The 456,582-nt window shown below is 61.3% G+C and carries 402 protein-coding genes, 4 tRNA genes, 3 rRNA genes, 2 other RNA genes and 6 pseudogenes (2 of these 417 only partly in view); 249 read left to right on the top strand and 168 right to left on the bottom strand.

Going from position 1 to position 456,582, the window contains the following annotated elements:
* Both amn and ACMGGN_RS19200 read left to right on the top strand, forming a co-directional pair.
* Positions 1–699, top strand: the 3' portion of a protein-coding gene (gene amn, locus ACMGGN_RS19205) for an AMP nucleosidase (protein WP_046785144.1). 765 nt of this gene lie to the left of the window's left edge; only the last 699 of its 1,464 coding nucleotides appear in the window; its start codon lies beyond the left edge, outside the window; its stop codon occupies positions 697–699.
* A gap of 6 nt (positions 700–705) precedes the next feature.
* On the top strand, positions 706–1,335 hold the full coding sequence (locus tag ACMGGN_RS19200) for a pseudouridine synthase (RefSeq protein WP_046785145.1): 630 nt from the start codon (positions 706–708) through the stop codon (positions 1,333–1,335).
* A gap of 101 nt (positions 1,336–1,436) precedes the next feature.
* On the opposite strand, the gene ACMGGN_RS19195 is transcribed toward ACMGGN_RS19200, so the two are convergent.
* Positions 1,437–1,640: a DUF2788 domain-containing protein gene (locus ACMGGN_RS19195; RefSeq protein WP_012312580.1), complete on the bottom strand. Its 204-nt coding sequence runs from the start codon at positions 1,638–1,640 to the stop codon at positions 1,437–1,439.
* A 32-nt stretch (positions 1,641–1,672) separates the two neighbouring features.
* The gene (locus ACMGGN_RS19190) at positions 1,673–2,149 is read right to left on the bottom strand and encodes an Lrp/AsnC family transcriptional regulator (RefSeq protein ID WP_003249795.1); all 477 of its coding nucleotides are present in this window, start codon (positions 2,147–2,149) and stop codon (positions 1,673–1,675) included.
* 394 nt (positions 2,150–2,543) lie between these two features.
* On the opposite strand from ACMGGN_RS19190, the gene ACMGGN_RS19185 reads away from it, so the two are divergent.
* Entirely contained in the window at positions 2,544–3,389 is an 846-nt protein-coding gene (locus tag ACMGGN_RS19185; protein WP_174140978.1) for a DUF6515 family protein, read from the top strand.
* A gap of 3 nt (positions 3,390–3,392) precedes the next feature.
* On the opposite strand, the gene ACMGGN_RS19180 is transcribed toward ACMGGN_RS19185, so the two are convergent.
* Both ACMGGN_RS19180 and ACMGGN_RS19175 read right to left on the bottom strand, forming a co-directional pair.
* Complete coding sequence (locus ACMGGN_RS19180; protein WP_012312582.1) at positions 3,393–4,262, bottom strand: cation diffusion facilitator family transporter; 870 nt, start codon at positions 4,260–4,262, stop codon at positions 3,393–3,395.
* 25 nt (positions 4,263–4,287) lie between these two features.
* On the bottom strand, positions 4,288–4,707 hold the full coding sequence (locus ACMGGN_RS19175; RefSeq protein WP_204919525.1) for a polyribonucleotide nucleotidyltransferase: 420 nt from the start codon (positions 4,705–4,707) through the stop codon (positions 4,288–4,290).
* Positions 4,708–4,824: 117 nt separating this feature from the next.
* Between ACMGGN_RS19175 and ACMGGN_RS19170 the strand changes: the two are divergent.
* From ACMGGN_RS19170 to hrpB (ACMGGN_RS19160), 3 genes and pseudogenes are all read left to right on the top strand, one after another.
* Positions 4,825–5,217 (top strand): annotated as a pseudogene (locus ACMGGN_RS19170) (DEAD/DEAH box helicase); the annotation flags it as partial.
* Positions 5,218–5,572: 355 nt separating this feature from the next.
* Complete coding sequence (locus ACMGGN_RS19165; protein WP_414156218.1) at positions 5,573–7,258, top strand: hypothetical protein; 1,686 nt, start codon at positions 5,573–5,575, stop codon at positions 7,256–7,258.
* 256 nt (positions 7,259–7,514) lie between these two features.
* Positions 7,515–10,049 (top strand): ATP-dependent helicase HrpB, encoded by a 2,535-nt coding sequence (gene hrpB / locus ACMGGN_RS19160; protein ID WP_414156217.1) that lies wholly within the window; start codon positions 7,515–7,517, stop codon positions 10,047–10,049.
* Positions 10,050–10,158: 109 nt separating this feature from the next.
* Here the strand turns inward: hrpB (ACMGGN_RS19160) and ACMGGN_RS19155 are convergent.
* A pseudogene (locus ACMGGN_RS19155) lies at positions 10,159–10,275 on the bottom strand (IS5/IS1182 family transposase); the annotation flags it as partial.
* Positions 10,276–10,409: 134 nt separating this feature from the next.
* On the opposite strand from ACMGGN_RS19155, the gene ACMGGN_RS19150 reads away from it, so the two are divergent.
* From ACMGGN_RS19150 to ACMGGN_RS19135, 4 genes are all read left to right on the top strand, one after another.
* Positions 10,410–11,309, top strand: a complete 900-nt coding sequence (locus ACMGGN_RS19150) for a hypothetical protein (protein WP_414156216.1) — start codon at positions 10,410–10,412, stop codon at positions 11,307–11,309.
* The gene (locus tag ACMGGN_RS19145; RefSeq protein WP_414156215.1) at positions 11,306–12,991 is read left to right on the top strand and encodes a hypothetical protein; all 1,686 of its coding nucleotides are present in this window, start codon (positions 11,306–11,308) and stop codon (positions 12,989–12,991) included. Before ACMGGN_RS19150 ends, ACMGGN_RS19145 begins: the two co-directional genes overlap by 4 nt.
* A 116-nt stretch (positions 12,992–13,107) precedes the next feature.
* A complete protein-coding gene (locus ACMGGN_RS19140; RefSeq protein ID WP_414156214.1) occupies positions 13,108–14,643 on the top strand; it encodes a hypothetical protein in 1,536 nt (511 codons plus the stop codon).
* A 256-nt stretch (positions 14,644–14,899) separates the two neighbouring features.
* Positions 14,900–15,448, top strand: a complete 549-nt coding sequence (locus ACMGGN_RS19135; RefSeq protein ID WP_414156843.1) for a histidine phosphatase family protein — start codon at positions 14,900–14,902, stop codon at positions 15,446–15,448.
* Positions 15,449–15,522: 74 nt separating this feature from the next.
* Here the strand turns inward: ACMGGN_RS19135 and ACMGGN_RS19130 are convergent, their stop codons facing one another.
* Positions 15,523–15,924, bottom strand: a complete 402-nt coding sequence (locus tag ACMGGN_RS19130; protein ID WP_414156213.1) for a sigma-70 family RNA polymerase sigma factor — start codon at positions 15,922–15,924, stop codon at positions 15,523–15,525.
* A gap of 311 nt (positions 15,925–16,235) precedes the next feature.
* Here ACMGGN_RS19130 and ACMGGN_RS19125 point away from each other — a divergent pair, with 311 nt between their 5' ends.
* The 4 genes from ACMGGN_RS19125 to ACMGGN_RS19110 all read left to right on the top strand — a co-directional run bounded on the left by ACMGGN_RS19125 (position 16,236) and on the right by ACMGGN_RS19110 (position 18,274).
* Complete coding sequence (locus ACMGGN_RS19125) at positions 16,236–16,634, top strand: hypothetical protein (protein ID WP_414156212.1); 399 nt, start codon at positions 16,236–16,238, stop codon at positions 16,632–16,634.
* The gene (locus tag ACMGGN_RS19120) at positions 16,619–17,014 is read left to right on the top strand and encodes a DUF6957 family protein (protein ID WP_414156211.1); all 396 of its coding nucleotides are present in this window, start codon (positions 16,619–16,621) and stop codon (positions 17,012–17,014) included. Before ACMGGN_RS19125 ends, ACMGGN_RS19120 begins: the two co-directional genes overlap by 16 nt.
* 75 nt (positions 17,015–17,089) lie before the next feature.
* On the top strand, positions 17,090–17,818 hold the full coding sequence (locus ACMGGN_RS19115) for a metallophosphoesterase family protein (RefSeq protein ID WP_414156210.1): 729 nt from the start codon (positions 17,090–17,092) through the stop codon (positions 17,816–17,818).
* Between the two features lie 63 nt (positions 17,819–17,881).
* The gene (locus tag ACMGGN_RS19110; RefSeq protein ID WP_414156209.1) at positions 17,882–18,274 is read left to right on the top strand and encodes a hypothetical protein; all 393 of its coding nucleotides are present in this window, start codon (positions 17,882–17,884) and stop codon (positions 18,272–18,274) included.
* Positions 18,275–18,291: 17 nt separating this feature from the next.
* Here ACMGGN_RS19110 and ACMGGN_RS19105 read toward each other — a convergent pair whose 3' ends face one another.
* Positions 18,292–18,585 (bottom strand): hypothetical protein, encoded by a 294-nt coding sequence (locus ACMGGN_RS19105; protein ID WP_414156208.1) that lies wholly within the window; start codon positions 18,583–18,585, stop codon positions 18,292–18,294.
* 128 nt (positions 18,586–18,713) lie between these two features.
* On the opposite strand from ACMGGN_RS19105, the gene ACMGGN_RS19100 reads away from it, so the two are divergent.
* From ACMGGN_RS19100 to ACMGGN_RS19060, 9 genes are all read left to right on the top strand, one after another.
* A complete protein-coding gene (locus ACMGGN_RS19100; RefSeq protein ID WP_414156207.1) occupies positions 18,714–19,055 on the top strand; it encodes a hypothetical protein in 342 nt (113 codons plus the stop codon).
* 361 nt (positions 19,056–19,416) lie between these two features.
* On the top strand, positions 19,417–19,704 hold the full coding sequence (locus ACMGGN_RS19095; protein ID WP_414156842.1) for a hypothetical protein: 288 nt from the start codon (positions 19,417–19,419) through the stop codon (positions 19,702–19,704).
* Between the two features lie 827 nt (positions 19,705–20,531).
* A complete protein-coding gene (locus ACMGGN_RS19090) occupies positions 20,532–21,704 on the top strand; it encodes a hypothetical protein (RefSeq protein ID WP_414156206.1) in 1,173 nt (390 codons plus the stop codon).
* Positions 21,705–21,840: 136 nt separating this feature from the next.
* Positions 21,841–22,620: a hypothetical protein gene (locus ACMGGN_RS19085; protein ID WP_414156205.1), complete on the top strand. Its 780-nt coding sequence runs from the start codon at positions 21,841–21,843 to the stop codon at positions 22,618–22,620.
* A gap of 67 nt (positions 22,621–22,687) precedes the next feature.
* Entirely contained in the window at positions 22,688–23,065 is a 378-nt protein-coding gene (locus tag ACMGGN_RS19080) for a histone-like nucleoid-structuring protein, MvaT/MvaU family (RefSeq protein ID WP_414156204.1), read from the top strand.
* A gap of 173 nt (positions 23,066–23,238) precedes the next feature.
* Positions 23,239–23,445: a hypothetical protein gene (locus ACMGGN_RS19075; protein ID WP_414156203.1), complete on the top strand. Its 207-nt coding sequence runs from the start codon at positions 23,239–23,241 to the stop codon at positions 23,443–23,445.
* A gap of 1,245 nt (positions 23,446–24,690) precedes the next feature.
* A complete protein-coding gene (locus ACMGGN_RS19070) occupies positions 24,691–25,191 on the top strand; it encodes a KilA-N domain-containing protein (RefSeq protein WP_414156202.1) in 501 nt (166 codons plus the stop codon).
* Between the two features lie 430 nt (positions 25,192–25,621).
* The gene (locus tag ACMGGN_RS19065) at positions 25,622–26,902 is read left to right on the top strand and encodes a DUF5623 domain-containing protein (RefSeq protein ID WP_414156201.1); all 1,281 of its coding nucleotides are present in this window, start codon (positions 25,622–25,624) and stop codon (positions 26,900–26,902) included.
* Between the two features lie 43 nt (positions 26,903–26,945).
* Positions 26,946–27,419: a hypothetical protein gene (locus ACMGGN_RS19060; protein WP_414156200.1), complete on the top strand. Its 474-nt coding sequence runs from the start codon at positions 26,946–26,948 to the stop codon at positions 27,417–27,419.
* Between the two features lie 85 nt (positions 27,420–27,504).
* Here the strand turns inward: ACMGGN_RS19060 and ACMGGN_RS19055 are convergent, their stop codons facing one another.
* Positions 27,505–29,790 carry a 3'-5' exonuclease gene (locus ACMGGN_RS19055; protein ID WP_414156199.1) on the bottom strand — a complete coding sequence of 762 codons (2,286 nt, stop codon included), beginning with the start codon at positions 29,788–29,790 and terminating at the stop codon, positions 27,505–27,507.
* Positions 29,791–30,245: 455 nt separating this feature from the next.
* Here ACMGGN_RS19055 and ACMGGN_RS19050 point away from each other — a divergent pair, with 455 nt between their 5' ends.
* Together ACMGGN_RS19050 and ACMGGN_RS19045 are read left to right on the top strand one after the other, a co-directional pair.
* Positions 30,246–30,629, top strand: coding sequence for a hypothetical protein (locus ACMGGN_RS19050; protein WP_414156198.1), 384 nt, complete (start codon positions 30,246–30,248; stop codon positions 30,627–30,629).
* A complete protein-coding gene (locus ACMGGN_RS19045; RefSeq protein ID WP_241791463.1) occupies positions 30,626–31,660 on the top strand; it encodes a serine/threonine-protein kinase in 1,035 nt (344 codons plus the stop codon). Before ACMGGN_RS19050 ends, ACMGGN_RS19045 begins: the two co-directional genes overlap by 4 nt.
* Positions 31,661–32,008: 348 nt before the next feature.
* On the opposite strand, the gene ACMGGN_RS19040 is transcribed toward ACMGGN_RS19045, so the two are convergent.
* Complete coding sequence (locus tag ACMGGN_RS19040; RefSeq protein WP_414156197.1) at positions 32,009–32,386, bottom strand: hypothetical protein; 378 nt, start codon at positions 32,384–32,386, stop codon at positions 32,009–32,011.
* Positions 32,387–32,430: 44 nt separating this feature from the next.
* Positions 32,431–32,754 (bottom strand): hypothetical protein, encoded by a 324-nt coding sequence (locus tag ACMGGN_RS19035; RefSeq protein ID WP_414156196.1) that lies wholly within the window; start codon positions 32,752–32,754, stop codon positions 32,431–32,433.
* Positions 32,755–33,043: 289 nt separating this feature from the next.
* On the opposite strand from ACMGGN_RS19035, the gene ACMGGN_RS19030 reads away from it, so the two are divergent.
* The 3 genes from ACMGGN_RS19030 to ACMGGN_RS19020 all read left to right on the top strand — a co-directional run bounded on the left by ACMGGN_RS19030 (position 33,044) and on the right by ACMGGN_RS19020 (position 35,259).
* On the top strand, positions 33,044–33,274 hold the full coding sequence (locus tag ACMGGN_RS19030) for a DUF2188 domain-containing protein (RefSeq protein ID WP_016501733.1): 231 nt from the start codon (positions 33,044–33,046) through the stop codon (positions 33,272–33,274).
* 437 nt (positions 33,275–33,711) lie between these two features.
* Positions 33,712–34,581, top strand: coding sequence for a hypothetical protein (locus ACMGGN_RS19025; RefSeq protein ID WP_414156195.1), 870 nt, complete (start codon positions 33,712–33,714; stop codon positions 34,579–34,581).
* Positions 34,582–35,022: 441 nt separating this feature from the next.
* Positions 35,023–35,259 (top strand): hypothetical protein, encoded by a 237-nt coding sequence (locus tag ACMGGN_RS19020; RefSeq protein ID WP_414156194.1) that lies wholly within the window; start codon positions 35,023–35,025, stop codon positions 35,257–35,259.
* A 396-nt stretch (positions 35,260–35,655) separates the two neighbouring features.
* Here the strand turns inward: ACMGGN_RS19020 and ACMGGN_RS19015 are convergent, their stop codons facing one another.
* Genes ACMGGN_RS19015 through ACMGGN_RS19000 form a run of 4 tightly spaced genes read right to left on the bottom strand, consistent with a single transcriptional unit; the run spans position 35,656 to position 42,166 of the window.
* Positions 35,656–37,119 (bottom strand): tyrosine-type recombinase/integrase, encoded by a 1,464-nt coding sequence (locus tag ACMGGN_RS19015; RefSeq protein WP_414156193.1) that lies wholly within the window; start codon positions 37,117–37,119, stop codon positions 35,656–35,658.
* Positions 37,097–37,723 carry a hypothetical protein gene (locus ACMGGN_RS19010; protein ID WP_414156192.1) on the bottom strand — a complete coding sequence of 209 codons (627 nt, stop codon included), beginning with the start codon at positions 37,721–37,723 and terminating at the stop codon, positions 37,097–37,099. Before ACMGGN_RS19010 ends, ACMGGN_RS19015 begins: the two co-directional genes overlap by 23 nt.
* A complete protein-coding gene (locus ACMGGN_RS19005; protein WP_414156191.1) occupies positions 37,720–39,822 on the bottom strand; it encodes an integrase in 2,103 nt (700 codons plus the stop codon). The genes ACMGGN_RS19010 and ACMGGN_RS19005 overlap by 4 nt, the downstream gene beginning before the upstream one ends.
* A complete protein-coding gene (locus tag ACMGGN_RS19000) occupies positions 39,806–42,166 on the bottom strand; it encodes a hypothetical protein (protein ID WP_414156190.1) in 2,361 nt (786 codons plus the stop codon). Before ACMGGN_RS19000 ends, ACMGGN_RS19005 begins: the two co-directional genes overlap by 17 nt.
* 68 nt (positions 42,167–42,234) lie before the next feature.
* Here ACMGGN_RS19000 and hrpB (ACMGGN_RS18995) point away from each other — a divergent pair.
* A pseudogene (hrpB, locus tag ACMGGN_RS18995) lies at positions 42,235–44,394 on the top strand (ATP-dependent helicase HrpB); the annotation flags it as partial.
* A 12-nt stretch (positions 44,395–44,406) separates the two neighbouring features.
* Here the strand turns inward: hrpB (ACMGGN_RS18995) and ACMGGN_RS18990 are convergent.
* Positions 44,407–45,063, bottom strand: a complete 657-nt coding sequence (locus ACMGGN_RS18990; RefSeq protein WP_012312586.1) for a YciC family protein — start codon at positions 45,061–45,063, stop codon at positions 44,407–44,409.
* A gap of 153 nt (positions 45,064–45,216) precedes the next feature.
* Between ACMGGN_RS18990 and ACMGGN_RS18985 the strand changes: the two genes are divergently transcribed.
* The 4 genes from ACMGGN_RS18985 to ACMGGN_RS18970 all read left to right on the top strand — a co-directional run bounded on the left by ACMGGN_RS18985 (position 45,217) and on the right by ACMGGN_RS18970 (position 48,954).
* On the top strand, positions 45,217–45,969 hold the full coding sequence (locus tag ACMGGN_RS18985) for a DUF2076 domain-containing protein (RefSeq protein WP_414156189.1): 753 nt from the start codon (positions 45,217–45,219) through the stop codon (positions 45,967–45,969).
* Positions 45,970–46,032: 63 nt separating this feature from the next.
* Entirely contained in the window at positions 46,033–46,512 is a 480-nt protein-coding gene (locus ACMGGN_RS18980) for an NYN domain-containing protein (RefSeq protein ID WP_012312588.1), read from the top strand.
* Between the two features lie 146 nt (positions 46,513–46,658).
* Positions 46,659–47,579, top strand: a complete 921-nt coding sequence (yedA, locus tag ACMGGN_RS18975; RefSeq protein WP_046785150.1) for a drug/metabolite exporter YedA — start codon at positions 46,659–46,661, stop codon at positions 47,577–47,579.
* 55 nt (positions 47,580–47,634) lie between these two features.
* Positions 47,635–48,954: a DEAD/DEAH box helicase gene (locus ACMGGN_RS18970; protein ID WP_012312590.1), complete on the top strand. Its 1,320-nt coding sequence runs from the start codon at positions 47,635–47,637 to the stop codon at positions 48,952–48,954.
* 89 nt (positions 48,955–49,043) lie between these two features.
* Here the strand turns inward: ACMGGN_RS18970 and ACMGGN_RS18965 are convergent, their stop codons facing one another.
* Together ACMGGN_RS18965 and ACMGGN_RS18960 are read right to left on the bottom strand one after the other, a co-directional pair.
* Positions 49,044–50,285 (bottom strand): TIGR03862 family flavoprotein, encoded by a 1,242-nt coding sequence (locus tag ACMGGN_RS18965; protein ID WP_281870143.1) that lies wholly within the window; start codon positions 50,283–50,285, stop codon positions 49,044–49,046.
* A gap of 149 nt (positions 50,286–50,434) precedes the next feature.
* Entirely contained in the window at positions 50,435–51,349 is a 915-nt protein-coding gene (locus tag ACMGGN_RS18960; protein ID WP_115273507.1) for a histone deacetylase, read from the bottom strand.
* 113 nt (positions 51,350–51,462) lie between these two features.
* Here ACMGGN_RS18960 and ACMGGN_RS18955 point away from each other — a divergent pair, with 113 nt between their 5' ends.
* The 4 genes from ACMGGN_RS18955 to ACMGGN_RS18940 all read left to right on the top strand — a co-directional run bounded on the left by ACMGGN_RS18955 (position 51,463) and on the right by ACMGGN_RS18940 (position 54,744).
* Complete coding sequence (locus tag ACMGGN_RS18955; protein ID WP_012312593.1) at positions 51,463–52,035, top strand: GNAT family N-acetyltransferase; 573 nt, start codon at positions 51,463–51,465, stop codon at positions 52,033–52,035.
* Between the two features lie 91 nt (positions 52,036–52,126).
* On the top strand, positions 52,127–52,996 hold the full coding sequence (gene tesB, locus ACMGGN_RS18950; RefSeq protein ID WP_012312594.1) for an acyl-CoA thioesterase II: 870 nt from the start codon (positions 52,127–52,129) through the stop codon (positions 52,994–52,996).
* Positions 52,993–53,583, top strand: coding sequence for an HAD family hydrolase (locus ACMGGN_RS18945; protein ID WP_012312595.1), 591 nt, complete (start codon positions 52,993–52,995; stop codon positions 53,581–53,583). The genes tesB and ACMGGN_RS18945 overlap by 4 nt, the downstream gene beginning before the upstream one ends.
* A 150-nt stretch (positions 53,584–53,733) precedes the next feature.
* Complete coding sequence (locus ACMGGN_RS18940) at positions 53,734–54,744, top strand: zinc-dependent alcohol dehydrogenase family protein (RefSeq protein ID WP_039603560.1); 1,011 nt, start codon at positions 53,734–53,736, stop codon at positions 54,742–54,744.
* 9 nt (positions 54,745–54,753) lie between these two features.
* Here the strand turns inward: ACMGGN_RS18940 and ACMGGN_RS18935 are convergent, their stop codons facing one another.
* Positions 54,754–55,452 carry a FadR/GntR family transcriptional regulator gene (locus ACMGGN_RS18935; RefSeq protein ID WP_039603559.1) on the bottom strand — a complete coding sequence of 233 codons (699 nt, stop codon included), beginning with the start codon at positions 55,450–55,452 and terminating at the stop codon, positions 54,754–54,756.
* A 261-nt stretch (positions 55,453–55,713) separates the two neighbouring features.
* Here ACMGGN_RS18935 and ACMGGN_RS18930 point away from each other — a divergent pair, with 261 nt between their 5' ends.
* Together ACMGGN_RS18930 and gudD are read left to right on the top strand one after the other, a co-directional pair.
* Positions 55,714–57,066 (top strand): MFS transporter, encoded by a 1,353-nt coding sequence (locus ACMGGN_RS18930; RefSeq protein WP_046785155.1) that lies wholly within the window; start codon positions 55,714–55,716, stop codon positions 57,064–57,066.
* Between the two features lie 19 nt (positions 57,067–57,085).
* Complete coding sequence (gene gudD, locus ACMGGN_RS18925) at positions 57,086–58,441, top strand: glucarate dehydratase (RefSeq protein WP_012312599.1); 1,356 nt, start codon at positions 57,086–57,088, stop codon at positions 58,439–58,441.
* A gap of 115 nt (positions 58,442–58,556) precedes the next feature.
* Here the strand turns inward: gudD and ACMGGN_RS18920 are convergent, their stop codons facing one another.
* Positions 58,557–59,444, bottom strand: a complete 888-nt coding sequence (locus ACMGGN_RS18920; protein ID WP_080952079.1) for a LysR substrate-binding domain-containing protein — start codon at positions 59,442–59,444, stop codon at positions 58,557–58,559.
* A 100-nt stretch (positions 59,445–59,544) separates the two neighbouring features.
* On the opposite strand from ACMGGN_RS18920, the gene ACMGGN_RS18915 reads away from it, so the two are divergent.
* The 12 genes from ACMGGN_RS18915 to ACMGGN_RS18860 all read left to right on the top strand — a co-directional run bounded on the left by ACMGGN_RS18915 (position 59,545) and on the right by ACMGGN_RS18860 (position 82,059).
* The gene (locus ACMGGN_RS18915) at positions 59,545–60,495 is read left to right on the top strand and encodes a 2-hydroxyacid dehydrogenase (RefSeq protein ID WP_414156188.1); all 951 of its coding nucleotides are present in this window, start codon (positions 59,545–59,547) and stop codon (positions 60,493–60,495) included.
* Positions 60,496–60,661: 166 nt separating this feature from the next.
* On the top strand, positions 60,662–62,005 hold the full coding sequence (locus ACMGGN_RS18910; RefSeq protein ID WP_046785158.1) for an MFS transporter: 1,344 nt from the start codon (positions 60,662–60,664) through the stop codon (positions 62,003–62,005).
* A 363-nt stretch (positions 62,006–62,368) separates the two neighbouring features.
* A complete protein-coding gene (gene gabP, locus ACMGGN_RS18905; RefSeq protein ID WP_281870139.1) occupies positions 62,369–63,763 on the top strand; it encodes a GABA permease in 1,395 nt (464 codons plus the stop codon).
* 162 nt (positions 63,764–63,925) lie between these two features.
* On the top strand, positions 63,926–64,672 hold the full coding sequence (locus ACMGGN_RS18900; protein WP_281870251.1) for an efflux RND transporter periplasmic adaptor subunit: 747 nt from the start codon (positions 63,926–63,928) through the stop codon (positions 64,670–64,672).
* Positions 64,669–65,988 carry an efflux RND transporter periplasmic adaptor subunit gene (locus tag ACMGGN_RS18895; protein ID WP_125923527.1) on the top strand — a complete coding sequence of 440 codons (1,320 nt, stop codon included), beginning with the start codon at positions 64,669–64,671 and terminating at the stop codon, positions 65,986–65,988. Before ACMGGN_RS18900 ends, ACMGGN_RS18895 begins: the two co-directional genes overlap by 4 nt.
* The gene (locus ACMGGN_RS18890) at positions 65,988–68,081 is read left to right on the top strand and encodes a biotin/lipoyl-binding protein (RefSeq protein ID WP_414156187.1); all 2,094 of its coding nucleotides are present in this window, start codon (positions 65,988–65,990) and stop codon (positions 68,079–68,081) included. The genes ACMGGN_RS18895 and ACMGGN_RS18890 overlap by 1 nt, the downstream gene beginning before the upstream one ends.
* A 25-nt stretch (positions 68,082–68,106) precedes the next feature.
* Entirely contained in the window at positions 68,107–68,907 is an 801-nt protein-coding gene (locus ACMGGN_RS18885) for an aspartyl/asparaginyl beta-hydroxylase domain-containing protein (protein ID WP_414156186.1), read from the top strand.
* On the top strand, positions 68,895–69,878 hold the full coding sequence (locus ACMGGN_RS18880) for a sulfotransferase family protein (RefSeq protein ID WP_414156185.1): 984 nt from the start codon (positions 68,895–68,897) through the stop codon (positions 69,876–69,878). Before ACMGGN_RS18885 ends, ACMGGN_RS18880 begins: the two co-directional genes overlap by 13 nt.
* A gap of 173 nt (positions 69,879–70,051) precedes the next feature.
* On the top strand, positions 70,052–70,522 hold the full coding sequence (locus tag ACMGGN_RS18875; RefSeq protein WP_414156184.1) for a GNAT family N-acetyltransferase: 471 nt from the start codon (positions 70,052–70,054) through the stop codon (positions 70,520–70,522).
* Positions 70,523–70,577: 55 nt separating this feature from the next.
* Positions 70,578–71,165 (top strand): phage tail protein, encoded by a 588-nt coding sequence (locus ACMGGN_RS18870; RefSeq protein ID WP_196997434.1) that lies wholly within the window; start codon positions 70,578–70,580, stop codon positions 71,163–71,165.
* Between the two features lie 133 nt (positions 71,166–71,298).
* Positions 71,299–80,499: an Ig-like domain-containing protein gene (locus ACMGGN_RS18865; RefSeq protein WP_414156183.1), complete on the top strand. Its 9,201-nt coding sequence runs from the start codon at positions 71,299–71,301 to the stop codon at positions 80,497–80,499.
* Positions 80,500–80,562: 63 nt separating this feature from the next.
* Positions 80,563–82,059, top strand: coding sequence for a TolC family protein (locus ACMGGN_RS18860; protein WP_414156841.1), 1,497 nt, complete (start codon positions 80,563–80,565; stop codon positions 82,057–82,059).
* Here ACMGGN_RS18860 and cysC read toward each other — a convergent pair.
* The 10 genes from cysC to ACMGGN_RS18810 form a co-directional block, all read right to left on the bottom strand.
* Entirely contained in the window at positions 82,043–82,618 is a 576-nt protein-coding gene (gene cysC, locus ACMGGN_RS18855) for an adenylyl-sulfate kinase (RefSeq protein ID WP_414156182.1), read from the bottom strand. The genes ACMGGN_RS18860 and cysC overlap by 17 nt on opposite strands.
* 192 nt (positions 82,619–82,810) lie before the next feature.
* Positions 82,811–84,679 (bottom strand): DNA/RNA helicase domain-containing protein, encoded by a 1,869-nt coding sequence (locus ACMGGN_RS18850; protein WP_414156181.1) that lies wholly within the window; start codon positions 84,677–84,679, stop codon positions 82,811–82,813.
* A 24-nt stretch (positions 84,680–84,703) separates the two neighbouring features.
* The gene (locus ACMGGN_RS18845; protein ID WP_414156180.1) at positions 84,704–85,087 is read right to left on the bottom strand and encodes a nucleotide pyrophosphohydrolase; all 384 of its coding nucleotides are present in this window, start codon (positions 85,085–85,087) and stop codon (positions 84,704–84,706) included.
* An 837-nt stretch (positions 85,088–85,924) separates the two neighbouring features.
* Complete coding sequence (locus ACMGGN_RS18840) at positions 85,925–86,191, bottom strand: DUF3077 domain-containing protein (RefSeq protein ID WP_012312623.1); 267 nt, start codon at positions 86,189–86,191, stop codon at positions 85,925–85,927.
* A gap of 114 nt (positions 86,192–86,305) precedes the next feature.
* Positions 86,306–86,554: a hypothetical protein gene (locus ACMGGN_RS18835; RefSeq protein ID WP_414156179.1), complete on the bottom strand. Its 249-nt coding sequence runs from the start codon at positions 86,552–86,554 to the stop codon at positions 86,306–86,308.
* Positions 86,555–87,862: 1,308 nt separating this feature from the next.
* Positions 87,863–89,386, bottom strand: coding sequence for an efflux transporter outer membrane subunit (locus ACMGGN_RS18830; protein ID WP_150570762.1), 1,524 nt, complete (start codon positions 89,384–89,386; stop codon positions 87,863–87,865).
* Between the two features lie 14 nt (positions 89,387–89,400).
* Positions 89,401–90,516, bottom strand: coding sequence for an ABC transporter permease (locus tag ACMGGN_RS18825; protein WP_056791185.1), 1,116 nt, complete (start codon positions 90,514–90,516; stop codon positions 89,401–89,403).
* 4 nt (positions 90,517–90,520) lie between these two features.
* Positions 90,521–91,657: an ABC transporter permease gene (locus ACMGGN_RS18820; RefSeq protein ID WP_056791187.1), complete on the bottom strand. Its 1,137-nt coding sequence runs from the start codon at positions 91,655–91,657 to the stop codon at positions 90,521–90,523.
* On the bottom strand, positions 91,654–93,447 hold the full coding sequence (locus ACMGGN_RS18815) for an ATP-binding cassette domain-containing protein (RefSeq protein WP_414156178.1): 1,794 nt from the start codon (positions 93,445–93,447) through the stop codon (positions 91,654–91,656). Before ACMGGN_RS18815 ends, ACMGGN_RS18820 begins: the two co-directional genes overlap by 4 nt.
* Positions 93,444–94,445, bottom strand: coding sequence for an HlyD family efflux transporter periplasmic adaptor subunit (locus tag ACMGGN_RS18810; protein ID WP_056791193.1), 1,002 nt, complete (start codon positions 94,443–94,445; stop codon positions 93,444–93,446). The genes ACMGGN_RS18815 and ACMGGN_RS18810 overlap by 4 nt, the downstream gene beginning before the upstream one ends.
* A 119-nt stretch (positions 94,446–94,564) precedes the next feature.
* Between ACMGGN_RS18810 and ACMGGN_RS18805 the strand changes: the two genes are divergently transcribed.
* A complete protein-coding gene (locus ACMGGN_RS18805; RefSeq protein WP_414156177.1) occupies positions 94,565–95,224 on the top strand; it encodes a TetR/AcrR family transcriptional regulator in 660 nt (219 codons plus the stop codon).
* On the opposite strand, the gene ACMGGN_RS18800 is transcribed toward ACMGGN_RS18805, so the two are convergent.
* The gene (locus ACMGGN_RS18800) at positions 95,221–95,451 is read right to left on the bottom strand and encodes a hypothetical protein (protein ID WP_056791198.1); all 231 of its coding nucleotides are present in this window, start codon (positions 95,449–95,451) and stop codon (positions 95,221–95,223) included. The two genes, ACMGGN_RS18805 and ACMGGN_RS18800, sit on opposite strands and share 4 nt — an antisense overlap.
* Before the next feature lie 444 nt (positions 95,452–95,895).
* Between ACMGGN_RS18800 and mobI the strand changes: the two genes are divergently transcribed.
* Positions 95,896–96,357: a conjugative transfer protein MobI(A/C) gene (gene mobI, locus ACMGGN_RS18795; RefSeq protein WP_034061316.1), complete on the top strand. Its 462-nt coding sequence runs from the start codon at positions 95,896–95,898 to the stop codon at positions 96,355–96,357.
* Between the two features lie 380 nt (positions 96,358–96,737).
* Here mobI and ACMGGN_RS18790 read toward each other — a convergent pair whose 3' ends face one another.
* Together ACMGGN_RS18790 and ACMGGN_RS18785 are read right to left on the bottom strand one after the other, a co-directional pair.
* Complete coding sequence (locus ACMGGN_RS18790; protein WP_034061318.1) at positions 96,738–97,103, bottom strand: hypothetical protein; 366 nt, start codon at positions 97,101–97,103, stop codon at positions 96,738–96,740.
* 543 nt (positions 97,104–97,646) lie between these two features.
* Positions 97,647–98,615 (bottom strand): hypothetical protein, encoded by a 969-nt coding sequence (locus ACMGGN_RS18785; RefSeq protein WP_034061321.1) that lies wholly within the window; start codon positions 98,613–98,615, stop codon positions 97,647–97,649.
* A gap of 226 nt (positions 98,616–98,841) precedes the next feature.
* Here ACMGGN_RS18785 and ACMGGN_RS18780 point away from each other — a divergent pair, with 226 nt between their 5' ends.
* The gene (locus ACMGGN_RS18780) at positions 98,842–99,417 is read left to right on the top strand and encodes a recombinase family protein (RefSeq protein ID WP_034061324.1); all 576 of its coding nucleotides are present in this window, start codon (positions 98,842–98,844) and stop codon (positions 99,415–99,417) included.
* Between the two features lie 128 nt (positions 99,418–99,545).
* The gene (locus tag ACMGGN_RS18775; protein WP_236080904.1) at positions 99,546–100,379 is read left to right on the top strand and encodes a hypothetical protein; all 834 of its coding nucleotides are present in this window, start codon (positions 99,546–99,548) and stop codon (positions 100,377–100,379) included.
* A gap of 144 nt (positions 100,380–100,523) precedes the next feature.
* Here the strand turns inward: ACMGGN_RS18775 and ACMGGN_RS18770 are convergent, their stop codons facing one another.
* The 13 genes from ACMGGN_RS18770 to ACMGGN_RS18710 all read right to left on the bottom strand — a co-directional run bounded on the left by ACMGGN_RS18770 (position 100,524) and on the right by ACMGGN_RS18710 (position 117,380).
* On the bottom strand, positions 100,524–101,579 hold the full coding sequence (locus tag ACMGGN_RS18770) for an AAA family ATPase (RefSeq protein ID WP_041167256.1): 1,056 nt from the start codon (positions 101,577–101,579) through the stop codon (positions 100,524–100,526).
* A complete protein-coding gene (locus tag ACMGGN_RS18765) occupies positions 101,579–101,788 on the bottom strand; it encodes a helix-turn-helix transcriptional regulator (protein WP_225850701.1) in 210 nt (69 codons plus the stop codon). The genes ACMGGN_RS18770 and ACMGGN_RS18765 overlap by 1 nt, the downstream gene beginning before the upstream one ends.
* 487 nt (positions 101,789–102,275) lie before the next feature.
* A complete protein-coding gene (locus ACMGGN_RS18760) occupies positions 102,276–107,186 on the bottom strand; it encodes a DEAD/DEAH box helicase (RefSeq protein WP_034061328.1) in 4,911 nt (1,636 codons plus the stop codon).
* A 139-nt stretch (positions 107,187–107,325) separates the two neighbouring features.
* Positions 107,326–108,531, bottom strand: coding sequence for a tyrosine-type recombinase/integrase (locus ACMGGN_RS18755; RefSeq protein ID WP_034061331.1), 1,206 nt, complete (start codon positions 108,529–108,531; stop codon positions 107,326–107,328).
* A gap of 173 nt (positions 108,532–108,704) precedes the next feature.
* Positions 108,705–109,096: a transfer-messenger RNA gene (ssrA, locus tag ACMGGN_RS18750) on the bottom strand.
* Positions 109,097–109,195: 99 nt separating this feature from the next.
* Positions 109,196–109,489: a hypothetical protein gene (locus tag ACMGGN_RS18745; protein ID WP_174142461.1), complete on the bottom strand. Its 294-nt coding sequence runs from the start codon at positions 109,487–109,489 to the stop codon at positions 109,196–109,198.
* A 150-nt stretch (positions 109,490–109,639) separates the two neighbouring features.
* A complete protein-coding gene (locus tag ACMGGN_RS18740) occupies positions 109,640–109,888 on the bottom strand; it encodes a DUF3077 domain-containing protein (protein ID WP_161871123.1) in 249 nt (82 codons plus the stop codon).
* Positions 109,889–109,892: 4 nt separating this feature from the next.
* Positions 109,893–110,162 (bottom strand): hypothetical protein, encoded by a 270-nt coding sequence (locus tag ACMGGN_RS18735; protein ID WP_012312628.1) that lies wholly within the window; start codon positions 110,160–110,162, stop codon positions 109,893–109,895.
* Positions 110,163–110,553: 391 nt separating this feature from the next.
* Positions 110,554–110,802 carry a DUF3077 domain-containing protein gene (locus ACMGGN_RS18730; RefSeq protein WP_161871123.1) on the bottom strand — a complete coding sequence of 83 codons (249 nt, stop codon included), beginning with the start codon at positions 110,800–110,802 and terminating at the stop codon, positions 110,554–110,556.
* 4 nt (positions 110,803–110,806) lie between these two features.
* Positions 110,807–111,076: a hypothetical protein gene (locus tag ACMGGN_RS18725; RefSeq protein ID WP_115273537.1), complete on the bottom strand. Its 270-nt coding sequence runs from the start codon at positions 111,074–111,076 to the stop codon at positions 110,807–110,809.
* A 540-nt stretch (positions 111,077–111,616) separates the two neighbouring features.
* A complete protein-coding gene (locus tag ACMGGN_RS18720; RefSeq protein ID WP_414156176.1) occupies positions 111,617–114,427 on the bottom strand; it encodes an FAD-binding and (Fe-S)-binding domain-containing protein in 2,811 nt (936 codons plus the stop codon).
* A gap of 73 nt (positions 114,428–114,500) precedes the next feature.
* Complete coding sequence (lldD, locus tag ACMGGN_RS18715) at positions 114,501–115,646, bottom strand: FMN-dependent L-lactate dehydrogenase LldD (RefSeq protein ID WP_204919632.1); 1,146 nt, start codon at positions 115,644–115,646, stop codon at positions 114,501–114,503.
* A 63-nt stretch (positions 115,647–115,709) separates the two neighbouring features.
* Positions 115,710–117,380, bottom strand: coding sequence for a lactate permease LctP family transporter (locus ACMGGN_RS18710; RefSeq protein WP_046788144.1), 1,671 nt, complete (start codon positions 117,378–117,380; stop codon positions 115,710–115,712).
* A gap of 256 nt (positions 117,381–117,636) precedes the next feature.
* Here ACMGGN_RS18710 and ACMGGN_RS18705 point away from each other — a divergent pair, with 256 nt between their 5' ends.
* Positions 117,637–118,404, top strand: coding sequence for an FCD domain-containing protein (locus tag ACMGGN_RS18705; protein ID WP_012312632.1), 768 nt, complete (start codon positions 117,637–117,639; stop codon positions 118,402–118,404).
* Between the two features lie 161 nt (positions 118,405–118,565).
* Here ACMGGN_RS18705 and smpB read toward each other — a convergent pair whose 3' ends face one another.
* Positions 118,566–119,048, bottom strand: a complete 483-nt coding sequence (gene smpB, locus ACMGGN_RS18700; protein ID WP_012312633.1) for an SsrA-binding protein SmpB — start codon at positions 119,046–119,048, stop codon at positions 118,566–118,568.
* Positions 119,049–119,210: 162 nt separating this feature from the next.
* On the opposite strand from smpB, the gene ACMGGN_RS18695 reads away from it, so the two are divergent.
* Entirely contained in the window at positions 119,211–119,645 is a 435-nt protein-coding gene (locus ACMGGN_RS18695) for a type II toxin-antitoxin system RatA family toxin (RefSeq protein ID WP_012312635.1), read from the top strand.
* Positions 119,646–119,707: 62 nt separating this feature from the next.
* Here ACMGGN_RS18695 and ACMGGN_RS18690 read toward each other — a convergent pair whose 3' ends face one another.
* Positions 119,708–120,244: an outer membrane protein assembly factor BamE gene (locus tag ACMGGN_RS18690; RefSeq protein ID WP_046788146.1), complete on the bottom strand. Its 537-nt coding sequence runs from the start codon at positions 120,242–120,244 to the stop codon at positions 119,708–119,710.
* Between the two features lie 97 nt (positions 120,245–120,341).
* Here ACMGGN_RS18690 and fur point away from each other — a divergent pair, with 97 nt between their 5' ends.
* The gene (gene fur / locus ACMGGN_RS18685; protein WP_008096237.1) at positions 120,342–120,746 is read left to right on the top strand and encodes a ferric iron uptake transcriptional regulator; all 405 of its coding nucleotides are present in this window, start codon (positions 120,342–120,344) and stop codon (positions 120,744–120,746) included.
* Between the two features lie 112 nt (positions 120,747–120,858).
* On the opposite strand, the gene recN is transcribed toward fur, so the two are convergent.
* Positions 120,859–122,532: a DNA repair protein RecN gene (recN, locus tag ACMGGN_RS18680; protein ID WP_115273541.1), complete on the bottom strand. Its 1,674-nt coding sequence runs from the start codon at positions 122,530–122,532 to the stop codon at positions 120,859–120,861.
* 191 nt (positions 122,533–122,723) lie between these two features.
* On the opposite strand from recN, the gene grpE reads away from it, so the two are divergent.
* The 8 genes from grpE (at position 122,724) to ACMGGN_RS18640 (ending at position 133,186) form a co-directional block, all read left to right on the top strand.
* Positions 122,724–123,278, top strand: coding sequence for a nucleotide exchange factor GrpE (gene grpE, locus ACMGGN_RS18675; RefSeq protein ID WP_115273542.1), 555 nt, complete (start codon positions 122,724–122,726; stop codon positions 123,276–123,278).
* Positions 123,279–123,379: 101 nt separating this feature from the next.
* Positions 123,380–125,305: a molecular chaperone DnaK gene (gene dnaK, locus ACMGGN_RS18670; RefSeq protein WP_046788149.1), complete on the top strand. Its 1,926-nt coding sequence runs from the start codon at positions 123,380–123,382 to the stop codon at positions 125,303–125,305.
* A 197-nt stretch (positions 125,306–125,502) separates the two neighbouring features.
* A complete protein-coding gene (gene dnaJ / locus ACMGGN_RS18665; protein WP_039602362.1) occupies positions 125,503–126,627 on the top strand; it encodes a molecular chaperone DnaJ in 1,125 nt (374 codons plus the stop codon).
* A 13-nt stretch (positions 126,628–126,640) separates the two neighbouring features.
* On the top strand, positions 126,641–127,444 hold the full coding sequence (dapB, locus tag ACMGGN_RS18660) for a 4-hydroxy-tetrahydrodipicolinate reductase (protein WP_046788150.1): 804 nt from the start codon (positions 126,641–126,643) through the stop codon (positions 127,442–127,444).
* 372 nt (positions 127,445–127,816) lie between these two features.
* A complete protein-coding gene (carA, locus tag ACMGGN_RS18655; RefSeq protein ID WP_039602472.1) occupies positions 127,817–128,953 on the top strand; it encodes a glutamine-hydrolyzing carbamoyl-phosphate synthase small subunit in 1,137 nt (378 codons plus the stop codon).
* A gap of 105 nt (positions 128,954–129,058) precedes the next feature.
* On the top strand, positions 129,059–132,280 hold the full coding sequence (gene carB / locus ACMGGN_RS18650) for a carbamoyl-phosphate synthase large subunit (RefSeq protein ID WP_012312643.1): 3,222 nt from the start codon (positions 129,059–129,061) through the stop codon (positions 132,278–132,280).
* Complete coding sequence (gene greA, locus ACMGGN_RS18645; protein WP_012312644.1) at positions 132,277–132,759, top strand: transcription elongation factor GreA; 483 nt, start codon at positions 132,277–132,279, stop codon at positions 132,757–132,759. The genes carB and greA overlap by 4 nt, the downstream gene beginning before the upstream one ends.
* On the top strand, positions 132,737–133,186 hold the full coding sequence (locus ACMGGN_RS18640; protein WP_012312645.1) for a hypothetical protein: 450 nt from the start codon (positions 132,737–132,739) through the stop codon (positions 133,184–133,186). The genes greA and ACMGGN_RS18640 overlap by 23 nt, the downstream gene beginning before the upstream one ends.
* A gap of 12 nt (positions 133,187–133,198) precedes the next feature.
* Here the strand turns inward: ACMGGN_RS18640 and yhbY are convergent, their stop codons facing one another.
* Entirely contained in the window at positions 133,199–133,507 is a 309-nt protein-coding gene (gene yhbY / locus ACMGGN_RS18635) for a ribosome assembly RNA-binding protein YhbY (RefSeq protein ID WP_003249945.1), read from the bottom strand.
* A 102-nt stretch (positions 133,508–133,609) separates the two neighbouring features.
* On the opposite strand from yhbY, the gene rlmE reads away from it, so the two are divergent.
* The 16 genes from rlmE to ACMGGN_RS18555 all read left to right on the top strand — a co-directional run bounded on the left by rlmE (position 133,610) and on the right by ACMGGN_RS18555 (position 149,584).
* Positions 133,610–134,236 carry a 23S rRNA (uridine(2552)-2'-O)-methyltransferase RlmE gene (gene rlmE / locus ACMGGN_RS18630; RefSeq protein ID WP_012312646.1) on the top strand — a complete coding sequence of 209 codons (627 nt, stop codon included), beginning with the start codon at positions 133,610–133,612 and terminating at the stop codon, positions 134,234–134,236.
* Positions 134,237–134,439: 203 nt separating this feature from the next.
* The gene (gene ftsH / locus ACMGGN_RS18625) at positions 134,440–136,344 is read left to right on the top strand and encodes an ATP-dependent zinc metalloprotease FtsH (protein WP_012312647.1); all 1,905 of its coding nucleotides are present in this window, start codon (positions 134,440–134,442) and stop codon (positions 136,342–136,344) included.
* A gap of 8 nt (positions 136,345–136,352) precedes the next feature.
* Positions 136,353–137,204 (top strand): dihydropteroate synthase, encoded by an 852-nt coding sequence (gene folP, locus ACMGGN_RS18620; protein ID WP_323613352.1) that lies wholly within the window; start codon positions 136,353–136,355, stop codon positions 137,202–137,204.
* A gap of 16 nt (positions 137,205–137,220) precedes the next feature.
* Complete coding sequence (gene glmM, locus ACMGGN_RS18615; RefSeq protein ID WP_046788152.1) at positions 137,221–138,561, top strand: phosphoglucosamine mutase; 1,341 nt, start codon at positions 137,221–137,223, stop codon at positions 138,559–138,561.
* A 66-nt stretch (positions 138,562–138,627) separates the two neighbouring features.
* Positions 138,628–139,383 carry a triose-phosphate isomerase gene (gene tpiA, locus ACMGGN_RS18610; protein WP_039603947.1) on the top strand — a complete coding sequence of 252 codons (756 nt, stop codon included), beginning with the start codon at positions 138,628–138,630 and terminating at the stop codon, positions 139,381–139,383.
* 4 nt (positions 139,384–139,387) lie between these two features.
* A complete protein-coding gene (gene secG / locus ACMGGN_RS18605; RefSeq protein ID WP_012312651.1) occupies positions 139,388–139,780 on the top strand; it encodes a preprotein translocase subunit SecG in 393 nt (130 codons plus the stop codon).
* Positions 139,781–139,801: 21 nt separating this feature from the next.
* Positions 139,802–139,887, top strand: a tRNA-Leu gene (locus ACMGGN_RS18600).
* A 98-nt stretch (positions 139,888–139,985) separates the two neighbouring features.
* Positions 139,986–140,062 (top strand) — tRNA-Met (locus ACMGGN_RS18595).
* Between the two features lie 130 nt (positions 140,063–140,192).
* Entirely contained in the window at positions 140,193–140,651 is a 459-nt protein-coding gene (gene rimP / locus ACMGGN_RS18590; RefSeq protein WP_042111874.1) for a ribosome maturation factor RimP, read from the top strand.
* A gap of 59 nt (positions 140,652–140,710) precedes the next feature.
* Positions 140,711–142,192 carry a transcription termination factor NusA gene (gene nusA / locus ACMGGN_RS18585; protein ID WP_046788153.1) on the top strand — a complete coding sequence of 494 codons (1,482 nt, stop codon included), beginning with the start codon at positions 140,711–140,713 and terminating at the stop codon, positions 142,190–142,192.
* Positions 142,193–142,219: 27 nt separating this feature from the next.
* Positions 142,220–144,751, top strand: a complete 2,532-nt coding sequence (gene infB, locus ACMGGN_RS18580) for a translation initiation factor IF-2 (RefSeq protein WP_046788154.1) — start codon at positions 142,220–142,222, stop codon at positions 144,749–144,751.
* Positions 144,752–144,867: 116 nt separating this feature from the next.
* Positions 144,868–145,266 carry a 30S ribosome-binding factor RbfA gene (gene rbfA / locus ACMGGN_RS18575; RefSeq protein WP_012312655.1) on the top strand — a complete coding sequence of 133 codons (399 nt, stop codon included), beginning with the start codon at positions 144,868–144,870 and terminating at the stop codon, positions 145,264–145,266.
* Positions 145,267–145,269: 3 nt separating this feature from the next.
* Complete coding sequence (truB, locus tag ACMGGN_RS18570; protein ID WP_046788155.1) at positions 145,270–146,187, top strand: tRNA pseudouridine(55) synthase TruB; 918 nt, start codon at positions 145,270–145,272, stop codon at positions 146,185–146,187.
* A gap of 146 nt (positions 146,188–146,333) precedes the next feature.
* Positions 146,334–146,603, top strand: a complete 270-nt coding sequence (gene rpsO, locus ACMGGN_RS18565) for a 30S ribosomal protein S15 (RefSeq protein WP_012274241.1) — start codon at positions 146,334–146,336, stop codon at positions 146,601–146,603.
* Positions 146,604–146,854: 251 nt separating this feature from the next.
* Complete coding sequence (pnp, locus tag ACMGGN_RS18560) at positions 146,855–148,960, top strand: polyribonucleotide nucleotidyltransferase (protein WP_046788156.1); 2,106 nt, start codon at positions 146,855–146,857, stop codon at positions 148,958–148,960.
* Positions 148,961–149,224: 264 nt separating this feature from the next.
* Positions 149,225–149,584 (top strand): BON domain-containing protein, encoded by a 360-nt coding sequence (locus ACMGGN_RS18555; RefSeq protein ID WP_414156175.1) that lies wholly within the window; start codon positions 149,225–149,227, stop codon positions 149,582–149,584.
* A 76-nt stretch (positions 149,585–149,660) separates the two neighbouring features.
* Here ACMGGN_RS18555 and ACMGGN_RS18550 read toward each other — a convergent pair whose 3' ends face one another.
* Positions 149,661–149,963 carry a putative quinol monooxygenase gene (locus tag ACMGGN_RS18550; protein WP_204919640.1) on the bottom strand — a complete coding sequence of 101 codons (303 nt, stop codon included), beginning with the start codon at positions 149,961–149,963 and terminating at the stop codon, positions 149,661–149,663.
* Between the two features lie 60 nt (positions 149,964–150,023).
* Here ACMGGN_RS18550 and ACMGGN_RS18545 point away from each other — a divergent pair, with 60 nt between their 5' ends.
* The gene (locus tag ACMGGN_RS18545; RefSeq protein WP_046788159.1) at positions 150,024–150,437 is read left to right on the top strand and encodes a VOC family protein; all 414 of its coding nucleotides are present in this window, start codon (positions 150,024–150,026) and stop codon (positions 150,435–150,437) included.
* 134 nt (positions 150,438–150,571) lie between these two features.
* On the opposite strand, the gene ACMGGN_RS18540 is transcribed toward ACMGGN_RS18545, so the two are convergent.
* The 13 genes from ACMGGN_RS18540 to dksA all read right to left on the bottom strand — a co-directional run bounded on the left by ACMGGN_RS18540 (position 150,572) and on the right by dksA (position 169,156).
* A complete protein-coding gene (locus ACMGGN_RS18540) occupies positions 150,572–153,508 on the bottom strand; it encodes a DUF748 domain-containing protein (protein WP_414156174.1) in 2,937 nt (978 codons plus the stop codon).
* Between the two features lie 80 nt (positions 153,509–153,588).
* Positions 153,589–154,458, bottom strand: a complete 870-nt coding sequence (locus ACMGGN_RS18535; protein WP_414156173.1) for an oxygenase MpaB family protein — start codon at positions 154,456–154,458, stop codon at positions 153,589–153,591.
* Positions 154,459–154,500: 42 nt separating this feature from the next.
* Positions 154,501–156,435, bottom strand: coding sequence for an acetate--CoA ligase (gene acs, locus ACMGGN_RS18530; RefSeq protein ID WP_414156172.1), 1,935 nt, complete (start codon positions 156,433–156,435; stop codon positions 154,501–154,503).
* A 129-nt stretch (positions 156,436–156,564) separates the two neighbouring features.
* A complete protein-coding gene (gene pgi, locus ACMGGN_RS18525; protein WP_012312664.1) occupies positions 156,565–158,229 on the bottom strand; it encodes a glucose-6-phosphate isomerase in 1,665 nt (554 codons plus the stop codon).
* 142 nt (positions 158,230–158,371) lie between these two features.
* Positions 158,372–159,235 carry a pantoate--beta-alanine ligase gene (gene panC, locus ACMGGN_RS18520; RefSeq protein WP_119688255.1) on the bottom strand — a complete coding sequence of 288 codons (864 nt, stop codon included), beginning with the start codon at positions 159,233–159,235 and terminating at the stop codon, positions 158,372–158,374.
* The gene (gene panB / locus ACMGGN_RS18515; protein ID WP_404602075.1) at positions 159,232–160,032 is read right to left on the bottom strand and encodes a 3-methyl-2-oxobutanoate hydroxymethyltransferase; all 801 of its coding nucleotides are present in this window, start codon (positions 160,030–160,032) and stop codon (positions 159,232–159,234) included. The genes panC and panB overlap by 4 nt, the downstream gene beginning before the upstream one ends.
* Positions 160,033–160,295: 263 nt before the next feature.
* On the bottom strand, positions 160,296–160,775 hold the full coding sequence (gene folK / locus ACMGGN_RS18510) for a 2-amino-4-hydroxy-6-hydroxymethyldihydropteridine diphosphokinase (protein WP_012312667.1): 480 nt from the start codon (positions 160,773–160,775) through the stop codon (positions 160,296–160,298).
* A complete protein-coding gene (locus tag ACMGGN_RS18505) occupies positions 160,772–162,160 on the bottom strand; it encodes a polynucleotide adenylyltransferase PcnB (RefSeq protein ID WP_414156171.1) in 1,389 nt (462 codons plus the stop codon). The genes folK and ACMGGN_RS18505 overlap by 4 nt, the downstream gene beginning before the upstream one ends.
* A gap of 777 nt (positions 162,161–162,937) precedes the next feature.
* Entirely contained in the window at positions 162,938–164,377 is a 1,440-nt protein-coding gene (locus ACMGGN_RS18500; RefSeq protein ID WP_174142449.1) for a sigma-54-dependent transcriptional regulator, read from the bottom strand.
* A 4-nt stretch (positions 164,378–164,381) separates the two neighbouring features.
* On the bottom strand, positions 164,382–167,357 hold the full coding sequence (locus tag ACMGGN_RS18495) for a sensor histidine kinase (RefSeq protein ID WP_161872474.1): 2,976 nt from the start codon (positions 167,355–167,357) through the stop codon (positions 164,382–164,384).
* The gene (locus ACMGGN_RS18490; protein WP_003250005.1) at positions 167,341–167,517 is read right to left on the bottom strand and encodes a hypothetical protein; all 177 of its coding nucleotides are present in this window, start codon (positions 167,515–167,517) and stop codon (positions 167,341–167,343) included. Before ACMGGN_RS18490 ends, ACMGGN_RS18495 begins: the two co-directional genes overlap by 17 nt.
* Positions 167,518–167,761: 244 nt before the next feature.
* A complete protein-coding gene (gene gluQRS, locus ACMGGN_RS18485; RefSeq protein WP_119688257.1) occupies positions 167,762–168,649 on the bottom strand; it encodes a tRNA glutamyl-Q(34) synthetase GluQRS in 888 nt (295 codons plus the stop codon).
* Positions 168,650–168,712: 63 nt separating this feature from the next.
* Positions 168,713–169,156: an RNA polymerase-binding protein DksA gene (gene dksA, locus ACMGGN_RS18480; RefSeq protein WP_039604811.1), complete on the bottom strand. Its 444-nt coding sequence runs from the start codon at positions 169,154–169,156 to the stop codon at positions 168,713–168,715.
* Between the two features lie 210 nt (positions 169,157–169,366).
* Between dksA and ACMGGN_RS18475 the strand changes: the two genes are divergently transcribed.
* Positions 169,367–170,539, top strand: coding sequence for a pyridoxal phosphate-dependent aminotransferase (locus tag ACMGGN_RS18475; RefSeq protein ID WP_046788168.1), 1,173 nt, complete (start codon positions 169,367–169,369; stop codon positions 170,537–170,539).
* Positions 170,539–171,252: a DNA/RNA nuclease SfsA gene (gene sfsA / locus ACMGGN_RS18470; RefSeq protein WP_039604039.1), complete on the top strand. Its 714-nt coding sequence runs from the start codon at positions 170,539–170,541 to the stop codon at positions 171,250–171,252. The genes ACMGGN_RS18475 and sfsA overlap by 1 nt, the downstream gene beginning before the upstream one ends.
* Here sfsA and ACMGGN_RS18465 read toward each other — a convergent pair.
* A complete protein-coding gene (locus tag ACMGGN_RS18465) occupies positions 171,242–171,559 on the bottom strand; it encodes a Rieske (2Fe-2S) protein (protein ID WP_115273551.1) in 318 nt (105 codons plus the stop codon). The two genes, sfsA and ACMGGN_RS18465, sit on opposite strands and share 11 nt — an antisense overlap.
* 149 nt (positions 171,560–171,708) lie before the next feature.
* On the opposite strand from ACMGGN_RS18465, the gene ACMGGN_RS18460 reads away from it, so the two are divergent.
* The 4 genes from ACMGGN_RS18460 to ACMGGN_RS18445 are packed head-to-tail and all read left to right on the top strand — an operon-like array spanning position 171,709 to position 175,294.
* Positions 171,709–172,593, top strand: a complete 885-nt coding sequence (locus ACMGGN_RS18460; protein WP_115273552.1) for a heme/hemin ABC transporter substrate-binding protein — start codon at positions 171,709–171,711, stop codon at positions 172,591–172,593.
* A gap of 50 nt (positions 172,594–172,643) precedes the next feature.
* A complete protein-coding gene (locus ACMGGN_RS18455) occupies positions 172,644–173,627 on the top strand; it encodes a FecCD family ABC transporter permease (RefSeq protein ID WP_174142464.1) in 984 nt (327 codons plus the stop codon).
* On the top strand, positions 173,627–174,394 hold the full coding sequence (locus ACMGGN_RS18450) for a heme ABC transporter ATP-binding protein (protein WP_115273554.1): 768 nt from the start codon (positions 173,627–173,629) through the stop codon (positions 174,392–174,394). Before ACMGGN_RS18455 ends, ACMGGN_RS18450 begins: the two co-directional genes overlap by 1 nt.
* 12 nt (positions 174,395–174,406) lie before the next feature.
* Positions 174,407–175,294 carry a ChaN family lipoprotein gene (locus tag ACMGGN_RS18445; RefSeq protein WP_237859337.1) on the top strand — a complete coding sequence of 296 codons (888 nt, stop codon included), beginning with the start codon at positions 174,407–174,409 and terminating at the stop codon, positions 175,292–175,294.
* 201 nt (positions 175,295–175,495) lie between these two features.
* Here ACMGGN_RS18445 and ACMGGN_RS18440 read toward each other — a convergent pair whose 3' ends face one another.
* Together ACMGGN_RS18440 and ACMGGN_RS18435 are read right to left on the bottom strand one after the other, a co-directional pair.
* Complete coding sequence (locus ACMGGN_RS18440; RefSeq protein ID WP_012312680.1) at positions 175,496–175,774, bottom strand: TfoX/Sxy family protein; 279 nt, start codon at positions 175,772–175,774, stop codon at positions 175,496–175,498.
* A gap of 177 nt (positions 175,775–175,951) precedes the next feature.
* Positions 175,952–177,514 (bottom strand): AAA family ATPase, encoded by a 1,563-nt coding sequence (locus ACMGGN_RS18435; RefSeq protein ID WP_119688260.1) that lies wholly within the window; start codon positions 177,512–177,514, stop codon positions 175,952–175,954.
* A gap of 117 nt (positions 177,515–177,631) precedes the next feature.
* Between ACMGGN_RS18435 and mrcB the strand changes: the two genes are divergently transcribed.
* The 17 genes from mrcB (at position 177,632) to recD (ending at position 202,578) form a co-directional block, all read left to right on the top strand.
* A complete protein-coding gene (gene mrcB / locus ACMGGN_RS18430; RefSeq protein ID WP_115273557.1) occupies positions 177,632–179,953 on the top strand; it encodes a penicillin-binding protein 1B in 2,322 nt (773 codons plus the stop codon).
* A gap of 15 nt (positions 179,954–179,968) precedes the next feature.
* On the top strand, positions 179,969–180,757 hold the full coding sequence (locus ACMGGN_RS18425; protein ID WP_046788177.1) for a tetratricopeptide repeat protein: 789 nt from the start codon (positions 179,969–179,971) through the stop codon (positions 180,755–180,757).
* The gene (locus tag ACMGGN_RS18420; protein ID WP_012312684.1) at positions 180,757–181,083 is read left to right on the top strand and encodes a YqcC family protein; all 327 of its coding nucleotides are present in this window, start codon (positions 180,757–180,759) and stop codon (positions 181,081–181,083) included. Before ACMGGN_RS18425 ends, ACMGGN_RS18420 begins: the two co-directional genes overlap by 1 nt.
* Before the next feature lie 414 nt (positions 181,084–181,497).
* Complete coding sequence (locus ACMGGN_RS18415; protein WP_174142442.1) at positions 181,498–183,222, top strand: acetolactate synthase 3 large subunit; 1,725 nt, start codon at positions 181,498–181,500, stop codon at positions 183,220–183,222.
* A gap of 1 nt (position 183,223) precedes the next feature.
* Complete coding sequence (gene ilvN / locus ACMGGN_RS18410; RefSeq protein WP_003250040.1) at positions 183,224–183,715, top strand: acetolactate synthase small subunit; 492 nt, start codon at positions 183,224–183,226, stop codon at positions 183,713–183,715.
* Positions 183,716–183,769: 54 nt separating this feature from the next.
* Positions 183,770–184,786: a ketol-acid reductoisomerase gene (ilvC, locus tag ACMGGN_RS18405; protein ID WP_012312686.1), complete on the top strand. Its 1,017-nt coding sequence runs from the start codon at positions 183,770–183,772 to the stop codon at positions 184,784–184,786.
* 150 nt (positions 184,787–184,936) lie between these two features.
* The gene (gene pssA / locus ACMGGN_RS18400) at positions 184,937–185,788 is read left to right on the top strand and encodes a CDP-diacylglycerol--serine O-phosphatidyltransferase (protein WP_012312687.1); all 852 of its coding nucleotides are present in this window, start codon (positions 184,937–184,939) and stop codon (positions 185,786–185,788) included.
* Positions 185,789–185,864: 76 nt separating this feature from the next.
* Positions 185,865–186,878 (top strand): protein-methionine-sulfoxide reductase catalytic subunit MsrP, encoded by a 1,014-nt coding sequence (gene msrP / locus ACMGGN_RS18395; protein ID WP_046788178.1) that lies wholly within the window; start codon positions 185,865–185,867, stop codon positions 186,876–186,878.
* Positions 186,878–187,492, top strand: coding sequence for a protein-methionine-sulfoxide reductase heme-binding subunit MsrQ (gene msrQ / locus ACMGGN_RS18390; protein ID WP_414156170.1), 615 nt, complete (start codon positions 186,878–186,880; stop codon positions 187,490–187,492). Before msrP ends, msrQ begins: the two co-directional genes overlap by 1 nt.
* A 561-nt stretch (positions 187,493–188,053) precedes the next feature.
* Positions 188,054–189,590, top strand: a 16S ribosomal RNA gene (locus ACMGGN_RS18385).
* A gap of 86 nt (positions 189,591–189,676) precedes the next feature.
* A tRNA-Ile gene (locus ACMGGN_RS18380) sits at positions 189,677–189,753 on the top strand.
* A 24-nt stretch (positions 189,754–189,777) separates the two neighbouring features.
* Positions 189,778–189,853 (top strand) — tRNA-Ala (locus tag ACMGGN_RS18375).
* A 236-nt stretch (positions 189,854–190,089) separates the two neighbouring features.
* Positions 190,090–192,981 (top strand): 23S ribosomal RNA (locus tag ACMGGN_RS18370).
* 131 nt (positions 192,982–193,112) lie between these two features.
* Positions 193,113–193,228, top strand: a 5S ribosomal RNA gene (gene rrf / locus ACMGGN_RS18365).
* Together the 16S, 23S and 5S rRNA genes with 2 tRNA genes alongside form the textbook arrangement of a ribosomal RNA operon.
* 133 nt (positions 193,229–193,361) lie before the next feature.
* Positions 193,362–196,838 carry an exodeoxyribonuclease V subunit gamma gene (gene recC, locus ACMGGN_RS18360; RefSeq protein WP_414156169.1) on the top strand — a complete coding sequence of 1,159 codons (3,477 nt, stop codon included), beginning with the start codon at positions 193,362–193,364 and terminating at the stop codon, positions 196,836–196,838.
* The gene (gene recB, locus ACMGGN_RS18355) at positions 196,835–200,506 is read left to right on the top strand and encodes an exodeoxyribonuclease V subunit beta (protein WP_414156168.1); all 3,672 of its coding nucleotides are present in this window, start codon (positions 196,835–196,837) and stop codon (positions 200,504–200,506) included. The genes recC and recB overlap by 4 nt, the downstream gene beginning before the upstream one ends.
* Entirely contained in the window at positions 200,503–202,578 is a 2,076-nt protein-coding gene (gene recD, locus ACMGGN_RS18350) for an exodeoxyribonuclease V subunit alpha (RefSeq protein WP_414156167.1), read from the top strand. Before recB ends, recD begins: the two co-directional genes overlap by 4 nt.
* A 221-nt stretch (positions 202,579–202,799) precedes the next feature.
* Here the strand turns inward: recD and ACMGGN_RS18345 are convergent, their stop codons facing one another.
* Positions 202,800–203,750 (bottom strand): LysR family transcriptional regulator, encoded by a 951-nt coding sequence (locus tag ACMGGN_RS18345; protein WP_115273563.1) that lies wholly within the window; start codon positions 203,748–203,750, stop codon positions 202,800–202,802.
* A gap of 132 nt (positions 203,751–203,882) precedes the next feature.
* On the opposite strand from ACMGGN_RS18345, the gene ACMGGN_RS18340 reads away from it, so the two are divergent.
* Positions 203,883–205,409: a CoA-acylating methylmalonate-semialdehyde dehydrogenase gene (locus ACMGGN_RS18340; RefSeq protein ID WP_115273564.1), complete on the top strand. Its 1,527-nt coding sequence runs from the start codon at positions 203,883–203,885 to the stop codon at positions 205,407–205,409.
* 10 nt (positions 205,410–205,419) lie between these two features.
* The gene (gene mmsB, locus ACMGGN_RS18335) at positions 205,420–206,307 is read left to right on the top strand and encodes a 3-hydroxyisobutyrate dehydrogenase (protein WP_174142287.1); all 888 of its coding nucleotides are present in this window, start codon (positions 205,420–205,422) and stop codon (positions 206,305–206,307) included.
* A gap of 132 nt (positions 206,308–206,439) precedes the next feature.
* Here the strand turns inward: mmsB and ACMGGN_RS18330 are convergent, their stop codons facing one another.
* Both ACMGGN_RS18330 and ACMGGN_RS18325 read right to left on the bottom strand, forming a co-directional pair.
* A complete protein-coding gene (locus tag ACMGGN_RS18330) occupies positions 206,440–206,784 on the bottom strand; it encodes a cupin domain-containing protein (protein WP_003258412.1) in 345 nt (114 codons plus the stop codon).
* A 123-nt stretch (positions 206,785–206,907) separates the two neighbouring features.
* Complete coding sequence (locus ACMGGN_RS18325) at positions 206,908–207,792, bottom strand: LysR family transcriptional regulator (protein ID WP_119688267.1); 885 nt, start codon at positions 207,790–207,792, stop codon at positions 206,908–206,910.
* A gap of 78 nt (positions 207,793–207,870) precedes the next feature.
* Here ACMGGN_RS18325 and ACMGGN_RS18320 point away from each other — a divergent pair, with 78 nt between their 5' ends.
* Positions 207,871–208,635 (top strand): sulfite exporter TauE/SafE family protein, encoded by a 765-nt coding sequence (locus ACMGGN_RS18320; protein WP_204919666.1) that lies wholly within the window; start codon positions 207,871–207,873, stop codon positions 208,633–208,635.
* Here the strand turns inward: ACMGGN_RS18320 and ACMGGN_RS18315 are convergent.
* Positions 208,625–208,939, bottom strand: coding sequence for a putative quinol monooxygenase (locus ACMGGN_RS18315; protein WP_046784702.1), 315 nt, complete (start codon positions 208,937–208,939; stop codon positions 208,625–208,627). The genes ACMGGN_RS18320 and ACMGGN_RS18315 overlap by 11 nt on opposite strands.
* 157 nt (positions 208,940–209,096) lie before the next feature.
* Between ACMGGN_RS18315 and ACMGGN_RS18310 the strand changes: the two genes are divergently transcribed.
* The 3 genes from ACMGGN_RS18310 to ggt all read left to right on the top strand — a co-directional run bounded on the left by ACMGGN_RS18310 (position 209,097) and on the right by ggt (position 212,458).
* The gene (locus tag ACMGGN_RS18310) at positions 209,097–209,687 is read left to right on the top strand and encodes an NAD(P)H-dependent oxidoreductase (protein WP_046784703.1); all 591 of its coding nucleotides are present in this window, start codon (positions 209,097–209,099) and stop codon (positions 209,685–209,687) included.
* An 89-nt stretch (positions 209,688–209,776) separates the two neighbouring features.
* On the top strand, positions 209,777–210,673 hold the full coding sequence (locus ACMGGN_RS18305; protein WP_125923829.1) for a LysR family transcriptional regulator: 897 nt from the start codon (positions 209,777–209,779) through the stop codon (positions 210,671–210,673).
* A gap of 117 nt (positions 210,674–210,790) precedes the next feature.
* Positions 210,791–212,458 carry a gamma-glutamyltransferase gene (gene ggt / locus ACMGGN_RS18300; RefSeq protein WP_119688268.1) on the top strand — a complete coding sequence of 556 codons (1,668 nt, stop codon included), beginning with the start codon at positions 210,791–210,793 and terminating at the stop codon, positions 212,456–212,458.
* Positions 212,459–212,588: 130 nt separating this feature from the next.
* On the opposite strand, the gene ACMGGN_RS18295 is transcribed toward ggt, so the two are convergent.
* Positions 212,589–214,508 carry a methyl-accepting chemotaxis protein gene (locus ACMGGN_RS18295; RefSeq protein ID WP_119688269.1) on the bottom strand — a complete coding sequence of 640 codons (1,920 nt, stop codon included), beginning with the start codon at positions 214,506–214,508 and terminating at the stop codon, positions 212,589–212,591.
* Positions 214,509–214,695: 187 nt separating this feature from the next.
* Complete coding sequence (locus ACMGGN_RS18290) at positions 214,696–215,580, bottom strand: neutral zinc metallopeptidase (protein ID WP_046784707.1); 885 nt, start codon at positions 215,578–215,580, stop codon at positions 214,696–214,698.
* Positions 215,581–215,768: 188 nt separating this feature from the next.
* Between ACMGGN_RS18290 and pcaH the strand changes: the two genes are divergently transcribed.
* Entirely contained in the window at positions 215,769–216,488 is a 720-nt protein-coding gene (pcaH, locus tag ACMGGN_RS18285) for a protocatechuate 3,4-dioxygenase subunit beta (protein ID WP_046784708.1), read from the top strand.
* 10 nt (positions 216,489–216,498) lie between these two features.
* Complete coding sequence (pcaG, locus tag ACMGGN_RS18280) at positions 216,499–217,104, top strand: protocatechuate 3,4-dioxygenase subunit alpha (RefSeq protein WP_046784709.1); 606 nt, start codon at positions 216,499–216,501, stop codon at positions 217,102–217,104.
* Between the two features lie 38 nt (positions 217,105–217,142).
* Here pcaG and trmA read toward each other — a convergent pair whose 3' ends face one another.
* The 3 genes from trmA to ACMGGN_RS18265 all read right to left on the bottom strand — a co-directional run bounded on the left by trmA (position 217,143) and on the right by ACMGGN_RS18265 (position 220,895).
* Positions 217,143–218,228: a tRNA (uridine(54)-C5)-methyltransferase TrmA gene (trmA, locus tag ACMGGN_RS18275; protein WP_125923831.1), complete on the bottom strand. Its 1,086-nt coding sequence runs from the start codon at positions 218,226–218,228 to the stop codon at positions 217,143–217,145.
* Positions 218,225–219,520 carry an NCS2 family permease gene (locus ACMGGN_RS18270; protein ID WP_046784711.1) on the bottom strand — a complete coding sequence of 432 codons (1,296 nt, stop codon included), beginning with the start codon at positions 219,518–219,520 and terminating at the stop codon, positions 218,225–218,227. Before ACMGGN_RS18270 ends, trmA begins: the two co-directional genes overlap by 4 nt.
* Before the next feature lie 154 nt (positions 219,521–219,674).
* Positions 219,675–220,895 carry an MFS transporter gene (locus tag ACMGGN_RS18265; protein WP_125923832.1) on the bottom strand — a complete coding sequence of 407 codons (1,221 nt, stop codon included), beginning with the start codon at positions 220,893–220,895 and terminating at the stop codon, positions 219,675–219,677.
* A 347-nt stretch (positions 220,896–221,242) separates the two neighbouring features.
* On the opposite strand from ACMGGN_RS18265, the gene ACMGGN_RS18260 reads away from it, so the two are divergent.
* From ACMGGN_RS18260 to ACMGGN_RS18250, 3 genes are read left to right on the top strand one after another with little or no spacing between them, the layout of a single operon-like run.
* Positions 221,243–222,679 carry a cytochrome ubiquinol oxidase subunit I gene (locus tag ACMGGN_RS18260; RefSeq protein WP_046784713.1) on the top strand — a complete coding sequence of 479 codons (1,437 nt, stop codon included), beginning with the start codon at positions 221,243–221,245 and terminating at the stop codon, positions 222,677–222,679.
* Between the two features lie 3 nt (positions 222,680–222,682).
* Positions 222,683–223,690 (top strand): cytochrome d ubiquinol oxidase subunit II, encoded by a 1,008-nt coding sequence (gene cydB, locus ACMGGN_RS18255; RefSeq protein ID WP_012312717.1) that lies wholly within the window; start codon positions 222,683–222,685, stop codon positions 223,688–223,690.
* A gap of 8 nt (positions 223,691–223,698) precedes the next feature.
* Positions 223,699–223,854 carry a DUF2474 domain-containing protein gene (locus tag ACMGGN_RS18250; protein WP_080765861.1) on the top strand — a complete coding sequence of 52 codons (156 nt, stop codon included), beginning with the start codon at positions 223,699–223,701 and terminating at the stop codon, positions 223,852–223,854.
* Positions 223,855–223,886: 32 nt separating this feature from the next.
* Here the strand turns inward: ACMGGN_RS18250 and ACMGGN_RS18245 are convergent, their stop codons facing one another.
* Both ACMGGN_RS18245 and ACMGGN_RS18240 read right to left on the bottom strand, forming a co-directional pair.
* Entirely contained in the window at positions 223,887–225,011 is a 1,125-nt protein-coding gene (locus tag ACMGGN_RS18245; protein ID WP_414156166.1) for a methyltransferase, read from the bottom strand.
* Positions 225,012–225,103: 92 nt separating this feature from the next.
* Entirely contained in the window at positions 225,104–225,814 is a 711-nt protein-coding gene (locus ACMGGN_RS18240) for an autoinducer binding domain-containing protein (protein WP_237860172.1), read from the bottom strand.
* Positions 225,815–226,026: 212 nt separating this feature from the next.
* On the opposite strand from ACMGGN_RS18240, the gene ACMGGN_RS18235 reads away from it, so the two are divergent.
* Positions 226,027–226,803 carry a ferredoxin--NADP reductase gene (locus ACMGGN_RS18235; RefSeq protein ID WP_115273571.1) on the top strand — a complete coding sequence of 259 codons (777 nt, stop codon included), beginning with the start codon at positions 226,027–226,029 and terminating at the stop codon, positions 226,801–226,803.
* A gap of 62 nt (positions 226,804–226,865) precedes the next feature.
* On the opposite strand, the gene mscL is transcribed toward ACMGGN_RS18235, so the two are convergent.
* Positions 226,866–227,285, bottom strand: a complete 420-nt coding sequence (gene mscL / locus ACMGGN_RS18230) for a large-conductance mechanosensitive channel protein MscL (RefSeq protein WP_012312722.1) — start codon at positions 227,283–227,285, stop codon at positions 226,866–226,868.
* Between the two features lie 177 nt (positions 227,286–227,462).
* Here mscL and radA point away from each other — a divergent pair, with 177 nt between their 5' ends.
* Positions 227,463–228,830 carry a DNA repair protein RadA gene (gene radA, locus ACMGGN_RS18225; RefSeq protein WP_042111159.1) on the top strand — a complete coding sequence of 456 codons (1,368 nt, stop codon included), beginning with the start codon at positions 227,463–227,465 and terminating at the stop codon, positions 228,828–228,830.
* Between the two features lie 94 nt (positions 228,831–228,924).
* On the opposite strand, the gene ACMGGN_RS18220 is transcribed toward radA, so the two are convergent.
* The 3 genes from ACMGGN_RS18220 to ACMGGN_RS18210 form a co-directional block, all read right to left on the bottom strand.
* On the bottom strand, positions 228,925–230,442 hold the full coding sequence (locus ACMGGN_RS18220) for a nucleobase:cation symporter-2 family protein (protein ID WP_012312724.1): 1,518 nt from the start codon (positions 230,440–230,442) through the stop codon (positions 228,925–228,927).
* A 263-nt stretch (positions 230,443–230,705) separates the two neighbouring features.
* On the bottom strand, positions 230,706–231,071 hold the full coding sequence (locus tag ACMGGN_RS18215; RefSeq protein WP_046784718.1) for a PilZ domain-containing protein: 366 nt from the start codon (positions 231,069–231,071) through the stop codon (positions 230,706–230,708).
* 103 nt (positions 231,072–231,174) lie between these two features.
* Positions 231,175–231,810 carry a lytic polysaccharide monooxygenase auxiliary activity family 9 protein gene (locus ACMGGN_RS18210; RefSeq protein WP_119688273.1) on the bottom strand — a complete coding sequence of 212 codons (636 nt, stop codon included), beginning with the start codon at positions 231,808–231,810 and terminating at the stop codon, positions 231,175–231,177.
* A gap of 315 nt (positions 231,811–232,125) precedes the next feature.
* On the opposite strand from ACMGGN_RS18210, the gene ACMGGN_RS18205 reads away from it, so the two are divergent.
* From ACMGGN_RS18205 to yjiA, 3 genes are all read left to right on the top strand, one after another.
* Complete coding sequence (locus ACMGGN_RS18205; RefSeq protein ID WP_119688274.1) at positions 232,126–234,192, top strand: carbon starvation CstA family protein; 2,067 nt, start codon at positions 232,126–232,128, stop codon at positions 234,190–234,192.
* 13 nt (positions 234,193–234,205) lie between these two features.
* A complete protein-coding gene (locus ACMGGN_RS18200; RefSeq protein WP_008094130.1) occupies positions 234,206–234,403 on the top strand; it encodes a YbdD/YjiX family protein in 198 nt (65 codons plus the stop codon).
* 72 nt (positions 234,404–234,475) lie between these two features.
* The gene (yjiA, locus tag ACMGGN_RS18195) at positions 234,476–235,453 is read left to right on the top strand and encodes a GTPase (protein WP_119688275.1); all 978 of its coding nucleotides are present in this window, start codon (positions 234,476–234,478) and stop codon (positions 235,451–235,453) included.
* Here yjiA and ACMGGN_RS18190 read toward each other — a convergent pair.
* Complete coding sequence (locus ACMGGN_RS18190; RefSeq protein WP_237860168.1) at positions 235,389–236,900, bottom strand: methylenetetrahydrofolate reductase C-terminal domain-containing protein; 1,512 nt, start codon at positions 236,898–236,900, stop codon at positions 235,389–235,391. The two genes, yjiA and ACMGGN_RS18190, sit on opposite strands and share 65 nt — an antisense overlap.
* 215 nt (positions 236,901–237,115) lie before the next feature.
* Between ACMGGN_RS18190 and metE the strand changes: the two genes are divergently transcribed.
* Positions 237,116–239,416 (top strand): 5-methyltetrahydropteroyltriglutamate--homocysteine S-methyltransferase, encoded by a 2,301-nt coding sequence (gene metE / locus ACMGGN_RS18185; RefSeq protein WP_115273576.1) that lies wholly within the window; start codon positions 237,116–237,118, stop codon positions 239,414–239,416.
* 74 nt (positions 239,417–239,490) lie between these two features.
* Here the strand turns inward: metE and ACMGGN_RS18180 are convergent, their stop codons facing one another.
* Positions 239,491–240,669: an acetyl-CoA C-acetyltransferase gene (locus ACMGGN_RS18180; RefSeq protein WP_204919737.1), complete on the bottom strand. Its 1,179-nt coding sequence runs from the start codon at positions 240,667–240,669 to the stop codon at positions 239,491–239,493.
* A gap of 322 nt (positions 240,670–240,991) precedes the next feature.
* Between ACMGGN_RS18180 and fabV the strand changes: the two genes are divergently transcribed.
* Both fabV and ACMGGN_RS18170 read left to right on the top strand, forming a co-directional pair.
* A complete protein-coding gene (gene fabV, locus ACMGGN_RS18175) occupies positions 240,992–242,191 on the top strand; it encodes an enoyl-ACP reductase FabV (RefSeq protein WP_115273577.1) in 1,200 nt (399 codons plus the stop codon).
* An 88-nt stretch (positions 242,192–242,279) separates the two neighbouring features.
* Positions 242,280–243,188, top strand: coding sequence for an alpha/beta fold hydrolase (locus ACMGGN_RS18170; RefSeq protein WP_115273578.1), 909 nt, complete (start codon positions 242,280–242,282; stop codon positions 243,186–243,188).
* A gap of 24 nt (positions 243,189–243,212) precedes the next feature.
* On the opposite strand, the gene ACMGGN_RS18165 is transcribed toward ACMGGN_RS18170, so the two are convergent.
* From ACMGGN_RS18165 to ACMGGN_RS18150, 4 genes are all read right to left on the bottom strand, one after another.
* Positions 243,213–243,554, bottom strand: coding sequence for a HopJ type III effector protein (locus ACMGGN_RS18165; RefSeq protein WP_237860164.1), 342 nt, complete (start codon positions 243,552–243,554; stop codon positions 243,213–243,215).
* Positions 243,547–243,843, bottom strand: coding sequence for a DUF1244 domain-containing protein (locus ACMGGN_RS18160; protein WP_012312735.1), 297 nt, complete (start codon positions 243,841–243,843; stop codon positions 243,547–243,549). Before ACMGGN_RS18160 ends, ACMGGN_RS18165 begins: the two co-directional genes overlap by 8 nt.
* Positions 243,844–243,852: 9 nt before the next feature.
* Positions 243,853–244,545 (bottom strand): dihydromonapterin reductase, encoded by a 693-nt coding sequence (folM, locus tag ACMGGN_RS18155; protein WP_115273580.1) that lies wholly within the window; start codon positions 244,543–244,545, stop codon positions 243,853–243,855.
* A 77-nt stretch (positions 244,546–244,622) separates the two neighbouring features.
* Positions 244,623–245,183: an antibiotic biosynthesis monooxygenase gene (locus tag ACMGGN_RS18150; protein ID WP_119688279.1), complete on the bottom strand. Its 561-nt coding sequence runs from the start codon at positions 245,181–245,183 to the stop codon at positions 244,623–244,625.
* A gap of 220 nt (positions 245,184–245,403) precedes the next feature.
* Between ACMGGN_RS18150 and ACMGGN_RS18145 the strand changes: the two genes are divergently transcribed.
* Positions 245,404–246,336 carry a MerR family transcriptional regulator gene (locus tag ACMGGN_RS18145; protein WP_237860162.1) on the top strand — a complete coding sequence of 311 codons (933 nt, stop codon included), beginning with the start codon at positions 245,404–245,406 and terminating at the stop codon, positions 246,334–246,336.
* On the opposite strand, the gene ACMGGN_RS18140 is transcribed toward ACMGGN_RS18145, so the two are convergent.
* Positions 246,321–246,938 carry a hypothetical protein gene (locus tag ACMGGN_RS18140; protein ID WP_046784730.1) on the bottom strand — a complete coding sequence of 206 codons (618 nt, stop codon included), beginning with the start codon at positions 246,936–246,938 and terminating at the stop codon, positions 246,321–246,323. The two genes, ACMGGN_RS18145 and ACMGGN_RS18140, sit on opposite strands and share 16 nt — an antisense overlap.
* A 46-nt stretch (positions 246,939–246,984) precedes the next feature.
* Positions 246,985–247,425, bottom strand: coding sequence for a PAS domain S-box protein (locus ACMGGN_RS18135; protein WP_251962019.1), 441 nt, complete (start codon positions 247,423–247,425; stop codon positions 246,985–246,987).
* 102 nt (positions 247,426–247,527) lie between these two features.
* Between ACMGGN_RS18135 and ACMGGN_RS18130 the strand changes: the two genes are divergently transcribed.
* The 3 genes from ACMGGN_RS18130 (at position 247,528) to ACMGGN_RS18120 (ending at position 250,129) form a co-directional block, all read left to right on the top strand.
* Positions 247,528–247,983: a flavodoxin gene (locus ACMGGN_RS18130; protein WP_046784732.1), complete on the top strand. Its 456-nt coding sequence runs from the start codon at positions 247,528–247,530 to the stop codon at positions 247,981–247,983.
* A 206-nt stretch (positions 247,984–248,189) separates the two neighbouring features.
* A complete protein-coding gene (locus tag ACMGGN_RS18125; protein ID WP_174142299.1) occupies positions 248,190–249,095 on the top strand; it encodes an alpha/beta fold hydrolase in 906 nt (301 codons plus the stop codon).
* 113 nt (positions 249,096–249,208) lie between these two features.
* On the top strand, positions 249,209–250,129 hold the full coding sequence (locus tag ACMGGN_RS18120) for an SDR family oxidoreductase (protein WP_414156165.1): 921 nt from the start codon (positions 249,209–249,211) through the stop codon (positions 250,127–250,129).
* Positions 250,130–250,394: 265 nt separating this feature from the next.
* Here the strand turns inward: ACMGGN_RS18120 and ACMGGN_RS18115 are convergent, their stop codons facing one another.
* A complete protein-coding gene (locus tag ACMGGN_RS18115) occupies positions 250,395–251,177 on the bottom strand; it encodes an IclR family transcriptional regulator (RefSeq protein ID WP_046784734.1) in 783 nt (260 codons plus the stop codon).
* A gap of 113 nt (positions 251,178–251,290) precedes the next feature.
* Between ACMGGN_RS18115 and hmgA the strand changes: the two genes are divergently transcribed.
* The 3 genes from hmgA to maiA are packed head-to-tail and all read left to right on the top strand — an operon-like array spanning position 251,291 to position 254,533.
* Positions 251,291–252,592 (top strand): homogentisate 1,2-dioxygenase, encoded by a 1,302-nt coding sequence (gene hmgA / locus ACMGGN_RS18110; protein ID WP_012312745.1) that lies wholly within the window; start codon positions 251,291–251,293, stop codon positions 252,590–252,592.
* A gap of 3 nt (positions 252,593–252,595) precedes the next feature.
* Positions 252,596–253,888: a fumarylacetoacetase gene (gene fahA, locus ACMGGN_RS18105; RefSeq protein WP_204919754.1), complete on the top strand. Its 1,293-nt coding sequence runs from the start codon at positions 252,596–252,598 to the stop codon at positions 253,886–253,888.
* Positions 253,889–253,900: 12 nt separating this feature from the next.
* Positions 253,901–254,533 carry a maleylacetoacetate isomerase gene (maiA, locus tag ACMGGN_RS18100; protein ID WP_174142302.1) on the top strand — a complete coding sequence of 211 codons (633 nt, stop codon included), beginning with the start codon at positions 253,901–253,903 and terminating at the stop codon, positions 254,531–254,533.
* Here the strand turns inward: maiA and ACMGGN_RS18095 are convergent.
* Positions 254,527–255,333, bottom strand: a complete 807-nt coding sequence (locus ACMGGN_RS18095) for a SirB1 family protein (protein WP_046784738.1) — start codon at positions 255,331–255,333, stop codon at positions 254,527–254,529. The genes maiA and ACMGGN_RS18095 overlap by 7 nt on opposite strands.
* A gap of 125 nt (positions 255,334–255,458) precedes the next feature.
* Between ACMGGN_RS18095 and ACMGGN_RS18090 the strand changes: the two genes are divergently transcribed.
* Complete coding sequence (locus ACMGGN_RS18090) at positions 255,459–256,478, top strand: Glu/Leu/Phe/Val dehydrogenase family protein (RefSeq protein ID WP_046784739.1); 1,020 nt, start codon at positions 255,459–255,461, stop codon at positions 256,476–256,478.
* A 27-nt stretch (positions 256,479–256,505) separates the two neighbouring features.
* Here ACMGGN_RS18090 and ACMGGN_RS18085 read toward each other — a convergent pair whose 3' ends face one another.
* Positions 256,506–256,769 carry a YebG family protein gene (locus ACMGGN_RS18085; protein WP_046784740.1) on the bottom strand — a complete coding sequence of 88 codons (264 nt, stop codon included), beginning with the start codon at positions 256,767–256,769 and terminating at the stop codon, positions 256,506–256,508.
* Between the two features lie 227 nt (positions 256,770–256,996).
* On the opposite strand from ACMGGN_RS18085, the gene ACMGGN_RS18080 reads away from it, so the two are divergent.
* Complete coding sequence (locus tag ACMGGN_RS18080) at positions 256,997–257,467, top strand: phosphate-starvation-inducible protein PsiE (protein ID WP_115273586.1); 471 nt, start codon at positions 256,997–256,999, stop codon at positions 257,465–257,467.
* A 3-nt stretch (positions 257,468–257,470) separates the two neighbouring features.
* Here the strand turns inward: ACMGGN_RS18080 and ACMGGN_RS18075 are convergent, their stop codons facing one another.
* On the bottom strand, positions 257,471–257,761 hold the full coding sequence (locus ACMGGN_RS18075) for a DUF3509 domain-containing protein (protein WP_046784955.1): 291 nt from the start codon (positions 257,759–257,761) through the stop codon (positions 257,471–257,473).
* 173 nt (positions 257,762–257,934) lie between these two features.
* On the opposite strand from ACMGGN_RS18075, the gene ACMGGN_RS18070 reads away from it, so the two are divergent.
* Positions 257,935–259,890: a pilus assembly protein TadG-related protein gene (locus tag ACMGGN_RS18070; protein WP_414156164.1), complete on the top strand. Its 1,956-nt coding sequence runs from the start codon at positions 257,935–257,937 to the stop codon at positions 259,888–259,890.
* On the opposite strand, the gene ACMGGN_RS18065 is transcribed toward ACMGGN_RS18070, so the two are convergent.
* Complete coding sequence (locus ACMGGN_RS18065) at positions 259,875–262,520, bottom strand: ATP-binding protein (protein ID WP_414156163.1); 2,646 nt, start codon at positions 262,518–262,520, stop codon at positions 259,875–259,877. The genes ACMGGN_RS18070 and ACMGGN_RS18065 overlap by 16 nt on opposite strands.
* On the bottom strand, positions 262,517–262,957 hold the full coding sequence (locus ACMGGN_RS18060; protein WP_039603864.1) for a TadE/TadG family type IV pilus assembly protein: 441 nt from the start codon (positions 262,955–262,957) through the stop codon (positions 262,517–262,519). Before ACMGGN_RS18060 ends, ACMGGN_RS18065 begins: the two co-directional genes overlap by 4 nt.
* 75 nt (positions 262,958–263,032) lie before the next feature.
* On the opposite strand from ACMGGN_RS18060, the gene ACMGGN_RS18055 reads away from it, so the two are divergent.
* Positions 263,033–263,467: a prepilin peptidase gene (locus ACMGGN_RS18055; protein ID WP_115275473.1), complete on the top strand. Its 435-nt coding sequence runs from the start codon at positions 263,033–263,035 to the stop codon at positions 263,465–263,467.
* A 15-nt stretch (positions 263,468–263,482) separates the two neighbouring features.
* On the opposite strand, the gene ACMGGN_RS18050 is transcribed toward ACMGGN_RS18055, so the two are convergent.
* From ACMGGN_RS18050 to cpaB, 8 genes are read right to left on the bottom strand one after another with little or no spacing between them, the layout of a single operon-like run.
* Positions 263,483–263,746 (bottom strand): DUF3613 domain-containing protein, encoded by a 264-nt coding sequence (locus ACMGGN_RS18050; RefSeq protein WP_115273588.1) that lies wholly within the window; start codon positions 263,744–263,746, stop codon positions 263,483–263,485.
* A gap of 15 nt (positions 263,747–263,761) precedes the next feature.
* Positions 263,762–264,463, bottom strand: a complete 702-nt coding sequence (locus tag ACMGGN_RS18045; protein WP_046784779.1) for a tetratricopeptide repeat protein — start codon at positions 264,461–264,463, stop codon at positions 263,762–263,764.
* 10 nt (positions 264,464–264,473) lie between these two features.
* A complete protein-coding gene (locus ACMGGN_RS18040) occupies positions 264,474–265,361 on the bottom strand; it encodes a type II secretion system F family protein (protein WP_115273589.1) in 888 nt (295 codons plus the stop codon).
* A gap of 2 nt (positions 265,362–265,363) precedes the next feature.
* Entirely contained in the window at positions 265,364–266,245 is an 882-nt protein-coding gene (locus ACMGGN_RS18035) for a type II secretion system F family protein (RefSeq protein WP_115273590.1), read from the bottom strand.
* Positions 266,242–267,498, bottom strand: coding sequence for a CpaF family protein (locus tag ACMGGN_RS18030; protein ID WP_119688288.1), 1,257 nt, complete (start codon positions 267,496–267,498; stop codon positions 266,242–266,244). Before ACMGGN_RS18030 ends, ACMGGN_RS18035 begins: the two co-directional genes overlap by 4 nt.
* Entirely contained in the window at positions 267,495–268,685 is a 1,191-nt protein-coding gene (locus ACMGGN_RS18025) for a pilus assembly protein (RefSeq protein ID WP_046784783.1), read from the bottom strand. The genes ACMGGN_RS18030 and ACMGGN_RS18025 overlap by 4 nt, the downstream gene beginning before the upstream one ends.
* Positions 268,682–269,941, bottom strand: coding sequence for a type II and III secretion system protein family protein (locus ACMGGN_RS18020; RefSeq protein ID WP_046784784.1), 1,260 nt, complete (start codon positions 269,939–269,941; stop codon positions 268,682–268,684). The genes ACMGGN_RS18025 and ACMGGN_RS18020 overlap by 4 nt, the downstream gene beginning before the upstream one ends.
* 17 nt (positions 269,942–269,958) lie before the next feature.
* Positions 269,959–270,906: a Flp pilus assembly protein CpaB gene (cpaB, locus tag ACMGGN_RS18015; RefSeq protein ID WP_237860149.1), complete on the bottom strand. Its 948-nt coding sequence runs from the start codon at positions 270,904–270,906 to the stop codon at positions 269,959–269,961.
* A 294-nt stretch (positions 270,907–271,200) separates the two neighbouring features.
* On the opposite strand from cpaB, the gene ACMGGN_RS18010 reads away from it, so the two are divergent.
* Together ACMGGN_RS18010 and ACMGGN_RS18005 are read left to right on the top strand one after the other, a co-directional pair.
* The gene (locus ACMGGN_RS18010) at positions 271,201–271,380 is read left to right on the top strand and encodes a Flp family type IVb pilin (protein WP_046784786.1); all 180 of its coding nucleotides are present in this window, start codon (positions 271,201–271,203) and stop codon (positions 271,378–271,380) included.
* Between the two features lie 48 nt (positions 271,381–271,428).
* Positions 271,429–271,839, top strand: coding sequence for a response regulator (locus tag ACMGGN_RS18005; RefSeq protein WP_115273593.1), 411 nt, complete (start codon positions 271,429–271,431; stop codon positions 271,837–271,839).
* 69 nt (positions 271,840–271,908) lie between these two features.
* On the opposite strand, the gene ACMGGN_RS18000 is transcribed toward ACMGGN_RS18005, so the two are convergent.
* A complete protein-coding gene (locus tag ACMGGN_RS18000; protein ID WP_012312780.1) occupies positions 271,909–272,256 on the bottom strand; it encodes an HPF/RaiA family ribosome-associated protein in 348 nt (115 codons plus the stop codon).
* Between the two features lie 275 nt (positions 272,257–272,531).
* Here ACMGGN_RS18000 and ACMGGN_RS17995 point away from each other — a divergent pair, with 275 nt between their 5' ends.
* From ACMGGN_RS17995 to ACMGGN_RS17970, 6 genes are all read left to right on the top strand, one after another.
* The gene (locus ACMGGN_RS17995; RefSeq protein ID WP_046784788.1) at positions 272,532–272,837 is read left to right on the top strand and encodes a DUF3649 domain-containing protein; all 306 of its coding nucleotides are present in this window, start codon (positions 272,532–272,534) and stop codon (positions 272,835–272,837) included.
* Entirely contained in the window at positions 272,834–274,414 is a 1,581-nt protein-coding gene (locus ACMGGN_RS17990; protein ID WP_414156162.1) for a PepSY-associated TM helix domain-containing protein, read from the top strand. Before ACMGGN_RS17995 ends, ACMGGN_RS17990 begins: the two co-directional genes overlap by 4 nt.
* Complete coding sequence (locus tag ACMGGN_RS17985; protein ID WP_115273595.1) at positions 274,408–274,734, top strand: DUF3325 domain-containing protein; 327 nt, start codon at positions 274,408–274,410, stop codon at positions 274,732–274,734. Before ACMGGN_RS17990 ends, ACMGGN_RS17985 begins: the two co-directional genes overlap by 7 nt.
* 55 nt (positions 274,735–274,789) lie before the next feature.
* Positions 274,790–275,287 carry an RNA polymerase sigma factor gene (locus tag ACMGGN_RS17980; protein WP_223255085.1) on the top strand — a complete coding sequence of 166 codons (498 nt, stop codon included), beginning with the start codon at positions 274,790–274,792 and terminating at the stop codon, positions 275,285–275,287.
* On the top strand, positions 275,284–276,264 hold the full coding sequence (locus ACMGGN_RS17975; RefSeq protein WP_125923849.1) for a FecR family protein: 981 nt from the start codon (positions 275,284–275,286) through the stop codon (positions 276,262–276,264). Before ACMGGN_RS17980 ends, ACMGGN_RS17975 begins: the two co-directional genes overlap by 4 nt.
* 117 nt (positions 276,265–276,381) lie before the next feature.
* The gene (locus tag ACMGGN_RS17970) at positions 276,382–278,772 is read left to right on the top strand and encodes a TonB-dependent siderophore receptor (RefSeq protein WP_115273597.1); all 2,391 of its coding nucleotides are present in this window, start codon (positions 276,382–276,384) and stop codon (positions 278,770–278,772) included.
* On the opposite strand, the gene ACMGGN_RS17965 is transcribed toward ACMGGN_RS17970, so the two are convergent.
* On the bottom strand, positions 278,769–279,644 hold the full coding sequence (locus ACMGGN_RS17965) for a helix-turn-helix domain-containing protein (RefSeq protein ID WP_414156161.1): 876 nt from the start codon (positions 279,642–279,644) through the stop codon (positions 278,769–278,771). The genes ACMGGN_RS17970 and ACMGGN_RS17965 overlap by 4 nt on opposite strands.
* Positions 279,645–279,860: 216 nt before the next feature.
* Between ACMGGN_RS17965 and ACMGGN_RS17960 the strand changes: the two genes are divergently transcribed.
* The 4 genes from ACMGGN_RS17960 to ACMGGN_RS17945 all read left to right on the top strand — a co-directional run bounded on the left by ACMGGN_RS17960 (position 279,861) and on the right by ACMGGN_RS17945 (position 283,667).
* A complete protein-coding gene (locus ACMGGN_RS17960; RefSeq protein ID WP_174142255.1) occupies positions 279,861–280,757 on the top strand; it encodes a DMT family transporter in 897 nt (298 codons plus the stop codon).
* Between the two features lie 89 nt (positions 280,758–280,846).
* Entirely contained in the window at positions 280,847–282,367 is a 1,521-nt protein-coding gene (locus tag ACMGGN_RS17955; RefSeq protein ID WP_414156160.1) for a glucosyltransferase domain-containing protein, read from the top strand.
* Entirely contained in the window at positions 282,361–282,732 is a 372-nt protein-coding gene (locus tag ACMGGN_RS17950; protein WP_346640377.1) for a GtrA family protein, read from the top strand. Before ACMGGN_RS17955 ends, ACMGGN_RS17950 begins: the two co-directional genes overlap by 7 nt.
* Positions 282,729–283,667 (top strand): glycosyltransferase family 2 protein, encoded by a 939-nt coding sequence (locus tag ACMGGN_RS17945; RefSeq protein ID WP_174142257.1) that lies wholly within the window; start codon positions 282,729–282,731, stop codon positions 283,665–283,667. The genes ACMGGN_RS17950 and ACMGGN_RS17945 overlap by 4 nt, the downstream gene beginning before the upstream one ends.
* A gap of 40 nt (positions 283,668–283,707) precedes the next feature.
* On the opposite strand, the gene ACMGGN_RS17940 is transcribed toward ACMGGN_RS17945, so the two are convergent.
* Both ACMGGN_RS17940 and ACMGGN_RS17935 read right to left on the bottom strand, forming a co-directional pair.
* Positions 283,708–284,682, bottom strand: a complete 975-nt coding sequence (locus ACMGGN_RS17940) for a 2-hydroxyacid dehydrogenase (protein ID WP_046784799.1) — start codon at positions 284,680–284,682, stop codon at positions 283,708–283,710.
* Between the two features lie 101 nt (positions 284,683–284,783).
* Positions 284,784–285,731 carry a LysR family transcriptional regulator gene (locus tag ACMGGN_RS17935; protein ID WP_046784800.1) on the bottom strand — a complete coding sequence of 316 codons (948 nt, stop codon included), beginning with the start codon at positions 285,729–285,731 and terminating at the stop codon, positions 284,784–284,786.
* Positions 285,732–285,909: 178 nt separating this feature from the next.
* Here ACMGGN_RS17935 and ACMGGN_RS17930 point away from each other — a divergent pair, with 178 nt between their 5' ends.
* The 5 genes from ACMGGN_RS17930 to ACMGGN_RS17910 all read left to right on the top strand — a co-directional run bounded on the left by ACMGGN_RS17930 (position 285,910) and on the right by ACMGGN_RS17910 (position 291,904).
* A complete protein-coding gene (locus tag ACMGGN_RS17930) occupies positions 285,910–287,439 on the top strand; it encodes an efflux transporter outer membrane subunit (protein WP_414156159.1) in 1,530 nt (509 codons plus the stop codon).
* The gene (locus ACMGGN_RS17925) at positions 287,436–289,613 is read left to right on the top strand and encodes an FUSC family protein (RefSeq protein WP_046784802.1); all 2,178 of its coding nucleotides are present in this window, start codon (positions 287,436–287,438) and stop codon (positions 289,611–289,613) included. The genes ACMGGN_RS17930 and ACMGGN_RS17925 overlap by 4 nt, the downstream gene beginning before the upstream one ends.
* Before the next feature lie 4 nt (positions 289,614–289,617).
* On the top strand, positions 289,618–289,818 hold the full coding sequence (locus ACMGGN_RS17920; RefSeq protein WP_008097766.1) for a DUF1656 domain-containing protein: 201 nt from the start codon (positions 289,618–289,620) through the stop codon (positions 289,816–289,818).
* 10 nt (positions 289,819–289,828) lie between these two features.
* Positions 289,829–290,686 carry an HlyD family secretion protein gene (locus tag ACMGGN_RS17915; protein ID WP_115273604.1) on the top strand — a complete coding sequence of 286 codons (858 nt, stop codon included), beginning with the start codon at positions 289,829–289,831 and terminating at the stop codon, positions 290,684–290,686.
* A gap of 177 nt (positions 290,687–290,863) precedes the next feature.
* Positions 290,864–291,904 (top strand): PDDEXK nuclease domain-containing protein, encoded by a 1,041-nt coding sequence (locus tag ACMGGN_RS17910; RefSeq protein WP_115273605.1) that lies wholly within the window; start codon positions 290,864–290,866, stop codon positions 291,902–291,904.
* Between the two features lie 24 nt (positions 291,905–291,928).
* Here ACMGGN_RS17910 and ACMGGN_RS17905 read toward each other — a convergent pair whose 3' ends face one another.
* Complete coding sequence (locus ACMGGN_RS17905) at positions 291,929–292,375, bottom strand: universal stress protein (RefSeq protein ID WP_115273606.1); 447 nt, start codon at positions 292,373–292,375, stop codon at positions 291,929–291,931.
* 267 nt (positions 292,376–292,642) lie between these two features.
* Between ACMGGN_RS17905 and ACMGGN_RS17900 the strand changes: the two genes are divergently transcribed.
* The 5 genes from ACMGGN_RS17900 (at position 292,643) to ACMGGN_RS17880 (ending at position 298,192) form a co-directional block, all read left to right on the top strand.
* Positions 292,643–293,551: a LysR family transcriptional regulator gene (locus tag ACMGGN_RS17900; protein ID WP_115273607.1), complete on the top strand. Its 909-nt coding sequence runs from the start codon at positions 292,643–292,645 to the stop codon at positions 293,549–293,551.
* A 135-nt stretch (positions 293,552–293,686) separates the two neighbouring features.
* Positions 293,687–295,228, top strand: a complete 1,542-nt coding sequence (locus ACMGGN_RS17895) for an MFS transporter (protein WP_251961997.1) — start codon at positions 293,687–293,689, stop codon at positions 295,226–295,228.
* 27 nt (positions 295,229–295,255) lie between these two features.
* Positions 295,256–296,317 carry an HlyD family secretion protein gene (locus tag ACMGGN_RS17890; RefSeq protein WP_115273609.1) on the top strand — a complete coding sequence of 354 codons (1,062 nt, stop codon included), beginning with the start codon at positions 295,256–295,258 and terminating at the stop codon, positions 296,315–296,317.
* Positions 296,314–297,765, top strand: a complete 1,452-nt coding sequence (locus ACMGGN_RS17885) for an efflux transporter outer membrane subunit (protein WP_115273610.1) — start codon at positions 296,314–296,316, stop codon at positions 297,763–297,765. Before ACMGGN_RS17890 ends, ACMGGN_RS17885 begins: the two co-directional genes overlap by 4 nt.
* 16 nt (positions 297,766–297,781) lie before the next feature.
* On the top strand, positions 297,782–298,192 hold the full coding sequence (locus ACMGGN_RS17880; protein WP_115273611.1) for an SDR family NAD(P)-dependent oxidoreductase: 411 nt from the start codon (positions 297,782–297,784) through the stop codon (positions 298,190–298,192).
* Here the strand turns inward: ACMGGN_RS17880 and ACMGGN_RS17875 are convergent.
* The 14 genes and pseudogenes from ACMGGN_RS17875 to ACMGGN_RS17810 form a co-directional block, all read right to left on the bottom strand.
* Positions 298,142–298,966: an SDR family oxidoreductase gene (locus ACMGGN_RS17875; RefSeq protein WP_281870332.1), complete on the bottom strand. Its 825-nt coding sequence runs from the start codon at positions 298,964–298,966 to the stop codon at positions 298,142–298,144. The genes ACMGGN_RS17880 and ACMGGN_RS17875 overlap by 51 nt on opposite strands.
* Before the next feature lie 149 nt (positions 298,967–299,115).
* Positions 299,116–299,580, bottom strand: coding sequence for a hypothetical protein (locus ACMGGN_RS17870; protein ID WP_046784810.1), 465 nt, complete (start codon positions 299,578–299,580; stop codon positions 299,116–299,118).
* A gap of 152 nt (positions 299,581–299,732) precedes the next feature.
* A complete protein-coding gene (locus ACMGGN_RS17865; RefSeq protein WP_046784811.1) occupies positions 299,733–301,187 on the bottom strand; it encodes a mannose-1-phosphate guanylyltransferase/mannose-6-phosphate isomerase in 1,455 nt (484 codons plus the stop codon).
* A 37-nt stretch (positions 301,188–301,224) separates the two neighbouring features.
* Positions 301,225–301,872 (bottom strand): alginate O-acetyltransferase AlgF, encoded by a 648-nt coding sequence (locus ACMGGN_RS17860; protein WP_115273612.1) that lies wholly within the window; start codon positions 301,870–301,872, stop codon positions 301,225–301,227.
* 21 nt (positions 301,873–301,893) lie between these two features.
* Entirely contained in the window at positions 301,894–303,051 is a 1,158-nt protein-coding gene (locus ACMGGN_RS17855; RefSeq protein ID WP_174142261.1) for an alginate O-acetyltransferase, read from the bottom strand.
* 11 nt (positions 303,052–303,062) lie between these two features.
* On the bottom strand, positions 303,063–304,523 hold the full coding sequence (locus tag ACMGGN_RS17850) for an MBOAT family O-acyltransferase (RefSeq protein WP_012312809.1): 1,461 nt from the start codon (positions 304,521–304,523) through the stop codon (positions 303,063–303,065).
* Positions 304,524–304,738: 215 nt separating this feature from the next.
* Positions 304,739–305,841, bottom strand: a pseudogene (locus ACMGGN_RS17845) (mannuronate-specific alginate lyase).
* 7 nt (positions 305,842–305,848) lie between these two features.
* Complete coding sequence (locus tag ACMGGN_RS17840) at positions 305,849–307,288, bottom strand: alginate O-acetyltransferase (RefSeq protein ID WP_046784814.1); 1,440 nt, start codon at positions 307,286–307,288, stop codon at positions 305,849–305,851.
* 13 nt (positions 307,289–307,301) lie between these two features.
* On the bottom strand, positions 307,302–308,861 hold the full coding sequence (gene algG, locus ACMGGN_RS17835) for a mannuronan 5-epimerase AlgG (protein WP_046784815.1): 1,560 nt from the start codon (positions 308,859–308,861) through the stop codon (positions 307,302–307,304).
* Positions 308,862–308,880: 19 nt separating this feature from the next.
* Positions 308,881–310,359 carry an alginate export family protein gene (locus ACMGGN_RS17830; RefSeq protein WP_115273615.1) on the bottom strand — a complete coding sequence of 493 codons (1,479 nt, stop codon included), beginning with the start codon at positions 310,357–310,359 and terminating at the stop codon, positions 308,881–308,883.
* Positions 310,356–311,777 (bottom strand): alginate biosynthesis TPR repeat lipoprotein AlgK, encoded by a 1,422-nt coding sequence (algK, locus tag ACMGGN_RS17825; RefSeq protein ID WP_414156158.1) that lies wholly within the window; start codon positions 311,775–311,777, stop codon positions 310,356–310,358. Before algK ends, ACMGGN_RS17830 begins: the two co-directional genes overlap by 4 nt.
* A gap of 12 nt (positions 311,778–311,789) precedes the next feature.
* The gene (locus tag ACMGGN_RS17820) at positions 311,790–312,956 is read right to left on the bottom strand and encodes a PilZ domain-containing protein (protein WP_115273617.1); all 1,167 of its coding nucleotides are present in this window, start codon (positions 312,954–312,956) and stop codon (positions 311,790–311,792) included.
* Positions 312,957–312,993: 37 nt separating this feature from the next.
* Positions 312,994–314,475, bottom strand: a complete 1,482-nt coding sequence (gene alg8 / locus ACMGGN_RS17815) for a mannuronan synthase (RefSeq protein WP_174142263.1) — start codon at positions 314,473–314,475, stop codon at positions 312,994–312,996.
* 67 nt (positions 314,476–314,542) lie between these two features.
* Positions 314,543–315,859, bottom strand: a complete 1,317-nt coding sequence (locus ACMGGN_RS17810) for a nucleotide sugar dehydrogenase (RefSeq protein WP_125923860.1) — start codon at positions 315,857–315,859, stop codon at positions 314,543–314,545.
* Between the two features lie 341 nt (positions 315,860–316,200).
* Here ACMGGN_RS17810 and ACMGGN_RS17805 point away from each other — a divergent pair, with 341 nt between their 5' ends.
* The 8 genes from ACMGGN_RS17805 to ACMGGN_RS17770 are packed head-to-tail and all read left to right on the top strand — an operon-like array spanning position 316,201 to position 322,625.
* Positions 316,201–316,725, top strand: coding sequence for a hypothetical protein (locus tag ACMGGN_RS17805; RefSeq protein ID WP_174142264.1), 525 nt, complete (start codon positions 316,201–316,203; stop codon positions 316,723–316,725).
* Between the two features lie 60 nt (positions 316,726–316,785).
* Positions 316,786–317,226 carry a hypothetical protein gene (locus ACMGGN_RS17800; protein ID WP_196997518.1) on the top strand — a complete coding sequence of 147 codons (441 nt, stop codon included), beginning with the start codon at positions 316,786–316,788 and terminating at the stop codon, positions 317,224–317,226.
* Positions 317,227–318,135, top strand: a complete 909-nt coding sequence (locus tag ACMGGN_RS17795; protein ID WP_414156157.1) for a hypothetical protein — start codon at positions 317,227–317,229, stop codon at positions 318,133–318,135. It abuts the gene before it with no gap.
* Positions 318,132–318,797 (top strand): ABC transporter ATP-binding protein, encoded by a 666-nt coding sequence (locus tag ACMGGN_RS17790; protein WP_119688306.1) that lies wholly within the window; start codon positions 318,132–318,134, stop codon positions 318,795–318,797. The genes ACMGGN_RS17795 and ACMGGN_RS17790 overlap by 4 nt, the downstream gene beginning before the upstream one ends.
* Positions 318,790–318,921: a hypothetical protein gene (locus ACMGGN_RS17785; RefSeq protein WP_414156156.1), complete on the top strand. Its 132-nt coding sequence runs from the start codon at positions 318,790–318,792 to the stop codon at positions 318,919–318,921. The genes ACMGGN_RS17790 and ACMGGN_RS17785 overlap by 8 nt, the downstream gene beginning before the upstream one ends.
* Positions 318,922–318,972: 51 nt before the next feature.
* Positions 318,973–319,959: an ABC transporter permease gene (locus ACMGGN_RS17780; RefSeq protein ID WP_414156155.1), complete on the top strand. Its 987-nt coding sequence runs from the start codon at positions 318,973–318,975 to the stop codon at positions 319,957–319,959.
* On the top strand, positions 319,952–321,415 hold the full coding sequence (locus tag ACMGGN_RS17775) for a TolC family protein (protein WP_251961992.1): 1,464 nt from the start codon (positions 319,952–319,954) through the stop codon (positions 321,413–321,415). Before ACMGGN_RS17780 ends, ACMGGN_RS17775 begins: the two co-directional genes overlap by 8 nt.
* Positions 321,408–322,625 carry an efflux RND transporter periplasmic adaptor subunit gene (locus ACMGGN_RS17770; RefSeq protein ID WP_414156154.1) on the top strand — a complete coding sequence of 406 codons (1,218 nt, stop codon included), beginning with the start codon at positions 321,408–321,410 and terminating at the stop codon, positions 322,623–322,625. Before ACMGGN_RS17775 ends, ACMGGN_RS17770 begins: the two co-directional genes overlap by 8 nt.
* A gap of 68 nt (positions 322,626–322,693) precedes the next feature.
* Here ACMGGN_RS17770 and yaaA read toward each other — a convergent pair whose 3' ends face one another.
* Positions 322,694–323,473 (bottom strand): peroxide stress protein YaaA, encoded by a 780-nt coding sequence (gene yaaA, locus ACMGGN_RS17765; RefSeq protein ID WP_414156153.1) that lies wholly within the window; start codon positions 323,471–323,473, stop codon positions 322,694–322,696.
* 136 nt (positions 323,474–323,609) lie between these two features.
* Between yaaA and ACMGGN_RS17760 the strand changes: the two genes are divergently transcribed.
* The 5 genes from ACMGGN_RS17760 to moaE all read left to right on the top strand — a co-directional run bounded on the left by ACMGGN_RS17760 (position 323,610) and on the right by moaE (position 327,673).
* Entirely contained in the window at positions 323,610–324,737 is a 1,128-nt protein-coding gene (locus tag ACMGGN_RS17760) for a polysaccharide deacetylase family protein (RefSeq protein WP_414156152.1), read from the top strand.
* Between the two features lie 281 nt (positions 324,738–325,018).
* Entirely contained in the window at positions 325,019–326,413 is a 1,395-nt protein-coding gene (locus tag ACMGGN_RS17755; RefSeq protein WP_046784825.1) for a PhoH family protein, read from the top strand.
* Between the two features lie 95 nt (positions 326,414–326,508).
* A complete protein-coding gene (gene moaC / locus ACMGGN_RS17750; protein WP_161871772.1) occupies positions 326,509–326,979 on the top strand; it encodes a cyclic pyranopterin monophosphate synthase MoaC in 471 nt (156 codons plus the stop codon).
* Positions 326,979–327,224, top strand: a complete 246-nt coding sequence (gene moaD / locus ACMGGN_RS17745) for a molybdopterin converting factor subunit 1 (RefSeq protein ID WP_012312828.1) — start codon at positions 326,979–326,981, stop codon at positions 327,222–327,224. The genes moaC and moaD overlap by 1 nt, the downstream gene beginning before the upstream one ends.
* Before the next feature lie 2 nt (positions 327,225–327,226).
* Complete coding sequence (gene moaE, locus ACMGGN_RS17740; protein WP_046784826.1) at positions 327,227–327,673, top strand: molybdopterin synthase catalytic subunit MoaE; 447 nt, start codon at positions 327,227–327,229, stop codon at positions 327,671–327,673.
* 196 nt (positions 327,674–327,869) lie between these two features.
* Here moaE and rhlB read toward each other — a convergent pair whose 3' ends face one another.
* Both rhlB and ACMGGN_RS17730 read right to left on the bottom strand, forming a co-directional pair.
* Positions 327,870–329,321, bottom strand: a complete 1,452-nt coding sequence (rhlB, locus tag ACMGGN_RS17735; protein ID WP_125923868.1) for an ATP-dependent RNA helicase RhlB — start codon at positions 329,319–329,321, stop codon at positions 327,870–327,872.
* A gap of 100 nt (positions 329,322–329,421) precedes the next feature.
* Positions 329,422–330,078: an alpha/beta hydrolase gene (locus ACMGGN_RS17730; protein WP_046784828.1), complete on the bottom strand. Its 657-nt coding sequence runs from the start codon at positions 330,076–330,078 to the stop codon at positions 329,422–329,424.
* A 330-nt stretch (positions 330,079–330,408) separates the two neighbouring features.
* Here ACMGGN_RS17730 and ACMGGN_RS17725 point away from each other — a divergent pair, with 330 nt between their 5' ends.
* From ACMGGN_RS17725 to ACMGGN_RS17710, 4 genes are all read left to right on the top strand, one after another.
* A complete protein-coding gene (locus ACMGGN_RS17725) occupies positions 330,409–331,437 on the top strand; it encodes an amino acid ABC transporter substrate-binding protein (RefSeq protein ID WP_046784829.1) in 1,029 nt (342 codons plus the stop codon).
* 67 nt (positions 331,438–331,504) lie between these two features.
* Entirely contained in the window at positions 331,505–332,683 is a 1,179-nt protein-coding gene (locus tag ACMGGN_RS17720) for an amino acid ABC transporter permease (RefSeq protein ID WP_119688313.1), read from the top strand.
* Positions 332,684–332,693: 10 nt separating this feature from the next.
* Positions 332,694–333,791, top strand: coding sequence for an amino acid ABC transporter permease (locus ACMGGN_RS17715; protein ID WP_046784831.1), 1,098 nt, complete (start codon positions 332,694–332,696; stop codon positions 333,789–333,791).
* 10 nt (positions 333,792–333,801) lie between these two features.
* Positions 333,802–334,566: an amino acid ABC transporter ATP-binding protein gene (locus tag ACMGGN_RS17710; RefSeq protein ID WP_012312835.1), complete on the top strand. Its 765-nt coding sequence runs from the start codon at positions 333,802–333,804 to the stop codon at positions 334,564–334,566.
* Between the two features lie 103 nt (positions 334,567–334,669).
* Here ACMGGN_RS17710 and algW read toward each other — a convergent pair whose 3' ends face one another.
* Positions 334,670–335,830, bottom strand: a complete 1,161-nt coding sequence (gene algW / locus ACMGGN_RS17705; RefSeq protein ID WP_115273626.1) for a Do family serine endopeptidase AlgW — start codon at positions 335,828–335,830, stop codon at positions 334,670–334,672.
* Positions 335,831–335,988: 158 nt separating this feature from the next.
* Between algW and ACMGGN_RS17700 the strand changes: the two genes are divergently transcribed.
* The 4 genes from ACMGGN_RS17700 to ACMGGN_RS17685 all read left to right on the top strand — a co-directional run bounded on the left by ACMGGN_RS17700 (position 335,989) and on the right by ACMGGN_RS17685 (position 340,331).
* Positions 335,989–336,747, top strand: coding sequence for a Nif3-like dinuclear metal center hexameric protein (locus tag ACMGGN_RS17700; protein WP_414156151.1), 759 nt, complete (start codon positions 335,989–335,991; stop codon positions 336,745–336,747).
* A gap of 156 nt (positions 336,748–336,903) precedes the next feature.
* Entirely contained in the window at positions 336,904–337,821 is a 918-nt protein-coding gene (cysD, locus tag ACMGGN_RS17695) for a sulfate adenylyltransferase subunit CysD (protein ID WP_009684445.1), read from the top strand.
* Between the two features lie 15 nt (positions 337,822–337,836).
* On the top strand, positions 337,837–339,738 hold the full coding sequence (gene cysN / locus ACMGGN_RS17690) for a sulfate adenylyltransferase subunit CysN (RefSeq protein WP_046784834.1): 1,902 nt from the start codon (positions 337,837–337,839) through the stop codon (positions 339,736–339,738).
* A gap of 398 nt (positions 339,739–340,136) precedes the next feature.
* Positions 340,137–340,331 carry a hypothetical protein gene (locus tag ACMGGN_RS17685; RefSeq protein ID WP_414156150.1) on the top strand — a complete coding sequence of 65 codons (195 nt, stop codon included), beginning with the start codon at positions 340,137–340,139 and terminating at the stop codon, positions 340,329–340,331.
* A 46-nt stretch (positions 340,332–340,377) separates the two neighbouring features.
* Here ACMGGN_RS17685 and ACMGGN_RS17680 read toward each other — a convergent pair whose 3' ends face one another.
* Together ACMGGN_RS17680 and ACMGGN_RS17675 are read right to left on the bottom strand one after the other, a co-directional pair.
* Positions 340,378–340,737: a hypothetical protein gene (locus ACMGGN_RS17680; protein WP_147405238.1), complete on the bottom strand. Its 360-nt coding sequence runs from the start codon at positions 340,735–340,737 to the stop codon at positions 340,378–340,380.
* A gap of 1,191 nt (positions 340,738–341,928) precedes the next feature.
* Positions 341,929–342,408, bottom strand: a complete 480-nt coding sequence (locus ACMGGN_RS17675) for an Lrp/AsnC family transcriptional regulator (RefSeq protein WP_039604488.1) — start codon at positions 342,406–342,408, stop codon at positions 341,929–341,931.
* A gap of 127 nt (positions 342,409–342,535) precedes the next feature.
* On the opposite strand from ACMGGN_RS17675, the gene ACMGGN_RS17670 reads away from it, so the two are divergent.
* Complete coding sequence (locus tag ACMGGN_RS17670) at positions 342,536–343,729, top strand: methionine gamma-lyase (RefSeq protein WP_115273632.1); 1,194 nt, start codon at positions 342,536–342,538, stop codon at positions 343,727–343,729.
* Positions 343,730–343,914: 185 nt separating this feature from the next.
* Here the strand turns inward: ACMGGN_RS17670 and ACMGGN_RS17665 are convergent, their stop codons facing one another.
* Entirely contained in the window at positions 343,915–344,352 is a 438-nt protein-coding gene (locus ACMGGN_RS17665) for a YhcB family protein (protein WP_012312843.1), read from the bottom strand.
* A gap of 136 nt (positions 344,353–344,488) precedes the next feature.
* On the opposite strand from ACMGGN_RS17665, the gene ACMGGN_RS17660 reads away from it, so the two are divergent.
* The 3 genes from ACMGGN_RS17660 to zapE all read left to right on the top strand — a co-directional run bounded on the left by ACMGGN_RS17660 (position 344,489) and on the right by zapE (position 347,679).
* A complete protein-coding gene (locus ACMGGN_RS17660; RefSeq protein ID WP_115273633.1) occupies positions 344,489–345,124 on the top strand; it encodes an alpha/beta hydrolase in 636 nt (211 codons plus the stop codon).
* Positions 345,125–345,149: 25 nt separating this feature from the next.
* The gene (locus ACMGGN_RS17655; protein ID WP_115273634.1) at positions 345,150–346,499 is read left to right on the top strand and encodes a tryptophan--tRNA ligase; all 1,350 of its coding nucleotides are present in this window, start codon (positions 345,150–345,152) and stop codon (positions 346,497–346,499) included.
* Positions 346,500–346,584: 85 nt separating this feature from the next.
* Positions 346,585–347,679 (top strand): cell division protein ZapE, encoded by a 1,095-nt coding sequence (gene zapE / locus ACMGGN_RS17650; protein ID WP_039603943.1) that lies wholly within the window; start codon positions 346,585–346,587, stop codon positions 347,677–347,679.
* A gap of 377 nt (positions 347,680–348,056) precedes the next feature.
* Here zapE and ACMGGN_RS17645 read toward each other — a convergent pair.
* The 3 genes and pseudogenes from ACMGGN_RS17645 to ACMGGN_RS17635 form a co-directional block, all read right to left on the bottom strand.
* Positions 348,057–348,227, bottom strand: a pseudogene (locus ACMGGN_RS17645) (IS110 family transposase); the annotation flags it as partial.
* Positions 348,228–348,536: 309 nt separating this feature from the next.
* Entirely contained in the window at positions 348,537–349,457 is a 921-nt protein-coding gene (locus tag ACMGGN_RS17640) for a GlxA family transcriptional regulator (protein ID WP_174142280.1), read from the bottom strand.
* A gap of 219 nt (positions 349,458–349,676) precedes the next feature.
* Positions 349,677–350,717 carry an NADP(H)-dependent aldo-keto reductase gene (locus ACMGGN_RS17635; RefSeq protein WP_119688319.1) on the bottom strand — a complete coding sequence of 347 codons (1,041 nt, stop codon included), beginning with the start codon at positions 350,715–350,717 and terminating at the stop codon, positions 349,677–349,679.
* A gap of 257 nt (positions 350,718–350,974) precedes the next feature.
* Between ACMGGN_RS17635 and rplM the strand changes: the two genes are divergently transcribed.
* The 7 genes from rplM (at position 350,975) to ACMGGN_RS17600 (ending at position 355,843) form a co-directional block, all read left to right on the top strand.
* A complete protein-coding gene (gene rplM, locus ACMGGN_RS17630) occupies positions 350,975–351,403 on the top strand; it encodes a 50S ribosomal protein L13 (protein WP_008097538.1) in 429 nt (142 codons plus the stop codon).
* A gap of 14 nt (positions 351,404–351,417) precedes the next feature.
* Positions 351,418–351,810: a 30S ribosomal protein S9 gene (rpsI, locus tag ACMGGN_RS17625; protein WP_046784841.1), complete on the top strand. Its 393-nt coding sequence runs from the start codon at positions 351,418–351,420 to the stop codon at positions 351,808–351,810.
* 263 nt (positions 351,811–352,073) lie between these two features.
* Positions 352,074–352,667 (top strand): ubiquinol-cytochrome c reductase iron-sulfur subunit, encoded by a 594-nt coding sequence (gene petA / locus ACMGGN_RS17620; RefSeq protein WP_039604011.1) that lies wholly within the window; start codon positions 352,074–352,076, stop codon positions 352,665–352,667.
* A complete protein-coding gene (locus tag ACMGGN_RS17615) occupies positions 352,667–353,878 on the top strand; it encodes a cytochrome b (RefSeq protein WP_042111179.1) in 1,212 nt (403 codons plus the stop codon). The genes petA and ACMGGN_RS17615 overlap by 1 nt, the downstream gene beginning before the upstream one ends.
* Entirely contained in the window at positions 353,878–354,657 is a 780-nt protein-coding gene (locus ACMGGN_RS17610; RefSeq protein ID WP_012312852.1) for a cytochrome c1, read from the top strand. Before ACMGGN_RS17615 ends, ACMGGN_RS17610 begins: the two co-directional genes overlap by 1 nt.
* Before the next feature lie 120 nt (positions 354,658–354,777).
* Entirely contained in the window at positions 354,778–355,401 is a 624-nt protein-coding gene (locus ACMGGN_RS17605; RefSeq protein WP_046784843.1) for a glutathione S-transferase N-terminal domain-containing protein, read from the top strand.
* Positions 355,402–355,411: 10 nt separating this feature from the next.
* A complete protein-coding gene (locus ACMGGN_RS17600) occupies positions 355,412–355,843 on the top strand; it encodes a ClpXP protease specificity-enhancing factor (RefSeq protein WP_046784844.1) in 432 nt (143 codons plus the stop codon).
* A gap of 51 nt (positions 355,844–355,894) precedes the next feature.
* Here ACMGGN_RS17600 and ACMGGN_RS17595 read toward each other — a convergent pair whose 3' ends face one another.
* From ACMGGN_RS17595 to ACMGGN_RS17575, 5 genes are all read right to left on the bottom strand, one after another.
* Positions 355,895–356,113, bottom strand: coding sequence for a YgdI/YgdR family lipoprotein (locus ACMGGN_RS17595; RefSeq protein WP_414156149.1), 219 nt, complete (start codon positions 356,111–356,113; stop codon positions 355,895–355,897).
* A 79-nt stretch (positions 356,114–356,192) separates the two neighbouring features.
* Positions 356,193–356,771: a BON domain-containing protein gene (locus ACMGGN_RS17590; RefSeq protein WP_115273637.1), complete on the bottom strand. Its 579-nt coding sequence runs from the start codon at positions 356,769–356,771 to the stop codon at positions 356,193–356,195.
* Positions 356,768–357,361, bottom strand: a complete 594-nt coding sequence (locus ACMGGN_RS17585) for a phosphoheptose isomerase (RefSeq protein WP_008097558.1) — start codon at positions 357,359–357,361, stop codon at positions 356,768–356,770. Before ACMGGN_RS17585 ends, ACMGGN_RS17590 begins: the two co-directional genes overlap by 4 nt.
* 86 nt (positions 357,362–357,447) lie before the next feature.
* Positions 357,448–357,819 (bottom strand): YraN family protein, encoded by a 372-nt coding sequence (locus tag ACMGGN_RS17580; RefSeq protein WP_046784846.1) that lies wholly within the window; start codon positions 357,817–357,819, stop codon positions 357,448–357,450.
* Positions 357,819–359,636: a penicillin-binding protein activator gene (locus ACMGGN_RS17575; RefSeq protein ID WP_115273638.1), complete on the bottom strand. Its 1,818-nt coding sequence runs from the start codon at positions 359,634–359,636 to the stop codon at positions 357,819–357,821. Before ACMGGN_RS17575 ends, ACMGGN_RS17580 begins: the two co-directional genes overlap by 1 nt.
* Positions 359,637–359,823: 187 nt before the next feature.
* On the opposite strand from ACMGGN_RS17575, the gene rsmI reads away from it, so the two are divergent.
* From rsmI to lpxC, 18 genes are all read left to right on the top strand, one after another.
* Entirely contained in the window at positions 359,824–360,699 is an 876-nt protein-coding gene (gene rsmI, locus ACMGGN_RS17570; protein WP_046784848.1) for a 16S rRNA (cytidine(1402)-2'-O)-methyltransferase, read from the top strand.
* A gap of 66 nt (positions 360,700–360,765) precedes the next feature.
* Positions 360,766–361,139: RNase P RNA component class A (gene rnpB, locus ACMGGN_RS17565), an RNA gene on the top strand.
* Between the two features lie 308 nt (positions 361,140–361,447).
* Complete coding sequence (gene mraZ, locus ACMGGN_RS17560) at positions 361,448–361,903, top strand: division/cell wall cluster transcriptional repressor MraZ (protein ID WP_011535546.1); 456 nt, start codon at positions 361,448–361,450, stop codon at positions 361,901–361,903.
* Entirely contained in the window at positions 361,900–362,847 is a 948-nt protein-coding gene (gene rsmH / locus ACMGGN_RS17555; RefSeq protein WP_012312860.1) for a 16S rRNA (cytosine(1402)-N(4))-methyltransferase RsmH, read from the top strand. The genes mraZ and rsmH overlap by 4 nt, the downstream gene beginning before the upstream one ends.
* A complete protein-coding gene (ftsL, locus tag ACMGGN_RS17550; RefSeq protein ID WP_012312861.1) occupies positions 362,844–363,137 on the top strand; it encodes a cell division protein FtsL in 294 nt (97 codons plus the stop codon). The genes rsmH and ftsL overlap by 4 nt, the downstream gene beginning before the upstream one ends.
* A complete protein-coding gene (locus tag ACMGGN_RS17545; RefSeq protein WP_161872110.1) occupies positions 363,137–364,870 on the top strand; it encodes a peptidoglycan D,D-transpeptidase FtsI family protein in 1,734 nt (577 codons plus the stop codon). The genes ftsL and ACMGGN_RS17545 overlap by 1 nt, the downstream gene beginning before the upstream one ends.
* Entirely contained in the window at positions 364,867–366,357 is a 1,491-nt protein-coding gene (gene murE / locus ACMGGN_RS17540; RefSeq protein ID WP_182445246.1) for a UDP-N-acetylmuramoyl-L-alanyl-D-glutamate--2,6-diaminopimelate ligase, read from the top strand. The genes ACMGGN_RS17545 and murE overlap by 4 nt, the downstream gene beginning before the upstream one ends.
* Positions 366,350–367,717 (top strand): UDP-N-acetylmuramoyl-tripeptide--D-alanyl-D-alanine ligase, encoded by a 1,368-nt coding sequence (locus tag ACMGGN_RS17535; protein WP_414156148.1) that lies wholly within the window; start codon positions 366,350–366,352, stop codon positions 367,715–367,717. Before murE ends, ACMGGN_RS17535 begins: the two co-directional genes overlap by 8 nt.
* Positions 367,717–368,799, top strand: a complete 1,083-nt coding sequence (gene mraY, locus ACMGGN_RS17530) for a phospho-N-acetylmuramoyl-pentapeptide-transferase (protein ID WP_012312865.1) — start codon at positions 367,717–367,719, stop codon at positions 368,797–368,799. The genes ACMGGN_RS17535 and mraY overlap by 1 nt, the downstream gene beginning before the upstream one ends.
* Positions 368,800–368,805: 6 nt before the next feature.
* Positions 368,806–370,152 (top strand): UDP-N-acetylmuramoyl-L-alanine--D-glutamate ligase, encoded by a 1,347-nt coding sequence (murD, locus tag ACMGGN_RS17525; protein WP_046784851.1) that lies wholly within the window; start codon positions 368,806–368,808, stop codon positions 370,150–370,152.
* Positions 370,149–371,363 carry a putative lipid II flippase FtsW gene (ftsW, locus tag ACMGGN_RS17520; RefSeq protein WP_046784852.1) on the top strand — a complete coding sequence of 405 codons (1,215 nt, stop codon included), beginning with the start codon at positions 370,149–370,151 and terminating at the stop codon, positions 371,361–371,363. The genes murD and ftsW overlap by 4 nt, the downstream gene beginning before the upstream one ends.
* Positions 371,353–372,432 (top strand): undecaprenyldiphospho-muramoylpentapeptide beta-N-acetylglucosaminyltransferase, encoded by a 1,080-nt coding sequence (gene murG / locus ACMGGN_RS17515; protein ID WP_119688321.1) that lies wholly within the window; start codon positions 371,353–371,355, stop codon positions 372,430–372,432. Before ftsW ends, murG begins: the two co-directional genes overlap by 11 nt.
* The gene (gene murC / locus ACMGGN_RS17510) at positions 372,425–373,873 is read left to right on the top strand and encodes a UDP-N-acetylmuramate--L-alanine ligase (RefSeq protein WP_046784854.1); all 1,449 of its coding nucleotides are present in this window, start codon (positions 372,425–372,427) and stop codon (positions 373,871–373,873) included. Before murG ends, murC begins: the two co-directional genes overlap by 8 nt.
* Complete coding sequence (locus tag ACMGGN_RS17505; protein WP_046784855.1) at positions 373,870–374,826, top strand: D-alanine--D-alanine ligase; 957 nt, start codon at positions 373,870–373,872, stop codon at positions 374,824–374,826. Before murC ends, ACMGGN_RS17505 begins: the two co-directional genes overlap by 4 nt.
* A 6-nt stretch (positions 374,827–374,832) precedes the next feature.
* Positions 374,833–375,702, top strand: coding sequence for a cell division protein FtsQ/DivIB (locus tag ACMGGN_RS17500; RefSeq protein WP_012312871.1), 870 nt, complete (start codon positions 374,833–374,835; stop codon positions 375,700–375,702).
* A gap of 14 nt (positions 375,703–375,716) precedes the next feature.
* A complete protein-coding gene (gene ftsA / locus ACMGGN_RS17495) occupies positions 375,717–376,973 on the top strand; it encodes a cell division protein FtsA (protein WP_012312872.1) in 1,257 nt (418 codons plus the stop codon).
* A 55-nt stretch (positions 376,974–377,028) separates the two neighbouring features.
* Positions 377,029–378,225 (top strand): cell division protein FtsZ, encoded by a 1,197-nt coding sequence (gene ftsZ / locus ACMGGN_RS17490; protein WP_003251871.1) that lies wholly within the window; start codon positions 377,029–377,031, stop codon positions 378,223–378,225.
* A 112-nt stretch (positions 378,226–378,337) separates the two neighbouring features.
* Positions 378,338–379,249 carry a UDP-3-O-acyl-N-acetylglucosamine deacetylase gene (lpxC, locus tag ACMGGN_RS17485; RefSeq protein WP_039603495.1) on the top strand — a complete coding sequence of 304 codons (912 nt, stop codon included), beginning with the start codon at positions 378,338–378,340 and terminating at the stop codon, positions 379,247–379,249.
* Between the two features lie 75 nt (positions 379,250–379,324).
* Here lpxC and ACMGGN_RS17480 read toward each other — a convergent pair whose 3' ends face one another.
* The gene (locus ACMGGN_RS17480) at positions 379,325–379,780 is read right to left on the bottom strand and encodes a DUF721 domain-containing protein (protein WP_115273642.1); all 456 of its coding nucleotides are present in this window, start codon (positions 379,778–379,780) and stop codon (positions 379,325–379,327) included.
* A gap of 311 nt (positions 379,781–380,091) precedes the next feature.
* On the opposite strand from ACMGGN_RS17480, the gene secA reads away from it, so the two are divergent.
* From secA to ACMGGN_RS17460, 4 genes are all read left to right on the top strand, one after another.
* On the top strand, positions 380,092–382,827 hold the full coding sequence (secA, locus tag ACMGGN_RS17475; RefSeq protein WP_046784858.1) for a preprotein translocase subunit SecA: 2,736 nt from the start codon (positions 380,092–380,094) through the stop codon (positions 382,825–382,827).
* 187 nt (positions 382,828–383,014) lie between these two features.
* Positions 383,015–384,232, top strand: coding sequence for a bifunctional glutamate N-acetyltransferase/amino-acid acetyltransferase ArgJ (gene argJ / locus ACMGGN_RS17470; protein WP_237861010.1), 1,218 nt, complete (start codon positions 383,015–383,017; stop codon positions 384,230–384,232).
* A 119-nt stretch (positions 384,233–384,351) separates the two neighbouring features.
* Positions 384,352–384,984: a glutathione S-transferase family protein gene (locus tag ACMGGN_RS17465; protein ID WP_237861009.1), complete on the top strand. Its 633-nt coding sequence runs from the start codon at positions 384,352–384,354 to the stop codon at positions 384,982–384,984.
* Entirely contained in the window at positions 384,981–385,925 is a 945-nt protein-coding gene (locus ACMGGN_RS17460) for a Nudix family hydrolase (RefSeq protein WP_119688322.1), read from the top strand. The genes ACMGGN_RS17465 and ACMGGN_RS17460 overlap by 4 nt, the downstream gene beginning before the upstream one ends.
* A 42-nt stretch (positions 385,926–385,967) precedes the next feature.
* Here the strand turns inward: ACMGGN_RS17460 and ACMGGN_RS17455 are convergent, their stop codons facing one another.
* From ACMGGN_RS17455 to ACMGGN_RS17445, 3 genes are read right to left on the bottom strand one after another with little or no spacing between them, the layout of a single operon-like run.
* The gene (locus ACMGGN_RS17455; RefSeq protein WP_119688323.1) at positions 385,968–386,534 is read right to left on the bottom strand and encodes a cob(I)yrinic acid a,c-diamide adenosyltransferase; all 567 of its coding nucleotides are present in this window, start codon (positions 386,532–386,534) and stop codon (positions 385,968–385,970) included.
* Position 386,535: 1 nt separating this feature from the next.
* Positions 386,536–388,566, bottom strand: a complete 2,031-nt coding sequence (locus ACMGGN_RS17450; RefSeq protein ID WP_046784863.1) for an ATP-binding protein — start codon at positions 388,564–388,566, stop codon at positions 386,536–386,538.
* 37 nt (positions 388,567–388,603) lie between these two features.
* Positions 388,604–389,521 (bottom strand): putative 2-dehydropantoate 2-reductase, encoded by a 918-nt coding sequence (locus ACMGGN_RS17445; protein ID WP_115273648.1) that lies wholly within the window; start codon positions 389,519–389,521, stop codon positions 388,604–388,606.
* A gap of 102 nt (positions 389,522–389,623) precedes the next feature.
* Between ACMGGN_RS17445 and ACMGGN_RS17440 the strand changes: the two genes are divergently transcribed.
* The 3 genes from ACMGGN_RS17440 to ACMGGN_RS17430 all read left to right on the top strand — a co-directional run bounded on the left by ACMGGN_RS17440 (position 389,624) and on the right by ACMGGN_RS17430 (position 392,530).
* The gene (locus ACMGGN_RS17440; protein WP_046784865.1) at positions 389,624–390,109 is read left to right on the top strand and encodes a YajQ family cyclic di-GMP-binding protein; all 486 of its coding nucleotides are present in this window, start codon (positions 389,624–389,626) and stop codon (positions 390,107–390,109) included.
* A gap of 112 nt (positions 390,110–390,221) precedes the next feature.
* Complete coding sequence (locus tag ACMGGN_RS17435; RefSeq protein ID WP_046784866.1) at positions 390,222–391,064, top strand: mechanosensitive ion channel family protein; 843 nt, start codon at positions 390,222–390,224, stop codon at positions 391,062–391,064.
* 221 nt (positions 391,065–391,285) lie between these two features.
* A complete protein-coding gene (locus ACMGGN_RS17430; RefSeq protein ID WP_046784867.1) occupies positions 391,286–392,530 on the top strand; it encodes an MFS transporter in 1,245 nt (414 codons plus the stop codon).
* Positions 392,531–392,592: 62 nt separating this feature from the next.
* Here the strand turns inward: ACMGGN_RS17430 and ACMGGN_RS17425 are convergent, their stop codons facing one another.
* Both ACMGGN_RS17425 and ACMGGN_RS17420 read right to left on the bottom strand, forming a co-directional pair.
* Positions 392,593–394,140: an AmpG family muropeptide MFS transporter gene (locus ACMGGN_RS17425; RefSeq protein ID WP_039603670.1), complete on the bottom strand. Its 1,548-nt coding sequence runs from the start codon at positions 394,138–394,140 to the stop codon at positions 392,593–392,595.
* A gap of 43 nt (positions 394,141–394,183) precedes the next feature.
* The gene (locus ACMGGN_RS17420; RefSeq protein WP_125923885.1) at positions 394,184–394,537 is read right to left on the bottom strand and encodes an MGMT family protein; all 354 of its coding nucleotides are present in this window, start codon (positions 394,535–394,537) and stop codon (positions 394,184–394,186) included.
* A gap of 152 nt (positions 394,538–394,689) precedes the next feature.
* Between ACMGGN_RS17420 and ACMGGN_RS17415 the strand changes: the two genes are divergently transcribed.
* The 10 genes from ACMGGN_RS17415 (at position 394,690) to ACMGGN_RS17370 (ending at position 403,187) form a co-directional block, all read left to right on the top strand.
* Positions 394,690–395,700 (top strand): DUF481 domain-containing protein, encoded by a 1,011-nt coding sequence (locus tag ACMGGN_RS17415; RefSeq protein WP_046784869.1) that lies wholly within the window; start codon positions 394,690–394,692, stop codon positions 395,698–395,700.
* Positions 395,701–395,834: 134 nt separating this feature from the next.
* Positions 395,835–396,566 (top strand): HugZ family protein, encoded by a 732-nt coding sequence (locus ACMGGN_RS17410; RefSeq protein WP_119688324.1) that lies wholly within the window; start codon positions 395,835–395,837, stop codon positions 396,564–396,566.
* Between the two features lie 66 nt (positions 396,567–396,632).
* Positions 396,633–397,094: an FxsA family protein gene (locus tag ACMGGN_RS17405; protein WP_115273651.1), complete on the top strand. Its 462-nt coding sequence runs from the start codon at positions 396,633–396,635 to the stop codon at positions 397,092–397,094.
* Between the two features lie 241 nt (positions 397,095–397,335).
* Positions 397,336–397,629, top strand: a complete 294-nt coding sequence (locus tag ACMGGN_RS17400; protein WP_009395550.1) for a co-chaperone GroES — start codon at positions 397,336–397,338, stop codon at positions 397,627–397,629.
* 48 nt (positions 397,630–397,677) lie between these two features.
* Complete coding sequence (groL, locus tag ACMGGN_RS17395; RefSeq protein WP_046784872.1) at positions 397,678–399,318, top strand: chaperonin GroEL; 1,641 nt, start codon at positions 397,678–397,680, stop codon at positions 399,316–399,318.
* A 165-nt stretch (positions 399,319–399,483) separates the two neighbouring features.
* A complete protein-coding gene (gene colR, locus ACMGGN_RS17390) occupies positions 399,484–400,167 on the top strand; it encodes a two-component system response regulator ColR (RefSeq protein WP_003255215.1) in 684 nt (227 codons plus the stop codon).
* Positions 400,157–401,467 carry a sensor histidine kinase gene (locus tag ACMGGN_RS17385; protein ID WP_204919846.1) on the top strand — a complete coding sequence of 437 codons (1,311 nt, stop codon included), beginning with the start codon at positions 400,157–400,159 and terminating at the stop codon, positions 401,465–401,467. Before colR ends, ACMGGN_RS17385 begins: the two co-directional genes overlap by 11 nt.
* 107 nt (positions 401,468–401,574) lie before the next feature.
* On the top strand, positions 401,575–402,255 hold the full coding sequence (locus ACMGGN_RS17380) for a class I SAM-dependent methyltransferase (protein ID WP_115273653.1): 681 nt from the start codon (positions 401,575–401,577) through the stop codon (positions 402,253–402,255).
* Positions 402,256–402,261: 6 nt separating this feature from the next.
* Complete coding sequence (locus ACMGGN_RS17375; RefSeq protein ID WP_046784875.1) at positions 402,262–402,963, top strand: lipopolysaccharide kinase InaA family protein; 702 nt, start codon at positions 402,262–402,264, stop codon at positions 402,961–402,963.
* A complete protein-coding gene (locus ACMGGN_RS17370) occupies positions 402,960–403,187 on the top strand; it encodes a hypothetical protein (RefSeq protein WP_046784876.1) in 228 nt (75 codons plus the stop codon). Before ACMGGN_RS17375 ends, ACMGGN_RS17370 begins: the two co-directional genes overlap by 4 nt.
* A gap of 61 nt (positions 403,188–403,248) precedes the next feature.
* Here the strand turns inward: ACMGGN_RS17370 and ACMGGN_RS17365 are convergent, their stop codons facing one another.
* From ACMGGN_RS17365 to ACMGGN_RS17325, 9 genes are all read right to left on the bottom strand, one after another.
* Entirely contained in the window at positions 403,249–406,293 is a 3,045-nt protein-coding gene (locus ACMGGN_RS17365) for a multidrug efflux RND transporter permease subunit (protein ID WP_046784877.1), read from the bottom strand.
* A gap of 13 nt (positions 406,294–406,306) precedes the next feature.
* Positions 406,307–407,455, bottom strand: a complete 1,149-nt coding sequence (locus tag ACMGGN_RS17360) for an efflux RND transporter periplasmic adaptor subunit (protein WP_414156147.1) — start codon at positions 407,453–407,455, stop codon at positions 406,307–406,309.
* A gap of 143 nt (positions 407,456–407,598) precedes the next feature.
* On the bottom strand, positions 407,599–408,696 hold the full coding sequence (locus ACMGGN_RS17355; RefSeq protein ID WP_251961984.1) for a DUF1513 domain-containing protein: 1,098 nt from the start codon (positions 408,694–408,696) through the stop codon (positions 407,599–407,601).
* A 2-nt stretch (positions 408,697–408,698) separates the two neighbouring features.
* Positions 408,699–409,763 carry an imelysin family protein gene (locus ACMGGN_RS17350; protein ID WP_414156146.1) on the bottom strand — a complete coding sequence of 355 codons (1,065 nt, stop codon included), beginning with the start codon at positions 409,761–409,763 and terminating at the stop codon, positions 408,699–408,701.
* 18 nt (positions 409,764–409,781) lie between these two features.
* A complete protein-coding gene (locus ACMGGN_RS17345; RefSeq protein ID WP_046784881.1) occupies positions 409,782–411,209 on the bottom strand; it encodes a di-heme oxidoredictase family protein in 1,428 nt (475 codons plus the stop codon).
* A gap of 260 nt (positions 411,210–411,469) precedes the next feature.
* A complete protein-coding gene (locus ACMGGN_RS17340; protein ID WP_046784882.1) occupies positions 411,470–412,807 on the bottom strand; it encodes an imelysin family protein in 1,338 nt (445 codons plus the stop codon).
* A gap of 146 nt (positions 412,808–412,953) precedes the next feature.
* On the bottom strand, positions 412,954–415,005 hold the full coding sequence (locus ACMGGN_RS17335; RefSeq protein ID WP_046784883.1) for a putative bifunctional diguanylate cyclase/phosphodiesterase: 2,052 nt from the start codon (positions 415,003–415,005) through the stop codon (positions 412,954–412,956).
* 270 nt (positions 415,006–415,275) lie between these two features.
* Positions 415,276–415,872, bottom strand: coding sequence for a superoxide dismutase (locus tag ACMGGN_RS17330; RefSeq protein ID WP_012312902.1), 597 nt, complete (start codon positions 415,870–415,872; stop codon positions 415,276–415,278).
* A gap of 211 nt (positions 415,873–416,083) precedes the next feature.
* On the bottom strand, positions 416,084–416,683 hold the full coding sequence (locus ACMGGN_RS17325) for a LysE/ArgO family amino acid transporter (protein ID WP_046784884.1): 600 nt from the start codon (positions 416,681–416,683) through the stop codon (positions 416,084–416,086).
* 90 nt (positions 416,684–416,773) lie between these two features.
* On the opposite strand from ACMGGN_RS17325, the gene ACMGGN_RS17320 reads away from it, so the two are divergent.
* The 3 genes from ACMGGN_RS17320 (at position 416,774) to ACMGGN_RS17310 (ending at position 419,621) form a co-directional block, all read left to right on the top strand.
* Positions 416,774–417,664, top strand: a complete 891-nt coding sequence (locus tag ACMGGN_RS17320) for a LysR family transcriptional regulator ArgP (RefSeq protein WP_046784885.1) — start codon at positions 416,774–416,776, stop codon at positions 417,662–417,664.
* A 46-nt stretch (positions 417,665–417,710) separates the two neighbouring features.
* On the top strand, positions 417,711–418,706 hold the full coding sequence (locus ACMGGN_RS17315; RefSeq protein WP_119688328.1) for an NAD-dependent epimerase/dehydratase family protein: 996 nt from the start codon (positions 417,711–417,713) through the stop codon (positions 418,704–418,706).
* A gap of 87 nt (positions 418,707–418,793) precedes the next feature.
* Positions 418,794–419,621: an ATPase gene (locus ACMGGN_RS17310; RefSeq protein WP_046784887.1), complete on the top strand. Its 828-nt coding sequence runs from the start codon at positions 418,794–418,796 to the stop codon at positions 419,619–419,621.
* Positions 419,622–419,745: 124 nt separating this feature from the next.
* Here the strand turns inward: ACMGGN_RS17310 and ACMGGN_RS17305 are convergent, their stop codons facing one another.
* Both ACMGGN_RS17305 and ACMGGN_RS17300 read right to left on the bottom strand, forming a co-directional pair.
* Positions 419,746–420,795: an alkene reductase gene (locus tag ACMGGN_RS17305; protein ID WP_046784888.1), complete on the bottom strand. Its 1,050-nt coding sequence runs from the start codon at positions 420,793–420,795 to the stop codon at positions 419,746–419,748.
* A gap of 18 nt (positions 420,796–420,813) precedes the next feature.
* Positions 420,814–421,116, bottom strand: coding sequence for an ArsR/SmtB family transcription factor (locus ACMGGN_RS17300; RefSeq protein ID WP_046784889.1), 303 nt, complete (start codon positions 421,114–421,116; stop codon positions 420,814–420,816).
* Between the two features lie 152 nt (positions 421,117–421,268).
* On the opposite strand from ACMGGN_RS17300, the gene ACMGGN_RS17295 reads away from it, so the two are divergent.
* The gene (locus ACMGGN_RS17295; RefSeq protein WP_115273660.1) at positions 421,269–421,850 is read left to right on the top strand and encodes an ACP phosphodiesterase; all 582 of its coding nucleotides are present in this window, start codon (positions 421,269–421,271) and stop codon (positions 421,848–421,850) included.
* A gap of 21 nt (positions 421,851–421,871) precedes the next feature.
* Here the strand turns inward: ACMGGN_RS17295 and ACMGGN_RS17290 are convergent, their stop codons facing one another.
* Positions 421,872–422,660, bottom strand: a complete 789-nt coding sequence (locus ACMGGN_RS17290; protein ID WP_174142077.1) for a lysophospholipid acyltransferase family protein — start codon at positions 422,658–422,660, stop codon at positions 421,872–421,874.
* Entirely contained in the window at positions 422,660–423,415 is a 756-nt protein-coding gene (gene olsB, locus ACMGGN_RS17285; RefSeq protein WP_174142076.1) for an L-ornithine N(alpha)-acyltransferase, read from the bottom strand. Before olsB ends, ACMGGN_RS17290 begins: the two co-directional genes overlap by 1 nt.
* 141 nt (positions 423,416–423,556) lie before the next feature.
* Here olsB and ACMGGN_RS17280 point away from each other — a divergent pair, with 141 nt between their 5' ends.
* The 7 genes from ACMGGN_RS17280 to ACMGGN_RS17250 all read left to right on the top strand — a co-directional run bounded on the left by ACMGGN_RS17280 (position 423,557) and on the right by ACMGGN_RS17250 (position 429,081).
* A complete protein-coding gene (locus tag ACMGGN_RS17280; protein WP_414156145.1) occupies positions 423,557–424,444 on the top strand; it encodes an acyl-CoA dehydrogenase in 888 nt (295 codons plus the stop codon).
* Between the two features lie 64 nt (positions 424,445–424,508).
* Positions 424,509–425,591 (top strand): serine hydrolase domain-containing protein, encoded by a 1,083-nt coding sequence (locus ACMGGN_RS17275; protein ID WP_187306320.1) that lies wholly within the window; start codon positions 424,509–424,511, stop codon positions 425,589–425,591.
* The gene (locus ACMGGN_RS17270) at positions 425,588–425,884 is read left to right on the top strand and encodes a hypothetical protein (RefSeq protein WP_046784895.1); all 297 of its coding nucleotides are present in this window, start codon (positions 425,588–425,590) and stop codon (positions 425,882–425,884) included. Before ACMGGN_RS17275 ends, ACMGGN_RS17270 begins: the two co-directional genes overlap by 4 nt.
* A 44-nt stretch (positions 425,885–425,928) precedes the next feature.
* The gene (locus tag ACMGGN_RS17265; RefSeq protein ID WP_046784896.1) at positions 425,929–426,510 is read left to right on the top strand and encodes a YceI family protein; all 582 of its coding nucleotides are present in this window, start codon (positions 425,929–425,931) and stop codon (positions 426,508–426,510) included.
* A 1-nt stretch (position 426,511) separates the two neighbouring features.
* Positions 426,512–427,669, top strand: a complete 1,158-nt coding sequence (locus ACMGGN_RS17260) for a phospholipase D-like domain-containing protein (protein ID WP_237860905.1) — start codon at positions 426,512–426,514, stop codon at positions 427,667–427,669.
* A gap of 52 nt (positions 427,670–427,721) precedes the next feature.
* Positions 427,722–428,300, top strand: coding sequence for a DJ-1/PfpI family protein (locus ACMGGN_RS17255; RefSeq protein ID WP_012312917.1), 579 nt, complete (start codon positions 427,722–427,724; stop codon positions 428,298–428,300).
* Positions 428,301–428,490: 190 nt separating this feature from the next.
* Positions 428,491–429,081: a GNAT family N-acetyltransferase gene (locus tag ACMGGN_RS17250; RefSeq protein WP_115273664.1), complete on the top strand. Its 591-nt coding sequence runs from the start codon at positions 428,491–428,493 to the stop codon at positions 429,079–429,081.
* A gap of 73 nt (positions 429,082–429,154) precedes the next feature.
* Here the strand turns inward: ACMGGN_RS17250 and ACMGGN_RS17245 are convergent, their stop codons facing one another.
* Entirely contained in the window at positions 429,155–430,678 is a 1,524-nt protein-coding gene (locus tag ACMGGN_RS17245) for a fumarate hydratase (RefSeq protein WP_016488901.1), read from the bottom strand.
* A 248-nt stretch (positions 430,679–430,926) separates the two neighbouring features.
* Here ACMGGN_RS17245 and ACMGGN_RS17240 point away from each other — a divergent pair, with 248 nt between their 5' ends.
* Positions 430,927–431,847: an iron-sulfur-binding ferredoxin reductase gene (locus ACMGGN_RS17240; RefSeq protein WP_119689122.1), complete on the top strand. Its 921-nt coding sequence runs from the start codon at positions 430,927–430,929 to the stop codon at positions 431,845–431,847.
* A 54-nt stretch (positions 431,848–431,901) separates the two neighbouring features.
* On the opposite strand, the gene pyk is transcribed toward ACMGGN_RS17240, so the two are convergent.
* Positions 431,902–433,356 (bottom strand): pyruvate kinase, encoded by a 1,455-nt coding sequence (gene pyk, locus ACMGGN_RS17235; RefSeq protein WP_039604343.1) that lies wholly within the window; start codon positions 433,354–433,356, stop codon positions 431,902–431,904.
* Positions 433,357–433,527: 171 nt separating this feature from the next.
* Here pyk and ACMGGN_RS17230 point away from each other — a divergent pair, with 171 nt between their 5' ends.
* The 3 genes from ACMGGN_RS17230 to sbcB all read left to right on the top strand — a co-directional run bounded on the left by ACMGGN_RS17230 (position 433,528) and on the right by sbcB (position 435,880).
* On the top strand, positions 433,528–433,914 hold the full coding sequence (locus tag ACMGGN_RS17230; RefSeq protein ID WP_046784899.1) for a hypothetical protein: 387 nt from the start codon (positions 433,528–433,530) through the stop codon (positions 433,912–433,914).
* 123 nt (positions 433,915–434,037) lie between these two features.
* Positions 434,038–434,397 carry a PilZ domain-containing protein gene (locus ACMGGN_RS17225; RefSeq protein ID WP_046784962.1) on the top strand — a complete coding sequence of 120 codons (360 nt, stop codon included), beginning with the start codon at positions 434,038–434,040 and terminating at the stop codon, positions 434,395–434,397.
* Positions 434,398–434,443: 46 nt separating this feature from the next.
* Positions 434,444–435,880 carry an exodeoxyribonuclease I gene (gene sbcB / locus ACMGGN_RS17220; protein WP_414156144.1) on the top strand — a complete coding sequence of 479 codons (1,437 nt, stop codon included), beginning with the start codon at positions 434,444–434,446 and terminating at the stop codon, positions 435,878–435,880.
* A gap of 80 nt (positions 435,881–435,960) precedes the next feature.
* Here sbcB and mvaT read toward each other — a convergent pair whose 3' ends face one another.
* Entirely contained in the window at positions 435,961–436,338 is a 378-nt protein-coding gene (mvaT, locus tag ACMGGN_RS17215) for a histone-like nucleoid-structuring protein MvaT (protein ID WP_012312927.1), read from the bottom strand.
* A 297-nt stretch (positions 436,339–436,635) separates the two neighbouring features.
* Here mvaT and purU point away from each other — a divergent pair, with 297 nt between their 5' ends.
* Positions 436,636–437,487 carry a formyltetrahydrofolate deformylase gene (gene purU, locus ACMGGN_RS17210; protein ID WP_012312928.1) on the top strand — a complete coding sequence of 284 codons (852 nt, stop codon included), beginning with the start codon at positions 436,636–436,638 and terminating at the stop codon, positions 437,485–437,487.
* Positions 437,488–437,675: 188 nt separating this feature from the next.
* On the opposite strand, the gene ACMGGN_RS17205 is transcribed toward purU, so the two are convergent.
* The 5 genes and pseudogenes from ACMGGN_RS17205 to ACMGGN_RS17185 all read right to left on the bottom strand — a co-directional run.
* Complete coding sequence (locus tag ACMGGN_RS17205) at positions 437,676–438,668, bottom strand: lysylphosphatidylglycerol synthase transmembrane domain-containing protein (protein ID WP_046784901.1); 993 nt, start codon at positions 438,666–438,668, stop codon at positions 437,676–437,678.
* Complete coding sequence (locus ACMGGN_RS17200; RefSeq protein ID WP_115273668.1) at positions 438,665–439,429, bottom strand: DUF2334 domain-containing protein; 765 nt, start codon at positions 439,427–439,429, stop codon at positions 438,665–438,667. Before ACMGGN_RS17200 ends, ACMGGN_RS17205 begins: the two co-directional genes overlap by 4 nt.
* Complete coding sequence (locus tag ACMGGN_RS17195; protein ID WP_046784903.1) at positions 439,422–440,543, bottom strand: glycosyltransferase family 4 protein; 1,122 nt, start codon at positions 440,541–440,543, stop codon at positions 439,422–439,424. Before ACMGGN_RS17195 ends, ACMGGN_RS17200 begins: the two co-directional genes overlap by 8 nt.
* A 171-nt stretch (positions 440,544–440,714) precedes the next feature.
* The gene (locus ACMGGN_RS17190; protein WP_371316836.1) at positions 440,715–441,479 is read right to left on the bottom strand and encodes a methyl-accepting chemotaxis protein; all 765 of its coding nucleotides are present in this window, start codon (positions 441,477–441,479) and stop codon (positions 440,715–440,717) included.
* A 93-nt stretch (positions 441,480–441,572) separates the two neighbouring features.
* Positions 441,573–442,589: pseudogene (locus tag ACMGGN_RS17185) on the bottom strand (cache domain-containing protein); the annotation flags it as partial.
* A 165-nt stretch (positions 442,590–442,754) separates the two neighbouring features.
* On the opposite strand from ACMGGN_RS17185, the gene ACMGGN_RS17180 reads away from it, so the two are divergent.
* Positions 442,755–444,230: a helicase HerA-like domain-containing protein gene (locus ACMGGN_RS17180; RefSeq protein ID WP_414156143.1), complete on the top strand. Its 1,476-nt coding sequence runs from the start codon at positions 442,755–442,757 to the stop codon at positions 444,228–444,230.
* Positions 444,231–444,334: 104 nt separating this feature from the next.
* On the opposite strand, the gene ACMGGN_RS17175 is transcribed toward ACMGGN_RS17180, so the two are convergent.
* Both ACMGGN_RS17175 and ACMGGN_RS17170 read right to left on the bottom strand, forming a co-directional pair.
* A complete protein-coding gene (locus ACMGGN_RS17175; protein WP_012312934.1) occupies positions 444,335–445,807 on the bottom strand; it encodes an inorganic phosphate transporter in 1,473 nt (490 codons plus the stop codon).
* Between the two features lie 317 nt (positions 445,808–446,124).
* On the bottom strand, positions 446,125–446,325 hold the full coding sequence (locus ACMGGN_RS17170) for a hypothetical protein (RefSeq protein WP_012312935.1): 201 nt from the start codon (positions 446,323–446,325) through the stop codon (positions 446,125–446,127).
* Positions 446,326–446,792: 467 nt separating this feature from the next.
* On the opposite strand from ACMGGN_RS17170, the gene pcaR reads away from it, so the two are divergent.
* From pcaR to pcaC, 7 genes are all read left to right on the top strand, one after another.
* A complete protein-coding gene (pcaR, locus tag ACMGGN_RS17165) occupies positions 446,793–447,668 on the top strand; it encodes a pca regulon transcriptional regulator PcaR (protein ID WP_046784908.1) in 876 nt (291 codons plus the stop codon).
* 325 nt (positions 447,669–447,993) lie between these two features.
* Positions 447,994–449,337, top strand: a complete 1,344-nt coding sequence (locus tag ACMGGN_RS17160; protein ID WP_039602158.1) for an MFS transporter — start codon at positions 447,994–447,996, stop codon at positions 449,335–449,337.
* 220 nt (positions 449,338–449,557) lie between these two features.
* On the top strand, positions 449,558–450,763 hold the full coding sequence (gene pcaF, locus ACMGGN_RS17155) for a 3-oxoadipyl-CoA thiolase (RefSeq protein ID WP_177010419.1): 1,206 nt from the start codon (positions 449,558–449,560) through the stop codon (positions 450,761–450,763).
* A 188-nt stretch (positions 450,764–450,951) separates the two neighbouring features.
* Positions 450,952–452,241: an MFS family transporter gene (locus ACMGGN_RS17150; RefSeq protein WP_012312939.1), complete on the top strand. Its 1,290-nt coding sequence runs from the start codon at positions 450,952–450,954 to the stop codon at positions 452,239–452,241.
* 9 nt (positions 452,242–452,250) lie between these two features.
* The gene (locus tag ACMGGN_RS17145) at positions 452,251–453,603 is read left to right on the top strand and encodes a 3-carboxy-cis,cis-muconate cycloisomerase (RefSeq protein WP_115273672.1); all 1,353 of its coding nucleotides are present in this window, start codon (positions 452,251–452,253) and stop codon (positions 453,601–453,603) included.
* An 11-nt stretch (positions 453,604–453,614) separates the two neighbouring features.
* Entirely contained in the window at positions 453,615–454,406 is a 792-nt protein-coding gene (pcaD, locus tag ACMGGN_RS17140; protein ID WP_115273673.1) for a 3-oxoadipate enol-lactonase, read from the top strand.
* Between the two features lie 10 nt (positions 454,407–454,416).
* Positions 454,417–454,815, top strand: a complete 399-nt coding sequence (pcaC, locus tag ACMGGN_RS17135; RefSeq protein ID WP_012312942.1) for a 4-carboxymuconolactone decarboxylase — start codon at positions 454,417–454,419, stop codon at positions 454,813–454,815.
* Between the two features lie 124 nt (positions 454,816–454,939).
* On the opposite strand, the gene ACMGGN_RS17130 is transcribed toward pcaC, so the two are convergent.
* A complete protein-coding gene (locus tag ACMGGN_RS17130; RefSeq protein WP_012312943.1) occupies positions 454,940–455,452 on the bottom strand; it encodes a DUF962 domain-containing protein in 513 nt (170 codons plus the stop codon).
* 155 nt (positions 455,453–455,607) lie between these two features.
* On the bottom strand, positions 455,608–456,582 hold the 3' portion of the coding sequence (locus tag ACMGGN_RS17125) for an OprD family porin (RefSeq protein WP_115273675.1). The gene runs 279 nt beyond the window's last position; only the last 975 of its 1,254 coding nucleotides appear in the window; the start codon falls outside the window, past its right edge — the gene reads right to left on this strand; the stop codon is at positions 455,608–455,610.

Genomic DNA, 456,582 nt, shown 5'->3' with positions numbered 1-456,582 from the left:
GTGGTCTGGCACCGCTATCAGATGCCGGCGTATCACCTGATCGCCGCCGACGGTGATGGTGTCACCCTGGTCAACATCGGCGTCGGCCCGTCCAACGCCAAGAACATCACCGACCACCTGGCCGTGCTGCGTCCGCATTGCTGGCTGATGATCGGCCACTGCGGGGGCCTGCGTCAGTCGCAGACCATCGGGGACTATGTGCTGGCGCACGCTTACATGCGCCGCGACGGTATCCTTGACCGGGTGGTGCCGCCGAACATCCCGATCCCGGCCCTGGCCGAGGTGCAACTGGCGTTGCAGGAGGCGGCAGCCCAGGTTACCGGCGAACGTGGCGAGGAATTGAAGAAGCGCCTGCGCACCGGCACCGTGCTGACATACGACGACCGTAACTGGGAGCTGCGCTGGGCCCAGGAACGGCCACTGATCAACCTGTCGCGGGCCGTGGCGGTAGACATGGAGAGCGGCACCATCGCCGCCCAGGGTTATCGCCTGCGAGTGCCATATGGCACCTTGCTGTGTGTGTCCGACAAACCGCTGCACAGCGAAATCAAGCTGCCTGGGTCGGCCAACGCCTTCTACAACCGCGCGGTCAGCCAGCACTTGAAGATCGGTATCGCCGCCCTCGACCTGCTGCGCACCGAGCTCAATTCGCTGCACTCGCGTAAACTGCGCAGCTTCGATGAGCCGCCGTTCCGCTGAGGATCCATGCCACTGCCACCCCGTTCCAAGCCGCGCCACCCTAAGGCGCGGCCTGCCGGCCCAAAGCGCCAGCCCAAGGCGCCACCGGCCGAGCCTCGCCTGATCCTGTTCAACAAGCCATTCGATGTGCTTACCCAGTTCAGCGACAGCGATGGCCGTGCCACGCTCAAGGATTACATCGATATTCCTGGCATTTACCCGGCCGGGCGGCTGGACCGTGACAGTGAAGGTTTGCTGCTGCTGACCAACGACGGCGGTTTGCAGGCGCGCATCGCCGACCCCAGGCACAAGCTGGCCAAGACGTACTGGGTACAGGTGGAAGGCGAGCCGAGCGATGAGCAGCTAACGCGTTTGCGCGAGGGCGTGCAGCTCAATGACGGGCCGACCTTGCCTGCCGAAGCACGGCGCCTCGATGAGCCTGAGCTGTGGCCGCGCAACCCGCCGGTACGCTTTCGCAAGAGCGTGCCGACCAGTTGGCTGGAGTTGGTGATTCGCGAGGGGCGTAACCGCCAGGTGCGGCGCATGACAGCGGCGGTGGGCTTGCCGACTTTGCGCCTGGTGCGGGTGCGGATCGGTGATTGGGCGCTGGATGGGCTGGAGCAGGGGTGTTGGCGCGAGGTGCCGGCCAAGCTGTAATGCTCGCTGGCTTCATCGCCGGCAAGCCGGCCCCCACAGAAAATGCGCAGGCCTTGGCATTTGTGGGCGCCGGCTTGCCGGCGATGCGGCTTGAGAGGGCGCTACACCCCTTCCAGAAACCCCACGACCACGGTCTTGATGATAAAGGCCAGCACCCCCAGCCCTAGCACGAAGAACAGGATCATCGTGCCAAAGCGCCCGGCCTTGGATTTCTTTGCCAAGTCCCAGACGATGAAGCCCATGAAACCGATCAGCACGGTGACCAGGATGATCATCATCCATTCTTCAAATACAGCCGGATCCATCTGTGTGTTCTCCAGGCAAGCTCAGCAGCCAATCAACGAAGGTGGGTCAGGGGCAGTTCGGTACTCGCCAGCACCTGATTGAGCACGAAGCTCGAGCGCACGCTGGTGACGCCTTCGATGCGGGTCAGGCTGCCCAATAGCAGTTTCTGGTAGTGATCCATGTCCGGTACCACCACCTTGAGCTGATAGTCGGCATCCATGCCGGTTACAAGGCTGCATTCGAGCACCTGTGGCAAGTTGCGGATGGCTGCCTCGAAGGTCTCGAAGCGCTCCGGGGTGTGCCGGTCCATGCCGATCAGCACGTAAGCCGTCAGGCTCAGGCCAAGCTTTTTGCGGTCGAGCAGGGCGACTTGCCGTGAGATATAGCCGTCGTCTTCCAGTTGCTTGACCCGACGAGAGCAGGGTGAGGGCGACAGGCCAATGCGTTCGGCCAGCTCCTGGTTGGAAATGCGCGCATCGCGCTGCAATTCGGCGAGGATGCTCAGGTCGTAGCGGTCAAGCTTGCTCATGGAAAAGGCCTTTTCTGATCAGATTGCGGTGAATTATCGATCCAGGGTTAAAAATTGCGCAAGTGCTATTTATCTGAGCAATATTCGCAATCCGCTGCCGCCCCCTGTCCCGTATCTTTATCAACAGAATCACTGCCCGGACATCAGTCCACGGCGACGCGCCCTAGGCGGGCGGTCGCGGCCAGCCATCCAACAGGATCCGCCAGGCCCCCGGGCTACGTACCTCCACAAGAGCGTATGAGGTGAGCCGGCGCCACAAGTGCCGAGCACGGACGACAATTCTCAAAGGGAGGCCTCAAGGCCTCCCTTTTTTCATGGCCGCGATTTCATCTGTTTGTCCGTTACGGGCACGGTAGACTGGCAGCGTGCCGTTATCTTGACCGTGAGGAACAACATGAAGTCGCGCATCTGGCAGTTGGCAGGTGTTGGTTTGCTTGGCGTGAGCATCTGCCTGGGGGCGATGGCCCAGGGCCCTGAAGACGGGCATGGTGGCAATGGCCGGCAGGATCCCAACGGTAGTTACGAAGGCCGTTCGCCGCTCAACTCGCGCGATGAAGTGCACCAGACCCAGCCCGCCCGCCAGGGCTACTACCAGGATATTCCCCGGCGCAATGCCGATTACCGGCACTGGGAGGCTGGCGGCCCTGGTCAACGGCCTGGTGGCGACTGGCAGGGGCGACCGGATGGCCATGGCAATGGTTGGGGGCCGGGGCCGCAGTATCGCCCCGGGCACAGCATCGACCGTTTCCCGGACCGCTACTGGAAAGTGCCCTACCGTGGGCAGGACTATTTCTACTCAGGTGGTTACTGGTACCAGCCGCATGGCGGCAGCTACATCGTGGTAGCCCCGCCGTACGGGGTGCGGGTCGGCTACCTGCCATCCTATGCACGTGAAGTGTGGGTGGGGGGTGCCTTGCTCTTCCTGGTGGCCGATACGTATTACCAGTACCTGGCAGACAGCCAGGAGTACGTGGTGGTCAGCCCGCCTGCGGTTGCACCGGCACCGGTGCCCGTGGCGCAAGCCCCTTCAGGCAACGCATACGATGTGGTGGCCTACCCGATGCATGGGCAAGGCCAGGAGCAGCAGGACCAGGACCGCTACCAGTGCCACCGTTGGGCGGTGAGCCAGTCCAACTTCGACCCTGCAACCGCCCCCAGCGCACCGCCGGCCAATGTTGCAGACAACTACCGGCGGGCGCTGGGGGCGTGTTTCAGTGGCCGGGGCTACAGTATCAATTGAGCCTCAGACGGGGTCGGCATGCACCATCACATCCGCCTGTGGATAACGCTGGCGGATGACTTCAGAGGCCTGGACGCACAGGGCATGTGCTTCGTGCAACGGCAACTGCCCCGGCAGCTCCAGATGCAGTTGCACGAACCACTGATTGCCCGACACCCTGGTGCGCAGGTCATGCACACCTTTGACCCCGGCAATGCCCAGCACCAGTTCGACCATGCCCTCGCCGATGTCGCCGGGCAGTTCCTTGTCCATCAGGATTGCCGTGCTTTCCCGGGCGATCTGCAGTGCACTCCACAGGATGTACAGCGCGATACCCAGGCCAAACAGCGCATCCAGCTGCGGCCAGCCGTAGCGCGCCAGCAGCAAGGCCAGCAGGATGCTGCCATTTAGCAGCAGGTCAGAGCGATAATGCAGCGAGTCGGCACGCACCGCCGTTGAGCCTGTCACACGTACCACCTTGCGTTGCAGCGCCAGCAAGGCCAGCGTCAGCACCAGCGACAGCAGCATCACGCCGATACCGATTGCAGTATCACCCAAGGGCTGTGGCGATTGCAGGCGCTCGGCGGCCTGAACCCCGATCAGTACCGCACTCACGCCGATGAACACTGCCTGGGCCATGCCTGCCAAGGCTTCTGCCTTGCCGTGGCCGAAGCGATGGTCATCATCAGCCGGGCGTAGCGCATAGTGCACTGCGAGCAGGTTGAGGAACGAGGCGACCGCGTCCAGCGCCGAATCGGTCAGCCCGGCCAGCAGGCTGACCGAGCCACTCAGCCACCAGGCCACGGCCTTGCTCAGCACGAGGATGCTGGCCACCGCGAGCGAGGCGCGGGTGGCCAGGCGTAGCAGGCGCTGGTGTTCAGCCGAGGTGATCATGCCGAGGGTGGTTTCCTTGCAGGTTTCAGGCTGCCGGCACCAGGCCGAACGCTGCCAGTTGCTCGACGCTGCCGCGATGCTGGATCAACCGCGGGTCGTCCAGCGGCAGGCGCTGGCCCAGTTCGCTTTCGAGAATGGCCTGCAGCTTGAGGTTGTCGACCTTGCCATCGGGCTTGATGGCTTCGCGCAGTTTCTCTGGCGCTACTTGTGCCGTGGTGCCCCCAGGGTAGTAGATGGCACCTGTGGCGAAGTCGACGCCAAAGGCAATCAGGCCAGGGATCACGTAGAACAGAATACCGATGGCATCGAGGGCGACGATTACCGGGTCGACCTTGCCCTCGATCTGCCCGCGGCGTTCGGGGTAGAACAGCGTGCCGCAGGCCGTCAGCTGGGTCAGCAAGGTGGCGATGAGGGCGCCACCGATGACGCGGGATGGGATGCGCATTTGAATCTCCGAAGAAAGTTGCCACAAGGTGGGGCGATACGCCGGCACCTGATGCTAAGACCATGATAGAGCAGGCTGGGTTCGCCGTTATACTCGCCAGACTGTTCGAGGACCACCATGATTTCCTTACCGATCGATGCTGCCCTGCCGGCTTTGAGCCATGCCTTGGAAAACCGTCACGAAGCGGTGCTCGAGGCGCCGCCCGGCGCAGGCAAGACCACCCGTGTACCGCTGGCACTGTTGAATGAAGCCTGGCTGGCCGGGCAGACCATCGTGATGCTGGAGCCGCGCAGGTTGGCGGCGCGTGCGGCGGCCGAACGGCTGGCCAGCGAGCTGGGCGAAAAAGTCGGCGAAACCGTGGGTTACCGCATTCGCCTGGACAGCAAGGTCGGGCCCAATACCCGTATCGAAGTGGTCACCGAAGGTATCCTGACCCGCCGGTTGCAGGCAGACCCTGCGCTGGAGGGGGTAGGGCTGCTGATCTTCGATGAGTTTCACGTTTTGTCACTTTCACTGAAAAAACCTAGTTTCTTGTCAAAACGCAGGGCATTCCTCTCCCTCCACTGATCCCCATCCAGGTCATCTCCCTAGCCGTCCCTTCCTGCATTTCCATCACAAGCAACCTCGGTGCGATACCAAATCCCACCCCCGGTAGGTGCCACGATCTCAACCCTGGCTCACCTGCCCACGTCGACCAAGGTCACCCCTCAGCCCATCCAACCCATCCCGCCTCAGCCCCCTCCAGACCACCCCATCGACCGTCACCGACCCGCCTCGTCCAATCCGGCCAACACCTCGTCCTCATCGCAATCCGATTCATTTCCTAGCATCATCAGTGCATCGAGATTCATCACCAGGACAGTGCATGAGCAAGTCAAAAAACAGCGCCAAGAAGAAATCGGGAACCACCCCAAAGCGTGACGACTTCCTAGCGAACACGGTGCGGCTGTTACGTGATAGTGCGGGCAACGTGTGCTCCTACCCTGAATGTCACGTAAACACCCATGGTGCTAAGTCATCGGGTGATGGTGCGCTGACTATCGGCGTTGCCTGTCACATCAAAGCTGCCGCGCCTGGCGGGCCCCGGTTTGACGAAGCCCAGACGAAGGACGAACGCAGGCACATCGACAACGGCATTTGGATGTGCCAAACCCACTCCAAGTTGATTGATGCTGACGACGCCTACAGCGTAGAAACGCTTCTCGAGTGGAAGAGGGCGGCGGAAGCCAGGTCAAACGCACAGCTCAACAAGAAGAGCTTTACTGAAAAAGACGTTCAAGCGGCATCAGCAGATGGTGCGTTCAATGCCATTACGCGAATGGTCAACAAAGGAAACGATCCGCTCGAGACGCCCATCGTAGAATTCATGCAGGGCTACGAGAATGACCTGCAGAAACTCGACCCACGCTTCACTGTCGAGGTGAACAAGTCTGGAAGGAATTACACGCACGTTATTCAGGTCGTCCAGGACAAGGTCAGCATCGATCTGGTGTTGCAGAATCTGGATGAGCTGGACGATTTTTGGGCAGCACGGAAGGCCTTCCTAGAGGAGGGCAGGGAACTCGTCATTCCCGGCAGCCACTTCGAGTTGAAGGGCTCAAAGTTGTTCGAAGCCATTCAAAAGAAGGCAAATGACTCTGGCCAAGGCACGCTGATTCTCGGCGGGGTCAAGAAGCCGATTACCGGTAATCTTTATCTCCGAACGCCTGACGGGGATGAGGTGTTCATTGAGTCGTTCATCTGCTATTACACCTCTGGCACGGTGCGTACGGTGTTCGAGGGGACAGCCTTAGAGGGGTTCATTACTGTTAAAGCCCATTGCTCGCACGTGGGAGACGATCACAAATTTGACCTGACCTTCAATCTTGAAGCGTGGCAAGGGAAGAATATTCTCGAATTGCCACGGTTTGCTCGCCTGCTGAAGGCAGCGCAGAAGATGGACAAAGGGCGGTTGGTGTTTGATTTGGAGGTTGGCAGCAATGCTGCTGCGTATAACTCCCAAACGAGCGCAGGCGCTGAAGTTTTTCATGAGCAGTTGCAGTGGATAGTGCTGTATTTGGATGTCGCTCGTCGAGTTGCTGAGCTGTGCGATAGAGATGTCTTTCTGAACGACCTCGATTTCAAATACGATCTTTATGTTCAGCTGAAACGGTATTTGAGGCTACACGTCGCGCCTGTAGCTGTGAAGGAAACACGTGACATCATCGGCGAAGGGGAGCTCGAGTACTCAGAAGGCTTCGAACTGGACAGATTCTTGGAGACTAGCTTCCCTACGCAGGTAAGATCTTTCCATGATGAATTCATTTTTGATCTGGTGGGCTCTATTATTAAGGCGCCAAGGATCCTAAGAGACACTGATGGAGTTGAAATGCGCTATTTCAGCGACCTTATGGATCGAAGTGTTCCAAAGTTAAAGGTTCTTACGACATCAGAGACGACTGTGTCCCTTCAGTTGAATCCCGACGACACTTGGGTTGTTCTTGACGATTGGGTGGAGCCGGAAGCGTCAGAAACCCTGCAGGTGCCAGTACCGCTCGGAAATCCCGAATAGTCAAAGCTGATAGAGAGACTAGGCCGATCCGACTGGCCTCCTGAATTTTGAAGTATTGATCGCTCTAAGGAGGGTGATCCAAGCAATTCATCTCCCTCTGCGCATGAGTGGTTGGTCTGGAAGTTTTGACTACACCACTCTCAGTGCAATGCGATCCTGCCGATAACCCCATGTTATCGTCCAATTAAGCGTGCGGTGAGACGCGTTTTTTGATGAGGAACCTTTGTATACTGCCGCGCATGTCGCAGGAGTAGATATGAGTTCGTTGCCAATCAATGCCGCACTGCCGGCCCTTCTTGAAGCCCTCCAAGAGCGAGATGAAGTGGTGCTCCAAGCACCGCCCGGCGCCGGTAAGACGACTCGCGTCCCACTCGCCCTACTCGATGAGCCCTGGCTGCAGGGCCAAACGATCATCATGCTCGAACCACGTCGTCTTGCCGCACGCGCCGCTGCGGAGCGAATGGCCAGCGAGCTTGGTGAGAAGGTTGGTGAGACGGTGGGCTATCGGATTCGCCTCGACAGCAAGGTCGGGCCGAAAACCCGTATCGAGGTGGTGACTGAGGGGATCCTTACGCGCCGCCTCCAGAGCGATCCTGCCCTCGAAGGTGTCGGCCTGGTGATCTTCGATGAATTCCACCTGAGAAACCTGGATGCCGATCTCGCCTTGGCTCTGACGCTCAATGGTCGCGAGCTTTTCCGGGACGACGCTCCCCTCAAGGTGCTGTTGATGTCGGCGACGCTCGAAGGGGAGAGGCTGTCCCGCTTGCTGGATGACGCACCGATCGTGACGAGCGAAGGACGCATGTTCCCGGTCTCGACAGTCTGGGGAAAACCTCAGCAACCTGGAGAATACATCGAGCCGCGGGTCATCAGTGCGTGCCTTGAAGCACTTGCTGATCAGACTGGTAGTTTGCTGGTTTTCCTCCCTGGTCAAGCCGAGATCCGTCGAGTCGTGACTGGCCTAGAAGATGCTTTGACCCAGTCTCCATCACTTCAGCGTGACGTTCTTCTCTGCCCCCTTCATGGTGAGCTCGATCTGAATCAGCAGCGGGCCGCGATTGATCCGACACCGGCAGGAAAGCGGAAGGTTGTGCTGGCCACAAACATCGCTGAGACCAGTATCACCATCGACGGTGTGCGTGTCGTTATCGATGCAGGCCTTGAACGTGTACCACATTTCGATCCTCGCAGCGGGATGACACGGTTGGACACCCAACGCATATCGAAAGCCAGTGCTACTCAACGTGCTGGTCGAGCAGGGCGGGTCGAGTCAGGTGTGTGCTACCGACTCTGGTCTGAAACCCAGCACGACCAAATGGCGGGTTTCAGTTCGCCCGAAATTCAACAAGCGGATCTCACAGGTTTGGCCCTGCAGCTCGCTAAATGGGGCGTCCAGCCAAGTGACCTGAAGTGGCTTGATGCTCCGCCTACATCTGCATACTCGCAAGCGAGCGATTTGCTTCGACGGCTTGGCGCCCTGCAACCAGATGGGCAACTGACAAAACACGGCCAAGCCATGGCGGAGCTGCCAAGTCATCCACGGATTGCGCATCTGCTTCTGCGTGGACATGAGCTGGGTCTGACAGAGACTGCGAGCAACATTGCAGCGTTGCTTGGAGAGCGCGATATTCAGCGCGGTGTTGGTGCTGATCTCCACAGCCGTTTGGCCATATTGTCTGGTGAGCAGAGAGCACAACGCGGCGAGCAAGGCGGTGCGCAACGCGCGAAACAACTCGCAAGGCAATATCGATCGTACTTGCGCGGCCCAGCATCGCAATCAGTCGCTGATCCCGACCACCCGAGGTGGGTAGGCTGCTTGCTTGCCTTGGCGTATCCGGATCGTGTTGCACAACAGCGTCGTGCTGGTGGGGCTGAGTATCGTTTGGCGAATGGTCGTGCAGCGATGTTCCCCGAGACTGATGCGTTGATGAAGCATCCCTGGTTGGTGATCGCCGATTTGGGTAGCCGTCAGGGCCAGCGTGAGGAGCGGATTTATCTGGCCGCCGATCTGGATGAAGCGCTGTTCGACACTGTTCTGCAAGAGCAGGTTACCCAGGTGGACGAGCTCGACTGGGATGAGCGTGAAGGTGGTTTGCGCGCTGAGCGGCAAGTGAAAGTAGGGGAGCTAATTTTGTCCCGCGCGCCGTTGTCCGACCTGAGCGATGAGGTGCGTGTACAGGCGTTGCTCAACTTCGTTCGTCGCAAAGGACTGGAGCTTCTGCCTTGGACGCCCGAGCTTCGACAGTGGCAGGCGAGGGTGGAACTGCTACGTGTGCTTGATGAAGAAGCCGGGAGCTTGAGTGAGTGGCCTGACCTGCGTGATGAGGCCTTACGCCAGTCGCTAGAAGACTGGTTGGGCCCGTACGTTGGCAAGGTGACTCGTCTAAGTCATTTTGGTCAGCTAGACCTGTCCTCCATCTTGCGAAGCCTACTGCCTTGGCCGCTTCCTCAACAGCTAGAGGCCCAGGCGCCCCAAACGGTACCGGTACCGTCTGGGTCGAATATCCGAATTGATTACTGCGAACGCCCGCCAGTCCTTGCTGTGAGATTGCAGGAGATGTTTGGGCAGGCCGAAACACCACGCATAGCGAATGGTCGGCAGGTGCTCAAGCTGTATCTTCTGTCACCGGCACGCCGTCCGGTGCAGGTTACCCAAGACTTGGGCAATTTCTGGCGCACCACCTATGCCGAGGTGAAGAAGGATCTCAAGGGGCGATACCCAAAGCACTATTGGCCCGAAGATCCATTGGTGGCGGAGGCGACTGCGAGAGCCAAGCCTAGAAAGGCTTGAGGAATGAGGCTGTTTTAGGCCTGCCCAGCGGGAGCGGCGGTCGTGAACCGAGTCACTTCGTGTCTCGACCATTGTGTGCACCATCTTCAGGCCTGGCGCTTCGCTTGCGCTAGGCTCTGTACGAAAAGAGTTTTCGGAAACACCGTATGGAACAAGACAGTGAGGCTATAGCGGCATAGCATTTCGCAAGCTTGTCGAAGCGTGTCACGATCCGCCGATTCTCTTTACCGCTAGCGCGTCGCTCGTTATCCCAGCAACATTGTCCCAGTCTGCCAGGTTTACAGGTCTGCTAGGGGGCAGGGCAGCGCCGATGAAAGTCATCTTAATGGATATCAAGTAACGCCCTCGGAGCCACTTCACATGGACATGATCCGGTTCAACGATTTTTACCTGCGCCTCTACAGCGCCAACCTGCAGCAAATGGGTCAGGCCTTGCTGGATGAGTTTTATGCCCTCTGGCGGGAAGCAGAAGCCTCGGGGGTTGAAGCCGATACCCTTGTTGAGGAAGCGAAGGACTGCCTCTACAGGATTGCGTCTACTGACTTGTTTGTTCTGGCTGCCTGCGACTGGATCGGAGACAAAGGCCACCACAAGCTGAGCAGGGCGTTGGTGCACGAAATCAGTGTCAAGTACCTCCAGCATTCCACGTTAGTAAAATTCGACCTTTCCTCTGCCAAAGAGGCATCCGCATGCGCTGTGGCGCGTAGGTTATGTTCCCTCAACGTTTCTGTGCCAGCAGCTCTCGGTTGGGTGCTGAGCTTGAACGAAGACATGCCCTCAAGCCCTCTGATTTCGGCGACCACCTCTTCGGTCATAGACTTCTTGGCGACAGAATACCCAGCCACCTGCAAACGTCTCCTCGAAGCAGGGCCCTCACAGCTCACTCAGTCAATTCCTGCCAAGCAGTTGGACGAAAGGCTGTCTGCCGAAAGCATCGCCCTGAACGCTCTCCCCTATCTCACCGAGTTACAGATGTCATCGGACATGCGGCGAAGCTTCAGCTACCTTCGCCGGAATGAGAGTCGTGCAGTGACGGAGAGGGCTCATGGCGAATCGCTGTTCGACATGTTCATGACCGCACAACATTTCAAGTACTCAAACCAAGTGTCAGTGGAATATCAGAACGATCACGAGACGATCGAGACGATGCTTCCGATGTTCACGCAGGAAATGAGTATGGAGCTGCCTCAAACCTGGATTGCCGACCCGCTGGTGTATGACCAGAAAATCATGAGCCTATGGAAGGGAGCTGACGAATGAGTATCCAACTGGTTCTTTCACACTACCTTTCAGGGCTTCGCGAGCGAGATGAGCTGGATGCACTCCTTCCTGAGCTTCTCCAAGCGATGGGGCATTCGGTGCACAGCCGTGCTCAGGTTGGCGTTAATCAGGGTGGTGTCGACGTCATGTCCACCAAGGAGAATGCTCAAGGGCAGACGGAAGTATTCCTGTTCATCATCAAATTCGGCAATGTGAACCGGAATGACTTTTACGGCACACAGCAGGCGATCTCACCCTCCATTCGCCAGGCGTACACCGAGTACGTGCGCAATCGGTTACAAGAGCCTCTGCAGGGACTAAAGAAGCGGATCGTCCTGGTTTCAAATGGCATCCTCAAGCAAGACGCCCAGTCTGATTACTCGGCAATTTCAAAAGAGGTCGCCGAGTTTTCTCCCCTATGCTCGCTGGATTTCTGGGGTATGGATCAGTTGAGTCCCTACATCGAGGAGTACCTTTTTGACGATGCCTTACTGCTCGGGAAAGGGAAGTCCGACCTCAGGGCAGCCTTGGCCGGGTTGGAGGACACGCAGGCTTCGTTCTCCAGATTCGTGCGTTTTGTTGATGACTGCATGGCCCCCCTTGAGGATGACATGGACGTATCAGTGAACACGCGTGCAAACCGCTTCTATAAGCGAGCGGCGGCTGCAGGCATGGGGTGGGCTGTGCTTCTGGTCTGGGGCGAAAGTGAGTGTAATCAGAAACCAGGGGTGCTCGCAGGTGAGTACCTGCTGCTACGCCTCTGGAGCGAATCAATCGCGCTGGGCCTTCAGGCAGACCCGCAGTTCCTGAAGCGTTTCGAAACGCTTGCTCAGCTCCAGGCGAACAGCTTGCTGCGGTACTACGAGCGCCTGATGCCTTCACTCCTCAACCGCAGACGCATGCTCCGCTACCGCCCCGATCAGGTGCTCTACATCGACTTGGTTTGTGATGAGCTTGGACGGTTGGGCACAACACTGCTTTTGCTTCAGGCCCTGAAGGCCAATCCCGAAACTCTCCGGGCCATGCATGGATGCCTGGTGTCCTTTATCAACACACACAATGGCTGCTTGCTCCCGGTATACGACGGGCAGGCCATTGACCTTTCGATAGCCATGATCGCTATCTTGGCCGTGGGTGATAAAGTCAGCACCAAACTCTTGGTGAGTGAGTGCATTGATCGTTTCGATATCGCTCTGCAACGGAACAGCATCATGCCGGTGGATACAGATGACCTTGACGATGCAATGGCCCTGTTCGCCGGGAACGAAATCCAAAGGAGTCGATTCTTCAAAACCACAACGTTGGTGCCGCTCCTGGGAACCATGGCAGCTCTGCTGGGCGACCAAGAATCCCTCGATCAATTGACGGCGAAAATTGTTCCGAGCCTCGAAGGGGTGACCAAGGAAAGGTGGTTTCCTCAAAAGGCACTGGAGACGCTGACGAGTTCTGATGCCTATGTGAATGGTGTTGGCATATCACGTGCCCTTACTGACTTCCGGCAAACTCCAGGCGAAGAAATTGAGGCATCTTTAAAGGTACCGAGCCATGCCGCCTCCTCAGAGGACTTCGCTTGGCACAACACACCCTGGGAGGTGCTGATGGCGATTTCGGCTAGATTGCACCGGCACCCATTACCCACGTGGTACCTCGCGAAGCTTGCCAGGGTACAGCAGGCCTCCTGAATGCACTTGACTGGTTAGACCTGATTCACGTTGCCGACAACGTGGGTCATGCCCTACCTCAACCCACATCAATGAAGATCTCAAACGCTCAGAGTAGCTGTCGCAAAGGATGCAACATGAAGTCTGAAGACCGCATTGAATTTAGCACCTCCGTTAAAAATATAATTTGGAATCGAGCTGGAGGCCTTTGCTCAATAAGAAAATGCTTAAAATCTGTGTTTGGGACTGACGGTAATTTAGAGGTCGGTGAGGATCCTCATAAATCAACCACCGTTGGTAACGCAGCACATATTTATTCCGCTCGAGAAAATTGGGCTCGGGGTCAAGGTGACAAATCAAAATCATTCATTAGCAGCGCAGCCAATGGTATTTCAACCTGCCGCAACTGTCACTGGAATGTAGATTCGGTAGAATCTAAGTATCCTGCTGAAGCGCTATTTGAGATGAAGGCCGTTCGAGAACAGGCGCAAGACATTAATCGGCACAATCCAGCTGTAGGTTTTTATGTTTCAAAAGTAGGAACTGAACATTTGGATGAGCTGGTGTGGGATGCGGAAGATCGAAAGGATGAGAAATCAATTTCAGATAGATTTATTATTTACGCTGAATCGGCGGTTCAAGCACTACGAGATATTAAGTTACAGCTTGGTCATATAATGCCACCACCGCAAGGCTGCAGTCAGCTTCCCATAAGCATGGCCATCAGTTCATCCAACAACCCAAAGACAGATGATTACGGGTTATTGGCGAGGACATGGTCACGCACGTCGGAGGCACGATCAGAAGCGAAAAGCAAATCAGAAATTGCACAATCAGAAAGAACCTTGTCACTGGCCAAGTCTTGGAGTGGAAACGTAAGTGACACTTTCTTTTTTGAGCGTGTGCGCTGCCAGTTCTTTACAAGAGACAAACTGACTGGTGTAGAGGGTATTCCAGCCAAATTTCATGTTACAGCTGGCCCAATGTGGGGAGACAGTTTGAAGGGCGACTGCGAAGCAATAATAAATGTCATAAAATTTGACTCCGATGGCGCCGGCTTCCGATGGAGAATGAAAGCCGAGCGCTATAAGAAAAAGCATGTCCAGTCGTGTGAGCTGCGGCTTGCCCGAATCACCTGCCCCGACTCAACAGGCGATACGCACTTTCTTAATAATTTCCTAGAATACTCACGTTTACTTAAGGAGATTGCTGCCGGGCGAGAGCTCTGCATCAGGCTAGGCAAATTTACTTCCGTTTCAAAAGATGAGTGGGGTGATGATATAAATCTCGATGATATGCATCCTCTGGAATTTACACCTAGATTGATAGGTGGCCCCGAGTGGATGCGTAAAGTAATCGAGTCCAATGATAAAGTTTTAATCGCATTTCGATTGTCGCGAGAAATGCAAGTTTCAATTACCTTTCGCAACAAATCCATAAGCGAGGACATTCCGGCTGATCTCGCTAATCCTTATATGTTAGGTCTGTTTGATGATCGCCTAACCGAGGAGCTAATGCGTGTAGGGATTTCAGAAGCTATAGATGCTCGGCGTTATGATATGAGTCCGGCGATATCTAGGCCTTTGGCTGATTTTGTCGAGGACGGAGTAAGATATACTATAAAAGCAATTTTTGATGGTTTTCGGGTTGGTTTTCGCCGCTGCTTGGCATAATCCTTTAAAGATAGTGCCACTCCGCGACATGCCTTACTGTAGCGTGTCGCAAACGTGTCATTAGATACAGGTGCGGGACGAATCAAATCGGATGTTATGGGTGCAATGATCCTGCCGAAGTGTTCTATCAAGCGCTTGGCGGCCATCGGGAAATCAAGTGGCTGCCCTGTCAGATGGGAAGTCTTGAGATTGAAGGGCTAGGGACAAAGCATGGATAAGAAAGGAAGCGAGTTGCGTGATTAAAGAAGTCATCCTTATGCGTCATGGTCAGCCGAATCTGGCCCATGCCAACAAGGTTTCTGCGTTAGACATGAAGTGCTGGATCGAAGACTACGAGCTGTCCGAAATCGTTGACCAACCAGCCCCGGAAGCCAGTGCCGAACTGGCAAAGGCTGCAAGCGTGATCGTTGCGAGCAATGCGCCGCGTGCGCTGACTTCCGTACGAGCGTTAGGGGTTCAACCGACGCTCGTCGATGAGGTCTTCTGCGAAGCCGAACTTCCCTATGGGTCGTGGAAGCGGCCACGACTTTCGCCGTTCACTTGGGCGTTGATTCTCCGCATCCTTTGGTTATGCGGCTTCTCGGGGGCGGCAAAGTCGCTCCAGCAAGCTAAGGTACGAGCCGAAGCCGCAGCTACGCAACTGCAGTCTCTCGCGGACGAGGGCACCGTCCTCCTGGTTGGCCACGGTTTCATGAATCGGATGGTTGCCAAAAGGCTGGAAGCCGCAGGGTGGACTCTTCAACAAAGCACTGGAAGCCGATACTGGAGCTCGATGAGCTATCGAAGGTTTTCAGGCACGTCTTGAGTATGTGATCTCAAGATAAAGATCACCGATCACCTCAACCCTTCGATAGCGCCTCAGGAATTGCTTCCTGAGTCTCAGCCCCCACCATTTTGGCTGTGCCAGATCTTGTGCACCGTGGACGTCGGAATGCCGAGCTTTACCGACGTCTCTTTCTGGGTCAGTCCCTCGGCTTTGCAGTCCAGTACTGATCGTACCTTCTCGGGTGGAATTGGGGGCTTACCCGCCTTCGCTGCGATCAGCTCACCATCCGAGAATTGCGCGGCGACGTTTTCCATGACGCCCATATCACGCAGCTTGCTGAGCTCTGACCATAGATAAGTCATGTACTCCTCAAGAGTCTCCCCACGTTCATAGGTCGCAGCTGCAGCCATCAAGGCGACCACATCTACGTTCAAGCGATCGCTGATGCCCTGGAACATCTCCAATGTGGCGTTGGATTTAGCGTGCTCGATGTTGTGGAGATGGCGAGCTTCCAAGGTGCTTCTGAGCTGCTCTTGGGATAGGCCGCGCGCTGCCCGAGTGGCGCGGAGTACTGCAGCCAATGAGTATCGCGATGGCATGACGGCTTAGCTTCCCAAAGGGAAGGATAAGGCCATAGCTGCAAATCCACATCCACGAAAGATAGTAAGTGAATGGAGAATGATGGTATGGTGGCTATGCCGTTCCAAAAGGACGGAAGAGGTGGTGAAGGGACAATCACAGCCTGACTAAAAGTTGTCAATTTATGTGAATTGTTATTAGGGCTTCGAACTTCCGAAGTGTCCTGGTCGATAGGCGAGATGCGGACGTGTTGGTCACCAAACAAACAGAGCTTCAGGGGCAATTCAAGGCTTACGACAGCCTGCGCTTATTTTGGAATTCAGTCAGTCTGAACCCGCTAGAGTACTACTTCGTCGTGGAGGGCAGCGGACTGGTAGACGGATGTTTTGGCCCCTCGGTGCGCCTCGTATCTGGCGTCGAGCAGGTGGACTCGATCTGTAAGGGTGGTGCCCCTGAATTTTTGAGCGTCAATCGCATCCAGCTGATCGCCCCACCGTCGATGACAAATCTTGAAGAGTTCTCGATGCAGCTGCTCTCCGAAATCCGCATCAAAGAGGGCGGTGGTTCAACCCCCATATACGAGTTCGTAACTCGGACTGGCCAGGTGTACTCAAGCGCGCGGGAGGATGAATGTCTGCATCTCTAGAAGAGATCATGTCCTTTCTCTACGGTGTCGGTGACTTTGTTGAGGGGTGGGGTCGTGATGCGGCAGAGCTCGTCCACAGCGCTCAGCAGCGCTTTCCTGGCAAACCTTTCTGCTTGGTCAGACGGTGGATCCTGATCGACGTTGTAGCAAACGAAGGTGAGCTATCGCCGGCAGGAGTTCCGCCAATGGTGACCTTTGCTCATGAGGTTGTTCAGGACAGTCGGCGACGTTTCGATCCTGGGCACTGGGTGCGAACCACCTATGCGGTCTCTCAGCCGGAGCACTGCATGTTTGAGACTCGGAGCACTGTCTATTTGCTTCTGGGTGATGGGTATAGGAAGGAAGCGACCCTTGATGTTGTCTTTTCTCTGCAGCCATAGAGCTAGGCCGGCTTTCCTTCGGAGAAGCCTTGGAGAAGCGATCCATACCCAAACGAGCGGGGCGCGAGCAAGCTTATGAGGATTCTCGTCTACTCCGATCTGCACCTCGAATTCTGTGATTTCCAGCCGCCTACGGCGGAGGTCGACTTGGTGATTTTGGCGGGTGACATTTCGGTTCGCAGTCGCGGTGTAACGTGGGCCAACGAAGCGTTCAAGTGCCCAGTGATCTATGTCTGTGGCAACCATGAGCACTACAAGGGGCACATCTCGAAAACGCTGATCAAGATGCAGGCAGCGGCGGCGAAGCACGTCCATGTTTTGGAGAACCAGAGCCTGGTTGTTGGCGGCATCCGCTTTCTGGTCGCGACAGGGTGGACGGACTTCACTTCGACGGGAGACTACAAGGCGGCGATGAGGGAGTGCGCTGAATGGATGAACGATTTCAGGAGAATCCGCGCCGGGGATGGTTACAGCAAGCTTCGTCCGTCTGACCTTATCGGCCTCAACATCGCTACGCGCCAGTTTCTTGCAGCCGAGCTGCCCAAGCATTTTGAGGGAAAAACAGTCGTCATCACGCATCACTGCCCTATCCCAGAGGTAGCTGGTAATGGTCATGAAGGCCATCTCGGTGCAGGGTATTTCAACCTATGGCACGACTTGGTAGCCGAGGCCGATGCTTGGATCTTTGGCCACACTCACCATGCAGTCGACACGGTCGTTACGGGGTGTCGACTCGTTTCGAACCCCAGAGGGTATCCAGGTGAAAAGCCCGGCTTTGTACCTGATTTCATCATTGAAATCTAAGCGCCTTAAGGGGCGAACGCTTTCAAGGGGGTTGTTGATTTGAACGCAGGAGCACAAGAACACATGACAGATGAGATCACCAGCTACTCCAGAGGGCTCTCGACATTTCAGCTCACGCGCATCATACGAGCGATGACTCGGCAGTACCCCGTACCGATCACTGCCTATCTTGGCGATGTCGTCATTTCGAACGATTGCGCAGTCGGTGTTGTGGTTGGTCAAACCGTTCCAGGGCTTATTGAAAAGCGTACAGGGGCATATTTGCTGACGACGACGCCGATCTTCACGATGATGAGTGTAGAGGGGTTCTGGGTGGTAGATACAAAAGCTGGGAATTTCGTACTGACTTCCTTTAAGCCCGGAGCGGGCCGGAAGAGTCTTCGTTCACTGATCTCAACTGCCGACCAACCTGATGCATCTCCGACGCGCGAGCCAGGCGCCTTTGCGGGCGCCTGAAAGGTCGAACATGGCGATCAGTTGAGCGTCGCGAGAAGTGTGCGCAAGAAATCCTGGCGGCGATGAATCGAGCTCAGAATCACGTAGTCTCGCTCGCCGTCACGCTCCAAGTGGCCAGCTTCGACCAGCCCCAGAATAAATCCTTCCGCTCTGCCTCTCGCTTCGCGAAGGTCATGCTCATTGGTGCATGTGTGAATGTCATCAACAAGGCGCTTCCATAACTCGCTCTGTCGTTTGCCGATAGAGTCGGCGGCGAAGGAGGGTGCCCGCAACAAGGATGCGTAGTAGCCGCTAACAGAGGTGGGGCTCAAACAAGGTGCTCCGCAGGGGATGGACGGTAGCAAGGCTATCATGCGTTTATTCATTCGCCTGTTATTGCCCTGCCTTGGCCTCGTTGGCCGACTGCCTTCAGAACGTCAACGATCCAAAGGAGATAGAAATGGCGAAAAATCGTGTACTGCTCTCTACTCGCCCGGTTGACGAAGCACCGGCCGCCACGATGCCGAGCAGCGTGGTGAAGGCGATGCAGGTTCCATTTGACTTCGAAATCACCGCATACCTATCCAGTGTGCAATATGGGCCGGGGGAGCTATTTCTTCAGGGCGTCATCTTCAATGATCGCGAGCAGCGCTTTGAGGACGGCGCATCGATCCGCACCTCGATAATCATGGCTGCACAGGAGACCCATGGATACTTCGTTGTGCGCACACTGAGCAGTCTGTACGTCGTGTGCGATTGGGCAGGCGACGCCACTCGCGAGAGCTCGAAGGCCAAGCATTGAGATCCGGTATCTTGTGTGTGGGCATCGGTGCAAGCCCAACGATGCATTATGCGTAGCCAGCGGTAGAGGTATCACATGAAGCTGACACCATCAGGTCAGTCCGAAGAGGCTGGCGACGTCGTATGCGATATGTGTGGATTGTCGACCCGGGTTGGAGTGGCAGGGGGGCAGTTTGGAACGCTGCATGCAGCTTGGGGTGAGGGTTCAGGGCACAGTGGTGACGTCTATGAGCTTCATCTGTGTGAGGGTTGTTTTTTCTCTCTGGTATCTGACATCAAGCGCACTCGATGGGCCAGCGTGATGCTGGAGGATGAGGGTGACGCAATTCAAAAAAACGATGCGTTTGGCCGAGTTAGTACGGATGGTGTCGAGTGAGCATCATTGCCATCTAGAGATGGAGCTTGTGAACGAGCCGACGATGGATGTTCAGGTGCGACTGTCGCGAACTGGCAGCACGCAATTGTTCATCGGAGTTTACTCCGGCACCGGCATGGCACTGCATGAAGAGTACTTCGATCGCCCGGGTGAGTCGATGACTCGTGCCTTGGCGTGGGGGATTGATCGGGCGAGATGCTTAGCAACCGAACCTCAGCGCATTGGCCAGCAGGTCGCCCCAAAGCACGGATTGGCGGTTCTGTATCATCACTAGGTGAAGAGCCCTTGGCTACCGGCGTCTGGTTTCGACCTCCCTTTTAAATCTGCTGACAGCGCATGGCGCGCGGGTGTTTGTGCTTCCGATGGCCCATGCGAGGACGTACATTTTCGTGCGGCTGTGAATGAGCACAAAAATGTGGGCTGCGTCACATTTCTAAGAAAGTGGGAATCCCCCCCCTTGAATCCGTTTTTAAAAAACGGAGTTTAATAATTTGAGATCAAAGAAAAAGCGGCATGCGTCCCGGCAGCTTACGGTGATAGCTACATTGCACCGCTGCCTTGCCTCCCCTCAGCAACAAATCCTTCGCTCTTCCTAGAGTTTTTCCCCAGATTTTGTTGATGAAAAAATCTGGTAGGTATTGTGCTCTCATCATTATGTCACCCGGGGATGACACCTCACCGCAAAAAGCTCGACTATTCGGTGCCGTGAGGCGCCGGCTTGCTTTTGAGGTCAAGCACCAACCATAAAGCCTATTTTTTTTGTGGTTATTATTACGCTTTGGTCAGTTCGTAAGCCAGCGCGCTGAACCATCTTCGGTTTTCAAGGCGTGCCCCAGGCTAAGGCGTAACGTCTTTAACACTTTATCTTCGACAGGCGCGTGTCAGGCGATTTAACCATTCTTTTCCCATTCGGGTTTCTCTTCGACAGGAAACGGCTCGGAAGGTCAACGTTCTCATATGTGTGCCACCGTATCTAAAACTGTAAACAACACTCAGGTGGGCGCTTGACGATGGCCTGAGAGTTTTTGCTATTCTCATTCACAAAAAGCCAGTCGTTTTTTTGATATTAAGATTAAGGATCTAAAAAGGATGGAGACCTCTATGGAGTTGGATCAAATCGGTGTTGATGGAGTGGAACAGTTGAAGGCGCAGCTGAGTCGTATGCTGTGTGACTTTTCAAGTGAAATCTCTAAAGATAAATATGCTGTGAGCACCTACAAGCCTGAGCCTAGCGATTTTCCAGTACCAGAACTGATTCTGTACACTCTACGGGACGTTCTGGGGTGGCAGTGGCATGGTCATGGAGAAAAAGTGAGGTGGACGGTATACGGTAGTGTTTGTGGAGAGTATGTCTCCTTTCAGTTTACCAAATTCGGGTTAAGGTTTACCCGTAGTCATTTTACAGAGATTGAAAACTCCAGAATCATCCGTCCGCTTGGCGCTGCTATTAAAGTCGTTGAGGAACATATTCGCCCCCAAGCGAAGCATCTGATCGAGCAAGGTAAATTCACCATGGTTAATCGCTTTAGTGAGTTTACGGACAGGTACAAGTTTTTTCGAGAAAAAGCGGGCACGAGTTTCAAAGCGGCTGACAATCCTCCAGTTGTTGAAGAAGCATCCGGGGCGGAAGTGGGGTTCGCAGGCTTAGCAGGTTTTTTAAACCATCAGCACGAGCATGTTACCTCCGGATTTTATAATTCTGTCGCTATGATTGACTGCTATTTTAGCGGGCTGGAGCATCGTCTCCTCCTGATGAGGGCCTTCAGTGGTGTACCGCTCGGATTGGGAGGGTTTCGCGAGTTTATGGAAATGTCTTGGGAGCAGAAAATAGGTTTGTTCCTTGATGTAAAGAAAAATAAGTCTAATCGTGACATGCTTGGCCATCTCAAGGCGATAAAGGATCGGATACGTAATCCTTTTGCCCATGGCGGGTTTGAAAATGATAAAGGTGCAATATTCTTGCACTTTCCAACACTAGGCGCCATACCTGCAAATTTCACAGATTTTGCCAAGAGCTCAAGATTCACACTTTTTCCCATTGAGTCGGAAAATTTTACAGCAATATGCAATACGTTCGATCAGTTGGATCAGGCGCTGTCTACTGGTGACCTCTGGGGTATCCATAGGTTTATGGAGACAGGTGTTGACCCTTCATTTGATGAGGTGAGCTTAAAAGGCTATGCACAAGCGATTGAGGGTGGCGAAAGCGATGTAGATAAACTCATAGATAGGTGGGGGCACGCATATGAGATGCACGCAAATATGGATTATTAATTGGGTGGTTTGATCTATAGAGGGGTGATTAGTTGCAGATTGTTGCGCTGGTCACCTCAGGTTCAAGGTGAGTCAAAGGCGCGCTTTCGAGAGGCGGGCTGAATGGTCGTTGAGTAGGTATTTGGAGGAGTTAGTCATGTTGGAGCAAGCTGGGAGTGCTGTTATCCAAGAAATCGTGAGGGCTCTTATGTCTCGGCTTCTTTCGCAGAAAGAGCCGTCCAGTAGCGAAGTCGAGCCCTCTGGCTATGCGGTGGATGTGGGTGAGCGGATGAGAGTGCTTCGTGAGGAATTGCTGGGCTTTAGTAAGCGCCGCATGTGCGAGCTGCTTGGTTTGGAGAGTGTAAGCTTGCTCGAAAGGTATGAGTCCGGTATTGAAGAGTTTCCACTGGCGTTGACCCGCAACGTGGAACGACTTTTCTTCCTTAACGACGAGTTCTTGGATGGCGGTACCGTCTCAGTCTTCAAGGACTTCAGCCTTTACGCCGACAGCTGTGCAAAATATCTGGCAGACGGTTTTGAGCCTGTCCTAATTTGCAACCCTAACGACCGCGATCAGCTTTTTTGCTATGTCACGTTCGAAAGAAATACTCTAGGTTTCAGGGAATTACATGTGGGTAGTCTCCTGTGTTCTTTCATGTCAAGCGGCGGTGGGCGTCTGAACATCCAGTGCCTGATAGACGCTATGTTGGATGCGGATCTGCCGCTTACGAAGGCAAGAATATACAAGGTCACCGAGAAGGCATGGGATGCGGCACGCTTCAACTGCTACCAAACGCAAACAGCTGATCTGTCTTCCAGGGTGACAGACTTTGATTGCTGTGATGTGTGGATCAAGTGGTACCAAGAATCAAAGGTGAGTCGTGCTAGATGGCTTGATCTTGATCGTAGCCTCTTGGAGCAAAGGCACATGCAATGAGATTTACCATCAATGATAGTTCTGCTGTATTGTGGCTAACCGCTATGACTAATCCCAAGGAGTAACTATGTCCCGCCTTGCCGAATTCCGTCAACTCGAGCAGCGACTGGCCCAACAGCTTGCGGAGCTGGAAGCTCTAAAGGGTAGCGCTGAATTGCAGAAGGAAATCGCGTTTGAGACCAAGCTGCGGGATCTGCTGGCCGAGTACGGTTGCAGCCTTCATGACGTCATCAATATCTTAGATCCCCAAGCATCCCAAGGAAAACGCCGCGTCGCTGCCCCGGTAGCCACAGAGAAGGCGCCACGTCGACCTCGTCAGCTTAAGCAATACCGGAATCCCCACACCGGCGAGGTCATTGAAACCAAAGGTGGGAACCATACCAAACTGAAACAGTGGAAAGCTGAACACGGTTCCGACGAGGTTGAAAGCTGGGTTGCCCGCTAAGCTGCGTCAGCCGCGCTGAGCCAAACGAAGCCGCCGTCAGGGCGGCTTTTTTGTATCTGTTGTGGGCATTAGGCAGAATGGACAGATAGATTTCGTGAGCCTTGGCCCACGCTCTCGTCATCCCCTGACACAAAGTAGAAATGAGTAAACCGGTAGGTAGAGGAGCGGCAGTCATGAAAGACTTAAGCAGGATGCTTCCCCCCGACCATTCAATGTACACCGAGGCGATCGAAGCCCTGAAGCGATACCACCAAGCCCAGCAAGATGGTGTCACAAGTGCAGATCTAGAGCAGCTTCGTTTACTTGCCGAGCTTCGGTTTCAGGCGGCCACTGATGCTCAGTTCATTGCTCTAGGTGGCCGGCCAGAATCTAGTCATTAACAGGTGCACATGTTTTACACTGACAGGGAAAAAAGCAGGGCGTGGCTACGTTCTAGGGCCAAGGATGCTCGAAGCCTGACGGCTGAAGAGGAAGAGTATTTAGATCGCGAACTGGCGAGCAAGCTGCGGGAGCGGATGGAGTACGAAGCTGCGGTTCGTTGGTGGCAACTGTTTGGGGTAGAGGGCCATAGCCTGGATTGCCTGGAGGCAGAGGCCATATTTATCTCCCACTTGGACAAGATTTTTAAATGCCCAGCTGCGAGCCAGCTTTTGACTCCAACCGAAACGAAGCGGCGGCTGCACCATGGTTATCATTTCAGTCGGCAACGGGTTTACCACAGTGTTGAGTTTGTGGCACCTCCCGCTACTCGCTTACTGGAGCTGATGCTGTACGGATACTTTCCTTACGAGAATACCTGGATCTACTTGGATCGGCGGTCTGAGCTGAGCTCCGACGGTTACAGGAAACCCAAGCAGTGGCTCGCGCTTCCTCCCGGCGTGATTCCGAGGGACAGGTTAGGCATCACTATCGATATTGGCCTAGGTTGGCACACCCCGATTCGCTCGCAGTCACCAGCAGCCTTGTTCAGCAGTTTGAGATCATCGGAGAAGGAAAGCCTGGCGAGGGAATATGGAGCTGAGGGTTCCCGTGAGTACTGGCTTGAGCAGATAGTAGAAAACATGTTCGCTGAAAAGGGGCGTCGATCGCGGGTCAGAGTTACCTATGCCGGAGAGTCAGAGGGACGTCATCTCACACTAGCCGAGCTGATTGCTGAAGGGGCGCGCGTCCCTGGCAAGAAAGTGGTGATGCAGGATGGAGACTTTCTCAACTGTGCTCCTGCGAATCTTGTCACTCGTTCTAGCCGAGGCCGGACGATGAGCTGTAGAACGTGTCGCCGGCCCACAACCAGAGATGAGTCTGAGCTTACTAAGGACTCGGCCGGGTCGAGCCTTCGCGTCTGTCATTCCTGTCTGAGATGGATGACCAGAACGTCTGAGTAGAGAAGAACGCATCGGGGGCTTGCGCAGAGTGACACTTTAGTGGAATATAAACCCTATGATGTGGTATCTGCATCAGCAAGACATTGAGACCGGCTTTTAGGCCGGTTTTTTTGTGTCTTGGTTTTCTCCTCTCGCCGCTTCCTGCGGCTGTTTTGTCCCTAAATTACGTGCACATGGCTTAGATCACGAGCGTTTCCTCGTGAGGCCTACGCACGCCCATCGAAAATGGGTGGAGACCCCGATATGAAAGATTCGATCCAGGTTGAGTATCAAAACAAGACCATCGTTTTCAGTGTGAACGGCTGGTTGAACGCCACGCATGTGGCAAAGCTTTACTCGGCTTCAGTGAACGATTGGTTGGAATCAAAGGAGACCCAGCAGTACCTAACCGATGCGGCGGCTGCATTTGGTGCCGAGGGGGTTGAGGATCTGATCAAGATTCATGGTGGCCAAGCTGGCGATCTCTGGCTGCACCCGAAAGTAGCGATCGAATTTTTGGGAGAGCTGGATCGTAGGCTTGCCCGCTGGTGTGACCTGACCATAAACAGAATCCTACGAGAGACTTCCTCGATGAAAGATCGCTTCGACGCTGCTTGCAGAACGCTGGATCAAAGCCGGCGTGAGGCAAGCGAGCACGGGAGAGGGCTCCTCGAGTGGCGCAACAAGAAGCGCCGTCTTGAGTTTCATGTGGCCCATCTGAAGGATCAATTGCAGCTTCCGCTGGGGTTAAATAATCCCAACTGAAATCGACGAACGAGAGCCCGCCTAGTGCGGGCTTCGTCGTTTTTGGAGGTTAGAAAATGGAGACCTGTAACTCTCGGCCCCAAGCGCCATGATCCGGGGGCTGGATGAAATTCCCGCACGCTACCCACCCTGTCTTTACTAGAACCCCGGCGTCATCTAGCCACCAAGCAAGTCAGTTCTCTGGGGTGGGTAGCTTTCAGTTGGGGCTGCAGTAGCTTCGGTGTGGTGCGGTAGGCACACGAGAGGAGGGGCTTGCACTCTGGTTCGGCGGTTTGCTAGATTATTTCTCGCGCAGGGTAGGCGCACCACACCCGTCTTTGAAAGCTGGAAACGGCACTACCTGTTGGTTCTCTCATGCTCAAGGCCATGTTATTCGAGGCCCTGTAGCGGCGTAGGCGGGTGGCGTTGCAATAGGGGCGGAGAAACCAACATGAGCACCATTCCCAGCGTTCGTCCTTCTACCCTCAAGGGTATCAAACGTACGGCCACTCGTATCACTGGCCAGAATCCCGACATCCCTCGTCACGTCGCACTAGATCTGTCTGCGAAGCAGTCGGGTTTTGAAGGCTATCAACACGCACGCAAATCGATAAAGGCTGGGTTCAAAATTCCAGTCCTTCACAGCGTTTATCTCTCTGCCTACTGGCGTGATGCTTCCACTAAGTCTCGTACCGCTGGGTTGGAGATTTTGGAGATTAAGCTCCCGAGGCCACTCGCTGACTTCCTGGCGAAGCATCAATGTTACCACGCTCAAAACCTGCAGGGTTTCTTCGTGGAGTCGGTGGATCATGTGGAAATGAGGAGTACCGCCGAGAGTTTAGAGAGAGCGAGGGAGTTGCTGACTCGTGCAGCTCTGTCTCTTCAATTTATGGAAGCAGCACGGCTCCAGCCGGCAACCACCAAGATCCAGCGCTCGGCGATGGACGATGCAGAGCAGCTGCCTTCCGCAGACCACATCTCGCGGTGGATCTGCGCTGACACCGGTGCCTGGCTAATGCTCGACGAGCCCTATGGGCATGTTGCCAAGCCGGACTATCAAGCCAAGCGCCAAGCCTGGTCTACCGCGCATGGATTCAAGCTGGCAATCCCCGCCTGGGAGGGCTTGTACAACCCGGGCAGCGCTGTACCGCACTTCTTGGCTCATAACGTCGACCTGTTGGATCGCGTGATCCTCACGGTCGAGCGCCTTGGTGCAAACGAGGCTACTGCTTGGGATTTCGAATCAGCGAACTTCAGCAGCCAGTTCGTGAGTCCTGCACGAGCTGAGTCTGGGAAGAAGCGGAAACCTCGCCCTGGTACCACGTACGGTTTCAGCAAGAACGCAGTCGAATATCGCCGCATGGAGGGTTGGGGTTCCATCTGGCGGCCCGCCCAGAGAATGAGCATCGCTGACCACAACGAAATGGGCTGGATACTCAAGCGGTTGTACGCAACAAGGATGCCCTTCACCGCTCGCACACCGTTGTCGGAGCTCCAGGCTGAGCTGGAAAACTGGATGGATGCCGAGTATCGGGGGGAAAAGCCTCCTGATTTCGACATAGATGCCTACTACGGTGGGAGCGACATCCCTTGTTACCCAAACCGGATCGAAACTCTTGAGGCGGTTGATCGTCTCCGTTCGATCATGACGGGTACATACCTGGACTCAAAGCCGCTGAGAGATCACCTCAAAAAGCTGGACTCGGCACGTCAGCATCTCGCCAAGTCGTAATCCCACATTCAGCGTTTTGTGATTTTTGACTTCGGAGGTCAGGATGGAAGGACATAACTTTGAGCGTTTGAAGGCGCATATTCTGGATCTCTCAGTCGCTTCGAATTTCGACCAGGCTAGGTTTGAGTGGAAGCTCGACGCTGTGGAGATTAGTGAGGAATTTGATCAGTGCCCGTGCGGGAAAGAAATCAAGGAGCACTGCTATATTCTGAATACTAAGAACGGCAACAAGACCTACGTAGGAAACGTGTGTATTAACCGATTCTTGCGCATTGATACGGGAACCCTGTTTGATGGGCTTAAACGAGTCACGCTCAATCCGAGCGCGAATGCAAATGCGGATTTGATCGAGTACGCCTGGGAAAAGGGGTACCTGTTTGGTGAGAGGGAATACTCGTTTTTGAAAAGCACCATGAATAAGCGGAAGCTATCACCTGATCAGATTTCTTGGAAAAGGAAAATCAACAACAGAATTTTGCAAGGGACGGTTGTGAGACGTCGGACAGTCCGAGACTGAGGGTAATCGCACTGCAGGGCAGACCCTACAGTGCGATTTCAATTCAGCCTGCTACCCCTAAATGTGGAGGCGATAAGCTAGGTGGTCAGGCCTCCACTGGGAGGATTTCACCTTGGCGATACCGGGCTTCGTTGCAGTCTTTAACGATGGCTTGGATGAATCGAGACGCAGGGTAACTTGCGTTTGGGCTGTAGGTCATGAAGAGCGACTCTCGAGCACGAGTCATAGCCACGTAAAGCCTTGAGGCTTCACGAGCGAGCTCATGAGGCTGAATGTTTGACTGTGGCAAAACACCTTCCACCAACCCCATAATCAGGACGGTTGCGAACTCATGGCCTTTGGCCGATTCGATCGTACTGATCTTCACATTGTCGCTTTCGTAATGAACATCTTGCTTCAGCTCTGCGCTTGAAATGCCTTTGGCTTGCAGTGCCGCTCGAACTTCCTCGCGAAGAGATTTCTGAGGGGCAATCACGCAGATCTGCCCTGCGGTTTGCCCCATGGCGAGCAGCGCATACACCTGACGTGCTACGGCCTCGACTTCATCATGAGTGTTGGCACACCGCAGCAGCAATGGACGCTCGCCGTGGCGTTTAGCAAAATCGGGCAGTGAAGGCTTTTGAACTTCGTCTTCATCAGTGTCGGAGAACTCAAATTGCGACACTAGATTGAACGCGGCAGTCAGAATTTCGTGGGTGTTTCTGTAGTTTTTCTTGAGGCTAACGCTTCGCCCGATAACGTCGATGCCCGCCCGCTTGAGCGCAAACCCGCGCTTATAGATGCTCTGAGCACCGTCTCCGGCTAGGAACAAACCGTTTTCAACGTCAGCCAATCGCGCACTATCTGGAGTTGTCAGCTTGCTCAACAACACGACGTCCAGCTCAGTCAGATCCTGAACCTCATCGATAAGGATGCAGCGGAACTGGCCTTTTCGATCGTTCGTATTGTTTAGCGCGCCAATCGCTTGAGATACGATCAGTTCGTGGTCGATGAGTCCGTTGCCCTCTACACCACCAACGTATGTCTCAACAGCCCGTACCATCAATTCACGCGAGGCTTTATTGAGGGGAATAGACCGGCCACGGCGATGGAATACGGACGAGTCTAGGTAAGCCTTGAAGTCGGTAGGGCATAGGCGACCTCGCACATAATCGAACTCTTCCTTGAGGAAGCTTCGAAGCTCTTGATCGGACATCGAGGCCATCGGTGTCTTAGCGAAGCCAGGATCGCTTTTGAGGTTGATGATGCAGGTGCTCAGGAGTTGGTACTGCACTTCGGGTGATAACTGTGCGCGACCGTGCAAATCACTGCTGACGTCTCGTGCGAGCGAGTTCATCGTTTTGGTATGGATGAGATGACGCTCATGCCCGCACAGGTCTTCAACTAGCCTTTGAAGAAGGCTGCTCATGCTCTGAGTTAAGGTGACCAGCAGCACGGGCTGGTTGTATTTTTTCGCCAGGAAACGCGCGCGGTGAACCAGTACCGAGGTCTTGCCGCTACCTGAAACGCCACGTAGCCGTGCAGGGCCACGGTACTCGCGTTGAGCGATTTTTTTCTGTTCTGGATGGAGGAACAGCATCCACTCAGAGAAGGTTTTCTTACTGAAGAAATCGTCTAGAAGGCCCGCATCATCGAACGTGACAAAATGCTCGGCATTGATGATCGACTGCATTTCATTCAGAAGGCTCTCGTCGGCGATTGCCTCTGGGCGGCCCTGGATACCCATGCGCTGGTTGACCTCAGCCCACTCTTTGCCATGGCTCAGCACCAACAGGTCAAACAGCAAGCTTGCAGACTCGTAGTCACCGAGGGCATCTAGCTTTTCCAAGATGCCAGCAGCATCCTGTTCGTACTGCTCGCCAGTTACCTTTTTTGCGAATTCTTTCTGAGCGTCTGTACAGGGCAGCCTAGACCAATCTGTCTCAGGCACGTAGCGGAGCAGAGGGGAAAGTAAGTCGATTTCAGGGCTATCCAGATCGAGCCTGTCGGCAGGGATGTGACGCTGCTCATCGTAGGTGACCGGGAGGAAATTCAACGTGCCGTCGGTAGGGCTTTTCACCCAGGTGTAGTTTCGATGGCTGTCGAGCCATCTTTCTGCCTCATCGTGGGCGCCTACGAAAAGGAATGCCCGTGATTTCTTTACACCGTCAACCAGCTGAACGACGAGTCTGTAAGCGTCCGGCAGATCAAATTTCTCGACGTTCTTCAACCGGGTCTCACCATGCTTCGTCCTAGGTAAGGATTCGATCGAGCCGTTCGTACCTGCTTCGGTCATCGCCGCACGAACGGCCTGTACGATTTTTTTCTGACCGATGTTGTTCAGCTTTCTCAGGTAGCTGTTGAAGCGGTTGGTATAGATTACGGGTTCCATCATCGTCCTTGGCGCAGAGTCGTCTGCAGATCATTTGCCTACAAAAGGCCCCACCACCGGAGGCCTGACCAATACGAGGTTATAGCACCTGGTAATGGCTATAGGCCACTAAATCAGGGTCGATTTCATTCCAGATCTTCGCGTTGCCTATGTAGCGTTAGGTGGCTCCGCAATCCTTTTGAGGGCGAGTCCAAGGGGGCTTTGCACGTACGGTTAAGGCGGCATAGATGGCGCCCACTCAATAGAGGATGCATGCGAGGCTACGGGCTTGAAGAGACTGTCGACCGTCATCTGGAAGGATTCCATCGACGTATGGTCGCTACTGGCCAGCGGTGCTAGTGTTCGAACCACAACCGACACCTCTTCACGCAGGGAAAGCCATGCGATCACTCGGAATACGCGCTGAGCCTAAAAAGGCGACGTTCGTCATCTACGACGATGAAACGAAGCAAATCATGAACGTCGAGTCCTTGATAATCCCCCAGATCCTGAACAAGCCAGAGCAGCTCAAGTTTGCTCGTCACAGCATCCTCGACATCCTTCGGGAGTATGAGGTTGACGTAGCTGGCATCCGGGTCGCAGAAGGCAACTCTCAGAACCAAGATGCTGACCGGCTTTATCTGGAGGCCGTCTTCATGGAGTCATTCGCAAGCAGCAGCATCAAAAGCTACTTTGTGGGCCGCAAGACCAGCATCAGCGCGCGCCTCGGCATCACCGCAGCGGAGTTTGCCTCGATCGTGAAGTGCGAGACTGACCTTGATGACGTGGATGGCTGGCCAGCTGGCAAGGCTCAAGCTGTCCGAGAGGCAATCCTCGTTGCGGTAGGAGCCACCCGATGATGATTCCGTACCAAACGGCCCAGGTTTCGTTCCAGAAAAAGCAACGAATCGGCGAGCATGGTGAGAACTCCGAGGTCTATGTCGTCCATGATGAACACTTGGATGCCGAACTGGTTGTGAAGCAAGTCAAGACTGATGGCTTCAACGAAGAGCGGTTCCTGCTCGAGGCGCAGCTCCTTTACAAGAGCGTGCACCCCAACGTCGTACAGGTGCTGTACGCCTGTAAGGATGCTCAAAACATCTACATTGCCATGCCGTATTACAGCAGAGGATCCCTTCACCAGGTAATAGAGGCGGAAGGGCTGACCTGCAGGCAGCTCATACGCTACTCCATCCAATTCCTGAGCGGCCTCAACAACATTCACTCCAAGGGGCTGCTCCATTTCGACATCAAGCCTGACAACATCCTGATCTCTGACACAGATGAAGCACTCCTGTCAGATTTTGGGTTCGCCAAGAATATGGATGACGATGGCTTCGCCACCCCCGAAGCCACCTACCGTCTCCATCTTCCGCCCGAGAGCTCGGCTACCCGGGACTTCAACAACAGCGCAGACATCTATCAAGTCGGGCTGACGCTGTACCGTCTGCTTGTGGGATTAGAATCCCTGCAGCGACAGCGAGATTCCTACAAGCTTGGTGCCGAGCTTATTCGTGCACAGCGCACAGAAACCTATCCAGACCTCACTCAGCTGCCGCGCCATGTCCCGAAAAAGCTGAAGACCATTATCAAGAAGTGCTTGAAGTTCGACCCTGACAAGCGGTATCAATCAGTGATGGAGCTACTGAATGAGTTGTCGTCAATCGAGGATTTGGGTCTGGATTGGCGGTTTTCCACAGACGGGAACGCCCAGCGCTGGGAAAGCATTTCGTCGGATGGAACATCGCTTTTGGTAGAGGTGGCCGATAATGGCCAGTGTGTCGCATCGAAAAAGACGGCTGGTGGCGCATATCGCAAGAAGCCCAAGCTCTGCGAAGACAATGTAACCCCGGAGCGGATTCATGAAATCCTCATGTCATCAGAGTGGTAAGCCTACAGGCAGGAAGGAAGGGGATGGTTACCTGACCAGATCCCAGATTTCCACAGGACGCAGCCAGACAAGTTCTGGTCGCGTTCGCTCGTCTGTTCCGCTGGTCGACGTGGATGACCTTCTGGGCGAGTCCCGAGTCATCTATCACCGCCGATAGTCACCAAGGCCCGTGCGATTGTCACTCGCGGGCCTTTCTCCTACGTCCATCCCATCGCCATAACTCGCCCTTGCTTGATCGTTTCTTCCCGAAGGGGCTTCCGGCAGGACGGGGTGGAAAATCCTTTTTCGACGACTACCCCCTCGCAGCATCCCATGGCAAGCCATATCAGGTGAGGGCAATCCTGTCCTTCAAAGCGCAGATCCCTCATCAAGTGCCTTGTTGATCCTGTTCTGTAGGTCGTCAGCAAAAGCTCGAACGACGAGCATCGCGTTACGAACTTCTTCCACAGTGAGGTCAATCGGTTCGTCTCTTACAGTCTTGCCGTTGCGATGGACTATGTCATGACGCTTGCTGCAGATACGTGCGATTGGGGCAATCTTCAAGCCGTCCATGTGCTCGGCGAACATTGCATCCAGGATCTGCTTGATCGTGGCGACATTGTGAAACGTCAGCTCAGACAGGGTCTGTTGAGCGATGCTTTCCATTACCTTAGGTTGCTCTGCGATTTCCTTGAGGGTGATGGTCTTTGCGCTCAGCTTTTCATACCCGGCGACCAGGTTGGTCAACAGCCGAGCATCCTTCACGATCAAGTGGCGCACTACCGAGCTGATCAACTCCTCCATGAGTGTGATGATATGGGCGTAGACAAGCTTGCTGAGGGTATCGGCGTGGATGGCGGAGTGCCTACATTCAGCAAGCTGGAAGCCGTCGCGAGCTCGTTCGCGAACAGCAGGAAAAACTCACTGTGGGTATGCCGATTCAACCATTGGTATTCGGCCTCCTCAGCCTCAAGCATGGCGGAGTACTCGCCGGCCAGATCCTCCCAAGCATCGGGGTGCTCATCTGGATCTATCTCGATTCCATACTGTTCCCGAATCCATGCAATGCAATTTTCCTGCTGCTTCTCGAAGTAGTATTCCTTGATCGAGCTCATGTGTGTCTTGTCTTTGTGACAACCATGGGACGCCGTCATAGGCGCGGAATTCGTATGCGGGCTGCAGTGAGACGAACGAACAGTTGGCTCCGTTAGCCTCTCCGTGTTCATCCCTAGCCTCTATAGGCTAGTAGCTTGCCACCATTTTGCGAAAGGCCTGGCGTCTACACCGCTTTTGTGTCAGCCAGGCACAATATGGTGTGTTTCTATTTGTGATTTTGCGTACATCTTGTGTTTTTCGTTTCGCTTGCTAGGCTTCAAGTACGTTTTCTACACATCGAGGTGGGACATGGCAGGCAAAGGAAAAAATCAGCACGTAGTAAAGCGGGATAAGGGGTGGGCGGTATTAGGGGAGGGCAACACCAGGGACACCTCTCATCACCCAACGCAGAAAGAGGCCGCTGAGGCTGCGCGTGAGATTGCCCGGAATCAGAAAAGCGAGGTGCTGATCCACGGGAAGGACAACAAAATCCGAGCTCGAGACTCCTACGGCAATGATCCGCATCCGCCGGAGGGCTGAGTATCCTCTTCCGAGGTAGGGGGAGGCCTGTCAAATGGCCTAGCTGTCCAATTTGAGGTTGCCCACCTCGGAGACGTATGCTCCACCCCCTCCCTTAAAACTAATCATCCTGATGCGCAGCCACGTGGTTACTGAAGTCAGTTGCTATGACTTGATATGATCCGTCGGTTACCAAACAGGGAGAGTAGCGGTGAGTTGGCGGGAAAAGCATGAGGCTTTGCAGGGCTGGCTTACGCCGCGACGTCAGCGCGGCATAGCCTTCACCCTACTGGCCATGTGGGGTGGGCTTACGGTGATATCTCCTGCGAACATCTGATTTGGTTGGCAATTGCCGGGGCGCCCATTCTGGTAGCGGCTGGGTTCCGAATTCCTTCAGCAACTGATGATGAAGGGATTAACTGGTAGTATATATATTATAATTGTCTGGGCTAAAGTGCATGGATTTGACGGTTGAGAGTAAAAATACGCATAGAGCATTTCCTGCTTCTGCTGAATTGGTAATATGGCTAATAGTTCCTTTTGCGCTAATAATGCGGATTATAATGTTCCTTCCGTTTGACTCGAGTGCAATTAAATATCTCTTGGGTGATTTTTATTGGGATGTGATAATCTCAACGTTCTTGATTGTATTTCCAGTTTTTTTCAGGCAGATTTTTGCGAGCTTCCCTTTGGACTTTCTTCTCAAAGGAAAAGTCTCCGGTTATCAGTCGATGGTTCATGTCGGTGGTGACTACTACGCGTCCGCGGCTGTGGTAGGTGAGGCGGATATTGAAAGTCGTAAGGGAACCGAATTTTCCAATGGAAACGAGCTCCTATATTTTCACGCTGAAAGCTCACGCGGTTTAGCGAAGGGTATGTATGGAAGGTCGGGAGTATACCTGCTGCTCGGAGTGTTTGTGGCATTCTCAGGGCTGGTTTTTTTCTATACTCAGACTGCCGCGCTTAATGTGTCGACTGATGTTGGCAATCTTTTGCTGTTATTGGCGCCAAAATTTGGGATATTATTTTTTATTGAGTTCGTTGCTTTCTTCTTTCTACGCCAATATCGATCGGCTCTGGATGAGTTTCGTTACTACGAGTCGATCGCAAGGAGGCGTGAGGAGGTACGCGCTCTAATTATACTGTCGGCTGAATCTCAACAAAAAATCGAGCTCATGGATCTTATCAAAAACGATTCCTATTTTTCCAAAGTGTCGGCGCTTGAGAAAGATCAGTCAACTGAGATCCTTGAGGCAAGAAAGCTAGAGAAAGGTGAGCTTGAGCTTTTAGAAAAAGTGGTCGATACCCTTGCCAAAATGAAGCGCTAAAGGGCACAGTTTTTTCGATTTTAGTTCACGCGTCTTGCTTAACTGGTCGAGTCGAGATTCAGCCGCATTCGCGGCGAGGGTGTACGCATGGCGGAAGCTAGCTTCTTAATCATGACGTCCACCTAACGCAGTTTTGTGGACGCTAGCGGCAAAGGTATGTGCTGCCGACGGCGGTTTAAGTCGATTACCGTTTTGTGTCGCTGCTACGGATTCGAACGAGCCGCCTATACCTTTGCTCCATCAGGCTTCCTATCAGGATCGTTGAAAGATGTTCAGGAAAATAAAGCCCTGCCATTCAAAGCCAGGGGACGCTCGTGCCTCCTCGTGTCCCAGCTCTGGAGTGCTGGTGTATTCGATCCTCATCAGTCGTGCTAGGCTGGAACGTTCTGCCAGGCAGGGCAAGCACGCATGAGCGCGCTTCATCAGCCCCCGAACACCTCAATGAGCAGAAGCCGTCGCAAAACCCCGATCCGGGGCATTACCTCCGCTGAAAGCGAGCATTTTGACAAGCAAACATGGCACCGCAGCTATCGGATTGCCGTACGCCGTCAGCTCGCTAAAGACCCTGATTCTGAGCTCCCACATCTGCGTGATTTCTTTAATCCTTGGTGCATGGCCAAGGATGGCAAACGCTATTTTGGGTTGAGCCAACGCGATGAGAAGTCTTTGAGAAAATGATCCCAATCACTGGCCTAGCCGAGCAGTGGTGAGTTGGCTGTATCAGGATCGAATTGGAGCGCCCCTTTGTTGAAGCAATGGGTGGTGCCGAGCCCCGGTCAGCGTCCGTCTCGCTGACAGCTCGACTCGTTTAGCTTTGACAGCGACTTGGAGGACGATGACGATCTGGTTTAACAAGCTGCCGGCTTTCCTATGTGTGGGCAATCCCTAGCCAGGCAGCAAGCGGGGCCCGCAGGTGGAAGCAGGCTGTCGATGGCCCTGTGAGCGATGTCATGTGTATTTCGCCAATACGGGCTCGAAGAGGCCGCCTACGCTTTCTGCGCAGGGGGGGCGTGTATCTGAGGCGTCCTTGCGAACAAGGTGGTGAAGAAGGGCTAGTCCATACCAGCCCTTTGCTCAGAGGTGTTTGGTCTTGGTCGTTGCCTCTCGTACCCGCGCAACCTCAAAGTCTTTCTGTACCAGCTCTTTCAGGAGCTTCAACTCCTTTTTGTATTCCACCACCGACAAACCTTCTTCCAAGCGTCGAGTTAGCTCGGCTTCGCGTTCGAAGTAGGCATCCATTGCGCGCTGCATGTGAACAGTATTTACAGTCTCTGCGTAGTCCGCTGATGCCGCTAGGGCTAAGTGCAGATAAGTGTTAATCGACTTTGTGTCCAGATGCCCAGTCCACTGTGTCACCTGAGCTTTAAAAATCTCGGTATCTAGCAGGTTGCGCCTGAACTCATCTTCGTTCGTAATCTGATGCGTACGGATAAGATCTATGAAAAGCTTTGTAATAAAGCGGTGTCTGAACATGTGTGGGAAAATAGGTGTCTCAATTCCGGATGCTACTTTTAGTTTCTCGATTTCATTGTATAGGTATTTACTTGATAGCGGTCGGCCATTTCTCTCGGAGACGAAGAAGCGTCGATGGTCTGTGCCATCTTTGTATTTTTTCTTCATGATATCGTTACGCTGCCTTTCCACATAGTTGTTCAAGTGGTGAAGAAGCGTGGGTAGAACGGGTACCTCCCTAAAGCTAAGTACGCCGTGCTGCTTTAAGGTGGTTAGTCTCAGTGTGGGGTTTTTTAGTTTTTTTGCGGCTTTAATATCATCTATTGTAAGCTGTTCAATTTCTGAGCGTCGTGCCCCAGTGTCAGTTAGTAAATCAATAAGCAGCGATCGTCTTACTTTGACGAACAGAGACGATTTTTCTTTTCGAGCAGTATCTCTAAGAAGCGCTATCTGCTCAGCTGTAATTGGGTTTATCTTCTTTTTTCGTGAGGGAGGGCCAAAGGAGTGATGTGATAAGTATGTCTCGGTTCTTATTTGGCCTAGTTTATCCTTGTGTCGGTATGTTTTCTCTATAGCTCGAATCCTGCCTTCGGGTGCCACAAAATTGGGATAGCCATGCAGTCGGCCGACAACTCCCAGAAAATCAAGCCATACGCGACCTATCTCGGAAATGGTATCCTCGTTTCGCTTCGGTTCGCTCGGGCTTCCTGGTGACCGCTCTTCCCGTAACTCAGTAATGTAGTCTGTGAAATCGCCATCTGTTAGCATTATCGGATCTATTTTGTCGTGGTAGCACCGACGTAATAGTTGACTCAAACTTGCAGCATAAACCCCCATCGTACCGCCGTCCTGCCCTGAACGAGATAGACCGCGCTTTGATCCGCGGCCCTTCCTGTTGAAGAGGCTGAGCATATAGAGGTTTCCGATGATGCACGGAGATCCATTCGGCCAATTCATAAAAGGGATGTTAGTTGCATCCCGTAAACTTGTACGGCCGTCAGAATAGTGACTGAAGGTATCAAACTCGCCCAGCAAGCTATAGAGCTTGTGCGTCGACCGCTCCTTATTCTTTTTTGCGGTAGTCATTGATGTCAGCCACTGTATTGGATGAGACCTTGGGCAGCGGTGTCTCGGTGAGATTGAAAGGAGGAATGCACAGACTGGTGATGGATAACAGGCTAGCAATCGCGTCAGACGACCATTTTTCTATGAGCTTGAAATCCTTGGCATCACGGAGGTCTCGGAAATTTCCGAGCGCATCCTGGAGTCCTCGGAGCAGTAGGTAGTTCGTCTGGCGCAGCATTTCCAGCTCTGACTCAACGTCTTGAACCTTGAGGCTTAGCCCTGACTTGGTGCGCTTGTTACTCTTGGCCTTCTTGCGCTCCTCCCGCTCAAACGCCTCGATAGCCTTCATTCGCAGGGCGTTGAGGCTGTTGAAGCCACCGATCAGACACTCATCGCTGTATTTTTTCAGCGTATTGAGACTAGTTGGAATGGTACTGGTGGCTGGTTCCCCACCGGCACTCACAACGCGATCCAGCGAAGCCAGGCCAGCCTGGCTATTGAGGGCACTCCGCAGCTCTGCATCCGCGACGAAATCGCTCGGCTTGGTGATCACTTGGGCAAGAAGGCGCTCAAGAGCCAAGACTCCCGCCTTGGCTACGTCGCTACGTGAGGGGCGATCTGTCATGCTGCGACTCCATGCTTGAGGCGTGCTACCACTTTCATGTGTTCACCCATAGCATCAGTGAAGAACACAGGCGCAATTTCGACCATGCCCTCGTTAATCTTGTCAGTGATATAGTCTTCCAATTCAGAGCTCGGAATCAACCCGAAATCGTCAGTGCCATATCGCTCCTTGAGCATCTCAGCTAGTACTGTGAAGTTTTCAATATTGCCGACGTGAATGTTTTCAGCTGCAAACTGAGCAGCAGCAGAATTGAGTAATGCGCCATCTGTACTTTCAGTTATGTAATTGTAGACGTGCTGGAGGCTGGCATGCCCAAGCATCCACCGAAGAGTGTCGAGACTGGAGAAGCTTCCGCAATAGAAAAACAACATCGCAAAGAAGCGGCGCATTTGGTGCTGTCGCAGATACCAGCGCTGACCTTCATCGGTTACGTCCGTTTCAAAGTAATCGCAGAATATGTCAAGGTTGCGATTGTAACCGTTGCTACTCGAATCGATGAACTCTCGCGTCCCACGCATTTGCGGTAATGCAAATAGTGTCTTATATGACTTGATGTAGCCGATTTTTAGCAAGACCTTTTGCATCTTGATCAGGTTTTTGATCATGTCGACAGCGATGGGCTCGATTGGACGAGCTTCTGTTCGGCGCAGACCAAATAGGTGCCTGGTACTCTTGCCGTTACCGAACAGTAGCCATTCTTCAGTCTCGTCTAAACATTTATCAGCTTTCAACGAATACAGCTCGCTGACGCGCCTTGCCATGAGTATGCCGATAGTGAGCTGGATGCTCCCAACGTAAGCGGCCAGAAGGTCGTACAGACCTACGTTTGACCTTAGGTTCGAATAGAAGTCTTCCTTGTCGCCCTTGATAGACTCGCGCAGGGTCTTGGTGTCGATGATCCGGGCGCTCAAAGAGAGACGTGAAACGCCAAGGTTAACCAGGTAAGGGCCAACGATGTGTCTGACCTCTGCCTCGGAAAGCGTAGAGGGATTCACACCGCGCTTTTGGCATTCGATAGCGATACGACAGAAGCCTTTGATGATCTCCGAGCCATGCTCAATGTGCAGCTCAATCGCATTGCGCAGGGACGTGAACACCAGATCCGACGGCACGGTACGGAATCGTCCTTTGGTGCCAAGCTCAGGGGTGAAGCAATCTGCTTCTTTCAGTGCTTTGAACGTAGGCGCCGGCAGGCCGATTTCGTGGAGCGTGCCGAGGTTATACACAGCGCTTCTGTAGGTGAAGAACGTCTGGTCACGCATTAGCTCAAGCGCACCCGTATTTGTTCGAACTCCTGGGTATTCTCGGGTGAAGAGTGACGTATCGTCATTGAACCCAAGGATAGAGTGAACTGGCTTGAACTGGTTTTTACCCCACAGCACATTCGGGTATAGGATGGCCGAAAGCCTGATTGTGTTTGGTTGATGGCCATACTCGACCTGCGGTGTGCCGTACAGCCCTCGGATGTAGAGCGCAGCACGGATCGGTGGAATCAATTCGTGAGCGATGCCTAACTCGTCGTCATCCTTCTGCTCGTTAGTAATGATGAGCAGCTGTGGACGCTCTTTGAGCACGCTGAGAATTTCCATCTCGCTCGTGTCTGCCAAGATGCTGTGGCAGAACTCCCGCAGCGTCGGCGTCCAGTTGTACACCGATTCTGCGCTGGAAGGCGTCTTGGAGAAGGTCTCGAGCATCTCGATGAGATTGCCCCCTGTAAGACCCGCTAGGCCGTACGTGGAAAGCTGGTAGCGCTTGTCGTTGATCAGCAAGAAGTCAATGATCTGACAAGCTCTGCCGAACTGCTTTGCTTGCTGGCCTTCCAGCTCATTGGTAGTGCCTAGGTCAAAGTCGCGGCGGGTACTGGAAGTAAGGTAGTACTTGAACCCCAAGCAGAGGTCTTCGTTCTTCTTGTCAAGTAGAGAGCTGCCGTCAGCCAGCTTGATTTGCCAGTCCAGCTCTTTAGGACTCTTTTTGTAACCGAAGGAGTACTGCCACACCGGCGCATCGAAGTCGCTAAGCAGCCAGGGCGCTGTCTTGTACTCTTCACGCGGAGAGTTAAGCAGTGGGGACAGGAATTTCAGCTCAGGCGGCAGCAGCATAAATCAGGCTCTCCATTTGGGCAGCGTCAATCTGGGTTTTGGCAGTAGCCAAGTAGTCTTGAAGCTCGAACTCGTAACCTTCGGTGATCTCGTTGACGAGCAGCTTGGTCAATTGCGCCCAGTACATCGCTCTGGCGCAGATCTCGTCTTGACGTGTAGACTTCCGGACTGCCTCCTCAAGGGACAGGAGCGCAGTCAGAATCCCGACGTCGACAGAGATCATCACGCGGTCAGCACTGTCGTCGTTTGCCGCTTGTTTCGCGTTTTTCTTGCTTTTCTTTGTCGGGGCATCTTCATCTGTGCGCTCGCGTGCCGCACGATAGCCTTCCGGGTCGCGCATTGCTTCAGGGATATCTTTGAGCGCGTTGTTCTCAAGGAACTTGTGCAACTCTTCCATTGACTGGAAGTTCGACACTTTCAGCAGATGCTTGCTGTCTTTCATAGCGTGGCAGATGATCCCGCGCTGGAATGCCCTGATCCACCTCGTCTGGAAGAAGGCGAGGATTGGCTCAGGCAGATAGCTGCTCAGGAGATCAGGCGAAACGTTAGTGTGCCCTAACGCCGCCGCAGTTTCCGTCAGGCTGTTATTCTCGATATAGAGAAGTACCGCTCGCGTGGCTCTCAGGGACGTGATCGAGATCCTGCAGATGAACTCTTCGATTTCTTTCTTTGGCAGATCGATGAATTCGGCGAACTCTCCAGCCAAGTGCTGGTATCGAGTTTTTAATGTTCCACTGTTCCAGTTCGTGGGCATCATCTTAGTTGGGTACGTGATACCCCTGGAGCACTGTATAAATAATTGTCGCCACGCATCATCACCTTCTGCACGCAGGTAGTCGCGCAGCAGTTGAGTGCTGCGAATGATCTGCCGCACGCGAACAGCGTCCCGAGGTCTAAGCTTGATCTTGATCTCGCTGTGAGCTCCGCCTTTACGGTCTTTGTATCCAGTCAGCTGGTAATATCCGTCCAGTTTGATGAAGCCTGTCAGATTACCCTTCTTGTCGTACAGCTCAAAGTTATCCAAGAAAGACTGAGTAATGCACGGGTATTCATGCGTCAGAAGAATTTTAAACGGATATAGGTCGGTGGCGGACGGAATTTTTAAGAAGCTGTTGAGCATATCCCGGTTAATGATCTTCCCGAACCTCTTAGAGAAGTCTTTTTGGACGTAACCAAATCCGTGCTCTTTGACCGCAGCGCACACATCTTCGGGCTTGGCGTCCTCAGGCTGCGCATAAGTGGCATAGATAACTTTTTCTGGGATTCCCAACTGCGCTAGCCTATCCCGGGATTTTTGCGCGTTGGATGTTTGCCAAGCTATTTTGTTCGCCCATTTGTACAGCGCATTGTTGTCGGCCTTAATGCTCTTGAAAATGAGCTCAATTGCCTGGGTGTCGGTGAGATGATAAGGAATTTCGGTGATCAGTTTGACCTTGATCACTTCCCCCTTTGTGTTTTTCTTATTATTAGTATCCGCGCCTCGAACGTGTTGAATGCCCGGTTTCGGAATTGAGCCTGCATAAGGTTTTGCCCACACGCCAGATGCGAGCATTGTGGAGTTCACTAAGTTAATAAGGGCTGCGTATGCTTTTGTCGCGGTTGGAATGTCCATTCCGCGCTCGTGCTGATCGGTGAACCAGTGGAGCATGTACGCCAAGAAGACGCGCTTGATCTGAATCGGATCCTGGAACGTTTCGACAGGCCACGCTTGTGCGCGTTCTGAAATGTAGTTTAAGAAGCCGTTGAACTCAGAGCTCCGTGGGCGTCGCATTTTAAGAAAATGCTGACGGATGCACCTATATATTTCTTCGGCAAACTGAGGCCCATGCGAAATCCATACGTTAGGTATCGCTAAGTACGATGTTTTTCCCGTGATATCAGAGAGGGGCCAGCCGTTCCAGAATCTCACGGCAAGCGGGTCAAGATTGTCTTTGATTGATACCCAGTATTTCTCATTAAACTTCGGCCAGCCGTCGCGGCCGCCGTTCGCTTCAAAGGTATGGAGCAGCGGGATTTCTTTAGCCATCTCGCGCAGCATGCGCACGAATTCACGAGCGTAGCTGTTGCAAAGCGGTCGCGTGACGTCGATGAAGGTAGGGTCGTACAGAGATCCAAGGAAGCCACGGACGGTTCGCTCGAAGCTCGGAGAGGAGAGGCCGACGTAGGTGATGGAGCTGCCGGTGATGTTGCAGTAGGCGTCAAAGATCTTGATCAGCTGGCCCATCCCGGCGAGCGCGATTGGCTCGTAGGAGCGGTGCATGAGCTCAAGGACGTCATGGGGCAGGGTGGTGAACGGGTAGTTCACCAAAGCCAGCGATCCTTTGAGAATTGTCAGATTTTCCATGAGGCTCTTGCTCGTCTGTAAGGCGCGTGATATCTATAGTCTGGCAAATTTGACAAGGCTGTGTAAATGACAAAATTCACGAGCGCAGCCTGGATGCCGACCTGGCCCTGGCGCTGAGTCTCAATGGCCGGGAACTGCTGCGCGACGATCCGCCGCTGAAAATTCTGCTGATGTCCGCAACCCTGGAGGGCGAGCGCCTGTCCCGGCTGCTCGACGACGCGCCGGTGATCAGCAGCGAAGGCCGCATGTACCCGGTTGATATTCGTTGGGGCCGGCCGTTCCAGCCTGGGGAATTCATCGAGCCACGGGTGGTGGACAGCGTGCTGCAGGCCTTGGCCGATCAACCCGGCAGTGTGCTGGTGTTCCTCCCAGGCCAGGCTGAGATCCGCAGGGTTCACCAACGTTTGCAGGAATCATTGGCCGAGCGCCCGGACATTCTGCTGTGCCCCTTGCATGGCGAACTCGACCTCAATGCCCAGCGTGCCGCCATCGATCCGGCGCCCCAGGGCCTGCGCAAGGTCGTGCTGGCCACAAACATCGCCGAGACCAGCCTGACCATCGACGGCGTGCGCGTGGTCATCGATGCCGGCCTTGCCCGGGTACCGCGTTTCGACCCCGGCAGCGGCATGACGCGCCTGGACACCCAGCGCATCTCCCGTGCCAGCGCCACCCAGCGGGCTGGCCGTGCCGGGCGCCTGGAGCCGGGCGTGTGCTACCGCTTGTGGTCAGAGGCGCAGCACGACCAGCTGGCAGCACATGGCAGTGCCGAAATCCTCCAGGCAGACCTTGTGGGCCTGGCGTTGCAGCTTGGCCGATGGGGTGTTACGCCGGACCAGTTGCGTTGGCTGGATCAGCCTCCAGCGGCGGCATTTTCCCAGGCGCAGGACCTGCTGGCGCGGCTTGGCGCTTTCAAGCTGGGCAGCCGCGACAACCTCAGTGAACACGGCCAGGCCATGGCCGAGCTTCCGGCTCACCCGCGTATCGCTCACCTGCTACTGCGCGGCCAGGACCTGGGCTTGGCCGCGATGGCTTGCGATGTTGCCGCCTTGTTGGGCGAGCGCGACATCCAGCGCGCAGGTGGCGCCGACCTGCATAGCCGGCTGGCACTGATCAGCGGCGACAGCCAGGTCAGCCGTGGCGGCCAGGGCGGTGTGCAGCGTGCCCGGCAGTTGGCCCGCCAGTATCGGGGGCTGTTGCGCGGCAAGGCCGGTGCGGCGGTTGCCGATCCTGAGCATCCACGTTGGCTCGGCGCCCTGCTGGCGTTGGCCTATCCCGACCGGGTTGCCCAGCAGCGTCGCGAAGGCGGGGCCGAGTACCGCCTGGCCAACGGCCGTGCTGCTTTGTTCGCCGAGGCCGATGCGCTGATGAAATGCCCGTGGTTGGTCATCGCCGACTTGGGCAGCCGTCAGGGGCAGCGGGAAGAGCGGATTTACCTGGCTGCCGAATTCGACCCGGCGCTGCTCGACGATGTGCTGGCCGAACAGGTCGAGCGCGTCGACATTCTCGACTGGGACGAGCGCGGGCAGGTGTTGCGTGCCGAGCGTCAGACCAAGGTCGGCGAACTGGTACTCAGCCGTGAACCGTTGCCTGGGCTGGATGATGACGCCCGCGCCAGGGCACTGCTAGGCCTGGTGCGGCGCAAAGGCCTGAACCTGCTGAGCTGGACGCCAGAGCTACGCCAGTGGCAGGCGCGCATAGCGCTGTTGCGCCAGCTTGACCTGGAAAAAGACGGCCATAGCGAGTGGCCCGACCTAAGCGACGAGGCGCTACTGGCCAGCCTGGAGCACTGGCTGCAGCCTTATCTGGGCAAAGTGTCCCGGCTGAGCCATTTCGCCGCCCTGGACCTGCCTTCGATCTTGCGTAATCTGTTGCCCTGGCCGCTGCCCCAGCGCCTGGACGAATGGGCGCCAGCGCACCTGGCTGTGCCGTCGGGCTCCAGTATCCGCCTCGACTACAGTGAAAACCCGCCGATCCTCGCCGTGCGCCTGCAAGAGCTGTTCGGCCTGGCTGACACGCCGCGCATCGCCCAAGGTCGCCAGCAGGTCAAGCTGCACCTGCTGTCGCCAGCGCGGCGGCCAGTGCAGGTGACGCAGGATTTGGCCAACTTCTGGCGCACCACCTATGCAGAGGTGAAGAAGGACCTCAAGGGTAGATACCCCAAGCATTACTGGCCGGACGACCCGCTGGTGGCGGAGGCCACCGCGCGGGCCAAACCGCGCGGTACCTGACTGGGAGACAGTTCAGGCGTCGTTCTTGCTCTCCAGCAGCATGAACAGGCGATACAGCACCACGGTGCTGAACAACTGCAGGAAGCCGAGCAGGCTGGCCATGGCCAGCTCCAGGGCGGGGGCAGGCTCGGGGAAGGCGATCAGCAGCAGCCCGTCAATCAGCCAGATCGGTGCGAGCACGGCAAGTACGCAGAGCATGATGCGCATGAAGTGCCCGGTGGTCATGCGTGCGCTTTCGCGCATCGACTGCACCACCGGCAGGCCGCGCAGCACCAGCAGATACTCGGCGAACACCAGGTTGATCATGATCCATACCCCCGGGAAGACCAGCAGCGCCAGCCCGGCCATGATCAGCAGCGAACTGATCATGATCAGCAGCGCCAATTGCGGCCATAGCTGCATGGCGCGGGCAAACAGCTCGCGTTTTGGGATCTCCTGGCCGTTGCTGCGGGTGTCGAGGTAAAGAATCAGCGCTGCACTGTAAAGCGGGTAGAACAGCAGGCTCACCAGCATGCTGTAGGCCGGTGATGCCTGGTCGCCCAACTGCTGGTACAACAGTTGGGTTACCAGGGCTTCGAGTACGACCAGCGGCAAGCACAGCGGGATGATGTTTGCCAGGTGGCGGCGGAAGAAGTAGAGGGAGTCGCGCAAAACGCTCAGCGGATTCATCGGTCAACATCGCATGGCAGTAAAAGCAGGGGCCTAACTTTAGCCCAGAGCAGTCAATTGCTGAAAAAAGTTTCACCAGGCCAGTGATTGAATCCGCCGCCTGCGCGCCCCATCTTTGACACGTCCGATGTCCCGCTTCCCACGAGGTAGCCCATGAACACTGAAGAACAAACCCTGATCGATGGCCTGTTTGGCCGCATCAAACAAGCCGAAGACCCCAGCCAGCCGCGTGATGCACAGGCCCAGGCGCGCATCGAGGAACACCTGCGCGAGCAGCCGGCGGCGCCTTACTACATGGCCCAGGCAATCCTGGTACAGGAGGCTGCGCTCAAGCGCCTGGACGAACAGAACAAGCAACTGGAAGCAGAGCTCAAACAGGCTCGTGCCCCGGTCGAGGCTTCCCGCACCAGCAGCACCAGCAGTGGTGGCTTCCTCTCCAGCATCTTTGGCGCCAGTGGGCGTAATGCGCAGCCTGCCCAACCATCACAGCAGCCCCAGCGGCCTGCCACGCCGGTCGCGTCGGCAGGCGGTTGGCGTGAGCCGAGTGCCCCGGGCTTCTCCCAGCCGCAGGCTGCGCAACCTGGTTTCGGCGCCGCGCCGGCTCGGGGTGGTGCCAGCAGCTTCCTGGGTGGTGCGATGCAGACCGCTGCCGGTGTGGCCGGTGGTGTGTTGCTGGCACAAGGCATCAGCAGCCTGTTCAACCACCACTCGCAGCCGGAAGAGGTGGTTGAGGTGATCAAGGAAGAACCAGCCCCGGCCAGTGATACCGCTGGCTGGAACGACGAGGGCGCGCAGCCGCAGGTGGCCGACAATGGTGGCTGGGGCGCTGACCAGGGTGGTTTCGCTGACAGCGATTATGGCAGCGATGATGGCGGCTTCTTCTCGGACGACGACACCTTCGTCTGATCGGTCTGGCATACTGCTGGCATTTTCGGGGGCGCGTTGCGCCCCTTCAGCCGAGGGTATGTAGTGAAGAAAATCGCACTGTTCGCCGATGTGCAGAACCTCTACTACACCGTGCGCCAGGCCCACGGCTGTCACTTCAACTACACCGCGCTGTGGTCTGAAGTCAGCCGCGAGGGTGAGATCGTCGAGGCCGTGGCGTATGCCATCGACCGTGGGGACAGCAAACAGCAGCAGTTCCAGCAGATCCTGCGCAACCTTGGTTTCGATGTGCGCCTCAAGCCGTTCATCCAGCGCAGCGATGGTTCGGCCAAAGGTGACTGGGATGTGGGGATAACCCTGGATGTGATCGATGCAGCCAGCCGTGTCGATCAGGTAGTACTGGCTTCGGGCGATGGTGATTTCGACCTGCTGCTGGAGCGGGTGATACAGCGTCATGGCGCCGAGGCGGTGGTCTACGGTGTGCCGGGGTTGACCGCCATGTCGCTGATACGAGCGGCCAGCCGCTATGTGCCGATCGAAGGGCGTCTGTTGTTGAAGCATTGAAGCTCGGCGGCGCTTGATTGCCATTGCGCCGTATACCCCAGCCATTACGCAAAATTGTGCTGCCCAATTAATCCGGTTTTGTAACTTAATCTTGGCGGCGAGGCTCCCTAAACTCATTTCCCCGTAAACGGATTTCGAGTTTTGCCATGCCTGCCTCCCGCCGCTTCCCGTTATTGCTGATTGGTGCCTTTCTGGCCTTGTACCTGGTCTGGGGCTCGACCTACCTGTTCATTCGCATTGGTGTGGAGTCCTGGCCACCGATGCTGATGGCCGGGGTGCGGTTCCTTATCGCCGGGGGCCTGCTCTATGGGTTTTTGCGCTGGCGCGGGGTGCCGGCGCCGACCTGGCCGCAATGGCGTGCAGCAGGGGCCGTGGGTTTTCTGCTGCTCAGTTGCGGCAATGGCGGCGTGACGGTTGCAGAGCATGCTGGCGTTGCCTCCGGCGTCGCTGCGCTGGCGGTGGCTACGGTGCCGCTGTTTACCTTGGTGTTTGGCCTGCTGTTCGGCCATCGCAATTCGCGCCTGGAGTGGGCGGGCATCTTCCTTGGGCTGGTTGGCATCGGCCTGCTCAACCTCGGCTCTAACCTGCAGGCCAGCCCCATCGGTGCGGCGCTGATCCTGTTTGCGGCTGCCGCGTGGGCGTTCGGGTCGGTCTGGAGCAAGAGCCTGCCGTTACCCCAAGGCCCCATGGCCAGTGCGGCCGAGATGCTGGTCGGTGGTGCGGTATTGCTGCTGGGCAGCGCCCTGTCGGGTGAGCGCCTGACTCAGATGCCCACTGCTGCAGGCTGGGGCGCATTGGCTTATCTGGTCTTGTTCGGCTCGATCCTGGCATTCAGCGCCTACATGTACCTGCTCAAGCATGTGCGCCCGGCGGCGGCCACCAGCTATGCCTATGTCAACCCGGCGGTTGCAGTGTTGCTTGGTATCGTCTTTGCCGGCGAGCAGATCGGCGCAGAGGAATGCCTGGCGATGGCGGTGATCATCAGTGCCGTGGTGCTGATCGGCCTGCCGCAGTGGCGCAGGCCGGCGCAGCCCACTGCATCGCTTGAGGGCGAAACCTGCAAGTAGGCCGGGGTGTTGCGGTAAACTTGCCGCCTTCGCTGAACCCCCTGACGGTATTGCCATGAATTTCGCCAAACTCGGCCTGATCGAACCGTTGCTGCGCACCCTGCAGCAGCTGGACTACACCACCCCGACCCCGGTCCAGGCCCAGGCCATCCCCGCCGTGCTGGCCGGCCGCGACCTGATGGCCGCGGCCCAGACCGGCACCGGCAAGACTGCCGGTTTTGCGCTGCCTGTGCTGCAGCGCCTGGCGCTGGAAGGGGAAAAGGTCGCCAGCAACTCGATCCGTGCCCTGGTGTTGGTACCGACCCGCGAATTGGCCGAGCAGGTGCACAACAATGTGCGCGAATACGCCGAAAACCTGCCGCTCAGCACGTACGCGGTGTATGGCGGGGTCAGCATCAACCCGCAAATGATGCGCCTGCGCCGTGGCGTCGACCTGCTGGTGGCCACCCCGGGGCGCTTGCTCGACCTGTTCCGCCAGAACGCGGTGAAGTTCAACCAGGTACAGACCCTGGTGCTTGACGAAGCCGACCGCATGCTCGACCTGGGTTTTGCCGAAGAGCTGCAGTCGGTATACGCGGCCCTGCCGCGCAAGCGCCAGACGCTGCTGTTTTCCGCTACTTTCTCCGACCAGATCCGCATGCTGGCAGGGCTGGCGCTCAATGACCCGCTGAGCATCGAGGTCAGCCCGCGCAACGCGGCTGCCACCACGGTCAAGCAGTGGCTGGTGCCGGTGGACAAGAAGCGCAAGGTCGACCTGTTCTGCCACCTGCTGCGCAAGCAGCGCTGGAAGCAGGTACTGGTGTTTGCCAAGACTCGCAATGGCGTAGACCAGTTGGTCGAGCGGCTGCTGGGCGAGGGCGTGAACGCCGATGGCATTCACGGTGACCGCCCGCAAGCCACGCGCCAGCGCGCGCTGGACAGCTTCAAGGCCCGTGAGATCCAGGTACTGGTCGCCACCGACGTTGCCGCCCGCGGCCTGGACATCGACGACCTGCCGTTGGTGGTCAACCTCGACCTGCCGATCGTGGCCGAGGATTATGTGCACCGTATTGGTCGCACGGGCCGTGCCGGCAATAAAGGCGAGGCGATCTCGCTGGTGTGCGCCGATGAAGTGCAGCAGTTGGCAACGATCGAGACACTGATTCGCCAGACCTTGCCGCGCCACGAAGAACCGGACTTCATCCCCGATCACCGGGTGCCGATGACCGATGCCAGTGGCCAGGTGATCAAGAAGCCGAAAAAGCCCAAGAAGCCGAAAGAGAACAGTGCCAAGCGCGGGCTGGGGCGCTGGATGGACAGTGGCGACGAGGCTCCGGTCAAGTCGGTGCGCAAAGTGCCGAGCTTCAATACCGGGCCGAAGAAGCGCAAGCCTTGAGGTTTTGGGGCTGCTTTGCAGCCCTTTCGCGACACAAGGCCGCTCCTACGGACAGTCGCGAAAGGGTCGCAAAGCGGCCCCGCATCCTGTCACGCAGACCGCGCCAGCCATTGCGCCGCTGCCCGCCCGGCCCGCAACCCACTGGCAAAGCACGCCGTCAATAGATACCCCCCTGTCGGCGCCTCCCAGTCCAGCATCTCGCCGGCACAGAACACGCCAGGCATGCCCTTGAGCATCAACCCCTCATCCAGCCCCTCGAAGCGCACGCCACCGGCACTGCTGATCGCCTCGTCCAGCGGCCGGGTGCGTACCAGCGTGATCGGTAACGCTTTGATCGCTCGCGCCAGCGCGGCCATATCGGCAAACGTCGCCTGATCCGTCAGTTCACGCAGCAGTGCCGCCTTCGCCCCGTCGATGCCCAGTTGGCTGTGCAGGTGCTTGGCCATCGACCGCGAACCACGCGGCTTGGCCAGGGCCTGGGCAATCTTGTCCACAGGCTTGTCCGGCAGCAGGTCGAGCAGCAGCGTTGCCTGGCCGTCGCGGTTGATGGCCTCGCGCAACGGTGCAGACCAGGCATACACCAGGCTGCCCTCGACACCCTGGGCGGTAAGGATGAACTCACCTTTGCGCGTTGCCGTGCCTGGCATGCCCAGGGCGATGTTCTTCAGCGGCGCGCCGGCGAACTTGTCCTTGAGCAGCGCACTCCAGCCTGCGACTTCAAACCCGCAGTTGCTCGCTTGCAAGGGGGAGATATCCACAGCCCGTTCGGCCAGCACAGGTTGCCAGGCGCCGTCGGAGCCCAGCCTGGCCCAGCTGCCGCCACCCAAGGCCAACACAACAACATCAGCCTTTACCTGCAGTTCGCCCTGTGGATAAGCGATTTGCAAGGCGCCGTCGGCGTGCCAGCCCAGCCAGCGATGGCGGGTGTGGATAACCACGCCGCTGTCGCGCAGGCGTTTGAGCCAGGCGCGCAGCAACGGCGCGGCTTTCATGTCGGTCGGGAAGACTCGGCCCGAAGTGCCCACGAAGGTTTCGATGCCCAAGCCGTGAATCCACTGGCGCAGGGCATCGGCATCGAAGTCGCCCAGCAGCCGCTTTATCTCGCTTTCGCGTTCGGCATAGCGCGCCACGAACTGGGGATAGGGCTCGGAATGGGTAATGTTCATGCCGCCGACGCCCGCCAGCAGAAACTTGCGGCCCACCGACGGCATGGCGTCGAACACCTGCACTGCCAGGCCCGCCTGGGCCAGGGCTTCGGCGGCCATCAGGCCGGCGGGGCCGGCGCCGATGACGACAGCCAGGGGAGGGGATGCGGGGCGTAGATCGGACATGGTGGTCAGCAGGCTGTGGAAAAGACCGCGCATTCTAACGCAGCAGGGGCCATGCAAGCACTGAGCAAAAAATGATCAGTATGCTGCAGGGCACGGTGGTAAAGGGCTGTAGCGGCTTTCCAGCAGGTTATCCACAGGCGGTTCCACAGTCATTGTGAACAACTGATGACCTTCGCCGCGCTGTGGTGGAGGATGCCGTGGCGTCGCGCCAGGGCTTCCCTGTCCTTGCTGTAGCCGCCGCCGATCACGCCGACCACCGGGATATCCCGCCCCAGGCAGTGGCGCATGACATGCTCGTCGCGCGCAGCCAAGCCGGCATCGGTCAGTTGCAGGTAGCCGAGGGCATCGTCCTTATGTACGTCCACACCGGCGTCGTACAGCACCAGGTCGGGTTGATACAGCGGCAACAGGTAGTTGAGCGCGTCTTCCACCACCTTCAGGTAGGCGGCGTCACCCATGCCCCGCGGCAGCGGAATGTCCCAGTCGCTGTGGGCCTTGCGCGCCGGGAAGTTCTGTTCGCAGTGCAACGATACGGTGATGGCGTCCGGGGTGTCCTGCAGGATGCGCGCGGTGCCATCGCCCTGGTGCACGTCGCAATCGAAGATCAGCACCCGGTGCACCCGCCCGGCTTCGAGCAGGTAGCGGCTGATCACGGCCAGGTCGTTGAAGATGCAGAAACCGGCTGGGTGGTCATAGTGGGCGTGGTGGGTACCGCCGGCCAGGTGGCAGGCCAGGCCGTGCTGCAGCGCCATTTCGGCAGCCAGCAGCGAGCCGCCCACCGCACGCACGGTGCGCCGCGCCAAGGCCTCGCTCCAGGGCAAGCCCAGGCGGCGCTGGTCCTCGCGCGACAGTTCGCCGTGCATATAGCGCTCGATGTAGTCGCGGTCGTGGGCCAAGGCGAGGATGTCATTGGGGCAGATTTGCGGGCGCAGCAAAGCCTGGTCGGTGGTCAGCCCACTCTCGACCAGGTGGTCGCGCAGCAAGCGGAACTTGTCCATGGGGAAGCGATGCTCGGGTGGGAACTCCGGGCTGTAGTCATCGTGGTAGATCAGCGGCAACGGCATGGTGGGTTCGCAATCGGGGCCAGTGCTGATCTTGCCAGTTGTTGGGTTGTGGGTAAAAGTACTGCGCCGCGCCTACGCTGAACCTGTAGCACGGCAAAACCGGAGCACGCCCCATGACCCCCATCCTTGAACTGGAAAGCGCCCGCCTGGTGTTACGCCAATGGCATGACGACGACCTGCGCGAGTTCGCCGCCATGAGCGCCGACCCGCAGGTGATGCGTTACTTTCCCGCCCCAATGACGCGGCTGGAGGCGGCGGCATTGATCGGCAGGATCCGCGGCCATTTCAACGAATACGGCTTCGGCCTGTGGGCCCTGGAGCGCAAGGACAGCGGCGCCTTCATCGGCATGACCGGCCTGCTCAACGTCAACTTCGATGCGCCGTTCGCGCCAGCTGTGGAAATCGGCTGGCGCCTTGCCCGGCGGCACTGGGGCCTGGGCTTTGCCAGCGAGGCGGCGTGGACCTGCCTGCGTTGTGCTTTCGCCCAATTGCGCCTGGAGGAGGTGGTGTCGTTCACTACCGAGGCCAACCTGCCGTCGCAGAAGGTCATGCAGGCCATCGGCATGGTGCAGGACCTGCAAGGCAGTTTCGAGCACCCGCGCCTGCCCGCCGGGCACCCGCTGCGGCCCCACGTGCTGTACCGCATCGACCGGCCCCGCTGGGAGCAGACCTTGCGCGCTGAATGAGCGGTCATGCGCGGTGCCGATGACAAACCCTGTATCATTTGCCTTCATGAAAGCGCCGTAGAGCTGTGATGCCTTGCTAGGAGAACCCCCGATGAGTCATGTGTTGGACGACCTGGTCGACCTGTTGAGCCTCGAATCGATCGAGGAGAACCTGTTCCGTGGGCGCAGCCAGGACCTGGGCTTCCGCCAGCTGTACGGTGGCCAGGTGCTGGGCCAGTCACTGTCGGCGGCCAGCCAGACGGTCGAAGACGCGCGCCATGTGCATTCGCTGCACGGTTACTTCCTGCGCCCTGGCGATGCCAGCCTGCCGGTGGTCTATTCGGTAGACCGTGTGCGCGATGGCGGCAGCTTCAGTACCCGGCGCGTGACGGCCATCCAGAAGGGCCAGACCATTTTCACTTGCAGTGCGTCGTTCCAGTACGACGAGGAAGGTTTCGAGCACCAGGCGCAGATGCCTGATGTGGTCGGGCCGGAGAACCTGCCGAGCGAGGTCGAACTGGCCCGCGCCATGGCCGACCACCTGCCTGAGCGCATTCGTGACAAGGTGCTGTGTGCCAAACCGATCGAGATACGCCCGGTCACCGAGCGTGACCCGTTCAACCCCAAGCCCGGCGACCCGGTGAAATACACCTGGTTCCGCGCCGACGGCACCCTGCCGGACGTGCCCGCGCTGCACAAGTACCTGCTGGCCTACGCCTCGGACTTCGGCCTGCTGACCACCTCGCTGTTGCCCCATGGCAAATCGGTGTGGCAGCGCGACATGCAGATCGCCAGCCTCGACCACTCGTTGTGGTTCCACGGCAACCTGCGCGCCGATGAGTGGCTGCTGTACGCCACCGACAGCCCATGGGCCGGCAATGCCCGTGGTTTCTGCCGGGGCAGTATCTACAACCGTGCGGGGCAGCTGGTGGCGTCGTCTTCGCAGGAAGGCTTGATCCGTCACCGCAAGGACTGGGCATGAGCCTGGCCGATATCCGCAACTGGGTGTTCGACATGGACGGCACCCTCACCGTGGCAGTGCATGATTTTGCCGCCATTCGTGAGGCGCTGGAGATTCCGCCCGAGGACGACATCCTCACCCACCTGGCGGCATTGCCTGCGGCGCAAGCGGCCGCCAAGCATGCGTGGCTGCTGGAGCACGAGCGCGACCTGGCGGTTGCCTCGACTGCAGCTACCGGTGCTGTGGAGCTGGTGCGGGAGCTGGCCGGGCGTGGCTGCCGGTTGGGCATCCTTACCCGTAATGCGCGTGAGCTGGCGCATGTCACGCTGGAGGCGATCGGCCTGGCGGATTGCTTTGCCGTCGAGCACGTGCTCGGTCGTGACGAGGCGGCGCCCAAGCCCAACCCCGATGGCCTGCTGAAGATCGCCAGTGCCTGGGGTGTGGCGCCGAGCGAACTGGTGATGGTGGGTGACTACCGCTTCGACCTGGATTGCGGCCGAGCGGCCGGGGCGCGCACAGTGCTGGTGAACCTGCCGGATAACCCATGGCCGGAACTGGTGGACTGGCATGCGGTGGACTGCCGGGCTTTGCGGGCGTTGCTGGGCTGAGTTTTCGGTAGCCTGCGCTTGCCCTGCCGCCGGCAAGTTGATCACCGCTGCTGAAGGCTGCCCGAGCACCTGAGGGAGCCGGCTTGCCGGCGATAGGGCCGTTACTGTCTATGCTCACCCGCAGTATTTTTCCCAAATGGAGAACCAGCCATGACCCATAAAGCCATCTACGTGCAACCCGGCGGCGGCTACGACAAGGTCGAAGTCGGCACCTGTGAGGCTGCTGCGCCCAAGCCCGGCGAGATCACCGTACGCCTGCACGCCAGCTCCCTCAACTACCACGACTTTGCCGTGGTCAGCGGCATGTGGGGGCCGAGCGAGCGGCGCATTCCCATGGCCGATGGCGCTGGCGAAGTGACCGCTGTCGGGGCGGGCGTCAGTGAGTTCAAGGTCGGCGACAGCGTGGTCAGCACCTTCTTCCCGGACTGGCTCGATGGCCAGGCACTGGTCGAAGGCTTCGCCAGCGTGCCGGGCGATGGCATCGACGGCTACGCCCGTGAACAGGTCACCGCCCGCGCCACCTCCTTCACGCTGGCACCCAAGGGCTACAGCCACGCCGAGGCCGCCACCCTGACCACCGCCGGCCTCACGGCCTGGCGTGCACTGATGAGCGACGATCACCTCAAGCCCGGCGACACCGTACTGGTACAGGGCACCGGCGGCGTGTCGATCTTCGCCCTGCAGTTCGCCAAGCTGGCAGGCGCCACGGTAATCGCCACCTCGTCCAGCGATGCCAAGCTCGAACGCCTCAAGGCCCTGGGCGCTGATCACTTGATCAACTACAAGAGCACCCCGGCCTGGGGCGAGAAGGTGCGTGAGCTCACCGGCAACCGTGGCGTCGATCATGTGATCGAGGTAGGCGGGCCGGCGACGCTGGAGCAGTCGATGATTGCCGCACGGATCGGTGGGCATGTGTCATTGATCGGCATCCTTACCGGTGTCGCCGGGCAGTTGCCGCTGGTTCAGGCGCTGGTTCGGCAGATCCGTCTGCAGGGTGTGCTGGTGGGTAGCCGCGCGCAGCAGCAGGCGATGGTCCGGGCGATCGACGCCAACGGCTTGCTGCCTGTGGTGGACAAGCATTTCGAACTGGAGCAGATCGTCGAAGCGTTCCGCTACCAGGAGAGCAACCGGCATTTCGGCAAGATCTGCCTGACCTGGTAATCGCCACCCTTAGTCCGGCAACAACCGGTCCCGGCTGTTGGACAGATGCAGGCAGATCGCCGCCCGCGCCGCATCCGGGTCTTGCCGGGCAATGGCGTTGAGAATCGCCTCATGCTCCAGGTTGGCCAGGTAGGCATGCCGCGCCAGGTTGGCCCCGGCGCGTTCGGCGATGGCCATGCGGTTGCGAGGAATCAGGCCATTGCCCAGCTGCGCCATCATCTCGCTGAAGTACAGGTTGCCGGTGGCCTCGGCGATCAGCAGGTGAAAGCGGCGGTCCGCTTCGATGCAACTGTCACCGGCCGCGGCGAGGTCCTGATAATCGTCCAGTGCCTGGCGCATGCGTGCCAGGTGTTGTTCGTTGCGGCGCACGGCGGCGAGGGCGGCTGCCTGGCCTTCGAGGCCGATGCGCAGCTCCAGCAGGTCGCGCACGCTTGCGGCATTCTCCACTCCCACCCGCAACCCGGCCTGCGCCGGGCGCGCCATCACGAAGGTACCAATCCCATGGCGCGGTTCTACCAGGCCGGAGGCCTGCAGTTTCGACAGGGCTTCACGCACCACGGTGCGGCTGACACCGTGCTCGCGCACCAGGGTGTTTTCCGACGGCAGTTTGTCGCCCGGCTTGATGGTGCCCAGCAGGATTTGCTGGGTCAGGCTGGAGACCAGGTCGTGGGCACGGCTGTGGCCTGTTTTGCGGGGCTGCTGGGGCATGGGCTGCTCCGGTTGGCGAGTTAGCTTGTACGACAAGTTAGTCGATAAAAATATTTTCTGCCTGTTTTTTCGCAGCGCCGGGCAACCTGAAAAGTGAACTTATTAGCTTTATCGCCGCTTTTATACGATCTATAAGCTTGTATTTTGTGTTTTTAACGACAATCGCCATCTTGTCGTACAACTTCGCCGCGCATATGCTCTGCCCACTGTCATGTCAGACCACCTCGACCCGCACAAAAACAATTAGTGGGAGATACACAAGTGAACGACACCCTCGATCCGTCTGCCCGTAACGGCGGCGACGTGCTGGCCAGCGCCGTGGCCAAGGTCAAGCGCCACGTCCTGCCGCTGTTCGTGATCATGTTCATCGTCAACTACCTCGACCGCGTCAACATCGGCTTCGTCCGGCCACACCTGGAAAGCGATTTGGGTATCAGCGCTGCGGCCTATGGCTTTGGTGCCGGGTTGTTCTTCATCGGCTATGCGCTGTTCGAAGTGCCCTCGAACATGCTGTTGCAGCGCGTCGGCGCCCGCCTGTGGCTGACCCGCATCATGTTCACCTGGGGGCTGGTGGCCACGGCCATGGCCTTCGTGCAGAACGAAACCCAGTTCTACGTGCTGCGCTTTTTGCTCGGTGTTGCCGAGGCCGGCTTCTTCCCTGGGGTGATCTACTACTTCACCCGCTGGCTGCCAGGTGCCGAACGCGGCAAGGCGATTGCCATCTTCCTCAGCGGCTCGGCGCTTGCCTCGCTGATCTCCGGCCCACTGGCCGGCGCGCTGATGCAGATCCAGGGCCTGGGCATGCATGGCTGGCAGTGGATGTTGTTCATCGAGGGCATGGCCTCGGTCACGCTGTGCTTCTTCGTGTTCTTCTGGCTCGACTCCAAACCGCACGACGCCAAGTGGCTGAGCAAGGCCGAGCAGGACGCGTTGGTCGATACCATCGACCGCGAGCAACGTGAGCGCGAAGCCACCGGCGCCGTCAAGGTATCGTCCTGGAGCTTGCTCAAGGACCGCCAGATCGTGCTGTTCTGCCTGATCTACTTCTGCATCCAGCTGACCATCTACGCTGCGACCTTCTGGTTGCCCAGCATCATCAAACGCATGGGTGACCTGAGCGACCTGCAGGTCGGCTTCTTCAACTCCATCCCGTGGCTGATCTCGATTCTGGCCATGTATGCCTTCGCCGCTGGCTCCTCACGCTGGAAGTTCCAGCAGGCCTGGGTGGCTGCTGCCCTGGTGATCGCGGCCATCGGCATGTTCATGTCGACCACGGGCGGGCCGGTGTTCGCCTTTGTCGCGGTGTGCTTTGCCGCCATCGGTTTCAAGTCCGCTTCGTCACTGTTCTGGCCGATCCCCCAAGGCTATCTGGACGCGCGTATCGCTGCGGCGGTGATCGCCCTGATCAACTCGGTGGGCAACCTGGGCGGCTTCGTCGCGCCCACCACCTTCGGCCTGCTCGAGCAGCAGACCGGGTCGATCCAGGGTGGCCTGTACGGCCTGGCCGTGACCTCGGTGCTGGCGGCCATTGCGGTGTTCTTCGTGCGCACTCGCCCAAAGGGCGTCCCCTCCAATGACCTCAAGGCCCCTTCGGCCTTGGGCCAGACCCACTGATGACTGCGAGACAACAATCATGAACATGCAGACGACTCCCGCACTCCACACCAGCACCCCCGTGGTCACCGACCTGCGCGTGATCCCGGTAGCCGGCCATGACAGCATGCTGCTCAACCTCAGTGGCGCCCATGGCCCGTTCTTCACCCGTAACGTTGTGGTGCTGCGTGACAGCGCCGGCAACACGGGCCTGGGCGAAGTGCCCGGCGGCGAGAAGATCCGCCAGACCCTGGAAGATGCCCGCAGCCTGGTGGTCGGCCAGCCGATCGGCCACTACCAGCGTGTGCTCAATGCCATGCGCCAGACCTTCGCCAACCGCGATGCCGGCGGGCGTGGCCTGCAGACCTTCGACCTGCGCATTACCGTGCATGCGGTGACGGCCATCGAGTCGGCGCTGCTCGACTTGCTCGGCCAGCACCTCAATGTGCCCATGGCCGCGCTGCTCGGCGAAGGCCAGCAGCGCGACGCGGTGAAAATGCTCGGCTACCTGTTCTATATCGGTGACCGCCAGCAGACCGACCTGGCTTACCGCAACGAGGCCGACGCCGATGATGACTGGTTCCGCCTGCGTCACGAGAAGGCACTGACCCCTGAGGCCGTGGTGCGCCTGGCTGAAGCCGCCAAGCAGCGCTATGGCTTCAGCGACTTCAAGCTCAAGGGCGGCGTGCTGCGTGGCGAAGAGGAGATGGAGGCGGTGACGGCGCTGGCCGAGCGCTTCCCCGAAGCGCGTATCACGCTAGACCCCAATGGCGCCTGGTCATTGCAAGAGGCCATTGCCCTGTGCCGTGACAAGCACCACGTGCTGGCCTATGCCGAAGACCCGTGCGGTGCCGAAAACGGCTATTCGGGCCGTGAGGTGATGGCCGAGTTCCGCCGTGCCACCGGCTTGCCCACCGCCACCAACATGATCGCCACCGACTGGCGCCAGATGGGCCATGCGATCCAGTTGCAATCAGTGGACATCCCCTTGGCCGACCCACACTTCTGGACCTTGCAGGGCTCGGTACGGGTGGCGCAGATGTGCAACGACTGGGGCCTGACCTGGGGTTCGCATTCGAACAACCACTTCGATATTTCATTGGCGATGTTCACCCAGGTAGCTGCGGCGGCGCCGGGTGAGATCACGGCGATCGACACCCACTGGATCTGGCAGGACGGCCAGCGTCTTACCCGCGAGCCGCTGCGCATCGTCGACGGCCATGTGCGCGTGCCAGAGCGCCCAGGGCTAGGGGTGGAGCTGGATGAAGACCAACTGGCCAAGGCCCATGAGTGCTACCGCAGCATGGGGCTGGGAGCGCGGGATGACGGTGTGGCGATGCAGTTCCTGATCCCCGGCTGGACGTTCGATAACAAGCGGCCTTGCCTGGTGCGTTGAAGCCCGGTGCCCTATCGCCGGCAAGCCGGCTCCCACTGGGTTTGCGCTGAGCTTGAGAGCAGCGGGGTACCTGTGGGAGTCGGCTTGCCGGCGATTGGGCTGCGCAGCAGCCGCCTCACCCCGCCTCAAAAAATGCCCGAGCCATCGCCACAAACGCGCCCAGCACTGGGTTCGGATTATCCCGGCAATACGCCAGAAAGATCTCCGCCTGCTGGTCCGTCCCCACCATTGGCTTGAACACCACCTGCTCCAGCCGCAGCGCCTGCGCCGATGCCGGCACCACCGCACAGCCCAGCCCGACATTGACCAACCCCAGAATCGAATGCGTCTGCCCCAGTTGGTGCAGATAACGCGGCTGCACCTCGTGGCGGGCAAACAGATTGGCGATGCGGTCATGGAAGTAGCGCCCCTCGTTGGCGCTGTACATCACGAACGGCTGCTGATCGAAATCGGTCGGCTTGAGCCGCTCGCGCGCTGCCAGTGCATGGCCGGCGGGCAGGGCAGCGACGAAGGGCTCGCGGTGGATCGGCAGGTACTCCACGCGCGCGCTGGGCAGTACCTGGCGCACCAGACCGACATCGATCAGCCCAGCCTCCAGGTCATGCACCTGGGTTGCGGAGATGCGCTCGCTGAGCACCAGTTCGATGTCGGGTACGGTCTTGGCGGCGTGCACCAGCAGGCGCGGGATCATGCTGTAGGCCCCGACCGCTGTGAAGCCCAGCGTCAGTCGGCCAGCCTCGCCATGGGCAATGCGCCGGGCCGACTGGCTGGCCGATTCGGCGATCTGCAGTATGCGCCGGGCATCTTCCAGAAAGCTCTGCCCGGCGAGTGTGAGCCGCGCCTGGCGGTTGTTGCGCTCGAGCAGCAGCACCCCCAGCGAATGCTCCAACAGCTGGATCTGCCGGCTCAACGGCGGCTGGGTCATGTGCAGGCGGCTGGCGGCACGGCCGAAATGCAGCTCCTCGGCAACCGCTACGAAGCAGCGCAGCTGGTGCAGCTCCATGATTCAATTCCTGAATTATTCGATCCACCATCTATATTAGACCTGTATCGCATGCCGGCCTAGCATCGAGTCACACCTTTGAAGTTGCCGGATATCAACGATGAACAACGACAACACCGCAGCCGTCGAGCTGCTGCTGACCCAGCCGGTACCGGATGCCATCGATGCGCAACTGGTCAGTGCCTACCAGGTGCATCGGCTGTATCGACATGACAATCCTCAACAACTGCTCGATGAGGTCGGCCCTCGTATTCGTGGGGTGGTCACCGGTGGCGCCAAAGGCTTGGCCAATGCGCTGATGGATCAACTGCCAGCGCTGCAGATCATCGCCATCAGTGGCATCGGCACCGACGCTGTCGACCTGCACCACGCGGCGAAGCGCGGCATACATGTCACCACGACCCCGGGGGTGCTCACCGACGACGTGGCCGATATGACCATGGGGTTGATCATCAACACACTACGCCGCCTGGGCGAAGGTGAACGCCTGGTGCGTGACGGCTTGTGGGGCACGGTCAACCTGCCGTTGGCGCGCAAGGTCAGTGGTAGTGCGCTGGGCATCGTCGGCCTTGGGCAAGTCGGCAAGGCCATCGCCCGCCGTGCTGCCGCCTTCGACATGCACATTACCTACAACGGCCGCCGCGAACAGCACGGCTGTGGCTACCGCTTCGTCGCTGACCTGGTCGAACTGGCGCGTTCTGTGGATGTGCTGGTGGTGGCGGCCTCGGCTGATGGCGGCAAGGTGCTGGTGAGCGCCGAGGTGCTCGACGCGCTGGGCCCGCAGGGCTACCTGATCAACGTGGCGCGCGGCAAGTTGGTGGATGAGGACGCACTGGTCGAGGCCTTGCGCGAACGGCGCATTGCCGGAGCCGGGCTGGATGTGTTCGTCGATGAACCCCATGTGCCACCGGCTTTGTGTGACCTCAACCAGGTCAGCCTGCAGCCGCACCGAGGCAGCGCCACCCTGCAGACCCGCCTGGAAATGGGGCAAATGGTGCTGGACAACCTCGCTGCCTGTTTCCGCGGTGAGGTGCCGCCGAACTGCGCGTAACCCCTATCACCGGCAAGCCGGCTTCCACTGGGAGCCCACTGCTTTGCAGCCCGGTGATGTACCTGTAGGCGCCGGCTTGCCGGCGATAGGGCCACTAGCGACACCACAAGGCCACACCTTCTCTGCACAAGAACAATCGCTTCCATCGAGAAGCAAGAGGGTACACATGAACAGCAAATCCGCCGTCGCCGCACCGCAGGCCGTCGCCGCAATCGGCCGCCATCGCTTCCTTGTCCTGGCGCTGATCTTTGTCATCACGGTCATCAACTATGCCGACCGCGCCACCCTGTCGATCACTGGCACCGAGGTACTCAAGGACCTCGGCCTGGACCCGGTCATGCTCGGCATGATCTTCTCTGCCTTCGCCTGGGCCTACGCCCTCGGCCAGGTACCCGGCGGCTGGTTGCTGGACCGCTTCGGTGCACGCCGCGTGTATGGCATCAGCCTGATTCTCTGGTCGCTGTTCACCCTGCTGCAAGGCACAGTGGGCTGGCTGGGCCTGGCCGGTGTGTCGGCTGCGGTGGCGTTGTTCTCCATGCGTTTCATGCTCGGCCTGGTGGAGTCACCGGCATTCCCGGCCAACTCGCGCATCGTCAGTTGCTGGTTCCCCACCCGCGAGCGCGGTACCGCATCGGCGCTGTTCAACTCGGCGCAGTACATGGCAGTGGTGGTGTTCGCGCCGCTGATGGCGTGGATGACCCACACGATGAGCTGGGAGCAGGTATTCATCTGGATGGGCGTGCTCGGCCTGCTGCTGAGCGTGGTGTGGTTCCGCCTTTACCATGAGCCGCACAGCGCACCAGGGTTGAGCCGTGAAGAGTTCGATTACATGCGTGAAGGCGGAGCGCTGGTCGACCTGGAAAAAGAGCGCAAGACGGCCAAGAGCAAACCGACCCGCGCGGAGCTTGCACAGCTGTTCACCAGCCGCAACCTGTGGGCGGTCTACCTGGGGCAGTATTGCATCACTGCGCTCACCTATTTCTTCATCACCTGGTTCCCGATCTACCTGATCAAGGGCCGTGGCATGACCATCATGGAGGCCGGCTGGGTGGCCGCGTTGCCGGCCATCTGCGGCTTTACCGGTGGCATCCTTGGGGGCTTCGTGTCCGACTGGCTGATCCGCCGCGGCGTGCACCCGTCCAGGGCGCGCAAGACGCCGTTCGTGATCGGCATGGCGTTGTCCACCACCTTGGTGCTGGCCAATTACGTGGATGGCAACGCGGCGGTAATTGCCCTGATGACCTTGGCATTCTTCGGCAAGGGCCTGGCAGCGGTGGGTTGGGCGGTGCTGTCGGATGTGGCACCGAAGAAAATGGTCGGCCTGTGCGGTGGCGTGTTCAACGGCATCGGCAACATTGCCGGCATCGTCACCCCGCTGGTGATCGGCTACGTAGTGGCCAGCACCGGCTCCTTCGACAACGCACTTTGGTTCGTGGCCGCCCATGGCGTGCTGGGGATCTTCGCTTACCTGTTGCTGGCCCGGCGCTTCGAACGGACGGGGCAGGCGTAGGCAGACGCCTGAGCAACAGAGGCCCCGGGAGACCGGGGCTTTTTTGTATTTGTTACGCATACCCAGATGAAAAACAAAACCCTCAAATGGCCATCAGGCGTGTCTGGACATGCCATCCACGACATCTGACGTTTATGGAAAAGCGCTGTCGTGATCGAACAGTTGCGAGGCGTTCTCGTGTAATTTCCTGCAGCCTCAGCCGGCTTAAATGAACCCCGAACCGCACTGACGCCCTGCTTTGTGACGCGCGCCAAAGATCAACAACAGCGCGCAAGCAAGGTGTCGACTCATTGAATCCAAAGGAGATATTTTCGCCTACGCCTGCCCGTCCTTCCTTGTGTCAGCAAAAAGAGAACAACATCAATGAACACCGTGGGATCTGATGGCAACCTTGCACAAGGTTTCAAGCCACGTCATGTAACGATGCTGTCCATCGCGGGCATCATCGGCGCCGGTCTTTTCGTCGGCTCCGGGCACGCCATCGCGGCAGCCGGGCCAGCCACCATTGTTTCTTACTTCGTGGCCGGGACCCTGGTGGTGCTGGTCATGCGCATGCTCGGCGAAATGGCCGTGGCGCACCCCGACACCGGTTCGTTCTCCACCTATGCCGACCAGGCCATCGGCCGCTGGGCCGGCTACACCATCGGCTGGCTGTACTGGTGGTTCTGGGTGCTGGTGATCCCGATCGAAGCACTGGCCGCCGGGCATGTGCTCAACGCCTGGTTCCCACAGGTGGACAGCTGGATCTTCGCCCTCGCTTCCGTACTGCTACTGGCGTGCACCAACCTGTTCAGCGTGGCCAAGTACGGTGAGTTCGAGTTCTGGTTCGCCATTCTCAAAGTCACGGCAATCCTTTGCTTCATCGGCTTGGGCTTTGCGGCCCTGATGGGCTGGTTGCCCAACCGCGAAGTCAGCGGGTTGAGCGGGTTGATGAGCGCCTACGGCGGCTTTGCGCCCAACGGCTGGTCTGCCGTGATTGGTGCATTCATCACCGTGATGTTCAGCTTCATCGGCACTGAAGCGGTGACCATTGCCGCCTCCGAATCCAGCGACCCGTCGCGTAACATCGCCAAGGCCACGCGCTCTGTGATCTGGCGCATCAGTACCTTCTACATCCTGTCGATCTTCGTGATCATCTCGATCGTGCCATGGAACGACCCGCAGCTTGCGGTGGTGGGTTCTTACCAGCGTGCGCTGGAAATCATGAACATCCCCAATGCCGCCTTCATGGTCGACCTGGTGGTGCTGGTGGCCGTGACCAGCTGCATGAACTCGTCGATCTATATCGCTTCGCGGATGATGTACTCACTGGCCAAGCGCGGTGATGCGCCGGCCTTCCTCAACAAGACCTCCAAGGTCGGCGTGCCACGCGCTGCCGTGTTCGGCAGCACCCTGATCGGCGCGGCCATCGCCATCCTCAACTATTTCGCACCCAAGGGTGTGTTCGAGTTCCTGCTGGCCAGCTCCGGCGCCATTGCGCTGCTGGTTTACATGGTCATCGCCATCTCCCAGCTACGCATGCGCCGCCGCCTGGAGCGCGAAAACGCGGAACTGAAGTTCCGCATGTGGCTGTTCCCGTGGCTGACCTGGGCGGTGATCATTTTCATTGGCGGGGCGCTGGCGGTGATGATGTATACGCCCGAGCACCGGGTGGAGGTGACCGCTACATTGAGCCTGGCGATCTTCATTTCCTTCCTTGGCATCGTCACCGCGCGCGGTCATGAGCGACAGGCGGCGGAGGTGCGCTCGCTCGGTTGAGCGGCGGCTGTGACGCCTCCATGGTGGCCGGGTTGCTCGGCCACCATGGCCCGATCGGCGTGATGTATCCGTGCCATCACTTTTTTCGTACACTCCGGTCTCCTAGCTTGCAAGGGAGTGTGCAACATGTGTCGTGGGATTCGACTGGCCTTGGCCTTGAGTATGTTGCACCTGCCACTGGCGCTGGCCAATGAAGCATCAGGCGACCCGCTGCTGGACACGCCGAGCGTCGGCAATACGGGCGCCGAGCACAGCGCCCGTGGCGTGTTGCGCGCGCGTCACCAGGCAGTGCTGGCCAGTGAGCTGGCCGGGCGTATCGTCGAGATGCCTTATGCTGATGGCGAGGCCTTCAAGAAGGGCAGCACCCTGGCGCGCTTCGACTGCTCGGCCTACCAGGCCCAGCTCAATGCCGCTCAAGCGGCGGTGCGCGCAAGCCGCGAAGAGCTCAACCACAACCGTCAACTGGCCGCATTGAAATCGGTGGGGCAGTTCGAGGTATCGCTGGCTGAGGCCAAGCAAGCCCAGGCCCAGGCCGAAGCCCAGGTCTACCAAGTGCAGGTCAAGCGCTGTGTGGTCACCGCCCCGTTCGATGGGCGAGTGGTACAACGCCGTGCCCAGCCCCACGAAAGCGTCGCCAACGGCGCACCGCTGGTGGAGGTGGTGGACAATCGTTCGCTGGAAATCCAGCTGCTGGTGCCTTCGCGCTGGCTGGCCAGGCTCAAGCCTGGGCAAAGCTTTCAGTTCACCCCGGATGAAACCGGTCAGCCGCTGGGCGCCACGGTCAAGCGTGTGGGCGCGCGAATCGATGAAGGCAGCCAGACGCTGCTGCTGATCGGCGAACTCCCCACCGACACCCACGGTTTGCTGGCGGGCATGAGCGGTACGGCCAGCTTTGCGCAGCAGCCATGACCGCCGCTGCCCATGGTACGGCGGAACGGGCCTTCGCCTTGTTTCTGGGGCTGCAGCGCCAGGCGCGCCAGGCCACCAGTACCGAGCAGCTGGCGTATGCCATGGTCAACGACGGCCAGGCGATGTTTGGTTTTCGCCATGCCGCGTTACTGATCGCCGGCAAGGTGCAGGCGCTGACAGGCATCAGCGTGGTGGAAGCCAATGCACCGTTCGTGGCCTTTGTCGAACGTGCCGTGGGCAAGTTGCAGGCAGCGGGTGTCGCAGGGCAAGCCGGCGAGGTGGAACCAAGCGTGCTGGATGCCCAGACCCTCGCCGACTGGCAGGCGTTGTCGGCAGGGCAAGCCTTCTGGTTGCCATTGCACGACCGCAAGGGTGAGGCCTTCGGCGGCTTGTGGCTGGCCCGCGAGCAGGCGTTCAACGCCGCCGAGCAGGCCTTGCTGGTGCAGTTGGGGGAAACTTATGCGCATGCCTGGCAGGCGCTGAACCCGGTGCGCCCTTGGCGCCTGCGCTGGCCGCGGCGGCGCTTGCTGGCGGTGCTGGCGGCCGCGCTGCTGTTGCTGTTGCTGCCGGTGCGCCAGTCGGTGCTGGCACCGGCCGAGGTGGTGCCGCGCGGTGGCTGGGTGGTGGCGGCGCCGCTGGACGGGGTGGTGGCCGAGTTCCTGGTCAAACCCAACCAGCGTGTGGCGGCGGGGGATTTGCTGGTGCGCTTCGATGCCACCGCCCTCAAGGCCCAGGCCGATGTTGCCGCACGCACCTTGGGCGTGGCAGAGGCCGAACTCAAGGTCAGTACCCAGCGCGCCTTTACCGATGCCGACTCCAGCGCGCGCCTGGACTTGCTGGCCGCACGCGTGGAACAGAAACGCGCCGAACTCGACTATGCCCACCAGTTGCTGGCGCGCAGCGAAATCCGCGCCGAACGTGACGGCATTGCGGTGTTCGCCGATGCCGAGCGCTGGACTGGCAAACCGGTGCAGACCGGCGAGCGGCTGATGCAACTGGCCGACCCTGTGCACGCTGAACTGCGCCTGGAATTGCCGGTCGGCGATGCCATCGCCCTGCAGCCGGGGGCCGAGGTGGCGCTGTTCCTTGACAGTGACCCACTGCATCGGCACGTGGCGCAGCTTGAACGTGCTGCCTACGAGGCGCAAACCACCGCCGCCGGGCAGCTTGCCTACCGGCTGGATGCGACCTTCGTCGAGGCCTCACCACGCATCGGCCTGCGCGGTACGGCAAAGCTGTACGGCGAACGCGCGCCATTGGCCTATTACCTGCTGCGCCGGCCTTTGGCGGCCCTGCGCCAAGGGCTGGGCCTGTAATGTTGCCGGCGCTGCGTGCGGACCTGCAGCTCTCGCCAGCGGCACCGGCGTTGGACGGTGCCCCGCAATGGACCTTGGCCGACCCGTTGCGCGGCCGTTATTTCAAGCTTGGCGCGGCAGCGGTGCGTTTGCTCCGCCACTGGCCGCTGGGTGAGCCGCAACGGGTGCTGGCAGCTGCCAATGCCGAGCCGGGCCTGCCTCTGGATACTCAGGCGGTAGAGGACCTACTGGCGTTTCTCGGCCACCACGACCTGCTTAGCGCCAAGGACCCGGGGCAGCGCCAGAGCTATGCCGTGAAGGCCGCCGCCAGCCAACAGGGGCTGTGGCACAAAGCATTGCACCAGTACCTGTTCTTCCGCATCCCGCTGTGGCGCCCGGATGCCTTTCTCAACCGTACCTGGCCGCTGCTCGAGCGCCATGGTGGCTGGCTGCTGCGCGTTGGCCTGCCGGCGCTGCTGGTGCTTGGCCTGTTCCTGGTGATTCGTGACTGGTCGCGCTTCATCGCCACGTTCCCGCACCTGTTCAGCCTCGGCGGCATGCTCGCCTTTGGCCTGGCCCTGGCTTTCGCCAAGCTATGCCACGAGTTCGGCCATGCCTACATGGCCAAGCGCGCGGGTTGCCGTGTGCAGAGCATGGGGCTGGCGTTCATGGTGCTGCTGCCTATGTTCTACACCGATGTCAGCGATGCCTGGCGCGTCAGCGACCGGCGCTCACGGCTGCTGATAGATGCAGGTGGCGTATTCGCCGAGCTGGTACTGGCGGTGTTGGCACTGCTGGCCTGGTCGCTGCTGCCCGATGGGCCGCTACGCACCGCAGCGTTCATGCTGGCCAGTGCCACGTGGATCACTACCTTGCTGGTCAACCTCAACCCGTTCATGCGCTTTGACGGGTACTTTCTGGTCAGTGACCTGTTAGGCGTGGAAAACCTGCAGCAACGCGCGTTTGCCCTGTGCCGGTGGCGCTTGCGCGAGGCGTTGTTCGGCTATGGCGAGACGATGCCCGAGCCGTGGCCACCGGTAATGCGCCAGCGCCTGTTGATATGGGGCTATGGCGCCTGGGTCTGGCGTGCGCTGTTGTTCTTGGGTATCGCCCTGGCGGTGTATCACCTGTTCTTCAAGGTGCTGGGCATCTTCCTCATGCTGGTGGAACTGGTGTGGTTCATCGGCTTGCCGGTATGCAAGGAGCTGCAGCAGTGGTGGCTGCGCCGTGACCAGGCCCAGCCGCGCAAGGCGCTGGGGCTTGGCCTGGGGTTGATGCTGCTGCTGGCGCTGCTGGCCGTGCCTTGGCGCGGTGCAGTGGAGGTGCCGGCGATGCTCGAGGCGTCGCGGGTGAGTGCCTTGCATGCGCCTGTGGCGGCGCGAGTGAAGCAGTTGCAGGTGCACGATGGCCAGGCGGTCGCTCAGGGGCAGTTGCTGCTGGAGCTGGAATCGCCGGACCTGGATTCGCGCCTGAAGATCGTGCGCCGCGAAATAGAAATTCTGCAGTTGCTGTTACGCCGTCAGTCCGGGCGCAGCGCTACCGCCAGCGATGCCGGGGTGCTCGAGCAGCAACTGGCCGAGGCAGTGGCCGAGTACCGTGGCCTTGCCGCGCAGCGTGAACGCTTGCAATTGCGCGCGCCGGGTGCGGGAGTGTGGCGCGACATGCCCAGGGACCTGCAGGCGGGGCAGTGGGTCAATACAGGCCAGGCCCTGGGGCGGGTCGTCGAACCGGGGGTGCGCCTGCGTGGTTACTTGGGCGAGGCCGATTTGTGGCGCGTAGCGGCTGGCAGTGAAGGACGCTTCATTGCCGATGACCCGGCTCGGGCGGCGTTGCCCGTGCGCGTGGAGCAGGTGGATGCCACCGGGGTTGCCGCGCTGGAACTGCAGGCGCTGGCGTCTGACCGACATGGCCCGGTGGCCGTGCGCCGCGATGGCCAACAGCGGGCCCAGCCGCTGCAGGCGCAGTACGGGGTGCGCCTGAGCCCGCTGACGGATGTGGCTGATGTGGCCCAGCCGTTGCGTGGGGTGGTGGTGCTCGAGGGTGCCCGCGAGTCGCTGCTGGGCGCTGCCTGGCGCCGGTTGGCAGCCTTGGGCGTGCGCGAGAGTGGTTTCTAGTGCGAATTCACTGCAAGGAGCAGCCATGAGCGAAGTCTCGCTGCCGCTATGTTCCCGACTGCCTCTTGCCATGGACCTGCCGGCATTGCTGCAGGCTTTGGCACGGGTGGAGGCAGGGGCCTGGCAGGCGCATTTCAACCGCGGTTATCACGAGGGCGACTGGAGCGGTGTGGCGCTGGTCAGTGCCGAGGATGCCCCTGTGCCGCTTGCACCGGGCCGGGGCACGCCCGTGAGGCAGGACTGGTGGCGCCATGAGACGGCGTGGCAGGCCGCGCTGGGGCCATTTCGCGCATCCCTGCAGGCCGCACGTCTGCTGCGCCTGGGCGAGGGCGCGCGGATTCACGAGCACCGCGACCCGGACCTGGGCCGCCCTGGAGGCTGCCTGCGCCTGCATGTGCCATTGCTGAGCCCACCTGGTGTTGAATTTATCGTCGACGGCCTGCAGGTCCCCATGCAGGCTGGCGAGTGCTGGTTCGTTGACCTGTCACGTGCGCATCGGGTGCACAACCCCGGCCCCGGTGAGCGTATCCACCTGGTGCTCGACTGCTTGGCCGACAACTGGCTGCTCGGGTTGATCGAACAGGGGCGGGCACTAACCCCGGCATTGAGCCCGGGGCGGGCAGTGCAGGCTTTCGAGCGCTTTCGTGAGCAAGTGGCGCATGCCCCTGCACTGGCAACCAGGCTGCAGGCACTGGACGATCCACGGGCATTCGTGGCCGCGGCCATTGCCCTCGGTGCAACCATGGGCCTGGTGTTTTCCGATGCCGAAGTGCTGAGTGCCATGCGCCAAGGCAAGCAAGCATGGAGCGATCAATGGCGAATCTGAATGCGTCAGGCAGTTTTCACGGCTGGATGCCCATTCGCCTGTGGCGTGACAAGGCTGAGTGGCGCCTGGACTGGTGCTGGTTTGGCCAGCAGCCCCTGACCAGGCCGTTTTTCCGAGACGACGTCGATCAGGCCTTACGCCTGCCGTTCAACCAGGCCCTGCGCCGCGACACCAACTTGCAGGCACTGTTGGACTGGCAAGTGCGCAGCCCGGGCTTGGCACCTTCGGTGCTGGTGTTCCATGCCTCGCGATGCGGCTCCACGCTGATCGCACAACTGTTGGCCAGCCAGGCGCGCAACATCGTGCTCAGCGAGCCGCCACCCCTGGACAACCTGCTGAGGGCATCGCTGCAGGACCCAGGCGCCAAGGACTGGCAGGCCGAAGGCGTGCGCGCACTGCTTTCAGCCTACGGCCAGCGGCGCCAGGGCGATGAGCGCCAGTTGGTGATCAAACTTGATGCCTGGAACGTGTTCGAAGCGCCCTTACTGGCCGAACTGTACCCCGAAGTGCCGAGGGTCTTCCTGTATCGCGACCCATTGGAGATCGTTGTCTCGCAGTTGCGCCAGGCTGGCATGCACCGGGTGCCGGGCCTGCTTGGCGCCTCGCTGCTGGACACCTTGTTGGGCAGCGGCAAGGGCATGGACACGGTGCAATACACCTGCCGGGTGGTAGGCGAGATCCTCAAGGCCGGCCTGCAGCTATGCCGGGAACACGGCGGCATTGCCGTCAACTACAGTGAACTGCCTGAGGCCATCTGGGGGCGCCTGGCCCCAGTGTTCGGGGTGATGCCCAGCGATGTGCCGAGGTTGCGTGAAGTGGCAGCGTTCGACGCCAAGCAACCGGGCATGAACTTCAGTGCTGACAGCCAGCGCAAGCGAGCACAAGCCAGCGAGCAAGTACTTGAAGGTGTGCGTAAATGGGCGCTAGAACCCTATAAGTGCTTGGAATTCATACGCTTGCATAACGACTGAAAACTGGCGCCAAAAGGCTTCGAACACCTGTTTGAGGAAACTGTGTAAATCGCCCGAAACAGTGGTGGCGATTTGCCTCGGCAATCGACTAGGCTCTACGCCATCGTGTAGGACAATTCACTTGGATGTGCTCCCCTCACCATGGGGTAACTACAGCAGGGAAGCGTGACCCGATGTCGACTTCTGAAGTGCTTCTGCGGCCCGTGGTGGACGCTGACCAAGTGTTTCTGCGTGCCTTGTACGGTACCACCCGGGCCGCCGAAATGGCCGCGCTGGCGTGGGACCAGGCAACGATCGAGCATTTTCTCGACCAGCAGTGGCGTGCCCAGCACCTCCATTACCAGGCGCAGTACCCCGACGCCTGCTTTCTGATCATCGAAACCGCCAACGAACGTATCGGCCGTGCTTCCCTGCAATGGGCCGACAGCCGCCTGCAGATCATCGATATGGCAATTTTGCCCGCCTGGCAGGGCCAGGGTATCGGCTCTCGTCTGCTGCGCCAGTGGCTGGCACAGGCTGACCGCCAGGGCCTGAGCGCCGGTTTGCACGTCACTTCGCACAGCCCGGCAGTGCGCCTGTATCGGCGCAGTGGCTTCGCGGTTGTCGAGGACAATGGTCTGTACCTGAAGATGCATCGTTCCTGAACCCATTTCGCGGGCCACCAGGTCCGCCTTGCAGGTAGTCATAGGAGAGCAGCAAATGGATCCGTTTCTCGGTGAGATCAAGATGTTCGCAGGCAACTTTGCGCCTCGCGGTTGGGCATTCTGCCAAGGTCAGCTGATGAGCATTGCCCAGAACAACGCGTTGTTCGCACTGCTTGGCACCACGTATGGCGGTGATGGCCGGACCACCTTCGCCCTGCCAGACCTGCGCGGTCGCGGGCCAATCGGTTTCGGCACCGGGCCAGGCCTGGCCGATGTGGTGCAGGGCGAAGCTGGCGGTGTCAACGATGTCACGCTGTTGCAGTCGAACATGCCGATGCAGCAGGCGGTGATCCCTGCCCAGACCGTTTCGGTGGCCATACCGGCGGTGGAAGGCGATGCCAACGCTGCGGCACCTTCGTCTGGCAACGTGCTGGCCAAGTCTTTTGACAGTTCGGGGGCAGGGGCGGCGGCGGATATCTATTCCAGTGACGTGCCTAATACCAGCCTGAAGCCGTTCAACGTCACGGTGCCTCAAACCAGCGTCAACCTGGGTGGTGCCTCGCTGCCAGTTTCTGTGCAAAACCCCTACCTGGGCATGAACTTCATCATCGCCCTGGAAGGCATCTTCCCCAGCCGTAACTAAGTCAAGGCAAGCAGTGCAGTTCATCGCGGGGGGCATGTCGGCTCCCCGCGGTGCGTCAGGATTCTCGACAAGGATGCGCCATTGCCTGGCGCAGTTACAGGATCAACCAGCCCAAGGGCTGAATGAGGTCGGCATGGCATTCTGGAAGCGAAACAAGAAGAACCAAAACCCCAGCGTTTCCATGAGCCGGCCGAGCCTGATTCAGGCCTTGGAACCCCGCATGATGTTCGATGCTTCGGTGGCCGTGGTCGCCGACCAGGGTGCCCAGGCCGCAGAGGTAGCCGCTGCCACGGCCACCAGCAAGGACACCGCTACCGCCAGCGATACGTCCAGTACCCAGGACAGCGCGAGCCATGAAAGCGCGCAGCAGGCCGCACCCGCTACGGCGCCGGCTACCCTGGCCGCCGAGCGCCACGAAGTGGTGTTCGTCGATTCCGCCGTCAGTGACTATCAAAAGCTCATCGCCGGCCTGCCCGCCGGCGTCGAGGTGGTGGTGCTGGAGAACGGCAAGGACGGTTTCAAGCAGATCGCTGATTACCTCGACGGCCGTACCGATGTCACTTCCATCGATATCATCAGCCACGGTGACAGCGGCTATGTGTACCTGGCCGGCAACGCCATCTGGGCCAACCAGTTGGCCAGCCATCAGGCCGACCTGGCGCGCATCGGTGCCAGCCTGGCCGAGGGTGGCGACATCCGCTTTTTCGCCTGCAACACCGGCGAGGGCAGTGATGGGCAGCTGTTCGTCGATGAGGTGGCACGGCTGAGCGGTGCCGATGTAGGCGCGTCTTCCGACTCGACCGGCAACCGCGAGGGCGAGGACTGGGAACTGGAAACCGTCTCCGGTGTGGTCGCTACGGGCGTTGGTGTGCAACGTGGTGACCTGACGGCGTTCAATACGTCGCTGGCGACCATCACGGTGACCGACACCAATGCCACGTCCACTGCGGTTGATAGCTTTGTCTCGTTGGCCGAGGCGATCCAGGCCGCCAACACCGACACATCGGTGAACGGCTCCGCCGCCGGCAGTGGCAGCGACATCATCGTGTTCCATCAATCGCTGAGTGGCCAGACCATCCGCTGGTCCACCGCTTCGGCCTTGCTGGTCACCAGCAACATCACCATCAACGGTGATGTGGATGGCGACGGCCGAGGCGACATCATCCTCAGTGGCGACGTCAACAACAACGGCGTGCGTGATGCGCTCGAGGCGTCGGGGCTGCAGAGCAACAACGGCGGCGTGCTGACGGTGCGCAACCTTGATTTCCGTGACTTCTCGGGCAACCTCACCGGTGGCGCGATCCGTGCCAACGGTGGCTCGATCACCGTTGAAGATTCGAACTTCCAGAACAACGCCGGTGCGGTGATCAACTCGGCGACTACTGCCGGCTCGACGGTAGTGGTGCGCAACACCACCATTCATGACAACAGCGCCAGTATCGTCGGAGGCACCGCGATGTCATCGCTGGTGCGCCTAGGTGGCGCCAACAACCATGTGTTGGAAAACGTAGCGATCTACAACAACACCGGCACCTACAGTGCGACCGGCACCGTCGCCGGGGGGGCGGTGATCGTCCTGAGCAACGTGGGTGGCTCGGTCAACATCGTCAACAGCACCATTGCCAATAACGTGTTTCTCAACACCAGTACCGGTAGCATCACCTCCGCGGGCCTTGGCTGGGCCGTTGGCCAGGTCGGCACTATCACGGTGCAGAACTCCATCCTCACCGGCAACACCGTCAACGGCGCTGCGGCCGATGCCATCACCGGCAGCAGCTACACCAGCATCACCAACCTGATCGGCACCACGGTCAACTTCGTCAATGCTGCCGGGGGTGATTACCGCCTGGCTTCCACGGCCAGCAACGCCATCGACCAGGGCACCAGCGGTGGCGCGCCGGCCACCGACCTGCGCGGTTTCGAGCGGCCTCGCGGTGGCGGTGTGGATATCGGTGCTTACGAGGTACTGTACTCGGCACCACCGGTGGTCGATCTGGACACCGGTACTGGCGGCAACGACAGCACGGTCAACTTCACCGGCACCGCAGTGGCGATCGTGCCGAACATCTCCCTGACCCAGACTGACGGCGACACCCAGGTGAGCGGTGCCTCGCTGGCATTGAGCGGTGTGGCCGATGGTGCCAACGAAACCTTGTCGCTCAGCGCAGCGCAGATCGCCACGGCCGCCGGGTTCGGCATCACGGTAAGCGGCTCGGGCAGCGCCGTGCTTACCCTGAGCGGTGTCGCCACCCTGGCCCAGTACCGGGCGATTCTTGCATCGGTGGCCTATGGCAACGCGGCGGCTGCCTATACCACTGGCACGCGCAGCGTGACCGTCAGCGTCAACGATGACATGGGCAGTACTACGCGTACCGCTTCGGTGGTCGTGCTGGCGCAGAACAGCGCACCGGTGATCGGCAACCTCAACGGCGACAGCACGGCATTCACCCAGGGCAATGGCGCGATACTGATCGACGCGAACGGCAATGCCACGGTCAGCGACAGTGACTCGGCCGACTTCGGCGGTGGCAACCTAACGGCCTCGGTCAGCGCCAATGGCGTAGCCGGGGAAGATACCCTGGGCATCCTCAGCGTGGGTAACGGCGCCGGGCAGATCAGCCTCAGCGGCAATACGGTGAGTTACGGCGGGGTGGCCATCGGCACCGTTGCCGGCGGCACCGGCGGCGCCAGCCTGGTGGTGACGTTCAACGCCAATGCCACGGCCGCGTCGGTACAGGCGCTGGTGCGCAGTATCACGTATGACAACGGTAATGCCGGCAATGGCATCGGCCAGGCCAGCCGATCAGTTTCGGTAACCGTCAGCGACGGCGATGGCGCTACCTCCAGTACCGCCACGGTGCAGGTCAGTGTCCGCGAGACGGTGCCGCCGACCGCTACCATCAGCCTCAGTGACACCGCACTGAAAGTCGGCGACACATCGAACGTGACCATCACCTTCAGCGAAGCGGTGGCTGGCTTCAGCAATGCTGACCTCACGGTGATGGGCGGTACGTTGTCGGCAGTGAGCAGCAGTGATGGTGGCCTCACTTGGAGTGCGACCTTTACCCCCTCCGCCAACACCACTGTCGCCAGTGCGACGATCACCCTGAACAATGCCGGCGTCTCTGACCTGGCGGGTAATGCTGGCAGTGGCGCCACAGTGTCGCCGAGCTACAGCATCGACACGCAGCGCCCCACCGCCACTATCGTGGTCGCCGACAATGCCTTGCGCATCGGCGAAACCAGCCTGGTGACGATCACGTTCAGCGAGGCGGTGAGCGGCTTGAGCAATGCCGACCTGACCGTGGCCAACGGTACTATGAGCGCGATAAGCAGCAGCGATGGCGGCATCACCTGGACCGGGACGTTCACGCCGACCAGCAACATTACCGATGCAACCAACCTCATCACCCTGGACAACACGGGGGTGACTGACAGTGCTGGCAACGCCGGCTCCGGCACCACCAACTCGAACAACTACAGCCTCGATACCCAACGCCCGGTAGCGACAATCGTCGTCGCTGACACCGCCTTGCGCATTGGCGAAACGAGCCTGGTGACCATCACCTTCAGCGAGGCGGTGAGCGGCTTCAGCAATGCCGACCTGACCGTGGCCAATGGAACCCTCAGCGCGGTGAGCAGCAGCGATGGCGGCATTACCTGGACCGCCACCTTCACGCCTGCCAGCACTGTCACTGACGCCACCAACCTGATCACCCTGGATAACGCCGGCGTGGCCGACGCTGCCGGCAATAGCGGTAGCGGCACCACCGACTCCAATAATTACGCTGTTGACACCGTACGGCCGACCGCGACCATCGTGGTCGCCGACAACAGCCTGGCCATTGGCGAAACCAGCACCGTCACCATCGTTTTCAACGAACCCGTCACCGGCCTGACCCTGGCCGACTTCACGGTACAGAACGGCACGCTCAGCGGCCTGAGCACCAGCGACAACATCAACTGGACCGCCACCTTCACGCCCGCCGGCAATGTCACCGATGCCAGCAACCTGATCACCTTGGACAATACCGGCGTGATGGACACGGCTGGCAACGCCGGCACCGGTAGCACCGATTCGAACAACTACGCCATCGACAGCCAGCGGCCAACTGCGGCCATCGTGATGGCCGACACGACGCTGACCGTGGGTGAAACCACCACGGTGACCATCACCTTCAGCGAAGCGGTGACCGGCTTCACCCTGGCCGACCTGTCGGTGCCGAACGGCAGCCTGAGCGGGCTGACCAGTAGCGACGGCGGCATCACCTGGACGGCCACCTTCACGCCGTCGATCAACGTGCAGGACGCCAGCAACGTCATTTCCCTGGCCAACACGGGCATCGCCGACCTTGCCGGCAACGTTGGCAGCGGCAGCACCGACTCCAGCAACTACACGGTCAACACCCTGCAACCCACGGCGACGATCGTGATGAGCGATGCGGCCCTGCGTATCGGCGAGACCAGTCAGGTGACCATTACCTTCAGCGAGGCGGTGGCCGGCTTCACCACTGCTGACCTGGCAGTGGCCAACGGCACCCTGAGCACGCTTGCCAGTGCAGACGGCGGCATCACCTGGACCGCCACCTTCACACCCACCAGCAATGTCACCGATGCCTCCAACCTGATCACCCTCGACAACAGCGGTGTGGTGGGCCAGAGCAGTGGCAACGCGGGCTTCGGCACCACCAGTTCGAACAACTACGCCATCGACACCCAGCGCCCGACGGCAACCATCGTGGTAGCCGACAGCCAACTGGCGATTGGCGAGACGTCGCTGGTGACCATCACCTTCAGCGAGGCGGTGGTCGGCTTCAGCAATGCCGACCTGAGCGTGGCCAACGGTACCCTCAGCGCGCTCTCCAGCGGTGACGGCGGCGTGACCTGGACTGCGACACTGACGCCCACAGTTGGCATCAGCGATACCAGCAACCTGATCACCCTGGACAACACCGGCGTGGCGGACTTGGCTGGCAACGCCGGCACCGGTAGCACCGACTCGAACAACTACGCCATCGACAGTCTGCGCCCGACCGCCACCATCGTGGTCGCTGACAGCAACCTGACCGTGGGCGAAACCAGCCTGGTGACCATCACCTTCAGCGAAGCGGTGGCCGGCTTCACCCTGGCCGACCTGTCGGCGCCGAACGGCAGCCTGAGCGGGCTGACCAGCAGCGACGGCGGCATCACCTGGACGGCCACTTTCACGCCGTCGAGCAACGTGCAGGATGCCAGCAACGTCATCACCTTGAGCAACACAGGGGTGGCTGATCTGGCCGGCAACACTGGCAGCGGCACCACTTCCTCGGGTAACTACGTGGTCGATACCATCGTCCCCACAGCAACCATCGTGGTGGCCGACACTGCGTTGCGCCTTGGTGAGACGTCGCTGGTGACCATTACCTTCAGCGAGGCGGTGTCCGGCTTCAGCAATGCCGACCTGACCGTCGCCAACGGAACCCTCAGCGCAGTGAGCAGCAGCGATGGCGGCATTACCTGGACCGCCACCTTCACGCCCGCCAGCAATGTCACCGATGCCACCAACCTGATCAGCCTGGACAATACCGGCGTGGTCGGCCAGGGCGGCAACGCCGGTGTCGGCACCACCGATTCGAACACCTACGCCATCGACACCCAGCGCCCGACGGCAACCATCGTGGTGGTCGACAGCCAACTGGCGGCAGGCGAGACATCGCTGGTGACCATCACCTTCAACGAGGCGGTGGTCGGCCTCAGCCTGGCCGACCTGAGCGTGGCCAACGGTACCCTCAGCGCGCTCTCCAGCGGTGACGGCGGCTTGACCTGGACTGCGACACTGACGCCCACAACGGGTATCAGCGATACCAGCAACCTGGTCACACTCGACAACACCGGCGTGGCGGACCTGGCGGGCAACGCCGGCACCGGCAGCACCGACTCGAACAATTACGCCATCGACAGCCAACGCCCGACCGCTACGATCGTGGTCGCCGACAGCAACCTGACCGTGGGCGAAACCAGCCAGGTGACCATCACCTTCAGCGAAGCGGTGACGGGCTTCAGCAACGCCGACCTGACGGTTGCCAATGGCACCTTGAGCGCGCTTTCCAGTGCCGACGGCGGCATCACCTGGACAGCCACCTTCACCCCGGCCGTGGGTGTGCGCGATACCAGCAATGTCATCACCCTGGCCAACACCGGCATCGCCGACCTTGCCGGCAACATTGGCAGCGGCACCACCTCGTCGGGCAACTTCTCGGTCGACACCATTGTCCCCACGGCAACCATCGTGGTGGCCGACACTGCGTTGCGCCTTGGTGAGACGTCGCTGGTGACCATTACCTTCAGTGAGGCGGTGTCCGGCTTCAACAATGCCGACCTGACGGTGAATAACGGCACCCTGAGCATGGTTTCCAGTACCGATGGCGGCATCACCTGGACCGCCACCTTCACGCCCACCAGCAATATCACCGATGCCACCAACCTCATCAGCCTGGACAATACCGGCGTGGTCGGCCAGGGCGGCAACGCCGGTGTCGGCACCACCGATTCGAACACCTACGCCATCGACACCCAGCGCCCGACAGCAACCATCGTGGTGGCCGACAGCCAACTGGCGGCAGGCGAGACGTCGCTGGTGACCATCACCTTCAGCGAGGCGGTGGTCGGCTTCAGCCTGGCCGACCTGAGCGTGGCCAACGGTACCCTCAGCGGGCTCGCCAGCGGTGACGGCGGTTTGACCTGGACTGCGACACTGACACCCACAGTTGGCATCAGCGACACCAGCAACCTGGTCACCCTGGACAACACCGGCGTGGCGGACTTGGCTGGCAACGCCGGCACCGGTAGCACCGACTCGAACAATTACGCCATCGATAGCCAACGCCCGACCGCCACCATCGTGGTCGCCGACAGCAACCTGACCGTGGGCGAAACCAGCCAGGTGACCATCACCTTCAGCGAAGCTGTGACGGGCTTGAGCAATGCCGACCTGACGGTTGCCAATGGCACCTTGAGCGCGCTTTCCAGTGCCGACGGCGGCATCACCTGGACAGCCACCTTCACCCCGGCCGTGGGTGTGCGCGATACCAGCAATGTCATCACCCTGGCCAACACGGGCATCGCCGACCTTGCCGGCAACACTGGCAGCGGCACTACCTCGTCGGGCAACTACGCGGTCGACACTATTGTCCCTACCGCGACCATCGTGGTGGCCGACAACGCGTTGCGGGCGGGCGAGTCTAGCCTGGTGACCATCACGTTCAGCGAAGCGGTCAGCGGCTTTACCTTGGCTGACATGAGCGCGGCCAATGGTGTGCTGACCAATCTGAGCAGCCAGGACGGTGGCATCACCTGGACCGCAACGCTGACACCGACCAGCAATGTCGAAGACACCAGTAACCTTGTTTCTCTGGACAACAGTGGTGTAGTTGCCACGGCCTCTGGCAACGCCGGTGTGGGTAGCAGCATTTCCAACAACTACACCATCGACACACGCGTCCCTAGCGTGACCAGTGTCGGTGGGCCGGCGGGCGTTTCCTACAACGCCGGCGACGCACTGGTGTTCGTGGTCAATGCCAGTGAGGCAGTGCAGGTGGCCGGTTCGCCACGCCTGGCCCTGGACGTCGGCGGGCGCACGGTGTTCGCCGAGTTGACGGCGGGTGCTGGCACGCCGACGCTGGTGTTCCAGTACATCGTCCAGGCCGGCGACAATGACAGCGACGGCATCCGCGTGACCGGCCTGTCGGCCAATGGAGCCACCCTGAGCGATGCCCAGGGTAATGCAATGAACCTGGCCTTGAATGGCGTCGCCGACACTAGCAAGGTGCTGGTCGATACACTGGCACCTGCAGCCGTCGGCATCGTCACCCTCGACCCATCCCCGAGCAACGCGCAGAGCGTACGCTTCACCGTCACCTTCAGCGAACGCGTCAACGGCGTTGACCTGGCCGACTTCAGCCTGGTCGCCAGCGGTACCGCCAGCGCTACGCTCAGTGGCCTGCGCCAGATAAGCGATGGCGTCTACGAGATCACCGCCAGCGGTGTCAGCGGCACCGGTACCCTGGGCTTGAACCTGAAGGCTGCTGGCACCGCGATCAGCGATGTGGCCGGCAACCAGCTGACGGGCGGCCTGACCGGCGCGGTGTACAACATCGACCATGACGCCCCCACGGTGAATAGCGTCAGCGTGCCGGTGGGAGTGCATTACAACACCGGCGATACGCTGACCTTCGTGGTCGATACCAGCGAAGCGGTGATTGTCGATGGCGCCCCGCAACTGGCACTGGATGTGGGTGGGCGTACGGTGTATGCCGATTTCGTCGCTGGCTCCGGCACGCCGACGCTGGTGTTCCAGTACCGCATCCAGGCTGGCGACAACGATGCCGACGGCATCCAGGTGGTGGGGCTGGCAGCCAATGGCGCGACCTTGCACGACGCTGCCGGCAATGCCTTGCAGCCAGGGCTGGGGGCGGTTGGCGACAGCACTGGAATCATCGTCGATACACGCTTGCCGAGCGTCGAGTCGATCGTGCCGACGCCTGTCAATGGCAGCGGTAGCCAGGGCTTCATCGTGACCTTCAGTGAAGAGGTTCGCGGCGTTGATCTGAGTGACTTCCAGCTGGTATCGAGCGGCAACGCCAGCGGCACCCTGCAATCACTGGTGCAGATCGACAGCCGCACCTGGCAGGTGAATGTCGCCGGGGTTGCCGGCAGCGGCAGCCTGGCATTGGCCTTGAGTAACAGCGGCACTGGTATCAGTGACATGGCTGGCAACGGGCTGGAGGGCGGTTTCGTCGGCCAGGGCACTGTGCTGCAGAGCACGGGCGGTGACCCGCAGTTCCTGGCCTACCCGGCCGCGCCGCCAAGTCTGGCCGGCCAGCCTTTACCCCTGCCCGGCACACCTGCGCCAGTGTTCTCGGCGTTCCAGTCACCTTTGCTGCCAGTACCGTTGTTCGAAGTGCCCAGTGCTGGCGGTGGGCTGCCGCCGCTGGGCAGCATCTTTATCCGCGAGGGGGCCCTGGCGCCTAGCTACCTTGCCCAGGTGTTCGCAGGTCAGCAGGGCGGCTCCGCCATCGGCAACGGCACCGGGGCAGGTTTCCTCGGCTTTGGCGGTGGTGATGCCAGCGTGTTCGGCGCTAGCAGCCTGGCCAATATTTTCGACAAGACGCTGCCGGACGATGGCGGCCAGTATGAGCTCAGCGGTGGCAAACCCTGGCGCCAGGGTGGCGAAGGGCAGTCAGGTGCGCCGACGCTGGGGCAGCAGTTGCAGGCTTTCAAGGAGAGCGAGCAGCGCCAGGTCAGGGAGCTGGCCCTGGCGCTTGGGCAGATCAAGGCACCCGTGCCCGAGGCGTGAGCCGGAGCCATGGCGGATAACAACACAATGGATATCAAAAAGCAGTACCAGGGGGCGGTGGGGATGAGCAAGGCATCAAGGATATTTGCGATCAGCATGTTGGCACTGACAGTGACCGGTTGTGCGGTCAAGACCCAGCCGATCGAGCGCAGCGTCAGCGAACAGCGCGCGCGTGACGACCTGGCCAGCATGTTCAAGGGCCAGGAGGCACTGCAAGGTCCGCTGACCCTGCACCAGGCAATGGCCCGCGCGGTCAAGTACAACCTGGAGGCGCGCCTGAAGGTGATGGAAGAAGCCTTGGCCCAGCGCCAGGTAGACCTGGCCACGTTCGACATGCTGCCACGCATGGCGATGTCGGCGGGCTATGCAGGGCGCAGCAACACCAGCGCCGCCAGCAGCCGCAGCGTGCTGACCAACACCCAGTCGCTGGAACCCTCCACCTCCCAGGACCGCGACCGCGACGTGGCGGACCTGACCATGGTGTGGAACGTGCTGGACTTCGGTGTCAGCTATGTCAGCGCCAAACAGCAGGGCGACCAGCGCCTGATCGTGCAGGAACGCCGGCGCAAGGTGGTGCAGACCATCATCCAGGACGTGCGCTCGGCCTACTGGCGGGCGGTTGCCGCTGAACGCCTGCTCAAGCAGATCGATGCGTTGATGGTGCGGGTTGAGCAGGCGCGTGACAACAGCGAGCGTATGGGCGAGCAGCGCATTGGCGACCAGATCCAGGCGCTTAACTACCAGCGTTCGCTGATAGAAGCCACACGCCAGCTGGAGGAACAGCGCCGCGCCTTGTCGCTGGCCAAGACCGAATTGGGCGCGCTGATCAACTTGCCGCCGGGCACCGAGCTGACCCTGGCGGCCAGCGACGACTACAGCGTGCCCGAGCTCAAGGTCGGGCTGGACAGCCTTGAGCAGCAGGCGCTTGCCTCACGCCCGGAACTGCGCGAGCAGGACTACCAGGCACGCATCAGTGCCGCCGAGGTGCGCAAGGCGATGCTGCGCATGTTGCCGGGCCTGGAGTTCTCCGCTGGCGGGCATTACGACAGCAACAGCTTCCTGACCAACCAGCACTGGGCCGACTATGGCGTGAAGGTCACCTGGAACCTGTTCAACGTGTTGTCCGGCCCTGCCTCGATCGATGTGGCCAAGGCCGGTGAGCAGGTAGTAGAGGCACGCCGCCAGGCCATGTCGATGGCCATCCTGGCCCAACTCTACGTGGCCAACGCCAACTACAGCGAGGCGCGTCGCCAGTTCGCCACCAGCCAGCAGATGGTCGCCCTTGATCAGCAGATCGTCGAGCAGCTGCGCAACCGCCACCAGGCCCAGGGTATTGGTGAGCTGGAACTGATCCAGGGTGAGCTCAACGCCTTGCAGGCAGACTTGCGCCGCGATCTGGCCTACGCCGAGTTGCGCAACAGCTACGGCCAACTGTTCGCCAGTGCCGGCCTTGATCCGCTGCCGGCAACCTTGCCGTCCGACAAGCTGGCCGACATCGCCCAGGCGCTGGGCAACAGCGAGGCCCGATGGCAGCGTGGCGAGATCACGCCGGAGTCATGACATCTTGGGGCGCCAGGACCTGCTTGAGGACATAACCCAACAGCAGGTCCTGTGCCGTTTGCAGTGTGGTGCCAGCGGTATCCACTACCAGTTCGGGGTGCTGCGGCGCTTCATAGGGTGCATCGATGCCCGTGAACCCCTTCAGCTCGCCCGCCCGTGCCCGGCGGTACAGCCCCTTGGGGTCGCGCGCTTCGCAGGTGGCCAGGTCCGCCTTGACATGCACTTCATGGAACCCGGCCTTGCACGCCCGGCGCGCTGCTGCGCGGTCGGCGCGGTAAGGCGAAATGAGCGCGGCGATGCAGATCAGCCCGGCATCGGCGAACAGCGCTGCCACCTCGGCGGTACGGCGGTTGTTTTCATGACGGTCGGCGGGGGAGAAGCCAAGGTCGGAGTTCAGTCCGTGGCGCAGGGCGTCGCCGTCGAGAACGTAGCAGGGGTGGCCTAATTGCGCCAGGCGGAGTGCCAGGGCGTTTGCCAAGGAAGATTTGCCCGCGCCGGAGAGGCCGGTTAGCCAGATTACTGCGCCGGGGCGGTGGGGGGCGCTTCCTGCGTTGGGCACGGTTGGTTCTCCAAGGGGAGGGCGGGGGTGGGGGCTTGGATGGTTAGGATAGTTGGGGATGGGGTGGGGGATACGCCAAAGGTTTAGGTTCGGACATAAACATGGATTGGAGGCAGTCAAAAAAGACTGCCGGAGACGTGTTTGTGTCGCCCCTGCGCCCGTAGGTACAGGGGCTCTTGGCGAACGATACTTTCAATGATTGCTGTGTTGGCTAAGCCGACTCTCGAAGTATCGCGCAGTCTCTTTGTCGGTGCAGTACAGGTAGCAACCCTTCATCCCGCGTGTCATCAGGGTTCGATACGTATTTTTGATGATCAGGTCTGTTTCACTTTTCGCGAGGGCAGGTTGCTCTTTCATCATTTTTTTCCAGCCGCGAATCGATTTATCGTGCTTGTCGCGCTCATCTGGGGATGTCACGACCTTACCGTCACGTACGACTAGGTCTGGCCCGATGATGACCCCGATGTAGTCGACTTCCAAACCTTGGCAAGTATGAATGCAGCCAACCTGCTCGATGGAGTTCTCAGCGATGATCCACAGGCTGCCATCTTGATCTAGGTTCCATTGGCGTTTGTAGTCACCAATGACGATATCTGCGGCGGCGGAGTCTTTCTTGCTCAACCAAGGCCAGCAATAGCCCGCGACCACACGAGCTTTGTTTCCGTGGTTTTTCTCACTGATTGCTTCATGCATCGCCTGAGGTGAGTCGAACACCTTAAATTCGTACTCTTGGGTTTCAAGCGTTGGATTTGCCGTCGATCGAATGCCAAGCGTGTCATCCAGCCATGCCAGGTAACCGTCAGAGCCACTACAGCGAAACTGCGAAGACAACACGTATTCTTCAACCACAGCGCCCTTGGCTTTCGCAAAGGCGCGAATCGCCTGCTTGCTGCCGATATCGCTCAAGGTCACCCGCTGGTCTTCATCGATAAAGAAAATGGAGCATTTCGCTGAATCAATCAGCTCCTTGATTTGGTTTTCCCCAAGGTTTCCATAAAGCCCGCTTTTCTCATTCAGCCGATGAGCTTCGTCCACGATAAACGCATCGAATGTGTTCGGCTCAGTGTCGATGAATGCCCCAGAGCCTGAAAAGAAATTCGAGAAATGGCTGCGCTTGATGGTGCCAACCAGTTTGCTTTCGTAGACTTTGCGAGGGGCAGCATTCTTGGAGACGTATTTGCTCATCAGCTTCAATTCGGTGAGCTTCACCAGCAGATTGATAGCCAGGACAGTCTTCCCGGTGCCCGGCCCACCTTCGATGATCATCACCTTTGGTGCTTGGTCCGAGGCCTCGCTTGCCGCCGCCAGCGCCGACTCAAAAATTGCTTTCTGATCGTCAATCAATACGAACTCGGGTTTGCCTTTCATCAACCCCCCGAGGGCTTCGGCTAGCGCCTTGGATGGGCGGATTTTCCCTTCGGACAGCTCGTAAAGAACCTCTTTGTTGTCGCCATGACTTATGTGCTTTTTCAGAAAGGTTCTGAGTTTACTGAGCTCTTCCGGGCCTTTCAGAAACAGCGGAGCCTTGCTGATGTGGGGCTCATAGTGGGCTGAATCTATGACCCCGTCGCTGACGTAGTTATGGAGGTAGGCACACGGACGGATTTCGATGCTTTTGTCATACACCGCCTCGTTGAAGCCTTCCAGCAGCGCTGCATATGACCATACCTGATAGGACGGGTGAATGGTCTCAATGAGGCCGCCACCCAACGCCGTTTTGACGATGGCATCCTTGGTTGTGGCGTTGGCCTTACTCCATTGCTTCAGCTCGATCAGTACGGCTTTTTTTGCCTGGTTTTCGTCGCGACCGGTGAGTAGAAAGTCGATTCGCTTCGACGACTGCGGAATGTGCAATTCGATGGCCAGGCCTGCATCGCTCGGCAGGCCTTCATCTCTAAGGACTTTGGCCATGTACGTCAGGGACCCTTGCCACGACCTGATTTCCGAGGAGCCAACGTTCTTGCCGGTTGCTTCCTTGTAATGCCTGAGGATCACCTCCTCAATGTCATCGTTATCGTTGTCTTGGAGAAATTGCTGTTTGGTAGCAGCGTAAACGATCACGGGTTGTCCTTAGGTGCGTGTTGGTCAGAGTCGGTCGTACTTTTTGCTGTTGCTTCTGGCTTTATCTACCGGGTACTTCTGGCCATTCGAGGCGAGTTTCTGTGTCACCGCCTCGTTGAGGTCAATGCCAAGTACGCTGCTCAGGCGAACCAGGTACATCAGTACGTCCGCCAGCTCGTCCTTGACGGCTTGGCCGATTTCGGGATCTGTTGCGGCGGAGATCGAGTCGGCATCGCTCATCCATTGGAAAATCTCGCACAGCTCGCCTACCTCGCCGGTGAGAGCAAGGATGAGATTTTTGGGGGAGTGGAACTGCTGCCAGTCGCGATCATCTGCGAAACGCTGGAGGGATGCGGCGAGCTTCGTTGTGTCAACCAGTGGCGTGGATGATCTGTCTGAGTCACTCACGGGACTATCTCTTGGGTATCAGCGAGGGGCCGAAGGCATGTAGGAAATCAGGCTTAGCATTGTAAGGCCTTTCGCTATTGACGCAGGCTTTTTGTTTTTCTCTCGCTCACTTTCTGCCAGCCGAATTGCTTGCCTGCATTCGTTACGTCATTTGAGGGGCGCGTGAGTCGCCTTAAGCGAATTTTCCAGTGTCTAGCGACAGCCTCCGCCGTTTCAGGTCTGGCAATTGGCGACAGGATGTTGACTGGCGCGGCGACGCACTGGAATCGTCGAAGATCTATATCGCGACTGCCAGCGGCGTCCGACCTGACTGGCGTGTAACTAGGAATCGAAACAACGCCTTACCTCCTGAAAATGGACGCACCGCGCATGCTTGTGGCTTCATCACAATCATCTACAAAGTTGTTGCTTGTGACATCGGTGTTTGTCCTGCCGATTGTCATGAGGGGGATTGCCGCAAAGGACTGTGCGATCAGGGCTACGGCAGTGTTAAGGCGCCCGTCTCTTTCCACTGAGAGAGACGGGCGGCGTTGGCGCAATAGCCGGCCTAGCGAGGAGGTTGCTGCAGGGCAGTGCTGTACTGTTTAGCTGGCGCACGATGGCCATGAGGTTAGAGAGCACCCAACACCGAGGAGGTCACCGGGTGTGCTGTCGAATACTGATCGCCCTTGGAAGAACCACCGCATCGAGTGGGATGGGTATTGAAGACTTTGGTACCTGGGAACCGCCAATGGCAGCGCTTGTATTGGCCCGATAGGGGTAGTGGAAAACACGGGGAGCAACTTGGCTAAGCTAGCTTCTACTACGGGAGCACGCTTGGCCTGCACAGAGTAGCGCTCAAGTTTTCATCATGCCCAGTTCTGCATCATCGAGCAGGGCCTTGGCCAGGGCGCAAAGGTAGTGCGAGGCCCAGAGCAACTGCGGTTTGTCTTCCATCAGCCCGTCGATGCTCAGGTCGCGGGCGTAGCCCATCAGTTCGGAGGCCTGCTCGCGGGCGGCCTGGCATGGGATGCCGGCTTCGATGCGGAAAAGGGCGTGGGTCTGGTTTTCGCCTTGGAAGAAGGTGGTTTTGCCGACGGTGAATTTGGTTTCTTCGGTGGTCACTGTTTGATCTCCCTGAAGTCGTAGTCGCCTGGCCTGGCCCTATCGCCGGCAAGCCGGACGCCTACAAGTTCATCGCTATGCAGGAGAGTCAGGCCAGGCAGATCATGATGCGGGTCAGTGCAGCGTTTGCGGATCGGTGGATTTCTGGATTTGGACCAGCGCCGCTTCAAGCAATGTGCGTAGCGCCTCGAGCTCGTGCATTGAGGTCATGATCAACAACGACACAGGTGACTTGGGCTGCATCTGCATCTGCATTGCCTGCTGGGCGACGGCTTCGGCGCACAAGGCGTAGTCAGCGGCCATCATCAGTGTGTCTTCCAGGGAGTGGAGTAGGTGGGGTGGATCGGGGACTATCTTCAACATGATTGCTTCCATTTCAGGGCCGTCACCGTCTGCTGTCAAACAGAGGGTGGCAGCTGTACGCGGGTTGACAGACCGGCGGAAACAACAAGTTCCGGCGCACGCAAGCGTGCCCGCACGTACAGCCGCCATAACGACGAACCGTTTTGTTGTTTACCGTCGCGACCTGTCAAAGTCATGCCGTTGATGTGCAACGACGCACCGAGACTAAGACCCTGGAAAAGCGACCGCAACGGAAAACAGGGTTGTAGAGTATGTTTGGGAAATGGACTACAAGAAAGGGGATAAATCTGACTTTTTCGCTGCATTTCGAAACGATCTGTAACGTCAAGCAGGTGCGATGTGATTATTTCAGGCACAAAAAAAGACGCCCGAGGGCGTCTTCTTCTTTAGGATTTGGTGGAGCCGGGGGGATTAAAAATGTACACATAAGCTATTGTTTTTAATGTATTTATTTATAGGTTTATGCGTAAGTGCCCCCTTAAGTGCCCCCATGCACGTATTTCCGATGAGCGGTTATTTGAGGAGTTGAACTGGCGTCCTGAGTTATCGTTTCGCGACCGTGCGAGGCCTGTCAACCACCGGGAAGCATTCAATAGAGTCGGTCGGTACAGCATAACCTCGGTTATGTGGCCAGGAGGGTTTGAGCCCAGCTCAGACCGGGTGCTGGGTAGATGTCAGGTCACGCAGTTGGGTTTTTTCCGCGGTAGCGCACCATGGGCTCATCTAGGACGATTTGAGCTGAGGTGCGGTATGAGACACTCGATGGTTACCTGTCACAACTGTGGCAAAGCGATGGTTCCGAGAGCGTCATATAGCCGTGGTTTCTGGGGGTATTCGCCTTCGTCCAATCATTGCCCCTTTTGCCTGAGTGAGAACTGGCACGGCGGAAATCCTGGGTTAGGGGCTCGGCTGCTCGCTTTGGTTGGCCTGGCTCTTGGTGTTCTGGCCTGCGTGTTGGTAGGAGCTCTTCTGTTCAAGGTGCAGTGGTGGCTTGGTGTCGAAGGACAGTGGCCTCTATTGACGCTGGGCACATGTGCTGTATCGGTTAGCGCGGGATACCATTTCTACAACTGGTTTGTTGATTGCTGACCGGTGATCATGCTGTGGAAGGCAGCAATCGGCCAAAAGCGGCCATCCAAGGAAGAGAACGCTTGCGCCGCAAGCGGTGTTTGAACGCCAACAAAAGTACGGGCAATTCACGCCCCCGCTGAAGCGTGTATTAATCGCAGTAACGCCTAGACCGCGACAGGCGCCGGGCGCATTCGTGGCCTTTACCGCGCGTTACTTTTCAGTGAGAACCGACGTAGCTTATCGGGCCTGCTCGGAGCCCCGGCCGGTCGCCTGTAACGGGGATCCTATCGCTTTGTTGATCGTCACAAAGCGCGTGCGCAACCGCCCCTCACTCGCCACCAGACTGCGCCGCGCCTGCAAGTAGCTGCGCTGGCTGTCGAGCACCGAACTGAAGTCGATCGTGCCGCCCTGATAGCGGGCCTGCGCCAATGAATAGGCCTCACCGGCACTTTTCACCTGCAGGTCGAGTTGCTGCGCCTGTTGCTGCTCGGCGCTGTAGGCGCTAAGCGCGTCGTCGATTTCTTGCCAGGCTTTGAGCACAGTGCGTTGGTAAGTCACAGCCGCTTCCTGCTGTTGCAGCTCGCGCAGTTGCACCACGCTTTTGCGCCGACCGTGGTCGAACAGCGGCAGGTCCAGGCTGGGCCCGATCGACCAGGTGCGGCTGCCCCAGTCGCTGAATTCCCCGCTCAGGTACGACTCATAACCAAACTTCGCACCCAGGCGAATGCTCGGGTACAACGCTGCCTGTGCCACGCCAATATCCGCCGTTGCGCTAGTCAGCGCGGCCTCGGCGGCGCGAATATCCGGGCGCTGTAACGCCACTTCCGAGGGCAGGCCCAGGGTCAGGTCGGGCATAGTGCTGGGGCGGTCTTCTTCGATTGGCAGTAGCTGGTCATGCAAGGCGCCAGGGCGCTCACCCAGCAGCAGCGTGAGTTGGTTGGCGCTGGCGCTTTCTTGCGCCAGCAGGGCTGGCAATTGGGCTTTAAGCGCCGCTTGCTCGGCGCGTTGGCGCTCGAGGTCGAGGTGGTCGAGCACCCCGCCCTGCACTCGGGCAGACAGAATTTCTACCTGCTCATCCAACGCGGCGATGTCGTCACGGGCCAGGCGGATCTGGCGCTGAGTAGTGCGCAGCTCGAAGTAATTACGCGCCACGTCGTTGGCCAGGCTTTGGCGGGCCAACTCAAGCAAGGCGGCTTGCTGCGCGATATCGGCATCAGCCGCCTCGACGGAGCGGCTGATGCGGCCCCACAAGTCCAACTCCCACGAGGCGTCGAAACCAGCCTGGTACAGGGTGAAGGGTTCGGCGAGCAGCTTTTTCAGGTCGTCGGCGTTGCTACCGGTGCCTATTGCGTCGATCAAGCGGGTGCCGGCGCCGGTTTCACTTTGCCGTTGGCGGGTGGCCGAACCGCTAACGCCGACTTCCGGCAGGCGCTGCGCGGAGACGGTACTGCGCTGCACCCGCGCTTGTGCGAAGCGTAACGAGGCGGTCTTGAGGTCGGGGCTGGCTTGTACAGCTTGCGTCTGCAAACGGTCCAGCACCGGGTCGGCGAATGCTTTCCACCACGCGGCGTGGGGTGCTTGCGTCACACCGGCAGACGCGCGCAGCGAAGGGTCGGCGCTGCTCCAGGTGGTCCAGTCGTCCGGCGCCGCCGCCGTGGGTTTGACCACGTCGGGGCCGACGGCGCAGGCACTCAGCGCCACGGCGCACACCAGCAGGGCCAGGCGTGCAGGGCGATAAACAAACAGCTGAGAGTCGGACATGGCAGGCACCTGAATCAGGAAAGTCGGTTGCGAAACAGCCAGGCTGCCAGTGGCAGCGTGACGGCGCCCATCAGCAGCAAGGGAATAAAATCGAGCCCTACATCGGCGAGCGTCGCGCCTTCGAGGTACACCCGGCGCACGATGCTGGTACCAAAGCGCAGCGGGTTGATGTAGGTAGCGATCTGCAATACCACCGGCATGTTTTTCACCGAGGTGAGAAGGCCCGAGAGCAGCATCAGCGGCATGATCAGCAAAAAGGTGTAAAGCATTGCCTGCTGCATGGTCAGCGACACCGCCGAAATCGAAAGCCCCAGGCCCACTGCCGCCACGGTAAAGGTCACCAGGCCGAGATAAAGCAAGGCCACCGAGCCGGTCATGGGCACGTCAAACCAGAAGCGGATCACCAGAAAAATAATCGTCGATTGCAAGAGCCCTATGCCAATCGCCGGCACGGCTTTGCCCAGCAGAATCTGCATCGGCGTTAGCGGGGTAACCAGCAACTGGTCAAAGGTGCCCTGCTCGCGCTCGCGGGCCACCGACAGTGCCGCGAGCAGCAGCGTTTGCAGCATGCTCAACGAGGCAATCAGCGCCGGCATCAGGTTCCATTGCGACTCAAGGTTGGGGTTGAACCAGGCGCGCCGCTCAATAGTGATACCCGGCGCAGCGCCGCCCAATGAGCCATTGAGGTCGGCGACGATGGAACCCACATAGCCGCCCGCCAGGCCGGCGGACGAGGAATTGCGACCGTCCAAAATCACTTGCAGCGGCGCACGCTGCTGGCTCGCCAGGCGTTGCTGGAAGTCGGACGGAATGCTCAACACCATCAGCGCCTTGCCGTCATCGATCACCGTGGCGATCTGCGCCGGGCTGGTGAGCGTGGCGACCCGCTTGAATACACCGGTGCCGTCCAGCCGCGCCAACAGTTCGGTAGACGCCTGCCCGTGGCTTTGGTCCAGCACCGCGTAGGGCGCGCTGTTGAGGTCATAGGTGGCGCCGTAACCGAACAGCAGCGCCTGGACCAGCGCCGGGCCGATCAGCACCACGCGGCTGGCCGGTTCTTTGACCAGGGCGATCAGCTCCTTGCGTACCAGCGCACCGATCTGCGCCAGGCTCGCTAAAAACGCGTTCATCGGCTCACTCCAGTGTTTTGCGCAAGGTGCGCGTGGTGGCCCAGGTGAGCACCAGCGCATAGAGGCTAAGAACGGCACAACTGCGCACGATGGTCGGCCAGTGGTCGCCCGCCAGAAACAGGGTTTTGATCAAGGCCATAAAGTGCGTGGCCGGCAACAGTTGGCTAATCACCTGAATGACCACCGGCACGTTGCGCAAGTCGAAGACAAAACCGGACAGCATCATGGCGGGCATAAAGCTGGTGAGCAGCGCCATCTGACTGGCTTGGAATTGGTTACGGGTGGCGCCGGAAATGTACAAACCCAGCAGCAATGACACCGTCAGGTAAAGCATCGAACTGAGCACGATAATGACCAGCGAGCCGCGTATCGGCACATGAAATAAAAACGACGAGGCCAGCAAGCACATCACCAAGTCGATGGCACCGATCACCAGGTACGGCGCCAGTTTGGACAGCACCAACTCCAGTGGCCGCACCGGCGTGACAAACAGCGACTCCAACGTGCCGCGCTCCCATTCGCGGGCGATCAGCAGCGAGGTCAGGAATGCACCAATTAGCGTCAACACCAGCACGATCAAGCCTGGCACCAGGTACCAGCGGCTTTCACCGGTTTCGTTGAACCACATGCGTTGCACCACTTCCACGCTGCCACCAGCTGCGGGTTTGTTGCCAGCACGGTCAGCCTGCTGCTGCGCCCAGCCACCAATGGCGCCGCTGACATAGCCTTCGATAATCGATGCGGACGTGGAGTCGACGCCGTTGAGCATCAACTGAATACGCGCATCGCCAGCCGCCAGACGCCGAGAAAAATCCAGCGGGATGCGCACAATGCCGTCCACTTCACCAGCCTGTAGCATCCGCTCGGCTTCGGGCATATCGGCCACCCACACCGGCGCCAAGTACTTCGAGCCCTCAAGCCCCGCCGCCACGTCACGGGCGGTGGCCGAATGGTCTTCCAGCACCAGCGCGACCGGCGCATTTTCCACGTTGAACGAAAGGCCGTAGCCAAACAGCAGAATCAGCGCCAACGGCAACAGCAAGCCCACTGCCAAGTTGCTTTTGTCGCGCAGCAACTGCCGCACTTCCTTGCGCAGCAGCGCGGTAAACCGGCTGCTGAAACCTGATGCACGGGTGCTCATGGGTGCGCGCCCTCGGTTGTCGGGCGGCTGGCGGCGCGGCCTTGTTCCACGATGGCGATAAATGCGCTGTTCATGTCGTTGCCGGCAGCGCCACCGGCCTGCTCGCGCACCTCGCTCGGGGTGCCAAGCGCAAGCATCTTGCCGGCATCCTGAATGGCGATGCGGTCGCAGTACTCGGCCTCTTCCATAAAGTGCGTGGTGATGATGATGGTCACGCCGCTCTGCGCCAGCGCGGTGATGGTGCGCCAGAAGGCACGCCGGGCCAGGGGATCGATGCCGCTGGTGGGTTCGTCGAGAAAGAGGATTTCCGGTTCATGCAGCAGGCCAGTGGCCATGGCCAGCCGCTGCTTGTAACCGCCTGGCAGCAGGCCACTGACGGCTTTTGCTTTGAGCTCGAATTGCTCGAGGGTGGCGGCGATGCGCTGCTGCAGCACTGCGCCACGCAGGCCGTAGGCACCGCCAAAAAATTCGAGGTTTTCCAGCACTGTGAGGTTGCCGTACAGGGCGAATTTTTGTGATACGTAGCCGATGCGCGCACGGGCCTCGGCGCGGGCGTTGCGCAGGTTCAACCCGGCCACTTGCAGTTGGCCACTGGTGGCCGGCAGCAGCCCGCAAAGCATACGAAAGGTGGTGGTTTTGCCAGCGCCATTGGGGCCGAGCAGACCGAATATCTCGCCGCGCGCCACTGCAAACGAGGTGCTGGCGACGGCGGTGAAATCACCAAACGTGCGCACCAGATCTTGCACCTCAATGGCGGGTTTACCATCGGTTTTGCGGGTCGCGGTGCCGGCGCTCGCATGTTCAGCCAGGTTCGCTGCTTCAGGTACCGGCGTCGCCTGCGCGCTTTCGTGATGCTGACGCAGCATCATCATGAAGGTGTCTTCGAGCTCAGGTTGCCGTTGCTGGTAGGCCACCCCGACCAGCACTGTTTCCAGCGCAGGGCCGTCGGTGTCGGTCTGGCGGATAAAGCGCACAGCGCCGCCTTTGGGCACGGCGTCGACTATCGCGTCGCGGGCGTCGAGCAAACGCGCCTGCAGGTCGCGCGCCGGCATGCCTGCCGGGGGTGTCGCCACGTAGGTCAAGCCATGGGCTTTTTGCGTCAGCGCCGCAGGCGTGCCCTCGGCCAGAATGTTGCCTTCGTGCATCACGAATACGTTGGCGCAGCGCTCTGCCTCATCCATATATGAGGTGCTGATAATCACGCTGAGGTTTTCGTCATCCACCAGCTGCTGCACGATTTTCCACAAGTCGCGGCGCGACAGCGGGTCGACGCCCACGCTCGGCTCGTCGAGTAACAGCAAATCGGGCGAGCGCACCAGGGTGCAGGCCAGGCCAAGCTTTTGTTTCATACCGCCGGACAGTTTGCCGGCCGGGCGATCGGTGAACCGCGTGAGGTCGGTCATCTCCAACATGCGGGCGAAACGCTCGCGGCGAACCGCCTGCGGCACGCCATGCAAATCGGCGTAGAGGTTGAGGTTTTCCTCCACGCTTAAATCTTCGTACAGGCCGAAACGCTGGGGCATGTAGCTGATGCGGTCTTGCACCGTCTGTGGCTGCGCCGACACATCGATACCCAGCACGTGCAGGCTGCCGGCGTCGGGCTTTAGCAGCCCGGCCATCATGCGCAAGAGGGTGGTTTTCCCCGCGCCATCGGGCCCAACCAGCGCCGTCAATTCGCCCGCGCGCACGGTCAGCGCGATGTCGTTGACCGCATGCAACGGGCCACCGCCCGGCGCTTCGAAGGTTTTGCGCAAACCCTTGGCCGCAACGGTAATGGCGGCGTCGGTCATTGCACGGCGCCAGTGGCCAACTTGACGGTGGCCGGTTGGCCCAGGCGCAGTGCGTTGTCGGGGTCCTTAACCAGCACGCGCACTTCGTACACCAGGCTGGTGCGCAGCTCTTCGGTTTGTACGGCTTTGGGGGTGAACTCGGCCACGGAGGAGATATAACCCACCGTGCCGGCGATGGCCCGGTCAGGAGAGGCATCAGTAAACACGCTGGCATTCATGCCGGGTTTGACGCGGCCAAGGTCCGGCTCGTTGACGTACACGCGCACCCACTTGGGCTCGGTCAATGCCAATGCCAGCACCGGGCGTTGCGGGGTGGCCATGTCGCCCGGTTCCAGCAACCGCGAACGCACCACGGCATCGGCAGGTACTTTGAGTTGGCCTTGCTCAACCTGGTGTTGCAACAGCGCCAACTGCGCTTGCGAGGCCTTCAGTTGAGCCTCTGCACCGGCTAGCTCTTCCTGGCGCGGGCCGATTTCGGTCAGGCGCTGGGCCTCCTGGCGCTCAGCTACCGTGGCCCGCGCCACTTGCACGCTGCTCTTGGCGCGATCGAGGTCTTGGGCACTGACGCCACGGCCTTTGGTGGAATCGGCGATGCCTTGCAGGCGCGCCAGGTCTTGCGCCGCACGCGTGGCATCGGCCTGCGCCGCCAGTGTGCGGCTGCGCGCCTGGGCGATTTCCTGGGGCCGTGAACCGCTGCGCAGCAGCTTCAGATTCTGCTGCTGCACCTCGATCTGCGCCTGCGCCTGCTCGGCTTGCAATTCGAGCGTGCGGGTATCGAGAACAGCCACCACATCGCCCTTGTGCACCCCCTCACCCTCATCGACGCTTAGCGAAGCGATGCGGCCGTTGCCATCGAAGGCCAGCGAGATCTGGCGAATATCGACGTTGCCATGCAGCACCAGGCCGTCGTCTTTTTTGCCCGAGCTGAACTGCAGCCCGGCCCAGAACGCCAGGGCTACAACGCCAAGGACCACGAGGATGACTGGCAGTTTTTTCATGGTGTATTTCCACGAGACATGAGAGCGACAGGGAGGTAAAGACAGCCTAGGTTAAATTGAATTTAAACTAAAACTCAAGCACTATCACCGGATCCTGGGTTGTTTGATGGAAAGGCTAGATGAGTAAAAGTCCCCGCGCCGCGCGTATCGACGGCGAAGTTACCCGCGCTCGAATTCTGGAGGCGGCAGGGGCGCTGTTTGGCACGGCAGGCTTTGCCGAGACCACCAGCAAGGCCATTGCGGCCAAGGCTGAGGTGGATCTGGCTTCCATCAATTACCACTTCGGCGGACGCGACTGGCTCTATCAGGCCGTGCTGGTGGAAGCGCACCGCCGCGTTCTGGATGTGACCGCATTGCAGCACATCGCAGAAAGCGAGCTGCCGGCATCGGAAAAACTTAGAAGCCTGTTTGAACAACTGGTGCCCAAAACAATGGGCGACGCCAACAGTTGGCACCTCACCGTGCTGGCCTCGGAAATTTTTGCGCCCTCCTCGCACCTGCAGGTGCTGATGCAGTCGGAGGTGCCGATTAAGGTGTCGCTGATCCTGGGCCTCGTCGCGCAGCTCACCGGTATTCCCATGGGCAACCCTGCCCTGCTGCGCTGCCTGCTTAGCGTTGTCGCGCCTTGCCTGATGCTACTGATTGGGCAACGCAATATTCCCGGCCCTATTCAGGAAATCAGCGCACTGCCGCGCGAAGAAACCGTCGAGCACCTGTACCACTTCGCCCTGGCGGGACTGGAAGCCGCAGGGCGCAGATTCCGCGCAGAACCGGGCTAAGGCGCTGTTGCTGTCATCAGTTGCGCAATGCCGCTGCGGGCATTGGCCTCGCGCGCCAGCACGCGCTCTTCGGCACTGGCGTAGTGGCGGTCCCAGGCCAACACCTTGGGTGTCATTAGCTTGTGCCACAGGGGCGGGATCATGGCGGCGATGATGGTGGTCAGATAACCGCCCACCATCATGGGCGCATCGGCAAACGGCTTGAGGTCTACGAGAGGAGATTTCACAACCGATTCGGCGTCTCCTACGAAATGGCGGCGATGCGCAGCTCAAGGGTGATTCTCGCAAGCCCATATCAGTCCAATTGTACAGAGCCATTATCGAAAGGCTGCTTTTGGCCGATTTCTGCCTGTCGTAACTGGCAGAAGTCGGCCAGTTGCAGCTAGGCAGGGATACACGCCCGCTCGCTATCATCTGCTTTTAACATGTTGATCTTGATCCGCTCAGGGTAAAGGCTGCCGTCGTCATCTGTTGTGCATCCTTCGCACGTTATGTTTTTCTGCGACTGACATGTCGTCATCCGTCGATCATCTGACGCGAGGTAGGTTGATAGTGTGAGCCAGTCCACCCACTTTCGGTAGATTTCCGACGGTAGAACGGTCTGAAATCGAATTCCGGGGGCTCAGCGATCGGTCACCATTTTGGCTCTTACAGCGAAGAGAGCCTTGGCCATGAGTAAAGAAGCACAAACGATAGTCACCCTGCTGGATCAGCAGTACGAGCAGCTGCTTGCGGACGCGAGATACCTGGCTGCAAGCTATATGGATGCGTCCATGAAGATATACAAAAAGACCGGGGTTAAATCTGTCGTGGCTGCAGTGTCAATCAAGCAAACGAGCCCGAATGCTTACTCGATCTACTGGTGCAAACTGGTGCCACTGCAAGGGCAAAAAAACAAGTTCGCGCCCCTGACTATTCCCAAAGGCAACGGCAAACACAAATACCCGGCTTCCTCGTTTGAGTTTGTGAAATCCCCTTACCGCGGCCTCGTTTTACAGGTTGAGGAGCGTCTGGCTGAGATTCGCAGCATCGCCAGTGAGAATCGTCAGCTGCGTCGGACGTTGGTCGCCTATGAGAAAAAGCTGTGTAGATATCAAGCGCTTGATCATGGCGACCTCTGCTCGGAGGAGTAGAGTCTGAGCACACTATAAGCAGTGCCAAACGGATCTGAACCGACTTAAATACCCGAAAGCCCCGTGCTGCTTGGTCTGACGGGGCTTTCTCGTATCAGCAGTGAACTCCGGCGAGACATACTGCTGCGCTTGGTCAGGGACGGCGACGGGTACGGGCTATAAGCAGTGTAGGGCGCTAAATCTACTCGCTGTCAGCCAGCAGGCCCGTGCAGGTGGGGGCGGAGGCCGTATTTGCTATTAGCAGTGACGCTTACGACCAAGTCAGCCGCCCAGCTGCGATCTGTATTAGTAGTGAAAGGCTTCACTTTCATAAAATAATCTTTGGTAGGTGCCGGCCTAGCTGGTACCCGTGTCGCGTAGCGGGTGGCGACGGTGACGCGCTACTCCTCAGTGCCTCGCTGCTTTTCGAACGCAATACGGTTCATTACGCACATGGGGATGGGGTAGCCCTGGATGTGGGTCGTGAGGGCCTCGTTGCCTGCTATCACCGTGATGCAGGATAGGCCTCTGCTGAAGCGCATTCCTCGTCCCGAGTAATTGCGCGGGATGATCTCCCAGGATTCGTCGTCGTAGTAAAAACCAACGATTTCTGACCAGCGCGATTTGATGCCCGCGCCCATGATGCCCACTGGTGTCAGGCAGAAAATCTCTACCTGGGTTTCCTGCCCAAGAGGTACAGCATAAACCCGACCGTTGGGCGCAATAGGTGGGAAGTACAGCCCGTTACCGAGGTGACGAAATTCCATGCTTGTGCTCCGGATAGATGAGGTCGCTAGATACTCTCCGGTAGCTTTCGGAAAACCCAAGATCAGATGTTGCCAGCGAGTCGGCGCACGAGTTTTAGCGTACTTGGCAAGCTAGCTCGCCACATGGAGGGCGTGCATGTTGCTGATCTAAACGCTTCGGCGCTCCTGTCACTTTCGCTAGGGTGCGGAAATTGACAGCCCTTCCGAAGTCATCCCATGACCTCATAGGCTTGGGAAAATACTGCGTATCGCAGCGGTAGGGTGCCTTGCCGATGGATTTGGGTAAGCGCCCGCTGCCAAGGGGCAGCGGACAGTTCGTTGCAGGTATCTGGCCGTTCCGCTGAAGGCTCAATCGTCGCCGTGCTTCTTGTCCAGGTACGCTGCGACCATATAGCCAATTACACCTGCGATAGTCAGCGCACTGATGACGGCAAGCACGGCATATACAAGCAATTCAAAACGATCCATACCCTGACTCCTTTAATTCGAGCTCTGCCAAGGTTAAGGGTGTCTGATCTAATCCCAAATCTGCTGTGTGATGGCTTAGCGATTGGTACCGGCGGCTTCCTTCCTCAGGTTGGCTCGGGCACCAACGTACGCATCAGTTTCCCAGATACGCATATTCCCGAGCTCGTAGGCGACGTGATTCCGGGCCTCCAGATCCTCATCTTGGGGAGCTTTGCCCCCAAGAATCGGGGCGTGGTGACCAGACAATCGCCAGTAGAGCTCGCAGGCATATGCCGCGCGACAATCATCAATGTTTAGTCCGTGAGAAAGTAAAAGCTCTTGAGCTGCAGGTAGGTTCTTTAATTTCCATGTACGCCAAGCTGCTGGTGTCGCGTGGCTGCTGCCCTGAAGTTTTTGAAATGCCGCGGCCTTCTTCAAAATTATAATTTGCTCAGGGGCAGAGATATTAATGATCCGATGCTCATGTTTATCTTTGCTGAATACATAAAAGATGTTTTCTTCTTCGGCGTCCTTGTGAGCATCTTCTGCGTCGAAGAAAAAAGCCTCAAGCAATGACATGCCGAGGTATCGAACTGACCTGATTAATGTTGCTAGCTGCTCTGAGTGGAGAGCCTGAATATCCACCATCGCGGCTTCAAACTTAGTACGGTCAAGACTGCGCGGTACGGTAATCCGTGCATAGCTCGGAAAGCCAAGACGGCTACCGACGTTAGCCGCTGCGCCTTTCCAGTGCCCATTAGTTGCGAAGCCCATCACTACATATACAGTCTCAAGCAGGCCCGACACGCTTTGCAGTGGGAGATTTCCTTGGTATGTCTGGATATAGAGCTCTTCCCCGTACTCCCTCACCAATTTTTTATTGACGAATTCCAAGATGTCTACCTCATGAGACTCGTTGGCATAAGCACTAAACTGCGCCCATTGCTGGTCGTGGATCATGGCCTCGTGCTGACTGAGAAGCCCGCGCCGGACTGCCTCCCTGAGAATTGCCGAACCGGCCTTGGTCAAGTCCCGATCAAAATGTGAGTGGAAACTCTGCTTCATGGTCATTCCTCCATTCAGCTCAGGTGCTGAGCCGCTAAAGGAAATGTTGAGCGAGAAAAAATATCCTGGGCTTCGTTTTCGGTCGCATTCAGCGCCTGAAATTGACGAGCGCATCCATCCCGTAAACGGTCGTTTATGGCACACCTATTCCAAATGATCTTTTGGACTTGGGATTTACCGCTTTCCTGTCACTTTTCCTGTACCGAAATCAGTGTGAGAAAAACGTATGGGAAAGCGGATTGGGTATGCCCGAGTGTCGACTGATGATCAGAACCTCGACCTGCAGCGAGATGCACTTGCTTTGGCTGGGTGCTCAACAGTCTACGAGGAGACCATGAGCGGCAAGTCGGCGGACAGGCCGGAGCTTGGGCATTGCCTAAAAGCTCTGCGTAGTGGTGACACTCTGGTTGTCTGGCGACTGGACCGCCTCGGTCGTTCTCTGCCTGACTTGGTTGGGATTGTCAGTAGCTTGGAGCGGGAAGGGGTGGCCTTCGAATCCATGACCGAACGAATCGAAACTACCAGCGCTGCCGGTAAGCTGATCTTTCACGTGTTCGCTGCCCTGGCGGAGTTCGAGCGCAATCTCATTCGAGAGCGAACTCGTGCAGGGCTGGCTGCGGCTCGTGCCCGTGGGAGAAACGGTGGACGCAAGCCTGCGCTGGATGATCGTCAGGTACGTGAGATACGAGCTCTTCTCAGAGATCCTGAGATACAGGTAACCGATGTTGCCCGTCGGTATGGCGTTTCTCGAACAACGCTTTACCGCTACGTCGGTTCGCAGAAATCATCTGCGGTCGTTTAAGTGGTGGTGGTATTTTCCGCTGAAGTTGCCCAGATAATTTTGGGCGCTATGACCTGGCAGGCAAGTGACGGATGTCTCCGGCGCACTACGTGTGCCGGACTACCACTGAATAAAAATAGGGAGTTTTCATGTCGGTGCATTTTTCTGTGAAGGGATGCGTTGGTACCTTGCTGTTGGTTGCGCTAGTTGGGTGCTCCAGTACCCCGAGGGTCACGTTGCCAGAACCTAAAAATGTTCCTCGCGAGAAATGGTCCGATGCCATGCTGGTTCTGGAAGCCATGCGCATCGATGGTCAGCGCGATATTCCAAGGGAAATGGTCGGGAACGAGGTAAATAACTTGAGCGCGCTGGGGTCTTCGGGAGGCTCTGGAGGTCTGGCGACGGCAGGTTTGGGATACGTATCACCTCCAACTGGTTTTAGCAGCGCAGGAGCAGCCTCTCTCGGGGTGGGGCTGTTCTTGCTGGGTGGTGGCAGTGCTGGCCCTGTCTATCACTACCAGGTTGCTGCGTGGGTGCCTGAGGAACTCGCGTCTAACCCAAAGGAGGCATCTGCGTTGGTCGGGTCGGTCTGGCTTGATGCGAGAGAAAAATACTTCGGTGGAAAAATCTCGAAGTTGCGCCATGAGCCGGCTAAGTACGCTGACGGATCAGGCAAGAAATACGACAGGCTTGCAGATTTGGCTGCTGGCAACCCTACGCCGTTCGACGCTCCGGCGAGCGCTGCGCCAGCATTCATTTCGGCCGAGAAAGCCTACGGTCCGATTTTCCTGACCGATCCCTCAAGCGAACTATTTGCTGACGCTAGCAGAGCTGATAAGGACGGCATGGATGCGCTGGCGGGTATTGCTCGTCACCTGCCCGAATGGATGTATGCATACTATCCTGGACGGAATTGGCCTAAGGACTTCCGACCTGCCGCTATTTACAACAAGAACGGCAATCTCTATTTCATTGGGAAGTAGTTCGTGGTCGACCTGTGCGCCTGGCGTGCCGGGGTTTTATCTGCGGAATCAGTCATACAGACTCTCTCGCGAGTCGAAGGCGTTCAATAAAAACGAAGATGCTCAACACGAGTATTGAGCACCTTCGACGTGCGTTGAGCGCCTTCAGGGAGCGGTGGGAAGCTCCCATGCCCATCCGCCCTGCATACCTGTTTTGTGTGAACGTATACCTAGCTGTTTCTGGGCTCTGCGAAGTGACGCCGAAGAAATGCAACGTTCTTCAGCTAAAGCCATCAACGCATTGATTGCAACAGGCCCAGCTTGCAACGTCTCCTCAAGAAAGCTGCGCGCTTCTTGAGTAGCTGATGCGGGTCTGGCGTCACCCGTTTGCTCGATGGCAGCGAGAATGGCTTCAGCGCTACCATCGATGGCCTCTCCCCATCGGATGCAGGTTGTCTCCAACTGCTCGTCTATAACGATGGGCTCAACGAAATACTCGATTCCTCCGTTATCAATCGAAACGTTGGACTTGGCTCGGACAAGCACCCTGGCTTCTGAATTTTGATCCTTCTCTGCCACCAGTACAGTGCGAGCGAGCGCGGAGAATGCCTGGCTGCCGATTACACGATTAGCGGCGGAGGACTGGGCCGTACCTTTGCTCAGGTGAGATATGCCGAGGACAGCGCAACAATGCCGCTCTGCAAAATCCACTACCATTTGTAGCCCTTGCCGAACCTCGTTTGCTCGGTGCATATCCCCACGAATAAGATTGATCAGTGGATCGAAAATCAGCAATGAAACGCCGTCAATACGTGCGGCTGCCTCATTCAAAAGGGCAAAGTTGGCTGCAGGATCAAACTGTCGCCTGTTCCCGCGCTGATCACTTAGCCCTTCGATTATGTGCACGCGGGTTAGGTCTGCATCTGCAGCCGTAAGGCGGGGAATGATCGTGTCAGCGATACCATCCTCGCCGCTCCAGATTACGATGTTGCCTGCTGCCTCACATTTGCTGCCGTCTGGCCAGTCACCACCTCTGCTGAGCGTGGCGGCCAGCGAGATTGCCAGCGTGGTTTTGCCGCATCCACCTGCGCCGGCAAGAATGGATAACTTTGCCTTTGGCAGCCAGCCTGGCCAAATCCACTGGATTTTTTCCGCTGGAATATCGACCGCTGCTGTGAGTTCTATCATCCAGCCCGGTTGTTGAGGTGTTCGGCGCTGCATTACAGCGCCTCCCTTTGCCGAATCCAAGCCTGGACTTCGCTATTACGCCAACCGACGCTGGAGCCGCACAAAAGGCGCTGTCGCGGGAAAAGGCCTTCCGAAATTTTCCGATAGATCGTTGAACGTTTTAGGCCGACGATTGCCTCGACATCGCGCAAACGAAGAATTTTGTCATCGTCGCTGACGTCGTCAGAGTTGCTAACGTGCATTGCCATAGGTTTGAGTCCTAGGTTCTGAAGCGTGGGGCAGCGTCCTCCGGCACTACTGCTAAAAAGGGTAAAAGACGGATATCGGCTGGCTATATAGCGAGCAGGGGCATTTGCCACACGCATAGGTATATGCGCGTTTCCGAGATTGATGTTCGGTAGCGTCGGAGGTCGTTGTGGGCTACAGAAGTTCTAGGGCCCTAAGGCTTCTAGTGGCAGAACGGACTGAGAGTGTCCTGGCCAGATACGCAACTCAACCAATGGCAGCTGATGCGGCCCGTTCAGCGGATGCGAACGAGGCGAAAGTTTTTAACATCGTTACCAGGGCGACGTGGCGGACCGTTGCGGATCGATATGGATCGCTTGGGACGAACACTATTTAACATGAGAGTGCCGGGCTGGCAATCAGCAGGTGCTCTGCCTTGGCTGGGAAAGGGAGGCCCAACCAAGGCAATAGTTGACTGAGTGCTCAGCGTTTTATCGGACTCAACTAGTCATCTGTACCTATATCGAGTTTGGGCAATCCCTTGACGATTTTCTGGGTTTCCAAGCTCACGGTGACCACGCGCTGGAACAGCTCCAGTGGGTACTTTGGGTTGCCCATGGTTTCACTGGCCCAGTCGTTGGCGTCGTTGACGATACCGCTGGCCTTGTCGGTGCGCACCGCTTGACGCTCCATCACCCAGTCCAGTGCTGCCTTGCCGTTGACCACGTAATCCCAGGCCGCTTCAGGAACGTCCTTGAGGGTGATGCGGTGGTTGTAGATGACAGTGGTTTTGTCGCCCTTCTTGGCGAACTTCATCTTCTCCACTCGGTAGTCCGCGGCGGAGAGTGTGCCCTTGGACTCTATGGTCAGTGGATATGGCTCGACAGTTTCGTAGTTCAGGTGAAGGTCGGCTAAGGCGCGGCCCGCCTTACTGAAAGTCCAGAAGTCGGCGCTTTTCTTAACTGCTGGAATGCGTGGCAGCTCCTTGCTCAGGTTGTCTGCGTAGCGCTCGCGGTAATCAGGCGAATGTAGGATACCGTAGACGTAGTAGAACAGGTCTTCCTTGCTGATCACCTCGCCGGGGTAGGCCGTATGGAAGTGTGCAAGGCCTGCGTCCGTTATCGCATCGCGGCGGCGCAACCCACTTTCAACTGGTTCTGCAAAGAGGTCATTATCTGAGGCTTGGTCGGCTTCGTCGTAAAGGTAGAGGGGAAAGCATTGCGAGCCTTCAATATCAACGAAGTGAAGGCTCGGTACATGACGTGAAATCAACGCGCTGAAGGCCACTTTCTCGCCAGAGGCTGAAACGCCGATCACCAAGTTTTCCGCGCTGGGATTGGGGAAGAGGCGCGGGATCTGTAGCACCATCTCGTTAAAAGCACGATTGAAATACATCCACTGTTTAGTGAATGGTCGATACAACCCTGTCACCAAGCATTCACTTTCAAACGTATACGTGCGCCCCTTTCCAAGGTTCTGCTTCAAGGCGCGAGACCAACTGATGTGTGCCGGGTCGACGCTAATAAAGTTGTTGACCTGTTCCTGTCTAGCTTTTGTGTCCAGTCCTTTATGCGCTGCATCAAAGCGAGCCACTTCAGCGTTATAGAAGTGGATCATACTGCTCATGTTGACCTCTAGCTTCATCCGGCTGGCGTTGTAGGCCCAAGCATCGCGTGCCGTTACAACGCCAAGAGAGAAACTGTCGAACAGCTTGATGTCACTATTCTTTTTGTCGCCGGTCGCGATGAACTGACCAAAACTGTTGTCGCGCTGCTTTAGCCAATCGCCATGCTCGTCCGGGATAATCCGCTGCCATTGCTCGATACCGGTCACGCTGGCGTAGTCAGCTATTTTCTCAAGCTTTTCATCTCGACTCAGATAATCGCCAATGTCGTGAAAAAAAATCTGGCCCTGAGCATGTGCGTTGGGATTCTTAACCAATAGCGAAATGGCGATAGGTGCCCGGCTACCACTGCCGAATATCTTGCCTCCTTCTTTGCGAGAGGTTTCGCCACTGGTGCGCTGGTTGCCGCGCAGGTGGAACACATAGAGGCTGGAAAACTCATCCGCCAAGCATTTGCGCATCCCGTCCTGCGAGGCGGCGTCCAAGAATCCAGCGTTGGTAACAAAGCCAATGATCCCAGCATTGCCGATACGGTCACTGGCCCAGCGAATAGAGCGTATGTAGCTATCGTAGAGTCCCCTTGACAGAGTGGCCTCAGAATGCGCCGCGTAAGTTTCCTCAATTCGCCGATCCAATGCGGGGTAGCTTACGTTCTGGTTGTTGTCGTTCTGGCTGCCTTGTCCTATGGAGTATGGTGGATTTCCCACAATCACTCGAATATCCAAGTTTTTCTGCCGTTTGCGTCGAGCGCTGTTGTCCTCAAGCAGTGCGTCTACCAGGTCATCCTTCTCATACATCTGGAAGGTGTCGGTCAGGCAAATGCCTTCGAACGGTGTGTACTCGTCAATTACTTGACCGTGATAGGCTGCCTCGATATTGATGGCGGCGATGTAATAGGCCAGCAGTACCAGCTCGTTGGCATGGATCTCATGCTTGAACTTGTGCGACAGTTCTTCCGGCTTGATCAAGCCCGACTGGATCAACCGGGTGATAAAGGTACCGGTGCCAGTAAAGGGATCGATGATATGGACGCCCTTGCTGCCGAGAGTTTGGCCGAACTCCTGTTGCAGAAGGTGGTTGACACTATGGAGGATGAAGTCCACTACCTGAACCGGGGTGTAAACGATACCCAGCTTGTCACGCAGCTTAGGGAAAGCATTGGCAAAGAATTTGTCATACAGCTCGACGATGATCTTCTGCTTGCCTTGGGCGTTGTCGATGCCGGCAGCGCGTTGACGAACGCTGGAGTAGAACTTTTCCAGTGTGTCGGCTTCCTTGGCCAGGTGATGCTCATGGAGCGCGTCCAGCACGCCTTGCATTGCCTTGGACATGGGGTTGTGGCTGGCGAAGCTGTATTCCTCGAACAGCGCATCGAACACTGGCTTGGTTACCAGATGCTGGGCAAGCATTTCGATGATCTCGCCATCGCTGATACTGTCGTTGAGATCATCGCGCAGCTCAGCGGCGAAAGCCTCGAAAGTCGCTCTCTCCTTGATGTATTCAGGGTTCTCCAAAATGCCTTGGATACGGTCGATATGGGTGCGGGCGATCTTGGCGATGTCGTTGGCCCAGTCTTCCCAGTGGTGGCGGTTGCCGCACTTGTCGACGATCTTGGCGTAGATGGCCTTCTCGATTTCCCCCACCTCATAGGCCAGCTCGGCCTGCTGGGTCATCTGGCCTTCGACATCGTACTTAGCGCGTTTCTCACCAATGCCGTACTGGCCTTTGCCTGCCTGGCCGTTGCTGGTGCCGCTAGCTTTCCTGGCCTTTTTATCGGCCTTGTCGGTGATGGCGATGACTTCCATCTTGCGCGGGTCAGAGCCGATCAGATCGAGCTTGTTGACCATGGCGTCGAAGCTGTCGTCGTGCGAGCGCAGTGCCTGAAGCACCTGCCAGACCACCTTATAGGTCTGGTTGTCGTTGAGCGCTTCGTGGGGCTCCATACCGGCAGGAATAACCACCGGCAGCACCACATAGCCACGCTTCTTGCCCGGTGCGTTGCGCATTACCCGGCCAACGGACTGCACCACGTCCACCTGGGAATTACGCGGGGTGAGGAAGAGCACGGCATCCAGCGCCGGCACGTCCACACCTTCAGACAGGCAGCGCACGTTGCTGAGTATGCGGCAGGTGTTGGCTGGCGGTTCTTCCTTGAGCCAGTTGAGCTTGGTTTCCTTGGCACTGGCATTCATGCCGCCATCGACGTGTGCGGCTTCGCATATGATGCGGGAGGCCTCATCAATGTTTTCTGACTCCTGATAAGCCTCCACCACCGACTGGAACATGCTCGCGATGTTGATCGAGCTGACCTTATGCTTGGTGCCTTTATAGTTGGGCGAGATCACCTGGCAGAAAGCTACAGCGCGCTTCATGGGTTGATCATCACCCACCAGATTTTCCGCCAGTCCCTGCTTGGCCAGCGCCTTCCAGCAACCGACGATCTTGGCGGCGTCGTCTACCTTGAGCTGGTTGTTCTCGTCCTTCAGCATGTCCTGAAGGCGGCGGCTGATGGTGCTTTCCTCGACGGTGAGTACCAACACCTTGTAGTCGGTGAGCAGACCTCGCTGAACGGCCTCGGAAAAGTTGATGACGAACAACTCTTTGCCGTACAGCGCTTCGTCATCCATCGAGCACAGGGTGACTTCGCCGGACTCGGCCTTGAGCTTGGCGTTGTCACCGTAGATGCGCGGCGTGGCGGTCATGTACAGGCGTTTAGCGGAGCGGATGTAGTCGGCGTCATGGATGCGCACGAAGCTGCTTTCGTCATCATCGTCGAAGGTTGCGCCTGTTGTCCGGTGCGCTTCGTCGCAGATCACTAGGTCGAATGCTGCCAGGTCGTACTCGTGCTGGGCGCGGCTGATTACATCGATGGAGTGATAGGTGGAGAACACAACGCTCATGTGCTCGGCATCGTGGCGCTTAAGCATTTCCGCCGCGAGGCGATCCGCCTTGGTGGTGGCCGGGTAGCGCAGTTCGTGAGCAAAGACCTGCGGGGTATCCTCATCGGCCTTGCGCTTCTTGCCTACATCGCTGTCGGAGCACACGGCGAAGCTGTGGAGCGGGGTTTCACTTTCTTGCGTCCACTCGGTGAGGGTCTGCGACAGCAGCGAGAGACTGGGCACCAGGAACAGCACACGCTTGCCCTTACCGGCCAGACGCTCGGCAATCTTCAAGCTGGTGAAGGTTTTGCCCGTACCGCAGGCCATGATCAGCTTGCCACGCTCGGCATTTTTGAGGCCTGCTGCAACAGCATTCAGCGCGGTTTTCTGGTGCTGATATTTCTCGTCCTCAAGTGATTTTTTTGCTTTCAGTATCGGTTTTTCGTGGGGCTGATACCTAGTCCAGTCGATCTGGCTTTCTTCTAGGGCTTGCAGGTCGATCTTGTTGATCGAAAGCTGCTGCCCTTGCAAAGCATCTTCGGCGTGCTCGCTCCAGTTGTTCGTGGTGGCCACGATGATGCGATGCGAGAACGGTGCCTTGCCGGATGCGGTAAAGAAGCTGTCGATATCCTTCTTCTGGACTTTGTAGTCTTCGGCGTACAGCTTGCACTGGATGGCGTGGTACTCGCCAATTCCCTGGGTGCGCGCGACTAGGTCGATGCCCGCATCCTTGCCACTGAGACCTTGTTCCTTCGCCCATTCGGCATACGTCCACACTTTGTCGTATAGGTCGCGGTAGGTGGCTTCATTACGCAGGTAGGTACAGATCAGCTCTTCGAAGTAGGTGCCTTTTTCTCGCTCGGTGACAGAAGCGCTGCGGTAGGTATTGAGCAAAGCTGATAAGGCTGACATCGGCAGGAATTCCTTTTGAACTACGCGTGGCGCATTGCAGACGCCAAATCCACGTAGTTTAGCAATTCAGCCCGTACTGATGCGAAGCGATGGTGCTTGTACCGACTTCAAGGGTGCCGGCTGAGTGTATGGGGCGCATTCAGTTTTTTATCGAGTCCAAATAGTCTGCCCATGTCTGCATCATTTCCCGGCGCTCCGGCAAGAAGGTGGTTCGATCGTATGCGCGTCCCAGCGGATTTTTTACCGTGTGAGCAAGCTGATGCTCCAGGAGATCTGGGCGAAACCCCAGCACCTCAGCACCTATGGTTCTCGCTGTCGCACGAAAGCCGTGCCCGGTCATTTCGTCGCCGCTGATGTCCATGCGGCGTAACGCACTGAGTACGGCATTGTTGGACATCGGCCGGTCGCCTCCTCGTGCCGAGGGGAAGGCGTACCGATGTCTGCCGGTGAGTGGTTTCAGCTCGCGCAGAACCGCGACTGCTTGTTGGCTGAGAGGAACCAAATGATCCGGCCGATCCTGTTTGGTGGCAGTGAGCCCTTTCATCTTGTGGCCGGGAATCAACCACTCGCCCGCATCCAGATTGACCTCCGACCACTCCATGTGGCGCAGGTCACCGGGCCGGCAGAACAGCAACGGGGCCAATTTGAGGGCACAACAAACAGGCAGTGTTCCCGTGTAGCTATCCAGTGCTTTGAGCAGTGCGCCGAGCTTTTCAGGATCGGTCACGGCGGCAAAGTGTTTCACCCGCTTGGCTGGGAGCGTACGAGAGAGGTTACCAATCTGGTTGGGTGGGGTGATTCCGGCAGCTTCGGCGAACTCGAAAATCTGTTTGTAGATTTGGGCTACACGACGCGCCGTCTCGCGAGCACCGCGCTTGATGATGCGCTGGAGGTTTTCGACCAGCATGGGCGTGCTGATGCTGCTGATCGGGAGTTTTCCCAGCCAGGGGAAGGCATTGAGCTCAAGGCGCTGCCGCACCGTGCGGGTGTACTCCGGATCCCAGGATGATTCGCGAATGGTGAGCCATTGCTTAGCAACGGACTCAAAGGTGTGCTGGTGATCGAGCTGGCTGACCACCTTGGCCATACGTCTTTGCAGAGAAGGGTCTTGGCCGCCGGCAAGCTGAACACGCGCGTCATCACGCTTGCGCCGAGCATCCTGCAAACCGACCTCGGGGTAAACACCAAGAGCCAGCCGCTTTTCCTTTCCCAAAAATCGGTACTTCAAGCGCCAGTAACGGCCTCCGTTGGGCTGAACTTCAAGGTACAAACCCTGTTCGTCATACAGACGATATGGCTTGTCCTGGGGCTTGGCGTTGCGGCAGTTGGTGTCTTTCAAAGGCATTGGGGGCACATCCTCTCCGAGCGAGCTGATGAGCGTTTTATGCCCCCATATATGCCCCCGTCAACCGTGGGATGCCCTGGGATTAGGTGGGAAAACGTGGGCAATAAAAAAGCCGTAAAGCTTTGATTTCTCTAGGCTTTACGGCTTTTCTGGGCCTTCCTGGGAAGACAAATTGGTGGAGCCGGGGGGATTTGAACCCCCGTCCGCCAGTACTCCGCTGTCGGTACTACATGCTTAGCCGTGTCTATTGAGTTAATCCGCAGCCGCCCGACGGGCAGGGTGCTTTGGACGAGTTGGGTAAGTTTTAGTCGCTTTGCCCCCAACGTGCTACACGACGATCCTGTTCTGTATGACAATCATTTCGGGTTTACAGGCATCCCCTGATGATTGCTGGAGCCGAAGCTACCAGGAGAGCGGGCTCAGCTGCTTACGCAGCGAGAGCGTAACCCTCGTAGTTTTCGTCATTGGCAACTATAGAAAGTTGCAACAGTGGATTTACGAGTTCTGTTACCAACTCGGCATGCACCTAGAGTTTCGCTACCGGCGTCGAATCCTAATCGGCCCCACACTCAGCTCTAGCTGACGTACCTTTCGGCACGTGCTGCTGAGTATACGCCTTTGCGCGGGCGGCGTCGACAGCCGCTTCTTGCCGCCCGCTCAAAGCTTAGCTACCGCTGCCACCGGCTGAGCCGCTGCCCTTGTCGGTTTTTTCCAGGCGTTCGAGCACTTTGGTGGAAATGGCGATGCATTCTTTGGTGTCGCCCGACGCCTGCGCAGCCTTGGCCTTGTCGACGTGTTCGGTGATGGCCTTGTCCAGGCCTTCGGAGGTGGCGCCGGCGGTGGCCATCTGGTCGTCGATCTTCTGCAGGTTGATAGTGCACAGGTCGTCAGCAGCGAACACCGGTGAAGCCAGGAGGGTAGCGGCCGCGAAGAGGGCCGAAAGCGCGGTACCTTTCATGGGTGTCTCCTTGAAGGCCTCTGGAAGGTGGGCCTGTAAGGGTGGACTGTTGGGGTTTGCCGAGGGTTCAATCGGGGTGCTGGCTTGGCGACATGATGGTGTGCGGCGGGGTGTTGCCGCTGATTGGGCCGCAGCGCGGCCCGGGTGGCATCAGTGGGATTTGTTCAGCCCAAGCTCGATGTCGTCGATCAGCGCCTTGGCCATCTCGCTCAGGATGCGCGCCGCGCTGCCGGCCTGGCGGTCGTGTTCCATTTCGGCTTCGGTGGTGAGGTGGCGGATGCAACCGAGCAGTACTGATAGCTGGCTGAAGGCGTGCTCGAAAGGCACGCCCGGTTGCAGGCGAAACAGGTCGAAGGTTTCACTGCCGGCTGTGGTGAGGTTTTTCAACGCGTCATTCATTGAATCACCTCTGCCTTTGCGCGTTGTAGAGGCCAGTCAAGGCATGCTCGATCAGGGCTCTGGACGTCTCGCAGGCATGCTCGGCGTTGCTGAGCATGCTCAGGCCCGGCTCGCCGGCGTGGGTGCGGCAGTGTTCGTCGATGGTTTCGGCGACGCCGCGCAGCAGTTCGCTGGCGTGGGCCAGGGCATCTGGAGGGGGCATGTCGGTGTGGATGGAGAAGTAAGGGTTGGTGAGAAGTTTGGAGCGGGGTGGGTCGGGTACGATTTTCTTCATGGTGCAGATCCCAGTTTGATTACTCAACAGGAGCTGCCTACGCGATCCTTTCTCACGGGATTGGGTGGCAGCCATGCGTGGGGTGAGAAACCGGTAAACATGGGAAATCCGGCCAGACCGAGGTCTGCCCACGCAGGGCCGCCATTACGAGGCTGCTGTCATGTTTACGGGGTTCTCACACCCTGTCGTTCGAAAACGACCCAGGGAAGTTAGCCCTGATGGTTGTGAGCAACAACAGCGAAACGGCAGCGGCGGTCGTAGGATAAATCCCAAAGCATTTAATCCAGAAGCATTTGGTTGCAGGTTAGGAAATGTCTTACGGGTGGAGGGCTTAGGTGAGGGCTGTGCCCTCGATCGCCGGCAATTGGGCCGCAGCGCGGCCCGGGTGGCATCAGTGGGACTTGTTCAGCCCAAGCTCGATGTCGTCGATCAGCGCCTTGGCCATCTCGCTCAGGATGCGCGCCGCGCTGCCGGCCTGGCGGTCGTGTTCCATTTCGGCTTCGGTGGTGAGGTGGCGGATGCAACCGAGCAGTACTGATAGCTGGCTGAAGGCGTGCTCGAAAGGCACGCCCGGTTGCAGGCGAAACAGGTCGAAGGTTTCACTGCCGGCTGTGGTGAGGTTTTTCAACGCGTCATTCATTGAGTCACCTCTGCCTTTGCGCGTTGTAGAGGCCAGTCAAGGCATGCTCGATCAGGGCTCTGGACGTCTCGCAGGCATGCTCGGCGTTGCTGAGCATGCTCAGGCCCGGTTCGCCGGCGTGGGTGCGGCAGTGTTCGTCGATGGTTTCGGCGACGCCGCGCAGCAGTTCGCTGGCGTGGGCAAGGGCGTCTGGAGGGGGCATGTCGCTGTGGATGGAGAAGTAAGGGTTGGTGAGAAGTTTGGAGCGGGGTGGGTCGGGTACGATTTTCTTCATGGTGCAGATCCGATCGTGGCTGGATTTGAGCTGCCCTTCGTCTTCCTCTCACAGAATAAGGTGGCAGCCGAACGCGGGGTGAGAGACCGGCAAAGATCGGCATAAGCCAGCCAGGCCGAAGCCTGCCCGCGTTGCGGCTGCCATAGCAGTACTGCCGAAGTTTGCGGGCTCTCACACCCAAATCGTCAAAGATGACGACCCAGGGAAGTTAGCCCTGATGGTTGTGAGCAACAACAGCGAAACGGCAGCGGCGGTCGTAGGATAATTCCCAAAGCATTTAATCCAGAAGCATTTGGTTGCAGGTTAGGAAATGTCTTACGGGTGGAGGGGGTAGGCGAGGGCTGCGCCCTCGATCGCCGGCAAGCCAGCTCCCACATGGATTGCGCCGGCTTTTAGAAATTGGGCAAGACGGTTGCTTCCACAGGTAAAGCGCAGGCCTGAAGAACTGCGCGCTCCCACAGGGATCGCGCCAGCTTTTAGAGGTTGAGCAAGACAGTTGCTACCACCGGGGGTAGCGCTTGCCGGCGAATCGAGGACAGATCAGAGGGTACGCGGGCGGGTGACGCGATCCACCAGGTAAACCAACCCGTGGTAATCGATCCCGCTGTGGCTGGACAGCCCGATCTCACAGGTCCGGCTGGTGGAAATCCCTTCACTGCAATACTGCACTGCGTCCTTCAGGCTGCGCAGTGAGTGGGCATTGAGCTCTGGTGTGGTAAAGCCCTTGTCACCGGCAAACCCGCAACAGTGAATCCCTTCCGGGATCACCACTTGCGTGCTGCAGCGCCGTGCCAGGTCGATCAGCGCCTGGCTTTCACCCAGGTGCTGGGTGCTGCAGGTCACGTGCACCGCCACCGGCTCGTTTTGCGGGGTGAACTCCAGCTTGTCCAGCAGGTGGGTGCGGATGAAGCGCACCGGGTCGTAGAGGTCCAGGCGGGTGTCGCCCAGGTCCTGCACCAGGCGCAGGGTGCAGGGGCTGGTGTCGCAGTAGATGGGGTCGAGGCCGCCGCGGCTGGCGTGCAGCAGCGCGTTGATCAGCTCCTGGCGCTTGTGCTCCGCTTGCTCGGGGTAGCCTTTGGACGCGAACGGCTGCCCGCAGCACAGGCTGTCGGCGTTGCCGGGGAACACCACCTGGTAACCGGCCTTCTCCAGCAGGGCGCGGGTCTTGTCCATTAGTGAGCTTTGCTCGCGGTCGGCATAGGCCGGGCCCATCACTCGTGACACGCAAGCCGCCAGGTACACCACCCGTGGCCGGGCATCGTTGCTCGCCGGGCCGAAATCGATGCTGCGCAACGGCTGCGGCATGGCGGGGGACCATTGCGGCAGGCGGCCTTTGCTGGCCTTGCTCAACGAGGCACTCAGGCGGCCCAGGCGCGGGGCGCCGAGCAGCTTGCGGGCGGTGTTGGCGGCGGTCAGGGTCAGGCGGGCGCCACCCAGTGCAGTAGGGAAGTGCTCGGCCAGCCAGTCGGCGGTCTTTGCATGCTCGGCGGCCTGGCTGCGCAACTTCTTCACCAGCTCGCCGGTATTGATGCCCACCGGGCAGCGCTGGGCGCACAGGCCGGTGGCGGCGCAGGTGTCGATGCCTTGGTACTGGTAAGTCTGCAGCAGTGCGCGGGTATCGATGCCGGCGCGTTTTTTCGCCTGAATGTCACGCCACATGACGATGCGCTGGCGTGGGCTGAGGGTCAGGCCTTTGGAGGGGCAGACCGGCTCGCAGAAGCCGCACTCGATGCATTTGTCGACGATCTCGTCGGCGGCGGGCAGGGGCTTGAGGTTTTTCAGGTGAATGTCCGGGTCTTCGCTCAACACTACGTCGGGGTTGAGGATGCCGTTGGGGTCGAGCAGGCGCTTGAGCGTCCACATCAGCTGATAGGCGTCATGCCCCCACTCCAGCTCCACGAACGGCGCCATGTTGCGGCCGGTGCCGTGCTCGGCCTTGAGCGAGCCGCCGAACTCCACGGCCACCAGTTGCGCCACGTCATCCATGAAGGCCTGGTAGCGCGCGACTTCCTGTGCGCTGTTGAAGCCCTGGGTGAAGACAAAGTGCAGGTTGCCCTCCAGCGCATGGCCGAAAATGATCGCTTCGTCGTAGTGGTGCTTGTCGAACAGCTGGATCAGGCGGTTGACGCCTTCGGCCAGTTGCTCGACGGGGAAGGTGACGTCTTCGATGATCACCGTGGTGCCGGTCTGGCGCACGGCGCCGACGGCGGGGAAGGTGTCCTTGCGGATCTTCCACAGCTGGTTGTACACCGCCGGGTCTTCGCTGAAGGCGACTTTCTGTTCCAGCGGGTATTCGGCGATAGAGGCCATGACCTGTTGCAGTTGTTCGTGCAGTAGGCTCTGGCTGGCGGCCCTGGACTCGATCAGCAGCGCGCAGGCATTGTCCGACAGGCCTTTTACCCACAGCGGCATGCCCGGCATGTTTTGCACCGAACGCAGGCTGCGGCGGTCGAGCAGCTCCACGGCGGACACCGGCTGGCGCTTGAGCACGGTCACCGCGCGGCAGCAGCTTTCCACGCTGGGGAACACCAGCAGCGCGCTGGCCTTGTGCGGGTGATCGGGCACGGTGTCGTAGGTGACGGCGCTGATGAAGCCCAGCGTACCTTCAGACCCAACCAGCAAATGCTGGAGGATATCCAGCGGCTTGTCGTAGTCCACCAGGGCGTTGAGCGACAGGCCGGTGGTGTTCTTCAGCCGGTACTTGTGCCGGATGCGGTCTGCCAGTGCGGTGTTGGCGCGGGTTTCGCGGCCAAGCCGGGCCAGCGCTTCGAGCAGGTCGGCGTGGCTGTTTTCAAAGGCGGCAACGCTGGCCGGGTCTTCGCTGTCCAGGCGCGTGCCGTCAGCCAGTACCAGGCGCAGGCCGGCCAGGGTGTGGTAGGTGTTCTGCGCGGTGCCGCAGCACATGCCGCTGGCGTTGTTGGCAACGATGCCGCCGATCTTGCAGGCATTGATCGAGGCCGGGTCCGGGCCGATCTTGCGCCCGTAAGGGGCCAGCCAGGCGTTGGCCTGGGCGCCGATAACCCCCGGTTGCAGGCGGATCTGTTCGCCCTGGCCACGGATCTCTTTGTTGCCCCAGTTATCGCCGAGCACGATCAGCACCGAGTCACTGATAGCCTGGCCGGACAGGCTGGTGCCCGCGGCGCGGAAGGTCACCGGTACGCGCTCGCGCTGGGCCAGTTGCAGCAGCCCGACCACTTCGTCTTCCGACTCCACGCGCACGACCAGCTTGGGGATCAGTCGGTAGAAACTGGCGTCGGTGCCGAAGGCCAGGGTGGACGTGGCGTCGTCGAAACGGCGATCGGCGGGTATCAGGCGCTCGGCATCACGCAGGAATGCGGCGGGCAGGCTCATGCTATCTCCTCACCGGGCCACGGCGTCTGACGCGCCGCATGCCCGGTCATACAGGCGGTGTTTTTGCAGGCGCTCAAGCGCCCAGTTCGCGTACCAGCGAGTCGCGGCTGATCTCGCTGATCGCCTTGGCGCCCGTGAGCACCATGGCTACGCGCATTTCCTTTTCGAACAGTTCGAGCAGGTTCTTCACCCCGGCCTGGCCATGCACGGCCAGGGCCCAGAGGAAGGCGCGACCGATGAGCACGGTGTCTGCGCCCAGGGCGATCATGCGCACTACATCGAGGCCGCTGCGGATGCCGGAGTCGGCGAGGATTTTCAGGTCGCCTTTCACTGCGTCGGCGATCGCTGGCAACGCACGGGCGCTGGACAGCACGCCGTCGAGCTGGCGGCCGCCGTGGTTGGAGACGACGATGCCGTCGGCACCGAACTTGACCGCGTCACGTGCGTCGTCGGCGTCGAGGATGCCTTTGATAATCATCGGGCCGTCCCAGAACTCGCGGATCCATTCCAGGTCCTTCCAGGAAATCGACGGGTCGAAGTTGCTACCCAGCCAGCCGATGTAGTCGGCAAGGCCGGTGGGGTTGCCGCGGTATTTGGAAATGTTGCCCAGGTCGTGCGGGCGGCCCATCACGCCAACGTCCCAGGCCCATTCGGGGTGGGTCATGGCCTGCAACACGCGGCGCATTGGCCCGTTGGCACCGCTCATGCCGGAGTGTGCATCGCGGTAACGGGCGCCTGGCACCGGCATGTCGACGGTGAACACCAGGGTTCTGACCCCGGCGGCCTTGGCCCGCTCCAGCGCGTTGCGCATGAAGCCGCGGTCTTTGAGCACATACAGCTGGAACCACATCGGCCGGTCGATGGCTGGCGCCACTTCTTCGATCGGGCAGACCGACACGGTAGACATGGTGAAGGGGATGCCATGGGCGGCTGCCGCACGGGCTGCCTGCACTTCGCCGCGGCGGGCATACATGCCGGTGAGGCCGACCGGGGCGAGGGCCACGGGCATGCTCAGGGTTTCGTCGAACAGCCGGGTTTCCAGGCTCAGCTCGGACATGTTCTTCAGCACCCGCTGGCGCAGGGCAATGCCGGCCAGGTCCGAGACGTTGTGGCGCAGGGTGTGCTCTGCGTACGCGCCGCCGTCGGCATAGTGGAAGAGGAAGGGGGGCAGCTTGCGTTGGGCCGCGGCGCGATAGTCGGTGGAGGCGGAAATGATCATGGATTCTCGCAGCGTGGGTTGAAGGAGATGCCGGGCGCTCGGTGGCGCCCGGCCCCTTTCACTTTAGTGATGGACCAGCATGCCGGTCAGCCAGTAGGCCTGGACCAAGGTGATCAGGCCGACGATGGTGGCGAAGAACAGGCTGTGCTTGACGGTGAAGCGGAACAGGTCGGACTCCTTGCCAACCAGGCCGGTGGCTGCGCAGGCCACGGCGATCGACTGCGGCGAGATCATCTTGCCGGTCACGCCGCCGCTGGTGTTGGCTGCTACCAGCAGGGTGTCGTTGACCCCGATCTGGTGGGCAGTGGTGGCCTGCAGCGAACCGAACAGGGCATTGGACGAGGTGTCGGAGCCTGTGAGGAACACACCCAGCCAGCCCAGGAACGGCGAGAAGAACGGGAACGCGGCGCCGGTGCCGGCCAGTACCAGGGCCATGGTCGAAGACATGCCCGAATAGTTGGTGACGAAGGCGAAGGCCAGGACCATACCGATCGACAGGATCGGCCAGCGCAGCTCCCAGAAGGTTTCCTTGAAAGTGGTAAGACCAGTTTTGAAGTTGATCTTCAATACGGCCATGGAGATCAGCGCGGACAGGAAGATCGCCGTACCGGTGGCGGAGATCGGGTCGAGCTTGAACACCGCTGGCATGGCGGTCGGCGCGGCGACGATCGGCGCGGTCTTGATCACCAGTTGGTCGAGGTGCGGGATGGCGAAGTTGAACACGAAGTTGTACATCGCGCCGCCCGGGGCGAACGCTGCTTTGAACGGTTTCAGGGTCCAGATGGTGACCAGCACGGTGAGGATCAGGAACGGCGACCAGGCCTTGAAGATTTCACCGAAGCTGTAAGGGCTTGGCTGGCTGCCGCCGCTGCTGACCACGGCGGCGCCGACGCTGCCTTTGGCTTCGGCGAACGAGCGCTTGGGCTGCCAGACCTTCAGGAACAGGGTCAGGGCGACAAGGCTGGCCAGGGCCGAGGTGATGTCCGGCAGTTCCGGGCCGATGAAGTTGGAGGTGAAGTACTGGGTGACGGCGAAACTCAGGCCGGCCACCAGGGCTGCAGGCCAGGTTTCTTTGACGCCGCGCAGGCCGTCCATCATGAACACCAGCCAGAACGGCACGAACAACGACAGCAGAGGCAGCTGGCGGCCGGTCATGGCGCCGATGTGGAAGGCGTCGATGCCCGTGACCTGGCCGGCGACGATGATCGGGATGCCCAGGGCGCCGAACGCCACGGGGGCGGTGTTGGCGATCAGGCACAGGCCGGCGGCGTACAGCGGGTTGAAGCCCAGGCCCACCAGCAGCGCGGCAGTGATTGCCACTGGTGCGCCGAAGCCGGCCGCGCCTTCGAGGAAGGCACCGAAGCAGAAACCGATCAGCAGCACCTGCAGGCGCTGGTCGTCGGTGATCGACAGTACCGAGCTGCGGATCACCTCGAACTGGCCGCTCTTGACCGTGAGTTTGTACAGGAACACCGCGGCTACGATGATCCAGGCGATTGGCCAGAGGCCGTAGAGGAAGCCATAGCCCGCGGCAGCAAGGGCCATGTCGACCGGCATCTGGAAGGCGAAGATCGCCACCAGCATCGATAATCCAAGGGTAATGCTGCCGGCGACGTGGCCTTTGAGGCGGAACACGGCGAGGGCCAGGAAGAAGAACACGATGGGTATGACCGCCGCCAGTGCGGACAGGCCAAGACTACCAAGCGGGGAATAGAGTTGTTGCCAGGTTTGCATATGGGGTAGCCCCTAATTGTTGTTGGTCAGGCACTGGCATTGGATAATTGGTAAGACCAATTTACAATGGCTGGACGCTAGGTTAAAAGCGCTGTCATGGGTGTGTCAATTTGTCCCGTGCAAAACTTTGGTCGTGTGCCGATGAGCGGGCGGCTGATGGCATGGGAAAAACGTCGGCTGGTGGGTGTCGGCGTGGCGTGGATCGGCGAGAATAGGCGCCCCCTGAACTTTGCCGGGGGTTTGTGGAGAGCATGTGATGGTTTTTGATCAGGTCCGCCAGCGGCGCCTGTCCGACGACATCGTCGATCGGTTGGAAGGGATGATTCTCGAAGGCACGCTGACCTCAGGCCAGCGGCTGCCGGCCGAGCGTGCCCTGGCCGAGCAGTTCGGTGTGTCGCGCCCCTCACTGCGCGAGGCGATCCAGAAACTGGTGGCCAAGGGGCTGTTGGTCAGTCGGCAGGGTGGCGGTAACTATGTGGCCGAATCGCTCGGTTCAACCTTCAGTGACCCATTGCTGCAACTGCTGGAGCACAGCGCCGAGGCGCAGCGCGATTTGCTGGAGTTCCGTCACACCCTGGAGGCGTCATGCGCCTACTACGCTGCCCAGCGCGCCACCGAGCCAGATCGGGCGCGCCTCAAGGCTGCATTCGACACCCTGCAGGACTGTTATGCGCGGGCTGACCAGGTCACGCGTGCAGAGGAGGGCGCGGCGGATGCGCGATTCCACCTGGCGATTGCCGAAGCCAGCCACAATGCCGTGCTGCTGCATACTATTCGCGGGTTGTTCGACCTGCTTAAGCGCAACGTGGTGACGAATATCGGGGGCATGTACCAGCAGCGTACCGAAACGCGGGACATGCTGATCAGCCAGCACCGTGAGTTGTACCAGGCGATTGTCGAGGGCAGGGCGGACGATGCGCGGGAGGTGTCCAGCCGGCACATTCTGTATGTGCAGGAGGTGCTGGAAGAGGCGCAGAACGAAGCCCAGCGCGTAGCGCGGGCAGAGCGGCGCAGCGGGCGCTGATCGGTTGTCGCTGAATGCGCGCCCTGTAGGAGCGGCCTTGCGTCGCGAAAGGGCCGCAAAGCGGCCCCAGGGATCTCGGCAGCGCCGCAGAAAGCTGGGGCTGCTACGCAGCCCTTTCGCGACACAAGGCCGCTCCTACGGCGGCCGCGCAAGGGCGGGAATTAGTCTTCCTTGCCCTTGTTCCGCACCGCACGCTGCAGCTCGCGGTTGGAATCGCGTTCGCGCACGGTGTCGCGCTTGTCGAATTCCTTCTTGCCCTTGCCAAGCGCAATCTCGCACTTGATCAGGTGCTTGCTCCAGTACAGCGCCAGGGCCACACAGGTGTAGCCCTTCTGCGCCACCGCAGCTTCCACACGCTCCAGCTCGCGCTTGTTCAGCAGCAGCTTGCGCGAGCGGATAGGGTCGGCGATGACGTGGGTGCTGGCAGTGGTCAGCGGGGTGATGTGGCTGCCGAACAGCCAGGCTTCGCCATCCTTGAGCAGCACGTAGCTGTCGGTCAGGTGCGCCTTGCCGGCCCGCAGGCTTTTTACTTCCCAACCGGACAGGACCAGCCCGGCCTCGAACTTGTGTTCGATGAAGTAATCGTGTCGCGCCTTTTTGTTTTGCGCGATGGTCCCGGTCGGATGTTTCTTTTGTTTAGCCATAGGGGCGGCATTATAGGCAAGTCACCGCGTGGTCGGCTACGGGATTTAGGTGCGCTTGAGCCACCGCAATGAATACCGGACAATACAGGCCCTGTCTTACGCACAGAACCTGTTTTTGGCACGCTGCGAAGCCCGCCACCCAGCCTTGGAAGTGACGCCTGGATGACTACCCATATTCAACGCTCCGCCCTGCTGCCGTACCCTGCCCAGGCGCTGTACGACCTGGTCAATGATGTAGCCAGCTACCCGCAGTTCCTGCCCTGGTGCTCGGCTTCGACGGTGCTCGAAGCCAGTGACACGCACATGCGCGCCAAGCTGGAGGTGGCCAAAGGGGGCATGAGCCAGCAGTTCGTGACCCGCAATGTGCTGGTGCCGGGGCAGTCCATCGAGATGAACCTGGAAGAAGGGCCGTTCACCCAGCTGCACGGCGTGTGGGTGTTCAAGGCATTGGGTGAAAAAGCCTGCAAGATCAGCCTGGACCTGTCCTTCGATTACGCCGGGCCGATTGTGCGGGCGACCTTGGGGCCGCTGTTCAATCAGGCCGCCAACACGCTGGTGGATGCGTTCTGCCAGCGTGCCAAGCAGCTCAATACGTGATGCTGCCAAGTCATCAGGCACAAAAAAGCCCGGACTGATCCGGGCTTTTTTTGCGCCTGCATTTACTGCGGCGAGGTTTCCAGCGGGGCAGGTGTCGGCACCGGTGTGGTCTCGATGGTGTCGATCTCGCGCTGGATGGATTCTTCCACCGAACCAGGTTTGGCCGGCTTCTCTTCCGGTTGCGACGCTGGCTGGCCTGGCTGGGTGGCCGGGCTGACCGTGGTATCACCGCTGCCGCCCAGGATTTCCTGGTCGCGGCTCACGCCTGGCATGAAGTCACCCGACAGGCTGACCAGTTGGTCGCTGTCGTTGAAGAAGATGCTCATGCGCTCCTGCTGGCGTTGGCCGCCACCAGGTTGCAGGCTGTACAGGTAATCCCAACGATTGGTGTTGAAAGTATCCTGGAGCAGAGGGTTGCCCATGATAAACCTTACTTGCCGGCGGGTCATTCCGGGGCGTAATTGGTCTATCATGTCTTGCGTAACGACATTGCCCTGCTGGATGTCGATTTTGTAAACCCCGGGAAACGAGCAACCGGCGAGTGCGAGCAGTCCCACGAAGGTGAGGCTGGTTAGCAAGAGCTTGGTGTTGTTTTGCATCGGTGGGCGACTTCCACTATCTTGGCTGGACAACGTAAACCCCGATCATACCCGTATTAAGAGAAGCTGCGAAGCAGCATCGGCGAGAAAGCTGACCATGGTTGAAAATAGCGAATTGCGCAAAGCCGGTCTCAAGGTGACACTGCCTCGAGTCAAGATCCTTCAGATGCTCGACTCGACCGAGCAACGTCACATGAGCGCCGAGGATGTCTACAAGGCGCTGATGGAGGCTGGCGAGGACGTCGGTCTGGCAACCGTTTATCGCGTACTCACCCAGTTCGAGGCTGCTGGGCTGGTGGTACGGCACAACTTCGATGGCGGTCACGCAGTTTTCGAGCTGGCGGACGGCGGTCACCACGACCATATGGTCAACGTGGAGACCAGTGAAGTCATCGAATTCATGGACGCCGAAATCGAGCGGCGCCAGAAAGAGATCGTGGCTGAGCATGGCTACGAGTTGGTGGACCACAATCTGGTCCTCTACGTGCGTAAGAAAAAGTAACGATTGCGGTCGTTATGAAGAGCAAAGGCGACCCTGGGGTCGCCTTTGTGCTTTCTGCGGTAGGGGTAACTGCGGGAGCCGGCTGTCGGCGATGACGCCAGTGCAGGCAGTATCACGCCTTACCGGACACCACCATCTTGCGCGCATGCGCCAGCGATTCCTTGGTCAGGTCGATCCCGCCCAGCATCCGCGCCACTTCCTCGACCCGTTCGCGCTTGCCAAGGCTGGCCACGGCAGTGTGCGTGGTGTCGCTGTTGCGCACCTTGTGCACGAACAAATGATGATGCCCCTGCGCCGCGACCTGCGGCAGGTGGGTGACGGTCAGCACCTGGCCGCGCTCACCGAGGCGGCGCAACAGCTGGCCGACGATCTCTGCCGTCGGGCCACCGATACCCACGTCAACCTCATCGAAGACCAGTGTCGGGATGCGTGAGGTTTGCGCCGTGATGACCTGGATCGCCAGGCTGATCCGTGACAGTTCGCCACCCGAGGCCACCTTGGCCAAACCTTTGAGCGGCTGCCCGGGGTTGGCGCTCACCAGCAGCTCTATCTGCTCCAGGCCATGTGGCGACAGGTCGCTGCTTTCGTTGGGTGTGAGTTCGATGCAGAACCGCCCGCCAGGCATGCCCAGGCGCTGGATCTCCTGTTCGACCGCGATGGCGAGCTGCTGGGCCGCCTGCTGGCGCAGGGCGCTCAGCTCGATCGCCCTTTCCTGATAGTGCTTGGCATAGGCCGAGAGTTCTTCGCCCAGGCGCTCGATCGATTCGTCGCTGGCATTCAGGCCTTCCAGCTCCTCCATCAACTGCTGCTGCAGGTGGGGCAGTTCGGTCGGGTGCACGCGATGTTTGCGTGCCAGGGTGTAGATGGTGTCGAGGCGCTCTTCCAGGGCTTGCAGGCGCATGGGGTCGGCGTCGAAATTGTCGAGGAAGCGGTTGAGTTCGCCTACGGCTTCTTCTATCTGGATCTGTGCGCTGGCGATGAGGTTGGCGGCTTCACCCAGCGCCTTGGGGGTGTTGGCTGCGGCGCCCAGGCGATTGAGGCTGGAGGTGAGGGCGCCTAGCACATTGCCTGAGTCGCTTTCGCTGCATTGGTCGATGACCTGGCGGCAGATGCCGAACAGGGCCTCAGCGTTGGTCAGGTTCTTGTGTTCCTGCTCCAGCTGCTCCAGTTCGTTTTCACCCAGGCCAAGGTTGTCGAGCTCTTCCAGCTGATAGCTGAGCAACTGGTGGCGTGCGCGCTGCTCATCGCCGGAGTTGGACAGGCGCTCGAGCTCCAGGCGGGTCTGGTTCCAGCGCTTTGCGGCCAACTGGACCTGGCGGGACAGGTCGATGGCGCCGGCATATTCGTCGAGCAGGCGGCGGTGGGTGTCGGTCTTGAGTAGCGACTGATGCTCATGCTGGCTGTGAATGTCGATCAGCAGTTCACCGAGCGCCTTCAGGTCACCCAGTGGGCAGGGCGTGCCGTTTATGTAGCCGCGGCTGCGGCCTTCGGCAGTGATGACACGGCGCAGGATGCAAAGGCCGTCGTTGTTCAGGTCGCGCTCGGCCAGCCAGGTGTGCGCTTCGGGGATATCCACCAGATCGAAGGTGGCCAGGATGTCCGCCTTGTCCGCGCCAGGGCGCACCACGCCGCTGTCGGCGCGATCACCAAGGGCCAGGCCGAGGGCGTCGAGCATGATCGATTTGCCTGCGCCGGTCTCGCCGGTGATGACGGACATGCCGCGGGCGAGTTCGAGATCGAGGTGTTCGACGATGGCGTAGTTGTGAATGGACAGATGCACCAGCATGGGGCGGCTCCCGAAAAGTCAGGTCTGGTTATTTATACAGTACTTTTTTCGGCCCTGCCAATGCCTGCTCGCAGTTTCCATCGTCGACCTGAAAACCGCTTTGCCCCTTGAAGCTGACTTTTCCGGCCCCATATAGCCGGCAGACACGGCGAGCTTTGCTCGTTCTACAGAGATTGCGGAGGAGAGACCCCATGGCTGACGAACAGCTGAATGAGAAAGACCTTAACGCCGAAGAGGCAGGTGCAGTGGATAACAGCGCCCGCGTTCAAGAGCTCGAGGAGCAGCTGGCCGCCGCCAAGGATCAGTCCCTGCGTGCCGTTGCCGACCTGCAGAACGTGCGTCGCCGCGCCGAGCAGGATGTCGAGAAGGCGCACAAGTTCGCACTGGAAAAGTTTGCCGGCGACCTGTTGCCGGTGATCGACAGCTTGGAGCTGGCTCTGGCGCACTCCAGCGCTGAAGATGAGCAGGTCAAGAAGATCCGTGAAGGCGTCGAACTGACCCTCAAGATGTTCCAGGACACCCTCAAGCGTTACAACCTCGAAGCCATCGACCCGCACGGCCAGCCGTTCAATGCCGAGCACCATCAGGCCATGGCCATGCAGGAAAGCGCCGAGGTAGAGCCCAACAGCGTGCTGAACGTGTTCCAGAAGGGCTACCTGCTCAACGGCCGCCTGCTGCGCCCTGCCATGGTGGTGGTCAGCAAGGCGCCGAGCGCGCCGCAGCCTTCGATCGATGAAAAGGCTTGAAATCTGACGGGCCATCCCCATCTAGGTGTCAAGCCTTCAAGTATTACCGCAGTTGGCCAAAGTAGTCGCTGCTACCAAATTCAAGTTTCGGGAGAGTAAACATGGGCAAAATCATCGGTATCGACCTGGGGACCACCAACTCGTGCGTCTCCATTCTGGAAAACGGTAACGTCAAGGTCATCGAAAACGCCGAAGGTGCGCGTACCACCCCTTCGATCGTGGCCTACGCCAATGATGGCGAAATCCTGGTTGGCCAGTCGGCCAAGCGCCAGGCCGTCACCAACCCGCACAACACCCTGTTCGCAGTGAAGCGCCTCATCGGCCGCCGCTTCGAAGAAGATGTCGTGCAGAAAGACATCAAGCTGGTGCCGTACAAGATCGTCAAGGCTAACAACGGTGACGCCTGGGTCGAGGCTGCCGGCAAGGAAATGGCGCCGCCGCAGATCAGCGCCGAAGTTCTGAAAAAGATGAAGAAGACCGCCGAAGACTACCTCGGCGAGCCAGTCACCGAAGCGGTCATCACCGTTCCGGCCTACTTCAACGACAGCCAGCGTCAGGCCACCAAAGACGCCGGTCGCATCGCGGGTCTGGACGTAAAGCGCATCATCAACGAACCGACCGCTGCTGCGCTGGCCTATGGCATGGACAAGGCCAAGGGCGACCACACTGTCATCGTTTATGACCTGGGTGGCGGTACCTTCGACGTATCGGTCATCGAAATCGCCGAAGTTGACGGTGAGCACCAGTTCGAAGTGCTGGCCACCAACGGCGACACCTTCCTGGGTGGCGAAGACTTCGACATGCGCCTGATCGACTACCTCGTCGACGAGTTCAAGAAAGAGTCGGGCATGGACCTGAAGAACGACCCTCTGGCCCTGCAGCGTCTGAAAGAAGCCGCGGAAAAGGCCAAGATCGAACTGTCCTCCGCTCAGTCGACCGACGTCAACCTGCCGTACATCACTGCAGATGCGACCGGTCCGAAGCACCTGAACGTGAAGATCTCCCGCGCCAAGCTGGAGTCGCTGGTGGAAGACCTGGTCAACCGTACCATCGAGCCTTGCCGCATCGCCCTGAAAGACGCAGGCATCGACGCCAGCAAGATCGACGACGTGATCCTGGTCGGTGGCCAGACCCGTATGCCGCTGGTTCAGAAGGCCGTTGCCGATTTCTTCGGCAAGGAAGCCCGCAAGGACGTCAACCCGGACGAAGCAGTTGCCATGGGCGCTGCCATCCAGGGTGCCGTACTGGCCGGTGACGTGAAAGACGTACTGCTGCTGGACGTCAGCCCGCTGACCCTGGGTATCGAAACCATGGGCGGCGTGATGACCCCGCTGATCGAGAAGAACACCACCATTCCGACCAAGAAGTCGCAGGTGTTCTCGACTGCCGACGACAACCAGGGCGCAGTGACCATTCACGTGCTGCAGGGTGAGCGCAAGCAGGCTTCGCAGAACAAGTCGCTGGGCAAGTTCGACCTGGCTGACATCCCGCCAGCACCGCGTGGTGTTCCGCAGATCGAAGTGACCTTCGACATTGACGCCAACGGCATCCTGCACGTCGGCGCCAAAGACAAGGCCACCGGCAAGACCCAGTCGATCGTGATCAAGGCCAACTCCGGTCTGTCCGACGAAGAGATCGAAAAAATGGTGCGTGACGCCGAGGCCAATGCCGAGGAAGACCGCAAGTTCGAAGAGCTGGCCGCTGCCCGCAACCAGGGTGACGCGCTGGTTCACTCGACCCGCAAGATGGTCGCTGACGCCGGTGACAAGGTCACTGCCGAAGAGAAGACTGCCATCGAAGCGGCCGTGGTTGCCCTGGAAGCTGCTGTGAAAGGCGACGACAAGGCTGCCATCGATGCCAAGGTCGAAGAGCTGTCCAAGGTCTCCGCGCCGGTAGCCCAGAAGATGTACGCCGAGCAGTCGGCCGAACAGCCTCAGGGCGGCGCTCAGCAGGCCGAGCCGGAAGCCAAGCACGATGACGTGGTTGACGCCGAGTTCGAAGAAGTGAAAGGCGACGACAAGAAGTAATCGTTGCATGTTGTCGGCCAGCCCACCGCCGTTTGGCGGTGAGCTGGTAGGATGTCGCCGCGCGGGGGCTTGCTCCCGCGTTGGCGTATCTGGAATTCGAGAATTTTTACAGCATTTGTCTGGGCCGCATCGGGTCTTCAGGCGGGTGCTGACGGCGCGGCGCGGATGCCGAACGCCCAACAAGGTGCAAATGACCTATGTCCAAGCGTGATTATTATGAGGTCCTGGGTGTCGAGCGCGGCGCCAGTGAAGCAGACCTGAAAAAGGCTTATCGCCGCCTGGCGATGAAGTACCACCCGGACCGTAACCCGGGTGACAAAGAGTCCGAAGACAAGTTCAAGGAGGCCAACGAGGCCTACGAAGTACTGTCTGACGCGAGCAAGCGGGCGGCGTTCGACCAGTATGGTCACGCCGGCGTCGACCCGAGCATGGGTGGCGGCGGTGCAGGCTTCGGTGGCGCCAACTTCTCCGACATCTTTGGCGATGTGTTCAGTGACTTCTTCGGTGGTGGTCGTGGCGGTGGTCGTGGTGGTGCTTCGCGCGGCAGCGACCTGCGCTACACCCTGGAGCTGAACCTGGAAGAAGCCGTGCGCGGCACCACGGTCAGCATTCGGGTGCCGACCCTGGTCAACTGCCAGCCTTGTGACGGCAGCGGCGCGAAGAAGGGTTCGACCCCGTCGACCTGCCCGACGTGCGGCGGTATCGGCCAGGTGCGCATGCAGCAGGGCTTCTTCTCGGTGCAGCAGACCTGCCCGCGCTGCCATGGCCAGGGCAAGATCATCACCGACCCTTGCGGTTCGTGCCACGGTGAAGGCCGTGTCGAGGAATACAAGACCCTGTCGGTCAAGGTGCCGGCCGGCGTCGACACTGGCGACCGCATCCGCCTGTCCGGCGAAGGCGAGGCAGGCACCCATGGTGGCCCGACCGGCGACCTTTACGTGGTGATCAACGTGCGTGAGCACGAGATTTTCCAGCGTGACGGCAAGCACCTGTATTGCGAAGTGCCTATCAGCTATACCGATGCCGCTCTGGGTGGCGAGCTGGAAGTGCCGACCCTCGATGGTCGTGTGAAGCTGAAGATCCCGGAAGGCACGCAGACCGGCAAGCAGTTCCGCCTGCGTGGCAAGGGTGTGGCACCGGTGCGTGGTGGTGGTGCGGGTGACCTGCTGTGCCGCGTTGCGGTCGAGACCCCGGTCAACCTCAGCCGTCGCCAGCGTGAACTGCTCGAAGAGCTGCGCGACTCGCTCGAAGGCGACAGCTCCCACTCGCCCAAGGCCAATGGCTGGTTCGATGGCGTGAAGCGCTTCTTCGGCGATCTCTGACAAGGAACAGGCTATGCGACGTATTGCAGTGATGGGCGCGGCTGGGCGGATGGGCAAGACCCTGATCGAAGCCGTGCAGCAAACCCCGGGTGCCGGGCTGACGGCGGCGATCGACCGCCCGGACAGCTCGCTGGTCGGTGCGGATGCCGGTGAGTTGGCGGCGCTCGGTCGGATCGGTGTGCTGTTGTCGGATGACCTGGCCAAGGTTGCCGACGAATTCGACGTGCTGATCGACTTCACTCACCCTTCGGTGACCCTGAAGAACCTGGCGTTCTGCCGCAAGCATGGCAAGGCGATGATCATCGGCACCACCGGTTTCACCAGCGAGGAGAAGCAGCTGCTGGCCGAGGCAGGCAAGGATATCCCGATCGTCTTCGCCGCCAACTTCAGCGTAGGCGTCAACCTCAGCCTGAAGTTGCTGGACATGGCGGCGCGTGTGCTGGGCGATGATGTCGACATCGAGATCATCGAGGCGCACCACCGCCACAAGGTCGACGCGCCGTCAGGCACTGCGCTGCGCATGGGTGAGGTGGTTGCCAATGCCCTGGGCCGTGATCTGCAGGAAGTGGCGGTGTATGGTCGTGAGGGCCAGACGGGCGCGCGTGATCGCCAGACCATCGGCTTTGCCACCGTGCGTGCCGGCGATGTGGTCGGTGACCACACCGTGCTGTTCGCCGCTGAAGGTGAGCGCCTGGAAATCACCCACAAGGCTTCCAGCCGCATGACCTTCGCCAAGGGTGCGGTGCGTGCCGCGCTGTGGCTGGATGGGCGCGAGGCGGGCTTGTACGACATGCAGGATGTGCTAGAGCTGCGTTAAGCCGTTCCCTCGGGGTACATGTGATCCCTGGTAGGAGCGGCCTTGTGTCGCGAAAGGACTGCTCAGCAGTCCCAGCTTTCTGCGGCGCTGCCGAGATCCCTGGGGCCGCTGCGCGACCCTTTCGCGACACAAGGCCGCTCCTACGCGTGTTCATTGCCCAAGAAGGTCAGCCTGTCGCAATCATGTGTTTTAGAGGCACATTTGCGGTAGACCAAAAAAGCACTTTTCTGTAAGCTACAGCTTTAGTGTGTCCACTAAAAGCGCGCAGCGAATTGAATTCAGCACATAGAAGCGGGGTGACGTGTCCATACGTCACTCCGCTTTTTTGCAACCTGCGATCGCCCTTTCATGCTTGATTTACGGGAGGTCTTCTTGACAAAGCCAGCCATACTCGCCCTTGCCGACGGCAGTATTTTTCGCGGTGAAGCCATCGGAGCCGACGGTCAGACCGTTGGTGAGGTGGTGTTCAACACCGCTATGACCGGCTACCAGGAAATCCTTACAGACCCTTCCTACGCGCAGCAAATCGTTACTCTGACCTACCCGCACATTGGCAACACCGGCACCACCCCGGAAGACGCCGAGTCGAACCGTGTCTGGTCCGCCGGCCTGGTCATCCGTGACCTGCCGCTGCTGGCCAGCAACTGGCGTAACACCCAGTCGCTGCCTGACTACCTCAAGGCCAACAATGTCGTTGCCATCGCCGGCATCGACACCCGTCGCCTGACCCGTATCCTGCGTGAAAAGGGCGCTCAGAACGGCTGCATCCTCGCCGGTGACAACATCAGCGAAGAAGCCGCCATCGCCGCTGCCCGCGCCTTCCCTGGCCTCAAGGGCATGGACCTGGCCAAGGTCGTTTCCACCAAGGAGCGTTACGAGTGGCGCTCCAGTGTGTGGGAGCTGAAAACCGACAGCCACCCGACCCTGGAAGCTTCCGAGCTGCCGTACCACGTTGTTGCCTTCGACTACGGCGTCAAGCTGAACATCCTGCGCATGCTGGTCGCCCGTGGCTGCCGCGTGACCGTGGTGCCTGCCCAGACCCCGGCCAGCGAAGTGCTCGCGCTCAACCCCGATGGTGTGTTCCTGTCCAACGGCCCTGGTGATCCGGAGCCATGCGACTACGCGATCCAGGCGATCAAAGAGATCCTCGACACCGATATTCCGGTGTTCGGCATCTGCCTGGGCCACCAGCTGCTGGCGCTGGCCTCTGGCGCCAAGACCGTGAAAATGGGCCACGGCCACCATGGTGCCAACCACCCGGTCCAGGACCTGGACACCGGTGTGGTCATGATCACCAGCCAGAACCACGGTTTCGCCGTAGACGAAGCCACCCTGCCGGGTAACGTCCGCGCCATCCACAAGTCGCTGTTCGACGGCACCCTGCAGGGTATCGAGCGTACCGACAAGAGCGCGTTCAGCTTCCAGGGCCACCCTGAAGCGAGCCCGGGCCCGACCGACGTCGCGCCACTGTTCGATCGTTTCACCGATGCCATGGCCAAGCGCCGCTGAGCATCCTGCTTCAAGGCCCCGGGCCGGCACATGCCGCGCCCGGAAGCGCCTGACCCAGATTGTTCAAAGCGGCTTGCCGACTGACCCCGGATTTGAGTGACCACCATGCCAAAACGTACAGACATCAAAAGCATCCTGATTCTCGGCGCTGGCCCGATCGTGATCGGCCAGGCCTGTGAATTCGACTACTCCGGCGCCCAGGCCTGTAAAGCCCTGCGTGAGGAAGGTTTCCGCGTCATCCTGGTGAACTCCAACCCAGCCACCATCATGACCGACCCGGCCATGGCCGACGCCACCTACATCGAGCCGATCAAGTGGCAGTCAGTGGCCAAGATCATCGAAAAAGAGCGCCCGGACGCCGTTTTGCCGACCATGGGTGGCCAGACCGCACTGAACTGCGCCCTGGACCTGGAGCGCCACGGCGTTCTGGAGAAGTTCGGCGTAGAGATGATCGGTGCCAACGCCGACACCATCGACAAGGCCGAAGACCGCTCGCGCTTCGACAAGGCCATGAAGGACATCGGCCTGGAGTGCCCGCGCTCCGGTATCGCCCACAGCATGGAAGAGGCCAATGCGGTCCTTGAGAAGCTTGGCTTCCCATGCATCATCCGCCCGTCGTTCACCATGGGTGGCACAGGTGGTGGTATCGCTTACAACCGTGAAGAGTTCGAAGAAATCTGCACCCGTGGTCTGGACCTGTCGCCGACCAAAGAGCTGCTGATCGACGAATCGCTGATCGGCTGGAAAGAGTACGAGATGGAAGTGGTCCGCGACAAAAAGGACAACTGCATCATCGTCTGCTCGATCGAAAACTTCGACCCGATGGGCGTGCACACCGGTGACTCGATCACCGTTGCTCCAGCGCAGACCCTGACCGACAAGGAATACCAGATCATGCGCAACGCCTCGCTGGCGGTGCTGCGTGAAATTGGCGTTGAAACCGGCGGTTCCAACGTGCAGTTCGGTATCTGCCCGAACACCGGCCGCATGGTCGTGATCGAGATGAACCCGCGTGTTTCGCGTTCCTCGGCGCTGGCTTCCAAGGCAACTGGCTTCCCGATCGCCAAGATCGCCGCCAAGCTGGCCATTGGTTACACCCTTGACGAACTGCAGAACGACATCACTGGCGGCCGTACTCCGGCGTCCTTCGAGCCGTCGATCGACTACGTCGTCACCAAGCTGCCACGCTTCGCCTTCGAGAAATTCCCGAAAGCCGACGCCCGCCTGACCACCCAGATGAAGTCCGTGGGTGAAGTCATGGCCATCGGCCGTACCTTCCAGGAATCCCTGCAGAAAGCCCTGCGCGGCCTGGAAGTCGGTGCTTGCGGTCTTGACCCTAAAGTCGACCTGGCCAGCCCGGAAGCCGCCGGCATCCTCAAGCGCGAGCTGACCGTGCCGGGTGCCGAGCGCATCTGGTACGTGGCTGACGCCATGCGTTCGGGTATGACCTGCGAAGAGATCTTCGCCCTGACCGGCATCGACATGTGGTTCCTGGTGCAGATGGAAGACCTGATCAAGGAAGAAGAGAAGGTCAAGACCCTGGCCCTGTCGGCGATCGACAAGGACTATATGCTGCGCCTCAAGCGCAAGGGCTTCTCGGACCAGCGTCTGGCCAAGCTGCTCGGCATCACCGACAAGAACCTGCGCCGTCACCGCCACAAGCTGGAAGTGTTCCCGGTGTACAAGCGCGTCGACACCTGCGCTGCCGAGTTCGCCACCGACACCGCCTACCTGTACTCCACCTACGAGGAAGAGTGCGAGGCCAACCCGTCGACCCGCGACAAGATCATGATCCTGGGTGGCGGCCCTAACCGTATCGGTCAAGGCATCGAGTTCGACTATTGCTGCGTACACGCGGCACTGGCACTGCGTGAAGACGGTTACGAGACCATCATGGTCAACTGCAACCCGGAAACCGTCTCCACCGACTACGACACCTCCGACCGCCTGTACTTCGAGCCGTTGACCCTGGAAGACGTGCTGGAAGTCTGCCGCGTCGAGAAGCCCAAGGGCGTCATCGTCCACTACGGCGGCCAGACCCCGCTGAAACTGGCTCGCGCCCTGGAAGAGGCCGGCGTACCGATCATCGGTACCAGCCCGGACGCCATCGACCGTGCCGAAGACCGTGAGCGCTTCCAGCAGATGGTTCAGCGCCTGAACCTGCTGCAGCCGCCAAACGCTACCGTGCGCAGCGAAGAAGAAGCCATCCGTGCCGCGGGCGGTATCGGTTACCCGCTGGTGGTGCGCCCTTCCTACGTACTGGGCGGCCGTGCGATGGAGATCGTCTACGAACTGGACGAGCTCAAGCGCTACCTGCGTGAAGCCGTGCAAGTGTCCAACGACAGCCCGGTACTGCTGGACCACTTCCTCAACTGCGCCATCGAGATGGACGTGGATGCGGTCTGCGACGGCACCGACGTGGTGATCGGCGCGATCATGCAGCACATCGAGCAGGCCGGCGTTCACTCCGGTGACTCGGCGTGCTCGCTGCCGCCGTACTCGCTGAGCAAGGACGTGCAGGACCAGGTTCGCGATCAGGTGCGCAAGATGGCCCTGGAGCTGGGCGTGGTTGGCCTGATGAACGTGCAGCTGGCCTTGCAGGGCGACAAGATCTACGTGATTGAAGTCAACCCGCGCGCCTCGCGTACCGTGCCGTTCGTGTCTAAGTGCATCGGCACTTCCCTGGCGATGATCGCTGCCCGCGTCATGGCTGGCAAAACCCTGAAAGAGCTGGGCTTCACCCAGGAAATCATCCCGAACTTCTACAGCGTCAAGGAAGCCGTCTTCCCGTTCGCCAAGTTCCCGGGGGTTGACCCGATCCTCGGCCCTGAGATGAAATCGACCGGTGAAGTCATGGGTGTCGGTGACAGCTTCGGTGAAGCGTTCGCCAAGGCTCAGATGGGTGCCAGCGAAGTGCTGCCAACGGGCGGTACCGCGTTCATCAGCGTACGTGACGACGACAAGCCGCAAGTGGCTGGCGTTGCCCGTGACCTGATCGCCCTGGGCTTCGAAGTGGTCGCTACTGCAGGTACCGCCAAGGTCATCGAGGCGGCCGGCCTGAAAGTGCGCCGCGTGAACAAGGTGACCGAAGGCCGTCCGCACGTGGTCGACATGATCAAGAACGACGAAGTGTCGTTGATCATCAACACCACCGAAGGCCGTCAGTCGATTGCCGATTCCTATTCGATTCGTCGCAATGCGTTGCAGCACAAGATCTACTGCACCACGACCATTGCGGCTGGTGAAGCCATCTGCGAAGCGCTGAAATTCGGCCCTGAAAAGACCGTTCGTCGCTTGCAGGATCTGCATGCAGGACTTAAAGCATGAGCATTACCAAGTATCCGATGACCGTCCAGGGCGCTCGCGCCCTGGAAGAGGAGCACCTGTTCCTGAGCAAGACCGAGCGCCCGCGCCTGAGCCAGGCCATTGGCGAAGCACGCGAACTGGGCGACCTCAAGGAAAATGCCGAATACCATGCCGCCCGTGAGGAGCAGGGTATGGTCGAGGCGCGTATCCGCGACATCGAAGGCCGTCTGCAGAACTCGGTAGTGATCGACGTGACCACTATCCCTCACACCGGCAAAGTGATTTTCGGCACCACTGTGGTGCTGGCCAACACTGAAACCGATGAAGAGGTGAGCTACCAGATCGTTGGTGAGGATGAAGCCGACGTGAAGCAAGGCAAGCTCTCGAGCGGCGCACCGATCGCCCGTGCCATCATCGGCAAGGAAGAAGGTGATACTGTCGTCGTCAAGACGCCAAGCGGCTCGGTCGAGTACGAGATTGTCGAAGTCAAGCACATCTGACCGGCGCCTGCGGGCGCCATCCCTTGAGGGGATCCTCTGGCAACTGGCCCAGGTTTTCTGGGTCGGTGGCCTTTGGGTGTTCCATGTTGGGCTGGTGCCTGCGCTCAAGGTCAGTGGCCTGGCACCTTTGCTGGTACAGGATATCGCCGGGCAGATTGACCGTTGGTTGATTGGCGTGGCGTTGCTCGGGCTGCTGACGCAGCTGGCAGTACTGGCGAGGGTCGATGGCCTGGCGGCCTGGTGGCGGCAATTTCGTGGCCAGATGCTGTTGCTGGGCTTTGCGGCCTGCGTGGGGTATTACACCTTGCGCTATGGCATCTCGGTCGGCGAGCGCTGGCAGATGTTCTGTTTTCTGGTTCTGGGTTTTTCCGGCATCGTGCTGGTGGCTCAACCGGTACCGGTCAGGGCGCGCCAAGCGCGCCACTGATCGGCGCCACCGTTACTTGTAGCGGTGGATGTTGGACAGCTGTTTGTTCGGCTGTGGGTTCTTGCGGTAGATCAGCGCTTTCTTGCCGATGGTCTGCACCAGCTCGGCGCGGCCGGCCTTGCACAGCTCTGCGATGGTCTCGGCGCGCTCTTCGCGATCTTCCGAGCGAATTTCGACCTTGATCAGCTCGTGGTCGACCAGTGCGCGCTCCAGTTCGGCGATCACGCCTTCATTCAAACCGTTGCCAGCAACGATCAGGACCGGTTTCAGGTCATGACCAATGGATTTGTATTGCTTCTTCTGCTCGTTATTGAGCGGCATAATCTGACCCTTTCCGTCTGATTCTGTAAAATTGACGGGCATTTTACCCGAGGGCCTGTGGCTCCGCCCAGTCAAACACGACGCATATCATCGAGGTGCCCCGTGGTACAACGTTCCAAAAGCAGCGCTAACTGGCTGCGAGAGCATTTTAACGACCCTTTTGTTAAGCAGGCGCAGAAGGATGGCTACCGCTCGCGTGCGAGCTACAAACTGCTTGAGATCCAGGAGAAAGACCGCCTGATCCGCCCAGGCATGAGCGTGATCGACCTGGGCGCGGCGCCGGGTGGCTGGTCGCAGGTGACCAGTCGTCTGATTGGTGGCCAGGGCCGTCTGATCGCTTCGGACATTCTGGAAATGGACTCGATCCCGGACGTTACCTTCATCCAGGGCGACTTCACCCAGGATGAGGTCCTGCAGCAGATCCTCGATGCGGTCGGTGATTCGCACGTAGACCTTGTGATTTCCGACATGGCCCCCAATATGAGTGGTACGCCTGAGGTGGACATGCCGCGCGCCATGTTCCTCTGTGAGTTGGCCCTGGACCTGGCAACCCGTGTGCTCAAGCCCGGCGGTGATTTTCTGATCAAGATTTTCCAGGGCGAAGGCTTTGACATGTACCTGAAGGATGTGCGCACCAAGTTCGACAAGGTGCAGATGCGCAAGCCGTCCTCTTCGCGGGATCGCTCGCGTGAACAGTACCTGTTGGGTAAGGGTTTCAAGGGCGCTTGAATGGCGTGCTGCGGGGTGATCGATAGTTATTTCCAATCGGCCGCCCCGTCTGGATTGTCCGAACTTCGTGTAGTCTAGATTTCACAAAGGGTTACAGACGGTGCCTGCGGTTGCGTAGGTAATGTAGTAAGTTAGGGCGATGAATATCATGCGAGGCACGGCTGCGTCGTGCGCCGGCCTCAGAGGGTAGCGAATTGAACGACATGGCAAAGAATCTGATCCTGTGGTTGATCATCGCAGCTGTCCTGGTGACAGTGATGAACAACTTCTCCAGCCCTAACGAGCCGCAGACCCTCAACTACTCCGACTTCATCCAGCAGGTCAAGGATGGCAAGGTCGAGCGTGTGACCGTCGACGGCTACATCATTACCGGCAAGCGCGCCGACGGCGACAGCTTCAAGACCGTTCGCCCGGCCATTACCGATAACGGCCTGATCGGCGACCTGGTCGACAATAACGTGGTCGTCGAAGGCAAGCAGCCCGAGCAGCAGAGCATCTGGACTCAGCTGCTGGTGGCGAGCTTCCCGATCCTGGTGATCATTGCCGTGTTCATGTTCTTCATGCGCCAGATGCAGGGCGGCGCAGGCGGCAAGGGCGGGCCGATGAGTTTCGGCAAGAGCAAGGCGCGCCTGTTGTCCGAAGACCAGGTCAAGACCACTTTGGCTGACGTTGCAGGTTGCGACGAGGCCAAGGAAGAAGTCGGCGAGCTGGTCGAGTTCCTGCGCGACCCGGGCAAGTTCCAGCGCCTGGGCGGCCGCATCCCGCGTGGCGTATTGATGGTCGGCCCACCGGGTACCGGTAAGACCTTGCTGGCCAAGGCCATTGCCGGCGAAGCCAAGGTGCCTTTCTTCACCATTTCCGGTTCGGACTTCGTCGAGATGTTCGTCGGTGTGGGTGCCAGCCGTGTGCGCGACATGTTCGAGCAGGCCAAAAAGCACGCCCCATGCATTATCTTCATCGACGAGATCGACGCCGTTGGTCGCCACCGTGGCGCCGGCATGGGCGGTGGTCACGACGAGCGTGAGCAGACCCTCAACCAGTTGCTGGTCGAGATGGACGGCTTTGAAATGAACGATGGCATCATCGTCATCGCCGCCACCAACCGTCCGGACGTACTGGACCCGGCCCTGCTGCGTCCTGGCCGCTTCGACCGCCAGGTGGTGGTCGGCCTGCCAGACATCCGTGGTCGTGAGCAGATCCTCAAGGTTCACATGCGCAAGGTTCCGATCGGCGAGAACGTCAACCCGGCAGTCATTGCCCGTGGTACTCCAGGCTTCTCCGGTGCTGACCTTGCCAACCTGGTCAACGAAGCTTCGCTGTTCGCTGCGCGCTCCAACAAGCGCCTGGTCGAGATGAAAGAGTTCGAACTGGCCAAAGACAAGATCATGATGGGCGCCGAGCGCAAGACCATGGTCATGTCCGAGAAGGAAAAACAGAACACCGCCTACCACGAGGCCGGTCACGCCATCGTTGGTCGCCTGGTGCCTGAGCATGACCCGGTTTACAAGGTCTCGATCATCCCGCGCGGTCGCGCCCTGGGTGTGACCATGTTCCTGCCCGAGGAAGACCGTTACAGCCTGTCCAAGCGTGCGCTGATCAGCCAGATCTGCTCGCTGTACGGTGGCCGTATCGCCGAGGAAATGACCTTGGGCTTCGACGGTGTTACCACCGGTGCCTCGAACGACATCATGCGTGCCAGCCAGATTGCCCGGAACATGGTCACCAAGTGGGGCCTGTCCGAGAAGCTCGGCCCGCTGATGTATGCCGAAGAAGAGGGCGAGGTTTTCCTCGGCCGCAGCGCCGGCAGCCAGCACGCCAGTGTTTCTGGCGAAACGGCCAAGCTGATCGACTCGGAAGTGCGCAGCATCATCGACCAGTGCTACGCCACTGCCAAGCAGCTGCTGACCGACAACCGCGACAAGCTCGATGCCATGGCCGAAGCGCTGATGAAGTACGAGACCATCGACGCCGACCAGATCGACGACATCATGTCCGGTCGTACGCCTCGCGAACCGCGTGACTGGGATGACGACAAGACTTCGGGCACGCCTGCTGCCCAGAATGATCGCCCTGAATCGCCGATCGGCGGCCCAGCGGCTCAACACTAAGGGCATCTATGAGCTCTAAGCTGTACCCGACCCGGTTGCCTTGCGGCAACCGGGTTCTTGATTTGTCCCGTACCCATGTCATGGGTATCCTCAATATCACCCCCGATTCCTTCTCTGATGGCGGGCGCTTCAGTCAGCGCGACGAGGCCCTACGTCATGCAGAAGCCATGGTTGCGGCGGGCGCGACGCTGATCGACATCGGCGGCGAATCGACGCGCCCCGGCGCCCGTGCGGTCTCGGTGACCGAGGAGCTCGAGCGTGTGGCGCCGATGGTCGAGGCAATCAACAGTCGCCTTGATGTGGTCATTTCGGTCGATACCTCAACGCCTGCCGTCATGCGTGAGTCGGCTCGCCTCGGTGCTGGCCTGATCAACGACGTGCGTGCGCTGGAGCGTGATGGCGCCCTCGATGCCGCTGCAGATACCGGGCTGCCGGTGTGCCTGATGCACATGCGCGGCGAGCCGGGGAACATGCAGGACGACCCGCATTACGAGGATGTGACCGCCGATGTAACGCGCTATCTTGAACAGCGGATGGCTTCTTGCGCAGCAGCGGGTATCGGTGCCGAACGCATCATCCTCGACCCGGGTTTCGGGTTCGCCAAGACACTGGCGCATAACCTGAGCCTGTTCAAGCATATGGAAGCACTTTACAGTCTCGGGCGCCCGTTGTTGGTGGGTGTTTCACGCAAGAGCATGATCGGCCTGACGCTGGATCGTCCGGTTGGTGAGCGGCTGTACGGCAGCCTGGCGCTGGCGGCCTTGGCCATGACCAAGGGTGCCAGCATTCTGCGCGTCCATGATGTGGCCGAGACCGCCGATGTGGTGCGCATGATTGCTGCGGTACAGAACGCCGAATAAGAACATTGGAGTCCCTATGAGCAGAAAATACTTTGGTACCGACGGCATCCGTGGCCGCGTCGGCGAATACCCGATCACCCCTGACTTCATGCTGAAGCTGGGCTGGGCGGCGGGCATGGCCTTCCGCAAGCAGGGTAACTGCCGCGTGTTGGTGGGCAAGGACACGCGCATTTCCGGTTACATGTTCGAGTCCGCGCTCGAGGCGGGCCTTTCTGCTGCAGGTGCTGACGTCTTGCTGCTCGGGCCGATGCCTACCCCGGCCATCGCCTACCTGACCCGTACCTTCCATGCTGAAGCGGGTATCGTCATCAGTGCTTCGCACAACCCGCACGATGACAACGGTATCAAGTTCTTCTCAGGCCAGGGCACCAAGCTGCCCGACGAAATCGAGCTGATGATCGAGGAGCTTCTTGACCAGCCGATGACGGTGGTCGGCTCGAGCAAGCTGGGCAAGGTCTCGCGTATCAACGATGCCGCTGGCCGCTACATTGAGTTTTGCAAGAGCAGTGTGCCGTCCAGCACCGGCTTCGAAGGGCTCAAGCTGGTGGTCGACTGCGCCCATGGCGCCACCTACAAAGTCGCGCCGAGCGTGTTCCGCGAGCTGGGTGCCGAAGTGACGGTGCTGCATGCGCAGCCTGACGGCCTGAACATCAACGAAAGCTGCGGCTCGACCCACATCGAGTCGCTGCAGGCGGCAGTGCTGGTCGGTCACGCCGACTTGGGCATTGCCTTCGACGGTGATGGTGACCGGGTGTTGATGGTCGATCATACCGGCGCGATCGTCGATGGCGACGAGCTGCTGTTCATCATCGCCCGGGACCTGCACGAGCGGGGCAAGCTGCAGGGCGGGGTGGTCGGTACGCTGATGAGTAACCTGGGCCTGGAGCTTGCACTCAAGGACCTGGACATTCCTTTCGTGCGGGCCAAGGTTGGCGACCGTTACGTCATGGCCGAGCTGCTGGAGCGCGGCTGGCTGGTGGGGGGTGAAAACTCCGGGCATGTCGTGTGCTGCAACCACACCACCACCGGTGATGCGATCATTGCCGCACTGCAGGTACTGCTGGCGCTCAAGCGCCGCGGCGAGACCCTGGCGCAGGCTCGCCAGGCCTTGCGCAAGTGCCCGCAGGTGTTGATCAATGTTCGCTTCGGGGCCAGCAAGGTCGACCCCCTGGAACATCCGGCTGTCAAGGAGGCCAGTGCCAAGGTTACCGAGGACATGGCAGGGCGTGGGCGTGTGCTGTTGCGCAAGTCGGGCACCGAGCCGTTGGTGCGGGTGATGGTTGAAGGTGACGATGAAAGCCAGGTGCGCACGCATGCCGAAGCCCTGGCCAAACTGGTCGCTGAAGTTTGTGTCTGAATTGGGCTTGCCAGCGCAGATCTGGTTGGGTAAGATCTGCGCCCACTTTGACCGACGAGGTAAAGCATGCGTCGCCCCATGGTAGCTGGTAACTGGAAGATGCACGGTACCCGCGCCAGCGTCGCTGAGCTGACTCAGGGCTTGGGCAATATGCTCATTCCCGAAGGTATCGAAGTCGCGGTTTTTCCTCCGGCCCTGTTCATCAATGAAGTCATTGATGGCCTGAAAGGCAAAGGAATCATCGTTGGAGCACAGAATTCTGCAGTACAGCCCGAACAGGGTGCGCTGACTGGTGAAGTTGCACCGAGTCAGTTGGCTGAAGTGGGTTGCAAGTTGGTGTTGATTGGTCACTCCGAACGTCGCCAGGTTATCGGTGAAAGTGAAGAAGTGCTTAATCGCAAGTTTGCAGCTGCTCAGAAAAGTGGTTTGACGCCGGTGCTCTGCATAGGGGAAACTCTACAAGAGCGCGAAGCAGGCAAGACGCTTGAAGTTGTAGGGCGTCAACTAAGCAGTGTTATCGACGCGTTCGGTATTGCCGCTTTTGCCAATGCAGTAATTGCCTATGAGCCTGTATGGGCCATCGGTACAGGTTTGACGGCCTCGCCGCAGCAAGCTCAGGATGTGCATGCAGCCATCCGTAAGCAGTTGGCAGCGAAGGACGCCGAAGTTGCGCAAAATGTGCAGCTTCTCTACGGCGGTAGCGTGAAGGCGGCCAATGCGGCCGAACTGTTCGGCATGCCGGATATTGATGGGGGGCTCATTGGTGGAGCATCCCTGAACGCAGACGAATTCGGTGCAATTTGTCGCGCCGCAGGAAACTGAACAAATGCTGGAAACAGTCATCGTTGTTTTTCATCTGTTGGCAGCGCTGTCGCTTGTAGTGCTGGTGCTGTTGCAACAGGGTAAGGGTGCGGAAGCAGGTGCATCTTTCGGCGCAGGTGCTTCAAATACTGTGTTCGGAAGCCAAGGTTCTGCTACCTTCCTGAGTAAATTCACTGCTATACTTGCTGCCACTTTCTTTTTGACAGCACTTGGGTTAGGATACTTCGCCAAGCAACAAGCTCACCAGCTTGGTCAGGCGGGACTTCCGGATCCAGCGGTGTTGGAAGTAAAGCAGCCAAAGCCGGCAGTAAATGATGATGTACCGGTGCTCCAGGAGCAGAAGAGCGAAACCACCCCAGCGGGTGACGTACCTCCTCCAGCCGAAGAGCAGAAGTAACGGGTTTCAAGAAGTAATATTGCCGAGGTGGTGGAATTGGTAGACACGCAACCTTGAGGTGGTTGTGCCCATAGGGTGTAGGGGTTCGAGTCCCCTTCTCGGTACCAATTAAAGCTTGAGAGCCCGCTTTAGCGGGCTTTCTTGCAGGTGGAGGTTAGATTGACCCAGCGACGGGTTCAGTCTTATACTTTCGCCCCAGCTTTGTCGCGGGGTGGAGCAGCTTGGTAGCTCGTCGGGCTCATAACCCGAAGGTCGTTGGTTCAAATCCAGCCCCCGCAACCAGCTTCAGCGGAGCCCCTTTTCAGGGGCTTTTTGCTAGCCGAACAGTTTACGGCGTCGTTGTCCAACGGCGCTTTCAGGGATGGGCGCTTCGCCCATTTTTTATTTGCACAGCATGCACGAGGGGGTTCAGGTGTCGAGCAAGCTAGAACAGTTGCAGGCCTTGTTGGCCCCGGTGGTCGAGGGTCTGGGCTATCAATGCTGGGGGATCGAGTACGTTTCCCAGGGTAAGCATTCGGTATTGCGCATCTATATCGACAAGGAAGGCGGCATTCTGGTGGAAGACTGTGAAGCGGTCAGCCGTCAGGCCAGCGCCATTCTTGATGTGGAAGATCCGATCAGCAGTGAATATACCCTTGAGGTGTCCTCTCCAGGCATGGATCGCCCGCTGTTCACGCTGGAACAGTTTGCCTCGCATGCCGGCGAACAAGTGAAGATCAAGCTGCGTACGCCCTTCGAGGGTCGTCGTAACTTCCAGGGCCTTCTCCGCGGTGTGGAGGAGCAGGATGTGGTGGTCCAGGTGGACAGTCATGAGTTCCTGTTGCCGATCGACTCGATCGACAAGGCCAATATTATTCCCAGTTTTGACTGAGACGTGCCGGGCCCGGCGGACTATCCGGGCCCAATGGCTTGCGCAAGGCGAGGCGTACGATGAGCAAAGAAGTACTGCTGGTTGTTGAATCGGTATCCAACGAAAAAGGTGTACCGCCCGGCGTCATTTTCGAAGCGCTGGAAGTGGCCTTGGCTACTGCAACCAAAAAACGTTTTGAAGACGAAGTCGACCTGCGTGTGGAAATCAACCGCCACACCGGTAGCTACGAGACCTTCCGTCGCTGGACCGTGGTCGACGAAGCCGATCTGGACGATCCGGCAATCGAGACCTGGCTGGCCAAGATCCACGAGACTCACCCTGAAGCCAAGGTGGGTGACGTGATCGAGGAGAAGATCGAGTCCATCGAATTCGGTCGTATCGCCGCCCAGACCGCCAAGCAGGTCATCGTGCAGAAGGTCCGTGAGGCCGAGCGCGCCCAGGTGGTCGATGCCTACCGCGAACGCGTTGGCGAGATCATCTCCGGTACTGTCAAGAAGGTTACCCGCGACAACGTCATCGTCGACCTGGGCAACAACGCCGAGGCGCTGCTGGCTCGCGAAGACATCATTCCACGTGAGACCTTCCGGGTTGGCGTGCGCTTGCGTGCGCTGCTCAAGGAAATCCGCACCGAGAACCGCGGTCCGCAGCTGATCCTGTCGCGCACCGCGCCACAGATGCTGATCGAACTGTTCCGCATCGAAGTGCCGGAAATCGCAGAAGGCCTCATTGAAGTCATGGCCGCTTCCCGTGATCCGGGATCGCGTGCCAAGATCGCCGTCCGCTCCAAGGACAAGCGCATCGACCCGCAGGGTGCCTGTATCGGCATGCGCGGTTCGCGCGTCCAGGCCGTATCCGGCGAGCTGGGTGGCGAGCGTGTGGATATCGTCCTGTGGGACGAGAACCCGGCGCAATTTGTCATCAACGCCATGTCGCCGGCTGAAGTCGCGGCGATCATCGTTGACGAAGATGCCCATGCCATGGACATCGCCGTTGCCGAGGACAACCTGGCCCAGGCCATTGGCCGTGGTGGTCAGAACGTTCGCCTGGCCAGTCAGTTGACCGGCTGGACCCTGAACGTGATGACCGAGAAGGACATCCAGGCCAAACAGCAGGCGGAAACCGGTGACATCCTGCGCAACTTCATCGAGGAACTGGAAGTCGACGAGGAGCTGGCCCAAGTGCTGGTCGACGAAGGCTTTACCAGCCTTGAAGAAATTGCCTACGTACCGTTGGAAGAAATGCTCAACATCGATGGCTTTGACGAGGATATCGTCAATGAGCTCCGCGCTCGAGCCAAGGACCGTTTGTTGACCAAGGCCATCGCTACCGAAGAAAAACTGGCAGACGCCCATCCGGCCGAAGACCTGCTCTCCCTTGAGGGCATGGACAAGGACCTGGCGGCGGAACTGGCGGTGCGCGGCGTGGTTAACCGCGAAGACCTGGCCGAGCAGTCGATTGACGACCTGCTCGACATCGACGGCATCGACCAAGAGCGTGCCGGCAAGTTGATCATGGCCGCCCGAGCCCACTGGTTCGAGTAATTAGGCGCGGCCTGAGGAGAGAAGTGCATGACGCAAGTCACGGTGAAAGAACTGGCCCAAGAGGTCGAGGCACCGGTAGAGCGCCTGCTGCAGCAGATGCGTGAGGCAGGTCTGCCGCACACCGACGCCGGTCAGGTAGTGACCGACAATGAGAAGCAGACTCTGCTGACCCATTTGAAGAGCAGCCACAAGAGCAAGGCGGAAGAGCCGCGCAAGATTACCTTGCAGCGCAAGACCACCAGCACCCTGCGTGTCGCCGGTAGCAAAAGCATCAGCGTAGAAGTACGCAAGAAGAAAGTATTCGTTCAGCGCAGCCCTGAAGAGATTCAGGCTGAGCAGAAACGTGAGCAGGACGAGCGCCGTGCGGCTGAAAATGCCGCGCGTGACAAGGTCGACGCCGACGTTCGCCAGCGTAACGAAGAGCAGGCTCGTCGCCACGCGACCGCTACTGCTGCCGCTGCGCCGGCTGCCAAGGCCGAGCCGGCACCGGCTGCTGCTGCTCCGGCACCAGCACCGGCGGTCGCTAACGCCCCGGCTTCCGAAGACGCTGCAGCCCGTGCTGCCGAGCGCAAGAAGGACGAGACCCGTCGCAACGAAAGCCGTACTCGCGATGACGACCGTCGCCGTGGCGAGGCGCCACGTGTGTCGATCAAGGTCAAGGTGAAGGAGAAAGAAAAGGCTCCGACCCCTCGCGCCGCTCCGCGCACCACCGACGAAGAGAGCGATGGCGCTCGCCGTGGTCGTGGTGGCAAGGGCAAGCTGAAGAAGCGTAACCAGCATGGCTTCCAGAACCCGACCGGTCCGGTCATCCGTGACGTGACCATCGGCGAGACCATCACCGTCTCGGAGCTTGCGCAGCAGATGTCGGTCAAGGCCGCTGAAGTCGTCAAGTTCATGTTCAAGATGGGCACTCCGGTCACCATCAACCAGGTGCTCGACCAGGAAACCGCTCAGCTGATCGCAGAAGAGCTGGGCCACAAGGTCACCCTGGTCAGCGATACCGCCCTGGAAGATTCCCTGGCCGAATCGCTGAAGTTCGAAGGCCAGGCCGAGTCGCGTGCACCGGTCGTTACCGTCATGGGTCACGTTGACCATGGCAAGACCTCGCTGCTCGACTATATCCGTCGTGCCAAGGTTGCCGCTGGCGAAGCCGGTGGTATCACCCAGCACATCGGTGCCTACCACGTGGAAACCGACCGCGGCATGGTCACCTTCCTCGATACCCCAGGCCACGCTGCGTTCACTCAGATGCGTGCCCGTGGTGCCAAGGCGACCGACATCGTCATCCTGGTGGTGGCGGCGGACGATGGCGTGATGCCACAGACCCGTGAAGCCGTTCAGCATGCCAAGGCAGCTGGCGTCCCTCTGGTGGTTGCGGTGAACAAGATCGACAAGCCTGGTGCTGACCTCGATCGCATCCGTAACGAGCTGTCTGTCGAAGGCGTCACCTCCGAGGAATGGGGTGGTGACACGCCGTTCGTCAAGGTTTCGGCGAAGATGGGTACGGGCGTCGACGAACTGCTTGAAGCCGTATTGCTGCAGGCCGAAGTCCTCGAGTTGACGGCCACTCCGACCGCGCCTGGTCGTGGTGTGGTTGTCGAATCGCGCCTGGACAAGGGCCGCGGCCCGGTGGCGACCATCCTGGTTCAGGACGGTACCCTGCGTCAGGGCGACATGGTCCTGTGCGGCTCCAACTATGGCCGCGTGCGTGCCATGCTGGACGAGAACGGCAAGCCTGTTAAGGAAGCCGGCCCGTCGATCCCGGTCGAAATCCTCGGCCTGGATGGCACTCCGGAAGCCGGTGACGAGCTGTCCGTGGTTGCCGACGAGAAGAAGGCCCGCGAGGTTGCACTGTTCCGTCAGGGCAAATACCGCGAGGTCAAGCTGGCCCGTGCTCACGCCGGCAAGCTTGAAAACATCTTCGAGACCATGGGTCAGGAAGAGAAGAAGACCCTCAACATCGTCCTCAAGACCGACGTGCGCGGTTCCCTGGAAGCACTTCAGGGTTCGCTCGGCGGCCTGGGCAACGACGAAGTTCAGGTTCGCGTGATCGGTGGCGGCGTCGGTGGTATCACCGAGAGCGATGCCAACCTGGCGCTGGCGTCCAATGCGGTGCTGTTCGGCTTCAACGTGCGTGCCGATGCCGGTGCGCGCAAGATCGTCGAGCAGGAAGGTCTGGATATGCGTTACTACAACGTGATCTACGACATCATCGAAGACGTCAAGAAGGCCCTGACCGGCATGCTCGGCAGCGATGTTCGCGAGAACATCCTGGGTGTGGCCGAAGTGCGTGACGTGTTCCGTTCGCCGAAGTTCGGCGCCATCGCTGGCTGTATGGTCATCGAGGGTACCGTGTACCGCAACCGTCCGATCCGCGTACTGCGCGACGACGTGGTCATCTTCGAAGGCGAGCTGGAATCGCTGCGTCGTTTCAAGGACGACGCTGCAGAAGTGCGTTCGGGCATGGAGTGCGGTATTGGCGTCAAGAGCTACAACGACGTCAAGGTCGGCGACAAGATCGAAGTCTTCGAGAAAGTCCAGGTTGCTCGTACCCTTTAAGGGCGAGCAGGGTGTCGGCCCCCGCCCCAGGGCGGTGGGCAGCCCCTCAGTAGGTAGCGCCCGGTCAGGCTTCAGCCTGACCGGGCGTTTGCCGCTTTAAGTTACAGGTAGCAAGAATGGCCAAAGAATACAGCCGTACCCAACGTATCGGTGATCAGATGCAGCGCGAGCTGGCAGAACTGATCCGCCGTGAAGTCAAGGACCCACGCGTCGGCCTGGTGACCATCACCGCCGTCGACGTCAGTCGCGACCTGGGCCATGCCAAGGTCTTCATCACCGTCATGGGTGAAGAAACGCCGGACGCAGTGCAGCAATCGCTCAAGGCGCTGAACAGCGCTGCCAGCTTCCTGCGCCTGCACCTGGGCCGCTCGATGCAGCTGCGCAGCGTGCCGCAGTTGCACTTCCATTTCGATGAGAGCGTCAGCCGTGGTGTCCACCTGTCGGCGCTGATCGAGCGTGCAGTGGCCGAAGACCGCCTGCACAAGGATACCGACGAGCAGGACACCAAGGAGTAACCGGTGGCCCAGGTCAAACGTATCCGCCGCAACGTCAGCGGCATCATCCTGCTCGACAAGCCACTGGGGTTCACCTCCAACGCCGCACTGCAGAAAGTGCGCTGGTTGCTCAACGCGGAAAAGGCCGGCCACACCGGCAGCCTCGACCCGTTGGCCACCGGCGTGCTGCCGCTGTGCTTCGGCGAAGCGACCAAGTTTTCGCAGTACCTGCTCGATTCCGACAAGGGCTACGAAACCGTCATGCAGCTGGGGCAGACTACCAATACTGCCGATGCTGAAGGCGAGGTCCTGCAAACCCGTGAAGTGACCGTTGGTCGTGCCGACATCGAGGCGCTACTGCCACGTTTTCGCGGCCCGATCAGCCAGATACCGCCGATGTACTCGGCGCTCAAGCGTGACGGTCAGCCGCTTTACAAGCTGGCACGTGCAGGAGAGGTAGTGGAGCGCGAGGCGCGTTCTGTTACTATTAACCGCTTGGAGTTGCTCGAGTGCGAAGGCACCCGTGCACGGCTGAGCGTAGGATGCAGCAAAGGCACCTATATCCGCACCCTGGTGGAGGATATCGGCGAGGCCCTCGGCTGTGGCGCCTATGTTGCCGAGCTGCGCAGGACCCACGCCGGGCCCTTCGAGCTGGCCCAGACCGTGACCCTCGAGGAACTCGAACAGGCCCACGCCGAAGGCGGCAACGAAGCGCTCGATCGCTTCCTCATGCCTTCGGACAGTGGCCTGCAGGACTGGCCGCTGATCGGCTTGTCCGAACACAGCGCGTTCTACTGGCTGCATGGCCAGGCGGTACGTGCTCCGGACGCGCCGCAATTTGGCATGGTCCGGGTACAGGATCACAATGGTCGTTTCATCGGTATCGGTGAAGTGAGCGAAGACGGGCGTATTGCGCCGCGTCGACTGATTCGGTCGGAATGATCGAAACCGCAGGCTTCGGCTCATGCTGTGGCCTGCGGATACAAGGGTGGCTGTCAGTAGGCACGGTCACACCTTTTTTATTAATACAGGGATTTGTCCCTGGCCTATTGGACCCGCTTGCGGGTTCCGTTATCAGGAGAAGCCACATGGCCCTCAGCGTTGAAGAAAAAGCTCAAATCGTTACCGACTTCCAGCAAGCTGCTGGTGACACTGGTAGCCCGGAAGTTCAGGTCGCTCTGCTGACCGCGAACATCAACAAGCTGCAAGGCCACTTCAAGGCCAACGGTAAAGACCACCACTCGCGTCGTGGCCTGATCCGCATGGTTAACCAGCGTCGTAAGCTGCTGGACTACCTGAAGGGCAAAGACACCACTCGTTACAGCGCCCTGATCGGTCGCCTGGGCCTGCGTCGCTAATAGCGGCCTGGTCAGTGGTGTGCATGGCGTGTCGCATGCTTCGCCAGCGCTGCTTGGCAGCGTTTGCGTCGGACACGCCACGCGTATCTTCGAGGTTGGCAGCCTGGCAACGCCGAGCGGTTTTTTCCGCTCGGCGCCAGGCTCCCAGCCTCGTGTTGTATCTGGACGGTCAATGGGGCCGATTCCCCGTTCTGCCCAAGAATTCGCAAGAAACCAGTTCCCCCAGAGCCACTGAAAAAAGGTAGGAAACCGTGAACCCGGTAATCAAGAAATTCCAGTTCGGTCAATCGACCGTTACTCTCGAAACGGGCCGCATTGCCCGTCAGGCAACCGGCGCCGTGCTGGTTACCGTCGACAACGATGTCACCGTGCTGGTGACCGTGGTCGGTGCCAAGCAGGCCGATCCAGGCAAGGGCTTCTTCCCTCTGTCGGTCCACTACCAGGAAAAGACCTACGCCGCCGGCAAGATCCCGGGTGGCTTCTTCAAGCGCGAAGGCCGTCCTTCCGAGAAAGAGACGCTGACCTCGCGCCTGATCGACCGTCCGATCCGCCCGCTGTTCCCTGAAGGCTTCATGAACGAAGTCCAGGTCGTCTGCACCGTGGTATCGACCAGCAAGAAGACCGATCCGGACATCGCTGCGATGATCGGTACCTCGGCTGCGCTGGCCATCTCCGGCATCCCGTTCGAAGGCCCGATCGGCGCTGCCCGTGTTGCCTTCCACGAAAGCACCGGCTACCTGCTGAACCCGACTTACGAGCAACTGGCTGCCTCGAGCCTGGACATGGTCGTTGCCGGTACTTCCGACGCCGTGCTGATGGTTGAGTCGGAAGCCCAAGAGCTGACCGAAGACCAGATGCTGGGCGCTGTACTGTTCGCTCACGACGAATTCCAGGCCGTTATCCAGGCTGTCAAAGAGCTGGCTGCCGAAGCTGCCAAGCCGACCTGGGACTGGAAACCTGCCGTTGCCAACACCGAGCTGTTCAACGCCATTCGCGCTGAATTCGGCGAAGCCGTTTCGCAGGGCTACACCATCACCGTCAAGGCCGACCGCTACGCGCGCCTGGGCGAGCTGCGCGACCAGGCGATCGCCAAGTTCTCCGGTGAAGAAGGCCAGCCATCGGCCAGCGAAGTAAAAGAAATCTTCGGTGAGATCGAATACCGCACCGTTCGCGAAAACATCGTCAACGGCAAGCCGCGTATCGATGGTCGTGACACCAAGACCGTTCGCCCGCTGAACATCGAAGTCGGCGTTCTGCCGAAGACGCACGGTTCGGCACTGTTCACCCGTGGTGAAACCCAGGCCCTGGTCGTCGCGACCCTGGGTACTGCCCGTGACGCCCAGCTGCTGGACACCCTCGAAGGCGAGAAGAAAGACCCCTTCATGCTGCACTACAACTTCCCGCCGTTCTCGGTGGGCGAGTGTGGTCGCATGGGCGGTGCTGGCCGTCGTGAAATCGGTCACGGCCGCCTGGCCCGCCGTTCGGTACAGGCCATGCTGCCTGCCGCTGACGTGTTCCCGTACACCATCCGTGTTGTGTCGGAAATCACCGAGTCCAACGGTTCCAGCTCCATGGCGTCGGTCTGCGGTGCTTCCCTGGCACTGATGGATGCCGGTGTACCGATGAAGGCACCGGTGGCCGGTATCGCCATGGGCCTGGTCAAGGAAGGCGAGAAGTTCGCAGTCCTGACCGACATCCTGGGTGATGAAGACCACCTGGGCGACATGGACTTCAAGGTTGCCGGTACTGCCAAAGGCGTTACCGCACTGCAGATGGACATCAAGATCAACGGCATCACCGAAGAGATCATGGAAATCGCCCTGGGCCAGGCCCTGGAAGCGCGCCTGAACATCCTCGGCCAGATGAACCAGATCATTGGCCAGTCGCGTACCGAGCTGTCGGCCAACGCCCCGACCATGATCGCGATGAAGATCGACACCGACAAGATCCGTGACGTCATCGGTAAAGGCGGCGCCACCATCCGCGCCATCTGCGAAGAGACCAAAGCTTCGATCGATATCGAAGACGATGGCTCGATCAAGATCTTCGGCGAAACCAAAGAAGCTGCAGAAGCCGCGCGTCAGCGCGTTCTGGGCATCACCGCTGAAGCCGAGATCGGCAAGATCTACGTGGGCAAGGTCGAGCGTATCGTCGACTTCGGCGCCTTCGTCAACATCCTGCCTGGCAAGGACGGCCTGGTACACATCTCCATGCTCAGCGATGCGCGCGTAGAGAAAGTGACCGATATTCTGAAAGAAGGTCAGGAAGTCGAAGTGCTGGTACTGGACGTGGACAACCGCGGCCGTATCAAGCTGTCGATCAAAGACGTTGCCGCGGCCAAGGCCTCGGGCGTCTAAGCGCCCTGCAACGTTGTATAAAAAGGGCCCTTAGCGGGCCCTTTTTTATTGTCTGCACGGAACCTTTTGCACACTTGCATCTTGCACGCAGATTTATCTCGCAGGTTGCAATTTGCACGATTGATGACTTGTTGTGATTTTAGTAAGTAGTTGATATGCAAGGAAAAAATTAAATATTAAAACCTGGCACAGCCCGTGCAACTACCTTCATACCTGCCGCCAGGACATACGGCGCAGACCTTTCGAAAAACAGGAGTGACTCACATGAAGAAGTTCGCCATTGCTGCCGCTACTGCTACTGCTACTGCCCTGACCCTGACCATGGCTAATGGTGCGTTCGCCGCCGAGCCTGTCCAGGCTCCAGTCATGCTGGCTGCCAACGACACTGTGGACAACATGCAACAGGAAGGCTCCGACACTTGGATCACCACCAAAGTCAAAGCTGACCTGATGACTGAAAAAGGCGTTCCAGGCAGTGACATCAAAGTCGAAACCAGCCAAGGCGTCGTGTCGCTGTCTTCTGACGTGAAGGTCACCGATTCTCAGAAAGAAGAAGCGGTCCGCATTGCCAAGAACATCAAGGGCGTCAAGAGCGTCATGTCTGATGGTCTGAAGTCCGAATAAGGAATGTCCCGTCGGCCAAAGGATCTGGCCACCTTTCAAAACAGCCCCGGCCTTGGCCGGGGCTTTTCGTTACCGCTCAATTCGCTGGGTTACGCGCGATAACGTTGCTTTCGAAATACTCCTGCTCGGCGATCAGAGGCTCTACAAGGGGGCGGCTGTCACGAAAGTGCGCAGTGCGGGTATGCGCTTCATATGCCTCGTCGTCGCGGTAGATTTCGTACAGGTAGATTACCTCCGGATCGACCCGGTCCTGTGACACATCGAACACCAGGCACCCGGGTTCCGTGGCCACGGAGGCGGCAGCGTTTACCTTGATGGCCGTGAGAAAGCGTTCGGCGCAACCAGGCTTGACGCGCGTCTTGATGAACAAGCTATACACATGAAGCTCCTTTTGTTTTAAATTCTATTATGAATTGTATACAAAAATGGAGTCGCGCTAATGTCTGAATTACCTGCACGCCCCGGTCGTCTCAATGGCCTGCGCCATATCGCCCTGCTGGTGCCCAACCTTGAAGAGTGCGAGCGTTTCTATGTCGATGTGCTGGGCATGGAGGTGTTGAATCGAGCCAACGAGGATCTGGTCTACTTGACGTGTGGTAACGACAACCTCTCGCTGGGGCGGGGGGCAGGGGCTGCCAATGGCCTGCAGACGCTGGATCACTACGGCTTCATCGTCGACAGCGTGGAGGAATTGGAGGCCTGGTATCAGTACTTCAAGGCTCGTGGGGTGACCTTGCTGGACCGGCCTTTCAATCATGGGGATGGCGCGCGCAGCTTCCACTTGCTGGACCCGGCAGGCAACAAGGTGCAGCCGCTGTACCACCCGGCGGTATCCGGGCAGCGGCTTTCGTAGGAGCGGCCTTGCGTCGCGAAAGGGCTGCGCAGCAGTCCCAGGATAGCTGTGGCGCCGCTGATATCCTGGGGCCGCTTTGCGGCCCTTTCGCGACGCAAGGCCGCTCCTACAGGGCGCGTCAGGGCAGAAATTGTTTACTCAGCATCCAGATGCATCGGCGTAATCACCCGGCCATCTGATTCAGCCTGCCCCAGCGTGGTATCGATGAAATACACCCGGTCATCCTCAAGCTTGCCCTTGTCGACCAGGTAGTCCTTGATACTGCTGGCCCGCTCCTGGCCCAGGGTGCGCAGCAATGCGGCACTTTCGGCCCATGATTTGATTACCGCCTCGCGCAGCCTGGCGGTGCGCTCCTCGCGGCTCAGCTGTTCCCAGTCGGCCGGTGGTTGCTGTTTCAGACGGGTACGGTAGATGCCTTCGAGCATGGCCGGCTTGTCGCTGTCGTCGACCACCAGCATGGAGGCGTTGGCTGGCACCTTGTCGCCACGGCGTTGCAGGATCTTGTACCAGGTGGCCTGATACTCCCGCTCCAGGCGCTGCTGAGCGAGCAGTGGGCCATCACTGCTCTGGGCACTGGTGCCTTCGATTTCCAGGCGCAGTTCAGGGCGCTCTTTGAGGGCCGAGGCGAGCTTGTCCAGGGCCGATTGCGCATCGCCACTGAGCTCGCTGGAACCTGGGGCGAACGATACATTGCCGAGGTCTTGGGAGCCGCCGCCTGCTATCAACCCGCCGATGAACTTGAACGGTGCCTGCGCCGCACGCAGCACAAGGTTGCGCAAGGTCTGCCAGACGATTGGCATGACGCTGAACTGCGGGTTGTTGAGGTCGCCGGTCACGGGCAGCTCGATCGAAATCTTGCCCTCGGTGTCTTTGAGCAACGCGACCGCCAGGCGGATCGGCAGGTCGACCGCATCCGGGCTATCGACTTTCTCACCCAACTGCAATTGCTCGACCACCAGCTTGTTCTCGGCCTTCAATTGGCCATTGGTGATCAGGTAGTGCAGGTCGAGGTTCAGGCGGCCCTTGCGGATACGGAAGCCGGCGAACTTGCCAGAGTAGGGCGTCAGCGTGGTCAGCTCGACACGTTTGAAGCTGGTGGCGATATCCAGGCTTGCCATCGGGTTGAACGGGTTCAGCGCGCCTTTGATGGTAACCGGTGCATAACGGTCGACCTTGCCCTTGATGTCGACCTTGGCCGGCGCCGGCTTGCGGTTGTCGATGGTGCCGATCTGGCCGTTGAGCTGCTGCACCGCCGTGGCGAAGTTAGGTGTCAGAGTGAGGTCGGCAAAGTTGGCTGAACCATCGTTGATGCTGATCTGCCCGATGCGGATGCCCAGCGGCTTGCTGCTTTGGGTGCTGGCCGGCTTGGCTTGGCTTGGCGCGGGGGCATTGGCAGGCTGCGGGATCAGCAGGTCATCGACATTGGTGGTGCGGTCTTCGTTGATGATGAAGCGGGCATAGGGCTGCAGCAGGGTTACCTTGTCGATCGACAGGGCATCACCGTGCACATAGGCCAGGCCGTCCACATTCACCTGTTGCCATTTGACGAAGTCGCGGTTCTTGATGGTGTCCAGGGTGTGCAACTGGTTGACCTGCGCCTTGCCGGCCACGGTGAAGGCCAGTGGTTCGGTGCCTTTGAGGTCGACCTTGAGGTCGCTGGCAAGCATGCCGCTGCGCAGCTCCAGGCGGATGAACGGACTGATATAGGCCTGCGCAATACGCAGGTCGATGTCGCGTGTGCTGACATCGAGCCTGGCGCTGACCGGCGCCAGGTTGACCTCGCCACTGGCCTGCAACTTGCCCTGCTTGCCAATGCCGGTGTCGAGCTTGAGGGTGAAGGGTGAATGGTTGAGGCTGTCGAAGCCCTGAAGGTCGACGTTCAGAGGCCCAACGTCCAGCGCAACTGGCTCTTTCTGGCTACGGTCGGCCAGGTGCACCTGATAATTGCGCAGCTGAACGTCCTTGAGTAGCACTTGCCATGGCTTGCCTGGTTCCTTGGCTGCCTTGTCGTCGGGAGCCGGTTCGGCGGCGGCCGGCTCTGCCTTTTCCGTCGGCGTGGGCTTGGCCGGCTGGCTGGCGAAGAGTTTCTGCCAGTCGAGCTGGCCGTCCTGCTCCAGGGCGGCCCAGGTTTCCAGTTTTTCACTGCGGATCTTGCCCACGGTAACCCGCTGTTTGGCCAGGTCGATGCTGGTTTCGCTGACATCGAGGCTCGCCAGGCGTACCAGTGGGCGACCATCTGGCGCCTTTATGGCGAATGGCGCGACACGTACCGAGGTGTTGTCCAGCAGCAGCTCGGTTTCCTTGGACAGGTTGAGCGTGTAGTGCGTGTCGAGGTTGACCACGCCGTCCTCCAGCACCAGCGGCACGGCATCGCGAACGTAGGGCCAGAACAGCTTCATCTTGCCGTCGGTGATTTTCAGAGTGCCCTTTGAAGCTATAGGCGCAAGGCTCAAGGTGCCGTTCCAGTCGATGCGCCCACCGTTAGGGCCCAATGCCACCAACGTCATGTCAGCGTTGTCGTCCGGCAAGGTGCTGAGGTTTTTCAGCTCCAGGTTCATGTCGTCGTAGATGAATTCGATCGGCTCGCTTGGACGCGCATCGGCAAAATGCAGGTAGCCAGCGCTGAGCTTGATGCTGCCGATGCGCAAGGGGAACGGATCGGATGCAGGCTCTTGAGCTTTGGGTTCGCTGGCTGGCAGCTTGAACAGTTGGGTGAGGTTGAGCGTGCCGTCCTTGGCGAACAGCACTTCGTTGCGGGGTTTGTCGAGTTCGATCGCCTGCAGGTGCAGGGCGCCGCTCCACAGGCTGTCGAGCGCAAGGTTGGCATAGAGCCGCTCAAACCCTACCTGTTCTTTGCCCGGTTCGCCGATCTGCAGGCCCCACAGCGTCAGCTCGAGGCTGAACGGGTTGAGCTCGATACGCTGAAGGTGCGCCGGCAGTGTGGCGTATTGGGCCAGCTGCTGGTTGGCGATGCGCAGGGCAACGCCAGGAACGATGAGGAAGCCAAGCAGGCTGTAGAGGGCCACGAGAGCCAACAGGGCGCCGAGGGCGCGAGTCAATCCTTTGTACATGTGTCGCTTCGTCTGTCCAGGCAGGAGAGCTTGGAGTATGGCAGGTTAAATCGGTTCCGCTGGGGGCGCGGCATTTGCGCTCACTCGATCCCCATGCGCCTTTTGGCGCGATGCGCCGAACCGTCCCGCATGGCCCAACGCAGCACGGGGGCGGTGCGGCTTAGCCCCAAACGGATCATGCGCTGCTGCAGCGGGCCCTGATGCAGGCCGAGCATGGCCTGGGCCCAGGCCGGCAACAGGTCGATACCCGCTTGCAGCATCAACCTGCCAACCGGCTCGGCAAGACGGCTCGGTGCAGGGGCCTGAAGCAGGATCTCGATCACTTCCAGGCTGCGCGCGTCGCAGTGCAATTGAGGACGCATACGCTGCAGGTACTCGTCGACCTGCTGGCATGAACGGGGCACATCGCGGGCGCCGAGGCGTTCGGCGATCAGGGCGATTTCGTCGTAATAGGCATCCTGCTCGGTGCGTGACAGCTGCGGGTCGCGATAGCGCAGGTGGGCCGCGAGGAAGCTGCTGACTTCGGCCACATGTACCCAGGTCAGCAAATCGGGGTCGCTGGCAGCGTATGGACGGCCATCGGGCGCAGTCCCGGTCACTTGCAGGTGAATGGTGCGCACCTTGTCGATCAGCCACTCGGCGTCACGGGTCGAGCCGAATGTCGTGCCCGAAATGAATTGGCTGGTGCGGCGCAAGCGGCCGAGCAGGTCTTGGCGAAAGTTGGAGTGGTCCCACACGCCCGCCAATGCCAGCGGGTGCAGCAGTTGCAGCATCAGGGCGCTGATACCGCCAACCAGCATGCTGGGGAAATCGCCATGCACCCGCCAGCTCATGCTGTGCGGGCCGAACAGGCCGGGGTCACCCTTGGGGGATTCCAGGTCGAGCTGGCCGAGGGCCAGCCCGGTGAGGCTCATGACCTGGGTTTCGATACGGCGGCGTAGGGCTTCCATGGTGACCTGTCGTTCAGGGCGGCCATGAACAGGTGCCGCCGGCTATTGGTTGAGGCGTTTGTCGATCAACCCCTGCACCACGCTCGGGTCAGCCAGGGTCGAGGTGTCGCCCAGGGTGTCGAGTTCGTTGCAGGCGATCTTGCGCAGTATACGCCGCATGATCTTGCCCGAGCGGGTCTTGGGCAAGGCCGGCGCCCACTGGATCAGCTCGGGTTTGGCGAAGCTGCCGATTTCCTTGCTGACCAGTGCCAACAGTTCGGCTTTCAGGGCATCGTCCGCTGTCACGCTGTTCATGGTCGTCACGAACGCATACACACCCTGGCCCTTGAGATCATGGGGGTAACCGACCACTGCGGCCTCGGCGACGCTTTCATGCAATACCAGTGCGCTTTCCACTTCAGCGGTGCCGATGCGGTGGCCGGAAACGTTGATCACATCATCGATGCGGCCGGTGATCCAGTAGTCGCCATCGGCATCGCGGCGGGCACCGTCGCCGGTGAAGTAATAGCCTGGCATGGGTTTGAAGTAGGTGTCGACCATGCGTTGGTGGTCGCCGTAGACGCTGCGGATCTGCCCCGGCCAACTGGCCTTTATCGCCAGCAGGCCGGCGCCGGGCCCTTCGATCGGCTTGCCTTGGTCATCCAGCAGCACCGGTTGCACGCCAAACATCGGTTGTGTCGCACAACCTGGCTTGAGCTTCTGCGTGCCGGGCAGCGGGGTGAGCATGATGCCGCCGGTTTCGGTTTGCCACCAGGTGTCGACGATGGGGCAGCGTTTTTGGCCGACCTCCTCGAAGTACCATTCCCACGCCTCTGGGTTGATCGGCTCGCCGACGCTGCCGAGCAGGCGCAGGCTCTTGCGCGACGTACCCTGCAACGGGCCAGAACCTTCACGCATCAGCGCCCGCAGTGCGGTGGGCGCGGTATAGAAGATATTGACCTTGTGCTTGTCCACCACCTGCCAGAACCGCGAGGTGTCCGGGTAGTTGGGAACGCCCTCGAACATCAGTGAAACCGCGCCGTTGGCCAGCGGGCCATAGACGATGTAACTGTGGCCGGTGACCCAGCCCACGTCGGCGGTGCACCAGAACACCTCGCCGTCGCGGTAGTCGAACACCACCTTGAAGGTCATGGTGGCCTGCAGCAGGTAACCGGCGGTGGTGTGCAGCACGCCCTTGGGCTTACCGGTGCTGCCGGAGGTGTAGAGGATGAACAGCGGGTCTTCGGCTTCCATGGGTTCAGGTGGGCAGTCGTCACCCGCGCTTTCCGTTGCCTGGTCATACCAGAGGTCGCGGCCCTCGCTCCAGGCTACATCGGTACCGGTGCGGCGCACCACCAATACACTGCTGACGTCCGGGCAACTGGCCATTGCCTTGTCGACATTCTGCTTGAGCGGGATGCGTTTGCCGCCGCGTACGCCCTCATCGGCGGTGATCACGGTGCGGCAGTCAGCATCGAGAATGCGGTCGCGCAACGCATCCGGGGAAAAACCGCCGAACACCACCGAGTGGATCGCGCCAATCCGCGTGCAGGCAAGCATGGCGTAGGCAGCTTCGGGAATCATCGGCATATAGATGCATACCCGGTCGCCTTTCTTCACGCCACGTGCCTTGAGTGCATTGGCCAAGCGACAGACCTGGCGGTGCAACTCTTGGTAGGTGATGGCCTTGGAGTCCGCAGGATCGTCGCCTTCCCACAGCAGGGCGGTCTGCTCGCCGCGCTGGGCCAGGTGGCGATCGATGCAGTTGTAGCTGACGTTCAGCTGGGCACCTTCGAACCAGCGAGCTTCGCCGGTCTTGAGGTTGCATTGCTGTACGCTGGACCACGGTTTGATCCAGTCCAGGCGTTTGGCCTGTTCGGCCCAGAAGGTGTCAGGGTCTTCGATCGACTGGCGGTAGAGGCGGCTGTAGTCGTCGGTAGAAAGGCTGGCGGACTGGCTGACGGCCAGGGCCTGGGGGTAGTCGCGTATATCGAACATGGCAGGTGGTCCTTTGCTCTTGTCGGGGCGGTGGACTGCAACGGCTATTCGATTGGACAGTGTAGCTGGAAGAGGTGTTCAACCTGTGCCGGCGTCTTCGCGGGCTGGCCACGAAGACGCCGGAACCGGTCAGCCGCGGTGACGGCCGCGGAAGTAGTTGATCAGGCCTTGGGTGGAACCATCTTCGGCGCTGTCTTCCAGGCTGCCGACGATACGCTGGTAGACACCCTTGCCCAGCTCCTTGCCCAGTTCCACGCCCCACTGGTCGAAGGCGTTGATGCCCCAGATCACGCTCTGCACGAACACCTTGTGCTCATACATCGCCACCAGCGCGCCAAGGCGACGCGGGCTGATGCGTTCGACCACAAGGGTGTTGCTCGGGCGGTTGCCCGGGATCACCTTGTGTGGAGCGAGTTTTTCGATGTCGGCTTCATTCAGGCCCTTTTGGCGCAATTCGGCCTCGGCCTCCTCACGCGTTTTGCCCAGCATCAGCGCCTGGCTTTGCGACAGGCAGTTGGCGTACAGCCACTGATGGTGGTCGGCAACCGGGTTGAAGCTCACCACCGGGACAATGAAGTCGGCCGGGATCAGCTGGGTGCCCTGGTGCAGCAACTGGTGGTAGGCGTGCTGGCCGTTGCAGCCAACGCCGCCCCAGATCACCGGGCCGGTATCGGTCTTCACTGGCGTACCGTCGGTCAGCACGCTCTTGCCGTTGGACTCCATGTCCAGCTGCTGCAAGTGTTTGGTGATGTTGCGCAGATAATGATCGTAAGGGAGGATCGCGTGGCTGCGGGCACCCCAGAAATTACCGTACCAGACGCCCAGCAGGGCCAGCAGCACTGGCATGTTTTTCTCGAACGGCGCGGTCTGGAAGTGCTGGTCCATGGTGTAGGCACCCGACAGCAGTTCCTTGAAGTTGGCGGTACCGATGGCCAGGGCGATCGGCAGGCCGATGGCCGACCACAGCGAATAGCGCCCGCCGACCCAGTCCCACATGGGGAAGATGTTCTCTTCGCGGATGCCGAAGGCTACGGCGGCAGCCTTGTTGCTGGATACGGCGATGAAGTGGCGATACAGCTCGGCTTCCGAACCGCCCTGGGCCAGGTACCAGGTACGTGCGGCCATGGCGTTTTTCAGGGTCTCGAGGGTGTTGAACGACTTGGACGAGACGATGAACAAGGTGGTTTCGGCGCGCAGGTTGGCCGACAGCTCATGGAACTCACTGCCATCGATGTTGGCCAGGTAGTGGCAGCGCACGCCGCGCTGGGCGTAGGGCAGCAGCGCCTCGGAAACCAGTTCAGGGCCCAGGAAAGAACCGCCGATGCCGATATTGACCACATCGGTGATCGGCTTCTCACTGTAGCCACGCCACAGCCCGTCATGGATACGCCCCACCAGCTCGGTGATCTGGTTGAGTACCTTGTGCACCTCGGGCATCACGTTGACGCCGTTGACGCTGAGCTTGTCACCCACCGGGCGGCGCAGGGCGGTGTGCAGCACCGGGCGGCCTTCGGAGGCGTTGATGATTTCGCCGCTGAACATCGACTTGATCGCATCCTGCAGGCCGACTTGTTCGGCCAGCTGCACCAGCAGGTCGCGGCTTTGTTCGTTGATCAGGTTTTTCGAGTAGTCGAGGAACAGGCCGCAGCAGCTCAGGGAAAACTCGTCGAAGCGCTTGGAGTCGGCGGCGAAGGCTTCGCGCATGCTGAAATCCTGCATGGCGTCGCGGTGCTGCTGGAGGGCCTGCCAGGCTGGCAGGGCCGTAACATCATGGGGTGTCCGGTAATACGCCATTGCGCAGAATTCCTTGTTGCGTAGTGTGGCCTTGGACAGGGGCGTCATGGCCAGGTTCAGGCTGGCCATCATTATAGGCATTGGTTGCGCGCAGGGAATGGGGCGGGGAGGGGAATTTGGGGCTGCAGGGCAGCCCCCGGCATCATGCAGTCTTTTCGTCCAGATGCACGTAAAGGTTGTCGATAAGCCGCGTGTTACCCAGGTAGGCCGCCACCAGAATCACCAGGTCCCGGTCATCGACCATCGCTGGGCGAAGGGTCAGCGCATGGCGTACCTGCAGATAGTCCGGGCGCAGGCCGGCCGCTGTCAGCTGAGCCTGCCCATCGGCAACCAGCGCTGCAAAGTCGCGCTGGCCACGGCTGATGGCGTCGCCGATCTGCTGTAGCGTGCGGTACACAACCGGGGCGGTAGCACGCTGTTCTGCCGTCAGGTAACCATTACGCGACGACAGCGCCAGGCCATCCTCGGCGCGCACGGTCGGCTCGCCGATGATCTGGATCGGCATGTTCAGGTCACGCACCATGGCGCGAATCACCGCCAGTTGCTGGTAGTCCTTTTCGCCGAACACCGCGAGATCGGGCTGCACCATGTTGAACAGCTTGCTGACCACGGTGGCTACGCCCTCGAAATGCCCCGGGCGGCTTGCGCCACACAGGCCTTCGGAAAGGTTCGGCACGCTGACGCGGGTCTGCACGGCCATACCGTCGGGGTACATCTCTTCGACAGTGGGAGCGAACAGCAGATTGCAGCCAGCCTGGAGCAGGCGCTCTTGGTCGGCGGCGAGGGTGCGTGGGTACTTGTCGAGGTCTTCGTTGGCGCCGAACTGCAGCGGGTTGACGAAGATGCTGGCAACGACGAAGTCGGCACGTTGGGCCGCTGTGGTCACCAGCGCAGCATGGCCGCTGTGCAGGTTGCCCATGGTTGGCACGAAGCCGATACGCTTGCCCTCGCCACGGGCGCGCGCAATGGCTGCGCGCAGTTCACGGACGGTCTTGACTGTGTTCATGCGCTGAATCCGTGCTCGCTCGCTGGGAAACTGACGTCTTTGACGGCCTTGACGTAGGCGGCAAGTGCGCTCGCGATGTCCGGTTGGCCGACCATGAAGTTCTTCACGAACTTTGGTACCCGACCGCTAAGGGACAAGCCCAGCATGTCGTGCAGGACCAGCACCTGGCCGTCGGTAGCGTTGCCGGCACCGATACCGATCACTGGGATGCTGACGGCCTGGGTAATTTCTGCGGCCAATTCGCTGGGTACGCATTCGAGCAACAGCATGGCGGCGCCGGCCTGTTCCAGGGCGATGGCATCGGCGCGCATCTGCCGTGCCTGGGCTTCCTGGCGCCCCTGCACTTTATAACCGCCCAGAACGTTGACGGTTTGCGGGGTCAGGCCCATGTGAGCGCACACCGGCACACCGCGCTCGGCCAGCAGGCGAATGGTCTCGCCCAGCCAGGCAGCGCCTTCAAGCTTGATCATGTGGGCGCCGGCCTGCATCAGCGTGGCGCAGTTGGCGAAGGCCTGCTCGGGGGTGGCGTGGGCCATGAACGGCAGGTCGGCAAGAATCAGCGCACCCTCGTTGCCGCGTTTGACGCAGGCGGTGTGGTAGGCCATTTCCGCCGTGGTGACGGGCAGCGTGCTGTCATGGCCCTGCAGGACCATCCCCAAGGAGTCGCCCACCAGCAACACTTCGACGCCGGCCTGGCTTGCAGCCTTGGCAAAGGTAGCGTCGTAGCAGGTCAGCATGGTGATCTTTTCACCCTTGGCCTTGAGGCCGTGCAGGGTGGTCAGGGTTACTTCAGGCATGTAGGAAAATCCTCGTTCAGGCGCTGTGAAAAACGACCGCCAACAACGCGTGTAGTCATCTTCCGGAGCGGCACATCATCGCGTGTGATGTTCGGGGCACAGGTCCGTCCGGGCCTAAATACGGGTATGCGGCACTTTGGTGCCACACGGGACGCCTATAGTCGTGAGCGAGGTGGGGGAAGTCAATCACCCTGTTACCGCATTGTTACGAACAGGGTGTTACTGGCGTTACCGCCCTTGGAGAAAGGCCCCAAGCGCCTGGGCTACAGGCGTTCCAGGCCGACAAACGGGCAGGCTTGGAGCAACTGGGCAAGCGGGCGGCCGTCGGCCAGGTGAAAGTCGTCTGCCACCAGTTCGGCCAGTGGGTACAGCACGAAGGGGCGGGCATGCATGTGGTAGTGCGGCACCTGCAGGCGTGGCACATCGATGACGTGGTCGCCGAACAGCAAGATGTCCAGGTCGAGCGTGCGTGGGCCCCAGCGTTCCTTGCGTACACGGCCCTGTTCATTCTCGATGGCCTGCAGGGCGTCCAGCAGGTCCAGGGGGGCGAGAGAGGTATCCAGAGCGGCGACGGCGTTGGTGTAACGCGGCTGGCCAGGCAGCAGGGAGTCGCTGGTGTACAGGGCAGAGGCCGCCACCAGGCGGGTGCTCGCGACCCGGTCCAGCGCCTGCAGGGCGTTGCCCAGTTGCTCGGCAGGCGCATCCAGGTTGCTGCCAAGGCCGATGTAGGCGCGAGTGGTCACTCGAACGCCTCATCGCCACCACGTTTGCGCTTGCTGTTGCTGCGCTTGCGCTTGCGTGGGCCGGCCCCGGTGCCTTCATCACGGCTGCCCAGCTCGCGGATCATCTCGCGGCGCTCGGAGTCGCTGGCATCCTGGTAATCGGTCCACCACTGGCCAAGCTCGTCGGTTTCTTCGCCTGCGCTCTCGCGCAGCAGGAGGAAATCGTAGCCGGCACGGAAGCGTGGGTTGTCGAGCAGCAGGTCGGCGCGTTTGCCGCTGCGTCGTGGCAGGCGCTCCTGCATGTCCCAGATCTCGCGGATAGGCAAGGTGAAACGCTTCGGAATGGCAATGCGCGCACACTGTTCGGCAATCAGGTCGTGGGCTGCGCCATTCATGGCCGGGATCGGCGGTACACCCTGGTTTTGCAGGTGCAGTACGCGGCTTGGCAGGGCTGGCCAGAGCAGGGCGGCGAACAGGAAGGCCGGGGTCACCGGTTTGCCTTGCTTGATACGCAGGTCAGTGTTGCTCAGCGCCTGGCTGATCAGGGTATGGGTGTAGGTCGGGCGCTCTTCCAGTGCATGCGCACTGGCCGGGAACAGCGGCTCGAACAATGCCAGGTCGACCAGCATCTCGAAGACGATCGCGCCTTGGCCGGACAGGAACAGCTTGAGGCATTCCTCGAACAGCCGCGCAGGCGGGATTTCGCGCAGCAGCGGTGCCAGGCCGCGGATCGGCTGGAAGGTGTGCTTTTCGATGCCGAAGTCGAGTTTGGCGGCAAAACGCACCGCACGCAGCATGCGTACCGGGTCTTCCTGGTAGCGATGCGTCGGGTCACCGATCAGGCGCAACAGGCGGTTGCGTACGTCGTGCACGCCGTTGGCGTAATCGAGGACGCGTTCGCTGACCGGGTCGTAGTACAGGGCGTTGATGGTGAAGTCGCGGCGTTGCGCGTCCTCTTCCAGGCTGCCATATACGTTGTCACGCAGAATGCGACCACTGGCATTGTGCGACGAGCGGTGACTGTCACCTTGGTCGTCTTCTGAGTGATGGGCACGGAAGGTCGCGACTTCGATGATTTCACGGCCGAAATGCACGTGAACCAGCTTGAAGCGACGGCCGATGATGCGCGCATTGCGGAACTCGGCACGTACCTGCTCAGGTGTTGCGCTGGTGGCGACGTCGAAGTCCTTGGGCGTGATGCCCAGCATCAGGTCGCGCACGCAACCACCGACCAGGTAGGCCTGGTAGCCCGCGCCTTGCAGGCGCTCGACGATATTCACCGCATGGCGGCTGAACTGGTGGCGCTGCAGCGAGTGTTGGCTCTTGTTGATCACCTCAGGCGTGGTGCGCTTGTGGTGCTGGCCCGGTACGGGAGGGCGGAAAGACTGGAACAGCTTCTTCAGCATGGGATGCACTGTGTGAAGGAATGTTCGGCCAAGAATAGGAGAATGGCCGCATGATGGGCGGGGATTCTAGCATTTACTCGGGGAATGGTGTAGGCGGTAGCAGGATGGACTGCCAGAAGGGAGAAACGACAAGGGGAGCCTAAGCTCCCCAAGAAGTCGTTGCGTGCTCTTATTGTTTTTATGCCGGGCTTCTTGTTTTTGTTGAGTGCCCTGCCCACAAATCTCAAAGCTTGTGGACGACCCCCAATCCAGGGGTTAAGAGCAAACGGATTGCTTTGGCCGCTGATGTCACGCTGATCATTCGATCCAACCAGTTCAGGCGCTGCTTTTTAGTGCAGTTTTTGTTGTTCTCTGCCTGGTCGTGGGGCAAGCCCCAAACACGCATCCTCTCCAAAAGAATCAGTTAGCTGCGCCTCCGCCGTCTTGTTTTTATTGTGCGTGAGCCGTTTCGTCTTGTTCTTATTCTGAGTTGCAGTGCTTGTTATTGTTCTTGTACTGAACATATAGCAGGTGGCGTGCCAACTTTTTCAAACCCAATGAAATCAATGGTTTGGCGGGTTTTTGAGAAGGCTGGCGGGTGGTAAATGTCGGAATTTCGTTACCGTACGCCTCGGGAACTGTTACGGCGCAAAGATTGGGTAACAGATTTTTGCGGGTACTGATGTGTTACCACGGGTTGCCGCGACGCTGTTCAGCGTCCATGCGATCGAGCGCCGCGCGGGCGGCGCTCGATCTGACTGGCGCCACCTTTGCTGCGGCGTGCACCATCGGAGTCGATCATTCGCTGGTAGCGTTGCTCTTGCGGCGCGGTATGCCCAGGCGCTGACGGCGCTCCCACAGGCACTTGCGGCTGACCCCGAGCTTGCGGGCAAGCTCGGTTTCGGTCATGTGGTCCTGGTGCTCAAGCACGAAATGCTGGAAGTAGTCTTCCAGCGACAGATCCTCGGTCGGCTCATGGCTGGCGTTGCTGGCAGCGCCAGCGGCCATCGCCTTGTCGAGAAGGTCGTCATCGTCCATATCGCTCAGCTCGATATCGATACCCAGCAGTTCTGCCGATATTTCCGCGCTCTCGCTCAGAATCACCGCACGCTCTACGGCGTTCTCCAGTTCGCGCACGTTGCCCGGCCAGCTGTAATGACGAATGGCTTGCTCGGCTTCAGGCGAGAAGTGCAGGTCGTCACGACCGATGCGCGCGCTCTGCCTGGCGAGGAAGGCGCTGGCGATCTCGTTGACGTCACTGCCGCGCTCGCGCAGGGCTGGCAATTTCAGGGCGATCACATGCAGGCGATAGTAAAGGTCTTCACGGAATTGCCCAGCCTTGGCCAGGTTTTTCAGGTCGCGGTGGGTCGCGGCAATCAGGCGCACATCGACTTTTTGCGACTGTACCGAACCCACCCGGCGGATTTCGCCCTCCTGCAGTACGCGCAGCAGACGGGCCTGGGCTTCCAGTGGCAGTTCACCGATCTCATCGAGGAACAGGGTGCCGCCGTCTGCCGCTTCCACCAGGCCGGCACGCCCGGCGCTGGCACCGGTGAACGCACCTTTTTCGTGGCCGAACAGTTCCGACTCGATCAAGGTTTCGGGAATGGCCGCGCAGTTCACCGAGATCATCGGCGCTTTGGCGCGCCGTGACAGGTTGTGCAGGGCACGGGCTACCAGTTCCTTGCCGGTACCGGACTCACCCTGGATGAGCACATTGGAATCGGTGGGCGCCACCTTGCGGATCTTGCTGTACATATCCTGCATGGGGGGGCAGGAGCCAATGATGCCGATCTCGCCGTTGGCCGATGCCGGGGCGCCTTTTTCGGCAGGCGCTGCCTTGCCGTTGCTGCGTGGCTCGGCGGCTGGGGCGGGTGCCGGCGCACTCTGCCGGTCGCGCAGGATGCGCGCCACGGCCTGGAGCATTTCGTCGTGGTCGAAAGGCTTGGCGATGTAGTCCACCGCGCCCATCTTCATCGAGTCCACCGCCGAGCGCAGGCTGGCGTAACTGGTCATGATCAGCACCGGGGTGCCTTGGCCGAGCTTGATCAACTCGGTTCCCGGCGCGCCGGGCAGGCGCAGGTCGCTGACGATCAGGTCGAAGGTGGCAATGCTGAAGCGTTCCTGGGCTTCCTGCACCGAGCCGGCTTCGCTGACCTGGTACTGGTTCCGCTCGAGCAGGCGACGCAAGGCCGAGCGGATGATGGTTTCGTCTTCGACGATCAGAATATGCGGCATTGATTCAATTCTCTCGACGGTCTCGAATTTCAGGGGACGTCGCTACGACATGCCGGGGCAGGGTCACGCGGATCCGTGTGCCACGTTGCCGTTCGATGTCGGCCGGGCTGTCGATGGTGATTTGCCCATAATGCTCTTCCACGATGGAATAGACCAGAGCGAGCCCCAGTCCGGTTCCTTCGCCCGGGTCCTTGGTGGTGAAGAAAGGTTCGAACAGGCGGTCCATGATGTTCTTCGGAATCCCACTGCCTTCGTCCTCGACGATCAGGTCGACGGTGTGCTCGCTGACTTCGGTGCGTACCCGCACGGCGCTGCCTGGCGGCGAAGCATCGCGCGCGTTGGAGAGCAGGTTGATCAGGACTTGGGCCAGGCGCTGGGGGTCCCCCTCGGCCCAGTGGTCGGGGTCGCAGAGGTTGAAGAACTGTACTTCGAAATTGCGCCGGTTCAACGCCAGCAGACCGATGGCATCCTGGGCCACTTCAGCCAGGCACACCGGCTCTTCGCTGTTCTGGTGGCTACCGCCGGCATGGGCAAAGCTCATCAGCGACTGCACGATGCGCGACACCCGTTTGGTCTGTTCGAGTATCTGGCTCGACAATTCGATGATCTCGCCGTCCCCTTCGCGCTCCTCGCGCAGGTTTTGCGCCAGGCAGGCGATGCCGGTGATCGGGTTGCCGATCTCGTGGGCCACGCCCGCAGCCAGGCGGCCGATACTGGCAAGGCGCTCGGAGTGCACCAGCTTGTCTTCCAGGGCCTGGGTCTCGGTGAGGTCTTCGACCAGCAGCACCAGGCCGCTGTTGCCGGGTGCCAGGGGCTCATCGATGGCTGCCTTGTGCAGGTTCAGCCAGCGCGGCTGCCCGTCCAGTACCAGGCGCTGCTTGTGCAAGTGCTCATCAGGCACGTTGATGAAACCTTGCAGCAGGCCGCGCCAGGGTTCATCGATGGTTACCAGGCGCGACCCGACCACGTGCTTGGCGGCGATGCCGGTCAGCTCCTCCATGGCCTTGTTCCACATCAGGATTTCCTGGTCCTTGGCCAGCGAGCAGACGCCCATGGGCAGCTCCTGCAGGGTCTGGCGGTGGTAGCGGCGCAAGGCATCGAGTTCAGCAGCCAGGCCCGTCAGGCGCGAGTGGTAGTCTTCCAGGCGGCTTTCGATGAAGTGAATGTCTTCGGTGACGTAGTTCTCGTTGCCAGACTTGTAAGGCAGGAAGGTTTCGACCATGTCCTGGGCCACGCTCGGCCCCATCAGGCCCGACAGGTTGGCCTCGATGCGGTCACGCAGGCGGCGCAGGGCATAGGGGCGGCGCTCGTCGAACGGCAGGTACAGGTCACGCAGGGCTTGTTCGACTTCCTTCTGTGCAGCCTTGGCGCCCAGTGGCTTGGCCAGTTGGGTGGCGAATTCCTGCGGTGAGGCAGCATGCAGCTCGCGGCGCTGGGGGCGGCGCACGTTGTCCACCGCGCATGCTTCAGCGGCGCTGACTTCCTCGCTGCTGGCGTTGGTGAACAGTGAAATCAGCGTGAACAACAATACGTTGGCGGCCAGCGAGGCAATTGCCGCCATGTGCCAGCTGGTGTCGTCGAGCACATAGATCATGTCCAGCAGCGGGATGTAGAAGCCCTGCAGGTTGCCCAGCAGGGGCAGCAGCATGGTCACCATCCATACCAGGGTGCCGGCCAGCAGGCCGGCGATGAAGCCACGGCGGTTGGCGGTCGGCCAGTACAGCACCGACAGCACCCCAGGCAGGAACTGCAAGGTGGCGACGAAGGCGACGATGCCCAGGTTGGCGAGGCTCTGGTGGGTGTTCTGGTTCAGGTAGAACATGAAGCCAGCGGTGATGATGGCGACTATCAGCGCGCGGCGGGTCCATTTCAGCCAGCGGTAGATGTTGCCTTCGGCCGGTGGCTGGTACAACGGCAGCACCAGGTGGTTGAGCGCCATGCCCGACAGCGCCAGGGTGGTGACGATGATCAGGCCGCTGGCGGCAGACAACCCACCGACATAGGCCAGCAGTGCCAGCGCCTTGTTGTTGGCGGCGATGCCAAGGCCCAGTGTGAAGTACTCGGGGTTGGTACTGGCGCCCAGGCGCAGGCCTGCCCACAGCACCAGCGGCACGGCCAGGCTCATCAACAGCAGGAACAGCGGCAGGCCCCAGCTGGCGCTGACCAGTGAGCGCGGGTTGAGGTTTTCGGTGAAGGCCATGTGGTACATGTGCGGCATGACGATGGCCGAGGCGAAGAACACCAGCAGCAGGGTGCGCCATGGGCCCTCCTGCAAGGGGGTGTGCAGCGCTGCCAGGGCTGTCTGGTTCTGCAGCAGCCACACTTCCAGCCCGTGCGGGCCCCCGAACACGCCGTATAGGGCATACAGGCCAATGCCGCCCAGGGCCAGCAGCTTGATCACCGACTCGAAGGCGATGGCGAACACCAGCCCTTCATGCTTTTCGCGCGTGGCGATGTGGCGTGAGCCGAAGAAGATGGTGAACAGGATGATCAGCGCACAGAAGGCAAAGGCCACCCGGGCCTTGACTGGTTCACCGGTGAGAATGCTGATCGAGTCGGCCACTGCCTGAATTTGCAGCGCCAGCAGGGGCAGTACCCCGATCAGCATGAAAATGGTCGTCAGCGCACCGGCCCAGGTGCTGCGAAAGCGAAAGGCCAGCAGGTCGGCCAGTGACGACAATTGGTAGGTGCGGGTGATCTTGAGGATCGGGTAGAGCAGCACCGGTGCCAGCAGGAAGGCGCCGGACACCCCAAGGTAACAGGCGAGGAAGCCGTAGCCATACTGATAGGCCAGGCCCACCGAGCCGTAGAACGCCCATGCGCTGGCGTAGACGCCCAGCGACAGGGTGTAGGTCAGCGGGTGGCGAATGATCGAACGGGGTATCAACCCACGCTCGCTGATCCAGGCCACGCCGAACAGCACCATCAGGTACGCGGCGCTGATCAGGATCATCTGGGTCAGGCTAAAGCTCATCGGCATCTCGTTGGCTCTGCAGGATGAAGGTGACGACGATCAGGATCAGCCAGAGCAGGTAAGGGCGGTACCAGGCACCGGTCGGTTCGATCCACCAGTCCATGATGGCCGGGGAGAACAGGTAGATCCCCACGACCAGAAGCAGGACCAAACGATAGATGTACATGCTGGCCTCGATGGTTGGGCGCTGCGGGCTTGGACTTATTATTGGCGCAAATGGCTGGGGCGATGCTAGCGGGAATCGGTGGTGTTCGCCAAGGGTTTGAAATTATTGGGCTTTTGTTTTTGAGACGTTAGTTGCCTGTAATGGCCCTATCGTCGGTAAGCCCGCCCCCCACAAGTACCCACACCTATAGGTACTGCACTGTACCTGTGCAAGCCGGCTTGCCGGCGATAGGGCCGGTGATGCTTCAGTTCAAATCAGCCTCGGGCACCGTCGTTCGCTGTGCAATGGCCGCTGGCTGCCAGCGCTGGCGCGCCACGGCCAACACTTCAGCCGGCGTTGCCGTCAACAACTGGGGGTCAGCTTCCTGGCCCAATGCCCGCAACGCCCGCAACAGCAACGGCGTCGCCTGGCCAGCCTCAAGGGGCGGCGAACGGTACGACTTGCCCAGCTTGTGCCCATCAGGTTGCACGATCAGCGGAATGTGCAGGTAGCGCGGCTGGGAAAAGCCCAGCAATTCCTGCAGGTACAACTGGCGCGGCGTGTTGTCGAGCAGGTCGGCCCCGCGCACGATGTCGGTAACACCTTGCCAGGCATCATCCAGCACAACGGCCAACTGGTACGCATACAGCCCGTCGCGGCGCTGAATCACGAAATCGCCCACCTCGCGCCCAAGGTGTTGCTGGAACGCCCCTTGCACCCGATCGGTAAAGCGGTAGAGCAGTTCTGGCACCCGCAGGCGGATGGCCGCGCCTTCACGGGCATGCCCGGCGTTGCGGCAAAACCCTGGATAGATGCCGTTGTAGCCTTCGAGCTGCTTGCGCGAACAGGTGCAGGCATAGGCCAGGCCCATATTGAACAAGCGCTCGACCACTTCTGCATAAGCCGGGTGGCGCTGGCTCTGGAAGACAACCTCGCCGTCCCACTCCAGCCCATAGCGCTCCAGCGTCTGCAGGATTGCATCACGGGCGCCCGGCATTTCCCGGGGCGGGTCGGTGTCTTCCACGCGAAGCAGCCAGCGGCCATTGACCGCACGGGCGTCAAGCCAGGAGGCGAGGGCTGCGACCAGCGAGCCGAAGTGCAGAAAACCGCTGGGGGTGGGGGCGAAGCGTCCGATGTAGCGGGAGTCGTTCATGGGTGGTCGTGCGTATGAAATGAAACGGGGCGCATGATGCGCCCCGTTCGGGTAGGAGAAGGATCAGCCTTTGCCGACTGTTTTTTCCTTTTTCTCCGCGATTTCCTTGCAGTCGAAGCACAGGTCGGCAGTCGGACGGGCTTCCAGACGGCGCAGGCCGATCTCGATACCGCAGGAGTCGCACCAGCCGTATTCGTCGTCCTGAATTTTCTGCAGGGTCTTGTCGATTTTCTTGATCAGCTTGCGCTCGCGATCGCGGTTGCGCAGCTCAAGGGCGAATTCCTCTTCCTGGCTGGCGCGGTCGGCCGGGTCCGGGAAGTTGGCCGCTTCGTCTTTCATGTGATCAACGGTGCGATCCACACTGACCATCAGCTCGCCTTTCCAGGCATTGAGCAGCTTGGTGAAGTGCTTTTTCATGGGCTCGCCCATGTACGCCTCACCCTTGCTTTCGACGTAGGGCTCGACACCGTACATGGTCTGGACTTTTTGCTTTTCTACGGTGGACATGAATAGACCGCCTCTCACTCATCTGATCCAATGCGCAGGATGCTCCATCTCCGGCACCCGCCGGCCCTGCGACTGCGAGCCGCCGAACTTACCAGATAGATCGGGGGTGCGCTAGCCCGCCCGGTCCTAGCTGTTGACAGCGCCGTGAAGCGCACGTTCGGTGCCGCGCAGAGGTAGAATCACCAGTTTAGACCCAATTGAGAGAAGGTCATGGCTCACCCCTACAGTGCGCGCAGCCGCGCCATCGAACCCTTCCACGTCATGGCGTTGCTGGCGCGGGCCAACGAGCTGCAAGCGGCCGGTCATGATGTGATCCACCTGGAGATCGGCGAGCCGGACTTCACCACTGCCGCGCCTATCGTCGAGGCAGGCCAGGCAGCGCTGGCTGCCGGGCATACCCGCTATACCGCCGCGCGTGGCCTGCCGGCACTGCGCGAGGCGATTGCGGGTTTTTACGACCAGCGTTATGGCGTTGCGGTAGACCCTGAACGCATCCTGATCACCCCGGGGGGCTCTGGCGCGCTGCTGTTGGCCAGCAGCCTGCTGGTCGACCCGGGCAAGCACTGGCTGTTGGCAGACCCCGGCTATCCATGCAACCGCCACTTCCTGCGACTGGTCGAGGGTGGTGCGCAACTGGTACCTGTCGGGCCTGAGGTGAACTACCAGCTGACCGCCGACCTGGTGGCCCGTCACTGGAACCAGGACACTGTCGGTGCCCTGGTCGCCTCGCCAGCCAACCCCACCGGTACGGTGCTGGAGCGTGATGAGCTGGCCAGCCTGGCCAAGGCCACCCGCGAACGAAATGGCCACCTGGTGGTGGACGAGATCTACCACGGGCTGACGTACGGCATGGACGCTGCGAGCGTCCTGGAGGTGGATGATTCGGCATTCGTCCTGAATAGTTTTTCCAAGTATTTCGGCATGACCGGGTGGCGGCTTGGCTGGCTGGTTGCGCCGCCTGACGCCGTGGCCGATCTGGAAAAGCTGGCGCAAAATCTGTACATCAGCGCGCCCAGCATGGCCCAGCACGCCGCACTGGCCTGCTTCCAGCCTGAAACCCTGGCAATATTCGAAGCGCGCCGCGCCGAGTTTGCCCGTCGTCGCGACTACCTGTTGCCCGCCCTGCGCGAACTGGGCTTTCGCATTGCCGTGGAGCCGCAGGGCGCGTTCTATCTATATGCCGACATCAGTGCCTTTGGTGGCGATGCCTTTGCCTTCTGTCGGCACTTTCTGGAAACCGAGCATCTGGCGTTCACGCCGGGCCTGGACTTTGGTCGCCACCTGGCCGGCCATCATGTGCGCTTTGCCTACACCCAGAGCCTGCCGCGGCTGGAGGAAGCGGTCCAGCGCATCGCCCGTGGCTTGCGGAGCTGGCAAGGCTGATGGTGTTCTTTCCTCCACTCGAACAGGGGCGGCTGTTGCGCCGCTACAAGCGGTTCCTGGCGGACATCGAACTGGCCAATGGGGAGCAACTGACCATCCACTGCCCCAACACCGGCTCCATGCTCAATTGCATGCGCGAGGGCGGGCAGGTCTGGTTCAGTCGCTCCAACGACCCCAAGCGCAAGCTGCCGGGCACCTGGGAAATCAGTGAGACGCCCCAGGGGCGGCTGGCCTGCGTCAACACGGGGCGGGCCAACGCGCTGGTCGAGGAAGCGCTTCGCGCCGGCGTGATCCGAGAGCTGGCGGGCTTCACTGCACTCAAGCGTGAGGTGGCCTACGGTGAAGAAGGCAGCCGCGTGGACTTTCGCCTGGAGTTCGACCACGGGCCGGCCTACGTCGAGGTCAAGAGTGTGACACTGGGGTACCCGGACACGGCAGTGGCTGCTTTCCCGGATGCTGTCACCCAGCGCGGTGCCAAGCACCTGCGCGAACTGGCGACGCTGGCCCGGCAAGGTATACGTGCGGTGCAGTTGTACTGTGTGAACCTGACAGGCATCGAAGCGGTGCGCCCGGCCGACGAGATCGATGCGGCTTATGCCCGGGCACTGCGCACCGCGGTGGCGGATGGAGTAGAGGTGCTGGCCTATGGTGCGCGCCTGGATGCCGGGCACATCGTCATCGACCGTCCGCTACCGGTGCTGCTCAACCCCTGAGCCAGATGCCCTGGCTATCTTCCAGGCAGTCCAGGGCCTGCAGCGCGTCACCTTCGCAGGGGCCTGCCACGCATTCGCCATTCTCAATCAGGAACAGCGCCCCGTGATGGGCACAGTGGATCAGGCTGGCACTGTCATCGAGAAATGCGTCCGCCTGCCAGTTCAAGGGGATACCCCGGTGCGGGCAGCGGTTACGATACAGGTGCACACGGCCCTGGCGACGCACGCCGAACAGTTCGGTGCCGTCTACGCTGAAGGCGCGGCTGTGGCCCTCGGCCAGCGCTGCGGAAGTACAAAGGAAGTGCATTTGCGGGAACGACTCGTGAAACAAGTGATGGCTTGACGCGCCAATGCGAATAATTATCAAATTGCCCGCTATCGCTGCGCCCGGTTGTCTATGGTGCGCAGTTCCGCCGTTCGCCACAAGGCGTGTGGCTCGCCTTCAGAAGGAATCCGATGATGCGTCGTCCCGCTGTCTTGCTTGCCTTGTGTGCGGCCCTGGTTGCTTGCACCCAAGCCCTGGCCGCCGACCTGCCACAGCGCTGGGTCAGTGCTGGCGGCGCATTGAGCGAGTGGATCAGCGCACTGGGCGGCGAGCCGCGCCTGGTGGGTGTGGACACCACCAGCCAGCATCCTGAGTCACTCAAGGGCCTGCCAAGTATCGGTTACCAGCGCCAGTTGTCCGCAGAGGGCATCCTCAGCTTGCGCCCGGATGTACTGGTGGGCACAGAAGAGATGGGGCCGCCACCTGTGCTTGCGCAAATCCGCAAAGCCGGCGTTCGGGTGGAGCTGCTCTCCAGCAAGGCTGACCTCGCCGCCGTGGATGCAAACCTCGAGCAGTTGGGTATGTTGCTCGGCGCCGAGCAGAAGGCCGCGCAACTCGTTGCCGATTATCATCAGCAGCTCGAGGTATTGCAGGAGCAGGTCAAGCAGGCCCAGGCCAGCCACAAGGTGCCGGGTGTGCTGTTGCTGGTCGGCCATGCCGGTGCCAAACCGCTGATTGCCGGGCAGGGCACCGCAGGTGACTGGCTGCTGCGTCAGGCAGGTGGGCGAAACCTGGCGGAGCATCAGGGATACAAGAACTTCTCCAATGAGGCGTTGGCGGCGCTGGACCCGGATGTCGTGGTGTTCTCCGACCGCGCCTTGGTCGGCGACCAGGCCCTGCAGGCACTGCTCAAGGAAAACCCGGCCCTGAACGCCTCCCGCGCGGTACGCGACAGGCGCCTGGTGCCACTCGACCCGACCTTGCTGGTTGGCGGCCTGGGCCCGCGCTTGCCGCTGGCCCTGCAAGACCTGGCGGCTGCGCTCTACCCGGCGGCAAAGGTCAGCTTCACGCAATGAAGCCGCGCGTGCAGCCACGTACACTGATTACCTGCCTGAGCCTGCTGTGCCTGTTGGCGGTATGGCTGTCCCTCGCGTTGGGCCCTGTGAGCTTGCCGCTGTTCGATACCTTGCGCGCGGGCCTGCGGTTATCGGGGCTGCGCATCGATGGCGAAGGCCTGCAGCAGGCCGAAATGATCCTGGGCCAGATTCGCCTGCCACGCACACTGCTGGGTTTGGCAGTGGGGGCGGTGCTGGCGCTGTGCGGTGTGGCCATGCAGGGGTTGTTCCGCAATCCGCTGGCCGACCCTGGGCTTGTGGGTGTCTCCGCCGGTGCCGCAATGGGCGCCGCAGTGGCTATCGTTGGCGGTAGTTGGTTTGGCGGCATGCCTGAGGCTTTCGCACCTTACTTATTGTCACTGTGCGCCTTTGCCGGCGGCCTCGGGGTCACCGCGCTGGTCTATCGCCTTGGGCGGCGCGACGGGCAGACCAATGTGGCCACAATGTTGCTGGCCGGTGTAGCCATGACTGCGCTGGGGGGCGCGGCGGTTGGCCTGTTTTCCTACCTGGCCGACGATGCCACCCTGCGCACGCTGACCTTCTGGAACCTGGGCAGTCTCAATGGTGCCAGCTACGACCGGCTGTGGCCGTTGCTGATCGTTGCCGCAGGCGTCGCGCTGTGGTTGCCGCGCCGGGCGCGGGCGCTCAATGCCTTGCTGCTGGGCGAGTCCGAGGCGCGGCACCTGGGGATCGAGGTGGAGCGGCTCAAGCGCGAGTTGGTGTTCTGCACGGCCTTGGGTGTGGGAGCGGCCGTTGCGGCGGCGGGGCTTATCGGCTTCATCGGCCTGGTGGTACCGCACCTGGTGCGCTTGCTGGCCGGGCCTGATCACCGCGTGGTGTTGCCCGCCTCGTTGTTGGCCGGCGGCGTGCTGATGCTGCTCGCCGACCTGGTGGCGCGGTTGGCGTTGGCGCCGGCCGAGTTGCCTATCGGTATTGTCACGGCATTTATCGGTGCGCCGTTTTTCCTGGTTCTGCTGATCAGAGGGCGCAGCTGATGTTGCAAGTCGAGGGCCTGTACCTGCGTCGTGGTGGGAATGAAGTACTGCAAGACCTCCACCTGCAATTGCACCCGGGCCAGGTCATGGGCGTGCTCGGGCCGAATGGTGCAGGCAAGAGCAGCCTGCTGGGCGTGCTGTGTGGCGAGCTGTCGCCCGGCCAAGGAAGCGTGACGCTGCTGGGCCGGCCGTTGGCCGATTGGCCTGGGCAGGCGCGGGCCAGGCGCCTGGCGGTGTTGCCGCAGGTGTCCAGCCTGGGCTTTGCGTTCAGGGTCGAGGAAGTGGTGGGCATGGGACGAATGCCGCATGACAGCGGCCAGGTGCGTGACGCTGAGATCGTTGAGGCGGCCCTGCGCGCGGCGGATGCCTGGCACCTGCTGGGGCGCAGTTACCTGGCTTTGTCGGGCGGAGAGCGGCAACGGGTGCATCTGGCCCGTGTCCTGGCTCAGCTTTGGCCGGGTGAGCAGGGGACTACGCTGCTGCTTGACGAGCCGACCTCGATGCTCGACCCCTTGCACCAGCACACCACCTTGCAAGCCGTGCGCAGTTTTGCCGATCGCGGCGCAGCGGTATTGGTGATCCTGCATGACCTGAACCTGGCGGCGCGCTACTGTGATCGTATCCTGTTGCTCGAAGGCGGCCGTGCCCATGCTCTGGCGTCGCCGCAGGAGGTATTGACGCCCAGGGCGCTCAAGGCCGTGTTCGGCATTGACGTATTGGTGCAGGCCCATCCGGAACGGGGGCATCCGCTGATCATCACCCGCTAGGAGGCGTTGCCGATGCATCATTCCTTACTGTCTGGCGCGTTGCTGGGCTTGTTGCTGGCGTTGGGTGGCTGCCAGGCCAGCTTGCCGCCGTTACCCGCCTGGCAGAGTAGCGAGGGGCGTGACAGCGCAGAACTGGGGCAAATCCACGACCTGGCCAGTGGCAAGGTCATCAGCCCGGAACAGCTGGTCGAGCAACTGGCTGGCGTACCGCGAGTGCTGGTAGGCGAAAAGCATGACAATGCCGACCATCACGCCTTGCAACTTTGGTTGATCCGCGCCATGCAGGCCCGGCGTGCCCAGGGCAGCCTGCTTCTGGAAATGCTGCAACCGCAGCAGCAGTCACGGGTCGATGCGGTTGAAGGCCAGGCCCGGTTGCCGCAGGACCTGCCCAACGCCCTGGCGTGGCAGGAGGGCTGGGACTGGCAGCTGTACGGGCCGATCGTACGTGAAGCACTGGGTAACCATATTCCCCTTCTGGCCGCCAACCTGTCGCCTGGCGAAATGCGCCAAGCCTACCGGCAGGCGGCGGCGGTGCCGGGGGCGCAGTCCAATGCCCCGTCAGTAAAGGCGGCATTGCTCGAGCAGGTGAGGGCCGGGCACTGTAATTTGCTCCCCGAGAGCCAGTTGCCGGCCATGCTGGCCGTTCAGCAACAACGTGACCGGCGCATTGCCGAGCGGCTGCTGGCAGCGCCGCAGCCGGCCTTGTTGTTCGCCGGTGCATTCCACGCACGCAAGGACCTGGGCGTGCCGCTGCACCTTGCCGACCTGGGGGCCGAGGGGCAGAGCAAAGTGCTGCTGCTGGCCGAGGTCGGTCAGCAGGTCGAGGCGGGGATGGCAGACTTTGTGTGGTATACGGCTGCGATGCCGGAGCAGGACTATTGCGCACGGTTGCGTAGGTAGACGGGGAAGCGCGGGCGCTGACAATGCAGTGACAAGCAAAAAAAAGACCCGGCAAAAATGCCGGGTCAATAACCGTGATTAGCCTGATGAGGAGATAATCTGAGAGTCCGAACCAGGGGCTTTCAGCTTATCCAACCAGTCTCGCGACCAGTTGTGATAATCATAACGATTCTCATTATCGAGTCAATCCCCATCTGATGTTTATTTTGCATTTTTTTGCGCAGGGCATTTCGCATCCAGTTGTTGATTGAGCGCTTGCTTGCGCTCGGCCGGCAAATCGTTCCAGTGCATGTCCAGCAGCGCGCCTTCAATGGCGTACAGCAACACCTTCGACGCCCGGAATCCTCGGGTTTTCACGGCCTGGTACGCACCTACCGCGCCGAGTCGACGCAAATCCGATGCACTGTGGATACCGGCCGCATGCAACCACTGCGCGGAGGTCTTTCCAAGATTCTTCAGATGCTGCAATTCATCGTTCATCGAGCCTCCTTGCGATGGCTGAACGGGTATTAGGGGATAAATCGCGAGCAGGTCAGAGAGGAGTGTAGCGGGGGTTGGAAAATGCGCGGCCTTTTGCCATCGGGGGCGACGAGATGCCCTGTTTGCGGTGGGTGCAGGAATGCGGGCCGGCCAATTGCCGGCCCGAATTGCGTTGAATCAAAGACCGGGCAAACGCTGACGGACCTGGTCGATCACCTGGTCCATGCTGCTGGCATCCTGAGTATCAACACGTGTGCTCTGCTGCAGTTCAACGTCATCCAATGGCTCACGGCTGGCCTGCTGTGCCTTGACCACTTCCAGGGTGGCGTCCGACGGGTCGCTATTCTGGGCCAGGCGCTGCGCCAGCCAACTGGCGATGACCGCCTCCGGTGCCTGGCAATCGAGGATCAGCAGTGGCACGCCGGTATCGCTCGCGACCTCGGCTGCGGCCTTGCGGTGTTCGTGCTTGAGGTAAGTGGCATCGAGCACTACCGGGAAGCCTGCGCGCAGGATGGTCGCGGCAAGCTGGTGCAGGCGCTGGTAGGTGGCGGTGCTGGCATCGTTGTCGTAGATGCCGGCTTGCAGTTGGCCTGCTTCGGCTTTCTGCTGTTCACCGAACAGGCGCTTGCGCTCCACATCGGAACGCACGCGCACGGCGCCCAAGGCTTCGACCAGGCGCATGGCGACGTGGCTCTTGCCCACGGCCGAGACGCCGTGGGTGATGGCCAGCAGGCGCGAAGGGATGGCGCTGTAGCTTTCAGCCAGGTTGGCGTAGTTGCGGTAGGTGCGCAGGCTGGTGGCGCGCTGCACGCCATCGGCATTGGCCGGCATGCTGAACAGGGCGATCTTGGCGCGGACCAGGGCGCGGTAGGCCTTGTAGAAGTTCAACACTTCCAGGCCTTCATAGTCGCCGGTCAGCTCCAGGTACTGGCTGACGAAGCGCCGCGCCAGGCATTTGAGGCCGCGGTCTTCCAGGTCCATGGCGAGGAAACCGGTGTCGGCCCAGACGTCGGTCATGCGGAACGGTTCATTGAACTCGATGCAGTCGAAGATCACCACCTTGCCATCGATCACGGTGGCGTTACCCAAATGAATGTCGCCATGGCATTCGCGGGTGAACCCATTGGCCTTGCGCGCCGCGAACAGGCCTTCAAGGCGTTCGAAACTGCTGCGCGCCCAGGCCTGCAGGTTGTCCAGCTGCTGCAGGTCGGCCTTGTCACTGAGGAATGGGCGGATCTGCTCGAAGTTCTGCTCGACCGGGGCCATGACGCTTTCAGGTGAGCCATATGGCTGCTCGGCGGGCACTTTCGGAGTTTGCAGGTGGAATTCGGCGATCTGCCGGGCCATTTGGTCGATGTGCCCGGCATTGAGTTCACCGTTGGCCTGCAGGGTGTTGAGCATCTGCCCCTGCGGGAACTGGCGCATTTTCAGCGCGTACTCGATCGCCGCACCTTCACCGCCGAGCTGCGGGGCTTCGGCGCTGCCAGTGATCGGCAGCACTTCCAGGTACAGGCCGTCGGTCAGGCGCTGGTTCAGGCGCAACTCTTCGTTACAGAAATGCTGGCGCTGATCAAGCCCGGTGAAGTCGAGGAAGCCGAAATTCATCGGCTTCTTGATCTTGTAGGCGTATTCGCCAGTGAGCAGGACCCAGGAGATATGCGTCTCGATGAGTTGGAACCCGTCCACGGGGTGAGGGTAGAGGGCAGGGTTCTGCAACGCTTTGATCAAGGCTTGGCTCACGGGAAATCCTTCCGGGGGCAGGGAATTCGAAGGCGCCATTATGGTCAATGGTGCCGCCCCTGCATACCGCCAGAGGGCGCCTGCCCAGCCTTTACAAAGTGCGTATAATCCGCCGCCATGACTCGAACCCGAAATTCCCGTACTCCTAAGAAACGCCCGACCGGCCGCTCGCGCGCCTGGCTGGGCTGGGCGTTGAAGCTCAGCCTGGTTGGCCTGGTGATCGTTGCCGGCTTCGCGGTTTACCTCGATGCTGTCGTCCAGGAGAAGTTCTCCGGCAAGCGCTGGACCATCCCTGCCAAGGTGTACGCCCGGCCGCTGGAGCTGTTCGTCGGCCAGAAGCTGAGCAAGAACGACTTCCTCACCGAACTCGATGCTCTCGGCTACCGGCGTGAAAGCGCGGCCAATGGCCCGGGCGCTGCGGCTGTCAACGGTAACACCGTCGACCTCAACACCCGCGGCTTCCAGTTCTACGAGGGTATGGAGCCCGCGCAGTTCGTGCGTGTGCGCTTCTCCGGCGACTACGTTGCCGGGCTGTCCGGCGCCAACAATGGCAAGCTGGATGTGGTGCGCCTCGAGCCGTTGATGATCGGGGGTATCTACCCGAAGAACCTCGAGGACCGCATCCTGATCAAGATCGATCAGGTGCCGCCGTACTTGCTCGAAACCCTGGTGGCAACCGAAGACCGAGACTTCTACAGCCACTTCGGCGTGTCGCCAAAGTCCATCGCACGCGCAATGTGGATCAACACCTCCTCCGGTTCCATGCGCCAAGGTGGCAGTACCCTGACCCAGCAGTTGGTGAAGAACTTCTACCTGACCAGCGAGCGCACCCTCAGCCGCAAGCTGACCGAAGCGATGATGGCCGTACTGCTGGAGATGCACTACGACAAGCGCGAAATTCTCGAGGCCTACCTCAACGAGGTGTTCGTCGGCCAAGATGGCCAGCGCGCCGTGCATGGCTTTGGCCTGGCCAGCCAGTTCTTCTTCAGCCAACCGCTGTCGGAGCTCAAGTTGCACCAGATCGCCCTGTTGGTGGGTATGGTCAAAGGGCCGTCCTACTACAACCCGCGTCGCCACCCCGAGCGGGCTCTGGCGCGGCGTAACCTGGTCCTGGACCTTGTGGCCGAGCAGGGCGTTGCGAGCCAGGAAGCGGTCGATGCGGCGAAGAAGATGCCGCTGGGCGTGACCAAACGAGGCAGCCTGGCCGACAGTTCGTTCCCGGCCTTCCTCGACCTGGTCAAGCGCCAGCTGCGCCAGGACTATCGCGACGAAGACTTGACTGAAGAGGGCCTGCGCATCTTCACCAGTTTCGACCCGATTCTGCAGATGAAGGCCGAAACCTCGATGAATGAGACCTTCAAGCGTCTGTCGGGGCGCAAAGGCGCTGACGAGGTCGAATCGGCGATGGTCGTGACCAACCCGGAAACCGGTGAGGTGCAGGCCCTTATCGGCAGTCGTCAGGCCGGATTCGCCGGCTTCAACCGTGCCATCGATGCCGTGCGGCCGATTGGCTCGCTGGTCAAGCCGGCGGTGTACCTGACCGCGCTGGAGCAGCCGAGCAAGTACACCCTGACCAGCTGGGTGCAGGACGAGGCGTTTTCGGTCAAGGGCGCCAATGGCCAGGTGTGGCGCCCGCAAAACTATGACCGCCGCCCGCATGGCACCATTTACCTGTACCAGGGGCTGGCCAACTCCTACAACCTGTCGACCGCCAAGATCGGCCTGGAAGTGGGGGTGCCCAACGTCATCAAGACCATCGGCCGGCTCGGGGTCAATGTCGACTGGCCAGCGTTCCCGGCAATGCTGCTGGGGGCCGGTGGCATGTCGCCGATGCAGGTGGCGACCATGTACCAGACCATCGCCAATGGCGGTTTCAATACGCCGATGCGCGGCATCCGCAGTGTGCTCACCGCCGAAGGTGAGCCGCTCAAGCGTTACCCGTTCCAGATCCAGCAGACCTTCGATCCGGGCTCCATCTACCTGGTACAGAACGCGATGCAGCGGGTGATGCGCGAAGGTACCGGCCGCTCCGTGTACAACGTGCTGCCCAGGTCGCTGACCCTGGCGGGCAAGACCGGTACCAGTAACGACTCGCGTGACAGCTGGTTCTCAGGCTTCAGCCAGGACCTGCTGGCGGTGGTGTGGATGGGCCGTGACGATAACGGCAAGACGCCGTTCACCGGGGCTACTGGCGCACTGCAGGTGTGGACCAGCTTCATGAAGAAGGCTGACCCGCTACCGCTGGACATGCCGCAACCGGACAACGTGGTACAGGCCTGGATCGACCCCTACAGTGGGCAGGGTTCCGACGCAAGCTGTCCGGGGGCGGTGCAGATGCCGTATATTCGCGGGAGCGAACCGCCCGCCGGCGCGATCTGTGGCGGCGAGCAGAATCCGGCAGAATCGGTCATGGACTGGGTCAAAGGCTGGATGAATTAAGCCCTGGCAGCATTGATGAGGTGTGAAGTGAAAAAGTGGTGGTTTCCTGCCGTGACGGCACTGGTGGTGCTGCAGGGCTGTTCCAGCGTTCAGCGTGGCAACATCCCGGTTGTGGACTCGAGCACACGGGTGTCCAACAGTGAACGCGTGACGGCCAACCGCTCGGCGGCCGGCATCAGCAATGGCACCTCGCAGGCGCAGACCCTGCCTGAGGACTCCGGCGTGACCGTGATGATTCCGCAAGGTGCCGGTGCCACGGGCATCCAGACGTTCCCGGCAGGCAATGGCGTGGCCCCGATCAGCACCACGCCGATTACCACTGGCCCCGGCACATCTGCACCGATGACGACCAACCCCAACCCGATCGCCGACGAACCGTTCGACATCGCGTCGATGAACAGTGCCCCGGCCGCTGCCAGCGCGCCAACCGGCATTCCGCGCAGCAGTGCGGCATCCGGGGGGCTGTCGGCTGACGAGCAGCTCGATGGCCCGGTGCTGGCATTGTTGACCACCGCCCAGTCGCAACAGGGCAGTGGCGACTTCAACGGTGCGGCCTCGAGCCTGGAGCGCGCCCAGCGCATCGCCCCGCGTGAGCCGCAGGTACTGTTCCGTCTGGCGCAGGTGCGCCTGTCCCAGGGCGATGCGGCGCAGGCCGAGCAATTGGCGCGCCGTGCCCTGACCTATGCCAATGGTCGCCCTGACCTTCAGGCCGAGCTGTGGAACACCATCGCCCAGGCCCGTGAGAAGCAGGGTGACAGCGCCGGCGCCGCGCTGGCCCGGCAAAAAGCGCGGGTCAACTCCTGATGATCGAGCAGCGCATTCTGGACATCGCCGACCACCTGCTGCTCATCGAGCGTGAGTTGATCGTGCAGGGCTGGTGGGCTGACGAGCCGCCAAGCGATGAGGCGCTGGCCAGCACAGTGCCTTTTGCGGTCGATAGCATGAGCTTCGAGCAGTGGCTGCAGTGGATATTCCTGCCGCGCATGAAGATCATCATCGAGCTTGGTCAACCGCTGCCCAACGCCTCGAGCATTCTGGTGATGGCCGAGACGGTGTTCGTCGACCGGCCGGAGCAGAGTCGTGAGTTGCGGCGCCTGCTGGCAGAGTTCGATCAATTGATCGCTGCTTGAGCCTGATTTCTTCTCTTTTTCCTTCAGGGGCCGCAGATTGTGGCCCTTTTTTGTGGAAAAGTTATTTTTCCTGCTGCTGTGTCGGTTTTTAGTGGTGGCAGGAATTCATCTTGAGGAAAAATTGGCAATAATTTTTCTTGACTTGTAGCCGCCAAATCACAAGAATCCAGTTTCCGCTTTAGAGGGACTGCCAGAAGCAGACCCGCTAAGCAGATCATGAGGCGCACACCCGCGCCGACCTGTTACACCCCGCAACGCGTTACCTCGCGCTGGGTGGGATAACCCCGCAACACTCAGGGGTGCTCCCAATACTTGCTCAGTCAGTGCTGACGTTCGCTCATGCTCTGCTTGGCAGTAAACCTATTAAGACCCGTCCACTAGGGACGGTATTCTGGCGTTTTAGAGGTGAACAACGTGGAGCTTTTATCTGGCGCTGAGATGGTCGTCCGCTTCTTGCGTGACGAAGGCGTTAAGCACATCTACGGGTACCCTGGTGGTGCTCTCCTGCATGTTTACGACGCCCTGTTCAAGGAACCGGAAGTCGAGCACATCCTGGTTCGTCACGAGCAGGCTGCTACCCATATGGCGGACGGCTACGCCCGCGCCACCGGCAAGGCCGGTGTGGTGCTGGTAACCTCCGGCCCGGGCGCGACCAATGCCATCACCGGTATTGCCACCGCTTACATGGACTCGATTCCGATGGTCATCCTGTCCGGCCAGGTGCCTAGCACCATGGTGGGTACCGATGCCTTCCAGGAAACCGACATGATCGGCATCTCGCGGCCGATCGTGAAGCACAGCTTCATGATCAAACACGCTACCGAGATCCCTGAAGTTCTGAAAAAAGCCTTCTATCTGGCGCAATCCGGCCGTCCAGGCCCGGTCGTGGTCGACATTCCAAAAGATATGACCAACCCGGCCGAGAAGTTCGAATACGTCTATCCGAAGAAGGTCAAGCTGCGCTCCTACAGCCCGGCAGTGCGTGGCCACTCCGGCCAGATCCGCAAGGCTGCCGAGATGCTGCTGGCTGCCAAGCGTCCGATCGTCTATGCCGGTGGCGGCGTGATTCTCGGTGGTGGCTCCGAAGCGCTGACCGAAATTGCCAAGTCGCTGAACCTGCCAGTCACCAATACCCTGATGGGCCTTGGCGGCTTCCCGGGTACCGACCGCCAGTTCCTCGGCATGCTCGGCATGCACGGCAGCTACACCGCCAACATGGCCATGCACAATGCCGATGTGATTTTCGCGGTCGGCGCGCGCTTCGATGACCGCGTGGTCAATGGCCCGGCCAAGTTCTGCCCGAATGCCAAGATCATTCACATCGACATCGACCCGGCGTCGATCTCCAAGATGATCAAGGCCGACGTGCCGATCGTGGGCCCGGTCGACAGCGTGCTGAGCGAGATGCTCGGCATCCTCAAGGAAATCGGCGAGCAGCCAGACAAGGCCGCGGCCGAAGCCTGGTGGAAGCAGATCGACGAGTGGCGCGGTAATGGCGACCTGTTCCCCTACAACAAGGGCGACGGCAGCGTCATCAAGCCGCAGACCGTCATCGAGACCTTGTGCGAAGTGACCAACGGCGATGCTTTCGTCACCTCCGACGTCGGTCAGCACCAGATGTTCGCAGCACAGTACTACCGCTTCAACAAGCCGAACCGCTGGATCAACTCCGGTGGCCTGGGCACCATGGGCTTCGGTTTCCCGGCAGCCATGGGCATCAAGCTCAATTTCCCGGATCAGGACGTGGCCTGCGTGACTGGCGAAGGCAGCATCCAGATGAACATCCAGGAGCTGTCCACCTGCATGCAGTACGGCCTGCCGGTGAAGATCGTCAACCTGAACAACGGCGTGCTGGGCATGGTCCGTCAGTGGCAGGACATGGCCTACAACGGCCGTCACTCGCACTCCTATGTCGAGTCGCTGCCTGACTTCATCAAGCTGGCCGAGGCCTATGGCCATGTGGGTATCCGCATCACCAGCCTGAAGGACCTCAAGCCGAAGCTCGAAGAAGCCTTCGCGATGAAGGACCGCCTGGTGTTCATCGACATCGCGGTCGACCGTACCGAGCACGTCTATCCGATGCAGATCAAGGATGGCTCGATGCGTGACATGTGGCTGAGCAAGACGGAGCGTACCTGATATGCGGCACATCATTTCCCTGCTGCTGGAAAACGAACCCGGTGCTCTGTCCCGCGTGGTCGGCCTGTTCTCCCAGCGCAACTACAACATTGAAAGCCTGACCGTGGCGCCCACCGAAGACCCGACCCTGTCGCGTCTGACGCTGACCACCGTTGGCCATGACGAAGTGATCGAACAGATCACCAAGAACCTCAACAAGCTGGTCGAAGTGGTCAAGCTTGTCGACCTGTCGGAAAGCGCTCACATCGAGCGTGAACTGATGCTGGTCAAGGTCAAGGCCACCGGTGCCCAGCGTGCCGAGATCAAGCGCACCACGGACATCTTCCGTGGCCAGATCGTCGATGTTACCGCCAGCGTGTACACCGTACAGCTCAGTGGTACCAGCGACAAACTGGACAGCTTCATCCAGGCCATCGGCACTGCATCGATTCTCGAAACCGTGCGCAGTGGCGTCACCGGCATTGCCCGTGGCGACAAAGTGCTCAGCATCTGAATTCAAAAATTAGCGATGGCTCCGCAGGGGCCGAGATATAACCAGGGGTATTTCATGAAAGTTTTCTACGATAAAGACTGCGACCTTTCCATCATCCAGGGCAAGAAAGTCGCCATCATCGGTTACGGTTCCCAGGGCCACGCCCAAGCGTGCAACCTGAAGGACTCCGGTGTAGACGTTACCGTCGGTCTGCGTAAAGGTTCGGCTACCGTTGCCAAGGCTGAAGCTCACGGCCTGAAAGTGGCCGACGTTGCCACCGCCGTCGCTGCTGCCGACCTGGTCATGATCCTGACCCCGGACGAGTTCCAGGGCGCTCTGTACAAGAACGAAATCGAGCCGAACATCAAGAAGGGCGCCACCCTGGCCTTCTCCCACGGTTTCTCGATCCATTACAACCAGGTCGTTCCACGTGCCGACCTCGACGTAATCATGATCGCGCCGAAGGCCCCGGGCCATACCGTGCGTTCCGAGTTCGTCAAAGGCGGCGGTATCCCTGACCTGATCGCTATCTACCAGGACGCCTCCGGCAACGCCAAGAACGTCGCCCTGTCCTACGCTTCCGGCGTTGGTGGCGGCCGTACCGGCATCATCGAAACCACCTTCAAGGACGAGACTGAAACCGACCTGTTCGGTGAGCAGGCCGTTCTGTGCGGCGGTACCGTCGAGCTGGTCAAAGCCGGTTTCGAAACCCTGGTCGAAGCTGGCTACGCGCCGGAAATGGCCTACTTCGAGTGCCTGCACGAGCTGAAGCTGATCGTCGACCTCATGTACGAAGGCGGCATCGCCAACATGAACTACTCGATCTCCAACAACGCCGAATACGGTGAGTACGTCACCGGTCCGGAAGTCATCAACGAAGAATCCCGTAAGGCCATGCGCAACGCTCTGAAGCGCATCCAGGACGGCGAGTACGCGAAGATGTTCATCTCCGAAGGCGCCACCAACTACCCATCGATGACCGCCAAGCGTCGCAACAACGCCGCTCACGGTATCGAAGTCATCGGCGAGCAACTGCGTTCGATGATGCCGTGGATCTCGGCTAACAAAATCGTCGACAAGACCAAGAACTGAGTCTTATCGAATGATGAAAAACGCGGCTTCGGCCGCGTTTTTTCGTTCTGGCATTCAGCTTCTGGTATAAAGCAGACCAGTGGCCTGCCGTCAGAACCTGTTTCGCGGGCCCGTGTCGAACATTTTCCATCCTGTTGCAAGGTACCCTCCATGAGCGAACGTCCCGAAGAGCCGAACAAGCCCTCCGACGCCGAAAGCCTGCTACCTGTCGATGAGCACGTTGAAGAAGGGCATGATGCCGAAGGGCGCAAGGTGCGCCATCGCGGTATCTATCTGTTGCCCAACCTCTTCACCACCGCCAACCTGTTTGCCGGTTTCTATTCCATCATCAACTCGATGAGCGCGCAGAGCGCCCTGAGTGCTGGCGACCCGCGCGAGGCGAGCAAGTACTTTGCATTTGCCGCCATCGCCATCTTCGTGGCCATGGTGCTCGACGGCCTCGATGGCCGTGTCGCCCGCATGACCAACACCCAGAGCGCCTTCGGGGCCGAGTACGACTCGTTGTCGGACATGGTCGCCTTCGGCGTGGCCCCGGCCCTGCTGGCCTTTGGCTGGGCGCTGGGCGACATGGGCAAGGTCGGCTGGATGGTCGCCTTCATCTATGTGGCCGGTGCCGCGCTGCGCCTGGCGCGTTTCAATACCCAGGTTGGTACTGCCGACAAGCGCTACTTCATCGGCCTGGCCAGCCCGGCTGCCGCTGGTGTGGTCGCCGGTACCGTATGGGCCTTCAGCGACTATGGTATCCAGGGCTCCAAGTTGTCGTTTTTGGTGGCACTGCTGGTTGCCGCCGCCGGTATGTTGATGGTCAGCAACATCAAGTACAACAGCTTCAAGGAGCTCGACCTCAAGGGCCGCGTGCCGTTCGTGGCGATCCTGGCGGTGGTGCTGGTGTTTGCCGTGGTATTCAGCGACCCGCCGCGCATCTTGCTGCTGATTTTCCTTGCCTACGCCGCTTCTGGTCCGATCCAGTTCCTGCTCAAAGGCCGCCATCGTAAATCCTGAATGATTTAATGATGGAATAACCCTGCGGCTCCATAGTCTTACTGGTACATCCGTTAACCAGTGCTGTGGAGCCGTCATGCTTATAAAGCTTCCCAGGTCTTCCGATTGCAAGGCATCGGAGATCACTCCCGAAAGCATCTACCTTTCCCGTCGTACCCTGTTGGGTGGCTCCATGGCCGGCGTTGCGCTGGGTGCGATGCCCTTTGCGGCGCGCGCGGCCCAAACATCGCGTTACGCAGATGTCGAGGCAGGTAACGCACCGGCCTGGTTCACCAGCAAGCTGGCTGACACGCGTTGGCAAGCGGTGACGGTAAAAGACGAGGCGATCACGCCCTTCAAGGATGCCACTCATTACAACAACTTCTATGAGTTCGGGCCTGATAAAGGCGACCCCGCCGCCAATGGCGGGAGCCTGAAGACCGAACCCTGGTCGGTGGTGGTCGATGGTGAGGTTGGCAAGCCCGGGCGTTATGCGCTGGAAGACTTTGTCAAACCCTACGCGCTTGAGGAGCGTATCTATCGGTTACGCTGCGTGGAGGCCTGGTCAATGGTCATCCCCTGGTTGGGCTTTCCCCTGGCGCAAGTGCTCAAGCAGGTTGAACCGACCTCAAAAGCGCGTTATGTACGGTTCGAGACCCTGCAGGATCCGCAGCACATGCCGGGGCAGCGTTCGGGCTTCGCGTTGATCGATTGGCCGTACGAAGAGGGCTTGCGCCTGGATGAGGCGATGAACCCGCTGGCCATCCTGGCGGTCGGCATGTATGGGCGCGAGTTGCCCAACCAGAACGGTGCGCCGCTGCGCCTGGTGGTGCCGTGGAAGTACGGGTTCAAGAGTATCAAGTCGATCGTGCGGATCAGCCTGGTGGCCGAACGGCCGCGCACGACCTGGGAGAGTCTTGCGCCTGATGAATATGGTTTCTATGCCAACGTGAACCCCGAGGTCGATCACCCGCGCTGGAGTCAGGCGCGCGAACGGCGCCTGCCCAGTGGGCTGTTCAGCCCCAACGTGCGACAGACACAGATGTTCAATGGCTACGCCGATGAAGTGGCGTCGCTGTACGCTGGCCTCGACCTGCGGAAGAACTATTGATGCGTTATCCCTGGCTGCGCCTGGCCATCTTTATAGTGGGTTGTCTGTTTCCGCTGTGGTGGTTGTATGAGGCGGCGATGAACCTGCTCGGACCGGACCCTGGGAAGATCCTTATGGATCGGCTTGGGCTGGGGGCGTTGATCTTCCTTTTGATCACGCTGAGCATGACGCCGCTGCAGAAGCTGACAGGCTGGTCGGGGTGGATCGTTGTGCGTCGGCAACTGGGGTTGTGGTGTTTTGCCTATATCGTGCTGCACCTCTTTTGCTACCTGTTCTTTATCTTGGGGCTGGATTGGGGGCAGTTTGCCGTCGAGCTGCGCAAGCGGCCGTACATCATTGTGGGGGCGCTCGGCTTCCTTGGCTTGCTGGCGTTGGCGGTGACTTCCAATCGTTACAGTCAGCGGCGCTTGGGCGCGCGCTGGAAGAAACTGCACAAGCTTGTGTATGTGATTCTCGGTTTGGGCCTGCTGCACTTCCTGTGGATTGTGCGCTCCGATCTGCGCGAGTGGGCGATCTACGCGGCCATTGCTGGCTTGTTGATGGTGCTGCGGGTGCCGGGGGTGGCGCGGCGAGTGCCTCGAATCATGGGGCGGCGGGGAAGGGTGGCTTCCTAGGCGCTAAAAGGACAATGGCGAACACCTGTTGTGCTTGATAGGGCCATTTCCGCCTATATTTCAATTTCTTGAAATTAAGCCTTGACGGGCGTTCGAATCCCCTTATAATGCGCCCCACTTCCAGCGTAGTCGGAACGAGAAACTCCTTGAAATTCAAAGAGTTGCTTAATCCAGGTAGTGCTGGTGGTGCTTCGGTCGTCTGATCGATAGCGGTTGAAATGGTGGTTGACAGCGCTTCTAAGCGCTGTATGATTCGCCTCCCGCTACGAGAGATCGCAGCGAGCCAAGTGTTTGAAGTTGAACGAGTTTCTCGCAAAAAACTTCAAAATAAACGCTTGACAGGCTCTGAGGAAAGCGTAGAATGCGCGCCTCGGTTGAGACGAAAAGCTCTTAACCAAACGCTCTTTAACAAATCGAATCAAGCAATTCGTGTGGGTGCTTGTGAGTACGGACTGATAGTCAGAAAGATTATCAGCATCACAAGTGACCATGCGAGAAATCACATAGTCATTTGAGATTGCTGAGCCAAGTTTAGGGTTTCTTAAAAACCCAAGCAGTATTGAACTGAAGAGTTTGATCATGGCTCAGATTGAACGCTGGCGGCAGGCCTAACACATGCAAGTCGAGCGGATGACGGGAGCTTGCTCCTTGATTCAGCGGCGGACGGGTGAGTAATGCCTAGGAATCTGCCTGGTAGTGGGGGACAACGTTTCGAAAGGAACGCTAATACCGCATACGTCCTACGGGAGAAAGCAGGGGACCTTCGGGCCTTGCGCTATCAGATGAGCCTAGGTCGGATTAGCTAGTTGGTGGGGTAATGGCTCACCAAGGCGACGATCCGTAACTGGTCTGAGAGGATGATCAGTCACACTGGAACTGAGACACGGTCCAGACTCCTACGGGAGGCAGCAGTGGGGAATATTGGACAATGGGCGAAAGCCTGATCCAGCCATGCCGCGTGTGTGAAGAAGGTCTTCGGATTGTAAAGCACTTTAAGTTGGGAGGAAGGGCATTAACCTAATACGTTAGTGTTTTGACGTTACCGACAGAATAAGCACCGGCTAACTCTGTGCCAGCAGCCGCGGTAATACAGAGGGTGCAAGCGTTAATCGGAATTACTGGGCGTAAAGCGCGCGTAGGTGGTTTGTTAAGTTGGATGTGAAAGCCCCGGGCTCAACCTGGGAACTGCATCCAAAACTGGCAAGCTAGAGTACGGTAGAGGGTGGTGGAATTTCCTGTGTAGCGGTGAAATGCGTAGATATAGGAAGGAACACCAGTGGCGAAGGCGACCACCTGGACTGATACTGACACTGAGGTGCGAAAGCGTGGGGAGCAAACAGGATTAGATACCCTGGTAGTCCACGCCGTAAACGATGTCAACTAGCCGTTGGAATCCTTGAGATTTTAGTGGCGCAGCTAACGCATTAAGTTGACCGCCTGGGGAGTACGGCCGCAAGGTTAAAACTCAAATGAATTGACGGGGGCCCGCACAAGCGGTGGAGCATGTGGTTTAATTCGAAGCAACGCGAAGAACCTTACCAGGCCTTGACATGCAGAGAACTTTCCAGAGATGGATTGGTGCCTTCGGGAACTCTGACACAGGTGCTGCATGGCTGTCGTCAGCTCGTGTCGTGAGATGTTGGGTTAAGTCCCGTAACGAGCGCAACCCTTGTCCTTAGTTACCAGCACGTTATGGTGGGCACTCTAAGGAGACTGCCGGTGACAAACCGGAGGAAGGTGGGGATGACGTCAAGTCATCATGGCCCTTACGGCCTGGGCTACACACGTGCTACAATGGTCGGTACAGAGGGTTGCCAAGCCGCGAGGTGGAGCTAATCTCACAAAACCGATCGTAGTCCGGATCGCAGTCTGCAACTCGACTGCGTGAAGTCGGAATCGCTAGTAATCGCGAATCAGAATGTCGCGGTGAATACGTTCCCGGGCCTTGTACACACCGCCCGTCACACCATGGGAGTGGGTTGCACCAGAAGTAGCTAGTCTAACCTTCGGGAGGACGGTTACCACGGTGTGATTCATGACTGGGGTGAAGTCGTAACAAGGTAGCCGTAGGGGAACCTGCGGCTGGATCACCTCCTTAATCGACGACATCAGCCTGCTGATGAGCTCCCACACGAATTGCTTGATTCTTTGTATAAAGACGATGCTGTAACGCGACCCTGTTATAGGTCTGTAGCTCAGTTGGTTAGAGCGCACCCCTGATAAGGGTGAGGTCGGCAGTTCAAATCTGCCCAGACCTACCATTACATGGTTCAGCCGTAGAATACGGGGCCATAGCTCAGCTGGGAGAGCGCCTGCCTTGCACGCAGGAGGTCAGCGGTTCGATCCCGCTTGGCTCCACCACTTTTGCAGTAACTTGTCAGAACTTAGAAATGAACATTCAGTTTGAATGTTGATTTCTGACTTTTGTCAGATCGTTCTTTAAAAATTCGGATATGTGATAGAAATAGACTGAACACCAGTTTCACTGCTGGTGGATCAGGCTAAGGTAAAATTTGTGAGTTCTGCTCGAAAGAGCAACATGCGAATTTTCGGCGAATGTCGTCTTCACAGTATAACCAGATTGCTTGGGGTTATATGGTCAAGTGAAGAAGCGCATACGGTGGATGCCTTGGCAGTCAGAGGCGATGAAAGACGTGGTAGCCTGCGATAAGCTTTGGGGAGTCGGCAAACAGACTGTGATCCAGAGATCTCTGAATGGGGGAACCCACTCAGCATAAGCTGAGTATCTTGTACTGAATACATAGGTGCAAGAGGCGAACCAGGGGAACTGAAACATCTAAGTACCCTGAGGAAAAGAAATCAACCGAGATTCCCTTAGTAGTGGCGAGCGAACGGGGACCAGCCCTTAAGTTGGTTTGAGATTAGTGGAACGCTCTGGAAAGTGCGGCCATAGTGGGTGATAGCCCCGTACACGAAAATCTCTTATCAATGAAATCGAGTAGGACGGAGCACGAGAAACTTTGTCTGAACATGGGGGGACCATCCTCCAAGGCTAAATACTACTGACTGACCGATAGTGAACCAGTACCGTGAGGGAAAGGCGAAAAGAACCCCGGAGAGGGGAGTGAAATAGATCCTGAAACCGTATGCGTACAAGCAGTGGGAGCCTACTTTGTTAGGTGACTGCGTACCTTTTGTATAATGGGTCAGCGACTTATATTCAGTGGCGAGCTTAACCGAATAGGGGAGGCGTAGCGAAAGCGAGTCTTAATAGGGCGTTTAGTCGCTGGGTATAGACCCGAAACCGGGCGATCTATCCATGGGCAGGTTGAAGGTTAGGTAACACTGACTGGAGGACCGAACCGACTACCGTTGAAAAGTTAGCGGATGACCTGTGGATCGGAGTGAAAGGCTAATCAAGCTCGGAGATAGCTGGTTCTCCTCGAAAGCTATTTAGGTAGCGCCTCATGTATCACTGTAGGGGGTAGAGCACTGTTTCGGCTAGGGGGTCATCCCGACTTACCAAACCGATGCAAACTCCGAATACCTACAAGTGCCGAGCATGGGAGACACACGGCGGGTGCTAACGTCCGTCGTGAAAAGGGAAACAACCCAGACCGTCAGCTAAGGTCCCAAAGTCATGGTTAAGTGGGAAACGATGTGGGAAGGCTTAGACAGCTAGGAGGTTGGCTTAGAAGCAGCCACCCTTTAAAGAAAGCGTAATAGCTCACTAGTCGAGTCGGCCTGCGCGGAAGATGTAACGGGGCTCAAACCATGCACCGAAGCTACGGGTATCACCTTTGGTGATGCGGTAGAGGAGCGTTCTGTAAGCCTGTGAAGGTGAGTTGAGAAGCTTGCTGGAGGTATCAGAAGTGCGAATGCTGACATGAGTAACGACAATGCGAGTGAAAAACTCGCACGCCGAAAGACCAAGGTTTCCTGCGCAACGTTAATCGACGCAGGGTTAGTCGGTCCCTAAGGCGAGGCTGAAAAGCGTAGTCGATGGAAAACAGGTTAATATTCCTGTACTTCCAGTTATTGCGATGGAGGGACGGAGAAGGCTAGGCCAGCTTGGCGTTGGTTGTCCAAGTTTAAGGTGGTAGGCTGAGATCTTAGGCAAATCCGGGATCTCAAGGCCGAGAGCTGATGACGAGTTGCCTTTAGGCGACGAAGTGGTTGATGCCATGCTTCCAAGAAAAGCTCCTAAGCTTCAGATAATTGGGAACCGTACCCCAAACCGACACAGGTGGTTAGGTAGAGAATACCAAGGCGCTTGAGAGAACTCGGGTGAAGGAACTAGGCAAAATGGCACCGTAACTTCGGGAGAAGGTGCGCCGGTGAGGGTGAAGGACTTGCTCCGTAAGCTCATGCCGGTCGAAGATACCAGGCCGCTGCGACTGTTTATTAAAAACACAGCACTCTGCAAACACGAAAGTGGACGTATAGGGTGTGACGCCTGCCCGGTGCCGGAAGGTTAATTGATGGGGTTAGCGCAAGCGAAGCTCTTGATCGAAGCCCCGGTAAACGGCGGCCGTAACTATAACGGTCCTAAGGTAGCGAAATTCCTTGTCGGGTAAGTTCCGACCTGCACGAATGGCGTAACGATGGCGGCGCTGTCTCCACCCGAGACTCAGTGAAATTGAAATCGCTGTGAAGATGCAGTGTATCCGCGGCTAGACGGAAAGACCCCGTGAACCTTTACTATAGCTTTGCACTGGACTTTGAATTTGCTTGTGTAGGATAGGTGGGAGGCTTTGAAGTGGGGACGCCAGTTCTCATGGAGCCATCCTTGAAATACCACCCTGGCAACTTTGAGGTTCTAACTCAGGTCCGTTATCCGGATCGAGGACAGTGTATGGTGGGTAGTTTGACTGGGGCGGTCTCCTCCCAAAGAGTAACGGAGGAGTACGAAGGTGCGCTCAGACCGGTCGGAAATCGGTCGTAGAGTATAAAGGCAAAAGCGCGCTTGACTGCGAGACAAACACGTCGAGCAGGTACGAAAGTAGGTCTTAGTGATCCGGTGGTTCTGTATGGAAGGGCCATCGCTCAACGGATAAAAGGTACTCCGGGGATAACAGGCTGATACCGCCCAAGAGTTCATATCGACGGCGGTGTTTGGCACCTCGATGTCGGCTCATCACATCCTGGGGCTGAAGCCGGTCCCAAGGGTATGGCTGTTCGCCATTTAAAGTGGTACGCGAGCTGGGTTTAGAACGTCGTGAGACAGTTCGGTCCCTATCTGCCGTGGACGTTTGAGATTTGAGAGGGGCTGCTCCTAGTACGAGAGGACCGGAGTGGACGAACCTCTGGTGTTCCGGTTGTCACGCCAGTGGCATTGCCGGGTAGCTATGTTCGGAAGAGATAACCGCTGAAAGCATCTAAGCGGGAAACTTGCCTCAAGATGAGATCTCACTGGGATCTTGAATCCCCTAAAGGGCCGTCGAAGACTACGACGTTGATAGGTTGGGTGTGTAAGCGCTGTGAGGCGTTGAGCTAACCAATACTAATTGCCCGTGAGGCTTGACCATATAACACCCAAGCAATTTGCTTCTGCAGATTGTGGTGGTGAAGACGAAAGAACCGAAAGTTCGCAACATCACAACTATCGCATATCCGAATTTGCTGGGCTGTCCATCTGGACATTCTGGCTACAGAATTTCTTGACGACCATAGAGCATTGGAACCACCTGATCCCATCCCGAACTCAGTAGTGAAACGATGCATCGCCGATGGTAGTGTGGGGTTTCCCCATGTGAGAGTAGGTCATCGTCAAGATTCATTTCGCAAAACCCCTATCTGCGTAAGCAGGTAGGGGTTTTGTCTTTTCTGGCTTTTACAGATCCCGGACTCGGCGGCTAGCCGTGATATCGTTCCCCATCAGCCCGAACTGCCTTCCAGAGAACCATCAATGGCCAACCCGACTTCACTCCATCCCGGCTTCATGATCGTGCACGGCAATCGCCTGGACGACTTGCGCAGCCTGGTGGTGAGCTGGATGCGGCGCTATCCGCTGGCCCCCCTGGAAAACGAAATCGCCCTGGTACAAAGCAATGGCATCGCCCAGTGGCTCAAGCTGGCCTTGGCCGAGGACCCGCTCGAAGATGACCAGGGTGGTTGTGGGATCGCTGCTGCCATCGAAGTGCAGTTGCCGGGCAGCTTCATGTGGCAGCTGTACAGAAAAGTCCTCGGGCGTGACGAGATTCCAGAGGTTTCCTTGCTCGACAAGGCCCCGCTGACCTGGCGACTCATGCGTTTGCTGCCAGCGCTGATCGAGCGCACGCATTTCGAACCGTTGCGACGCTTCCTCACCGACGACGGTGATCTACGCAAACGCTATCAGCTGGCAGAGCGCCTGGCTGACCTGTTCGACCAGTATCAGGTCTATCGTGCCGACTGGCTCAAGGATTGGGCTGCCGGCCAGCACGTCCTCAATACGGCCCGTGGCGAACGCAAACCCCTGGCACCTGGCAACCGCTGGCAGGCCGAGCTGTGGCGGGCCTTGCTCGAGGATGTAGGTGAACAAGGCATGGCCCAGAGCCGTGCAGGGGTGCACCAGCGATTCATCGAACGGATCAACAGCCTTGAGCAACCCCCTGCGGGTCTGCCTTCACGGGTAATCGTATTCGGTATCTCATCGCTGCCTGCCCAAGCGTTGGAGGCACTGGCAGGTCTTGCGCGGTTCAGCCAGGTATTACTGTGTGTGCACAACCCTTGTCGCCATCACTGGGCGGACATCGTCGCCGACAAGGACCTGCTGCGCCACCAGTACAAGCGCCAGCAGCGCAAGCAGGGCATGCCCGCGCAGTTGGATGACGAGTCCTTGCACCAGCACGCCCACCCCTTGCTTGCCGCCTGGGGCAAACAGGGCCGCGACTACATCAACCTGCTCGACAGTTATGATGACCCAGGCAGCTACCAGGGCGCATTCAGCGATGGACGCATCGACCTGTTCAGCGAAAGCGAGCCGGCAACACTGCTCAAGCAGCTGCAGGACGATATCCTCGAACTGCGCCCGCTTGCTGAAACCCGTGAGCTGTGGCCTGAGGTCGATCTGGCGCAAGACCGCTCCGTGCGCTTCCACATCGCCCACAGCCCACAACGCGAAGTAGAGATCCTGCACGACCAATTGTTGGCCCGCTTCAGTGCCGACCCCACCCTGCGCCCACGTGACGTCATCGTGATGCTCCCGGCAATCGACAACTATGCACCGCATATCCGTGCCGTTTTCGGCCAGCTACAGCGCAACGACCCGCGTTACATACCCTTCACCCTGACCGATCAGGGCCAGCGCGGGCGTGATCCATTGTTGATTGCCCTGGAGCATCTGCTCAAGCTGCCAGACAGCCGTTTCGCCGTCAGCGAAGTGCTCGATCTGCTGGACGTACCGGCTGTACGAACGCGTTTCGGGATCCGCGAAAGCGACCTGCCCACGCTGCACCGCTGGATCGAGGGCGCCGGTGTCCGTTGGGGGCTCAATGCCGAGCAGCGAGCGTCCCTGGGCCTGCCCGAAGGGCTGGAGCAGAACAGCTGGCGGTTCGGCCTGCGGCGTATGCTGTTGGGTTATGCCGTGGGTATGGGGGAGGGCTGTGACGGTATCGAACCTTACGACGAAATCGGCGGCTTGGATGCTGCGCTGATCGGCCCGTTGGTGGCCTTGCTCGACGCCCTAGATGTGGCCAACCATGCCCTCTCTCAGCCAGCCACTGCGGCCCAGTGGGGCGAGCGACTGAACGCGCTGTTGCAAGTGTTCTTCCTGGCAGAAGGCGAGCACGACGAATTCCTGCTCATGCAACTGCAGGAGCTGCGCGATAGCTGGCTACAGGTGTGCGAGACCGTAGGCTTGCAGGACTTGTTGCCCCTCACGGTCATACGCGAGGCGTGGTTGTCGGGCCTGGATCAGGGCAAGCTGTCCCAGCGTTTTCTTGCAGGTTCGGTAAACTTCTGCACCCTCATGCCGATGCGTGCCATCCCGTTTAGAGTGGTCTGCCTGCTTGGCATGAACGATGGCGATTACCCGCGCGCCCAGCAGCCGCTGGACTTCGACCTGATGGCCAGTGACTACCGCCCCGGCGACCGCTCGCGCCGCGAGGATGACCGTTACCTGCTGCTCGAAGCGTTGTTGTCCGCGCGCGATCAGCTGTACATCAGCTGGGTCGGCCGGAGCATCCGCGATAATAGCGAGCGCCCGGCATCTGTGCTCATAGGCCAACTGCGCGATCACCTGGCGGCAGGTTGGCGCCTGGCCGGTGGCAGCGGCAGCCAGCAAGCGGGCGAGCAGTTGTTGCATGCGTTGACTCAAGAGCACCCGCTGCAGCCCTTCAGCCCGCGTTATTTCCAGAAAGGCAGCGCGTTGTTCAGTTATGCCCATGAATGGCAGCTGCTGCACCAAGTCTGCGATGAGGCTAAACAGGCGGATGTTGGCCTGCCGGCTTACAGCAGCGATGAAGCCCTGACCCTTACGCAACTGCAGGACTTTCTGCGTCATCCGGTGCGTCACTTCTTCAGCCAGCGCCTGAAAGTGTTCTTCGAGGCGCTGGAGGCGCCGACGCCGGATGAGGAGCCGTTTGTCCTCGATGCCTTGCAGCGCTATAGCGCCAGTGAAAGCCTGCTCGGCGCGGCGCTGGCCGAGCCGGAAAACGCCGAGCAGGCGCTGCAAGCCCAGGCGCGCCGGCTGCAGGCGTGCGGCATGCTGCCGTTGGCCGGGTTCGGCGAGCTTCTGCAGGCAGAGCTGATCCAGCCGCTGCCCGATCTGCTGCAACGCCATCGCCAATTGTTGCAGCGCTGGCCCAACGTGGTCGAGGGCGCACTGCCGATCCATTTCGAGCATGGCAGCCATCGCCTGGAGGGTTGGCTTGGCCGGGTGTATCAGGCCGATGACCAAAGCCTGTTGAGCATCACCACGGTGCCCAACACCATCAGCGCCGGGCGTCACAGCCTCAAGTGGCACCGGCTGATCGCCAGTTGGGTCATGCACCTGGCGGCGTGCGCCGAAGGCTATCCGCTGCATAGCGCCCTGTTGGCCAGCGACATCACCCTGCTGCTCGCGCCACTGCCACAACACGAAGCTGCCGAGCAGCTCGGCCATCTGCTGGTGTCACGCCAGGCCGCAATGAATGCGCCGCTGCCGGTCGCCGCCAAGACAGCGTTCGCCTGGCTGGCCCAGGACGATCCTGACAAAGCCCTCGCCGCAGCTGCCCGTGCTTACGAAGGTGATGGCCGCACCAGTTTCGGTGAGCGCAGCGAAAGCCTGGCCCTGGCCCGACAGTTCCGTGACTTCGCCGCACTCAGTGCCGACGAAACTTTTGAAGGCTGGTGCGAAACCCTGTACCGCCCGTTATTCAGCGCAGCCTGGCAGACGCTGGGCAACCCGGAGAGTGGCGCATGACCCAGGTCCGTCCCCTGGCACTGAGTTTCCCCCTGCATGGCAGCCAACTGATCGAAGCCAGTGCCGGTACCGGCAAGACGTTCACGATTTCGGCGCTTTATCTGCGGCTGATCCTCGGCCATGGCGGCGAGTGCGCTTTTGGCCGCGAGTTGTTGCCACCGCAGATCCTCGTGGTGACCTTCACCGATGCGGCCACCAAGGAACTGCGCGAGCGTATTCGCGCGCGCCTGGCCGAAGCTGCACGCTTCTTTCGCGGCGAGTTACAGGAAGCCGACCCGCTGCTGCACCAGCTACGTGACGATTACCCACCCGAGCACTGGCCGCGCTGCGCCAACCGCCTGGAGATCGCCGTACAGTGGATGGACGAAGCGGCAGTCTCGACCATTCATGGCTGGTGCCAGCGCATGCTTCGCGAGCATGCCTTCGACAGCGGCAGCCTGTTCACCCAGAGCCTGGAAACCGACCACAGCGACCTGCTTGGCCAGGTCATGCGCGACTACTGGCGGCGGTTCTGCTACGGCATGCACGGCGAGGCCCTGGGCTGGGTGCGTAGCCATTGGGGCAACCCCGATGCATTGTTGCCCAGGATCCGCCCCCTGTTTGGTCGCGTGCGTGCGCAGCTGGATGAGCAGGAACCGCAAGCGCTGATTGATGCAGCGCTGCTGCAGCGCGCCGATCAGTTGCACCAGCTTAAAGCCCCATGGGCGCAATGGGTCGAGCAGTTGCAACAGATCTGCCGGGACGCCGTCGCCGCCAAGCAGGCCGATGGCCGCAAGCTGCAGGCGCGCTTCTTCGAACCCTGGTTCGACAAGTTACGCGCCTGGGCTGCTGATGAGCAGATAGTGGAACTTGACCTTGGGACTGGCTTTACGCGCCTGACTCCAGCAGGCATGGCCGAAGCCTGGAAGGTCGGTGAGCCTCCAGATCACCCAGCGCTGCACGCCATGCAAGACCTGCCACAACAGCTGCAGGCTCTGGCAAGCCCCGATGCACGCCTGCTCGAACACGCCGCTGTCTGGGTTTCGGCGCGCTTCGAGGTGGAAAAGCGCCGCCGCGCCGAAATGGGCTTCGATGACATGCTGCTGCGCCTGCAACATGCGTTGGCCAGTGAAGCCGGCGAGAGATTGGCAGGCCTGATTCGCGAACAGTTCCCGGTAGCCCTGATCGACGAATTCCAGGATACCGACCCGGTTCAATACGGCATCTTCGAGCGCATCTACCGCATCAGCGAAAATCGTGAGGAAACCGGCCTGTTCATGATCGGCGACCCCAAGCAGGCCATCTATGCCTTCCGGGGCGCCGACATTTACACCTACCTGTCCGCGCGGCGCGCCACCGCCGGGCGGCTGCACAGCCTGGACACCAACTACCGTTCCAGCGAGGCCATGGTGGCCGCTGTCAACCGGGTGTTCCTGCAGGCTGAAGCCCGTGAGCAAGGGTGGGGCGCCTTCCTGTTCCGAGAAGACGATGACAACCCGTTGCCGTTCATCGAGGTGCGCGCCAAGGGGCGCAGCGAACGCCTGCTGATCGACGGCCAAGCCATCGCGGCCCTGCAGTGCTGGCAACTGGAAAGCGACGACCCCGTCTCCAGCACACTGTACCGGCAGCAACTGGCGGCCAGTTGCGCCAGCCACATCGTCGCCCTGCTCAACGGTGCCCAGCGCGGCCAGAGCGGTTTCAGCAAGGCTGACGGTGAGCTGCGCCCGTGCCTGCCCTCTGACATCGCCATCCTTGTACGCGACGGCCATGAAGCGCAGCTGGTGCGAGCCGAGCTTGCCGCCCGTGACGTTCGCAGCGTGTACCTGTCCGACAAGGACTCGGTTTTCGCCGCCCAGGAGGCGCATGACTTGCTGGCCTGGCTCAAGGCCTGCGCCGAGCCGGACTCCGAGCGTCTGCTCAAGGCAGCCTTGGCCAGCCTGACCCTGGACCTGTCGCTGGCCGAACTGGACCAGCTGAACCAGGACGAGCGGGTCTGGGAAGACTGGGTAATGCGTTTTCGCCGCTACCGCGACACTTGGCAGCGCCAGGGCGTACTGCCGATGTTGCGGCACCTGCTGCACGACTTCCAGTTGCCGCGTACGCTCATTGCCCGCAGCGATGGCGAGCGGGTGTTGACCAACCTGCTGCACCTGGCCGAGCTGCTGCAGCAAGCGGCGGGCGAACTGGACGGCGAACAAGCGTTGATCCGCCATCTGGCCGAGCACCTGGCCAATGCCGGGCAGGCCGGTGAGGACCAGATCCTTCGCCTGGAGAGTGATGAACAACTGGTCAAGGTCGTGACCATCCACAAGTCCAAGGGCCTGGAATACCCCTTGGTCTACCTGCCGTTCATCTGCACCAGCAAACCGGTCGACGGTAGCCGCCTGCCGCTGGCCTGGCACGACAGCCAGGGCAATGCGCAGATGACCCTGACCCCCGACCCGGCACAGATTGCCCTGGCCGATGATGAACGCCTCGCTGAAGACCTGCGCCTGCTCTACGTGGCCCTCACACGTGCCCAGCACGCATGCTGGCTGGGCGTCGCCGACCTCAAGCGCGGTAACCAGAAAAGCTCGCAGCTGCACCGTTCCGCGCTCGGCTATCTGCTTGGCGGCGGAGTGCCACTGCAGGGCTCGGAACAACTGGCGGACTGGCTGCAGAGCTTGCAGGCAGGCTGCCCGTACATTGCCTGCCCCGGCCTGCCGGAGGCTGACGAAGTGCGCTACTGCTCGCCCCATGCCGAACGCGAGCTGCTGCCTGCACGCAAGCCTCGTCGCGCAGCGGCGGAGCATTGGTGGATCGCGTCGTACAGCGCCTTGCGGGTGGGTGAACAGACACTGGGGGGCGACAGTTCCCAGGCCCAGCAGTTGCTCGACGATGAGGGGATCGATGCTCAACTGCCCCGAGAGGTGCCCGCCGACAGCGGCGACATTCACCGCTTCCCGCGCGGGCCGAACCCCGGCACCTTCCTCCATGGTTTGCTTGAGTGGGCCGGGCGCGAAGGCTTCGCCGAGGTCGCTGCCAACCCCAAACTGATCGAGCGCACCGTCGGCCAGCGCTGCAACCGGCGCGACTGGACCGGCTGGATCCCGACGCTCAGCCAATGGTTGCAGCAACTGCTGAACGAGCCACTGCCGGCCCGTGACATGAGCCTGACGTTGGCGCAGTTGCAGCACTATCAGATAGAAATGGAATTCTGGTTCGCCAGTCATCAGGTCGATGCAGAGCAACTGGACCGGTTGGTCGCCCGCCACACCCATCCAGGCGCAGCGCGCCCCGCTGCTCAGCCGACACTGCTCAACGGCATGTTCAAAGGCTTTATCGACCTGGCGTTCGAGCTCGATGGCCGCTACTACGTGGCCGATTACAAGTCCAACTGGCTTGGCCCGGATATCCAGGCCTATGACACGCTGGTCATGGAAAAGGCGATCCTGGAGCACCGCTACGACTTGCAATACGTGCTTTATCTGCTGGCCCTGCATCGCCAGCTGCGTGCACGGCTGCCCGATTACGATTACGACCTGCATGTGGGCGGTGCGCTGTTCATCTTCTTGCGCGGAGCCAGCAGCAGCGGCCACGGCGTGTACTTCGTCAAGCCGCCACGTGAGTTGATCGAGGCGCTCGATGCGCTGTTCCGTGGCGTTCACGCGCCTCAACAACAGGACCTGTTCGCCGGAGCTGCGCCATGAGCCGCACCCTTGATGACCTCTTGCCTACCCCATTGAACGCAGAGCACCTGCTGACGCTGGCGCCACAACGCAACAGCGCAGACCTACTGCAACTGCTCGACCGCTGGGTTGAGCGCGGCTGGTTGCGGGCTTTGGACCGGGCTTTCGTGTCCTTCCTGGAAGAGCGCGCACCCGGCAGCGATCCGCTGTTGCTGCTGGCCGCTGCGTTGGCCAGCCATCAACTGGGCCACGGGCATGTCTGCCTGGACCTGCAGCAAACCCTTGCCGAGCCGGATTTCGCCCTGTCGCTGCCGCCGGAGGGCGATGCTTTGGCAGGCCCGTTGCTGCTACCGTCGCAATTGCTCGCCAACCTCGACCTGCACACCTGGCGCGAGCGCATTGCCGCCAGCCCCCTGGTTGCAACTGGCAATACCCCTGGTCATAACGCCCGGCCATTGGTGATCAGCGGCGAGCGCCTCTACCTGCGCCGCTACTGGAGTTATGAGCGGCAGATAGACGAAACCCTGCGCCAGCGCCTGAGCCAGGACGAGGCCACGCCCGCGGACCTGCCTGCACGCCTTGCGCAGTTGTTCGACGAAGGCGCTCTGGCAGGCCAGGTCGATTGGCAGAAACTGGCCTGTGCCCTGGCCACCCGCGCCGGCTTCAGCATCATCACCGGGGGGCCGGGCACCGGCAAGACCACCACGGTAGTGCGCCTGCTGGCCTTGCTGCAGGCACCTGCAGTCGAGCAGGGCAGGCCTCTGCGCATTCGCCTCGCAGCGCCCACCGGCAAGGCTGCAGCACGCCTGACCGAATCCATTGGTCAGCAGGTCGAGCGCTTGCAGGTGAGTGCCGATGTCCGCGGGCAGATTCCTACCGATGTCAGCACCGTGCACCGGCTGCTCGGCAGCCGTCCGGGGTCGCGGCACTTCCGCCACCATGCAGGCGACCCGCTGCCGCTGGATGTGCTGGTGGTGGATGAAGCGTCGATGATCGACCTCGAAATGATGGCCAACCTGCTCAATGCCTTGCCCCCAAAAGCCCGGTTGATCCTGTTGGGGGACAAGGACCAGTTGGCCTCGGTCGAGGCGGGCGCGGTGCTCGGCGACCTGTGCCGGGATGCCGAAGAGGGCTGCTACTCACCCGCTACCCAGGCATGGCTGGAGCAGATTGGCGGTCAGTCGCTGGCCGACAGTGGCCTGAAGGCCGGCGACGCGCAACGCAACCCATTGGCCCAGCAGGTGGTGATGCTGCGTTTTTCCCGGCGCTTTGGCGAAGGCAGCGGCATCGGCCAGCTGGCGCGCCTGGTCAACCGCCAGCAAGCCCAGGCGGCCCGCGACCTGTTGACCATGCCCCCGGCCGATGTATTCGGCCTGGCCCTGCGCGGCGAGCACGACCGCGCCTTTGATCGGCTGATACTGGACGGTCTGAACCGCGGCGCTGAGGGGCCACAAGGCTATCGTAGCTATCTGCGTACCATTGGCCGCCATCGTCCAGCGCCTGGTAGTGCTTTCGACGACCCGCACTGGGAGCAGTGGGCTGGCAAGGTGCTGCGCAGCTTTGAGGACTTCCAGTTGTTGTGCGCGGTGCGCAAGGGCGCCTGGGGGGTTGAAGGCCTTAACGAGCGAGTAGCGCGGGTGCTGCACAGCGCCGGGCTGATCGACAGCCAGCAGCCTTGGTACGAAGGGCGCCCGGTACTGGTGACGCGCAACGACTACGGCCTGGGCCTGATGAACGGTGACATCGGCATCGCCCTGCGCTTGCCGGACGAGCAGGGCGAGCCTTTGCTGCGCGTGGCCTTCCCACGCAACGACGGCAGTGGCGGGGTGCGTTTCGTGCTGCCCAGCCGGCTCAACGAGGTGGAAACGGTGTTCGCCATGACCGTTCACAAGTCCCAGGGCTCTGAGTTCAGCCACACCGCGCTGGTACTGCCCGATGCGCTCAACCCCGTGCTGACCAAGGAGCTGGTATACACCGGTATAACCCGGGCCAAGCATTGCTTCAGCCTGGTCGAGCCACGCCAGGGCATCTTTGAAGAAGCGGTGGCACGCAAGGTACGGCGTATTTCCGGGCTGATGCTCGAACAGGTGTGATGCACTGCTGTAGGAACTGCCGTGTGCCGCGAAAGGGCGCTCGCACCGCAATGATGGCGTTGCGCTATCGTTGAGCCGCGGCCAACGAGGCCTTTGAGCTGACTGCCAGAACCTCAGAGCAGCGGGCGCAAAGTGTGGCCAAGGTGTGCTTCCACAACTACATCGAAGGCAGTGGAAAGCGTGGGGCCGGTTTGCCGGCGATGGGCTGCACAGCAGCCCCATCACTCCTGAGCGAAACGCATCTCACGCGTTTGCCCCATCAACAACGGCGCATTCGCCTCCGTCACCCCACGAATGTACTCCCACAGCAAGGTAATGCGCTTCAACTTGCGCAGATCCTCCCGGCAATACATCCAGAATTGCCGCGTCACCTCGATCTGCTCAGGCAGCACCGTGACCAATCGCGCATCCTGCGCCGCCAGGAAACACGGCAAGATCGCCAACCCTCGCCCCTGCAACGCCGCCGTGTACTGTGCAATCACGCTGGTACTGCGAAGGTGCGCGCTGGCGTTGGGAATCAGGTTGGCCAGGTACAGCAGCTCTGAGCTGAACGCCAGGTCATCCACATAGCTGATGAACGGATGGCCAACCAGGTCGCTGACCTGGTTGATCGGCGCATGGTTGTCCAGGTAATCCTGGGTCGCATACAGCCGCAGGCGATAGTCGCACAGCTTGCAGCACACATAAGGCCCATGCTCGGGCCGCTCCAGGGCGATGACGATGTCCGCCTCGCGTTTGGAGAGGCTTATGAAGTGCGGCAGCGGCAGGATATCCACCGATATCGCCGGGTAGGCATCGACGAAATGGCTCAGCTGCGGGGTAACGAAAAAGCTGCCGAAGCCTTCGGTACAGCCCATGCGCACATGGCCCGACAACGCCACACCTGAACCGGACACCTGTTCGCAGGCCATGTGCAGCGTGCTTTCGATCGACTCCGCATAACCGAGCAAGCGCTGCCCCTCGGCGGTCAGGACAAAGCCATTGGTCCGCGATTTTTCGAACAGCAACGTGCCCAGCGCGCCTTCCAGTGAAGTGATGCGCCGCGACACCGTGGTGTAGTCCACGCTCAGGCGTTTGGCGGCGCTGCTGGCCTTGCGGGTGCGGGCCACTTCGAGGAAAAACTTCAGGTCGTCCCAGTTGAGCGCGCTCAGGGAGGTGAGATCTTTTTGCATGTTGATCCGGTTTTTTTGTGCGTTCTTGTTGGATGTTTGCACATCTATACTCGAAAAAAGCCCCATGACGCCACCTCGCGTTTGCACGGCGCTGGCGATCTCGTCCTGACAATAATTCCAAGGAGAACGCAGATGAACGCACCCCAATCCCCCGACCAGACCAAGGTCGAGCAGGTCAAGCTGCTGATCGACGGCCAGTGGGTCGAGTCGAAAACCACCGAATGGCGCGACATCGTCAACCCGGCCACCCAGCAGGTGCTGGCGCGAGTGCCGTTCGCCACCGTCGAAGAAGTGGATGCCGCCGTGGCTGCTGCCGAGCGCGCCTTCAAGACCTGGCGCGACACCCCGATCGGCGCACGCATGCGCATCATGCTCAAGCTGCAGGCGTTGATCCGCGAACACAGCAAGCGCATCGCCCAGACCCTGAGCGCCGAGCAGGGCAAGACCATTGCCGATGCCGAAGGTGATATTTTCCGCGGCCTGGAAGTGGTCGAGCACGCCGCGTCCATCGGCACCTTGCAGATGGGCGAGTTCGCCGAAAACGTCGCCGGCGGTGTCGACACCTACACACTGCGCCAACCCATCGGTGTGTGCGCCGGCATCACCCCGTTCAACTTCCCGGCGATGATCCCTCTGTGGATGTTCCCGATGGCCATCGTCTGCGGTAACACCTTCGTGCTCAAGCCGTCCGAGCAGGACCCGCTGTCGACCATGATGCTGGTCGAGCTGGCGCTGGAAGCCGGCGTGCCGGCCGGTGTGCTGAACGTGGTGCACGGCGGTAAGCAGGTGGTGGATGCGATCTGCACACACAAGGATATCAAGGCGATTTCCTTCGTCGGTTCCACCGAAGTCGGCACCCATGTGTATAACCTGGGCAGCCAGCACGGCAAGCGCGTGCAGTCGATGATGGGCGCGAAGAACCACGCCGTGGTCCTGCCCGATGCCAACCGCACCCAGACCATCAACGCCCTGGTCGGCGCAGCGTTCGGCGCGGCGGGTCAGCGCTGCATGGCCACCTCGGTGGCGGTGCTGGTGGGCAAGGCGCGTGAATGGCTGCCGGACATCAAGGACGCGGCCAGCAAGCTCAAGGTCAACGCCGGTAGTGAGCCGGGCACCGATGTCGGCCCGGTGGTCTCCAAGCGCGCCAAGGAGCGCGTGCTGGGCCTGATCGAGAGCGGTATCAAGGAGGGGGCCAAGCTCGAACTCGACGGCCGCGACGTGAAAGTGCCGGGCTACGAGCAAGGCAACTTTGTCGGCCCGACGCTGTTCTCCGGGGTGAAGACCGACATGCAGGTTTACACTCAGGAAATTTTCGGCCCGGTACTGGTGACCCTGGAAGTCGACACCCTCGACGAGGCCATCGCCCTGGTCAATGCCAACCCGTTCGGCAACGGTACCGGCCTGTTCACCCAGAGCGGCGCGGCGGCGCGCAAGTTCCAGAGCGAAATCGACATCGGTCAGGTCGGCATCAATATTCCGATCCCGGTACCGGTGCCGTTCTTCAGCTTCACCGGTTCGCGTGGCTCCAAGCTCGGTGACCTTGGCCCGTACGGCAAGCAGGTGGTGCAGTTCTACACTCAGACCAAGACCGTTACCGCCCGCTGGTTCGATGACGACAGCGTCAATGACGGTGTGAACACCACCATCAGCCTGCGCTAAGGAGATCGCCATGCGTATCGCATTCATCGGCCTGGGCAATATGGGTGCCCCCATGGCCCGCAACCTGATCAAGGCCGGGCACCAGCTGAACCTGTTCGACCTGAACAAGACCGTACTGGCCGAGCTCGCCGAACTGGGCGGGCAGGTCAGCGCCTCGCCCAAGGAAGCGGCAGCCAGCAGCGAACTGGTGATCACCATGCTGCCGGCCGCGACCCATGTGCGCAGTGTCTACCTGAACGACGACGGCGTGCTGGCGGGCGTGCGCCCGGGCACACCGACCGTGGACTGCAGCACCATTGATCCGCAGACTGCGCGCGAGGTGTCCAAGGCCGCTGCGGCCAAAGGCGTGGACATGGGCGATGCGCCGGTTTCCGGCGGCACCGGCGGCGCGGCGGCCGGCACACTGACCTTCATGGTCGGCGCCAGCACTGAACTGTTCGCCACGCTCAAGCCGGTGCTGGAACAGATGGGCCGCAACATCGTGCACTGTGGCGAGGTCGGCACCGGGCAGATCGCCAAGATCTGCAACAACCTGCTGCTGGGCATCTCGATGATCGGCGTGTCCGAGGCCATGGCGCTAGGCAATGCGCTGGGCATCGATACCAAGGTGCTGGCGGGCATTATCAACAGCTCGACAGGGCGTTGCTGGAGTTCCGACACCTACAACCCGTGGCCGGGCATCATCGAAACCGCCCCGGCATCACGCGGCTATACCGGCGGGTTTGGCGCCGAGTTGATGCTCAAAGACCTGGGGCTGGCTACCGAGGCTGCGCGTCAGGCGCATCAGCCAGTGATTCTCGGTGCTGTGGCCCAGCAGCTCTATCAGGCAATGAGCCTGCGGGGTGAGGGTGGCAAAGATTTCTCGGCGATTGTCGAGGGGTACCGCAAGAAGAATTGACGAGCGAGGTGGACTTCATCGCGGGCCGGGCGGCCTTCCCTCTGTAACTGCGCACCAGAGGGAAGGGCACTTGCTCCGCGATTTTTTTGTCTGTTGAGGCCCTTCGCCGGGGACAACAAACAACACGTTGGATCAGGCGAAAACGAAATACTTGCGTACCGTCTCAACCACTTCCCAAGTCCCTTTCATCCCAGGTTCGATCACGAACACATCACCCGCCTTCAGGTGCTTGGGCTCCTCACCTTCCGGAGTGATGATGCAATAGCCATCGAGGAAGTGGCAGAACTCCCACTTCTCGTAGTTGACCTCGAATTTGCCCGGTGTGCAGATCCAGGTGCCCATGATCTTGCTGCCGTCGGCCGACAGGTAGGCATTGAGGTTGACGGTGTGTGGATCGCCGCCGATGCGCTTCCACTTGGTGGCGTCCACGACCGGCGTCGGGCAGGTTTCGCGCAGGACGGTAATGAAATCGGACATGGCACAACTCCTGTGACTGGCTGAATGACTCGACACCATAGGGCCATTGGCCGAGCCGCAGTTGCCTGGGCTCGACGCTCAGGTGCCTGACTGCGCTATGCGCATGCGTGTGGGGATGAGCGTTCAGGCCTTTGCCAGCCGCTCGACCAACCCGGCCGCATAGCCCGGCAACCCCGCAAAATCCCGTGCGCACAGCCGCAAGCGGCGATTCGCCCAATCCTCGCGCAGCGCCACCCAGTGCAGCGGCAACAGGCCTTCCCAGCGCTTCACTGCCGCCAGCGGCACCACGCCAACCCCGGCGCCACCCGCAACCATGCGGATCACCCCGTCAAAGCCTTCGGCGCGCACCCGTACGCGCATGCGCCTACCTTCGCGCAGGGCCTGTTCCTCCAGATACAACGCCAGGGCGCTGTTCGCACCGAGCCCGACATGCCCGTGGGCAAGGCTGTCGATGAAGCTTGGGGCAGGCTTCGAGCTGAGGGGGTGAGCCAGCGGTGTGATCAGCGCTAGCGGGTCGTCTCGAAACGGTCGGGTTTGCAGGTGCGTGCTGGGCGCAGCGGTGGAGATGATGCCCAGGTCGGCCATGCCTTGGGTGATCGACTGCACGATCCTCAGGCTCGGCATTTCCTGCACGTCGACGCTCACGCCAGGGTTGTCGGCCAGATACCCGGCCAGCAGCTCCGGCAGGTATTCGGTCAGCGCCGCCGTGTTGCACAGCAGGCGTACCTGGCCCTGCTGCCCCTGAGCGTACTGGCCCAGGTCGAACTGCAGGCGTTCGACCTGCTGGCCGATCAACCGCGCATGCTGAAGCAGCGCCTGGCCAGCCGGGGTCGGTTGCACACCGCGGCGGTTGCGTTCCAGCAACGCAGTACCGAGTGAGGCTTCCATGGCGCGGATTCGCGCACTGGCAGCAGGCAGCGACAGGTGGCTGCTGCGGGCCCCGGCCGTGATGTTGCCGCACTCCAGGGTGTGCCGGAACAGCGTGAGATCAATCAGGTCGAAATGCATCAGCCTCTGTCCTGGCGAGAGTCAGGGTGAGTATATGGCAGATTTTCAGCCACTGCGGTGCACGCCATGATGGTGGTCATGAATAACCTGATCGCTTTCTATCAACATATCGGGCCGGCCTTGTCCCTGCTGGTAATCGTGACTTTCGTGCTGGCTGGCGCGGTAAAAGGCGTGATCGGCCTGGGCCTGCCGACCATTGCGATGGGGCTTTTGGGCCTGGCTATGCCTCCGGCGCAGGCTGCCGCCTTGCTGATCGTGCCATCGACCATCACCAATCTCTGGCAACTGGCGGCGGGCGGCCATCTGTCGGCGTTGCTGCGGCGTCTTGGGCCGATGCTCGCCATGATTTTCATCGGCACGCTGGTCGGCAGTGCCTGGTTGGGGATCAACAGTGGCCCATGGGCGGCGCACGCGTTGGGCGCGGCGCTGCTGGTGTATGCGGTGTATGGCTTGATCGGGCCTGGCCTGCGGCTGGCGCCGGGCAGGGAAGGGTGGCTGGGACCAGTGTGCGGGGGGGTGACCGGCATCGTGACTGCCGCCACGGGTGTATTCGTGATGCCCGCAGTGCCCTACCTGCAGAGCCTTGGCCTGAGCCGAGACGAAATGATCCAGGCATTGGGCCTGTCGTTCACCGTCTCGACCGTGGCGCTGGCCCTGGGGCTGGCCGGGCAAGACGCCCTGGGCAGCCAGGCACTGGGCGCTTCATTGCTGATGCTGGCGCCCGCGCTGCTGGGCATGCTGGCTGGCCAGTGGTTGCGGCAGCGCATCAGCGCCGAGCTGTTCAAACGGTGCTTCTTCATCGGCCTGGCCGCGCTGGGCGGCCATCTGCTGATCAACGGCTAGCGGAGGACGCACTGAGCATTTCGATCAGCTGGATATCGAAGTCGCGCTCCAGGTAGTCCATACGTTTTTCGAAGAACTCGACCATATGCGGCAGGGCCGAATGCACGTCCAACGCTGCTTTGTTGGCCCACACCTCAAAGAATACGAACAGGCTCGGGTCTTCCTTGTCGCGCAGCATGTGGTATTCGATGCAGCCAGGCTCATTGCGGCTCGGTTCAACGTAAGCACGGAACAGGGTATCGAAGGCGTCGGCCATTTCCGGACGGGTCTTTGCCTTGAGAATGAAGGCGTATTGCTCGCTCATTGATCACAACTCGTTGGTGGAGGGTGAAGCGATTCTAAGGCAATAATAAGCTTCGTATTCGTGACTTATGGTCAATTGTATTTTGCCCCGCTCACCCTGTATCCCGTGACCCTGAATCGCTAATCTGCCGGCCATTGATTCTTGACTTGAGGTCAGCATGAAAAAGATTCTCCTGCTCAATGGCGGTAAACAATTCGCCCATTCCGAAGGTCGCCTTAACCAGACTTTGCACGACGCCGCCCTTGCTCATCTCGACCGAGCCGGTTTCGACGTGCAGCAAACCTTCATCGACGCGGGCTACGACGTGCAGGCAGAGGTGGCGAAGTTCCTCTGGGCCGATGTGGTGATCTACCAGATGCCGGGCTGGTGGATGGGCGCACCCTGGACCGTGAAGAAATACATCGACGAAGTCTTCACAGCAGGCCACGGCAGCCTCTACGCCAACGACGGCCGGACTCGCTCGGATGCTTCGCAGAAGTACGGCAGCGGCGGTCTGGTGCAGGGCAAGCAGTACATGCTGTCGCTGACCTGGAACGCACCGCAGCAGGCCTTCGACGACCCGAGCGATTTCTTTGAGGGCAAAGGGGTGGATGCAGTGTATTTCCCGTTCCACAAGGCCAATGAGTTTCTTGGCATGACCGGCCTGCCGACCTATCTGGCAGTCGATGTGATGAAGCGCCCGGATGTGCCGGCTGCATTGGCAGCTTATGAGGCGCATCTGAATAAAGTGTTCGGCATGGCTCAGTAAGTGGCTTTCAATAGTGCCGCTTCGCGCCCCCTTGCATAGAGGCCGATCAGCCGCTATCAATCACGGCATATCATTGTCAGGCCAATCCTGTGAAAACCCGATCCGAAGAACTCCAGGTATTCGTCGCCGTCATCGACTGCGGTTCGATTTCCGCTGCCGCCGAGCAACTGGGGCAGACCCCTTCGGCGGTCAGCCGCACATTGTCGCGCCTGGAGGCAAAGCTGGGCACTACGCTGGTCAATCGCACCACCCGGCGCATGGACCTGACCGAAGAAGGGCGCTTCTTCCTGGAACGCTCACGGTTGGTGCTCGAGCAGATGAATGACATGGAAGAGCGCCTGTCGATGAACCGCCAGACGCCTTCCGGGCGCCTGCGCATCAACGCCGCAGCGCCGTTCATGCTGCACGCGATCTTGCCGTGGATCGGTGAATTTCGCAGCCAGTACCCCGACATCGAGTTGGAACTGAACACCGATGACCTGATCATCGACCTGCTGGAGCAGAGCACCGACGTCGCGATCCGCATCGGTGAGCTGGCCGACTCCAGCCTGCACGCCCGTTCGCTGGGCTGCAGCCCGGTGCAGGTACTGGCAAGTCCGGCGTACCTTGAGCGGCACGGTACACCGCAGCATGTCGAAGACCTGAACCATCACTGCCTGCTCGGTTTCAGCCAGCCCGAGTCACTCAACCAGTGGCCGCTGCGCCATGCCCAAGGGGACCGCTGGGCGATCCGCCCGGCGCTGATCGCCTCCAGCGGCGAGACCCTGCGCCAGTTGGCGCTGGCCGGGGAGGGTATCGTCAGCCTGTCGCACTTCATGACCCACGAGGACATCCGCACCGGCCGCCTGCAGGTCATTCTGAGCGAGGCCAACAACGGCTACCGCCAGCCGATCCACGCTGTTTACTACCGCAACACGCAACTGGCCCTGCGCATCCAGTGTTTCCTCGACTTCATCCAGCGCAAACTGGCGATGTACGCCTGCTGAGTTGCCTGAACGCGACAAATCCTGTCCAAGGGCGGCGAAACTTCCTACATGTGATTGCACAGTCGAGACGCTTCGGCCTTACTGAGTGATCAACAAAAACAACACCAAGGAAGTGTCATGCGTATTGTCCTGTTCCAGTCCATGGCCCTCGGCGCCGCGATCTTGAGCTGTTCATCGGCCTATGCGGTAACCCTGGAGGGTGGCGCGGTGGCCGCGCCCGATCAATATGGCGCACAGGTAGCCGCCGACATCCTGAAAAAAGGTGGCAACGCGGTGGATGCAGCAGTGGCCACCGCCTTCACTCTGGCGGTGACCTACCCTGAGGCCGGCAACATCGGTGGCGGCGGTTTCATGACCCTGTTCGTCGACGGCAAGCCGTATTTCCTCGACTACCGGGAAGTGGCGCCCAAGGCCGCGACCCGCAACATGTACCTGGACGAAAAAGGCGAGGTGATCGAGAACCTCAGCCTGGTCGGCGTGCGCGCAGCCGGCGTGCCCGGCACGGTGATGGGCCTGTGGGAAGCGCACGAGAAATTCGGCAAGCTGCCCTGGAGCGAGCTGCTGACCCCCGCGATCGGCTATGCGAAAAACGGCTTCAAGGTTGCCGAAAAGCAGTACCAGTATCGCAATGACGCGCAGGGCCTGTTCAAGACCGCGACCAACTTCAACGACTATTTCGGCACCATGAAGGTGGGCGAGTTGTTCAAGCAGCCAGAGATGGCCCAGACCCTCGAACGTATTGCCGACAAGGGCGTGAGCGAGTTCTACCAGGGCAAGACCGCCGACCTGCTGGTGGCGCAGATGCAGGCTGACAAAGGCCTGATCACCAAAGAAGACCTCAAGGACTACAAGGCCGTCTGGCGTGAGCCCATGGCCCTGAGCTGGCGCGGCAATGTGGTCTACACCGCGCCACCGCCAAGCTCGGGCGGCGTTGCACTGGCCCAGTTGCTGGGCATCAAGGAAGACCGTGCGGCCGATTTCAAAGGCGTGGCGCACAATTCGGCGCAATACATTCACCTGCTGGCCGAGATCGAGAAGCGCGTGTTCGCCGACCGCGCCGACTACCTGGGCGACCCGGCCTTCACCAAGGTGCCGGTAGACCAGCTGATCGCCAAGGATTACCTGGCCAAGCGCGCCGCGCAGGTCAACCCCAAGGCCATTTCCGCGACCGAGGATGTCAAACCGGGCCTGGAGCCGCACCAGACCACGCACTTCTCGATCGTCGACAAACAGGGTAACGCGGTCAGCAATACCTACACCCTCAACCTCGACTACGGCAGTGGTGTGGTGGTCAAGGGCGCGGGCTTTTTGCTCAACGACGAAATGGACGACTTCAGTGCCAAGCCGGGCGCAGCCAATGCCTTTGGTGTAGTGGGCGGTGATGCCAACGCTATCGAGCCGGGCAAGCGCATGCTGTCGTCCATGAGCCCGAGCCTGATGACCCGCGATGGCAAGGTTGCACTGGTGATCGGTACGCCCGGCGGCTCGCGGATCTTCACTTCGATCTTCCAGGTGATGAACAACCTGTACGACTACGGCATGCCCCTGGACAAGGCCGTGGCGGCGCAGCGTGTGCACCACCAGTTGTTGCCCAAGGACACCATCTACTTCGACAGCTACGCACCGCTGAGCGGGCCGGTAGCCGACGACCTGAAGAAGATGGGTTACGTGCTGGAGGATCAGGGCTGGGAGATGGGGGATATCCAGGCGATCCGGGTGAACGGGGCGAAGCTTGAGACGGCTTCGGATCCGCGTGGGCGCGGGGTGGGGATGGTCGTTAAATAATCGGCTGTCAGCTCTACCATCATCACCGGCAAGCCGGCTCCTACTGATATCGCGCAGCCTCGAGCCTTGCGTATCCCTGATGGAGCCGGCTTGCCGACAATGGGCCGCAAAGCGGCCCTAAAGTACGAGGTCAGACGCGGAACTGGCTGACCAGCGTCTGCAGGTGCCCACCCAGGCGCGCCAGCTCGACACTGGACGCCGCGGTCTCATCACTGGCCGCTGCGGTCTGCTCCGACACATCGCGCACATTCAGGATGCTGCGGCTGATCTCCTCAGCCACCGCACTCTGCTGCTCGGCTGCCGCGGCAATCTGCTGGTTCATCGACTGGATGCTCGACACCGTGCTGGTGATGTTTTCCAGCGAAGTGCCGGCTTTGCGCGCCAGTTCGACACTGCTGTCGGTCAGGGTGCGGCTGCCTTGCATGGCGTTGGCCACTTGCTGGGTGCCATGTTGCAGGCCAGCCACCAATTCTTCGATCTCTTCGGTGGATTTCTGCGTACGCTGGGCCAAACCACGTACCTCGTCGGCGACCACGGCAAAGCCACGGCCAGCCTCACCGGCACGGGCGGCTTCGATGGCAGCGTTGAGCGCCAGCAGGTTGGTCTGTTCGGCTACCGACTTGATCACATCCATGACACTGCCGATTTTCTGGCTTTCTTGCTGCAGCAGGTTCATGGCTTCGGTGGAGCGGTGCACTTCCTCGGCCAGGCGTTCGATCTGGCTGATCGCTTCACCGACCACGCGATCACCTGCGCGTGCTTCGTCATCGGCGCCGGTCGCTGCGTGCGAAGCCTGCTCGGCATTGCGCGCCACTTCCTGAACGGTCGCGGCCATTTCGTGCATGGCGGTAGCGACCTGGTCGGTTTCGACCTTCTGGCTGTTTGCGCCAGCGCTGGTCTGCTCGGTGACCGCCGACAGTTCCTCAGCGGCGCTGGCGATCTGCGTGACACCGTCGCGGATGCCGGTGATGAGCTCGCGCAGGGTGGTGCCCATGCGGGCGATGCCCTGCTGCAGCACGCCGATTTCGTCGCGACGGGTAACACGCAGGTCGTGGGTGAGGTCGCCACCAGCGATGCGCTCCACCGCTTGCAGCGTGTCATGCAGCGGGCGGGTGATCTGGCGGGTGATCAGCACCGCCGCCAGTACACCGACCAGCAGGGCCAGCAACGTGGCGATGGTCTGCAGGCTGCGCGCCTGGGCGCTCTCGGCGTCGCGGCGGTCGATCTGGATCTTGTACAGCGCGTCGCTGCGCTTGACGATATCGCCGCCCTGCACGGTCATCTCTGCACGGGCGGTGGTGATGTCGGCGACTGCATCGCGGAACTGGCGCACGGCCTCGCGGTAGGCCTGTATCGATTGCTCCAACTGCTGCACGCGCGTGGCTTCGGCAGGCAGCTGACGCTTCAGGTTGTCGATCTCGGCAAGTGCCGACTCCAGCTGGCGCAGGGCGGCCTGTTCGTTGGCCGCAGAGTTGTCGGCAATATAACCGCGCACATCCACTCGCACTTGCAGCAGTTGCTGGCGCGCCTTGCTGATCAGTTGGTATTGCGACAAGCGCACGCTATCGGCTTCGGGGCGGCCCATGACGTCCTCGCCGAGCAGATCCATGGCCGCGTCGGCCTTGGCAGCCGATACATTCATCGCGTCACGTGCAGCCAGCGAGCCTTTGTAGCCGGCACGCATCTTGTTCAGCGAAACCTCGTACTCGCTGATGGTCTGGCCCAGTTCTTTGAGCAGCTTGACGTTTTCCGGGCTCTTGAAAGTACTGACCAGGTATTCTTGCTGCTTGCTGAAGGCATCCAGCTTGGCCTGGGTGTTGGCTGCGGCAGCATCGTCGCCATTGGCGATCATGTACTGCAGGCGCGCTACGCGCAGGTCGGTCAGGTCTTTGTTGAGCTTGCCGATATCGCCCATCCAGTTGCTGCGGTCGATGAGGCTGCCCAGGCTGTTCCAGCCGGTCAGGGCCAGCAGGCCGGTGAGGACCAGCACCAGGCCGAAGCCCAGGCCGAGTTTGAGGTTGACGCTGATGTTGGCAAACCAGCTGTTCATGCACGCTCTCCAGAAATGATTTCGCTCACTTGATCAATGTTCGATCGCGAGGCGTTGTTGTTCTGGATGCCCGCTGAATCGTGCAGGGGTTATCGGCAAATGGCGGGGAAGCTGAAACGCTTTTTCAGCTCAATTGCAACACCACGCGCGGCAGCGGGCTTGCCGCGCGCAGGGACCCCTTGAAATTTCAAAGGCTTCGCGCACTGAACGTGTCGCAGCTGTTCACATCGCCCTGGGCAAACCCGGCCTTGAACCAACGCACCCGCTGCGCCGAGGTGCCGTGGGTAAAGGAGTCAGGTACCACGCGCCCCTGGCCCTTTTGCTGCAGTCGGTCATCACCGATGGCATTGGCAGCATTGAGTGCTTCCTCGACATCCCCTGGCTCCAGCCAGTTCAGGCGTTGCTGCGCCTGGTAAGCCCATACACCGGCCAGGCAGTCGGCCTGCAATTCCTGGCGCACCAGCAAGCCATTGTCACCCTCCAGGCGCTGGCCTGCACGGCGCGCGGCATCGACCTTGGCCGACACGCCAAGCAAGGTTTGCACGTGGTGGCCGATCTCGTGGGCGATCACGTAGGCCTGGGCGAAGTCGCCTGCGGCGGCGAAGCGGGTTTCCATTTCACGGAAGAACGACATGTCCAGGTACACCCGCTGGTCGGCCGGGCAGTAGAACGGCCCCACCGCCGCTGAAGCGAAGCCGCAGGCGGAATTCACCTGGCCGCTGAACAGCACCAGCTTAGGGTCGCGATACTGCTTGCCAGCCTGCGAGAACAGAGCCTTCCAGGTGTCTTCGGTGTCGCCCAGGATCGAGGCGACGAACTGGGCCTGCTCGTCGTTGGCCGCTGGGGCCTTGTTGCCCGCACCGCTTGGGGCTTGCTGCTGCTCCATCTGGCCAGTGAGCTGGCCGAGGATCTGCAGCGGGTCCTGGCCAGTGAGCCAACCGATGCCGACGATCAGCAGGATGGCCCCGAGCCCCAGGCCCTTGCCGCCGCCAAAGCGCATGCCACCACCGCCGCCGCCTTGGCCACGGGCATCGACCACATTGTCGCTACGACGGCCTTTTCGCCATTCCATGAAGTGCACTCCAGAGCCTGAAACATGAAGACAAAGGTTAGTTCACGCCAGCCAAAGGTACTAATGCATAACCATTTGGTTAAGTAACGGTCGGCGGAATTCAATATTCATCTGGGGCGACCTATCCGAAACTGCAAGTCCGCCTGCGAACCACAGGCGCTTTGATAACTCCAAGAGAGGAAAACGGCATGCCCGCCCAGGACAACAGCCGCTTCGTGATCCGTGATCGCAACTGGCACCCCAAGGCCCTGACCCCCGACTACAAGACTTCCATTGCCCGCTCGCCGCGCCAGGCATTGGTCAGCATCCCGCAGTCGATCAGCGAAACCACCGGCCCGGACTTCACCCACCTGGGCTTCGGCGCCCACGACCATGACCTGCTGCTGAACTTCAACAACGGCGGCCTGCCGATTGGTGAGCGCATCATCGTTGCTGGCCGTGTCGTCGACCAGTACGGCAAGCCAGTGCCCAATACCTTGGTAGAGATCTGGCAGGCCAACGCCGGCGGCCGTTACCGCCACAAGAACGACCGCTACCTGGCCCCGCTGGACCCGAATTTCGGTGGTGTCGGCCGCTGCCTGACCGACAGTGAAGGCTACTACAGCTTCCGCACCATCAAGCCCGGCCCATACCCATGGCGCAACGGCCCGAACGACTGGCGCCCGGCGCACATCCACGTCGCTGTCAGCGGCCCGTCGATCGCCACCAAGCTGATCACCCAGCTGTACTTCGAGGGCGACCCGCTGATCCCGATGTGCCCGATCGTCAAGTCGATCGCCAACCCAGAAGCGGTGCAGCAACTGATCGCCAAGCTCGACATGAGCAACGCCAACCCCATGGATTGCCTGGCGTACCGCTTCGACATCGTGCTGCGCGGCCAGCGCAAAACCCACTTCGAAAACTGCTGAGGACCCCGCCATGCCAATCGAACTGCTGCCGGAAACCCCCTCGCAGACCGCCGGCCCCTACGTGCACATCGGCCTGGCCCTGGAAGCGGCCGGTAACCCTACCCGTGATCAGGAAATCTGGAACCGTCTGGCTAAGCCGCAGGCACCGGGTGAACACATCCTGCTGATCGGCCAGGTGTATGACGGCAACGGCCACCTGGTGCGCGATTCATTCCTGGAACTCTGGCAAGCCGATGCCAATGGCCAGTACCAGGATGACTACAACCTGGAAAACGCCTTCAACAGCTTCGGTCGTACTGCCACCACCTTCGATGCCGGTGAGTGGACCGTGCAGACCGTCAAGCCCGGTGTGGTGAACAACGCTGCCGGTGTGCCGATGGCCCCGCACATCAACATCAGCCTGTTTGCTCGCGGCATCAACATCCACTTGCACACGCGGCTGTATTTCGATGATGAGGCCGAAGCGAACGCCAAGTGCCCGGTGCTCAACCTGATCGAGCAGCCGCAGCGCCGTGAAACCTTGATTGCCAAGCGTTGCGAGGTGGATGGCAAGACGGCGTACCGTTTCGATATCCGTGTTCAGGGGGAAGGGGAGACGGTCTTCTTCGACTTCTGAGTGTATTGGGGCTGCAAAGCAGCCCCAATTTCCGTCAATCAGCGCCGAACCAGCAATACCCCACTTTCCATGTGGTGGGTATACGGGAACTGGTCAAACAACGCACAGCGTTCGATGCGGTGCGTGTCCTGCAACTGCTCGATGTTGGCCGCCAGCGTTTCTGGATTGCACGAGATATACAGAATCCGTTCAAAACGCCGTGTCAGCTCGCAAGTATCCGGGTCCATCCCCGCACGTGGTGGGTCGACGAACACGGTCCCGAACGCATAACTCTTCAGGTCGATCCCTTCCAGCCGTCGGAACGGACGAACCTCGTTCAGCGCCTGGGTCAGCTCTTCCGCTGACAGGCGCACCAAGCGCACGTTATCCACCGCGTTCTCTTCGAGGTTGCTCAGGGCGGCGTTGACCGAGGTCTTGCTGATCTCGGTGGCCAGCACTTGGCGTACGCGGGTGGCCAGCGGCAGGGTGAAATTGCCGTTACCGCAGTACAGTTCCAGCAGGTCGTCATCGCGCTCGCCGATGGCGTCGTACGCCCAGCTCAACATCTTCTGATTAACCGCGCCATTGGGCTGGGTGAATGCGCCTTCCGGCTGGCGATAGCTGAACACCCGGCCAGCCACATCGAGTTTTTCCACGGCGTAATCACGGCCGATGACCAGCCGCTTGCCCTTGGAGCGGCCGATCAGGCTCACGCCCAGTTCTTCGGCCAACTGCCGTGCTGCCACTTCCCAGGCCTCGTCCAGCGGGCGGTGGTAGCACATCGTGACCATCGCATCGCCGGCAAGGGTGGTGAGGAACTCCACCTGGAACAGCCGATTGCTCAGTTCTTCACTGGCCTGCCAGGCAGCCTTGAGGCGCGGCATCAATGCGTTGATGCGCTCGCTGGCGATGGGGAAATCGTCGATCAGGATGGCCTTGTGCTTCTCGCCCGGGGCGAACATCGCATAGTGGCGCTGGCCATCCTCGCGCCACAGGCGGAACTCGGCACGCAAGCGGTAATGCTCGCGCGGCGAGTCGAACACAGCGGGCTGCGGCGCACCGAAGGGGGCCAGCAGCTCGCGCAGGCGGGTAACCTTGGCCTGCAGTTGCGCGTCGTAGGCGCTAGGGTCGAAGGCAGCACTCATGCGTTGAACCAGCCCAGCTTGATGACGAACAGGATGGAAAGGATCACCAGTGCCGGGTTCAGGTCGCGGCGGCGGCCGGAAATCAGCTTGACGGCGGTCCAGCAGATGAAGCCGAAGGCGATGCCGTTGGCGATCGAGTAGGTCAGCGGCATGGCCAGGGCGGTGACCACCACCGGTGCGGCCTCGGTCACGTCGTCCCAGTTTATTTCCGCCAGGCCCGAAGCCATCAGCACGGCGACGAACAGCAGCGCCGGTGCGGTGGCAAAGGCCGGTACGCTACCGGCCAGCGGGGCGAAGAACAGCGCCAGCAGGAACAGCACGGCCACCACGATGGCGGTCAGGCCGGTGCGGCCACCGGCGCTCACGCCTGCTGCCGACTCGATGTAGCTTGTGGTGGTCGAGGTGCCCAGCAGCGAACCGGCCATGGCCGCAGTGCTGTCGGCGATCAGGGCACGGCCCATCTTCGGCATGTGGCCGTCCTTGCCCATCAGGCCGGCGCGCTTGGCCACGGCGATCAGGGTGCCGGAGTTGTCGAACAGGTCGACGAACAGGAAAGCGAAGATCACGCTGACCAGGCCTACGTCGAGTGCCCCGGCGATGTCCAGCTGCAGGAAGGTCGGTGCCAGCGAAGGGGGCATCGACACGATACCGCCGAACGGCGTGACGCCCATGGCGATCGCAGCGACCGTCACGGCGAGAATGCCAATCAGCACCGCGCCGCGCACCTTGAGCGCTTCAAGGCCCACGATCAGGAAGAAGCCCAGCGTGGCAAGGATCACCGACGGCTGCTTGAGGTCGCCCATGCCCACCAGGGTGGCCGGGTTATCGACGACGATGCCGGCGTTATGCAGGGCGATGAGCGCCAGAAACAGGCCAATGCCCGCGGCAATGGCCGAGCGCAGCGGCAGCGGGATGCTGTTTACGATCCACTCGCGGATGCGGAAGATCGACAGCAGGAAGAACATCACCGCCGAGAGGAACACCGCGCCCAACGCGACCTGCCAGGTGTGCCCCATGTGCAGGACCACGGTGTAGGTGAAGAACGCGTTCAAGCCCATGCCCGGCGCCAAGGCGATGGGGTAGTTGGCGATCAGGCCCATGGTCGCCGAGCCGATGGCGGCAGCCAGGCAGGTGGCGACGAAGATCGCGCCCTTGTCCATGCCGGTTTCGCCAAGAATGCTCGGGTTGACGAACAGGATGTAGGCCATGGCCAGGAAGGTGGTGACGCCCGCAAGAATCTCGGTGCGCACGTTGGTGTTGTGTGCTCTTAGTTGAAACAGCCTTTCCAGCATGCCCGCTCCCCGAGGCGCCCCCGGCGCCGTGAATGTATCGACCCCATCAGCAAAGCACAGACCGTAACGGCTGCCGTGGTTTTGCGTGGGGAGGAAAAAAGCCGCGCATCATACCAGCATGACTGGCAGGGGCCTATGGCCGTTCAGGCCCCCGTCAACCATTGTGCAACCGATCCCGCGTGGCCAGTGTCGGGAACAACTTTATCCACACTCCGGTCACCACCAAGGTGCCGACGCCCCCCAGCACCACCGCCGGCACCGTGCCGAACCAGTGCGCCGTGACCCCCGATTCGAATTCACCGAGCTGATTGGAGGCACCGATGAACAGGCCGTTGACCGCGCTTACCCGGCCCCGCATCTCATCCGGCGTCTCCAGTTGCACGAACGCACCGCGTATCACCATGCTGATCATGTCTGCTGCACCCAGCACTACCAGTACCGCCAGCGAGAACCAGAATGAGGTCGACAGGCCAAAGGCGATAGTTGCCACGCCGAACACCCCGACTGCGGTGAACATGGTGCGGCCGACCTTGCGCTCCACCGGGAAGCGCGCCAGCCAGAACGACATCAACAGCGCGCCCACCGCTGGCGCCGACCGCAACAGGCCCAGGCCCCAAGGGCCGGTGAGCAGGATATCCTTGGCGAACACTGGTAGCAGCGCGGTGGCGCCTCCCAACAGCACGGCGAACAGGTCGAGGGAAATCGCCCCGAGAATGTCTGGCCGGCTGCGGATGAAACGCACGCCTGCCAGTAGCGACTCCAGGCTGGCGCGACCGCGTTGCGGCACTTGCTGGCGCGAATCCAGGGTCAGCATAAGCAGGCAGGCAATGGCATACAGGGCCACGGTCGGGCCATACACCCAGGTACTGCCGAAGGCATACAGGAGCCCGCCCACGGCCGGGGCGACGATGGTCGCCGCCTGGGTGGCCGAGGCTGAGGCCGCTACGGCCCGAGGAAACAGACCGGGCGGCACCACATTGGGCAGCAGCGCCTGGGTGGCGGGCATTTCGAACGAGCGGGTGGCTCCGAGCAGGAAGGCGAGGGCGAAGATCAGTTCGCGGCTGACGTTGTCGGTGGCGCTGCCCAAGGCCAGCACCAGGGCGATCAACCCCTGCAGCGTCTGGCACAGGGCCGCGACCTTGCGCCGGTCATAGCGGTCGGCGACGTGCCCGGTGTGCAGCATGAACAGCACCCGCGGCGCGAATTCGACGAGGCCTACCAGGCCCAGGTCGAGCACATTGCCGGTCAATTGGTAGAGGTGCCAGCCAATGGCAACGGTAAGCATCTGAAAACCGCTGGCGGTGAACACCCGGGCCAGCCAAAAGGCAATGAAAGGTCGGTGATGGCGCAACAACTGCGGTGCGGAATCGGACATCGGAAACCTGTGGCCTCGGCGCAGTAGAGGGGGGGCGGCAGATTATCATCTGTTTGTAACAAACGGTTACTGTTTGCCGTTGTCGACACGGTTTCTTCGGCTCTGGAAGGGGGTGGGGCAACCGGTCACGCGGCAAACAACCGCACCGCCTGCCGGGCCATTCGGGACTATGCTTGCTATCAATCGTTGATCTGGATCAATCGTTCCAGAAACAACGATTTGGCCAGTGGGCCGAAATCCCTGCGATCGAACAGAACAATTCCAACGTGCCGCACTCGACACTAACGCGGGGGCAGTGGGCGACGGGCCACGAGCCCGGAAGCCGGATTACCTGAAGAGGAAGCACCATGTTCGGAATAGAAGCCCTCGAGCTCGCCCGAATTCAGTTTGCCTTTACCGTGTCGTTCCACATCCTGTTCCCGGCCATCACCATTGGCCTTGCGAGTTACCTGGCGGTTCTCGAAGGCCTTTGGCTGAGGACCCATGAGCAGGTCTACCGTGACCTTTACCACTTCTGGTCGAAGATCTTCGCCGTCAACTTCGGTATGGGGGTGGTTTCCGGCCTGGTCATGGCCTACCAGTTCGGTACCAACTGGAGTCGTTTTTCCGACTTCGCCGGCGCTGTCACGGGCCCCCTGCTCACTTATGAGGTGCTGACCGCGTTCTTCCTCGAGGCGGGCTTCCTCGGCGTCATGCTGTTTGGCTGGAACCGCGTGGGCCGCGGCCTGCATTTCTTCTCCACCGTGATGGTGGCATTGGGTACGCTGGTGTCGACCTTCTGGATCCTGGCGTCCAACAGCTGGATGCAGACCCCGCAAGGCCACGAGATCATCGACGGTCGGGTCGTCCCGGTGGACTGGCTGGCGATCATCTTCAACCCGTCGTTCCCCTACCGCCTGATGCACATGGCCACCGCCGCGTTCGTTGCCACCGCCTTCTTCGTTGGCGCCTCGGCGGCCTGGCACCTGCTGCGCGGGCGCGATAACCCGGCGGTGCGCAAGATGCTGTCGATGGCCATGTGGATGGCGCTGATCGTCGCCCCCATCCAGGCTGTGATCGGTGATTTCCACGGGCTTAACACCCTCAAGCATCAGCCGGTGAAAATTGCTGCAATCGAAGGCCACTGGGAGAACGTTCCTGGCGAGCCGACCCCGCTGATCCTGTTCGGCATCCCGGACATGGAAGCCGAAACCACCCGCTTCAAGGTTGAAATCCCGGCGCTCGGTAGCCTGATCCTTACCCACAGCCTGGATAAACAAGTGCCTGCGATGAAGGAGTTTCCGCCCGAGGACCGTCCCAATTCGACCATTGTCTTCTGGTCGTTCCGGGTCATGGTCGGGCTTGGTTTCCTGATGATCTTCGTTGGCCTGTGGAGCCTCTGGCTGCGCAAACGCGGCACCCTCTACACTTCACGCCCGTTCCTGTACCTGACACTGTGGATGGGCCCATCGGGCCTGATCGCCATTCTTGCCGGCTGGTTCACCACCGAGATCGGCCGCCAGCCGTGGGTGGTGTACGGCCTGATGCGTACCTCGGAGGGTGTCTCCAACCATAGCTACGCCCAGCTGGGCTTTACCCTGATTGCATTCGTGGTGGTGTACTTCGCGCTGTTCGGCACTGGCCTGGGCTACATGATGCGCCTTGTGCGCAAAGGGCCGAAAACGGGCGAGGGCGACGAGCACACCCCTGGCGGTCCCGGCCAGAAACGCACGCCGGCACGGCCGCTTTCCGCCGCCGATGAAGGCCGCAAGGCCACTGCCCCCAGCCTGAGCAAGGAGAACTGAGCCATGGGTATCGACCTTCCGCTGATCTGGGCCGTGATCATCATCTTCGGTGTCATGATGTACGTGGTGATGGACGGGTTCGATCTGGGCATCGGCATGCTCTTCCCGTTCGTCAAGGCTGAGCAGGACCGGGATGTGATGATGAACACCGTCGCCCCCGTATGGGACGGTAACGAAACCTGGCTGGTCCTGGGCGGCGCCGGTTTGTTCGGGGCCTTCCCGATGGCCTATTCGGTGGTGCTCGAAGCGCTTTATCTGCCGCTGATCCTCATGCTGATCGGCCTGATCTTCCGCGGAGTGGCCTTCGAGTTCCGTTTCAAGGCCAAGGATGACAAGCGCCACATCTGGGACAAGGCGTTCATCGGCGGTTCACTGGTGGCGACTTTCTTCCAGGGGGTCGCGCTGGGGGCATTCATCGAGGGCTTCAAGGTAGTGGACCGGCATTACGCCGGCGGCACGCTCGACTGGCTGACCCCGTTCAGCCTGTTCAGTGGCCTGGGCCTGATCGTCGCGTACACTTTGCTCGGGTGCACCTGGCTGATCATGAAGACCGAGGGGCCTCTGCAAGCGCAGATGCACAAGCTCGGCCGGCCGCTGGCCCTGGTGTTGCTGGTGGTGATCGGCATCGTCAGCCTGTGGACGCCGATCGCTTACCCACAGATTGCCGATCGCTGGTTCAGCATGCCCAACCTGATCTGGTTCATGCCGGTACCGCTTCTCGTGCTGGTAACGTTCTACGGTTTGTTCAAGGCAGTGGCGCGCAGTGCCAACTACACCCCGTTTTTGCTGACGTTGGTGCTGATCTTCCTTGGCTACAGCGGCCTGGGCATCAGCCTCTGGCCGTATATCATCCCGCCGTCGATCTCGATCTGGGATGCAGCTGCGCCGCCACAGAGCCAGGGCTTCATGCTGGTCGGCACATTGTTCATCCTGCCATTCATCCTGGGGTATACCTTCTGGAGCTATTACGTGTTCCGCGGCAAGGTCACCCACGAAGACGGCTATCACTAGGAGGGCCCATCATGGCTGGCAAACATGGCCTTGAAGAGAAGAAACCCCTGTGGCAACGCCTGGGCTGGTTGTTGCTGATCTGGGCTTTGAGCGTGGCCGCCCTGGGCGTGGCGGCCTATGTGATGCGGCTGTTCATGAGCGCGGCGGGGCTGACCACGCATTGATGGGCGTGGGGCTGCCCTGAGCAGCCCCCGCTTCACTTGCGGGCTTTGAGGATCACGAACTTCGGCGTCGCGGCCACCTGTTCAACTCCCCGGAACAGGCGCGCCAGCTTGCTGTGATAGCCCAAGTGGCGATTACCGACGATATACAATGCACCGCCGACCACCAATGCCTCACGCGCCTGCTGGAACATGCGCCAGGCAAGGAAGTCGCCCACCACCTGCTGTTGATGGAACGGCGGGTTGCACAGCACCACATCCAGCGACTGCTTTTCCACCCCCGCCAGGCCATCGCCTGCCACTACCGTCACCGCGCGATCGCCCAGCGCAGCCTGCCAGTTTTCCTGCGCCGACTGCACCGCCATGTACGATTCATCCACCAGTGTGTAGTGCGCCTGGGGGTTGGCCAGCGCGCTGGCGATGGCCAGCACGCCGTTGCCGCAACCCAGGTCGGCGACACGTGCATTGCCCAAGTCGTGTGGCAGGTGTGGGAGGAAGGCCCGCGTGCCGATGTCCAGGCCGTCGCGGCAGAATACGTTGGCATGGTTGAGCAGTTCGAGCGCCGGTGAGTCGAGACGATAGCGGGTCGGGTACGGGGAGCTGGCGCCAGGGCGCTGGGCGAAGTTGGCCGTCAGCAAGCGCGCTTTTTTTTGCGCCAGCGAAGCCTGTACCGGGCCGATGTACTTCTCCAACAGCTCACCCGCAGCCCGTGGCAAGTGTTTGATCATGGCCGCAGCTATGACCTGGGCGCCGGGCGCCAGATGACCTTGCAACCGGATCAGTTGCTCTTCGAGCAGTGCAAGGGTTTTGGGCACGCGCACCAGTACGCGATCGAAGTGCCCCTGCCAGTGCTCGCTGGCGGGCACGAAGGGCACGCTGTCGAAAGCCTTGCCGTTGCGTGCGAGGTTTTTTTCCAGGGCCATGTGGGCCAGGTGCGAGTCGCCACTGCTGACCACTGACACGTGGTCGATCAGGCTGGCGGCCAGTGCGCCGAAGCTGTCATTTAGTACCAGCACTCTGCTCTCGGCTGCCAGCTGCTGAGCATGCAACTGCTCGAGCAGGTATTCATCGGCGGCATCAAAGGCCTGCAACGGGTCGTTGGCCTGGTCCGGGTGGCGGATCAGGTCGAGTTCGGCGTAGGGGGTGGTCAACAGGGGCATGGCATCTGGCTCGGGCACGGATCTGCCCGTCACGGATCGTCACGGGCTTTGGTAGCGATTCTACAGCGCTTTGCTGCTGGTCGCAGGCCGTGCTACTGATCGATCAGGCCACGCATCATGGCAATGGCGACGGCGCCGGCCTTGTTGGAGGCGTTGGTCTTGGTGATTACGCTGCGGATATGGAAGTTCACCGTGCTTTGCGACAGGGACAGAATGCAGGCAACGTCGGCGGCGGTCTTGCCGGCGGCCGACCATTTCAGCACCTCGAGTTCGCGGTCGCTCATCTTCAGCGGCGAACTCAACTTGGCCAGGTGATGCTCACAAATGGTGTCATGCAGCGTATGGCACAGCCATTGCACTTGGCCGGCCTTGTCGTACAGCTCATGGATGTCGATCTTGCCACAGGGCCTTGCCACACTGACCTGAGTCTCGTTGTGCCTGAGGTCATGCAGCGACTGAGTCCAGCCGTGGCGCAGGCCATGTTTGCAGGCCTGCTCACGAAAATCCGGGGCTTCGCGATACAACTCATCGGTCCACAGTACAGGCTCGGTCGACGTGTGACTGAGTGCTGCTGCCGGGTCCTGCTTGTAGAACTCGTCGCGTTGATAACGCTCGATCCAGGCAAGCGGGTAGTTACTGTACAGGTAGAGCCTGGGTGCCTGGGCTGCAAGCTGAATGCGAAGCTTGAGCCCCATGAACTCCATGCCCAGGTCCTGTGCCAGGTGAACCGCGAGGTCGAACACCTTTTGCGGGGTACTTTCGTTGACCAAGCGGTCTAAATGCTCGTGATTCCAGTGAGGCATCAACCCTCTCCCTTGCGTCCAGAGGACCCAATCCGTTTGCATACCGGTGGGATTGTAGGAAAAGACCGAGCGTTTTGTTGGGATTTTTTTGTTAAGAATGTCTCATCATTCCAGGACAGCAGCCAGGCCGTGGCCTGTGACCCTACAATCGAACGGTTTTTATCCTGGCCGCTTTGCGCGACACTGTGCGCACGCTATTCACGGAGCCCGTCATGACCGCCAGTGCCGAAAAGTTTACCCGCCAGACCTTGCTGGACGTCCAGCCACTGACGCCTGGCCTGTTCAGCCTGCGGGTGACTCGCGATCCGGGGTTTCGCTTTCGGGCCGGGCAATTCGCCCGGCTTGGCGTGACCAAGGCCGATGGCAGCGTGGTCTGGCGTGCTTACTCGATGGTCAGTGCGCCGCATGACGAGTATTTAGACTTCTTCTCCATCGTGGTCCCGGGCGGGGAGTTCACCAGCGAGCTCAGCCGCCTTGGCGAGGGTGATTCACTGCTGATCGACCGCCAGGCATTTGGCTACCTGACCCTTGATCGCTTCGTCGGTGGCCGTGACCTGTGGCTGTTGGCGACCGGTACCGGCATTGCGCCGTTCATGTCGATCCTGCAGGACTTCGAGGCCTGGGAGCGTTTCGACAACATCAAACTGGTGTATTCGGTACGCGAGGCCAAGGAGCTGGCCTATGTGGATGACATTGCCGGGCTTGAACAGCGTGATTACCTGGCAGAGTTTGCAGGCAAGCTGCAATTCATTCCCGTGGTTACCCGTGAGCAGTATCCGGACGCGCTGAATGCACGCATCACTACACTGATCGAGAATGGCGAGCTGGAAAAGGCGGCGGGGCTGGAACTGTCGCCTGAGCACTCACGGATCATGCTTTGCGGCAACCCGCAAATGATCGATGAGACCCGCAAGGTGCTCAAGGCGCGTGACCTGCAGTTGAGCTTGAGCAAGCGGCCTGGGCAGGTGGCGGTGGAGAACTACTGGTAGCTGCAAGCTGCAAGCTACAAGTGCTGCCCTTGAGCGGCCTTACGCTTGCAGCTTGCCACTTTTCAAGGCAGGCGATTCTGGTTCTGCGACTTGAGCAGGTCACGAATCTCGGTCAGCAGCGTTTCCTGAGGGGTCGGGGTCGGCGGGGCGCTTGGCGCAACGGCCTCTTCGCGTTTCAGGCGGTTGATCGCCTTGACACCCATGAAGATGGCGAAGGCCACGATCACGAAGTCGATCACGGTCTGGATGAACTTGCCGTAGGCCAGCACCACGGCCGGTATATCGCCCTCAGCCGCCTTCAAGGTAATGGCCAGGTCACTGAAGTCCACACCTCCGATCAATATCCCCAGTGGCGGCATGATGATATCGCCGACGAATGAGGAGACTATCTTGCCGAATGCAGCGCCGATAATGATACCGACTGCCATGTCGACGACATTGCCCTTGACCGCGAAGGCCTTGAACTCACTGATCATTCCCATGTTCGATTCCCTTGTGACAAATGGTGATGTTTACGCAGTGTAAGCCACTGCATCGCTTCATGCGTGCCGTTCACGGGTAGTGACTGCGCTTGGAACGAATAGTTTTGTCGCATGCCGACGCGCTCGAGACACGTCTGCGTCGGCTATCATGGCGATTTTTTCCAGGAGACCCTGCCCATGGCCAAGGCCAAGCGCTTGTATGGCTGCACCGAGTGTGGCGCGACCTTTCCCAAATGGGCCGGCCAGTGTGGCGAATGCGGTGCCTGGAACACCCTGGTCGAAACCATGATCGAGAGCGGCGGCGCAGCGGCACCCAGCGGTCGCGCCGGCTGGACCGGGCAACAGGCGCAGATCAAGACCCTGGCCGAAGTCAGCGTCGAGGAAATTCCGCGGTTCACCACCAGCAGCACCGAACTCGATCGCGTGCTGGGCGGCGGCCTGGTCGACGGCTCGGTGGTGTTGATCGGTGGTGATCCGGGCATCGGCAAATCGACCATTCTGCTGCAGACCTTGTGCAACATTGCTGTGGGCATGCCGGCGCTGTATGTCACCGGCGAGGAGTCGCAGCAACAGGTGGCCATGCGCTCACGCCGCCTGGGGTTGCCCCAGGACCAGCTCAAAGTGATGACCGAGACCTGTATCGAAACGATCATCGCTACGGCGCGTCAGGAAAAGCCCCGGGTCATGGTCATCGATTCGATCCAGACGATTTTCACCGAGCAATTGCAATCAGCGCCTGGCGGTGTTGCTCAGGTGCGCGAAAGTGCGGCATTGCTGGTGCGCTACGCCAAGCAGAGCGGCACGGCGATCTTCCTGGTCGGCCATGTCACCAAGGAAGGCTCGCTGGCGGGCCCGCGGGTGCTGGAACACATGGTCGACACCGTGTTGTATTTCGAGGGCGAGTCCGATGGCCGCTTGCGCTTGCTGCGCGCGGTGAAGAACCGCTTCGGTGCGGTCAATGAACTGGGGGTCTTCGGTATGACCGACCGTGGGCTCAAAGAGGTTTCCAACCCATCGGCGATCTTCCTCAACCGGGCTCAGGAAGAAGTACCGGGGAGCGTGGTCATGGCCACATGGGAAGGTACCCGGCCGATGCTGGTAGAGGTACAAGCGCTGGTCGATGACAGCCACCTGGCCAACCCGCGACGTGTCACCCTGGGCCTGGACCAGAACCGTTTGGCCATGTTGCTGGCGGTGCTGCACCGCCATGGTGGTATTCCCACCCATGACCAGGACGTGTTTCTCAATGTCGTCGGCGGGGTGAAGGTCCTTGAAACCGCGTCGGACCTGGCCTTGTTGGCTGCGGTGATGTCCAGCCTGCGCAACCGGCCATTGGCCCACGGGCTGCTGGTATTTGGCGAGATTGGTTTGTCGGGCGAGGTGCGGCCGGTTCCCAGTGGCCAGGAACGCCTCAAAGAAGCGGCAAAACATGGCTTCAAGCGGGCCATCGTGCCCAAGGGCAACGCACCGAAGGAATCACCGGCGGGGCTGCAGGTGATCGCAGTAACCCGGCTGGAGCAGGCTCTGGACGCCTTGTTCGAATAAGCCGCTGGCGGTGGAGCAATGGGCCAGGATAGGCAACAAAAAAGGGAGCCGACGATGCGCATCGGCTCCCCCTGGGTCACCGCTCAGTCAGCGGTCAGTGCTCGGCTACCGGCGTTCGCCTGGGCGCCGTATTACCATGCTCGTCCAGCTCCAGGACCGGCACTTCATTGCCCTCGGCGTCGAACAGCTTGCCTTCCTTGAAGTAATCGCCATCGCGCAGTGCAGAGATGTCCGAGTACTGGATGGTGCGCTCGTAGCCCGCGGCGAACACCGATTGCTGGTCCGAATTGCCTGCCGTGAAATGGTTGAAGATCAGGTTCAACACGATGGCCATGATCGCTGCCGAGCTGATGCCGGAGTGGAAGATGGTCTCGAACCAGTTCGGGAAGTGGTGGTAGAAGTTCGGCGCGGCAATCGGAATCATGCCAAAGCCCAGCGAGGCGGCGACGATGATCAGGTTGACGTTGTTCTTGTAGTTGACCTTGGACAGGGTGCGGATACCGCTGGCAGCCACAGTGCCGAACAGCACGATGCCTGCGCCGCCCAGTACCGGGGTTGGCACTGCTGCAATCACCCGGCCCATCACCGGCAGCAGGCCCAGCACTACCAGGATCACACCACCGGTGGCCACCACGTAGCGGCTCTTGACCCCGGTCACGGCGACCAGGCCTACGTTCTGCGCAAAGGCGCTCTGGGTGAAGGAGCCGAAGACCGGTGCCAGGATGCTCGAAGCCATGTCGGCGCGCAGGCCATTGCCCAGGCGCTTGGAATCGACCTTGGTGTCGATGATCTCACCTACGGCCAGGATGTCGGCCGAGGTTTCCACCAGGGTCACCATGATCACGATGCACATCGACAGGATCGCCGCGATGTGGAAGGTCGGCATACCGAAGTGGAACGGGGTAGGGAAGGCGAACATCGGGCCTTCAGCCACCTTGCTGAAGTCGGTCATGCCCAGCGCCCAGGCGATCAGGGTGCCGAAGACCATGGCCAGCAGGATCGACAGGCGCGAAATGGTCGCGCTGCCCAGTTTGCTCAGCAGCAGCACGATGGCGAACGTCAGCGCTGCCAGGCCGATGTTGGCCATGCTGCCGAATTCCGGCGAAGCACTGTTGCCGCCCATCACCCAGCGTGCGGCCACCGGCATCAAGGTCAGGCCGATGGTGGTGATGACGATACCGGTGACCAGAGGCGGGAAGAACTTGGTGATGCGCGAGAACACCGGGGTGATCAGAAAGCCGATCAGCGATGCCGCCATGACTGCGCCCAGCACGCCTGGCAAGCCGCCACCGTCCTGGCTGCTGAGAATCGCCCCCATGGTTGCCACGCCTGCGAACGACACGCCCTGCACCAACGGCAACTGGCATCCGAAGAAGGGCAGGCCGAGCGTTTGCAGCAGCGTGGCCAGGCCACCGGCAAACAGCGAGGCCGCGATCAGCATGCCGATCTCGGCACCATTGAGGCCCGCAGCCTGCCCCAGGATCAGGGGTACTGCGACGATCCCTCCATACATGGTCAGCACATGCTGAAGGCCATAGGCCAAGTTGGCTCCAAGGCCGAGGTTTTCGTCCTCGGGGCGCTTGGCGGGAGACGTGCTAGGGGACGTAGTCATTGAGCAGGCTCACTGTTTATTGTTGTGCCGCTACTGTAGACACTTCCTACAAATGATTGCTACAAGAATTGTATACAATATTTTGATTGGAGCGCGAACAAGCAGGCTTGCAGGGTGTGCAAGAACGCAATGCAGATCGCGTACCAACTCATTGAATACGGTGTTAGAGGGGTGTGTACAACGTTGCGATACCCAGGTTGAAAGCTGTCTGGGTAGACAAGAAACACAAGTTGGGAAAGCTATTAGCTAGCTAAGAGATCCCATTATTCGATGAGTTGTCGCAGCTCGCGCATCATTTCGGTGCTGTCGGCCACGTTCAATTCCACAAGACGGTGCAAATGGCTCATCGAATCGATGTCGATGTAGAGGCAGATGAACCCCAGCCGCTTCGCCTCTTCATGGCGTAGTTCCACCTGCATCTGCACATGGGTGTGCGGGTCCAGTTGGATGATCGCATCGAAATCCTGAGTGAGGTCGGCGTTCCACGGCTCAGGGCGCTCGATCAGCAGGCCCTTGAGCGACAGATCCAGGAGTTTGACCGGCCAGCGGCGATCGCCCTGGCGCAGTTCGGTGGGGGCGTCGAAGTCAATGCGCTGGAAGCGCCGGCGATCGTCGGAAGGAGTGGTCATGGCGGGCCCTCGTCAGTAGCACTGACTATAGACCAGCCATGGGCACTCCTGCCGGATGACGGGTAATACGGATGACATATGGCCGAGTCACCCGGCGCCACCGTTAGCTGGTGACGAAATCGAGGTCGACCACCTGATAGAAGGCCTTGTCGGTCTCGGCTATTTCCCAGACGCCCAGCAGTACGTGATAGCCCTGGCGTTCAGGTAGCTCCAAGGTATGCGTAGTGGGTTGTGCCGGCCACATCTGCTCGTCGGTGAAGCCCCAGTAAGGCTGAAGTTCATTGAGGAATGTGGCGAACGGCTGCGGTTCGAACTGGGCACGGGTCAGCGGCTCCCCGGCTTTCCAGTCGGCTTTGGTGATGAAGTAGTTGAAACGGCGATATTTGTGTCGTGCGCTGAAGCTCCAGACAAAATCAAGGGATGCGCCGCTGGCAACGTCATGCTTGTCCCAGTCGACATCCGTTTTGTCCAGGTAGGCCGCGCCGGGCCGTTCGCCGCTGGCAATCTTGCCATCGGCCGGTGGTGCAATATTTTTAACGTCGTCCTTGGCGTAGGGGTCGGTCAGGCCACCGGTCGTCTCGGGGAAGAACTTGCCGCTTTCGATCCCGTTGTGAAGATTGCCTTCGATAAGGCCTTTTTCTTCAGCGAACGTGGCGCGGGACTTTGGGCTCGCAATCGAACCATGGGTGGGGGCGATGGGGGCTGAGCGTTGAGGGGTGCCGGCTTTTTCCGTGGTCATGATCGTTTCCTTTCTGCTGGCTTTTCAGATGTTCGACGCACGATTTCAGCGTGTGCAGATTCGCCAATCGCGTGTCGTCCAAGGGCAATCGGATTGCCTGATCATTGAAAGCGCGTGCCCCTTTCATGCACAACTGGCAAAAATGACAGGCCCGCCAGGGCGCGTGTTGCTTCCCAGGCATGAGGTTGTACGGGTAGCGGCGTTCTAGAGCCTGTGCTCGCCACCGGCTGTATGCCAATTCGGGATGGTAAACCCTTCAAGCAAGCCCTAGACTCAAGGGGCTGTCTATTCCAACCACTTAGCTGGAAGCATGCCATGAACAACAATAACAGCCTGCTACGCCACATCCCGTGGCTGGCGCTGGCGGTCATAGGGGCTTGTGCGCTGGGTGTGGTCGCCCTGCGTCGAGGCGAGGCGATCAATGCCTTGTGGATCGTGGTCGCGGCAGTGGCCATCTACCTGGTCGCCTACCGTTACTACAGCCTGTTCATCGCCACCAAGGTGATGCAACTCGACCCACGCCGAGCCACCCCTGCGGTGCTCAACAACGATGGCCTGGACTACGTCCCGACCAACAAACACATTCTTTTCGGTCACCACTTCGCCGCCATCGCTGGCGCCGGCCCCCTGGTCGGTCCCGTGCTTGCTGCGCAAATGGGCTACCTGCCCGGCACGCTCTGGCTGATCGCCGGCGTGGTGCTGGCCGGTGCGGTCCAGGACTTCATGGTCCTGTTCCTGTCCACCCGCCGCAACGGCCGCTCGCTGGGCGACATGGTGCGCGAGGAGATGGGGCGCATCCCTGGCACCATCGCCCTGTTCGGCTGCTTCCTGATCATGATCATCATCCTGGCGGTGCTGGCGCTGATCGTGGTCAAGGCCCTGGCTGAAAGCCCATGGGGCATGTTCACGGTGATGGCGACCATCCCGATCGCGATGTTCATGGGCATCTACATGCGCTACATCCGCCCGGGCCGTATCGGCGAGATCTCGGTCGTCGGCGTGGTACTGCTGCTGGCGTCGATCTGGCTGGGGGGCCAGATTGCCGCGGATCCGGTCTGGGGCCCGGCGTTCACCTTCACCGGCGTGCAGATCACCTGGATGCTGGTGGGTTATGGCTTCGTCGCTGCCGTGCTGCCAGTGTGGCTGGTGCTGGCGCCGCGTGACTACCTGTCGACCTTCCTCAAGATCGGCACCATCGTCGGCCTTGCCATCGGTATCCTGATCATCGCGCCAGAGCTGAAAATGCCTGCGCTGACCCAGTTCACCGACGGTACAGGCCCGGTGTGGAAGGGCACACTGTTCCCGTTCCTGTTCATCACCATCGCCTGTGGTGCGGTGTCCGGCTTCCACGCGCTGATTTCCTCGGGGACCACGCCGAAGCTGCTGGACAACGAAACCAACGCCCGCTACATCGGCTACGGCGGCATGCTGATGGAATCGTTCGTCGCCATCATGGCCATGGTCGCCGCCTCGGTCATCGAGCCAGGCGTTTATTTCGCCATGAACAGCCCGCCCGCAGTGGTCGGTGCCGACGTCGTGTCGGTGGCGCAGACGGTCAGCAGCTGGGGCTTCCTGATCACCCCCGAACAGCTTGAGGCCGTGGCCCGCGACATCGGCGAGCACACCATCCTGGCCCGTGCCGGTGGTGCGCCGACGCTGGCGGTGGGTATTGCGCAGATCCTGCACCAGGTGCTGCCGGGTGAAAACACCATGGCCTTCTGGTACCACTTCGCGATCCTGTTCGAAGCGCTGTTCATCCTGACCGCAGTGGACGCCGGTACCCGTGCCGGCCGCTTCATGCTGCAGGACCTGCTGGGCAGCTTCGTGCCGGCGCTCAAGCGTACCGAGTCGTGGACGGCCAACCTGATCGGCACGGCCGGCTGCGTGGCCCTTTGGGGTTACCTGCTGTATCAGGGCGTGATCGACCCGCTGGGTGGCATCAACACCCTGTGGCCGCTGTTCGGCATCTCCAACCAGATGCTGGCCGGTATCGCTCTGATGCTGGGCACGGTGGTATTGATCAAGATGAAGCGCCAGCGCTACATGTGGGTCACCTTGCTGCCAGCGGTGTGGCTGCTGATTTGCACCACCACTGCCGGGCTGATCAAACTGTTCGACCCGAACCCTGCGGTTGGCTTCCTGGCCCTGGCCGAGAAGTACAGCACCGCCCTGGACGCCGGCCAGGTGCTGGCCCCGGCCAAGGACATCGGGCAGATGCAGCACGTGATCTACAACGCCTACACCAACGCCGGGCTCACCGTGTTGTTCCTGATTGTGGTGTTCAGCGTGTTGTTCTTTGCCATCAAGGTCGGCTACGCCGCCCTCGGCCGCAAGGAACGCACCGACAAGGAAACCCCGTTCCAGGCACTGCCTGACGCTTGAGAGGAATGCTGCGATGTTCAACGACCTGGGTCGGCTGGGTAAATACCTGGGGCAGGCAGCCCGCCTGATGGTCGGCATGCCCGACTACGACAACTATGTCGAGCACATGCAGACCAAGCACCCGGACAAGCCGGTGATGAGCTACGAGGCGTTCTTCCGGGAACGCCAGGAAGCCCGCTACGGTGGCAAGTCCGGCCCCAAGTGCTGCTGATTCGGCACACTGCGTGAACCTGTGGGAGCCTGTGGGCTCCCACAGTCATTTTCAGCTTCAGGAGATTTCTGCGTGCAGACGCCAATTCCCGTAACCGTGCTCACCGGTTTTCTCGGTGCCGGCAAAACCACGTTGCTCAAGCACATGCTAAAAGCCGAGCACGGCCTGAAAATTGCTGTGATCGAGAACGAGTTCAGTGAGGCAGGCATCGACAGCCAGCTGTTGGGCGACGAGCCGGTGCAGGTCATGACCCTGGCCAACGGCTGTGTATGCTGCAGCATTCATGGCGACCTGACCCGTGCCCTGTTCCTGCTGCTCGAGCGCCTGGACGCCGGGGAGATCGCTTTCGATCGCCTGGTGATCGAATGCACTGGCCTGGCCGACCCCGCGCCGGTGGCGCAGACCTTCTTCGTCGAAGAGCAATTGCGCGACCGCTATATCCTCGATGGCATCATTACCCTGGTCGATGCGGCCCATGCCGAGCTGCATCTGGCCCAAACCATCGCGCAGGCCCAGGTGGGCTTTGCCGACCGCCTGTTGCTGAGCAAGACCGACCTGGTCGAGCCGGCGGCGGTGGACGCCTTGCGCGAGCGCCTGGCGCGTATCAATGGCCGTGCGGCGTTGCGCGTGGTCGAGCACGGCCGTATCGACCTGGCCGAACTGCTCGACGTGCGCGGGTTCAACCTCAACCCGGATCTGGGCGCCAACCTCAAGCCAACCCTGCGCCCGGCGTTCAAACCCGCCACACCTGATCGTATCTCGACCCTGGTGTTGCGTACCGAGGTCCCCCTGGACATCGACCGCCTCAGCGACTTCATGAACGAATTGCTCGAGACTCACGGCAAGCAACTGCTGCGCTATAAAGGTGTGCTCAACATTGCCGGAGAAGACCGTCGCCTGGTGTTCCAGGGCGTGCTCAAGCTCTATGGTTTCGATTGGGACGCCGAGTGGGCCGAAGGCGAAACGCGCGAAAGCGTGATGGTGTTCATTGCCGATGAACTGCCTGAGGCGAAGATTCGGGCGGGTTTCGAAGCGTTGGCTGCGGGCTGAACCGGGCAGGCGTCTGCACGGCGAACCACTGCGGCCATGAACTGCGGTGACGCGTTTGTACCTCGATGCAGGGGATCAGCCGTTCGGTGAGCACGGCGGTCTGTTGCACGGCTTTGGCGGTGCGGTATTTGACGCTGTGGATGCACTCGCGGTCGCCGAACTCACAGCGGTTCAGCGCAGTACCGCCACAGGGGCCGTTGGCCAGGCCCTTGGGGCAGGTTTCGGGGCAGATGTACAAGGTGTCTTCCAGGCGGCACCGGCCACAGGTGTCGCAGCCCAGCAGCGGGCGCTTCACGCTGCGCTCCAGCCCGTGCAGCCAGCGGGCGCCGCTGTCGCTGGCCCACAGCGGCTGGCGCACGGCCCAGCCAAAGGTCTTGCTCAGCCAGTTGTTACGGCTGAACAACAGGGCGTGAAACCCATGCAGCAGGTGATAACGCAGTTTCTCCCTGGCGGTTGCGCTGACCCTCGACTGGCCTTGGCGCCAGTCTGCTTGTGGTGGGTGAAAGGTCACCGCCGGCAGGCCTGGCATCTGCCAGCTGCCGGCCCAGGCCGTTGTCCACTGTTCCTGTGAATGGACACGTGCTTGCCAGTCCTCGATGCGCGCCTCCAGGGCGAGCAGTTGCTTGAGTTCGTGAACACCTGAAAGGTGCACCCCGGCATACCCCATCAACTTTACGCCAATGATCTGCAGGGCCAGGCGATCAAGGCCGCGTGCCTGGGCATAGGCTTTGGATACGCCCGCTTCGGCCTCAAGCATGTCGCGCATCGACGGCGATACGGTAACGCCGGCGACATGCTCGAGCATCGCTGCACGGCCATGGCTCAGGCTCATCAGGCAGGCCAGTAGGGGCTTGGGTTCGGCCTGACGCCCCATCCACTGCATGGCCTCCAGATGCTTGCTGGCATCGAAGCCCAATTGCAGGGTGAGGAAATCGGCGCCCGCAGCGAGCTTCTTCTCTGCCTTGAAATACTGCGCACCGCCTTCCTCCTCGCGGTATTTGAATGGGTTGAGTGCAGCCCCCAGCAGCCAGTGGGGGCAGGCCTTGCGAGCAAGTTGCAGTGCGGCGACCGATTCCAGATAGCGCACCGGGCGCTCGCCTGGCTGGTGGCCTGGCAGGCGATCGCCGGTCAGTAGCAGCAATTGGTCGAGGCCGGCGGCGTCCATTCTTTTCAGCTGCGCGAGCAGATCATGGCGTTCACGGTCCTTGCCGGAAAAGTGGGGCAGGGCAGGGACGGGTTTACTGAAGCTGGACAGGGCGTCCAATGGTGAGAGGTCCAGCGGGCTGCCGACACGGTCGCCGATGGCTACGGTCATTGGCCAGCCGCACAAGTGCCCACGGGCCATGATCGCCTCCATCGCAGCGAAGCGTTCGGCCGACGGCTTGGGCACGAACTCCATGACGCAGACGAAGGTTTTTTCGCGCAGCGCCGATTTCAGCAGGCTCATGGCAATGGGGCACCTGGATTGTTCAGTGAGGCATTGTGCGACGCGTCTTGGGCGCAGGCTTGTCTGCGAGCGTACCAGGCTGCTCTGAACAAGACGTGCCCGGCCTATTCATCATGAAAGAATCTTGACTTCATCTCAAATTAAATGAGTTTGTCTCATTGTGTGGCGGGCCGGAAAATCCCCCTCATTATTTTTTGCATTCTGAGGGACAAGAGATGGCACTGGCACATAACCTGGGTTTTCCGCGTATCGGCCGCGACCGCGAACTGAAAAAAGCCCAGGAAGCCTTCTGGAAAGGTGAGTTGGACGAAGCCGGCCTGCGCAAGGTTGGCCGCGACTTGCGCGCGGCGCACTGGCAAGCCCAGAAGGATGCTGGCATCGAGCTGTTGCCCGTCGGCGATTTCGCCTGGTACGACCAGGTACTGACGCACTCGCTGACCTTCGGCGTCATCCCCGAGCGTTTCCGAGGCCATGACGGTGCCAAGCCCACCCTGCAAACCCTGTTCGCCATGGCCCGTGGCGTGGCGACCGAGCGCAGTGCCAACTGCTGCGGCGCTGCCCACGCCCAGGAAATGACCAAGTGGTTCGACACCAACTACCACTACCTGGTACCTGAGTTTACCGTCGATCAGCAATTCGCCCTGAGCTGGGAGCAGCTGTTCGAGGAAGTGGACGAAGCCACGGCATTGGGCCATGCCGCCAAACCGGTGGTGATCGGCCCGCTGACCTACCTGTGGCTGGGCAAAACCAAAGGTGGCGACTTCGACAAGCTGGAGCTGCTCGACCGCTTGCTGCCGGTGTATGACGAAATCCTCAATCGCTTGGCTGGTCAGGGTGTGGAGTGGGTGCAGATCGACGAGCCGATCCTGGTACTCGATCTGCCGCAGGAATGGAAAAACGCCTATGAGCGTGTCTACAACATCCTCCAGCGCGCCCCTTTGAAAAAACTGGTGGCCACCTATTTCGGCGGCCTGGAAGAAAACCTCGGCCTTGCCGCCAACCTGCCCGTCGACGGCCTGCATATCGACCTGGTGCGGGCGCCGGAGCAGTACCCGACCATCCTCGACCGCCTGCCGGCCTACAAGATACTGTCGCTGGGCCTGGTCAACGGCCGCAATGTCTGGGCCTGCGACCTGGAAAATGCCGTTGATGTACTGCGTCACGCTGCCGAGCGTCTGGGTGACCGCCTGTGGGTCGCACCATCCTGTTCGCTGTTGCACAGCCCGGTGGACCTGAGCCGTGAAGACCAGCTCGATACCGAGCTGAAAAGCTGGCTGGCCTTCGCCGTGCAGAAATGCCAGGAAGTCGCCGTGCTGGCCAAGGCCGTCAATCAGCCGGACGCTGCCGAAGTTGCCGCCGCACTGGCGCGTAGCCGTGCCATCGAGGCTGGCCGCGCCAGCTCGCCGCGTATCCACAAGCCTGCCGTACAGGCGCGTGTCGACGCGATAAAGCCTGGCGACAGCCAGCGCCTGTCGGCGTTCGGCCAGCGCATTGCCAAGCAGCGAGCCGGGCTGAACCTGCCTGCCTATCCGACCACCACCATCGGCTCTTTCCCACAGACCCCTGCCATACGCCTGGCACGCCAGGCGTTTAAACAGGGCAAGTTGACCGAAGCCGATTACGTCGAAGCCATGCACAGTGAAATTCGCCATGCCGTACAGATCCAGGAAAACCTGGGCCTGGACGTACTGGTGCACGGCGAGGCCGAGCGCAACGACATGGTGGAATACTTTGCCGAGCAACTCGACGGTTACTTGTTCACCCGTTTTGGCTGGGTGCAGAGCTATGGTTCGCGGTGCGTGAAGCCGGCGGTGATCTACGGTGACCTGAGCCGGCCTGAGGCAATGACCGTGGCCTGGACCCGCTATGCACAAGGGCTGACCGGCAAAGTGATGAAGGGCATGCTGACCGGCCCGGTGACCATGCTGATGTGGTCGTTCCCGCGTGAGGATGTCAGCCGCGAAGCCCAGGCCCGTCAACTGGCGCTGGCGATTCGCGATGAAGTGCTCGACCTTGAGGCAGCTGATATCAAGATCGTGCAGATCGACGAGGCCGCCTTCCGCGAAGGCCTGCCGCTGCGTCGCAGTGCCTGGCCGGCTTACCTCGAGTGGGCCACCGAAGCCTTCCGCCTGTGCGCTTCGGGCGTTCGTGACGAAACACAGATCCACACCCACATGTGCTACAGCGAATTCAATGATGTGATCGAGTCGATCGCTGCGATGGACGCCGACGTCATCACCATCGAGACATCGCGTTCTGACATGGAATTGCTGGAGGCGTTCGAGAAGTTCGACTACCCCAACGAGATCGGCCCAGGTGTGTATGACATTCACTCGCCACGGGTACCGACCAGAGAGGAGATGGTCAAGTTGCTGCGCAAGGCGGCTTTGCGTATTCCGGCCGAGCGTCTGTGGGTCAACCCGGATTGCGGATTGAAAACCCGTGCCTGGCCTGAGACCGAGGCGGCGTTGGTGAACATGGTGGCGGCGGCTCGTGAGTTGCGCGCCACAGCCTGAGCATTTGCTGCTTGTACCGCCCTCATCGCCGGCTTGCCGGCGATGAGGGCGGTGCTGTCTGCCTTAAACCAGGATCAACGCTCGATCGCCAAAGCGACACCCTGGCCCCCGCCGATGCACAGCGTGGCCAACCCCTTCTTGGCGTCGCGCTTGATCATTTCGTGCAGCAAGGTCACCAGCACCCGGCACCCCGAAGCACCGATCGGGTGCCCAAGGGCAATTGCCCCGCCGTTGACGTTGACCCGCGCGGCATCCCACTCCAGCGCCTTGCCCACCGCCAGCGCCTGTGCGGCAAAGGCCTCGTTGGCCTCGATCAGGTCAAGCTCGGCCAATTGCCAGCCGGCCTTGTCCAGGCAACGCTGGGTGGCCGACACCGGGCCAATGCCCATGATTGCCGGGTCCACCCCCGCACTGGCGTAGCCGGCAATTTTGGCCAGTACCGGCAGGCCAAGGGCCTTGGCCTTGCCCGCACTCATCAGCAGCACCGCAGCGGCGCCGTCGTTGAGGCTGGAGGCGTTGCCAGCGGTGACGCTGCCGTCTTTCTTGAAGGCCGGGCGCAGCTTGGCCAAGGAATCAGCGGTGGTGTCCGGGCGTGGCTGCTCGTCACGGTCAAAGACCTTGGGGTCACCTTTTTTCTGCGGCATCACAATGGGCGTGATCTCGTCCTTGAAGCGGCCGGCATCGATGGCGGTCACGGCCTTGCGTTGCGATTGGGCAGCGAACGCATCCTGCTGTTCACGGCTGATGCTGTACTTCTCCACCAGGTTCTCGGCCGTAATGCCCATGTGGTAGTCGTTGAAGGCATCCCACAGGCCGTCGGTGATCATGCTGTCGACCAACTGGCCGTGGCCCATGCGCTGCCCGGTTCGCGCCGAAGGCATCACGTAGGGGGCCAGGCTCATGTTCTCCTGGCCTCCGGCGATCACCACCTCGGCATCACCGCAACGGATGGCCTGGGCCGCCAGGTGCAGGGCCTTGAGGCCAGAACCGCAGACTTTGTTCAGGGTCAGCGCCGGCACACTGTAGGGCAGGCCGGCCTTGATCGCGGCCTGGCGGGCAGGGTTCTGCCCGGCGCCGGCGGTGAGTACCTGGCCGAGAATCACCTCATCGACCTGTGCCGGGTCCAGCCCGGTCTGCTCCAGCAGGCGCTTGATCACGGCAGCGCCCAGGTCTACCGCAGGCACGTTGGCCAGGGCACCCTGGAAGCTGCCGATGGCGGTGCGGGTTGCGGCGACGATGACCACATCGTTCATCTTGTTGTTCTCCGTGTGCAGGTGGGCGCCCAGCGGGCGCAGTGCCACCAGCTTCGGCGGGTTTGGCTCATTTGTTAAGTTTGTTTTTCTTTGCCATTGATGTGAAAAACCAATCAATGGCTCCTGGGCTGGTGTCCGGTCTTTGCTCTTAACCACCGGATCTTGCCGGCGACAGAGTGTTCATCGGGGGGCGCATCGTTTTGCATCCCTTTGATCACCCCGTAATATGTGTCGGATAACCTGTGGGGGTAGTCTCACCCTCTGATCAATCGGAATCGCCCAAGGCGGCGCTTCCCTGCATAAACCTGACGAGGTACAGACATTGGCCATCATTCATCCTAAGGTTCGCGGTTTCATCTGCACCACGACTCACCCCAAGGGCTGCGAGCTGAACGTCCGTGACCAGATCGAAGCCACCCGCAAGCTGGGCGTGCGCGAGGATGGCCCGAAGAAGGTCCTGGTCATTGGTGCATCCAGCGGCTACGGCCTGGCGGCACGCATTACCGCAGCCTTCGGCTTCAAGGCCGATACCCTGGGCGTGTTCTTCGAAAAGCCAGGCACCGAGACCAAGGCTGGCACTGCCGGCTGGTACAACGCTGCTGCCTTCGACAAGTTCGCCAAGGCCGAGGGCCTGTACAGCAAGTCGATCAACGGTGACGCTTTCTCCGATGAAGCCCGTGCCAAGGTCATCGAGCTGATCAAGAACGAAATGGGCGGTCAGGTCGACCTGGTCATCTACTCCCTGGCCTCGCCGGTGCGCAAGCTGCCGCAGACCGGTGAAGTGATCCGTTCCGCGCTCAAGCCGATCGGCCAGCCGTACAAGTCGACCGCCATCGACACCAACAAGGACACCATCATCGAGGCCAGCATCGAGCCGGCCACCGAGCAGGAAATCGCTGACACCGTCACCGTCATGGGCGGCCAGGACTGGGAACTGTGGATCGACGCCCTGAACGCCGCTGGCGTGCTCGCGCCACAGGCTCGCACCGTGGCCTTCAGCTACATCGGTAGCGACATCACCTGGCCGATCTACTGGCACGGCGCCCTGGGCAAGGCCAAGCAGGACCTGGACGAAACCGCCCAGCGTCTGGCCGGTAAGGTCGGTGGCAGCGCCAACGTGGCCGTGCTCAAGTCGGTGGTCACCCAGGCCAGTTCGGCCATTCCGGTGATGCCGCTGTACCTGTCGATGGTCTTCAAGATCATGCAGGAGAAGGGCGTTCACGAAGGTACCCAGGACCAGCTGGACCGCATGTTCCGTGACCGCATGTACCGTGCTGACGGCGCCCCGGCGGAGCTGGACGAGAAGGGCCGCCTGCGCCTGGACGACTGGGAGCTGCGCGACGACGTGCAGGGCGCCTGCAAGGCCCTGTGGCCGCAAGTGACCACCGAGAACCTGTTCGAACTGACCGACTACAAAGGTTACAAGAAGCAGTTCCTCAACCTGTTCGGCTTCGAGCGCGCTGACGTCAACTACGACGAAGATGTGGCGACCGATGTGAAGTTCGACTGCGTCGAGCTGTAAGCCCTCTGGCTGTACCGGCCCCGCGAAAGGGCCGGTACAGCCCTCGCGTTTTTTGCTAGCGTTGGCGCACAACAACAGGAAGCGCGCCATGAGCAGCCTCACCCAACCGGCCACGCCTTTTCGCCAGACCACAGCCGACGGCTACAGCCTTGGTGGTTTCTACTGGCGCCACGCCCAGGCCAATCCCCAGCGCCCGCTGGTGATCATCAATGCCGCCACGTCCGTGCGCTGCCGTTACTACACCCGCTTTGCCGATTACCTGTTCGCCCAAGGCTGCGACGTGTTGACCTATGACTACCGCGGCATCGGCGAATCCCGGCCGCCTTCCTTGCGCGGTTTCCAGGCCTCCTGGAGCGACTGGGGCAGGCTGGATTTCGAAGCCATGCTGGCGTACGCCGCCCAGGCATTTCCCTGCCAGCCGGTGGATGTCGTTGGGCACAGCTTCGGCGGTTGCGCCGTAGGGCTGGCGCCGTCTGCCGAGCGGATCAGGCGGGTGGTAATGGTGGGTGCGCAGTTCGCCTACTGGCGTGACTACGCGGCCGATCAGCGTTGGCGACTGTTCGGTAAATGGCATGTGGCGATGCCGTTGCTGACCCGTGTGTTCGGTTACTTCCCCGGCAAGCGCCTGGGCTGGATGGAAGACACGCCTGCCGGTGTGGTCCAGGACTGGACTACCCGTACTGCGCGCTACGAGCAAAGGCCCAGCGGGCGCCAGTTGCAGTACTTGCCGTTTGCTCAGGTGCGGGCGGCAACGTTGGCGATCAGCCTGGCCGATGACCCGTTTGGCACGGTTGCCGCTACAGAGCGATTGCTAGGTTATCTGGAAGGCGCCGAGCGTCGGCATCTGCGGATCGCACCTGTGGATATCGCGGTCGAGGACATTGGCCACTTCGCGTTTTTCCATGACCGATTCCGCGAGAGCCTGTGGCCGATTGCGCTGGCGTGGTTGCAGCGCGGCGGGTTGCCGGCCGACGGGCCGGGGCAGATCATCAGCTGATGGGGCCTGCCCGGCCCGGCAGTATCAGGCGTTACGCGAAAGCGGCTGGGCGGTGAACTTCACGCCTGCCAGGCCATGCGCGATCAGCGCACGGATGTTGCCATGGTCAGTGCCCTCGGGCGTGGCCATCACGTCGCGGTAGTGTTCACCGAAGGCCAGCAGCGCCTCCTGGTCGCTCAGGCCTTCCAGCAGGGCCAGGCCCAGCGTCTTGCACGAGCCTTCGTTCTGCCCGGCGGCGTTTTCCACGCCACCGTTGGTGAAAGCCTGTGGCTGGTAGCTGTAGTTGGCAGCGATGAACGCCAGGGTGTCGGCGAAGGCGTGTTTGCCGCTGGCCAGGCTGGCGCGCAGGGTGTTCAGATCAGTCACGAGGTTTTCCTTTTTCAAACGCCGCTTGCTGGTCGGCGCTGGCTTCTTTCTGGTACTGGGTTTTCCATTCGGCGTAGGGCATGCCATACACCGCTTCACGGGCGTCATCCAGGCTGATGTCGACCTGGCGTTCGTCGGCCGCGGCCTTGTACCACTTGGACAGGCAGTTACGACAGAAGCCAGAGAGGTTCATCAGGTCGATGTTCTGCACATCGGTGCGGTTCTGCAGGTGTGCGACCAGGCGCCGGAAGGCGGCGGCTTCGAGTTCGAGTTGTTCTTGCGCAGTCATGGGCTTCTCTCAGGTCATGCGATTCTTCAGGTGGCGGCCACCGTTGATGACCACCTGGCTGCCGGTGCTGTATTGGCTGTCGAGCAGGTATTTGACCGTCTCGATCAGCGGGCCGGCGCCGGGTTCGAATTCCAGCAGGGCCTTTTTCAGGGTCTGCTGGCGATAGGCTTCGTCGCCCCCTTCCTTGAGGATCAGCAGCCCGGGCAGGATACCGTTGACGTGTACCTTGGGCGCATATTTTTCGGCGAACGACAGCACCATGTTCTGCAGCGCTGCCTTGGTGGCGGCATAGCCGATATGGCTCTTGCTGCCACGCGAAGAGGTTTCGTCGCAGATATGGATGATATCGGCCTTGTCGACCTTGTTCAGCAAATCACCCAGCGCCAGGTTCAGGTGGTAGGGCGCCTCGACGTGGAGGCGGAACATGGTCTGCAGGTTGTCCAGGCCATCGTCGAGCCACAAAGAGGCATTGTGGATGATCGCGCGCAGCCCATCGTAGTGCTGCTGCAGGTGGTCGATCAGCGCCTGACGGTCGGCCGCCAGGCAAAGGTCGGCCTGGAACTGCACGATGTTGGGGTGCGCAGGCTGGGGCTGGACGCTGCGGCTGGCACTGACCACGGTATGGCCGGCCTCTGCCAGCTCAAGGGCCAAGGCCAGCCCGACGCGCTGGCTGGCTCCGGTAACGAGAATTGGGCTGTTCATGTGCGGGCGGTCAACTTGTCTTTCCTGTCGTTGCCGCCCAGCATACCCGAACTGTTTCCCTCGTGTATGGCCTGGCCTCAGTGGCTGCGCAGTGCGGCGCCTGAGGGCGGCGAGGCATGAAGCCAGCCGGCCAGCAGGCGGGTGGAGAGGGGAATGAACAGGTACACCATCAGCGGCGTCAGGGCCAGGGTGCTGAGCATCACGCGCGGCACCAGTTCAAATTCGGTCAGCCAGTGGCCGAACAGCACGTTGAACAGCAGCGAGACGGGGAAAAATGCCAGCCAGATCGCGATTGCCTGTTTCCAGCGCGGTGGCTTTTGCACTGTGTTGGTGCCGAACCAGTCATCAATGCCACTGACGCGCCTTTCTTTGGGGCGCTCGAACAGGCCGTTGCCGCGTTGCAGCCAGGCCCGGCGCGACGCGGAATGCTCCCAGGCGTGCAGGGTGGGTTCATCGCTGAAGCGGAAAATGATCTGGAATTCATCGCTGTCGCGGGGCGGTGCGAGGATGCCTGAACCGAGGTAGCCGGGGAAGTCGGTAGCCAGCTGCTCGCCTTCGTGCAGCCAGGCCAGCAGGTCCTGGTAGCGGCCATGGGCGGCGCGGCGCGACACCATCAGGGTGACGGGTGGGGTAGACATCGTGTATCTCCTGGCGACGGGGCTGGCGGGTAGCCGGCCCCTTGGCTGCGTGGCCCGGGGTGGTGGGCGACGCAGGCTTGCATGCAAGAATCGGGCGCGGATTATCGCTTATTGGACTTCGTTGGCAACTGCTCCGCTGCAAAAGGGAGGCTAACGTGAGACGTTCCCGGTCGTAGTAGACTGTACCTCCAATTTTTTGCGCACAGGTCACTAAGTGCAGATGGACAAACAGGGACTTATCGCGCAAGTCGAAGCAGGCCTGCAGCATTCGGAGCTGTACCCGATTCGTGAAGTTTCCCGGCTCACCGGGGTCAATGCCGTGACCTTGCGTGCCTGGGAGCGGCGCTATGGGCTGATCCAGCCAACACGCACCGACAGTGGCCATAGGCTCTATTCGCTGGCAGACGTCGACGAAATCCGGCGCATCCTCGGGTGGCTCGAACGCGGTGTGGCGGTCAGCAAGGTCGGCAGTATCCTGGCGCGTGATCAGGCGAACGTGCATGACGCGTTTGCAGCCGATTCCGCCATCCGCTGGCAGGCGCAATTGCGCGAGGCCGTGCAACGCTTTGATGCCGCGAGCCTTGACCGCTTGTTCGACCAGGTGTTTGCCTGCATCAGTCAGGACCAGGTTTTCGCTGATGTGTTCATGCCTGTCTGGCACGACCTGGCGGCGGGGCAGGGTGCGTTCGGCCAGGCCAGCGAGTGGCTGTTCCTCGATCAGTTCTTGCGTGCCCGGGTGTTCTCGCGCCTGCAGCTCACGCGTCGGCAGCGCAGCCGCTGCGTGCTACTGGCACCGTTGCCAGGGCAGTGCCTGGAACTGGAGCTGCTGGTCACCGGCCTGTTGTTGTGCAGCGATGATGTCGGGGTGACGGTGTTGACGCCTGGGCAGCCGCTGGATGAATTGGCGGTCGTCTCTGGAAAGCTCCGGCCCGATGCTTTGGTGCTGTTCTCCAACCACGCGCCGACCGCTGAGCTGAGCAAGCGCTTGAGCCGTCTGGCTGCCGGGCTTGAGTGCCCATTGCTACTGGCGGGGGAGGCTGCCGAAATGGCCCAGGAAAGCCTGGCCGGCAGCCCGGTGGCGTGCCTGGGTGCAGAGGTAAGCCTGATGCGGCGGCGCCTGCGGCAATACCTGGCCGGTCAGCTCGACAGCTGAGCGTGCAGCTCCGGGTGGGCCTGAAGGTGAGCCTGCAGAATGTATTCACGCAAGCGCTCGGTTTCTTGCGCCGGGCTGCGGCTGAGGTCGTAGGCAGCGAGATCCGAGCCAATACGCCGGCGTAGCCTGCCGTGCAGTGTGATGGCCGGGATGCCCCCTGGCGCGAAGCGCAGGTCGAAGCGCGAAGGCGCTTCGGGCAGGCCGCGAATTTCCAGCAGCGCCCCTTTGAACGAAATCTCGCGCACGAAGAGCCCGCTAACCTTCCCGTGCGCATCCAGCAGCGCAGTGGGTTGGTCCATCGACAGGCGCCAAGGGCGCAGCATCGGGCCGTCTTCGTAGATTTCCGGCGAGCCGATCTGCAGGTGCACGGCGTGGAACTCGTCTTCCACCAGGTGCAGGGGGAAGTTGATCTGCTGGTTGTTGAACTGTGCCTGCAGGGTGACTTGCTCGTTGGCCACCAGCCGAGCCAGCAACGACTGAATACGACGGTCGCCATTGACCAGCAGGCTCGACATCGGGTCGGTCTGGTTCAATTGCGGGGAATGCTGCATGTCCTGGATGAAATCCAGCTCGTCCTGGGTCAAAAGCGCATTGGCGTGCATGATCGAACTCGGAGTTGACGGCTTCTTCAACGGGATTGACTCTGCCTTAAGCGCTTGGTTCCTGGCGCTTGACGAAATTCCGACGAACGTTCATCTCGGCCAGTTCACGTTCCAGCTCGACCTGGCGGCTGACATCCTTCTGGATGCCGATGAAATACGTGCGATGATCGGCATCGCATTTCACCGGCGTGATCGACAATTCGTTCCAGAAGGCGCTGCCGTCCTTGCGGTAGTTGCGCAGTACTTCGCGGCAGGGACGACCTTCGGCCAGCGCCTTGCGAATGCGCGCTCGGGCAAGCTGGTCCCGGTCATCGCCCTGCAGGAAACGGCAATCCTGGTAAAGGATCTCGTCGCGGCTGTAGCCGGTCAGGCGCTCGAACGCCGGGTTGACGTAGATCAGAATGGTGTCATCGCCTTCCTGTTCGGCGACCACGATGCCGTCGTTGGACGCATCGACCATCGATTGCAGCAGTTGTGCGTTGATCATGTCCTGGCCAGTAGACAAAGGGGGCATAAGGATGGGCGGCCTTTTGCCACCGCCGGATGCTAGTATCCTACGTTTTCACTCAGTTTCGGAATCCATCTCTCGATGAAAATCGCCATTATTTCCGGCTCCGTGTACGGTACTGCCGAAGAAGTTGCCCGTCATGCCGAATCGCTGCTCAAGGCTGCAGGCCATGATGCCTGGCACGCTGCCCGCGCCACCCAACAGGATCTCGAAGGTTTTGCGCCAGAAGCGTTGCTGGCAGTGACCTCCACCACCGGCATGGGTGAACTGCCGGACAACCTCATGGCGCTGTACAGCAGCATCCGTGACACCCTGCCCGCCGCTTGGCGTGGCTTGCCGGGGGCGGTCATTGCGTTGGGCGACTCCAGTTATGGCGATACTTACTGCGGCGGTGGCGAGCAGTTGCGTGAGCTGTTTGCCGAATTGGGTGTGCGTGAACTGCAGCCGATGCTCAAGCTCGATGCCAGCGAGACAGTAACCCCGGAGACTGACGCCGAACCGTGGTTGGCAGCATTTGCCCAGGCCCTGACGGCCTGAAGTTGTGGTGGCGACCCGTATGCGCAGTGACCGTTCGTGCCACTGACTCGCTCGGTCATCAAGCTGGCTGTCAACGCAAGTTTCACCGAGTGGGCGGCTGACTAGACTCAGCCTCGACATAGAGAGCACATGTATGTGCCGAGGTGAAATGCAATGACCGCAGCCTTGCCCTATAACCACAACCTTTGCATACCGGGACGAATCTGATGCCTTTGGCCGAGATACCATTGTGCGTCTGGCGTACCCGGAGTCAGAGTTTTTCATTCCGGGGCCAGAGCATCCGCTACTGGACCGCAGGGCAAGGAGAGCCCCTGCTGCTTTTGCATGGATTCCCGACGGCAAGTTGGGATTGGCATTACCTCTGGACGCCGCTGGCCCAGCGCTTTCGCCTCATCGCCTGCGACATGCTCGGCTTTGGCGATTCGGCCAAGCCGCTCAACCATGGCTACAGCCTGATCGAGCAAGCAGACCTGCAGCAGGCCTTGCTCGCCCACCTCGAGGTCGACCAGCCTGTGCACCTGCTGGCACACGATTACGGCGGCAGTGTGGCTCAAGAGTTGCTGGCGCGACACCATGAACAGCGTGCGGACATCGCCAGTTGCGTGTTCCTCAACAGCGGCCTGTTCCCTGAAAGCTGCCGGGTACTGTTGATACAGAAGCTGTTGCTCAGCCGCCTGGGTTGGCTGGTGGCGCGTTCGTTCGGGCGCGACGACCTGGTGCGCAACGTCAGCCAGGTCTATGGGCCGTGCACTCACCCCAGCGAAAGCGCGCTGGATGACTTCTGGAGCCTGATCGCTGCCAACGGCGGCACTCGCATCCTGCACAAACTGGTAGGTTTCGTTACCGAGCGCAGGCTGCATCGCGAACGCTGGGTGGGTGCGCTGCAGCGTGAGGGCGTGCCGTTGCGTTTTATCAACGGCGTGGTCGATCCGCTTAGCGGAGCGCAGATGGTCGAGCGTTACCGGCAACTGGTGCCCAACCCGGACATCGTGCAATTGCAGGGCATTGGCCATTACCCGCACACCGAAGCCCCTGCGCAGGTATTGCGCCACTACCTGGCCTTTCGCGAACAGCCGCTGAGCTACCTCCCGCAAAAAATGGCCTGGTCCTGAGCGACTGACATCGTTGCGCGTTATCGCCTGGCATTCAGCCTGAGTGAGCTTGATTGTCCGCTGGCAGATGCTGGTGGACACTCGAGTCCTTCAACCGATCTGGAGCCAGGAGCATGAGCGAGCCGGTACGTCTGCAAGACCGTGTGGTGATCGTCACAGGGGCCGGTGGTGGCCTGGGCCGCGCCCATGCACTGTTGTTCGCCGCGCGTGGCGCCAAGGTGGTGGTCAACGATCTTGGGGGGTCCACCCATGGGGAAGGCGCCAGCGCTTCGGCGGCCGATCGGGTTGTCGAGCAGATCCGCGCCGCAGGTGGTACGGCTGTGGCCAACCACGACTCCGTCAGTGACGGCGCACGCATCGTCGAACAGGCGCTGGACAGCTTTGGTCGGGTCGATGTACTGGTCAACAATGCTGGCATCCTGCGCGACAAGACCTTCCACAAGATGGACGACAGTGATTGGGATCAGGTTTACCGGGTCCATGTCGAGGGCGCCTACAAGGTTACCCGCGCTGCCTGGCCCCATTTACGTGAGCAGAACTGGGGGCGGGTGATCTTCACCGCTTCGACCTCCGGTATTTATGGCAACTTCGGCCAGGCCAATTACGGCATGGCCAAGCTTGGGTTGTATGGCTTGACCCGTACCCTGGCCATCGAAGGGCGCAAACACGGCGTACTGGTCAATGCCATCGCGCCCACCGGTGGCACGCGCATGACCGAAGGGCTGATCCCGGCACAGGTGTTCGAACGCCTCAAGCCTGAACTGGTCAGCCCCCTGGTGGTTTACCTGGGCAGCGAGCAGTGCCAGAGCAGCGGTGAGCTGTTCGAGGTGGGCGGGGGCTGGATTGGCAAGGTGCGCTGGGAGCGTAGCCTGGGTGTCGGCTTCGACCCGAGGGAAGATTTTAGCCCTGAGCAGGTGGCTGACAGCTGGGCGCAGATTGGTGATTTCGCTGATGCGGTGCACCCGCAGGACAGCTTGCAGGCGTTGCAGCAGATGATGACGAACCTGCAGCAGTATCCGCTGCAGCGTCCTTGAAAACGAGCACCATCGCGGTCGCCGCTCGGTCTTCTGGCCGCCAGAGCACACCTCAAAAAAAAGGCCGCTGCAAGCGCAGCGGCCAATCGAGACGTCAGATCAAGGAGCTTCAAAATCAACGTCGGTGAACCTCGCAGGCCTGAAAGGCGGGGGGAGTGCCCTTCATGCCGGCCAGTGATTCAAGAATAAGCGCTTGATCCGGCAGGAAAAATAGCCGCTTGCGACATTCACCTTTACGTTTCAGGCAACAGTGCCACGGCCGTTCTCAGGCCTTCGGCGAGTGACCCATGCGCCAACTGGTATCCCGCGCTGCTGCCAGCAGGCGCTGCGCCGCCGGCCCATGTTCATCGGCGTGGAATATCGAGGTCGGCCCTACCACCGTCATCACCGCAGCGATCTGCCCCATGGCATTGAACACGGGGGCCGAGAGCGCATCCACGCCCGGCATCAGCAAGCCGTGCACATGGTGCAGCCCCCGTTCACGAATGCCTGCCAGCAGCCGGTCGTAATCGCTCGCACTCTGCTGCAGCACGGCCAGTTCCTTGTCGCGCAGCTCCAGGGTTTCGCGCTCAGGCAAGTATGCGGCAAACACCAGCCCGGTAGAGGAACTGAGCAGCGGCAACACCGAGCCGATCTGGGTCACCACCGTGACTGCCCGTACAGCAGGCTCGATGCTGACCACCGTTGCTCCCTGATTGCCCCACACGGCGATGAAGCAGCTTTCGTTGAGCTCGTCGCGAAGCTGCGACAAGGGCAGCGCCGCCAGCTTCAGCACATCGATGCTGCCCAGCGCTGCCAGCCCCACGCGCAATGCTTCTCGGCCCAGCCCGTAGTGGTTGGTGGCCGCATCCTGCTCGGCAAAGCCACTGGCAATGAGTGCTTGCAGGTAACGGTGCACTTTGCTCGCGGGCATCTGCACGTGCTCGGCCAACCGCGACAGGGAGGTGGACGGCGAGAGCTCGGCGAGGGCCTTGAGGATGTCGGTGCCGACTTCCGCCGAGCGGACCTTCTGCTTGCCGTTGTCGGTGGGGGAGCTGGCTTTGGCCATGGGTTGGGTTTTCCGGATTCGTCGAGTCGCGCCTTTATAGCTTGACGGGTTGCACGGAGCAAATTACGTTATTCGTAATCTGATTACGATAAAAACAAAATCCGGAGGCATCGATGAACCGCGACACGTCGCCCGACCTTCAGTACCTGAGCGGCTTCGGCAATGAGTTCGCCAGTGAAGCCCTGCCCGGGGCCCTGCCCGTCGGGCAAAATTCTCCGCAGAAGGCCCCCTACGGCCTGTATGCCGAGCTACTGTCGGGTACGGCGTTCACCATGGCGCGCAGCGAACTGCGCCGGACCTGGCTGTATCGCATTCGCCCGTCCGCCCTGCACCCGCGCTTTGAACGGCTGGCGCGTCAGCCACTGAACGGGCCGCTGGGCGGCGTCACCCCCAATCGCCTGCGTTGGAACCCTCAACCGCTCCCAACTGAACCGACTGACTTCATCGAAGGCTGGCTGCCGATGGTGGCCAATTCGGCTGCGGACAAACCGGCGGGGGTGAGTGTCTATATCTACTGCGCCAACCGCTCGATGGAACGGGTGTTCTTCAACGCTGACGGTGAACTGCTGATAGTGCCGGAGCAGGGCCGCCTGCGCATCGCCACTGAGCTGGGGCTGCTGGAGGTCGAGCCGCAGGAAATCGCCGTGGTACCGCGCGGCATGAAGTTTCGCGTCGAACTGCCTGATGGCCAGGCCCGGGGCTACATTGCCGAGAACCACGGCGCGCCGTTGCGCCTGCCGGACCTGGGCCCGATCGGCAGCAACGGGCTGGCCAACCCCCGAGACTTCCTGGCCCCGGTAGCGCACTACGAGGAGGCTGAAGGCCCGGTACAGCTGGTGCAGAAGTTCCTGGGTGAACACTGGGCCTGCGAGCTGCAGCACTCACCACTGGACGTGGTCGCCTGGCACGGCAGTAACGTGCCCTACAAGTATGACCTGCGTCGTTTCAACACCCTCGGCACGGTCAGCTTCGATCACCCCGATCCGTCGATCTTCACCGTATTGACGTCACCGACCAGCGTGCATGGTCTGGCCAACATGGACTTCGTGATCTTCCCTCCGCGCTGGATGGTGGCCGAGAACACCTTCCGTCCACCGTGGTTCCACCGCAACCTGATGAACGAGTTCATGGGCCTGATCAGCGGTGCCTACGATGCCAAGGCCGAAGGTTTCCTGCCCGGTGGCGCTTCGCTGCACGGAGTGATGAGCGCCCACGGGCCCGATGCCGAAACCTGCGAAAAAGCCATTGCCGCCGACCTTGCGCCGCACAAGATCGACAACACCATGGCCTTCATGTTCGAGACCAGCCAGGTGCTGCGCCCGAGCCTGCAGGCGCTCGAGTGCCCGCAGTTGCAGGCCGACTACGATAGTTGCTGGGCCACCTTGCCGAGCACCTTCAACCCGAACCGGAGATAACCCATGAACCAGTCCGCCATTGCCCGTAGTTGGGTCGAGCACGCCAACGGGCACAGCGACTTCCCGCTGCAGAACCTGCCGCTGGGCATCTTCAGCCGCCCAGGTGAAACGCTGCGCTGCGGCGTTGCCATCGGTGATGCGATTCTCGACCTGGAGGCCGTGCTGGCTGCCGGGCTGTTCGAAGGCCAGGCCAAGGCCGCCGTGGAGGCTACCCGTGGTGGCGCGCTGAACGCCTTTTTCGCCCTCGGCCGAGAGGCCCGCGTGGCGTTGCGCGAGCGGTTGTTGGCGCTGTTGGGCGAACACAGCGAGCATCAGGCTGTGCTCAAGGGCGCGCTGCATCCTGCCAGTGATTGCCAGTTGCATTTGCCAGCCAAGGTCGGCGACTACACCGATTTCTACGTAGGCATCCAGCACGCTACCAACGTCGGCAAGCTGTTCCGTCCCGATAACCCACTGCTGCCCAACTACAAGTACGTGCCGATCGGCTACCACGGCCGCGCCTCGACGCTGCGCCCGTCAGGCACCGATGTACGCCGCCCCAAGGGCCAGACGCTGCCCGCCGGGCACACCGAACCGAGCTTCGGCCCGTGTGCGCGCCTGGATTACGAACTTGAGCTGGGTATCTGGATTGCCCGGGGTAACGAGATGGGGCAGGCGATTCCGATCGCTGAAGCCGACCAGCACCTGGCAGGCCTGTGCCTGCTCAACGATTGGTCGGCGCGTGATATCCAGGCCTGGGAATACCAGCCGCTGGGGCCGTTCCTGTCCAAGAGCTTCATCACCACGCTGTCGCCCTGGGTGGTCACCGCCGAGGCCCTGGAGCCTTTCCGCTGCGCCCAACCGGCGCGTGCGCAAGGTGATCCACAACCGTTGCCCTACCTGCTTGACCCACGTGACCAGGCCAACGGCGCCTTCGACATCGAGCTGGAAGTGCTGCTGATCACCGAGCGCATGCGTGAGCAGGGCTTGCCGGCCCACCGCCTGGCGCTGAGCAACACCCTGAACATGTACTGGACCGTGGCGCAGCTGATTGCCCATCACAGTGTCAACGGCTGCCAGTTGCAGCCAGGCGACCTGTTCGGTTCGGGCACGCTGTCCGGCGCTTCGCCCGACGCCTACGGCAGCCTGCTGGAGACCACCTTGGGTGGCAAGCAGCCGGTGGAGCTGGCCAGTGGCGAGCAGCGCAAGTTCCTCGAGGATGGCGATGAGATCATCCTGCGTGCCCGTTGCAAGCGTGATGGTGTGGCCAGCATCGGCTTTGGTGAGTGCCGCGGCAAGATCATCGCCGCCAACTGAGGGAGCAGGGCAATGGAGCTGTACACCTACTACCGTTCCACCTCTTCCTACCGGGTGCGCATTGCCCTGGCGCTCAAGGGCCTGGATTACCAGGCCCTGCCGGTCAATCTGCTCAAGGGCGAGCAGCGCGGTACCGAGTATGTAGCGGTGAATCCGCAGGGCCGGGTACCGGCTCTGCGCACCGACGATGCCCAGCTGCTGGTACAGTCGCCGGCGATCATCGAGTACCTGGAAGAGGTTTATCCACAGCCTGCGCTGTTGCCCCGTGGCGCTGCAGCACGGGCCAGGGTGCGCGGTGTGGCGGCGATCATCGGTTGCGATATCCATCCGTTGCACAACGTCAGTGTGCTCAACCAATTGCGCCAGTTGGGCCATGACGAGGCCAAGGTCAACCAGTGGATTGCCCACTGGATTGGCCAAGGCCTGGCGGCTGTAGAGCAGCTGATCGGCGATGATGGCTACTGCTTTGGTGAGGCGCCGGGGCTGGCAGACGTCTATCTGGTCCCGCAACTGTATGCCGCCGAGCGATTCAACATCGACCTTGGCAGCTATCCGCGTATCCGCCGGGTTGCGGCATTGGCCGCCAGGCATGCTGCATTCGCCAAGGCGCACCCGTCCTGCCAGCCGGATACACCGCTTCAGTGAATCGAACGGTTCGCCAGCGGTAGCTGGCCGATGCGTTCGGACAGCTTCAGGCGCTGGACCGGGTCCTCGGTGAGCAGCAAGGCATGCTCCAGGTCGAAGCGTTCGGCCTGCGGGCAGTCGAGGTGTTGGTAGAGCGAGGCGCGGGTCATGTAGTCGCTGACTTGCACCGGGCCCAGTTGCATGACCCGTTCGGCGTCGACCAGCGCGGCCAGGTGGTTGTCATTGCTGATATGCAGCTGGCGCAAATTACGCGAAAGGCGCTGCAGCATCTGGGCCGGGCTGGCCGTGCGCAGGTGCTCGGCTGTCAGCGGCACATGCGGGCCAAACTGGCGGGCCAGCAACTCGCGGCAATCATTGGGGTACAGGCGCCGGCCACCGCAAGGGTCGAGCAGGTGATCGGCACCGGGTACGCGCAGCAGAAAGTGCCCTGGGAATGCCACACCCTCCAGCGCTATGGACAGGCGCCGGGCCAGCTCCAGGGTAATGATGGCCAGCGCCAGCGGTTGGCCCCGGCGGCGCAGCAAAACCTTGTCCATCAGTGCTGCCTGCGGGCGCAGTGGGTGAAATTCATCCTGCTGGAAGCCCAGCGCATTGAGTTGGCGCAGCAGTGGCTGAGCCAGCTCGCACACCGGCAGCATCGGCAGGCTGGCGCTGATTTCGGCTTGTAGGTGGTGCAGGCTGGCAAGGCTGGCTGCGGGCTCGACCTTGCGATCGTGCTCGGCGGCAATCCACAAGGCAGCTTCCAGCAAGGCGACCGGTTCGCGTTCCAGGCAGGCCAGGCAGGCTTGGCGTGGGTTCATGGGGGCATCTCCGCATACCCTTGAGTAATAGCGCTGGCGTCGTGATTCGTCCAGTGGTCCGGTCGCAGCTTGGCGTGCATGTGGATGCCTATACTGCTAGGAGCACCTCCCAGGGGAGCCCGCCGATGTTCGCGCTGATGCAAAGCACCCGCACTCAGTCACTGCACCTGTTCACCGACCCGAAAACCGGCCTCAAGGCTGTGGTGGCCATTCATAACGAGATTAGAGGCCCGGCGCTGGGAGGTTGCCGCTACCTGCCCTACGCCGACGACGAGAGCGCCATGGCCGATGCCATCCGCCTGGCGCAAGGCATGAGCTACAAGGCGGCGCTGGCCGGGCTGGCGTTGGGGGGTGGCAAGGCGGTGGTCATGCGCAACCCGCACGTGGAAAACCGCGCGGCGCTGTTCGAGGCGCTGGGGCACTTCGTCGATACCCTGCAGGGGCGTTTCATCATCGCTGTGGACAGCGGCACCTCCACGCTGGACATGGATTGCATCGCCCAGAGTACGCCCCATGTGACCAGCACAACGGCCTCGGGTGATCCCTCGCCGCATGCGGCCATGGGGGTATTCGCCGGTATCCGTGCAACCTGCCTGGCCCGCCTGGGCAGCAGCGACCTCAAAGGCTTGCGCATTGCGGTGCAAGGCCTGGGCAATGTGGGTTACGCATTGGCCGAGCAATTGTACGCAGCAGGTGCCGAGTTGCTGGTGAGTGACCTGGACCCCGGTCGGGTGCGGCTGGCGGTGGAGCAGTTCAACGCCCATCCGGTGACCAACGATGCCTTGATCAGTACGCCCTGCGATATTTTTGCGCCGTGTGGCGTGGGCCCGGTGCTCAATGGCCAGACGGTGATGCAATTACGCTGTGCTGCGGTGGCAGGGGCGGCGAACAACCAGCTGACCACCTTGCAGGTTGCTGACCAGCTGGAGGCTCGCGGGATTCTTTATGCTCCGGACTACGTGATCAATGCCGGTGGTTTGATCTACGTGGCAATGAAGCACCGCGGCGAGGAGCTGGGCACCATCACCGCGCACCTGGCACGGATCCCGACGCGCCTGACCGAGGTGTTCGCTCACGCTCAGGCCGAGAAGCGTTCGCCCGCCCGTGTGGCGCAAATGCTGGCGGAGCGGTTGCTATACGGCTGAAGCCGCACGGCGGCCCGGCCGTCGACATCATTCTGCAGCGTCACCTTGCAACAACTCACCCAACGCGTCCGGCTGGCTCTTGAATGCCCGCGCGAACACGTCGCGGTTCTTCGCCATGTAAATGCCGGCTTCCTCGACCTGCTGCTCGGTCAGCGACGGGACCGCCTTGTGCAGCACCTCGGCCAGGCGCTCGGCCAGTTCGAGCATCTTGTCGTGACGATCAGCTTCTGCCTTATCCATGAACAAGCGCTCCGGGTCGCGGCTGCTGCGGTACACCACTTCGACGGCCATTCATCACCTCTGTGCCTTTTTGCGGTTGGTTTATCGATAACTGTATGCGCATACAGTAATGGCAATCGCACCTCAGGTGCAACCCTTGCCGCAAGAAAGCGTAGCCCACAGGTGCCTTGCGGCAATCTGCCGCCTTCCAAAGCAGGGGCCTGGCCCTTTAACTGCATGGCACAAGCGTCACACGCGTGACGCATCATCCTTCATGTCGTATCGGGGAATCGCACATCGTGAACATCAAATGGGCAGAAAAGCTGCGCAAGGGCCTGCATGGCTCGGCCGACTCGCTGGGCAATCTGTGTGTAGAGGGGTTTCACTACCTTGCCCTGTTCGGCATCGGCGCCATTACCGCCTACGCGGCGGTGATGACGTTCCTGGACATGCTCGGCAAGGGCGGCATCAGCGTCGATGACATCCTGCTGCTGTTCATCTACCTGGAGCTTGGGGCGATGGTCGGGATCTATTTCAAGACCAACCACATGCCTATCCGCTTTCTGCTGTATGTGGCGATCACCGCGCTCACCCGCCTGCTGATCGGTGATGTGTCGCACCACAAGGCGCCGGATGAGGGCCTGCTGTACCTGTGCGGGGGCATCCTGCTGCTGGCGTTTTCGATCCTGGTGGTGCGCTACGCCTCGTACCGTTACCCCTCGACCAAGGTGCTGGACGCCAATGGCAAGGCAGTGGAAGAGGGCAAGTAGCCGTCAGTTGGCGATGGAGTGACCTGGCTGCTGGCGCGGGTCGCGGGTGAGGGCGGCCAGTACCTGCAAAGGGTTCTGCCCCAGTTCGATGGCCAAGCCCAGGCGAATGCTGTCGATGACCCGCTGCAGGCGCACCGGGTCGTTGCGCTGGGCCTGGGTTATCAGGCGCTTGGCGACCACCCCGGCATCATCGGACAGTGTCAGCATGATGCTGCCGTCCAGGCGCTCGATGCTCAGGTTTACGCGGTACTCGGGGGCGAAGGCGGCGCTGATCTGTTCGAATGGATTGTTCATGGTCTGGGCCTGCAATAGGTGATTGCAGGAATTGACCGGGTAGATGCCGGGTTGGTTCAGGGCATTTGATCGGTAGCCCTCGCGCCCCAGGGCAAGGCAATTAGCCACTATTGTGACTACACTCCTGTGACCAAAGCCGCGATGGCTGGCCTCTGGCCTGCAAAGGAGTGCCCGTGGTTCCCTCTTCCGCTGCCCGGCAGCGTGGCGCGATCGGCCTGATGGCGGTTACCACACTGGCCCTGGCCTTGCTTTTCATGCTGGTAGTGGTCGACAGCGGCCGTCTTTACCTTGAGCAGCGCAAGTTGCAACGCATCGCCGACATGGCCGCGCTTGAAGCTGCAGGCCAGTCTGCCGTGTGCACGGGCAGTGGCCCACAGGCCACGGCCATCGCCAGCGTAGCCGCGGCCCGCAACGGCCACACGCCTGGCAGCCCCTTGGTGGCCAGTTGCGGTTACCTGCAGACCGGTGCCAATAGCCTGCGCACGTTTACCAGCGACAATGCCCGTAACGAAGCGATACGGGTCGATGTCAGCAACACAGTCACCACCAGTTTTGCCGCCGGCATCTACATCCTGACCCAAGGTGGCGGGGCTCCCCTGACCACCACCCTGCAGGCCCATGCGGTGGCGTCCAAGGCATTGCCGCCACAGGCCATGCTGAGCATTCGCACTACGTTGGCTACGGTGGATTCGCAACAGTCGGTGTTGCTCGATGGCCTGCTCGGCGCCTTGGGAGGCAACGTGCAGCTTGGCCTCGCAGGCTGGAAAGGCATAGCCGCAACCGACCTCAACCTGCTCAACTACCTCGAGCAGTTGGCTGTCGACCTGCAATTGACCGTTGGCGACTACGAGCAACTGCTCAATGCCGACGCCACCGCCACACAATTGCTGGAAGCGGCGGTCAAGGTACTTGAGCAAAGCGGTGCCGCCGCCGATGTTGTCACCAACCTGGGCAAGGTCGCCCTGGGGGCCGGCAACAGCACGTTGCTGCAACTGAGCGACATTCTCGATATTCAGAACGGTACTGCCCAAGCGGGGCTGGACGCCAGCATCCAGCTGCTGCAACTGGTGCAGGGGGTGATCCAGCTGGCTGCGAGCGAAAGCGCAGCCACTGCCGACTTGCCGATTAGCGTGCTCGGCCTGATCAACGGTCGGGTGCGGCTGAAGGTGATCGAGCCGCAACAGGTCTCGGCGGTCGGCGATCCGCGTACGGATGAACTGAGGGTTCACACGGCTCAGGTACGGGCGATGATTTCGCTCGACCTGCCGCTGCTCAGCACGGTCTTCGGCTTGGTCAATGCGGTGCTCGACCTGGCCTCGCCACTGACCAACGTGCTCAACAACCTGCTCAGCCTGAACCTGGCTTCGACACTGGAGTCGGTGCTATGCCTGTTGGGTGTGCCGTGCACCGTCACCGATATCGTGCTCGTGCCTGACAAACTTCAGCTGGACATTGGCCTTCAGGTCGCCGAAGCCACGGCACGCCTCGACCCGCAGTCTCCTGACACGTTCAGCTGCTCGCCCAAGCGTTTGACCGTCCAGGCCCAGAGCGCTGCTGCCAAGCTGGCGGTGGGGCGCTTCGAATCCACTGACGCGTTCTTCACCACCGGCACTACCGCAGTCAAGGCGCTGCCATTGATCGATATCGGCACCAAACGCTGCACCAAGCTGCTGATACTCGGAACTTGCCAAAGCCGAATACCCTACGCCGGTGGCGGCCTTGGCCTGCGGGTCGACAGCAAGCTGCTGGGCAGTGGCCCGGTAGAGCACTCGCTGGTGTTCCAGGGCCCGGTTAGCGAACCGCCCAATATCGGGCAGCCCGCCGCCTACCTGAACATGCGCCCGGTCAATGACAACGTGGTCGGCAGCCTCAGCGACACCTTGCTGGGCGTCCAGCTCCAGGCCTTCAAACCCACCGCCAACAGTGGCCTCGGCGATGTGCTGGTGATCGCCGGCAATGTACTCGGTACGGTCAAAGGCATCATCGAACCCTTGATAAGAGGGTTGCTCAGCCCCCTGATCGACCCGTTGGTCAATGTGCTGCTGAAGGTTCTGGGAATCGACCTGGTCAATACCGACGTCGGCGCCAACCTCAGTTGCTCCACCGGCCGTGCTCAGTTGGTGTTGTAGATGGGCAGCAACACCCGGAAGCAGGCACCGTCAACGCCATTGAGCGCTTCGAGCCTGCCGCCCATGGCTTCGACGATGCCGAAGCTCACCGACAACCCCAGCCCGGTACCCACGCCCGCAGGCTTGGTGGTGAAGAACGGCTCGAAGATGCGCTCGATCAGGCGTGGGTCGATACCGCCGGCGTTATCTTCCACCTGCAGGCACAGTTGCCCTTGCTCGATACGCTGGCAGATGCCGATCCGTGGGCTGGCCACCTGGCGCTCGAGCAAAGCGTCCCGGGCGTTGACCATCAGGTTGATCAGCACCTGCTCGAGCTGGTCCTCATGCCCTTGCACCTCCGGGCAGAAATCCGGCTCTTCGACCTGCAACGCCACACCTTTGCCGCGCAGCCCTTCAGCCAGCAACGCCACTGCGCCATCCACCGCAGTCCAGGCTGCAAACACCTGGTGCTCAAGCGCGGAGCGCCGCCCATAGGTGCGCATGTGCTCCACCAGCCTGGCCACGCGCTCCACCTGTGCATCGATGCGCTGCAGCTTGCCTGTCAGGTACTCGACTTCGACCACCCCGCTTTCCACGCGCTTGAGTGTGTTGGCAATGGCCAGGCGCATCACGTTCAGCGGCTGGTTGATTTCATGCACCAGCCCTGTCGCCAACTCGCCGAGCGTGGCCATCTTGGCGCCCTGCATCAATTGTTGCTGGCTTTGCCTTACCTGCGTGTTGTCGCGCCCCACTGCCTGCACTTCCAGCAGCCGGCCTTGCTCATCGAACAGCCCACGCTCGGCCCACACCCACCAGGCATGCCTGTGCCCTGGCAGTTGCAGGCAGATCTCCGCGCTGCCCAGCGGCTGCTCCGGGGTAAGGTCGGCCAGGCGTTGCAGAAACGACAGGCGCTGGCTGTCGGACATCCATTGGCCCAGGTTCATCTCGCTCAGTTGCTCAGGTGCGCACTCCAGTTGTTCGGCGAGCGGCCGGTTGCCGAACAGCAGCTGCAGGTCCGGGGTGTAGCGGCAGATCATCGCGGGTGAATCCTCCACCAGCACCCGGTAGCGTTCCTCACTCTGGCGCACACGCTCGGCTGCCTCGGTCGCTTCGCTGACATCCAGCCACAGGCCGACCACCTCGACCGGCTGGCCAAGGTCGTCACGCAACAGCCGGGCTTCGTCCAGCACCCAGTGATAGCCACCCAAGTGGTCGCGCAGGCGATAGCGGCTGCGGACCTGGCCATCGCGCAACAGCGTACGTGTTCGCTCAAGCCATAGCGCCCGGTCGTGCGGGTGTACCGCCTGGCCTGGTTGGCGCGCCAGCTCGCTATCTTTGGGCCAGCCCAGCATCGGCGTCAGGCTGGCGCTGAAAAACTCACTGTGCAACGCGCCCTCGCAACAGCGCTGGATATAGATCACCGCAGGCGAACTGGCGATCAGGTTCTCCAGCCGGGCGCGCGCGGCGCTGGCCTGAAGCTCCTGGGCTTTCAGTGCGCTGATGTCGAGCACAAAGCCGTGCCCCTGCCCGCCGTGCAACTGCCCGACCCAGTGCAGCCAGCGAGGCGCCGCGCCACTGTCGGCTTCGAGCAGCCGCACGTTCAAGCTCAATGCCACACCGTTGCGCAACTGCTCCAGGGCCATTTGCGCAGCCTCCCGATCAGCCGGGTGCAGGCGCGCCAGCCATTGCTCGATACTCACCGCACTGGGCAGGCCAAGGCTGGCGGCCAAGGCCGGATCGAAATGCAGCGGCCCTTGCCCCGGCCATTGCCACCAGCCTGCGCCCAGTTGCTGTTGCAGCTCGTCCAGATGGCGCGAGCGCTGCTGCAACTGGTGTTGCCGCAGGCGCGCGAGCAGCGGCTCGAGCAAGGCTTGCAAGAGCGCCTTGGCCGCCTCTGGTGAAGGCACCGATGGCGCGCCCGCACACAGCAACCAGGCCTGAACCTCATGGCCATGGCTGTAAGGCACAAGGAACAGCGGTAATCCAGCGCAAGTGGCCCGCCAGTGCGGCAAGTCAGGCGCGACCTGCTGAAAATGGGCGGGAAGCGCCTGCAGCCACGGCTGCAAGCGTTGGTCATCGGGCCAAGGCCAGTCGCTTTCGCTGCAGGTATGCGCCCGCCAGCCCGATGGGTCCGCCAACATCAGGCGTACCGAGCCGGCATGCCAGTGCTCGGCCAGGCGCAGCAGTTGCTCGGCGGTCGTCTGCGTCAGCCAGTCTTCGCTGCAGTCACGCACGGCCTGGCCGACGTCTGCGGCCAGCTGGCGCAAGGTCAGGCACTGTTCCTGCTGAGCGCCTTGGCGCAGCAGGTCGCTGATATCGAACAGCTGCAGCATCCAGCCGACAGCCTGGTGTTGCAGCCAGCCACGGGTCTGCAGGGCCTGGCCGTGCACGGTGTGAAAATCCAGGTCCAGTGCTTGCCCTTGCCAATCGGCGGGCACCCCTTCGAGGGCCAGCCAGCTGTGCCGATACAGGTAGTCGTGCACCCGCGCCTGCGCGTGGCTGGGTACGGCCAGCAGCGTGCGCAAGGGCCCGGCCAGGCGTAGCACATGCCCCTGATCGTCCAGCCACACCTGAAGGCCCACGGCATGCGGCATCTGCGCGGCGGGCTCTGCGCCATGGCTGCCCAGCCAGCGATCGAACAGGCCACTCACAGTTGCAGGCTCGCTTCGGCCTGCAAGCTCTCAGGCAGGCGGGGCACTTCGCCAATCAGCGGTATCACCAGCAGCGGCAGCACCTTGTGCAGTTTGCTTTTCGGATAATTGATCGTCACCTTCAGCAGCTTGTCATCATCCACGCTCACCTGTGCATCGGCCGGCTGGAAGTCGAGTGCCTCAGGCATCCAGGCCAACTGCTCGCGGATCACTGCATGGGCAAGCGCCTGTACATCGTCGTCATAGGTCTCGCTGCTCGGGTCCAGAGCCACGCAGCGGCGCACGGCCTCGCTGCTGGCCTGGTTGAACGATTGCAGCATCAGCATTGGCAGGGTGTAGCTGACCAGGCCGTAGAACACTGTGAAAAAGATCATGAAGACGGCGACGAACTCGATGGCTGCCGCGCCTTTTTGCCGTGCTACCGGGCCTGCTTGCATGATTGCGTCTACCCTGACGAGGAGTCCTGAGTTACAGCATAGAAGCCTTCGACGAACAGGGATGGCCAATTGCCAATATCCAGTATCGCCCTGCTGCTGTGGCTTGCCTTGTGCAGCCGGCAAGATGTCCGCGAACGGCAGATTTCCAACCTTCTGACCCTGGGCGTCGCAGCCTGTGCGCTGGTGTGGCTGGCGGTTACCGGGCATAGCTGGATCGGCGCCCGGGCCAGTGATGCCGGCTGGGCACTGGCGATTGTGTTGCTGCTCACGTTGCCCGGCTACGCGATGGGGCGTTTCGGTGCCGGCGACGTCAAGTTGCTCGGCGCGCTGGGGCTGGCCACCAGCCAGGACTACGTGCTCGGTACGTTCATCGGCGCCGGCGGCACCTTGCTGGTCTGGGCGCTGTTGCGACGGTGGGCGCGGCGCAGGGCAGGGCAGGGGGCTGAAAAGCAGCCTTTCGCGCCCTTTGTGCTGGTGGGTTTTTTGCTGACCAGCGCGTGCCTGCAGTGAGATCGCCAGGCCCGGTCAGTTGTTCGACTCAGTCATCTTGGTCCAGCGATAGAAATCCGGAATGGCGTACTTGTAGGTTTCCAGCCAGCGCTGCTTGGACAGATCACGCTCGCGCGCCGTCTGCACCTGCAGGCGCGTGGACGCCTGTTCGCCACTGGACTGCACCCGCAGCAGCGCTTCGGTTGCCGTCAGCGCAGGCGGTTGCTGGCGTGGGTAATCCTCTGCCCAGGCCGTGGTAAAACCGGTGCAGCAGGCCAGCAGCATCACATACCTGATCATGACCTTCTCCTTTGCTCAGTTGACCATCACACCTGCGCCACTGGCCGAAGCTATCGGCCCGCGTCCTGTGGCTTTGATCTGGCTGGCGCGTGCCTGGGCCTGGGCAAACTGCGCCGGTTTGAGCCGCAGGCGGCCGACCAGGTCGGTGGCTTGCTGCCAGTTGTCCTGCAGCAGCGCCAAGGTCACCAGGTTGACGGCGGGCAGCGGGTTGTCATCCTTGAGCTCGATGGCGGTCAGGAATTCGAACCGTGCCTGTTCATACCGGCCCATGCTCATCAGCACCACACCCAGGTCGTTGCGAACCCGCTCGTCGGTGGGGGCCAGACGCGCCGCACGCTGCAGGTTCTGCAAGGCCTGTACGTCATCGCCCCGGGCCGAGGCGAGCTGGCCCAGGCCATGTTCACCCTCGGCCGCGAGGCAGCCGCCGAGCAGGCTGCGGTACAGCGGTTCTGCTTCGCTGCGCCCCAACAGGCGCGAGACCCTGGCCTTGCGCAGGCGTACCTGGTCGAGGGTGTTGGGCAACTGCTCCAGGTGCGCCAGGCTGGCATGCGGGCGGCCATCGTTGAGCATCTCGTCCGCCAGGTTCAGCGCCAGTTGCTGATCGGCGTTCGGCTTGCCGCAGCTCGAGGTGCCGAACAAGTGTCCGAACCCTTCAGGCTGCTGGCCGGCGCATCCTGTCAGCAAGAGCAGGCCGGTGAACAACAGGGTCGCTTTCATCCATTACTCCCTAGGGGCCCAAGGCCCGCGTCAAGGCGGAAAATCCCGGCCCGGCCAGGACGATGAGCAGTGCCGGGAAGAGGAAGACCATCATCACCGCCGACATTTTTGCCGACATTTTCGATACCCGTTCCTGCATGCGTGTCAGGCGCCGGTCATCGAGCAGGTCCTTGAGCGCGAGCAGCGATTTCATCGCACCACTGCCCTGTACCAGCAACTGTTGAAGGATCACGCAGGTGTCGATGAACTCATCCACGGCCAGTACCCGGGCGCTCTTTTCCAGCTCCGGGCCGAGCGCCAGGCCCGAGTCCACCCGTTGCAGCACCTGGCGCAACTCTTCGCTGATTTCGGGGACCAGCGCCTGGCCTTCCTGGCTCAGCACGCGCAGTGCCTGCTCTACGGCCAGGCCGGTCTCGAAGAGAATGCGCAGCAGCGGAATCATCAGGCTGACTTCCTGGGCGATACGCTGCTGGCGCCGTCTGGCGGCAACCGCCAGCAAGCGCTTGGGCAACAGGTAGCTGGCACCCAAGGCGCATAACGGCCAGACCAACCAGTGCGTGCCTTCACCGCCTAGCACGCCTTGCTGCAGGATCAGTGTCAGCACGACCGCCAGCAGCGGCAGCCCCAGTTGCATGGCAGCGAACAGCGCCCGCTGGCGGCTGCGGCGCCAGCCGACACGGTCAAGCAAGGCTTGGGTTTCCCCGTCGAGTTTCTGCAGGCGCCGCCCCAGCGGGCTACTGCCCAGCCAGTGCAGCCAGTCCCCCAGGCGCTCCTCGCGCGTCAGCCGCCCCTGCAGCCTGCGAGCGACCAGGTAGCGGGCACGCAGCTGCCGGGCGGCCTGCACGCCAAGCAAGCCGGCGGCGATGAACAGGCACACGGCGCAGAGCAACAAGGCCATGGTCAAAGGCTCCTCATCATGCGCCACAGCACCAGGCAGCCGACCACCTGCAGGGCGAAGGCGAACAGCAGCATCATCTGGCCGCTGCTGTCTTGCCACATGGTCAGCAGGTAGTGCGGATTGGCCATCAGGAAGTAGCCGACCATGCACAGCGGCAAGGCACCCAGGACCATCGCTGTGATGCGGGTTTCGCCGGTCATGGCCTTGAGCTGACGGCTGCCTTGTTCGCGCTCGCGGATCAGCTTGATCAGGTTCTCCATCAGCTCGCTGGTATTGCCGCCGTAGCGCTGGTTGATGCGCAGCCCCATGGCGAACAGACGCAGCTCGTCCTGGTTGTAAAGCTCGGCCAGTTCGTTGACCGCATCGTCCAGCGGCACGCCCAGCTGTACGTTGCGCCGTACCCGGGTCATGGTCGAGCGCAAGGGCTCGCGAGAGCCGTCGATACCACCAAGGACCGCATCATTGAGGGTGCGCCCGGCCTTGAGGCTGCGCACGCTGTAGTCCAGCAAAGCGGGCAGCTGTTCGACAAGCTGGTGCACGCGCCGTCGGCATAGCCAACTGAGGGTGAAATAGCCGAGCAGCGGCAGGCCGACCAGCACCATCAGCCCGGCCACCCACCCGGCCCCCAGCAGCGCCACCAGTGCCAGGCCGAGCCAGGCCAGCAGCCAGCGCTGCGGTTGCCAGTCGGTTGCGCCAAGCCCGGCACGTTGCAACAGCGGCTCGAGCCAGGCGCGCCGTGCATTGCCGCTGCGGACCAATTCAAAGGCCCGCCCCAGGCGCTGGAGAATGCGCTGTTCGCTGCGCTTGTACAGGCCCAGGCGAAACAGCATCAGGGAGACGCCCAGCAACAGGGGCGCCAGCGCCAGCAGCAGGGGGCCGGTCATTGCACACCTTCATGGCGCAGTTTGCTGCCCGCGGGGTTCGGCGCCTCCCGCAGAAACACGTCGCCGCCGCGGCGGTCGAGGCGGAACAGGGTATTGGTCACATACACGTCGTCACGCACGCCGACCACTTCCAGCACTTCACTGACGCAGCGGCGACCGTCGGGCAGGCGGGTCAGCTGGATCACCACGTCCAGTGCCGCGCAGATCATCTGCCGCAAGGTCTTCTCGGCGATCTGCCGCCCGCTCAGGCCAACCAGGGTTTCCAGGCGCAGCAAGGCGTCCTGCGCGGTGTTGGCGTGCACGGTACTCATCGAGCCGTCGTGGCCAGTGTTCATCGCGGTGAGCACGTCCAGCACCTCGGTGCCGCGGATCTCGCCGAGGATGATACGGTCCGGGCGCATGCGCAGGGCATTGCGGATCAGCTCGCTGGCCTTGATCTCGCCGTGCCCCTCGGCATTTGGCGGGCGGGTTTCCAGGCGTACCACGTGGGGATGGTGCAGTTGCAGTTCGGCGACGTCTTCGATGGTCACCAGGCGCTCGCGCGGGGCGATCATCTGGCTGAGGATGTTCAGCAGGGTGGTCTTGCCGGTGCCGGTGCCGCCGCTGACCAGGATGTTGCAGCGCCGACCCACGGCGCGCTCGAGGAAGTCGAAAATGTGCTGGTCGATGGCACGGGTAGCGAGCAGGTCGGCACTTTTGAGCATGTCCTGGCGGAATTTGCGGATCGACAGGCACGGCCCGTCCAGGGCCACGGGTGGAATGATCGCATTGACCCGGCTGCCGTCGGGCAGGCGCGCGTCGACCATCGGCGACGATTCGTCCAGCCTGCGCCCGAGCGGTGCAAGGATGCGCTGCATGACGCGCTCGACGTGTTGGGCATCGATGAAACGCAGGTCGGTCTGTTGCAACTGCCCGGCCCGCTCGACGAACACCCTGTGCGGCCCGTTGACCAGAATCTCGGTGACACTGGCGTCCCGCAGCAGCACCTCCAGCGGCCCGAACCCGGTCAGCTCGTCGACCAGTTCTTCGGCCAGGCGCTCCATTTCGTAGCGTGACAGTGCCAGGCGCAGGCGCGCCACGTAATCGCCCACCTGCTCCAGCACAAACTGCGTCAGTGCCGGGCGCGCGCCTTCGAGCAGGTTGCGGCCGCTGTCTTCGATGGCATCGATGGCAAAGCGGTGCAGTGCACGCTTGAGCGCATAAGGGTCGCCCGTGGCATGGTGGGGGCCGCCGAAGGGTTGGTCGCCGTTCATTTGCTGCCCCATAGCCGACGCAGCCAGGTAAAGGCCGGTGGCGCAAGGTTTTCCGAACGCTGCGCCAAGCGCTCACCCAGGCCGCGCAGGGCTTGTGTAAGGTTTTCGCGCGGGGCCAGTTCGAACAGGCTCAGGCCCTGGTTTTTCACGTTCAGCCGCACCTCGGGGCTGTCGGGCATGACCTTGAGCAGCGGCAGCGCATAGCGCTTGGCCAGGCTCTCGGCATCCGGGGCGACATTGCCCAGGTAGCGGTCGACCAAGAGGCTGGCATGCTCCAGCTTGATGCCATGATCGCGCCACAGCTCCAGCACTTCGAGGTTGCGCCGGCAGTCGAGGATGTTCTGGTCGGTATAGATGATGAGCTTGTCGCAGTGGCTGATGATGGTGCGCAGGGCTTCGCTGTCGGCATGCCCGGTCAGGTTCACGACGATGTGCTGGAAGTGCTGGCGCAGTGCGCTGAGCAGCATGTACAGCTCGGCGGCACTGGTCTGGCGCAGCGGGTCATCGTTTTCGGCAAAGGTCAGCAGGCGCAGGCCTTTCTTGTCGCGGGTGAAAGCACTGTCGATCAGGGTGGTGTCGAGCCGGCGCAGGTGGCGCAGGGCATCGCCGAAATAGAACGACGCCTCCAGCCCCAGCAGCGCCAGGCTGTCGCCACGTGGCATGCCCAGGTCCAGCAGCAGGGTCTGCTGGCCGCTTTCCTGTACCACCCGCGCCAGGTGCGTGGTCAGCAAAGCGCCGTCGGCACCGGTCTGCACGCCGTACAGCACGGTCAGGCCGCCCAGGCTTGGGTTGTTGGTGACGGTGGGCATGCGCTTGCCCAGCCGCCGGACCAGCCCGGCCACTTCACTGGCCCGTGAGCCGTAGGCGACGAAATCGCGGGCGCCGGCACGCATGGCGTGCAGCACCAGTTGATTGTCCATGCCATCGCCCAGAGCGACGATCGCTAATAGCGGCTTGGCTTCAAGCACGCCCTCGATCAGTGCGCACTGATTGACCAGTTGCTCACGGTCCAGGCCGATGAACACCAGGGTGCTGAAGGTCGCATTGATCAGCGCCAGCAGTTCGTCGAGGCTGCCGCCGCTGGCGCCGATCACCTGGCCTTGGGGTGCCAGCGCGCTCTGCAGCCACTGCAGGTCTTCTTCATTGCGGGTGATGCCCAGAAAGGTCTGGTTGAGGCTCTCGTTCATCGTGATAACCCGCTTTGGCCATCGAAGTTGCCGTTTTCCATGAAGAACAGCCGGCCCCAGCTGGGGTCGTAGGTACGCAACCCTTCGCCGGGCAGTTCCGGCAGGCGGGCATTGGCCGCCAGCGGTTGAACCAGGTGCGGGGTGACGATCATCAGCAACTCGGTCTCCTCACGTATCAGGGCCGATTGCCGGAAGAACGCGCCAAGGATCGGCAGGTTGCCCAGGCCGGGGAGCTTGTCCACGGCGGAGCGGGTGTTGTTGCCGACCAGGCCGCTGATGATGAAACTCTCGCCATCGGCCAGGGAAATGCTGGTATCGGTGCGCCGTATGCTCAGCCCCGGTACGCTTGTGCCGCCAATGGTCACCGCATTGGTGTAATCCAGCTCGCTGACTTCAGGTGCTACCTTCAGGGTAATGCGGTCGCGGCTGATTACGGTCGGCGTCAGTGCCAGGCGCACGCCGAACTCCTTGTACTCGATCGAGAAGTTGTCACTGCCGGCGCTGGGCACCGGGATCGGTATCTCGCCACCGGCCAGGAAGCTTGCAGTCAGGCCGCTGAGCACGGTGAGGCTGGGGCGCGCCAGGGTGTAGGCGAAACCGCTGTTTTCCAGGGCATTGATGGCCGCCAGGAAGCGGCTGCTGCCGCCGCCCCAGACGATGTTGAACACCCCGTCGTTGAGCGGGATCTGCGGCGAGGTGACAGGCACGGCGCCCGGTGTCACCGAAGTGCCTGGCACGGTACCCGGCGATCCGATCAGGCTGTTGTTCGAGCCGCTGAAAAACAGCCGTGCGCCGGCTTCCTTGTACTTGGTGCGGCGCACCTCGACGAAGCGGATATCGGCCTGCACCTGGCTTGGCAACTCCGGATCCAGCGACGGTGGCAGGCCCGTTTCGGCCATGGCGGCACTGGCCTGGCCTTTGACGAACAGCATGGCCCGGTGTGGTGCCGGTGCGCAGGCTGTCCACAGCATGAGCGTGGTATTGCCCTGGCCCACGGCCGTCACCAGCACGGCGCGGTCACCGCTGGGTTGCACGTCGGCAACCTTGGGGTCGCCGACGGCGGCGCGGGTGATCGCCAGCGGCAAGCGCAATTCTTGCTGCAGGCCTTGGTCGATTTCGATCACTGAAGGCAGCTGGGCAAATGCTTCGCAGCCGTTGCTGGCGGCATGGGCCTTCGGCAGCAGCGCAACCATGAGCAGGGCAAGGCACGCGAGGCTGAAGAACCGTTTTGAACTGCAACGCTCGGAACTACGCATACTGCATCCTTGCCTTGTCAGGGGGTCTTGTTGGCGTCCGCGGCCTGTGCGCCACGGATGATCTGCATGCTTGCAACGGCTGCAGCGGTTGAGGCGGTTTTGGCCAATGGCGCCTGGGAAAGCTGGCTGAACCGATAGAGTTCCCGGTTGATGCTTTCTACCTGCGGTTGGCTATCCGCTTGGGCCCAATATCGGGCCAGCCGCTGCTCGGCGGCACTGCGCACGGCCAGGCGCAGGGTGCCGACCTGGGCTGCCAGCATCAGGCGGCTGGCCAAGGCTTCAGGGACTGCCAGCACCACGGTGCGGGTGCTTGCGGGGTTGCCTGGGGTCGCCTGCTCGCGGCGCGCCTTGAGCTCCTCGGCGGTCAGTGCCGGGCGGCCGTCATTGGTAACGCCCATCTGTTCCCCGACGCTCAGCACGCGCAGGGCCGGCAGCACGACCTGGGCAGAAGACTGCGGGTTGTTGGCCTCTTCGCGCAGGTACAGCAGCACGTCGACAAAATCACCCGGGTACAGTTGCCCGGCGGCGCCGACCACGTCGTCCACGCCTACCGCAACGGCCCGCTCGTGGGCACGGATCATCCGTGCCAGCGGTCCGCCGGGCTGGAAGCTCGACTCGTCCAGCCAGCTACCTGCGGCCAGTGGCCTGGCGCTGCTGCGTCCGATCACTTGGTCCACTTGCTGGAAGGCACCGGCAGGGACTACCTGCAAGCGTTCGAGCAGCACGTCGTCTGCGGTCAAAGGCGTATTGGCCGGCAGCGCCTTGCGCAGCACGACGATGGGGAAGCGCTGCGGCTCGGGCGGTTGCGGGGTGGGCGCTGCAACCACCGCAGGCGGCTGCTCGGCGACGGGGGCTACCGGCTGGGGTGGTGCAGGGGGGCGGCTGAGCACGACCCCCCAGTATCCCGCGAGCAGTGCGCCGAGCAGGAAAAGAGCAGCCAGAATCATGGTCAAGCGACTGCTCATGGCTGGCCTCCGTGCACGCGTCGGGTGGTGGCAAAAAGTCACTATTTCGCTATTGCACGGTAGCCCACCCATCGCCATTCGCCATTAGGCGCTCGGCTTTTTTTGTAGCCAGAACGTAAACCCAATTAAAACAGTCAGTTGTTGAAATAAAAGGATCTAATGCTTTTGGATTATCACCTGATGACTAATGCTTTTTTATATTTGCAGACGGCTCCAGCTTGGCAATCCTTTGATGGCAAACAGGCGTCACTTTGACACCATTGTCGCCGGCGAGTTCGCCGCAAGGAGCTGGTCATGTTGCTGAAACAGGTCATCCTTCACTGCAAGCAATTCCTGCATCGCAAGGACGGTGCCTCGGGTATCGAGTACGCGGTCATCGCGGCGATGGTGGCGGTGGTATTGGCCGGGTTCGTTCCCGGGATCTCCGGCAACATCAGTACCATGTTCACCGCAATCCAGACGGCCCTGAACTAGACCAATAACAGGCGATGTCTCGTCGGACCGGATCAACAGGAGCCGCACATGCAGAACTCTCCCTCGCGTCAGCAGATTCTTCTGGTCGATGACGAGGAAGAGCACCTGCTTGAGTTGGCCGAACTCCTCGACAACGAGGGGTACTACTGCCACACGGCAGGCTCGGTGAAAGCTGCCCTGCAACTGCTCACCCGTTATCCGGACGTTGCCTTGGTCATCACTGATCTACGCATGCCGGAAGAAAGCGGCATCGGTTTGATCCAGCGCCTGCGCGACCATACGGCCCGGCAGCATTTGCCGGTGATCGTCATGTCGGGGCACGCCGGTGCGCAAGACCTCAGCGACCTGCTGCGCCTGCAGGTGCTGGATTTCTTCCGCAAGCCCATCTATTACGCACGGTTGCTGGAGACACTGGACAACCTGTTCCCGCAACCACTGTTGCAGGTTGCCAAGTACTGACTCAACTGGACGAAGGTGAAAACGAAAACGCCCGGCACATGGCCGGGCGTTTTTGCTTACTGGCAAGGGTCAGGCGTCGGGATCGCTCAGTTCCAGTACGCCGCGCTTGCTGCGCAGCTTGCCGTAGAAATGATCCAGCGCATTGTTCAGCTTGCTGGCGGCTCCATCCACCGCCTGGTCCAGCGAAGCGGCGGTATGGGTCACGGAAATCGGTTGATGGCCTTTGGGGCGAGCCTCCATCTGGCAGCGTTTGTCATGCGGCCCGGGCTTGGCGCCGTTCTCGTCGCGCAGGTGCACCTCGATGCGGGTGAGGTCCTCCTCGTAACGTTCGAGTGTGGTTTGCAGCGTACTGCGGACCCACTCGTTGAGACGGATGTTGCCTTCGATATGGTTGCTGCTGTTGACCTGGATTTGCATGATTCAATCCTTATTCAGCTTGCTCGCATGGAGGCGTGCCTAGGCCCTTGAGGCCCTTGGAAATTCTTCGCCTCTTGACTCTAAGGTCAGGCAACCGAAGCCTGAATTCAAGCCCTTCGTGAAAATAAATTTTCTGTTGCAATTAACCCCACAGAGGCTACCGGGCAGCCCTTTGACGACATAAGACCGGTTAAAAACCCCAAGTCTTTCAGACTTTGCTTATGCGAATTGAAATCATTACTATTGCAACCCCCAGAGTTTCCCGGACCTCCGCCATGAAGCGCAATGCCGCCGGACTGCCCCTCAGCTACCGCCTGGCCGTGACCTCACGCTGCCTGGCAGCGGTGCTGGGTGGGTACCTGCTGGCGTCCATGGCCAGTGTCTGCATCACCTTGCTGGTGCCGTTGGCGCAAGTCGACGCGGCCATGACCGGCATGATGCTGTCGTTCGTTTTCTACCTGTTGGCCTTCATCTGGTGCTTTGCCTGCCGCAGCGCCTGGCATGCCTGGCTCGGCGTGTTGCTGCCGAGCCTGCTGCTGGGGCTGATCAACGGGCTGGCCTATTGGATGAAGAACCCATGAAGGGCGGTTTCCGCCAGGCGATGGCCTGGCTGCACACCTGGACCGGGCTGATTTTCGGCTGGCTGCTTTTCGCAATTTTCCTGACCGGCACACTGTCGTATTTCAAGGAAGAGATCAGCCACTGGGCACAGCCCGAAGTCCGCCGCCACGCGCTCGACCCGGTGGCCAGCCTGGGCCTGGCCCAGCGCTACCTGGAGGCCAACGCGGCGCACTCGGGCAACTGGATGATCCGCTTGCCCAGCGAGCGCGAAGCCGCGTTGAGCGTCGGCTGGCGTGACCCTGCCGGCGGGCGCCGTGGCTTTGTCAGCAAGCAACTCGACGCCCAGACCGGGCAGCCAGTAGAGGCCCGTGACAGCCGCGGCGGCGAGTTCTTCTACCGCTTCCACTTCCAGCTGCAGATGCCCCACCCCTGGGGGCGCTGGCTGGCGACCTTCTGCGCGTTCATCATGTTGCTGGGCCTGGTCACCGGCATCATCACCCACAAGAAGATCTTCAAGGAGTTCTTCACCTTCCGCCCCGGCAAGGGCCAGCGCTCGTGGCTGGATGGGCATAACGCAATCGGTGTGCTGGTGTTGCCGTTCCATCTGATGATCAGTTACAGCAGCCTGGTGATCTTCATGTACATGGTGATGCCGGCCAGCATCATGGCCAGCTATGGCGGCACTACCAACGGCTACTTCAACGACCTGTTCGGCCCAGAGGAGGTGCCCAAGGTGGCCAACGTCGCTGCGCCACTGGTGCCGTTGGCCGGCTTGTACGCCAAGGTTCAGGCGCAGGTCCCCGGTGCCCGCATGGGTTACATCCAGGTGCACAACCCGGGCGACCGCAACGCTCGCGTGAGCTTCGCCCAGGCTTCGGCCGACAACATCGCCTACAAGCGCAGCGCCAACTGGATGTTCGACGGCAGCACGGGCGAGCTGCTGAGCCAGGGGGCACCGGAAAGCGCTGCGATGATGACTTCGTTCAGCTTCGTCGGCCTGCACATGGGCAACTTCGCCGGGCCCTGGTTGCGCTGGCTGTACTTCGTGTTCGGGGTGGCGGGTACTGCGGTCATCGGTACGGGCCTGGTGATGTGGCTTGGCAAGCGCCAGCTCAAGCATGCCAAGCGCGAACGCCTGCCCGCTGAGTTGCGCCTGGTCGAGGTGCTCAACATCGCCAGCATGAGTGGCCTGCTGCTCGCGGTGGCCGGCTTTTTCTGGGCCAACCGCTTGCTGCCTGTGGCGCTGCAAGGGCGGGCGGACTGGGAGGTGAACACGTTCTTCGTGGCCTGGCTGTTGTCGCTGGTACATGCCGTGCTGCGCCCCGGGCGCCGAGCCTGGGGCGAGCAGCTTGGGTTGGGCGCGCTGGCCTTCGCGCTGCTGCCTTTGCTCAATGCGCTGACCACCGGCCAGGGGCTGAACCACAGCGTAGCCGCCGGCGACTGGGCGATGGCGGGCCTGGACCTCACGGCATTGGGCACCGGTCTTTTCCTGGCCTGGGCCGCAGGCAAGATGCTGCGTGCTCCGAAGGCTGTGGCCAAGCGTGAGCCCCGGGTGTCAAAGGCAGCGGCTGAAACGCTCGAGGTGAACGGATGCTGAGCGTCGCCCTGATCGGTTTTGCCGGGTTCGCCGCCTTGTGCCTGGCGATGGAAAAGCACTTCAGCGACCTGCTCGGGCGCAAGCCTGCTGTCGGCCAGTTGCGCAGGCTGCGTATGGCGGGTTGGTTGCTGCTGCTGGCATCGCTGTTGCTGTCGGTGCACCTGCGTGGGTGGGCCCATGGCTTGGTGGAGTGGGTCGCTGTGTTGATGGCCGGGGTGACCCTGTGGGTCTTCGCCTTGCCTTACCAGCCGCGCCTGTTGCTGGGGCTGGCGGGGATCAGCCTGGTACTCGGCCCGCTGCTGGTCATATCTGGCGGGTGATGCCTTGATCGAACCTGACAGCGACAGCACGCGCGCACGTTTCGTCCAGGTCTTCATGGCCCAGCGCGCACGCATGGAAGCCCTGGTCAGCCGTCGGGTAGGCTGCCGCGCCACTGCATCGGACCTGGTGCAGGAGCTGTTCTTGCGCTTCTGGCGGCGCCCCGAGGTCAAGGTCGAGGCGCTGGATACCTACCTGCTGCGCTGCGCCGGCAACCTGGCCATCGACCATCTGCGCAGCGAAGGCAGCCGCGAACGCATCGCCGAAGCTTCGCTGCAACTGGATGAGTGCTCGGCCCAGGCACCGGAGCAGGCCCTTGAGGTAGACCATGACCTGCAGCGCATCGAAGCGGCACTGCGCGCCCTGCCCGAGCGCACCCGGCAGATCTTTTTGCTCAACCGCATACACGGCTGCAAGTACGGCGAAATCGCCAAGGCCATGCAGCTGTCCCAGAGCGCCGTGGAAAAGCATATGATGCGCGCCCTCCAAGCGTGCAAGGCCAGTGTTGCCGAACCCGCGACCCCGATGCGCAGGCCAGGGAGCGCCCGTCGATGAGCCATTCAGACTTGACCACCGCCGACCCGTCGCACGCTGCACTGCATTGGCTGGCCAGGATCAACGAGCAGCCTGAGGTAGCGCACAGTGCGGCGTTCAAGCGCTGGTTGCTGGCCGACCCCAGGCACCGTGAAGCCTATGCCCAGGCCCAGGCGCTGTGGCACAAGAGTGCGGCACCCGCGGCACGCCTGGCCGAGGAAGAACACGCAGACCTGCAACGATACCTGGATGCCATGGCCAAGGCGCCTGCCCCGCCTCGCTGGCGGCGCGCCCGCGCACTGGCCGTAGCGGCCTGCCTGGTGCTTGCCGTGGGCGTTGCCGGGGGCTGGCATCCGGGGTACTGGCTGCAGGACCTGCAGGCCGACTTCAGCAGCACAGACGCCATTCGCCAGGTGACGCTGGCTGACCAGTCGCAGGTGACGCTGGATGCGGGCAGTGCCATTGCTGTCGATTTCCAGCAGGGGCAGCGCCATGTGCGGCTGTTGCATGGTGCTGCATTCTTCAAGGTCACGCACACCGGTGACCCGTTTGTAGTAAAGGCGGCGGGGGGGCAGGTGCGGGTGCTGGGCACCGAGTTCGAAGTGCGCGAGCAGGCCGAGGGGGCACAGGTCACGGTGCGCAACGGTCGGGTGGCGGTCACGCCGGCTCAGGGGCAGGCCGCCCGTGAGCTGACGGCCAACCAGCAACTGGCCTATGCCAGAGGCCGGGCCGGTGAGACGGCGAGTGTGGACAGCGACAGCCGTCTGGCCTGGCGCCAGGGCTGGGTCAATTACTACCAGGTGCCATTGGCGCAGGTGGTCGAGGACCTGGGGCGCTATTACCCGGGGCGGATCGTGCTGCTCGACGGCGAGTTGGGGCAGCGCAAGGTCAGCGGCAGTTTCCCGGTGCGCGAGCCACTGGCGGCACTGGATTCGCTGGGCAAGGTGATGGGGTTCTCGCGGCAGACGGTTTTCGGCCGGTTGACCGTTATCCGTTAAGCGGCGGCACTGGAAAAATAATTTTCAAAAGCGGATGAGGTAACAGGACGTGACATCCGTGTAATGAGTGGAAGTGCGATTCATTCGCAGTCATCACCCTCTCACAGGTCAGCGTCCATGAAGTTCACCCACCGTTGCGTCCCTCTCTGGCTAGGTTTCTCTGCGCTTTCGGCCTTGGCTGCTGCCCCTTGTGTCCTTGCCGCCGAGCAGCTTGAACTGCACCGGTTCGCCCAGCCGAGCCAGCCCTTGCCCCAGGCGCTCAATGCCTTCAGCCGCGCCACCGGCCAGAGCGTGGTCTACACCTTGGAACTGCCTGCCGTGCAGGCACCGGCCCTGCAGGGTACGTTCAGTGCCGAACAGGCGCTGCAGCGATTGCTGGGCAACGCTGGCCTGACGTGGCGCCGGGTCGATGCCCGCACCCTGACGCTTGAACCGGTGGACACCTCCGGTGCGCTCAACCTGCAGGCCACCACGGTGACCTCGCAGATGGACACCTACAGCTACCAGCCGCCGGCCAGCGCCTCGATCATGCGTGGCCAAGGCCCGTCCCAGGACATCCCCCAAGCCATCAACGTGGTCCCTGCCCAGGTCATCCGCGACCAGGCCCCGCGCAACCTGGATGACGCCCTGGCCAATGTCAGCGGCATCACCCAGGGCAACAATTTCGGTGGCACCTCCGACACGGTGATGAAGCGCGGCTTCGGTGACAACCGCGACGGTTCGATCATGCGCGATGGCATGCCCGTCGTGCAGGGGCGCAGCCTCAATGCGAACACCGAGCGGGTCGAGGTGCTCAAGGGCCCGGCTTCGCTGCTGTATGGCATCCAGGACCCGGGCGGGGTGATCAACGTGGTCAGCAAGCGCCCGCAATTGCAGCAGTACAACGCCCTGACCGTGCGCGGCTCGACCTACGGCAGCGGCAAGAACGGCAGCGGCGGTGGGTTCGACAGCACCGGGGCACTGGGCGACAGCAACTTCGCCTACCGTTTGATCGTCGATCATGAGGACGAGGATTACTGGCGCAACTATGGCGTGCACCGCGAATCGCTGGTGGCGCCGTCGCTGGCCTGGCTGGGCGAGGACACCCAAGTGGTGCTGGCTTATGAGCACCGCGAGTTTCTCTACCCGTTCGACCGGGGCACTGCGTTCGGCAGCAACGGCCACCCGCTGGACATTCCGGCCACGCGCCGCCTGGATGAACCTTTCAACGACATGGAAGGCCGCTCCGACCTGTATCGCCTTGAGGTCGACCACCAGTTGGCCGACGATTGGAAGCTGCACGTTGGCTACAGCTTCAACCGCGAGACTTACGACGCAAGCCAAGTGCGCGTGACCGGCGTCAACGAAGCCAAGGGCACGCTCACGCGCAGCATCGATGGCACCCACAACGCCATGAGCCGCGACCAGTTCGCGACCCTCAGCCTCAATGGCAACGTCGAGCTGGCCGGAATGCAGCATGACCTGCTCATTGGCATTGATCACGAAGACCGCAAGGTATTTCGCGGCGACCTGATTCGCCAGACCGCTCAGTCCACCTTCAGTTATGTGAACCCGGTCTATGGCCAGGAAGTGGAGGGCAGTACGGTGCGCGCCAGCGACAGCGACCAGACCGACAAGCTGCGCACCGAGGCGCTGTTCCTGCAGGACGCACTGCACCTGGACCAGCACTGGATACTGGTGGCCGGCGCCCGCTTTCAGCAGTACGACCAGTACGCCGGCCGCGGCCGGCCGTTCAAGGCCAATACCGACACCAGCGGCCAGGCCTGGGTACCGCATGCCGGCATCGTCTACAAGGTCGATGAGCAGTTGTCGTTCTATGGCAGTTACAGCGAGTCGTTCAAGCCCAACTCCAGCATTGCCCCGCTGACCGGCGGTGTGGTGCTGGATTCGTCGATTGCGCCGGAAGAGGGCAAGTCGTGGGAGCTGGGTGCCAAGCTCGACATGCCTGGCAGCCTGACCGGCACCCTGGCGCTGTTCGACATCACCAAGCGCAACGTGCTGGTCTCCAACTTCGACAGCGGTACCGGCGAGACGGTCTACAGCAATGCAGGCGAGGTCAGTTCAAGGGGGGTGGAGCTTGACCTGACCGGACAGCTCAGTGAGCGTTGGAGCCTGATCGGCAGCTATGCCTTTACCGACGCCAAGGTGACCAAGGACCCGGACCTCGAGGGTAACCGCCTGCAGAACGTGGCCAGGCACAGTGGCTCATTGTCGGCGGTGTACGACTTCGGCAGCCTGTTCGGTGGCGACCGTTTGCGTTTCGGTGCCGGAGCCCGTCATGTCGGCGAGCGCCCGGGCAACTCGACCAACACCTTCGACTTGCCCAGCTACACCGTTGCCGATGCTTTCGCCACGTACGAGACCCGGCTCGACGAGCACAATGTGCGCCTGCAACTGAACGTGAAGAACCTGTTCGACAAGGTTTACTACAGCTCGGCGGTGAACCAGTACTTCGTTGCCATAGGTGATGCGCGCCAGGTGAGCCTGTCGAGTACCTTCGAGTTCTAGTGGCTGAAGGCGGCGCGATAGTCGCCAGGTGTCGCGCCGACTGCCTGGCGAAAGCGGTTGCTGAAATGGCTGGCACTGGCGAACCCGCACAGCAGTGCAATGTCTCCCAATGGCAGCTGGCCCAGGCGCAGCAGTTGGCAGGCCCGATGCAGCCGGCGGGCCAGCAGGTACTGGTGTGGCGGCAAGCCGAAGCTGGTGCGGAACATGCGTGCGAAGTGATACTCGGAGAGGTTGCAACGCACGGCCAACTCACCGAGGGTGATGGGCTGATCCAGGTGTGTCTCGATGTATTCCACCAGTTGCCGGCGCAGGTTCGGTGCCAACCCGCCTTTGAGGCGTAACCCCTGGCGCAGCCCTACCTGGCTGAGCACGGCGTGATCGACGATCTCGTGTGCCAGGCTGCTGGCCAGCAAGCGCTCGCCTGGCTCTTCCCAGGCCAGGCTGATCAACTGGCGAAAACGCGCCGACTGCCGTGGGTCGTCGAGAAACGTCGCTTCCTGCAGTTGCATCTCCCGCGGTTCCCGGTCGAGCAGGCGCACGCAGCCCAGGGCGAATTGCACCTCGCTGATGTACAGGTGCGCCAGGCGGATCTGCCCATTGACCACCCAGTTGGACTCGTGGCCGGCCGGCATGATGCACAATTTGTCCGGCGCTCCTTTGTCGGCTGGGCGCTGGCGGCGAAAGGTGCCGGTGCCGTGGGCGATGTAGCACGACAGCGTGTGGTGGCTGGGCGCCTGATAGTCGCGGGCATCGTCACGGTTGCTCCATAGCGCCGCCGCCAGCCCGTCGCCCAGGTGCGCGCTCAGTTCCAGCCTCGCGTGGGGCGAGGCATGCATGGCGTTGAACACGTGCAACTGGGTCAGTGGGGTCATGAGCGTTTCCTCTGTCGCCATCGTACTGCCGATGCGCCGAGGTGGCAGCTCCCTGAATGCTGAAAAGCGCAAGTTTGTGCAAGCGCACTTCACTGGCCGCAGAGAACACTGATGGCCCTGGCGAGGGCTGCGTCCTCGATCGCCGGCAAGCCAGCTCCCACAGGTTGGCCGCATGGTGCCCCCCGCAATGCATGGTCGTATGCCTAAGGAACCCCCATGAACCTTTCCCTGTACCTGCTCACTGTCCTGATCTGGGGTACCACCTGGATCGCCCTGAAACTGCAATTGGGTGAAGTGGCCATCCCGGTTTCGATCGTCTACCGCTTTGCCTTGGCCGGCCTGATTCTGTTCGCCATCCTGCTGCTCACCCGCCGCCTGCAGCCGATGAATCGGCGCGGTCATCTGCTGTGCCTGGCGCAGGGCCTGTGCCTGTTCTGCGTCAATTTCATGTGTTTCCTCACCGCCAGCCAGTGGATCGCCAGTGGCTTGATCGCCGTGGTGTTTTCCACTGCAACACTGTGGAATGCGCTGAACGCGCGCCTCTTTTTTGGCCAGAGGGTTGCCAGCAACGTACTCGGTGGCGGCGCGCTTGGCCTTCTGGGGTTGGGGCTGCTGTTCTGGCCGGAGCTGTCGCACCATGCGGCAAGCCGCGAAACGCTCTATGGTCTCGGCCTGGCCTTGCTCGGTACGTTGTGCTTTTCGGCAGGCAACATGCTGTCGAGCATGCAGCAGAAAGCTGGCCTCAAGCCCATGACCACCAATGCCTGGGGCATGGTCTATGGCGCCGCGATGCTGGCCGTGTATTGCCTGATCAGTGGTATTCCATTTGCGATGGAGTGGAACACGCGCTATGTCGGCTCGCTGCTGTACCTGGTGATACCGGGTTCAGTGATCGGTTTCACCGCGTACCTGACGTTGGTCGGGCGCATGGGCCCGGAGCGGGCTGCGTATTGCACGGTGCTGTTCCCGCTGGTGGCGCTGAACGTGTCGGCGTTTGCCGAGGGCTATCAATGGACAGCCCCCGCTTTGCTCGGGCTGGTCGCTGTCATGGCGGGTAATGTGTTGGTGTTTCGCAAGCCCAAACCCACGCTGGCAGGTGCTCTGGCACGTTGAGCGCTGCGCAGCAACTGACATAAATGCCAGGTGTTGGCACGGGGTGGGCTGTTTAGACTTGCCCGGGAGCCATTAGCCCGGAAACGTCAATGTCACCATTGCTCCCCTGGAACAAGCGACTGTCGCATCGTCAGGTGCAGCTGCTCTGCCTGTTGGCCTTGGCGGTGCATCTATTGCCGCTGGTGCTTGCCGATTACGCCTATATCGATGATGTGTGGCGCGCCCAGAACGCTGGCCTCACGCCTACCGGCAATGAATCCTGGACGGGGCAGGGGCGCTTCCTGCTCTACCTGATGCATCGCATGCTGGGCTTCTCTGTCGGGGCTGTGAATCTGTTCCCTTTGCCTATTCTGCTGGCTGCCAGCGTGACTGCACTGGCGCTCGCCCGGCTGGTGTCACATTACTTCCCGGCCCCCACGGCGACCTCTGTGCTGGTGGTATTGCCCTTATGGTACAACCCCTTCTTTCTGCAAAACCTGTCGTACCAATACGACGCACCCGGTATGGCGTTGGCGCTGGCTGCATGCGTCTGGGCCATCACGCTGAGTGCCGAGCGCTGGCAGCAGTGCCTGCTGGGCGGCGTGCTGGTGGCATGTGCCGCGAGTTTCTACCAGGTCAGCATCAACGTCTTCGCTGGCTTGTGTTGCCTCGAAATCATGCGTCAGGTGCTCGGCCATGCCGGGTTGCGTCAGGTCTGCCGTCATCTTTTCGGCCGGCTGACACAACTGCTCGGCGGGTGCCTGCTGTACTCGCTCACGGCCCATCAGTTCATAGATGTCCCCCGCACCGCGTTGCTGCCTCTGGATGCCCAGTGGTGGCCTGAGGTGTTGCGGCGCCTGGAAGTTATCTTGGGGCACGTGGCGTTGTTGATCACGCCAGGAACGGCGTGGGTGTTCATCGGCCTTTCGGGGCTGGCGCTTGTGGCGCTGCTGATCGCCTTGCGTGAGGTATTGGTTGATCCACGCCCTGTATGGGAACGGGGGGTGTTGACGGCTGCGCTGCTGCTGCCCATCCCGGCTGTGGCGTTGCTGGTATACGGCCTGATGATGGTGTTCGCGCATTTTGACGGTGGCGCACGCCTGTTGATGGGGTTCGGCGTGGTCTTGATGATGCTGGCACTGCTGGCCCATCGGCTACTGTCAGGGCTTGGCGGTCGGCTGAGGTGGCTGCTGGCTATTCCTGTGTTGTTCATGTTGTCATTTTCGTTTGCTTACGGCCGAACGCTGATCGTGCAGAAGGAACTGCAACGCATGGTGACGTCTTCGCTCGCCAATGCCATCCAAAGCCGGCCGCAGTTGTACGAGACCAAGCGATTCTATGTTTTCGACATCGGTAGCAGCGCACGTTGGTTGCCTGCAGCCAGCGCCAGTTATGAACAGATGCCAGCGTTGCGTTATGTCCTGAACATCGATTTTCTGCTGTTGCCTGAGATGATGCCGCGCCTCGGGCTGGTCAACTTCACTAAAAATCCTCCGCTCGACCGTGAGCAGGTACTTGCGCGCAGCCATGCAGCGGTGGTGAAGAGCACGTTTTTCGACATCCACCTGGTCGACGGTAATGGCTATGTGCTGATGAAAGCACCTGCCCAGAGCGAGGCCTACCGATGGTAATGACCCTGCGTTTCTACCGTTATGGCCTCATCGGTGTTGGAAATACGCTGTTGCACTGGGCGGTTTTCTTCCTGCTGCACCAGGCTGCCGGGCTGAGCCAGGCATCGAGCAACTTGCTGGCATTCGCAGTGGCTGTCAGTGCGTCCTATTACCTCAATGCTCGCTTCACGTTCGCCACCGCGCCGAGCAAGCTGCGTTACCTGGCGTTCGTATCGGGCATGGGTTGCCTGAGCCTGAGCATGGGGGCGCTATCGGACCGGGCTGGTTTGTCACCCTGGCTGACCTTGGTAGCTTTTTCAGCCGTCAGCCTGATCATCGGCTACGGCTACTCGCGAACAGTGGTGTTCAAGCGGAGGCAGCCATGAACATTACCTTGGTCGTGCCCCTGTACAACGAGCAGGACACCCTCGAACGGTTCTATCACACGGTGCGTAACGAGCCGTCTTTACAGGGCGTGGTGGTCGAGATCCTGCTGGTCAATGACGGCAGCAATGATGCCAGCGAGGCCATCTGCGCCGAGTTGGCGGCACGGGATGAATGGGTAACCGTCGTCAATTTCTCGCGTAACTTTGGCAAGGAGTCGGCGTTGTTCGCCGGCCTTGAGTACGCCGAGGGCGACGCCGTGGTGCCGATCGATGTCGACTTGCAGGACCCGGTCGAGCTTATCGCGCAGATGATCGATGTGTGGCAGCAAGGGGCGGAGGTCGTTCTGGCAAAGCGCCGTAGCCGTGCCGCTGACACACGGTTCAAACGGTGGAGCGCACGCTTGTACTACCGCCTGCACAACCGCATTGCCTCGACCCGGATCGAGGAGAACGTCGGTGATTTTCGCCTGCTGGACCGTAAAGTGGTAGCCGCCATCCGCCAGTTGCCGGAGCAGCAGTTGTTCATGAAAGGTGTGTTGTCCTGGGTAGGCTTTCGTACCGCCATCGTCGAATACGACCGGCCCGAACGTACGGCGGGCAACAGCAAGTTCAGCTTCTGGCGGCTGTGGAACCTGGCCCTGGATGGCATCACCTCGTTCAGCACTGTGCCTTTGCGGCTATGGAGTTACGTGGGCGGAGGTGTATCGCTGTCGGCTTTTGCCTTTGCGGTGTACATGGTGATTGACAAACTGCTGTACGGAAACGATGTGCCGGGCTATCCGTCGTTGATGACGGCAGTGCTGTTCCTTGGCGGTGTGCAGTTGATCGGTATCGGAATACTGGGGGAGTACGTAGGGCGGATCTACCAGGAGACCAAACAGCGGCCCCGGTACGTGGTGCGCAAGGTGCTGAGGCGGCGCAGACAACCCACGTGAAGGTTGTCTGCGCAGGCCCCTTGGTGGGACAAACGCGTTATCAGCCCTTCCACACCTGCGGATTCACCAGGTCCTGCGGCCGCTCGCCCAGCAACGCCGCACGCAGGTTGTCCATTGCCCGGTTGGCCATGGCCTCACGGGTTTCGGCGGTGGCCGAGCCGATGTGCGGCAGCGTCAGGGCATTGGGCAATTTGAACAGCGGCGATTCGCTCAGCGGCTCTTTCTCGTAGACATCCAGACCAGCGCCACGAATGGTGCCGTTGTGCAGGGCCTCGACCAGCGCTGCCTCGTCTACCACAGGGCCACGGGCAATGTTGATCAGGAAGGCGCTCGGCTTCATCAGCTTCAGCTCGCGAGCACCGATCAGCTTGCGGGTGGCGTCGGACAGCGGCACCACGATGCAGACGAAATCGGACTCTGCCAGCAGTTGTTCGAGGCTGCGGTATTGCGCCCCCAGTTCCTGCTCCAGCGCCGGTTTGCGGCTGTTGCCGGCATACAGCACCGACATGTTGAAGCCGAAGCGGCCACGGCGGGCGACGGCCGCGCCGATGTTGCCCAGGCCGACGATACCCAGTGTCTTGCCGTACACATCGCTGCCGAAGTGCGCCGGGCCGACGGTGGCCTGCCATTGGCCGGCCTTGGTCCAGGCGTCCAGTTCGGCCGTGCGCCGTGCGCAGCCCATGATCAGCGAGAAGCCCAGGTCGGCGGTGCTTTCGGTGAGCACATCGGGGGTATTGGTCAGGGCGATGCCGCGCTCGTTGAAGTAGTCGACGTCGTAGTTGTCGTAGCCCACCGATACGCTGGACACCACTTCCAGTTTGGCTGCCCCCTCGAGCTGCGCGCGGCCGAGCTTGCGACCGGCGCCGATCAGGCCGTGGGCTTGGGGCAAAGCTTCATTGAACTGGGCACTGATGTCGCCGAGCTTGGGGTTCGGCACGATCACGTTGAAATCTTGCTGCAGGCGCTCGGCCATGGCCGGGGTGATACGGCTGAAGGCCAGGACGGTCTTTTTCATCGGGCTACTTCCAACGCAAAAGCTACAAGCTACAAGCTTCAAGCCGCAAGAAAAAGCAGCGCGTGCACCAATCTGCTTTTTCTTGCCGCTTGCAGCTGCTTTCAGTTCGCGATCAGCAACTCGTGGGTTTTCAGGTCCGCTTCATGGGCTGCGAGAATCTCTGGCAACGAGTTGCGCAGGTACTCAACCCAGGTCTTGATCTTCGCATCCAGGTACTGGCGCGACGGGTAGATCGCATACAGGTTCAGTTCCTGCAGCCGGTAGTCCGGCATCACCCGCACCAGGCTGCCATCACGCAAACCATCGATGGCCGAGTAGATCGGCAGCACGCCCATGCCCATGCCGCTGCGAATCGCGGTTTTCATCGCGTCGGCCGAGTTGACCTGGAACGGCGAGCTGGTGATGTTGACCAGTTCCTGGCCTTCCGGGCCGTCGAACAACCACTTTTCCAGCGGGATCACCGGGCTGACCATGCGCAGGCAGGCATGCTGCAGCAGGTCGACCGGCTTGTGCGCGAAGCCGTGCCTGGCCACGTACTCGGGCGAGGCGCAGACGATGCTGTAGGTGATGCCCAGGCGCTGCGACACGAAACCTGAGTCCGGCAGCTCGGTGGCCAGCACGATGGACACGTCATAGCCTTCGTCGAGCAGGTCGGGGACGCGGTTGGCCATGGTCAGGTCGAAGGTCACGTCCGGGTGCGACTCGCGGTAGCGGGCGATAGCATCGACCACGAAGTGCTGGCCGACCCCGGTCATCGAATGCACCTTCAATTGCCCGGCAGGCCGGGCATGCGCGTCGCTTGCCTCGGCTTCGGCCTCTTCGACATAGGTGAGGATCTGTTCACAGCGCATCAGGTAACGCTTGCCCGCCTCGGTCAGGGCGATGCGCCGGGTGGTGCGGTTGAGCAGCCGGGTTTGCAGATGGGCTTCCAGATTGGAGACCGCCCGCGACACGTTCGCGGTAGTCGTATCCAGTTGCGCCGCAGCGGCAGTGAAACTGCCAAGCTGGGCTACGCAACTGAAAGCACGCATGTTTTGCAGGGTGTCCATGGGTCACTCTCAAGGTAGAGGGCAAATTGTGTCACGAAGTTAGTTGCATGTGCCTTCGACCAAAGCCGGATTATCGCTGTTTTGGTAACAAAGATTCGCAGGAATCTGCGCTTATCGCCAGTGCGGCCGCCCCCTAGAATTGCCCAGCCCTCCACCTCTTCCTCGGGAAATCGCAGCTGTGCCGCGTCGCATCATCAGAACGCTTCAGGCGTTCAGTGCCTGTGCCCTTAGCCTCACCTTGAGCGGCTGTATCGGAACCTGGGGCATTGCCCCACAAAGCAAGACCCTCCAAGCCAATACCCTGACCACCGATGCGGCCATCCGCGAAGCCGCCAGCGATGCCCACTGGCCCGACCAGCAGTGGTGGCACGCCTACCGTGATCCACAGCTCGATCGTTGGCTCGACCTGGCTATGGCCGGTAGCCCGACCCTGGCCATGGCCGCAGCGCGGGTGCGCGCAGCCAAGGCCATGGCCGGTGTGGTCGAGTCGGCAGAAAAGCTGCAGGCCAACGGCCAGGCGTCGCTCAAACGCCACAACTGGCCTGAAGACCAGTTCTATGGCCCTGGCGCACTGTCGGGTGCCAACACCTGGGACAACAACGCCGCCATCGGCTTCAGCTATGCCCTGGACCTCTGGGGGCGCGAGCGCAATGCCAGCGAACAGGCCGTGGACCAGGCACACATGAGCGTGGCCGAGGCCCGCCAGGCGCAACTGGAACTGCAGAACAATGTGGTGCGTGCCTACATTCAGCTCAGCCTGTACTTCGCCCAGCGCGACATCGTCAAGGCCCAGCTGGAGCAGCAGGAGCAGATCCTGGCTTTGGCCAAACGCCGCCTGGACGGTGGTATCGGTACCCATTTGGAGGTCAGCCAGGCCGAAGCACCGTTGCCCGAAACCCACCGCCAACTGGATAGCCTGGACGAAGAAATCGCCCTTACCCGCAACCAGCTGGCCGCGCTGGCGGGCAAGGGGCCGGGTGAGGGCGCGCAGATCCAGCGCCCCAGCCTGGCCCTCGCCGCCCCTTTGAAACTGCCGTCGGCCCTGCCGGCCGAGCTGGTCGGCCAGCGCCCCGACGTGGTCGCCAGCCGCTGGCAGGTGGCCGCGCAGGCGCGTGGTATCGACGTCGCCCACGCCGGCTTCTTCCCCAACGTCGACCTGGTCGGCAGCCTGGGCTTCATGGCCACCGGTGGCGGGCCGCTGGAATTCCTCACCGGGCGCAAGTTCAACTACAACGTCGGGCCGGCCATCAGCCTGCCGGTCTTCGACGGCGGCCGCTTGCGCTCGCAGCTGGGTGTGGCCTCGGCGGGCTATGACGTGGCCGTGGCGCACTACAACCAGACGGTCATCGGCGCGCTGAAGAACATTTCCGACCAGTTGATCCGCCGTGAGTCGATGAAGGAGCAGGCCCACTTCGCCGCCGAATCCGTGGCCGCTGCACAGAAAACCTACGATATTGCCATGGTCGCCTTCCAGCGCGGCCTGACCGACTACCTCAACGTGCTCAATGCCCAGACCTTGCTGCTGCGTCAGCAGCAGGTGCAGCAGCAGGTGCAGGCCGCGCGCCTGATCGCCCATGCCGAGCTGGTGACCGCGCTGGGCGGTGGCCTGCAGGCCGGCAAGGACGTGCCTGAGCAGGAGCGCCAGGTGGCGCCGGAAACCCCGGCCACCCTGGCTGTTTTCGAACGCAAACCGGACCACGCCGAATGAGTACATCGAGCTTGCCCCTGCGCTGGCTGCACAGCCTGGAGTGGCGCCGTGGCTTCTTTGCCTGGGCGCGTACCGACGGGGTGACCTGGGTCTACATCTTCAAAGTGCTCGCCGCTGCGTTCATCACCTTGTGGCTGGCCATGCGCCTGGAGCTGCCGCAGCCGCGCACGGCGATGATCACCGTGTTCATCGTCATGCAGCCGCAGAGCGGCCATGTCTTCGCCAAGAGCTTCTACCGGGTGCTCGGCACCCTGGCCGGCTCGGCGATGATGGTGGCGCTGATCGCCCTGTTCCCGCAGAACACTGAGCTGTTCCTGCCCAGCCTGGCGCTGTGGGTGGGCCTGTGTTCGGCGGGCGCCATGCGCTACCGCACCTTGCGCGCCTATGGCTTCGTGCTGGCCGGTTACACCGCAGCCATGATCGGCCTGCCGGTGCTGGAGCACCCTGACCAGGCGTTCATGGCAGCGGTGTGGCGCGTGCTGGAGATTGCCCTGGGCATTCTCGTCTCGACCTTCGTCAGCGCCGCGATCCTGCCGCAATCGGCCAGCGCCGCCATGCGCAATGCGTTGTACCAGCGTTTTGGTGTGTTCGCCGGGGTGGTGGTCGAGGCCTTGCGCGGTGACAGCCAGCGTGACCGTTTCGAAACCAGCAACGTGCGTTTCGTCGCCGAGGCGGTCGGCCTGGAAAGCCTGCGCAACGTCACCGCCTTCGAAGACCCGCACATGCGCAGGCGCTCTGGCCGGCTGGTGCGCATGAACAGCGAGTTCATGGCCATCACCACGCGCTTCAACGCCCTGCACCGGTTGCTTGAGCGCCTGCGCGCCCGCGGCCCGCTGCAGATCGTCGGGGCCATCGAGCCGGGCCTGAACACCTTGGTCGAGCTGCTTGAGCCCTATGTAGGGCGTGCGCTGACCGATGCCGATGCACTGCGCCTGACGCTGGAACTGGCGGCCTACAAAGAGGGCCTGCAGGCTCAGGTACGCGGCCTGCGCGCCGAGTACCTGCTGACCGAGCCCAGCGAGTCCGACCTGCTGGATTTCCATACCGCTTTCGAACTGCTCTATCGCTTCGTCGACGAGATGTACAGCTACGCCGAAACCCATGCCTCCCTGGCCGCGCACACGCACGCGCGCGAGCAGTGGGACGAGCCTTACGTGGCCCGGACCAGCTGGCTGGTGTCGCTGGCCGCTGGCGTGCGCGCCTCGGCGGTGCTGTTGCTGCTGGGTAGCTACTGGCTGCTCAGCGACTGGCCCAGCGGGGCCATGATGACCTTGATCGCCACCGTCACCGTGGGCCTGTCGGCGGCTTCGCCGAACCCCAAGCGCATGTCGTTCCAAATGGCCTGCGGCACGGCGATCGGCGCGTTCGTCGGCTTCTTCGAAACCTTCTTCGTGTTCCCCTGGATCGATGGTTTTCCGCTGCTGTGCATGGTCCTGGCGCCGGTGTTCGTGCTCGGCGCGTTCCTGTCTTCGCGGCCGGCTTACGCAGGTTACGGCATAGGCCTCCTGGTGTTCTTCGCCATCGGTTCGGTGCCCAACAACCTGACCGTGTACGACCCTTACACCTTCATCAACGACTACATCGGCATGGTCATCGGCATGTTCGTCTGCGCTGCGGCCGGGGCGATCATCCTGCCGCCCAACAGCCGCTGGTTGTGGAGCCGCCTGGAGCAGGAGCTGCGCGAGCAGGTGCTGTTCGCCATCAGCGGTCGCCTGCGCGGTCTGGGCTCGGCTTTCGAAAGCCGCACCCGTGACCTGTTGCACCAGGCCTATGGCCTGGCTGCCGGCAAACCGCAGGTCCAAAGCCAGCTGATGGGCTGGATGTTCACCGTGCTGGAAATCGGCCACGCGGTCATCGAGCTGCGCAAGGAGCAGGCCCGCGCACCAATCCACCCGGCGTATGCCGAGTCGCAGCCGTGGCGCCAGGCCATCCGTGTCATGGGCCGCGCCTTGGCACGACTGTTCCTGCAGCCCAGCGCCAGCAACCACGAGCGCGCGTTGGTGGCGGTGGACCACGCCATCAGCCGCGTGCAGGCCACCGACGAACCCTTCGCCCGGCACTTCGACACCTCGGTGTTACGCCGCGCGCAGAGCTACCTGCACTTCATCCGTTCCTCCCTGCTCGACCCACAGTCGCCGTTGGCTACGACGAAAGGATTGCACGATGTTCCGTGAAATCATGCCCCGTGAGATCGCTTTTCATGGCGTGTACATGCCCACCATGACCTTGATGTTCCTGTTCGCCCTGGGCCTGGCCTGGGGCCTGGACCGCTTCATTGCCAGCCATGATGGCTACCGCTTCTTCTGGCACCCGGCGCTGTTGCGCCTGAGCCTGTTCGTCTGCCTGTTCGGCGCCCTGGCGCTGTCGCTCTACTGGTGAGAATCCTTCGATGAAAAAGTTCTTCAGCCTGATCGCTACCTTGCTGGTGCTGACCGCTGCCGTGGTGATCGGTCGCCAGTTGTGGCTGCACTACATGACCACGCCCTGGACCCGTGACGGCCGCGTGCGGGCCGACATCATCAATGTCGCCGCCGACGTGCCCGGTTATGTAGTGGACGTACCGGTCAAGGATAACCAGCGGGTGAAGAAGGGCGACCTGCTGATCCGCATCGACCCCGAGCACTACCAGCTGGCTGTCGACCAGGCCAAGGCGCTGGTCGCCTCGCGCAAGGCCACCTGGGAGATGCGCAAGGTCAACGCCCGGCGCCGTGCCGACATGGACAACCTGGTGATCTCCAAGGAAAACCGCGACGACGCCAGCAACATCGCCAACGCCGCCCTGGCCGACTATCAACAGGCCCAGGCAGCATTGGCAGCGGCCGAGCTGAACCTCAAGCGCACCCGGATCGTTGCCACGGTCGATGGTTACGTGACCAACCTGAATATCCACAAAGGTGACTATGCGCGGACCGGTGAGGCGGTGATGGCAGTGGTCGATGAAAACTCGTTCTGGGTTTACGGCTTCTTTGAGGAAACCAAGCTGCCGCACGTGAAGGTGGGTGACCAGGCTGAGCTGCAGATGATGAGCGGCGAACGGCTCAAGGGCCATGTGCAGAGCATCGCCCGCGGTATCTACGACCGCGACAACCCGCAGAGCCGCGAGCTGATTGCCGATGTGAACCCGACCTTCAACTGGGTGCGCCTGGCCCAGCGCGTGCCGGTGCGGATTCACATTGATGAAGTGCCGGACGGGTTTCTGCTGGCGGCGGGGACGACGTGTACGGTGGTGGTGAAGAGGGAGGAATGAAACTGTTATCGCGGGATGCCGTAAGAACGTTAGTTTTGAGCTCAGGGAGGGATTGGGAAATATCCTACTTGATTTAGGGAGAAATCGCCTGCTGGAGCTCTTGGCGGTGCTTTTCCATCGGAGCAGCCTGGGTTGTCACGAAAGCAACCCATCGATTGTTCGAGGAACTCTGATCCCATGCCCGAAAAAACGCTATCCCTGATCGACACCCCTCAGGGCTACAGCGCTTGGCTAGCTGACCTGAAAGGTCGTATTCAAAAAGCCCAGCAAAGGGCCAGCCTTGCCGTGAATCGGGAGCTGGTGGGTCTTTATTGGCATCTTGGGCGAGATATTGTCGAACGCCAAGCGGCTCAAGGTTGGGGAGCGAAAGTCATAGAGCGGCTGGCTCATGACCTCAAAACTGCGTTCCCCGCGATGAAGGGGTTCTCACGAGCCAATCTGATGTATATGCGAGCATTTGCTGAGGCTTGGCCAGAGGAAGCAATTGTCCAACAGGCTGTTGGACAATTGCCATGGGGCCATAATCTGGTGTTGCTGACCAAGTTAAAAAAGCCACAAGAGCGGCTTGCTTATGCAGTGCGGGCATCGGAGTGCGGTTGGTCACGGTCGACCTTGCAGATGCATATCGAGTCCAGGTTGCTGGAGCGCGAGGGTAATGGTGTTTCAAATTTTTCGGCGCTCTTGCAACCGCCAGGGACTGACCTGGCTCGCCAGTTTCTAAAGGATCCTTATCTTTTCGACTTCCTGAATGTAACCCAAGAGGCGAGTGAACGAGAGATCGAGGCAGCGTTGGTGGAGCACATCACCCAATTTCTGCTTGAGCTAGGGGCAGGTTTTGCCTTCGTCGGCCGCCAAGTGCATATGGAAGTCGGAGGTGATGACTTCTATATCGATCTTCTGTTTTACCACCTGAAGCTGCGTTGTTATGTAGTCATTGAGTTGAAGGCAGAAAAGTTCAAGCCGGAGCATCTGGGTCAGCTGAGCTTCTACCTCACTGCAGTTGATTTACAGATGAAGTTAGAGCAAGACAACCCCACGATTGGCTTGCTGCTGTGCAAAGGCAAGAACAAGGTGGTGGCCGAGTACGCGTTACGCGGCAAGTCTCAACCCATTGGTGTCGCTGAATTTCAGTTGATCAATACCTTGCCGGAAGAGCTGCAGGCAAGCTTGCCCACTGTCGAGCAGATCGAGCGGGAGCTGGCTATTCGTCAAGAGTGAGCCATGGCTTTTGAAAATGTCCCCTCAAGCCGCTCCCACCAGCACTGGCACCTCAACCCGATCGATCACTTTAGTGCTGATCGACGGATCCAGCATCCGCCCCAGCCGCGACAGGTGCCGGTGGCCCATGATGATCAGCTCGCATTGCAGTTCCCGTGCCTTGGCGACAATGGCCTCGACCGGTTGCCCGGCGACCATGCAGCCGTGGCTGGTGAAGCCGGCCTGCTTTAGCCATGCAACAGCCTCGGCCACGGCGCGGTCGCCGAGGCGTTGTTCCTCACAGGCGGCAGGGTATTGCTCCAGTTCCTCGGCGGTGTAGGGCGCAGGCTTGTCGTGCACCGCGAAAGTCGAGTCGATGGCCAGCAGTACATGCAGTTCGTGTTCGTCGGGCCGGCAGTAGCGGCGGGCGAGGGTGAGCAGGGCGGTCGAGGCAGGGGACGCGTCGATGGCGATCAGGACGGGGCTGGGCATGGAGGTTCCTTGCTGAAAAACTGGCTGGTCGGTTGCCTGTACCGCCCCATCGCCGGCAAGCCGGCCCACAAGTAATGCACCGATCGCAGGGCAGTGGGGCACCTGTAGGAGCCGGCTTGCCGGCGATAGGGCCGGTACAGCCACAGCATCATTAATGGCTCATCTCGCCCTCGAGATAAATGCCCCTCCACGCACGAACGCATTGCGTCTGGTGCAATCATGCGACCTGTTAACATCGCGTTCCCACAACTGCCACGGAAATCGGCCATGCCACTCCCGGACATGAACCTGCTCGTCGCCCTCGACGCCCTGCTCGATGAAGGCAGTGTGGTCGGTGCGGCGCAGCGCATGAACCTCAGCCCGGCGGCGATGAGCCGGACCCTCGGGCGTATCCGCGATGCCTTGGGCGACCCGATCCTGGTACGCGCGGGTCGTGGCCTGGTACCGACACCTCGGGCGCTGGCCCTGCGCGAGCAGGTGGCGGCGCTGGTGGAGCAGGCCGGTGAGGTGTTCCGCAGTGCTGCAGAGGTGGATTTGCCCAAGCTCGACCGAGCCTTCAACATCCGCACCAATGACCTGTTCATTGCCCTGTATGGCGCCATGCTGTTGCGCCGCATGCATGAGCAGGCCCCGCGCACGGTCCTGCGCTTCGTGCCCGAGAGCCCCGGCGGTGATGACGATAGCGTGCTGCGCGACGGGCGCACCGACCTGATCATCAGCTCGACCGTCGACCTGGGCCCGGAGATCAAGGTGCAGAGCCTGTTCCAGACCTACTACGTGGGTTTGGCGCGGCGCGACCATCCCATATTCGACCAGCCGATCACACCGCAGAGCTTTGCCAGTTATCCACAGATCAGCGTATCCAGGCGTGGCCGCGCCAATGGGCCGATTGACGTCGAACTGGCCAACTTCAAGGTGCAGCGGCGCGTGGCGCTGATCACGCCGAGCTTCCACTCGGCGTTGTTCTCGCTGCCGGATTCGGACCTGATCCTGCCGATGCCCGCCAATATCCTCAACAGTGTGCACAAGCTCGGCTTGCCGTTGCGCTCGTTCGAGATCCCGGTGCCGCTGGAGCGGGTAACCGTGCTGCAGGCCTGGCACCCGCGTTATCACAACGATCCGGCCCACCGCTGGTTGCGGCAGATCCTGAAAACCTGCTGCAGTGTCGATCCGTAAACCCGCTTCGCCCTACGGCGGCTGGAGCGGATTGCGTTAAACGCAATATAAAGCTGCCGATAAGTCAGTTTTCGTAAGCATTCGACTTTCTTAGACTTGCCCCAGCCATAAAATTGTTGCTGGAGTTGTCTACCCATGAGTTCCCTGTCCGCCCCTGCCACCGCGATCGCCGCCGCCCCCGCGCCGGCTGCGCCCGTGCAGTCGGCGTTCGGCCTGCGCGTGGTGGTCGGGCTGTTCGGCGTGTTGCTGGCCGTGCTGTGCGCCGGCCTCAACGAGTCGGTGACCAAGATTTCCCTGGCCGATATCCGCGGGGGCATGGGCATCGGCGCCGACGAGGGCGCCTGGCTGCTGGCGGTGTACAGCGCCGCGTCGGTTTCGGCCATGGCCTTCGCGCCGTGGCTGGCCACTACCTTCTCCTTGCGCCGCTTCACCATGAGCGCGGTCGGGCTGTTTGCGCTGCTGGGGTTGCTGCAGCCGTTGGCCCCCAACCTGCACAGCCTCATGCTGCTGCGCATCCTTCAGGGTTTTGCAGCGGGCGCCTTGCCACCGATGCTCATGAGCGTGGCGCTGCGTTTTCTGCCGCCGGGCATCAAGGTCTACGGCCTGGCCTGCTATGCCCTGACGGCCACCTTCGGGCCCAACCTCGGCACGCCGCTGGCCGGGTTGTGGACCGAATACGTCGGTTGGCAGTGGGCGTTCTGGCAGATCATTCTGCCCTCGGCCCTGGCCATGTTCTGTGTCGGCTGGGGCTTACCGCAGGACCCGCTGCGCCTGGAGCGCTTCAAGCAGTTCGACTGGCGCGGCGTGTTGCTGGGCCTGCCGGCCATCAGCTGCATTGTCCTGGGCCTGTCGCTAGGGGACCGCTGGGGCTGGTTCGATTCGCCGCTGATCTGCTGGCTGCTGGGCGGGGGCGTGCTGTTGCTGGTGCTGTTCCTGTACAACGAATGGTCCGAGCCGCTGCCGTTCTTCCAGTTGCGCATGCTGTCGCGCCGCAACCTGAGCTTCGCGCTGCTCACCCTGGCCGGCGTGTTGGTGGTGCTTTCCGGTGTGGGCAGCATTCCCTCTGCCTACCTTGCGCAAATCCAAGGGTATCGCCCGGCGCAAACCAGCCCGCTGATGATGCTGGTGGCCATGCCGCAACTGATTGCCCTGCCGTTGACGGCGGCACTGTGCAACCTGCGTGCGGTGGACTGCCGCTGGGTGCTGGCCACGGGGCTGGCGATGCTGGCGCTGTCGTGCATCGGCAGCAGCCTGCTGACCTCCGAGTGGATCCGTAGTGATTTCTACCCTTTCTACCTGCTTCAGGTGTTCGGCCAACCGATGGCGGTACTGCCGCTGCTGATGCTCTCCACCAATGGCATGAGCCCGCAGGAAGGCCCATTCGCCTCCAGCTGGTTCAACACCGTCAAGGGGCTCGCCGCAGTGATCGCCGGTGGCCTGCTGGATGCCCTCGGTACGCTGCGCCGACACTTTCATTCCAACCACCTGGTGGACAGCCTGGGCAACGCCCCGCTGATCGATGACCACGCTACGGGCCTTGCCAAGCGTATCCATGACCAGGCGCTGGTGCTGACTTCGGCCGACCTTTACCTGGTCATGGCCGGTATCGCCGTGGCGCTGATCTGCCTGATTCCTTTCGTGCCTACCCGGGTCTACCCACCGCGCGCGGTGGCCTGAGCCCGGATGAATTCGAGACCGCTGAAAATGACCAACAAGCGCAAGACAATCGTGATCGGCTCGGTACTCGCCGTGGCCGTGCTGGCGGGTATCGTCGGCCCCTGGCTGCTCGGCAGTGACCACCGGCAAAGCACCAACGACGCCTACGTGATCGCCGATTACACCGTAGTGGCGCCCAAGGTGGCCGGCTTCGTCAAGCAAGTGCTGGTCGAAGACAACCAGCAGGTGCAGGCCGGCCAGTTGCTGGCGACCATCGATGCGCGGGACTACCAGGCCGCCCTGGATGCCGCGCAGGCCCAGTTGCTGGTGGCCAAGGCGCAAAGCGCCGATGCCCGTGCCACCCTGGAACGCCAGGCGGCATTGATTGCCCAGGCCGAGGCGGCGGTGAAGGCAGCGCAGGCTGAAGCATCGTTCGCCGACCACGAGGTCAACCGCTACAGCCGCCTCGCCCAGCAGGGGGCCGGCACCGTGCAGAATGCCCAGCAGGCGCGCAGCCGGGTCGACCAGGCCCGCGCACGGCTGGCCAATACCCAGGCTGCATTGGTTGCCGCGCGCAAGCAGGTGGACATCCTCAGCGCTCAGGTCGCCAGCGCCGATGGGCAGTTCAAGCGTGCCGAAGCGGGCGTTGAAAAAGCTCAGCTGGACCTGTCCTACACGCGCATTACCGCCCCGGTGGATGGCATGGTCGGTGAGCGTGCCCTGCGCGTTGGCGCCTTCGTCAACCCGGGCGCACGCCTGCTGTCGGTGGTGCCCTTGCAGCATGCCTATGTGGTCGGCAATTTCCAGGAAACCCAGCTGACCCATGTGCAGCCGGGGCAGCCTGTCAGTATCAGCGTCGATACCTTTTCCGGTGAAACCCTCAAGGGCCATGTCCAAAGCATTGCGCCTGCAACTGGCGTGACCTTCGCGGCAGTAAAACCCGACAACGCCACCGGCAACTTCACCAAGGTCGTGCAGCGCATCCCGGTGAAAATCGTCTTCGATGACGGCCAGCCGTTGCTTGCGCGCCTGCGTGTGGGCATGTCGGTGGAAGCGACCATCGACACCCGTGGTGACACGTTCAGTGGCAAAGAGGTGAGTGCACGATGAAACCGGCAGTACGCTTGAGCCCCTTGCTGCTGGCCGTACTGATGGCCGGCTGCACCCTGGGCCCCGACTTCAAACGCCCGGACAGCCAGGCCCCGCAGCAATGGGCACCGCTGCAGGGCCAGGCGGCACCCAGCCAGCCGCAAGCAGAACCGCTTGAACTGCGTTGGTGGGAGACCTTCCACGATGCGCGCCTGAGTGCGCTGATCCAGCAGGTGGCCGAGCGTAACCTCGACCTGCAGATCGCCAGTGCGCGGCTGCTGCAAAGCCGCGCCTTGCGCAGCACGGTGGCTGCCGACCAGGCGCCGTCGGTCGATGTGGATGGCGGCTACAGCCGCGCCCGTAACAGTGCCGAAGGCCTCAGCGACCCGTCTGGCAAAGCAGGCAAGTCGGCGTTCAACCTGTGGCAGGGCGACCTGGTCGCCGGTTGGGAGCTGGACCTCTGGGGCCGGGTGCGCCGGCAGGTGGAGGCTGCCGACGCCACGGTGGAAGTGGCCGAGAATGACCGGCGCGGTGTGCTCTTGGCGCTGTTGTCGGAAACCGCAGGCAACTACATCCAGTTGCGTGCCGTGCAGCACACGCTCGATGTCACGCGCGACAACCTGAAGGTCGCCCGGCACAGCCTGAAGCTGTCCCAGGACCGCCAGGCCGAGGGTGTCGCCACCCGGCTCGACGTGGCCCAGGCCAGTGCCCAGGTTGCCTCGATCCAGGCCCGTCTACCGAGCCTGGAGGCCCGGCGCGACGACCTGATCAACGCGCTCAGCCTGCTGGCGGCCGAGCCCCCACGCAGTTTGCAGGCACAGTTGCTTGAGGGCGGGGAGTTGCCCGCGCCGCAGCAGCAATTTGCGATCGGCTTGCCGTCCGAGCTGGCCGAGCGCCGTCCGGACATCCGCCAGGCCGAGGCGCGGCTGCATGCGGCCACTGCCAGCATTGGCGTGGCCAAGGCGGATTTCTACCCCAGCATCCGGCTGTCCGGCAGCGTCGGCTTCCAGGCCATGCAACTGTCGGATTTCGGCGCCTGGGACTCGCGCCGCTTTGCCTTCGGCCCACAGCTGTCGTTGCCGATCTTCGAGGGTGGCCGGCTCAAGGGCACCCTGGCGCTGCGTGAGGCGCAGCAGCAGGAGGCGGCGCTCAACTACCGCAAGGTGGTGCTCGGTGCCTGGCACGAGATCGACGATGTGTTACGCCTGTACAACGCCAGCCAGCTGCGCCGTGATCATTTGGCCGAAGCGGTGCGGCAGAACCGCATCGCCCTGGAAACCGCCCAGCGTCAGTACGTGGAAGGGGCAGTGGACTTTCTCAACGTGCTGACTGTACAGAGTGCGTTGCTGGCCAGCGAAGAGCAGTGGATCGACAGTTCGGCGGCGGTATCGCAGGCATTGGTCGGGCTGTACAAGGCTTTGGGTGGTGGCTGGCAGGCGTTCGACGGGCAGCCGACGACAAAGGTGTGATCAAGCGGAGGCAGCCATGCACCTCTCCCTCAATGGAAAGCGCGCACTCATCAGTGGTTCCATGGCAGGGCAGGGCCTGTCTACCGCCATAGACCTAGCCGCCGCCGGCGCCGAAGTCGTGCTCAACGACCGCACCCAGGCGTTGGTCGATGCTGCGCTGAGAGCGGTACGTGAGCGCTTGCCCAAGGCACGGATCATTGGCGTTGCCGCTGACCTGGGCACCGAACAGGGTGTGCAGGCCTTGCTCCAGCAGGTGCCGCACACCGATATCCTGGTCAACAACGGCACGCGGGACGTTGCCCGGCGCCTGCAGCGTCATTACGCCCGCGGCATGGCCGAGCGCAAATGGGGGCAGGTGATCCACCTGGGCGGTGAATCAGAGCGGTCGCAGCAGCCCGAAGCGTTTGCGCAGTACCCAGTCCAGTAACCGGCGTGGCAGCCAGCGTGCCAGTAGCGGCAACGCCGTACTGCCATTGCCCAGCCGCACCACCGCTGGCACAGGCGATTTGCGCGTGGCCACCAGCAGCCCTTGGGCAAATTGCGCCGCGGATGTGGGCCGGTCTTGCGAGGCGCGGGCCCGCGCCTGGATATGCTCGCGCAGCGGCCACCACGGCGACTGCGCCGCTACCACCTGATCGGCTTGGCGCTGGGCATTGCTGGCGAATTGTGAGGCGATCGCCCCCGGTTGCACTTCCATCACCTGAATGCCGAAAGGCGCCAGCTCCAGGCGCAGGGCGTCGCTCAGTGCGTGCACGGCAGCCTTGGAGGCGCAGTAGGCGCCGGCGAACGGCGTGACCAGTACGCCCGATACACTGCCGATGTTGACCACCAGCCCACGCGCACGGCGCAGCAGCGGGAACAGTGCACCGGTTACACCGATCACGGCGAACACATTGGTTTCGAACTGTTGGCGCAGGGCGTCCACGCCGCCATCGAGCAGGGGGCCCATGGCACCGTAACCTGCGTTGTTGACCAGGATGTCGAGCCGGCCGTGGCGTGCTTCCAGCTCCTCGGCCAGGTGCTTCAGGCCCTCGGCGTCGTTGACGTCAAGCTGCCGGGCGGTGAAGCCGGCGCCGGCCAGGTGTTCGACGTCTTCGGCTTTACGGGCGGTGGCCCAAACGTCGTGGCCGGCATCGCGAAAGGCTTCGGCCAGGGCGCGGCCGATGCCGCTGGAACAACCGGTGATCAGGACGGTGGGCATTGGGCAGGCCTGTGCTCAAAGTAAGTTATGTATAGGCTGGGCTGGCCCTATCGCCGGCAAGGCAGCTCCCAGAAGTACCCCGAATCTGCGGGCAGCGGTGAACCTGTGGGAGCCGGCTTGCCGGCGATAGGGCCAGAGCAGGCACCGTATCAGTTGGCGAATGTACCCTGTAGATGCTCGGCACGAAACTCCAGTGTCTGCGGCCGGTAGCCGGCGCGCAGTGGCGGCAGTGGCAGGCAATCGGTCCATTCTGCCCCAGGCTGCAGTTCGCCCGGCCCACGATAGCGCGGTGCGCTGTAGGTGTTTTCGGCCAGGTTGATGGTATCGCCCGGGGCATAGGCACCGACCCGCCAGCGCAGTTCTGTCAGCGGAGCCTTGTTGCCGTTTTTCATGTGTACCTTCAAGGCACGGTCGGCGGGGCATTGATCCGGGGCATAGGTCAGGCGCAGGTCAAGCCGAGCCAGTTGCGAAGCTTCGCGTGTGTCCTGCCAGACGACGAACAGCGCGACCAGCCCGAGGCCGCAGACAGCGGCCAGCGAGATCGGCAGGGCCTTGGCCGGGTAACGCAGCAGCAGTACCAGCCAGGTGAGGATGAGGAAGGCGCCGATGATCATGTGGTCCGATTCCCGTTCGAGTCTTCGGACATCTTGGAGCGGCCAGCTGCAAGCTGCAAGCGGCAAGCTGCAAGAGAAAAGCGGGTCGGCGGTGGCCCCACATCTGTAGGTACACCGCCGACCCGCTGTGCTTGTAGCTTGCAGCTCGTAGCTTACTGCGCGATGGTCTTCACCGATACGCCACGTTCGACGGGAGTTGCCGTGCGCCCATACACATCCTCGAAGCGCTCGATATCATCTTCGCCCAGGTAGCTGCCGGACTGCACTTCGATGATCTCCAGCGGGATCTTGCCCGGGTTGCGCAGGCGGTGGACCGAGGCGATCGGGATATAGGTCGACTGGTTTTCGGTGAGCAGGAACACGTTTTCATCGCACGTCACCTCGGCGGTGCCCGATACCACGATCCAGTGCTCGGCACGGTGGTGGTGCATCTGCAGCGACAGGCTGGCGCCCGGCTTGACGGTGATGTGCTTGACCTGGAAGCGGCCGCCCATGTCCACCGAATCGTAAGAGCCCCACGGGCGGTACACCTCAAGGTGGTTCTGGGTTTCGCTGCGGCCTTGCTCGTCGAGGGTCTTGACCATCTGCTTGACGCCCTGGACCTTGTCCTTGTGGGCAATCATCATCGCGTCCTTGGTCTCGACCACGACGATGTTTTCCAGGCCGATCACCGACACCAGCTTGCCATTGCCATGGATCATGCAGTTGCGGCTGTCCTGCACCACCACATCACCCTTGGTGACGTTGCCATTGGCGTCCTTGTCATGCACTTCCCACAGCGACGACCAGCAACCGACGTCGCTCCAGCCAGCCGACATCGGCACTACGCAGGCGCGCTGGGTCTTTTCCATCACCGCGTAGTCGATGGAGTTGTCCGGGCAGCAGGCGAAGGTCGCTTCGTCGATGCTCAGCACATCATCTGTTTCGTCGCTGCGCTCCAGGGCCAGCACGCAAGTGTCATAGATGTCGGGCTCGTGCTTTTTCAGCTCTTCAAGGAAGCGGCTGGCGCGGAACAGGAACATGCCGCTGTTCCAGAAGTAGCCACCGGACTGAACGAATTCGGCGGCGCGTTTTTCGTCGGGTTTTTCGACGAACTGCGCCACCCGGGCCACACCTTCGGGCAGCAGGGCGTCCTGGCTGGAGCGGATGTAGCCATAGCCGGTCTCGGGCTTGGTCGCCGGGACGCCGAACAGCACCATCTCGCCACGCTCGGCGGCCACGGTGGCCAGGGCCAGGGCACGTTGCAGGGCCTTCTGGTCGTCGATCACGTGGTCGGCCGGCAGCACCAGCATCAAGTCATCGCGCCCCTCGTTGACCAGCTTCATGGCGGCCATGGCCACCGCAGGGGCCGTGTTGCGGCCGAAGGGTTCCATCAGGATGCCCTGGGTTTGCAGTTTCAGCGCCGCGAGCTGTTCCTGGACGATGAACTTGTGGTCCTTGTTGCAGACCACGATCGGGGCGTCCATGCCTTCGAACACCAGGCGCTCGAGGGTTTGCTGGAACAGCGTGTGCTCACCGGTCAGGGCGAGGAACTGCTTGGGGAACTGCTTGCGCGACAAAGGCCACAGACGCGAACCGCTACCACCAGAAAGAATTACCGGGATCATGTTGTTTCTCCAATAAGGTCGTTAAAGAGGCAGAGGATCAGTTGGTGGACACTGGGCGGGTGACCCAGACTGGCGACAGGCTGCTGCCCGAGCCGGTGACGTACAGCACGGCGGCTTCGCCGCGCTCCAGGGCGACGGGTTTGACGTCGCTGACTTTCTTGTCTCCTGCAAACAGGGCCAGGTTCACCTTGACCGGGTTGATCTCACGCTCGCCACGGCCTTTGGCAGCCACCGGAGTAACCACCTCGGTCTTGCCGTCAGCGGTCTTCAGGGCCAGCGCCTGATCGCTCAGGTTCTGTACACGCACCAGGGCTTTCTGCTTGTTCTTGAAAGGCGGTTCTTCGATCAGCTGCGGGTTGCCGCTGCCGTTGTTGACCAGGGTGTAGTACTTGTCTGCGGCGAGCTTGACCGGGACACTCTTGCCGGCGACCTGCGCGGTGTAGTCACCGCCCGGGAGGAAGCTGAAGTCGCTGCTGGCCTGGGCGCCGACCTGTTTGATCTGGGTGTTGCCGACGCTGGCGGCAGCCGGTGCAGGGGAGGCGTTGTACAGGCGCACGAAGGTCGAGCCTTTCGGTGCGGTCGGGCCATACAGGGCAGCGTCGGCGCCGGCGAATGCCTGCATCGAAGCCAACGACAGGCCTGCTGCGAGGGTGAGGGCTTTGGCAATGGAAGTCTTGGTAGTCATGTGCGTGTTCCTCTCTATCTATCAGTGGTCCGTCCGGTTGGACGACAGGGCCAGGTTTTCTTCGGATTTGCGGGTGTTCTTCAGTTGCGCGATCCACTGTGGATCGAAGCTGCTGAGGTCGTTTTTCATTGGCAGATAACGTTCGGGGAATTCCCACACCACAACCTGTGGCGCGGCGTTCTTGAAAGCATCGCTTTGCAGGTACTTGAGCATTGGCAGCAGGGGGCCGTGGCCGTCTTCGGCATAGTTGGCGACGTCGCTGCGCAGGGCCTGCTGCAGCGCGCCGAGGAAGTTCCAGTGCGGGTTGGCGCTGTAGCTGGTGCCGACCAGGGCGACCGGGATCTGGCTGTCGGCGAACAGGGCATCGCCCGCATCACCTTCGGCCTCGACCGGGCGCGTGCTGCGTTGCTGCAGGGTGTCCGGGCTGGGCAAGAGGTTGCTGAACAGCGGGTCCAGTGGCAGGAAGTTGGTCAGGTCGCCCTTGTACGGGGCGGTGTTGCCGGTCTCGGTGATGAACGTCTGGGGGGCGCCATTGAGCAGGCTCTGGCGCCCGACCGCCTCGGCCACAGCCTGTGCGGCGACTTCAGCGCCCATCGGCGTCCAGTGGGTATCGGTGCGCAGGAAGACCTGGCCGCGGGCCTTGGCCTGTTCCATCGGGGCCATCAGGTCAGGGGCGAACACGTTGGCCTGACGGACCTGGGCATGGAACTGGTTGTACAGGTCGTCATGCAGGCTGGCTGGCGCCTCCTTGCCCACATACTCCGAGTAGACCCGCGCCTTGGCCGGCACGATCGCCAGCACCAGCTGGCTGCCGTGCTGTTGCAGGGTGTCGCGCACACCGCGGATCAGCGCCAGGTTTTCCTGCATGAGCTGGTCGGCACCGGCAGTCGGTTTGAACTCTTCGTCGCTGAACAGCCACTGGTCACGGCCCAGCACCACGCCTGGGCGGCCTTCGTTGAACAGCTTGTAATCCAGCGCGGCCCAGAGGTTGGTGCCCAGGCGCTTGATCGGGAACTCGTCGTCGTAGTGCGTCTCGGCGGCCTTGGCCAGCTTGCCGTTGAGCACGGTCATCTGTTCGGTGCGCTGGAAGCTTTGCAGGCCACCGGTGGACCAGGCGCCCATGCCTACCAGCAGGCCGATGAACGACAGGGAATAGGTGATGCGTAATGTCCGGGTCATGGTCATCAACCTCAGAACTGGAAGTAAAGGAACGGCGAGTAGCTCTGCGCCGAAAGCTTGAGGATCGAGGCCACGAACAGCAGCAGGATCAGGGCGCGGGTCATCACCCGGGTCCAGTCCAGGCCAAGCGAGCCGTCGGCATTGACCTGCGCCGGGGTGCGCATGGCTGCCGGCGGGGTGGCATTGCGGTAGAAGTCACGCAGGCCGAAGAACGCCAGGGTGATGTAGGCGATGACCAGCGTCGCCACCTGAAGCCCGGTGAGCTGGGCGCGGTTGAGTTCGGACAGCTGCCACTCGCCGAAGCTGAACATGGCGCCGTACATGCGGCCGGCCACTTCCAGGTTTTCGGCGCGGAAGATCACCCAGCCGACCACCACCAGCAGGAAGGTGAACGCCCACTTGACCGGGTTGAAGCGCTGCGGGTTGGTGTCCAGGCCCAGTGCGCGCTCGATTGCCAGCCACATGCCGTGCCAGGCGCCCCAGATGATGTAGGTGAAGTTGGCGCCGTGCCACAGCCCGCCCAGCAGCATGGTCAGGAACAGGTTGCGGTAGGTGTTGAAGGTGCCTTTGCGGTTGCCGCCCAGAGTGATGTACAGGTAGTCGCGCAGCCAGGTCGACAGGCTGATGTGCCAGCGGCGCCAGAACTCGGTGATCGACTGGCTGATGTAAGGCTGCTTGAAGTTCTCCATGAAGCGGAAGCCCATCATCAGCCCCAGGCCGATGGCCATGTCGCTGTAGCCGGAGAAGTCGAAGTACAGCTGCGCGGTGTAGGCCAGCGCACCGAGCCAGGCGTCACCGGTGGTCGGGTTCTGCAGGGCGAAGCAATGGTCGGCGACCACCGCCAGGGTGTCGGCGATGAACACTTTCTTGATGAAGCCCTGCATGAAGCGGGTGCAGCCTTCGGAGAACTTGTCCAGGGTGTGGGTGCGGTTGTTGAACTGGTCGACCAGGTCCTTGAAGCGCAGCACCGGGCCGGCGATCAGGTGCGGGAAGATCGCCACGAACGCTGCGAAGTCGATCAGGTTGCGGGTGGCCGGGGTGTCGCCGCGGTACACATCGATGATGTAGCTGATCGACTCGAAGATGTAGAACGAGATACCGATCGGCAACAGCACGTGGGTGAGGATGAAGGGCTCAAGGCCGAACGAGCTGATGATCGCGTTGAGGCTGTCGACGCCGAAATTGGCGTACTTGAAGTAGCCGAGGATCGCCAGGTCCACGCCTACGCCCAGCAACAGCCAGCGCTGTGCAGGCTTGGTGCGCACGCCAGCGGCGCCGACTTTCAGGCCGATCCAGTAGTTCCACAGGGTGACACCGGCGAACAGGGCGAGGAAGTCCACCCGCCACCAGGCGTAGAAGATGTAGCTGGCGACCAGCAGCAGCAGGTTGCGATAGCGTTGCCCGCTCAGGTAGTACAGGCCGAGGAATATCGGCAAGAACAGGAACAGGAACACGTTGGACGAGAAGACCATCCCGGTTCTCCTAAATTGTTCACAGCATCCAGGGCAAAGCGCCCCCCAAACCCCCCAGTGAGAAACTGGAGGAAACCTTTGTTGCTTCAATACCGCTGGCGAGGGCTTGGCCCTCGTTTCGCGACGCGAGGCCGCTCCTACAGATTCAGCGCCGTCCTTGCAGGAGCGGCCTTGCGTCGCGATGGGCCGCAAAGCGGCCCCCATTCAGGCAACGCTCATTTCTTGGATTGCGCGCTCGGGTCATAGACCCGGGTCAGGTTGCCGCCCAGGCGGAAGCTGTCGAACGGCTGCATCCGGTGTTTGCGCTCAAGCGTGTCGCCCATGCACTGGTACAGCGCGCACCAAGGCTCGAGCCAGGCGTACTTGCCGTCGACCTTGAGGTCCTTCATGTCCTGTTTCTCACCCGCGCGCTCGGCGAAGTGGCGCGGGTCGCGGGCGCCGTACAGCACGCCTTCACCCAGGCGCTGCAGGGCAAAGTTGTTTTCGCTGCGCAGGTCCACGCCATTGGCCTTGGCAAAGCTTGCGATCATCGCCAGTGGCGGCAGGGCGTAGTTGTGGTAAGCCAGGGCACGCTGCTTGCGCTTGATTTCGTTGGGCAGGAAGCCTTGGTCGTCGATCTGGTTGGCGCCGACCTTGTATTCCTTCACCGCCCAGTCGAACAGGTCACGGCGGTCGGTGGCCACGGCGGTGGCCATCACCGACCAGGCCGCCCAGTAGCTGTGGTTGTTGATCTTCTCCAGCGGCAGGTTGCTCCAGTCGCGCACGGTCTGCTCGGCGAGGCGGGCGAACCACTTCTCGATCAGCTCGGCCTCGGCCTGGTGTGCTGCCAGTGGCTGCGAATTGGAGAACTTCAGGCGCAGCCACGAGCCGCTCATGCTGCCCAGCGCCCATTTGCGCATGGACTTGCCGGTGTGGTTGTAGTTGGTGGACATCAGCGCATCGGCGCGCGCCCAGGTGCCCAGCCAGGTCAGGGTGCAGTCCAGTTGTGCCGGGCGGCCGTCACGCATGTACTGGTTGACCATCTTGGCGACACCACGCTCAAGGGTGGTGATGTCTTTGGTGGAGTCGCGGAAGGCTTGTTCCGAGTCCCGGTTCAGGGTCGCCCGAGCCTTGTCCGAGCCTTCGTACTTGCTGCGAAATTGCAGCGCGCCGGTGAAAGGTTTGGGCGCAGATTCGCAGCGGAAGTTGCCGTCGCTGGTCTTGATTTTTTCAATCCCCTCGTAATAACCCTGGGGGGGACCAGCGCGGCATGCGCGGCACCTCCGTACAGGGCCAGAACGAGCAGGGCGGGGCTGAAGATTCGCTTGAATGCAGTCATGGTCGCCTCACTGGCCGGCCTGCGCGGTTTGCGCGGGCACGGCGTAGTTGTTGCGTTTGCAGAGCTTGGCCTCGACCTTCTGGGTACCGTTTTCCGGCCCCTGGACTTCCAGGGCCAGCAGGTTCTGGCTGGCCCAGTCCTCGTCTTCACGCATCTGGAAGACGAAGCGGCCATTGGTGTCGGAGGTTTCCGGCTTCTCGATCTTGATGTCCTCGTGGCGCCCGTTGAGGTACCAGAGGGTGGCTTGCAGCACCTTGACCGAAGGGTCTTCGAACTTGATGTCCATCTGCAGGTTGCGGTTGACCAGGTCCTTGATCACGCCGCCCTTGCCGTTGACCATCAGCTCGTTCTTGCCGGGCTTGAGGGTGCTGCTGGCGCTCATCAGTGCCGGGCGCGCGTCACAGCCATCGTCGAGCAGAGCGAGGATCTGCCGCCAGATGGTTTCCTGGTCCAGGCGATACAGCGGCGAGAATTCCCAGATGAGGATCTTCGGTGGATTGTTCTGGAATTCCTCGCTGCCCAGGTACTCGATCATCGAGCCTTCCAGGCCGCCGCCAGGGAAGGCGACGTTGAGCACGTCGGCGCCGATGTACTGCTCGAGGAAGCCCGAGAAGTTGTAGTTCTTGCCGCTGTGGCTGGTGCCGACCAGGGTGATCTGGGCGTTACCGCTGTCGCCGAACAGATCGTCGCCGCCGCTGGCGCCTTTCGGTTCGGTGGCGAACTGGTCCATGTACTGCACGGCGTAGCTGGTGCCGCACAGCTGCCCGGCAACGTTGTGCAGGGTGCCGGTCTTGCCCATGCGCCCGGACTTGTGGGTCTCGAATTCCTTGCGCGGGATACCTTCGAAGGCCGGCATCTTGTGTACGGTGTCGGCCACGATCCTGGCTGCACGTTCGGCGCCGTAAGGCGTCCAGTGCTGGTCACCACGGAAGTAGAAGTCCTTGCCCTGCTCGGCGGCCGCCAACTGTTCGTTGGTCAGCGGCGACAGGTCCGGCACGTTGTAGCCCATGCCGGCGAAGCGCTTGAGCATGGCCTGGTAGTTGCCCAGGGCCTTCTGGTAATCGAAGGCGGCTTTCTCGGCCGGGTTGAGCATGTTGCGGTTCACCAGGCCCCGGGTGGGCTGGTACACCACCACCAGTTCCACGCCCCGCTTCTTGAACGCGTCGTGCACTTGCTGCAGGCGTTTGTAGCCTGCCGGTGTGGTGCTGAACTCGGTACGCAGGTCTTCGCGGGTACGGAACAGCCAGTCACCCTTGGCCTGTACCAGCGTGGTGAAGTTCTGCTGGTAGCGTGTGGTGTAGCGGCTGGCGTCGTGTGCTTCGGGGCACAGCTGGCAGCAAGGCTCGGCAGTGAAGGTCGGCGCCTTGACCTCGTCGGCGCGCACACCCTGGCTGATGGCCAGGAGGGCGGCGGACAGGCCCAGCAGTTTCATCAAGTGTGGGGTCATGGTCTGGGCTTCCTTAATCGATCATTTCGGTCTGGCGTTCGACCGGGTCGATCAGCACGGCCTTCTGCTGGCGCACCAGCAGGTCGAGGATTTCGTCCTGGCGCTCGCCCAGGATGCCGTTGAGGCTGATGCCGTTGGATTTGCGCGGGGCGAGCATGGAGACTTTGTACAGCTCCACCGACAGCGGCGAATCGATCGAAAGAGGCCCCGAGCCGTTGGCCGCCAGCTCACCGCCGACCACGATCAGCGAGACCTTGGTGTCGAACGGGTCGAGGGCGATGTCACGGTCGGTGTCGGACAGGTCCTTGATGTGCCCGTACACGCCAACCAGGCCATTGGCCATGGCGACGTTCTCGTACAGGCGGATGTTGACGCTGTTGCGCACGCGGATGCCGTGGCGACGGTTGCTGATCAGCTTGTTGCCCCAGATCAGGTTGTCACCGCTTTCGTACAAAGTGATGCCGTCGGTGTGGTTACGGTAAATTTCGTTGTAGGCGATCAGGTTGTTGACGCTGTTACGGTCGATCACCACGCCCGAGAGCTTGTTGTCGTAGCTCTTGTTGTTGATGATCCAGCTGTCGTTGACCTCACGCGAGACGATGATCCCGTGCTTTTTCTTGGTGCCATACACCGTGTTGCCGGCGATGATCAGGCGGTGCGAACGGTCGTGCGGGTCGATGCCGTAGACGATGTTGTCGCGGTAGGTGCTGTCCTTGACCACGAAGTCCTGGGTCTCGTAGCAGTAGAACCCGTACCACATGTCACTGAATTCCGAGCCGATGATCCAGCCGGTGGGCTCCGGGCGGCCCATGCGCTTGGCCATGTTCGGGGTGTACTGCGAGATGCTCACACCGTACGACTTGGACTTGGCGTAGCCAAAACTGGCCATCTTGGTGTTGACGATGTACGTCTCGGTGCCGCCCCACGACAGCAGGAACGGGCGGAATTCATTGGGCGAGCGGAAGGTCGCCGGGCCGTTGTCCTTCTCGCGCCAGCCAGTGACCTGGGTGTCGCTGACGAACAGTTTGCCGTCATTGACCAGGAACGCGCCGCCCTCCTGGGACAGGCGCAGTTGCTTGACCTTGCCGTCGATCTCGAGGATGCCCTTGTGCCCGACCACGATCGGCAGGCGCGCCAGGTAAACACCTGGCTCGACTTCGCTGAGGTACTGCTTGGGCACCTTCTTGCTCAGTTCGACCAGGTCGACATGGCCGTCATCGACGAAGATTGCCTGGGGGATGCCGTGCTGGCGTTGTACCCACTCGGCAGCCTTGTTGTCGCCGCCGATGAATTCCTTGAGCGATTCTTCCTGCAGCATGCGGCGCACGCTGACCTTGCCCTTGTGGCTGCGGTCGATCTTTTTCTGCACAGCGGCGGCGGTGTAACCGCTCAGATCGGGCAGCTTGGGCGGGTCCATGTGCAACGGCTCGGTCGGTGCGCTGGACACGGTGTAGGTCTTGGCATGCTGCAGTTCCTTGGCGATCACCGCAGGTTCTGCGGCGACGGCCAGCCCTGAGGCCAGCAGCAGAGCGCTGGCCAGAAGGCTGTGACGTAAGTGCGGGTGAAGGTTCATTGCAGGTCCTCTACCGGCCTTAGAAGCGCCAGATCACGTCGACGAAGGCGCGGTGCATGTAGGAGTCCGCTTCCTTGCCATAGGCATCGCCGGGCTTGAACACACCGGCGCGCAGGCGCACCAGCGCGGACGGCTCGTCGATCGCCTGGCTCATCGAAGCAGGCAGCAGGCCCTGCTTGAAGTACTTGGTGACGACCACGTCCATTTCCTGGCCCAGGTCTTTCTCGCCGTTGACCAGCGGGCGGCTCACGCCGTTGTCGTTGACTGCAGCGTTGATGCCGCTGGAGCCGATGTTCTGCGAACCATCGACACGCCAGAACTTGTGGTAGATGAAGCTGGCGTCGTAGTCCTCGCGCAGTTGCCAGGAGGCGAACAGGGTGGCCGCCTGCAGGTTGCCCAGCTCGCCGCGGAAGGCCTCGCCGAAGCGGTGCACGCGCGAACGGGTGCCGGTGAAGTTGGAGCGGTTGCTCTCAAGGCCGGTCTGCTCGAAGTTGCTCGAACCGTCGTCGCCACCACCGCCGCTGCCGCGGGCATAGGCCGCGCCGACCTGCCAGTTCGGGTCCAGGCGCAGGCGGATGCCCAGGTCGGTGGCCCAGGCGTTGACGTCGCCGCTCTGCTTGCCGACGACGACCTGGTCGTCACCGACCAGCTGGCTGTTGAGCTTGTCGCGATCACCGGTCAGCCAAGTCAGGCTGCCCCAGTAGTTGACGGTGTGGTCGTTGCGCCAGTTGTAGGCGTCGCTGTTGGCTTCCAGGCCCAGCCAGGTGAGGTCGCCGGTGCGAGTCTTGTCCAGTGCGTCGATGGTTTCGCCCGGGCTTTTCAGGCTGCCGCTGTCATGGGTGTGGTGGGCGCGCAGGCCGACCCAGTGGCCGGGTGTCCACTGCGTGGCGACGTTACCGTAGATGTGCGTACGGTCTTCGTCTTCCGGGGCCAGCTCGGTCAGGTCGGTGCGGTATTCGCTGAAGCGTTGGGCCACACCCAGGTCAGCCTTGAGCAAGGTGGTGTCGAAGGTCCAGTTCAACGCTTCGATGTTGGTGTCGCGCCACATGCCGTCGTCGCTGCGCAGGCGTTGGCGACCAAGGCGCAGCTGCTCGCCCGGGTAAGCCGTGAGGCCGCTGTAGCCGACCCAGAACTCGCGCATGGCCAGGTAGCTTTTGTCGGGTTGGCGGCTGTCGTCACCGGTGTCGGTGGTGGTGCCGTCATCGTTCTGGCGCAGGGTGTCGGTTTCGATGGTGTCTGTGGCAGCAACGGCCTGGCCCATGGCGAAGGCACTCCAGTTGCCGCGCTCGCCGTATACCCAAGGGCGCAGGTCAAGGCCCAGGCCGTTGACGTCACCGCCGGAGCGGGTGCCCAGGTCGCGATCGTCTTCCGACTGGCCGGTGATCTTCACATCCAGGCCGAAGTTTTTCTGGGCGGTCATGTCGGCCAGGGTCGGGCAGGACCACAGCAGGGCGAAGCTCAGGCCGATGCCGGCTTTCACGAAGGGATTGAGCGTCATAGCGAGTCCTCACCGTCTACTTCTTTTTCGTCGTCTTGCAGGGCCTCGAGGGCCAGGGTGCCGCCTTGGGCCATGCTGCCGCGAGCCTGCTTTTCCTGCGTCAGCAGGCTTTGTGCCTGGCTGCGCTGGTCAGGCGTGAGCTGCTGGTCGAGTTGCTGCAGCAGCTCGGTGGACTGCGGCGTCGGATTGGCTTGCGAAAGCTGGGCGAATACCCAGGCGTTGCCCGGTTGTGGGCGAATGCCATGGCCTTCGCTGAACAGCTGGGCAAGGGCATAGTCGGCACTGTTCTGGCCGCCGCGGGCTGCGCTGAGCAGGTGATCGACGGCCTTTTGCGGCTCGACGTTGCCCAGGTAGCCACGGCGATACAGCTGGCCGAGGTAGTAGTGGGCGCTGACTTCGCCGGCCTCGGCAGCTGCCTGCAGGTGGTGTTCGGCCTTTTCGGCATCGGCGGGCAAGGTCTTGCCTTCGTAGTACAGGCGGCCCAGCAGCAGTTCGGCACGCGGCTGTTCGGCTTCGCGGCCCTTGTCGATGTAGGCCATCAGCTGGTCGGTGTCGCCCAGTTCCGGGAAGTCGTAGACCAGTTGCGCCAGGCTCACCCAGGAAGCCGGATTGGCCGGGGCGACCTGCTCCAGCAGCGCTTTGGCGGTTTTTTCGTCGGTCTGGCCCAGGCTACGGTCCGCCAGTACACGGGCAACGCTGTCGACCCGAGTGGCAGGCACCGCACCGCGGGCATAAGCGGATTTGAGCTGGCCGAGCAGGGCGGCTTGCTGGTCGGCCTGGCCGCGTTTCTGGTACACGGTGGCCAGCTCGACGTAGCAGATGTCGTTGGTGTTCAGCGCCGCCTTGCAGATCTTCTCGACTTCACCCAGGTGCTGGTCGTAGGTGCCCTGGGTGCGATACAGCAGCACCTGGGCCAGGCCCGCTTCCGGGTTACCGGCAGCGCGCCACTGGTCGATCTGCTGCTGTGCATTGATGTTGGGGAAACTCTGCGGGTAGGTCAGGTAGAGCATCGCCAGCGGGATCAGGGTATTGCCTTGGCCCTGCTTGGCGGCGAGCTTGAGCAGGGTCTGAGCTTCTTCGCGTTCGGCCTGGGTGCTGTCGGGCTTGGCCACCAGCAGGCGGCCGAGGCGTGCCTGGGCGCGTGGCGAGGTAGCCGCCGCAGCGCGATAAGTGGCCTCAGCTTCCTTGAGCTGCGAGGGATCGCGGGTAGCGACCTTGATGTCGGCCAGGCCTACTTGTGCGTCGCTGTAGCCCAGGTCAGCCAGGGCCTTGTAGTTGCGCTCGGCCAGCGCGGTGTCACCGCGCTTGAGGGCTTCGTTGGCCAGGCGCTGGTCAGGCAGGCCCGCACAGCCTGCCAGGGCGATCGCCGCGGCCAGGGCACAGAGGCCCAGGCTTGCGCTTTTCTTGTGGGGAATCATCGTTTGATCCTCTTACAGCCCACGGGCCACGGCTTTGTCGATCAGCCAGTTGAGCGAAGGGCCACGGTCGCTGCTGACCGATGCCGGGCGCCCGGCCAGCTCGGCAGGCAGGCCGCCGTCTGGTTTGATCTGCACGCGGATGTCGGACGCCAGGTTTTCGCTGTCGAGGCTGGCGCTGCTGACGATCTGGCCGGTGCGCACTTCGGTTTCGCCCGCCACCTGGAAGTTGACGCGGGTACCTGGCTTGACTTCGTCGAACTGGCGGTAGCTGAAGCGTGCCTCGACCATCGGGTTGCTGGTACGCGGGACCAGTTGGAAGATCGGCTGGCCCTTGGCGGCGTACTGGCCATCGTCCACCAGCTGGCGGGCGACTACGCAATCGCAGGGGCTGGTGAGGGTGCCGGAGAGTTGCTTGCCGAACAGTTCCTCGACCTTGGCCGGTTCCAGCTGCGAGTCGTCCAGGTGGCCTTTGAGCATGTCCAGCATGCTGGTGCTGAAGCTTGCCAGCGGCGCGCCCTTGACCACCATGCCACCGGGCTCGACCAGGCTGTTGACGGTGCCGTCACGCGGCATGGTGATGTTGGTGGTCGGCACTGCGACCACGCCGGCTTCGGCGTGGCTGACGAAGTACATGCCGTACAGCGATTTGGCGACGAAGCCGAAGGCGGCCACACCAACGACGAACACCCCGAGGGTCACGGTCACTGCCTTGAGGCGGCCGAAAGCGGACAGTCCGGAGCCGCCGTCCTTCTGTTTGCGCGCCTTGGTGAAGTTGTCGCGCTGCAGGGTGCTGAGCACGTCGCCGACGCTGATCAGTTCACCCGAAAGGTGGCTGGTGATGATGTGGCGCAGGGTGGCGATGTCGCGGGGTTCGAGGTTCTGGAACTGCGCACCGGTACGGCCATCGCTCGGGTTGCAGGAGCGCACCTGAAACTCGATGTCCATCGACAGGCCCAGGTTGTCGACCACGAACTGCAAGCGCCCGCGCAGTACCTGGCCGACCTGCAGCGGCTGCTTGGCGTAAAAGCTCAAGCCGCCTGCGGACAGGTCTTCGACCTTCACCTCATGGGTCTGGCGTTCGCCATCCAGGTAGCGCAGCTTGGCCGGGATGCGCACCCGGGCGTGCTGGCGCTGGGCTTCGGACTCATGCACGACATTGACGTTCACGGCGGTATTCATGGTGGTTTGTTCCTGTTAGTTCCGATCCGGGTTGGGCTCACACGACCATGAACAGCACAGCGACGAAGATGCTGGCAGCCGAGAAGGTCATGGTCCGCGAGGACCAGGTGTTGAACCATTGTTGAAAACTGGCGAGGTCGCGTTTCAGGGCAGTCGGTTGACGGGTCCAGGACTGCTTGTCGAGGCGGAAGAACACGTAGATCTTCATCAGTGCGCCGACGATCTGGTTGTAATAGAGGATCAGCGGATAGGCCGGGCCGACGTTGTGCCCCGAGCACAGCAGCATGATGGTGAGGATCAGGCGGGTGATGCCGATCCACAGCAGGTACACCAGCAGGAAGCCGAGGCCGAACTTGAGGCTGGCGATCACGGCCACGGTCAGGCCCAAGAGGCTGGTCCACATCGACACGCGCTGATCGAACAGCACGATGCTGGTGAACAGCCCCAGGCGGCGCATGCCCAAGCCCAGCGCGCGGGAGTTCTGCCGCAGGTTGTTGCCGTACCAGCGGTACATCAGTTTGCGGCTGGCCTTGAGGAAGCTCTTCTCCGGCGGGTGCTCGACCGTGTTGATGGCGGCGTCCGGCACGTAGAAGGTGTCGTAGCCAAGGCGCATCAGGCTGAACCAGCTGGACTTGTCGTCCCCGGTGAGGAACTTGAAGCGGCCCAGGCGCCAGTGCATCAGCGAGTCGCTTTCGACGTCGGCGATGAACTCGGGGTTGGTCACAACGCTGGCACGGAACATCGACATGCGCCCGGTCATGGTCAGCACGCGCTTGCTCAGGGCCATCGAGCACATGTTGATGTGGCGCTGGGCGAAGCGCAGCTTGTGCCACTCGCTCATGATGTAGCCACCGCGCACTTCGCAGAACTCGTTGGTGGTCAGGCCACCGACGTTCGGGTACAGCTTGAACCACGGTACGGTCTTGCGAACCACGCCTTCGGCCAGCACGGTATCGCCGTCGATCACCGCGACAACGGCGTTCTCATCCGGCAGCATCCGCGAGATGGCGCGAAAGCCGTACGCCAGGCCATCACGCTTGCCGGTCCCGGCGATGCGCACGATGTCCAGCTTCACGTGGGCGGGCGGGTTGTATTTGGCCCACAGGCTCTTTACCAGCAGTTCATCGGACATTTCCACCAGCGAACAGACCACGGTGGTGGGGAAGCCGCAATCGATCGCTTCACGGATCACTGAGCTGTACACCTGGGCAGTGGTCAACGCTTCGATGCGAAAGCTGGTGACCATCAGGTACACGTGCGACGGGTCGGCCGCGCTGCCCATCTTCTGCACCTTGCGGCGCAGGTAGGGGTACACGCCGTAAAGGAAGATCATGCCGCGAATGAAATGGGTGGCGCCCATGGAGTAGCGCCAGATGCCGACTGCGCCGACCAGGAAGATGAAGTGCTTGGACTGTGAGTCGAAGATTTCGGCCGGCAAGGCCAGGGCGATCAACATGAGCAGGCTCATGTAGAGCAGCCAACCGGCGCACTGCAGCAGCACTGTCTGTAGCCTTTGCATGTTCAGCATCCGTCGAGAATTCTGGGAAAAGGGCAGCGCAGGAGGCCTGCGCTGCCTGGCTGCTGGCTTACCAGCAGATGCCTTCGGTACGGCTGGTGTTGCAGGTCGGTTTGTTCATGAAACCGACCAGGTCGATCACTTGCTTGCCTTCTGGCGCTTGTTCGGCCAGGGCGCGGAACTGCTCGTCACGGTTGCCCAGGACGATGATGTCGGCGTTGTCGATGACCTTCTGGAAGTTGGCGTTGAGCAGCGACGAGACGTGCGGGATCTTCGACTCGATGTACTCTTTGTTCGCGCCGTGAACACGGGCGTACTCGACGTTCTCGTCGTAGATGTCCAGTTGGTAGCCTTTGCCGATCAGGCGCTCGGCCAACTCCACCAGCGGGCTTTCACGCAGGTCGTCGGTACCGGCCTTGAAGCTCAGGCCCAGCAAGGCGACCTTGCGCTTGTCGTGGGCTTCGATCAGTTCGAAGGCGTTCTGCACCTGCGATTCGTTGCTGCGCATCAGCGAGTCGAGCAGTGGCGCCCGTACGTCGAGGCTGGCGGCACGGTAGGTGAGGGCGCGCACGTCCTTGGGCAGGCACGAGCCGCCGAAGGCGAAGCCAGGGCGCATGTAGTACTGCGACAGGTTCAGCACCTTGTCCTGGCAGACCACGTCCATCACGTCGCGGCCATCGACGCCGACCGCCTTGGCGATGTTGCCGATTTCGTTGGCGAAGGTGACCTTGGTGGCGTGCCAGACGTTGCAGGTGTACTTGATCATCTCGGCGACTTCGATCGGCTTGCGGATGACCGGTGCATCGAGTTCTTCGTACAGGCTTTGCAGGACGTCGCCGCTGGCGCTGTCCAGTTCGCCGATGACAGTCATCGGTGGGTGGTCATAATCCTTGATCGCGGTGCTTTCACGCAGGAACTCGGGGTTGACCGCGACGCCGAAGTCGACGCCGGCTTTCTTGCCCGAGCAGTCTTCGAGAATCGGGATGACCACGTTCTTGACCGTGCCTGGCAGCACGGTGCTGCGCACCACGATGGTGTGGCGGCGAGTGGTGTCACGCAGGACGTAGCCGATTTCGCGGCAGACCGACTCGATGTATTCCAGGCCCAGGTCGCCATTTTTCTTGCTTGGGGTACCGACGCAGATCATCGACACGTCGCTGGCGCGGATGGCCTCGGCGAAGTCGGTGGTGCCACGCAGGCGGCCGTTGGCGATGCCCTGCTGCAGCAGTGCTTCCAGGCCAGGTTCGACGATGGGCGACTTGCCCTGGTTGATCAGGTCGATCTTGGTGCTGGACACGTCCACACCAATCACGTCATGGCCTCGCGCCGTCAGGCAACCTGCACAGACCGCACCCACATAACCCAAACCAAAGATGCTGATACGCATCGCTATCACCTCATGTGTTTATCACGCCAGCTCTTCCGGGAAGAGCCGGACCGGGTTGATTAACAACAGTTTTAGGGCGCACGGATCCCATGGCGAATGCACACTTCACCGAGCGCAGGCATGAATAAATCCGGAGCGCACAACGTTGTGCACTCAAAGTTGGCAGTCAAAGGCCAGTAATTAATAGGCGTGCCCTGAAATGCAGCCGTCTTTATTGCAAAGCGCTACTTGGCGCGTTGCTGTGCTTGTTCTTTCAAGTGGAAAAATCCTTTGAAATCAACCACTAGGACGATTCTTTAGGGGCGCGTCTCTCCTGCTGGGCAGGGCCTACGGGAGTACCCGTGGCATCTGTTAAAAGTTTCGGAGCCGCTATTGGTTCGCGGCTGCTTGTCATCTGTAAGTCATCTCTCACACCGCACAGGCATGAAATTCGTTACGGCACTATGAGCGATGCGTCACAGAAGAAGTTCCTGGGTGGGTTTCGCCTCGATGAAAGATTTCTAAATAATTCTTCAGTGGCGAATACTTTCAAACTGATAGCACGCCTTAGGCGCACCCCTGTATATAAAGGGCGAAATCCGGGTGAGATATTTTTGTGCCAGCACCGAAAAATTTTTTTCAAAATTCGTCAAAAAACTACGAATGGGCTTATGACGGTTTGCGATAACAGCTCGTATGCCGATTTTTTGGCGCTGGTTTGTTGGCATGGTGGCTGCGTGATCCCTGCTTCAGTGTGGTGCGGGTTCACATTCAGAAATATTCAAAGCCATGCGAAAGCTAAGGTTTTTCCGGGGCTGGTCGTTAACACCCTTGGACGCCCCTATTCGGAGCTGTCCATGAACGACGGAGCGTCTTGGGCAGCCTGAGGCCACTGGCCATCAGGGGCGTCTCATCCTTAATCACATGGAAGAGACGAGATCACGCTAATGAAAAAGACATCGCAGATTGTGCTTGCCACCGTATCGCTGCTTGCCGCCGGCCTGGCGCAGGCGGGGCCGCCCGTTGAAGTGACCATCAAAAACCTCGGCGCTCAGCCCGCGGTCATGAAACTGGTAACCTCAAATGAGAGCAGCACCTATCAGATCGCCAACCCTAAACCCTCCAATACGATTCCAGCCTCATCTTCCACCTTCATGCGCGTGCAGCGGTTGGTAAGCCCGGACGTAAATGGTGCGATGGTGCGCTACACCATTGGCAGCAAGACGTGTGCTTTTGGCACCACATTTCAGATGCGTATGTTACCGGGGGGAATCAAGCAGCCCCAGTGGACCAAAACTGCAACGCCAAGTGGCGGGGCAACGTGCACGGCGACTATTACGAGTACATCCGCTGACTTCGCATGGAAAGTTGAATTCACGATGAGGTGAGTGGCGTTTCAGTCTTCTTCTCAACGTCTGCACTTTGCCGGTATGCGCCGGCGAAGTGTAATTGAAGTATTTGTGCGAAAGGCGGGTGCTGCATCAGCAGCAGGAGTTATGTATATGGATGGAGTCAATGGTCGTGGGGTATATAAAAGCCAGGTTGGCACGGCTCTAACTGTCAGGCGTGTAGAGGAGTCTGACCTTGTAGACGCGCAGAAAATAGACAGCAAAACGGGGAATGGCGAAGAAAAAATTTCGAGCCTGGCTAAACAGTTGAGCGCTGCTGCCGAGCGTGCGGCGTTGCGTGATAGCCAGCTCTCCCGTAGTGAGCTGGCAGACCTTGCAGCCAGCATTCTTGACCGGTTGGGAGGGCTTTCATATTCCTTGGCGAAAGACTTTTATGATTCACAGCTACCGGATACGGATAATTCCGAGTTGCTGGCGCGTGCGCGCCAAGCCAATGATTTTGCAAGTGGCAAAGGTAGCAACCCATTCAAGGGTTTTAGTCGCGAGCAGCTAAGCCTGATCATTTACGATGAAAGCGGGGCTTTCACGGTGAGTGAGCGGCGTGCTGCAATGTTCGAAAAAACAGACCAGCATAACCAGTGGGCACAATCAATAAGCGGCAAGATGAATGCTGAATATCAGCGAACGGGCCGAATTGATGAAGGGTTGCATGAGATTCTGGACTTTTATAATGCTCTACCGCCCATTGAAGTTGCCGAATATGGGAACTATGAGGCCGATATCATGATGCAGTTGTCGCAGCATGAAGTGCCGCAGCCGGAGTTTGATACTTCGTTGATCGACATGCTGGCAAAGGAGTGGAAATCGGCACGAAGCGATCAAGCGAAAGCACTCGACTCGCAGAGCGACGCTGCATTTCAGGGTGAGAATGGGGGGGGCAAGGCATGAACCCGATAGTCTGCGTGAACGGTATCGCGCGCATTCTGGGCTGCCAGCCAGTCCTGCAAGATGTCTCTTTGTCCATCCCCCGCGGCCAGACCTGCGCCATCATCGGCCCTTCCGGCTCGGGCAAAAGTACCTTGCTCAACCTGATCGGCCTGCTCGACCAGCCTTGCCGTGGCCAGATAGTGCTGGCTGGCCGGGACATGACCGCCGCCACCGCCGACCAGCGCGCAATCATGCGTAATCGCCTGCTGGGTTTCATCTTCCAGAGCTTCAACCTGCTGCCGCGCCTGACTGCGCTGGACAACGTCGCTTTGCCGTTGAGTTACCGAGGCATCGGGCGGGTAGCGGCACGCCAGGCGGCACAGCAGCAACTGGAGGCGGTCGGGCTAGGTCAGTGGGCGCAGCACCTGCCTGCCGACTTGTCCGGTGGCCAGCGGCAACGGGTCGCCATCGCCCGGGCGCTGGTGACGGAGCCTGCGTTGCTGCTGGCCGATGAGCCGACCGGTAATCTCGATGGCGCCACGGCCGAGGGTATCGCAGCGCTGTTACTGGCGCTCAATCGTGAGCGGGGCGTGACCTTGCTGATGGTCACCCACGACCCTGCCATGGCGCGGCGCATGGACCGTTGCATCGAGGTGCGCAACGGTGGGGCCTTTGATGCCTGAGGCCTATGGCCCTTCGTGGCCGCAGCGCTTGAGCGAGGCGTTGGCCAGCTTGCGTCAGGCAGGCCCCCGCGCCTGGCTGGCGCTGATCGGCATCGCTGTGGGGTGCGCTGCGCTGGTGGCCTAGCTCAATATCGGCCACAGCGCCACGCAGCATGCTCGGCAGCTGTATCGAGGCATGGGCAGTGAACTGCTGGTCGCCAATCTGCAACGCCCTGCTGAAGTTGCAGCACCAGTGGCACTGGACCTGTCAGTACTGCCAGCGTCCATTCGTGCCGCTGCGCCATTGCTGGTTTCTGTGGCCACAGTGCAATTCGCAGGCAAGCGCCAGGAGACCCTGGTCGGCGCAAGCACGCTGCAACTGGCGCAAGTGCTGGACCTGCAAGCCAGCCAGGGCCGCTTGTTGTCCGCCTACGACGATGACACCACTCACGTATTGCTGGGGGCCACACTGGCCCGGCAACTGGGTGCGCGAGTGGGCGATCGTCTGCAGTCGGGCCGCTACCTGTTTGAGGTGGTTGGCGTGCTTGCGCAGCGGGGTTACAACCCGATGCTGCCAATACAGGTCGACGATGTTCTGTTGATGCCCTTGCCGGGAATGCGTCGCCTGGGCGCTGCGCCCGAGGTGGGGACGGTGCTTGCACGCGGGCATGATGTCGCGGTGTTGACGGGCACGGCGCAGGCGCTGACTGACTACCTGGCTGCACGATTGCCAGGTTACGAGGTCGACGTGCAACTGCCACAGCAGCTGCTGGAAGGGATGGCTAACCAGTCACGGATGTTCACGTGGGTGCTCGCCGGGTTCGCCGGTATCGCATTGCTGTTGGGTGGGGTCGGGGTGATGAATGTGATGCTGATGAGCGTTGCGCAGCGCCGTCGCGAGATCGGCGTGCGCTTGGCGCTGGGCGCACGCACCCGCGATATTGCCTGGTTGTTCCTGCTCGAAGCGCTGTTGCTGGCGGTTGGCGGAGCGTTGCTCGGAACACTGGTGGGGCTAGCGGCGAGCTGGGGCTTTGCCCTGGTGTCAGGCTGGCGCTATGCGCTGGATGCGTCATCGATAGCGCTGGGCATGGGCAGCGCGTTGGCGCTCGGCCTTTTCTTCGGCTTGCAACCGGCACTGGCGGCGGCGCACCTGCAACCTGTATTGGCGTTGCGCGATGACTAGATGGCTCGTTTTTCTGTGCTTGGCGCTGCTGGGCGGTGCCGTACTGGCTGCTGATCCGCTGCAGCTGCCGCGTTCGGACCAGGGCTTTGCGGTGTCGGCCACTGCCTGGGCGGCCAGCGGGGGCGCCGAGGTATCGCTGGAGCTGGCCGATGCCGTTGCCTTGGCCCTGCGCGACAACCGCGCCGTCCGCAGTGCTTATCTTGAGCGCATCGCGCAGAAATTCGACCTGCGCGTGGCGCGTGATCACTATGCCCCGCAGCTGTCATTCAAGGCACGCTACCTTGGCAATCGCAACAGTGATGACCACTACCGCGAAGTCCAGCTCGCTCCGGCGGCGAGCCTGCTCACGCCCTACGGCACACGGCTGAGCCTGGACTGGGCGTACGGCCAGACACGCGCCGACAGGGCTGGCGTACATTACCGTGATGGCGCCAACCTGATGGTGATTCAGCCGCTGCTGCGCGGTGCCGGGCGCGAGGTGGCCAGTGCACCGCTACGCCAGGCGCTGCTGGCCGAGCAACTAAACCGGCTGGTGCTCAAAGACCGCGTGGCTGAAGTGATCACGCGTACCATCCTGCACTATCGCGAACTGCTTCACGCCCAGGAGCAGTTGCACATTGCCCAGCAGGCGCTGGCCCGGGCGCAGCAGTTGGTAGAGGTGAACCAGGCGCTGATCGCTGCCGGGCGCATGGCCGCATTCGACAAGGTTCAGGCCGAAGCCGAGGTGGCTGGGCAGGAGTTGGCGCTCGAAAGCAGCCGTAATCAGCTCCACGCAAGCCGGCTGGCGTTGGCCCAGGTGTTGGCAGTGGACCTGGCCACCCCTTTGCGAGCAGTGGAAAAGGTCCACGTCCAGCGCTTGCAGGTCGATACTGCGCAGGCACTGACCCAAGCCGAAGCGCTGCAGCCTGCGTATCTGATGCAGGTGATCACGGGTGAGCAGGCGTTGATTGAGCTGCAGGTGGCACGCAATGAGCAATGGTGGGACGTGTCGCTGGTCGGCGGGGCCAGCCAGACGCGCCAGCGCCCTGGCAACCAGGCCGGCTGGGAGCACTATGTAGGGCTGGAGCTGGAAATACCGCTTGGAGACCTGAGCCGGCGTCAGGCCGAGGTACGTGCCCGCGTGGCGGTCGAAAGGCAGCAGGTCAGCCTGGCCGAGGCGCGCCAGCAACTCCAGCGCGATGTGTTGACTGCAGTGCGCGATTCCCAGGTGCGTTGGCGCCAGCTGGAAATTGCCGCACGGGCGCTGGCGCTATCGCGGCGCAAACTGGAGATAGAACAGGAAAAACTCGCCGTCGGACGCTCGAGCAATTTCCAGGTGCTCAGCTTCGAGAGCGATTTGCGCCATGCGCAGAGCGTCGAACTGGATGCCAGAATTGCCTACCTCAATGGCCAGGCTGAACTCGACCGGACACTGGGTACCACGCTGGAAAGCTGGGCTGTGGCGCTCAATGATTAGGTGGCGGTTGCTGTTGTGGCTGCTGGCGTGGCCGGCAGCGTGGCTCCTGTGGCAAGCCTGGCCTGCTAGCCAGGGACAGGATGTCGCGGCGCGCTGGTTGTGGGTTGAGCCGCAGCGGCTGGAAAGCCGGGTGGGCCTGGTCGGCAGGGTCCAGGCGGTCCGCCAGCAGATCCAGGCTGCGCCATTCGACGGGGTGGTCGCCGAAGTGGAGGTGGAGCCAGGGCAGCGGGTGGCGCCAGGCCAGCCACTGTTCAGGCTCGATACCGCACAACTGGATGTACAGATACGCCAGGCCGAGGCCGAGTGGCTCAAGGCGCGGACTAGCGTGCGCCTGCTGCAGGGTTGGCAAACCGGGCCGCAGGTGGCCCGTGCGCGCCGCGCGATGTTCGGCGCCCGGGGGGCTTTGGCAGCCAGCGAGGGCGCGCTGGCAGACACACGACGCCTGTTCGAGCGGGGGATCGTCGCCCGCATCGAGGTCGACAGCCTGGCGCAGCAGGTAGTCGCTCAGCGCGAGGCACTGCAAGATGCCGAACAGGAGCTGAGCCTGGTGCGCGAACGCGGGCGAGGCGATGAGCTGCGCATTGCACAGATGGCGCTGGCTAATACCCACGCCCGCTGGCAGGCGATGCTGGCCCAGCGTGAGCGCAGGGTGGTCAGGGCGCCTTTTGCGGCCTTGGTGGTGCGTGCCGACAACGCCGGGGGCGGTGCCTCACGGCACCTGCAAGCGGGCCAGCAGGTGAGCCAGGGCGCGCCTTTGCTGACGTTGGTCGACCTGAGCCAGCTGCAGGTGCTTGCCGCAGTCCAGGAGCATGATCTGGATAGGCTGCGCGAAGGGCTGGAGGTCGAGGTCATCATCGCCGGTCAGCCACTTGCCGGCCAGGTGCAACGCGTTGCCCTTCAGGCCAGGGACGATGAAGGGCAGGGGGCCTGGTACGACGTGCGGGTGGCCTTGGAAATACCGAGGGAGCCGCCGACACCATTGTTGCGCCTTGGGATGACGGCGCAATTGACAGTGATCGCGCACAGAGCGGAACAGGGCATTGCGGTACCGGCAGAGGCGCTGCAGGTGGATGAGGCGGGGCAGGCTTACGTGGTTTACCGGGCTACGGCAGATCGACAGGGGCGCAAGGTACCGGTCACGGCAGGTGTCGCGGTAGCGCAGGGGGTCGAGGTGGTGGGGCTATCGGCGGGTTATGTACGAATTCCGTAAGGGGCCGCTGTGCGGCCCGGTCGGTTGTCACAGATCCAGGGACCAGGGCTTGGCGGTGGTGCAGGCACTCACTCGGCCGGATGATCGCGCAAGAACACCAGGTGATCAGGCTTGGACTGTTCGGCGCTGTAGTAGTAGCCCTGTACATCGAACTGCTTGAGCTGCTGCGGGTCATTGACCCGTTCCTGGATCACGAAGCGGCTCATCATGCCGCGGGCTTTCTTGGCGTAGAAACTGATGATCTTGTACTGGCCGTTCTTCAGGTCCTTGAAGTCGACGTTGATTACCCGGCCTTTCAGGGCGCTGCGTTTCACCGCGCTGAAATACTCGTTGCTGGCCAGGTTCAACAGCAGGTCATCGCCCTGCTCGGTCAGCGCCTGGTTCAGCCATTGGCTGATACGCGTGCCCCAGAAGGCATACAGGTCCTTGCCACGGGCATTGGCCAGCTTGGTACCCATTTCCAGGCGGTAGGGCTGCATCAGGTCGAGCGGGCGCAGCAGGCCGTACAGGCCGGAAAGCATGCGCAGGTGCTGCTGGGCGTAGGTGAAGTCGTCTTCGCTCAGGTTTTCGGCGTCCAGCCCGGTATACACGTCACCCTTGAAGGCCAGCAGGGCCTGCTTGGCATTTGCCGGCGTGAAGTCTGGCGTCCAGCTGCCAAAGCGGGCGGCGTTGAGGCCGGCGAGTTTGTCCGACAGGTGCATCAGCTCGCTGATCTGCGCCGGTGACAGCTCACGCAGTTGCACGATCAGCTCCTGGGAGTCGTCCAGGTACTGGGGCAGGGTAAAACGCTCGGTCACCGGTGGGGTGTCGTAATCGAGGGTCTTGGCGGGGGAAATCACCGTCAGCATCGGGTCGGCTCCTGGAATCGTTGCCGGGGATTCTACGGACTGAAGGGGGGAACGCCAAACTATGGCGACAATAGTCACAGACCATCGGATGAGCAGGCGCTATAGTGCGCGTTTCGCTGTGACGGAGAGACCGATCGTGCGCATTGCCGGTGTCTTGCTGGCCTCACTCCTGAGCCTGGCCGCCCAAGCCGCCCCTATCCCCCCCGCCAGCCTGGATCGCAGCCTGTGGCCCGAACAGTTGGACAGCCCTGCATTGTTCGATGTCGCCTCGCGCGCAGAGATCCTGTCGTTTGCCCAGGTGCTGCACGAAAGTGAGCTGCTCGACGATGGGGCGCTGGCTGCGCGCCTGGGCTTGCGGCAGATCAACCTGCAGAAGGTCCGGGCGCTGCGGGCGCGCATGTGGCAGCGTTTGTGGCAGGGCTACCAGCAGGCCCAACGCAGCTGCGAGCAGGATGCCTCGTTCTGCTACGTGGTGGAGTCCATGGCCGATTTGCGCACAAGGGCTGCGACGTTCGCTACCGATGTCGGCACCTTCTATACCGGCTGGGTCGAACCAAGCCACCAGTTCCATGTGCGCTACCTGGATGAGCAACTGCGCAAGGCGGCGCTGTTGCCGCAGATCACTAGCGAGGTCGAACGCCTGTCCAATCGTGAGCGCAGCGGCGATGAGCTGAACGACCGCATGTTCCTGCTGACCTTTGTGGGTGGGCCCGGCCCCCAGGGCAGCGCGACCGACACGCTGACCGCTTACCTGCGCAAGCAGAAGATGCAGGGCACCTTCTTTGTACTGGGCAACCGCTTGCAGCAGCGCCGTGACGCTGGAGCGGCCGGTGCGCTGGGGCAGCTCTATGATGGCCAGTGCGTGGGGCTTCAGGGGTGGGAGTATCGCTCGCATGCGCAGTGGAATGGCTGGCAGGATTCGCTCAGGCGCAGCCAGGCGCGGGTCCAGGCCGACCTGCCTGAGCAGTATGTGCCGTTGTTCCGCCCGCCCTATGGCCAGCGCCGGGCCGATGGCGAGGCATTCATGGCCAGCCAGCAGCTGCGGGTGTCGCTGTGGGATATCGACGCACAGGATGACGGCCCGTTGACAGCCCAAGCCTCGGCCCAGCGGGTGGTGACCTTGATGCTGCTGTGGCGCAAGGGCGTGATCCAGTTCCATGACAGCCTGCCCAAGGCGCAGCCGGCGGTGCAATGGTTGCTGGAACATACCGCGCAAAGCGGCATTGGCTGGGAGGATTGCCGTGAATACGGCTATCAGGAATAACGGGTCTGACTTCTGACTGTAGTCCCGTCTGGGTCCATCGCCAAGTCCTGTTCGTCAATCGGAAAAATAAACTTCACCAACACGTAAAAATGCTTTTTTTAGTCATGCTTTTTGCGGTATGAAGAAACCAGACAGCCGATTCCTGCAGCACAGGTGGCGTCATCCGAGCCCACCTTGCCAGGTTCACTTCCCGCCCGTAGCAACGCGGATACGGGGAGAACGGCAGTCACTCTGCGGCGCAGCAGACCGCGCCGTGTGGCTTCGACATAAGGTGACCGAGTATGGATGACCAAGGACGCAACCCTTCCTCCAGCAAGCCAATCCTCTATGTGCTCGATACCAACGTCCTGATTCACGACCCCAACGCACTTCTCAACTTCGAGGAGCACCACGTCGCCCTTCCGATGACGGTGCTGGAGGAACTCGACAAGCTCAAGACCGGTAAACAGTCCATCGCCGCCGAATGTCGCCAGGCCATCCGCCTGATCGACCAGACCCTCGGTGACGCCTCGCCCAGCGATGTCGAGCAGGGCGTACCCATACAGCGTGGCAAGAGTGGGCCCAAGGGCTTCCTTTCGATCCTGATGAGCCCACGCAACGAACCCAACCGGCTGCTGCCGGAGAACCTCAACGACAACATCATCATCAACCAGTTGCTGGAACTTCGGGCCAAACGTGCCGACCTGGACGTGGTGCTGGTAACCAAAGACATCAACATGCGCCTTAAGGCGCGGGCCTGCGGTATCGCGGCCGAAGATTACAGCACCGACCAGCTGGTCGATGACGTCTCGCTGCTTTCCAAGGGCTACCACTCGGTCACCGGTTCGTTCTGGGACCGTGTCAGCAAGGTCGATACCCGTCAGGAGCGGGGCCGAACCTGGCACCGGGTGCAACTGATCGACAACCTGCCGGCAGTGCATGTCAACGAGTTCATCATCGATGAGCAAGGGTTCGTCGGCTGGATCAAGGGCATCCGCGAAGATGAACTGCTGCTGCTCGACCTGCACCAGGAGCCACTGCTGCACCAGGAGGCCTGGGGCCTCAAACCGCGGGATATCCATCAAAGCCTGGCGCTGTTCGCGTTGCTCGACCCGGATATCCACCTGGTCAACCTGACCGGCGCCGCCGGCTCCGGCAAGACTATCCTGGCGCTGGCAGCGGCTATCGAGCAGACCATGGTCAGCAAGCGTTACCGCCGTATCATCGCCACCCGCAGCGTGCAGGGGCTGGACCAGGAAATCGGTTTCCTGCCGGGGACCGAAGCCGAGAAAATGGAACCCTGGTTGGGTGCGATCACCGACAACCTCGAAGCGTTGCACATGGATGACGAGAGCACCCACGGCAGTGTCGAGTACATCCTCGAGCGGGTCCCGCTGCAGTTCAAATCGCTGAACTACATCCGGGGCCGCAGCTTCCAGCAGAGCCTGATCCTGATCGACGAGTGCCAGAACCTGACGCCGCACCAGATGAAAACCATCATCACCCGTGCCGGCTCTGGTTCCAAGGTGGTCTGCCTGGGCAACCTGGCGCAGATCGACACCCCCTATCTGTCCGCGACCAGTTCGGGCCTGACCTACCTGACCGAACGCTTCAAGGACTTCCCCCACGGCGTGCACATCACCTTGCAAGGTGTACCGCGCTCGGTGCTGGCCGAGTACGCCGAGTCGCATCTGTAACCTCTCGAACCGGGCGGTGCGCCGCCCGGTTTTTTCCACTGCTCAAACCTGACCCACAGGTTTACACTCTGTGTTCCCTTCACAGGAGCAGAGCAGTGCTGACACATCTTGATTCCCAGGGGCGGGCCAACATGGTCGACGTCACTGAAAAGGCCGTGACCGAGCGCGAGGCCACCGCTGAGGCGCGCGTGCGGATGTTGCCGCAGACCTTGCAGATGATCGTCGAGGGTGAGCACCCCAAGGGCGATGTGTTCGCCGTGGCGCGTATCGCCGGCATTCAGGCGGCGAAGAAGACCAGCGACCTGATTCCGTTGTGCCACCCTTTGATGCTCACCAGCGTCAAGGTCGAACTCAGCGCAGAAGGCACGGATGTGGTGCGCATCGTCGCGCGCTGCAAGCTGGCCGGACAGACCGGTGTGGAGATGGAAGCATTGACCGCTGCCAGCGTCGCGGCGCTGACGATCTATGACATGTGCAAGGCCGTGGACAAGGGTATGGTCATCGAGCAGGTGCGCCTGCTGGAAAAGCTCGGTGGCAAAAGCGGCCACTACAAGGTGGATGCGTGATGAACGTGAAAGTGATGTATTTCGCCCGTTACCGTGAGTTGCTTGGTGTGGATGCCGAGCGCCTGGAGGGCGACTTCAAGGTGCTTGACGATGTACGCCAGGCCCTGGTGGCCAAGGGTGGGCAGTACCAGGTGCTGGCCGAGCAGAACCTGATGTGCGCGCGCAACGAAGAGCTGTGCAGGCTCGATGAGCCGCTGGAAGCGGGCGATGAGGTGGCGTTCTTCCCACCGGTGACCGGAGGCTGAGCATGGCAGTGCGAGTGCAGGATGGCGCGTTCGACCCCGGGGTCGAGGTCAATGCCATGCATGCCGCCAATGTTGGCGTGGGCGCGGTGGTCGGGTTCGTTGGTTACGTGCGCGATTTCAATGATGGCCGGGACGTGGCCGGGATGTTCCTGGAGCATTACCCTGGCATGACCGAGAAGGCTTTGGCGAAGATCGTGGTCGAGGCCGAGCAGCGCTGGCCGTTGCTGAAGGTTGAAGTGCTGCATCGCATTGGTGCGCTGGAGCCTGGGGAGCCGATCGTGTTCGTGGGGGTGGCCAGTGCCCATCGGCAGGCGGCTTTCGATGCCTGCAATTTCATCATGGATTACCTGAAGACTCGTGCGCCGTTCTGGAAGAAGGAGAATACCCAGGAGGGCCCGCGCTGGGTCGAAGGCAGGCAGAGTGATCAGGATGCGGCGGGGCGCTGGTAAGGTCTGATCGATTGGCCGGGGCTTTGCCCCGGATCGCCGGCAAGCCGGCTCCCACTGGGTTTGCGCTGAGCTTGAGAGCAGCGGGGTACCTGTAGGAGCCGGCTTGCCGGCGATAGGGCCGGTAAATCCGATGCAAGACTCAGTGCAGTTCTCGTTGCGACCAACTGCGGCGCATGGGCTGCAAAGCAGCCCCGCATCAATGGTGTTTGCGCGGCACCGGTGTAAGCAGCTCGTCCGGTGGCATCTCGCACTTGATCTTGCGCCCCAGCAACTCTTCGATCGCCGGCAACTGGTAGGAGTCATCCTCGCCGGCAAAGCTGATCGACACGCCACTGGTGCCGGCACGGCCCGTGCGGCCGATGCGGTGCACGTAGTCATCCGGGTCTTCCGGCAGAGTGAAGTTGATCACATGGCTGATGCCGTCGATGTGAATGCCTCGCCCCGCCACGTCGGTGGCCACCAGCACGGTAATCCGGCCCTCGCGGAAGCTTTCCAGGGTACGTATGCGCTTGTGCTGCGGCACATCGCCCGACAGCTGGGCGGCATTGATACCGTCGCGCACCAGTTTTTCCTCGATACGCCGCACTTCGTCCTTGCGGTTGGCGAACACCATCACCCGTTCCCACTTGTTCTGGGTCACCAGGTTGTACAGCAGCTTGTACTTGTCGCTGCCCGCCACTGCGAACACGTGCTGTTCGACGGTTTCGCTGGCGACATTCTCCGGCTCGATCTCGACGATCGCAGGGTCGGTGGTCCACTGCTTGGCCAGGTTCATCACGTCGTCGGTGAAGGTGGCAGAGAACAGCAGGGTCTGGCGCTCGCTCTTGGGCGGGGTCTGGCGGATGATCTGCCGTACCTGCGGGATGAAGCCCATGTCCAGCATGCGGTCGGCTTCGTCCAGCACCATCACCTCGACCATGTCCAGGTGCACATCGCCCCGCTGGTTGAAGTCCAGCAGGCGGCCAGGGGTAGCCACCAGGATGTCACAATGGCGCGCTTCGAGCGCCTTGAGCTGCTTGTCGAAGTCCATGCCGCCGACGAAGGTCATGACGTTCAGGCCGGTGTATTTGGTCAGGGCGGCGGCGTCCTTGGCGATCTGTACCACCAGCTCGCGGGTTGGCGCGATGATCAGTGCACGCGGCTCGCCCATGTAGCGCTCTTTGGGCGGCGGCGTCTGCTGCAACTGAGAGATGATCGAGATGAGGAACGCGGCGGTCTTGCCGGTGCCGGTCTGCGCGCGCCCGATGGCGTCCTGGCCACGCAGGGTGTGGCCCAGCACCTGGGCCTGAATCGGCGTGCAGTACGGGAAGCCCAGGTCATGGATGGCGTGCATCAGCTCGTTGGAGAGCTTGAAGTCGTGGAAGCGGGTCTTGCCTTCCTGCGGTTCGACCACGAAGTCTTCCGGCTTCCACAGGCTGGCCTGGGGTTTGGGCTTGCGTTCGCGGCGCGGCTTGTCCATGGCCGGTTGCTCGGCAACGGGCGCGGCTGCAGGCATCTGGGCCTTGGCGGCGGGTTTGGTGCGCGGCGTGGAGGGCTGCGGCTCGGGCTGAGCCATGGGGGCCGCAGGCGGGGTGATGCTGGCAGCAGGAGCGGCGGCCTGAGGTGCCGGGTCTCCCTTGCCGAATATTTTCTTGAGTGCCTTGAGCACGATCGTCTCATCAACTGATTTAGGAATGTACGCCGGGCAGTGTAATGCAAGATCTGGGCGCGGCGTAGCGGAATGCGCCCACAACTACAAGAGAGCCTGCCTATTGCAGTTGCTTGCTCAGCCAGTCGTGGATATCGCTCAGCTCTGCCACCACCACCTCGTGTTCCATTGGGTATTCCTGCCACCGCGCGGCCACGCCCCAGGTGTTCAGGTACTCGAAGGCGGTGCGGCCCATGGAGGGGATCACCACCGGGTCGTGCACGCCGTGCAGGCACAGGGCGGGGGTACGTTGCTGGCAGGCGCTCAACTGATGGCCGTCGTTGAAGGTTGGTGCATAGGTAGACAGTGCGATCACGCCGCCCAGTGCTTCTTGCCACTTTATATAAGCAGTGTGCAGCACCACGGCGCCGCCCTGGGAGAACCCGGCCAGGATGATCCGTGCCAGGTCGATGCCTTTGGCCCGCTCGGCCTCGATCAGGGCAATGATCTGGTCAGCCGATTCTTCCAGCTGCGCTTCGTCTATGGCGCGGGCCGGGGTCATGGCCTTGATGTCGTACCAACTGGGCATTGCATAGCCGCCGTTGATGGTGACAGGCCGGGTCGGCGCCTGGGGCATGACGAACCGTGTGCTGAGCAGACGCTCCTGCATGAATTCGGCAACCGGTAGGAAGTCGTAACGGTCGGCGCCCAGGCCGTGCAACCAGATCACACAGGCGTCTGCGGTTTTCTGGGGTTCGAGAATCAACGGGTGGGTCATGACTGCTCCGAAAGTGTGCGAATCGTATGAAGGCATGCGCAAAAAGAAGGCGCTGGAAATGATTGTCGGAAAAAGAATGTCGCAACGATACAACTTTCCCTACTTGACGAGCGCTTAAACGCTTTAGCCGCCAACTGTGGTACGCCCCTTGCTATGAAACCTTCGATGCAAGGGTCGGGCCGGTACGGTAACACCCTTGCCACGCGAAGGCTGTCATAGAACAGCCCATTGCGCCATTGACCCAATAACAAGCCAACAAGGGTCGGATGCGCCTCATAAGGGTGCGGTGCAATTCCGGCTCGTACAACAAGAGCGATTTGGAGGTTGTGAATGAAGATGTTGAAAACCACCCTGGCAGTCCTCACCGCTGCCGCCGCGCTGGGCGCCGTGAGCAATGCCCAGGCCGGCGCCACCCTCGATGCGGTCAAGAAGAAGGGCTTCGTCCAGTGTGGCGTGAGCGACGGTCTTCCAGGCTTCTCGGTACCTGATGCGCAGGGCAAGATCGTCGGTATCGACGCTGATGTCTGCCGCGCCGTGGCCGCCGCCGTGTTCGGCGATGCCACCAAGGTCAAGTTCAGCCAGCTCAACGCCAAGGAACGCTTCACTGCGCTGCAGTCCGGCGAAGTCGACGTGCTGTCGCGCAACACCACCTGGACCAGCTCGCGCGATGCCGGCATGGGCCTGGTGTTCGCAGGCGTCACTTACTATGACGGCGTCGGCTTCCTGGTCAACAAGAAGCTGGGTGTTTCCAGTGCCAAGGAACTCGATGGCGCGACCATCTGCATCCAGGCAGGCACCACCACCGAGCTGAACGTGTCCGACTACTTCCGCGCCAACGGCCTGAAGTACACCCCGATCACCTTCGATACCTCCGACGAGAGCGCCAAATCGCTGGAGTCGGGCCGTTGCGACGTGCTGACCTCGGACAAGTCGCAGCTGTTCGCCCAGCGTTCCAAGCTGGCCGGGCCAACCGACTACGTGGTGCTGCCGGAAACCATCTCCAAGGAACCGCTGGGCCCGGTGGTACGCAAGGGCGACGAGGAGTGGTTCAGCATCGTCAAGTGGACCCTGTTCGCCATGCTCAATGCCGAAGAGGCGGGCGTCACTTCGAAGAACGTCGAAGCCGAGGCCAAGTCCACCAAGAACCCGGACACCGCCCGCCTGCTCGGCGCTGACGGTGAGTACGGCAAGGACCTGAAGCTGCCCAAGGACTGGGTAGTGCAGATCGTCAAGCAAGTGGGTAACTATGGCGAGGTGTTCGAGAAGAACCTGGGCCAGAGCACTGACCTGAAGATCGACCGTGGCATGAACGCCCTGTGGAACAACGGCGGCATCCAGTACGCGCCACCTGTGCGCTGATGGCTGCACCCTGCGGCGGCATTCCGCCGCCGCAGGCTGTTCGAATCCCTACTGTCCGGGGCACTTCATGCAAAATCGAATCGGCGCACAAAAGGGGCTGACCCTGAGCGATCCACGTGTGCGCGCGTGGTTGTTCCAGATTCTCACGATCATCTTCGTGGTGGGTCTGGGCTGGTACCTGTTCCACAATACTCAAACCAACCTGCAACACCGGGGCATTACGTCCGGCTTCGACTTCCTCGACCGCAGTGCCGGCTTCGGCATCGCCCAGCATCTGATTCCCTATGTGGAGTCCGACAGCTATGCGCGGGTGTTCGTGATCGGCTTGCTCAATACCCTGCTGGTCACCTTCATCGGCGTTATCCTGGCAACGATCCTGGGGTTCATCATCGGTGTGGCTCGCCTGTCACCGAACTGGATGATCAACAAGCTGGCGACCGTGTATGTCGAGACGTTCCGCAACATCCCGCCGCTGCTGCAGATCCTCTTCTGGTATTTCGCCGTGTTCCTGACCCTGCCGGGGCCACGGGGCAGCATCAGCTTCGACGATGCCTTCTTCATCAGCAATCGTGGCCTGAACATGCCCGGCGCCCTGATGGCCGACGGCTTCTGGCCGTTCGTCGCTGCCGTAGCCCTGGCGATCGTAGCCATCATGGCGATGGTGCGTTACGCCAACAAGCGCTTCAACGAAACCGGCGAGCCGTTCCATAAGTTCTGGGCAGGGCTTGCCCTGTTGGTGGTGATTCCAGGCCTCTGTGCATTGCTGTTCGGCAGCCCTGTGCAGTGGGAAGTCCCGCAACTCAAAGGTTTCAACTTCGTTGGCGGCTGGGTACTGATCCCGGAACTGCTGGCGCTGACCTTGGCGCTGACCATCTACACCGCCGCGTTCATCGCCGAAATCGTGCGTTCGGGCATCCGTTCGGTCAGCCATGGCCAGACCGAAGCCGCCCGTTCGCTCGGGCTGCGCGAAGGCCCGACGCTGCGCAAGGTGATCATCCCCCAGGCACTGCGGGTGATCATTCCGCCACTGACCAGCCAGTACCTGAACCTGGCGAAGAACTCGTCGCTGGCGGCCGGTATCGGCTACCCGGAGATGGTCTCGCTGTTCGCCGGTACCGTACTCAATCAGACCGGCCAGGCCATCGAGGTGATCGCCATCACCATGAGTGTCTATCTCGCCATCAGCATCAGCATCTCGCTGCTGATGAACTGGTACAACAAGCGCATTGCGCTGATCGAGCGGTGAGGATACGCCCGTGAATGCTCATGTTTTCAAACCTGACATGCCGCCACCGGTCAAGACCGTCGGCGTGCTCGCATGGATGCGGGCAAACCTGTTCTCCAGCTGGCTCAACACCCTGTTGACCCTGTTCGCCGTGTACCTGGTATGGCTGATCGTGCCGCCGCTGCTGCAGTGGGCGTTGATCGACGCCAACTGGGTCGGCACCACGCGCGCCGACTGCACCAAGGAGGGTGCCTGCTGGGTGTTCATCCAGCAGCGCTTTGGCCAGTTCATGTACGGCTATTACCCGGCTGAGTTGCGCTGGCGCGTGGACCTGACCGTATGGCTTGCCGTGCTTGGCGCTGCGCCGCTGTTCATCAAGCGCTTCCCGCGCAAGGCCGTTTACGGCCTGGGCTTTCTGGTGGTGTACCCGTTCCTGGCCTACACGCTGCTGCATGGCGGCTACCTGGGCCTGGAAAGCGTGCCGACCAGCCAGTGGGGCGGGCTGATGCTGACCTTGGTGATCGCCACGGTGGGTATCGTCGGCGCCTTGCCGCTGGGCATCTTGCTGGCCCTGGGGCGGCGTTCAAACATGCCTGCGGTGAAGGTGGTCTGCGTGACCTTCATCGAGTTCTGGCGTGGCGTGCCGTTGATCACCGTGCTGTTCATGTCGTCGGTGATGCTGCCGTTGTTCCTGCCCGAAGGCATGAGCTTCGACAAGCTGCTGCGGGCCATGATCGGCGTGATCCTGTTCCAGTCGGCGTACATCGCCGAGGTGGTGCGCGGCGGCCTGCAGGCCATCCCCAAGGGGCAATATGAAGCCGCTGCGGCGATGGGCCTGGGCTACTGGCGCTCGATGGGCCTGGTGATCCTGCCGCAGGCCTTGAAGCTGGTGATCCCTGGCATCGTCAATACCTTCATCGCCCTGTTCAAGGACACCAGCCTGGTCATCATCATCGGCCTGTTCGACCTGCTCAACAGCGTCAAGCAGGCTGCCGCCGACCCGGCCTGGCTGGGCATGGCCACCGAGGGCTATGTGTTCGCAGCCCTGGTGTTCTGGATCTTCTGTTTCGGTATGTCCCGCTACTCCATGCACCTGGAGCGCAAGCTGGACACTGGCCACAAGCGTTAGGAGTTTCGAAATGAGTGAAGCGATCAAGCAGCCTGCCGGCCCCGAAGGCATCATCCAGATGCAGGGCGTCAACAAGTGGTACGGCCAGTTCCATGTACTGAAGGACATCAACCTGAACGTGCGCCAGGGTGAGCGTATCGTGCTGTGCGGGCCTTCCGGTTCGGGCAAGTCCACCACCATCCGCTGCCTCAACCGCCTGGAAGAACACCAGCAGGGGCGCATCGTGGTCGATGGTGTGGAGTTGACCAACGATCTCAAGCAGATCGAGGCGATCCGCCGTGAGGTGGGCATGGTGTTCCAGCACTTCAACCTGTTCCCGCACCTGACCATCCTTGAAAACTGCACCCTGGCGCCCATGTGGGTACGCAAGATGCCGCGGCGCAAGGCCGAGGAAATCGCCATGCACTATCTGGAGCGGGTACGTATCCCGGAGCAGGCGCACAAGTACCCTGGGCAGTTGTCCGGTGGCCAGCAGCAGCGCGTGGCGATTGCCCGGGCGCTGTGCATGAAGCCGAAAATCATGCTGTTCGACGAGCCGACGTCGGCGCTCGACCCGGAAATGGTCAAGGAAGTGCTCGACACCATGGTTGGCCTGGCCGAGGACGGCATGACCATGCTCTGCGTGACCCACGAAATGGGCTTTGCCCGAACCGTGGCGAACCGGGTGATCTTCATGGATAAGGGGGAGATCGTGGAGCAGGCTGCGCCGGATGACTTCTTCGACCGGCCACGCAGTGACCGGACAAAGCTGTTCCTAAGCCAGATCCTGCACTGATGCTGTAGGGGCGCAAGGCCGCTCCTGCAGGGGTACGCGTTTTACCTGCAGGAGCGGCCTTGTGTCGCGAAAGGGCTGCAAAGCAGCCCCGGATCTTGAAGCCTTACTTCTCTTCCTGAGCCGCAGCTGGCGCAGGCGGCGGCCGTAGCCCCACTTCGGCGATCAGCTTCAACTGCTGCCCGTTGCGCATCACCTCGATGGTGATCTTCTCGTTGGGCTTGATCCGCGCCACCTGGTTCATCGACTTGCGCCCGTCACCGGCCGGCTCGCCATTGATGCTCAGGATCACGTCACCCAGTTGCAACCCGGCCTTCTGCGCCGGGCCATCGCGGAAAATGCCCGCTACAACGATGCCTGGGCGCCCTTGCATGCCGAACGATTCGGCCAGTTCCTGGCTCAGCGGCTGAACTTCGATACCCAGCCAGCCACGAATCACCTGGCCATGCTCGACGATCGACTTCATCACTTCCAGCGCCAGTTTGACCGGTATGGCGAAGCCGATGCCCTGCGAACCGCCCGATTTGGAGAAGATCGCCGTATTGATGCCGACCAGGTTGCCGTTGGCATCGACCAGCGCGCCGCCGGAGTTGCCCGGGTTGATTGCGGCGTCGGTCTGGATGAAGTCTTCGTAGTTGTTCAGGCCCAGCTGGTTGCGGCCAGTGGCGCTGATGATGCCCATGGTAACGGTCTGGCCGACGCCGAAGGGGTTGCCGATGGCCAGGGTGACGTCACCGATGTGGATGGTGTCGGAGCGGCCGATGGTGATGGCCGGCAGGTTCTTCAGGTCGATCTTCAATACCGCCAGATCGGTTTCGGGGTCGCTGCCGATCACCCGTGCCAGGGTTTCGCGGCCGTCTTTGAGCGCCACGACGATCTGGTCGGCGCCGCTGGTGACGTGGTTGTTGGTCAGCAGATAGCCCTCGGGGCTCATGATCACCGCCGAGCCCAGGCTCGACTCCCAGCGCCGTTGCTTGGGCAGGTTGTCGCCGAAGAAGCGGCGGAACTGCGGGTCTTCGAACAGCGGGTGGGCGCTCTTGTTCACCACCTTGGTGGTGTACAGGTTGACCACGGCAGGGGCGGCGAGCGTGACGGCATCGGCATAGGACACCGGGCCTTGCATGATCTGCGTGGTCTGTGGCGCTTGTTGCAGGTTTACATCCTGGCTGGGCAGGCCGACCCACTGCGGGAAGCGCTGGATGATCAGCATGGCGATCAGTATGCCGGTAAGCAGGGGCCAGCCAAAATAACGCAAAGCCTTGAACATGAACGAATCCTGGGAGTGGGCGAGGGCCATGGTGGCGCGGCGGGGCGCGAACGCGCGCGATCATACACCGGTTTCCCCAACGCCGGCGACGGCCCATAATGGCGGCCATTATACGGGCGTTGTTCCCGTTGAACGTGCAGATTTCGAGGAGATTTTCCATGGCCGTCGCCCTTGACACCCTGGTTGAAGAAGCCGCGCGTTACCTGGGTAGCGCGAAAATCCAGGATTACTGCCCCAACGGCCTGCAGGTCGAAGGCCGCCCGCAGGTCAGCCGCATCGTCAGCGGCGTCACCGCCAGCCAGGCATTGCTGGATGCGGCGGTCGAGGCACAGGCCGACCTGGTGCTGGTACACCACGGTTATTTCTGGAAGGGCGAGAACCCGTGCATTACCGGGATCAAGCAGCGGCGCTTGAAAACCCTGCTCAAGCACGACATCAGCCTGCTGGCCTTCCACTTGCCGCTGGATGTGCACCCTGAGGTCGGCAACAACGTGCAACTGGCCCGCCAGCTGGACATCACCGTCGAAGGGCCGCTGGACCCAAGCGACCCCAAGGTGGTCGGGCTGGTCGGCTCGTTGGCCGAGCCTGTGACGGCGCGCGATTTCGCCCGCCGTGTTCAGGAGGTCATGGGGCGCGAACCCCTGCTGGTCGAAGGTGACCAGGTGATCCGTCGCGTCGGCTGGTGTACGGGCGGTGGGCAGGGCTATATCGACACGGCGATTGCTGCCGGGGTGGACTTGTTCATCAGTGGTGAGGCGTCCGAACAGACCTACCACAGTGCCCGCGAGAATGGCGTGAGCTTCATTGCCGCCGGGCATCATGCCACCGAGCGCTATGGTGTGCAGGCGCTGGGCGACTACCTGGCGCGGCGCTTTGCTCTGGAGCACCTGTTCATCGACTGCCCGAACCCTATCTGAGGCCGCAGAGCGGCCCTTTGATAGCCAAACCCCCAGTCATATCGTTAGACCTTTTCGATCTAGTCCGGCGCCTAAATAGAATCAGCCGCTGTGATAAAGTGGCTCGCTCGAACACGGCCCGAAGGCCGTCCATAAGATCGTTTTACGTGAGTAGCCATGGTCGACAAACTGACGCACTTGAAACAGCTGGAGGCGGAAAGCATCCACATCATCCGCGAGGTGGCCGCCGAGTTCGACAACCCGGTGATGCTGTACTCGATCGGCAAGGATTCCGCCGTGATGCTGCACCTGGCGCGCAAAGCCTTCTTCCCAGGCAAGCTGCCGTTCCCGGTGATGCACGTCGACACCCAGTGGAAATTCCAGGAGATGTACCGCTTCCGCGACAAGATGGTCGAGGAAATGGGCCTGGAGCTGATCACCCACGTCAACCCCGAAGGTGTGGCGCAGGGCATCAACCCGTTCACCCATGGCAGCTCCAAGCACACCGACATCATGAAAACCCAGGGCCTCAAGCAGGCACTGGACAAGCATGGTTTCGACGCCGCTTTCGGTGGTGCCCGCCGCGATGAAGAGAAGTCACGTGCCAAAGAGCGTGTCTACTCGTTCCGTGACAGCAAGCACCGCTGGGACCCGAAGAACCAGCGCCCGGAACTGTGGAACGTCTACAACGGCAAGGTCAACAAGGGCGAGTCGATCCGCGTGTTCCCCCTGTCGAACTGGACCGAGCTGGACATCTGGCAGTACATCTACCTTGAAGGCATCCCGATCGTGCCGTTGTACTTCGCCGCCGAGCGTGAAGTCATCGAGAAGAACGGCACCCTGATCATGATCGACGACGAGCGCATCCTCGAGCACCTCTCCGAGGAAGAGAAAGCACGCATCGTCAAGAAGAAGGTGCGTTTCCGTACCCTGGGCTGCTACCCGTTGACGGGTGCTGTCGAGTCGGAAGCCGAGACCCTGACGGACATCATTCAGGAAATGCTCCTGACCCGAACGTCCGAACGCCAGGGCCGTGTCATCGACCACGATGGCGCCGGTTCCATGGAAGACAAGAAACGCCAAGGCTACTTCTAATTTCAGGGTTACTCCATGTCGCACCAATCTGATCTGATCAGCGAGGACATCCTCGCCTACCTGGCCCAGCACGAGCGCAAGGAACTGCTGCGTTTCCTGACCTGCGGCAACGTCGACGACGGCAAGAGCACCCTGATCGGGCGCCTGCTGCACGACTCCAAGATGATCTACGAGGACCACCTCGAGGCCATCACCCGTGATTCGAAGAAGTCCGGCACCACCGGTGAGGAAGTCGACCTGGCGCTGCTGGTCGATGGCCTGCAGGCCGAGCGTGAGCAGGGCATCACCATCGATGTCGCCTACCGCTACTTCTCCACTGCCAAGCGCAAGTTCATCATCGCCGACACCCCGGGCCACGAGCAGTACACCCGCAACATGGCCACCGGCGCGTCCACCTGCGACCTGGCGATCATTCTGGTCGATGCCCGCTACGGCGTGCAGACCCAGACCCGCCGCCACAGCTACATCGCTTCGTTGCTGGGCATCAAGCACATCGTCGTCGCGGTCAACAAGATGGACCTCAAAGGCTTCGATGAAGGCGTCTTCGAGGAAATCAAGGCCGACTACCTGAAGTTTGCCGATGCCATCAACCTGACCCCGAGCAGCCTGCACTTCGTGCCGATGTCGGCGCTCAAGGGCGACAACGTGGTCAACCGCAGCGAGCGTTCGCCGTGGTACACCGGCCCTGCGCTGATGGAAATCCTCGAAACCGTCGAGGTCGCGGCCGACCGCAACTTCACCGACCTGCGTTTCCCGGTGCAGTACGTCAACCGCCCGAACCTGAACTTCCGCGGCTTCGCCGGTACCCTTGCCAGCGGCGTTGTGCACAAAGGTGACGAAATCGTCGTACTGCCCTCGGGCAAGAGCAGCCGGGTCAAGTCCATCGTCACCTACGAAGGTGAACTGGAGAACGCCGGGCCAGGCCAGGCCGTGACCCTGACCATGGAAGACGAGATCGACATCTCCCGTGGCGACCTGCTGGTGCATGCCGACAACGTCCCGCCGGTGACCGACCAGTTCGACGCAATGCTGGTGTGGATGGCCGAAGAACCGATGCTGCCGGGCAAGAAGTACGACATCAAGCGCGCCACCAGCTACGTGCCAGGCTCGATTGCCAGCATCACCCACAAGGTCGATGTGAACACCCTCGAAAAAGATGCAGCCAGCGCGCTGCAGCTGAACGAGATCGGTCGCGTCAAGGTGTCGCTGGACAGCGCCATCGCCCTGGACGGCTACGACAGCAACCGCACCACCGGTGCGTTCATCGTCATCGACCGCCTGACCAACGGCACCGTTGGCGCCGGCATGATCATCGCTCCGCCTGTTCTGCCGCATGGCAGCACCGGCCAGCATGGCAAGCAGGCCCACGTGTCCACCGAAGAGCGCGCCCTGCGCTTCGGCCAGCAGCCAGCCACCGTGCTGTTCAGCGGCCTGTCCGGCGCTGGCAAGAGCACCCTGGCCTACGCGGTCGAGCGCAAGCTGTTCGACATGGGCCGTGCAGTTTACGTGCTCGACGGCCAGAACCTGCGCCACGACCTGAACAAGGGCCTGCCGCAAGACCGCGCCGGTCGCACCGAAAACTGGCGCCGCGCCGCCCATGTGGCGCGCCAGTTCAACGAAGCCGGCCTGCTGACCCTGGCCGCGTTCGTGGCCCCGGATGCCGAAGGCCGCGAGCAGGCCAAGGCGCTGATCGGCAAGGAGCGCCTGGTGACCGTTTACGTCCAGGCCTCGCCATTGGCCTGCCGTGAGCGCGACCCGCAAGGCCTGTACGCTGCCGGTGGAGACAACATCCCGGGTGAAAGCTTCCCGTTCGATGTGCCGCTGGATGCTGACCTTGTTATCGACACCCAGGCCACTAGCGTGGACGAAGGTGTGAAACAGGTGCTGGACGTGCTGCGTCAGCGCGGCGCGATCTAAGCGCTGGCTGCTGCATCAAAAAACCCGCTTCGGCGGGTTTTTTGTTTATTGGAGGGCGCATGGCTAATCCGCTACATCCGGTGGAAAAGATGATGGCCAAGGCGCCGAAAGTGCCAAGAAGGCTTGGGTCTGGAGAGTGGGGTGCTGACAAGGTAGCGCCGATCAGCACTACCGAGTGTTGATGGCCAAGCTGCTGCCAGAGCGGTGACGATGAACTGAGGAGCAGCCGCAACGGTCACCGCCCCCATGCCAGCTACTGCTGCTTTGATAGCCTCCAGCATTACAGTGGACGCACTTTCCGCTAGTGCGAACGTTGCCGCGCCGATCGGAGTGATGGTGGGTACTGAGGATGCGGTTCGGGCATCGCTGATGTAGCTGATGCGTTGGCGTGCCGCTTCTTGGCGCTGACGTTCAGCGTGTGCTGCCAGTCGTTCGACTTCTGCCTGTTTTCGTGCAGCTTCCTCGGCAGCCAATCATTGCGTCTCGGCCTTCAGCCGCGCAGCTTCCTGTGCCGCAGCCTGTTCTGCCGCGTGCCTGGCTTGAAGTTGCTCCACCTCAATGGCGCGCTGAGCCAGGTTGCATCGCAGCGCTGAACCCTTGCAGGTAGCGAATGGATTCGGTCAGCGCGAGTGCGCGATGTTAGTCCGCCCACAGTTGTCCGGCTCGACGTGTGGCCTGCTCATAGACCAAATGTTGCAAGGCTTCGGTTTGCGGCTTGGACAGTGGCCCGATGATGTTCGGGTTGGATTCGCTGAATGCCGGTACTTGCGCCTTCTTGGCCTCAATCAGACCGTTGGCGGTATTCAAGTATGCCGACAGCCGCTGGGGCAGGGTATCGGTATCCTGAATGGACGTGGCCTGAACCACCTGATGCTGTACGAAGTTAGGCAGACAGTCGAAACAGATCTGCTGCTCCAATTGTATCTGCCGGATCCTGCGCTCGATTGCCTTTGGCAGGTCTGCATGAGGCTGCTGCAGTTCTGTGTTGTCGCGAAGCAAGCACATGGATTTCGAATTTCGAGTAATTACTCCGTAGGGTTGTTTTGTTTTGTGTTATCTATCCATCGGAAGTGTTCTTGGTAATCCTTCTGTCGTTCGCAACCCTGCTTGTAGGGATCCATGTCGCATTTAAAGTGGATTTCTTGTTTGTCAGGGAGAAGCATAGGCATTTCGCCGGTGCATCCACTTAGCAATAATAGGGTGGTGATCGCTAGCTTTTTCATGGGTAGAGTTCGTTAAAGTAATTATTTGCTCGAGGGGTACACGTTGCTGTGCAGGGACTGGGTGAGCGGTTTGTTCTTGAATTATGCCTTGTTTTCGAGAATTAATATGGCGCAATAGGTGTAGGAAATTCCGCCTTGATGCGTAGGAATTTGTTCCTGATTTGGTGGGGAGTAATTCTATGTGTTGTTTTGCGCGCTATGTACCCATGATGGCCATGGAGCGCTGCTTGAGCACTCCATGTGTATCCATAGGAATGAGGTGTGCAATGGGACGAAGTAAGTATCGGAAAATACGCTATCAGCCTTTCCTTGGTTCTGGTGGGATATTGCTACCTCCTAATCAAGCCATGCAGGCTGGGCAGTTTATAAAATCAGAGAATGGCCGGTTTATTCTGCGTCTTCGAAGTGATGGAAATCTTGTGTTGGAAGATGGGGGGACCGTCGTATGGGTGGCAGACGAGAGTCAACCTCATAGCTCTACATTTCGGTTACGAACTCGCGAGTCACTCCAGTTCGTTGTCAGCAACTCCGGATTTTTATATGATCCTGTCCGACTGCGGATCTGGTCCGCACAGTCCACTGAAACACTGGATAGGTCCTACTGGGAAAACAACTATCTTGCGTTGACTGATACGGGAAATATCCTGATCTTTGACGGTCGTAATGGGGAGGTGCGATGGGCGCGCTATGGCTATGTGCCTGGACGGCTGCCGCGTAGAACCAAAATATATCCGGAGGTCTATCCACCAATCCCTCCGCCACTCATTAAGATTCCACATGACTATCCGTGATGCATAATCGCGTTTCGCTGAATGTAGACCACCAAACTTAATACGCTTGGTGGTTTTATGTGGATTTAGATTTTAGTGCGCTCTTAGGTGACTTTTTGACTGGTTGTGTTATTGAGCAACTGCTCATTGGAGGAAATGGGGAAAGCTAGCCCTACTTCCGGCTTGAAAGGTCTCATTCAGATATGCGTTTCCGACACGGGGATCACGCGTTTTTCCTTAACTGCCTTGTAGGAAAAACTCGAATAAATCTCCTTCACCCCGGGCAAGCGCTGCAGCACTTCGCGGGTAAATTCGCCGAACGACTCCAGGTCCCGTGCGAGGATTTCCAGCAGGAAGTCATAGCGCCCGGAGATGTTGTGGCAGGCGACGATCTCGGGGATTTCCATCAGCCGCTGCTCGAACGCCAGCGCCATTTCCTTGGTGTGCGAGTCCATCATGATGCTGACGAACGCAGTTACCCCAAACCCTAGCGATTTGGGCGAAAGAATAGCCTGGTAGCCGGTGATGTAGCCGTTGTCCTCCAGCAGCTTGACCCGTCGCCAGCAGGGCGAGGTGGTCAGGGCTACCTGGTCGGCGAGTTCGGCGACGGTGAGGCGGGCGTTGTCCTGTAAGGCGGCGAGTAGGGCGCGGTCGGTGCGGTCGAGGCTTGAAGGCATGTTTTGCCCTCCTGGTCCGTTAATTGTTGTTTTTGTTCCAGCAAGCACGCAGATGTGTGGGCTATTTTGGAAAAAATCGGGCAGCTCGGTGGCATAAGCTTATAACAAACCACAAGAGGCTGTTGCGATGCGCGACTCCCATAACAACACCGGTTTTTCCACACGGGCCATTCACCATGGCTACGATCCGCTTTCCCACGGTGGTGCCCTGGTGCCACCGGTGTACCAGACCGCTACCTATGCCTTCCCGACCGTCGAATACGGTGCTGCCTGCTTCGCCGGGGAGGAGGCGGGGCACTTCTACAGCCGCATCTCCAACCCCACCCTGGCCTTGCTTGAGCAGCGCATGGCCTCGCTGGAGGGCGCAGAGGCGGGATTGGCGCTGGCGTCGGGGATGGGCGCCATCACTTCGACCATCTGGACCCTGCTGCGGCCTGGTGATGAGTTGATCGTCGGGCGCACCTTGTATGGCTGCACCTTCGCGTTCCTGCACCATGGCATCGGCGAGTTCGGGGTCAAGATTCGCCATGTCGACCTTAACGATGCCAAGGCCATGAAAGCGGCGATCAACGGCAAAACGCGGATGATCTACTTCGAAACGCCGGCCAACCCCAACATGCAATTGGTGGATATAGCGGCCGTCGTCGAGGCAGTGCAAGGCAGTGATGTGCTTGTGGTGGTCGATAACACCTACTGCACGCCTTATCTGCAGCGGCCGCTGGAGCTTGGGGCGGACTTGGTGGTGCATTCGGCGACCAAGTACCTCAGTGGCCATGGCGACATTACCGCCGGCCTGGTGGTGGGGCGCAAAGCGCTGGTCGACCGCATTCGCCTGGAAGGGCTGAAAGACATGACCGGGGCTGTGCTTTCGCCGCATGACGCTTCGCTATTGATGCGCGGTATCAAGACCCTTGCACTGCGCATGGACCGGCACTGCGCCAATGCACTGCAGGTGGCGCAATGCCTGGCTCGGCAGCCGCAGGTAGAGCTGATTCATTACCCGGGGTTGCCGTCGTTTGCCCAGTACGAACTGGCACAGCGGCAGATGCGTTTGCCGGGCGGGATGATTGCGTTTGAGCTCAAGGGTGGTTTCGAGGCTGGGCGGCGCTTCATGAATGCCCTGCAGCTGTTTGCCCGGGCAGTGAGCCTGGGGGATGCCGAGTCGCTGGCGCAGCACCCGGCGAGCATGACCCATTCCAGCTACACACCGCAGGAGAGGGCGCATCACGGGATATCGGAGGGGCTGGTGAGGTTATCGGTGGGGCTGGAGGATGTGCAAGACCTGCTGGCGGACATCGAGCAGGCGCTGGGGCATCTGTAAGAGCGGCCTTGTGCCGCGAAAGGGGCGCGCAGCGGCCCCCGGATTTCAGCCATCCTGCAAGATTGCCGGGGCTGCTTTGCAGCCCGTTCGCGGCGCGAGGCCGCTCCTACATGGGGTCGTGCACGGGCAGGAAAACGGCATCCACAAAAAAGGCCTCTTACGAGGCCTTTTACGTGTTCAGCAGATCAACGCTTGAGCCCGTAGCTCTCGTCAAGCATGCCCGGCGAGTTCGGCGCTTTTGGCGCATAGTCGCGCGGTACTTCGGCGGTGTCCTTCGGCGGCGTCAGGCGGTCACGTGGTGCCTGGGCCGACTCGGAGTGCAGTGCAGCCAGCAGGCGCTGGCGAGTGACTTCATCGAGGGCCAGGCTATTGGCGCCTTCGGCCAGGTGATCCTGGACATCCTGGTAGCTCTGGGTCAGTTTCTTGACCAGCATTGCGGTGCTGTTGAAGTGGGTGACCACTTCGTTCTGGTAGCTGTCGAAGCGCTTCTGGATGTCGTCCAGTTGGCGCTGGGTGTTGGTCGGCGCAGCATTGGGCAGCAGGCGGGCCACGATGAAACCGACCGCCACACCGATGACCAGGGCCAGGGTTGGCAACAACCAAACAAGGAGCGAGAGTTCCACGAGTCCTTCCTCTATAAACGGCTTTGCTTTACGTTAACGGCTCAGACCTGCGCTGTATACCGCGAGCGATCGCAAATCAGAACAGAATTCCTACCCTAGACGAATCGACCCCCTTCGAGGTCACGGAGTGAGTGCCTTGCTTGTCCGCGAAACCCCCTTGTTCATCGATGGCCCCGTCGGCCAGCTGGAAGCCTTGTACCTGGACGTGGCCGACGCCCGTGGCGCGGTGCTGATCTGCCACCCCAATCCGGTTCAGGGTGGCACCATGCTCAACAAGGTGGTCTCGACCCTGCAGCGCACGGCACGCGACGCTGGCTACGTGACATTGCGTTTCAATTACCGCGGTGTTGGCCAGAGCGCGGGCAGCCATGACATGGGCGCTGGTGAAGTGGCCGATGCACAAGCTGCCGCAGCCTGGTTGCGCGAAAAACACCCGCACCTGCCGCTGGTGCTGATGGGCTTCTCGTTCGGCGGCTTTGTCGCCACCAGCCTGGCCGGGCGCCTTGAGAGCGCTGACGTCACGCTGCAGCACCTGTTCATGATTGCCCCGGCCGTGATGCGCCTGACTGCAGAGTTCCCCTTGCCGCAGCGCTGCCCGATCACCGTGGTGCAGCCAGATGCCGACGAAGTCGTTGCACCGCAGCTCGTTTACGAATGGTCTGACACGCTGCCGCGCCCCCATGAGCTGCTGAAAGTGGCAGAATGCGGACACTTCTTCCATGGCAAGCTGACCGATCTGAAGGATCTGCTGCTGCCGCGCCTTTCGAATTGAGCCAAGCCTGAATAAGCGAACACCCATGACCACGCGCATTCTCACTGGTATCACCACCACCGGTACCCCACACCTGGGCAACTACGCCGGTGCCATTCGCCCGGCGATCGTCGCCAGCCAGCAGCCGGGGGCCGACTCGTTCTACTTTTTGGCCGACTACCACGCCCTGATCAAGTGCGATGACCCGCTGCGCATTCAGCGCTCGCGTCTGGAAATCGCTGCTACCTGGCTGGCCGGCGGCCTCGACCCGGACAAGGTGACCTTCTATCGTCAGTCCGATATTCCCGAGATCCCCGAGCTGACCTGGCTGCTCACCTGCGTTGCGGCCAAGGGCCTGCTCAACCGTGCGCACGCCTACAAGGCTTCGGTGGACAAGAACCTCGAGAATGGCGAAGACCCGGACGCCGGCGTGACCATGGGCCTTTACAGCTACCCGGTGCTGATGGCGGCGGACATCCTGATGTTCAACGCGCACAAGGTGCCGGTCGGTCGCGACCAGATCCAGCACGTGGAAATGGCCCGTGACATCGGCCAGCGCTTCAACCACCTGTTCGGCCAAGGCAAGGACTTCTTCGCCTTGCCAGAGGCGGTTATCGAAGAAAGTGTGGCGACGTTGCCTGGCCTGGACGGGCGCAAGATGTCCAAGAGCTATGACAACACGATCCCGCTTTTCTCCAGCGCCAAGGACATGAAAGACGCCATTTCGCGCATCGTCACCGACTCGCGTGCACCTGGCGAAGCGAAAGACCCGGACAACGCGCACCTGTTCACCCTGTTCCAGGCCTTCTCGACGCCGGTGCAATGCGCCGAGTTTCGCGAAGAACTGCTGCAGGGCCTGGGCTGGGGCGAGGCCAAGCAGCGCCTGTTCCAGCTGCTTGACGGGCAACTGGCCGAGAAGCGTGAGCACTATCACCAACTGATTTCCCGCCCGTCGGACCTGGAAGACATCCTGCTGGCTGGCGCTGCCAAGGCCCGCAAGACCGCCACGCCGTTCCTCGAGCAACTGCGCGAGGCCGTTGGCCTGCGCTCGTTCCGTAGCAGCGTGCAGGCCACTACAGAGGTGAAGAAGAAGGCCGTCAAGAGCGCACGCTTCGTCAGCTTCCGTGACGAGGACGGCAGCTTCCGCTTCCGCCTGTTGGCCGCTGATGGCGAGCAACTGCTGTTGTCTCGCAGCTTTGCCGACGGCAAGAGCGCGGGCGCGGTGAGCAAGCAGTTGCAGCAGGGCGGCGACGCCGATGTGCGTGTCGAAGGCCTGGGCTTCAGCTTGTGGCTGAACGGCGAGCAGGTTGCCGACGGGCCGCAGTTTGCCAGTGCCCAGGCCCTTGACATGGCCGTTCAAAGCCTGCGTGAGGCCCTGGCGCCGCAGCAGGACTGAGACAGTTTGACGCAAGTCTGATTGCCATTAGGCGGGCCGGTCGCTACAGTGACGGCCCGTTTTTTGTTGCCTCGCTAACGAAATCATGACGCCCCTAGAACGATATCAAGCAGATCTGAAACGTCCCGACTTCTTCCATGATGCGGCGCAGGAAACTGCGGTGCGTCACTTGCAGCGCCTGTACGACGACCTGGTGCACGCGCAGAACAACAAGCCGGGCATGTTCGGCAAGCTGTTCGGCAAGAAGGAGCAGACGCCGGTCAAAGGCCTGTATTTCTGGGGCGGGGTAGGCCGGGGCAAGACCTACTTGGTCGATACCTTCTATGAAGCGCTGCCGTTCAAGCAGAAGATGCGTACGCACTTCCACCGCTTCATGAAGCGCGTTCACGAGGAGATGAAAACCCTCAAGGGCGAGAAGAACCCGCTGACCCTGATCGCCAAGCGCTTCAGCGATGAAGCCAAGGTGATCTGTTTCGACGAATTCTTCGTCTCCGACATCACCGATGCCATGATCCTCGGCACCCTGATGGAAGAGCTGTTCAAGAACGGCGTATCGCTGGTGGCGACCTCCAACATCGTCCCCGACGGCCTGTACAAGGATGGCCTGCAGCGTGCGCGCTTCCTGCCGGCCATCGCCATGATCAAGCAGTATACGGACGTGGTGAACGTCGACAGCGGGGTCGATTACCGCCTGCGTCACCTGGAGCAGGCCGAACTGTTCCACTTCCCGCTCGACGAGGCTGCCGAGCAGAGCATGCGTGCGAGCTTCAAGGCGCTGACACCCGAGTGCACCCAGGCCGTCGACAATGACGTGCTGATGATCGAGAACCGCCCGATCCATGCGCTGCGTACCTGTGACGATGTCGCCTGGTTCGACTTCCGCGCCCTGTGCGACGGGCCGCGCAGCCAGAACGACTACATTGAACTGGGCAAGATTTTCCATGCCGTGCTGTTGAGCAACGTCGAGCAGATGGGCGTCACCACCGACGACATCGCCCGGCGCTTCATCAACATGGTGGACGAGTTCTACGACCGCAACGTCAAGCTGATCATTTCGGCCGAGGTAGAGCTGAAGGATTTGTACACCGGTGGGCGCCTGAGCTTCGAGTTCCAGCGCACCTTGAGCCGGTTGCTGGAGATGCAGTCGCACGAATTCCTGGCCCGCGCGCACAAGCCCTGAGGTCCTTGCGCTGTAGGAGCGGCCTTGCGTCGCGAAAGGGGCGCGCAGCGGCCCCAGGTTCTGTGGCGCAACAAAAAACATCGGGGCCGCTGCGCAGCCCTTTCCGACCGGTCCGGCGCCCCAGCAAGGCCGCTCCTATGTATGGACTTAGCTGCTTTTTGAACATAGGAACCCGGTTGCATCTACGTATCAGGCCTATTCAAGGAAGCTTTTTGCTTCTGGCCAACATCGTGGTGAGCTCGCAGCGTGCCGTTTACATTGAGGCCACTCATCAGGCCTGTAGGAGCGGGGGCATCTGTCTGCGACGGTCTTACCAAGGGTCAATGTTCACTAGCAGGGGTTGGAGCGCTCAGCGCCCGGTGGCATTGCTCAGTTGATCAGCGGCTCATAGCAGCCTCCGACCGATTTTCCGCTTTGCGTTGGTAAACCTGGCCACTCTGCAGCAGAGCCCAGATTATCCGCAGATTCCGATTAGCCAGTCTGATTGCCGCCTCCTTGCGCCCAAGGCGGGATAGCCAGCGCAAGAGGCGGCGATCGTCTGGCTGATCATCAAGACGGTCACCGTCACGGGTAGTTTGAGCAAGAAATCATGGAAGGCTTGGCGGGATTTGATGCGATCTTCGTAGATCACCCGGCCGGCAGCATCTTCGCCTGCTAGCTGGAAGACCTGCTTGGTCAGGTCTACGCAGATGGTTGTGCAAAGCTCCACATCAGTGGAAGACAGGGAATCGTGCTTCGAACTATGCTTTTTCATGGACTCGCCCTCGCTGCCGTTGGCTTCTTAGAACGCCACCGTGGCACTGTGATGCCTCGGCGGGGGCGAGTCCATCGATTACAGACGGTCGCTTGGGCTGAATTCAGGCTTCCTGCATAAACTGCTGCCGATACTGGTTCGGCGACAACTCCGTGTGCTGGCGGAACAGCCGCGCAAAGAAACTCGCATCGTCATAGCCGACTTCATAGCTGATGGTCTTGATGCTCTTGCGTGTGCTCGACAGCAACCCCTTGGCTGTTTCTATCCGTAGCCGCTGCAGGTAGTGCAGCGGCTTGTCGCCGGTCGCGCCCTGGAAGCGCCGCATGAAGTTGCGGATGCTCATGCCATGGTTGCGGGCCACATCCTCGAAGCGGAACTTGTCGGCGAAGTGCTCCTCGAGCCAGTGTTGAATCTGCAGGATGATCAGGTCCTGGTGCAGCTTCTGCCCACCGAAACCCATGCGCCCAGGGGTGTAGTTGCGCTGCACTTCGTAGAGGATGTCACGGGCCACGGCGCGGGCCACGTTGGCCCCGCAGAAGCGTTCGATCAGGTAGATGTACAGGTCGCAGGCCGAGGTGGTGCCGCCGGCGCAGTAAAGGTTGTCGGCGTCGGTCAGGTGCTTGTCCTGGTTCAGCCGGATCTTCGGGTAGCGCTCGGCGAAGCTGGTGAAGAAGCGCCAGTAGGTGGTCGCCTCCTTGCCGTCGAGCAGGCCGGACTCGGCCAGCCAGAATACCCCGCTGGCTTCAGCGCAGAGTACGGCGCCGCGGGCATGTTGCTCGCGCAACCAGGGCAGCACTTGCGGATAACGTTGCAGCAGGTTGTCGAAGTCTTCCCAGAAGGCTGGGAGGATGATCACATCGGCGTCGTCCAGGCCGCCATCGACCGGCAGCTGCACATTGCTGAAACTGTCCACCGGCCGGCCGTCGGGGCTCACCAGGCAGATCTCGAACATGGGCTGCAGGCCCAGGCCCAGCTGTTTGCTGTAGCGCAGGCTGGCGAGGTGGAAAAAGTCCTTGGCTTGCATCAAGGTCGAAGCGAACACCTTGTCAATGGCCAGGATGCTGACGCGCCGCAATGACGCGGAGGGTTGGGTAAACATCATTGTCATTGTTCTTATAGGGTAGAGTGGTCAATCACCGGCTGGATCGTCTTATGTTTTTTGTCGAGCTGCAAGCTTCAAGCTGCAAGCGGCAAGAAAAAAGCAGAGGCTGCGACACCGCTCTGCTTTTTCTTGCAGCTTTGTTCAAGGTGCCGGGTTGGGCTGCTCCTGATGAACGGCCTCGATCGCCGCCAGCAGCTCATCACTCAGGTTCAGCTCCAGGCTTTTGAGGTTGCTCTGAAGTTGTACCAGGTCAGTGGCACCGATGATGTTGCTGGTCACGAAGGGCTGGCGGGTGACGAATGCCAGGGCCATTTGTGCCGGGTCCAGCCCGTGTGCCTGGGCCAGTTGCACATAGCGGCTGCAGGCCGCCACGGTCTGCGGGTTGGAGTAGCGGGCGAAGCGGCTGAACAGGGTCAGGCGGCCTTTTTCCGGCCGGGCGCCGTTCTCGTATTTACCCGACAGCATGCCGAAGGCCAGCGGCGAGTAGGCCAGCAGGCCACACTGCTCGCGGATGGCCACTTCCGCCAGGCCCACCTCGAAGCTGCGGTTGAGCAGGTTGTACGGGTTCTGGATCGACACCGCCCGGGGCCAGCCGCGGGTTTCGGCCAGGTGCAGGAACTTCATGGTGCCCCACGGCGTTTCGTTGGAAAGGCCAATGTGGCGGATCTTGCCTGCCCGCACCTGCTCGTCGAGCACCTCGAGGGTTTCTTCCAGGGGGGTGAACAGGTCATGCGGCAGGTGCTGGTAACCCAGCTTGCCGAAGAAGTTGGTGCTGCGCTCCGGCCAGTGCAGCTGATACAGGTCGATACGGTCGGTTTGCAGGCGCTCAAGGCTCGCATCCAGCGCCGCCACGATGTGCTGGCGGTTGTGCTTGAGCTGGCCGTCGCGGATGTGGCTGATACCGTTGCCGGGGCCGGCGACCTTGCTGGCGAGAATCCAGTCATCACGGTCGCCGTGCTGGCGGAACCAGTTGCCGATGATGCGCTCGGTGGCGGCATAGGTCTCGGGGCGTGGCGGCACCGGATACATTTCGGCGGTGTCGATAAAATTGACCCCGCTGGTTTTGGCCAGTTTGATCTGGGCGAAGGCCTCGGCCTCGTCGTTCTGCTCGCCCCAGGTCATGGTGCCCAGGCACAGGGCGCTGACATCGAGATCGGTACGGCCGAGCTTGCGGTATTCCATCGGGAAAACACTCCTTGGCAAAGACACCCATAAAAGCAGGTTGAAATTTTTCGCGCAATCTGGATAATTCGGCCCCTCTCCGTGTGGCGGAAGTGATGCACCACCACGCAGGAAGAACCCCGTCGAACATTGGCGTGCCCGACCCGAGCCCCCAAAAGCGTCTGTGTTCGGCTGCGCGCTTGCTCTTGGCAAGCTGTGCACTATCCAGTAAGATTCGCCGTCTATTTTTCGCTGGGCGGCCTCTGAGGCTTTAGAGAATGAAAACTTTTACTGCTAAACCGGAAACAGTAAAGCGCGAGTGGTTCGTAGTCGACGCCGCTGGCCAGACCCTGGGTCGTCTGGCTACCGAAATCGCTAGCCGTCTGCGTGGCAAGCACAAACCAGAATACACTCCTCACGTTGACACCGGCGACTACATCGTCGTCATCAACGCCGAGCAAATCCGTGTAACTGGCGCCAAGTCTTCCGACAAGATGTACTACTCCCACTCCGGCTTCCCGGGCGGTATCAAGGAAATCAACTTCGAGAAGTTGATCGCCAAGGCCCCTGAGCGTGTTATCGAAACCGCGGTCAAAGGCATGCTGCCGAAGAACCCGCTGGGTCGCGACATGTACCGTAAGCTGAAAGTGTACGCGGGTGCTGCTCACCCACACACTGCTCAGCAGCCTCAAGAACTGAAGATCTAACGGGATAGTTCATTATGTCGGCGACTCAAAATTACGGCACTGGCCGTCGCAAGACCGCAACCGCTCGCGTTTTCCTGCGTCCGGGTACTGGTAACATCTCCATCAACAACCGTCCTCTGGACACCTTCTTCGGCCGCGAAACCGCTCGTATGGTTGTTCGCCAGCCGCTGGAGCTGACCGAGACCACCGCGAAGTTCGACATCTACGTCACCGTTGCCGGTGGTGGTGTCAGCGGTCAAGCCGGTGCGATCCGTCACGGTATCACCCGCGCTCTGATGGAATACGACGAAACCCTGCGTGGCGCTCTGCGTCGTGCTGGCTACGTCACCCGCGACGCTCGTGAAGTCGAGCGTAAGAAAGTGGGTCTGCGTAAAGCGCGTAAGCGTCCTCAGTACTCCAAGCGTTAATACCGCTTCGGCAGTCGAAAAAAGCCCGGTTCTTTGGAACCGGGCTTTTTTTATGGCTTGAACTAACCTGTCAGCATGTCCGTGGTGTCCTGTCGCATAGACGCAGATCAAGCAAAGCGAGGGTTGTAGCCCAGACCTGGGTTAATCACCTTGTCACTGTGTGGATTTGTTTCTTACCATGGCGGCCAATTTGGGGTGCCACAGACATTACCTAAGTACAGGCCTGATCCAACAGGCCAAGCAAGCTGATGGGAGAGGACTGAATGAGCAATGACGGCGTCAACGCAGGCCGGCGCCGCTTCCTCGTAGCCGCGACATCCGTGGTCGGGGCAGCGGGGGCAGTGGGGGCTGCGGTACCGTTCGTGGGGTCATGGTTTCCCAGCGCCAAGGCGAAGGCGGCCGGGGCACCGGTGAAGGTCAACATCGCCAAGGTTGAGCCTGGGCAGCAGATGGTTGCGGAATGGCGTGGCCAGCCTGTGTTCATCGTGCGGCGAACGGATGAGATCCTCGGTAACCTGAAAAAAGTCACTGCCGAGCTCGCCGACCCTGAATCGAAGGCCTCCGTACAGCCGGAGTACGTCGACCCCCAGGTACGCTCGATCAAGCCGGAAATCCTCATTCTCGTGGGCCTGTGCACTCACCTTGGGTGCTCACCGACCTTCCGCCCGGAAGTCGCGCCCGCCGATCTGGGGCCCAAGTGGGTGGGCGGCTATTTCTGCCCCTGCCATGGTTCCCACTACGACCTGGCGGGGCGTGTCTACAAATCGCAGCCAGCGCCTCTCAACCTGCCAGTGCCGCCGCACTCTTACGAGTCGGATGACATCGTCGTCATCGGCGTCGACCAGGAGAAAGCATGATGAGCAAGTTCATGGACTGGATTGATGCTCGCTTCCCCGCCACCAAGATGTGGGAAGAGCACCTGAGCAAGTATTACGCGCCCAAGAACTTCAACTTCCTGTATTTCTTCGGCTCGCTGGCCCTGCTGGTGCTGGTCAACCAGATTGTCACCGGTGTATGGCTGACCATGAGTTTCACGCCCTCGGCGGAGGAGGCCTTCGCTTCGGTCGAGTACATCATGCGTGACGTGGAGTACGGCTGGATCCTGCGCTACCTGCACTCCACCGGTGCTTCGGCGTTCTTTGTCGTGGTCTACCTGCACATGTTCCGCGGCCTGCTCTATGGCTCCTATCAGAAGCCACGTGAACTGGTCTGGCTGTTCGGCATGCTGATCTACCTGGCGCTGATGGCCGAGGCCTTCATGGGCTATCTGCTGCCGTGGGGTCAGATGTCTTACTGGGGGGCGCAGGTGATCATCTCGCTGTTCGGTGCCATTCCGGTGATCGGCGACGATCTCACCCAGTGGATTCGTGGTGACTACCTTATTTCCGGCATTACCCTGAACCGCTTCTTCGCGCTGCACGTCGTGGCCCTGCCGATCGTCATTCTCGGGCTGGTCGTGTTGCACATTCTGGCCCTGCACGAGGTGGGTTCGAACAACCCGGACGGGGTCGATATCAAGAAGAAAAAGGACGAAAACGGCATCCCGCTGGATGGTATTCCGTTCCACCCTTACTACACCGTCAAGGACATTGTCGGCGTGGTGGTGTTCCTGTTCGTGTTCTGTGCGGTAGTGTTCTTCTTCCCGGAAATGGGCGGTTACTTCCTGGAAAAACCCAACTTCGAACAGGCCAATGCGTTCAAGACGCCTGAGCATATTGCGCCGGTCTGGTACTTCACGCCGTTCTACGCGATTCTGCGTGCGGTGCCCGACAAGTTGATGGGCGTAATCGCCATGGGGGCGGCGATCGCCGTGCTGTTCGTATTGCCTTGGCTCGATCGAAGCCCGGTACGCTCCATGCGCTACAAGGGCTGGATCAGCAAGGTCTTCCTGCTGGTGTTCTGCATTTCCTTCGTCATCCTCGGCATTTTGGGGGTGCTGGCACCTACGCCAGGTCGCACGCTGCTGTCGCAGGTGTGCACCGTGCTGTACTTCGCCTACTTCCTGCTGATGCCGTTCTACACAAGGCTTGAGAAGACCAAACCGGTTCCGGAAAGGGTGACTGGCTGATGAAAAAGTTGATTGCAGTATTTTTGCTGGCAGTGATGCCTGCCTTTTCCTTTGCTGCCGGACCGGGGCTGGAGCTGGACAAAGTCGATATCGACCTGACGGACAAGGCTGCGATGCAGGATGGCGCACGGACTTTCGCCAACTATTGCATGGGTTGCCACAGTGCCAAGTTCCAGCGTTACGAGCGCGTAGCCGATGACTTGGGAATACCCCATGAGTTGATGCTGGAGAAGCTGGTGTTCACGGGTGCCAAGATCGGCGACCACATGAACATCGGCATGAAGCCCGATGACGCCAAGACCTGGTTCGGTGCTGCGCCACCGGACCTTACCCTGGTTGCCCGGGTGCGTGGTACCGACTGGCTGTACACCTACCTGCGCAGCTTCTATGAGGACAAGTCGCGACCTTACGGGGTTAACAACAAGGTGTTCCCGAATGTCGGTATGCCCAATGTGCTGGTCGGGCTGCAGGGCAATCAGGTGATCGGGTGCAAGCAGGTGCAGATGGTGGTCGATGGCAAGAAGCAATTCGACCCCTTGACCGGCAGCCCTTTGACCCATGAAGCGTGTGACCAGCTGACCATCACGCCGAATTCCGGTACCCTGACGCCTGAGCAGTTCGACGAGAAGGTCAAGAACCTGGTGACCTTCCTGGCCTATTCGGCCAACCCGGTCAAACTGGAAAGCCAGCGCATCGGCACGTATGTGTTGCTGTACCTGGCCTTCTTCTTCGTGTTCGCCTACTTGCTCAAGCGCGAATACTGGAAGGACGTGCACTGATCACGCAGTAGTTTCTGGTAGTTGAACGCGCCCTGGGCGCTCCCTCGTGTATGCGAAGGGGCCTCCAGGGCGCGTTTGCATTTGCAGTTTCACAAGCATCCCCATGCGAGGAGGCGCTACATGGGCGCGACCATCAGGTTAGCCTGCTATTCCGACCCCGCTGACCATTATTCTCATCGGGTACGCCTGGTTCTTGCCGAGAAAGGTGTCAGCGTGCAGATCATCGACGTCGATCCCGGTCGTCTGCCACCCAAGCTGGGTGAAGTGAACCCTTACGGCAGCGTGCCGACCCTGGTCGACCGCGATCTTGCGTTGTATGAATCGACCGTGGTGATGGAATACCTCGAGGAGCGTTATCCGCATCCGCCCCTGATGCCGGTGTATCCGGTGGCGCGTGGTAACAGCCGCTTGTTGATGCATCGCATTCAGCGTGACTGGTGCGCGCTGGCCGATACCGTGCTCGATTCGCGCAGCAGTGATGCCGCTCGTGCCGAGGCGCGCAAGGCACTGCGTGAGAGCCTGACGGGCGTCTCGCCATTGTTCAACGAGTTCGCTTGTTTCATGAGCGATGAGCAAAGCCTGGTCGATTGTTGTCTATTGCCCATACTCTGGCGTTTGCCGGTACTGGGTATCGAATTGCCGCGGCAAGCAAAGCCGCTGCTGGATTATATGGAGCGGCAGTTCGCCCGTGAGCCTTTCCTGGCGAGCCTGTCCTCCGTTGAACGTGAAATGCGCAAGCTTTAAGGAGCCGTTGATGAACTCCAGTCGCCCCTATCTGGTTCGAGCACTGTACGAGTGGATCGTCGACAACGATTGCACGCCCCATATGCTGGTCAATGCCGAATATCCGGCAGTCCAGGTGCCGCAAGGTTTCGCCAGTGACGGCCAGATCGTCCTGAACATTTCCCCAAGTGCCGTGCGCAGCCTGCACATGGACAACGACGCGGTGAGCTTCGAGGGGCGCTTCGGTGGCGTTGCCCACTCGTTGTTCGTGCCGGTCGGCGCGATTCTGGGCATTTATGCCCGGGAGAACGGCCAAGGCATGGTCTTCGAGCTGGAGCCTCCGTTGATGGAGGGTGAAGAGCTGGAAGACGAGGGTGTCGAGCCGGATGATGATGGCCCGCCGGAAGGTGGGGGGCAGCCGCCGCGCCCGAGTGGTCGGCCGAGCCTGAAGGTGGTCAAGTAACAAAAAAGGCGATCCGGTTGGGTCGCCTTTTTCTTTGCAGCACGGTGGTGGTTACAGGTCGCTGATGGTGCGAATCTGGTCACGGTTAACGCGGGTCTGTTTACCGTCGAGCTGCTGGAACTCGTAGAAGCCGGACTCCTGATCAAACTGTGGTTCGTCAACGGTCTGGAATTCGCGACCGTCGTTCAGGGTGATCAGGCTAGGGGTGGAGCAGCCGGCCAGGGTGGCGAAGGCGCCGATCAACAGGGCGGGCAGCAGAAGCTTTTTCATGCGGTGTTTCCTGAAGTTCTGAAGGTGGAGCCATTAGGATGCCTGTACCGGTATGCGAGGGCCGGTGCAGGCAAGCGTATCAGTCGATGTACTCGAACAGCTTGACGATCTTTTGCACGCCCGACACGCCCTGTACCACGGCAGTGGCGGAGTTGGCTTCCTGCCGGGTAACCAGGCCTAGCAGGTAGACGATACCGTTCTCGGTGATGACCTTGATGCGTGAGCTGGGCACGGCATTGTCGGTGAGCATCTGGGTCTTGATCTTGGTGGTCAGCCAGGCGTCGTTATTGCGCGCAAGGATGGAGGAGGGTTGCATCACCTGCAGCTCGTTATGCACCCGCTTGACCCGCTGCACCTGGCTGGCAGTCTGCTCGGCCAGGCTCTTCAGGTCGGCGCGCGGGGTTTGGCCGGCGAGCAGGACAATGCCGTTGTAGCTGCTGACGACAATGTGCGAACCCTTGTCCAGATCAGGGTTGGCCTTGGAGATGTTTACAGCGGCCTTGGTTTCGATCAGCGAGTCGTCGATCTTGCTGCCGATGGTGCGAGTGCCGCGATCATCCTCGATCGGCGAATTGCGGGTCGAGGTCAGTACCGAGCTGCAGCCGGTGACGCTCAGGCACAGGGTCAGGGCCATCAGGCCGAGGCGCTTGGGGATCATTCTTCACTCCCGAACAGTTGGCTGTCGATCAGATCACACAGGCAGTGGATCGCCAGCAGGTGGACTTCCTGGATGCGTGCAGTGACCGTCGAGGGTACGCGGATCTCCACGTCCTCGGGCAACAGCAGCGAAGCCATGCCGCCACCGTCACGCCCGGTCAATGCTACGACAATCATTTCGCGATCATGTGCCGCCTGGATCGCTTGAATCACGTTTGCCGAGTTGCCGCTGGTCGAAATCGCCAGCAGGACGTCGCCGGGCTGGCCCAAGGCGCGAATCTGCTTGGAAAAGATTTCGTTGTAGCTGTAGTCGTTGGCAATCGAGGTCAGTGTCGAGCTGTCGGTGGTCAAAGCGATTGCCGGCAGGCTCGGACGCTCGCGCTCAAAGCGGTTGAGCAGCTCCGAAGAGAAATGCTGGGCGTCGCCGGCCGAGCCGCCGTTGCCGCAGGCGAGCATCTTGCCCTCGTTGAGCAGCGCATTGACCATGACCAGGCTGGCCTGCTCGATGTGCGGTGCCAGGATGTCCATTGCCTGTTGCTTGGTATCGATGCTGGCCTGGAACAGCCGGCGAATTCGGGATTGCATGTCCATCTGGTGACCTTAAGTGGGGCGGTGGCCTTTGCTACGCGCAACAGGGACCAGCCCGCGAAACATAGAGCAAAAATAGGGGAGTGGGTTCAGCATTCGAAGGCGTTTTTCAGCCATTGAAGCGGCCTGCCTGCATGGTGGCTACCCTGCAAGGCGACAACATCGAAGCGGCAAGGGTGGTTGGCCCAGCAAGACTCCTTCAGCAGAAAAAGGCTGGCGGCATGCACCAGTCGCTTCTGCTTGCGCCCGTCGATACTGCCCAGGGCGCCACCGAAGCCCGCGTGCAACCGATAGCGGACTTCGACGAATACTACTGTATCGGTGTCGAGCATGACCAGATCAAGCTCGCCGCCTTTGCATCGCCAATTGCGCGTCAGCAGTTGCAGGCCTTGCCCTTGAAGAAACTCAAGGGCCTGGTTTTCTGCGGCCTGGCCGGCGCTGGTTGGCGATGCTTGGGGCATCAGCGGATGGTATCGGGCAGGCGCTTGACCTGGCCGCCAGAGAATTCAGCCCATGGCAGCTGGCGCTCGATGCGCTGGCTGGCGCTCATGCTCAGGCTGCCGGAAAGGCCTTGTACACGGTTGTCCGGCAGTGCTTTGAGCTGGCCCAGGCGTGGCGCCAGGCTATAGGCGTCTACACCCATTGCATACAGGCGGCCGAGGCTGCCAGCGGCTTGTGGCCACTGCTGAACCACCTGCTGGCGCAGGCTGTTGGTGGTGTCGAGCAGCCACGGGGTTTCGCAGAAGCGAATGCCGTTCATGTCTTTGTACTGGTTGACGTCACCGCTGGCGCTGTAAAGGTTCGAGGTGGCGTAGACCGGAACGTCGCCAGCGTACTGGAAGTTCAGGGTCGGTTTGATCTGCTGCGCCTGTTGCGGGGTCGAGGCGAGGAAGATGAAGTCGATGTCCTGGCGACGCGATGGTTGTGCGGCAATGGTGCCGCCCACGGTGCTCTGCAGGCTCTGTGCGCGGCCTTCGCTCTGGCGCAGCTGGAACAGGTTGGCGATCTGCTGGGCCAGGGCGACCGGCTGGGCGATGCGTTCGGCGGCGATGATGGTGCCGCCATTGCCTTCCCAGTCTTGGCGGAACGCGGCAAGCACGCGGTCGCCCCATTCACCGCTCGGCACCAGGGCCACCGCGCGAACCATGCCGTCGGCGCGGGCGCGGCGCGAGACTTCGCGGGCTTCGTCTTCGGCCGCCAGGCCGAACTGGAAAAGCTGTGGCGGGGCGTTCTGGCCGGCGTCGGCGTAATTCAGGGCGAGAGTCGTGATAGGCAGCTGCGCATTGGCGGCCAGTTTTTTTACCAGCGCTTTTTCCAGCGGGCCGACTACCAGTTGCACGCCATCGGCCTGGGCCTGACGATAGAAGTCGTCCAGCGAGCCGATGCGTGAGCTGTCGTACACCTGTACGGCCGGCGCTTGCTGGCCAGCCTGCTGGGCCTGGAAGTGCGCGGCCATGAAGCCGTCACGCAGGGCGCGGGCGACACCGGCAAGCGGGCCTTCCTGGGGCAGCAGCAGACCGATCTTGGTCAGCGGCTGGCTTGCCAGTTCCTTGAGCTTGACCAGAGCCGATGGCAGCTGCTGTGCCGCGGGGTGGTCGGGGTGCTGCTTGCGCCAGGTTTCGATGGCGGCCTGTTGCTGCTCCAGAGTGCCGGCGCTTTTCACGGCCAGGGCCAGGCTGGTCCAGCCGGCCAGGGTCTGGTCGCCGGCGGGCTGCTGCAGTTGCTCTGCCGGCAGCGAGGCGACCAGGGCCCAGATCGCGTCATTGTTGGCGCTGGCAGCCTGGCCGCTGAGCAGTGGGCCCAGCATTACGCGCTGTTGTGCAGCGGCCAGGGCCTGGCCGTCGGCTTCAAGGGCGGCGGCGTGGACGCCGTAGGTGCGCACCTGCTGCTCTGCCGGCAATTGGGCGAGGTGCTGCAGGCTGGTGTGCGAGAGGGCGCTGAGGGCGGCTTTGGGCTGGTTGCGGCTCATGGCCAGTTCGGCGCCAAGTGTGGCGGCGAAGATTTGTTGGGCGGGCTTGAGCGTATCCATGGGGACCTGCTCGAGAATGCGTGCGGCGCGCGGGTAATCCTTCTGCTTGTATGCCAGGTCGGCAGCGCTCAGGCGCAGCAGGGCGGCATCTTCGGCAGACGTGCTGGCCGCCGCTTTTTCGAGCAGTTGCTCGATGCTGGCGTCCGGCGTGCGTGGCAGCTCTCCGAGGCTGGATGAGGGCGAGCTGGCGCAGGCTGCCAGCAGGGCAGCGAGGCAGAGGGCTGTGAGCAGCCGCAGGCAAGCGATCATGTAAAGGTCCTGTTACTCGATCAAGTTGGCCGGCAATTGTACCCAAGCGTTGGCCGGGGCGCGATGTTGCTGAACGGGAACCTTCACTATAGGTGTACTTGACGTGGCCGCAGGTGAAGTTCTTTGCGCCCTGTTACCGGCGCTCGGGCTACAATGGCGCCTTTGATCCGAAAGGCAGGTGTGCGCAGTGACTGATGTGGCAGGGGCTTCGAAATCCACCGTGGGGACGCTGTATGTGGTCGCAACCCCCATTGGCAACCTCGACGACATGAGCGCCAGGGCATTGAAGGTGCTGGCCAACGTCGCCTTGATCGCCGCCGAGGACACCCGGCACTCGATCCGCCTGCTGCAGCATTTCGGCATCGACACGCCGCTGGCAGCCTGTCACGAGCACAATGAGCGGGACGAAGGCGGGCGATTCATCACCAAGCTGTTGGCCGGTGAGGATGTGGCGTTGGTTTCCGATGCCGGTACACCGTTGATTTCCGATCCTGGCTACCACCTGGTGCGTCAGGCGCGAGCCGCAGGCGTCGATGTGGTGCCTGTGCCTGGCGCCTGCGCGCTGATCGCCGCGCTTTCGGCGGCCGGGCTGCCTTCCGATCGGTTCATTTTCGAAGGTTTCCTCCCCGCCAAAAGCGCCGGTCGCCGTGGCCGGCTCGAGCAGGTGAAGGAAGAGCCGCGCACGTTGATTTTCTACGAAGCGCCTCATCGTATTCTTGAGTGTCTGGAGGATATGAAGCTGGTGTTCGGTGCCGAGCGCCCGGCGTTGCTCGCACGTGAGCTGACCAAAACCTTCGAGACCCTCAAAGGGTTGCCGCTCGCAGAGTTGTGCGAGTTCGTGGCGGGTGACAGTAACCAGCAGCGCGGCGAGTGCGTGGTGTTGGTCGGTGGCTGGAGTGCGCCGGAAGGTGAGGCGGCGATCAGTGTCCAAGCGCAGCGTGTGCTGGACCTGCTGCTGGCCGAGTTGCCGCTCAAGCGTGCGGCGGCCTTGGCGGCCGAGATCACCGGTGTGCGCAAGAACCTGTTGTATCAGGCGGCACTGGAAAAGCAGAAACCGCAGTAATGGCAATTTGATATAGTTGCGGTATTGCTTGTTCTTGAGCGCAGCTGCCGTTAACCTTGGCGCCGGAGAGTCGATCGGACAGTCGCTGCCTGCTTTTGTTCCGCAACTTTTGTTGCGTAACGGCGGGGGGAGGAAAGTCCGGGCTCCATAGGGCAGAGTGCCAGGTAACGCCTGGGAGGCGCGAGCCTACGGAAAGTGCCACAGAAAATAACCGCCTAAGCACTTCGGTGCCGGTAAGGGTGAAAAGGTGCGGTAAGAGCGCACCGCACGTCTGGCAACAGTTCGTGGCTAGGTAAACCCCACTCGGAGCAAGACCAAATAGGGTTCCATCAGGCGTGGCCCGCGTCGGAACCGGGTAGGTTGCTAGAGGCGTCCAGTGATGGCCGTCGTAGAGGAATGACTGTCCTCGACAAAACCCGGCTTACAGATCGACTCTCCACCTCTCCTCCCTTCTGCTCGATCGATAGCAGAGCGCGTTTGTAATACCGAAAAGATCTTACTCTTAATAAATCACTTTAAGTTCAAACGGTATCCGTTTGAGTGGGTTTGATTTTTCACGTTTTTTTTTGCCCCCAGTACTCCTTCCTTCTTCCTTTATTGAGCTAAATCTCGGTCCTGTAAGGGTTTTCCCTATGAACGCGCCTTGACGGTGCAGCGGACGGATTCCTATAGTGTGCGCAAGTGGCAGAAAGTGGGATGAAGTGGGTTTTCTGGCACAAAAAAGCTACCATTGTGGGGAATCGCAGCCGTGTTCCGCGGAGCCAACGCCGTCAGCCTCGATGCAAAGGGCCGTCTCGCCATGCCGAGCCGGTACCGTGACGAGCTCGATTCGCGTTGCAATGGTCAGCTGATCGTGACCATCGACGCCGTCGACCCCTGCTTGTGTGTTTATCCCCTCGATGAGTGGGAGCAGATTGAAGCCAAGTTGCGTGCCTTGCCGTCGTTGCGTGAGGAAAACCGCCGCCTGCAGCGTTTGCTGATCGGTAATGCGGTGGACCTGGAGCTCGACGGCAGTGGCCGTTTCCTGGTACCGCCCCGCCTGCGGGAGTACGCCAAGCTGGACAAGAAGGCGATGCTGGTGGGGCAGTTGAACAAATTCCAGCTGTGGGATGAGGATGCCTGGAACGCAGTTTCGGCAGCCGACCTTGCAGCTATCCAACAACCGGGCGCCATGCCCGACGATTTACGTGACCTGATCCTGTGACCATAGATAGCGGCTTCAACCACATCACCGTCCTGCTCGACGAAGCTGTCGAGGCATTGGCCCTGCGCGCCGACGGTTGCTATCTCGACGGCACCTTCGGCCGCGGCGGGCACAGCCGTCTGATCCTCAGCAAGCTCGGGCCGCAAGGGCGGCTGCTGGGCTTCGACAAAGATCCTCAAGCGATTGCCACGGGGCAAGCGCTGGCGGCCGAAGACGGCCGCTTTGTCATTGTGCAGCGCAGTTTTGCCGAACTGGGCGCGGAAGTGGCCGAGCGCGGGCTGGCTGGCAAGGTCAGCGGTATCCTGCTTGATCTGGGCGTGTCCTCGCCCCAGCTGGACGACCCCGAGCGCGGTTTCAGTTTCCTCAATGACGGCCCGCTGGACATGCGCATGAACCCCGACCAGGGCATCAGTGCTGCCGAGTTCATCGCCACCGCGCCGGTTGAGGAAATTGCCCGCGTTTTCAAAGAGTACGGCGAGGAGCGTTTTGCCGGGCGCATGGCGCGTGCCGTGGTAGAGCGCCGCGAAAAGCAGCCGTTCACGCGTACTGCGGACTTGGCCGAAGTGCTCAAGGTCGCCAACCCTGCCTGGGAAAAAGGTAAAAATCCGGCTACCCGTGCCTTCCAGGGCCTGCGCATTCACGTCAACAACGAGTTGGGCGACCTTGAGGCCGGCCTTGAGGCTGCGCTCGATGCGCTGGAAGTCGGCGGCCGTCTGGCGGTGATCAGCTTCCACTCGCTGGAAGACCGTATCGTCAAGCTGTTCATGCGCAAACTGGTCAAGGGTGAAGCGGACAACCTGCCGCGCAACCTGCCGGTTCAGCACAAGGTCTTCGAGCCGAAAATCCGTCTGATCGGCAAGGCCCAGTTTGCTTCCGAAGCCGAGCTCAAGGCCAACCCGCGGTCGCGCAGCGCCGTGATGCGGGTGGCGGAGAAGCTTCGGTGAGCCGGCTATTTGCCAAACCTTTGCCAGGCGGAAGCTTCCTGATGCTTCTGCTGTTCGTTGGCGTGCTTGTTTCGGCCATTGCCGTATCGTACAGCGCCCACTGGAATCGCCAGTTGCTCAACACCCTGTACGGCGAGTTGAATGAGCGCGACAAGGCCCAGGCCGAGTGGGGCCGGCTGATCCTCGAACAAAGCACCTGGACCGCTGCCAGCCGCATCGAGAACCTGGCTTCCGAGCAGCTGAAGATGCACGTGCCTGCCGCCGACGAAGTACGGATGGTGGCGCCATGATGAAGCTCGAAGGCGCGCTCTACCCCTGGCGCTTCCGCGTGGTGATCGGCTTGCTGGCGTTGATGGTCGGTGCCATCTGCTGGCGCATCATCGACCTGCAGGTGGTCGACCGTGACTTCCTCAAGGGCCAGGGCGATGCCCGCAGCCTGCGTCATATCCCTATTCCGGCACACCGTGGTCTGATTACCGATCGCAATGGTGAGCCTCTGGCCGTCAGTACGCCTGTCACCACCTTGTGGGCCAACCCCAAGGAAATGCAAGCCTCCAAGGAGCGCTGGCCGCAACTGGCCGCAGCACTGGGGCAAAACGCCCAACAGCTGAGCGAGCGCCTGACCCAGCAGGCCAGCAAAGAATTCATCTACCTGGTCCGCGGCCTGACCCCGGAGCAGGGGCAGCATGTGCTCGACCTGAAAGTGCCGGGTGTATACGGCCTTGAAGAATTCCGCCGCTTCTATCCCGCCGGTGATGTCACCGCGCACATGGTCGGTTTCACCGACCTGGATGACCATGGCCGCGAAGGGGTGGAACTGGCCTACGATGAATGGCTGGCCGGGGTGCCCGGCAAGCGGCAAGTGATCAAGGACCGGCGCGGCCGCTTGATCAAGGACATTCAGGTAACCAAGAACGCCAAGGCCGGCAAGACCTTGGCGTTGTCCATCGACCTGCGCCTGCAATACCTGGCCACTCGCGAACTGCGTAACGCAATCGCCGAACAGGACGCCAAGGCCGGCAGCCTGGTGATCATGGATGTCAAGACCGGTGAGGTCCTGGCGATGGTCAACCAGCCGACCTACAACCCGAACAACCGTCGCACCATGTTCCCGGCGGCGATGCGTAACCGGGCGATCATTGACGTGTTCGAGCCAGGCTCCACGGTCAAACCGATCTCCATGAGCGCCGCATTGGAGAGTGGGCGCTGGAAGCCCACCGACAAGGTCGAGGTGTACCCGGGCAGCTTGCAGATCGGCCGCTACACCATCAAGGACGTGTCCAGGAGCGAGGGGCCGATCCTCGACCTGACCGGCATCCTGATCAACTCCAGTAACGTCGGCATGAGCAAGATCGCCTTCGATATCGGCGGCGAAGCCATCTACCGGGTCATGTCCCAGGTCGGCCTTGGCCAGTACACCGGCCTTGGGTTCCCGGGTGAGCGCGTTGGCAACCTGCCCAACCATCGCGAGTGGCGCAAGGCCGAAACCGCGACCTTGTCCTATGGCTACGGCGTCTCGGTTACCGCCCTGCAGCTGGTGCATGCCTACGCGGCGCTGGCCAACGACGGCAAGATGGTGCCGCTGTCGATCCTCAAGGTCGACAAGGCGCCCGAGGCAGTCCAGGCCATTCCAAAGGACACCGCCGAGACCGTGCAAGGCATGTTGCAGCAAGTGATCGAGGCGCCGCGCGGGGTATTCCGTGCCCAGGTGCCGTTCTATCACGTGGCCGGCAAGTCCGGTACCGCACGTAAAGCCACAGTTGGCGCCAAGGGCTACACCGAAAACGCCTACCGCTCGCTGTTCGCCGGCTTCGGCCCGATGAGCGACCCGCGTTACGCCATTGTCGTGGTCATCGACGAGCCGAGGAAAGGCGGTTATTTCGGTGGTCTGGTATCGGCGCCGGTGTTCAGCAACGTCATGTCGGGCACCCTGCGGCTGATGAATGTGCCGCCAGACAACCTGCCACCGCCTGCCGACCCGCAACAAGTCAATGCAGTACCCGCCAAGGGAGGGCGTGGATGATGACAATGCCACTGAGCAAGCTTTTCGCCCACGCCAGTCGCGACCCGCTGATCCGTGAGCTGACCCTGGACAGCCGTGCTGTGCGCGCAGGTGACCTGTTCCTGGCCGTGCCGGGGGCCAAGGTCGATGGCCGTGACCATATCAGCGACGCGCTGGCCCGTGGTGCCGCCGCAGTCGCTTACGAACAGCAGGGCACCCATGTGCTGCCGATCACCGATGTGCCGCTGATCCCGGTCAAAGGCCTGATCGCCCAGCTGTCGGATATTGCCGGCCGCTTCTATGGCGAGCCGAGCCGTCAGCTGAACCTGGTCGGGGTTACCGGCACCAACGGCAAGACCAGCGTCACTCAGCTGGTGGCCCAGGCGCTCGATGCACTTGGCCAGCGGTGCGGCCTGATCGGCACCCTGGGTACCGGGTTTCATGGTGAGTTGCAGAGCGGTCGGTTGACCACGCCAGACCCGATTGCGGTGCAGTCGACCCTTTATGATCTGAAAAAGGCTGGCGCCAAGGCTGTGGCGATGGAAGTATCCTCGCACGCCCTGGAACAGGGTCGTGTTGCTGCGCTGGAATTCGATATCGCGGTGATGACCAACCTGTCCCGTGATCATCTGGACTATCACGGCAGCATGGAGGCCTATGAGGCCGCGAAGGCCAAGCTTTTCGCCTGGCCTGGCCTGCGTTGCCAGGTGGTCAACCTGGATGACGGATTCGGGCGTCGCCTGGCGGCTGATTTTGCCCGTCGTCCGAGTGTCGATCATATCGAGACCCGTTTGCTCAGCTATAGCCTGGAAAACTCCGACGCTTCCTTGTATTGCCGTGAAGCCAAATTCGACGACGATGGCGTACGCGCCATCATCGTCACTGCCCAGGGTGAGCGCACCTTGCGCAGCCAGCTGCTGGGCCGCTTCAACTTGAGCAACATGCTCGCGGCCGTGGCCACTCTGATGGCTCTGGATTATTCGCTGGATGAAATCCTCAAGGTCACCCCGCAATTGCAGGGCCCGGTGGGCCGCATGCAGCGCCTTGGCGGTGGTGAGAAGCCGCTGGTGGTGGTCGACTACGCGCACACTCCTGACGCCCTGGAAAAAGTACTCCAGGCCCTGCGCCCGCACGCCCACGGCCAATTGCTGTGCCTGTTCGGTTGTGGCGGCGATCGCGATCGTGGCAAGCGTCCGCTGATGGCCGAGGTGGCCGAGCGCCTGGCTGACCGTGTACTGGTCACTGACGATAACCCACGTACCGAAGACCCGCAGGCCATCTTCAACGACATTCGCCCTGGTTTTGCCCGGCCCGCCGAGGTCGAGTTCATCGCTGGCCGTGGCGAGGCCATTGCACACCTGATCGCTTCTGCTGCCGCCTCGGACGTCATCGTCCTGGCCGGCAAGGGGCACGAGGATTACCAGGAAATCAATGGCCAGCGCCATGACTTCTCCGACTTGGTCGAAGCCGAAAAGGCACTTGCAGCCTGGGAGGCTCCACATGCTTAAGCCCATGACACTCAGCCAGCTGACCGCAGCACTGAGCGCTCGCCTGGTCGGCGCAGACGCCAGCTTCAGCGGTGTCAGCATCGACAGCCGCAGCGTCGGCGCCGGGCAGTTGTTCGTCGCCCTGGCGGGGCCGCGTTTCGATGGCCACGACTACCTGGCCGATGTGCAGGCCAAGGGGGCTGTGGCAGCGCTGGTGGAGCGTGAAGTGGCCGATGTCGACCTGCCGCAACTGGTGGTTGCCGACAGTCGTCTGGCCCTCGGCCAGCTTGGTGCGCTGAACCGTGCCGGCTACGACAAACCTGTGGTAGCGATCACCGGCTCCAGCGGCAAGACCACGGTCAAAGAGATGCTTGCCTGCATCCTGCGTACCCGTGGCCCTGTTCATGCCACCCGTGGCAACCTGAACAACGACCTGGGTGCACCGCTGACCCTGCTGGAAATTGCCCCGCAGCACAGCGCCGCCGTCATTGAGCTGGGCGCTTCGCGCATTGGCGAGATCCGCTATACCGTGGGCCTCACCCAGCCACAGGTGGTCATCATCAACAACGCAGGTACTGCCCACGTCGGCGAGTTCGGCGGGCCAGAGAAGATCGTTGAAGCCAAGGGCGAGATTCTCGAAGGGCTGGGCGAGGGTGGCACGGCCATCCTCAACCTGGACGACAAGGCCTTTGCCATCTGGAAGGCGCGTGCGGGTGCGCACAAGGTCATCAGCTTTGCCCGCAGCGACGCCCGCGCCGACTTCCATGCCACCGACATCGGGCGCGACGCGCGGGGTTGCCCGTCGTTCACACTGCATGGCGCCGGCGCATCGGTGGCCGTGCAGCTCAATGTGCTCGGTGAGCATAACGTCAGCAACGCCTTGGCCGCCGCCGGCGCCGCCCATGCCGTTGGTCTGAGCCTGAGCGGCATTGCCGCCGGCCTGAACGCCATGCAGCCGGTCAAGGGCCGTACCGTGGCGCAAATCGCCCCGAATGGCGTGCGCGTGATCGATGACAGTTACAACGCAAATCCCACCTCGATGTGCGCGGCCATTGATATACTCGCCGGCTTTTCCGGTCGCACCGTTCTGGTGCTGGGGGATATCGGCGAGCTGGGGCAGTGGGCCGAAGAAGGCCACCGTCAGGTGGGCGATTACGCGCGCGGTAAGGTCGATGCCCTGTATGCAGTGGGTACCAACATGACACATGCGGTCAAGGCGTTCGGCGCCAATGGCCGTCATTTCGCAACTCAAGCTGAGCTGATCGAGGCCGTTCGTGCCGAAACTGCCAGCAACACCACTATCTTGATCAAGGGCTCGCGCAGCGCTGCGATGGAAAACGTCGTGGCTGCATTGTGCGGTGCCAGCGGGGAGAAACATTAATGCTGCTGCTGTTGGCTGAGTATCTGCAACAGTTCCACAAAGGCTTCGCGGTCTTCCAGTACCTGTCCCTGCGCGGGATCCTTGGCGTACTGACCGCGTTGTCGCTGGCGCTGTGGCTGGGCCCGTGGATGATCCGTACCCTGCAGATCCGCCAGATCGGTCAGGCCGTCCGTAATGACGGCCCGCAATCGCACTTGTCCAAATCCGGCACGCCAACCATGGGTGGTGCCTTGATCCTGTCCGCCATCGGCATCAGCACCCTGCTGTGGGCCGACCTGTCGAACCGCTATGTGTGGACGGTACTGATCGTCACGCTGCTGTTCGGCGCCATCGGATGGGTCGACGACTACCGCAAGGTGATCGAAAAGAACTCGCGCGGCCTGCCTAGCCGCTGGAAGTACTTCTGGCAGTCGGTGTTCGGCCTGACGGCGGCGATCTTCCTGTATCAGACGGCCCCGACCACAGTCGAAACCACCCTGATCGTGCCGTTCCTCAAGGACGTCACCATCCCGCTGGGCATCGGCTTCGTCGTCCTCACCTACTTCGTCATCGTCGGATCGAGCAATGCGGTCAACCTGACCGATGGCCTTGATGGCCTGGCGATCATGCCGACAGTGATGGTTGGCGGTGCGCTGGGCATCTTCTGCTACCTGTCGGGTAACGTGAAGTTCGCTGAGTACTTGCTCATTCCTTATGTGCCGGGTTCAGGTGAGCTCATCGTGTTCTGCGGCGCGCTGATCGGCGCCGGCCTGGGCTTTTTGTGGTTCAACACCTATCCGGCCCAGGTGTTCATGGGTGACGTCGGCGCGCTGGCGCTGGGCGCTGCACTGGGCACCATCGCCGTGATCGTGCGCCAGGAAATCGTGCTGTTCATCATGGGCGGCATCTTCGTGATGGAAACCCTGTCGGTGGTGATCCAGGTCGCTTCCTTCAAGCTGACCGGCAAGCGCGTGTTCCGCATGGCACCGATCCACCACCACTTTGAACTCAAGGGTTGGCCTGAACCACGGGTGATTGTCCGTTTCTGGATCATCACCGTGATTCTGGTGCTGATCGGCCTTGCAACCCTGAAACTGAGGTAGACGAGCGTGTCACTGATCGCTTCCGACCAATTCCGCATCGTTGTCGGCCTCGGCAAGAGCGGCATGTCCCTGGTTCGCTTCCTGGCGAACCAGGGCATTGCCTTTGCGGTCGCCGACACCCGCGAGCAACCGCCGGAACTGGACACCCTGCGCCGTGATTACCCGCAGGTGGAAGTACGCTGTGGTGAACTGGACGTGGACTTCCTGTGCCGCGCCAACGAGTTGTACGTGAGCCCAGGCCTGGCACTGGCCACGCCGGCCCTGCAGCAGGCGGCTGCGCGTGGCGTGAAGCTGTCCGGTGACATCGAACTGTTCGCCCGCCATGCCAAGGCGCCGATCGTGGCGATCAGTGGCTCCAATGCGAAAAGCACGGTAACCACCCTGGTCGGCGAGATGGCCGCCAAGGCCGGCAAGCGCGTGGCCGTCGGCGGCAACCTGGGTACACCGGCCCTGGACCTGCTCAGTGATGATGTCGAGTTGTATGTCATGGAGCTGTCGAGCTTCCAGCTGGAAACCACCGACCAGCTCAATGCCGAAGTTGCCACCGTGCTGAACATCAGCGAAGACCACATGGACCGCTACAGCGGCCTGCCGGCCTATCACCTGGCCAAGCACCGGATATTCCGTGGCGCCCGCCAAGTGGTGGTGAACCGCCAGGATGCCCTGAGCCGGCCGTTGCCGGTCGAAAATCGCCCGTGCTGGAGCTTTGGCCTGAATCAGCCGGACTTCAAGGCCTTCGGCTTGCGTGAAGTCGAGGGCGAGAAGTACCTGGCTTTCGAGTTCCAGGCACTGATGCCGGTCCGTGACCTGAAAATTCGGGGTGCCCACAACCAGAGCAACGCCCTGGCGGCCCTGGCCCTCGGGCATGCCGCCGGTCTGCCGTTCGAGCCGATGCTCGAAGCCCTGCGCGAATTCGGCGGCCTGGCCCATCGTTGCCAATGGGTGCGTGCGCGCAACGGTGTGAGCTGGTACGACGATTCCAAGGCGACCAACGTCGGTGCTGCCCTGGCCGCCATCGAAGGCCTGGGCGCGGATATCGACGGCAAGCTGGTGCTGATCGCCGGCGGCGACGGCAAGGGTGCCGATTTTGCCGCCCTGCGTGAGCCGGTGGCACGTTTTTGCCGCGCCGTTGTGTTGCTCGGCCGTGATGCTGAACGCCTGGCCGAGGTGCTAGGTGATGCCGTGCCGCTGGTGCGGGTCAAGACGCTGGACGAGGCCGTGCAGCAATGCGCCGAGCTGGCTCTGCCGGGTGACGCCGTGTTGCTGTCGCCGGCGTGCGCCAGCCTCGACATGTTCAAGAACTTTGAAGAACGCGGGCGGCTGTTCGCCCAGGCGGCGGGAGGGCTGGCATGATCTTCGGCATCCTCAAGCCGTACCCGTCGCCGCTTATCAGCGGCCGTGGCATCGACCTCGACTTCGCCTTCCTGGCCGGCTGCCTGGCGCTACTCGGCCTGGGCCTGGTGATGATCACCTCGGCGTCGTCGGAGGTGGCCGCAGTACAGTCAGGCAACCCGCTGTACCACATGTTCCGCCATCTGGTTTACGTGGCCATTGGCCTGGTCGCCTGTGGTGCGACCCTGCTGGTGCCGATCGCCACGTGGCAGCGCATGGGCTTCATGATGCTGGTTGGCGCCTTTGGCCTGCTGGTACTGGTGCTGGTGCCTGGCATCGGTCGGGAAGTGAACGGCTCGATGCGCTGGATCGGCTTCAGCTTCTTCAACGTCCAGCCTTCGGAGATCGCCAAGGTCTTCGTGGTCATTTATCTCGCCGGCTACCTGGTACGTCGGCAGACCGAAGTGCGCGAAAGCTGGATGGGCTTTTTCAAACCGTTCATCGTGCTGCTGCCGATGGCCGGCCTGCTGCTGATGGAGCCGGACTTCGGTGCCACCGTGGTCATGATGGGCGCTGCCGCAGCCATGCTGTTCCTCGGCGGCGTAGGGTTGTTCCGCTTCAGCCTGATGGTGGTGCTGGCGGTGGTCGCAGTGTTCGTGCTGGTGCAGGCGCAGCCCTACCGGATGGCGCGCCTGATCACTTTTACCGACCCCTGGTCCGACCAGTTCGGCTCTGGTTACCAGTTGACCCAGGCATTGATCGCCTTCGGCCGCGGCGAGTGGCTGGGCGTAGGGCTGGGCAACAGTGTGCAAAAGCAGTTCTACCTGCCTGAAGCGCACACCGACTTCGTGTTCTCGGTACTCGCCGAGGAGTTGGGCGTGGTCGGTTCGCTGGTGACCATCGCGCTGTTCGTATTCGTGACCGTGCGCGCCCTCTACATCGGCCTGTGGGCCGAGAAGGCCAAGCAGTACTTTGCCGCCTACATGGCATTTGGCCTGGCGTTCCTGTGGATTGGCCAGTTCCTGATCAACATTGGCGTGAACGTCGGCTTGCTGCCGACCAAGGGCCTGACCTTGCCCTTCCTCAGTTACGGGGGCAGCTCCCTGGTGATCTGCTGTGCCTGCGTCGGCTTGTTGCTGCGTATCGAATGGGAAAGCCGCACGCACCTGGGCAGCGAGGAACACGAATTCAGCGAAAGCGATTTTGCCGAGGAGACCAGTCATGGCCGCTGACGGCAAAAACGTACTGATCATGGCGGGTGGCACCGGAGGCCATGTGTTCCCGGCCCTGGCCTGCGCACGTGAGTTCCAGGCGCGCGGCTATACCGTGCACTGGCTGGGCACCCCCCGTGGCATCGAGAATGAGCTGGTCCCCCAGGCCGGCCTGGCGCTGCACCTGATCCAGGTCAGCGGCTTGCGTGGCAAGGGCAAGCTGTCGCTGCTCAAGGCACCGTTTACCCTGGTCAAGGCCGTGCTCCAGGCGCGGCGTATCATTGGCCAGCTCAAGCCGGTCTGCGTGATCGGCTTCGGTGGCTATGTGACCGGCCCTGGCGGCGTCGCCGCGCGTCTGTGCGGTGTGCCGCTGGTGATTCACGAACAGAACGCCCGCGCCGGTACCGCCAATCGCCTGCTGGTGCCGTTGTCGGCGCGTGTCTGCGAGGCTTTCCCAGGCACGTTTGAAGCTGGCGAAAAGCTGCGTACCACCGGCAATCCGGTGCGCCCTGAGCTGTTCATGGATGCGCAGCGTGCTCCCTTGGGCGAGCGCCGTGCCCGCCTGTTGGTCATGGGTGGCAGCCTGGGTGCGGAACCATTGAACAAATTGTTGCCTAAGGCCCTGTCCGAGGTGCCCGCTGACCTGCGGCCCGAGGTGTTCCATCAGGCCGGCAAGCACCACGCGCCGATCACCGCCGAGCGTTATCAAGAGGCGGGTGTCGAGGCTCAGGTAGAGCCGTTCATCAAGGACATGGCCCACGCCTATGGCTGGGCCGACCTGGTGGTGTGCCGGGCCGGTGCCCTGACCGTCAGCGAGCTCGCGGCGGCCGGCCTGCCTTCGATGCTGGTGCCTTTGCCCCATGCCATCGACGACCACCAGACCCATAACGCCCAATATCTGGCTCGGGAAGGCGCCGCCTTCCTCATGCCACAAGCGACAACTGGCGCAGCGCAACTCGCTGAACGCCTGAACGAGGTGCTGATGCAACCCGAGAAACTCAACACCATGGCACGCACCGCACGGGGCCTTGCCAAACCTTCCGCAACCAGCACCGTGGTCGATATCTGCCTGGAGGTGGCCCATGGTTGAAAGCCAGAAAGCCATGCCCCAGCCGAAGATGGGCCGTATTCATCGTATCCACTTCGTCGGTATCGGCGGCGTGGGCATGTGCGGTATTGCCGAAGTGCTGCTGAACCTGGGCTATGAAGTGTCCGGCTCCGACCTCAAGGTGTCGCCGGTTACCCAGCGCCTGGAGTCGTTCGGTGCCGAGATCTTCGTTGGCCACCGTGCCGAAAACGCCGCCAATGCCGATGTACTGGTGGTGTCCAGCGCCATCAACCCGGCCAACCCGGAAGTCGCCACTGCGCTTGAACGGCGCATTCCAGTGGTGCCGCGTGCCGAAATGCTCGCTGAGCTGATGCGCTACCGCCATGGTGTGGCGGTTGCCGGTACCCATGGCAAAACCACCACCACCAGCCTGCTGGCCTCGGTATTTGCCGCCGGTGGCCTGGACCCGACGTTCGTCATCGGTGGCCGCCTGACCGCTGCCGGCACCAATGCGCAGTTGGGAACCAGCCGTTACCTGATCGCCGAAGCCGACGAAAGCGACGCCAGCTTCCTGCACCTGCAGCCGATGGTTGCTGTGGTCACCAACATCGACGCCGACCACATGGCCACCTACGAGGGTGACTTCAACAAACTGAAGAAAACCTTCGTCGAGTTCCTGCACAACCTGCCGTTCTACGGCCTGGCCGTGATGTGCCTGGACGACCCGGTGGTGCGTGAGATCCTGCCGCAGGTCAAGCGCCCGACCGTGACCTACGGTTTCAGCGAAGAGGCTGACATCCGCGCGATCAACGTCAGCCAGAAGGGCATGCAGACCCACTTCACCGTGCTGCGCCGTGATCGTGAGCCGCTGGAAGTGTCGGTCAACATGCCGGGTAACCACAACGTGCTCAATGCCCTGGCCACCATCGCCATCGCCACCGACGAAGGCATCAGCGACGAAGCCATCGTGCAGGGGCTTTCCGGCTTCCAGGGTGTCGGTCGACGCTTCCAGGTGTACGGCGAACTGCCGGTTGAAGGCGGCAGCGTGATGCTGGTCGACGACTACGGCCACCACCCGACCGAAGTGGCGGCGGTGATCAAGGCTGTACGCGGTGGCTGGCCAAGCCGTCGCCTGGTCATTGTCTACCAGCCACACCGTTACAGCCGCACCCGTGACCTGTACGACGATTTCGTGCAGGTGCTGGGCGATGCCAACGTGCTGCTGCTGATGGAGGTGTACCCGGCCGGTGAAGAGCCGATACCCGGTGCCGACAGCCGTCAGCTGTGCCACAGCATCCGCCAGCGCGGCAAGCTGGACCCGATCTACATCGAACGCGGCGCCGAGCTGGCACCGCTGGTCAAGCCGCTGCTGCGTGCCGGTGACATCCTGCTGTGCCAGGGTGCCGGCGATGTCGGTGGCCTGGCCCCGCAATTGATGAAAAGCCCGCTGTTCGCTGGCGCCAAGCAGGAGAAGTCGAAATGACCAGCGCCTACGAGAAGCTACATTCGACCCTGGACGTCAACGCGTTCGGTCGTGTCGCTGTACTGTACGGCGGCAAGAGCGCCGAGCGTGAAGTCTCGCTCAAGTCGGGCGCTGCCGTGATCGAGGCGCTGCGCAGCGCCGGTGTCGACGTGGTCGCCATCGACGTGGGCGACGACCTGCTGGCCCGCCTGCAAAGCGAGAAGATCGACCGTGCCTTCATCATCCTGCACGGCCGCGGCGGTGAGGACGGCAGCATGCAAGGCCTGCTGGAGTGCCTGGGCATTCCCTACACCGGCAGTGGCATCCTCGCCTCGGCCCTGGCCATGGACAAGCTGCGGACCAAGCAGGTATGGCAAAGCCTGGGCATTCCGACCCCGCGTCATGCTGTGCTGGCCAGCGAAGAAGATTGTGTTGTAGCTGGTACGGAACTGGGCTTCCCGCTGATCGTCAAACCTGCCCATGAAGGCTCTAGCATCGGCATGGCCAAGGTGAACAGCGAGCAGGAACTGGTCGCTGCCTGGCAAGACGCCGCCAAATACGATTCTCAGGTGCTGGTCGAGCAATGGATTCACGGCCCGGAGTTCACCATTGCCGTTCTGCGTGGCCAGGTGCTGCCGCCGATCGCCCTGGGCACTCCGCACGTGTTCTACGACTACGACGCCAAGTACATCGCCAATGACACCCAGTACCGCATTCCGTGCGGGCTGGACAGTGCCAAGGAGCAGGAGCTTATCGACCTGACCGCGCGCGCCTGCGATGCCATCGGCATTGAAGGGTGGGGCCGTCTGGACGTGATGCAGGACGAGCAGGGCCGGTTCTGGCTGCTCGAAGTAAACACCGCGCCGGGCATGACTGATCATAGCCTGGTGCCCATGGCGGCCCGCGCGGCCGGTCTGGACTTCCAGCAACTGGTGCTGGCGATCCTGGCCGACAGCGTAGCGACGCGAGGTTAACAAACCATGCAAGGCGCAATGATACGTCAGCAGCAACCCGTTACCGGCCGTAGCAAGCCGGTGCCGCGTGGTGCCAGCCGACTGGTGGCCGACGAGCCCGTATCGGCGCGCCTGCCGCGGCCCAGCCTGGGCGGCCTCAAGCGCCTGCTGTGGCCGGTGTTGCTGGTGGCCGCAGGCTTTGGCGCCTACGAGGGCGCCATTCGCCTGATGCCGTACGCCGACCGGCCGATCACCAAGATCGACGTGCAGGGCGACCTCAGTTACATCAGCCAGCAGTCGGTGCAGCAGCGGATCGCGCCATACGTGGCAGCGAGTTTCTTCAGCGTCGACCTCACGGCGATGCGAGCCGAGCTCGAGCAGATGCCATGGATCGCCCACGCCGAAGTACGCCGGGTTTGGCCGGACGAGGTGGTGATTCGCCTGGAAGAACAGTTGCCGGTGGCACGCTGGGGTGAGGAAGCCTTGCTCAACAACCAGGGCCAGGCCTTCACCCCGCGCGAGCTGGCCAACTACGAGCATCTGCCGCAGTTGGCCGGGCCGCAGCGTGCCCAGCAGCAAGTCATGCAGCAGTATCAGGTTTTGAGCCAGATGCTGCGCCCCTTGGGCTTTTCCATCGCTCGCCTGGAGCTGCGCGAGCGTGGCAGCTGGTTCCTGACCACCGGTGCGGGCAGCACCGGGCAGGGCGTCGAGCTGCTGCTGGGGCGCGATCATCTGGTGGAGAAGATGCGCCGTTTCATTGCCATTTACGACAAGACACTCAAAGAGCAGATCACCAACATCGCCCGCATTGATCTGCGTTATTCCAACGGACTTGCCGTTGGTTGGCGGGAACCGAACGCACCGACGACGGCCCAACCCGCCGTTGCGAAGAATTAGAGAGAGGCAGGACCATGGCAAACGCGCATAGCGGCAAAATGATCGTCGGGCTGGACATTGGCACCTCCAAGGTGGTGGCGCTGGTGGGTGAAGTAGGCGAAGACGGTACCCTGGAGATCGTCGGGATCGGTACTCACCCTTCCCGCGGCCTGAAGAAGGGCGTGGTGGTGAACATCGAGTCCACCGTGCAGTCGATCCAGCGCGCAGTGGAAGAAGCGCAGCTGATGGCTGGCTGCCGCATCCACTCGGCGTTCGTCGGCGTGGCCGGCAACCATATCCGCAGCCTGAACTCCCACGGCATCGTCGCCATTCGCGACCGCGAGGTCAGCCTTGCCGACCTCGAGCGTGTGCTTGACGCTGCCCAGGCCGTGGCCATTCCGGCTGACCAGCGCGTGCTGCACACCCTGCCGCAGGACTACGTGATCGATAACCAGGAAGGTGTGCGCGAGCCGCTGGGCATGTCTGGCGTGCGCCTGGAAGCCAAGGTTCACGTGGTCACTTGCGCGGTCAACGCGGCGCAGAACATCGAGAAGTGCGTGCGCCGTTGTGGCCTGGAAATCGACGACATCATCCTCGAGCAACTGGCCTCGGCCTACTCGGTGCTGACCGACGATGAGAAAGAGCTCGGTGTGTGCCTGGTGGACATCGGCGGCGGCACCACCGACATCGCCATCTTCACCGAAGGCGCGATCCGTCACACTGCGGTCATCCCGATTGCCGGCGACCAGGTCACCAACGACATCGCCATGGCCCTGCGTACACCCACCCAGTACGCCGAGGAAATCAAGATCCGTTACGCCTGCGCCTTGGCCAAACTGGCCGGCGCCGGCGAGACCATCAAGGTGCCGAGCGTGGGCGACCGCCCACCGCGCGAACTGTCGCGCCAGGCCCTGGCCGAGGTGGTAGAGCCCCGTTACGACGAGCTTTTCACGCTGATCCAGGCCGAGCTGCGCCGCAGCGGTTACGAGGACCTGGTGCCGGCCGGCATCGTCCTCACCGGCGGCACCGCGAAGATGGAAGGCGCCGTGGAACTGGCCGAAGAAATTTTCCACATGCCGGTACGCCTGGGCGTACCGCACAGCGTTCGGGGGTTGAGCGACGTGGTGCGCAACCCGATCTATTCCACCGGCGTGGGCTTGCTCGCTTACGGCCTGCAGAAGCAGTCCGAAGACTTGCCCCTGACCGGTAACAGCAGCAGCAACAGCTATGGCGATGAACCGAAGGCCCCAGTGCTTGAGCGCTTCAAGCGGTGGGTTCAGGGCAACTTCTAAGTTTCAAAGCAGTAGTGGTAGGCGCGACAACTAGAGAACTGAAAGGAGAGGGAAAATGTTCGAGCTCGTAGACAACGTCCCGCAAAGCCCGGTCATCAAAGTGATCGGTGTCGGCGGTGGCGGCGGCAACGCCGTCAACCACATGGTGAAAAGCAGCATCGAAGGCGTCGAGTTCATCTGCGCCAACACCGATGCTCAGGCGCTGAAAAACATCGGCGCGCGCACCATCCTGCAACTGGGTACCGGGGTCACCAAGGGCCTTGGTGCAGGTGCCAATCCGGAAGTCGGCCGTCAGGCTGCTCTGGAAGACCGTGAGCGCATCGCCGAGGTGCTGCAGGGCACCAACATGGTGTTCATCACTACCGGCATGGGCGGCGGTACCGGTACCGGTGCAGCGCCGATCATCGCCGAAGTGGCGAAGGAAATGGGCATTCTCACGGTTGCCGTGGTAACCCGCCCGTTCCCGTTCGAAGGTCGCAAACGTATGCAGATCGCCGATGAAGGCATCCGCATGCTGGCCGAGAGCGTCGACTCGCTGATCACCATTCCCAACGAGAAGCTGCTGACCATCCTGGGCAAGGATGCCAGCCTGCTGTCCGCCTTTGCCAAGGCTGACGATGTACTGGCCGGTGCCGTTCGCGGTATTTCCGACATCATCAAGCGCCCGGGCATGATCAACGTCGACTTCGCCGACGTGCGCACCGTGATGGGCGAGATGGGCATGGCGATGATGGGTACCGGTTGCGCCAGCGGCCCGAACCGTGCTCGCGAAGCCACCGAGGCGGCAATCCGCAACCCGCTGCTCGAAGACGTCAACCTGCAGGGCGCCCGCGGCATCCTGGTGAACATCACCGCAGGCCCTGACCTGTCGCTGGGCGAGTACTCCGATGTGGGTAGCATCATCGAAGCCTTCGCCTCCGACCACGCGATGGTCAAGGTGGGCACCGTGATCGACCCGGACATGCGCGATGAGCTGCACGTGACCGTGGTGGCCACTGGCCTGGGCGCGCGTATCGAGAAGCCGGTCAAGGTGGTCGACAACACCCTGCAGACTGCCCAGCAGGCGTACGAGGCCTCCAACCCGGCCCCTGTTCGTCAGGAGCAGCCAGCGGTCAACTACCGTGACCTGGAGCGTCCGACCGTGATGCGCAACCAGGCCCACGCAGGCGCTGCCGCAGCAGCTAAACTCAACCCTCAGGATGACTTGGACTACCTGGATATCCCGGCCTTCCTGCGTCGTCAGGCCGATTAATGGAATTTATCAGGGGTATAAGGGTGATTGGTGTTCAGCAAAGGCCGGGTCTGTTATCATCCTCAGCCTTTGTTGATACCTGTTCGCAATTTGCGCTGAAGCGGCCAATGCCATGATTAGACAACGCACCCTGAAGAATACCATCCGTGCCACAGGCGTCGGCCTGCACTCCGGGGAGAAGGTCTATCTGACCCTCAAGCCTGCGCCTGTCGATACCGGCATCGTCTTCCGTCGCGCCGACCTCGACCCTGTGGTCGAGATCCCGGCACGTGCGGCCAACGTCGGTGAGACCACCATGTCCACCACGCTGGTCAACGGTGACGTCAAGGTCGATACCGTCGAGCACCTGCTTTCCGCCATGGCGGGGTTGGGCATCGATAACGCCTACGTCGAGCTCTCCGCCTCGGAAGTTCCGATCATGGATGGCAGCGCCGGTCCCTTCGTATTCCTGATTCAGTCTGCCGGCCTGGAAGAGCAGGACGCAGCCAAGAAGTTCATCCGCATCCTGCGTGAAGTGACAGTGGAGGAGGGCGACAAGCGCGCTACCTTCCTGCCTTTCGAAGGGTTCAAGGTGAGCTTCGAGATCGACTTCGATCACCCGGTCCTCAAGGGCCAGACCCAGAGCGCCGTCGTCGACTTCTCCAGCACTTCGTTCGTCAAGGAAGTCAGCCGCGCCCGTACTTTCGGCTTCATGCGTGACATCGAGTACCTGCGCAAGCACAACCTTGCGCTGGGTGGCAGTGTCGAGAACGCCATCGTTGTCGATGAGACCGGTGTCCTTAACGAAGACGGCCTTCGCTCCGAAGACGAGTTCGTCAAGCACAAGATCCTCGACGCCATCGGCGACCTTTACCTGCTGGGCAACAGCCTGATTGGCGAGTTCAAGGGCTACAAGTCCGGGCACGCGCTGAACAACCAGCTGCTGCGCAAGCTGATCAATGAAACCGATGCCTGGGAAGTGGTCACTTTCGAAGATGCCAGTACGGCACCGATCTCTTATATGCGCCCTGTTGCGGCCGTGTAAGTTCGAACACTCTCTCTAGTGATTAAGGCCACCTTCGGGTGGCCTTTTTTATGGGTTGTGCTCAGGCCTGCTGACTCAACCCTTGCCCTTGGCGTGACTGGCCAGGCGTTCCAGTGCTTCACGCAGTTTGGGGTCGGTGATGCCTTCGGCGGAACCCCGAATGCCTTCGGCGGCATTGGTCGACAGCTCGGTCATGTTACCGCCGCGCTTGGCCGGAACCAGCGGCGGCTGCACCTTGTAAAGGATGCGCTGAAGGTTGCCGAACGCTTCCAGCGCCTGCAGCTGACGCATCAGGCGCTTCTGCTGATAGCGCAGGCGGGTGGCCCAGTGCCCGTCCGTGACCACCAGCAGCAGCGTGCCGTCGCGCCACGAAGCCACGTGGCAGTGCTCGCGGGCTGCCGGTTGCAACTGGCTTTCCAGCAGGCGCTGCAGGTGCGCCAGGCGTTCGGCCTGGTTCAGCAGCAGGCGCAGCGGGCGCACCTGGCGCAGCAGTGCCGAAGGGGGCTGGGCGGGGGAGGGTTTGTAGGCCATGGGGGGTCGCATCAGGTTACAAGATTGGCAGTCTAACACCTCTGTCGGCCCCACTGACGGCGCCAGCGCCATCGCACACAGACAGCATACGAGTCATTCTCGATACGTTTCATGATGCTCCGGGTTGAACTCAGCGAAAATGCCCTTATCTTAGAAACGCCCCCGCCAAAGCGCTGTGCCAGCATCGTGGAAATCCACCACTTTCCTCACCATCGTTTCCGGGTAGAATGCTCGTTCGCATGCGGCCCAAGGGCTGCACGGGCGACTCATGGGGCCGCCCTCCATCCCTACGTGTGGAAGATCCTGCCGATATGTTTGCGCCTTTGTTAAAGAAACTTTTTGGAAGCAAGAACGAGCGTGAAGTCAAACGCATGCTCAAGACGGTGAACATCGTCAATGCCTTCGAAGAGAAAATGGTCGCCCTCTCCGATGAGCAACTGCGCGCCAAAACCGCAGAGTTCAAGGAGCGTCTGGCCAAAGGCGAGACACTGGACCAACTGCTGCCTGAAGCCTTCGCCGTGGCCCGTGAAGCCGGCAAGCGCGTGATGGGCATGCGCCACTTCGATGTGCAGCTGATCGGCGGCATGACCCTGCACGAGGGCATGATCGCAGAAATGCGCACCGGTGAAGGCAAGACCTTGGTCGGTACCCTGGCCGTTTACCTCAACGCCCTTTCCGGCAAAGGGGTGCACGTGGTCACGGTCAACGACTACCTGGCCCGCCGCGACGCCAACTGGATGCGCCCTCTGTACGAATTCCTCGGTCTGTCCGTAGGCATCGTCTCGGCCTTCCAGCCACCAGAGGAAAAGCGCGCTGCGTATGCCTCCGATATCACCTACGGCACCAACAACGAGTTCGGTTTCGACTACCTGCGCGACAACATGGCTTTCAGCCTGGAAGAGAAATTCCAGCGTGAACTGAATTTCGCCGTGATCGACGAAGTCGACTCGATCCTCATCGACGAAGCCCGTACGCCGCTGATCATCTCCGGCCAGGCAGAAGACAGCTCCAAGCTGTACATCGAGATCAACCGCCTGATCCCGCGCCTGACCCAGCACATCGAAGAAGTCGAAGGCCAGGTCACCCAGGAAGGTCATTTCTCCATCGACGAGAAGAGCCGCCAGGTCGAGCTCAACGAAGCCGGTCACCAGTTCATCGAAGAGATGCTCACCCAGTCCGGCCTGCTGGCTGAGGGCGAGAGCCTCTACTCGTCGCACAACCTGGGCCTGCTGACTCATGTCTATGCCGGCCTGCGTGCGCACAAACTGTTCCACCGCAATGTCGAGTACATCGTTCAGGACGGTCAGGTCCTGCTGATCGACGAGCACACCGGCCGTACCATGCCTGGCCGTCGCCTTTCCGAAGGCTTGCACCAGGCCATCGAGGCGAAAGAGAACCTGAACATCCAGGCCGAGAGCCAGACCCTGGCTTCGACCACCTTCCAGAATTATTTCCGTCTGTACACCAAGCTGTCCGGCATGACCGGTACCGCCGACACCGAAGCGTTCGAGTTCCAGTCGATCTACGGCCTCAACGTGATGGTGATTCCGCCGAACAAGCCGCTGGCGCGTAAGGACTTCAACGACCTGGTGTACCTGACCGCGGACGAGAAGTACGCCGCGATCATTGCCGACATCAAGGAAAGCATGACCCAGGGCCGTCCGGTTCTGGTGGGTACTGCGACCATTGAAACCTCCGAGCACATGTCGAACCTGCTGAAGCAGGAAGGCATCGAGCACAAGGTCCTGAACGCCAAGTACCACGAAAAGGAAGCCGAGATCATCGCGCAAGCGGGGGCTCCGGGTGCACTGACCATCGCTACCAACATGGCCGGTCGTGGTACCGACATTCTTCTGGGCGGTAACTGGGAAGCCGAAGTGGCTGCCCTGGAGAACCCAAGCCCCGAGCAGATCGCCCAGATCAAGGCCGACTGGCAGAAGCGTCACCAGCAGGTGATCGAGTCCGGTGGCCTGCACGTGATCGCCTCCGAGCGCCACGAATCGCGCCGTATCGACAACCAGCTGCGTGGCCGTTCCGGCCGTCAGGGCGACCCGGGTTCAAGCCGTTTCTACCTGTCGCTGGAAGACAGCCTGATGCGTATCTTCGCCTCCGATCGGGTGAAGAACTTCATGAAAGCACTGGGCATGCAGTCCGGTGAGGCCATCGAACACCGCATGGTCACCAACGCCATCGAAAAGGCGCAGCGCAAGGTCGAAGGGCGCAACTTCGATATTCGTAAGCAACTGCTCGAATACGATGACGTGGCCAACGAACAGCGCAAGGTGATCTACCACATGCGCAACAGCCTGCTGGCTGCCGAAAACATCGGTGACACCATCGCCGAGTTCCGTCAGGAAGTGCTCGATGCCACCATCAGCCAGCACATCCCGCCGCAGTCGCTGCCCGAACAGTGGGACGTTGCCGGCCTGGAGGCTTCGCTGGCCAGCGACTTCGCCATCAAGCTGCCTATCCAGCAGTGGCTCGACGAGGACGATCACCTCTACGAGGAGACCCTGCGCGAGAAGCTGCTGAAGGAAATCACCGACGCCTACAACGAGAAGGAAGACCAGGCCGGCATCGACGCCCTGCGTACCTTCGAGAAGCAGATCCTGCTGCGCGTGCTGGACGACCTGTGGAAAGACCACCTGTCGACCATGGACCACCTGCGCCACGGCATTCACCTGCGTGGTTATGCGCAGAAGAACCCGAAGCAGGAGTACAAGCGCGAATCCTTCACCCTGTTCCAGGAATTGCTCGAGTCGATCAAGCGCGACACCATCCGCGTGCTGTCGCACGTTCAGGTACGCCGCGAAGACCCGGTCGAAGAAGAGGCCCGCCTGCGCCGCGAAGCCGAAGAACTGGCCAGCCGCATGCAGTTCCAGCACGCCCCTGCGCCAGGCCTTGAGAGCGAGCAACTGAGCGAAGAAGGTGCCGAAGTGGCAGTCGCCGTTGCCCCGGTGCGCAACGATCAGAAGCTGGGCCGCAACGAGCCATGCTGGTGTGGTTCGGGCAAGAAGTTCAAGCATTGCCATGGTCAGATCGAGTGATCTGAACAGACGTGTGTAAAAGCCTGGGGCCGCATTGCGGCCCTTTCGCGACACAAGGCCGCTCTCACATATCGCGCTCGCCCACCGGTTGGCGCGGTCCCTGTAGGAGCGGCCTTGTGCCGCGAATGGGGCGCGAAGCGGCCCCGCTCTTTCCTCATCACTTCACCGTTTTTCTAGGAGCGCTCTAATGGCTGTTGGTCTTGGTCCTTTGCCCACCCTGCACCCGGTTCCGGGTTTTGAACTCGGCATCGCTTCTGCCGGCATCAAGCGCCCAGGGCGCAAGGATGTGGTGGTCATGCGCTGCGCCGAGGGCTCCAGCGTGGCAGGCGTGTTCACCCTCAACGCCTTTTGCGCAGCACCGGTGATCCTTGCCAAGCAACGCGTTCAGGGCACTGTGCGTTACCTGCTGACCAACACTGGCAACGCCAACGCGGGCACCGGCGCGCCGGGGCTGGCCGCTGCTGAGCATACCTGCGCCAAGCTGGCGGAACTGGCCGGCGTGCCTGCCGAGTCGGTGTTGCCATTCTCCACCGGTGTGATCGGTGAGCCGCTGCCGGTCGAAAAGATCGAAGGTGCCCTGCAGGCCGCTTTGGACAACCTGTCGGAAAAAAACTGGGCTGAAGCCGCCACCGGCATCATGACCACCGACACCCTGCCCAAGGGCGCCAGCCGCCAGTTCCAGCACGAAGGCGTGACCGTCACCGTTACCGGTATCAGCAAAGGCGCCGGCATGATCCGCCCGAACATGGCCACCATGCTCGGCTACATCGCTACCGACGCCAAAGTTGCCCCGGCCGTGCTCAAGGACCTGATGCTCGACGGCGCCAACAAGTCGTTCAACCGCATCACCATCGATGGCGACACCTCGACCAACGACTGCTGCATGCTGATCGCCACCGGCAAAGCGGGCCTGCCGGAAGTCACCGAGGCCAGCGGCGCGCTGTTCGAAGCGCTGAAGAAGGCGGTGTTCGAAGTGTGCATGGAAGTGGCCCAGGCCATCGTCCGTGACGGCGAAGGCGCTACCAAGTTCGTGACCGTGCAGGTCAATGGCGGTGGTAACCATCAGGAGTGCCTGGATGTCGGTTACGCTGTCGCTCACTCGCCGCTGATCAAGACCGCGCTGTTCGCCTCCGACCCGAACTGGGGCCGTATCCTTGCTGCCGTAGGGCGCGCTGGGGTGCCTGCGCTGGATGTAAGCCTGATCGACGTGTACCTCGACAATGTGTGTATCGCCAGCAAAGGCGGCCGCAGCCCGAGTTATACCGAAGAGCAGGGCTCGGCAGTGATGGCTCAGGAAGAGATCACCATCCGTATCGAGCTGGGCCGTGGCCAGTGCAGCGAAACCATCTGGACCACCGACCTGTCCCACGAATACGTGAAGATCAACGCCGAATACCGTACCTGATCCAATGGCCTAATCGCCGAAAAGCCTGCTCGCAGCCACCTGTGGAAGCCGGCTTGCCGGCGATGGGCTGCACAGCAGCCCCAAGGCCACCGACATTGCCACATCATCGGAGCCGACCCATGAGCTATCACCTGATCATCGGCGACAAGCTGTATTCTTCCTGGTCGCTACGCGGCGCCCTGGCCCTTGAGCTGGCCGGCGTTCCCTACGAAGAAAGCCTGATCAAACTCAACCAGCCCGACACCCGTCAGCGCATTCTCGCGTTCTCCTCCACCGGCAAGGTGCCGCTGCTCAAGACCGAGCACGGGGTGATCGCCGACTCCCTGGCCATCGCTGAATACCTTAACGAGCGCCACCCTGAGGCCCACTTGTGGCCTGTCGATGTGGCAGCCCGTGCCCAGGCCCGTTCGGCCTGTGCGCAGATGCACAGCGGTTTTTTCGCCCTGCGTGGCGCCATGCCCTTCGATCTGTCCCGGGACGAAGCGCTGGAAAACATCCCGCTGGATGTGCAAGTGGATATCGACCGTATCGTCGCGCTGTGGTCCGAATGCCGCCTGGTGGCCAAGGACAGCGGCCCGTTCCTGTTCGGCAAGCCGACCCTGGCCGATGCCTTCTTCGCCCCGGTTGCCGTGCGCCTGCGTACTTACCGTGTAGAGGTGCCAGCGCAGGCTGCGAGCTATATCGAAACCATTTACCAATGGCCGGCCTTCAAGGCCTGGCAGCAAGCAGGCCTGGCGGAGCGTGAAGGGTGAAACGGATTCATGTAGCAGCAGCGGTGATTCGCGGTACAGACGGCCGCATCCTCATTGCCCGACGGGCCGACAGCCAGCATCAGGGTGGCCTGTGGGAATTCCCTGGCGGCAAGGTGGAGGAGGGCGAAAGCGTCGAAGCGGCGCTGGCTCGCGAGCTTCGCGAAGAGCTGGGTATCGAAGTGACCCGTTCACGGGCGCTTATCAAAGTCAGCCACGACTACCCGGACAAACAGGTGTTGCTCGATGTCCGTGAGGTCGAAGCGTTCACCGGTGAGCCCCACGGCGCTGAAGGCCAGCCGCTGGCCTGGGTGTCGCCGAGGGACTTGCCACAGTATGAGTTCCCCGAGGCCAACAAGCCGATCGTGGCCGCCGCGCGCCTGCCCGATCAGTACTTGATCACCCCGGACGGCCTGGACGTACCCGAGATGCTCAAGGGTATACAGAAGGCTGTCGCCGCCGGCATCCGCTTGATCCAGTTGCGTGCGCCGGACATGTACGACCCCAAGTACCGCGATGTGGCGGTGGATGCGGTGGGGCTATGTGCGGGCAAGGCACAATTGATGCTCAAGGGGCCGCTGGAGTGGTTGGGCGACTTCCCCGCGGCAGGCTGGCACCTGACGGCTGCGCAACTGCGCAAATACGCCGCCAAGGGCCGGCCTTTCCCTAAAGATCGTTGGCTGGCAGCGTCCTGTCACAGTGCTGAAGAGCTGGCACTGGCTGAGCAGATGGGTGTGGATTTCGTCACGCTCTCGCCAGTGCAGCTGACGCAGACGCATCCTGAGGCCTCGCCGCTGGGTTGGGATGAGGCTCAGCGCTTGATTGCCGGGTTCGGCAAGCCGGTGTTCCTGCTCGGTGGTGTTGGGCCAGGCGAGCGTGAGCGGGCCTGGCAAACCGGGGCGCAAGGTGTTGCCGGGATTCGGGCCTTTTGGCCTGAGGCCTGAGGCGGCCGTCGCAGGGGGCTGCCAGGCAGCCCCTTTGCGGTGTCAGCCTGCTGGCTTGTCCGCAGCCTGCCACAACACCTCGGCAACCCCCTGCCGCCGCCCGATGATCCGCGCCGCCACAAACAGCAGATCGGAAAGGCGATTGATATACGCCAGCCCCACGCCTTCCAGCGGCTCAACCGCATTCAGTTGCTGGCAGCGTCGTTCCGCACTGCGTGCCAGGCTTCGGCAGACGTGCGCCTGGGCGATCAGCGCCGATCCACTGGGCAGGATAAAGTTCGTCAACGGCCCCAGTTCCTCGTTCCACCCATCGATGGCGGCCTCAAGCCGTTCCACCTCGGCCTCGTTCAGTGCCTTGTAACTGGGCATCGCCAGCTCGCCGCCCAGGTCGAACAGGCGGTGCTGGCATGGCGCCAGAACCTCGCTGACCTCCTCCAGACCTTGCTCTGCAAGGCCGGCCAGCAGCAGCCCAAGCTGGCTGTTAAGGCTGTCCACCTCGCCAATAGCCTCGATCCGCGGGTGGTCCTTGGGCACTCTGCGCCCATCGCCCAGGCCGGTTTCGCCTGTGTCACCGGTGCGGGTGTAAATCTTCGACAGGCGATAGCCCATGTCATGTCTCCGTCTGGTTCGGGGCCGCTGCCGACGGCTGGCCGAGGGGCAGGCGCAGGGTGAAGCAGGTGCCCTGGCCGGGCGTGGACTGCACTTCCATCTGCCCCTTGTGGTTATTGGTGATGATGAAGTAGGAAACCGACAAACCGAGCCCGGTGCCCTGGCCGATCTCCTTGGTGGTGAAGAAGGGCTCGAAGGTGCGCTTGCGGACCGCTTCGGGCATGCCGACGCCGTTGTCCTCGACCTGGATCTCGGCCCACGGCGGGCTGAGCCGGGTACGCAAGGTGATCCTTCCTGGCTCGCTGGGCTGAGGCCGTTGGTGGATGGCCTGGGCGGCATTCTTCAGCAGGTTCAGCAGCACTTGCTCCAGCTCGTTGGCGGTGCACGGCACCGGCCCCAGGTTGGGGTCGAACTGGCGGACAATGGCCTGGCCCTTGAAATCGAAACCGATGGTCAGGTCGAAGTCGTTACCGGCGATTTCCACGGCCTGGTCGATCAATGCCGGCAGGTCGCAGGGCGCCAGTTGGCGGTTGCTGCGGCGGCTGAAACTGAGCATATGGGTGACGATCTTGGCCGCCCGGGCACCGGCCTGCTGAATGCCGTCGAGCAGTTGCGGTACCTCGCGGCTTTCCAGGTAGCGATTGACGCTGGGCAGGTCGATGCCCAGCTCGCTGGCTTGCTCCTGGTTGCGTGGCAGCTCCGGCGACAGTCGCCTGCGGATGTTCTGCACGTTGTGCAGGATCGCGCCCAGCGGGTTGTTGATTTCGTGTGCCATGCCGGCCGCCAGGCCACCGACCGAGAGCATCTTCTCCGATTGCACCATCATTTCCTCCAGCGACAGGCGCTGGGTGATGTCGTCGATGCGGATGACCACGCCGCGGCCGCCGCCGCCCATCAGCGGATAGAAGGTCAGGGCGTAGTGGCGCGTGTCTTCGCCTTTGGCCCAGGTGACCCGCTCGATCTTGGCGACACGGTGTTTTTCCACGGTTTCCTTGAGCTGCGGCAGGAACGGCTTGAGCGGCTCGAAAGCGATGAAGATCGGCTGGTTCAGCGCTTCGTCCAGCGGCGTGCCGGAGAGCACCGTGGCCTCGTGATTCCACTGGGTGACATAAAGCTGCTCGTCGAGGGCGATCAGCGCCGAGGGCATGGAGTCAATGATGCTGTTGAGATAGTTCTGAAAGCCCGTGAGCTTTTTCTCGATCTTGCTGCGCACCTGGACTTCCAGTTCCAGCTTGCGGTTGGTGTGGCGGGTTTCCTCGGCCAGGCCCTGGGCCTGATCGTAAGCGTCCTGGAATTCGTCGCGGGTGCGCTTGAGTTGCTGCTCGCGCGCCTCGATGCGCGAGAGCATGGTGTTGAAAGCGTCGGCGAGGCTGCCGATCTCATCGTCGTTGCCCCTTTTGGCACGCAGCGCGTAGCTTTCTTCACGGGTGACCTGGCGGCTGAGTTCTTCGAGCTGATTGATCGGCTGGGTGATCAGGCGTTTGATCTGCCGGGCGATGACCAGCCATAGCAGGATGCTGAACACCAGGATCGCCAGGCTGGCGCTCAGGGTGCCGGTGTAGAACGCGGTTGGCAGTTCGCTGCTGGCCACCAGCAGCAGGTGCGCGGGCGGGCTGGCATCACGGGGGATACGGATCAGTTGGGTGCTGCGAAATTCCATCAGGCGCCAGCCGTCGATGTTTCGATAGCGCTTGGGCAGGGCCAGCGGGTCGCCATGTTGCAATTGGGCCAGCATGCGACCATCGCCACCATAGACCGCCGCAGCGCGCAGCGGCGTATAGCTGTCCAGCTCTTTGAGCAGTGCCGTGGCAGTGTCCTGGGATTCGCCGGCGCGTGCTGCCAGCTGAGGGTTGGCGACCAGGCGGCCGATGGTCTGCAACGCTTGCGGCGCCATGCTTTCCTGGGTGATCCAGTAGGCGGCGCTGATGAACGTCAGGTTGGCCACCAGCAGGATGGTCACCAGCAGTACCAGCAGGGCGGCCAGCAGCTTCTGCCCGACCGGGAGGTTTTCCAGGCGTTGGCGCAAGGTCATGGGCTAGGCAATGTCCGTATCCGGTTGAAAGGGCGCGTCAGGCGCTTGGCAAGCCACGTGCACGCAGGTTATCGACCAGCCGCTGGTGCAGGCGTTCCAGCCCAGGCAGCACCATGCCATGGCGCGCGGCTGAGCGGCAGGCATGGCCAAGCAGGTAATGCACCTCGGTACGCCGGCCTGCGCGCACATCCTGATACATCGAAGAGTAGTTGGCTGACGTGGCGAGGATCACCCGTTGTACTTCTTCGCCCAGATTATCGGCGGCTTCGGGTTGGCCACAGCGGCCCAGCAGTTCGCCGAGTTCGGCGATCAACCCATCGACTTCGCTCAGGTGCCCCAGCAGCCCGCCATTCTGGCAGTCATGCAGCACGGTCAGCGGATTGATCGCGCAATTGAGCGCGAGCTTGCGCCACAGGCGGGTAAGTATGTCGACGGTCCATTCAGCCGGGATACCGGCGTCATGGAGCTCGTCGAACCACTCTGGCGCCGCGGGGTTGGCCGGGTCGCCCAGCCAGTTGAAGCCGTGGCCGGCAAAGCGTACCCGCCAGTCGTCCTCGCGGAATGCGCCCTCGGTGCTGGAGGCGAAGATGCAGCGGGCCAGCGGTACCTGATCGGCGACTTCGTCCTGGCTGCCCAGCCCGTTCTGCAGCAGCACGATTTGCGCGCCAGCGGCCAGGCGCGGGGCCAGCCGTGCGATCGCAGGTGCTGCGTCGTAGGCCTTGCAAGCCACCAGCAGGCGGTGCACCGGCCCGTTGGTATCGGCTGTTTCGGCAGGGATCGCGTAATGATTGGCGTGGTCCTGTTCGACCAGCGTCAGGCCGCCAGTCTGTTCATAGGCCAGCAACCGCTGCCGATCGCGCAGAATCAGGCGCACCGCCTTGCCGGCACGTGCCAGTCGGCAAGCCCAGAGGGTGCCGAGGCTACCGGCGCCGAGAATATGCCAGGTGCTGCTCATCTGCGTTTCGCAACCCGTTATAATAAGCCCGCATTTTAACCTTCAAACCCCGACGCGCTCCATCTTCAGACCGAGCGCGCTTTTATTTTATGGAGAACAACCATGCCTTCGTTCGACGTGGTATCGGAACTGGACAAGCACGAAGTGCAGAACGCCGTCGAAAACGCCATCAAGGAGCTCGACCGTCGTTACGACCTCAAGGGCAAGGGCAGCTTCGAGTTCAAGGAAAAGGAACAGACCGTGCTGCTGACTGCCGAGGCTGAGTTCCAGCTCGAAGCGATGATCGAGATCCTGCGCCTGGCGCTGGTCAAGCGCAAGATCGACGTGAAATGCCTGGAAACCCAAGACGCCTACGCCTCGGGCAAGGAAATGAAGCAGGAGGCCAAGTTCCGCGAAGGCATCGACAAAGAGCTGGCCAAGAAGATCGTCGCCCACATCAAGGATGCCAAGCTCAAGGTCCAGGCTGCCATTCAGGGTGAGCAGGTGCGCGTGACCGGCAAGAAGCGTGATGACCTGCAAGAGGCCATCGCTGCCTTGCGTGCCAAAGAGTTCGACATGCCGCTGCAGTTCAACAACTTCCGCGACTGATCCTTGTTGCCAGGAACCCCGATGGCGCAATGATGTCCATGGGGGCCATGGCCGCTGAATTTTTCGCGGCCGGTTTTACCGTGTACTTGCCGTTCGGCATCAGGAGATGAACATGGATTTGAACGCTGAAGTCGATCAGCTGGTCCGCCAATCGCAGACCTGGATCCCTTTGATCATGGAGTACGGCAGCCGTGTGCTGCTGGCACTGCTGACCCTGGCGGTCGGCTGGTGGATCATCAACAAGGTCAGCGCCCGCCTGGGCAAACTGGTGGGTCTGCGTAACGCCGACCTGGCGCTGCAGGGCTTCATCAGCACCTTGGCCAACATCGTGCTGAAGGTGCTGCTGCTGGTCAGTGTGGCCTCGATGATCGGCATCGAAACCACCTCCTTCGTCGCTGCCATCGGTGCCGCCGGCCTGGCCATCGGCCTGGCCCTGCAGGGTAGCCTGGCGAACTTTGCCGGTGGCGTGCTGATCCTGATGTTCCGCCCGTTCCGCATCGGCGACTGGATCGAGGCGCAGGGTGTGGCGGGCACGGTGGACAGCATTCAGATCTTCCACACTGTGCTGCGCACCGGTGACAACAAGACAGTGATCATGCCTAACGGCAGCCTGTCCAACGGAATCATCACCAATACCAACCGCCAGCCGACGCGCAAGGTGGTGTTCGACGTAGGTGTGGATTACGAGGCTGACCTGCAGAAGGCGCGCAACGTACTGCTGGAGCTTGCGCAGGACCCTCGCGTGTTGCCCGACCCGGCGCCGCAGGCCGTGGTGGCGACCCTGGGTGACAGCTCTATCACCGTATCCTTGCGCCTGTGGACCAAGACCAGCGATTACTGGGATGTGCTGTTCATGCTCAATGAACATGCGCGTGATCGCTTGAAGGCCGAAGGAATCGACATTCCGTTCCCGCAGCGGGTGATTCGTGTGGTCCAGGAGCCTGCCGCGCAGTAACGCTGAGGTTGCACCATGGGGGCCGCTGTGCGGCCCAATCGCCGGCAAGCCGGCTCCAACAGGTATGCACTGCGCCTGATGCTTGCAGTGGGCCTGAAGGAGCCGGCTTGCCGGCGATTGGGGCGCGCAGCGGCCCCTTGTATTTACACTTGTTCACAGCCAAGCCGCGTCATTTCTGGCATATAGCCTGACCCCACCTGCCTCTGCACCGATACCCCACCATGAAACCATTGCTGTACATCACCCCTCTCAGAGCCCTGTTGTTCGGCCTGACCCTGGCCTTGTTCGAACTGCTGACCTACCTGGCCAGCGACGCCGTCATGCCAGCCATGCCGGTGGTGGTCGACCATCTGAACGCCAGCCCCGAATACATCCCGCACGCGTTGAACCTGTACTTGCTCGGTGGTGTGGTGCTGCAGTGGCTGATCGGCCCGCTGGCCGACCGTTATGGTCGTCGTCCACTGCTGCTGGCCGGTTGCGCGCTCTTTGGTGCGGCTTGCCTGGCCACCTTTTGGGTGCAGGACATTGGCCTTTTCAACCTGCTGCGGCTAGTGCAAGGCATCGGCCTGGGCTTTGTGGTGACGGTAAGCTACCCGGCCCTGAACGAAGCGTTCAGCGAGGCCGATGCGGTACGGATGATGGCGTTGCTGGCCAATATTGCCTTGCTGTCGCCACTGCTCGGCCCGCTGGTGGGTACCCTGATGTTGCAATGGCTGGACTGGCGCTGGCTGTTCGTGGCGTTCGCCGTTGGCGCTGTGTTGGTGTGGGGGCTGCTGTACCGCTTGATGCCCGAGACCTTGGGCGTGGAGCGGCGCGACGGCTCACGCCTGGCGTTCACGCCGATCCACCTGCTGCCGCTACTGGCGGGCTATGGCCAGTTGCTGGCCAACCGGCGTTTCGTCGCCGGCAGCGCGGCATTGGGCCTGGTGGGCCTGCCGCTGATCGGCTGGATCGGCCTGTCACCCGTGTTGCTTATCCATGACGAGGGGCTCAGCACGATGGAATACGCCCTGTGGCAGTTGCCAGTATTCGGTGGGCTGATCCTGGGCAACCTGATCATCAACCGCATCGCTGACCGCTATCCGCTGCCGGCGCTGGTGCGCGGTGCGCTGTGGCCATACCTGGCAGGCTTGTGCCTGATGGTGCTTGCCACCTGGTACTGGCCCACCGTGACCAGCGTGGTGGCGGGCATGTCGCTGTATGCGCTGGGCCTGGGCGTGGCCAATGCGGTGCTGTACCGCATGACACTGTTCTCCAGCGATCAGAGCAAAGGCTTGGTGTCTGCGATGCTGGGGATGATCACCATCGCCTTGCTGGGCTTGGGCGGGGCGCTGATGGCGATGATCGGGGCGGGGGCGAGCTTGATGCACTTTGCCTTGGCGGCAGGTGTAGCGGGGGCGCTGGCGCTCTGGCCGTTGTGGTTTGTGGTCGGTGGCCGGCCTGATGAGGGTGCTGTCGCTCAGTAGCGATTGCCTGGCCCCATCGCCGGCATGCCTGCGATGGGGCGGGTACAGGCCGCGAGTCTCCCTCAGGGCTGCTCGGTTGCCGAGTTCTCCACCGGTGCCTGTTTCCCGCGGCCCGCTTCCTGTCGCCATTGCAAGGCGATCAGGATCAAGGTCGGTACACCCAGCAGGGCGGTGATCAGGAAGAAGTCGTGATAACCGAACTTCTCGACAATCACCCCCGAATAGCCGCCGATCAGGCGTGGCAACAGCAGCATGATCGAGCTGAGCAGGGCATATTGTGTGGCCGAGAACTTCAGGTTGGTCAGGCTCGACAGGTAGGCGACGAATGCCGATGTCGCCAGGCCCGAGCTGAAGTTGTCCAGCGAAATGGTGACCACCAGCATCTGAAGATTTGGCCCCATGTCGGCCAGCATCAGGAACAGGATGTTGGTACCCGCCGAGGCCGCACCGCCGATGAACAGGATCGGCAGTATGCCGAAGCGCACGATCAGCAGCCCACCTGCACCTGCGCCCACCAAGGTCATGATCAGGCCGAAGATCTTGCTGACGCTGGCAATCTGGTCCTTGGTGAAGCCCATGTCGATGTAGAACACGTTCGCCATGACGCCCATCACCGTGTCCGACATCCGATAGGTGGCGATCAGGCCCAGCAGCAGCAGGGCCTGCCAGCGATAGCGGGTGATGAAGTCGTTGACTGGCGTCAGCACTGGCGCCAGGCCGCGACGGCCCATGCTCGACAGGCACGCCCAACTCAGCAGCACATAAAGGATAAGACGCAAGAAGGCGCGGTCTTCGAGCAGCAGGTCCAGTGGTGTGGCATCGCCGAAGATGACGCTGGCCCAGTCGGTGTTGAACAGCTGGGTGAAGCTAGCCGGTACCGACACCAGCAGGATGATCAGCACAAACACCGAGGCCAACTGGTGAATAAGCCCATAGCGCGCTGCCGACAACTGGGTGCGCAATGGTACGGGAGGTTCGCGCATCACCAGCGTGGTGAACAGCGCAGGCAGCATCATCACGCCGAACAGTACGTAAGTGCCGGCCCAGGCCTTGTGCAGGTAGCTGAAACCGGTGGAGCCGAACCATTCGGCAAAGAACAGGGCGCCAGCAGTGGCGAGCAGCGCAGCGATCCGGTAACCGGCCATGTAGCTTGCGGCCAGGGCGGCCTGGCGTTGATCGTCGGCAATCTCCAGGCGATAGGCATCGACAGCGATGTCCTGGGTGGCAGACGCGAACGCGACCAGCACGGCCAAAGCGATCAGCCACGACAGATGTTGCTGAGGGTCACACAGGCTCATGCCCACCAGGCCGATCACCACCAGTGCCTGTGACAGCAACAGCCACGAGCGCCGGCGACCCAGCCCACCCAGCAGCGGCAACCGCCATTGATCGAGCAGCGGCGACCATACCCATTTGAAGGCATAGGCCAGGCCGATCAGGCTGGCATAGCCAATGGTTTCGCGCGCCACGCCAGCTTCGCGCAGCCACACCGACAGGGTCGAAAACACCAGCATGTAGGGCAGACCGGCAGCAAAGCCGAGCAGCAGAAGCACCAGGGTTGACGGGCTGGCATAGGCAGCGAGCGCAGCGCGCCAGGTTTTACGGGGCATGGGCCAACATCTGCCTCAAGTTTGCGAAAACAAAACGCGCACTCTAACCGCTGTGCTCCATTGGGCGCCAGCCATGGCGCATCATATCCACACGATTATTGGCTACATTCACGCCCTCCGCACGCAGCCGCGCCCTTTGTTCATCTCCCGAGGGAGTCCCCAGCGCCAGGCTCAGACGACCGCCGGCACCCAGTACACGGTGCCACGGCAGACGGGTGTCCGCAGGAAGCTGGCCGAGGGCCTTTCCAACCCAACGCGCCGCTCGGCCAAGGCCCGCCAATTCGGCGAGCTGGCCGTAGCTGACCACCTTGCCTGCTGGCACCTGGCCCAGCACTGAATAAAGCGCCGTTCGTCGGGCCTCGGGCGTCTGCAGCGCGTACTCATGTGCCTCAGACATCGCGGCAGCCCTGGCCTGAAGTGAAACCGGACCAGTGGTCACGGCAAATGCGTATTGAACTCAACGCCATAGTGGGGGGTCTTTCCTTGCTCTGGTCGTCCGCATCCGGATAATGCCCGGCTCATTCGTCTAATCGAACCTGTATTTCGCTTATGCATTCTAGATCCTTGCTGTGCCTGTTGACCGCTTCCCTGTGCGCTGCTCCTGCGTTCGCCGACACCGTGTGGATGAAGAACGGTGACCGCTTGAGCGGCAAGATTCGGGTCTTCGATGGTGGCAAGCTGCTGCTGGAAACCCCATACGGTGGTTCTATTTCGCTGGACTGGAAGCAGGTCCAGACCCTGGAGAGCGACCAGGAGCTGCTGGTCAAGCAGGACGCCTACAACGGCGAGCGGGCCAAGTCGTTGAAGGCCGCCGAGCCTGGCAAGGTGACCCTGGCCAACGGTGAGACGCCCAAGACTGTAGAGCTTGCCAGCATCGAGCAGATCATGAAGCCCAAGCCTGTGGTCGAGGACCTGGTCTGGAAAGGCAATATCGATGCCGCGCTGGACTACCAGCGTGCCGAGAACGATACCGACGACTATGACATCGGTTTCAAGACCACGGCCCGTCATGGCCGTTGGCGGCACAACGCCGAAGGCGAGTACAACCGCGAGACCAAGGACGACGTCACCACGACCAACAACTGGAGCGCAGAGTATGCGCTCGATCGCTTCATCACCGAGAAATGGTTCTGGCAGGGGCGTCTTGAGTACAAGCGGGATCACATCGAGGATCTGGCGCGTCAGCGCACCGTGGGTACCGGCCCCGGTTACCAGTTCTGGGATGACGAACTGGGTGCGTTCTCGCTCGGTTCACTGATCAACCGCACCGACTTCGAGTATCAGAATGGCGGCAAGGACAACTTCTATTCGGCGGCGGTGAAGTGGGACTACACCCGTTACCTGATCGGCAAGAATGTCCAGCTGTTCACCAACGGTGAGTTCGCCAAGCCGCTGGGGGGCGTTGCCGACTATTCGCTGGATGCCGAGGTGGGGCTGCGCTACAAAGTGACCGAATGGGCCTCGCTCAATCTCAAGGCAGAAAAAGACATCATCACCGGCACGCGTGAGAGTGATCTGGACAAGACGCGCTATACCGCAGGCTTTGGCGTGACCTGGTAGGGGTCAGCTTCAAGCTGCAAGCTAAAAGCGAGTGGCATGGCGCCTCGCTCCTGCTTTTTCTTGCAGCTTGAAGCTTGAAGCTTGAAGCTTACAGGTAGCTTGCAACCCAATAGCCACCTGTCGAGGAGTCAGACGTGAGTCAGAAGGCCATCCGCCCCGCCCGGGAACTGCTGCTCAAGGAGTACCGCGGTGTACTCTCGACCCATTCCAAGTCCATGCCTGGCTTCCCTTTCGGTTCTGTGGTGCCTTATTGCCTGGATGCCGAGGGCAACCCGCTGATCCTCATCAGCCGCATCGCCCAGCACACCCACAACCTGCAGAAAGACCCCAAGTGCTCCTTGCTGGTGGGGGAGCGGGAAGCCGAGGACGTGCAGGCCGTTGGCCGCCTGACGATCATGGCCGAGGCGCACAAGCTGGTCGATGAGGCTGCCGTCGACGCCGCTGCCGAGCGCTATTACCGTTACTTCCCCGATGCCGCCAACTATCACAAGGCGCACGATTTCGACTTCTGGGTGCTGCAGCCGGTGCGCCATCGTTACATAGGTGGCTTCGGGGCGATCCACTGGCTCGATCAGGTGACGTTGGCCAACCCCTTCGCCGGCAAGGCGGAGGCCAGCATGATCGAGCACATGAACAGCGATCATGCCAACGCCATCGCCCACTACGTCGAATTGAGCGACCTGCCGCGTAGCGCGCCAGCGCAGATGGTCGGCATCGACAGCGAAGGCATGCACCTGCGCATAGGCCAAGGTATCCATTGGCTGGCTTTCCCAAGCAATTGCAATACGCCGACACAAGTTCGCGAGGCCTTGGTTTTACTGGCGCGCGCCGACCAATGGCCGGCCGCGACAGAAGTCGAAGCTTGAAAAACCGAGCGCACGCATCCATCTGATGGTCTTAAAGGAAGATAGTCTTCCGTCGAGGAATCCTTGATGCGTGTTTTTCTACTGCTGTTTCTGCTTTTCCCTGTGCTGGAGTTGTTCGTCTTCGTCAAGGTCAGCTCAGCCATCGGTTTCTTCCCGGCGCTGCTGTTGATAATCGCAGGTTCCGCCTTGGGTGTGCTGGTGATGCGTGTGGCCGGCCTGGCCACCGCCTTGCGTGCCCGTGAAAGCCTGCAGCGTGGCGAACTGCCCGCCGAGGACATGTTCCAGGGCATGATGCTGGCGGTGGGCGGTGGCCTCCTGCTGCTTCCGGGCTTCATCAGTGACGTGCTGGGCCTGCTCTGCCTGTTGCCCTTCACCCGCCATCTGGCCGCACGCAAGATGCGACAGCGTGCCGAGGCCCAGGCCATGCGCCAGCGCGCGTTCCAGGACGACCCCTCTCAGGCACAGCCGCGCGACAGCGGCCATCGGCCCAATGTGATCGAAGGCGAATACGAACGTCGCGACAAGTAGACATCCCCGGGGCCGCTTTGCGGCCCCAAGCTTTTCTGCTCGTTGAAAAATTTTCTGCAGCAAGCCTTGTAATTGATCATGCCGGCCTCATGTATGTGGTCACCGCAAGGTTTCTGGTGGCAACGCCAGACAATACACAGGTGGTTCGCCCGTCGCGGGCCACCCCCGGCAACGCCGGACCGCATCAACCCGCCGGTGTCGACACCGGCCGATGAAAACCACAAATTGGGAGAGATCGACAATGAAGCTTCGTCCTCTGCATGACCGCGTAGTCATCCGTCGCAGCGAAGAAGAATCGAAAACCGCTGGCGGTATCGTCCTGCCGGGTTCGGCCGCTGAAAAACCAAACCGTGGCGAAGTTGTCGCCGTCGGCACCGGTCGCATCCTGGACAACGGCGAAGTACGTGCGCTGGCCGTCAAAGTGGGTGACAAAGTGGTTTTCGGCCCTTACTCGGGCAGCAACACCGTGAAAGTCGATGGCGAAGACCTGCTGGTAATGAGCGAGAACGAAATCCTCGCCGTTGTCGAAGGCTGATTTCCCCGACTTCCCGTTACTCCAAAGAATTTCAAGGATTAAACGATCATGGCTGCTAAAGACGTAAAATTCGGCGATTCCGCCCGTAAAAAAATGCTGGTTGGCGTCAACGTTCTGGCTGACGCGGTAAAAGCGACCCTGGGCCCGAAAGGCCGCAACGTGGTCCTGGCCAAGAGCTTCGGCGCGCCGACCATCACCAAGGACGGCGTTTCCGTCGCCAAAGAGATCGAACTCAAAGACGCCTTCGAAAACATGGGCGCCCAACTGGTCAAGGAAGTCGCTTCCAAGGCCAACGATGCTGCCGGTGACGGCACCACCACCGCGACCGTTCTGGCTCAGGCCATCGTCAACGAAGGCCTGAAGGCTGTCGCTGCCGGCATGAACCCGATGGACCTCAAGCGCGGCATCGACAAGGCCACCGCTGCCGTCGTCGCCGAGCTGAAAAACCTGTCCAAGCCATGCGCCGACTCCAAGGCCATCGCTCAGGTTGGCACCATCTCCGCCAACTCCGACAACTCCATCGGCGAAATCATCGCTGAAGCCATGGAAAAAGTCGGCAAAGAAGGCGTGATCACCGTTGAAGAAGGCTCGGGCCTGGAAAACGAACTGTCCGTCGTAGAAGGCATGCAGTTCGACCGCGGCTACCTGTCGCCGTACTTCGTCAACAAGCCGGACACCATGGTTGCCGAGCTGGAAGGCCCGCTGCTGCTGCTGGTCGACAAGAAAATCTCCAACATCCGTGAGCTGCTGCCAGTTCTGGAAGCCGTTGCCAAGGCCGGCCGCCCACTGCTGATCGTTGCTGAAGACGTCGAAGGCGAAGCCCTGGCTACCCTGGTCGTCAACAACATGCGCGGCATCGTCAAGGTTGCTGCAGTCAAGGCACCAGGTTTTGGCGACCGTCGCAAGGCCATGCTGCAGGACATCGCCGTCCTGACCGGCGGCCAGGTCATCTCCGAAGAAATCGGCCTGACCCTGGAAACCACCACCCTGGAGCACCTGGGTAACGCCAAGCGCGTCATCCTGTCCAAGGAAAACACCACCATCATCGACGGTGCTGGTGTGGACGCCGACATCGAAGCACGCGTCAAGCAGATCCGTGCCCAGATCGAAGAGACCTCTTCGGACTACGACCGTGAGAAGCTGCAAGAGCGCCTGGCCAAGCTGGCTGGCGGTGTTGCCGTGATCAAGGTCGGTGCTGGCACCGAAGTTGAAATGAAAGAGAAGAAAGCCCGCGTTGAAGACGCCCTGCACGCTACCCGTGCAGCCGTCGAAGAAGGCGTGGTGCCTGGCGGTGGTGTTGCTCTGGTTCGCGCCCTGGGCGCCATTGTCGACCTCAAAGGTGACAACGAAGACCAGAACGTCGGTATCGCCCTGCTGCGTCGCGCTGTTGAAGCGCCGCTGCGCCAGATCACTGCCAACGCCGGCGACGAGCCAAGCGTTGTGGCCGACAAGGTCAAGCAAGGTTCGGGCAACTACGGCTACAACGCCGCTACCGGCGAATACGGCGACATGATCGAGATGGGTATCCTTGACCCAGCCAAGGTCACCCGTTCGGCCCTGCAAGCAGCTGCTTCGATCGGCGGTCTGATGATCACCACCGAAGCCATGGTTGCCGACCTGCCGGAAGACAAGCCAGCTGGCGGCATGCCAGACATGGGCGGCATGGGCGGTATGGGCGGCATGATGTAAGCCAGCCTCACCCCCTGTAACAGGAAAAGCCCCGGTTCGTGAGAACCGGGGCTTTTTCGTTTGCGTCAACTTCGTTGAATTTCCACCAGCACTGGCACTGTCCGTGCGATGGCCTTAAGCTGCGCCTGCCGCGCACCATAGCGAAGCGCCGCACAGGAGAACCCGATGCGCATTCTTTTGGTTGAAGACAACCGCGATATCCTTGCCAACCTGGCTGATTATCTGGGCATGAAGGGCTATACCGTCGACTGCGCCCAGGACGGCCTGTCAGGTCTGCACCTGGCTGCCACCGAGCACTACGACCTGATCGTGCTCGATATCATGCTGCCTGGAATCGACGGTTACACCCTGTGCAAGCGCCTGCGCGAGGATGCCCGTCGCGATACGCCGGTGATCATGCTGACCGCCCGCGACCAACTCGACGACCGCCTGCAGGGCTTCCGCTCCGGCGCCGACGATTACCTGCTCAAACCGTTCGCCCTGTCCGAACTCGCTGCGCGCATCGAAGCCGTGCTGCGCCGCGCCCAGGGCGGCGGGCGACGTACCCTGCAGGTTGCCGACCTGAGTTACGACCTGGACACCCTCGAAGTCACTCGCCAGGGGCGCTTGCTCAAGCTCAACCCTGTCGGCCTCAAGCTGCTCGCGGTGCTGATGCAGAAAAGCCCCCACGTGTTGCGCCGCGAGGTACTGGAAGAGGCGCTGTGGGGTGATGATTGCCCCGACAGCGACAGCTTGCGCAGCCATGTACACCAGCTGCGCCAAGTAATCGACAAACCGTTCGAAAAGCCGTTGCTGCATACCGTCCATGGCGTCGGCTATCGCCTCGCCGAGGGTCGCGATGGAGTTTAAGCAAAGCCTGGCGCAGCGCATCATCATCGCGTTTGCGCTGATGAGCGCGCTGGTGGCTGGGGCGTTCGCCTTCGGTATCGTCGCCACTGTCCACCTGGTTGAAGAGCGCTTGATCTCCTCGGTGCTGGGCGGCGACCTGCAGCGCCTGTTGCGCATGGACAGCATCAGTGACTGGAGCCATCGGCCGCGCCCTGACCAGCTGTTCTACTTCAGCGGTGGGCGCGATGACTTCGAGCTACCAAGAGACTTGCGCCACCTCGATGCAGGCTTTCATGAGGTATTTCGCGACCAGCTTTCCTACCACGCAATGGTGGAAATCGTAGACGGCCGACGTTATGTATTGCTGCAGGACCAAAGCGATTTCGAAGAGCGCGAGCGGGTACTGTTCGCCGTCGTCATGGTGGGCTTCGTGCTCAGCCTGGTACTGGCGGTGTTCCTCGGCTGGCTGCTGGCACGGCGAGTGATGGCACCGGTGATCCGCCTGGCACGGCAAGTACGCCATCGTGATCAGCTGCTTGGCCTGGCACCGCCCTTGGCACCCGATTACGCAGCCGATGAAGTCGGCCAGCTAGCAGTGGCCTTCGACGATACGCTTGGCCGTTTGCGCGATGCACTGACCCGCGAGCGTCTGTTCACCAGTGATGTCAGCCACGAATTGCGCACGCCGCTGATGGTTCTGGCCACCTCCTGCGAGCTGTTGATCGAAAACCCCAATCTGGATAGCCGCTCACGTAGCCAGGTAGAACGCATCGCCCGGGCCACCGAAGAAATGCGTGAGTTGGTCAAAACCTTCCTGATGCTCGCCCGTGCCCAGCGCGACCAGGGGGCCGTGGCCTCCCAGGCGACGCTGCGCGAGGTGGCCGACGATCTGATAGGCGTATGGCGCGACACCATCGAGCAGAAAGGGCTGACGCTGTACTTCGATGGCCGCGTCAGTGCAGGCCCGCTGCTGTACAACGCGACGTTCCTGCAATCGGTGATGGGCAACCTGTTGCGCAACGCTGCGCACTACACCGACAGTGGTTACATCCGCCTGAGTCTTGAAGCCAATGGGTTCAGCGTCGAGGACAGCGGGGTCGGCATTCCGGAGGAGCAGCGCGAGGCGATGTTCAAACCGTTCGTGCGTGGTGATGAGCGACGCGGCGAAGGTCTGGGGCTTGGCTTATCGCTGGTACAACGGATCTGTGACGACCAGGGTTGGCGCGTTACGCTGACTTCTACCGCCCCCCATGGTTGCCGTTTTCAGGTGGACTTGAGCCAAGGCGCTGAAAAATCCGATCCGTTAAAGCTTTGCGAGTAAATGACTGGGCTATATTCCTTTAGGGATAACACTTTTTTCACATTGGCATGACCTGTTTCCTACGCAGTGTTACTTAAGGTACATGCAATGGAGCCAGGAGATGCCCAATGCGTAGCCCGATCAAACTCGAATTTTCCAAGAAGTACGACCAGCAACATGCTCGGGAGTATTTTCTCAAGCACCAGGATGGTCTGGCACGTCGCCTTTCCCACAAGCGCGATGAGCAATTGGCCCGTCGAGCCTTGGCGCTGGCCGGAGAACCGGGGTTGGTGCTGGATCTGCCTTGCGGCGCGGGCCGTTTCTGGCCACTGCTGGCAGAAAAACCCAACAGGGTAATCATTGGTGCCGACAATTCCGAGGCGATGATCGAGACTGCCTGTGCCGCACAACCGCCAGAGGTGGTAGCGCGGGTACGCCCTTTGCAAACGTCAGCGTTCGCCATCGACTTGCCGGACAACTCGGTCGACAGCATTTTTTGCATGCGCTTGTTTCACCACATCGGTGAGGCAGCCCACAGAAAAACGATTCTTTCGGAGTTTCAAAGGGTTAGCCGTGACAGCGTAATCCTGTCATTGTGGGTGGACGGAAACTTCAAGGCCTGGCGGCGTCAAAAGCTCGAGCAACGGCGCAGTGCCAAAGCCGAGCCGGGCAGTTACCAGAATCGTTTCGTGTTACCGGCAGAGACAGTCGAAGAAGAATTCAAGGCCGCCGGCTTCAGGATCCAGGAACGCCTCGATTTCCTGCCGTTCTATGCCATGTGGCGGGTCTATGTATTACGTAAGGGGTAGTGTTTGATGGCTGTAGCCCAGAGCGGGGAGTCACGCTTCGATTATTACTGGCGTCAGCAGGGCGAATGGGTCGAGGAACCCAACCAGCGCCGCGGTGGTGAAAGTGGCGTGCAACGCCTCAACGATGCCGATGGCAAGTTGCTGTATGCCAAGCGCCAGGTCGGGCACATCTACCGCAGCCTGTTGCACCCCTTCGGCAGGCCGACGGTGCTGCGTGAGCTCGACGCGCTGAACAGCTTCGAGCAACTGGGCGTGCGTGTCCCGCGCATCGTATTTTGTGGGGCCGAGCGCGATGCCGACCACCAATGGCGTGCGCTGCTGGTCAGCGAAGCGCTCGATGGTTTCATCGAACTCGATGCCTGGCATGCCCAAGGTGCGCGCGAGCACTACCCGCAAGTGGTACATGAACGCATGCTCAAGGAGTTGGCTGACAACCTGGCCCGCATGCACCTGGGCCACTGGCAGCATGGCTGCCTGTATGGCAAGCACGTATTCGTCAAAGTGATCGGCGAGGGCGAACAGGCCCGTGTTGAAGTGGCATTGCTCGATCTGGAGAAGTGCCGCCGCCGTATCAGCTGCCAGCGCGCTGCGGGCAATGACCTGCGTCAGTTGCGCCGCCATTCGTCGCTCAATGACGCGGAATGGCAATCGTTGCTCTACTTTTACCAGATGGCGTTTGGCAGCGCTGTCAAAGGGTTAGGGCAATGAAACTAGAAATCGCTCGAGCATTGTTTCTGATAGCGGGTCTGGCTGTGACCACCGTGGCGGTAGCGGCGTGGGAAGAGCCACGGCCCAGAGTGTTCAGCAAGGCTGAACAGGCAGAACAATGCGCGTTGCCCAGGGACGTGAAGCAGCAGGTCCAGGCCCAGCCGGACCAGGATTTGCTGTTGCTTCTGTTCGGGCTGCGGCAGGGCTTGCGGCCTGCAGGCTGACCTGCTTTGAGCACAAGAGGCCCCGCTATTGCGGGGCCTTTGCTTTCTGTAGTTGGCCCGCTCAGGCAACGACAGGTTCCGTCGCCGCTGTCTTGTGCGCCAACAGGGTGTAAATGCACGGCAGCACAAACAAGGTAAACAACGTCCCGATCGACATCCCCGTCGCAATCACCGTACCGATGTCAAAGCGGCTCACTGCCCCGGCCCCGGTCGCCAGAATCAGCGGCACCATGCCAAATACCATTGCGGCGGTGGTCATCAGTACCGGGCGTAGACGAATGGCCGCAGCTTCCTCGATCGCCTCCCTTGCGCTCAGCCCTTTTTCCTCACGCAACTGGTTGGCGAACTCGACGATCAGGATACCGTGCTTGCTGATCAGCCCGATCAGCGTCACCAACCCGACCTGGGTATAGATGTTCATGCTGGAAACACCCAGGAATAGCGGCAACAGCGCCCCGCAGATCGACAGCGGTACCGTCACCAGAATCACCAGCGGGTCGCGGAAGCTTTCAAACTGTGCCGCCAGTACCAGGAAGATGATCGCCAACGCCAGGCCGAAGGTCACCCACAGCGCGCTGCCTTCCTGTATGTACTGCCGTGCCGCGCCGGCATAGTCGAAGGAGAACCCTTCCGGCGCCTGCTCGGCAGCAATATCCCGCACTGTCTGCAAGGCTTCGCCGATGCTGACCAAAGGCACGCCCTGGATGATTGCCGAGTTCAGTTGCTGGAACTGGTTGAGCTGGCGTGGACGCGCTCGGTCGCTAAGGGTGATCAGTGTGGACAGTGGCAGCAGTTGGCCCTGGTCGTTCTTGACGTAATAGCTGTTGAGCCAGCCGGCGTTGTCGCGGTAGGGCCGTTCGACCTGGGCGATGACTTTGTAGCTGCGGCCTTCGAGGGTGAAACGGTTGATTTCCCCCTCGCCCAGCAAGGTCGCCAAGGTGCCGCCAAGGACGTCCATGGATACACCCATCTGCGCAGCCTTGGCGCGGTCGATGTCGACTACCACCTCGGGCTTGTCGAACGCCAGGTCGATGTCGAGGAAGGCAAATTTGCCTGATGCCTGGGCGCGTTCCTTGACCCGTTGGGCAACCTCCAGCAGCGCCGGGTAATCACCTGCGGTATTGATGACGAACTGGAACGGCAAGCCTTCGCCGGTCCCCGGCAGTGACGGCAGGTTGAAGCCGAAGATCTGCAGGCCGCTGATGTTGTCGAGTTTGGCCTGTACCAGGGGCAGCAACTCCATTTGCGTGCGGTCGCGCTCGTTCCAGGGCTTGAGCAGGAAACCGCCGATGCCGCTCTGCACGCCGTTGAATCCGTTGATCTGGAACGACGAGTAGTATTCGGGGAAGGCCTTGAACAGTGGGGTGAACTGGTCGGTGTAGGCATTGAGGTAGTCGAGGTTGGCTGGTTGTGGCGAGCTGCTGATCATGAAGATGACCCCCTGATCCTCGTTCGGTGCCAGCTCGTTCTGGGTGAACTTGAGCAGCACCGGGATCAGGCACAGGATGATCACGGCGAACACCAGCACCACCGGGCGGCTGTCCAGGGTGGTGTGCAGCAGGCGCTGGTAGCGGCCCTTGATCCGCTCGAACAGCACGTCAAGGCGATGGGCCAGGCCGCTGGCATTCTGCTCACGACGCAATAGCAGGGCACACATCATCGGCGACAGGGTCAGGGCGACGACGCCCGAGATGATCACCGCCCCTGCCAAGGTCAGGGCGAACTCCTTGAACAAGGCGCCGGTGAGCCCGGTCAGGAAGCCGATCGGTGCGTATACCGCGGCCAGGGTGATGGTCATCGACACCACTGGCATGGCGATTTCCCGCGCACCTTCCAGCGCCGCGTCCACCGGTGACTTGCCTTCCTCCATGTGCCGGTGGATGTTTTCCACCACGACGATGGCATCGTCCACCACCAGGCCGATGGCCAGCACCATTGCCAGCAGGGTCAGCAGGTTGAGCGAATAGCCCATCATCTGCATGAAGAACAGCACCCCGATCATCGACAGTGGGATGGTCACTACCGGGATCAGTACCGAGCGCAGCGCGCCGAGGAATAAGAACACCACCACGATGACGATCAGCACCGCTTCGCCAAGGGTCTTGACCACTTCGTCGATCGAGGCCTGGATGAACAGCGTGGCGTCATAGGCAATCGACCCCTTGAGCGCGGACGGCAACTGGCTTTGCAGCTCCGGCATGATGCGGCGTACTTCCTTGATCACCTCCAGCGGGTTGGCGGCCGGGGTGGCCTTGATGCCGATGTAGACCGAAGGCGTGCCATCGAACGAGCTGACCGTGTCGTAATTTTCCGCGCCCATCTCGACCCGTGCCACATCACCGAGCAATACACGGCTGTCGCCGGAGGTCTTGAGCGGCAATGCGGCAAAAGCCTCGGCCGACTTCAGTTCGGTGTTGGCGTTGATGCTGGTGACCACGTATTCGCCCTTCACCTCACCAGCGGCGGCGAGAAAGTTGTAACGGCGTACGGCGCTGGTCACGTCGGTGGCGGCAAGGCCGAACGCTGCCAGTTTGACCGGGTCGATCCAGATGCGCATGGCGAACACCTGGTTGCCGAGGATCTCTGCCTCGGCCATGCCCGGCAAGGTTGCAAGTTTCGGCTGGATGACCCGTGACAGGTAGTCGGTGATCTGCGGGTTGCTCATTTCCTTGCTGTAAAAGCTGATGTACATCAGCGCCGAGGCATCTGCGGCTTCTTTGCTCAGTACCGGGTCTTCTGCGTCTTGCGGCAACTGGTTGCGCACTTCGTTGGCCTTGGCCAGCAACTCGGTGAACAGGCGGTCGCTGTCGGCGCCGATGCGCGCATAGATGGAGATGATCGAGAAGTTCTGCCGGCTCACCGAGGTCATGTAGTCGATGCCTTCGGCGCTGGCCAGGCTCTGCTGCAGCGGTTGGGTGATGTAGCCCTGAATGGTTTCTGCGTTGGCGCCGGGGTAGGCCGTGGTCACCGTGATCAGGGCGTTTTCCATCTGCGGGTACTGGCGGATCTGCAGCTTGTTCCAGGCCTGGAAACCCAGCAGCAGGATCAGCAGGCTGACCACGCTGGCCAGCACCGGGCGGCGGATGAACGGGTCGGTGAACGCCATGCCTGCCTCCTTATCAGTCCGCGCGTGGGGCGCCTTGTTCGGGTTCGAGCGCTGCGTCCTGGCCGATGCGGATCGCCGCGCCAGGGCTCAGCTTGAGCTGGCCGGCGGTGACCACCTGTTCGCCCGCTGCGAGCCCTTTGCTGACCACCACCACGCCGTCGCGCCGCTCGCCGGTCTGCACGCTGCGCTGTTCGGCGCTGAGCTGCGGCCGGCCACTGTCGTCCGGCTCGGGATTACCGTCCTTGTCTTTCTTCGGCGTGGCGACATACACGGAATTGCCATACAGCGTGTAGGTGATGGCGCTTTCGGGCACTACCACCTGTGGGCGCGGGTCAGGCAGCAGCACCAGCAGGTTGGCGAACATGCCCGGCAGCAGCTTGCCATCCGGGTTGGCCATTGTCGCGCGCACCAGCAGGTTGCGCGTGCTCTCTTCAACCTTGGGGTTGATGGCGCTGAGGCTGGCAGGGAAAGTCTGGCCAGGGTAGGCCGCCACCTGCACCTGTACCTGCTGGCCGAGGCTCAGCTGTGGCAGTGCCTGCTCCGGTACATTGAAGTCGACGTAAAGGCTGGAGAGGTCCTGCAGGGTAGCGATCACAGAGCCGGCCGCCAGGTAGTCACCCACATCCACCTGGCGGATGCCGATCGTACCGCTGAACGGGGCACTGATGCTCTTCTTGGTTTTTGCGGCCTTGAGCTGGTCGACAACCGCCTGGTTGCGCCGGTATTGGGCAGTGAGGCGATCATATTCGCCGCGGGAGATGGCCGAATCACCCACCAGCTGGCTGCCGCGGCCGAAGTCCACTTTGGCCAACCCCAGGTCGGCCTGGGCAGTCCCCAGCAGGGCGGTTTCCTGATCGTCATTGAGCTTGAGCAGCAGTTGCCCGGCCTTGACCTTCTGACCGGAGTCGAAGTGCAGGGATTGAACGATGCCTTCCACCTCCAGGCTCAGCTCGACACCCTGCAGGGCCTTGAGGCTGCCGACGGCGGGCAGGCGCTGCTGCCACTCGCGCTGCTCGGCCATGGCCACCGCCACGGTGATGGGAGGCTTGGGGGCAGTGAACACCTGGATCTGCCGGTAGATCGAGAAGGCCTTGTAGCCCCCCAGGGCCAGCACGATCAGCAGAACGACGGCCAACATGATGAGCATGCGGCGGCGCAGCATAAGTCCGGTTCCTTGGATGCGAGGTTGTTATTGGTTTTGACACGACAACGGGCGGTCCTGCCCACGTGCGGATGGGGGAAGTATTGACTGTTTTTCGATTGAGGGGAAATGGATTGCGCCCCCGTAGGGGCGCGCAGGCCTGATCAGGCCAGGTGCAGGTGGTTGTCCCAGAAACCGGAAGGCAAATCCATCGGCTGGCCGATCAATTCCTGCTTGCGGCAATCATAGAACCGGCAACGCCCTTGCCCGGACGTCACGACAAAACCATCCTTCACCGCGCCCACCCCGGCACAGTCCGGCATCGGCGCATCCAGCCTGACTGCGCCACTGTCCAGGTCCCAGACGAACAGGCGGTTGGCCCGCGGCGCCGTCAGTGCCACCAGGCGCAGGTCGCTGTGGATGGCGACGCTGGCAGTGTACTGGGCCATGGCTTGCAGCTGGCGCTCTGGCACCGGGAAGGCCTTGAACGGCTCGCCTGGGCGCTTGATTGCCAGCAGCTCGGCGGTTTCATCGGCATCGCCCATGAACTGCTGGCAGGCGGCGATGGTGCCATCGCTGCCCACTGCCAGGTGGCGCACGCTGTTCATTTGCTGGGCCAGGGTTTCCTTGCTCAGCAACGTGCCGTCGCGCTGCATCAGTACCAGGCTCGGCTCCATGGCATTGAGGTTCATCTCGACCCGGCTTTCGGCCTCGGTGCGGATACCGCCATTGGCCACGACCAGAGTCTCGCCATCGGGCAGCCAGGCCACTTCATGCGGGCCGATGCCGTGGGTGGGGATCTCGCCGGTGTGAACCAGGCGTTCACCCTCGAAGCGGTACACGCCCAGTACGCCACGCCCTGGATCGGTGGTGTCGTTCTCGGTGGCATACAGCCATTCGCCGCCTTTATGAATCACGGCGTGGCCGTAAAAATGCCGGTCAGGCTGCGACGAGACGGTCTGCAACAAGCGCCCGTCGCGCAGGTCGATCAGGTAGCTTTCGGTACCGGGACGGCGTGCGACGAACAGGGCGATCGGCAGCTCTGGATGGTTGATGATGGCATGGCAACGCTGGGCCACCTGGGTGCTGAACACCTGGGTGCCGTCCAGGCGGAACCCGACGGCATAGTGCTTGCCGTCGCCATCGTCACGCGCCGACAGCAGCAAAGGATCGCTGCCTTTGTTGCGCATCAGGCTCCAGCCTCCCAAGGTCAGGGCGCTGAGCAGAACGCTACCGATTTTGAGTGCCTGGCGTCGCAGCATGATCAGTCACCGTCGTTGGCATTGAAGCCCAGCTGGATGTTCAACGCCTTGGCCAGTTCGCCTTCGTGCAGGCGGTGAACGACGTTGAGGCTGTCGTAGATCTGGTTGAGGCGCTGCATGCCATCTTCGTCAGCCAGCAACTCGCCCAAGGTCTTCTGGTTATCGGTCAGCAGTTTGACCGAGGTGGCGTAGGCGTCCTCGATCTTTTGCGCCAGGGCTTTCTGGTCGCTGCCCAGCAAGCCGCGCAGGCCTTGGTTGTCGACCCCGACCCAGACCGCCTGGGCGGCCTTGAGGCTGGCTTCCAGGCTTTTCAGCGAGGCGTGGCTGCGCCAGGCTTCGGCCTGCAGTGGCTGCGCAATGCCTTTGCTCTGGCGGCCCATCGGTGCGCCGAGCTTCTTTTTCAGGGTGTCCAGCGCAGTCACCTGCGCACGCAGCAGGTCGGCGATCGCCTCGTGCGAGTCGGCATAGCGCTGGTTGGGGAACTTGGTCATCTGCGAGAGCATGCCGTCGGTGCTGTTCCAGCCTTTGAGGATCTCTTCAGCCAAGGCCTTCTGGTGCTCACCGATGGCGACCAGCAGCGGGCAGTAGCGGGCTTTCTGTTCGGCGGTGGCGACATCCGGCTTGCTGTCGAACAGGATGTATTCGTAGGCCGACAGGCCGCGCACCACGACGCTGGACTTGCCCAGGGTCTGGGCGTCGATCGGCTTGTCGCCATTGACCAGTTGCTCGACCTGGCGACCGACCAGGTTCTTCTTGTCGGGCCAGAACTGCACCTGCCAGGCGCGGTTGCCCTCGGCCAGCGGGCCGACCAGCAATGGCTGCAGCTCGGCCCAGGCTTTTTGCGCGTTGAGGAAATCGGCACGAGCGCTGTCCAGGCTCTCTTTGCCTTCGCAGTAGGCCAAGGCACTGGCGGCCAGCTGGCGGTCGGCTTCGACCCAGCGGCTGTAGGTGGGCAGGATCACCTGCTTGGCGATGGCGGCGGAGGTCACGGCCTGCGGGTCTTGCGGTGAACAGGCACCGAGGGCGAGTGCGGCGAGGCTGGTGAACAACAGTTTGGGTCGGAACATGCCCGGCTCCTTGCGCTTTTAAAGTGAGTTCAGGAAAGCCAGCAGCGCAGCGCGCTGCTCGGCATTGAAAGTCAGAACATGGTCGCGCGCTGCCTGCGCTTCGCCGCCGTGCCAGAGCACGGCCTCGAGCAGGTTGCGGGCGCGGCCGTCATGCAGGTACTGGGTGTGGCCACTGACCGCTGGACTCAGGCCGATGCCCCACAGCGGCGGGGTTCGCCAGTCTTGGCCGTTGGCGGCAAATTCGGTGCGATCGTCGGCAAGGCCCGGGCCCATGTCGTGCAGCAGCAGGTCGCTGTAGGGGCGGATCACTTGCCCGGCCAGCTCTGGCTCGGGGGCGTCGGCGGCAGTGGTGAACTGCGGGGTGTGGCATCCCTGGCAGCCGGCCTGATAGAACAGGTTCTTGCCGGCCAGCACTTGCGGGGCGCCGACATCGCGCCGGGCTGGCACGCCCAGGTTGCGGGTGTAAAAGGTGACCAGGCGCAGGATGTTGTCGCTGACTTCCTTTTCGCCGTCGGTGCCGTCGCCATTGGGGGCTGCAAGGCAATCGCGCTGCGCTGGGGTGCAGTCGTCCCGGGGCTGCAGGGTGCTGGTCAAGCCCATGTCACCGGCAAAAGCGTGCACGTTCTGCTGGTTGACGTTCGGTTGCCCGGCCTTCCAGCCGAAGCGACCGACCACGGTCTTGCTCTGGGCGTCGTCCCAAACCCGGTTGGCCCGGCCGCGAATACCGTCGCGGTTGCGATCATCGGGGTCTTCGTTGGCCAGAATCTGAGCTTCGGGGATGGCTTCGAGCAGGCCCAGGCCGATCATGGGCGGTGCCACGCGTGCAGAGAACCGGGTGTCAGGGTGCATCGGCCCATAGCCGAGCTGGGTGATTTGCAGGGTAGGGCGACGCAGTTCGACCTGATGGCCGTCGTTGAAGCTGACGGTCTGGTTGTCGTAAGTCACGCGCACCTTGCCTTCCGGGGCCACACCAGGGTTGGCCATGTCCTGCAACTGGGTGCCATAGACAGGCTCCGGGACCACGCCCAGGCGCTCGATTTCTTTTGCCAGGTAAGGCTGGTCGGGGATCGACAGGCGCACCAGCATCGACACCGCGTTGCTGTCGCCAGGCTCTGGCGGATGGCCACGGCCGTCGCGTACGTGGCAGTTCTGGCAGGCGTTGGTGTTGAACAGTGGGCCCAGGCCATCGCGTGCAGTGGTGGTGGACGGGGCGATCACCCAGGGGTTGCGGAAGAAACTGTTGCCTACGGCAAAGTCCAGGCGGCGCTCGGGCGACAGGTTGGCCGAGGGCAGGGAAAAGGCATTGCGGTCGTTGCGCTGGACAGTCGCCTGGCCACCGGACAGCGCTTCGCCAGGCTCTGCCTGAGTGAAACGCGGGGCGTCGTCACAGGCGGCAAGGGCGAGGGCCAGCAGCGGAGGGGAGAGTCGGGACAGCGACAAGGACATGCAAAATCCTGGGCGTAGGCGAAAAACCGGCGTGCAAGCTTAGCAGGCTGAGAATGTTTGAATAAGAGGAATTTGCAATTGCTGGATGAAACTGCTGTCAGTTTTGGCCCTGTAGCAGGCAAGCCAGCCCTCACAGATACCGCGCAGAACTCAAGAACTGCGCGGCCCCGGTGGGAGCTGGCTTGCCGGCGACGGGCTGCGTAGCAGCCCTACTAACGCTAACTGACTGGCGTTAGCCTTTTTTGCCTGCCAATGCCGAATCAGAACTCGTGATCGGCAGTGTCCGGGTTCAGGTTGGCAATGCCCAGCTTGCCCGCAGCCTGCTCGATCGCACCGGTCTGCTTGACCAGGGAGGCAATGGCATCGCGTACGACCTGGTTGCCGGCAGCGTTGTCGGCTGCGATCAGTTGGTCGTAATGCTCGCCTTTGAGCGCGTGGTCGACAATGACCTGAAGCTTCGCCTCGGTCGCTTCCAGGTCGGCCTTGAGGGTAGCGTCGGCAGCCGGGTCGGCCTTGGCCACCAGCGACGACAGGCTTGGGCCGGTCAGCTTGGTACCGTCGGCGCGGGTGTACTCACCCAGGTAGACGTTGCGGATGCCTTTGGCGTCGTAGAAGTGCGAGTAGTGGGTGTTGTCGCTGAAACAGTCCTGTTCGTCTTCCGGCGAATTGGCTTCCAGCGAGACCTTCATGCGCTCGCCAGCCAGTTCGCCCAGCGACAGGCTGCCCATGCCGAACAGCATCTTGCGCAGGCCGTCGGTGGCAGGCTCGGCTTCCAGCGTGGCGCGGTAGTTGTCGGCGACGTTCGGGGCCCAGTTGCCGACCATTTCTTCGAGGTCCTTGACCAGCAGCTCGGTGACCGACTTCAGGTAGGCGCGGCGACGCTCGTTGTGGCCGCCGGTGGCGCCTTTACCTTCGAGGTAGTCCGAAGCAGGGCGGTTGCCTGCGCCCGGGCCGGTACCGTTGAGGTCCTGGCCCCAGAGCAGGAATTCGATGGCGTGGTAACCAGTGGCGACGTTGGCTTCGGAGCCGCCCAGTTCGTTCAGGCTGGCCAGTTTCTCAGGGGTGATGTCCTTGACATCGACCTTCTCCTCACCGACCTGGATTTCGGTGTTGGCAATGATGTTCGAGCTGGCAGCCGGGTTGCCCAGCGCATGTTCGTAGCTCTTGTCGACGTAGTCGATCAGGCCTTCGTCAAGCGGCCAGGCGTTCACCTGGCCTTCCCAGTCGTCGATGATCGTGTTGCCGAAGCGGAAGGCTTCGCTCTGCAGGTACGGTACGCGCGCTGCAGCCCAGGCTTCTTTGGCAGCTTTGAGGGTGTCGTCGTTGGGGTTGGCGAGGAATGCATCGATGGCTGTTTGCAGGGACTTGGCCGTGCTCAGCGAGTCGCTGTAAACGGCGTAGACCATCTCGGTGTAATGCTTGACCACGGCCTTGCCGGCCGCTTCGTCGACAGCAGCCGGTGCTGCGGCGGCGGTGCTCGCGGCGGCAGGTGCCGCAGCTTGCGGGGCGGCGGCCTTCTCGTCCTTGCTTTCACCGCAACCGGCGAGAGCGATGGCGATGGCCAGCAGACTGGCGGAGGCCAGAGGCATACGAATCATTGTTGGTTTCCCTGCGTCGTGTGGTTGGACAGTGCGCCGTGGCACGTAAAACTACAACATCATGCGAAAGATTTGCATTTGCTGTAAAGGGGTGGGGCGCAATTATGTAAATGCCGGTTAAGGCCTGGAACCAACAGGGGCAGGGGTTATAACGCAGAAACCTGATTGCGCTGGGCCTGGCGCAGGAAGCTGGTAAGCTCGCGCGCTGACAGTGGCTTGCTGTAGTGATAGCCCTGACCTTCGTGACAGCCTTGGGCGATGATGTAGGCTTCCTGCTCGGACGTCTCCACGCCCTCGGCGATCACCTGCATGCCCAGGCTTTTGCCCAACTGGATGATTGCCCGAACGATGGTTGCATCGTCATCGTCGTCCAGCAGGTCCTGGACGAAGCTCTTGTCGATCTTGATCTTGTCCAGTGGCAGCGACTTGAGGTAGCTGAGCGACGAGTAACCGGTGCCGAAGTCGTCGATGGCGATCATCGCACCGGAGCGGCGCAGGCTGAGCAGGTGCTGGGCGGCGGTGCTGATGTCTTCCATCAGGCCGGTCTCGGTCACTTCCAGTTCCAGGCTGCGCGGTGGCAGACGGTAAGCCTGCAGCAGATTGTTGACCACGCGCGGAAGTTCGTTGTGATGCAGTTGCACGGTGGACAGGTTGACTGCCATGCGCAGTTCGCTGAAGCCCAGATCATGCCATTCGCGCAGTTGCCTGCAGGCCTGGTCGAGTACCCACTCGCCGATGGTGATGATGTTGCCGTTCTGTTCGGCCAGCGGGATGAACTGGTCCGGCGGGACCATGCCAAGTTCAGGATGCTGCCAGCGCAGCAAGGCTTCGACGCCGACCACGCGGTGATCGCGGTAGCTGATCTGCGGCTGGTAGACAAGGAACAACTGGTTGCGCGACAGCGCCTCGCGCAGGTCCTTTTCCAATTCACGGCGTCGACGCATCTCGCTGTCGACGCTGGCGATGTAGAACTGGTAGCGGTTGCGCGAGCGGGCCTTGGCCAAGGTCATGGTCTGTTCGGCCTTTTGCAGCAGCTTCTCGGTGCTGTCGCCGTCTTCGGGGAACAGGGTGATGCCGATGGTGGCGCGCAGGCGAATCTGCTGGTGATCCAGGTCGAACGGCGCTTCCAGGTCATCGAGGATGCTCTGCGCCAGTTCTGCGGCCTCGTAGGGCTGTTCGATAGTGGCCTGCACCAGGGCGAACTGGTCGCCACCCAGGCGTGCCAGCGCCCCCAGGCGGCCACTGTGGGCGCGCAGGCGGTCCGCCAGGGCGAGCAGCAACTGGTCGCCGACCTGATAGCTGAACTGCTCGTTTATGCCTTTGAAGTCGTCCAGGCCCACGCACAGTACGGCGACGCGATGCTGCAGGCGGGCGCCGTCTATAAGGATCTTGTCGAGCTGTGCCTGTAGCTGCTGGCGGTTCGGCAGGCCGGTCAGGAAGTCGTATTGGGCCATGCGTTGCAGGCTGTTTTCGGCTTCGTGGCGCAGATGGGTATTGCGCTCGATCGAGGCCAGCAGCTGGTTGGCGGTGTTGACCCAGATGCCCAGTTCGTTTTTTTCATGGCCTTTGAGCAGCGGAATCTGGTGCTGGCTGGGGCGGTCAGGGTTGATCTGGGTGAGGTGCTCGATGATTTTCGACAGCGGTTTGGTCAGCAGCCAGTGGTAGACCAGGTACAGCACCAGGCCCATGGCCAGGGCGCGCAGCACGCCGGAAATGAAGATGATGATGGCGTTGAGCAGGAAGCCTTCACCGTAGGCGGCAGTGTCCAGGGTGATACTCAGGTCACCGTAGTACTCGCTGTAGGGGCCGCGGCCGACCAATTGAGTGGTGTAGGTGCGTTCCTGGCCAAGGAGCAGGTCGGTCAACCAGCGTACGGGAGAGTCCTGCAGCGGGCGGGACTTTTCGGCGAGCATGGTTTCATTGGGGTGGCCGATGGAAGCCTGGCGTACAGACTCGTCCTGGAACAGGCCTTCCATGACCTGCATGCCCATTTCCCGGTCAAGGCTGTAGACCGCCTGGGTCGAGGGATCGCGAAACATGTCGAGGATGCGCTGGGCGTCGCTGTCGACGGTCTGACGGGTCTTGTAGGTGTCATAGACGATCTGCGCGCAGCTAAGAACGACACCGACCGCCAGCGCCGAAAGGAGCACGACCCTGAGCAACTTGACCGATAAGCTGTTCCGCAATTCCAGCTTCAATGGGGGTTTCCTTAATCCATGCGCATGACATCATTTTGCCATTAACCTTGGCGATACACTATCGGCCGGTGGAGCTGCCCTGAGCAGTGTATCGGTTGCCTGACCCTGCAACTTGAGTGCGCTGTAGCGAACTTTCAGACGTTTGATGTTAGCGCGCTCTGCGGGGGGAGCAAGAGCCGCCGGGAAAACTGTTCGTTGGGAGCCTGTGATGCCGGCACCGGCCATAAAAAAACCCGGCGCATGGCCGGGTTTTCAGTTCAAGGCGCAAGATCAGGCCTTGAAGGTCTTGCCTTCGAACTGCTCGGCAACGAAGGCCCAGTTGACCAGGTTCCAGAATGCTTCTACGTACTTCGGACGCAGGTTGCGGTAGTCGATGTAGTAGGCGTGTTCCCAGACGTCGCAGGTCAGCAGCGGGGTGTCGCCGCTGGTCAGCGGGCAGCCGGCACCGATGGTGCTGGCCAGGGCCAGGGAGCCGTCGGCCTTCTTGACCAGCCAGCCCCAGCCGGAACCGAAGGTGCCAACCGAAGTCTTGGTGAACTCCTCCTTGAACTTGTCGAAGGAACCGAATGCGGCGTTGATGGCTTCAGCCAGCGCACCGGTAGGCTGGCCACCACCGTTTGGCGACAGGCAGTTCCAGTAGAAGGTGTGGTTCCAGACTTGAGCGGCGTTGTTGAAGATGCCGCCCGAAGAGCTCTTGACGATCTCTTCCAGGGTCTTGCCTTCGAATTCGGTGCCTGGGACCAGGTTGTTCAGGTTCACGACGTAGGTGTTGTGGTGCTTGTCGTGGTGATACTCCAGGGTTTCCTTGGAGATGTGCGGCTGCAGGGCATCGTGGGCGTACGGCAGCGGCGGCAATTCAAAAGCCATGGTGGATCTCCTGATTCAGGTCTAGTTCGCGGTTTGCGCAAGGCCGATCACGGGCGGCCCTATGTGCGTCGGCGAGTTTGTACTCTTTGCGACGCAAGGGCTGGATCATAGCACCAGCCCCGCCGCATAACCACGCAACAAAGATAGGGAATAGAGGTTCCAGAGCGGTTGCCTGCCGCCGACGGGTGGCGCTCCGTTGCAAGCTTGCAGCTCAAGCAAAGATCAGCTGCGCCGCCACGGCGAACATCATCACGGCCACCATCAGGTCGAGCATCCGCCAGGTGGCCGGGCGGGCCAGCCAGGGCGCCAGCCATGCAGCACCGATCGCCAAAGTCGAGAACCATAGCAGCGAAGCGCTGGCGGCCCCTGCCACATAGGCGCCCGGCACGGTCTGCTGTGCGCCCAGCGAGCCGATCAGCAACACGGTGTCCAGGTACACATGCGGGTTCAGGAGGGTAACGGCCAGTGCACTGAGCAGCACCGCACGCCGCGAGCGCATGCCTTGGCCTTGCTGATGCTGCAGGCTCTGTTTGGAGCATGCACTGCGCAGGGCCTTGGCGCCGTACCAGAGCAGAAACACCGCGCCACCCCAGCGTGCAATCGCCAGCAGCGTCGGATTATGCGCCAGCACCGTGGCCAGGCCGAATACACCGGCGGCTACCAGCAGGGCGTCGCAGACGATGCACAGTGCTGCCACCGGCAGGTGATGTTCACGGCGCAGGCTCTGCGCCAGGACGAAGGCGTTCTGTGCGCCAATGGCCATGATCAGGCCGAAGGCCACCAGCATGCCGTTCAGATAGCTTTGCCACATGGCAGATACTCCAGAGAAGATGCTGGCTATTGTGCGGATCCCCCCTGTATAAGAAAAACAAATAGTGCTGATCCGTCATTAGGAAAATCGATGTTCGACTACAAGCTGCTTGCCGCGCTCGCGGCGGTGATCGAGCAAGGTGGTTTCGAACGTGCAGCGCAGGTGCTGGGGCTGTCGCAATCGGCTATCTCACAGCGCATCAAGCTGCTCGAGGCGCGGGTTGGTCAGCCGGTGCTGGTGCGCGCCGCGCCACCGAGCCCGACCGAGGTCGGGCGACAGTTGCTCAACCATGTGCAGCAGGTGCGGCTGCTCGAACGTGACCTGCAGCGTCAGGTACCGGCACTCGATGAAGAGGGCATGCCAGAGCGTCTGCGCATTGCGCTCAACGCTGATAGCCTGGCGACCTGGTGGGCAGCTGCGGTGGGTTCGTTCTGCGCCGAGCAGCAGGTACTCACCGACCTTGTGGTGGAAGACCAGGAGGTTGGCCTGAAGCGCATGCGTGCCGGGGAGGTGGCGGCCTGCCTGTGCGGCAGTGAGCGGCCGGTGGCCGGCGCCCGCAGCATGCCGCTGGGTGCCATGCGCTACCGGGCGCTGGCCAGCCCGGCATTCATGGCGCGCTATTTCCCAATGGGTTTCGAGGCCCGGCGCCTGGCCCGCACGCCGGCGATCGTGTACGGCCCGGACGATTTTCTGCAGCACCGATACCTCGCTTCTCTCGGTATCGAAGATGGCTTCCTGCACCACCTTTGCCCGTCGTCCGAAGGCTTCCTGCGCATGACCGAAGCTGGCCTGGGCTGGGGCCTGGTGCCTGAGTTGCAGGCCCGTGAGCAGTTGAGTAGTGGGCGACTGGTGGAAATTTGTGCCGATACCCCCATCGATGTGCCGCTGTACTGGCATCATTGGCGCAACGGCGGGCAACTGCTCGCGCAACTGACCGAACACCTGCGGCACACGGCACAGCATTGGCTGGTGCCCTTGTAGTGGCGGCTGGCGTCTGTTGCATCTGAAATCTGAGGCGGAGTGTTACATGCGAATTCTGGTCACTGGCGCGAGCGGCTTCATCGGCGGGCGCTTTGCGCGCTTCGCCCTGGAGCAAGGCCTGGATGTGCGGGTCAGCGGCCGGCGCGCCGAGGGCGTCGAGCACCTGGTCAAGCGCGGTGCGCAGTTCATCCCCGGCGACCTCGGTGACGCCGAACTGGCCCGGCGCCTGTGCCAGGGCGTCGAGGCGGTGGTGCATTGCGCGGGGGCGGTGGGCACCTGGGGGCGCTATCAGGATTTTTACCAGGGCAATGTGGTGGTCACCGAGAACGTGGTCGAGGGCTGCTTGAAGGAGCATGTCCGTCGCCTGGTACACCTGTCGTCGCCGTCGATCTACTTCAATGGCCGTTCGCGCCTGGATATCCGCGAAGACCAGGTGCCGCGCCGCTTTCACCATCATTACGCGCAGACCAAATACCTTGCTGAACAAAAGGTTTTCGGCGCCCAGGAGTTCGGGCTCGAAGTTCTGGCCCTGCGCCCGCGCTTTGTAACCGGAGCCGGTGATGCCAGTATTTTCCCGCGGCTGATGCAGATGCAGCGCAAGGGCCGTGTGGCGATCATCGGCAACGGCCTGAACAAAGTCGATTTCACCAGCGTGCACAATCTCAATGAGGCACTGCTTGGCGCGCTGTTCGCCGATGATCGCGCGTTAGGGCAGGCCTACAACATCAGTAATGGTCAACCGTTGCCATTGTGGGATGTGGTCAATTACGTGATGCGCCAGATGCAGTTGCCCCAGGTGACCCGTTATCGCGCCTACGGCCTGGCCTACAGCATGGCGGCGCTGAACGAGGCCGCTTGCATGCTCTGGCCCGGGCGACCCCAGCCCACCCTCACGCGCCTGGGGATGCAAGTGATGAGCCGCGATTTCACCCTGGATATCAGCCGCGCCCGGCAGTACCTGGACTATCAGCCCAAGGTCAGCCTGTGGACGGCGCTGGATGAATTTTGCGCGTGGTGGAAGCACCAGCCCCTTGGCCAGTGAACCAGGCGCCAGGATGATGGTCATCAGTGCGCCGCGTGAGCGGTTTATACTCATGTCTCTTTGCTACTACCGCGGTTGAAACTATCCATGCGTAACGATGCCCACGACGATTTTGATGATGTGCCAACCCTGCGTGCCGGCACCCCGGATGACGACGAACTGTTGCCGGCGCGTGTGTCGCGCAACCGCCAGAAGGCCACCAGGCCCGCCAGTACCGGCCCACTGTGGGCGTTGCTGGGGGCTTCGTTCATCGCGCTGGCCGGGCTCGGCTGGTGGAGCTTTCAGCAGATCTCGCTGATGGAGCAGCAACTGGTGGCCACTCAGGAAAGCTTTGCGCGCATCAGCGAGGAAGCGGCGGGGCGCTTGCAGGCGATCAGTGGCAAGGTCGCTGCCACCGAGAGCTCTACCAGCACCGGCAGTGAGGCGCTCAAGCTGCAGATCCGCCAACTGCAGGCCAGCCTGGCCGAGCAGGGCAAGCAACAGCAGGGGGTGGCCGGGCAGACGGGTGACCTGGGCAAGCGTCTGGAGCAGGTGCTGGCCGATACCCGCGAGCAGCAAAAGGCGGTAACTGAGCTGCAAACCCAGTTACAGGCGCAGTTGAAGGCGGTGAATGCCGAGCTGGCGGCGTTGAAGTCAGGCCAGGTGGATGGCGGCAAGCTCGATGGGCAGCTCAAGAGCCTTAGCGAGGAGGTGGCCGCACTGAAGAAGCAGGGCAACCCGAAAGCGGCGATCGAGAGCCTGGAGCAGGACGTGCTGGTATTGAAGAGCCAGGTGGACAATCGCCCGGCTGCGGCGCCAGCAAGTGGCGCTTCGGTGCAGGAGTTCGATGCGTTTCGTGGGCAGACCACGCGTAACTTCAACACCTTGCAGAGCCAGATTCAGAACCTGCAGCAGCAGATCAATGCTCGGCCTTAGGGCCTTAGGGGAGGGCTTCGCCCTCCTTTCGCGACACAAGGCCGCTCCTACACGAAATTGAGCGGTCGACTGTCGGGGCGGCCTTGTGTCGCGAAGGGCCGCAAAGCGGCCCCGGCGATCTTACTTACAGCCGCGGGTAATCGATGTACCCCACCGGCCCTTTTGCATAGAAGGTCTCCGGGTGCGCCTGGTTCAGCGGCGCATCGGCTGCCAGCCGTGCCGGCAGGTCCGGGTTGGCAATGAACGGCACGCCAAATGCCACCGCATCCGCCTTGCCACTGGCCAACGCGGCATTGGCACTGGCCTTGTCGAACCGCTCGTTGACGATGTAAGGGCCACCGAACGCTGCTTTGATCAGCGGGCCGATACTGTCATCGGCTTCTTTCTCCCGAGAGCAGATGAAGGCGATACCCCGCTTGCCCAGTTCCCGCGCTACATAGGTGAAGGTCTCGGCGCGGTCGGCATCACCCATGTCATGGGAGTCTGCGCGCGGTGCAAGGTGCACGCCGACACGGCCTGCGCCCCACACGCCGATGGCGGCGTCTGTCACCTCCAGCAGCAGGCGGGCACGGTTTTCCAGTGAACCACCGTAGCGGTCGGTGCGCTGGTTGGTGCTGCTCTGCAGGAACTGGTCGAGCAGATAGCCGTTGGCACCGTGGATTTCCACGCCATCGAAACCGGCAGCCTTGGCGTTCTCTGCGCCACTGCGGTAAGCCTCGACGATGTCGGCGATTTCTTCGCTTTCCAAGGCCCGTGGGGTCGGGTATTCGGTGATCGGGCGCACCAGGCTGACATGGCCCTTGGGCTGGATGGCGCTGGGAGCCACCGGCAGTTCACCGTTCAAATAGCTGGGGTGGGAAATGCGGCCAACATGCCACAACTGCAGGAATATACGACCGCCTGCGCCGTGCACGGCCTTGGTCACGTTGTTCCAGCCGCGTACCTGCTGGTCGTTCCAGATGCCTGGCGTATCAGGGTAGCCGACGCCCATGGCAGAGACCGAGGTCGCTTCACTGAGGATCAGCCCGGCGCTGGCGCGCTGCACGTAGTACTCGGCCATCAGCGCGTTGGGCACCCGGCCTTCGTCGGCGCGGCAGCGGGTGAGCGGCGCCATGATGATGCGGTTGGGCAGTTGCACATCGCCCAGTGTGATCGGATCGAAAAGCGTGGTCATAACGGGTTACCTACCTTGTCAAAGCGCTTGGCGCAGTTGTTCGAGGAACGCCTGGATGGTGGCTTCGTCGCGTTTGAAAAAATGCCACTGGCCGATCTTCTGGCTGCTGATCAGGCCTGCGCGCTGCAACGTTGCCAGGTGGGCAGAAACGGTCGACTGCGACAGGCCGCAGCGTTGATCGATCTGGCCGGCACAGACACCGTGCTCGGTGCTGTGGTGCTGGGCGGGAAAGTGCGCTGCCGGGTCTTTCAGCCAGTTGAGGATTTCTCGCCGGACCGGGTGGGCCAGGGCTTTTATTATGTCGTCGAGATCGAGAGGCATGGTGTGGGGCTCGTGGTGTAGCGGTATATCGCGATATGACGAAATATAAATCGGTATTTCGCGATATAGAAATATGAAGTGGTTCTGAGCTGAGCGCGAATCGTTATATCGCGTTATAACGATATACGGATGCGCAGTGCTAAACTGCGCCCATGAATTACCTCGCACACCTGCACCTGGGCGGCCCGGCGCCGCAACAACTGCTTGGCAGCCTGTACGGCGATTTCGTCAAAGGCTCGCTGGAGGGGCGCTTTGCGCCGACGCTGGAGGCTGCCATTCGGCTGCATCGGCACATCGACAGCTACACCGATCAGCACCCGTTGGTATTGGCGGCGCTGGCGCGGTTCCCCCGGGAGCGGCGCCGCTATGCCGGGATCATTGTGGATGTGTTCTTCGACCATTGCCTGGCGCAACACTGGGGCGACTATGCCGAACAGCCGCTGGAGCAGTTCACCGGTGCGTTCTATCGCGTGTTGCTGGCCGAGCCCGAGTTGCCAGGGCGGCTGGCGCGCATTGCGCCCTTGATGGCCGCAGATGACTGGCTGGGGGCGTATGGCGATTTTTCCACCCTGGAGCAGGTCTTCAACGGCATTGGGCGACGCTTGTCCCGGCCTGAAGGCATGATGGGTGTGATGGCGGAGCTTGAGCGGTTGTACGAGCCGTTGCTGGCTGATTTCCGTGAGTTCTATCCGCAGTTGCAGACGTTTGCCGCCGCACAGAGATCTGGCCGATAGCGGTGTACTGCCAATCAGGCATCAAGCAGCACGGGCCTGCCGGCGCGCTGCCACCTCGACTTCGCCAACCCCGAACAACGCCATCTGGATAGCCTGTTGCGCCTGAAATGCCAACGCCGCGCGTTCTTTGTCCACGCTGCTGATCGGCTGCAACAGGTGGATGCACACCTCACCCCGCGGCTCGGCGAACAGCCGCATCAGGTGTGACACGAGGTCATCATCACCGATGAACGGCGCAACCAGGTCAGCCTCGCCGTTGCGCAGGTACTCAATGGCAACAGGCTGCACCGCCACACCCTGATCGATGGCGCCTGCCAGCAAACGCCCATGGAAGGTGCGCAACTGGCGCCCGTCGGTGGTGGTGCCCTCGGGGAAGATCAACAGCGGCCTGGCGTCGCCCAGTTGTGCGCTGATCTGTTCACGCAAGCGCTGGCTATCGCCGCCGCCGCGGCGGATGAACAATGTGCCGGCTTTCTCCGCCAGCCAGCCAGCCACGGGCCAGTGGCGGACTTCGGCCTTGGACAGAAACGACAGCGGCAGCAGCATGCCGAGCAGCGGGATATCGGTCCAGGACACGTGGTTGCTGACCCACAACATCGGCCGTTTGGGCAGTTCACCGATTACCCGCACGTCGAAGGGCAGGGCAGCGACCAGGCGTTTCATGAACAGGCAGGTCCAGCGCTGGCGGCGCTCGATGGAGGCCTTCATGCCCATGCGTTCACCGATGGCGATCACGCTGGCCATGAGCATGCCGAAAAGCAGTACCAGCAACAGCCTTGCGAGGCGGGCGAACACCCGCAGTTTGGGCATCAGACCGCTGCCTTGAAGTGGCGGGCGTAACGTGGGCAGAGGTCATCACGCTTGAGCAGGATGAACACGTCGGCCACCTGGAAGTCCTCATCCCAACAGGGTTCACCGCAGATCTTCGCACCCAGGCGCATGTAGGCCTTCAGCAGCGGCGGCATTTCGGCGATGACGTTGTTCGGCAGGGCCAGGGTGGGCAGCGGGTTCTTTGGCTCCGCACGCAGGTGTTCGTTGCACAGGTAACGCTCACGCAGGCGTTGCATGATGGCATGGGCCTGAACCCCGCCATCCTGCATGGGGATGCTCGCGCAGCCCATCAGGTAGCTGTAGCGGCCTTCATTGAGCACTTCGGCCAGCTCACCCCAGAGCACAGCGATGGTGCCGCCGTTGCGGTAGCCGGGGTCGACGCAGGTGCGGCCCAGTTCGAGGATTGGGCCTTGCAGTTGCAGCAGGCCATGCAGGCTGAATTCTTCTTCGCTGTAGAAGCGCCCCAGGCTGCTGGCGGCCTGATGGTCGAGCAGGCGGGTGGTGGCGACCAGTTCGCCGGTGTTCAGGTCGCGTACACCGATGTGCCGGCAATGTACGTCGTAGTCATCCATGTCCAGGCCCAGTTCAGCGCCCTTGAGCCTGGCCTTGAATTCTGCGCTGAACACTTTGTAGCGCAGGGCCTGTGCTTCCTGCAGGGCCGCGGCGCCGACCAGGCGTTCGGCTTGCAGACGGCGTTCAGTGCTGTTGTCGCCAGAGCGAGCTGTCCGAGTCATTGCGAGTCTCCCTAAGCCAGCCATGAAGGGTTGCGGCCGGTCGGCTTTGTTGTGCAAAGTCAGCCTAGGTAGGCGCGGTGTCACCCCTGTGAACCTTTGGTGATGCTTGCGTGACACCCCCTGACAAGCGAGGAGCGTCCGATGGCCTGGTTGCAACGACTCAACGATCCCTTTCGCCAGCCTATGGCCGGTACTTTGGGTGAGGCATATGCCGCGCAGCTCGAGCGCCTCGGTGGGTGCACGCCGTTCGAGCTGGCGGTGCTGGGTGGGCGCGCCATGGCCACACCCGGCCTGGCGTTTCTCATTGGCTACCAAGCCGCCTTGCGCATGCTGTGGCCTAGCGCCCCGGCCAGTCTCGGCGCGTTATGCGCCACCGAGCGGCGTAGCGTGCGCCCTGCGGACATGCAGACGCGCCTGGAGGGTTTACGCCTGACCGGCCGCAAGGACTTCGTGACCGCCGGGCTTGACGCCGAATGGCTGCTGGTGGCGGCGCGCAGCGAAGGGCAGGGTGAAGCACCGCGCCTGAGCCTGGGAGTGGTTTATCCGGGTGAGCCAGGAGTGACCCTGGAGGCGTTGCCGACCCTGCCTTTGATGCCTGAGGTCGGCCACGGGCGCCTGCAACTGCACCAGGCTGCCTGCGAGTTGTTGGCAGGTGATGGTTGGGATGCGTACGTCAAACCGTTTCGCTCGCTGGAAGATTTGTACGTACTGGCGGCGATGGTTGCCTGGTTGTATGGCGTAGCGCAGGAATGCGGCTGGCAACAGGAGCTGCGGTTGCGCCTGATTGCCTTGTTGGCCGGCTGTGCCGAGGCCAGCCGCCAGTGCGCCGACAGTGTTGGCTGCCATTTGTTGTTGGCGGGCTTGTTTGCGCAGTTTCAGGCACTGAAAGGGGCCATCGACAAAGCGCTGTCGGCCGGGCCGGCGCAATGGGCGCAGTTGTGGCAGCGTGATCAGGGGGTGATGGCGCTGGCGACGGCTGCTCGGGAAAAGCGCCTGGCCAAGGCTTGGGAGGCAGCCGGATTGTCATGAACGCCTGCCAGGATCGCCTGATCCGTTGAAAACCCGGGTCGCCTTGCGGCCCCAAGAGGCGTTTATGTTGAGGGCAGGGTTGTTGATCCTGGCGGTGGCGGTCGGTTCGGCCAGGGCAGAGGACTGGCCCCTACCGGATTGGCAGGCCGACATCACGGCCATCGACTGGCAGGCTGTCGACAGCTATGCCTTCCCTGAACGCGACGCCACCAAGCGCAGCGGCATTCGCAGCGACGCCCTGCTGATCATCCGTGACGGCCGTATCCTGCACGAACGGTACGCCGCACCTACCACCGCGAAAACCGCCCACCTGACCTGGTCGGTGAGCAAAAGCGTGCTGGCGACAGTGCTGGGCGTGGCCCAAGGTGAGGGGCGTTTTCAACTGCAGGACCCTGCGGCCCGCTTTTACCCGCCCATGCAGGCACACCCCGACGTGCGTCTGGCCGATCTGTTGCATTGGGCCAGTGGCCTGGCCTGGCAGGAAGACTACGAATACGCACCGCTGAAATCCTCGGTAGTGGCCATGCTCTACACGCGCGGGCGCCATGACATGGCGGCTTATACCGCTTCAAGGCCCGTCGCCGAAAAGCCCGGGCAGCGATTCATTTATTCGAGTGGCGACAGCAATGTCCTGGCCGCCGCATTGCGCGGCATGCTCAAGGGCAGTGCTTACCCTGACTACCCCTGGCAGGCGCTGTTCACCCCTCTGGGCATTCACAGCGCCGTTTGGGAACGCGATGGCAGTGGCACCTTCGTTGGCTCTTCCTACCTCTACCTCAGTGCCCGTGACCTGGCGCGCATCGGCCTGTTGATGCAGCGTGAAGGACGCTGGGGTGGCCGCCAGTTGCTGCCGGCAAGCTGGGTTGCTTTCAACCGTACCCTGTTCAGCCAGGCCACACCGCTGCCCGGCGAAGCCAACCCGGGTGGCCACTGGTGGCTCAACCAGCCACTGCCGGGCAGTGCTTCACCGTGGCCTGACGCGCCGGCAGACACCTATGCCGCCCTCGGCCACTGGGGCCAGGCCCTTTACATACTGCCGACCCACAAGCTGGTCATCGTCCGCTACGCCGACGACCGTGATGGCAGTTACCGCCATAACGAACTGCTCAAGCGTGTGCTGGCAGCGCTGGCCAAGGAGGGTGCATGAAGCGCCTGCTGGGGCTGGTGATGGTTGCCTTGTTGGGCTGGGCCTGGCTGGAACGCCAGGCATTGGCGGATTTCCCCGGTATTCTTTCGGCTTATTCGGCCAAGGAATATTGCTCCTGCCGTTTTGTCATGGGCTTGGACCCCGCCTATTGCCGGGGTTATGTCGCGCAGTGGTTGCCGTTGAGCATGCTGGAGGAGGACAGCCAGCAGCGTCTGGTCGTCGCAGCGGGCCTGGGCCAGCGCAATCAGGCGGCATGGCAGGGGGCGCAGGCTGGCTGCCGCTTGCTGCCATGAAGACGGCCGGGTAAGGTTGGCGGTCTGGTTTCACGAGATCTGTCATGTTCAAGCTGCCCCGTCTTCTACCCGCACTGTTGCTGGCTCTGTGCCTGCCCGCCCACGCCAATTGGCACCTCGATGGTGAATCCTCACGCCTTTCATTCGTCACCGGCAAGGACGGCGATACGGCCGAGGTCCATCGTTTTCTGGTACTGCATGGCACCGTCGACCGCAAGGGCGCAGCCGGGCTGCGTATCGAGATGGACTCGGTGAGCAGTGGTATCCCGCTACGGGACGAGCGCATGCGTGACGACCTGTTCGAGGTCGGCCGCTTTGCCGAAGCGACGGTCAAGGCCCAACTCGACCTGCGGCCGATAAACGACCTGGCCGACGGCGCGCAGGTCGAATTGCGCCTGCCACTGACCGTTACGCTGCATGGCCAGTCGCACAGCTACAACGCCTTGTTGCTGGCAACCCGCCTCGATGCGCGGCGCTTTCAGGTGGTGACCCTCGAACCGTTGATACTGCACGCCCACGACTTCGGCCTGCTGCCCGGCCTGGAAACCTTGCGCAAGTTCGCCAAGCTCAAATCCATCAACCCGACGGTACCGGTCAATGCGGTGCTGATTTTCAACGCCCGCTGACATGCCGGGGCCGGTCTTTCCCTGGCGCGATGGCAACCAGTTCGAACTGCTGATCGACGGCCCCGAATTCTTTCCACGCATGCTCCAGGCGATCGAGGGTGCTCAAGCCCAGGTCGATCTTGAGCTGTACCTGGTCGAGGCTGGTGCCTGCGCCGAGGCGGTGGTCCAGGCACTGGAGCAGGCGGCCCGGCGCGGTGTACGCGTGCGTTGCCTGTTCGACGACTACGGCTCGCTGGCTTTCAATGCTGCTTTGCGCCAACGCCTGCTGGATGCCGGTGTGTACCTGCGCTGGTACAACCGCCTGCGCTGGCGCCGCGGCCTGCGCAACCTGTATCGCGACCATCGCAAGCTGCTGCTGGTTGACGAGCGCTTGGCGGTGGTCGGTGGTACCGGTGTCACCGATGAGTTCTGGACGCCGGGTGAAGCGACCAGCGAGTGGCATGAGGTGATGGTGCAGATGCGCGGCCCGGTGGTCAGCGATTGGCAGCTACTGTTCAACCGCCAGTGGCAGGCCAACAACCGCCGTACGGCCTGGCGCCCCGCTGAAGGCTTCGGCCTGCCGCGCCTGCCCAAGGTGCCGGTGCAGGGCCAGGGCATGGGCCGGGTGGCCTATGCCGACGCCCGCCAGCACCGTGACATCCTGCATTCGCTGGTGCGTGCGCTCAACAGCGGTAAACAGCGGGTCTGGCTGGCCACACCTTACTTTTTGCCTACCTGGAGCGTGCGCCGCTCGCTGCGCCGGGCGGCAGGCAAGGGTGTCGATGTGCGCCTGCTGCTCACCGGCCCGCGGACCGATCACCCCTCGGTACGCTACGCCGGTCATCGTTACTACCCTCGTTTATTACGCGCGGGGGTACGTATCTACGAATACCAGCCGTGCTTCCTGCACCTGAAGATGGCGCTGGTGGATGATTGGGTCAGCGTCGGCTCGTGCAACTTCGATCACTGGAACCTGCGCTTCAACCTGGAGGCCAACGTCGAGGCATTGGACCCGCCGCTGACGGCCGCCGTGGTCGCCAGCTTCGAGCGCGACTTCAGCCTGAGTGACGAGGTCGATCTTGACCACTGGCACGCCCGGCCGTTGTGGCGCCGCATGAAGCAGCGGGTGTGGGGCTGGCTCGACCGCCTTGTGGTCAACCTGCTCGACCGTCGCGACTGAAGCAGACTATCGTGCAGTGGTTGTTCCCCAAACTACCGAAGGAGTGGATGCGATGACTGCGAAGAAGATTCTCATGCTGGTGGGCGACTACGTCGAGGACTACGAGGCGATGGTGCCTTTCCAGGCCTTGAGCATGGTGGGCCACACGGTGCATGCGGTGTGCCCGGAAAAAATCGCGGGCCAGACGGTGCGCACGGCGATCCACGATTTTGAAGGCGAGCAGACCTACAGCGAGAAGCCAGGCCACAACTTTGCCCTGAACCATGATTTCGTCCAGGTCCGTGCCGAAAGCTACGACGCCTTGCTGATCCCAGGTGGCCGAGCTCCGGAGTACTTGCGCCTGGATGAGCGTGTGCTGGCGCTGGTAAAGGCTTTTGATCAGGCCGGCAAGCCGATTGCGGCGGTTTGCCATGGTGCGCAGTTGCTGGCGGCGGCCGGCGTGCTGGAAGGGCGTGAGTGCAGTGCGTATCCGGCGTGTGCGCCGGAGGTACGTCTGGCAGGGGGGAAGTTCATCGACATCGCCGTGGACCAGGCTCACGTAGATGGCAACCTGGTGACGGCTCCTGCGTGGCCGGCGCACCCGGCATGGCTTGCGGCCTTCCTCAAGGTGCTGGGGACGCGTATCAGTTGAGCGAGTCAAGGAAAGCTGGGATGCACCGGCATTGAAAGCTGCGTAGTGGGCATTTACCCGTTCGGTAGCGGTCCTGGAACAGTTCCTGTCGTGTGGGGAAAAGGTGGGGCATTGGTACGGATGTTAGGGTTTCCCCTCAAGCCCGGCTTAGCCGAGCGCGTCACCCACCTCGACAGAACGACCGCCAAGCATGGAAATACGCCTGTTGCACGGTGCCGCTATCGCGCCTTACATCGATGACCTCGCTCGCCTGCGCCTGACTGTGTTGCGCGAGTTCCCCTATCTGTATGACGGCACAGTAGAGTTTGAGGCCGAGCACATGGCAGCCTATGCCCGCTCCGGCCGCAGCCTGGTAGTGCTGGCCCTGGACGATGGGCGTGTGGTTGGCGCCTCGACCGGCCTGCCACTGGTGGACGTTGCGCCCAAGTTTCAGCAGCCGTTCCTGGCGCAGGGGCGCGACCCTGCCAGCGTGTACTATTTCGGCGAATCGCTGGTGCTGCCCGAATATCGTGGCCAAGGCCTGGGTGTGCGCTTCTTCATCGAGCGTGAGTCCTACGCGCACAAGCTGGCCGAATTCGACTACTGCGCGTTTTGCACCGTCGAGCGCCCTGGCATGCACCCCAGACGGCCTGCCAACTACAAGCCATTGCACGGTTTCTGGCGAAACCGGGGCTTCCTGCATGACCCATCCCTGCGCACTCATTACGCTTGGCGCGATTTGGGCGAACAGGAAAGCAGCAACAAGATCATGTCATTCTGGCTCAAGGAACTACCCATATGATCCGCGTGGCGGGCTGCCAGTGAACCATAGGGGTGCATGAACGATCGGGGCTGCAAAGCAGCCCCGATACCGCTTACTTGACTTCTACCGCCAGGCTTTCGGCGATCTTGCTCTGCCACAGCGCAGGGCCGGTGATGTGCACCGACTCACCGTTGCTGTCCACCGCGACGGTGACTGGCATGTCTTTGACTTCGAACTCGTAGATCGCTTCCATGCCCAGTTCGGCGAAGGCCAGAACCTTGGACTTGCGAATCGCCTGGGCCACCAGGTAGGCAGCGCCGCCGACGGCCATCAGGTAAACGGCCTTGTTGTCCTTGATCGCTTCGATGGCGGTCGGGCCACGCTCGGACTTGCCGATCATGCCCAGCAGGCCGGTCTGTTCAAGGATCTGGCGGGTGAACTTGTCCATCCGGGTGGCGGTGGTCGGGCCAGCCGGGCCTACCACTTCGTCACCGACCGGGTCGACCGGGCCGACGTAGTAGATGAAGCGGCCTTTGAGGTCAACCGGCAGCGCTTCGCCACGGTTGAGCATCTCGACCATGCGCTTGTGCGCGGCATCGCGGCCGGTGAGCATCTTGCCGTTGAGCAGGATGGTCTCGCCCGGCTTCCAGCTGGCCACTTCTTCCGGGGTGATGTCGTCGAGGTTGACGCGGCGGGCGCTCGGGCCGGCTTCCCAGACGATTTCCGGGTAGGCGTCCAGCGACGGGGCTTCCAGCTCGGCCGGGCCGGAGCCGTCGAGCACGAAGTGCGCGTGACGGGTGGCGGCGCAGTTGGGGATCATGCACACCGGCAGGGATGCGGCGTGGGTCGGGTAGTCCATGATCTTGACATCGAGCACGGTGGTCAGGCCACCCAGGCCCTGGGCGCCGATGCCCAGCTGGTTGACCTTCTCGAACAGCTCCAGGCGGATCTCTTCGAGGCGGTTCTGCGGGCCACGGGCTTTGAGTTCATGGATGTCGATGGACTCCATCAACACTTCCTTGGCCATGACTGCGGCTTTTTCGGCGGTACCGCCGATGCCGATACCGAGCATACCAGGCGGGCACCAGCCGGCACCCATGGTCGGGACGGTCTTCAGGACCCAGTCGACGATCGAGTCGGACGGGTTGAGCATGGCCATCTTCGACTTGTTTTCCGAGCCGCCGCCTTTGGCTGCCACATCGACTTCGACCTTGTCGCCAGGGACGATCGAGTAGTGGATGACGGCTGGAGTGTTGTCCTTGGTGTTCTTGCGGGCACCGGCCGGGTCGGCCAGGATCGAAGCGCGCAGAACGTTTTCAGGCAGGTTGTAGGCGCGACGCACACCTTCGTTGATCATGTCGTCGACGCTCAGGGTGGCGCCGTCCCAGCGCACGTCCATGCCGACGCGCACGAATACGGTGACGATACCGGTATCCTGGCAGATCGGGCGGTGGCCGGTGGCGCACATGCGCGAGTTGATCAGGATCTGGGCGATGGAGTCGCGCGCGGCAGGCGACTCTTCACGCAGGTAGGCCTCGTGCATCGCCTGGATGAAATCGACGGGGTGGTAGTACGAAATGAATTGCAGGGCGTCGGCGACGCTCTGAATCAGGTCGTCTTGCTTGATCACGGTCATGCAGCGCGCTCCTCTTAAAGACGGGAACATTCGTAAAGGCCTTCCGACACTGCACACCTGCGTGTCGAAACGCCTGGCAAGGCGTCGACAGGTCAGGCCGACGCAAAAAGGCGCGGCAGTATAGCGCGCCTGTGCCTGCGAAACACCTGCGTGTGGTCTGGACCATGGTCTGCAGGCGACGGGCATCCTTTTTGCTGCCGATGCCGGCTTGCCTTAGAGTGGCGATGTATAGCCGGAGAAGTATGACCATGCCTGAACTCTGTGTGGGCGAGCGCCGCTGGACGGTGCCCACCGGCAGCAATCTGCTCGATGCCCTGAACGACGCGGGGCTGAATGTGCCCTACAGCTGCCGTGCAGGTAGCTGTCACGCCTGCCTGGTGCATTGCCTGGACGGGCAACCCGCCGATGCACGGCCCGAGGCCCTGGCGCTGGAAAAACACGCACAGGGCTGGCGGTTGGCATGCCAGTGCCGGGTGATTGACGACCTGCGCGTAGCGGTGTTCGACCCCCTGCAGGACGGCATCCCTGCACAGGTCTGTGCGCTGGACTGGTTCGGTGATGTGCTGCGCTTGCGCCTGCGGCCGGAGCGGGCATTGCGTTATCAGGCCGGTCAGCATGTGGTGCTGTGGAACGGTGCGGTGGCCCGGCCCTATTCATTGGCAAGCCTGCCGGGCGAAGACGACTTCCTTGAGTTCCATATCGACTGCCAGCGCCCGGGCGCCTTTTGCGACAAGGCCCGTGGTTTGCAGGTTGGCGATACGCTGCGCCTGGGGGAACTGCGCGGTGGGGCGCTGCATTACGACCTGGACTGGCAGGGGCGGGCGCTATGGTTGCTGGCAGCAGGTACCGGGCTTGCGCCATTGTGGGGCATCTTGCGCGAGGCGGTGCGGCAGGGGCATCGGGGGGAGATCAGGGTGATGCATGTGGCGCATGATGCCGCCGGGCATTACCTGGCTGAGCCGTTGATGCAGATCGAAGGCGTGAGTGTCGAGCGGGTGCTGGCGGATCAGCTGGATGCAGCGCTGGCGACATTGCGGCCATCATCGCGGCAGACCATTGCGCTGGTGTGTGGCTCGCCGGGAAGTGTGGAGCGGTTCGCGCGGCGGCTGTTCATTGCCGGGGTACCGAGGAATCAGGTATTTGCCGATGTGTTCGTCGAGCATGCCTGAAGACGGTGTGCAGTGATTGAACCGGCGCCGCAGAGCGGCGCCGGTTGAGGCAGATCAGCCGACCAGCGGATCACCGACATGCAGGATCTTCATGCCGTTGGTACCACCGATGGTGTGGTAGCTGTCGCCCTTGGTCAGGATCACCCAGTCACCTTGCGCCACCAGGCCACGCTTGAGCAGTTCGTCGACCGCCGCCTGGCTGACCTTGTCGGCCGGCAGCGAAGCCGGGTCGAACGCGATCGGGTAGACGCCGCGGAACATCGACGCGCGCGCCTGGGTAGCGCGGTGCGGCGACAGTGCGTAGATCGGCACGTGCGAGCGCAGGCGCGACATGATCAGCGGGGTGTAGCCACTCTCGGTGAGGGCGATGATCGCCTTGACGCCGGGGAAGTGGTTGGCGGTGTACATGGCCGCCAGGGCGATGCTTTCGTCGCAGCGCTCGAAGGTGGTGTGCAGGCGGTGGCTGGACTTCTGGCTGGTCGGGTGCTTTTCAGCGCCCAGGCAGATGCGCGCCATGGCCTGTACCGCTTCGATCGGGTAGGAACCGGCGGCGCTTTCGGCCGACAGCATCACCGCATCGGTGTTGTCCAGCACGGCGTTGGCCACGTCGGACACTTCGGCGCGGGTCGGCATCGGGTTCTGGATCATCGACTCCATCATCTGGGTCGCCACGATCACCGCCTTGTTGTTGCGGCGTGCGTGCTGGATGATCTTCTTTTGGATGGCGATCAGCTCGGCGTCGCCGATTTCCACGCCCAGGTCGCCACGGGCAACCATCACGGCATCGGAGGCGGCGATCAGCTTGTCGAGGGTTTCGTCGTCGGCAACGGCTTCGGCACGCTCGATCTTGGCCACCAGCCAGGCGCTGCCGCCGGACTCGTCGCGCAGCTTGCGGGCATATTCCATGTCGCTGGCGTCACGCGGGAAGGACACGGCCAGGTAGTCCAGGTCCATTTCCGCGGCCAGCTTGATGTCGGCCTTGTCTTTTTCGGTCAGGGCCGGCGCGGTCAGGCCGCCACCTTTGCGGTTGATGCCTTTGTGGTCCGACAGGGGGCCACCGATGATCACCACGCAGTGCAGTGCATCCGCGGTAGCGGTCTCGACGCGCATGACCACACGGCCGTCGTCGAGCAGCAGTTCGTCACCAACGCCGCAGTCCTTGACCAGGTCGGGATAGTCGATACCGACGATGTCCTGGTTGCCTTCGGTCAGCGGGTGGGCGGTGGAGAAGGTGAACTTGTCACCGATCTTCAGTTCGATGCGCTTGTTGCTGAACTTGGCGATGCGGATCTTCGGACCCTGCAGGTCGCCCAGCAATGCGACATGGCGGCCGTTCTTGGCAGCGATCTCACGGATCAGGCGGGCGCGCGCCTTGTGCTCGTCCGGGGTGCCGTGGGAAAAGTTCAGACGTGCCACGTCCAGGCCGGCGAGGATCAGCTGTTCGATCACTTGCGGCGAGTTGCTGGCGGGGCCGAGGGTGGCGACGATTTTGGTACGGCGGATGGTCATGCACAGACTCCTATAGTGAAGCGCAGCGAAAGGCTACTCCTGAATCGCCCTGTAGTCATTGTTCCGTTGCACTACCTGCAGGCGGGTACGATAGGGCAGCTGCAAGCTGCAAGTTGCAAGCTGAAGAAATATACCGGCACGCCGATATACTCTTTATTAAAGGAGATCCCCATGCGAGCCCTGATCGTTTTTGCCCTGGCGGCCAGCGCCGTCGGCTGTACCCGCTGGTCCATGGACCACCATCTGAACAACGCCTATCGTGCGTACGACCGTGGCGATTGCCAGCGGGTCATGCTCGAGCTGTCACAGGTCGACCGTACCAGCCGCGCGCGGCCGTTCATCCATCCGGAAGTGTCGTTGCTGCGGGGTCAGTGCCTGGAGCGCCAGAAGCTTTTCGTGGACGCAGCACAAACCTACGAATACCTGATCCAGCAGTATCCGCGCAACGAGTATGCCTACCGGGCCAAGGCGCGACTGCAGACTCTGGAGAAGCTGGGCCACTACCGCGCTGGCGAGGGTGCGATGGCCAGCCCGGTGAATACCTCTCCTTGGCGTTAACACCAAGGTATCGTTTATTTCACGGGATTTGCCGCGTGCGCTGCGTTAACCTGTAACTCAGTTGTTACAACAACCGCCAGTACCTCGTATTCCTGGCATCGGGTACGGACTGCAATTGTGACCATGTTCAATCAGCGTCATATCGAACGCCATCAGTTACCTTGTGTACTGAGGGTCTTCAACCGCTTTACCGATCAGCCGATCGGGCAGCTGGGCAATGCCTCGGAAGATGGCTTGATGTTGATCAGCCAGTTACCGGTGCTGGTGGGGCCGGATTTCGAGTTGCAGTTGCGCCTGCCGCTGCCCGGTGGTGGCTTTCAGTTCATCAACCTGACCGCCAGTTGCCTGTGGTGCCGTGAGGACCAGACGCCTGGCCATTACGATTCGGGCTTCATGCTGCTGCAGGCACCACGCGAATACGACGAATTCGTGCGCTCGTTGCGCGACTATTTCAGTTTCCACCCGGCCAACGCTTCCGTCTGAGGCCATGTCCGCTAGAATCGGGGCGACCTTTGATCAGGACGTCCCCGTGACCTCTAGCATTTTCTGGCACGACTACGAAACCACCGGTATCAACCCGCGCTGCGACAGGCCGTTGCAGGTGGCCGGAGTGCGCACCGACTTCGAGCTCAATGAGATCGACGAGCCGATCAGTCTTTATTGCCGCCCCAGCGACGATATCCTGCCGCACCCGGCGGCCTGCCTGGTGACGGGTATCACCCCGCAGCAACTGGCCAGCCAAGGCCTGTGCGAAGCCGAGTTCATGACGCGGGTGCACGCGCAACTGGCCCTCCCGGGGACCTGCGGCGCCGGTTACAACACCTTGCGCTTCGACGACGAGGTTACCCGCTACAGCCTGTACCGCAACTTCTTCGACCCCTATGCCCGGGAGTGGCAGGGCGGCAATAGCCGCTGGGACTTGATCGATGTGGTACGCACTGCTTATGCCCTTCGCCCTGAAGGCATCGTCTGGCCGCAACAGGACGGGCGCACCAGCCTGCGTCTTGAACTGCTCAGCAAGGCCAATGGCATCGAGCATGGGCATGCACACGAGGCACTTTCCGACGTGCGGGCCACCATCGCACTGGCGCGTCTGATCCGGCACAAGCAACCCAAGTTGTATGAGTGGCTGTTCCAGTTGCGCAGCAAGCACAAAGTGATGGAGCAAATCCGTCTGCTGCAGCCGTTGGTGCATATATCGGGGCGGTTCTCGGCGGCGCGCAATTATCTGGGGGTGGTCTTGCCTTTGGCCTGGCACCCACGTAATCGCAACGCGCTGATTGTGTGCGACCTGCAACAGGAAACCCTACCCTTATTAGGGGAAAGTGCCGAGGTGCTTCGTGAACGTTTGTACACGCGTCGTGAGGAATTGTCTGACGGGCAATTACCCATACCGCTGAAGTTGGTGCAGATCAATCGCTGCCCGGTAGTGGCGCCGCTCTCGGTATTGCGCGCGGCCGATCAGCAACGGCTCGGTATCGATTTGGCGCTCGTGCAATCACGCGCTGAAGAGTTGGCCAATCAACAGAATGCTTGGCAACACAAGCTGGAACACATTTACGGCAAGGACGACTTTGTTCCGAGTGACGATCCGGAACAGCAATTGTATGAAGGGTTTCTCGGCGACCGCGACCGCCGGCTGTGCGAACAAGTAAGAACGCTGGACCCTGCACAGTTGGGGCAAGGCCACTGGATGTTCGATGACCCGCGCATGCCTGAGTTGTTGTTCCGGTATCGGGCGCGCAACTTCCCGGAAACCTTGAATAGCGAAGAGCGGCAACGCTGGTATGGTTTCTGCCAGCAGCGGCTGAGCGATCCTCATTGGGGTGCACCCAACACGCTGGGTGACTTCGAGCAGGCGCGCCAAAGCGCCTGGGCCAACGCGGACGAGGCCGGGCGTCAGGTGCTGGATGCCTGGCAGGCGCATGCCCGACAACTGGCGGAGCAATTTGCCATCAGTGTTTGAGTGGTTTTATACAAGCAAACAAAAACGCCGGCATCGTGCCGGCGTTTTTGTTTTTAGCAGTACAGCGATCGAGCGGACAATCAGTCCAGCAGGGTCGCCCAGCTTTCAACCACATCGCCACCCCATTTGGCTTTCCACTCTTTCAGGGTTTTGTGGTTGCCGCCTTTGGTTTCGATCACTTCACCATTGTGCGGGTTTTTGTATTGCTTGACCTTGCGCGCACGTTTGGTGGCGGTGGTCTTGACGGCGCCACGTGGCCCTTTGCTCAGTTTCGACTCCGGGTCGAGCAGGGCAATGACGTCGCGCAGCGATTTGGAGTATTCGCCCATCAGGGTGCGCAGTTTGCCTTCGAACTCCAGTTCTTTTTTCAGCTTGTCATCCTGCGACAGGTTGGCCAGGCGGGCCTGAAGTTCCTTGATGGCTTCTTCGGTGGCGCGGTATTCGTTGATCAGGGACATGGAGTGTTCCTTAATGCGTGTTCGGAAATGTGTGGAGCAATAATAGACAGGCGAAACTCTCAAGTAAACCTATTAATCAGTTCCTCAACTGTTTATGTCGCTGTGACAAAATATCTCAAGGTTAAAAAAATATTTACATAAGGCCCGGCAATTCGTCATGTTTCACCCACGCTGTTGCAGCGTGCCGCAGCTTGCGTGTAAGCGAGGAGGCGGGCGGCGGTGGGGTGCAATGATTACTGCGTTTTTCCGGGCGGGCCGCTAGAATGAGCGCCTTTGCGAAGTTCTGGAGTCTTATTCATGCGCACCTATCGTCTGGTGATCGCTTGCCCCGACCGTGTTGGTATCGTGGCGAAAGTCAGTAATTTCCTGGCTTTGTACAATGGCTGGATCAACGAAGCGAGCCACCACTCCGATGAGCAGAGTGGCTGGTTCTTCATGCGCCATGAAATCCGCGCCGAATCGCTGCCATTTGGTATCGAGGCCTTCCGTGAAGCCTTCTCGCCGATCGCCGAAGAGTTTTCCATGGCCTGGCGCATTACTGACTCGGCTCAGAAAAAGCGCGTGGTGCTGATGGCGAGCCGCGAATCCCACTGCCTGGCTGACCTGTTGCACCGCTGGCACACCGATGAACTGGATTGCGAGATCCCCTGCGTGATTTCCAACCACAACGACCTGCGCAGCATGGTCGAGTGGCACGGCATCCCGTTCTTCCATGTACCGGTCGACCCGAAAGACAAGGCGCCTGCGTTTGCTGAAGTGTCGCGCCTGGTTCAGGAACATGCGGCCGATGTGGTGGTGCTGGCGCGTTACATGCAAATCCTGCCACCGCAGTTGTGCCAGGATTACGCCGAAAAAGTCATCAACATCCACCACAGCTTCCTGCCGTCGTTCGTCGGTGCCAAGCCTTACCACCAGGCCGCCCTGCGTGGGGTGAAGCTGATCGGTGCTACTTGCCACTACGTGACTGAAGAGCTGGACGCAGGCCCGATCATCGAGCAGGACGTGGTACGTGTGAGCCATGCCGACAGCATCGAGGACATGGTCCGCTTCGGCCGCGACGTCGAGAAGATGGTGCTTGCCCGTGGCCTGCGCTATCACTTGGAAGACCGCGTGCTGGTGCACGGCAACAAGACTGTCGTGTTCGACTGATACGGGCTTTGGGGCTGCAACGCAGCCCCAGCTATGCAGGGGATGCAACATGACAAGCTCACGCAACAAACCCACCGCATCAGCACCGCCCACCCTCGGTGAAGGCTGCCTTGCCCGCTACGACCCCGATTCCTTGAGCGAACAGGACGGCACCGATTTTCCCGGTGCCGCCGAGCTCTGGCGCCAGCTCAACCCGCCTGACGCCGCCAGCGCTCCAGTAGGGGGCGCGCCAGCAGGCAGACGAACACCGGCCCCCCGGCCAGCAGGTAAAAATAGTAAGTGACCGCACGCCAGATCAGGATCGCTGCGGCAGCGGTGGAGCTGCCCACCAGAGGCGTCAACAGGCTTGCCGATGTCAGCTCGGCGGCCCCGGCTCCGCCCGGCAGCAGGCTGAATTGCCCGGCACTGAGCGAGAGCATCTGCACCAGAAAACTCGGGATCCACGACAACTCCACGCCCAAGCCTTGCAACACCAGGTACAGCACGCTGTAGCGCAGGCTCCAGTGCGCGCAGGTGAGGGTGAACACAAGCACCAACGTGCTTTTGGGAAGCTGCCAGGTCTGCGCCAAGGCATCGATGAAATGCAACAGCTTGCGTGCCCAGCGCCGTTTGCGCGCCGGCGCCATCCCCATGCGCTGCAAAAGCCGCCCGTTGAGGCGCATCACCGTCCGTCGGTAACGTAGCAGCGCCACTATTGCCGCCAGTGCCGAGCACAGCAACAGCGCGCTGCCCAGCAACATGCTCTGCTGGCTGCGGCCAAGGCTGTGGAACAGTGCGTAACCGGCTATTGCCAACATGGCACAGAAGAAGAACAGCAGGTCGTTCAACTGATCCATGGCAAACACCGCACCGCTGCGTGCCGGGCCGATACGGTCGCGGGCCAGCAGCGCCATGAGTGTCAGCGGCCCACCACTGCCGCCTGGGGTGGTGCAAATGGCGAATTCGGTGGCCATCACCACGCCGAGGCTGCGTACGTGCCCAAGCTTTGCTCCCTGCTGGCCAAGCAGCAGGCGCAGCCGCACGGCATTGATCACCCAGCACAGCAGGATCATGCCCAGCAGGGTCAGCATCAAGCCGGGGTCGAAGGCCTTGAGCCGGGGCAGCAGTTCGCTTCCCCCCAGCAGGGCCGGTATCACCATGGCCGTCACCAAAGCCATGGCCAGCCAGCCCAGACGGTTCATCCGTTTGCCTGGCGCTGTAGCCAGGCCGACTTGGTCAGGGGGGCGCGGCCTTGCATCAGCAGCTTGTCCAGCGTTCGCAGCCAGTAATCTCGTGAGGAGCGGTGGCGCATGTCCACCGGATGCAGCCCAAGGCGCAGGGTTTGCGCGTTGCGCCAGCGCCTGCATTGCCAGTCACAGACCACTCGCGACACGCTGCGGCGCCAGGTGCTGCGGGCACTCCAGACCAGGCCGGGGGCATTGAACGCAGTGAAGTCCGGCAAGCGATACAGGTGCTGTGGTGTGCTGGTGTAGCGCAACGGCAGTTGGCTCAGGGCCTGGCGGGTGCCTTGGCTCATCAGCCAGGCCGGGGCGACGAAGCCTGCGACGGGCCAGCCTTGCCGGGCGAAGACTTCAAGGCCGGCCTCCAGGCGTTGCATGGCCTGCGCCTGGTTCAAGGCATAGAATTCACCTTCATGGGTGTACAGGCGGCGCATGAAGTACTCACGCAGGCTGCTTGGCGATGGCCCATCGTCGGCGTGATACAAGCCATGCAACGCCAGTTCATCGCCACGCGCCAGGCGCCGTTCGAGCAGGCGGCAGAATGCTGGGGAGCCTGCCAGCGGGTTGCGGTGATGGAAGTTCGGCACTACCAGCCAGGTCATGGGCACATGGCCCATTTCGTCGACCGCCTGAACGAAGGGCTGGTAGTCCGGCCAGGTCTCAGGCGCGATATCGTGCAGCACGAGCATCAGGCTGCCCGGCGCGGTGCTGGCCTCAAGCATGGGCGCGTACCTGTGGTTGATGGCCAAGCACCGCTTGATAGTGCTGCAGCAAGCCGGCGACGACATTGTCCCACGAATAATGTTGCTCAACGTGGCTGCGGGCCTGGGCCCCGAGCTTGCGCACGCCGGCTTCGAACACCTCACGCACTGCAGTGGCCATGGCCTGCCCATCGTTTGCCCGGCACAGGCGCCCACACTGCTCATTGACGATCTCGCCGAAGGCCCCGGCGTGCACGGCCACCACGGGAGTGGCGCTGGCCATTGCTTCAAGGATGACCAGGCCGAAGGTTTCCTGGTCGCCGGCATGCACCAACAGGTCGGCGCTGGCCACCAGCCTGGCGACGTCCTGCGGCGCGCAGAATCGATTGATCACGCTGACGTTGTCAGGGACGTTGGCTGGCATGTTCGAGCCCACCAGCAACAGGTGGTAAGGGCGGCCAAGACGCTGTATGCAATCGAGCAGTACGGGCAGGTTTTTTTCCCGCGAGCCACGGCCAGCGAAGACCAGCAGGCGACTGGTATCGGGTATGCCTAGTTCGGCGCGCAGTTGCGGGTCACGGTGTTGCGGGTTGAACGTGGCCAGATCGACGCCCAGGCGCTGCACATGGACATCGCGCACACCCAGGCGGCGAAGCTTGTCGGCCATCACCTGGCTGGGCGCCAGCACTCGGTCGAAATTGCCGTACAGCTTGCTGACATAGGCTTCTACATTTGGCATGAACCAGTTGCCCATGCGGTTGCTGACCAGCAGCGGCAAGTCGGAGTGATAGAAACCGATCACGGGTACATCCAGCTGACGCCGCGCCTCGAGGGCCGCCCAGGCGGTCAGGTAGGGGTCACCCACCTCGATGAGGTCGGGCTTGAGGCCGCGCAGCACATTGCACCAGGGGGCCAGCCGCACTGGGAAGCGGTAGCCTTTGCCGAAGGGCAGGGGCGGAGCCGGAACTTGATAGATGCCGTCTTCCTGGCGAGCGCTGGCTCCGGGAATCAACAGGCTGTGGCGTACGCCGTCAATGGCGTCGAGACGGTGGTGTTTGGCATCAAGATAAGTGCGTACGCCGCCGCTGGCCGGGGCGTAGAACATGGTGATGTCAGCGATGTGCACGATCAGCATCCCTCCGGGATCGACTTTTGGTCCGTCATCGGGCTGTAACAGGCCGGGGATGACGCGCCTAAGGTTGACCTACCTGAAGGATAGTTTGTTCGGTTGGGTTGGGTGGGAGCTGCAAGCTGCAAGCAAGAGGCGGCGCCAAATCCGCTTTTACTTGCAGCTTGCCGCTTGGCGCTAGATGCGGAAGCTGCCTACCAGGTGCTTGAGGCGGGAGGCCTGCTGCTCCAGGTCCGAGCACGCCCGCAGGGTGGCCTGCAGGTTCTCGACCCCTTCCTGGTTGAGCATGTTGATCTCATTGATGTCCATGTTGATCGAGTCGACCACGGCTGTCTGCTCCTCGGTTGCAGTGGCCACCGACTGGTTCATGCCGTCGATTTCACCGATGCGCACGGTGACGCTGTCCAGGCGCTCACCGGCCTGGTTGGCGATCGCCATGCTGTCCTGGCTGTGGCGCTGGCTCTGGCCCATGGTATCGACCGACTCGCGGGCACCGACCTGCAGCTCCTCGATCATCGCCTGTACCTGTTGCGCCGACTCCTGGGTGCGGTGCGCCAGGTTGCGTACTTCGTCGGCGACCACGGCAAAACCACGCCCGGCTTCTCCAGCCCGTGCGGCTTCGATGGCGGCGTTCAGCGCCAGCAGGTTGGTCTGTTGGGAAATACTGGTGATCACCTCAAGGATCTGGCCGATGTTCACCGTCTTGCTGTTGAGCGTTTCGATGTGCGCGCTGGAGGTGACGATCAGGTCCGACAGGCGATTCATCGCCTCGATATTGCGCGTCACGACTTGCTGGCCCTCTTCGGCCAACAGGCGTGCAGAGCTTGCATGTTGCGAGGCCTGGGCGGCATTGCCGGCGATTTCCTGGGCGGCGGCGCCCAGTTCGTTGATGGCCGCGGCAACGCTGTTGGTGCGGTTGGACTGCTCGTCCGAGTTGGTCATCGACGAGTTGGAGGCGCTGATCACGCGCAGGGCCACTTCGTTGACCTGCTCGGTGGCCGAGGACACCTCGCGGATCGAGCCGTGGATGCGCTCGACGAAGCGGTTGAAGGCGGTGCCGAGGATGCCGAACTCATCATGGTTGTGGATTTTCAGGCGTTTGGTCAGGTCGCCTTCACCTTCGGCGATGTCTTCCATGGCGCGGGTCATGGTGAGCAAGGGTTGCATCAGCACGCGGATCAGCAGGCCCAGCAAGCCAATGATGATCACGACCGCCACCGCCGTGGCGATCACGGCCGACGTACGGAAGTTGCTGAGCATGGCAAAGGCTTTGTCCTTGTCCACCGACAGGCCGATGTACCAGTTGGCCGATGGCAGGCCCTTGATCGGGGTGAAGGTCAGCAGGCGGGTCTGGCCATCGGCCTCGATTTCGGTGAGCTCGCCGGTCAGTTTCGGCGTGTGCTGCGGGAACAGGTCCGACAGCGATTTCATGACCAGTGCCTTGTCCGGGTGCACCAGAATCTTGCCTTGGTCGTTGACCAGGAAGGCATAGCCCATGCCGCCGAAATTCAGCGAGTTGATGATCTGCACCAGGCCGTCCAGGGCCAGGTCGCCACCGACCACGCCGACACCCGCGGACACTTTGCTGAGGATGCCGATGACCATCTGGTTGGTGGTCATGTCGATGTAGGGCTCGGTGAGGATGGCGCCCGGGGCGCTCATGCCATCCTTGTACCAGGGGCGGGTACGTGGGTCGTAGCCATCAGGCATCTTCGAGTCGGGTCGCACGCTGAAGCCACCGTCGACCTTGCCCAGGTAGACGGTCAGGAAGCTTGACGTCAGGGCGCTCTGGCCCATCAGCGTTTCTGCGCTGGCAGGTTGCTGGGCGATGTTCTGCGCCAGGTTTTCAACCAGTTTTATACGGCCTTCAAACAGGTTGCGAATGTTGTTCGAAGTGGATGTGCCCATTTCAGCCAGATAATTCTCCAGGTTTTCACGGATGGCATTACGCTGGAGATAGTCGTTGTAGAGGGTGAACAGGCTGAAGGCGAGTATCACGATCAGTGATGCGGCCAAAAGAATCTTGTGGCTGAAACGAAGGCTTTTGTTCATGGCGTGATCGGTTCCGCTAAGGTTTTTATCGGGCGTTCGCACGAGTACCGCTTAAAACAGTGCAACATCCCGAAAGTCCTTTCAGGGGTGTTCTGTCTTCAAAGGCGAATATCATCCAGAGCTATCGGCTGGTGGGTGGTCAAGCTTGAGCAGAGGATTAAAAAGATGTCGGAAACTTCGACCATAGTTGTAGGCGCTGGCCCGGATGGCCAGCCTGTGACTCAAGCCATGCGCCTGGCTAACCGCCATGGCCTGGTTGCCGGTGCCACCGGTACCGGCAAGACCGTGACCTTGCAACACCTGGCGGAAGTATTCAGTGATGCCGGTGTGGCGGTGTTCGCAGCCGATGTCAAAGGAGACCTGTGCGGTGTCGGTGCGGCTGGAGCGCCCCAGGGCAAGGTGGCCGAGCGCATCGCCGGCATGCCCTGGTTGGGGTACAAGGCGCAGGCCTATCCGCTGAGCCTATGGGATATCGCCGGTCAGTCCGGCCACCCGCTGCGCACCACTCTTAGTGAGATGGGGCCGCTGTTGCTTGGCAATCTGCTAGAGCTGACCGACAGCCAGCAGGCTGCGTTGTATGCCGCATTCAAGGTGGCCGACCGTGACGGGTTGCTGCTGCTCGATCTCAAGGACCTCAAGGCGCTGCTCGCACACCTTAAAGACAATCCCCAGTTGCTGGGCGAAGACAGTGCGCTTATGACCACGGCCTCGACCCAGGCACTCTTGCGTCGTTTGGCAACCCTGGAGCAGCAGGGCGCCGAAGCGCTGTTCGGTGAGCCGGCGTTGCAACTGGAGGACCTATTGCGCACGGACGCTGATGGTCGTGGGCGAATTCATCTGCTCGATGCCAGCCGGTTGGTGCATGAGGCCCCTAAGGTATACGCCACCTTCCTGCTGTGGCTGCTGGCCGAGCTGTTCGAGCAATTGCCGGAGCGAGGCGACGCCGACAAGCCGGTGCTTGCGCTGTTTTTCGACGAAGCGCACCTACTGTTCAACGGTACCCCGAAAGCTCTGCAGGATCGCTTGGAACAGGTGGTTCGGCTCATTCGCTCCAAGGGCGTGGGGGTATTCTTTGTCACCCAGTCGCCGGGCGATCTGCCCGACAGCGTTCTGGCCCAATTGGGGTTGCGCATACAGCATGGGCTAAGGGCCTTTACCGCCAAAGAGCAAAAATCGCTGCGGGCCGTGGCAGACGGCTTCCGCCCCAACCCGGCATTCGACACTCTGGCAGTGCTGACCGAGCTGGGGATTGGCGAGGCTCTGGTGGGTACGCTTGAAGAAAGGGGTACGCCGGCGATGGTTCAGCGGGTGTTGATTGCGCCGCCGCAATCGCGAATCGGGCCGTTGAGTGTGGCCGAGCGTGGTGCGCTGATAGCAGCGTCACCGCTGGCGGGGCGCTATGACAAGCCGATTGACCGGGAGTCGGCGTATGAAATGCTGGCCCGGCGCAAAGGTGAGGCGGTAGAGCCGGTACCGGTGCCCAAGGCGGATGAAGACAGCCTGGTCGACAAGGCCGGAGATTTCTTGCAGAGCGCGGCGGGGCAGGCGATCAAGTCGGCGGTGCGTCAGGCGGCCAATCAGTTGGGGCGCCAACTGGTGCGGGGGTTGATGGGGTCGTTGCTCGGGGGCAAGAAGCGTTAGCATTCACAGGGACCGCGCAGCTCTTGAGGGCTGCGCTGTACCTGTGGGAGCCGGCTTGCCGGCGATGGGCCGCAAAGCGGCCCTTTTCACTGCACTGTTATGGCTCAGCCGATAGCCTTGGATGCCAGCCAGAACAAGCCAGCCGCCAGGCCCATCGTCGCCGGCAGGGTCAATACCCAGGCCAGCAGGATGGTTTTTACTGTGCCGCCTTGCAGGCCGCTCTTGTTGGCAACCATGGTGCCGGCCACGCCGGACGACAGCACGTGGGTAGTCGAAACCGGCAGGGCGAATACGTTGGCCATGCCGATGGCGCATGCTGCGGTGATCTGCGCCGACATGCCCTGGGCATAGGTCATGCCCTGTTTGCCGATCTTCTCGCCTACGGTCAGTACCACGCGTTTCCAGCCGACCATGGTGCCCAGGCCCAGAGCCAGGGCGACGGCGACGATTACCCAGAACGGGGCGTATTCGGTGGTGGCGGTGAGGTCCTTGCGCAACTTGTCGAGGTCGGCCTTTTCACGCGCATCCAGTCCCGGCAGCTTGCCGACCTTCTTCGCCGTGTCATCCAGGCACAGCAGGTAGCGGCGCACTTCCACGCGCTTGTCGGCTTCCAGGGCACGGTAATCGGTCACGCCCTGCAGCGAGGATTGCAATGCTGCGATGGTGGGCTCGGTCTGCTGCGGGTTGCAACTGAACTGCTCCGGGAGGTCGCTGGCTTGCGCCTTGCCCAGTGCCAGGAACTCGCCCAGGGTGGCGGCGTTGCGCTGGTAGAACTGGCTCAGGTGCATCGTCGCGTCGCGGGTGCGCTCGATCTGGTAGGTGGTGCTGTTCAGGTCGAGCACGAACTTGGCCGGAACAATGCCGATCAGTACCAGCATGATCAGGCCGATGCCTTTCTGGCCATCGTTGGAGCCGTGTACGAAGCTCACGCCCATTGCCGAAATCACCAGCACCAGGCGGTTCCAGAAGGGTGGGTGCTTCTTGTCGTCGAGCTTGCGGCGCTGCTCTGGCGTCTTGTGCATCTTCGACAGCGGGCGCCACCATTTCAGGCCGAGCAGCAACAGCGCAGCCACAGCGAAGCCGGCCATGGGCGAAATGACCAGGGACATGGCGATGTCGATCGCCTTCTGCCAGTTGACGCCGTCACCCAAGGGAATGTCGCTGATCAGGGCATTGGCCAGGCCCACGCCAAGGATCGAACCGATCAAGGTGTGCGAGCTCGAGGCCGGGATGCCGAAATACCAGGTACCCAGGTTCCAGGTGATGGCCGCAGCCAGCAACGAGAAGACCATGGCCAGGCCATGCCCGGTGTTCACATTGATCAGCAGCTCGACCGGCAGCAGGTGAACGATGGCGTAAGCCACCCCGACACCGCCCAGCAGAACGCCAAGGAAGTTGAACACCCCGGAGAAGAACACGGCCAGGTGTGGTGGCATGGCTTTGGTATAGATGACGGTGGCTACCGCGTTGGCGGTGTCATGAAAGCCATTGATGAACTCGAATGCGAGCACGAAGGTCAGGGCGAGCAGCAGGCTCACCAATACCCAGGCATCCAGTCCGCTGAATAAATCGATCATGAAGGTTGTCTGGCGGTCATTTGGGGGGCGGGATTATGCCAGAAAACCTTGGCAATCGATGCACCCGCAGCTGACCGATGGCAGTCTTTTGATCGACTTCCAAACGTTGTCTTCCACGGAGTAATGCGTAGAAGGTTTCGCTAAAAATCACAAAAAACGCCGAATTTCGCCGTATTCCTGTAAACGGGAATGGCCATTCATGATTAAAACGACTGTATGAAATTTGTGTAATTCCATTTCATACTCGGCCTGTCGGTAACGATCGGTCCCGCGAGCGCCGCCCTCGACCGCCAATGCAATTGCCCGCGGCAAACGGCTCAGGTGTCTTCGTTGCGCAACTCTTTCTCCATCTTTTCCAGTTCCTGGTTGAAGGCCTGATCCTGGACCGTGGCCCGTTTGCGCCAAGGTTTGCGCTCCGGTTCCGGTTGAGCGGCGTAAGTGGTGACTTCACCACCGTAAACTTCCTTGTAACGTTCAGCCTGGCGCTCCAGTTCCGCGCGCAGTTCATCTTTCGTCACAGTAGTACCTGAATGTAAAAAGTGGCCGTTAGTGCGTGCACGTGCACGTTGCCCATGCACAGGGCGTGCTGGTCGTCGGATAAGGGTCAGGCCGTAAGTGCCTTGCCCGAATGCGGATCCGGGCCAGCCGACTGGATTATAGCAATCGATAAAACGCCAGACAGTGTTATTTACCCAGCCCTTACAACCGTCGTTCAAGTTGCGGGTAATGGCTGCTTGTGCAAAGTTTGAACGGCCGGCGCTTGGAAAGTTCGCTGCTGTTCAGATACCAGGCTGGGAAATAAAAACGGCCTCGCACAAAGGCGAGGCCGTTGCCTGGGGACTTCTACGGTGGGTACCTGACCAGTCTCTCCAAAGAAGCCACAAGTGGCAGAAGAAAGGTATAAGCAAACGTGTCAGCGGTCAATTGCGATTATCGGCCGTTTGTTCGATAATCGCACGAAGCAGCGATTTTTTTGAGGTGAGCGATGAGTGACGAAATCCCGGCCAACGAAACTGCCAGCCCAGAGTCGGTACGCCCGAGCGCCCCTGCCTTGGCGCCGCCAATCGTGGCCTCGCCAGCCAAGCGTATTCAGGCATTTACCGGTGACCCGGATTTCATGACTTCGCTGGCGCGGGGGCTTGCCGTGATCCAGGCATTTCAGGAGCGCAAGCGCCATCTGACCATCGCTCAGATCAGCCACCGCACCGAGATCCCACGAGCGGCGGTGCGTCGTTGCCTGCATACGCTGATCAAGCTCGGCTACGCCACGACCGACGGGCGTACCTATTCGCTGCTGCCCAAGGTGCTGACCCTCGGCCATGCCTACCTTTCGTCGACGCCCCTGGCGATGTCGGCCCAGCCCTATCTGGACCGCATCAGCGATCAATTGCACGAGGCTGCCAACATGGCCACCCTCGAAGGCGACGACATTCTTTATATAGCCCGTTCGGCCACTGTGGAGCGGTTGATATCGGTCGATCTGTCAGTCGGTGGGCGGCTGCCGGCCTACTGCACGTCGATGGGGCGCATTCTGTTGGCAGCGATGGACGACACCAGCTTGCGCGAGTACCTTGACCGCGCCGACCTCAAGGCCCGCACCAGCCGTACCTTGCATGATCCGGAGTCGCTGTTCGCTTGCATTCAGCAGGTGCGTGAGCAGGGCTGGTGCGTGGTCGACCAGGAACTGGAGCAGGGGCTGCGTTCGATAGCTGTGCCGATTTATGATGCGTCCGGGCAGGTGCTTGCGGCGTTGAATGTCAGTACCCATGTGGGGCGTGTAAGCCGAAGCGAGCTGGAGCAGCGCTTCTTGCCGATCCTGCTGGCATCCAGTCGCGATCTTTGCCATCAGTTGTTTGGCTGAAACACGTACAGCCCGTCGTGCCGCTGTGCACTGTTATCGAACATGCCAACCGTTTCCTGTTCGATAAACGCACAGTGTCGCTCTGGACGAATTGCGCGCCCTCCATTGGCTGATTAATGTCTCTCGCAGCGGTCGGCTGTGCCGACCGAACAAGAAAAACACAAGAGGCGCACACCATGACCACTGTCACTTTGCTGCTGCGGCCGCACCCGCACGCAGTTCCGTTGTATCCAGGCTGAATCAGGCCGCATTTCATCGACTTTGAACCCTGTACCGGTTGCCCTTGTGCAGTGGCTCGACTGTGCCCAATTTCTGGATAACAACAATGAACAAGCCACAATCTGTCGGGAACTGCCTCGACGTTCAATCATTCATCAATGAACAACCGCTGTCGCGCTATCAATGGCGCGTGGTGATCCTTTGCTTCCTGATTGTCTTCCTCGATGGTCTGGATACTGCGGCCATGGGGTTTATCGCTCCGGCATTGTCCCAGGAATGGGGCATCGACCGCGCCAGCCTTGGCCCGGTGATGAGCGCCGCGTTGATCGGGATGGTGTTCGGTGCCTTGGGTTCAGGGCCGCTGGCCGACCGCTTTGGCCGTAAGGTCGTGCTGGTAGGTGCGGTATTGGTGTTCGGTGGTTTCAGCCTGGCCTCGGCCTACGCCAGCAACGTCGACCAGTTGCTGATGCTGCGCTTTCTGACCGGCCTCGGGCTGGGTGCCGGCATGCCCAATGCCACCACGCTGCTTTCCGAATACACCCCGGAGCGCCTCAAGTCGCTGTTGGTGACCAGCATGTTCTGCGGTTTCAACCTGGGCATGGCTGGTGGTGGGTTCATTTCCGCGAAGATGATCCCGGCCTACGGCTGGCATAGCCTGTTGGTAGTGGGCGGTGTGCTGCCGCTGCTGCTGGTTGTGGTGCTGATGGTCTGGCTGCCTGAGTCGGCACGCTTTCTGGTTGTACGCAACCGCGGTACCGACAAGGTGCGCAAGACCCTGGCGCCGATTGCACCGGCCGTCGTTGCGCAGGCAGCCAGCTTCAGTGTGCCGGAACAGAAGGCTGTGGCCGCGCGCAACGTGTTCGCAGTGATCTTCTCCGGCACCTATGGCCTGGGCACGATGCTGCTGTGGCTGACCTACTTCATGGGCCTGGTCATCGTCTACCTGCTGACCAGCTGGCTGCCGACGCTGATGCGTGACAGCGGCGCAAGCATGGAGCAGGCCGCGTTCATCGGTGCGCTGTTCCAGTTCGGTGGCGTACTCAGTGCCGTGGCAGTAGGCTGGGCCATGGACCGTTACAACCCGCACAAGGTCATCGGTATCTTCTACTTGCTGGCGGGCGTGTTCGCTTATGCGGTAGGGCAGAGCCTGGGCAACATTACCGTGCTTGCCACTCTGGTGCTGGTAGCCGGGATGTGTGTGAACGGCGCGCAATCGGCCATGCCTTCGCTGGCGGCGCGGTTCTATCCGACCCAAGCGCGTGCCACCGGTGTTTCCTGGATGCTCGGCATCGGCCGCTTTGGCGCGATCCTCGGCGCCTGGAGTGGTGCGACCCTGCTTGGCCTGGGCTGGAACTTCGAGCAGGTGCTGACGGCATTGCTGGTGCCAGCTGCGCTGGCCACGGTAGGCGTGATCGTCAAAGGCCTGGTGAGCCACGCCGACGCGACCTGAGCCTGCGCTGACGGGCCGCGTTGCGGCCCCTTGGGAAAGGGATGGCTGGGTGACAATATGTTCGATAAACGCACGGATAGTCGATTATCGGATTGTCAGCGACCCGCCACTCTCCTTAATCTGAGCCCAACGTAGCACCCTGAACCGAGGTCGACCTGGGTGCGCTGCGTGACTTTGAAACCCGCACCGCCGAGGCCCATGGCCCACTGGCAGGAGAAGCTTGATGCGCGACGTATTTATCTGTGACGCTATTCGCACCCCCATCGGCCGCTTCGGCGGCGCCTTGGCCGGCGTGCGTGCCGATGATCTGGCCGCTGTACCGCTCAAGGCGCTGATCGAGCGTAACCCGGGTGTGCAGTGGGATCAGGTCGACGAAGTGTTTTTTGGCTGTGCCAACCAGGCCGGTGAAGATAACCGCAACGTGGCACGCATGGCCCTGCTGCTGGCGGGCCTGCCCGAGAGTATCCCGGGTGTGACCCTGAACCGCCTGTGCGCCTCGGGTATGGACGCCATCGGTACTGCATTCCGTGCCATTGCCAGCGGCGAGATGGAGCTGGCCATTGCCGGCGGCGTCGAGTCCATGTCGCGCGCGCCGTTTGTCATGGGCAAAGCCGAGAGCGCTTACTCGCGCAACATGAAGCTTGAAGACACGACCATCGGCTGGCGCTTCATCAACCCGCTGATGAAGAGCCAGTACGGTGTGGACTCCATGCCTGAAACCGCTGATAACGTCGCAGACGATTACCAGGTTTCGCGTGCCGACCAGGATGCCTTCGCCCTGCGCAGCCAGCAGAAGGCCGCCGCAGCCCAGGCTGCCGGCTTCTTCGCCGAAGAAATCGTGCCTGTGCGTATTGCCCACAAGAAGGGCGAAACCATCGTCGATCGCGATGAGCATCTGCGGCCGGAAACCACCCTTGAGGCACTGACCAAGCTCAAACCGGTCAACGGCCCGGATAAGACGGTCACCGCTGGCAATGCCTCGGGCGTGAACGACGGTGCTGCGGCACTGATCCTGGCCTCGGCTGAAGCGGTGAAGAAGCACGGCCTGACCCCGCGTGCCCGTGTTCTGGGCATGGCCAGCGGCGGTGTAGCGCCACGGGTGATGGGCATTGGCCCAGTACCGGCGGTGCGCAAGCTGACCGAGCGCCTGGGTGTAGCCATGAGCGATTTCGATGTGATCGAGCTCAACGAAGCGTTTGCCAGCCAAGGCCTGGCGGTGCTGCGTGAGCTGGGCGTGGCCGATGATGCGCCGCAAGTGAACCCCAACGGCGGTGCAATTGCCCTGGGCCACCCGCTGGGCATGAGTGGAGCGCGCCTGGTGCTGACCGCACTGCACCAACTGGAGAAGAGCGGCGGGCGCAAGGGCTTGGCGACCATGTGTGTCGGTGTTGGCCAAGGTCTGGCGTTGGCCATCGAGCGGGTTTGACCTGTCCCGGCCTTTTCGCGGGACAAGCCCGTTCCCACAGGGGACCACGCCTCTCTTGTGAGAGCGGGCTTGTTTCGCGAAGAGGCCGGACTTATGAGACACAAGGCCAATAGCCAGCCCAGAAGCGGAACGAGTGTGTTACTAAGTATGTCTAGACCTACTTAGCACACTCCAGGAGTAAAGCCGTCATGACCTCAACCTATTACACCGGTGAAGAGCGCAGTAAGCGCATCTTCGCCATCGTCGGTGCCTCTTCAGGCAACCTGGTGGAATGGTTCGACTTTTATGTCTACGCCTTCTGTGCAATCTATTTTGCCCCGGCCTTCTTCCCCTCTGACGACCCCACTGTTCAATTGCTCAATACCGCTGGCGTGTTTGCTGCTGGCTTCCTGATGCGGCCTATCGGTGGCTGGATCTTCGGTCGCCTGGCGGACCGCCATGGCCGCAAGAATTCCCTGATGATCTCGGTGCTGATGATGTGTTTCGGCTCCTTGATGATTGCCTGCTTACCCACCTACTCGAGCATTGGCACCTGGGCCCCGGCATTGCTGTTGCTGGCCCGCTTGATTCAGGGCCTTTCGGTAGGCGGCGAGTACGGCACCACCGCGACCTACATGAGTGAGGTGGCGCTGCGCGGCCAGCGCGGTTTCTTTGCTTCGTTCCAGTATGTCACCCTGATCGGCGGCCAACTGTTGGCAGTGCTGGTGGTGGTGATCCTTCAGCAACTGCTGACCGAAGATGAACTGCGTGCCTGGGGCTGGCGCATTCCGTTCGTGGTCGGTTCCATCGCTGCGCTAATCTCGCTGATGCTGCGCCGCTCGCTGCACGAGACCAGCAGCGCCGAAACCCGCAAGGACAAGGACGCTGGTTCCATCAAAGGCCTGTTCCGCAACCACACGGCAGCCTTCATCACCGTGCTCGGCTATACCGCCGGTGGCTCGCTGATCTTCTATACCTTCACTACGTACATGCAGAAGTACCTGGTCAACACTGCGGGCATGACCGCGAAGAACGCCAGCTTCGTGATGACCGGCGCCTTGTTCCTGTACATGGTGATGCAGCCGTTCTTCGGCATGCTCTCCGACCGTATCGGCCGACGTAACTCGATGCTGCTGTTCGGTGCCTTGGGGACGCTGTTCACCGTGCCGTTGCTGATGGCGCTAAAGACCGTCAGTAGCCCGTTCATGGCCTTCGTACTGGTGACCCTGGCACTGTGCATCGTCAGTTTCTACACCTCGATCAGTGGCCTGGTGAAGGCCGAGATGTTCCCGCCGCAGGTGCGTGCGCTTGGTGTAGGCCTGGCTTACGCGGTAGCCAACGCAATGTTCGGCGGCTCGGCCGAGTATGTGGCCCTGGGCTTGAAAAGCCTGGGTATGGAGAACACCTTTTACTGGTACGTGACGGCGATGATGGCAATCGCGTTCCTGTTCAGCCTGCGTCTGCCGAAACAGGCGGCGTACCTGCACCATGATGATTAAGGACGTTGCATGAGCAACCTACTGTTCGACGCCTATTTCACCGCCCCGGCCATGCGCGAGATCTTTTCTGACCGCGGCCGTCTGCAGGGCATGCTCGATTTCGAAGCTGCCCTGGCCCGTGCCGAGGCTGCTGCCGGCCTGGTGCCGCACAGCGCGGTAGCGGCCATCGAGGCGGCCTGCCAGGCCGAGCGCTTTGACGTTCGCGCGCTCGCCGATGCCATTGCCACGGCAGGCAACTCGGCAATCCCGCTGGTCAAGGCGCTGGGCAAGGTGATCGCCAGTGGTGTTCCCGAGGCCGAACGCTATGTGCACTTGGGCGCCACCAGCCAGGACGCGATGGATACCGGGCTGGTGCTGCAGTTGCGTGATGCACTGGCGCTGATCGAGGCTGACCTCGCCACGTTGGCCGAAACCTTGTCGCGCCAGGCCCTGCTGCACGCCGACACACCGCTGGTGGGGCGTACCTGGCTGCAGCACGCCACCCCGGTGACTCTGGGCATGAAGCTGGCCGGCATACTGGGCGCCGTTACGCGCCACCGTCAACGGCTGCAGGAGCTGCGTCCGCGCTTGTTGGTACTGCAGTTCGGTGGCGCCTCCGGCAGCTTGGCGGCCTTGGGCAGCAAAGCACTGCCGGTCGCCGAGGGCCTGGCCGCACAGTTGAAACTGACCTTGCCCGAGCAACCCTGGCACACCCAGCGCGATCGCCTGGTGGAATTCGCCTCGGTGCTGGGCCTTATTGCCGGTAGCCTGGGCAAGCTGGGCCGCGATGTCAGCCTGCTGATGCAGACCGAGGCGGGCGAGGTGTTCGAGCCTTCCGCGCCTGGCAAGGGTGGGTCGTCGACCATGCCGCACAAGCGCAACCCGGTGGGCGCAGCAGTGCTGATCGGTGCCGCCACCCGGGTGCCGGGGCTGCTATCGACGCTTTACGCAGCCATGCCCCAGGAGCACGAGCGCAGCCTCGGCCTGTGGCATGCCGAGTGGGAAACACTGCCGGAGATCTGCTGCCTGGTTTCAGGCGCCTTGCGCCAGGCCCAGGTGATCGTCGAAGGCATGGAGGTGGACGCCGAGCGCATGCGCCGTAACCTCGACCTGACCCAGGGCCTGGTGCTGGCAGAGGCGGTGAGCATCGTCCTGGCCCAACGCCTTGGCCGCGACCGCGCCCATCACTTGCTCGAACAATGCTGCCAGCGCGCCGTGGCCGAACAGCGCCATTTGCGCGCTGTGCTGGGCGACGAGCCGCAGGTGACCGCCGAACTGACTGAACAAGAGCTAGACCGTCTGCTCGACCCTGCCCATTACCTTGGCCAGGCCCGCGTCTGGGTGGCGCGCGCCGTGGCTGAACATCAACGTTTCACTGCCTGAAGGAGACCGCTGTGGCGCATTTGCAACTGGCCGATGGCGTACTGAACTATCGACTCGATGGCCCGGACGATGCCCCGGTGCTGGTGCTGTCCAACTCCCTGGGGACTGACCTGGGCATGTGGGACAGTCAGATTCCGCTGTGGAGCGAGCACTTGCGTGTACTGCGTTACGACACTCGCGGTCACGGCGCTTCGCTGGTCACCGATGGCCCATACAGCATCGAGCAACTGGGCGGCGATGTGCTGGCGCTGCTCGATGCACTGGATATCCGGCATGCCCACTTCGTCGGCTTGTCCATGGGTGGCCTGATCGGCCAGTGGCTGGGTATCAATGCGGGCGAGCGTCTGCACAGCCTGACCCTGTGCAATACCGCGGCCAAGATCGCCAATGACGAAGTGTGGAATACCCGCATCGACATGGTGCTAAAAGGCGGCCAGCAAGCCATGGCCGACCTGCGCGACGCCTCGATCGCTCGCTGGTTCACCCCCGCGTTTGCCCAGGCCCAACCTGAGCAGGCGCAGCGCATCTGCCAGATGCTCGCGCAGACCTCTCCACAGGGCTACGCCGCCAACTGCGCGGCAGTACGCGACGCCGATTACCGTGAGCAACTCGGCCGTATCCAGGTGCCTACGCTGGTCGTTGCCGGTACCGAGGATGTGGTGACCACGCCGGAACATGGCCGCTTCATGCAGGCCGCGATCATCGGTGCCACCTATGCCGAATTCCCGGCAGCGCACCTTTCCAATGTCGAGATCGGCGAGGCGTTCAGCCTTCGCGTGCTTGACTTCCTGCTGGCTCGCTGAGGAATCTGCCATGGATGAGAAACAACGTTACGACGCCGGCATGCAAGTACGCCGCGCAGTACTCGGCGATGCCCACGTGGATCGCAGTCTGGAGAAACTCAACGACTTCAATGGCGAGTTCCAGGAAATGATCACTCGCCATGCCTGGGGTGATATCTGGACCCGCCCAGGCCTGCCAAGGCACACGCGTAGCCTGATCACCATCGCCATGCTGATCGGCATGAACCGCAACGATGAACTCAAGCTGCACCTGCGCGCGGCGGCCAACAACGGCGTGACCCGTGAAGAGATCAAGGAAGTGCTGATGCAGAGCGCTATCTACTGTGGTATTCCGGCAGCCAATGCCACCTTCCACCTGGCAGAATCGGTGTGGGATGAGTTAGGTGTAGAGTCTCGTCAACAGTCGTGAAGCTCACGCACCTGTAGGAGCGGCCTTGTGTCGCGAAAGGGCTGCGAAGCGGCCCCAGGATGGTTGCAGCGTCGCTGAAATTGATGGGGCCGCTTCGCAGCCCTTTCGCGACACAAGGCCGCTCCTACGCAGAGCGCAGCGCCACCGGCCCGGCATTGGCCTCAACTGCATGCTTGAGCGCCGGGCACATTCCCAGCATGAACGCCGCCTCCGCCACCACGAACAGCGGCCCGATGATCAGCCCGCTGATATCGTCGACGAACGCCGGCTTGCGGCCTTCGTAGTAATGCCCGACGAACTGGATGATCCAGCCCACCACAAATGCCCCTGCCCCAGCACTGAGCCACAGCGCGGTGCTTTGCAGCGCCAGTGCCTGGCCAACCCACAGGCACAGCCCCAGCAGCAAGCCCATCACCAGCCCGAAACGCAGGTCCAGGCGCAGGTAGAACCACACCGACGCTGCCGCTGCCAGCAGGGCAGGGGAAAGCCAGACCCCGGCGACGTCCCAGCCCGGGCGCGACAGCAGGATGGTCACGGCCAGCACGATCAGCGGAATGCCGACGAAGTGGGTAGCGATATTGCGTGGGTCGCGGTGGTAGCTGGCGTATTGGCTCAGGTGTTCAACGAGGTTTTTCATTGTTGTTCCTCCCTGGGTGGCCTGTTTGCATGGTGTAGCCTGTGCCGCACTGTTGGCGGGCACAGGCCACTCATACTGCTCAGGATAGCCTGTGGCGCACCACCATCATCAGCTTAGCGAATGGTGGCAGTGCGCATGGCTGATGGCCGGTGAGATCACAACAGGTTCAACGGATAACTCACGATCAAGCGGTTCTCATCGAACGCGTTGGTGCTGAAGTCCCTGCGCATGGTGGAGTTGCGCCATTTCACCGAAAGGTCCTTGAATGACCCCGACTGCACCACGTAGGCCAGTTCGGTTTCCCGCGCCCATTCCTTGCCGTCGTCGATGCTGCCAGAGGTGACATTGTCGCCCTTGATGTAGCGGTTCATCAGGGTCAGGCCGGGGATACCGACGGTGACGAAGTTGAAGTCATGGCGCACCTGCCAGGAACGTTCCTTGGCATTGTCGAAGCTGGAGTTGTAGCTGTCGTTGGCCAGGGTGCCGCCGCTGGTGCCGTTGACCCGCAACCAGGCATCGTCGCCACTGACTTTCTGCAGGCCGACGTAGAAGGTGTTGCCCTTGTAGCGTGCCGAGAGCATGGCCGAGGCCGTGCGGTTGTCGAGCTGGCCTGCGCGTTCGGCCCCGTCTTCTTTGCCGATGAAATAGCCGAGGTTGGCGCCCAGGGTCCATTCGCTCAGCGGCTGGCTATGCACCAGGTTGATGTATTGCTGACGGTAGATGTCCTTGAGCTGGGCATCCCACAGGCCGATCATCGTGCGCTTGTCGTTGAAGGTATATTCGCCACCGCCGAAGTTGAAACGATCGGAGGTGAACGCCGCCCGCCCATTGAGCGACATGTCTTCCATGCTGGCGTCGTTGCGCGGGCTGTTGGCGCGGAACTGACCCGCGTACAGGGTCAGGCCCTCGATTTCTTTCGAGGTGAGCTGGCCGCCGCGGAAGGTCTGCGGCAGCGAGCGGCCGTCATCCGAGCGCAGAATCGGCAGCACTGGCATCCATTCGCCTACTTTCAGTTCGGTCTGCGACAGCTTGGCTTTCAGTGCAACGCCCAGGCGGCCGAAGTCGTCGGCGGGCCGGCCGTCATCGTGGACCGGTAGCAGGTTGGTATTGGTGGTGCCCTTACCGCCGTC

This window comes from Pseudomonas sp. BNK-30 (assembly GCF_047456185.1).
GTDB classification, from domain to species: Bacteria; Pseudomonadota; Gammaproteobacteria; order Pseudomonadales; family Pseudomonadaceae; genus Aquipseudomonas; species Aquipseudomonas putida_E.
This window is presented reverse-complemented; position numbering and strand designations above follow the sequence as displayed.

Excerpts from the sequence above, each read along its gene's own strand:
- ACMGGN_RS18005 (WP_115273593.1), top strand. The coding sequence starts at position 271,429 with ATGCAGAACTCTCCCTCGCGTCAGCAGATTCTTCTGGTCGATGACGAG.
- ACMGGN_RS19090 (WP_414156206.1), top strand. The coding sequence starts at position 20,532 with ATGGAGTTGGATCAAATCGGTGTTGATGGAGTGGAACAGTTGAAGGCG.
- cydB (WP_012312717.1), top strand. The coding sequence starts at position 222,683 with ATGGGTATCGACCTTCCGCTGATCTGGGCCGTGATCATCATCTTCGGT.
- ACMGGN_RS18770 (WP_041167256.1), bottom strand. The coding sequence starts at position 101,579 with ATGCAGCGCCGAACACCTCAACAACCGGGCTGGATGATAGAACTCACA.
- mrcB (WP_115273557.1), top strand. The coding sequence starts at position 177,632 with ATGACTCGAACCCGAAATTCCCGTACTCCTAAGAAACGCCCGACCGGC.
- ACMGGN_RS18170 (WP_115273578.1), top strand. The coding sequence starts at position 242,280 with ATGAGCAGCCTCACCCAACCGGCCACGCCTTTTCGCCAGACCACAGCC.
- ACMGGN_RS18045 (WP_046784779.1), bottom strand. The coding sequence starts at position 264,463 with ATGAAAGCGACCCTGTTGTTCACCGGCCTGCTCTTGCTGACAGGATGC.
- ACMGGN_RS18910 (WP_046785158.1), top strand. The coding sequence starts at position 60,662 with ATGAACAGCAAATCCGCCGTCGCCGCACCGCAGGCCGTCGCCGCAATC.
- secA (WP_046784858.1), top strand. The coding sequence starts at position 380,092 with ATGTTTGCGCCTTTGTTAAAGAAACTTTTTGGAAGCAAGAACGAGCGT.
- ACMGGN_RS18210 (WP_119688273.1), bottom strand. The coding sequence starts at position 231,810 with ATGACCACGGAAAAAGCCGGCACCCCTCAACGCTCAGCCCCCATCGCC.
- ACMGGN_RS17950 (WP_346640377.1), top strand. The coding sequence starts at position 282,361 with ATGGTAATGACCCTGCGTTTCTACCGTTATGGCCTCATCGGTGTTGGA.
- ACMGGN_RS19195 (WP_012312580.1), bottom strand. The coding sequence starts at position 1,640 with ATGGATCCGGCTGTATTTGAAGAATGGATGATGATCATCCTGGTCACC.
- dnaK (WP_046788149.1), top strand. The coding sequence starts at position 123,380 with ATGGGCAAAATCATCGGTATCGACCTGGGGACCACCAACTCGTGCGTC.
- pcaC (WP_012312942.1), top strand. The coding sequence starts at position 454,417 with ATGGATGAGAAACAACGTTACGACGCCGGCATGCAAGTACGCCGCGCA.
- ACMGGN_RS18755 (WP_034061331.1), bottom strand. The coding sequence starts at position 108,531 with ATGCCTTTGAAAGACACCAACTGCCGCAACGCCAAGCCCCAGGACAAG.
- ACMGGN_RS18475 (WP_046788168.1), top strand. The coding sequence starts at position 169,367 with ATGGCTCACCCCTACAGTGCGCGCAGCCGCGCCATCGAACCCTTCCAC.
- argJ (WP_237861010.1), top strand. The coding sequence starts at position 383,015 with ATGGCTGTTGGTCTTGGTCCTTTGCCCACCCTGCACCCGGTTCCGGGT.
- ACMGGN_RS18490 (WP_003250005.1), bottom strand. The coding sequence starts at position 167,517 with ATGTACATCTATCGTTTGGTCCTGCTTCTGGTCGTGGGGATCTACCTG.
- ACMGGN_RS17250 (WP_115273664.1), top strand. The coding sequence starts at position 428,491 with ATGGAAATACGCCTGTTGCACGGTGCCGCTATCGCGCCTTACATCGAT.
- ACMGGN_RS17175 (WP_012312934.1), bottom strand. The coding sequence starts at position 445,807 with ATGATCGATTTATTCAGCGGACTGGATGCCTGGGTATTGGTGAGCCTG.
- ACMGGN_RS18960 (WP_115273507.1), bottom strand. The coding sequence starts at position 51,349 with ATGCCGTTGCCGCTGATCTACCACGATGACTACAGCCCGGAGTTCCCA.
- radA (WP_042111159.1), top strand. The coding sequence starts at position 227,463 with ATGGCCAAGGCCAAGCGCTTGTATGGCTGCACCGAGTGTGGCGCGACC.
- ACMGGN_RS18140 (WP_046784730.1), bottom strand. The coding sequence starts at position 246,938 with ATGCACGCCAATGCGCTTTTGACCCAGGACGAGCTGGATTTCATCCAG.
- ACMGGN_RS19095 (WP_414156842.1), top strand. The coding sequence starts at position 19,417 with ATGGTGTCGAGTGAGCATCATTGCCATCTAGAGATGGAGCTTGTGAAC.
- ACMGGN_RS18030 (WP_119688288.1), bottom strand. The coding sequence starts at position 267,498 with ATGAACGGCGACCAACCCTTCGGCGGCCCCCACCATGCCACGGGCGAC.
- ACMGGN_RS18085 (WP_046784740.1), bottom strand. The coding sequence starts at position 256,769 with ATGGCCGTCGAAGTGGTGTACCGCAGCAGCCGCGACCCGGAGCGCTTG.
- ACMGGN_RS17200 (WP_115273668.1), bottom strand. The coding sequence starts at position 439,429 with ATGCTTGAGGCCAGCACCGCGCCGGGCAGCCTGATGCTCGTGCTGCAC.
- ACMGGN_RS17710 (WP_012312835.1), top strand. The coding sequence starts at position 333,802 with ATGAGTGAAGCGATCAAGCAGCCTGCCGGCCCCGAAGGCATCATCCAG.
- ACMGGN_RS17985 (WP_115273595.1), top strand. The coding sequence starts at position 274,408 with ATGCTGAGCGTCGCCCTGATCGGTTTTGCCGGGTTCGCCGCCTTGTGC.
- algG (WP_046784815.1), bottom strand. The coding sequence starts at position 308,861 with ATGAACCTTCACCCGCACTTACGTCACAGCCTTCTGGCCAGCGCTCTG.
- ACMGGN_RS18710 (WP_046788144.1), bottom strand. The coding sequence starts at position 117,380 with ATGCAAACCTGGCAACAACTCTATTCCCCGCTTGGTAGTCTTGGCCTG.
- ACMGGN_RS17905 (WP_115273606.1), bottom strand. The coding sequence starts at position 292,375 with ATGCCCAGCCCCGTCCTGATCGCCATCGACGCGTCCCCTGCCTCGACC.
- ACMGGN_RS18445 (WP_237859337.1), top strand. The coding sequence starts at position 174,407 with ATGCATCATTCCTTACTGTCTGGCGCGTTGCTGGGCTTGTTGCTGGCG.
- carB (WP_012312643.1), top strand. The coding sequence starts at position 129,059 with ATGCCAAAACGTACAGACATCAAAAGCATCCTGATTCTCGGCGCTGGC.
- ACMGGN_RS17450 (WP_046784863.1), bottom strand. The coding sequence starts at position 388,566 with ATGACCTTGCGCCAACGCCTGGAAAACCTCCCGGTCGGGCAGAAGCTG.
- ACMGGN_RS17315 (WP_119688328.1), top strand. The coding sequence starts at position 417,711 with ATGCGAATTCTGGTCACTGGCGCGAGCGGCTTCATCGGCGGGCGCTTT.
- recC (WP_414156169.1), top strand. The coding sequence starts at position 193,362 with ATGGCCAACCCGACTTCACTCCATCCCGGCTTCATGATCGTGCACGGC.
- ACMGGN_RS18690 (WP_046788146.1), bottom strand. The coding sequence starts at position 120,244 with ATGCAAAACAACACCAAGCTCTTGCTAACCAGCCTCACCTTCGTGGGA.
- ACMGGN_RS17535 (WP_414156148.1), top strand. The coding sequence starts at position 366,350 with ATGCTTAAGCCCATGACACTCAGCCAGCTGACCGCAGCACTGAGCGCT.
- ACMGGN_RS18465 (WP_115273551.1), bottom strand. The coding sequence starts at position 171,559 with ATGCACTTCCTTTGTACTTCCGCAGCGCTGGCCGAGGGCCACAGCCGC.
- pssA (WP_012312687.1), top strand. The coding sequence starts at position 184,937 with ATGAGCGAACGTCCCGAAGAGCCGAACAAGCCCTCCGACGCCGAAAGC.
- ACMGGN_RS18145 (WP_237860162.1), top strand. The coding sequence starts at position 245,404 with ATGGACAAACAGGGACTTATCGCGCAAGTCGAAGCAGGCCTGCAGCAT.
- ACMGGN_RS19200 (WP_046785145.1), top strand. The coding sequence starts at position 706 with ATGCCACTGCCACCCCGTTCCAAGCCGCGCCACCCTAAGGCGCGGCCT.
- ftsW (WP_046784852.1), top strand. The coding sequence starts at position 370,149 with ATGATCTTCGGCATCCTCAAGCCGTACCCGTCGCCGCTTATCAGCGGC.
- msrQ (WP_414156170.1), top strand. The coding sequence starts at position 186,878 with ATGCGTTATCCCTGGCTGCGCCTGGCCATCTTTATAGTGGGTTGTCTG.
- ACMGGN_RS17780 (WP_414156155.1), top strand. The coding sequence starts at position 318,973 with ATGGGCAGTGAACTGCTGGTCGCCAATCTGCAACGCCCTGCTGAAGTT.
- ACMGGN_RS19185 (WP_174140978.1), top strand. The coding sequence starts at position 2,544 with ATGAAGTCGCGCATCTGGCAGTTGGCAGGTGTTGGTTTGCTTGGCGTG.
- ACMGGN_RS18160 (WP_012312735.1), bottom strand. The coding sequence starts at position 243,843 with ATGACTGCGCAAGAACAACTCGAACTCGAAGCCGCCGCCTTCCGGCGC.
- ACMGGN_RS18945 (WP_012312595.1), top strand. The coding sequence starts at position 52,993 with ATGAGCCTGGCCGATATCCGCAACTGGGTGTTCGACATGGACGGCACC.
- ACMGGN_RS17915 (WP_115273604.1), top strand. The coding sequence starts at position 289,829 with ATGAAAAAGTTCTTCAGCCTGATCGCTACCTTGCTGGTGCTGACCGCT.
- folM (WP_115273580.1), bottom strand. The coding sequence starts at position 244,545 with ATGAACAGCCCAATTCTCGTTACCGGAGCCAGCCAGCGCGTCGGGCTG.
- groL (WP_046784872.1), top strand. The coding sequence starts at position 397,678 with ATGGCTGCTAAAGACGTAAAATTCGGCGATTCCGCCCGTAAAAAAATG.
- ACMGGN_RS19070 (WP_414156202.1), top strand. The coding sequence starts at position 24,691 with ATGAAAGATTCGATCCAGGTTGAGTATCAAAACAAGACCATCGTTTTC.
- ACMGGN_RS18495 (WP_161872474.1), bottom strand. The coding sequence starts at position 167,357 with ATGCCGATGAGCTTTAGCCTGACCCAGATGATCCTGATCAGCGCCGCG.
- ACMGGN_RS17225 (WP_046784962.1), top strand. The coding sequence starts at position 434,038 with ATGTTCAATCAGCGTCATATCGAACGCCATCAGTTACCTTGTGTACTG.
- ACMGGN_RS17375 (WP_046784875.1), top strand. The coding sequence starts at position 402,262 with ATGGCTGTAGCCCAGAGCGGGGAGTCACGCTTCGATTATTACTGGCGT.
- ACMGGN_RS18200 (WP_008094130.1), top strand. The coding sequence starts at position 234,206 with ATGTTCAACGACCTGGGTCGGCTGGGTAAATACCTGGGGCAGGCAGCC.
- ACMGGN_RS18875 (WP_414156184.1), top strand. The coding sequence starts at position 70,052 with ATGTCGACTTCTGAAGTGCTTCTGCGGCCCGTGGTGGACGCTGACCAA.
- ACMGGN_RS17720 (WP_119688313.1), top strand. The coding sequence starts at position 331,505 with ATGCAAAATCGAATCGGCGCACAAAAGGGGCTGACCCTGAGCGATCCA.
- ACMGGN_RS18765 (WP_225850701.1), bottom strand. The coding sequence starts at position 101,788 with ATGCACGTTAGCAACTCTGACGACGTCAGCGACGATGACAAAATTCTT.
- algW (WP_115273626.1), bottom strand. The coding sequence starts at position 335,830 with ATGTTCAAGGCTTTGCGTTATTTTGGCTGGCCCCTGCTTACCGGCATA.
- folP (WP_323613352.1), top strand. The coding sequence starts at position 136,353 with ATGAGCTCTAAGCTGTACCCGACCCGGTTGCCTTGCGGCAACCGGGTT.
- ACMGGN_RS18095 (WP_046784738.1), bottom strand. The coding sequence starts at position 255,333 with ATGAACCCACGCCAAGCCTGCCTGGCCTGCCTGGAACGCGAACCGGTC.
- ACMGGN_RS17300 (WP_046784889.1), bottom strand. The coding sequence starts at position 421,116 with ATGCCTCTCGATCTCGACGACATAATAAAAGCCCTGGCCCACCCGGTC.
- gudD (WP_012312599.1), top strand. The coding sequence starts at position 57,086 with ATGAACATGCAGACGACTCCCGCACTCCACACCAGCACCCCCGTGGTC.
- ACMGGN_RS18050 (WP_115273588.1), bottom strand. The coding sequence starts at position 263,746 with ATGATCAGGTATGTGATGCTGCTGGCCTGCTGCACCGGTTTTACCACG.
- ACMGGN_RS17590 (WP_115273637.1), bottom strand. The coding sequence starts at position 356,771 with ATGATCCCCAAGCGCCTCGGCCTGATGGCCCTGACCCTGTGCCTGAGC.
- ACMGGN_RS17730 (WP_046784828.1), bottom strand. The coding sequence starts at position 330,078 with ATGACCCACCCGTTGATTCTCGAACCCCAGAAAACCGCAGACGCCTGT.
- ACMGGN_RS17900 (WP_115273607.1), top strand. The coding sequence starts at position 292,643 with ATGCCACTCCCGGACATGAACCTGCTCGTCGCCCTCGACGCCCTGCTC.
- ACMGGN_RS18190 (WP_237860168.1), bottom strand. The coding sequence starts at position 236,900 with ATGAGCCTGCTGAAATCGGCGCTGCGCGAAAAAACCTTCGTCTGCGTC.
- ACMGGN_RS19110 (WP_414156209.1), top strand. The coding sequence starts at position 17,882 with ATGACAGATGAGATCACCAGCTACTCCAGAGGGCTCTCGACATTTCAG.
- ACMGGN_RS17670 (WP_115273632.1), top strand. The coding sequence starts at position 342,536 with ATGCGCGACTCCCATAACAACACCGGTTTTTCCACACGGGCCATTCAC.
- ACMGGN_RS19005 (WP_414156191.1), bottom strand. The coding sequence starts at position 39,822 with ATGCTGCTGCCGCCTGAGCTGAAATTCCTGTCCCCACTGCTTAACTCT.
- recB (WP_414156168.1), top strand. The coding sequence starts at position 196,835 with ATGACCCAGGTCCGTCCCCTGGCACTGAGTTTCCCCCTGCATGGCAGC.
- ACMGGN_RS18695 (WP_012312635.1), top strand. The coding sequence starts at position 119,211 with ATGACTACCCATATTCAACGCTCCGCCCTGCTGCCGTACCCTGCCCAG.
- ACMGGN_RS17480 (WP_115273642.1), bottom strand. The coding sequence starts at position 379,780 with ATGGCCTACAAACCCTCCCCCGCCCAGCCCCCTTCGGCACTGCTGCGC.
- ACMGGN_RS17405 (WP_115273651.1), top strand. The coding sequence starts at position 396,633 with ATGCGTGTTTTTCTACTGCTGTTTCTGCTTTTCCCTGTGCTGGAGTTG.
- ACMGGN_RS18330 (WP_003258412.1), bottom strand. The coding sequence starts at position 206,784 with ATGTCCGATTTCATTACCGTCCTGCGCGAAACCTGCCCGACGCCGGTC.
- ACMGGN_RS18965 (WP_281870143.1), bottom strand. The coding sequence starts at position 50,285 with ATGTCCGATCTACGCCCCGCATCCCCTCCCCTGGCTGTCGTCATCGGC.
- ACMGGN_RS18900 (WP_281870251.1), top strand. The coding sequence starts at position 63,926 with ATGTTGCACCTGCCACTGGCGCTGGCCAATGAAGCATCAGGCGACCCG.
- ACMGGN_RS19080 (WP_414156204.1), top strand. The coding sequence starts at position 22,688 with ATGTCCCGCCTTGCCGAATTCCGTCAACTCGAGCAGCGACTGGCCCAA.
- ACMGGN_RS18060 (WP_039603864.1), bottom strand. The coding sequence starts at position 262,957 with ATGCAAGCAGGCCCGGTAGCACGGCAAAAAGGCGCGGCAGCCATCGAG.
- ACMGGN_RS18290 (WP_046784707.1), bottom strand. The coding sequence starts at position 215,580 with ATGGAATGGCGAAAAGGCCGTCGTAGCGACAATGTGGTCGATGCCCGT.
- olsB (WP_174142076.1), bottom strand. The coding sequence starts at position 423,415 with ATGACTCGGACAGCTCGCTCTGGCGACAACAGCACTGAACGCCGTCTG.
- ACMGGN_RS17320 (WP_046784885.1), top strand. The coding sequence starts at position 416,774 with ATGTTCGACTACAAGCTGCTTGCCGCGCTCGCGGCGGTGATCGAGCAA.
- ACMGGN_RS18460 (WP_115273552.1), top strand. The coding sequence starts at position 171,709 with ATGATGCGTCGTCCCGCTGTCTTGCTTGCCTTGTGTGCGGCCCTGGTT.
- ACMGGN_RS18935 (WP_039603559.1), bottom strand. The coding sequence starts at position 55,452 with ATGCCCCAGCAGCCCCGCAAAACAGGCCACAGCCGTGCCCACGACCTG.
- mobI (WP_034061316.1), top strand. The coding sequence starts at position 95,896 with ATGAGTAAAGAAGCACAAACGATAGTCACCCTGCTGGATCAGCAGTAC.
- ACMGGN_RS17330 (WP_012312902.1), bottom strand. The coding sequence starts at position 415,872 with ATGGCTTTTGAATTGCCGCCGCTGCCGTACGCCCACGATGCCCTGCAG.
- ACMGGN_RS19030 (WP_016501733.1), top strand. The coding sequence starts at position 33,044 with ATGGCAGGCAAAGGAAAAAATCAGCACGTAGTAAAGCGGGATAAGGGG.
- msrP (WP_046788178.1), top strand. The coding sequence starts at position 185,865 with ATGCTTATAAAGCTTCCCAGGTCTTCCGATTGCAAGGCATCGGAGATC.
- ftsH (WP_012312647.1), top strand. The coding sequence starts at position 134,440 with ATGGCAAAGAATCTGATCCTGTGGTTGATCATCGCAGCTGTCCTGGTG.
- ACMGGN_RS18805 (WP_414156177.1), top strand. The coding sequence starts at position 94,565 with ATGAGTAAAAGTCCCCGCGCCGCGCGTATCGACGGCGAAGTTACCCGC.
- ACMGGN_RS17435 (WP_046784866.1), top strand. The coding sequence starts at position 390,222 with ATGGATTTGAACGCTGAAGTCGATCAGCTGGTCCGCCAATCGCAGACC.
- cysN (WP_046784834.1), top strand. The coding sequence starts at position 337,837 with ATGTCGCACCAATCTGATCTGATCAGCGAGGACATCCTCGCCTACCTG.
- purU (WP_012312928.1), top strand. The coding sequence starts at position 436,636 with ATGCGCACCTATCGTCTGGTGATCGCTTGCCCCGACCGTGTTGGTATC.
- maiA (WP_174142302.1), top strand. The coding sequence starts at position 253,901 with ATGGAGCTGTACACCTACTACCGTTCCACCTCTTCCTACCGGGTGCGC.
- ACMGGN_RS18810 (WP_056791193.1), bottom strand. The coding sequence starts at position 94,445 with ATGAAAAAACTGCCAGTCATCCTCGTGGTCCTTGGCGTTGTAGCCCTG.
- ACMGGN_RS17960 (WP_174142255.1), top strand. The coding sequence starts at position 279,861 with ATGAACCTTTCCCTGTACCTGCTCACTGTCCTGATCTGGGGTACCACC.
- ACMGGN_RS19175 (WP_204919525.1), bottom strand. The coding sequence starts at position 4,707 with ATGCGCATCCCATCCCGCGTCATCGGTGGCGCCCTCATCGCCACCTTG.
- panB (WP_404602075.1), bottom strand. The coding sequence starts at position 160,032 with ATGCCTGAAGTAACCCTGACCACCCTGCACGGCCTCAAGGCCAAGGGT.
- ACMGGN_RS17195 (WP_046784903.1), bottom strand. The coding sequence starts at position 440,543 with ATGCTGATCGTGCACATCGCTGACATCACCATGTTCTACGCCCCGGCC.
- ACMGGN_RS17605 (WP_046784843.1), top strand. The coding sequence starts at position 354,778 with ATGGGCGCGACCATCAGGTTAGCCTGCTATTCCGACCCCGCTGACCAT.
- yhbY (WP_003249945.1), bottom strand. The coding sequence starts at position 133,507 with ATGCCGCTCAATAACGAGCAGAAGAAGCAATACAAATCCATTGGTCAT.
- ACMGGN_RS17925 (WP_046784802.1), top strand. The coding sequence starts at position 287,436 with ATGAGTACATCGAGCTTGCCCCTGCGCTGGCTGCACAGCCTGGAGTGG.
- ACMGGN_RS17755 (WP_046784825.1), top strand. The coding sequence starts at position 325,019 with ATGGATGACCAAGGACGCAACCCTTCCTCCAGCAAGCCAATCCTCTAT.
- ACMGGN_RS17790 (WP_119688306.1), top strand. The coding sequence starts at position 318,132 with ATGAACCCGATAGTCTGCGTGAACGGTATCGCGCGCATTCTGGGCTGC.
- tpiA (WP_039603947.1), top strand. The coding sequence starts at position 138,628 with ATGCGTCGCCCCATGGTAGCTGGTAACTGGAAGATGCACGGTACCCGC.
- ACMGGN_RS17240 (WP_119689122.1), top strand. The coding sequence starts at position 430,927 with ATGCCTGAACTCTGTGTGGGCGAGCGCCGCTGGACGGTGCCCACCGGC.
- fahA (WP_204919754.1), top strand. The coding sequence starts at position 252,596 with ATGAACCAGTCCGCCATTGCCCGTAGTTGGGTCGAGCACGCCAACGGG.
- ACMGGN_RS17385 (WP_204919846.1), top strand. The coding sequence starts at position 400,157 with ATGGAGTTTAAGCAAAGCCTGGCGCAGCGCATCATCATCGCGTTTGCG.
- ACMGGN_RS17945 (WP_174142257.1), top strand. The coding sequence starts at position 282,729 with ATGAACATTACCTTGGTCGTGCCCCTGTACAACGAGCAGGACACCCTC.
- ACMGGN_RS18865 (WP_414156183.1), top strand. The coding sequence starts at position 71,299 with ATGGCATTCTGGAAGCGAAACAAGAAGAACCAAAACCCCAGCGTTTCC.
- ACMGGN_RS18920 (WP_080952079.1), bottom strand. The coding sequence starts at position 59,444 with ATGGAGCTGCACCAGCTGCGCTGCTTCGTAGCGGTTGCCGAGGAGCTG.
- ACMGGN_RS17340 (WP_046784882.1), bottom strand. The coding sequence starts at position 412,807 with ATGATTCGTATGCCTCTGGCCTCCGCCAGTCTGCTGGCCATCGCCATC.
- ACMGGN_RS17675 (WP_039604488.1), bottom strand. The coding sequence starts at position 342,408 with ATGCCTTCAAGCCTCGACCGCACCGACCGCGCCCTACTCGCCGCCTTA.
- ACMGGN_RS18315 (WP_046784702.1), bottom strand. The coding sequence starts at position 208,939 with ATGAGCGAGCAATACGCCTTCATTCTCAAGGCAAAGACCCGTCCGGAA.
- ACMGGN_RS18885 (WP_414156186.1), top strand. The coding sequence starts at position 68,107 with ATGAGCGAAGTCTCGCTGCCGCTATGTTCCCGACTGCCTCTTGCCATG.
- ACMGGN_RS17350 (WP_414156146.1), bottom strand. The coding sequence starts at position 409,763 with ATGTTCCGACCCAAACTGTTGTTCACCAGCCTCGCCGCACTCGCCCTC.
- ACMGGN_RS17345 (WP_046784881.1), bottom strand. The coding sequence starts at position 411,209 with ATGTCCTTGTCGCTGTCCCGACTCTCCCCTCCGCTGCTGGCCCTCGCC.
- ACMGGN_RS19150 (WP_414156216.1), top strand. The coding sequence starts at position 10,410 with ATGGACATGATCCGGTTCAACGATTTTTACCTGCGCCTCTACAGCGCC.
- ACMGGN_RS17775 (WP_251961992.1), top strand. The coding sequence starts at position 319,952 with ATGACTAGATGGCTCGTTTTTCTGTGCTTGGCGCTGCTGGGCGGTGCC.
- moaD (WP_012312828.1), top strand. The coding sequence starts at position 326,979 with ATGAACGTGAAAGTGATGTATTTCGCCCGTTACCGTGAGTTGCTTGGT.
- ACMGGN_RS18545 (WP_046788159.1), top strand. The coding sequence starts at position 150,024 with ATGTCTGAATTACCTGCACGCCCCGGTCGTCTCAATGGCCTGCGCCAT.
- ACMGGN_RS18760 (WP_034061328.1), bottom strand. The coding sequence starts at position 107,186 with ATGTCAGCCTTATCAGCTTTGCTCAATACCTACCGCAGCGCTTCTGTC.
- ggt (WP_119688268.1), top strand. The coding sequence starts at position 210,791 with ATGCGTATTGTCCTGTTCCAGTCCATGGCCCTCGGCGCCGCGATCTTG.
- ACMGGN_RS18785 (WP_034061321.1), bottom strand. The coding sequence starts at position 98,615 with ATGAAGCAGAGTTTCCACTCACATTTTGATCGGGACTTGACCAAGGCC.
- ACMGGN_RS17245 (WP_016488901.1), bottom strand. The coding sequence starts at position 430,678 with ATGACCGTGATCAAGCAAGACGACCTGATTCAGAGCGTCGCCGACGCC.
- ACMGGN_RS18555 (WP_414156175.1), top strand. The coding sequence starts at position 149,225 with ATGAAGAAGTTCGCCATTGCTGCCGCTACTGCTACTGCTACTGCCCTG.
- ACMGGN_RS17770 (WP_414156154.1), top strand. The coding sequence starts at position 321,408 with ATGATTAGGTGGCGGTTGCTGTTGTGGCTGCTGGCGTGGCCGGCAGCG.
- recN (WP_115273541.1), bottom strand. The coding sequence starts at position 122,532 with ATGCTGGTGCATCTGTCCATTCACAACTACGCCATCGTCGAACACCTC.
- ACMGGN_RS17840 (WP_046784814.1), bottom strand. The coding sequence starts at position 307,288 with ATGACCCCACACTTGATGAAACTGCTGGGCCTGTCCGCCGCCCTCCTG.
- ACMGGN_RS17940 (WP_046784799.1), bottom strand. The coding sequence starts at position 284,682 with ATGAAAAAGACCGTCCTGGCCTTCAGCCGTATCACCCCGGCCATGGCC.
- mvaT (WP_012312927.1), bottom strand. The coding sequence starts at position 436,338 with ATGTCCCTGATCAACGAATACCGCGCCACCGAAGAAGCCATCAAGGAA.
- ACMGGN_RS17205 (WP_046784901.1), bottom strand. The coding sequence starts at position 438,668 with ATGAACCGTCTGGGCTGGCTGGCCATGGCTTTGGTGACGGCCATGGTG.
- ACMGGN_RS18860 (WP_414156841.1), top strand. The coding sequence starts at position 80,563 with ATGAGCAAGGCATCAAGGATATTTGCGATCAGCATGTTGGCACTGACA.
- ACMGGN_RS18705 (WP_012312632.1), top strand. The coding sequence starts at position 117,637 with ATGGTTTTTGATCAGGTCCGCCAGCGGCGCCTGTCCGACGACATCGTC.
- ACMGGN_RS17865 (WP_046784811.1), bottom strand. The coding sequence starts at position 301,187 with ATGATCCCGGTAATTCTTTCTGGTGGTAGCGGTTCGCGTCTGTGGCCT.
- ACMGGN_RS18880 (WP_414156185.1), top strand. The coding sequence starts at position 68,895 with ATGGCGAATCTGAATGCGTCAGGCAGTTTTCACGGCTGGATGCCCATT.
- ACMGGN_RS17980 (WP_223255085.1), top strand. The coding sequence starts at position 274,790 with ATGGCCCAGCGCGCACGCATGGAAGCCCTGGTCAGCCGTCGGGTAGGC.
- ACMGGN_RS18220 (WP_012312724.1), bottom strand. The coding sequence starts at position 230,442 with ATGACTACGTCCCCTAGCACGTCTCCCGCCAAGCGCCCCGAGGACGAA.
- ACMGGN_RS17995 (WP_046784788.1), top strand. The coding sequence starts at position 272,532 with ATGAAGCGCAATGCCGCCGGACTGCCCCTCAGCTACCGCCTGGCCGTG.
- ACMGGN_RS17920 (WP_008097766.1), top strand. The coding sequence starts at position 289,618 with ATGCCCCGTGAGATCGCTTTTCATGGCGTGTACATGCCCACCATGACC.
- ACMGGN_RS17145 (WP_115273672.1), top strand. The coding sequence starts at position 452,251 with ATGAGCAACCTACTGTTCGACGCCTATTTCACCGCCCCGGCCATGCGC.
- ACMGGN_RS17810 (WP_125923860.1), bottom strand. The coding sequence starts at position 315,859 with ATGCGTATCAGCATCTTTGGTTTGGGTTATGTGGGTGCGGTCTGTGCA.
- ACMGGN_RS19055 (WP_414156199.1), bottom strand. The coding sequence starts at position 29,790 with ATGGAACCCGTAATCTATACCAACCGCTTCAACAGCTACCTGAGAAAG.
- ACMGGN_RS18735 (WP_012312628.1), bottom strand. The coding sequence starts at position 110,162 with ATGAAGAAAATCGTACCCGACCCACCCCGCTCCAAACTTCTCACCAAC.
- ACMGGN_RS17230 (WP_046784899.1), top strand. The coding sequence starts at position 433,528 with ATGCGAGCCCTGATCGTTTTTGCCCTGGCGGCCAGCGCCGTCGGCTGT.
- ACMGGN_RS17910 (WP_115273605.1), top strand. The coding sequence starts at position 290,864 with ATGCCCGAAAAAACGCTATCCCTGATCGACACCCCTCAGGGCTACAGC.
- ACMGGN_RS19165 (WP_414156218.1), top strand. The coding sequence starts at position 5,573 with ATGAGCAAGTCAAAAAACAGCGCCAAGAAGAAATCGGGAACCACCCCA.
- ACMGGN_RS17305 (WP_046784888.1), bottom strand. The coding sequence starts at position 420,795 with ATGACCACGCTTTTCGATCCGATCACACTGGGCGATGTGCAACTGCCC.
- metE (WP_115273576.1), top strand. The coding sequence starts at position 237,116 with ATGGCACTGGCACATAACCTGGGTTTTCCGCGTATCGGCCGCGACCGC.
- ilvN (WP_003250040.1), top strand. The coding sequence starts at position 183,224 with ATGCGGCACATCATTTCCCTGCTGCTGGAAAACGAACCCGGTGCTCTG.
- ACMGGN_RS17820 (WP_115273617.1), bottom strand. The coding sequence starts at position 312,956 with ATGAATACCGCCGTGAACGTCAATGTCGTGCATGAGTCCGAAGCCCAG.
- ACMGGN_RS18725 (WP_115273537.1), bottom strand. The coding sequence starts at position 111,076 with ATGAAGAAAATCGTACCCGACCCACCCCGCTCCAAACTTCTCACCAAC.
- ACMGGN_RS18730 (WP_161871123.1), bottom strand. The coding sequence starts at position 110,802 with ATGAATGACGCGTTGAAAAACCTCACCACAGCCGGCAGTGAAACCTTC.
- ACMGGN_RS17265 (WP_046784896.1), top strand. The coding sequence starts at position 425,929 with ATGTTCAAGCTGCCCCGTCTTCTACCCGCACTGTTGCTGGCTCTGTGC.
- ACMGGN_RS17425 (WP_039603670.1), bottom strand. The coding sequence starts at position 394,140 with ATGCCCCGTAAAACCTGGCGCGCTGCGCTCGCTGCCTATGCCAGCCCG.
- ACMGGN_RS17355 (WP_251961984.1), bottom strand. The coding sequence starts at position 408,696 with ATGCTGCGACGCCAGGCACTCAAAATCGGTAGCGTTCTGCTCAGCGCC.
- mraY (WP_012312865.1), top strand. The coding sequence starts at position 367,717 with ATGCTGCTGCTGTTGGCTGAGTATCTGCAACAGTTCCACAAAGGCTTC.
- ACMGGN_RS17150 (WP_012312939.1), top strand. The coding sequence starts at position 450,952 with ATGACCTCAACCTATTACACCGGTGAAGAGCGCAGTAAGCGCATCTTC.
- ACMGGN_RS18450 (WP_115273554.1), top strand. The coding sequence starts at position 173,627 with ATGTTGCAAGTCGAGGGCCTGTACCTGCGTCGTGGTGGGAATGAAGTA.
- lldD (WP_204919632.1), bottom strand. The coding sequence starts at position 115,646 with ATGATCATTTCCGCCTCCACCGACTATCGCGCCGCGGCCCAACGCAAG.
- ACMGGN_RS18265 (WP_125923832.1), bottom strand. The coding sequence starts at position 220,895 with ATGTCCGATTCCGCACCGCAGTTGTTGCGCCATCACCGACCTTTCATT.
- ACMGGN_RS17160 (WP_039602158.1), top strand. The coding sequence starts at position 447,994 with ATGAACAAGCCACAATCTGTCGGGAACTGCCTCGACGTTCAATCATTC.
- ACMGGN_RS18890 (WP_414156187.1), top strand. The coding sequence starts at position 65,988 with ATGTTGCCGGCGCTGCGTGCGGACCTGCAGCTCTCGCCAGCGGCACCG.
- fur (WP_008096237.1), top strand. The coding sequence starts at position 120,342 with ATGGTTGAAAATAGCGAATTGCGCAAAGCCGGTCTCAAGGTGACACTG.
- gabP (WP_281870139.1), top strand. The coding sequence starts at position 62,369 with ATGAACACCGTGGGATCTGATGGCAACCTTGCACAAGGTTTCAAGCCA.
- ACMGGN_RS18120 (WP_414156165.1), top strand. The coding sequence starts at position 249,209 with ATGAGCGAGCCGGTACGTCTGCAAGACCGTGTGGTGATCGTCACAGGG.
- moaE (WP_046784826.1), top strand. The coding sequence starts at position 327,227 with ATGGCAGTGCGAGTGCAGGATGGCGCGTTCGACCCCGGGGTCGAGGTC.
- ilvC (WP_012312686.1), top strand. The coding sequence starts at position 183,770 with ATGAAAGTTTTCTACGATAAAGACTGCGACCTTTCCATCATCCAGGGC.
- ACMGGN_RS17860 (WP_115273612.1), bottom strand. The coding sequence starts at position 301,872 with ATGACTACCAAGACTTCCATTGCCAAAGCCCTCACCCTCGCAGCAGGC.
- ACMGGN_RS18500 (WP_174142449.1), bottom strand. The coding sequence starts at position 164,377 with ATGCCGCATATTCTGATCGTCGAAGACGAAACCATCATCCGCTCGGCC.
- ACMGGN_RS18535 (WP_414156173.1), bottom strand. The coding sequence starts at position 154,458 with ATGGAAGCCCTACGCCGCCGTATCGAAACCCAGGTCATGAGCCTCACC.
- panC (WP_119688255.1), bottom strand. The coding sequence starts at position 159,235 with ATGAACACAGTCAAGACCGTCCGTGAACTGCGCGCAGCCATTGCGCGC.
- ACMGGN_RS18310 (WP_046784703.1), top strand. The coding sequence starts at position 209,097 with ATGAAAAAGATTCTCCTGCTCAATGGCGGTAAACAATTCGCCCATTCC.
- ACMGGN_RS19145 (WP_414156215.1), top strand. The coding sequence starts at position 11,306 with ATGAGTATCCAACTGGTTCTTTCACACTACCTTTCAGGGCTTCGCGAG.
- ACMGGN_RS18340 (WP_115273564.1), top strand. The coding sequence starts at position 203,883 with ATGAACGCACCCCAATCCCCCGACCAGACCAAGGTCGAGCAGGTCAAG.
- dksA (WP_039604811.1), bottom strand. The coding sequence starts at position 169,156 with ATGTCCACCGTAGAAAAGCAAAAAGTCCAGACCATGTACGGTGTCGAG.
- ACMGGN_RS18745 (WP_174142461.1), bottom strand. The coding sequence starts at position 109,489 with ATGAAAGGTACCGCGCTTTCGGCCCTCTTCGCGGCCGCTACCCTCCTG.
- ACMGGN_RS19025 (WP_414156195.1), top strand. The coding sequence starts at position 33,712 with ATGGATTTGACGGTTGAGAGTAAAAATACGCATAGAGCATTTCCTGCT.
- pgi (WP_012312664.1), bottom strand. The coding sequence starts at position 158,229 with ATGGCGTATTACCGGACACCCCATGATGTTACGGCCCTGCCAGCCTGG.
- ftsZ (WP_003251871.1), top strand. The coding sequence starts at position 377,029 with ATGTTCGAGCTCGTAGACAACGTCCCGCAAAGCCCGGTCATCAAAGTG.
- ftsA (WP_012312872.1), top strand. The coding sequence starts at position 375,717 with ATGGCAAACGCGCATAGCGGCAAAATGATCGTCGGGCTGGACATTGGC.
- ACMGGN_RS18270 (WP_046784711.1), bottom strand. The coding sequence starts at position 219,520 with ATGCTGGAAAGGCTGTTTCAACTAAGAGCACACAACACCAACGTGCGC.
- colR (WP_003255215.1), top strand. The coding sequence starts at position 399,484 with ATGCGCATTCTTTTGGTTGAAGACAACCGCGATATCCTTGCCAACCTG.
- hrpB (WP_414156217.1), top strand. The coding sequence starts at position 7,515 with ATGAGTTCGTTGCCAATCAATGCCGCACTGCCGGCCCTTCTTGAAGCC.
- ACMGGN_RS18240 (WP_237860172.1), bottom strand. The coding sequence starts at position 225,814 with ATGCCTCACTGGAATCACGAGCATTTAGACCGCTTGGTCAACGAAAGT.
- ACMGGN_RS17600 (WP_046784844.1), top strand. The coding sequence starts at position 355,412 with ATGAACTCCAGTCGCCCCTATCTGGTTCGAGCACTGTACGAGTGGATC.
- ACMGGN_RS17610 (WP_012312852.1), top strand. The coding sequence starts at position 353,878 with ATGAAAAAGTTGATTGCAGTATTTTTGCTGGCAGTGATGCCTGCCTTT.
- rpsO (WP_012274241.1), top strand. The coding sequence starts at position 146,334 with ATGGCCCTCAGCGTTGAAGAAAAAGCTCAAATCGTTACCGACTTCCAG.
- ACMGGN_RS18505 (WP_414156171.1), bottom strand. The coding sequence starts at position 162,160 with ATGCTGAAGAAGCTGTTCCAGTCTTTCCGCCCTCCCGTACCGGGCCAG.
- ACMGGN_RS17965 (WP_414156161.1), bottom strand. The coding sequence starts at position 279,644 with ATGACCCCACTGACCCAGTTGCACGTGTTCAACGCCATGCATGCCTCG.
- ACMGGN_RS19100 (WP_414156207.1), top strand. The coding sequence starts at position 18,714 with ATGGCGAAAAATCGTGTACTGCTCTCTACTCGCCCGGTTGACGAAGCA.
- alg8 (WP_174142263.1), bottom strand. The coding sequence starts at position 314,475 with ATGCAAAGGCTACAGACAGTGCTGCTGCAGTGCGCCGGTTGGCTGCTC.
- ACMGGN_RS17505 (WP_046784855.1), top strand. The coding sequence starts at position 373,870 with ATGACCAGCGCCTACGAGAAGCTACATTCGACCCTGGACGTCAACGCG.
- ACMGGN_RS17800 (WP_196997518.1), top strand. The coding sequence starts at position 316,786 with ATGAAAAAGACATCGCAGATTGTGCTTGCCACCGTATCGCTGCTTGCC.
- algK (WP_414156158.1), bottom strand. The coding sequence starts at position 311,777 with ATGATTCCCCACAAGAAAAGCGCAAGCCTGGGCCTCTGTGCCCTGGCC.
- ACMGGN_RS17635 (WP_119688319.1), bottom strand. The coding sequence starts at position 350,717 with ATGGAATACCGCAAGCTCGGCCGTACCGATCTCGATGTCAGCGCCCTG.
- murE (WP_182445246.1), top strand. The coding sequence starts at position 364,867 with ATGATGACAATGCCACTGAGCAAGCTTTTCGCCCACGCCAGTCGCGAC.
- ACMGGN_RS18775 (WP_236080904.1), top strand. The coding sequence starts at position 99,546 with ATGTCGGTGCATTTTTCTGTGAAGGGATGCGTTGGTACCTTGCTGTTG.
- ACMGGN_RS18235 (WP_115273571.1), top strand. The coding sequence starts at position 226,027 with ATGACCGCCAGTGCCGAAAAGTTTACCCGCCAGACCTTGCTGGACGTC.
- ACMGGN_RS18075 (WP_046784955.1), bottom strand. The coding sequence starts at position 257,761 with ATGAACAATCCATTCGAACAGATCAGCGCCGCCTTCGCCCCCGAGTAC.
- trmA (WP_125923831.1), bottom strand. The coding sequence starts at position 218,228 with ATGAGTGCTGCCTTCGACCCTAGCGCCTACGACGCGCAACTGCAGGCC.
- ACMGGN_RS18440 (WP_012312680.1), bottom strand. The coding sequence starts at position 175,774 with ATGAACGATGAATTGCAGCATCTGAAGAATCTTGGAAAGACCTCCGCG.
- ACMGGN_RS19045 (WP_241791463.1), top strand. The coding sequence starts at position 30,626 with ATGATGATTCCGTACCAAACGGCCCAGGTTTCGTTCCAGAAAAAGCAA.
- ACMGGN_RS18010 (WP_046784786.1), top strand. The coding sequence starts at position 271,201 with ATGTTGCTGAAACAGGTCATCCTTCACTGCAAGCAATTCCTGCATCGC.
- ACMGGN_RS18820 (WP_056791187.1), bottom strand. The coding sequence starts at position 91,657 with ATGAGCACCCGTGCATCAGGTTTCAGCAGCCGGTTTACCGCGCTGCTG.
- sfsA (WP_039604039.1), top strand. The coding sequence starts at position 170,539 with ATGGTGTTCTTTCCTCCACTCGAACAGGGGCGGCTGTTGCGCCGCTAC.
- cpaB (WP_237860149.1), bottom strand. The coding sequence starts at position 270,906 with ATGAGCAGTCGCTTGACCATGATTCTGGCTGCTCTTTTCCTGCTCGGC.
- ACMGGN_RS17580 (WP_046784846.1), bottom strand. The coding sequence starts at position 357,819 with ATGCCCCAAGCATCGCCAACCAGCGCCGGCCAGGCCGCAGAAAACCAG.
- ACMGGN_RS17785 (WP_414156156.1), top strand. The coding sequence starts at position 318,790 with ATGCCTGAGGCCTATGGCCCTTCGTGGCCGCAGCGCTTGAGCGAGGCG.
- ACMGGN_RS17850 (WP_012312809.1), bottom strand. The coding sequence starts at position 304,523 with ATGGTCTTCTCGTCCAACGTGTTCCTGTTCCTGTTCTTGCCGATATTC.
- ACMGGN_RS17875 (WP_281870332.1), bottom strand. The coding sequence starts at position 298,966 with ATGCCCACCGTCCTGATCACCGGTTGTTCCAGCGGCATCGGCCGCGCC.
- ACMGGN_RS17445 (WP_115273648.1), bottom strand. The coding sequence starts at position 389,521 with ATGAGCAGCACCTGGCATATTCTCGGCGCCGGTAGCCTCGGCACCCTC.
- ACMGGN_RS18025 (WP_046784783.1), bottom strand. The coding sequence starts at position 268,685 with ATGAACGAGAGCCTCAACCAGACCTTTCTGGGCATCACCCGCAATGAA.
- ACMGGN_RS17615 (WP_042111179.1), top strand. The coding sequence starts at position 352,667 with ATGAGCAAGTTCATGGACTGGATTGATGCTCGCTTCCCCGCCACCAAG.
- ACMGGN_RS18000 (WP_012312780.1), bottom strand. The coding sequence starts at position 272,256 with ATGCAAATCCAGGTCAACAGCAGCAACCATATCGAAGGCAACATCCGT.
- ACMGGN_RS18260 (WP_046784713.1), top strand. The coding sequence starts at position 221,243 with ATGTTCGGAATAGAAGCCCTCGAGCTCGCCCGAATTCAGTTTGCCTTT.
- ACMGGN_RS18245 (WP_414156166.1), bottom strand. The coding sequence starts at position 225,011 with ATGCCCCTGTTGACCACCCCCTACGCCGAACTCGACCTGATCCGCCAC.
- murC (WP_046784854.1), top strand. The coding sequence starts at position 372,425 with ATGGTTGAAAGCCAGAAAGCCATGCCCCAGCCGAAGATGGGCCGTATT.
- ACMGGN_RS17360 (WP_414156147.1), bottom strand. The coding sequence starts at position 407,455 with ATGCTGCGCCGCCGCATGCTCATCATGTTGGCCGTCGTTCTGCTGATC.
- ACMGGN_RS17975 (WP_125923849.1), top strand. The coding sequence starts at position 275,284 with ATGAGCCATTCAGACTTGACCACCGCCGACCCGTCGCACGCTGCACTG.
- ACMGGN_RS17365 (WP_046784877.1), bottom strand. The coding sequence starts at position 406,293 with ATGGCGTTCACCGACCCGTTCATCCGCCGCCCGGTGCTGGCCAGCGTG.
- dapB (WP_046788150.1), top strand. The coding sequence starts at position 126,641 with ATGCGACGTATTGCAGTGATGGGCGCGGCTGGGCGGATGGGCAAGACC.
- ACMGGN_RS18540 (WP_414156174.1), bottom strand. The coding sequence starts at position 153,508 with ATGTACAAAGGATTGACTCGCGCCCTCGGCGCCCTGTTGGCTCTCGTG.
- zapE (WP_039603943.1), top strand. The coding sequence starts at position 346,585 with ATGACGCCCCTAGAACGATATCAAGCAGATCTGAAACGTCCCGACTTC.
- pcaH (WP_046784708.1), top strand. The coding sequence starts at position 215,769 with ATGCCCGCCCAGGACAACAGCCGCTTCGTGATCCGTGATCGCAACTGG.
- ACMGGN_RS17880 (WP_115273611.1), top strand. The coding sequence starts at position 297,782 with ATGCACCTCTCCCTCAATGGAAAGCGCGCACTCATCAGTGGTTCCATG.
- ACMGGN_RS17595 (WP_414156149.1), bottom strand. The coding sequence starts at position 356,113 with ATGAAAAAGCTTCTGCTGCCCGCCCTGTTGATCGGCGCCTTCGCCACC.
- ACMGGN_RS17955 (WP_414156160.1), top strand. The coding sequence starts at position 280,847 with ATGTCACCATTGCTCCCCTGGAACAAGCGACTGTCGCATCGTCAGGTG.
- ACMGGN_RS17280 (WP_414156145.1), top strand. The coding sequence starts at position 423,557 with ATGGCCTGGTTGCAACGACTCAACGATCCCTTTCGCCAGCCTATGGCC.
- nusA (WP_046788153.1), top strand. The coding sequence starts at position 140,711 with ATGAGCAAAGAAGTACTGCTGGTTGTTGAATCGGTATCCAACGAAAAA.
- ACMGGN_RS17640 (WP_174142280.1), bottom strand. The coding sequence starts at position 349,457 with ATGCAAGCCAAGGACTTTTTCCACCTCGCCAGCCTGCGCTACAGCAAA.
- ACMGGN_RS18790 (WP_034061318.1), bottom strand. The coding sequence starts at position 97,103 with ATGGAATTTCGTCACCTCGGTAACGGGCTGTACTTCCCACCTATTGCG.
- cysD (WP_009684445.1), top strand. The coding sequence starts at position 336,904 with ATGGTCGACAAACTGACGCACTTGAAACAGCTGGAGGCGGAAAGCATC.
- ACMGGN_RS19190 (WP_003249795.1), bottom strand. The coding sequence starts at position 2,149 with ATGAGCAAGCTTGACCGCTACGACCTGAGCATCCTCGCCGAATTGCAG.
- ACMGGN_RS17830 (WP_115273615.1), bottom strand. The coding sequence starts at position 310,359 with ATGACGCTCAATCCCTTCGTGAAAGCCGGCATCGGCCTGAGCTTCGCC.
- ACMGGN_RS17990 (WP_414156162.1), top strand. The coding sequence starts at position 272,834 with ATGAAGGGCGGTTTCCGCCAGGCGATGGCCTGGCTGCACACCTGGACC.
- ACMGGN_RS18940 (WP_039603560.1), top strand. The coding sequence starts at position 53,734 with ATGACCCATAAAGCCATCTACGTGCAACCCGGCGGCGGCTACGACAAG.
- pcaR (WP_046784908.1), top strand. The coding sequence starts at position 446,793 with ATGAGTGACGAAATCCCGGCCAACGAAACTGCCAGCCCAGAGTCGGTA.
- ACMGGN_RS17885 (WP_115273610.1), top strand. The coding sequence starts at position 296,314 with ATGAAACCGGCAGTACGCTTGAGCCCCTTGCTGCTGGCCGTACTGATG.
- dnaJ (WP_039602362.1), top strand. The coding sequence starts at position 125,503 with ATGTCCAAGCGTGATTATTATGAGGTCCTGGGTGTCGAGCGCGGCGCC.
- ACMGGN_RS18135 (WP_251962019.1), bottom strand. The coding sequence starts at position 247,425 with ATGATCAACGCACAACTGCTGCAATCGATGGTCGATGCGTCCAACGAC.
- pcaG (WP_046784709.1), top strand. The coding sequence starts at position 216,499 with ATGCCAATCGAACTGCTGCCGGAAACCCCCTCGCAGACCGCCGGCCCC.
- ACMGGN_RS17190 (WP_371316836.1), bottom strand. The coding sequence starts at position 441,479 with ATGACCAACTCGGACGAGCAGTCCAACCGCACCAACAGCGTTGCCGCG.
- ACMGGN_RS17415 (WP_046784869.1), top strand. The coding sequence starts at position 394,690 with ATGCATTCTAGATCCTTGCTGTGCCTGTTGACCGCTTCCCTGTGCGCT.
- ACMGGN_RS17855 (WP_174142261.1), bottom strand. The coding sequence starts at position 303,051 with ATGACCCGGACATTACGCATCACCTATTCCCTGTCGTTCATCGGCCTG.
- secG (WP_012312651.1), top strand. The coding sequence starts at position 139,388 with ATGCTGGAAACAGTCATCGTTGTTTTTCATCTGTTGGCAGCGCTGTCG.
- ACMGGN_RS18835 (WP_414156179.1), bottom strand. The coding sequence starts at position 86,554 with ATGTTGAAGATAGTCCCCGATCCACCCCACCTACTCCACTCCCTGGAA.
- ACMGGN_RS19140 (WP_414156214.1), top strand. The coding sequence starts at position 13,108 with ATGAAGTCTGAAGACCGCATTGAATTTAGCACCTCCGTTAAAAATATA.
- tesB (WP_012312594.1), top strand. The coding sequence starts at position 52,127 with ATGAGTCATGTGTTGGACGACCTGGTCGACCTGTTGAGCCTCGAATCG.
- ACMGGN_RS19000 (WP_414156190.1), bottom strand. The coding sequence starts at position 42,166 with ATGGAAAATCTGACAATTCTCAAAGGATCGCTGGCTTTGGTGAACTAC.
- ACMGGN_RS18020 (WP_046784784.1), bottom strand. The coding sequence starts at position 269,941 with ATGCGTAGTTCCGAGCGTTGCAGTTCAAAACGGTTCTTCAGCCTCGCG.
- grpE (WP_115273542.1), top strand. The coding sequence starts at position 122,724 with ATGGCTGACGAACAGCTGAATGAGAAAGACCTTAACGCCGAAGAGGCA.
- ACMGGN_RS19075 (WP_414156203.1), top strand. The coding sequence starts at position 23,239 with ATGAAAGACTTAAGCAGGATGCTTCCCCCCGACCATTCAATGTACACC.
- ACMGGN_RS19015 (WP_414156193.1), bottom strand. The coding sequence starts at position 37,119 with ATGACTACCGCAAAAAAGAATAAGGAGCGGTCGACGCACAAGCTCTAT.
- ACMGGN_RS18040 (WP_115273589.1), bottom strand. The coding sequence starts at position 265,361 with ATGGCCTTGTTGCTCTGCGCCGTGTGCCTGTTCATCGCCGCCGGCTTG.
- ACMGGN_RS17325 (WP_046784884.1), bottom strand. The coding sequence starts at position 416,683 with ATGTGGCAAAGCTATCTGAACGGCATGCTGGTGGCCTTCGGCCTGATC.
- ACMGGN_RS19035 (WP_414156196.1), bottom strand. The coding sequence starts at position 32,754 with ATGAGCTCGATCAAGGAATACTACTTCGAGAAGCAGCAGGAAAATTGC.
- ACMGGN_RS18125 (WP_174142299.1), top strand. The coding sequence starts at position 248,190 with ATGCCTTTGGCCGAGATACCATTGTGCGTCTGGCGTACCCGGAGTCAG.
- ACMGGN_RS18115 (WP_046784734.1), bottom strand. The coding sequence starts at position 251,177 with ATGGCCAAAGCCAGCTCCCCCACCGACAACGGCAAGCAGAAGGTCCGC.
- ACMGGN_RS17585 (WP_008097558.1), bottom strand. The coding sequence starts at position 357,361 with ATGGACATGCAATCCCGAATTCGCCGGCTGTTCCAGGCCAGCATCGAT.
- ACMGGN_RS18895 (WP_125923527.1), top strand. The coding sequence starts at position 64,669 with ATGACCGCCGCTGCCCATGGTACGGCGGAACGGGCCTTCGCCTTGTTT.
- rplM (WP_008097538.1), top strand. The coding sequence starts at position 350,975 with ATGAAAACTTTTACTGCTAAACCGGAAACAGTAAAGCGCGAGTGGTTC.
- ACMGGN_RS18970 (WP_012312590.1), top strand. The coding sequence starts at position 47,635 with ATGAATTTCGCCAAACTCGGCCTGATCGAACCGTTGCTGCGCACCCTG.
- ACMGGN_RS18915 (WP_414156188.1), top strand. The coding sequence starts at position 59,545 with ATGAACAACGACAACACCGCAGCCGTCGAGCTGCTGCTGACCCAGCCG.
- ACMGGN_RS17420 (WP_125923885.1), bottom strand. The coding sequence starts at position 394,537 with ATGTCTGAGGCACATGAGTACGCGCTGCAGACGCCCGAGGCCCGACGA.
- recD (WP_414156167.1), top strand. The coding sequence starts at position 200,503 with ATGAGCCGCACCCTTGATGACCTCTTGCCTACCCCATTGAACGCAGAG.
- ACMGGN_RS18035 (WP_115273590.1), bottom strand. The coding sequence starts at position 266,245 with ATGACCGGCCCCCTGCTGCTGGCGCTGGCGCCCCTGTTGCTGGGCGTC.
- ACMGGN_RS18205 (WP_119688274.1), top strand. The coding sequence starts at position 232,126 with ATGAACAACAATAACAGCCTGCTACGCCACATCCCGTGGCTGGCGCTG.
- ACMGGN_RS17870 (WP_046784810.1), bottom strand. The coding sequence starts at position 299,580 with ATGATCATCGGCGCCTTCCTCATCCTCACCTGGCTGGTACTGCTGCTG.
- ACMGGN_RS17500 (WP_012312871.1), top strand. The coding sequence starts at position 374,833 with ATGCAAGGCGCAATGATACGTCAGCAGCAACCCGTTACCGGCCGTAGC.
- ACMGGN_RS17380 (WP_115273653.1), top strand. The coding sequence starts at position 401,575 with ATGCGTAGCCCGATCAAACTCGAATTTTCCAAGAAGTACGACCAGCAA.
- ACMGGN_RS17370 (WP_046784876.1), top strand. The coding sequence starts at position 402,960 with ATGAAACTAGAAATCGCTCGAGCATTGTTTCTGATAGCGGGTCTGGCT.
- ACMGGN_RS18130 (WP_046784732.1), top strand. The coding sequence starts at position 247,528 with ATGAAAATCGCCATTATTTCCGGCTCCGTGTACGGTACTGCCGAAGAA.
- ACMGGN_RS18720 (WP_414156176.1), bottom strand. The coding sequence starts at position 114,427 with ATGAGCCTGCCCGCCGCATTCCTGCGTGATGCCGAGCGCCTGATACCC.
- ACMGGN_RS17545 (WP_161872110.1), top strand. The coding sequence starts at position 363,137 with ATGAAGCTCGAAGGCGCGCTCTACCCCTGGCGCTTCCGCGTGGTGATC.
- ACMGGN_RS18180 (WP_204919737.1), bottom strand. The coding sequence starts at position 240,669 with ATGAACGATGTGGTCATCGTCGCCGCAACCCGCACCGCCATCGGCAGC.
- ACMGGN_RS19010 (WP_414156192.1), bottom strand. The coding sequence starts at position 37,723 with ATGACAGATCGCCCCTCACGTAGCGACGTAGCCAAGGCGGGAGTCTTG.
- ACMGGN_RS17465 (WP_237861009.1), top strand. The coding sequence starts at position 384,352 with ATGAGCTATCACCTGATCATCGGCGACAAGCTGTATTCTTCCTGGTCG.
- ACMGGN_RS17440 (WP_046784865.1), top strand. The coding sequence starts at position 389,624 with ATGCCTTCGTTCGACGTGGTATCGGAACTGGACAAGCACGAAGTGCAG.
- ACMGGN_RS19060 (WP_414156200.1), top strand. The coding sequence starts at position 26,946 with ATGGAAGGACATAACTTTGAGCGTTTGAAGGCGCATATTCTGGATCTC.
- lpxC (WP_039603495.1), top strand. The coding sequence starts at position 378,338 with ATGATTAGACAACGCACCCTGAAGAATACCATCCGTGCCACAGGCGTC.
- murG (WP_119688321.1), top strand. The coding sequence starts at position 371,353 with ATGGCCGCTGACGGCAAAAACGTACTGATCATGGCGGGTGGCACCGGA.
- ACMGGN_RS17430 (WP_046784867.1), top strand. The coding sequence starts at position 391,286 with ATGAAACCATTGCTGTACATCACCCCTCTCAGAGCCCTGTTGTTCGGC.
- yedA (WP_046785150.1), top strand. The coding sequence starts at position 46,659 with ATGCCTGCCTCCCGCCGCTTCCCGTTATTGCTGATTGGTGCCTTTCTG.
- gluQRS (WP_119688257.1), bottom strand. The coding sequence starts at position 168,649 with ATGAACGACTCCCGCTACATCGGACGCTTCGCCCCCACCCCCAGCGGT.
- hmgA (WP_012312745.1), top strand. The coding sequence starts at position 251,291 with ATGAACCGCGACACGTCGCCCGACCTTCAGTACCTGAGCGGCTTCGGC.
- ACMGGN_RS17255 (WP_012312917.1), top strand. The coding sequence starts at position 427,722 with ATGACTGCGAAGAAGATTCTCATGCTGGTGGGCGACTACGTCGAGGAC.
- ACMGGN_RS17270 (WP_046784895.1), top strand. The coding sequence starts at position 425,588 with ATGAAGCGCCTGCTGGGGCTGGTGATGGTTGCCTTGTTGGGCTGGGCC.
- ACMGGN_RS18090 (WP_046784739.1), top strand. The coding sequence starts at position 255,459 with ATGTTCGCGCTGATGCAAAGCACCCGCACTCAGTCACTGCACCTGTTC.
- ACMGGN_RS18295 (WP_119688269.1), bottom strand. The coding sequence starts at position 214,508 with ATGAACAGCTGGTTTGCCAACATCAGCGTCAACCTCAAACTCGGCCTG.
- infB (WP_046788154.1), top strand. The coding sequence starts at position 142,220 with ATGACGCAAGTCACGGTGAAAGAACTGGCCCAAGAGGTCGAGGCACCG.
- ACMGGN_RS18150 (WP_119688279.1), bottom strand. The coding sequence starts at position 245,183 with ATGTCTACCCCACCCGTCACCCTGATGGTGTCGCGCCGCGCCGCCCAT.
- ACMGGN_RS17935 (WP_046784800.1), bottom strand. The coding sequence starts at position 285,731 with ATGGACACCCTGCAAAACATGCGTGCTTTCAGTTGCGTAGCCCAGCTT.
- ACMGGN_RS17275 (WP_187306320.1), top strand. The coding sequence starts at position 424,509 with ATGTTGAGGGCAGGGTTGTTGATCCTGGCGGTGGCGGTCGGTTCGGCC.
- ACMGGN_RS17725 (WP_046784829.1), top strand. The coding sequence starts at position 330,409 with ATGAAGATGTTGAAAACCACCCTGGCAGTCCTCACCGCTGCCGCCGCG.
- ACMGGN_RS19120 (WP_414156211.1), top strand. The coding sequence starts at position 16,619 with ATGTCTGCATCTCTAGAAGAGATCATGTCCTTTCTCTACGGTGTCGGT.
- ACMGGN_RS19050 (WP_414156198.1), top strand. The coding sequence starts at position 30,246 with ATGAACGTCGAGTCCTTGATAATCCCCCAGATCCTGAACAAGCCAGAG.
- greA (WP_012312644.1), top strand. The coding sequence starts at position 132,277 with ATGAGCATTACCAAGTATCCGATGACCGTCCAGGGCGCTCGCGCCCTG.
- ACMGGN_RS17295 (WP_115273660.1), top strand. The coding sequence starts at position 421,269 with ATGAATTACCTCGCACACCTGCACCTGGGCGGCCCGGCGCCGCAACAA.
- mscL (WP_012312722.1), bottom strand. The coding sequence starts at position 227,285 with ATGGGAATGATCAGTGAGTTCAAGGCCTTCGCGGTCAAGGGCAATGTC.
- ACMGGN_RS17455 (WP_119688323.1), bottom strand. The coding sequence starts at position 386,534 with ATGGGCTATCGCCTGTCGAAGATTTACACCCGCACCGGTGACACAGGC.
- ACMGGN_RS19115 (WP_414156210.1), top strand. The coding sequence starts at position 17,090 with ATGAGGATTCTCGTCTACTCCGATCTGCACCTCGAATTCTGTGATTTC.
- ACMGGN_RS19180 (WP_012312582.1), bottom strand. The coding sequence starts at position 4,262 with ATGATCACCTCGGCTGAACACCAGCGCCTGCTACGCCTGGCCACCCGC.
- ACMGGN_RS18780 (WP_034061324.1), top strand. The coding sequence starts at position 98,842 with ATGGGAAAGCGGATTGGGTATGCCCGAGTGTCGACTGATGATCAGAAC.
- ACMGGN_RS17290 (WP_174142077.1), bottom strand. The coding sequence starts at position 422,660 with ATGCCCAAACTGCGGGTGTTCGCCCGCCTCGCAAGGCTGTTGCTGGTA.
- ACMGGN_RS18870 (WP_196997434.1), top strand. The coding sequence starts at position 70,578 with ATGGATCCGTTTCTCGGTGAGATCAAGATGTTCGCAGGCAACTTTGCG.
- ACMGGN_RS18325 (WP_119688267.1), bottom strand. The coding sequence starts at position 207,792 with ATGCATTTCGACCTGATTGATCTCACGCTGTTCCGGCACACCCTGGAG.
- rpsI (WP_046784841.1), top strand. The coding sequence starts at position 351,418 with ATGTCGGCGACTCAAAATTACGGCACTGGCCGTCGCAAGACCGCAACC.
- ACMGGN_RS17260 (WP_237860905.1), top strand. The coding sequence starts at position 426,512 with ATGCCGGGGCCGGTCTTTCCCTGGCGCGATGGCAACCAGTTCGAACTG.
- yaaA (WP_414156153.1), bottom strand. The coding sequence starts at position 323,473 with ATGCTGACGGTGATTTCCCCCGCCAAGACCCTCGATTACGACACCCCA.
- ACMGGN_RS18740 (WP_161871123.1), bottom strand. The coding sequence starts at position 109,888 with ATGAATGACGCGTTGAAAAACCTCACCACAGCCGGCAGTGAAACCTTC.
- ACMGGN_RS17180 (WP_414156143.1), top strand. The coding sequence starts at position 442,755 with ATGTCGGAAACTTCGACCATAGTTGTAGGCGCTGGCCCGGATGGCCAG.
- ACMGGN_RS18420 (WP_012312684.1), top strand. The coding sequence starts at position 180,757 with ATGATCGAGCAGCGCATTCTGGACATCGCCGACCACCTGCTGCTCATC.
- ACMGGN_RS18990 (WP_012312586.1), bottom strand. The coding sequence starts at position 45,063 with ATGAATCCGCTGAGCGTTTTGCGCGACTCCCTCTACTTCTTCCGCCGC.
- glmM (WP_046788152.1), top strand. The coding sequence starts at position 137,221 with ATGAGCAGAAAATACTTTGGTACCGACGGCATCCGTGGCCGCGTCGGC.
- ACMGGN_RS18320 (WP_204919666.1), top strand. The coding sequence starts at position 207,871 with ATGAATAACCTGATCGCTTTCTATCAACATATCGGGCCGGCCTTGTCC.
- ACMGGN_RS17895 (WP_251961997.1), top strand. The coding sequence starts at position 293,687 with ATGAGTTCCCTGTCCGCCCCTGCCACCGCGATCGCCGCCGCCCCCGCG.
- ACMGGN_RS18830 (WP_150570762.1), bottom strand. The coding sequence starts at position 89,386 with ATGTCCGACTCTCAGCTGTTTGTTTATCGCCCTGCACGCCTGGCCCTG.
- ACMGGN_RS17700 (WP_414156151.1), top strand. The coding sequence starts at position 335,989 with ATGGCCGTCGCCCTTGACACCCTGGTTGAAGAAGCCGCGCGTTACCTG.
- ACMGGN_RS17970 (WP_115273597.1), top strand. The coding sequence starts at position 276,382 with ATGAAGTTCACCCACCGTTGCGTCCCTCTCTGGCTAGGTTTCTCTGCG.
- ACMGGN_RS17310 (WP_046784887.1), top strand. The coding sequence starts at position 418,794 with ATGCGTAACGATGCCCACGACGATTTTGATGATGTGCCAACCCTGCGT.
- ACMGGN_RS18345 (WP_115273563.1), bottom strand. The coding sequence starts at position 203,750 with ATGCAAAAAGATCTCACCTCCCTGAGCGCGCTCAACTGGGACGACCTG.
- pyk (WP_039604343.1), bottom strand. The coding sequence starts at position 433,356 with ATGACCATCCGCCGTACCAAAATCGTCGCCACCCTCGGCCCCGCCAGC.
- ACMGGN_RS18815 (WP_414156178.1), bottom strand. The coding sequence starts at position 93,447 with ATGACCGACGCCGCCATTACCGTTGCGGCCAAGGGTTTGCGCAAAACC.
- ACMGGN_RS17575 (WP_115273638.1), bottom strand. The coding sequence starts at position 359,636 with ATGATCGCTTGCCTGCGGCTGCTCACAGCCCTCTGCCTCGCTGCCCTG.
- ACMGGN_RS18825 (WP_056791185.1), bottom strand. The coding sequence starts at position 90,516 with ATGAACGCGTTTTTAGCGAGCCTGGCGCAGATCGGTGCGCTGGTACGC.
- ACMGGN_RS19065 (WP_414156201.1), top strand. The coding sequence starts at position 25,622 with ATGAGCACCATTCCCAGCGTTCGTCCTTCTACCCTCAAGGGTATCAAA.
- smpB (WP_012312633.1), bottom strand. The coding sequence starts at position 119,048 with ATGGCTAAACAAAAGAAACATCCGACCGGGACCATCGCGCAAAACAAA.
- ACMGGN_RS17890 (WP_115273609.1), top strand. The coding sequence starts at position 295,256 with ATGACCAACAAGCGCAAGACAATCGTGATCGGCTCGGTACTCGCCGTG.
- ACMGGN_RS17130 (WP_012312943.1), bottom strand. The coding sequence starts at position 455,452 with ATGAAAAACCTCGTTGAACACCTGAGCCAATACGCCAGCTACCACCGC.
- ACMGGN_RS19135 (WP_414156843.1), top strand. The coding sequence starts at position 14,900 with ATGCGTCATGGTCAGCCGAATCTGGCCCATGCCAACAAGGTTTCTGCG.
- ACMGGN_RS19020 (WP_414156194.1), top strand. The coding sequence starts at position 35,023 with ATGAGCAGAAGCCGTCGCAAAACCCCGATCCGGGGCATTACCTCCGCT.
- ACMGGN_RS19085 (WP_414156205.1), top strand. The coding sequence starts at position 21,841 with ATGTTGGAGCAAGCTGGGAGTGCTGTTATCCAAGAAATCGTGAGGGCT.
- ACMGGN_RS17655 (WP_115273634.1), top strand. The coding sequence starts at position 345,150 with ATGACCACGCGCATTCTCACTGGTATCACCACCACCGGTACCCCACAC.
- petA (WP_039604011.1), top strand. The coding sequence starts at position 352,074 with ATGAGCAATGACGGCGTCAACGCAGGCCGGCGCCGCTTCCTCGTAGCC.
- ACMGGN_RS17400 (WP_009395550.1), top strand. The coding sequence starts at position 397,336 with ATGAAGCTTCGTCCTCTGCATGACCGCGTAGTCATCCGTCGCAGCGAA.
- rbfA (WP_012312655.1), top strand. The coding sequence starts at position 144,868 with ATGGCCAAAGAATACAGCCGTACCCAACGTATCGGTGATCAGATGCAG.
- ACMGGN_RS18955 (WP_012312593.1), top strand. The coding sequence starts at position 51,463 with ATGACCCCCATCCTTGAACTGGAAAGCGCCCGCCTGGTGTTACGCCAA.
- ACMGGN_RS18985 (WP_414156189.1), top strand. The coding sequence starts at position 45,217 with ATGAACACTGAAGAACAAACCCTGATCGATGGCCTGTTTGGCCGCATC.
- ACMGGN_RS18215 (WP_046784718.1), bottom strand. The coding sequence starts at position 231,071 with ATGACCACTCCTTCCGACGATCGCCGGCGCTTCCAGCGCATTGACTTC.
- mmsB (WP_174142287.1), top strand. The coding sequence starts at position 205,420 with ATGCGTATCGCATTCATCGGCCTGGGCAATATGGGTGCCCCCATGGCC.
- ACMGGN_RS18425 (WP_046788177.1), top strand. The coding sequence starts at position 179,969 with ATGAGGTGTGAAGTGAAAAAGTGGTGGTTTCCTGCCGTGACGGCACTG.
- acs (WP_414156172.1), bottom strand. The coding sequence starts at position 156,435 with ATGTTCGATATACGCGACTACCCCCAGGCCCTGGCCGTCAGCCAGTCC.